Raw genomic sequence first — 461,373 nt, 5'->3', positions numbered from 1 at the left:
CCATGGCAATGACATGGAAATCTTCCCTGATGAAGCGATCGCACAGATGCGAGCCCAGAAATCCGGCAGCGCCGGTAATCAATACCCTTTTCCTTTCCATTATCCGATCAGTTTGCGTCCAACACTGTTGTAATAATAACCGAGGTCTATCATTTTCTGCAAATCGAAAAGGTTCCTGCCGTCGAAAATGGTTTTATTGGCCAATAGGCCCTCCATCTTTTCGAAATCCGGGTTGCGGAACACCGACCATTCGGTGGCAATCAGTAGCGCATCTGCACCCTGCAAAGCCTCATATTGGTTGTTGGCATAGTCGATTTTGTCGCCCAACAAGGCTTTTACATTATCCATCGCTTCCGGATCGAATGCCGTAACCTTGGCGCCACGGATCAACAGCTCGTCGATGATGTACAAGGCTGGTGCCTCTCTGATATCGTCGGTTTCGGGCTTGAAGGCCAATCCCCACAAAGCGAAGCGTTTGCCTTTGATATCGCCGTTATAGTATTTGAGCAGCTTGTCTACCAATATCGTTTTTTGTTTCTCGTTCACCTGCATTACGGCTTTCAGCAACTGGAAATTATAGCTGTTGCTTTCGGCGGCTATCGCCAGGGCCTGTACATCTTTCGGGAAGCAGCTGCCTCCGTAGCCGATGCCGGGAAAAAGGAAACGCTTGCCAATGCGGTCGTCGGAACCGATGCCCCTGCGCACCGCGTCAACATCGGCGCCTACGATTTCGCAAAGGTTGGCGATTTCGTTCATGAAAGTAATCTTGGTAGCCAGGAACGAGTTGGCGGCATATTTGGTCAGTTCAGAAGAACGCTCGTCCATAAAGAAAATCGGGTTGCCCTGGCGCACATAAGGCGCATAGAGCTCGGCCATCAGTTTCTGCGCCTTTTCGCTGCGCGTGCCAATCACTACGCGGTCGGGCTTCATGAAATCGTCTACCGCAACGCCTTCGCGCAGGAATTCCGGGTTAGAAACCACGTCGATTTCCACCTGGGTATTTTCGTTAAAAACGGCCTGAACCTTATCAGCCGTACCCACCGGAACGGTAGATTTGTTGATGATAACCTTGTACTCGGTTACCAGCTTCGAAATATCCTTGGCCGCGCCCAGGATGTAAGAAAGGTCGGCCGCGCCATCTCCGCCCGGAGGCGTTGGCAGGGCCATGAAGATCAGCTGCGATTCCTTAACCGCCAACGCAAGATCGGTCGTAAACGACAGGCGCCCCTGCTCGATGTTGCGGTGGAACAGCACGTCGAGGCCCGGTTCGTAGATCGGCACTTCGCCGTTCTTCATCTTCTCTACCTTAGCCTTGTCGATGTCTACACAGATGACATTGTTGCCCGTTTCTGCCAGGCAGGTTCCGGTAACCAAGCCTACGTATCCTGTTCCAATTACTGCTATCTTCATATATTAATTGAAGGTTTTAAATTTAATCGTTTATCTTCGGACGAAGATAAGAATTTAAGATGCAAAATGCTTTGGATTTATAATATTGGGATTGTCATTTATGGGCTTTTTGTGAGATTGGCATCGCTGTTCAATGCGAAGGCCAAACTGTTTGTGGCGGGACGAAAAAACGGCTTTGAAAAAATCGCACAAAAAATAAACCCAACCGACAGGCCGATATGGTATCATTTTGCTTCGTTGGGCGAATTTGAGCAGGGCCGACCGGTACTCGAAAAATTGAAATCGGCATATCCGGATGTAAAAGTCGTAGTTACCTTTTTTTCACCTTCAGGCTACGAAATCAGAAAAAATTATCCTTTGGCCGATGGCATTTTCTATTTGCCTCTAGATACGGCGGGCAATGCCAAAAAGTTTGTAGCACTGGTTAATCCGCGATTGGCCATTTTTACCAAGTACGAGTTTTGGTATCATTATTTCAAAACCCTGCATCGACAACAAATTCCAATCTATCTTATTTCGGGGATTTTTAGGCCAAACCAGCTTTTTTTCAAGAGCTATGGTGGATTTTATCGAAAAATGCTGGGCTTCGTGAAACATTTCTTTGTGCAAAACGAAGAAAGCGTTCAACTTTTGAAAGGCATTGGCCTTGACAAGGTAAGCCTGAGTGGCGATACCCGTTTTGACCGGGTTTACGAAAATGCGCTGCAACCAAAACAGCTGCCAGAAATCGAGGCTTTTTGTGGCCAGGCCCCTATTTTGATGGCAGGCAGTACTTGGCCGGCCGACGAGAAGTTATTGGTTGAACTGGCTAATCAAAATCCTGACTGGAAATTCATCATTGCACCACACGAAATCGGCGCTTCGCACATTTCCGAAATTGAGTTGCTCTTTCCAAACGCGGTTAAATTTTCGGTTCTCGGCTCTCAGTTGGCTCAAACCTCAAATCTCAAATCTCAAATCCTGATTATTGACAACATCGGCATGCTTTCTTCACTTTACCAATATGGCCAACTGGCCTACATTGGCGGTGGTTTTGGCGCAGGAATCCACAACACTTTAGAAGCTGTAGCTTTTGGCCTGCCTGTTATTTTCGGCCCTAAATACGATAAGTTTCAGGAGGCTAAAGATTTGATAGCCATCGGTATTGCCCAAAGCATCAGCAATGAAAACGAGTTGCTAAATGCTTTTAACGAATTAAAAAGCAATGCGGAACTTCCGCTCAAAGCCAAGGCCTATATCGAAAACAAAAAGGGTGCTACCGATATGATTGTCGGCCACGTAAAAGAGGAAATAAAGCTGTAGTCTTAGCCTTTGGCCATCGCCACCAGCGCTTCCACAAATTTCGGATGGTCGTTCAGGCTTTCTACCAACTGTACGTGCTCGCCACCCAATTCCCTAAATTCTTCATGGTATTCAACCGTGATTTCGTAAAGGGTTTCCAAGCAGTCGGCCACAAAAGCTGGGCTGAATACCAACAAACGCTTTTTGCCTTCCCGAGCCAATCTTTTCAATACATCGGTCGTGTAAGGCTGCACCCAAGGCTCTTTGCCCAAACGTGATTGGAAGCAAACGGTGTAGTCTTTTCTGTCGATGTTTAGTTCTTTGGCAATGAGCTTGGCCGTATGGTAAGACTGGGCCAAATAGCAGAATTTATTGCCATCGTTGTAGTCTTCGCGTTGGCTGACATCCCTAAAATTATAGCTTTTGGCTACATAATCGCTTTTATCGATCTGCCTTTCGGGCAAGCCGTGGAAACTGAACAACACATGGTCGAAGCTTTCGGGATTGTGCTTTCTGGCATTTTCGGCAAACACCTCGATCATCAGCTGGTTATCGTGAAACGAATTGACAAAGCTGATATTGGGAATGGTATGCCACTTGCCCACCAATTCCATAATCAATTGGATAACCGAACCCGTGCTGGCCGAAGCATATTGCGGAAACAAAGGAATAACCCTGATGCTTTCTACCAAACCCGTCTTTAAATTAGCCAATGCCGATTCGATGGAAGGATTTTGATAGCGCATGGCCAGCTCTACCTGATACTCATCGCCCAACTGCTCCTGCAACATAGCCGTTTGCACCTTGCTGTAGTACAACAAAGGCGACCCTTTTTCGTTCCAGATTTCTTTGTACAGCTTGGAGGTTTTAGGGCTGCGGAAAGGAACAATCAGCCCCCTCACTAACAAATTACGGTTAAATCGGGGAATATCGATTACCCTGCCATCCATTAAAAACTGGTCTAGATATTTCTTTACGTCTTTAACTTCCGGACTATCTGGCGTACCTAGATTGACTAATAAAATTCCCTTTTTTCCCATAATTTAGTGCAGGCTACCAAAGCCACATGTTCATTTTGATCGGCAAATATACGTTAAGCCAAGGCGTGTTAAAAACAGTGCGGAGGCTGTATTTCAATAATTACTTTTTGATGATGTGCAGGCTAGTAAGCCTCAAGTGCGGCTTTTACGTTTTCCATGAGCCACATCGGTGTGGAGGTGGCACCACAGATGCCCACTTTATCGTTTGGAGAGAACCAGTTTTTGTCCAATTCTTCTACATTTGATATAAAGTACGAGTTATCATTGTGCTTTTTGCATACATCGTAAAGCACTTTGCCATTCGACGATTTTTTGCCCGATACAAAAACGATCTTATCATAATCGGCTACAAAATCTTCCAGTTCTTCATAACGATTGGAAACCTGGCGACAAATGGTATCGTTGGCTTTTACCTCATAGCCCCTATTGAGCAGTTCTTCCTTAATTTGGTAAAACTTATCGGTACTCTTGGTGGTTTGGCTGTATAAGGTAAACTTATGGGGCAATTGCAGCGAATCGAGTTCGGCCAGGTCCTGAAAAACAATGGCATTGCCATCAGTCTGTCCTTGCAGGCCAATCACTTCGGCATGGCCATGCTTGCCAAAAATAAGAATCTGCTCTTTATCGTCGTGCGAGTTTTTGATGCGGTTCTGCAACTTCAGCACCACCGGACAAGAGGCATCAATCAGCGTGAGATTGTTATTGAGGGCCAATTCGTAAGTAGAAGGTGCTTCGCCGTGCGCCCTGATCAGCACTTTTTCGTTAGCAAGCTGATGCAGCTGCTCATGGTCGATAATACGTAACCCTTTGGCCTTTAAACGCTCTACTTCTTCATCGTTGTGCACAATATCGCCCAGGCAATACAAGTAATCCTCATGGTCGAGGATATCTTCGGCCATATCAATGGCGTATACTACCCCAAAGCAGAAACCCGACGACTTATCAATCGTAACGTTTAAATTGTACTCCATCCTACGCTCCGTTATTTTTCACAAAAATACATAAAAAAGATGAGGTTGAGTGTAGCTTCCTTGCCCTTGGCGTCATCCCAAACTCAACTTTATTCAAAGGCTTAAGTCGGTAACAAGCCACCTTAGCTGAGGTAAACACGGTCTTCTTCGCCCGCTACATCCATTACCACGTCAACATGTTCCTTTAAAATGGTAGAAAGTTCCAGTCCAACAAAATCGGTGGCAATCGGGAATATTTTATGGCTCCTGTCAACCAATACCACCGTGCGGATTTTCTTGTGCGGCGTATTCAAAAACACACCCAAGCCATAAGCCAAAGTCTTGCCGCTGTTCAACACATCATCAACCAAGATCACGACTTTGTTTTTCCACTCGCTTGGTGGCAAATCGGTTTTGGCTACCAGTTTACTGCTTTGCTTTTCGAGGTCTACGCGCAGCAAAATCAGGTTGAAGCTTGAGATTTCCTGCAGCACTTTTTGCAGGCGCAGGGCCAACTTGTAGCCACGATCCCAAATCCCTGCCAATACTACTTCTTTCTCTCCCAAATTGTCTTCCAAAATCTGATAGGCAATGCGGTTGATCTTTTGTGCAATCTGTTGTTTATCTAGAATAAGTACCTGGCTTTCGGGCATAATGAAATGATTTGATCGTGCATACAAAAGAACAAATTAAACCTCAAAATCAAATACAAAAAATTATTTTTACCAATACTGCAACGTTTTGGCAGGCATTGGCGTCTAATCATTACAAACCCTAAAGCAAAAAGAATTATGAAATTGACCAGTATCAAAAAAATCAGCCTCCTCCTTATAGCAACTTTTGGCTTTGGCCTTAGCTTGGCATACGCCCAAAGCAGCAGAAGCGTAAACGTAAAAAGCTTTGATCAGCTTACCGTAAGCAGTGGCATCGACATGTACCTGACCCAAGGCGGCACCGAAAGCCTCACCATCAAAGGCAACAACGATGTAATTAAAGATGTGGTGGTAGAACAAAACGGCAGCAGCGTGTTGATCAAATACAAAGACGGCATCAACTGGGGCAGGTTATTCAAAAACCAATCGATAAAGGTATACGTGAACTACAAAAACATCAAGAGCCTAACCTCGAGCGGCGGTTCTGATGTATACACCGAAAACACCATGAAGGCCGACCAACTGAACGTAAGGGCCAGTGGCGGTTCTGATGTAAAACTTACCTTAAACTGCAAAGACCTTACCTTAAGTGTAAGCGGCGGCAGCGATGCCAATTTAAAAGGTACTGCCGAAAACATGCAGTTGAGCGCTTCTGGCGGTTCTGACATTGATGCTTTTGGCTTTGTGGTTAACAACGCCAAGGTAAACGTAAGCGGCGGTTCTGATGCCAACATCTATGTAAACAAAGCTTTAGAAGCTGGTGCAAGCGGTGGCAGCGATATCCACTACAAAGGCAATGCCTCGCTCAAAAAAACCACTTCGTCAAAAAGTGGCGACATAACCCACGTGAACTAGTTTAGTTTTTTAGTTTAAATAGCAAAGCCCATATCACGCATGCGATATGGGCTTTCTTTTTTGTACGCCAAAAGGCTAGTTTGTTGCTTTCGGATAAGGATAGTACACAAAATTGGCACCTTCAGGCACGATAACGAAAATACACATGTAGTTTTCCGGCTTTTTATAGCTTTTGAGGAAATGCTCTTTTTTATCGGGGTGGATAATTCCTTTTTGGATAAATTCCTCTAAAGTAGAGGCCTGGATAGTCCATGCGGTATTGAGTTCCTCGCGGTTCAAAATCAGCTCGCCAATGCTTACTTCATGCTGGTGGGCAATAAAAATGGGATGGGCAGAAATACCCTCTACCATAATTTCGACGGCAACCTCCTTGATCGAATCGGCATAAAAAGCCAAATCTTTTTCCAGGCTTACCAAAGGACTTTTGCGTTCTGGCGCCTGTTCTTTATTTCCGTTTTGGCCTAAACTGCCTAATAATTCTTCTGATTCCATTTCTTAAAACTTGATTTCTTTTTTCAGGACGATAAATTTATCGTCGGTTAGGCTATCGGTTAAAAGCGCATAGCCCTGATCGGTTTTGATTACTCTCTTTGCTAAGGGATACTGGTCTGAACAAAAATACATGCTGCCTGTTTTGACCAGTTTCCAACTGTTATGCTTCAGTGAAAACAGGTTGACGGTTGACCAGCAGCTGCTGAACCATTCTGGCCTGAGCAGCAACTCGGGCTGTCCGTCGCCATCTAAATCGCCTGGATAGGTAATATCCGCCCCAATAGCCTTGTCGAAAGACAGCATCGGCCAGTTTTTAGGCGCAAAAAACACATTGATGAGGTAGCTTTTTTGCTTGTCGCCCATATCATCGTCAACCAATTTGTTTTTAACCACAAAAGCCGTATCGGTTGGCGTTAGCAAAATGGTGTCAACGCTTTGCTTCTTCCAATCGACTTTTGGCTTGGCAGGCGCTTCAGCCAGGCTTGGCTTTGTTGCAGGGCCATCGGTCTTGACCTTGCCCCTACAGGCAACCAAAACCATCAAAGCCAACAAACAAATCCAAGTGTTTTTCATCTGTTTACAATTGCGACGGCCTTAACCAGCCGTGATGTTTTTTATTTCAGTTTGAGCAAAACCACGTTTTCTACGTGTTGCGTATGTGGAAACATATCAACGGGTTTTATCCGTACCACCTCATATTTTTCTTTAAGCAGTGCCAAATCACGTGCCTGCGTAGCGGCATTGCAACTTACGTACACAATCTTTTCGGCTTCCATTTCTAACAGGCGCTCTACTACATCGGCATGCATACCGGCGCGTGGCGGATCGGTAATCACCACATCGGGCTTGCCATGGGCGGCAATAAAGTCGGCCGTTAGGATATCCTTCATATCGCCGGCATAAAAAAGCGTATTTCCGATTCCGTTCAGTTCGGCGTTAAATTTGGCATCTTCAATGGCCGTTGGCACGTACTCTATGCCGACAACCTGTTTTACGCTGCCTGCCACAAAATTAGCAATGGTTCCGGCTCCGGTGTATAAATCGTATACCAATTCATCGCCTTTAAAACCGGCAAATTCTTTGGTGATTTTATACAATTCGTAAGCTTGTTCTGAATTGGTTTGGTAAAAAGACTTGGCGCCGATCTTGAATTTCACCTGATTGGTTTCCGACCCATCGAGCGACATCGCTTCGAAAATATGGTCCCTGCCCGAATAAACAATCACTTCCTGATCAAAAATGGTATCGTTTCTTTTTTGGTTAACGATATATAGGAGCGAGGTAATTTCGGGGAAAGTCGTCTTTACATGCTCCATCAACCCGTCGATTTGCTCTTGGCTTGCATAGGCAAAAACCACAACCACCATCAGCTCGCCTGTTGACGAAGTACGGATAATCAGGTTGCGGAGCGCGCCCTCGTGGTTGCGCAGGTCGTAAAAGCTCAGGTCGTTTTGCAGGGCATATTCGCGAATACGCAAGCGCAGACTGTTACTCGGCTCTTTTTGCAGGTAGCAATGCTCGATATCCAAAATTTTATCGAAGCGCAAAGGTACGTGGAAGCCCAGGGCATTCATTTCCTTATCATCGCGTTCCATGTGCATATCGCCGGCATTGAGCCAGCGTTTATTAGAAAAAGTATATTCGAGTTTGTTGCGGTAGTACCTGTTTACGGCCGAACCCAAAATAGGTTCCATGGCGCTGGTATCAACCTTGGCCAAACGTTGCAAAGCGGCTTCTACGTTTTTGTGTTTGAAACGCAGCTGGGCTTCGTAGTCCATATGTTGCCATTTGCAGCCTCCACAAGTGCCAAAGTGGCTACAGAAAGGATCGGTACGCAGGTCGGAAGGTTTTTGTAGCTTTTCGATTACCGCTTCGGCAAAGTTTTTCTTTTTCTTCACCAAACGAACATCTACCACATCTCCGGGAACGGCTTTGTCTACAAATATCACCAAATCATCGGCTTTGCCCACCCCCTTGCCTTCTTCGGCAATATCAATAATCTGCAACTCAGGAATTACAATCGGAGCGCTATTTCTTCTGTTTCTACTCATTGATGCAAATATACGAAAAGCCGCGTTGATAGTTTTGTAGCTCAAAGTCTAAAGACTAAAGCAGAAAGACCAAAGAAGATGGAAGGTAGAAGGCGGGAGGTTAAATAAGATCGTATCCAGTTCGGGTTTTCAATCCCTAACGAGCCTGAGGAAGCTCTTCTTTTCTTTGCAGTTAAAAGGTAAAAATACAAAGCATACCATTCCATCCGGATTAAGAAATCCGCTCCCAGAATAATTCAGTTGCGCTTGTTACTGTCCAAAAACTTTAAGGATTAATCCAAAAAAGCCTTCAACCAGGTTAAAGTTCATGTCGAATTGTTCATCAACCATTACAGAAATTTCCAAAACTTCTTTACTCATCGCCTATTTTAATGCTATTTCGACAAAAATAACATTTTTTGAACCAAAAACCAAAACGGTATATGTTAAATTTATGTAAAGGATTTTGATATCCCAAGGCTGTTCTTATATTTGTCGAAACACTTGACCTATGAATCTCAAAACGCTCTGGACCATTATCCTTAAAACATTAGGTGTCTATTTCCTGCTTCATTTGATTGCGGCGGCTGGCCAGCTTTTGGCGGGTTTGATATCTATTGCCACCATACCTATGGGCGCATCGTTTCTTGCCTATGTCTTGATGCCATTAGTAATGTTCACTATTTACCTCTTCATTCCGCTGGTTCTGATTTTCAAAAGCGACTGGCTGATCGAAAAGCTAAAGCTGGCGCAAGGATTTGAACAAGAAAGAGTAGATGCCAATATCAACACAGGCGCGGCCATCAATATCGCGCTGATTATTTTAGGAGGTTATGTTTTTATCGATTCGGCTCCGGTATTTTTCCAACAGACCTTTACTTACCTACAAAATGGAACCGATTTACCAAACAACACGGGTTCCGGCAGCCTCCTCATACAACTGGCCAAAACAATTATCGGTGCGTTCCTGGTTTTGAAGCACCAAGCCGTGAGCCAATTTATCATTAAACAAGGCCAAGCCAACAATTAAGGTCTATTTTTTGAAGAAACCTGTTCGGGATTACAACGCCGCCTTAACTAAATAAGGCAGGATTTCTTTTTGAAAGGTGACGAAGTTTTTGCGCACGTCGGCATCGCTAACCGAAGTAAAGGCAAACGAGAACACGATGCTTTTACTGGCTTTGAGCAAAAAGGCCAAGCCTCCCCTGCGCGCCGGGTTTTTCTTGAAACTGTCTAGCTCGAGGTAAGCAGAAAGCAACAAGGCCTCCAATTGGTCTGACAGGTGCTTCAAAAATTCTTGCGAGTTGGCGTTTTCGCGTACAAAATCCCAACCGATAAACTCGTTGCAAACCGTAAAAGACAAGCGGCAGGTTTTCATCACCAAGGCTTTCAGGTGCTCTTCTTCGCTGGCAAACTGCACCTTATTGCTTAGAATTTCGTGCAGGTTTACATCCAGGTAATCCATCAAAATGGCATCTAAAACCTGTTCTTTGCTATCAAAATACTTATAGATGGTAGCTTTGGCTATACGTGCTTTTTTGGCAATCTCGTTTACGCTGGTTTTATGGTAACCATATTTTCTAAACAGCTCTTTGGCTGCTTTGACAATGCTTTCTTTTATTTTTTCTGGTTCCATTAATTAGTCACCTGTAAGTTATTGCCTGCAATGGCAACATTATATCGTTTTAAAGATGTTTTAGCTGGCGCCTTTACCGGGCTTCCATCGTACAAAGAGTACTTTGCTCCCGATGCGGGATCGGTTACCGTAATCACTGGATCGTCTAAAACCACGGCATTTTTCTTCTCTGGATTTACCGTGCTGCAACGATCGTAGGCCACATAGGCATTATCTGGTCGGCGGTAAATGACAATTCCGGCAACGCCATAGCCATTGATGGTTACCGCGCCACCAGGACTGCTGAGCCTGCTGAGCCTTGGATCGGTTAACGGTGCGCTAAAATTTACCGGATAATCGGGTATAAAATTGTTTTCTTTGGCACAAGACGTCACCAAAAGCACAATGAACAATATCCCGATCAGTCTTTTCATCTTAGATTAATGCGCTTTTATATTGTTTAAGGAAACGAACATCGTTCTCTGAGAACAGGCGCAGGTCCTTGATTTCGAACTTCAGATTGGCAATACGCTCAATGCCCATTCCGAAGGCAAAGCCGCTGTATTTTTTGCTGTCGATGCCACAGTTTTCCAAAACGTTAGGATCAACCATGCCACAACCCAAAATTTCTACCCAGCCACTGTATTTGCACATCTGGCATCCTTCGCCCTTGCAAATGGTACAAGAAATATCCATTTCTGCCGATGGCTCTGTAAAAGGAAAATAAGACGGCCTGAAACGTACTTTGGTGCCTTCGCCATAAAGCTCTTGCACAAAATAGAACAGGGTTTGCTTCAAGTCGGCAAACGACACCTTCTCGTCTACGTACAAACCTTCTACCTGATGAAAAAAGCAATGTGCCCTTGCCGAAATGGCTTCGTTGCGGTACACGCGACCGGGCATCAAGGCGCGGAAAGGTGGCTGTCCGGCTTCCATCATCCTTACCTGTACAGACGAGGTGTGGGTACGCAAAGCGATATCGCCTTTTTCGCCGCCTTTTTTAATGAAGAAAGTATCCTGCATATCTCTTGCCGGGTGTTCTTCAGGGAAGTTCAAGGCCGAAAAGTTATGCCAATCGTCTTCTATTTCCGGACCTTCGGCAACGCTAAAGCCCAGTTTATTGAAAATTTCGATGATTTCTCTCCTCACCAAGGCCAAGGGATGACGGGCACCCACTTCGAAGCCTTCGCCGGGAAGCGTTAAGTCTAACTGCAAATTACTGGCTGTACCTTGTTCGCTTTCGATGGCTTCGTTTAGCGCTTGGTATTTGGCTTCTGTTAATTGCTTAAACTCGTTCAGTACTTTGCCCAAAACCCGCTTTTCTTCTGGAGAAACGGCTTTGAACTGGTCGAAGATATCTTTGATTATACCTTTGGTTCCCAAGAATTTAATGCGGAACTGCTCGAGTTCGTCGGCATTGTGGGTATCAAATGCATTGACCTCTGCGGTGTACTGTGTAATTTGGTCTTGTAACATCTGCCAAATATACGGCATTTAATAGAAATATTTTGTGTTGCCCGGTTCAAAAATCATCTTGAATGCATTTATTACAAGAAAATGAACTAAGCCATACCAAAATTGAACTTCAAAAAATGTTAGTTCATGTTTTTATTGAGGAAGCTACAGGTTTTGTCTAGCACCAGCACCCATTTTCCGGCTTGGCTAAAGGTATGGTTGGCTCCGGCAACAAACATCAGCTCGTTGGGCACCTTGAGCAAATTGAGCTGCGCGCCAAATGCACTGTAGGTGTTAAAATCCTGCTTGGGCAGGCCATCTATGTCATTGTTTTCGGGAAAAACATTCAGCGTAGGAATTTTTCTACTGGCATTGGCGGTGTAAAGCGGACTGATCGCTTTGTAATAGGCTTCGTTATCCACGTTCACCTCGTAACCCGTGTAGCGATAGCCTGCTTCCAACACATAAGGAGGCAATTGTTCCCAGTTTGGAAGATTGGTAAACAAAATATCTAATGCACCGGCCAAATTGGCTATAGCTTTTACCTTGCCTGTATTTTTGGCATCGTAGCCATAGAGTAGCCCAAGCGTGGCTCCGGCGCTATGCCCAACCAAGGCAAGTCTATTGCGGCTTACTACCCATTCTTTGGCATGTGCCAACGCATAATCGACCACTGTGCCTACATCGGCCACTTGGTCTTTTATTTTAACGGCACTTTCGCGGTGTACGGGTAAAGGCTGACTGAACAAGCCGTTGCCATCTACCAAACGGTAATTGACATTGAGCACGGCGAAACCCCTGCTGGCCAGGTATTGGGCCTGAACAGTAAATTCGTTTTTATCGCCACCTATAAAACTGCCCCCATGCAGCAAAATAATAATGCCGGTATTGGTAGTGCGGTTGGGTGGCAGGTAAATATCCATCGTTTGCCAGGCATCGCTGCCATAGCTTACATTGAGCATTGTTTTGGCTTCGGCGGCTACCTGAAAAGAAGGCGGATCGCTCTTTTCGCATTGGGTAAAAAGCATGAGGCCAATTAGCCCCATGCCTATCATCATTAAACTTCTTTTCATCGCGCTATGGCAAAGCCTATTTAATTACGCCTAATTCTTTGCCCACTTTCGTAAAGGCGGCAATAGCCTTGTCTAAATGGTGTTGTTCGTGACCGGCAGAAAGCTGCACCCTGATCCTGGCTTTGCCTTGTGGCACTACCGGATAGAAAAATCCGATCACATAAATGCCTTCTTCGAGCATTTTGCTGGCAAACTGTTGTGCAATCTTTGCATCGTACAGCATTACCGGAACAATCGGGTGGAAACCAGGTTTGATATCGAAACCAGCTTCGGTCATTTTTTCGCGGAAATATTTGGTGTTGTTTTCTAATTTATCGCGCAGCTCGGTGGTTTCGCTCAACATATCCAATACCGTAATCGAAGCACCGGCAATAGAAGGCGCCAAGGTGTTAGAGAACAGGTAAGGACGCGAACGTTGGCGCAGCATATCGATAATTTCTTTTTTGCCCGAGGTAAAACCGCCTGAGGCACCGCCAAGGGCCTTACCCAAAGTACCGGTAATGATATCGATCCTGTCCATGACGTTAAAATGTTCGTGCGTACCGCGACCAGTTTTGCCAATAAAGCCCGAGCAATGCGATTCGTCTATCATCACCAAAGCTTCATATTTATCGGCCAAATCGCAGATTTTATCCAAAGGAGCTACCGAACCGTCCATCGAAAAGGCACCATCGGTTACGATAATACGGTGGCGACAGTTTTTGGCAGCGATCAATTGTTGCTCTAAATCAGCCATATCGATGTTTTTGTAGCGAAAGCGCTGCGCCTTGCAAAGCCTTACGCCATCAATAATCGAGGCATGGTTCAGCTCATCTGAGATAATGGCATCTTCCGGACCGAACAAAGGCTCGAAAACCCCACCATTGGCATCGAAAGCAGCCGCGTATAAAATGGTGTCTTCGGTACCCAAAAACTGAGAAATCTTGGCTTCCAGCTCTTTGTGGATATCTTGCGTACCGCAGATAAAACGCACAGAAGACATTCCATAGCCATGCTCGTCAATCGCTTTTTTGGCGGCTTCGATCACTTTAGGATGCGAAGACAGTCCCAAATAGTTGTTGGCACAGAAGTTAAGCACTTCTGCTCCAGTGCTTACCTTAATGGCAGCGCCTTGAGGCGTGGTAATGATGCGCTCGCGTTTGTATAAACCGGCGTTTTCTATTTCTTCTAGTTCTTGCTGCAGAACGGGCTGTAAAGTTTTATACATATTTATTTTTCATTTAAGATGCAACCATTTTGCTGGTAGATCGCTCTACAAATATAAGACACGTTAACAAACTTTAACAGTTTAAATGTGTTAAGTTCCAGAACTTAATCGATATTTATAATTTAAATACACTTTATGAAGAAAATTTTCCTCTCCCTGTTTTTTGTTATCACATCCCTGAATTTTCTATTTGCGCAACAATACCAAGTGAGCGGAAAAATAACCGACAACAAAGGCGAAATCATTCCCTTTGCTTCGGTATACATCAAAAACACTACGCATGGCGTATCGGCAAACGTAGATGGCCTTTACAAACTTACACTCGACAAAGGAAACTATACCTTGATTTACAAGGCCATTGGCTTCAAGGCTACGGAAAAAGCGATTTCGGTAAGCGACAACATGACGCTAAACGAAACTTTGGCCGAAGAAAGCTACACTTTAAATAATGTAGTGATCAGGCCCAACGCCGAAGACCCCGCCTATGCCATCATCAGGCAGGCTATTGCCAACCGGAAAAAGCACTTGAACGAGGTAGACGAATACAGTAGCGACGTATACATCAAAGGGCTACAGAAACTGGTGGGCGCCCCGAAAAAATTCCTGGGCCGCGACATCCAGAAGACCTTAGATCTTGACACCAACCGCAAAGGCATCCTTTATTTGTCTGAATCGCAATCGAAGTTCAGCTTTAAGCGCCCGGGCAAGGTTAAAGAAGAAATGGTATCGTCTAAGGTATCGGGACGAAGTAATTCCTTCAGTTTCAATAAAGCTTCAGACCTGATCATCAACTTCTACGACAATCTTTTGCTGGAAGGTTCGGGATTAAGTTCGAGGAGTTTTGTTTCGCCCATTGCCGACAATGCGCTTTTTTATTACAAATACAAATTGCTGGGCACTTCTGTAGAGAACGGTGTAACCATCAACAAAATAGAAGTCATGCCTCGCCGTACCAACGACCCGGTTTTTAGGGGCATTATTTACATCGCCGACGATAGCTGGAGATTGATGGGCACCAATTTATACCTTACCCAAGATGCAGGCATCAACCTCATTGATACCCTGAACATTAGTCAGCAGTTTATCAAGGTAGAAAATGTTTACATGCCATCGAGCATCAAGTTCCAGTTTAACGGCAGTGTGCTTAAATTCAAGTTCGAAGGCTATTTTGTAGGGGTTTACAGCAACTTTAACATCCACCCCAATTTTCCTAAAAACTATTTTACGGCCGAAATCCTGAAAGTAACCAAGGCCGTGAACAAAAAAGATTCGCTGTATTGGGCCAACAACAGGCCTATTCCGCTTACCGACGAAGAAAGGTACGATTACAAGCGAAAAGACAGCATCGCCCTGCGCAAGGAATCGAAGCAATACCTTGATTCTCTGGAACGCGAAAACAACAAATTCGGCCTTGTCAAGCTGGCGCTTACCGGCTACAGCATCAACGACAGGTACAACAAGCGTTATTTCTATTTCGATCCGCTGATGCGCTCTGTTTTATACAACACGGTTGAAGGCGTTGCGCTAAAATATGGCGTTACCTACAGAAAGCAGCTCGAAGACCGCAAGTTTTACAGCATCAGGCCAGAGGTACGCTACGGATTTTCGAATCGTATATTTACGGCTAACCTGAGCGGAAACTACTATTACGACCCCTTGAAAAGAGCCAGTGTGAGCGTCTCTTTTGGCAGCGAAATTGCCGACCTGAACCGCTATGGCTCGATGAGCTTGTTAACCAACTCGATCAACACCCTGCTTTTTGAACGAAACCTATCTAAATTCTACAAGAAGGAATTTGCCAACGTGGCCACCACCCGGGAGCTGGCCGATGGCTTGCAGGCTTCGGTAGCCGTAGAATATACCAGAAACCACACTTTGGAAAACACCAATAGTTTTAAAATCAGGGATGTGAAGAACCGCGAGTTTACTTCGAACAATCCGTTTACGCCAGATTCGGAAACCCCGCTTTTTCCTACCTACAATTCGTTTAATGTAAGTGCAGTGCTGAATTATACCATCGGCCAAAAATACATCACCCGTCCCGATGGCAAATTTTATGAAGATTCTAAATACCCTCGCTTTCAGTTGGGCTACAGAAAAGGCATCAAGAATGTGTTGAGCAGCGATGTAGATTACGACCTGGTGAGCCTTGAAGTTTACCAGGAACGCATCAGCGCTGGTTTGCTGGGCTTTTCTTCGTTTGTTGTGGGTGCCGGTAAATTCCTGAACAACAAAGCTGTTTTTTATCCAGACAGCAAACACTTCAGAGGCAACAACTCGACCATTTTCCCACCTAACCTACGCAAGTTCAGGTACCTTGATTTTTACATTTACAGCACCGATAAACAATATTTCGAGGCGCACTTTGAACACAATTTTGCAGGTTTCATGACCAACAAAATTCCTTTGTTGCGCAAATTGAAGCTCGAAGAACTGGTAGGCATCAATTATCTGACCCAGCCGCAAAAAAGAAACTATACCGAGTACTATTTCGGCTTGCAGCGTTTGGGCTTTGGGGTAAGTTACGGCTATGCCTACGATGGCAACAAAAAAGTAGAAGAAGGCTTCAGGATTTCGTACGGATTTTAAAGAACAACAGAAAGGTAAAAGGCGATGGGTTGCAGGAATAATTAAAGCCTAAACCCTCCTCCCTTTACCTTTTTACCTTCCGTCTTTTTTGCTATCTTTGCAGCGCATTAAACGCCGTTTGCAGCGGTATCAATGAATTATGAATTATCAGACTTTACTTTACTACTGCTATTCTCCAATAGCCGATGCAGAACAATTTGCAGCCAACCACCTTGTTTTTTGTAAATCTTTGGGCCTTGTAGGCCGTATCATTGTAGCCGACGAAGGCTTGAACGGAACCGTTTCTGGAACAGTTGAAGCTTGCGCAGCCTACATGGCGCATATACATGCCGACGAGCGCTTTGCCAAAACCGAATTCAAGATAGACGATGTAGCCGAGCCTTCTTTCATCAAGATGCACTGCCGCTACAAAGCCGAAATCGTGCATTCTGGCTTGAGGGATACGAGCATTATCGATCCGAATAAACAAACCGGAAAACACCTCGAGCCTTTGGAATTCAGCAAGATGATGGAAGAAGAAGATGTGATTGTGCTCGATGTGCGTTCCAATTACGAACACAACTTGGGCAAATTCAAGAATGCCATTACATTAGACATCGATAACTTCCGCGATTTTCCAGACCAAATCAATGCCTTGGCGCAATATAAAGACAAAAAGGTAATGACCTATTGTACAGGTGGCATCAAATGCGAAAAAGCATCTGCCCTGCTTCTGCACCATGGCTTTAATGATGTTTACCAGTTGCATGGTGGCATCATCAAATATGGCAAAGAAGCTGGCGGAAAGGATTTTGAAGGCAAATGCTATGTTTTCGACAACCGTATTGCCGTCGACGTCAATTCGGTAAATCCTACCGTAGTTTCAACATGCTTCAACTGTGGCAAAACCACTTCAAAAATGATCAATTGTGCCAATCCTGAGTGCAATGAGCATTTTACGCAATGCGACGAATGTGGCGAAGAACTGCAAGGCTGCTGCTCGGCTACCTGTGCTGCCCACCCGCGCAAGCGCCCTTACGACGGAACTGGCTATTATGTAAAAGTACCGCAACCGGTAGCTAAAGCCTAGTTAGCTATTAACCAATAAGATAGATGGTTAGATGCCAATAGATGATTATATTTATAGCAACAAAACCATCTACCCATGGAACTACAAACAATAAAAAACAAGATTTATGAGATTCGAAACCAAAAGGTAATCTTGGATTTTGACCTCTCGGCTTTGTACGAAACCGAAACGAGGGCTTTGAAACAAGCCGTAAACAGGAACATGGACCGCTTTCCCGAAGACTTTATGTTTCAGCTTACCAAAACAGAATGGTCGGAGCTTATCACAAAAAGTGATAACCTATCTCCAACAGCCAAATTTAGCCCATCGCGACCTTATGCCTTTACAGAACAGGGCGTGGCTATGATTTCGAGTGTACTGAAAAGCAAAAAGGCGATTGAAGTCAATATCAGCATTATGCGGGCCTTTGTACTGATTCGGCAATACGCTTTGTCGCACCGCGAACTAACCGATAAACTACAGGAAATGGAAGCAAGGTTCGACCAGCAGTTTAGCGATGTTTATGAAGCCCTGACTTTTCTGATGGATAAAAACGATCAAGAAACCAACCAAAAACAACGCGAGAAAATCGGCTATAAAATCACTTCTTAAACCTAATCCAACTATTGCATGCGAGCTTTACTTACTGTTTTCTTCTTATTCGTTTCGAACACCTTCATGACTTTAGCCTGGTATGGGCATTTAAAGTTCAAAGAAATGGAATGGAGCAAAAGCCTGGGGTTGATTACCATCATCCTGATTAGTTGGGGCATCGCCCTGTTCGAGTACATTTTTCAGGTACCGGCCAACAAATACGGCTTTAAGGAAAATGGCGGACCGTTTAACCTCATGCAGCTCAAAGTAACCCAAGAAGCCGTTTCCATTACCGTGTTTCTTATTTTCTCGATTTTGTTTTTCAAGACCGAGAAAATTGCCTGGAACCATATCGTAGCTTTTGTGTTAATTATTTTGGCGGTCTTTTTCGCCTTTATCAAGAAATAAGTATCGTGTAGTTTTAAATACCTATATTTATTTTTGTTCAAATTATTGTCTCGCAATCTCTATTAGAACATCTTTAACTGTATGTTGATCAAAAATAAGCCGTTCCTATACCTATTTGTCAGTTGCTGCCTTTGTCTTTTTTCGGCCTCTCTTTGGGCCAACGGCATTCAGAGTATCGGGGTGCCTTATGTACAGAACTATCCCAAATCTGCTTATTTGTCTGGCAACCAGAACTGGTCTATTGCCAAAGACAAGACGGGTTTGGTTTATTTTGGCAATGCCGAAGGCTTGTTGGTTTACGACGGCAAATATTGGCAGCAGTACAAAATGCCCAACCGGCAAATTGTGCGGTCGGTAGCCACCAGCAGCGACGGACGCATTTATAGCGGCAGCTTTGGCGAGTTCGGCTATTGGTCTTACCAAAACAGAAAGTTGGCCTACACCTCGCTAACCAAGCTTATTCCAAAGCCCAATCAGCTCACAGACGAGATCTGGAAAATTTATATAGATGGCAAAAGAGTAATCTTCCAGTCTTTTTCTACCATATACATTTACGAAAATCAAAAAATAAGCATCATCAAAGCACCCAATGCCATGCTGTTTTTGCATCAAGTAAGCAAACGGCTGTTTGTAGAGGTACTGGGCAAAGGGCTTTTTGAACTACGTGGAAAAACCTTAATGCCCTTGGCCGGAAGCGAAATATTGGGGCATACGGGCATCCTGTCTATTTTGCCCTACAAAGAAAACAGCTTTATTATTGGCACTAGCAAAAACGGATTGTTCATTTACGATGGCCAAACCTTCAGGCCATTTGCCAATGCCGCCGATTCCTTTCTCAAAACCTACCAGCTCAATAATGGCGTAAGGATTTTAGATAGGTACTATGCCTATGGAACCATCCTTAACGGGCTGATCATTATAGATGAAGATGGCAATATTGTACAACGCATCAACAAATCGAGTGGCTTGCAGAACAATACCATCCTGTGCCTGTATGCCGACAACGAGCAGAACCTATGGGCCGGATTGGATAACGGGATCGATCGTATCGAACTCAACTCGCCACTTTATTTTTATTTCGATAAGGCTGGGCAATTTGGTACCGTGTACTCCAGCGTGATTTGGGGCAACCGGATATATCTAGGTACCAATCAAGGTTTATTTTCAAGCCCTTGGCTACCTGAAAGCAGCAATTTGTTCAATTCTTTTGATTTCAAGCTTGTACCCAATACCCAAGGTCAGGTTTGGGACCTCAGGGTAATAGGCGATCAGATCCTTTGCGGGCACAATGACGGTACTTTCGTGGTAAATGGCAATCAAATTCAGAAAATATCAACGATTAGCGGGGGCTGGACCATCAAAAGACTACTCTCTAAACCCGATTTTCTTATTCAAGGCACTTATACCGGGCTGGTTATCTTTGCCAAAGATGCCAGTGGAAAATGGAAATTTAGCCATAAGGTAAGCGGCTTTAGCCAGCCTTCGCGTTATGTGAAGCAAGACGGCAAGGGCGATATTTGGGTAAGCCATGCCTACAAAGGGCTTTACAAGCTCACGCTCAGCGCCGACCTGAAAACGGCCACCAACATTAAGTACTACGACGAGAAGAATGGCCTTCCTAGCAGTTATAACATCAATATATTTAACATAGAGAATAGAATTCTCTTCTCTACCGATGAAGGCTTCTTTATTTACGATGAAATCAGCAATCGCTTTAGCAAGTACGAGGCTTTGAACAAGAAACTGGGCAGTTTTGAGGCTTCCAACAAGATTATCGATGCTGGCCAAAAAAAATACTGGTTCATCTGCCATGGAAAAATGAGCCTGGTCGACCTTTCAGAGCCCGGCAAAATCTCCGTCGATTCAACGCAGTTCAGCATCTTGGACGGAAGAATGGTTCAATATTATGAGAACATCAGCCAGATTGGCGATAAAATTTACCTGATCAGCGTAGACGATGGCTTTGTGATCTACAATACCACCGATACCGAAAACCAGGCCAAAATCAAATTACCTTTGGTACTGATCAGAAAAATAGAAGATATTACCGACAAATACATTACGCTGGCCGAAAACGGCGACAATGATGAAACGATAGAAGTTCCGTTCAGCAGAAACAACATCAGGCTTTCTTTTTCTATCCCCTATTATCGTCAATCGAAAATCAAGTTCCAATATTACCTGGAAGGCTACTCTAAGCAATGGTCTGATTGGAGTACGGCTACCCAAAAAGACTTTACCAATTTGGGCAGAGGCACCTACAAATTTAAGGTGCGTGCAAAGATAAACGACGAATTCATTAGCGAAATAACCGAATATGAGTTTACCATACTGCCACCTTGGTACGGCAGCAACTGGGCTATTGCTTTTTATGCACTAGCGGGCATAGCTACCCTAATTGCGGGCAAACGCATCTACGAAGCCAAGCTCAACAAAGACCACCAGCTGATTACCCAAAAGCTGCAGGCCGAAAAAGAAGAGTTTTTGAAGAAAGAAGCCGAGGCAACCGAGAAGCAGATCATTAAGCTGCGCACCGAAAAGCTACAGGCCGAACTGGCTGGCAAAAACAGGGAATTGGCCAACTCGGCCATGAGTTTGGTTTACAAGAACGAACTGTTACAAAAGCTAAGTCAGGAGATTACCAAACTGAAAGACGAAAACGGCAAAAAATTGTCGGAAGACCAGTTGCGCAAAATCCAAAAAGTAATAGACGATGGCATGAACGACGAGCGCGATTGGAACCTCTTCGAAAGCAGCTTTAACGAGGCCCACGAAAGCTTCTTCAAAAAGCTAAAAGCCAACCATCCCGACCTTGTTCCGAACGACCTGAAGCTATGCGCCTACTTGCACATGAACATGAGCAGCAAAGAGATGGCATCGCTTCTCAACATCTCGCTCAGGGGCGTAGAAATACGACGCTATCGTTTGCGTAAAAAACTCGATGTACCCCACGATAAAAACCTCGTTGAGTTTCTAATGGAGCTCTAGCACTACATCATTACCTCTCATCGCGCATTTTTGGGCCCGCAAATCGGCGCCTAAAAATTTGGCTTTGTAGTACTTGTAATTTTCCTGTTATCATTTCAAAAACGCCGTTTTTGAACCAAAAATCAATTTTGTTAGGTCTATTGAGAAAGTACATCGTGCCTACTTGATGTATTAATGTATAGGCACAAACGTTTGCATCAACCAAACAAAAACAGAAAATTAGATTAATCAATTAACACAAACATGTATAACAGTATGAAAAAAATCTTTACAAAATTTTCTGTTTTAACTTTTCTCTGTTTGCTTTTTTTATTAGACGTAGCTTATGCCCAAAACATTACAGTTAAGGGTGAAGTTAAAGACGACCAAGGTTTACCTATACCGTCGGCAAGCGTCGTAGTTAAAGGAACAACAAACGGGGTTCAAACAGATGCTAATGGAGCCTATTTTATTAGTGCGCCAAGCAATGCTACTTTGGTATTTTCCTACATCGGCTTTAATACCCAAGAAGTAGCCATCGGCAACAGAACGAGGATTAACGTTACCCTCTCTACGGCTACCAACGATTTGCAACAGGTAGTAGTGGTAGGTTACGGCACACAAAGAAAAATAGATGTTACTGGTTCGGTAGGTACGGTAAAAGGCACCGACATTTCGAAGCAGGCATCGCCAAATGCGGTAAGTTCATTGCAAGGTAAAGTTGCAGGCGTGAACATCACCAACTCGGGTACTCCAGGGGCTTCGCCTCAGATTTCGATCCGTGGTACTGGAACCATTTATGGTAATCTTGGCGTTCTTTACGTGGTTGATGGTGTTTGGTTCGACGATATCAGCTTTTTGAACCCAGCGGATATTGAAAGCATGAGTATCTTGAAAGATGCTTCTTCTCAGTCAATTTATGGTATCCGTGCAGCCAACGGTGTAGTTTTGGTAACCACCAATAAGGGTAAAAATGGCAGTCCAACCATTTCCTATAATGGATCTGTAGGCTATAGGGCAGTAACCAACCAGGTTGAAATGGCCAATGCCACAGAATATGCTACCATAATTAACGAACTGTCTGCATCAAACGGAGCTACACCTCTTTTTGCCAATCCAGCCAGCTTCGGCACTGGAACCAATTGGTACAATCAGGTTTTTAGAAATGCCTTTCAAACCAATCACCAGATTTCGGTAAACGGTGGTTCTGAAAAATCAAGCTATAACTTCTCTTTGGGCTATACCAACGAAGATGGTATTGTTAAAACCCAAGGTTACAAACGTTATACTGCGCGTTTGGCTAATGATTTCCAAATTGCGAAATTCTTAAAAATAGGATACAACGTATCTGGAACGGCTATCAACACCAATGATATCAATGGAGGTATTTTCCGTCAGCTTTATGCTGCTGGTCCTGTTGTTCCGGTGTATTATGCAGACGGAACTTATGGCGATGCCAACGATTTCAGTTTGGGTGGTGGCAATAATTTCAATCCGCAGGTTACCTTGGATTTCTTTAACCAGAAATCTAAGAACTACCGAATCAACGGAAATGTATTTGCCGAGTTGACCTTTGCTAAAAACTTTACGTTCAAAACCAGCTTGGGTGGCGATTTTGGCCAAAACGAGATGAGAGGCTACACCTCGGTTTACAAAGCCACTCAAGGCCAGCAAAACAATGTAAGCAAGCTTGCTGTTAACCGCAGCGAAGACAGAAACTGGATCATTGAAAATACATTGACCTATAAAAACACTTTCGGCGACCACAATTTAACCGTGCTTGCAGGTCAAACCGCACAAAGAAGAAAAAATTACTTCATTAATTCAACAGCGCTTAATGTTCCTTATTCTAGCGATGGCGATTTGTACCTTTCTTTAGGCAGCGCAGCCGATCGCTCGGTAATCGATGGAGGTAACCTCACTACTTATGTATCTTATTTTGGCAGGGTTAACTATGCATTTAAAGACCGCTACCTATTAAATGCCACTTTACGTGCCGATGCGGCTTCCCAGTTCTTTAATGGTGGCGACCTTTGGGGATATTTCCCTTCTGTAGGCGCAGGCTGGGTAGTAAGCAACGAAGACTTCATGAAAAACCAAAATGTATTTAACAATTTAAAGATTAAGGCCTCTTGGGGTAAAGTAGGTAATGCCGGCGTACCAGTTAACCCAACAACCTTAACGGTTGACCAACGTGGCGGCTACGTAGTGGTATTTGGCGGCGTGGTTTACACAGGCGCCAACGTGAACTCGCTAGTTCCTTCGTTCTTGAACTGGGAGCGTACTGCAGGAACCGATATTGGTTTTGAGGCTTCCTTCTTGAACAACCGCTTGAGCGTTGAAGCCGGCTACTACAATAAAAAAACAGAACAAGCCATCTTCAACATTCCGATCTTAAGCTCTGTGGGTACAGTTGGCAGTGAAATGCTAGGCAACCAAGCCGATTTCCGTAACCGTGGTTTCGAGTTCTTGGCTACTTGGAGCGATAAGAGTGAAAATGGCTTCAAGTACTCGGTAAGTGGCAATATTGGCATCAACAACAACAAAGTACTTTCTGTAATCACTGGTTCGAACCCTATCTATAGTGGCGGACAAGGTATTGCCAACGGTGCTTTGGCTACCAGAACCGTACAAGGTGGAGCTATTGGCCAGTTTTTCGGCTACAAAGTTGCTGGTATATTCCAAGATGCAACAGAAATTGCAGCTTCGGCACAGAAAAATGCCAAGCCAGGCGATTTTAGGTATGTTGACCAAGATGGAAATGGCATCATCGATGGCAAAGACCGTGTTGTATTGGGTAATCCAAATCCTAAATACAGCTTTGGCTTAAACACCACTTTCGAATATAAGAACTTCGACTTGGCACTCGACATCCAAGGTGTAGCTGGCGTAGACGTTTACAATGCCAACATCGCTTATCGTTTTGGTAACGAGAACTTCAGCAAAGACTTTTACGATAACAGATGGCATGGCCAGGGTACCTCAACTACCTATCCTTCAGCCAACGTAGGTTCTACAGCCAATTCGGCGCCAAATTCTTTCTATGTTGAAGATGGCTCTTACATACGTTTAAGAACTGTACAATTGGGCTATACCCTGCCATCTGCCCTAACCAGCAAATGGATGACCAAAAAAGTAAGGTTCTTCCTCGATGCCCAAAACGCCATCAACATCTTTGGCTATAAAGGCTTTACACCAGAAATTGGCTACGTAGGCTCTCCTACTTCTAGAGGCATCGATGCAAGTGTATATCCTTTATCAGCAGCTTACAGGTTAGGTCTTCAAGTTACTTTCTAATATCAACAGCAATGAAAACAAATTATAAAAAATCATACATACAAAAGATCGGTTTGCTTGCCTTGGGCTCAAGCCTTTTGATAACTGCTTGTCAAAAAAGTTTCTTGGATGTACCGCCACAAGCCAAACAGCCTGCCGTTACTTTCTGGAAAACACAAGATGACGCAACTAAAGCTGTAAATTCCATCTATGGCAACATCAGAAACTGGGCTAATACTGCTTTTCCCGCATTGGCGGTAGAGAGTATTGGTGGCGATGATGCCGAAAAAGGCAGTTCTCCTAACGATGCCAGCTATTTGAATGCATTCGACAATTACACCGTAACTTCAACCGAAGGACAGCTACAGGGTTTCTGGGAAGGCCAGTACCAAAACATCAACCTTTGCAACCAGGTATTGGACAACGTGCCGGGCATCAGCATGGACGCCAACTTAAAAGCCAGATACTTGGCAGAGGCCAAATTTATCAGGGCTTATTCTTATTTCAGATTGGTTCGTGCCTTTGGCGATGTGCCTTTACGCTTAAACGTACCTAAAGATCCTTCTGAATTTAACATTCCAAGAACGCCAAAAGCGCAGGTTTGGGCCGCTATTGAGAAAGACTTGGATGATGCAGCTGCTGTATTGCCACAAACCTACACCGCAGCCGATCGTGGGAGGGCAACCAAAGGCGCCGCCATGGCCTTGCATGCTAAAGTAGCCATGTATTTAGGCAAATGGGATGTGGTGCTTTCGCTAACCAATACCGTAATGACCTTTGGCTACGATCTTTTCCCTAGTTATGAAGCCGGCTTCCGTTTGGCCAACGAAAACAGCGTAGAGTCGGTTTTCGAAATCCAATGCGACCTGATCTTGAACAATAAAGATGCTTCAAACTCTCAATATAGCCAAGTACAAGGCGTAAGGGGTACAGTTGCAGGCTGGGGCTTTAACGTACCTACAGCTACTTTGGCTGCTGCTTACGAGGCTGGCGACGTGCGAAGAGATGCGACCATCATTTTCAGGGGCGAAACTACGCCACAAGGCGATGCGATCCCTGCAACCGGCGATAACCCGATGTACAACCAAAAATCGTATGTTCCATTTAGCTTAATCGTAACTGGTTATACCGAAGGCAGCCAACAAAACGTAAGGGTATTGCGTTTCGCCGATGTATTGCTCATGAATGCCGAAGCAGCCAACGAGTTGAACAACCCTACCTTGGCTAAAACTTCGCTAAATAGAGTAAGAGCTCGTGCCAGAGGTGGTGTGGCTGGTGTACTGCCTGATGTAACTACAAGCGACAAAGATGCTTTGCGTCAAGCCATCTGGAAAGAAAGGCAAGTAGAATTGGCCATGGAATCAGACCGTTATTTCGACGTGATCCGTCAAGGCCGTGGTACTGCAGTTTTTGGTCCAAAGGGATGGAAAGCCGGTAAAAACGAAGTTTGGCCGATTCCATCAGTTGAGATCGACAAAAGTGCGGGTACTTTAACCCAAAACCCAGGTTATTAATCGCTTAAATTTAAATAAGAATGAAAACAAGATATTTTTTATTGATGGCAGCAGCAACCTTAGGGTTATCTTCTTGCCAAAAAGACTTTGATCCGGCCAGCTATGCCCCACCTTTGAATATTGGAGGATATACCAGCGCCAAACAGATTGCCCCAAGCAATCTGGTAGCTTATTGGGCCTTTGATGGCAGCTTAATAGATAGTGTTTCGAACATCGGTGGTGTAAATACTGGAACTTCTTTCACCGTAGGCGTGAAAAAACAATCTTTACAAGGTGCATTAGATAGTTACGTTATCTCGAACACACCACCTGCAGTTCAAAATCTAAAAAGCTTTACGCTAACTTGCTGGGAAAAAATGCCACTGAACGATAAAGGTATGGTAGGCTTAATTGATGTTGCTAACTCGGCAAAGGACTGGGGAAACCTCTTGTTGTTCTTTGAAAACGGTGGCGCTTCCGATAAGGGAGTTTTGAAATTCCATGTCAATAACAACGGCGCAGACAATTGGGGCGATAACACAACAGTCACCAATCCGTGGGGACAATGGAATCAAATTGCCTTGAGCTATGATGAAGTAACATCAACTTATACGCTCTACTTTAATGGTTCAAAGATTGGTTCAAAAGTAATTGCGGGAAACGGTCCACTAATGTTTCAAAATGCACAAAAAATGGTATTTGGAGCGGCTCAATTTCAGACCACGCCAAGTTTGTCAAATACAATGGGCAAACAAAGCTGGGCAAGCTATCTGGTTGGACAATTAGATGAAGTAAGAATCTATAATAAAGCTTTATCTATTGCTGAAATCAGTTCACTTGCCAAACTTGAAGGAAGAGGAAAATAAAATTAATAGCGAATATCATTACTGTTAAGGGGTGTCTCGGCACCCCTTAACATATTTAAGTCTCTACTAATTATACCTTAATAATTTGCAAATACCATGAAAGGAAAAAAAACGCTAAAGCTATTTTTACTAATAACGCTTACTCTATTTACATTAGCTTCTTGCAAAAAATCTCAAGAACCTCTTAATCAGGAATCAAAAAGCAATAAAGTTCTCGAATATATTACCAGTTTAGGTTTTCCTTTATCCTCAATAAAGGATTCTGGTAATGAGTATATTGTTGATGGGGATATTTCTTTCTCAAAAGATATGGAAATCCCGACAACTAAAAGCACTAAAGTAGAAAAAAGACTTGATTTATCTCTAAATACAACCATGTCGCTTTCGACTAACAGCAGAAAGATCGGACAATACTATACTGGCACCACGATTAGTCCAACAAATCGTATCAATATTAGAATTTTCGTTGACCCATCCATGACAAGCATGAATAATGAAATTAATAGTGCTATCGACCAATGGAATAACGTAAATGCCGATATTATTTTCACTATTGTTGCAAACGGAGCTTACGACATCTTAATAAAAGACGAAAATCTAGGTACTGGTTCTTGCGGTCAAGCTCGTTTCCCACTAAATGGAAAACCAGGTAATCTTATTAGAATCAACAAAAATTATATTTCAGGTAATAGCTTTGACCAAAGGCAGAGAACAATCGCTCATGAATTAGGGCATTGTATTGGTTTTAGACATACCAATTGGGCTTCAAATAATGAATCAAAAAATGGGTCTGATGATGCAGGGACGCAAGCGGATGCGCTTGATGTACCAGGAGTGGGCGGTACAGATGCCAGTTCGTTAATGAATGGAAAAGAATGCGGTATCGGATCAACTGTTTTATCTCAAAAAGATAAATTAGCATTACTTGCCTTATATCCAAAAACCTACTACAGTATAGCGATAAATGGAAATTTCACGCAAGCAAATTGTACGATTGGTACTCCGGATGTTATTTCCTATACGCTTCCTGCGGGAGTTAAGACATCTACAATATCTCAAGCAGATGCTGATCAACAGGCCGCAAATATCTTTCCCATCTTAGGTCAGAATTTCGCCGATAACAATGGTAGCTGTGGAGGTACGATGCCGACTTTTTCTTTAACCAATATTCCGACTCTACGAATCGATGTAACTCCAAATTTTCCTGATATGTGGTATTACAAGATGGAGTTGAGAAATTACCAAACAGGGCAAGTTTCTACCAGTACGGGTACTCCTGGAACCTATTCGCTTTCTGTTCCTTCCACTGGTGACTATGGCGTAAGAGTAATTGCATACTCGAGTGCATTTCCTTCTGGAAGCCAAGCATCGGTATGGAAAGACATTCACGTTAGTTTTTAAGAAAAAATCTTAGGAATCATTTTTATTCCTAAGATTTTAAGAAAATATGAAATGAAAAAAAAGCAAATCCTTATTCTTGTATTAATCCTATTATCTTTTTCCTGCAAAAAAGGAAGCACCCCGGCTCCAGTAGATCCGCCTGTCGCCCCCCCTACCTATTCATTTTCCGACCTAAAGGTAAACGGCACCTTTAATGGCTTTACCTATTACGGCCTTAACAACGCCCCAGTTGTTAAAATCACCTTTTCAAGCCCTATTAGTGCCAGCTCTGTAGCAGGCAATATTACCCTTACAGATGGCTCTGGCAATAGTGCCACATTTGTATCTTCTTTAGAAAACAACGACAATACGGTTGTGGTTACGCCTTCGACGCTACAGCCTATTACAAAATATACCCTAACGGTTAACACCGGCTTGCTGTCTAAAACCGGCAACAAACTGCAAAGCAGCATCAGTGTAACACTGGTTACGGCGGTGGATGATACCGATAAATTTGCCCGCATCAGCGATGAGGAATTGCTCACCCTGGTGCAAAAACAAACCTTCAAGTATTTTTGGGACTTTGGCCACCCTACCAGCGGCTTGGCGCGCGAAAGAAACAGTTCTGGAAACACAGTAACTTCCGGAGGCTCGGGTTTCGGCATTATGGCTATGGTAGCCGGCGTAAGCAGAAACTTTGTGAGCCGTGCAGAGGGTTTGGCCCGGATGCAAAAGATCGTGGCTTTTCTTAAAACCGCCGACCGTTTCCATGGTGCCTACCCACATTGGCTGGATGGCAATACCGGCAAAGTTATCCCTTTCAGCACCAAAGACAATGGCGGAGACCTCGTAGAAACCTCTTTCTTAATGGCTGGCCTCATAACCGCCCGTCAGTATTTTAATGGTGCCGATGCTGCCGAAACCGCGCTGAGGGCCGACATCAATAGCATTTACAACAGTGTTGAATGGAGCTGGTACAGAAAAGACAACGGCAACGTACTTTATTGGCACTGGAGTCCAAACTACAACTGGGACATGAATCTGCCGATTAAGGGCTGGAACGAATCGCTCATCACTTATGTCATGGCCGCTTCTTCGCCTACCTTTAGCATTCCCAAATCGGTTTATGATCAAGGTTGGGCACAAAATGGAGCTATGAAAAATGGCAATAGCTATTACGGCGTGCAGTTGCCATTAGGTTCGGCCAATGGCGGACCGCTTTTCTTTGAACACTACTCCTTTCTGGGCATCAACCCCATGGGCCTGAGCGATGCCTATGCCAACTACGAAACCCAAACCAAGGCACATACCTTAATCAACTACAATTACTGCAAGGCTAACCCGCTGAGCTATTATGGCTACAGCGAAAACTGCTGGGGTCTTACGGCCAGCGACATTCCAAATGGTTATACCGCGAGCTCGCCAAGCAACGATGTAGGCGTAATTGCGCCAACCGCAGCACTGGCCTCCTTCCCTTACACCCCAACCGAATCGATGCAGGCGCTCAAGTATTTCTACTATAAATTGGGCAACAAACTATGGGGCGATTATGGTTTTTACGATTCTTTTTCGCTGCACCAGCAATGGTTCGCCAGCTCTACCCTCGCTATTGATCAAGGGCCTATTATCGTAATGATCGAAAATTACAGGACCAAGCTGATTTGGAACCTTTTTATGAGCGCTCCCGAAGTTAAAACCGGAATGAAAAACCTGAGCTTTGCAGGTCCTAATCTATAAACACACACATGAAATTAAGATATCTAATCATACCTATTACGTTTGTTGCACTTTGCATCAACCATACAACGGCCCAAACGTTCGAAAAAATCAAGAATGCACCAAAAATCCAAAAAAGCCTTTCCGACGACAAATTATTAGATGCTGTTCAGAAACAGACCTTCGAATATTTTTGGGATGGTGCCGAACCTACCTCTGGCGCTGCCAGGGAACGCTACCACACCGATAATGTTTATCCCGAAAACGACAAAAGCACCGTCGCCACGGGAGCCACCGGATTTGGCCTCATGGCCATTTTAAGTGGTATCGACAGAAAATATGTGACCCGTGACGAAGGTTTAAAAAGACTGAACCAAATCCTCGATTTTTTGGGCAAGTCAGACCGTTTTCATGGTGCCTGGCCACACTGGTTCTATGGCGAAACCGGCAAGGTACGTCCCTTTGGCAGGAAAGACAATGGTGGCGACTTGGTAGAGAGTTCGTTCGTAGCGCAAGCCCTGATCTGTATCAAAGAATACTACAAAAACGGCACACCGGCAGAAAAAGAGGTTTCGAAAAAGGCTGATGAACTTTGGAAAGGCATCGATTTCGATTGGTACCGCAATGGCCAAAACGTGTTGTACTGGCACTGGTCGCCCGAGTACAAATGGGAAATGAATTTTCCGGTTAAGGGTTACAACGAATGCCTGATCATGTATGTACTGGCAGCCTCATCGCCAACCCATGGCGTACCTGCAGCTGTTTACCACGAGGGTTGGGCCAGAAATGGTGCATTGAAAACCAGTTTCGAGGTCTATGGGCATCCTTTCACGCTATCGTACCAAACGCCTAAAAATACGGTTGGCCCCTTGTTTTGGGCACATTACTCTTATTTGGGTCTAAATCCGAAAGGCTTAAAAGACCGTTATGCCGATTACTGGCAAAACAATGTGAACCAAACTTTGGCTATCCACGATTATTGTGTGGCTAACCCTAAGGGCTTTAAGGGTTACGGCCCCAACAACTGGGGCTTAACCGCCAGCTATTCGGTTAAAGGCTATGCCGCGCACAGCATTCAGGAAGATTTTGGTGTGATTTCGCCTACCGCGGCTATCTCGTCCTTGCCCTATACGCCAAAAGAATCGATGCAGGTCATCAGACACTTATACGAAAACCTGGGCGACAAGGTTTGGGGCAAATATGGCTTTTACGATGCCTTTTCTGAAACCGACAACTGGTATCCGAAAAGATATTTGGGCATAGACCAAGGGCCAATGGTAGTGATGATCGAAAACCACCGTTCGGGTCTGCTTTGGAAACTGTTCATGCAAAACGAAGACGTGCAAAAAGGACTAATCAAACTAGGCTTTGAAAGCCCTGCAATCAAAAAATAGAATGAAGAAAATCTTATGCCTATGGCTTGTTGTTTTCAGCGTATCGGCGGGCTTTGCACAGCAGCAGACCTACTGTAATCCTATCAACCTCGATTATGGCTATACGCCTTTCCCGAGTTTTGTAGAATGGGGCAAACATCGCGCTACCGCCGACCCTGTTATTGTAAACTACAAGGGCGACTACTACCTGTTCAGCACCAACCAATGGGGCTACTGGCACAGCAGCGATATGCTCAACTGGAAGTTTAACGAAAGAAAATTCCTACGTCCCTGGAACAAGACCCTCGATGAGCTTTGTGCACCAGGCGTGGGTGTTGTAGGCGACACCATGGTGGTTTTTGGCAGTACCTATACCAAAAATTTTACGCTTTGGGGAAGCACCGACCCCAAAAACAACAAATGGTTCCCCTTGGTCGATTCGCTGGAAATTGGGGGCTGGGATCCGGCCTTTTTTACCGACGACGATGGCCGTTTTTACATGTACAACGGCAGCAGCAATACTTTTCCGGTATATGGCGTAGAGCTTGATCGCAAAACCTTCAAACCCATAGGCACACGTACGCCCATGTACCTGTTGCAAGACTGGCGCTATGGCTGGCAACGTTTTGGCGAACACATGGACAATACTTTCCTCGATCCTTTTATTGAGGGTGCCTGGATGACCAAACACAACGGCAAATACTATTTCCAATACGGCGCGCCGGGAACCGAGTTTAGCGGTTATGCCGATGGCGTGGTAGTGGGTAATAAGCCACTTTTTGACGGTGCGCAAACCATACCACAATCAGACCCTTTGAGCTTTAAGCCAGGTGGCTTTTCGAGAGGTGCTGGCCACGGCGCCACTTTTCAGGATAACCAGCAAAACTATTGGCATGTTTCCACTTCTATCATCTGTGTAAAAAACACTTGGGAAAGACGCATTGGTATTTGGCCAAGCGGGTTCGATAAAGACGATGTGATGTGGTGCAATACTGCTTTTGGCGATTATCCACTTTACCTGCCGGCTGCCAGAAAACCAGATGGCCCTGCCGGTCCGGGTTGGATGCTCATCAACTACAAAAAACCTGTAACTGTTTCCTCTACCTTGGCTGGTTTTAATGCCAACAATGCAGTAGACGAAAACATCAAAACCTATTGGAGCGCCAAAACCGCCAACAACGGCGAATGGATCCAAACGGATTTGGGCAGCGTTTCAACTGTCAATGCCATCCAAATCAATTACGCCGACCAAGATGCCGAGTTTATGGGTAAGCAGACCAACATTTACCATCAGTATAAATTGCTGTATTCGCTCGATGGCAAAAAATGGAGTACCTTGGCCGACAAGAGCCAGAACAAAACAGATGTACCGCACGATTACATCGAACTAACCAAACCCGTACAGGCCCGTTTCATCAAAATGATAAACATCCACATGCCAACCGGCAAATTTGCCATCAGCGGATTGAGGGTGTTTGGCAACGGCAATGGCGAAAAACCCGAAGCCGTTAAAAACCTGATCGTTTTGCGCACCGAAAAAGACAAGCGCAACGCCTACATCAAATGGCAACCCGTAGATAATGCATTTGCTTACAACCTGTACTTTGGCACCGCGCCCGACAAGCTGTACAACTGCATCATGATCCACGATTTTAACGAATATTGGTTCAAGGCCATGGACAGCCAAAAAACCTACTATTTTACCATAGAAGCCATTAACGAAAACGGTGTTTCAGCCAAAACACCTATCAAAAAAGTTGAATAACATGAATACACACATAATGAAAAAAGCACATTTCCTATTTACTTTACTGGCCCTCTTTGCATTGGGCAGCTCGGCACAGGTTAAAAAAGCAACCAATCCGCAGCAAGCAAAAATGGATTCCTTCATCAAAAACCTGATGGCCAAAATGACGATCGACGAAAAGATTGGTCAGCTGAACCTGGTTACCGGTGGCGAAGCAACCACAGGCTCGGCCGTAAGCACCGATGTAGAATCGAAAATTGCCAAGGGCAACGTAGGCGGAATTTTTAGCTTAACTACCCCTCAAAAAATCAGAAAAGCCCAAGAAATAGCGATGAAAAGTCGCCTGAAAATCCCTTTGATTTTCGGACAGGACGTTATTCACGGCTATAAAACTACCTTCCCTATTCCGCTGGCCCTGGCTGCCAGCTGGGATATGCCATTGATCCAAAAAACAGCCCGTGTAGCTGCTACCGAAGCGAGTGCCGATGGTTTGAACTGGACTTTCTCGCCCATGGTTGATATCGCTCGCGATGCACGTTGGGGCAGAATTGCTGAAGGCAGTGGCGAAGATACCTTTTTGGGTTCCGAAATTGCCAAGGTAATGGTTAAGGGTTACCAAGGCGACGACCTGACTAAGGTAAACACCATCATGGCCTGCGTTAAACACTTTGCCTTGTACGGCGCCGCAGAGGGCGGTAGAGATTACAATACCACCGACATGAGCCTAGACCGCATGTACAACGACTATCTGCCACCCTACAAAGCCGCTTTAGATGCGGGCGCGGGCAGCATCATGGTTTCGTTCAACGATATTAACGGCGTACCGGCCACTGCCAACAAATGGTTGCTCACCGATCTTTTGCGCAAGCAATGGGACTTTAAAGGCTTTGTGGTATCAGACTATACCGGCGTAAGCGAACTAATTGAGCATGGGTTGGGCGATTTGAAAACCGTTTCGGCATTATCCTTAAAAGCAGGCAACGATATGGACATGGTGAGCGAAGGCTTTTTAACCACGCTTAAAAAATCGCTGCAGGATGGAAAAGTAACACAAGCCGAAATTGACAGGGCTTGTCGCTTGATTTTAGAAGCCAAATACAAACTGGGCCTGTTCGACGATCCGTTTAAATACTGCAACGATGAAAGAGCTAAAAACGAAATCCTAACCCCGGCCAACATCCAGTTTGCCAGAGAAACCGCTACCAAAACCTTTGTATTGCTCAAAAACCAGAACCAGGTATTGCCACTTAAAAAATCGGGCACCATTGCCTTGGTGGGTCCTTTGGCCAACAGCAAAGCCAACATGCCTGGAACATGGAGCGTAAACGCAGATATGGAGATTGTTCCTTCCCTACTGGAAGGCATTAAAAACGTAGCCGGCAACAACGTAAAGATTTTGCATAGCCTAGGAGCCAACCTCACCGCCGATGCTACTTTGCAGGCACATTCGACCATGTTTGGCAGGGAAATTCCTAGGGACAACCGTAGCGAAGAAGAACTGATTAAGGAGGCTGTAGAAAATGCCAAAAAAGCCGACGTAGTGGTAGCCGCTTTGGGCGAATCTTCAGAAATGAGTGGCGAAAGTTCTAGTCGTACCGATTTGGGCATTCCAGCTGTACAGCAAAGGTTGCTGCAAGCCCTCGTTAAAACCGGAAAGCCAGTTGTTTTGGTATTATTTGCCGGCAGGCCAATGACTTTGGTCTGGGAAAACGAGAACGTGCCAGCCATCTTAAACGTTTGGTTTGGAGGTATTCAGGCTGGAAACGGCATTGCCGATGTCTTGTTTGGCCATGTAAATCCATCGGGCAAGCTACCGGTAACCTTTCCGCAAAACGTAGGTCAGTTGCCCTTGTACTATGCCCATAAAAACACTGGTCGCCCGCTCGAAGACGGCAAATGGTTCCAAAAATTCCGTTCTAACTACTTAGACGTCAGTAACGATCCGCTTTATCCTTTCGGCTTTGGCTTAAGCTACACCACTTTTACCTATGGCGATTTAAAACTGAACAGCAACACCCTCAAACCTGGCCAAAAAATAACCGCGAGCATCACGGTGAGCAATACCGGCAAATATGCAGGCGAAGAAGTGGTACAGCTGTACATCCGCGATATGGTAGGCAGCAGCACCAGACCGGTAAAACTGTTAAAAGGTTTTCAAAAAATAAGCCTGCAACCTGGCGAAAGCAAAACCGTGAGCTTTAATATTGACGAAGAAATCCTGAAATTTTACAACAGCGAGCTTAAATTTGTTGCCGAAGCCGGCGATTTTAAGGCCTTTGTTGGACCCAATGTAAGAGATGTGAAAACCGCTGATTTCAAATTGGTCAAATAAACTTCGATGAAAAAACTAATCGCCTTGTTGTTTTTCGGTATTGCCCTTGTTCAGGCGCAGGCACAGGATTTTTCCCAATTCAAAAAAGAAATCCTGGTTCAGGGTGCAGATACCTTAAAGTACAGGATTTTATATCCCGAGCATTTTGACCCGGCAAAGCAATATCCCATTGTATTCTTTTTGCACGGGCGTGGCGAAAGCGGCAACGATAATGAAAAGCAGCTGACCCATGGCGCCAAGATGTTTTTGGCCGATGATTTCAGGAAAAAATTCGAAGCCGTGGTTATTTTTCCGCAATGCGCCGAAGAAAGCTATTGGGCCAACGTAGAGATTGAAGCCGTTAACACCAAACGCTTTTTTACTTTCGTTAAAGGCGGACAGCCTACCCAATCAATGTCGCTTTTGTTGCAGCTTACCGATAAAATGGTTAAACAACCTTTTGCCGACAAAAACAAAATCTATGTAGGTGGCCTATCGATGGGAGGCATGGGTACTTTCGAAATTTTGAGGCGCAGACCTACCACCTTTGCCGCAGCCTTTGCCATTTGTGGTGGCGATAACGTGGCCAATGTTAAACTGTACAAAAACGTACCGCTCTGGATTTTTCATGGTGGCTTGGACGATGTGGTTTCGCCACAGTTCTCTTACAGCGTTTACCGCGAACTCAAAAAACTGAACCACGAACCCAAGTTTACCGTTTACCTCAAGGCCAACCACAACAGCTGGGATAGCGCCTTTGCCGAACCCGAATTATTACCCTGGCTTTTTAGTCAGCATAAATAGCAGTTCCTTATCCGTTCAGAGCCAGCAATAAGGTACAGTTAAAAACAGAAGCCCCGATCTTTTACAGTCGGGGCTTTTTATGTTATGGTGTGGTGTTAACAACTACTCGGCCATGTTGTGGTAAACCGCCTGCACGTCGTCGTCTTCCTCCAATTTATCAATCAGCTTCATCACATCAACCGCCTGTTCTTCAGAAACTGGATGATGCGAAAGCGCAATACGCTCCAGTTTAGAGCTTTTCAATTCGATGCCTTTTTCTTCCAGCGCTTTTTGCAAAGAACCGAAGCTTTCAAAAGCACCTTGGGCAACTACGATGTCGTTCCCTTCCTCATCGGCCTCTACATAAAGCTCTTCCAAACCAGCATCGATCAATTCGAATTCCAGTTCTTCAATATCCAGGCTATCGGTAGGCACAAACCTGAAAATCGATTTGCGGCTAAACACAAAATCCAAAGATCCAGTTTTGCCCAAAGAGCCATCGGTTTTATTGAAATAACTGCGTACGTTGGCCACGGTTCTGTTCGTGTTATCGGTAGCGGTTTCTATCAGTACGGCAACGCCATGTGGTGCATAACCTTCGTAAACAATCTCCTCATAGTTGGCCATCGATTTATCAGAAGCACGCTTAATAGCCGCATCTACCCTATCTTTGGGCATGTTTACTGCCTTGGCATTTTGAATGGCCGTGCGCAAACGCGAGTTGGTTTCAGGATGTGGACCGCCATCTTTTACCGCAATTACGATATCTTTACCAATACGCGTAAACTGAACGGCCATTTTGGCCCAACGCTTAAATTTTCTTTCTTTTCTAAATTCGAATGCTCTTCCCATTTTTTTAGTATTGAGTACGGAGATAGGAGATGTGAGAAAGGAAACCTTGAGCCTTTAACCCCTCAACCCTATACCTTGTTTATTTTTTTAAATTGATTAACATTTCGCTGGTCATTTTGGCCAGGTCAAATTCCGGCTTCCATAACCATTCTTTTTGTGCATAACTGTCGTCTATTGATCTTGGCCAGCTGTCGGCAATGGCTTGGCGCGGATCGTTTTCAGTGTAAGACAGCTTAAAATCAGGGATATGCTTACGGATTTCCGCAGCCAGTACCTCTGGGGTAAAACTGATGCCTGCCAAATTGTAGCTCGACCTGATGCCGATATTTTCGGCTGGTGCATCCATCAATTCGATGGTGCCGCGAATGGCATCGTCCATGTACATCATCGGCAATTCGGTAGTGGCCGATAAAAACGACGAATAGCTTCCTTTTTTCAACGCCTCGTGGAAAATATGAACCGCATAATCGGTCGTACCACCACCAGGTGCGGCTTTCCAGCTGATCAATCCAGGATAACGAATACTTCTTACGTCCAGGTTATATTTTTGATAATAATACTCGCACCAGCGCTCGCCCGCCAATTTGCTGATTCCATAAACCGTGTTCGGATCCATGGTGCAATATTGAGGAGTTTGGTCTTTTGGCGAATTCGGTCCGAAAACAGCAATAGAGCTTGGCCAATAAACCTTGGCGGTTTTATACACCAAAGCCAAGTCCAGCACATTGAGTAAGCCGTTCATGTTCAGGTCCCAGGCCAATTTTGGGTTTTGCTCGCCTGTAGCCGACAACAAGGCCGCCAACAAATAAACCTGTTTCGGTCTATATTTTTCGAAAATCTCTTTCAGGATTTCCTTGTCCAAAACGTTTACAAATTCAAACGGCCCGGCATTTTTCAATTCATAATCCGGCCTTCTGATATCGCAGGCTACCACATTGTCGTTTCCATACGCCTTGCGCAAGGCGGTAACCAATTCGGTTCCGATTTGTCCGTTAGAACCTAGTACTAATATTTTTTCGTTCATTTTTAAAATAGGTATGGGTAGCAAAGGTAAAAAATTGCCGCAAACCTTGGCAACTGTTTAAAGTTATGTGTGGCAAAAATGTTGACGAGCCTTTGGAGCAAAGCAAAACCTCTTTTGGCAACATGGGCAATGTCCTCATTTTTTAAGGTGATTGGTCTGCTTGTAAATTAATTTTTACAATGCCGATAGGGGTTCTAGAACAGGGCCTAAGTGTATTTAATACAATATATAATCTATAATCATTCTAAATAAAGTCAGCTATTCGTTGAGTTAACATATAATCAGTAATTTAAGTGCACAGAAACCTTTAACCAAATACTTATGGACAGAAGAGAAGCCGTAAAAAGTGTTGCCTTCTTAATTGGTGGAGCCTTGTCGGCAACTACCTTGGCAACCTTGTTCGACAGCTGCAATGAGCCGGGTAAAGACAGTGCGCACTTGTTCACTGCCGACCAAGAAAAACTTGTGACAGAGCTGGCCGACATCATTATTCCAACCACCCCAAAATCGCCGGGCGCCAAAGCCGCCAATGTAGGACCTTTCATTGTGATGATGGTGAAAGAATGCTATCCTGACGAAGCGCAAAAAACTTTTGTAAAAGGCCTCGAAGATTTAGAAGCCCGTTCGAAAAAAGAGTTTGGCAAATCTTTCTTGGCCATATCGGTCAAAGAACGTGAACAATTGGTAACCAAAGTTCGCGACGAAACAGTAGCTGAGCAGAAGGAAGACGGCGAAAAACAGAAAAAACTGGACGAACAAGCCAAAGCAACAGAAAAACCAGGCAATCCGATGCTTGTTAAAGAAAAGCCTCCGGGTAAATCTTACTTCTTTGCCATTGCCAGAGACCTCACCATGCTGGGCTTCTTTACTTCAGAAATTGGAGCAACCAAAGCCTACGAATATGTACAAATCCCAGGCCGTTATGATGGCTGCGTAGACCTTAAACCAGGTCAAAGGGTTTGGGCATAAACTTAATCTACCCAAAGTTCTGAACCAATTCGGCATTGCCCATACAAAATGGCCAAGCTGAAAGAACTGAAAACTACTGAAAACAAAACAACAAACAGATGAACTTAAATACAAAAGCTACTGCACAAAATACTTACGATGCCATTGTTGTAGGCTCGGGTATTAGCGGAGGTTGGGCGGCCAAAGAGCTAACCGAAAAAGGTTTAAAAGTATTGATGCTCGAAAGGGGCAGAAACATTGAACATATTAAGGATTACACCACGGCCATGAAAAAGCCATGGGAATTTGAACACCGCGGCCGACTAACCGAGGAGCAGAAAAAGACGCATCCGGTTCAAAAACGCGACTATCCTTATCAAGAATATAACGAAAGCTTTTGGGTAAACGATTTGGAGTGCCCTTACACCGAGGTAAAACGCTTCGACTGGTACCGTGGTTTCCATGTAGGTGGCAAATCACTGATGTGGGGACGCCAAAGCTACCGTTTAAGCGACCTGAACTTTGAAGACAATGCCAAAGACGGACACGGCGTTGATTGGCCGATCCGTTACAAAGATATTGCCCCTTGGTACGATTATGTAGAGAAATTTGCAGGTATCAGTGGCCAGGCCGAAAACTACCCGCATTTTCCTGATGGGCACTTTCTTCCTCCGATGCAGATGAACTGTGTAGAAAAATCGGTAAAAGAACGCATCGAGAAAAAATACAACAAGAGCCGTATCATGACTATCGGTCGTACGGCAAACCTTACCGTTGAACATGGCGGCCGTGGCAGTTGCCAATACCGCAACCTGTGTAGCCGTGGCTGTCCGTTTGGAGCTTATTTCAGTACCCAGTCCTCTACCCTGCCTGCCGCGGTGGCAACCGGCAATTTAACCCTTCGCCCTTTCTCTTTGGTGAATGAGATCATTTACGACAAAGAAACCCAAAAAGCGAAAGGCGTACGCGTAATCGATTCGGAAACCATGGAACATCATGAGTATTTCGCCAAAATCGTTTTCGTAAATGGTTCTACCTTGGGTACTACTTTCTTGTTGCTCAACTCTACTTCAGCTGAACATCCAAATGGTTTGGGCAATGCCAGCGGCGAATTGGGACACAACTTGATGGATCACCATTTCCGTTGTGGCGCCTCAGGTACTGCCGAAGGTTTCGACGATAAATACACTTATGGCAAACGAGCAAACGGCATCTATATCCCTCGCTACAGAAACATAGGCAACGATAAACGCGATTACGTCCGTGGCTTTGGCTACCAAGGCGGTGCAGGCCGTTCGGGCTGGCACAAGGAAATTGCCGAACTGGCTTTTGGTGGCGATTTCAAAGACTTGATTTCTACACCAGGCATTTGGAGCATGGGCTTGGGCGGTTTCGGCGAATCATTGCCGCGCCACGAAAACCGTGTGTATATCGACAAAACCAAGAAAGACAAATGGGGCCAGCACGTATTGGCCATCGATTGCGAGTTTGGCGACAACGAATACAAAATGCGTCAAGACATGATGAACGATGCGGCAGAAATGCTGGAAGATGCAGGCATTAAAGATGTAAAAACCTACGATAATGGTTCTGTACCGGGCATGGCCATCCACGAAATGGGAACGGCGCGCATGGGCAAAGACCCTAAAACTTCGGTACTGAACAAATGGAACCAAATGCACGAAGTAAAAAATGTATTTGTAACCGATGGTTCATGTATGCCTTCCATTGCCTGTCAAAATCCGTCGTTAACCTTTATGGCGTTAACCGCAAGAGCGGCTGACTATGCAGTAAGCGAATTAAAGAAAGGAAACATTTAATAAAAGGTAGCAGGTAAAAAGGTTGAAGGTGTAAGGTTAAGTCCCTACGCCTTTAGCCTTAAACCCCACACCCCAAAATACTATGCAAAGCAAGATACGAATGGGCATGATTGGTGGCGGACGCAAGGCCTTTATTGGCGCAGTTCACCGCATGTCGGCCCAATTAGATGGATTGATAGAATTAAGCTGTGCGGCATTAAGCTCCGATCCCAAGGTAGCCTTAGAATCGGGCAGGGATTTGATGTTGCCTGCCAACAGGGTTTACGAAAGCTACGAGCAAATGATTGCCCAAGAAAAGCAGCTGCCCGAAAACGAGCGCATGCATTTCGTCAGCATCGTTACCCCCAACAACGTCCATTTTGAACCCGCCATGCTGGCACTCGAAAATGGATTTCACGTTGTGATCGACAAACCCATTACCTTAACCTTGGCCGAAGCCAAAGCCCTGAAGCAGAAAGCCGACGAAACCGGACTTTTTGTTTGCCTAACCCATACCTACTCAGGATATCCGATGGTAAAACAAGCCAAAGAGATGATTAAAAACGGCGATTTGGGTACCATCAGAAAAGTATGTGTAGAATATCCGCAAGGCTGGTTAAGCCAACCCGCCAACAGCGATAACAAACAAGCCGCCTGGCGTGCCGATCCAGCTAAAAGTGGCATCAGCGGTTGCATGGCCGATGTAGGTACACACGCGGCGCACCTGGCTGAGTATATTTCAGGCCTGCAAATTACCCAGATTTGTGCCGACCTCCATATTGTAGTAAGCGGTCGCGCCCTCGACGATGATGGCAACGTGCTGCTGAGGTTTAACAATGGTGCAAACGGTACTTTAATGGCTTCGCAAATCGCCGCTGGCGAAGAAAATGCGCTAAAGATTAAAATCTATGGCGAAAAGGGCGGCATGGAATGGCACCAGATGGAGCCAAACAACCTGATTGTGAAATGGCTGGATCAGCCGATGCAGGTTTACCGTACCGGCAATGCCTATGTAAGCGATGTGGCCAAGTTCAACACCAGAACCCCATCGGGCCACCCCGAAGGTTACCTCGAGGCTTTTGCCAACATCTATAAGAATTTTGCACTGGCTTTGGCCGCTAGGCTTGACGGTGAAACCCCAAGTCCTTTCATGCTCGATTTCCCGGATGCCAACGACGGCGTAAGAGGAATGGCCTTTATCGAAAATGTAGTGGCCTCGAGCAAATCAGACCAAAAATGGTACGATTTTAAAATTTAACCTATGACAACGATACAAGGACCAGCCATATTTTTAGCCCAATTTATTGGCGACGAAGCACCTTTCAACTCGCTCGACGGCATTTGCAAATGGGCCGCCGGCTTGGGCTTTAAAGGCATCCAAATTCCTACACTCGATGCACGCTTCATCGATTTAAAACTGGCTGCCGAAAGTAAAACCTATGCCGACGAACTGAAGGCTAAAGTGGCTTCATACGGTTTAGCCATTACCGAACTCTCTACGCATTTGCAAGGCCAACTGGTGGCCGTAAATCCGGCCTACGATCAGCTATTTGATGCCTTTGCCGCGCCAGAAGTAAGGAACAACCCGAAAGCCAGAACCGAATGGGCTGTGCAGCAAATGAAATATGCCGCCAAGGCTTCGCAAAACCTGGGCCTAAATGCGCATGCTACCTTTAGTGGTTCGCTGCTTTGGCACACTTTCCATCCTTGGCCGCAACGTCCCGAAGGTTTGGTAGACGACGGTTTTAAGGAATTGGCCAAACGCTGGCTACCTATCCTCAACGAATTTGACAATTGCGGCGTAGACGTTTGCTACGAAATACATCCGGGCGAAGATCTTTTTGATGGCGAAACCTACGAAATGTTTTTAGACAAGGTAAACCAGCACTCAAGGGCCTGTTTGTTGTACGATCCCTCGCATTTTGTATTACAGCAGTTAGACTATATCCAGTACATCGACTTTTACCACGAACGCATCAAGGCATTCCACGTTAAAGATGCCGAGTTTAATCCTACGGGTAAACAAGGCACTTTTGGAGGCTATCAAAGCTGGGCCAACCGTGCAGGCCGCTACCGTTCGCCAGGTGATGGCCAGGTCGATTTCAGACGCATTTTTAGCAAATTGGCCCAATACGACTTTAAAGGCTGGGCCGTGATGGAGTGGGAATGTTGCATCAAGGATTCTGAAACCGGTGCCCGCGAAGGAGCCGAATTCATCAAAAAACATATCATTCCGGTAACGACCAAGGCCTTCGACGATTTTGCGGCTTCGGGTGGCGATACTGGTTTTAACCAAAAAATACTAGGCATTTAAACAACAACATCATTCTATTACACATTACACCGATGAAAAAAACACTTCTATTTTTAAGCGGACTGGCCCTGTTTCTAGGAGCTTGTGGCGGTTCAGGTTCAGACGAATCATCAACAGCCAGCACCGAAACTCCAGCGCCTGCAGCAGCCAAACCAGCCATGGATCCAGGCGAATTATTGATCGTTAAATCAGATTGTATCGGTTGCCATCATAAGGAAGACAAGCTGATCGGACCAGCCTATCAGGAAATCGCAGCCAAATACCCAAATACGCCAGAAACAGTAACGGCATTGGCTGGAAAAATCATCAAGGGAAGCAAAGGCACTTGGGGTGCAGTACCCATGACGCCGCACGCTAAAATCAGCAACGACGATGCACAGCTGATGGTAAAATACATCTTATCGCTCAAGAAATAATCAAACCTTAAAAAACTAAACTAATGGAAAAGGGAAAACAAGAAGCGGAATCACAGAGTAGACGTAATTTTATTAAGGCTGGAGCAATTGCTACGGCCGCTTTTATGATTGTGCCACGCCACGTTTTGGGTGGCAAAGGCTTTTTGGCCCCTAGCGACAGACTTTTGGTTGCTGGTGTGGGCGTAGGCGGCAAGGGCCAAAGCGACATCGCGGCCTTCGCAGCCAGCGGCAAGGCCGATATTGCCTTTCTGTGCGACGTTGACGATCGACGGGCAGCAAAAAGCGTCAAAGACTTTCCAAAAGCAAAGTACTACCGCGATTGGCGCGAAATGTACGAGAAAGAGCACAAAAACTTCGATGCGGTTTCGGTATCAACCCCCGACCATAACCACGCCATCCAAACCTTGGCGGCCATGCAGTTGGGCAAGCACGTGTATGTGCAAAAACCCCTTACCCACGATATTTATGAAGCCCGCGCTCTAACCGAGGCCGCTAAAAAATATAAAGTAGTAACCCAAATGGGCAACCAAGGCGCTTCAAACGATGGACCACGCCAAATGAAAGAATGGTATGATGCCGGCCTCATTGGCGATGTACATACCGTTTACGCCTGGACCGACAGACCGGTTTGGCCACAAGGCATTGCCTGGTCTACCAACAAAGCCGAAGTGCCGAAAGAGCTGGATTGGGATTTATGGCTAGGCACGGCACCTTACAAAGATTATGTAAACAAACTGGTGCCTTTTAACTGGCGTGGCTGGTGGGATTACGGTACCGGCGCCCTTGGCGATATGGGCTGTCACCTTTTAGAAGCGCCATTCAGTGTATTGAACCTTAAATACGCCACCGAAGTACAGGCCAGCGTAGGTTCTGTTTATGTAGACGAATTTCAACGCGGTTATTTCCCAGAAAGCTGCCCGCCGTCGAGCCATGTTACCCTGAAATTCCCAAAAACCAACAAAACCAAAGGCGATGTAACTGTACATTGGATGGATGGTGGCATTCAGCCAGAAAGACCAGAAGAACTACAGGCCAACGAAACCTTCGGCGATGGTGGCAATGGAACCTTATTTATCGGCACCAAAGGCAAAATGATGGCCAGCACCTACAGCGCCAATCCTCGCTTGTTGCCTTTATCAAAAAATGCCAATATCAAAGTAGCCCAAAAATTTGCACGTGTACCTAATCAGGCCAACGGCCACTATGCCCAGTGGGTAGAAGCCGCTATTGCGGGATACGGCAAAAACGAGCTGAGTTCACCGTTCGAAATTGCGGGTCCGCTAACGGAAGCTTTGTTAATGGCCAATTTGGCTATCCGCGGTGCCGATATCCAAAAGAAAAATGCCGACGGAAAAACCATCTACCCAGGCAGGTACACCAAATTGCTGTGGGATAACAACCAAATGAAGGTGACCAATTTTGACGATGTAAACCAATTTGTAAAAAGAGAATATCGCAAAGGCTGGACTTTGGGCGCATAATTAATTTTTAAAACGTTAACACCAAAAATATCCTAACAGATGAACAAATACCTATTATCAGCTGCATTGTTGTTAGCCATGGGCTACGGCGCAGCTGCACAAACCGCCAAATTGCCCAAAGGCTTTAAATGGTTATTCGATGGCAAAACCACCACGGGTTGGCATACCTATGGCAAAACTACGGTTGGCCAAGGCTGGAAACCCGAAGACGGCGCGCTACACTTCGATCCAAAAGCCAAGAACAATGATGGCGGCGATATCGTAACCGATAAGGAATATTCAAATTTCCATTTGAGCCTCGAGTGGAAAGTAGCCCCGAAATCGAACAGCGGCATTATTTTTTATGTACATGAAGAATTGCCGAAATATGGCCAAACTTACAGCACAGGCCCAGAAATGCAGGTATTGGATAATGACGGACATCCAGATGGAAAAATCACCAAGCACCGTGCCGGCGATTTATACGACTTGGTTAAAAGCTCATCAGAGCCTGTAAAACCGGTTGGCGAATGGAACAAAGCCGAAATCATCAGCAACAAGGGCAAACTAACCTTCAAGCTGAATGGCGTTACCGTAGTGAACACTACGCTTTGGGACGACAACTGGAAATCGCTGATTGCCGGTAGCAAGTTTGCCAAATGGGAAGGCTTCGGCACTTTCAAAACAGGCAAAATCGCTTTGCAAGACCATGGCGACGAAGTGCGGTACAGAAATATCATGATTAAAGAACTCTAGAAAGACTTACAGTGGAAGGTTTAAGGATAAATAAAACCTTCCACCTCCTACCTTCCTACCCTAAACTAACCAAACTAAACCAAATGAATACGACAACGAGATTTAAACTATCTTTCATGATGTTCCTGGAATTTTTTATCTGGGGCGCATGGTTTGTAACGATGGGCACTTACCTCAGTAAAAACCTAATGTCTAACGATGTGCAGATCGGCTCTGCCTATAGCACACAATCGCTCGGCGCCATTATAGCTCCATTTATTATCGGTCTGATTGCCGACAAGTTTTTTGCCGCGCAAAAGGTACTGGGGGTGTTGCATTTGGCAGGTGGCGTATTGTTATGGCTGGCCGCAACTTCCTTAAATTTCGATAGTTTCTTTCCATTCATTTTGGGCTATATGATTGCCTATATGCCAACTTTGGCCTTGGTTAATTCCATTTCCTTTAAGCAAATGAACGATCCTGGAAAAGAATTTCCTGCAATCCGCGTTTTCGGAACCATTGGCTGGATCATTGCCGGCTTGGTTATCGGCTGGCTTAATTGGGAACAAAAAGGCAACTTGATCCTCACTTTCAAAATGGCTTCGGTAGCATCGATTATCTTGGGCTTGTTCAGTTTCATACTGCCCAATACCCCTCCGGCCAAAAAGAACGAAAAAACTACCTTTGGCGAAATCATCGGATTGGACGCTATCGGCCTATTAGCCAACAGATCGTACCTGCTGTTTTTCTTGGCATCGGTAGCCATCTGTATTCCCCTTGCCTTTTATTACAACTTTACCAATCCTTTCTTAAACGAAGTGGGCATGAAATCGGCCGCAGGCGTACAATCGCTGGGGCAGGTATCGGAAACCGTATTTATGATTTTGATGCCTTTGTTCTTTGTAAGGTTGGGCGTTAAAAAAATGTTGGCCATCGGCATGATTGCCTGGGTAGCCCGTTACCTGTTTTTCGCCTTTGGCAATGCCGATGCGAATTACTGGATGCTTATTGCAGGTATTGTATTGCATGGCATCTGCTACGACTTCTTTTTCGTTACCGGACAGATTTATACCGACAAGTTAGCTGGCGAAAAATTCAAAAGCGCCGCCCAGGGGTTTATTACCTTGGCCACCTATGGCGTAGGCATGCTAGCCGGCTCGTTTATTTCGGGCATTATCGTAAACAAATACGTAATTGCCACTGGAGGCCACCATTGGTATGATATTTGGATTATCCCGGCAGGTATTGCTTTTGTTGTATTTCTGTTGTTTGTTCTGCTATTTAGAGATAAAAACAAAGATGTAACCGAAGCTCAAAGTTAAACTTGATCCATCCCGTATATATGAATTCTAGAAGATCCTTTATTAAACAAACTGGCCTGTTCATAGCAGGCGCTGCCTTATTACCTTCATTGCCTGCTTTGGCTTTTGCCAAGCCTAAAAAAGTGGCCGGACTGCAGCTTTACTCGCTCAGAGATTTATTGCCAAAAGATGTTAAAGGCGTTATCAAGGCTGTGGCCGAAGCAGGCTATGGCGAAGTAGAAACCTATGGCTACTCGAAAAGAGATAAATTTTGGGGGCTCGACGCCAAGGCTTTTGGCGATTTGCTAAAACAACATGGCCTGAAGGCTCCAAGTGGCCATTACGACATGGATGGCTATATCGGCACCGGAAACAGCGATGTGCTCAAAACCTACATAGAAGCCGCCAACATATTGGGCTCGGAATATATAACTATTCCTTACCTTGGCGACCACCTGCGAAAAGATTTAGACGGATTTAAAAGAGTAGCCGCTCGATTGAACGAGGCTGGCACTTTGTGCAAAGCCTCTGGATTGAAACTGGCTTACCACAACCACGATTTCGAATTCAAGAAATTTGGCGATACCACCGGTTATGAAGTGATGCTGAAAGAAACCGACAAAAAACTAGTCGATTTTGAAATGGACCTATATTGGGTAGTCAGATCAGGCAATGATCCCTTAAAGCTGTTTGCAGCACACCCTAAACGCTTTGCCATGTGGCATGTAAAAGACATGGATAAAGCCAACCATGGCTTAAATACCGAAGTGGGCAAAGGTGCCATCGATTTTAAGGCTATTTTTGCTCAAGCCAAACAAGCAGGTGCTAAACATTTCTTTGTAGAGCACGAAACCAATTATCAGCCCAACGAACTGGCTTCTATAAAAACCAGCTGCGAATACCTGAAAGCTAATCTATTGTAGCCACATAGAGCTTATTAAACATACAAAAGCCCGGCCTACTTAATTATTTTAAGCATAAGCCGGGCTTTTGATTTTTAGGTAAAGCCTAAGAGTGTTCTTCGTTTTGCTGTGCCTCTGTAACCAAGTCCTTAATGGCCGACCTGCGTTTTTTCAAACTCGGCTCACCTACCAAATGAGGCACCGCCGTTTCTGCGGCCAGTTCCTCATGTTCCTCGCCAACAATACGGCGCTTAAGGTTATCGTAACCGTCGCGCACGCCGTTGCCCAGGTTTTTGGCTCCATCGGCAATCCGCTTACGCGCTTCTTCGCCACTGGCTGGGGCAAACAAGATACCAAGTACTGCGCCCGCAGCCAAACCCGCAATTAAGGCAACCGCCACTTGGGCATTATGATTTGATTTTTCGGCAAAAAGCCTTGAAATTAATTTTCCGTATTTCATAACAACTGTTTTAAAAAACAACAACAGATCAGCGCTATTGTTTAAAATAACGTCAATTTGACCAATGTATTACGGTTTTTGCCCCAAAAAGCTACCCAATTAATTGAGCTTGGTGGCCAAAACACAGGCCCGCCTAAAGCTTTCGCGCTTACCGTTTAGTGCAAAGGTATCAAATTGCACCACATAAATGCCTACCTTGCTGCGCTGCCCATTGTCGTTTGTGCCATCCCAAATAAAGTTCCCCGAAGTGGCAATACTGGTGTTTCTTTGCAGCTTACGAACCAAAATACCTTTGTCTGAATAAATATTTACGTTAGCCAATTGTCCGTTGTTTACAAAGCGATAATCGATTTGTAACTGATCTTCAAAACCATCGCCATCGGGCGAAAATGTTTTGCTGCCTAGGCTTACACTATTGGCAAGTATTTGCTTGTCATCCTCCTGCGAATTGCGATAGGTTGGCGTGGCAAAACCAACGCTAGCTGCTGCCGATTTAAAATTGCCTGCTTCGTCGGTAGGCTTGGCAAACGAAACCCGCTCCAGCGAAACCCCATCTGCGTTGCGCAATAAGGCCAGGTGCATATCTTCATGGTATACCAGCTTATCAATCATCTTTAACGAACTTAACAGTATCACCGTACCTTTATCATTATTAAACGCAGGCAAACTTGCCATTTTTACAAATTGAGCAGGAAAGTTGGCTTGGTATTGTGCCTTAACAACATCAGGATTAGTAGTTAGCACCCAATATGTTTTGGCAGGCATCAGCAAGGAAACATTGCTTACATTTCTAACATTTGCCGGATTACCGTTTGCATCGGCATTGGCTAGTTGCAGATTTTTTAAATCCAGCAGTTGGTTGGTTGCATTGTAGATTTCGATAAAATCGACCCCATCTTTTTTCGGGTTGACCAAAATTTCGCTAATCAGGATATCGCCCTTTTGAAATTCGTAAGGCTGTACATAAATAAAGCTGGCTTGGTTAGCTCTTGCAATTGTATTGCCTTTTAAATCTTTTACGCCGTTTACCGTCAAGGTATAGTTGCCTGTTGGCAAAGCCGAAGCATAAACCAGCTGGTAAACATTGGGCAAAGCCGTAGCTTTAACCAAGGCCGGACTACCCAAATTAGTAATGGCATAATTGCCGGTAGCCAAGGCCGAACCGATCATTAAGCGCTCCGAAAAAACCGCTTCAATGGTTTTATCATCTAAAGCTTTGGCACTGAGCAAGGTTGGCGGGCTCACATCGGGCACCAGTTCGTCCACCTTAAAATCATCAAAAATAAAACCCTCCGACCGCGTAGCTGTGTATCGGCATGAAACGCCAAACCAATCGCCATACAGGAAAACTTTATCGGTAGCACTGCCTTCCAAATTATAGTTTGTTCCTCCGCTAATATCGGTATACAGCTCCCACAGCCCCTCATCGGTACGAGTTACTTTTACCCTGGCCAAAAGCTTGTTTACATCGGCCCGCGATTTGGCTGGCCCATCAATGATTTTGGTTACCGTTGTACCCGCCTGCCGATACAAATCATAACTATCGGCACTACCGTTTTCGCCAATTTGTATAAAATAGCCATTTAATGGGCCATTTAAGTCCTGCTGGTCGGCCACCAAATAAATTCTGGCCTGATTGGCCGTAGAAGGATCAAAATTCAACTGCACAAAGAATTCCCACTTGGCATTGGTAGCCAGCGCACTGGGGACAGCCAACATAACCGTTTGTGCAACAGCGCTTAGCGACGTCTGCAACTGATTTGAACTATTTACCCTAAAGGCATTGGTTTGACCAGTCCATGCTGGATTTGAGGTGAAGTTTCCGTCGGAGAAGTCATCGAAAACCTGGCCGAATGCAAGTTTAGCACTCAGCATCATAAAAAAGAGCAAAGTTTTTCTCATATTTGGTAGATATTAGAAATCAATTAAATATAATTAAAAAAAAGATGAAATCATCATGGTTTTATCGGCTCCTGCAGGGATCGATTAACCCAATCATGATTGCTTCATCGCCATTAAAAACAAATTAAAAAAATGAAAGTTGCAGTAGTAGGTGCCACAGGATTAGTGGGCACTGTAATGTTAAAAGTATTGGAGGAAAGAAACTTCCCGTTAACCGAATTAATTCCAGTAGCTTCTGAAAAGAGCGTTGGTAAGTTAATTACGTTTAAGGGTAAGCAGTATCCAATCGTTAGCATGGATACTGCAATTGGCATGCGCCCAGATATCGCTTTGTTCTCGGCTGGCGGAAGCACTTCGCTAGAGCACGCGCCACGTTTTAAGGAAGCCGGCACCACGGTAATCGACAATTCGTCGGCATGGCGTATGGATCCGGCTATCAGACTGGTGGTTCCGGAGGTAAATGCAAACGTACTTTCTATCGACGATAAAATCATTGCCAACCCTAACTGTTCTACCATCCAAATGGTGGTGGCCCTAAAACCATTGCACGACAAGTACAAAATCAAAAGAGTGGTGGTATCAACCTACCAATCGGTTACAGGTACGGGCGTAAAGGCGGTTGACCAGATGATGAACGAGCGAAAAGGCATTCACGATGGCCCAATGGCTTATGCCTACCCGATCGACTTGAACGTTATTCCGCAAATCGACGTATTCACCGAAAACGGCTATACCAAAGAGGAAATGAAGATGATTAACGAAACCCGTAAAATTATGGGCGACGATAGCATCCGCTTAACCGCTACTACCGTGCGCATTCCGGTAATGGGCGGACACTCTGAATCGGTAAACATCGAATTCGAAAACGAATTTGACCTAGCCGAGGTGGTGGCCTTGCTAGAAAAAACCGAAGGCATTGTAGTGGTTGACGATATTGCCAACCTCAAATACCCGATGCCTAAAGATGCACATGAAAAAGACGAGGTATTTGTAGGCCGTATCCGCAGAGACGAATCGATGCCAAATACCTTAAACATGTGGATCGTTGCCGATAACCTGCGCAAAGGCGCCGCCACCAATGCGGTACAAATTGCCGAGTATCTGGTGAAAAAAGAACTGATCTAATTTTTTAAGTTTCCATAGAGAAAGTGATGTTTAGGCATCACTTTTTTTGTTTGCCACCAAATCCTAATCTAAAAATTACATATAATTTAGTGGTTATAATCTAAATTTTATATATAATTTTTAGATTACAATCTAAATTTTATATATTTATGTGATGGTTAGCAGAATTTTAGAGCCGATTATAGAATCCAAGTTTTTCAAGGGAAAGGCCATTATCCTTACTGGAGCAAGGCAAGTGGGCAAGACTACCCTGTTGAAACGTTTGGCAAAGAACACGGGCTTGCCATTTACGTTTTTAAACTGCGATGAAGCGAGTGTTCGCAACAACTTGCAGGATATCAGCACCGAGCGCCTCAAATCTATTATCGGGAAAAACAAAATCATACTGATTGATGAAGCACAAAGGGTACGAAATATTGGGCTGACATTAAAACTCATTGTCGACAATTTTAGCGACATACAGCTCTTGGTTACGGGTTCATCGACATTAGATCTGGCCTCGGGAATAAAAGAACCGTTAACAGGGCGAAAATTTGAATACCATCTGTTTCCATTTTCCGTTGAAGAACTGGCTAATCAAACCAATATTTTAACCGAAGAACAGGCTTTAGAAAAAAGATTGATTTATGGCAGCTATCCCGATGCCATCAATTATCCGGGAGAAGAAAAAGAACTGCTCTTTAATTTGACCAATAGCTACCTATTTAAAGATATTCTTTCATTGGCTAACATCAGGAAACCCTTGCAGCTTGAAAAACTGATCCAGGCCTTGGCCTTGCAAATCGGCAATGAGGTTTCTTATCACGAGCTCGGACAGCTTATTGAGGCCGACAAACAAACCGTGGAAAGGTATATCGATTTGCTAGAACAGTGTTTTGTGGTGTTTAAACTAAATTCCTACAATGGCAACCTGAGGAATGAAATAAAAAAAAGCAAAAAAATCTATTTCTATGATTTAGGTGTTCGAAATGCCATTATACAGAATTTTAGTCCGTTGGGCTTAAGACAAGACAGCGGCCAGCTTTTCGAAAACTATATCATTGCCGAATACATCAAAGCCAGCAACAACCATCGGAAGTTTGCCAAATATTATTTCTGGAGGAGTTTTCAGCAACAGGAAATAGACCTGATCGAAGAAATAGATGGAGAAACAAATGCCATCGAAATTAAATGGAATGACAACAAAAAAGTTAAATTTCCGACCACTTTTACCGCAAACTATAACGTTAACCAAACCATTGTGATTAACAGAAAAAGCTACACTTACTTTTTAATTTAACCCCATGAAAATATACAAAGCCGCTTTATTATTTTTACTTTTCTCCTTAAACGCTTTCGCTCAAAATACCGCTACCAAACTGGAACAGGCTTATGCCAATTTGGTTAACGACGACCAAGCCAAATATGCCATCACTTCGCTTTGCGTGCTGGATGCCCAAACGGGCAAGGTCATTTTTGCCAAGAACGAAAACATCGGGCTGGCCACGGCTTCTACGCTAAAAACCATTACTTCGGCAACGGCCTTTAGCGTTTTGGGCAAAGATTTCAGGTACCAAACCACCTTGGCTTACACGGGTAAGATTACTGCCGATGGCACGTTGCAAGGCGATTTGGTGATTATAGGCAACGGCGATCCTACATTAGGCTCTGGGCGCTATGAACAGAGCAAGGAAAATGTGGTTTTAACCCAATGGGTGAAGGCCATACGGAATGCGGGCATTAAAAAAATAGAAGGTTCGGTAATTGGAGATGACAGCTTATTTGGCACCCAATCGATGCCTGAAGGCTGGATTTGGCAAGATATGGGCAATTATTACGGGGCGGGCACTTCGGCACTGGCTTGGCGCGAAAACCAGTTCGATGTGCATTTAAAGCCTGGCACAGCTGTAGGCAGCGATGTAAAGGTGCTCGAAACCGTACCTGCCATGCCTTACATCAACATCGTAAACGAATTAAAAACAGGTGCAAATGGTTCTGGCGATAATGCCTATGCCTTTTTGCCTCCCTACAGCTACACCGCTTATTTAAGAGGCACTTGGGGTATGGGGATTAGCAAGGCCGGCATTGCTTTGGCCCTGCCCGACCCTGCTTTTGAGGCCGCCTATCGCTTGCAGGACACTTTGCTAAGGCTTAATATCCAAAGTACCAAAGAGGCCACCACGGCACGCAGACTAGGGCTAGCAAATAAAAGTATCGCACCTATTGCTCAAAAGCTTGCCACCACTAGCTCGCCCGATCTGAGCGAAATCGTATACTGGTTCAATAAAAAGAGTATTAATCTGTACGGCGAGCAACTCCTAAAAACCATTGCCTGGAAGCTGGGAAAAACACCAAGCACCAAAAATGGCGCAACTTCGGTTATTAATTTCTGGGCGGCCAAAGGCATCGATAAGAATGCCTTGAATATTTTAGACGGCAGCGGCCTCTCGCCGGGCACCAGGGTAACTACCGCAGCCATGGCCAGCATCTTGTTTCAGACACAAAAGGAAGATTGGTTTCCAGCCTACTACAATTCGCTGCCCGAATACAACGGCATGAAGATCAAAAGTGGCACCATTAACGATGTATCGGCCTATGCGGGCTACTACACCGATAAAAATGGCAACAAATACATTGCGGTAATCAACATTAACAATTATAATGGCTCGGGTATCAGCAAAAAACTGTTTAAGGTGCTCGATGCGCTGAAGTAGTCAACAGTTTATAGTCGATAGTCCATAGTCTTTAGTCGATAGTCTAGTCTATAGTTTGTTGGCTTCAACAGTTTCATGGCACTAGCTCAAGTCAAATAGTCCAGATTGGAAGCAGTTGGCTGTTCGCAATTTGCCTTGAACTAATGACAAATGAACCATTGAACTAATGAACAATTTGCTATCTTCCATTTTCAAAACAACGTCTTGATATGCAGTTCGAACTTCGACCATTTCAACTGAGCGACTTGCGCAGTTTGGTTAAACATGCCAACAACTACAATATTGCCAAAAACCTGAGCAATAAATTTCCTTTCCCTTATACCCAAGACGATGGCATTGCTTTTATCAACCTGGCTTTGTCGGCTACGCCACAAGAAATTTTTGCCATTTTGGTAAACGGAGAGGCGGCAGGTTCTATCGGCGTACATCCACAACAGGATTTCTATTGCAAAAATGCCGAAATGGGCTATTGGCTTGCCGAAGCGTATTGGGGCCAGGGCATTGTTCCAGAAGCCGTGAAACTGATGCTGAACTATGGCTTCAGGACTTTTGAGGTGAACCGCATATTTGCACGTACCTTCGACACCAACATCAAATCGCAACGCGTGCTGGAAAAAGCAGGCTTCAAGTTGGAAGCAGAGCTGGCGGGCACCTTTTACAAAAACGGAACGGTTTACGACGAATTGATCTATGCCGTACGCAAGCCCGCGCAACTGTAAGCCTGTAACTATTGGGTCGATATGCCGTCTTAAACAGAAATCCCCTTGCCATGCGTAATTTCCTTCAACATAGTGCCACAGTGCTCTTTGCCCTATTGACTGTCTTTCAGGCAGCTGCCCAAAAAACCAAGTCGGCGCAAATTGAAGCTTACCTGAACAAGGCGCACCAAGATGGGCTTTTTAACGGCAACGTACTTGTTGCAGACCACCACAAAATGGTTTTGAAAAAGGCAATTGGCAATGCGGATGCCTCAAAACAGCAGCAATTGACTACCGCCTATCGTTTTCATATCGGCTCCATAGCCAAGGAATTTGATGCCGTAGGCCTCATGATGCTTCAAGAACAGGGCAAATTAAACCTGAACGATAAAATCTCGAAGTTCTTTCCGTCGCTCCCCCAGTGGGCACAAAAAATAAGCGTCAAAAACCTCTTGCAGTATACCAGCGGCCTGCCTGATATTAAGTGGAGTACGGTGCATAGCGATGCCGACAACTGGAAAGGCCTGCAAGCCTTGCAACAACTCGATTTTGAACCGGGCAGCACTTATGCCTATAACAACAACAATACTTTTATGCGCAGGCGCATCATTGAGAAAGTATCGGGCTTGAACTTCGATGATTTTGTGATGCAAAAAATATTAAAAAAAGCGGGCATTAAAAACGGCATTGTCGACCCAAGCGACAAGGCTCCTCTTATGGCCCGTTCATTCAACAAAAGCTTTAAGCAAGATGGCTTGGAGGTACCTATTTCTGGCTGGACCTGTTTAAATCTCGACGATTTTTATAGCTGGATGCAGGCCATCAACAATTTTACCCTCATTAATCCCGCTTCAACACGCGAAATTATTACGCCATTTGGAGAAGATAAACAAGCGGGCTTGGGTAGTGGCACCATGAAAGGCAATCGTGTAATTACCCATATCCATGATGGAACCGGTATGAACTACCAGGCTCTAGCAATAACAGACACTGAAAAAGGCCGGACAATCATCCTATTGACCAACCAAAAGCAAGGCAATCTTTACGACATCGCCGAAGCCATAAGCGCTATTTTAGACCATAAACCTTACCAAGCGCTACAAGCAAGCAACGAATAGGCTACATCTTTTCATTGTGAATGTTTTTAGGTAGATTTAGGTGATTGCCATTGCTGCTTAAACCCGAAGAACAACCGCTATGAACAAAAACCTATCGCTCATTTTCAAGGCTGGCCTTTTGGTAGGCACCTTGGATATTTTGGCCGCATTTATCAATTTTTATGCTAAGACCGGAAAAAATGTAAGCATCGTGCTCAAGTACATCGCCAGCGCGGTATTTGGCAAAGAGGCCATGAGCGGTGGCACTTTGATGGCAGCAGCAGGACTTTTGTTTCATTACCTCATTGCATTCTCATTTACAGCTTTGTTTGCCCTACTCTACCCCAAACTATGGCAATGGTTTAAAAGCGTATGGCTGATTACCATTTTGTACGGGGTTTTTATTTGGTTGCTGATGAACCTGATTATCGTGCCCAGCACGAGGGCGCCACAAATTCCTTTCTCGTGGTCGGCCGGATTGGTCAACTGTTTGATCTTAGCACTTTGCATCGGTTTGCCCTTGGCTTATCTTTTTCGCAAAAACGACACTGCTAATTCCCCTAAAAATTAATAAATTGCGGTTTCATTCTATCCAATTTTAATCAGTTCAATGAAACGAAGCTTATCTTTTATTCTGTTCCTGCTCTTTAATCTTCATGTTTTTGCACAAACCGCCGAAAGTAGCGGTCCGACATTAGCCGGTACCGACACAGAGGCACTTGGCGAAAGCGAAAGCATTGCCAATAGCGAAATCGCCATTATTCCGGAGCCGGTAAGCATCATTAAACAAGCTGGACATTTTGTGTTACCTGCAAATATTGTAATCCAGGCCCATAAATCGCCAGAGCTGAAACAGACCCTCGCTTTTTTGCAGGAACGTTTGTCGACGCCAACCGGCTATTATGTAAGCACAATCAGCACGCCATCGGCCGCAGCCACCATTAAACTGATCATCAACGAAACCAACGATGCCACCATAGGCATTGAAGGCTACCGCTTAACCGTGGGCCAAAAACAGGTAACCATTAGGGCCAACAAACCTGCAGGCCTGTTTTATGGCGTACAGACTTTGCTACAGCTGTTGCCAAAGGAAATTGAAAGCAAAGAAGAAGTAAAAGGCGTAAAATGGACCATGCCTTGCGCCGAAATTACCGATTACCCGCGTTTGGGCTGGAGAGGGCTGATGTTCGACGTTGCCCGCCATTTCTTTACCAAACAAGAAGTAAAGCAATACATCGATGCCATGGTGCGCTATAAATACAACATTTTGCACCTGCACCTTACCGATGACGAAGGCTGGAGGATCGAAATCAAAGGCTTGCCGAAATTGACCGAGGTGGGTGCCTGGAACGTAAAACGCGTTGGTAGTTTTGGCGATTTTATTCCGCCAACACCCGATGAGCCCCGCAACTATGGTGGTTTTTACACCCAAGACGACATTAGAGAGCTCGTAGCTTATGCCAAAGACCGCTTTGTAAATATCTTACCCGAAATTGATGTGCCGGGACACAGCTTGGCGGCTATCGCCTCTTACCCCGATCTTTCGTGCACGCCAGATGCCGTTAACTACAAGGTACGCAGCGGCGAGAAAATTATGGATTGGAGCCGTGGCGCCCCACCTATTGCCTTGGTCGACAACACGCTTTGTCCGGCCAACGAAAAGGTTTATGTTTTCTTAGATACCGTAATTTCGCAGATTGCACAGCTTTTTCCTTTTGATTATATCCACATGGGTGGCGATGAAGCTTCTCATAATTTCTGGGAAAAGAACGACCAAGTTAAAGAGCTGATGAAGCGGGAAGGTTTGAAAACAATTCCAGAAGTACAGGGCTACTTTGAGCGCAGGGTAGAAAAAATCGTACAATCGAAAGGCAAAAAATTCATGGCTTGGGACGAAGTTTTAGAAGGTGGCGTATCGCAAAGCGCAGCGGTAATGAGCTGGCGCAACATGAAATACGGAACCGACGCGGCCAAAGCTGGCCATGAAGTGGTGATGAGCCCTACGCAATATGCCTATATCGATTATATGCAGGCCGATGCCATTACTGAACCTCGTGTGTATGCTTCGTTGCGCTTGAGCAAATCGTATGAGTTTGATCCTGTACCCGATGGCGTAAATCCGGCATTTATCAAAGGCGGACAAGCCAATCTGTGGACCGAGCAGGTATATAACATCCGTCAGGCCGAATACATGACCTGGCCTCGTGGCTTTGCCATTGCCGAATCGGTATGGTCGCCAAAAGAGAAAAAGAACTGGGCCAATTTCTTTGCCCGCACCGAACAGCATTTTAAACGTTTGGATGTAGCCGAAACCAAATATGCGCCTAGCGTTTACGATCCGATATTTGCCGTAAGGAGAACCGCCGACCGCAATTTGCTGATTACCTTGAGTACCGAGGTTGACGGGCTTGACATGTACTACAGTTTCGACAATTCGTTTCCAGACCGTTTCTATCCAAAATATAACGGACCTTTGGTACCACCGGTTGATGCCAAGGTGCTGAAAGTAATTACCTACAGAGGCAAAACGCCGGTTGGCCGGATGATGAACATGCCGATTGAAGAGCTCGAAAAAAGAGCAGGCAAACGATAAAAAAAGCCGTAGACTGATTTGGTCTGCGGCTTTTTTATTAAACAGCTAATCGTTTATTTTTCAACATTTTAAATCAAATACCACTAGGCATTTGTTTAACTCAATATTTTTCGTAACTTAATATAAGCTTTAAAAGGAGGTTTATTATGAACGTTATCCAAAAAGTTGAGCACTGGGGCGATTCGCATCGCGCCAAATGGCTAGATGTAGTCCGCATTGTATTAGGCCTCATCATCTTTAGCAAAGGCATCGCGCTAATCAGCGACACGGGCCATCAGCAGGAACTTTTATTTAAGAACAGCGTATTCGGATTTTCCGAAATGATGTCGAGCATTGCCATACACGTGGTGGCTTTTGCGCATTTGGTGGGTGGGATTTTGATTACCATTGGCTTGGTTACGCGTTTTGCCGTGGTTATTCAGATTCCAATTCTCATTTGTGCGGTATTGTTCGTCAACATTTCGAACGGTTTCTCGGCCCTCAATTCAGAACTTTGGCTATCGCTTATCGTGCTTTGCTTATTGGTACTATTTTGGGTAGTGGGCTCTGGCCCTTTTTCGGTCGACTATCAAATCAAGTACAAGCGGGTTTAGTCCTTAATTCTTCATCTACAAAAATCTATGTCCGGCATGGAAAGTTATTGCTTTGCCCATGGTTGTTTATCATCTATATTTTACGTTGGCCATAGCGTAGGTTAGCGATAAACTTGCTACCTTTCCGTTTTAAGAAACAACCATGAAGAAATTCCTACTCCTTGCCTTGCTGTTCAAAATTTCGACCGGCTTTGCACAAACCCAAACCGACGATTACTTCAAGCTCACGCGTTCTGGTTTTAACGAAAAAAACGCCTATGCCACTACCGCATTTGTAGAGCAATATTTTCGCGTACCGGGCAATACGGGCTTCAATGCCAGCATACATTATGTAGAAGATATCCTGAAAAAAGCAGGCTTTATAGAACAGAAAGCCGACGAATTTGAAGCACCCCTTACCTATCGCATAGAAAAACGCCCCATGAAACGCAATACCTGGGAGCCGGTTGATGCCAGTGTAACCATCGTTGGCGAAACGCAAGCCCTCATTGCCTTTAAAACCAACCGCAACATGATACCGATCAACTGTCCGTCCACTCCGGCAGATGGCGTTACGGCTGAAGTTGTTTTTGTAGGCAAAGGCACCGCACAGGATTTGGAAGGCAAAGACCTGAAAGGCAAAATCGTATTTGCCGATGCCTCAGCTGGCCGATTGCTGGCTGTAGCTACCAAAGCTGGCGCCATTGGCGTAATGGGCTATTCGATGCCTAAATACACTCAACCAGAAAAACACCAAACTTCTATTCAGTTTGGCAACATGCCGGCCAACTCTAGCGTTTGGTCGTTATTGTTGTCGTATAGCGTAAAAGAAAAACTGAAAGCAGCCTGCCTTAAAGGAAAAGTAGAACTGAAAGTAAATATCCAAACCAAGATTTACCAAGCCGAAGAACTGACTTTGGTAGCCAATGTAAAAGGCAACGTAAATCCTAACGAACGCTTTGTGTACAGCGCGCACGTGCAAGAACCGGGCGCCAACGACAATGCCAGTGGCGTGGGTACCTTAGCCGAAATGGCCCGTCTAACGGCTACTTTGGTTAAATCGGGCAAAATGAAACCGCAACGTACGCTTACCTTTTTATGGGGAGATGAAATTGTATCGACCGGCAGGTACATTACCGACGATAAAGAGCGTGCCAAGGGCATTATGTGGGGCATGAGCTTAGACATGGTGGGCGAAGACACCCAAAAAACCGGAGGCTCTTTCCTGATCGAAAAAATGCCTGATCCATCGGCTATCTGGACTCGTGGCAACGACAAACATACCGAATGGGGCGCTGGCGATGTGAAAGAAAAGGATCTTTTCCCGCATTACTACAACGATTTTATCTTCGACATTTGCAAAGCCCAAGGCAAATTTGCCAAATGGACGGTTAATTACAATCCTTTTGAAGGTGGCAGCGACCATACGCCATTTTTGCAAAACAAAATCCCTGGCTTGTTGATGTGGCATTTTACCGATGTATTTTACCATACCGACAACGACAGGATTGATAAAGTTTCGGCTACGACCATGAAAAACGTAGGTGTAAGTGCGCTAACTGCCGGCTTTACTTTGGTTACCGCCAATGAAAATACAGCTACGCAAACCGTAGCCCAAGTTAAAGCCGATGCCTTGGTTCGTCTTCAAACCGAGTTTGAGCTGAGCAAAAAAGCCATTGCCGAGGGCAAGGCCGCTGCCGATGAGCAACATATCCTACAAGTTTGGGGCAAATGGTATACCGATGCCCTTGCCACCATTGGCAACATGGCCGTTAAGCCACAAACTACCAAAGTAGGTTCGGCTATCAAGGTAGCGACGCTGGAAGTAGAAAAGCAAACGCAAGCCTATATCAGCGAACTTAAATAGTTCTGCAACAAAATAAGAAAGGGAGTTTAACAAGCTCCCTTTTTCTTTACATCCCACTGAAACTGGCCTGCGCCAATTTTGTTATCTTCGTGAAAAGCCGATAGTTTATGAATTTTCACACGCGCAAATGGGTAAAGCCCGAAGACCTTAATCCGAATGGATCGCTATTTGGTGGCAGCCTGCTCAGGTGGATTGATGAAGAAGCCGCCATTTATGCCATCGTTCAATTGGAGAACCCCAAAGTGGTGACCAAATACATGTCTGAAATCAATTTTGTAAGTTCGGCCAAACAAGGCGATATCATCGAATTGGGCATTACGGCTACTGCTTTTGGCACCACCTCAATTACCATGTGCTGTGAGGTGCGGAACAAAATCACCCGTAAAAGCATCCTGACCATAGACAAGATCGTTTTCGTGAATATTAACGATTACGGCGATCCCACGCCGCATGGCAAAACAAAAATCAAGTATATAGACGAACAGTTTGAGGATTTAGGCAACTAATGGGTGCCTCTGCGCATGAGCGCAACACAGCAATTTAACAATAAAGCAATTTTTAATAGTACAGCAATTTAACAATTTAGCCATACAATAATCCTTCTCCGAAATGCTAAAGATTCTGCAAACGGATTGCTTCCTCTAATCTTTCTGCATCCAAATCGAAAGAATTGACGATTACTTTGGCTTGGTTATAAAAGGGATTTCTTTCGTCCAGTTTCTTGATGATAAATTCGAGCAGTTGTTCATCGTCCATGCCTTTAAGCAAGGGCCTTTTCTCACGGTTATGCAAACGTGAAACCAGCTGTGGCGGGGTCATTTGCAGGTAAACGGTAATGCCATGCGCATTCATCCAATCTATGTTGTCGAAAAAACAAGGTAGGCCGCCACCCGTAGCTACAATGCAGGTTTCGGGATAGGCATAGGTTTTTAGCGTTTGGCTCTCGAGCTCGCGAAAAGCGGCTTCGCCATGCGTTGCAAAATAATCGGCAATGCTTTGTCCCTCGCGCTCTACCATAACGGCATCCAAATCTATTACCGGACAATCGAGCCGATGTGCCAATTGCTTGGCCTTGGTACTTTTGCCGCAGCCCATAAAGCCTACCAAAAAAATTATCATAATTGGTTTGTTCTTTTTAAGATTACAAAATCGGTTGCTGGCGGTGTTTGTCCAGCTTTTTTGAGCATCGTTGCAATTTGCGCCCGATGATAGGTAGAATGGTTCACCACATGAAACAGGATATCCTGCAGGTTGTTCTCAAATTCTCCATGGGCATTTGCATAGTGGATTAGCTCGTCTAATTGCCTTGTCGACAAAATCGTATCAAACAGTTTGGCATTTTCGGCGCTTAGCGCTTCAAAAGCAGTTTTGGGTTGCTCTTCCCACACCCCTTTCTCGGGTTGTTGGCCCAAAATCCGTTTGGCCCAAATATGCTGCGCAGTGAGCACATGACTAAACAGCCTATCGGCTTCGGGCAAATCTGTCTTGTGCAACGCCGCGATAACGATGGCATCGGCTTTAGTGGTATAATTTAAAAGTTCTGCAAACATATTAGGCAAGTTTAACCCTTGGATCTATCCAGGCATACAACAAATCGACCAAAATATTAACCACCACAAATACAAAGGCGATAAACAGAATGGAGCCCATTACCACTGGAAAATCAGACATTTCTAAAGCAGTAACCGTGGTACGGCCCAAGCCGTTATAGCCAAAGATGTACTCTACAAAGAAAGACCCGGCCAACAACGAGGCAAACCAGCCAGAAACGGCGGTAATTACCGGATTTAAGGCATTTTTCAGGGCATGTTTGTAGATAATGGCATAGCGACCCAAACCTTTGGCCTTGGCCGTTCTGATGTAGTCTTGCGCCAGCACGTCGAGCATGGCACTACGGGTAAGCTGTACAATAATGGCCAAGGGGCGCAGGCCAAGCGTAATCATGGGCAACCAGAGGTTTCGCCAAGTAATGACCTGGCCTTTAAAAGGATCGTAGCTGTACAAACTACCACTCATGTTCAAACCGGTATAATCGGCCAGTACAAAACCAAACAGCCAGGCAATGATAATACCGGCGAAGAAAGAAGGTGCCGAAATGCCCAAAATGGCAAAAGAATTGGCTAATTTATCTATCCAAGTACCCTGATGGACCGCCGAAACCACCCCCAACAGCACCCCAATGAGTGTAGCGAATATCATAGCGGTTAAAGCCAGCACAAAAGTATTGGGTACGGTTTCCGAAAGAATGGTGGTTACATCTCTCTTGGTTTGATAAGAACGACGTAAATAAGGCACTTTGAGCACCACCACATCGGCGCCGGTTTTAAACAGTTTTTGGTAATGGTATTTTTCCTGATTTTCGGCCGTGTTAGGATGAATGCTGATTGGCAATAAATCGTTCAGGTAGAGCAGGAATTGAACCGGCTTGGAGCGATCGAGCCCAAATTCCTTACGCACAGCCTCCAGCGACTGCACATCAGAGCGTTGCCCCATGGTCATTCGCGCGGGATCGCCCGGCAGGATATTGAACAGCACAAACACCACCGAAATAACGCCAGCCATCACAGCCAGGCCATATAAAAATTTTCTGATGGCGTAACGTCCCATGGCTATTTACTGAGGTATTGGGCCGACAACTTTTCGAATGAAGGTACGGTATGGTAATGCCATTTGTTGACAATGGTGCCATTTTTCAGGAGCATGACCCCTGGGTTTGCCCTCACCATGCTTTTCAATGGCACGGCATCGGCATAAAACACCTCCATAAAAAGTTTCATCCGTTTGCTAAAGGCCTGCGCCTCTTGCGCCGAATTGGAAGTAAGCAAAACCGTGCGCACATTGAACTGTTCGGTGGCATTAAGCGCCAGGGCATTGATTTCGGCAATGGCTTTTTCGTCGGTATGCTTCAAATCGTAAGCCACCACCACTAAATTGTAATAGGGATTTTCGATCAGCTCCTTGGTGTAATCGGTTCCCGAAGCATCAGTAATCACCAAATCCTTTATTTTGACGTCGTAGCCTTTTTTAATCAGTTTCTTCTCAGGCGTACCTACCACTTCCCAATTGTCGTCTTTCCACACCTCCTGTTTCATGTAGTCCTTATCGCTCATGGTTTTGGCTTGGCCGGTTGCCTTATTTTTGAGCTGGTACATGATCAGGAATTCGTCTTGTGGTGCTCCGGGAGGGATTTTCATCGATTCTGGAATATTAGATCCCACTTTATAAGGCAAAAAATCGATGATGGGCAGGTAATTATAAGTGAACATGCCAAATGCCACCGCAGCCACCAAAACAGCTGTAGACAAACCGCTTTGCCAACCCGAATGCTGGGTAAGCGGTTGTATTTTTTCGCGCTTGATGAAAAGATAAACGATTAAAACCAATAAAATCAAGTCTTTGCTGAACGATTGCCAAGGCGTAAGCGGAATGGCGTCGCCAAAGCAGCCACAAGAGGTCACCACCTTAAAGGCCGCCGACACAAAAGTGAGGAAGGTAAAAAAGATAATCAGCCCCAATAAGCCCTTGGTCACCTGGTTTCGCCAAAAGCCAAAGAGCAGCAAAGCGCCAAGGTAAACTTCGAGCACACATAAAATAATGGCGATGCCCGTTGCCCAGTTGCTCAGAAAAGTGATATGGAAAACCTCAAAATATTCCTGAAGCTTATAGCCAAAACCCAGCGGGTCGTTCAGCTTGATCAGGCCTGAGAAAATGAACAAAATCCCTACAAACCATCTCGAAAAGTTTAAAGCTATCTTTTGCATAATCAGTAATTTTAACCGTTTTCGTTTGCCTGGGGCACAACGAATCTATTTCATTTATTTAACGCCTAATTTGATCAGGGCAAATACGGCATAGTTCAGCATATCCTGGTAGTTGGCATTGATGCCTTCCGAAGCTACGGTCTGTCCCAAGTTATCTTCAATTTGTTTCACCCTGAAAATCTTCATCAAGATCAGGTCTGTTAAAGAACTGATGCGCATATCTCTCCAGGCTTCGCCGTAATCGTGGTTTTTGGCAAACATGAGCTCTTTGGTACCATTTACGTGCTCGTCGAAGAGTTTCTCTACTGTTTCTACGCCCAGTTCGAGCGGATCTTGCTCGGTAAGGCCGAGTTGCATCATGGCAATTACACAATAGTTCACAATGCCGATATACTCCGAAGTCACGTCCTCGCCCACTTTCGAAACCTTCTTTTCTTCAAGCGTACGGATGCGTTGCGCCTTGATAAAAATCTGGTCGGTTATAGAAGCCGGCCTCAAAATGCGCCAGGCTGTACCATAATCTTTTGTCTTCTTTAAAAAAAGCGATTTGCATACCGCTATTACCTCGTCGTACTCTTGTGCTGTGTTATTGGCCAAAACAATAAAATATTTAGTTTAAAGCTGGGTTAATGCCTATTTTTGCATTAAATGATGGCTAAAGATACGTTTTTAAACCGAAAAGCAACACTAAATAGCAAAGGCAAACCGATTGAACTGAACGCTCAGGCGGTGATGGCAATCCTCAATTTAACGCCCGATTCTTTTTATGGCGAAAGTCGTGCGGCAGGCATTGAAGAAGCCTTGCGCAAAACCGAAACCTTTTTAAACGAAGGTGCAAAATTTATCGATATCGGGGCGTATTCGTCTAGGCCCGGCGCGGCCGATATCAGTGCCGACGAAGAACTGCAACGCCTTATTCCGGTGGTGGAAGCTTTGGCCAAAACATTTCCAGAGGCTTTGCTTTCTATCGATACTTTTAGGGCGAGGGTAGCCAAAGAGGCCATTTTGGCCGGTGCACACCTGATTAACGACATTGCAGCAGGCAATTTAGACGAGGCCATGTTTGCTACGGTTGCCGAACTGCAGGTGCCCTACATCATGATGCACATGAAAGGCACACCCCAAAACATGCAGCAAAACCCAAACTATGAAAACGTTGCGCTAGAGGTTTTTCAATATTTCGACAAAAAAATAGCCGCATTAAAACAGTTAGGCGCCAAAGACATCATTATAGATCCAGGTTTCGGCTTTGCCAAAACCATCGAACACAACTACGAACTGTTGCAGCAAATGCAGATACTGAATAGTTTTGGCTTACCCATTTTAGCTGGTTTCTCCAGAAAATCGATGATCACCAAAGTACTGCACAACAAAGCCGCCGATGCGCTGAACGGCACCACTGTACTCAACACCATTGCCTTGCTTAAAGGTGCCGCCATTTTAAGGGTACACGATGTAAAAGAAGCGCTCGAGTGCATTAAACTGGTGAACATGGCTACCGCCTAACCAACACATTTAACCGGTTAGCTGTTTGGCTGCCATGAACAATTGACCATATTTTCTTATATTGCTAACGATGAAGAGCTTCGACTTTGATTTCCTTAAATTTAGCTGGGCCAGTGCCATAGACATCATCTTGGTGGCCATCCTGATTTATTACGTCTACAGCCTGATCAGGAATACGCTGGCTGTAAATCTCCTGCTGGGTATGTTCATCATCCTCATTTTTTACCAGGTGGTGAAAGGGCTGCACATGGACTTGCTTTCTAAAATTATAGACAAGTTCATCAGCGTGGGCATCATGGCCTTGATCATTATTTTCCAGCCAGAAATCAGGCGTTTTTTGCTGCATATCGGGAAGTCTACTTTTTTGCAGAAGAACAAAGCCTGGTGGGGCTATCTGTTTGGCAGCAAGGATAGGGAAAGAGACAACCTGTTGCGCATCAAACCCATTATCGATGCTTGCAAAAGCATGAAGAAATCGAGAACCGGTGCCTTGATTGTGTTTGTAAAGTTTTACGATGACGAGCTTTTCACCAACAGTTGCGAAATCATTGATTCGAAGATTTCGAAGCGCTTGCTCGAAAGCATCTTCCAAAAACACAGCCCCTTGCACGATGGCGCCGTAGTGATTGCCGAAAACAAGATCAAAAGCGCCAGCTGTATCCTGCCTCTAACCGACAACGATAAATTGCCACCCCAATTTGGCCTTCGCCATAGGGCCGGCATTGGTATTTCGGAAACCGCCGACGCCGTTGCAGTAATCGTTTCTGAAGAAACCGGCGAAATTGCTTATGCCAAACAAGGCCGCGTACGCATGAATGTTTCTTTTGGAGAGCTGGAGAAGTTGTTGAATAAGGATTTTTAGCCTATAGTTGGTAGTCCACAGTCTTTTAGTCTATGGTTTAGGGTTCTTTAGCCAACAAAAAACCCACCTTGTTTTCTTCAAGATGGGCTATTTTATAACAGTCTATTTAAACCGATTTTAGCAATATTGCTCAAAAGCGCCGATTAGATTTTCGGCAATCATTTGTGCTGGCCGGCCTTCAATTTGATGACGTTCGATGATGTGTACCAATTTACCGTCTTTGAACAAAGCCATCGATGGCGATGACGGAGGAAAAGGCATCATATAAGACCTAGCTCTATCTACTGCATCTTTTTCCATACCTGCAAAAACAGTAACCAATTTTTGGGGATGTTTGGCATTAGCTGCGGCAAGCTTCGCTGCCGGACGGGCATTGGCTGCCGCACAACCGCATACAGAGTTTACCACTACAAACACGGTTCCTTCGCTTTTTATCGCTTCGTCTACCGCTTCTACAGTTTTTAATTCTTCAAAACCTACGTTGGTCAATTCTGCACGCATAGGTTCTACTAAATATTCAGGATACATTTTTTCTCTTTTTTATTGAATAATGTACAAAGATAGCAAACATTGTGCGCTAATATTTACATCACGATAAAATAACAATTTATTGACGTTGGTTTATAACAAAAGAACCGGGTTTTAGGCCCGGCTCTTTCGTTATTTAGCTTTTTTTATTGCAAACTCCTAATGGCTTCTTGCAAGGCTTCTGGATTTTTCACTACGCCAAAGCCGAACATGGCAAAAAGCGCGATATACATGAGCAGATCCAGGATACTTAAGATCAACCCGATGATGGCACAAACCCTACCGGCATTCAGGTTTTTATAAGAACTTTCTGTATAGGCGCCTACATTCATGGCATACAGCTGCCTGTCTTTTTTGCTCAATACCAAGGCAATAACAGCCAAAATAACCCCCAGTACGCCATAGCAGCAGCAGGTTACAATAGACAATATACCTAGCACCAATACGGCAGTTGCATTGGGCAATGATTGTTGCATGCCTCCAAAGTTACCAAAGCCTCCATTATTTGGCGGGAAAGGTGTTTGAGGCGGTGGTGGTGGCGGTGGCGTACTTTGTTGTGGCACCGGATTTTCTTGTGGCGCTAGTTGTTCTTCAGACATGGTTTTAAATTAATTGATGGTTTAATATTTTATAAATATAATTGACTACGATAATTAATGCGATACCAATATAAAGGATTTTTATCAAAAATGCCCCGTTCTTAAAATCAAATTTCAGGTGGAGGATGGTAAAAACCACCAAAAAGAGAATCGGCAAAGTTGGAGGATAAAGCTTAAACGAAGCCACTACATCGCCCTTCATTAAGGCCAAAACCGATCGTTGAAGGCCACAGCCCGGACAATCGATGCCGAAGGTCTGCTTAAACGGACAAGCCAGTAAATGCCTTTCGAGCCAGTGGATAAATCCTCCGGCTTCTGTTAACAGCAGCAACAACCCCAATCCGACAACGTTTTTCATCTGGGCTAAAAATAGCAATTAATTGCGAGCTGAAACCTCGCGTTTTTTAACATCGCCTCAAGTGGTATGTTAGGATTTGATGCCTTGCTGTTCTGCATCAGCAATCGCTGTTGTTTCGTCTGCCAAATCAACATTAATTTCGATGATTTCATCTCTTTTCCCAGTGGGGCGCGGTGGTATTCCTCCTGCTAAGCCAACGCCTGCCACAGCCAAAAACAGCAACAAAACAAGGCCGAGCAGCCTCAGCATTTTTTTGAAACTTTTCATGTGTTCTTAAAGAATTAGTGTTGCCGAACGCAACAAATGGTGTAAAATACGGCCAGTTCAACAGCCAATAGATCGAGCGCGATTAAACGTTCGGGCCTACACTTTCTTTAAAACTTTGAGGAATGGTTTTTTGATGGAGAAGAATGCCTTTAAAACTATAGTCGAGCGTACATTTAAGCCGTACGGCATAGCGCACTTTTACCAGCAAGCCATAAGTTAAAACAGCATAGCGATTAACATCTTTTTTTGCTACACGTGGTACCGGTTTGCCATAAAGAACAGTTCTCTTTTGGGCAACGGCCTTTTGCACATAAGCCAACGCTGTTTGGTAAGTGCTGGGCAGACCGCTTTCGCTGCTTTTGGCGAAGCCGGCAAAAGTAAAGATGCTCAACAACAAAGCCAGTGCAAGCAACCATTGCTTGGTATTTTCTCTGCGGTATGTAATATTTTTTGGCATCTTGCTATTCAAAGATACAATTTAGACAGTCATCTACATTTTTTGTTATAAATGTGATTATCTTGTTTTCTTAATCCACCTAAAAAATCAGAAAAAATGAAAAGATTATTGACAGTTATTGGTGTTTTTGCAGCTTTATTTGCTTCGGCCCAAAAACCAGAAGATACCGAGGTTTATACGCCCGCACCCAAAAAAGTAACTCCCGCCAAGGTTATGGGCGATGCCCCTTCTGATGCCTTGATTCTGTTCGACGGAACAAACCTGGACCAATGGGTTTCGGTAAAAGACAAGACAAAACCAGCTGGCTGGATTGTGGCCAATGGCGAATTCACGGTAAAAAAAGGTACCGGAAACATAGAAACCAAAAAATCGTTTGCCAACTACCAATTGCATTTGGAATGGAAAATACCTGCTAACATTAGTGGCAAGGGACAGGCAAGAGGCAACAGCGGTTTATTTTTAGCCTCAACCGGCCCAGGCGACGAAGGATACGAACTCCAAATACTCGACAATTACAACAACGAAACCTATGTAAACGGACAAGCCGGAAGCATTTACAAACAGTTTGTCCCTTTGGCCAATCCAAATAAAAAACCAGGCGAATGGCAAACTTATGATGTCATTTGGACTGCCCCGATATTTAAAGAAGACGGCGCTTTGCAACAACCGGCAAAAGTTACGGTAATTTTCAATGGCGTATTGGTACAGAACAATGTAGAGCTCTATGGACCTACGCAATACATAGGCAAGCCATCTTACAAAAAGCCCCACGGCCCGTTACCCATAAAGCTACAAGACCATGGCGATCCAAGCGAGCCAATCAGTTTTAGGAACATCTGGATCAGGGAGTTATAAAACATGGGTTAAACCTGCCACAACAAACGAAGTTTTAGTTATATAACAACTCATTATTAAAGTATAATTTTACTTTCACAAAGTTATGCTGTACCTTTGTGTTTCAATTTAAAATAAATCATATGTCATCAGTAGAGACAACTTACGTTCCTTACAAAGTTAAGGACATTTCACTGGCAGAATGGGGCCGTAAAGAAATTACATTGGCAGAGGCAGAAATGCCGGGCCTAATGTCGTTGCGCAAAGAGTTCGGACCATCTAAACCCCTCAAAGGCGCCCGCATTGCCGGCTGCCTGCACATGACCATCCAAACGGCGGTTTTGATCGAAACCCTGGTTGAACTAGGTGCAGAAGTAACCTGGTCGTCGTGCAACATTTTCTCAACCCAAGACCACGCCGCTGCCGCCATCGCCGCTGCAGGCATCCAAGTTTACGCCTGGAAAGGCCTAAACGAAGAAGAGTTCGATTGGTGCATTGAGCAAACTTTACACTTTGGCGAAGACCGTCAGCCGTTAAACATGATTTTAGACGACGGTGGCGATTTAACCAATATGGTTTTCGACAGGTTCCCTGAGCTGATTGTCAACATCAAGGGCTTATCAGAAGAAACCACTACCGGCGTACACCGCTTGTACGAAAGAATGAAAAACGGAACTTTGCACTTGCCTGCCATCAACGTTAACGATTCGGTAACCAAGTCTAAGTTCGACAACAAATACGGCTGTCGCGAGTCGTTGGTTGATGCGATCCGTCGCGCTACCGATGTGATGATGGCTGGTAAAGTGGCTGTAGTTTGCGGTTACGGCGACGTAGGTAAAGGTTCAGCTGAATCTTTGAGCTCGCAAGGTGTACGCGTAATCGTGACCGAAATCGATCCGATTTGCGCCCTACAAGCCGCTATGGAAGGTTACGAAGTTAAAAAACTAGCTACGGCCATTAAAGAAGCCGACATTGTAGTAACCACTACTGGTAACTGCGATATCGTTCGTGCCGAGCACTTCAAAGCTTTAAAAGACAAAGCTATCGTTTGTAACATCGGCCACTTCGACAACGAAATCGATATGGCTTGGTTAAATTCAAACTATGGTGATACCAAAGTTGAAATCAAACCTCAGGTAGACAAATATACCATCGATGGCAAAGATGTAATCATTTTGGCCGAAGGCCGTTTGGTAAACTTGGGCTGTGCCACTGGCCACCCTAGCTTTGTAATGAGCAACTCGTTTACCAACCAAACTTTGGCGCAATTGGAACTTTGGACCAACCCAGGCAAATACGAAAACAAAGTCTATGTATTGCCTAAGCATTTGGACGAAAAAGTTGCTCGTTTGCACTTGGAAAAAATCGGTGTAGAATTGGATGTTTTAGACCAACATCAAGCAGATTATATCGGCGTACCGGTTGAAGGCCCTTTCAAACCAGATACCTACAGGTACTAGTCCTTTAGGCTATAGTCTTAAGTCCAAAGTCATTTTGGGCTACAAAATAGAGGGATGTGCAAAACTGCATGTCCCTTTTTTATTTCAACTGCCATCACATCTGTTAGTGATAGTTTATTCCATCGGATTTAGCCAACCAAGGCCAGTATTTCATTTGCCAATAAAATACTTAGCTTTGAACATCAATTTTTCTCCATATGAAAAAGTTCATCATCGCAATTTTTGTTGTCTTAGCAGGCCTAAGTGCCCATGCCCAAACCAAGCCTAAAAAAGCGGCACCCGTTCAAACCATCACCAAGCAAACCGTAGAAATTGCCTGTGGCGAGTGCCAGTTCAAAATGAAAGGCAAAGACTGCGAATTGGCCATCAGGATAAATGGCAAACCCTATTTTGTAGATGGCAAAGGCATTGACGACTTTGGCGATGCCCATGGCACCCATGGTTTTTGCAATGCCATTAGCAAAGCCGAAGTAAGCGGAAAAATCGTAGACAACCGCTTCAAAGCCACCAGCATCGAACTTATTCCCGAAAAAAAGGCCGAGCAATAAGCCGCGATAAATAAATGCACAAGTGCCACCCAATAAATTAGGCAGCATTGGGTTGCGCTCCTATGGCAACTTTACCAAGTAGAATTTCTCCAACACCTTGGCTCGTGTGCGGTAGTTTAAAAAACTGCCTTTGAGTTTGGTAATGTGGTAGTAATCGAAAGCTTTGAGCACTTTAGCACCATAATCGGTTTGTAGCCGAGGCAATTGTGCTGCTGGCACATACAAAATCATTTCTTTTTTGTGGCGCTTGTCTAATTCTTCAAAACTGTAAAAGTAGCTTGCTTCTTTGTTCGCATAAAAATCAAAAGAAAAAGCATCGACATACATCAACACCCCGGCATCGGTCTGCGGGTAATGTTCGTTTAGCCAACGTCCGGCCTGCATACCTGCCTGGTATTTTAAAATGGCCGGATAAAAGAACAAGTATAAAAAAACCATCAGGCCAATTGCCGTAGCACTGCCACTAGCTACAATGGTAAGTTTGCTTGCCTTGCCAAACAGCAGGAAGTTGCCTAAACAAACTAGGACCAATATCAAGAGGAGCCCAAGCGTAGCTTCAAATCTAAAGAGCACAGCTAAGCCAATCAGCAATGCCATTACGAGTACCAACAAGATGCCTTGAACCCTGTAAAACGTCAAAAGCCCTTTGCCGGCAAGCTTGTTCAGGTAAACGGCCGTCATCATGGCAAACTGTGGAAAAATAATGATGATGTAATGAGGCAACTGGAATTTGGAAAGCGAAAAAATCAAGAATGTAACAGCTGCGCTAGACCAAACCATGATATTTTCGGGTGGCAATCCTGCACGGCCCTTCTTCTTAAACAATGAAACCACAGCACCACAAAGCAATATAGACCAAGGCAAAAAGGCCCAAAGCGTGGTATGCAAAAAGAAAGAAAGATCGCCCCTGCCTTTAATGGGTCCATTGTTAAAGAAACGTCCAAACTGACTATCCCAAAAAAAGAACCGCAAGCCAGAATAGCCCGTCTGGCCAAACACAACTTTCTCTGGATGCAAATCAAATTGCTGGTAAAGCGCATACAGCTCCGGACTTATAAAAAACAAAATGAGCAGCAAAGCCAGCCACCACTTGACTTTTAAAAACTGCCGGTACTGGTTGGTCAGCAACCAATAAATAATACAGCCTCCCAAAATGGGTATCGTTACAAAAATGCCTTTCACCATCATGGCACAGGCGGCAAATAAGGAACCTGCCACAAGGTGCAGCCACGACGAACGATGCGCCCGGTAGTAATGATACAGCGAAGCCAGCACAAAAAAGGTAATGTAGCTTTCTGCGCGTACGTCGAAGTTTGAAATAACCACATGAAGTGCGCTTAAAAAAATAATTACGCTCAACAATGCCGTTTGCTGGTTGTACAGGCTTTTGGCAAAGCGATAGAGGTAATAAGCGCCAAGCAAACTGGCCAAAAAAGATGGCAGCTTATAGGCGAATGCAGAGATACCAAACAATTTAAAAGAAGCGGCAACAATCCAAAAAGTGAGATGGGGTTTGTCTAGCCAATCGGCACCACGTACATCAAGATTGAGCCAATCGTTTCTCAGCACTATGTTTTTGCCTATGGAAGCATACAATGCTGCATCGGGTTCCATTACATCGGTCCAAAGCGCCAAGCTGCCCATAAGCACCAGCAGCAAGATGATCCAACCGTAAAGTTTATGCTCTTCAAGCTTCATTATTGCTGTATGCGTGGCTTTTGCCACGAACATGCCGCAAGCTAAATGTTCAAGAAAAAATAAACCTTAACTGGATGTTAAGTTTCCAGCCATCGGTGTAAACCGTTGTTCAAACTCGCTATTTGTATTCTTTTTCAAGCCCCTGTCTTAAGTCGAACAAAAGCCATTGCTTGTTTTTAACGTCGACCTGCCTGTTTTGAAGCAGTCGGATAAAGTCTTTGACCCCGATTTCTTCGTTGCCGTTGCCATGGATCAGCACAATGCTTCCTGCTTGCGCCTGTTGTCCCTTGGCCAGCCAGGCATCGCTGCCTACCGGAATTAAACCGTAATTTACGATTTGCGCGAACAATTGCGGACTCGAAACCAGCCCCGGGAAGCGAAAAAATACCGAAGGTGTCAACCCGTTTTTCAGCATCAGTTTTTCGTTTTCCAACACCTCTACATCCAAATTGGTGCCCGGCGCCAGCAAAAAGTTTTGGGCCAAAGGCAAACTGTTCACCTCATGGTTGTACGAATGGTTGATCCAGGTAATGGTCAATTCGTTTTGTGCCACCAGGCTTTTTAGCCAATCGAGATCTACCTGATGTTTCAACATCCATTTGCCCGACACCGAAATAGCCAAAGGCACCGGTTTTTGTATTTTCTTAAATTCATCCAGCAGGTGCTGAAAAATAACACGGTCGAGGTTTTTATGCGAAGGACATAAATCTATGGTGAGCGCAATGCCTTTTTCTTGCGGAATGGCATGATCTATCCCCGAGTTCTGCAGGCTTTTGCTATTAGACAGGGCTGCATCCAATGCTTTTACGTAAGGCGAATTTTTAAAAATGGCCCTTACATTTCCGATATCCAATTTATCGAGCGTAAAACCATCGGCGGGTTTCACAAAAGTCAGCAGGCTTTGCGGGTCGGCCAGTAGCAGATATTTCTGGTTGCCATTAACAAAGCTCCGCAAGGCAAGCCATTTGCCATTGTTAGCTGTAGCGATGGCATAATTGACCTTATATCGTTTAATCGAGTCAAAGTTCTGGGCAAAAGCTGCCGAAGCAATTAATGAAAACAACAAGAGCAGTTTCAGTTTCATGTTGCAAATATAATCAGGAAGTTCAGTTTCATGGTGTTGAAAGTTCTAGACCATGGTCCATAGTCCATGGTCTATGGTCTATAGTCTATGGCCCAATAGCCGACGGACGAAACACTAATGACCAAGGCTTTACAAAAAAACGCCAAGCGATTGCTATCTTTGCCGCATGACAAAACTTTCGGTTAACATTAACAAAATTGCCACTTTGCGCAACAGCAGAGGTGGCAACAACCCCGACCTGGTTAAGGTAGCGCTAGATTGCGAACGTTTCGGTGCCCAAGGCATCACCGTTCATCCGCGTCCAGATGAGCGCCATATCCGTTACCAGGACGTGTTCGACCTCAAAGCTGTCATTGCAACAGAATTCAACATTGAAGGCAACTGCCGGGAGCAAAAATTTGTAGACCTGGTATTGGCCAATAAGCCTGCCCAGGTTACCTTGGTTCCCGATGCCGAAGGACAATTGACCTCCAACCACGGTTGGGACACCCTAAAACATGCCGACTACCTGAAAGAAATGGTAGCCGTATTTAAAAATGCCGGTATCCGCGTTTCTATTTTTGTTGATCCGGTGATAGAGCTGGTAGAAGGCGCCTTGGCAACCGGCACCGATCGCATTGAGCTGTATACCGAAGCCTATGCCAGCCATTTCCACCAAAACCAAGCGCAGGCCATTGCACCTTATGTTAAGGCCGCCCAAAAAGCCAGCGAACTGGGCCTAGGCATCAATGCCGGCCACGACCTCGATTTGCACAACCTGAAATACTTTGCCCAGAACATCCCCAACCTGCTCGAAGTTTCTATCGGCCACGCCTTAATTAGCGACGCCCTGTATTACGGATTGGAAAACACCATCCAACTTTATTTAAAACAACTCTCTTAACTTTATAACCCATGTTAAAAGGCATATTCCTTGTACTTTTTGGTGCATGTAGCTTCGGTATTCTCTCTACTTTTGTAAAACTGGCTTATGCCGAAGGCTATACTTTAGGCGATGTTACCGGCACACAGGCACTGTTTGGCGCCCTCATGCTTTGGGCACTGCACCTCATCCAAAGCAGCCTCAGCAAAAAACCGAAGCCAGTATTAACAACCCATTGGCTCAAACTGGTTGGCGCTGGCTTTTTTACGGGCTTGGTTAGCCTTACCTATTACCAATGCGTAAAATTTGTTCCGGCTTCCCTGGCCATCATCCTGTTGATGCAGTTTGTATGGATCAGCGTATTGCTAGAACTGTTCATCTACAAAAAGAAGCCCAACAAAGCCCAAATATTCGCCATTATTTTGATTTTGGCCGGCACAGTATTGGCCAGCGGTTTTACCGACACCAAACTGGCCGACATTAACCTGGTGGGCGTAGGTTTTGGCTTATTGGCCGCCTTGTGCTATGCCATTTTTCTCATGCTGAACGGCAAACTGGGCAATGAATATCCGCCACTTCAAAAAAGCGCATTAATGATTACTGGCGCTTGTATTCTTATTTTCGTGGTATTGCCTCCACACTTCCTGTTTAACGGGGCTTTAGGCGGCAGTTTGCTCAAATGGGGAATGATATTGGCTATTTTTGGCACCGTCATTCCGCCACTCTGTTTTGCCGCAGGCATTCCGCGTGCGGGCTTTACGCTCAGCTCTATTTTAAGCTCGGCAGAACTGCCTGTGGCGGTGAGCATGTCGGCTTTGGTATTGCACGAGTCAGTGGGCCCTATGCGCTGGCTGGGCGTGTTCATTATTTTGGGCGCCATGCTCCTGCCAAATTTGGAAAATATAAAAAAGGGGAATATCTTTAAAAGAAAAACCACATGAAAAACCGTTTCCTGATCATACTTAGTCTGTTCGTTATTGCCATTGGCTGTAAAAACGTAGCCACCATCAACGAAAAAGAAGCCGGAGAGAAGATTACCGATTACCTCAAAGCCAATCCGGAATACAAAACGGCCCGTTTCAACTTTGGCGAAATGAAGTTCAACAGCGAAAAGGATATGAAGGAACTGGAAAAATACCGCCAATTGGCCGACGAAGGTTATGTATCGCTCAGTTTGCAAAGCGCCAAAAAGAAATTCCTTTCTAAAGACAGCAGCTATGTTTTTCAGATCAGGCTTACCGACAAAGCCAGCGAACTGGTGCTTAAACAAGACGATGATAAGGCTACGGTGAAGGTAATACAATACGAATTGGCCAGCGAAAAACCAGTTGATTTTAACCGGATAAACGACAATAACGCCAAGGTTACGGTATCGCTCAAAAAGATCAACACCGCTTTTGCACCATTCCAGAAAAACGCAAGCGAGAACAGCAATTTCATTACCAAAACCTATCGCCTCAAATTCGACAAGGAAGAAGGCTGGAAGGTCCTGAAGTAATTTTAGCATGGTCGAGATGGCACATCCCGACCAGCATGACTTAAACAATTACCTCTTTTTTCTTGTTGGAGTTGGCCGGGAAATGCTTTACCGACTGAACGAACTATGGATTTACAATCCGTTTCTGGAATTTATCGGTGTTCTTCACCAAGCAAGCCAAAATAGTATGTACCTCCTGCTAAACTATATCTAAAAAAGCTGGAATTAGCCTACGCTAGCTACACGATGCGAACATTTGGTCTATCTATTCTGCGCGAACAGTAAACCAAATGTAAGCTGCTCAGTTAAACTTACAGCTGGATTGAAATGTCTAACACCTCAATCAATTGCTCAATTGTATCTCCGGTAAGTTTTCGCTAAAGTATAAATAATTAACTTTAAGTTGTTGTTTCAATAGTCGAAACAGACCGCAAATAGTCGAAATGTCAAAAAATAGAGCAAAAGCCTAAATGCCCATCCTTAAACCCTACTAAAAACATAGATTTAACAGGTTGTATTTGAGACTAAAATATGACGTTTGCACAGCCATTTTGATGGCAAAAAATAGGGATAGTTTTCTTACCTTTGCGGCATCAATTATTGCTATACTTCATGAGCTTAAACATCCACTACCAAGAAGAATTTAAAGAACGCCACATTGCGCCGAATGCTGAAGATACAGCAGCCATGTTGCAAACCGTTGGCGTTGCCTCAATTGACGAACTGATTGAACAAACAGTTCCTCAGCAAATCAGGTTAAAACAGCCTTTAAACCTACCTAAGGCTAAATCTGAAACCGAGTATTTGGCAAGCCTCAAACAAACGGCTTCGCTAAACAAAGTTTTTAAATCGTACATTGGTCAGGGTTACTATGACACCATTACGCCAGGTGTAATTCTGCGCAATGTGATGGAAAACCCGGGATGGTACACGCAGTACACGCCGTACCAGGCAGAAATTGCCCAAGGCCGTTTGCAGGCATTGCTTAATTTCCAAACCATGGTAATTGATTTAACCGGCATGGAAATAGCCAATGCTTCGTTGTTAGACGAAGGTACCGCAGCTGCCGAAGCCATGTTTATGCAATACAGTTTGCGCAAAAACCAAGCTGCCGTAAAATACTTTGTATCTGAGCAGTTGTTTGCCCAAACCATCGACATTTTAAAAACCAGAGCCAATCCTTTCGGCATTGAGCTCGTTATTGGCAACCATGAAGAGTTTACGCCTAGCGAGGACTTCTTTGGTGCCATTGTACAATATCCTGCGGCCAATGGCGAAGTTTACGACTATACCAACTTTGCCAACGCGCTACATAACCAAAACATCAAATTAACCGTAGTTGCCGACCTGTTGAGCTTAACCTTGTTAACTCCTCCGGGAGAGTGGGGTGCCGACGTGGTGGTAGGAACTACGCAACGTTTTGGCGTACCAATGGGTTTCGGTGGTCCGCACGCCGCTTATTTTGCCACTAAAGACGAATACAAGCGTTCTATCCCTGGCCGTATCATTGGCGTAACCATCGATAGCAACGACAACTATGCCTTGCGCATGGCTTTGCAAACCCGCGAGCAGCACATCCGCAGAGACAAAGCAACTTCTAACATCTGTACCGCTCAGGCTTTATTGGCCATCATGGCTGGCTTTTACGCCGCTTACCATGGTCCAAAAGGCTTGAAACTGATTGCAGAGCGCACCCATGGCCTAACCGTAAGCCTGGCCCAGTCGCTTTCAAAAATCGGCTACAATGTATTGAGCAAAGCTTATTTCGATACCATTCAGCTGGATTTGGGCGATTTGACCGATTCGATCCACAAAGAATGTCTAGACAACAACATCAACCTCAACTATAAAGGCAATTTGGTAAGCATCGCTTTAGATGAAACCACCACCTTTGAAGATGTTACCCTGTTGGTTCGCATTTTCTCGAAAGTTAAAGGCATTGCTTCAGACAGCATTAACGTGGTTGACCAAGTAAGCACCACTATTCCTGCCGGCTTGCAACGCCAATCGGCTTACTTAACCCATCCGGTATTCAATTCGCATCATTCGGAGCACGAAATGTTGCGCTATATCAAATCTTTAGAGACCAAAGACCTTTCGCTTTGCCACTCGATGATTGCTTTGGGTTCATGCACCATGAAACTGAACGCCACCACCGAAATGATTCCGGTTACTTGGCCAGAGTTTGGCAAAATCCACCCGTTTGCACCAAACGACCAAGTATTGGGCTACTATACCGTATTTGACGAGCTAGACAAATGGTTGAGTGAAATTACGGGCTTTGCCGCCATGAGCCTTCAGCCTAATGCTGGTGCACAAGGCGAATATGCCGGTTTGATGGTGATCAGAGCTTACCACCAAGACCGTGGCGATCACCACCGTAACATTGCCTTAATCCCGGCTTCGGCACACGGAACCAACCCTGCTTCGGCAGCCATGGCAGGCATGAAAATCGTAGTGGTAAAATCGCTAGAAAACGGCAACATCGATGTTGACGACTTAAAAGCCAAAGCAGCAGAACATGCCGCTAACCTATCGTGTTTAATGGTAACTTATCCTTCTACGCACGGCGTATTCGAAGAAAGCATTATCGATATCTGCAACATCATTCACCAAAACGGTGGCCAGGTTTACATGGACGGTGCGAATATGAACGCCCAGGTAGGCTTAACCAGTCCGGCCAATATCGGTGCCGATGTTTGTCACCTGAACCTGCACAAAACCTTCTGTATCCCACACGGAGGCGGTGGCCCAGGCATGGGTCCAATCGGTGTAGCTGCCCACTTGGTTAAGTATTTGCCGGGCCATGCGGTGGTTGATATCAACAAAGAAAAATCTATCCACGCAGTTTCTGCAGCCCCTTGGGGTTCGGCCTCGATCTTGATCATCTCTCATGCCTACATTGCCATGATGGGTGCCGATGGATTGACCAACGCCACTAAATATGCCATTTTGAATGCCAACTACATGAAAGCCCGCTTAGAATCTCACTACCCAGTGTTGTATTCGGGCAGCCAAGGCCGTTGTGCGCACGAAATGATTTTAGATTGCCGCAGCTTTAAAAACTTTGGCATCGAGGTGGTTGATATTGCCAAACGCTTGATGGATTATGGCTTCCACGCACCAACTGTATCTTTCCCTGTGGCGGGTACTTTAATGGTTGAGCCAACCGAAAGCGAGCCTAAACATGAGTTAGACCGTTTCTGCGATGCTTTAATTGCCATCAGAAATGAAATCAGCGAAGTTGAAAGCGGCAAACTAGACAAAACCGATAATCCATTGAAAAATGCGCCACATACTGCCGCTGTAATTACAGCCAACGAATGGAACCACAGCTATAGCAGACAAACTGCCGGCTTCCCGCTTCCTTATGTGGCTGCCTATAAATTCTGGCCATCGGTAGGCAGGGTAAACGACAGCCATGGCGACAGATCGCTAATCTGCGCTTGCCCTCCGCTAGAAAGCTATATGGAAGAAGCGATTGCTTAAACAAGCCACACTTGCGAAGTTTACGTAAACACACTTGCGAAGTTTTAAAAACTTCGCAAGTGTAATCCACAATATAAAGCCTGGGCAAATTGCTCGGGCTTTTTCTTTAAATGCGCATGGTGCTTCGGCACCAATCCTTATATTTGGGTACTAATCCAAACAATTAAACACCATGATTGGTGCAGCAATTCCGAAAGTAACGCTAAGCAACTAAGGCCATGAGGTATATAGTCGACCTGAATGTTTCAAAAAGCATCAGTAAAAACAGCCTCTAACACCCTCGAAGAACATTACAAATTAAATTGGCCAACTTTTTTTAGCCATTTAACCATCAAAAGTGAACTGGAAGAAATCTTCGGCAAGCCCAATACTGATTAGATTTTATAACCCGATTGTCAGAAATCAATTAAACCTTTGGCTTGTTTTTCATTCTAACCCCACCAAACGAACCGGAAAGGCTATGGTTAAGAATTTTGGAAGACGAAATCTTAACATATGGTATTTTTTAGCTTCGACAATTTAAATACCTTTACAAAAACTTAAAAAAAATTCAGATGAAATTGAAAATCACATCAATGTTATTGCTGGCTTTCGTAGCTAGTTTCGCTTTCCTGGCTTTTACTCCAAAAGCCGATATCTACACTGTTGACGTAACTAAATCGACAATTACTTGGGAAGGCAAAAAATTTGCAGGTTCTCACAAAGGAACTGTTGACCTTACTTCTGGCACTTTGGCTTTTAACGGCAAAAAATTGGCAGAAGGCGGCTTTATTGCCAATATGACCACCATTAAAGATGCCGACAAAAACGGCGGTTTAGAAAACCACTTGAAAGCTGACGATTTCTTTGGCGCGGCTAAGTTTCCAGCAGCCAACTTTGTAATCAAAAAAGTAGACGGCAACGGAGCTAACGTAAATGTTACAGGCGATTTGACCATCAAAGGCATTACCCAATCGATCACTTTCCCGGCTACGATTACCTGGAACGCTGACAAAACCGTAACAGCTACTGCCGACAAGATCACCATCGACAGAACCAAATTTGGCATTCAGTTCAAATCAAAATCGGTTTTCGCTAACATCGGCGACAATTTCATCTACGACGATTTTACCATTGCTGTAAAATTGGTAGCTAAAAAATAAACGGATCCATATCCGCTAAAAAGGCCTCTTGCATTTGCGGGAGGCCTTTTTATGTTGTTATTTAGCGCAGCAATCTATACCTTTAAAGCGTTAAGAAAAAGCTTTCTTGCTTTACATAAGAGCCTCAATGTTAGATACAAAGATTAATCTGTTAGTGATAGATGACGATGATATCAATATTTTTATCATCAAAAAGATTGTGGAGAAGACCGGATTTGACATAGAAATGGTGTCGAAAAGCAACGGTCAGCTGGCAATAGATTACCTTAAAGACGCGATTTCAAGAGGCGCAACACTTCCCCATCTCATTTTAATAGACATCAACATGCCGGTAATGAACGGCTGGGAATTTGTAGAAGCCTACCAGCAACTCGGCATTGCAAAACCGGTAGACCTTTACATCCTGTCTTCGTCGGTTTACGAAAACGATATCGAAAAAACAAAAAGCTATAGCGCGGTGAGAGGCTTTATCTCTAAGCCTTTGTCTATAGAAAGACTAACCGAGCTGATCAAGGCGCTCGAAGCTAAACGATCTTAAAACGATCGCCGTCTAGTTCGATATAAGCCTGTGTTTTTGATTTAGAGTGGTAGAATAGGCATTTCCAATGTTCGGCAGCAGCCTTTTGTCCAAATTCTTCGCGCAGCTCCATCGCTTTCCTGCCATCGTAATCGTATTTGGCAATGAACTTGCGCAACAATTCTTCGGGTTCCGGCAACACATCGCCACCAAAAAAGGCCTTATCTATGCCGTCGTCTATCAAAAATACCTGATGGTATGGACAGTGGGCACCGGTAAGCTCGTAGCTGATAAACTCGTTAAGCTGACCCGAACCTTCAATCAGCTGGATATCGGCATTGACCTGCAGAAACTCAAAAATATCGGTATGGTAAGAAGACGAAGTGCTCGAAAAAGCGGTTTCCCACTCTCCTCTTTGCATCACGTAAGTCGCATCCGGAAAACTCAGCTCCATTTTGCCATTGTGGTGATGCACCATCCCGCCCGAGTGGTCGAAATGCAGGTGCGACATCAACACCAACTGAACATCTTCGGGTCTAAATCCAGCTTTTTTAATGTTCTCGTGCAAATGCAGCTGGCCTTGTTCGTTGCTATAGCCCAAGCCTGTATCCAACAGCACCAACATGTCATTAATCTTCACCAAAAAGGGCTGCACGTGGATGAACAACGAAGCCGGCCTGTCTTTTGGATGATGTATACTAGGATCGAAAGGAATAAATTGCTTGGTAACATCAACAGAATAAGACCCTTCGGTTAAAGTAAAAACTTGTAAAGACATGGCTATTTTTTGAACAGAAATTAAATGATATATTTACGACACTACAAATATAGGCAACCTGCCCGAACTTTACCACAAACAACGGGTTTGGGCATGCCTCTTGACATTGATCTAAGAATAACGCTACGATGAAAAAAAGATGGGTGCAGGTAGGGCAAGGCGCGATAGAAACAAGTGAAAAACTTGCCCAGGAATTGAACATAGACCAAAGTTTAGCGCAAATACTGGTACAACGTGGCATCGCCACTTTTGAAGAGGCCCGCTACTTTTTTAGGCCCCAGCTGGCACACCTGCACGATCCTTTTTTAATGAAGGACATGGAACAGGCCATTGATCGGATTGACCGGGCCATTAGCCAGGGCGAAAAAATACTGGTTTATGGCGATTACGATGTAGACGGCACCACGGCAGTAGCCCTTACCTACAGCTTTTTGAGCCAATTTACCCAGCAAATCGATTATTACATTCCCGATAGGCACCAGGAAGGCTACGGTATTTCTACCATCGGGATAGATTTTGCCAAGGCCAACGGCTTTACGCTGATCATTGCTTTGGATTGTGGCATCAGATCGCTTGATAAAATTGCCTATGCCAATCAATTGGGCATCGATTTTATTATTGCCGACCACCACTTGCCTGCCGAGCATATTCCCGAGGCAATTGCCGTACTCGACCCCAAAAGAGCTGATTGCGAATATCCTTTTAAAGAATTATCGGGTTGTGGCATTGGCTTTAAAATAGCACAGGCCTACTGCCAGTTGCATGACCTGCCCGACGAGCTTTACCAACAATACCTCGACCTTTGCATGGTAAGCATTGCCGCCGATATTGTACCTATAGTTGACGAGAACAGGGTGATGGCCCATTTTGGCCTCATCAAACTGAACGAAAACCCTTGCACTGGCCTCAGGGCCCTGATGCAGATTGCGGGCAGAACCGAGAACTATACCATCTCGGATGTGGTGTTTCAACTGGCGCCACGCATTAATGCGGCCGGTCGGATGGGACATGCGCGCGACGCCGTAAAAATGCTGCTCAGCGATGTGGCCGAACTGGCCGAAGAGCAAAGCACTTTGATCAACTTGCAGAATACCGACCGCAAATCGTTCGACCAGAACATTACAGCCGAGGCTTTAGCCATCATCGAGGCCAGCGAAGAGCTCGTTAACCGCAAAACTACAGTGGTTTTTCAGCAGCACTGGAACAAGGGCGTTATTGGCATTGTGGCTTCCCGCTTAACCGAAACTTACTACCGGCCAACCATCGTGCTTACCGAATCGAATGGAAAATATACCGGTTCTGCACGTTCGGTGGTGGGTTACGATCTTTACGAAGCCTTGCTGGCCTGCGAAGAGTTATTGGAGCAATTTGGTGGACATAAATATGCAGCCGGCCTAACCCTCAAGCCCGAAAACCTCCATACATTTACCGAAAAGTTCGAAAAGGTGGTGGCTGCTACCATCAGTCCGAATTTATTGATACCCGAAATTTCGATAGACAGCGAGATCAGCTTAACGCAGATTGATGCCAAATTCTATCGTATTTTAACGCAAATGGCTCCTTTCGGACCACAAAACATGGCACCGGTATTTAAGAGCACAGGCGTAAACTTGGTTGGCTATCCGCAAATTGTTGGCACAAATCACCTCAAGTTGGCTGTAAAGCAACAAAATTCAGCTATTTTTGATGGCATTGCCTTCGGACAGGGAGAATTTGAGCAATTGTTAAAAGCCAATCGTCCGTTCGATATCTGCTATACCATTGAAGAAAATGTATGGAAAGACAAGAGGCGCTTGCAATTAAACATAAAAGGCATTAAAATTGATTAGGTTTCAAAAACCAATCGTAAACCATAATTCTAAAATCGTAAATCTAGATGATCTTAAGAGCCGAAAATCTGGTTAAAAAATATAAGCAACGTACCGTGGTCAACCATGTTTCGTTTGATGTAAGTCAGGGCGAAATTGTGGGACTATTGGGGCCAAACGGCGCTGGAAAAACAACTTCTTTCTACATGATTGTAGGGCTGATCAAGCCAAATGAAGGCAACATTTACCTGGAAGGCGAAGACATTACCAAAGATGCCATGTACCGCAGGGCACAAAAGGGGATTGGCTATTTGGCCCAAGAGGCCAGCGTGTTCAGGAAACTGACCGTTGAAGACAACATCATGGCCATTTTAGAAATGACCAAGCTCAACAAAGAGCAAAGGCACGAAAAACTGGAAGAACTGATCAACGAGTTCAGCTTGCATAAAGTAAGAAAAAACCGTGGCGATTTACTTTCGGGGGGCGAACGTAGACGGACGGAGATTGCGCGCGCATTGGCAGCCAATCCGAATTTCATCCTGTTAGACGAGCCTTTTGCCGGCGTAGACCCGATTGCTGTAGAAGAAATACAGAGCATTGTAGCCAAATTGAAACAAAAGAACATCGGCATCCTCATTACCGACCACAACGTGCAGGAAACTTTGTCTATTACCGATAGGGCTTACCTGCTTTTTGAAGGAAAGATACTCGAATCGGGTACACCGGAGGTATTGGCAGCCAACGAAATGGTACGAAAGGTTTATTTAGGCTCGAACTTTGTGCTGCGTAGAAAAAAACTATAATTTCGGAGGCTGATGGCGATTGTAAATTCGATTTTTACCTGGTACATGAAAAAGCGCATCCACCAGATCGAGCTTTTTATCAAATATCCTCACGATGTTCAGGAAGAATGGTTGCACACCTTGGTTTCGAGTGCCGAAAATACCGAATGGGGCAAAAAATACGATTACAAATCGATTTTAACCGCCTCGCAATTCAAGGAGCGTGTTCCCATCCAGAACTATGACACTTTAAAGCCTTACATCGAGCGCATGCTCAAAGGCGAACAGAATGTGCTTTGGCCATCAGAAATCAAATGGTTTGCCAAATCGTCGGGTACCACCAGCGACCGCAGCAAGTTTATTCCGGTGTCTGAAGAAGCCTTGGAAGAATGCCATTTTAAAGGTGGAAAAGACATGATTTCCATCTATTGCAACAACCGGCCCAACACGCAGATGTTTACGGGCAAGGGCCTGGTACTGGGTGGCAGCCATCAGATCAATCAGCTTTGCGACGATATTCATTACGGTGATCTTTCGGCCGTGCTGATCAAAAACCTGCCCATGTGGGCCGAATATTACCGTACTCCCGATATTTCCATCGCCCTGATGGACAATTACGAAGAGAAGATGGATAAAATGGCCGAGGCCACCATCAAAGAAAACGTAACCAACATTTCGGGCGTACCTACCTGGACCATCGTTTTGGCCAAAAAGGTACTCGAGCTTACCGGCAAAAGCAACCTATTGGAAGTTTGGCCCAATTTGGAACTTTATTTTCACGGTGCCGTTAATTTTACACCCTACCGCGAACAGTTTAAGGAATTGATTCCTTCGCCAGACATGTATTACCTCGAAACTTACAATGCTTCTGAGGGCTTTTTCGGCATACAAGACCAGGATAACTCTGAAGAACTGCTCCTGATGCTCGATTATGGCATCTTCTACGAATTTCTGCCTTTAGAAAACCTGGAAGACGAAAATCCGAAAACCTTATCGCTAGAACAGGTAGAACTTCATAAAAACTACGCCATCATTATCAGTACCAATGCCGGGCTTTGGCGTTACCTGATTGGCGATACCATTCAATTTACCTCGCTCTCTCCTTTCCGCATCAAGATAACCGGCCGTACCAAGCATTTTATCAATGCTTTTGGCGAAGAACTGATTATAGACAATGCCGAAAACGCGCTGACCAAAGCCTGTTCGCTTACGGCGGCCAAAATCAAAGACTACACGGCCTGCCCCATCTACTTTAAGGGCGAAGAAGCCGGAGGACACGAATGGATCATTGAATTTGAAACGCAGCCACAGGATTTTGAGCAGTTTGTTGATGTGCTTGACCAAACCCTGCGCGAGGTCAATTCGGACTACGATGCCAAACGCTTTAAAGACATGGCCCTGCGCCGCCCGAAAGTGCATAATGCCCCTGCCGATACCTTTTACAAATGGCTAAAAGTTCGTGGCAAGCTGGGGGGCCAGCACAAAGTGCCTCGCCTGGCCAACGACCGCAAGTATGTTGACGAGATTTTGGAGCTGTTATAGCCATGAAAAAACAATCCGGCTATTTCACCTTTGCCTGGCTCCTTTTCTTTTCCTTTTTCTTTGTGCTCATGGCACAGCTCACCCTGCGTTACCTTCCGTTTAGCCAAACGGTTGCTTTTTTGCAAATCAAACAAACCGAGGTTAATGGCGTAGCAAGCTACCTGCCTATCTTTTATGTACATGTGTATACGGCCATTTTTTGCCTGCTGGCCGGTTTTACCCAATTTAACCATAAGCTACTCGCCAAATACAAAAAGCTGCACAGGGCAATCGGCTATCTTTATGTACTGGTGGTTGTTTTTTTGGCCGGACCATCGGGTGTTTACATGGGCTGGTATGCCAACGGTGGATGGACGGCACGGATTTCTTTCATTCTGTTGGGCCTGCTTTGGATTTTCTTTACCCTTAAAGCCTTAGGCTACATTAAACAAGGTAACATCAAAAAGCATCGCCAATTGATGCTCAGAAGCTTTGCTTTGGCCTTTTCGGCCATTACGCTAAGGCTTTGGAAAGTTATTTTAGTATATTTATTTCATCCGGCACCCATGGATGTTTACCAGATCATCGCCTGGCTGGGCTGGATACCTAATTTGTTAATTGTTGAATATTTAATCAGAAAAGACCGAAAAAACTAACCCTATGAAAAAACTATGCTTCCTTGTTTTGAGCATTGCCATTTATTGCACCGCCTGCCAAAACAAAGACCAGAAAACCACCAGCGCCGAGCAATCGGCCACAGCGCCCAAGCTCGAACATCAAAACCTGAACGGTTTTTGGGTAGGCGATTTCATAGCCGAAGAATATAAGGAAGATGAAACATTCCACGTTTCCAATAAAATAAACCTCGCCATTAAAAGCATTGTAAACGGCGTGGTAACCGCTCAAAGTATCGTTGCCGGCAACAAAAGGCCCTTGACCGGAAAAATGACCGAACGCAATGGAAGAATCATCTTTAACCTGGCCGAGCCCGGCGACAACAAATACGATGGCCGCTTTGAATTTGAGCTGGTAAAAGATACCCTTGTGGGAACCTGGACGGCCTACGATACCACCTTGCCGGTAACCAAACGCAGTTTTAAACTTACGCCGAAAGAGTTCAGCTATAACCCCAATGTAATGCTGTCGGGCGAAAACGATTATATCGACTACTATTCGTCGCAAACCAAAACCAGGGTAGACACAGTAGAGGGTGTGGTCGACACCTTGAAAGACAATTATTACCGTCAGGCCAATAACATTGTATACACGGTCAATTCATCTACGCATGCCTTTACCGAAGCCGAACTCAAAAACCTGAAGAAACTGGATCTGGAGATTTTGAGAAATACCATTTTTGCCAGACACGGCTATACTTTCAAAAAAATAGGCTATCGTCAGTTCTTCGATCCGGTGGAGTGGTATGTACCCGTAACCGACAATGTAGACGTGAAGCTGAGCGCCATAGAAAAAGCCAACATCAAGTTATTTGTGCGTTTTGAAAAATACGCCACCGATAATTATGATACCTTTGGCAGATAATCTTTAATTTTAGAGCCAGCAGCTTCAACCGTTGCTGGCCATTTCAACATGAATACCCATATCATAGCGCCCAAGCATCCCCTATTAAAAAAGCATATCCAGTATTTTCTCTTTTTTAAGCAGGATGCCAAAGTAGCAAGCAGCTATGTAACGTTTCCGAACAATAACCTCTGCCTAGCCATTTACAAAAACAACCATGTTGAATACCAATCAACAGCTGGCGTAAACAACTGCAAGGTATCGAACGGGCAAAATTCTTTTACCAGCAGGCTTTATGGCTTTCACAACCTGCCCTTTAAGGTACAGGTACAATCGGACTTAGATCAGGTTTGTATACTGTTTAGTCCGGCGGCCCTACGTTTGTTTACCAAAGAAGCCTACAAAGACCTGCTCAGTACCGACGATGTTTTTAATGCCATCTTTCAAAAGAGCCCTAATTTTTTAGAGGCCTTATTCGGCACCGCGGATTTTTTTGAACGGGCAGCCTTGCTGGAAACCCTATTACTGAAAAACCTAAACCTCGAAAATCTTCCTTCCAAAATGAACGAGGCTTTGCAACTGATTTCGGCCGTTGGCCAAAACAAGGCTTTGCCCGTAGAAGAGCTAGCTAAAACATTACAACTCAACGAATCGACCTTGTACAGACTATTTTCGACGCATTTGGGGCAAAACCCGAAAGGCTATCTCAAAACGTTGCGGTTTAGGCATACGCTAAACGAACTGATGGCCAAACCCAAACAGCTTACCCAGGTAGCTTATTCCAATCATTATTTTGATCAGGCCCATTTGATCAAGGATTTTAAAACCTTTACAGGCTGTACGCCCAAAGAGCTAACCGAGCATGTTTCTGTTAAAGAGCGAAATTTGGTTTGGCTCTATAACGAAGTGTAGTTTCAAAAGCAACATCGACCTTTACTGTGTTCTTTATGCTTTAAGCCTATGGCATTTCTAATTTATTTTAGTTAAATTTAATTAGCTAAATCTCAAAGCATTATGAAAAGCGTCCAACAAATCCTCAGCACCAAACCCGTTCAGGTTTATGCGGCTGCTTCTACCGATTCGGTGCTCGATGCACTCAAAGTGATGACCGAAAAAAACATCAGCGCCCTACTGATTATGGACAACGACAACCTGCTGGGCATTTTTACCGAGCGCGATTATGCGCGCAAGATCGTGTTGCATGGCAAGTCGTCCAACACCACGCCACTAAGCGAGGCGATGACCAGCAATCCAATCACGGTAAGCCCTGCCGACAGTATTGAACTGTGCATGGAACTGATGACCGACAAGCACATCAGGCATTTGCCGGTAATGGATGGCACCAAGGTGGCCGGAATGGTTTCTATCGGCGACGTGGTAAAATTTATCATTGCCGATCAAAAACAGACCATTTCACAACTGGAAAGCTATATTAACAGTTAGACCAGACCAGGTCGATGGTCAATGGTTCATAGTCGATTGTCCATGGCTGATAGTCCATAGTCAAAAGCTTTAAAAACATCATTTTAGATTTCATTTGAAAGCTTTGCCCAATCTTACGCACCAAAAATGACCAATCACCCAATGAACCAATGGCTAATGAACTAATGACTAATGGCCAATGAACCATTAATCTCCCCAACGCCATTCGCCAGCCACCTGCAAAGGCAGCTTCAGGTTATTTTTTTCAAGGAAAGCTTTCAGGTCGGCATCGTTCATTTTGCCAACTGGAATTTTTGGCGTATTGGCTAAGGCGTAGGTAAGCATGGCCGAATAACGTACCGTATTTTTAAGCCCCTGCTCGTCAACCAATTTAAACAAATCGCCATCAGAGTGATAATAAGGGCCAGAATTGTTTGGCAATCGGCCACCAGCGCCTCCGCCGGTAGGAATACCTTCTAACATAAACGGCTGATGATCGCTATGCAAGCCTGCGCCCGCCTGAAAAAGATTTTTAAAGCCGGTATCGATTTTCACCACTTCCTCGCCCCAGCCTTTAAACAAGGTTTCCATTTCTTTTCTGCTGGTCGAAAATCCTTTCGGATCGTTGGTCATATCGTAGTTGAGCATGAAACTCACCTGATTTAGCGTGCCGTTTTTCTTGGCTTGTTCAACATAAGCCTTCGAGCCTAGCAGGCCCTGCTCCTCGCCCATAAAAAGCACAAATTCTATGGTACGTTTGGTTTTGAGGTTCAGTTTTTTAAAGGTACGGGCCATATCCACCACGGCGAAAGAGCCAATACCGTTATCGATGGCACCAGTAGCCAGATCCCAACTATCCAAGTGGCCACCTACAACTACTTTTTCTTTCGGGAATTCGGTTCCCTTAAAAGTTGCAATCACGTTGCGCGCTTTGATGAGGCCCGAGAAATTGGTCATGGCAATACTGGCTGTTTGTGGCGTAGTTTTTAGTTTTTCTTTAAGAGCCATGCCATTTTCCAAGCCAATACAAACGGCTGGTATCGGAATAAGCTTTCCGGTTACAGAGGCTGTTCCGGTTAAGAGTACGCCATTTTTTACGGTATTGATAATAATTACACCAGCAGCGCCATATTTGGTGGCAATAGCGGTTTTTTCGGAACGGTGCAAAGAAGGTGTGCCTTTGGCTGAGCCTGGCAATACGCCCAAATAAATCAAAGCAATTTTTCCTTTTACTTTATCGGCAATGCCTGCATAATCTGCTTCGAGGCCGTTGCCTACGTCAATCAATTCGGCAGTTACCTGAGCCGACACAGGCGAATGTGCCAAGGTTACGGCTTTCATATCGGCCAAGTGACTGGCATCGTCGCCTATTTTTACGGCAAGAGTCTTTCTGTCCCAGCTTTCTACTTCGAAAGGTTGGTATTTAACGTCGCAACCATACGATTTGAGCAAGTTATAAACATAGGCTTCGGCCTTTGCCCCATTTGCTGATCCGGTTAAACGGTGGCCAATGGTGGTCGATGCATCCTTCAAATTGCCATAGGCATTGGAATGGGCCTGTACTTCGGTGTTGATTTGCTTAAAAACAGGGCCGAAATGATCTTGTGCGCCAGCTGTAAAAGACAAACCGGCCAAAGCCAATAAAAAGAAACTCTTCATTTAATGTTATTTTTTGATGAAAATAAGTTTTTTCGGACAGCTTGAGCCCAACGCCGTAAAATTTTTACAATTAGGCTTAATGATGATGCGTCTTCTTTTTAGGAAACACCAAAGAAGCAACGATACTGGCCGTGAGGATAAACAAAATAACGAGCAACGAATGTTCTGTGGTAAAACCCCAGAACTTCAGGTAATCGTGTGCCAGCATTTTAATGCCAATAAAGGTGAGCAATACCGCCAAACCTGTTTTCAGGTAGTGGAATTTGTGGATAATATTAACCAACAAGAAGAACATAGACCTTAGGCCCATAATGGCGAATATATTCGAGAAGAAAACGATATAGGCGTCTTTGGTTACCGCAAAAATGGCCGGAATAGAATCGACAGCAAAGATGAGGTCGGTAAATTCTACAATCAGCAACACCAAGAATAAAGGCGTAAGCAAGGTCTTGCCATTGACCTTAAAAAAGAATTTCTTGCCTTCGTACCTGGGGTGGATGGCAAAAAACCTGGAGGCAAATTTTACCACCTTATGGTTCTCAGGATCGATCTTATCGTCTTCTTCCTTGCTCAAAAACATGCGGATACCCGTAAAAATGAGGAAGGCACCAAATACGTACAAAATCCACGCAAACTTGCTGATGAGCGCTGCGCCGGCAAAGATGAAGATAAAGCGCATGATGATAGCGCCCAAAATACCCCAGAACAATACCCTGTGGTAATATTTTTCGGGCACGGCAAAGGCCGAAAAAATCAATACAATGACGAAAATATTATCTACCGAAAGGGCGTATTCGATTACGTAACCCGTTAAAAATTCGATGCCCAGGTTCTGCTTATAAATGCGGAGGCTCTCCTCAAAATTGCCAGGGATGAGCGTAATTTGATGCTGATGTGCCTTTACGATATGTTCGAGCTTGGCATAGCTGTCGATACCATGCAGCTCCTGCCCTTCCAATAACAACAAAAAATAAAAGCCAAGCGCAAGTAGCACCATGACAAAACTCATGATACCGGCCTGCTTTAAACTCACTACCTTCTCTGTTTTGCTAAAAAGGCCTAAATCGAGGGCCAAAATCAGCACAATAAAAAGCAGGAACCCGCCAATGAATAATATTTCGTTCGACATTTATTTTTTGCGTTCAGTAGTATATCTTACCAATTGTTCCAAACCGGTTCTGGCTTCGCCTTCGTTAAATTGGTATAAAATATCAAAGGCCTCTTTTTGGTATTCGAGCATTTTTTGGTTGGCATAATGAACGCCTTCCTTGCTGTTTACAAAATCGATAACCTCTTGTATCTTTTTCGGATCATCCTGATGGTTTTTCACCAGGTTGATGATGCGTTTGCGCTCCGATTTTTCGGCCCTGTTCAAGGCGTAGATCAGTGGCAAGGTTACTTTTTTCTCTTTGATGTCGATGCCCAAGGGCTTGCCCACATCGTCGGTACCAAAATCAAAGGTATCGTCTTTAATTTGAAAGGCAATCCCTACTTTCTCGCCAAACAGGCGCATTTTCTCGATGGTTTCGGCACTGGCACCCACCGAAGCAGCCCCACAGGCACAGCACGAAGCAATGAGGGAAGCCGTTTTCTGACGGATCACCTCAAAATACAGCTCTTCACTGATATCCATGCGCCTCACTTTTTCAATCTGCAATAATTCGCCCTCGCTCATCTGCTGTACCGCTTCCGACACTATTTTTAACAAAGCATGCTCGTTATTGTTTACCGAAAGCAGCAAACCTTTGGCCAAAAGATAATCGCCCACCAAAACCGCGATTTTGTTTTTCCATAAGGCGTTGATCGAGAAAAAGCCACGACGCTCATAGGCATTGTCAACCACATCGTCGTGCACCAGCGTAGCCGTATGCAACAGCTCTACCAAGGCCGCGCCACGATGGGTCGATTCCTGGATTTCGCCACACAGCTTGGCGGCAAAAAACACAAACATCGGTCGCATCTGTTTGCCCTTCCTCTTTACAATATAGTGGGTAATGCGGTTCAATAACGGCGCATCGCTGTGCATCGAATCCTTGAATTTTGCTTCAAATGCATTAATCTCTGCGGCAATGGGCTGTTGTATCTGGTCTATTCCGGGCATTCGGGCTAAAAATGTGTTTGCAAACTTAGTTAAATTCCATTAAAAGCGTATTTTTAATCAGACTATTCGTGCAAAACGTTGTATACAATTGTGAAAAACATGATTCCCTATCTATTAATCGCCCATTAAAACAAATAACCCAAAGTCATGAAAATATTTCTCGGCATACTCCTCGTGTTGGTTGTGGCATTGACCATTGTTTATTTGCTTGGTCCGCATCCTAAAAAACCAATATACAGCGAGCGCTTGCCTGCTGTTCCCGAACTTAACAAACTGTCTGATTTTGTAGCAAAGCAGGAAGCCAAATACAAGGTAAAACCGGGCAACGAAGCCGAAATTGTTTGGGCCGACAGCACTCACCAACAAACTGAATATGTTGTAGTTTACCTGCATGGTTTTTCGGCTTCTAAAAAAGAAGGCGATCCGGCTTACTACTATTTGGCCAAGGCCTTGCACGCCAATCTTTACCTTTCGCGCCTGGCCGACCATGGGCTCGATACCATAGCACCCATGCAGTACTTTACGGCCGACAAACTGTGGGAAAGCGGCAAGCTGGCCTATGCCATTGGCAAAAAATTAGGAAAAAAAGTAATCCTGATGGGCACTTCTACGGGTGGCAGTTTGGCCTTGCAACTGGCCGCCACTTATCCGGAAGTAAACAGTTTGGTACTGCTATCGCCGAATATTGCCATAAACGACTCCAAAGCATGGATGCTGAACAATCCTTGGGGACTGCAAATTGCCCGAAAGGTAATTGGTGGCGACGAACGAAAAGTGGACGACAAAGAGCTTGATTATCGGAAATATTGGTACACACATTATCGTTTAGAATCTACAGTAGCCCTTCAGGAAATGCTCGAAACTGCTATGGTGCCCGAATTATTTGCCAAGGTAAAACAACCAGTACTGCTGTTGTACTACTATAAAAGCGAAACGGAACAAGATCCGGTAGTGCGTGTAGATGCCATGCTCAAAATGTTCGACGAATTGGGCACGCCGGTCAACCAAAAAGAGAAAGTGGCCATACCCAATGCCGGCAACCACGTGCTCGGCTCCTCCATTACCTCTAAAGACGTGCCGGGGGTTGAAAAAGCCATGGATGGGTTTATTAAAGCGAGGCTGGAGAGGTAAGAACAACAGGGTGGAAGGCAGAAGGTAGAAGGATAGCGCAAAGCGATTAATTTTGTTAAATGAAACATCATTTCAAAGAGAAGATATACAAAATAGGCATTAACTGGGCGGTTGACGTACCCCTGTCTATTACCGATCAATTGCAGAAAGACAAGGGCTATATCCGTATCAAAGGCCAAATTAATGGCTTCGATTTTAAACAGACCCTGGTGCCAGTAAAAAACTCGCCCCATCGGTTGTTTGTTAACCTGATCATGATGAAAGGCGGCCAAACTGCCGTAGGCGAAACCGCTGTTTTTGCCATTGAGCAAAACGACGAACTGCTGGAAAAAATGTACGAGATGCCAGAACTGTTGGCCGCTTCGCTCAAAACAAACCAGCTCGAAAAAGAATTCGACCAACTGAGCGCCACCAGAAAAAAAGACATCCTCAAATACCTCTATTACCTCAAAACCGCCGAAACAATGCAGAAGAACATCGACAAGGTAATTCTGCAACTGCAGCAAAAGGTCAAACAGGTGCGCATACCTTAGCTGGTTGTCAGTTCGCAATTGGCAGTTTACAGTGCGTCATTATTGAGGGTGACCTAAAGAAGTACAGATTATCGCTAACACACCAACAATCCTATAAACCACATGAAAAAACTGTTTACAATCATTTTAATTGGCTTTTCGACAATGGCTTATGGACAGAACCTATCCATGATTGAAAAAGATCTGTTAAAACCCTTGAAGAAAATCCATTATTGGTCGGGGATGGGGTATCAAGACAAACTAAGCGTAGCAGACTCTTTAACCAAAGAAAACAGTTTATTGAAGAAAAAACTACTTAAATACACCAAAAACCGACCATCAACTTTGGGATACGACTTTAAAGCGCTACAAAAAGAGGGCATGACGATAGCTACTTCGGCCGATAAAAAATTTAGAATTTACTCATGGGACACCTATACTGGTGGAACAATGCATTTTTTTGAGAACGTTTATCAATATCAGTCTGGCAAGGTTACCCTGTCCGAATCCATCGGTTCTTCGGAAGATGCCAAAGGTTTCTTCTCCGAAATATTTACGCTGCAAACAGATTCTGGGCCGATTTATCTCGGCTATCTCCACTCCATTCTGTCGACTAAGCTGGCTTACCAAAACATCTGTTTATTCAAAATCGAAAACGCACAGCTCAAAGATGCTAAGCTCATTAAAACCAAAAACGGTCTTAACAACTCACTAGGATTCGAATTTGATTTCTTCTCTGTGGTCAACCGAAAAGAAAGACCTGTAAAGCTTATCTATTTTGATGAGGCGAAAAAAGAAATCAAGATCCCACTTGTTAAGGCCAACGGAGAAGTAACTCCAAAGTTTATTACTTATAGGTACACTGGCAAATATTTTGAAAGAGATAAAAAGTAATTTGTTCGATGATACCCAGATTAATCACGAATAATGGTTTATTTAATAAAACGGTCGCCGAACTAATCAGCTAATCAACCAATCCTCTAATGAGCTAATGGCCTAATGAACCAGTGAACTACTGAACCAATAAACCTCTATAATGCTCGCCGATAGGGATTTCTGTTTCGTTGATGCATAAATGGGTTTTACCGATAACCGTTACCACGGCGCGGTTAACCAAATAAGAGCGGTGCACCCTTACAAATTCCTTTTCGGGCAACAATTCGCCAAGGTATTTCATGGTCATGTGCACAATGTGGTTGCCATTTAGGGTGTGCAGTAAAATATAATCCTTTATCGATTGGGCATACAAAATATCGGCATGCAACACCTTCACCAATTTGCCCGACACCTTGAAATAAGTAAAATTAGGGGCGGTTGTTGCCTCAGGTTGTAGCTTCAAGAACTTGGCCAGGGCCTTGTCAAACCGTTCTTGGGTGATGGGCTTCAGCAGGTAATCTACCGCTTCCAAATCATAGCTGGCCGCTGCATATTCAGAATAAGCCGTGGTAAAGATAACCGCCGGCGGATTTTTAAGCGATTTGATCAGATCGATTCCGCTGAGGCCGGGCATTTTGATATCCAGAAACAGCAGGTCTATTTTCTCCTGATGCAAAACCTCAAAAGCCTCCAATGCCGTGTTGCAGGTTTTCACCAGTCGCAATACGCTTGTACCTTGCACATAAGTGGTCAAAATCTCTTGGGCCAAAGGCTCGTCGTCTACAATAAGGCAGTTGATCATTTCATTTGCAAAGTTAAGCGTACCTGATAAATTTTTTCGTCGGCCTGTTGCTCTAGTTTGTATCGCTTAGGGTAAAGCAGTTCCAATCGCTTTTGTACATTGGTCAAGCCTATTCCTCCGGTTTTTGTTTGGCCCGTAGCCCTGCTGTTGCTGATCTCCATCAACAGTTCGGCTTCGGTTTGGCAAATTACAAGCTGCACAAATCCTTCGCCCTGTTCTTCTTCCACCCCATGTTTAAAGGCATTTTCTACAAAAGGCAACAACAACAAAGGACTAATCGTAGTGTGGGCCTGAATGCCTTGGATAGCCAATTGAATAGCAATGGTATCGCGGTAGCGGATCTGCTCCACTTCCACATAATTCTTCACGAAAGCGATTTCATCTTTTAAAAGCACCTGTTCCTGATCAGCCTGATACAAAATGTAACGCATCATTTCCGACAGCTTTGCCACTAATGGAGCGGTATCTTTCGATTGTTTGAGGGCCAGCGCATAAATGTTGTTAAGCGTATTGAAGAAGAAATGGGGTTGCAACTGCGCCTTCAGATAGGCCAATTCCGACAACAGCTGCTGTTCTTTCATCGCCTTGAGTTGCTCGTCTTGCTGCAAAGACCTGATCAGAAAAGTAAAGCCAATAATCGTAAACAAGATGCGATTGAGTGTATAGCTCACAATGAAGTACAAAGTTGGCCGATTGAGCTCTTTTAATGCATCCAACTTCAATTTTTCGGAAACAAAAGGCAGTCGTATGATTGACCAGTTCATCAGGTATTTGTTATAAAGATGGCTCAGCAGGATAAAGCAAACGATGCTCAGCAAAATCGGCAACGTTTTTTTCCTGAATACATAGCTCTTTAAAAAGACCCAATAATAAATGCCATAAAACACAAAAGAATAAGTGCCTACTACCAGCCTGTATTCGAGCGCGTCTGTAAATTTCAAAACGTTGTTTTCTTCGTAGAAACTATATTCGATATCACTGATGATAGAGCCGAGATAGCAAATGAAGATGAAAAAGAACAGCTCTATCTTAAAATATTTGACATCGGTTCTGCTCTTCAGTTTAAACATATGGCCAAGGTAGATAATATTTTCTAGTGCCCAACTTCCCTGCGCAGCCTTTCGACCAATTGCCCGTTTTTTTAGACTAATGCCTAAAATACCACATTGGTCGAATTACCTTGGTGTCCGGTCTAATTCAAAAAATTTTTAAGCCATTTCCATCTAAGTTTGAAGAACAAAACCCAAAATACATGAAAACCTCCATTACTTTTATCATCGCCACCTTGGCATTAAGCACCGGCGCCTCAGCCCAAAAGCCTGCAACTGCAGAGGCCGTGCTAAACCAAACAAATGAAACCTTGCATAAGCTGAAATCTATCTCATACCACAGCTATCGCGAAATCAACAATTTTAAGGACGATTATTTTGCCAAGAACAGTGGCGACAGCTATTTTGAGTACGATAATGCCATGGATGGAAAAACAGCGCGCTTCCAACTTGGCTCTGCAGATGCCTTGCAGGTTTACAATGGAACCGAATATTTCTATCTCAATCAGAAAAACAAGACCATTGCATTGGAAAGAAAAACCGCCAAACAATTGAATGGTTTATCCCTGCTTTACAATTCTGTCACGTCCATTCGTTTGGTTTTGCCCCAATTGTTACAAGATGCGAGCATTCCAAAATCGTTGGCCGATACGCTGATAGATGGAAAAAGCTATTACTTGGTGAAATTCGATCTCCACAAAAAATCGATGGAGTTTCCCAATGGTTTTTCAAGCTTTGATAGCGAAGTAACCAAGTATTACAAGCTAATTATCGACAAAAAAACTTCCCTGCCCTATATGGTTTTTGACAGCAACAGCATTTCGAAAGACCAATATTACACCAAAACCGTTTTTACCAATATCAACATCAGCCCTGAAATCCCACAAACCAACTCTTGGTATTCATCGAGTTACCAAGGCTATGAGCCCGAAAAAAAAGAAGCCGGAAACCCTTTGGCAAAGCCGGGAAGCCTCTTGCCAAATTGGTCGCTGCCGATTTATGATTCCAACGCTTCAAATAGCCTAAAATCAGAAAACCTGAAAGGCAAAATCGTGCTCATGGAGTTCTGGAACAAAAACTGTCGCTATTGCATGCTGGCCTTTCCCAAAATGAAGGAACTGCAAAAGAAATACGGCAAACAGATAGCCATGCTGAGCATCAATGCCTATGAAAAAAAGGAAGAAGTGGGTTTCTTTTACAAAAGGGAACAACCAGCCTATACCATGCTTTATGAGGGCGAAAAACTGGCCAATTCGCTTGGCATTTATGCCTATCCAGTGGTTATTTTGACCGATAAACATGGGAAAATCGCTTACGTTGGCGAAGGTTTTGACGAAAAACAAGTGGAAAAAGAGATTTTAAAATTGCTTAGTCGACCTTGAAAATTTTGATGCCGACTGCTGTTTTAAAATTTCTGTATATTGCACTTCAACTACTCTATCAAACCTATGAAGTTTTTCAAAAGAACATGCTTTTCATGCCTGTTGCTGACGATAGCCTTAACCAGCCATGCGCAGAATTTTAAACTAGAGGGCAAGAGCCTTAATTTTCCAGATGGCACGCGATTGCTGCTCCAAATCGCAACCACCGACCTGAAAGTTGAAAGAACCGATTCGACGGAAATTAAAAACAATGAGTTCCATTTTTCAGGCCCCTTAAAAGCAGGCGATCATCGAATTGCTATTCTTTCTACCGCAGATCTGCACGATCGTGCCATGATTTGGCTTGAGCCCAAAGCGCTAAGCCTAGCCATTAAAAAGGGTGATTTTGATCATTTAACGATAAAAGGATCTCTTGCTGCCACAGAATTCCAACAACTCGCAGCCACAACAAATCCCATTCAAAAGCAGAAAGATAGTGTAGCCAGGATAGACACCAAGCTAGATACCGTTATGGACAAGAACAAGTGGGAGCAATACACCAAGCTTGAACTTGCCGAAAAGGAGGCAACCATAAATTTCGTGAAATCGCATCCCCAATCTATTGTGGCTACCTTTATTTTGAATGTTTTTAGCACGAGCTGGGGCAAGCCAAAAACAAATGAACTTTACCAAGGCCTCAGTGCAGCGATGAAACAAAGCAGTTTTGGACAACAGATTGACAAGTATGTCAAGCTGAGCCAGGAGCTTAAGGTAGGCGACAAATATGTAGATTTTGAATTGACAAACGTCAGTGGCAAAAAAGTAAAACTTTCGGCCATTAAAGGCAAGTACATCCTATTAGACTTTTGGGGTTCTTGGTGCGGCCCATGTCGGCATGAAAATGCAAATCTGGTCAAGGCCTACCATCTTTTTAAAGACAAGGGCTTTAATATCTTGGGAGTAGGCGCCGAAGCAGATCGTAAAGAATGGTTGCAAGCCATCAAGGCAGATGGGTTGCCCTGGGAAAATGTAACCGATGTAAGCAAAGGCAGAAATAACTCCGCGGTTATGATTTATAGTATTTATTCTTTCCCCACCAATTTCCTGATTGATGAGCAAGGCATCATCATTGCCAAAAACCTTCGAGGTGACGACCTTACAAAGAAACTGGAAGAACTCTTGCGATAATTCTTATACAGACGAATCTAGAAGGCAAAATCTTAACCCCCTAGATTCATCTTGCTCATAAAATTCAATTTGCTCGTTTTCAACTAGGCTTTCATGGCCTTGCTTGGGCAGGCAAAATCAGTACGTTTAAGGCTGGTGTTTTTGATGGCTCCATAGCCTCCGGCTACATCAATTACCTTTTCTACGCCACGCGCCTTTAAAATAGAAGCGGCAATCATGGAGCGATAGCCACCGGCACAGTGGATATAGTAGGTTTCGTTGGGGTTGATTTCTGCCGTCCAGTCGTTAATGTAATCCAGCGGACGGGTTAGCGTGGCTTCCAAGTGCTCGGCTTCATACTCGCCAGGCTTGCGCACGTCTAAAGCATTTACCTCAGGGTTGCCGTTAATAACACTTTCAAATTCGGCAGCGCTGATCGATTGGATTTGATCGGTTTCTTTGCCAGCCGCTTTCCAGGCTTTGATGCCGCCTTCCAGGTAGCCAATGGTATTATCGTAGCCTACCCTGGCCAAACGGGTAATGGCTTCTTCGGCTTTGCCCTCGTCGGTAACCAACAGCAGTTCTTGTTTCAAATCTGTAATCAGTGCGCCAACCCAAGGAGCAAACTGGCCATTTAAGCCAATATTTACCGAATTGGGAATAAAGCCTTGGGCAAAAACCTGCGGATCTCTGGTATCCAAAATCAAGGCGCCCGTTTGGTTGGCCATTTCTTCGAACTCGGCTGGTGCCAAAGCAATGAGGCCCTTTTCAAATACTTCGTCTATGCTTTCGTAGCCGCCTTTGTTCATGGCCGCATTTTTGGCAAAATATTGTGGCGGAGGCAAAATACCTGCTGTTACTTCCTCGATAAACTGTTCTTTCGAGCTAGCTTTCAAAGCGTAATTCACTTCTTTTTGATGGCCCAGGGTATCAAAGGTTTCCTTGCTCATGTTTTTGCCACAGGCAGAACCTGCGCCGTGGGCCGGATAAACAATCACATCATCGGCCAGCACCATGATCTTGTTGTGCAGCGAATCGTAAAGCGTGGCGGCCATATCTTCCATGGTCAAAGTGCCTTTCTGTGCCAGATCTGGTCTACCCACATCGCCGATAAACAAGGTATCGCCGGTAAAAATGCAATAGTCTTTGCCATGGGCATCGGTTAGCAAATAGGTGGTCGATTCGGGCGTATGCCCCGGCGTGTGCAGAACGGTAATAGTTAAATCGCCGATTTTAAATTGCTCACCATCTGTTGCGATATGCGATTCGAAATTGGTTTTTGCCGTTGGACCGTAAATAATCTGAGCGCCCGATTTCTCGGCCAAATCAACGTGGCCCGAAACAAAATCGGCATGAAAATGAGTTTCAAAAATATATTTGATGGTAGCGCCATGCTGAGCGGCCTTTTTGAGATAGGGTTCTACCTCGCGCAAGGGATCAATAATGGCAGCTTCGCCTTTGCTTTCAATATAATAAGCCGCTTCGGCTAAACATCCCGTATAAATTTGCTCAATCTTCATCGCTATTTTTTTATAAAATTAATAAAAACCTCGGCGTTTTGCCTTGGCTTTATAGAATTATACGCCTTTTCCAGTTTTCGCAAGTCGAATTTTCCCTTAAACAACTCCTCATATTCGGCTATTGAACCTCCAAAAGGCGGTCCATCGGCTTCAAACTGCTTATCGAACAGCAAACCAACTAATTTTCCTTGAGGTTTCAATAATTCGGCCACTTTGTTTACATAAGTTTTACGCTGTTCTGGACGAATGGCACAGAAAAAAGTCTGTTCCAAAATCAAATCAAAACTGCCTTCCAAGCTGAAGAAATCGGCTTTCAGTATCTTGATGGGCCTATGTTCAAATTGTTGCTGCAACTGGGCAACCAGATTTTCGGCAATATCGATGATCGTAACCTGGGTAAAGCCATTGGCCAACAAATAACTTGCCTCGTACGCGCGGCCGCAACCGGGTATCAAAATAGACAGTTCTTTGTTTTCGAGCTGATCAATATAGGCTTGCAAAGGCGGGGCGCATTGGCCCAAATCCCAGCCCGTTTGGTGCTCGGCGTAGCGATTTTCCCAGTAGGTTTTGTCAGTAGCTTTCAACTTTTTGATTGCTTAAATTAAAATCTTATATTTAATTATCATTTTTTGCCATGAGAGATATTACCAAAAAATATACCAACGGAGAGGTCACCATTATTTGGCAACCTGCCAAGTGCATACATTCGGGCATTTGTTTTAAGGGATTGCCCCAAGTCTTCAATCCGAAAATAAAGCCCTGGATAGCACCTTTGGGCGCCACTACCCAAGAAATTATTGCGCAGGTAAAAAATTGCCCTTCTGGCGCACTCAGTTACACTTTGAATAGCGACACCAAAAGCTAATTGCCCACCGTCAATTCGCCGGCAATGGAAATTTCAAGCAGTTGTTTTACCTCGGCTGTGCCAAGTCCTTGCCCCATCAGGTACATCAATTTGGTTACGGCGGTTTCAAAAGTCATGTCGTACCCACTTACAATGCCCATTTGTTGCAACTTGCGACTGGTTTCGTACAAGCCCAGCTGTACCGAGCCTCCTTTGCATTGCGAAATGTCGACAATAATCTTATCGTTGGCAATGGCTTGCTGCAAGCAATCGATAAACCACGGCGCCGTGGTGGTATTGCCCGACCCGAATGCTTCGAGCACGATGGCATCAACCCCCGATTCGGTAATGGCCTTGACGGCTCTTTCGGTAATACCCGGATACATTTTCAATACGCCGATATTGGCATTGAATTCAGTATGGATCTGAAAAGGCTTGGTGGGCTCTGGCAAAATGTAATTGGGAAAGAAAGTAAGGTTTACCCCTGCTTCTGCCAGAATTGGGTAATTGGGCGACGAAAAGGCTTCAAACTTCTCCGAATTATATTTGATGGAACGATTGCCTCTAAACAGCTGGTAATCAAAATAAATACAAACCTCTGGCACCATGGGCTTGCCGTCTTTTTTGGTGGCGGCAATTTCCAAAGCGGTAATCAGGTTTTCTTTGGCATCTGTCCTGATTTCGCCAATAGGCAGCTGCGAACCCGTTAAAACAACAGGCTTGGCCAAATGCTGCAACATAAAACTTAACGCCGAAGCGGTAAAAGACATGGTGTCTGAGCCGTGCAGGATCACAAAGCCATCGAAGCGGTCATACTCATCCCTGATTAATTTGGCCAAGGAAGCCCAAATTTCGGGGTTCATGTTCGACGAATCCAAAATGGGATCGAAAGAATGTACCGACAGCTGATAATTTAAACGGGCCAGCTCAGGCACATTCTCCTGAATTTGCTGAAAATCGAAAGGAATAAGCGTACCTGTTTTGGCATCGTTTACCATACCGATGGTACCGCCGGTGTAGATGATGAGGATTTTGGTCATTCGGCTAGGTTAGCTATTTTACTCCTGCAAATTTGGAATGTTATTTCATTTTCCAAAGCCTTTTTGACGATTTGCGACTAACCTTTGTTTTTTAGTCATAAATTAGCAAATTTTAAATAAAATGCGCATTTAATTCAAAATACACAAAAAATCAAACGTAATCACATTACCTATTTGCAAAATTTATAAAAATTAGCTTGCTATCAGAACCAGTGAAATCCAGCCATATTCTGCCTAAATTCCAAAAATCTTTTGAGAATTTGCCGTAGTTGCTTCGGCTACTTCTTCTATGCTCAAACCATAAATATCGGCTACTTTTTGGGCAATATGTACCAGGTAGCTGCTTTCGTTGGGCTTTCCCCTGAACGGAACGGGAGCTAAATATGGCGAGTCGGTTTCAAGCACAATATGTTTGAGCGGAATTTGCTCCAGCACCAAATCCAGGCCCGCTTTCTTATAGGTAACCACGCCGCCAATGCCCAAGTAAAAACCCAAGGCAATAGCTTGTTCGGCCTGTGCCAAATTACCTGTAAAACAATGGAAAATACCACGTAGCTTTTCGTCTTTCATGGCTTCCAACACTTCAAAAACTTCGTCGAATGCCTCCCTGCAATGAATCACGATAGGCAAACCCAGTTCCTTAGCCCAATTAATCTGCCGCCTAAAAGCATCTTGTTGTATAGCCAAAGTGGTTTTGTCCCAATACAAATCAATACCAATTTCGCCAATGGCATAAATCTGCCGACCACTAATGCTTTTAAAAATAGTTTCCAGCTGGCTTTCGTAGCCTTCCTTTACATCGCAGGGATGCAAACCGGCCATGGCAAAACAATTTTCGGGATATTGCTCCACCAGTTCGTCTATCATGGCGATAGAGGCGACATCAACATTCGGCAAAAAAAGTCGCTTCACTTGGTTATCGAAACAGCGCTGCATCAGCTGTGCCCTTTTGGCCAGATCGGCTTCATAGTAAAGATGGGTATGGGTATCGGTTAACAACATATACAAAGGTAAGGGCATTTATCGGGCTTTCTGTCACCACAAAACCTGATTTTACAAAAAAGCCCCATCTTAATTAGACGGGGCTTTCAATTGCATCAATGATGCTTATTTTTTTGGCGCTGCGGCTACAGGCACTGGTGGTGCTGCTATAGGAGCTTTTCCTTTAATGATATCTACAATCTCGATATCGAAAGCCAATGGTGTATTTACACCGATACCTGCTTGCGGAATAGGCTGTTCGCCATAAGCCAACCTCGACGGAAGGATTACGGTAACTTTACCGCCTTTACCCACAAGGGTCAAAGCTTCGCTAAAGCCTGGGATTGAACCGCCTACAACCATTTTGGTTGGACCAAAAGTTCTGCCACCGGTTTGAAGCTTGGCTTCTTTGGCAATCTTCTCATCGCTCGAATCGAATACTTTATATTTGCCTTTGGCGTCTTTTTTAATCAAGCTGCCGGTATAGTTTACCATAAGCGTATCGCCAGTAACTGCTTTTTCTGCGGTACCTTCTTTTACCACTACATATTCGATACCACTTGGGGTAGTTTGGGTTTTAAGACCTTTATCGGCAATGTAAGCTTTGATTTTTGCAGGCTCGGCTTTTTTCATGTTATCCATGGTAGTTTGGTAATCCTTTTGGAAATACTCATTTGCTCTTTTATGGAATACCGAATCTGGCTCGTTTGCGTTTTTCTTGAATACTTTATGAATTTTAACGGTAAAAGTCATGTATTTATCGTTTTTGAACGGCTCTGGCTTAGGTTGTTTTTGGTAGAAAGCCATGGTATCCAAGTTCAATTTGAACGTAGCGCTATCGCCTTCGGCAAAAAGATAAAGTACATCGTTCATATCGCCGGCATAGCTTTTCTTGCCTACAGGGAAAACCTGAGGAATACCGTTTTCATAAGTGCTGAAGAAAACAGAATCTTTATCGTTTTTCTGAACGAAGTCCATTTTCACGATATCGCCTTCTTTGATTTTGTCTTTGCTATCAGAGTGGTGGATGGTATATAGCAAACCTCCTGGACCTTTTTTCTCTCTGTTACAAGCGGCTAGGCCTACGGTAGCTGCTAAAAGAATTACTAAACTTTTTTTCATTTTTTATTTATTGTTTTTTTTGTTCCTCAATTATTGTAATAGCTGTGTTTTATATTCTGGTAAAATCGATTTAAACTTCTCAACGGTTTGTGCCAGTCCCAATTCTGATACCCCGCCAGCCGCATTGCGATGTCCGCCTCCATCAAAGTATTTCTTACAAATTTCGTTCGCCGGAAAATCGCCGGTCGAGCGTAAAGATAGTTTAACTTTATCAGTTCTTTCAATAATAAAAGCAGCCAGTTTAATGCCGTTGATAGAAAGCGCATAATTGACAATGCCTTCGGTATCGCCGGTGGCAATCTGATAGGTTTTCAGCTCTTCGGCATTGACCGTAATGATGGCGGTATTGAACTCTCTTAAAATCTCCAACTTGTTAGACAGGCAGTGGCCTAGAAAACGTAAACGGTTTTCTGAGGCATTATCGTATACCAATTGATGGATGCGCCAGTGTTCGGCACCAAGGTCGATCAGGTCGGCTGCAATGCGATACACCGTAGAAGTAGCCGAAGGGAAGCGGAAAGAACCCGAATCGGTCATGATGCCGGTATACAAACAGGCGGCCACGTCTTTGTTGATCAGTTCGCCTTCGTTCAGTTCGTTCTTGATAAAATCGTAAACCAATTGGGCTGCTGCACAGGCATTAATGTTCCAATGGCGGTAATCGTCAAAATCTTCAGGGTCCAAGTGATGGTCTATCATCAGCTTCAGTCCTGGTGCCTTGCGGATATGTTCGCCCAGCTCGTTGATCCTGCTCAGCGTATTAAAGTCTAAACAGAAAATCAAGGCTGCCTCGTTAACCAGCTGTATCGATTTTTCCTGTGCTTCGGTATAGATTATCACGTTCGAATTATTCGGCATCCAGTGCAGAAAATCGGGATAATCGGTTGGCGTAATAACCTGAACGTGATGGCCTTTCTGAATTAAAAAGGCATACAGGCCCAAAGAAGACCCCATGGCATCGCCGTCTGGCTTATGATGCGTAGTGATGACGATCTTTTGTGGCGTAGCCAACAATGTTTTTAATTCGGAAATAGTTATCATAATTTTTTTCGCCTGCAAAACTAGTGATTTTAAGCATTAAAGTAATACGATATATTCACAATTCGGCAAGGACATACCTGCAATAAAAGAGATGCTTATCCTTTTTAAACAGAAAAACCAGTTATTCTGTTTAGAACAACTGGTTTTTGGCGTTTTACGTCCTAAAATCTGTAGCTCAACGTAGCTACAAACTGGCGTGGTGGTATCGGGTTTACACTATAGTTTTCGTGCACAAAATAATTGAGTTCGTTGGTGATATTAGAAAGCTTGGTGAGGATGGAGAACTTTGACCAGCTGTAGCCGGCCGAAAGGTCAACCGTGGTAAAAGCACCCAAAGGAATAATGCCCGATGAAGAATTGTTCTTGGTGGTGTTCCTGCCACCCAGCCTGTTGCCGGTATAATAGGCAGAAGCACCCAGCTTAAGACCTTTAGCGCCTCCATTTTGGAAGGTATAAAACAAAGAGGCATTGGCGGTATTTTTGGTCGTGCCCACCAAACGCTCGCCTTCTACAATGCCCGTAACCGGCAGGGTGCTGGTATACCTCATGTAATTATAGCTGTAGCCTGCCATAAAATTAAGTCCTTTAACAATGGTACCGGTCAGATCTACCTCTACCCCATCACTGGCAGTTGCGCCAGAAAATTCTTTGATGGTTGCATCGGCATTAGCCGCGCCATCGGCCTTAAACTGGGCCATCTGTGCAAATTTGTTGTTCTTGATTCTGTACCAGGTTACGTTGGCTGCCAATCGGCCATCCAGAAAATCGTTCTTTACGCCAACTTCGTATTGGTCAACAATAGAGGGATCGAGCGGCGCCAGGAAAATATCGGTTCCGGTATTCGAAATAAAGTTGTTTGCATAGCTTACATAAACCGATGTCGACTTGATTGGCTGATAAATCAAACCAAATTTTGGCGAAAATGCGTGCTCTATCTTAGACTTGTTCAGGCTGTTAACACTGATTGTTTTCGCACCGGTTTCTACATTGGTGGTTACGGTTCGCGGTGTTTTTTGAAAACTCCACCTTACGCCAGCCAGTACTTTAAACTGATCAGACAGCGCTACCAAATCCTGCACAAAGCTACCCATGCGAAACAAAGGCACTACCGTATTGGTCAGCAAATTGGTTTGTGGCATATCGGTACGCGCATTAATGGTTGATGGATCCAACAAATTCACATCGCCATAGCTATAGGTTGTTTTTTTGGGATTGCCGTCATAGTAAAAGGCTCCATTTGTGGTATTGGACTGATCGGCATCGGCACCAATAACCACCGTATGCTTTAGGCCAAATGTTTCGAATTTGCCGTTGAGGTTAAGCTGTTCGTTAAAGGTACGTTCGTTGATTCTTGAACGGGTAAGGTCGCGTTTGATGATACCCGATGCATTGCCAAAAGGACGTTCGGCCCCAAAGTAATTTCGGGTATAGCCTTGGTAGGAAGCAATGATGTTCAGTTTCCAATTTTCGTTAAACTGATGGTTGATGTTGGCCTGGGCACTGCCGGTATTTGTTTTGTTGTAGGCCCAAACCGTATTTACAAAAACGTTTCTTCCCAAGGGCGAAATCTGATTGCCCACGGTACCTATGCCAAAATCGGGCGTAAAATCGCTTTTGAGGTAATCGCCCTGCACCAAAACTTCGGTACGATCGCTTATTTTGTACAGCAAAGAAGGATTGATATAAATCCTTTTGGAATCTACGTGATCCCTAAAGCTACCGGCACTCTCATAGGTTCCAATCACCCTAAAAGCTAGCTTTTTTGATATTGGCCCATAAAAATCGGCAATAGGTTTATACAGGTCATAACTTCCGGCACGCATGGCGATTTCGCCCCCATATTCGAATTTGGGCTTTTTGGTAATCATGTTCACTACGGCACCGCCACTTACTCCTCCATAAAGCAAAGCTGCGCTTCCCTTTAATACTTCAACAGATTCTAAGGTACTCGCCTCCGGACTGCCACCAATAGTGGTACGGGCACCGTTTTTCAATACATTGTTGGCACCAAGGCTATAGCCCCTGGCAAAAAAGTTCTCTCCAACCGAGCCGCGGTTTGCGCCCAAGGCTACGCCGTTAACATTTTTCATAACATCGCCCAAACGGTTGATTTGCTGGTCTTCAATAACCTGCGTACCGATAACCTGAACGGCTTGGGGCAAATCTTTAGCCGGAATGGCCACCTTCCCTAGGTTTACCGCCTTGTTGTTAGGGCTTTTGTAATGTTCTATTTTAACTTCGTTCAGCTGTGTTGCCGATTCGGCAATCGAAAATTCCAGGCTAACCGTCGATTCGTTATCTACTGCAACCTGCTTTTCAATAGGTGCCAAACCTAAAGCCGATATTTTGAGTACATAGTTGCCCGTGGCTACGTTCTTAAAAACAAACTTCCCCTCTTGGTTGGTTTGTGTAAACCGTGTGGTGTTTTTTAACGTTACACTGATATGGCTTGCCGGTTTCCCGTCGCTGGTTTTAATGATCCCGCTAATGCTTCCCATTTTGTTTTGCGCAACGACGTTAGAGGACCCGCCTAATATTAAAAAGAGTAATGCTACCGTAGAAAGATAGATGTTTTTCATTTTATATTTATTTAGATTAATTATAAATTGTAACAAATATATAGCGAAAAACCAGCTTTTAAAATTTAATTTGAAACAAGGGGATTATCTGACTGATAGTTAGGCCAGAATTTATTGTCTAACTATTTTTGTTTCGGTTAGTAAACCGTATTTTTGCAAAAAATTTGAAATAAATATAAAAATGGCTACAAATAGAACATTTACAATGATTAAGCCTGATGCGGTAGCAAACGGGCATATCGGCGCAATCATTAACGATATTACCAATGCAGGATTTAAAATCATTGCCTTGAAATACACCAAATTGACTCCAGAATCAGCTGGCGAATTTTATGCCGTGCACAAAGCCCGTCCTTTCTACAATGACTTGGTAAGCTTCATGTCGTCAGGCCCTATCGTTGCCGCTATCTTGGAAAAAGACAATGCGATTGAAGATTTCAGAAACCTGATTGGTGCCACCAACCCTGCCGAAGCTGCAGAAGGAACCATCCGTCAGAAATACGCTAAATCTATCGATGCCAATGCTGTTCACGGTTCTGATTCGGACGAGAACGCACAAATCGAAGGCGATTTCTTCTTTACTGCTGCAGAGCGTTTCTAAGCAACACCAAGAAATTTTAGGAGTACGTCATCTGGACACAGGTTCTGGATGACGTATTTTTTTTGCAGGTATTTTTATTTTGTATCTTTCGGCCTTTAAAACTAATTAATGAAGAAAATATTTATAGCCGCTCTAGTCGCAACAGTTGGATTGAGCGCCAATGCCCAAACCAAGGGAAAAGCTGTACCGGCCAAAAAGCCTGCGGCAACTGTCAAGCCCATTGCCAAACCTACTTTTAAAACCAATATCGATTCGGCCAGTTATGCCTTGGGCCTCAATGTAGCCAACAACTTCAAGTCGGGCGGCGCAAGCAGCCTCAACTACGAATTGTTTAGCAAAGGGTTGAAGGATGCTTTTGCCAGTGCCAATCCATCGCTTACCGCAGAGCAATGCCAACAGGCCGTAGTCAGGTTTTTTGAAGAAGCCGGAAAAGAAAAATACGGTGCTACCATTAACGAAGGCAAAACTTTCTTTGCCAAAAACAAAACCAAAGCCGGTGTTCATACTACTGCCAGTGGTTTGCAATACGAGGTGATTACGCAAGGAACCGGCAGCAAGCCTAAAGCTACCGATAGGGTTACTGTTCATTATAAAGGCACTTTGCTAAACGGAACGCAATTCGACAGTTCTTACGACCGTGGAGAGCCTGCTACATTTGGCCTTAACCAAGTAATTTCTGGTTGGACCGAAGGCTTACAGTTGATGCCCGAAGGTTCGAAATTCCGTTTCTTTATTCCACAAAACCTGGCTTATGGTTCAAGGGCAACAGGTGGTATCCCTCCTTTCAGCGCCTTAATTTTTGAAGTGGAACTGATTAAAATCGAACAATAGGAAACTATTTTTGGCTTGTGCTGTTGTATAGAAAAATCAGCTCGCCATGAACAAATACATTCCTTTGGCCTTTATTGCACTCGCCTGCACAACGCTGAGCAGTTGCGAACTTGTAGAAGGCATATTCAAAGCCGGCGTTTGGACTGGCATCATCGTCGTTGTCATTGTGTTAGCCTTAATTATATGGCTCATATCCAAAATATTCGGCAATAAAGACTAAGCCTTAAATCCCGCAGGAAACTTCGGGATTTTTTTTGTGCTATAAGAAAACGATTTCGGTAATGACTTCCGCTCCGGCGCGTTCGTTCAGTTTTTGGATAATACCGGTGCGCACCAGCAGCAGTTCGTTTTTAATCACCGACGATTCGATTCGCACGAACAGCTTTCTTTGGCTCACATAAATCTGGGTCGTTCTATTGGCTACTGCCGTGCCCATCAGCTCGGGCCAATGCGCCACCACGCCAGTTTCGTCGTATTTGCCACGCAAACGGTAAACCGAAAGCATCTTGGTGAGCGCTTCCTTGAGGGTAATATCGTTGGGTTTACGCATGGCTGATGGTTCCGTTGGCTACTTCGAACAAAGTTACGTTAACATTAATGGCATTAAAAATAGAATTTACTCTTTCTTTGCTGGTATCGGTAATAAAGAGCTGGCCAAAATCGTGGTGCGAAACCATTTCCATGAGCTTATGCACCCTTAAATCGTCGAGCTTGTCGAAAATATCGTCTAAGAGCAACAAGGGCTTAAAGCCTTTCGATTTTTGCAGATAGCTGTACTGCGCTAGTTTCAAGGCAATAAGAAACGATTTTTGTTGTCCTTGCGATCCAAATTTCTTCAGCGGCATATCCCTAATGGCAAACAGCAGCTCGTCTTTATGGATGCCGGTGGTGGTTCGCTCAAGCAAACGGTCTTTTTCTATGGATTGAGCCAATAGCTGTTCAAAATCCTGCTCGTTCAGTTGCGACTGGTAAATCAGCGACACCTGTTCGGCATCGCCACTAATGTAGCTGTAGTGCTGGTTAAACAGCGGAATAAAATCGGCCAAAAACTGCTTGCGCTTTTCGAAGATCCTGGTACCCGACTGCACCAGTTGCTCGTTCAATATTTCGAGCAGGGCAACATCGAGTTTGCGGGTTGCGGCTACTTGCTTTAACAAGGCATTGCGGTTAAGCAGGTGTTTATTGTAAACGATCAGCTCGTCGAGGTAATCGGCATCGGTTTGCGAAATTACATTGTCTATAAACCTTCTCCGCTCCTCGCTGCCGTCCATCACCAGGTTAACATCGTAGGGCGAAATCATCACCAAGGGAAAAAGCCCGATATGATTGGCTAGTTTATCGTATTCTTTTTTGTTGCGCTTAAACTGTTTTTTCTGGTTGCGTTTGAGGCCACAGGTAATCTTTTCGTTCTTGTCTTTGCGGTCAAAATCGCCCTGCACCAAAAAAAGTTCTTCATCGGTTTTGATCTGCTGGCTGTCTATGGGATTAAAATAGCTTTTGCACAGGCAGAGGTAATGCACGGCATCGAGCAGGTTGGTTTTTCCGGCCCCATTGTTGCCCACAAAGGCATTTACGGTTTTAGAAAAACTAAGCTCGGCAGCAGCATAATTTTTAAAATTGAGCAGAGTAATATTTTTAAGCCACATATATATAATGCCAAAGTTACTTTTTTTAGCGGTGCTTATTGACTAAAGTTGGGTGTCTGTTTAAAATTTATGTAGCGAAAATATCCGACGTTTATTTTTGAGCAGAGCGAGGCTTGTTTTTGAAGAGAAAGCGACGTATCGAACCCCAAAAAACGTAACGAAGCTGCAGCCAAAAGGAAGCCTAAACAAATTGGCAGCTAAATTTTAAACAGGCTCTTTACTAAATAGTTAAAAAAGGGGTTGATACTTCCATTGAAAAATGTATTTTTGCAATCCTTAATTTTTTAAAATAAAATGTCTACAACAGAGAAAGAAACTAACCATCCTGTGAAAAAGGGTTCTTTTATACAAGAAAACACCAAAAGCTTGGCCTTTATTGCTGGCGCTATCGTCGTTTTAATTGGTATTTATTTTTGGTATCAAGGTGTTTACCTTAAAAACAGGGCAGAAAAAGCAGCTGGCGAGATGTTCAAAGCTGAGCAATATGTGGGCGTTGATTCGTTGGCAAACATTGCCATTAACGGCGAAGGTGGTTATCCAGGTTTGGAAAAAATCGCTGCAGAATACGAAAACACCAAATCGGCTAACTTGGCTAATCTTTATTTGGGTGGCATTTACCTGCGCAAAGGCGAATACAAAAAAGCGACCGAAGCATTGGGCAAATACACTGCTACCGGAAGTCCGGTTGCCGATCCGTTGGCATTAGGTCTTTTGGGCGATGCGTATAGCGAACTAAAAGATTTTAAACAAGCGGCTACTTACTACAAAAAAGCGGCTGATAAATCGGCGAACAAATTCACTTCGCCAATGTTCCTTAAAAAATTAGGATTGGTAAACGAGCAGCTGAAAGACTTTAAAGGTGCTGCAGAAGCTTACAACAAAATCAAATCTCAATTCCCTGACAGCCAAGAAGCAGCTATGATTGATGAGTATATCGCTCGTGCTGAGGCTCAAGCAAAATAATTTCCGTTAATTCGGTTTAAAAAGAGAATGTTCAAAAGGCATTCTCTTTTTTTATGCGTATTACTAAGGGTTGAATAGATTGTTTCTGTGTTTTTACCACCTAAGACGCCTGAGCTAAAACCTGCTTAATTCCAGCTTAATGCCATTATTTCATCACCTAAGATGCCTAAGCTCCAATTTATCCGATTTTATCTCAATGCCTTAATGGTTCAAAAAACCTAACCGCAATGAACGGAATATGCACAACTATTGAAATTCAATATGGTTGCTTCACCACCTAAGACACCTGAGCTACCACCTGCTTAATTCCAGCTTAATGCCTTAATGGTTTCAAAACCCTAACCGCAAGGAAGACAATATGCGCAACTGCTAAAATTCAATTACTATTTCACCACCTAAGACGCCTGAGCACGCTTAGCCACAACCTGCTTAATTCCAGCTTAATGCCTCAATGGCTCAAAAAACCTAACCGTAATGAGGGGGATATGCACATTTACTGAAAATCAACATTATTGCTTCACCACCTAAGACGCCTGAGCAACAATCTATCTAATGCCATCTTAATGCCTTAATGGTTCAAAAAACCTACTGTAGTTAACACCAAAAATTACAACATTCCAACTTTTCAGCCTTACAACATTGCAAGCATAATCCTATCTTTGTAGCATGGCAACACACCTCAAAAACCTATCGGATTTTTCCCATACCACCATTCCAGATGGTTCTGGTTTTAAAATCGCAATCGTAGTAGCAGAATGGAATGCTAAAATTACCGGTGCACTTTACCAGGGCGCTTACAATACGCTGATTAAACATGGCGTAAAAGAAGAAAACATTATCTCGGCGCCTGTTCCCGGCAGTTTTGAATTAACCGCAGCGGCAGAAATCCTATTGACCCAGCAAGTTGGGTTGCATGCCGTAATCTGTTTGGGTTGCGTGATCCAGGGCGACACCAAGCATTTCGACTTCATTTGCGAAGCCGTTGCCAATGGTATTACCAATGTAGGCATCAAACACAGCAAACCAGTTATTTTTGGCGTGTTAACCACCAACGACGAGCAACAGGCTATAGACAGGGCTGGAGGCAAACATGGCAACAAAGGCGATGAAGCCGCCATCACCGCTTTAAAAATGGCGCACTTTGCGGCAACAATTTAATTCGCTTGCTTGTTATTCACAAAAATTTGTAATTTAGAGCTTTAATCAGGAAATTCTTAAATAAAAAGTCGATGAAAAAAGTAGCTATTCTTCTATTATTCTTGTTCTGCGCAATTGCCATATTAGAATCTTGCTCTTCTCGTCTTTGTCCTGCCTACAGCTCTTATCCGGAAGGAAAAAGAAGGAGAGGATAGAAAAATGCAATGGATAAATCTTAGTGATCCGGCACAAATCAACGACATCAAAAACGCCACAGGCTACAGTGTAATTTTTAAGCACAGTACCCGTTGCTCCATCAGTTTAATGGCCAAAAGAAGTTTTGAATACGACTGGGAGGCCATACCCGAAAATACCCCGCTTTATTTTTTAGACCTGATTAGCCATAGGGATATTTCTGCCCTTATTGCCGAAACTTTTCAGGTTCACCACGAATCGCCACAGGCCTTACTGATCAAAGATGGCGAATGTATTTTGGATTCTTCGCACAGCGACATTTCTGTAGCTGAAATTGTAGAAACGATTATTTAACACTTGCGAAGTTTAACTTTTAATTACCTTATTTTCAATGGTAAAGTTGAGGGCTACGCCGTTTGAAAACTTCGCAAGTGTTTTTCGCCAAACTTCGCAAGCAAGATCTATTTAAATAAGCTTAGGCCACCCACCTTCCAGACTTCTACCTCACTAGCCCTCTACCAAGCTATTAAGCTTCAGCGTTGCAGAAGTATGTTGCCTGGTTTCTTGGCAAAGCGCCTCGTCGTCGGCTAGTTTCTGACCATAGGTCGGGATAATCTGTTTGATTTTAGAAAGCCATTTGGCACTTTGCATTTCTTTTTTGAAACAACGTCCCAATAAATCGAGCATAATGGAAACCGCAGTCGAAGCACCAGGAGAAGCCCCCAGCAAAGCTGCAATCGAACCATCGGCAGCGCTTACCACTTCGGTACCAAACTCTAAAATACCACCTTCTTTTTCGTCTTTTTTAATCACCTGTACACGCTGACCAGCAGTTTCCAGTTCCCAATCTTTCATATCGGCATTGGGCAGGTATTCTCTCAAAGCCACCATCCTATCTTCAGGCGATTGGCGCACCTGCTCGATGAGGTATTTGGTGAGGTCTAAGTTGTGCAGACCAGCAGAAATCATCGGACGGATATTGTTGAATTTAATGGATAAAGGCAGGTCTAAAAACGATCCATGCTTTAAAAACTTGGTCGAGAAACCTGCATAAGGTCCAAAAAGAAGTGCTTGTTTACCGTTAATCATACGGGTATCCAAATGCGGCACCGACATCGGCGGCGCACCAACCGCAGCCTTGCCATAAACTTTGGCATGATGGCGGGCAATTACTTCTTCGTTGGTACATTTTAGCCATTGGCCGCTTACCGGAAACCCACCAAAGCCTTTTCCTTCGGGGATATCGGATTTTTCCAGCAAGGGCAGCGAGCCACCTCCAGCACCAATAAATACGAATTTGGCTACACGCTTGCGTTTTTTGCCATTGTCAAGGTCTTTTACTTTGACCTCCCAGGCACCATCGGCAGTTTTGTCGAGTTCGCGGATCTCATGATCGAAAAACAGGCTTACATTTTCTTGTTTGCCCAAGTAGCTGAACATTTCGCGGGTTAACGATCCAAAGTTCACGTCGGTGCCCAAATCCATTTTAGTTGCCGCTACTTTTTCGTTGCTGTCGCGACCTTCCATAATCAATGGCACCCATTCTTTTAGGGTAGTTGGGTTTTCGGTGTATTCCATATCCTCGAACAGGTTGCATTTACGCAGTTCCTCGTAACGGGTTTTCAGGAATTTGATATTTTCTTCGCCCCAAACAAAGCTCAGGTGCGGAATATTTCGAATAAAGGTATGTGGATCAGAAAGAATGTTTTTCTCTACCAGGTAAGTCCAGAACTGTTTAGAAACCTCAAAAGATTCGGCAATCTGAACCGCTTTTTTGGTATCAACAGAACCATCAGGCTTTTGGGGCGTATAATTCAGCTCGCAAAACGCCGAGTGGCCCGTACCTGCGTTATTCCAGGCATCCGAACTTTCGGCAGCGGCAATATCCAAGCGCTCATAAATCTCGATGCTCAGGCTTGGTTCCAGCTCTTTTAACAACATACCCAGTGTGGCGCTCATAATGCCAGCACCAATCAGAATCACATCTGCGTCGGTTTCAGCAACCGTCTTTCTTTTTCTGCTCATTTTACAACCAAATAAAATCTGTTAGTTACCTAGCACAATCGATGCCAAATAATTGCTTAACAGTCATGTTAGTCTAATTAAATCAATTTGCGTTCAACAACAGGATGGCCTACGTTAAAACATAGACGGGTTTCCATCAGCCATGAAAGGCCAAACAGACATTTTCTTTGGTTAGTGCACAAATTTAAGCTTTATAAATTTAAATTTGAGCGATAATGAGCAGATTTTGAGGCAACAATGACGATTTTTTAATCTTTTTACTCCCAAAAACACAAATACAGTGAAAATCAGCATCCAAAAGCTCGACACAATAAACGAAACCGAGGCCCAACAGCTTTGCGAGTTGACCACCCAATTAGGCTATACCAACGAACCAACGGCCTTTGCTAAGCGATTGCAACATTTGATCAACAGCAAAGCAGACTGCATTTTTATAGCACTCGCCGACGACAAAATTGTAGGCTGGATCCATGGCGCTTACCAACTTACGCTAGAGAGCCCTCCTTTTGTCGAGATCTTAGGCTTGGTGGTAGATGCCGATTTCAGGGGGCAACAAATAGGTAAAAGACTGGTCGATGCAGTCAAAATTTGGAGCCAAGCATTTGAAGTAGAGAAAATAAGAGTAAGGTGCAACATCATAAGATTAGCAAGCCATGAGTTTTACAAGCGACTAGGCTTTGAAGAGAACAAACGGCAGGCGGTGTTCGATTGGAAGTTTGTTAGGCGATAGCCTGTAGTCCATGGTTAATAGTAGATAGTCCGTAGTTTGAAGCCACAGTTTAACAATTCCTCAATACAACAATTGAAACAGTGTATTAGTCGATAGTCTGTAGTCCATAGTCTGAAGCCAACAATTTAACAATTCTTCAATCCAACAATTAAAACAATACAACCGTCCCCAACCATCAACCTATATATTTACAACATTCAAACATTTCGGTTTTCCAACTTGTCAATCCTATTGCTTAACTTTGTACTATGATTGAACTTCCTGTGGTTCCGGCTGTAACCCAAGCCCCTCGCAAACCCGACTGGTTAAGAGTAAAATTACCCGTTGGCAAAGAATATGCACAAGTGCGCAGTTTAGTTGACACGCATAAGTTGCATACCATTTGCGAGAGCGGCAATTGCCCCAACATGGGCGAGTGCTGGGGTGCCGGCACGGCAACTTTTATGATTTTGGGCAACATTTGTACACGCTCTTGTTCTTTTTGTGCAGTAGCCACAGGCCGCCCTTTGGCGGTTGATACCGACGAGCCTGCCCGTGTAGCCAATTCGGTAAAGCTGATGCAGGTAAAACACTGCGTAATTACCTCGGTTGACCGCGACGACCTTAAAGATGGCGGTTCGATCATTTGGGCCGAAACGTTACAGGCCATCAGACGTGAAAGTCCAGAAACGACTTTAGAAACCTTGATTCCCGATTTTAAGGGCCAATGGGATAACCTTTACCGCGTATTGGAGGAAAGACCCGAAGTCGTATCGCACAACATGGAAACCGTAAGGCGCCTAACCCGTCAGGTACGCATCCAAGCCAAATACGACAGAAGTTTAGAAGCTTTGAAACGCATTTCTGAATTTGGTCTTCGAACCAAAACCGGAATCATGCTTGGCCTCGGCGAAACCGAAGAAGATGTGCTAGAAGCCATGGACGATTTGGTAGCGAACGGCGTGCATATCCTTACCCTAGGCCAATACCTGCAGCCAACCCGTGCCCACCATCCGGTAGTAGACTGGATCCATCCCGATCAGTTTGCCAAGTACAAGGAAATTGGTTTGGCCAAAGGCTTAAAATATGTAGAAAGCGGTCCGTTGGTACGTTCTTCTTACCACGCAGAAAAACACCTTTTCGATTTTTAGTCAGAAACCAGCGCAAACATTTTTTGCTGTTGCTTGTTGTAGTATTCTGTATATTAGCACCATTGGCAACCTCAAAAAAAATAACGCTTTCTGAAGAAGAACTGGTCAGTGCCCTCCAAAGGCGCGATACCATAGCCATTAAAGCTTTGTACAGCATGTATGCCGGCGCTTTGCTTGGTGTAATTTCGCGCATTGTTCAGCCTGTTGAACTGGCCGAGGATCTCTTACAGGAAACTTTCGTTAAAATATGGAATTCGGCAGCAAGCTACGATTCCTCTAAGGGACGTTTGTTTACCTGGATGATGAATGTTGCCCGCAACCTGTCAATCGACAAGCTCCGTTCAAAGGATTTTAAGAATTCGAGCAAAAACCAAGAACTTGAAAATAACGTAGATTTCATTGACGAGCAAAAAAAGGTTAGCTTTAATGCCGATGTTCTCGGCTTAAAAGATATGGTTACGCAGCTTAAACCAGAATTTAAACAGGTACTGGACCTGGTTTATTTTGGGGGCTACACCCATGCCGAAGCAGCCGAAGAATTAAATTTGCCTTTGGGAACCGTCAAAACGCGGGTTCGGATGGCTATTTTGGAGTTGAGGAAAAATTTTAATTGAGGTGGAAGTGGAAGATGTAAAGTCATATATCGAATCGGGCATACTTGAGCTTTACGTTCTGGAGCAATTGAGCGCGCAGGAACGTAAGGAAGTGGAAGCCATGGCCCAAAAACATCCCGAAGTAAAAGCAGAAATTTTAGCCATAGAATTGGCGTTGGAAAGCTATGCTCTCGAAAATGCCGTTGCACCATCAGCCTCACTGGAAAATAAGATATCAGACAGCCTTGAAAATACCCAAACCGCCGCCACTGTTGCCAACGAACCCAAAATTATTCCTTTGCAGCCAAATCCTACCGACAACAGGGTTAGGGCTTTAAGAATTGCGCTAGTAGCCTGCATTGCCCTATTGGTGGTGAGTGTGGCTACTTTGTTTTCGCTATACAACCAACTGAATACGGCGCACGACCAGATTGCCAACCTGAACGCCAGCAAAGAAAGCTTTGCGGCCACTGTTTCGAAACTTGAATTTGAAAAGGCGGGCATGAAAAACCGTATCGCCATGACCGAAACCAAAGACTGGACTACCATAAAATTGGCCGGTGTTAAAAATTCGCCTGAAGCAAACATGCTGGTTTATTGGAACAAGAACGACAAAAGCATCTTGATCAACTACGCAGCCATGCAATTGCCTAAAACAGATCAAACACACGAATACCAATTATGGGCTTTGGTTGATGGCAAACCCATAAGCCTGGGCGTATTCGGCTCTGACGAAACGGCTAAAGAAGCGGTAAAACAGATGGAAACCATTGCCAAAGCCCAAGCTTTTGCAGTAACCATAGAACCAATGGGTGGCAGCCAAAACCCGACCATGGATAAAATGGTGGTGATGGGCGAAACCTCTATTTAATCTCTTTTAAAATTTTCTGGAGTGTTTTGGGAATTTGCAAGGCCAATTGCGAGGCACTTACAACCGCTCTTTTTTTAGCCAACTCATCGCCTGTTGCTCCATGCAGGTAAACACCCAGCACCGCGGCATCGGCAACTGTATACCCCTGCGCCAAAAGTGCCGTCAATATCCCAGTCAGTACATCGCCCATTCCTCCCGATGCCATGGCAGGATTTCCGGTTGGGTTGATATGGATTTCGCCATCTGGCAAACAAACAAAGGTATATTGGTTCTTCAACACGATTACGATTTTTCGTTGTTGAGCCTCCTCACTTGCCGTAGCTACCCTGCTCCACCAATTTTCGTGCGGACCAAACAAGCGGTCAAACTCTTTCAAATGTGGCGTTAAGATACTTCCCGGAGCCAATTCGGCCAATATATCTTGTCTTTTGGCCAATAGATTCAAGGCATCGGCATCAATCACCAATGGTCGTTTTAAACCAATAATTTGTTCTAAAAGCCTTTCGTTCTCTGTTTCCATCCCCAAACCCGGTCCAATGGCAATGGCATTAAATTGATCGAAAACATCAATGCTTAAATCGACTGTTCTGGGTAAAGCCATCACTTCTGGCAGGGCCGTGTTCAAGGCTATTAATCCGCTTTGGGGCAAGCATACCGTAGTTAAACCTGCACCTGTATGCAGACTGGCCCTAGCGGCCAACAGCGCCGCCCCCATGGTGGTTTCGTTTCCGGCTATTAGAAGCGCATGTCCGTAGGTTCCTTTGTGGCTAAAATTTTTTCGAGGTACAAGCAGTCTTGCCACATCAGCCGGTTCGGTCAACTTCCATCGGCTTGACTGCGACGCTATAAAATCTTGGTCTAAACCAATATCAACTACCTTAAACCGCGCTAATGCCTGTACCGATTCGGGGAAGAAAAAGTTAAGCTTAGGCTGTTGAAACGCAATGGCCAGTTCGGCTTTAACGCCATTGTAGTGGCTAAGTTGGCCTTCGGCGTAAAAGCCTGTCGGCACATCCACAGCAATCACCTTGCGGTTTAATTCGCTAACCAGTGTTGCCAGGGCCAAAAAATCGCCAGTCAAGGGTTTGTTTAGTCCCGAGCCTAAAATGGCATCTACAATTACCGTAGCTTCCGATTTTCTAAGTCTTGCTACTTCATCTAATGGTGTAACGGCAATCTTGGCTTCCTTTAACCGTGCCAGATTTATCAGGTAATCATCGCTTTGCTTAGCCGAAAAACTGGCCAGAAAAACCTCGCAGTTGCTGTAACCCTCATGGGCCAGCAGGCGCGCTATGGCCAAGCCATCGCCTCCGTTGTTGCCCGGTCCGCAAACGATGGCTATTGAAGTGTCTTTTTCCGTCACCTCTTGCATAAACACCTGTACAAAGGCCTTTGCGGCACGTTCCATTAAATCGATAGAAGGAATAGCTTGTTGCTTGATGGTATAGGCATCGGCTTCGCGCATTTGGGCAGCAGACAGGAGATTTTTCATTGACCTTAAGTTAGCGATTTTAGTCTAGAGTTGAAAGTCCCTGGTCAATGGTCTACGATCCATGGATGATGGTCTATGAGCTATCGGCCTCAAAAAAAATGTAACATTCTGCTCCCACCGACGTCTTTATATCGATAATTGAATCGTAACCAAATTAAAAACAGATGAATCAAAAACCATCGAACGCGTTCATAGCAGCCGCATGGATCGCACTTGGAATTGGCATGATTGGCTTTATCGTGGGGCTTTGGCGCTCCGATATGCTGTTAAACGAAAAAGGTTATTACTTTGCCGTATTAATGTTCGGCCTGTTTGCCGTTATCTCGCTGCAAAAAGCGGTACGCGACAAACTGGAAGGCATTCCGGTTACCGAAATCTACTATGGCATCAGCTGGTTCTGCACCATCTTAACCATTACCTTGCTAATTATTGGCTTGTGGAATGCGGAACTGTTGCCTAGCGAAAAAGGTTTCTACGGCATATCCTTTATCCTGGCCCTGTTTGGCGCCATCGCTGTGCAAAAAAACACCAGAGACAGCCAAAACTTTAACAAAAGCCAATCCTTAAATTAGAAAATCATTAACCCTTACAGGCCACTTGCACCAAGCAGGTGGCTTTTTTGTGTACTTTATACACTATCTTACCAAAATTGTGACAATGGGAGCGTGATAAAATACGATGCTTTAGCTATTTTAGGAATAACTTATCCCATTTTTTATATGAAGTACCTAAAAATTTTACTCTTAGCCGTTACCCCGTTTTTCGTAGCCGCTCAAACCCCTAAATTCTTCGATGTTAAAGGCAAAAGCATCATCGATCTCAAAGGCCAGCGCATTGTGCTCAAAGGCACCAACTTGGGCAACTGGCTCATCCCCGAAGGTTACATGTTCAAATTCAAGGATGCCACTTCGCCACGGATGATCAACCAGGTTTTTACCGAACTGATCGGTCCCGATAAAACAGAGGTCTTTTGGAAAAAATACCTCGACAATTATGTAACCCAGGCCGATATCCGTTACCTGAAAAGCTCGGGTATGAACTCCATCCGAATCCCTTTTCATTACAAAATGTTCACTGCCGAAAGCTATTTGGGCAGCAACAACTCCAATCGTGGTTTCGAATTGATAGACAGGGTAATCAAATGGTGCAAATCCGAAAACCTGCCGGTAATTTTAGACATGCATTGCGCACCAGGCGGCCAAACCGGCGATAACATTGACGATGGCGACGGTTATCCATTCTTGTTCGAAAACGAAGCCAGTCAGCAGTTAACCGTTGATATTTGGACCAAAATTGCCAACCATTACAAAAACGAGCCCACCGTAATTGGCTACGATTTGCTGAACGAACCTATTGCCCATTACTTCGACACCAAAAAACTAAATCCATACCTAGAACCTCTCTACAAAAGAGTAACCGCAGCCGTAAGAAAGGTTGATAAAAACCACCTCATCTTTTTAGGCGGCGCCCAATGGGATTCGAATTTCAAGATATTTGGCCAACCCTTCGACAGCAAACTGGTTTATACTTTCCACAAATATTGGACAGCCACCACGCCAGATGTGGTTCAGGAATATGTAGATTTTAGCAACAAATACAACGTGCCGATCTACGTAGGCGAAACCGGCGAAAACAACGACAAATGGATTTTAGAATTCAGAACCTTGATGGAAAAACTGGACATCAGCTGGCATTTCTGGCCTTACAAAAAGATGAACAACAAATCGGGAATCGTTACCTTTCCGACCCCGGAAAACTGGGATTTGGTGGTTAAATATGCCGACCAGCCCAAATACAGCTTTGCCGATTTGAAAAAATATGCGCCTGCTGACAGAACAGTCATTGAAAATGCCTTGAACCAATTGTTAGAAAAGTGCAAATTTGAAAACTGCAGCACCAACGATGGCTATTTAAAAGGCTTGGGATTGAAGGAAGGGAAGTAAAGTTTTCAGTTGGCAGTTGGCAGTTGGCAGTTGGTTTAAACTATCAAAACCTGTTGTTGGTGAGGAACACCAACAAATGCCCCAATAGAATTGTTTTCAGTTAGCAGTTGGCGATTGGCAGTTCACCAATGAGCCAATGAGCCAATGAACTAATCAGCTAAAAAACACCCCGACTTTTAAAAGTCGGGGTGTTTTTTAGCCTTCCATCTCTTTTTTCAGGAATTTTCCGGTCAAACTAATCGGGCTTTGGATCAATCCCTCTGGTGTACCTTCAAAAATAATGCGTCCGCCACCTGCTCCACCTTCTTCGCCCAAATCGATTACCCAGTCGGCGACTTTGACCACATCGAGGTTATGTTCGATTACCAAAACGGTATTACCTTTTTCTACCAATTCGTTCAGCACGCCCAACAGCACGTTGATGTCTTCAAAATGCAATCCGGTTGTAGGCTCATCAAGGATGTAAAATGTTTTGCCGGTATCTTTTTTAGAAAGCTCGGTAGCCAGTTTAACCCTTTGCGCCTCGCCACCCGACAAAGTGGTAGAAGCCTGTCCCAAACGGATATAACCCAAACCCACATCGTTTAGGGTTTTGATTTTACGGTAAATGGCCGGCATGTGCTCGAAGAAAGTACAAGCTTCTTCAATGCTCATGTCCAGTACATCACTGATGGATTTGCTCTTATAGCGAACCTCTAAAGTTTCGCGGTTATACCTTCGTCCACCACATTCTTCACAAGGAACCGCCACATCAGGCAAGAAATTCATTTCAATAACCTTCATCCCTGCACCCTGACAGGTTTCGCAACGACCGCCTTTTACGTTAAACGAGAAACGGCCTGGCTTGTAGCCTCGAATTTTCGCTTCTGGCAACTGTACAAACAGGTTCCTGATATCAGAAAAAACGCCGGTGTAGGTAGACGGATTCGATCTTGGCGTACGCCCAATCGGGGCTTGGTCAATCTCGATTACTTTATCAATTTCTTTCAATCCATTGATTTTTTCGTAAGGCAAAGGTGTTTTCTTGGCCCTGAAAAAATGATGGTTCAATATTGGATACAAGGTTTCGGTAATCAAGCTAGATTTGCCACTGCCCGATACCCCCGTTACGGCAATAAACTTGCCTAAAGGGAAATCGACAGAAACCTCTTTCAGGTTGTGGCCCGTAGCTTTAACAATAGAAAGCTTATGTCCGTTTCCTTTGCGACGTTTTTTAGGCACGGCAATACCTTTTTTGCCATTGAGATAGGCCGCAGTTAAAGTTTTCGATTTTAAGATTTGGGCTGGAGTTCCTTCGGCCACTACTTCGCCACCGCGTACGCCTGCCGCCGGACCGATATCAATCACATGGTCGGCCTCTAAAATCATGTCTTTATCGTGCTCAACCACCAAAACGGTATTGCCCAAATCGCGCAGGTTTTTCAAAGCATTGATCAGGCGTTCGTTGTCGCGCTGGTGCAAACCTATGCTTGGCTCATCCAAAATATACATCACGTTCATCAATTGCGAACCGATCTGGGTAGCCAAACGGATGCGTTGCGCCTCGCCTCCCGACAAAGTACGGGCGGTACGGTCGAGCGAAAGATAATTCAGGCCTACATCGGTCAAAAAGCCAATCCTCGACCTGATTTCCTTCAAAATTTCCTTGGCAATGGTATTTTGTCTTTCGTTTAGTCGGTCTTCTACATTTTCGAACCATCCTTTTAACGTAAGGATATCCATTTCGGCCAGCTCGAAAATATTCTTGCCATCTACCTTAAAATGTAGGCTTTCTTTCTTTAAACGGGCGCCGTTACATTCCGGACAGATTTTCAATTTGCGGAAGCTATCCATATCGTCGGCTTCTTCGCCCCTGCGCTCCTGTTGTTCTTCCAGCAATTTGATAATCCCGTCGAACGTAATCTGGTAGTTCTGCACGTTCCATTTATTGTATTCGACAGCAACACTCAACAATTCGTGCGTACCGTTTAAGATGATGTCGATGTTTTCATCGCCCAGTTTTTCTAAAGGCGTTGATAGCGAGAAGTTGTATTTTTTGGCCAAGGCTTTCAATACCTGGAACATCCATACGTCGCGGTACTCGCCCAAGGGCGCCAAACCACCGTTAATGATGCTCAGCTTCATGTTGGGCATTACCGATTCCTTATCGACCACAAAAATGTAGCCCAAGCCGTCGCAACGCTCGCAGGCCCCGTAGGGCGAGTTGAACGAGAAGCTATTTGGCTGGGGTTCATCGTAAGAAATACCGGTAGTTGGGCACATCAAAAAACGACTGAAATGCGCCACATTGTTTTCCTTATCGCTGATTTTGATGATTCCCTTGCCCAAGCGCATGGCAGTTTGGATGCTATCCAACAGGCGTTTGTGGTCTTTTTCGTCGATGATCAAACGATCAACCACAATTTCGATATCGTGTATTTTATAGCGGTCGACCTGCATTTTGGGTGTCAGGTCTTGGATTTCGCCATCAACGCGCACTTTTACATAGCCTTGCTTGCGGATCTGCTCAAACAGTTCGCGGTAATGGCCTTTACGACCTTTTACCACCGGAGCCAGAATATTGACGGCCATACCCTCAAATTTCTTATAGATATTGCGCAAGATTTGGTCTTCGCTCATGCGCTCCATTTTTTCGCCGGTATTGTACGAAAAAGCATCGGCCACGCGGGCGTAAAGCAAACGCATAAAATCGTAGATTTCGGTAATGGTGCCCACGGTTGAACGCGGGTTCTTGCTCGTTGTTTTTTGTTCGATGGCAATTACCGGACTTAAACCCGAAACCTTGTCCACATCCGGACGTTCCATACCGCCCATAAATTGTCGCGAATAGGCACTAAAAGTTTCCATGTAGCGACGCTGGCCTTCGGCATAAATGGTATCAAAAGCCAACGACGATTTGCCACTTCCACTCAGGCCCGTAATTACAACGAGCTTATTACGAGGAAAACTAACATCGATATTTTTAAGGTTATGCACTCGGGCTCCATACACTTCTACATCTTTTTGTACGCCGAGGTCGATATTGTTTTTGCTCATAAATTGGTGAATTTTCGATATTAAAAAACAGCCTGCAAAAATAACGATTTTCGGGCAGAAAAACTACCAATCTGCAAAGCTGAAAATCAGGCAGATGTCATCATTAAAATTCGTGGCCGGTGCCCCATACAAACAAGCCAAAACACAAATGGTTGGCTTTATTTTCAAACTCGAATTCTACTGCACAAAACCCGTTTTCGGCAAGCGCTTCGCAAAACATATCGCAGCATATTTGGAATGGAAAAAAATTAAGAATAGTTTTGAGGAAACAAAACAAAGCTTTGCCAATGGCGCAAGGCTGATTTAATTTTAAGAAAAGCTTAGAAATTATGATTATCGAACCTAGAATGCGAGGATTTATATGTTTAACTGCACATCCGAAAGGCTGTGAGCAAAACGTAATTAATCAAATTAACTATATCAAATCGAAAGGGGCCATCAACGGCCCGAAAAAAGTGTTGGTTATTGGCGCATCAACCGGTTTTGGCTTGGCCTCAAGAATTACCAGTGCCTTTGGTTCTGGCGCAGCCACTATTGGCGTTTACTTTGAAAAACCACCAAAAGAAGGTAAAACGGCTTCACCAGGCTGGTATAACACCGCCGCTTTCGAAACCGAAGCCCAGAAAGCAGGCTTGTATGCCAAAAGCATCAACGGCGATGCCTTCTCTAACGAAGTAAAAGCCCAAACCATCGACCTGATCAAAGCCGATTTAGGCCAAATTGATTTGGTGATCTACAGCTTGGCTTCGCCAGTAAGAACCAATCCGAAAACCGGCATTACCCATCGTTCGGTATTGAAGCCAATTGGTGGTACCTTTACCGATAAAACCGTTGATTTCCATACCGGCATTGTTTCTGAAGTATCAATCGAGCCTGCAAACGAAGAGGAAATCGAAAACACCGTAGCCGTAATGGGTGGCGAAGACTGGGAAATGTGGATCGATGCCTTAAAAGAAGCCGGCGTATTGGCTGATGGCTTTACCACGGTAGCTTATTCGTATATCGGCCCTGCCGTTACCGAAGCGGTTTACCGCAAAGGCACTATTGGTCGCGCCAAAGACCATTTAGAGGCAACTGCCTTCACCATTACCGACAAATTAAAAGATATTAACGGCAAAGGCTATGTGTCGGTAAACAAAGCTTTGGTTACACAGGCCAGCTCGGCTATTCCGGTTATTCCGTTGTACATTTCATTGCTGTACAAAATCATGAAGGCAGAAGGCATCCACGAAGGCTGTATCGAGCAGATCCAACGTTTATACCAAGATAGATTATATACTAGCGGAGCCGTTCCGGTTGACGAGAAAGGCCGAATCAGAATTGACGATTGGGAAATGCGCGAAGATGTTCAAAGCAGAGTAATCAAACTTTGGAAAGGCGCTACCACCGAAACTTTACCTGCCATTGGCGATTTGGCTGGCTATAAAACCGACTTCCTGAACCTGTTCGGTTTCGATATTGCCGGTGTTGATTACCAAGCCGATGTAAACGAAGTTGTTGACATCCCTGGATTGGTAGAAGCTGAGGCTTAAGTTATAAACTAAACACTTGTGAAGTTTTACAAATTTCGCAAGTGTAATTCCTAGCAAAACCTCGACTAATTAGTCGAGGTTTTCTTTTATAAATTCTTGGCAATAAGCCTTGATTTCGTCTCTTGTTTTGATAAAAGCAACCAAGACCTCCGTATCATCACCTTTGGCTTTTGCAGGATCTGAAAAGCTTTGATGAAACCTTTTGGCATGGCTTGGAAAAAACGGACAGTTGGCTTGGGCATGATCGCAGACCGTAATTACAAAATCAAAATCGATGTTCCGGTATTCATCAATATGATTAGAGGTATGGCTTGAAATATCGACCCCGTCTGCTTTCATTGCGATAACAGCTTTGGGATTAAGGCCATGGGTTTCAATTCCCGCACTATAAATGGTGGCCTTTTCTTTGGCGAAGAACCGCAAATAACCTTCTGCCATTTGGCTCCGGCAGCTATTGCCTGTACATAATACCAGTATCTTTTTCATAACATAGATTTAAACCAACAGCCAAATCATATTAATGATGCAAAATTTCACATCCCAGCCAAAGATCAATTGCAAGACAATTACAGCTGAAGTAATAATTAGCGGCTTCTTATATTTAATTATTTTCTCTTTCATTTAGCAGCAGCCACCGCCGGGCGTGCAGGTTCCAGAATTGGTTGTTGGTAGTTGTACCAGATTTACCTTCGGTTTTGCCGGCGGAATACCACATGCCTCGTTGGCCAAACAGGCTGTTTGCATGTTGACCAACAAAAAGTCTTTGCCGTCAAATTCCAAACTGTATTTGCCAATGGTATTGCTTTGATATTCTACTTCAATCTCCAGATCCTCCATACCCAACACCTTTTCAGAAAGACTGATAATGTTGAGCAATTTGGCCGGTTTCAGACGGTGTTCAAAGTCATCGGCATCCCACAGCTGAAAGTTGGCCCGCTTTTCGGTGCGTACCGTTCCGCCACAATCGATAAAGTGCTTGCTCACCACGCCAACTTCGGTTACATGAAAGTGCTCTGGCACAAAAGTTCCATCGGCCAATTTAAAATTAACGGCCTCAACCGTATTCAGGATATTTTTTACTGCTGATAATTTCATACTCAATATTTTTTAGTTAGCAACATTCTTTTTTCTTGGCCTGTATTTTTCCGAACACCTCTTCAAAAAAATGCTTGAATTTGGCAAACATCTCTTCGTCTATGCAATAGCAAATGGCATTGCCTTCGATATTGCCCTTGATGAGCCCGGCATTTTTAAGTTCTTTCAAATGCTGCGACACCGTTGGCTGGGCCAAAGGCAGTTCGTTTACAATATCTCCGCAAATACAGGTATCAACGCTCAGCAAAAAATCTACAATAGCTATCCTGGCCGGATGGCCCAAGGCTTTCATGATAGATGCCATTTCATTTTGCTTGGCAGTGAAGTGATCGGTTTTGGACGCGCCCATTATTTTATATTTTAATATTGCAATATTACGATAAAGATTTATATGCTCCAAATTTTTTATCTTTAAACAAAAAATCCGATGTTGAATATTCAGCTTATTATCGAAGAAAGGCCAAGTGATATTGGCAATTTTATGGTGGGCAGGTTATTGCCTTTCCGCGAGAAAAGAATGGTTGGCCCTTTCAGTTTCATCGACCATATGGGTCCGGTGGCCATGAACGACCACAACAACCTCGACATTCCGCCCCATCCGCATATTGGGCTATCAACCCTCACCTATCTTTTTGAGGGCAACATCATGCACAAAGACGGATTGGGCACACAAATAGAAATCAAGCCTGGCCAAGTCAATTGGATGACTGCCGGCAAGGGCATTGCGCATTCGGAACGTACGCCAGATTACCTGCGCAATACAGACAAAGTACTGCACGGCTTGCAGATTTGGGTGGCCTTGCCTAAGCACCTCGAACAGATGGAGCCAGAATTTTTTCATGCCGATGTGGATCAAATTCCCGCCTGGGAAGAAAACGGTGTTCGGTATAAGCTGATTGCCGGCGAAGTGATGGGGCATCAATCGCCCATTCCGGTGTATAGTCCGCTTTACTTTTTAGAACTTAAAACCTCGGCTCAACAAACCATCAAAATTGGCGACAAGCTTTTTGGCGAAAGTGCCATCTACATTTTAGAAGGTGCCGTAGAAAGCGATGGGAACAAATTTGAGCCCAAACAATTGTTAGTGGCCAAAGAAAGTTCGCTCTGCGAGTTTACCATGCATGCCCATACTACCATTTACATTTTTGGCGGCGAACCGTTTCCAGAAGAGCGTTTCATTTACTGGAATTTTGTAGCCAGCACCCGCGAACTGATCGAAGCCGCTAAAGAAAGATGGTTGGCACAAGACTATCCACCAGTTCCCAGAGAAACCGAGTTTGTACCACTTCCTCCGCAATCCAAAAACATCAAATAGTTATGATTAATTATTAAACCATTAAGAAATTAAGGCACATTGAGGCAAACAGTAACTTAGATGGACTCAGGTGTCTTAGGTGGTAAAACATTCATATCCAAACCATTAAGAAGTTAAGATACATTTAGGCAAATTCCAACTTAGGTGCCCTTAGGTGTCTTAGGTGGCAAAACAATCATATTCAAGCCATTAAGGAGTTAAGATACATTTAGGCAAAACACATCTCAGGCGTCTAAGGTGGTAACCCCCAAACTATTCCCAAGTAATGGTAGTGCCATTTACCGTAGGATGTCCGGTGCAGACCAACACACGCCCACGGGCCACTTCATCGTCGGTAAGCACTTCGTTGTAATCCATTCTCACCCCACCTTCAATACAGGTGGCTACACAGGTACTGCAAACACCACCGCTACAGCTATAGGGTAATTTAATCTTGTGCTCGAGTGCTACTTCTAAAATTCGCTTGGGATAAGGAATATCCAAATGATGTACCTTCCCCGCAAAATGAAGCACCACCGAATAAGTATTCGTATCCTTTACCTTCTCGGTCGAATCATCTTCGTCAATTTCGTCTTCGGGCAACACAAAAGTTTCGCGCTTTACCTGAACTGGCGTATAACCGGCACCAAGCAGCGTAATCCGGCAAACATCCATGTAATCGACCGGACCACAAGTATAAAAAAGTGCGTCGGCCGAACTGAAAGCCATGTTTTCTTTCACCAATTGGTTAATCAAAAAGCCATTTAGTCTGGCGCGCATCAGGTTTTTGGAATTACTGTGCAGGCGAATAATGGTCAAACGCTCAGGATAATCACGTTCCCATTGCTGAAGCTCATCCCTAAACAAAGTATCTTCGGCAGAACGGCTACTGTAAATCAGTACGATTTTAGAAGACTGCTCGCTAAGCAATGCCGTTTTGAGGATCGAAAAAAGCGGCGTGATGCCAACTCCCGCGGCAAACAAAAAAACCGTTCTTTTAAGCGCTGGTGCAGGCACATAAACAAACTGTCCGTTGGGTTCGGCCGTATTAACCACATCGCCAACAGCCAATTGATGATGGATAAATCTAGAAATTTCTCCATTTTCGACCAATTTTACGGCAATTGACAAAGGCTCATCCACCACCGGCGAACTACAGAAAGAATAAGACCTTCTCAGCTCTTTACCGTTTACGTCAAAAACCAAAGTCAGGAACTGTCCTGCCACGTAGGCGAGCTTTGAGCCATCAACCGTTTCAAAATCGATAGCCAGTACTTCAGTAGGCTGTGGCCTGACGGCAATAACGCGAAGCTGGGGTGTAGACATGGGCCTAAATTACAAAATATCGGCACAACTCGGGGCAAGACCAATTCCCCAACCACAAAAAAGGCCATCAATTTTAAGATTGACGGCCTTTAATTTCGCTAAAATCAAATTACTCTACATTGCTATTGGTGCTGCCCGCATAGGCAATGAGCGCTCTTTGACCCACGTAGCCATTGCGTACGGGGTTCTCTAAAATTTCTTTGACCGAAATCAACTTGTAAACATACCCTCCTGTTTCCCGGTTTAATTTCATCTTGAAATAATTATCCTGATTTTGTCTGTTAATCTGTCTTTTCATGTGCACATCGCCTACGTTATAGGCAGCGGCTACAAGCGTCCAGCTATCAAAGATGCCATAAAGCTCTTTAATATATTTGCAGGCCGCGATGGTCGATTTTCTCAGGTTATTGCGTTCATCCACACGACTATTCACTTTAAGTCCGTAGGTACGGGCCGTTCCGGGCATAAATTGCCAATAGCCAGCCGCGCCCTTGGGCGAAGTTCCGCCTTGAAGGCCCGATTCAACCAATGGGATGTACTTAAAATCGTTAGGAATACCATATTGGGCCAAAATAGGTTCTATAATCGGAAACCATTCTGCCGCTTTGCGGTGTAAACGATTGGTTTGCAGGTTCTGGTAAGAAAAAGAGGCCAAAACCTTTTTCATCTTGCCATTTATTTTAGCGTCGCCCATGGGTAGGGTTTCTTCTGCAAATTCTAGTTGAGCTAGTGAGAAAGCCGGCTCGTCAGCTTCTTTTTTTAGGGTATTTTTGTTGTCCTTATCAAGACTTGTCTTTACTTCTGGCAGCGTATAAGCAAACACTTTTGCCATAACCAGTAATACCAAGATTACCGTACATGGAATGAGGTGTTTCTTTATCATCTTCCTCCTTTTTTTGGTGAACAAAATATACTTGGTGCGCAAAGGTACATTTTATTAACCTAATTATCAAATAGTTATGAAATTAAGTCTAAAAATCAGGCTTTAAATAACTTTAAACGCAGATTCCATTTTTCTCAATTTGGCCAAAATTTAAGGGTTTGGATTACGAGATTTTTGCTAAATTTGCATCCGCATAATTCATGCGCTTAGAGGCATATCATGATCAGAAACAACAACAGGAACAGTCGCGATGACAAGTCCAAATCGGGCAAAAGCAGTACAGGCAGAAGAACTACAGGTACAGACAAACCCCAAAGCAGGTTTAACGACAAAGAAGGAAGAGACGACAGCCGGAAATCCGGTTTCGAACCGAAAGAGAAAAGAACGTATAAACCTAGAACCGAAAGCGGTTTCAAATCCAGAGAAGGAGGAGACGACAGACGCAAGTCTAGTTTCGACCCCAAAGAAAAAAGAGCATACAAACCCAGAACAGAAGGCGGTTTTAAATCAAAAGAAGGATTTAACAAGCCTTGGGACAAAAAAGAGGGCCCTCGCCCATTCAAAGCCGCCAGCTCTAAAGACGGCATTACCGAAAGTAAACGTGGCTACGCCAAAAGAGACGATCAAAGCGGCGAAGATTTCAAATCGGGCGACAGAAGAAGTACCGCACCGAAAAGCTTCGACAGCCGTCCGTTCAGAAAAAGAGAAGAAGGCAGCTTCAAGCCACGCAAAGAAGACAAAGGCGAAAGAGTTGCCCCAGCTACCCGCAGTCGCAAACCCGCTACGTCAAAAGACGATGACCTGATTCGCCTAAACCGTTACATTGCCAATTCGGGTATCTGCTCGCGTCGCAAGGCCGACGAACTGATCGAAGCCGGCGTCATTAGCGTAAACGGTGTTCCGGTTACCGAACTGGGCCACAAAGTTGATCCATACAAAGACGAAGTACGCTACAACGGCGAAGTGCTTAAACGCGAAAAGAAAGTTTATGTGCTCTTAAACAAGCCTAAAGACTATATCACTACGACCGACGATCCGCAAGAACGCCGCACCGTAATGCAATTGGTAGAAAAAGCCAGTCGCGAGCGCATTTATCCAGTGGGCCGTTTAGACAGAAATACAACTGGCTTATTGTTAATGACCAACGATGGCGAATTGGCCGATAAACTATCGCACCCTAAAAACGGCATCACCAAAATCTATCACGTAGAACTGAACAAAAACCTGAGCCAAGGCGATTTCAACAAAATCGAATTTGGTTTGGAATTGGAAGACGGTTTGATCAAGCCCGATAATATTTCTTACGTAGCCGGAGCCTCTAAAAAAGAAATCGGCATCCAAATCCACAGTGGCAAAAACCGTATTGTACGCCGTATATTCGAACACTTGGGTTACGAGGTGGTTAAGCTTGACCGCGTGGTTTACGGAAGCCTAACCAAAAAGGATTTGCCAAGAGGCAGATGGCGCTTTTTGGAAGAGCACGAACTGATACAGATCAAACACCTGATTAAATAGGAAATTTTTAATTAAATTCACTCCATAAAGGCAACCTTAAACGTTGTCTTTTTTTATAAGCTTAAATTCCGGATCCATGAAAAAACTGTTTTTCTTTATCGTTGCCATTCTTTTTGTGGCCAATGCCAATGCACAGCATTACAACCTTTTGGTAGGCACCTATACCAACAAAGGCAATAGCGAGGGCATTTATGTGTACGACTTCAACACCCTTACCGCCGAAACCAAGTTAAAAGCCGTAGCCAAAAACGTAGTCAACCCAAGTTATTTGGCCATCAGCAAGGACAAGAAATTTGTATACAGCGTAAACGAAGACGGCAAGAACAGTGGCGTAAGTTCATTTAAATTCAACAGTACCAGTGGCGATTTAACCTTCATCAACAAAAAAGCATCAGAAGGCGCAGATCCTTGCTACATCAGTGTTGACGATAAAAACGTGATCCTGGCTAATTATAGTGGTGGCACCATCAGCGTGTTTGGTCGCCATGCCGACGGCTCTTTAAGCGATGCCAAACAGGTCATCAAGCACACGGGCAAAAGCATCGATCCTCAAAAAAGGCAGGAAAGCGCGCATGTGCATATGGTACAGTTTACGCCAGACAAGAAATACCTCATTTCGAATGATTTGGGCGAAGATCAAATCTATAGCTACAACTACAATCCCAATAGTGCCAATAAGGTATTAAGCATCAAAACTGTAATCAAAACCAACGCAGGAACAGGCCCAAGGCATTTAACTTTTAGCCCCAATGGCCGTTTTGCATATTTGGTACACGAATTTAACGGCAGCATTACCGCTTTTGTATATGCCAACGGTAACCTCAAAAAAATACAGGAAATTGCAACGACTGGCAAAGATTTTGCCGGCAAGATTGACGGGGCCGACATCCACGTGAGTGCCGATGGCAAATTCCTTTACGAAAGCAACCGTGGCGATGCCAACACCATCAATGTATTTGCAATTTTGCCTACAGGCATTTTAAGGTTTGTAGAAAGCGTAAGCTCATTGGGCAAAGGCCCACGTAATTTCAGCATCGACCCGTCTGGCAAGTTTGTGCTGGTGGCCCATCAATACACCAACGATGTGGTGATTTTTAACCGCAACAGCATCACAGGCAAACTCACCGATAGCGGCAAACGAATAAATGTTGGCGTTCCGGTATGCCTCTTATTTAGCAAACCTTAATGAGGTCGCTCCAGTAAAATAACTTAGTTAGCTAGCAGCGATTGCTGCAGTATTTCGTTGTAATAATCGACGTACATGGGCAATATTTTCTTCAAATCGAAGTCTTTGGCCCTGGTTAAGGCATTTTCCTTAAAATAGGCCAATACATCTTCATTGCTCAGAATGGTAATGGCTTTATTGGCCATGTCGTCTATATCGCCCACATTGCACATGTAGCCACAAAAATCGTCGATATTCAATTCTGGCAATCCGCCGGCATTCGAAGTAATCACCGGAACCTTGCAAGCCATCGCTTCCAGGGCTGCCAAACCAAAACTCTCCGATTCGGAAGGCATGATAAAGAGGTCGGAAACCGAAAGGATTTCTTCAACCGCATCCTGCTTGCCCAAAAACCTTACGTTCTCGCAAATGTTCAATTCCCTGCAAAGCTGTTCGTTGGCCGTACGCTCGGGGCCGTCGCCGACCATTAGTAGTTTAGATGGAATGCGTTCCTGCACCTTTTGGAACATTTTGATAACATCTTCCGTACGCTTTACCTTCCTGAAGTTGGAGGTATGGATCAGGATGCGTTCGTTATTGGGCGCAATGGCCTTTTTGAAATGGTCTTTAGGTTTCAGGCTAAAGCGGGCAAAATCGATAAAATTCGGAATAACCTTAATTTCTTTTTTAATGTCGAAGTGCTTGTAGGTATCTTCCTTAAGGTCTTGCGAAACCGTCGTTACGCCATCGCTCTGATTGATAGAAAAAGTAACCACTGGTTTGTAGGTAGCGTCTTTGCCCACCAAAGTAATATCGGTGCCGTGCAGTGTGGTTACAAACGGAATATTGATGCCATAGGTAGCCAAAATCTGCTTGGCCATAAAAGCAGCCGAGGCATGCGGAATGGCATAATGTACATGCAAGAGATCTAGCTGTTCAAACCTTACCACATCTACCAGCTTGCTGGCCAGGGCCGATTCGTAAGGAGCGTAATCAAACAGCGGATAATCTCTCACCGAAACCTCGTGGTAAAACAGGTTGGCCGAGAAAAAATCGAGCCGGGCCGGTTGGCTATAAGTGATGAAATGAACCTGATGGCCTTCGTTAGCCAGTGCCTTGCCTAACTCTGTAGCTACTACACCGCTACCGCCAAAGGTAGGATAACAAACAATTCCTATTTTCATCTGGTTGTTTTCTTTTAATAAGCTAAATAAATATTCAATTTAATCAAAATCAGATTAAATTAACGAAAGCAAATTAACCTATATCTTATGTATTATTTGTTATCTATTGGTAATAAAATAGAGACGCATAACAAAAGATGGGAAAAGGGAATGTGGGCGTATTTGGAGCAACACTTGCAAAGTTTACGAACCTCGCAAGTGTTATGGTTTAATAACGGACCTCGAATTTTCCGTTCTTGATCACGATCGAATCCTGCAGGTTTTTCTCATTGTACAAGGTGCCGTTTAACGTACCGCCTACAATGGGCACACCACTTCCGTAAACGAACTGGTACTTGGTTATTCCTACTTCAAAAGGCTTTTTGTTTACCTGGGGCACGTACAGGCTCCAACTTCCATTATCCAGCTTTTTAGACAACCCGATGTAGGTACCAAAAGTTTCATAATACTTTACTTGTCCGCTAATTTGATAGGCTTTGGGCTCGATGTCGAAGATTTGAAATCTTAATCTTGTTTCGATTAAATCCGTTGCTTTGTCATTAGGCAACTGCACATTAACCGTATACATATCTACCGTTTCTCCCTTGCCGTTTCCTACCCCGGTCCATTGCCCCTGAAAGACAGACCGGTTCTTGTCTATCGAATTTCGAATGGCCACCTGTTGCCCGCCAATTTGGGCATCAAAAAATTGGATGTACTCTTCTTTTTGAGGCTTTTTTGCAATATCGTCCTTCTTGCAAGCCGTAAACAGCAGTGCCGTGAGCACTGTTGACAATAGCAGTGAATTTTTCATGTTTCATTTCTTTGTGTGTGTACCAAATATAATGAAATACGATTGACAATTAAAAGCGGAGATGCATGATGGGAGAAACACTTGCGAAGTTTTAAAAACTTCGCAAGTGTACTTTACTCGAGTATTTTAAACTAGCTTTTCATTTCAGACTGGATCACCAGGTACATTTCGTTGGGCCTTTGGGTACCGATGAAATATTCGAGGCCGTCCCTATCGGTTAGCACAATGGCATCCTTACCAGAAGAATAGAACCTGATGCTGCCTTTTCGGTGCAGGTTGTAAACCGGATTATTAAAAAAGTAATTGCTGTAAGTAGCTTTGCGCACTTTTACGATGCTGTTCAGGTCAATTTTGACGCGCTTGGCCGTCCAAAGTCCGTCGATAATTACGCTTTTGTTTTCGATGCGGGTTTTATATTGGATCAGGAACAGCAGGATAATCGAAACGCCAATAATGCCAAAGCCCACGACCAGAAAAAGATCTACGGTATTATCTCTATCGCGCTCATAAACATAAGCCCCAAAACAAAAAGCGGCCATTACCAAACGGATGGCAATGCGGATATAATCGCGCCCAATGTATTGTTTTTCGATATAAACGTGCTTTTGATCCATTATTGATTTAACAGTTCGAATATAGCAACTTTTTTTGTTGTTGCATTGACTTTATATCTATTGTCTTGCCTTAATCCGGCTACCCAAATAATTTCGCCGTTGCCGTTAATCAGCAAAGGAATGCGTTCTTTTTGGGGCAGCGGTACTTTCTCGTCGATCAAAAAATCGCTCAGCTTTTTAAACTGCCTCATTCCCAAGGGCATAAACCTGTCGCCATCTTGTCTAAAACGCAATATCAACGGAAAAATAAGCTGCGCAACATCTACGTAGGCCTTATTGGGGTTGGTTTCGTACACATTCGCTTCTACATAAGAAAGTGCAATTTCCTGATCGCCAATCCAGCTCTTACCGTCTTGCGGGTGCACGAGGCAATGCCCTTCGTTCTTCTTTTCCACTGACGAAATAATCAATGTTTCCCTATCAATTGTTGCACGGTGACTTGAACTGTAAAAAGAAGTACCGCTCTGCTTATCGAGCGATTGCAAAATCTCGTTTACCACATTGGCGCTGAAATTGAAGGGTTTCAGCAATTCGAACAGCAAAAGTTTTTGAGGTTTCAGCTCCTTGATTTTAGCGATTTTGATATGGCAATCGCCATGCGCCTCCCTTAGCAGTGCCTGCCGGGTTTCGGCCACTACACGCTGTACCAATTCTTCCGTTTCGGCAAAACGCTCCATATTCTGCACAAAGGTTTGCTCCAGCTTGGGATTGAGTTCCTGCAATTGCGGAATTACCGCTAAACGAATACGGTTACGGGCATATTTGCTGCTCTCGTTAGAGCTGTCTTCTACAAAACTGATGTTGTTTTCGTCTACCAAATGGTCAATTTCCTGGCGCGACAGGAACAACAAAGGCCTGATCAATTGCTCTCGCTTCGGCAAAATGCCGTGCATGCCACTGATGCCGGTGCCTCTAACCAGGTTAAGCAACAGCGTTTCAATCGAATCGTTTTGATGATGGGCCAAGGCAATATAATCGTAGCCCAATTCTTGTCGCAACTGTTCAAACCATTGATAGCGAAGTTCACGCGCCGCCATTTGCGTCGACAGCTGATGCGTATCGGCATATTCGCTGGTGTTGAAGTGCGCAATTGCTATTGGTACGCCCAAATCGGCAGCCAGCAATTTCACAAAACTCTCGTCGCGCCGCGATTCGTCGCCACGCAAATTAAAATTGCAGTGCGCAATACTAAAACGAAATCCGGCGAGTTTAAATAGCTGTGCCATCAATACCGAATCCTTGCCCCCGCTCACGGCCAAGAGAATTTGATCTTCCGGCTCAAAAAGGGCATTCTTTTTGATATAAGCGATGAACTGGGTCAGTGGCAACATAATCCAAAATTATCTATTTTATAACGATTGTACTTAAAATATAGAACAAAAAACGCTTCGGCAAAGCCAAACGGGTTAAAATGAAAGGTAAAAGCCTTTGCCTAACCCTAAAACAAAAGAATTAATCGGCTGAAAATACTAAGCAAAAACTTAACTTTGTAACGTGCAGAAATTACGCTTTTTCTTTCTTCTAGTCCTTTTGCCCAACTTGCTGCTCGCGCAACAACGCACCAAGATCATCCTGCAAGGTTCGAGCCAGGCCAAGGTAGATACGAAAACGAATATCACTTATGTTAAAAATCCTATTTTCAGACAGGATAATGCAATCTTAACTTGCGACAGTGCCGTTTTCTATACCGAAAGAAATTTTTTCGAAGCCTATAAAAACGTACACATCAACCAAGGCGACACCGTCAATATCTTTTCCGATTTTCTCGATTACGATGGCAATGCCAAATTAGCCCACCTCAACAGCAATGTACGAATGGTGGATCCTACTTCGGTGCTCACCACCAATGTGCTCGACTACAACATGAATACCCGCATTGGCACTTATACTGATGGCGGAAAAATAGTAAACAAGGAGGGCATCACCCTAACCAGTAAAAAAGGCTGGTACTTCGCCTTTAGTAAAGATGCTTTTTTCAGGTACAATGTAGTGGTGGTAACGCCACAAAGCGTCATTAAATCAGATACCCTGCGTTATAACACCCTAAGCAATTGGACTTATTTTTACGGACCAACCAACATTAAGGGCAAAGACGATAACCTTTATACCGAAAACGGGCTTTATAATACCAAAACTGAAAATGCCTATTTCGACAAGCACAATCTCTACACCAATGGTTCGAGATCGCTAAAGGGCGATAGCTTATATTATTATGGCAAAAAAGGCTACGCCAAAGCGGTAAGGAATATCGTTTACATCGATACTTCTGATAAAACAGTAATGCGCGGCCAGCTTGGCGAGTATTATAAGGGTGACGAGCGGGTTTTGGTGACCAAAAATGCCTATGTGGCTATAGGAACCGACGATTCGGTCATGGTGGGCAACAAGAAAATACCCGATACGCTTTGGCTGGGCGCCGATAGCCTCGAGGCACAGAAATCCTTCGTCAAAAACATCAAGCTGCTCAACAAGCCCATTATTGAAAAAGACAACGAAATAGGTGCCGAAGACGAAAAGGCCAAGGAGGAAAAGGAAAAAGAGAAAGCCGCGGCCAAAAAGGAAATGGCCAATGCCAAGCTTTTAAACAAAGCTGTTGTATCCAACGAGAGTACCAAGAAATTAAGCCGAAAGGAAAGAAAAGAAGCCGAACAGAAGGCAAAAGATACCAAAAACACGAGTCCGCCAAAACTGGTGGCCGACAGCATATTGCTCACCAAGGCTAAGCTCCGGCTCGATAGCATCAAGCAAGACAGCCTGCTAAACCTGCAAAAGCAGCAAGCGCTGATCAAGACCAAAGACAGCTTAAAAACTGCTCAAAAAGTAGCAGATAGCTTGAAAAAGATTGCTGTATCTGGCAAAAAACCGGCAATTGCTGATCCAAAGGCAAAAGCTGTAGTGGCCAATAAAGCCAATCCTGTTGGCAAAGGGGGCAAGGATAGTGTAGCCGTGTTTAATCCTGCCGATACCGTTACCGCCAGGGTCATCAAGGCTTACCATAATGTAAGGGTATACAAATCGAATATGCAGGCCATTGCCGATTCGCTGTACTACACTTCGGCCGATTCGGTATTGCGCTGGTACAAAAACCCTATTTTATGGTCTGACGGCTCCCAGCAAACGGGCGACACTATTAACGTATTCTTTAAAAACAAGAAGACACACAGTTTTCAGGTATTGCAAAATGCTTTTATTGTAAACCTCGAAACCGATACTACCAAGTTTAACCAGGTAAAGGGCAAAAAGATTACCGGCTTTTTTCAAAATGGCGAACTGCGCGATATGTATGTAGACGGCAACGCCGAAAGCATGTACTACAACAAAGACAAAAATGGCAATTACGACAACCTGAACCAAACGGTGAGTGGCCGTATCAAATTCAGGTTTGCCGACAAGGAGCTTTCTGAGGTTACCATTATCAAGAAAAACGAGGGCACCATGTTCCCTATCGATAAAATGCCAAAAGAACCTTTGCTTACCGGCTTTATCTGGAAACCAGAATTGAGACCAAGAAGCAAAGCCGATGTGATTAAAGGCAGGCCGAAGCCCAAAGCTACGCCCAAAACGGTTCCGGGCGACAAATCGAAGGTGGGCGATAAAACCAAGGGTGTTGATCCCAGTGGAGTGAGGCCTATACTGCCCGCCAAAAAACCAGCTGCCAGTACTAACCCAAAAGAGGCCGAGCAAAAACCTACTCTGCCTAGCAAGCCTTTAGAAATGGTACCGGTAAAAACCGATACTGGAAAAGTCGTTTTACCTAAAAAAGGTTAACGATGAGAAATGGCACAACCTGAAGCGGGATTCGGCTATTTTAAGCGTAACACAGCGTTTCATTAAAAACTTCATGCACTTAATTCTACATGATTTAGATAGGATTGCTTTACCATCTAGGGCAGCTAAGTTACAGTTTGCCTAAATGCACCTTAATTTCTTAATGGTTTAAATATAATTGCTTTACCATCTAAGACACCTAAGTTACAGCTTGCCTAAATGCGCCTTAATTTCTTAATGGCTTAAAGAGAAAGACTTATCCCTTTAAAAAAGCGATGAGCTGTTGCATGGCCAAAGCCCGGTGGCTAATTTTGTTTTTCAGCTCCAAATCCATTTCGGCAAAGGTTATATTATAGCCTTCGGGTTCGAAAATCGGATCGTAGCCAAAGCCATTGGTGCCTACGGGCTCTTGTCTGATTTGTCCATTAATCACTCCTTCAAACAAATGGTTTTGTCCGTTTTGCATGAGCGAGATTACGGTTTTGAAACGTGCTTTGCGGTTGGTTACACCCTCCATTTTCTGCAAGAGAAATTCGAGGTTGGTTTGATCGTTTCTAACGCCACTGTAGCGCGCCGAATAAATGCCGGGTTCGTTATTCAGGGCCTCTACCTCTAAGCCACTATCGTCGGCAAAGCAATCCAGCTGGAAGTTTTCGACCACATAGCTGCTTTTCAGCGTTGCATTTTCGGCAAAAGTATGGCCTGTTTCCGGAATATCAACCTCGCAACCAATACCCGTCAGGTTTAGCACCTCATAGGCAGGTGCCAGCAGGTTGCTCACCTCTACTGTTTTATGGGCGTTATTGGTGGCAAAAACAAGTTTTTTCATAAGGTTTGATTACTTTTTGAGTTGCTGCAAGCTACCCCAAAGCACTTTTTTGCTCTGCTGGTCGCTATCCAGGCTGTGCAGGTTATGGGTAAAAACGAATTGGATATTTTCGAGCATAGCCAATTGGTGCAAAGGCTGTTCGGCCAGGTCGAGCTGTTGGGCAGTTACGCCAAAAGACAGCACCAGTTTGCAACTAAAGAAAGTGCTCAAATCCTGAAATTTGGCTTCAACGTAATTCGCATAATTGACCAAGGCAAAATCGTTGGCCGTAAGGTCAATGGCTTTCACTAATTTGCGCAACAGTTCCCTTCCCTGTTCTGTACTCACCTCGTTCACGTTGTCGTTAACCAAAATGAGGATCTGTTTCTGGTTTTTGCCCAAAAATTTGAAATCAAAACTGGTTTTTGCAACTGTTTGCGGGCTTGGCATAGTAGGCAAGGACACCACCTTTTCGGTCGTTGGTACAGGTTCGGCCTTGGGTAAGGCAACAGGAGCCTGCTCGGGCGCTTGGCTGGGCACAACCCTAAGTGGTTCAACAGAAGTCGCTTGCACATCTTGCTGCACCAAATAAACGTCTTCAGTAAAAAATAAACGTAAAGCTTCTGCGTTATTGGTAAGTTGGTTCACCTTCTTCTCTTTTCTGTTGAAATTATTTTCTGTTAAAATTAGTTAAATATCTTATTATAGCGCCTTAAATTATTACTTTTATCCATTAAAATTTATAGCTGTTGTCTCTTGTGAGAAAAGTCTGTTGCATTTTTATTTTCTGTTCTTTGGTCCATGTTGCTTTTGCCCAAAATGTTGCCTCCGTTAATGGCAAATCCATCAGCAGCAAAGAGTTTATGTGGGTCTACAAAAAAAATCATGCAGGGGTGGCCAGTGCCTCCTACCAAGACTTGGCTGCCTACCTTAACCTGTACATTAACTTCAAATTAAAGGTAATGGACGCCAAGGCGATGGGACTGGATGCCGATACAGCCTATAAAAAAGAAATTAATGGTTACGAAGATGCCCTGAAAGCGCAGAAAAAAACCTCGCCCAAAAACATCGAGTACAACTTCATTATGAACGAGTACCGCGAAGGTGTGCTGATGTTCAATGTTTCGGAAAAGAAAATCTGGAGCAAGGTACAGGACGACGAAACTCAAATCCATAATTTCTATAGCAAAAACGCAGGCAATTATGCCGGCAAAAGCTTTGAAGATGTCCGCGGACAGGTCATTGCCGACTACCAGCAAAACCTCGAAGACCAATGGATCAAATCTTTAAGAGCCAAATATACCGTAAAGGTAAACGACGACGAACTTAGAAAGCTGGCCAAGCCCTAAAAGCCCTGTGTTAGCCGAATAATATTAACTTTGCAACAGAAATAATTGAATACACCCATAATGAAGAGATTTCTAATCATCGCAGGCTTGCTAACTTGCCTGTTTATCAATGTACAAGCACAAAAAACAACCATAGATAAAGTAGTGGCGGTAGTAGGAAGCAACGTCATCCTCCTCTCCGACCTCAACCAGCAATATGCTATTTTCCTCAACCAAGGCAATCCGCCCGACACCAAGGTAAAATGCTATTTCCTGCAACAAATGCTGATCCAAAAACTGTTGAAACAACAGGCCGAGATCGACTCGATTATGGTTGACGACAGCCAGGTTGACGACGCTTTGGACAAACGCATGCGCTACCAGATCCAACGCATGGGCGGACAGGAGCGCTTGGAGCAGTTCTTGCAAAAATCGGTGCTTCAATACAAAGACGAAATGAGGCCAGAAGTAAAAGAAGGTCTTATTGCCGACAAAATGCAACAAAAAATTACCGAAAACACAACGGTAACGCCTTTAGAGGTTAAAAAATATTTCGAAAGCTACAAGAAAGACAGCTTGCCTGATATTGGCACGGAAGTAGAAGTTGGCGAGATTGTACTTTACCCCAAGCTTACCAAAGCCGAAAAACAAAAGTATTACGACAAGATAGAATCGTACAGGTTGCGTATCAAAAGTGGCGAAGACTTCGGCTTTTTGGCCAAAAGCTATTCTGAAGACCCAGGTTCTGCCTCAGAAGGTGGCGATATGGGCTTTATCGACAGAACGACCATGGTTAAAGAATTTACCGCTTGGGCATTTAAGCTTAAAGCTGGCGAAATGTCGCCGGTATTCGAAACCGAATATGGCTACCATATCCTGCAGGTAATTGAGCGCAGGGGCGAGCAAGCACACGTGAGGCACATTTTGATCAGGCCACAAACTACACCAGCCAGTTTGGACCGCGTTAAGCTCAAAGCCGATAGTATCTACAAAGACATTACCGATAAAAAACTGCCATTCTCTTCGGCAGCCTCACTTTATTCAGACAACAAAGAAACCCAATACAATGGCGGTATGATGCTTTTTGCCGATAACCAGACTGCCAGAACAACCTTCATTCCGGTAGAAAAACTCGACCCTTCGGTATTTGTGGTTATCGATACCATGAAAGTTGGCGAAGTTTCGAAACCTATAGCATTCAGCAGCCAACAAGATGGCAAAGAAGGCTATAAATTGTTCTTCTTAAAGTCTAAAACCCCGCCACACAAGGGCAACCTGGAACAGGATTACCCTAAGTTTAAAGAAAGGGCGCAACAAGACAAAAATTCGAAAGTAATGAGCGAGTGGTTTGAAAAACGCAGAGAAACTACTTATATTAGGATCGACGACGAGTTTTCTACTTGCGACGAGATGAAACTTTGGGTTAATAAAGACAAGAAACAATAGATGCAATTTAATAACGAGGTCGAAGCCGTAGATGCCCTGCACCAATCTTTCAAGAACATTAAGGCCGAAATTGGCAAAGTGGTTATTGGCCAAGACGAAATCGTAAAATCTGTACTTATCGCCATATTCAGCAACGGACACTGCCTTTTGGTAGGTGTACCCGGATTGGCCAAAACCTTATTGGTGCAGACCGTTGCCAGCGTTTTAGACCTCGATTTTAACCGCATCCAGTTTACGCCCGATCTCATGCCCAGCGATATTATCGGGGCAGAGATTTTAGGCGAAGACCGACACTTTAAATTCATTAAAGGCCCTATATTTTCGAATATCATTCTAGCCGACGAGATTAACCGTACACCTCCAAAAACGCAGGCTGCCTTATTGGAAGCCATGCAGGAAAAAGCGGTTACCGCAGCCGGCCATACCCATACGCTTCCACAGCCCTTCTTTGTACTGGCTACGCAAAACCCTATTGAGCAGGAAGGAACCTATCCCCTGCCCGAAGCGCAGCTAGACCGTTTCATGTTCAATATCCAGCTCAACTATCCTTCGTTTGCCGACGAGCTGACCATTGTAAAAAATACCACCAGCAACAGGGAAGTACAACTGAACAAAATTGTCAGCGCCAGCGAAATCCAGTATTTCCAAAAGCTGATCAGGAACATTCCGGTTACCGACAACGTATTGGAATATGCCGTAAAACTGGTGGCCAAAACCCGCCCGAATACTGAGTTTGCTTCGGCAGCGGTTAACAACTATATTTCTTGGGGCGCTGGCCCGAGGGCTTCGCAGTTTTTGATTTTGGGCGCCAAATGCCATGCCGCCATTTCGGGCAAATATGCGCCGGATATTGAAGATGTACAAGCGGTTGCCGAGCCTATTTTGCGCCATCGTATCGTACGTAACTACCGTGCCGAAGCCGAAGGATTATCAATAGAGCAACTCATTAAAGATTTGTTTTAACCGGATAGCTTTCTAAATTTGAGCTATGGAGCTCAAAAAAATCAAAATTCTTTCCAATTCTGCTTCACTTCTTCCAATTATCAGCTTACTGTTTCTACTTAGCTGTAGCCAGCAAAGTAAAAACATAAACAAAGAATTAAAAAACACCATCGAAATCGGTGATTATTCATTCGATTTTCCAGCTAATTTCAAACTGGTAAAAGAGCAGGGGGTCGATTCGTATGTTGGTCGGATAGAGGACAACAACAACCGCTTTGAGTTTGATTTTGGACTTTACACTAGTACCTTAACCGAAAGCCCGGAAGAATACCTTAAAGAGGGATATTGGCGTTTTGACCTGTCTGAAAGGTTTATGAAACCAAACATAACTTACGATAAAAACAATGAGCCTAAAGTTGAAGTGCTTTCCATCAGACAGGCAAATCGAAAAGACAGTCTAATCGGAAAAGGTTGTGATTATATCGCCCATTGCCAACATGAGAAAATTACTTTCGATTTTCCCATTTATTTACCGGCCGAAACCAAAGCATATTACTTTAAAACCGACACTATCGATGGTATTTATCAGAAAGTTGTCTATGCAAAAGACCCAAAAAAGGGAATTACTGGCATGTATCTCGCCAAACTTGGCAACAAGAGGGCTTTAAGTCTGGTGGCACATCATTTAAGCTGCAAGGAACAAGAAATGGTATTAAAAATTTTTTCTACAGCTAAATACCTTAAAAATTAAGCAATATGTTTCCTACCGATCAAGAATTTATACTGGTTTACGTGTTATATTTAGCTACCCTGGGCATCTTGCTTTTCTATTTAAAACATTCAAAGAAACGGAAATTCTTTATAGTCAACCTGATCATATACATTGCCTATGTTGTGCTTCTGGCTTTTATTTTTGCGGATGAAGAAAACTTCAAGTATGGAAACTCTCTCGCTATTTTATTTTATAGCGCCATGTTCCCCATTATTCATTTACTTGTTTTATTCTTAATCTATTTATTTTGGAAGCTTTCTTTGTTGTTAAAAAGTAGGCCAAAGAACCTGCCCTAATTCGCTAGGCCAAAATCACCAAGCTATTGGCGTTTTGCTAAATAAATCTATCTTTTGCTATCTTAAACAAGAGAACCCAATCAAATTGGCATGAAGAATAGCATTTTCATCCTCCATCTGGCAGTAGCCATTATTCTTTTATCGCATGCCTTGCCCGGCATGTTTGATGGAGGCATACACAGTTTCGGACAGGATTATTTGAACCAAATCGGCTTTGCGCCCGTGGGCATACCTTTGGCCTGGGCCATCAAATTATCACACGTGGTTTGTGCCGTCCTCTTATTGGCCAACAAATGGGTAAAACCGGCCGCATTGCTCACCATTTTTATACTTGTAATGGGCATTATACTCGTTCATTTTAAAGAGGGCTGGTTTGTGGTTGGCGGAGGCAGAAACGGCGTAGAATACAATTTTCTGCTCATCTGCGTATTGGTAGTCATCATGCTCAACAACAAGCCTAAAGCGACGACGATCCAATCGCGACTTTAGTTGCCGAGGCTAACTTATTGGTGATAATCGGTTGTGGTTACTTTGCCACCAAAAATGCTTTTTTGTCCCTGTGTTGCCTTAAACTTTTTCACGCCGCTGATAGCCTTGACCAAGGTTGGCAAAGCAGTGTTGTTAGCAAAAGGCTGAAACCCAAAAATAAGTCCGCCATCCTGACTGTACAGGTTAAGCGAGTTGATATTGGGTTTATTCATGGCCATTGAGGCAATACTGTTGATGTTGATCTGATGCAAAGGGCTTCCGTTTTTATTAATGATGAGGTTTTGCCCCTCAATGCTGACTTCGAGTTTAGGGTAAACCAGACGTGCAATAAAAAACACCGGCACTACAAATGCGATACCGACCGCAAGGCCTAAAGCTTTGGTCCCTCCAGACGATTCGCCCATTGAATTGACAAAGTTGACCACTTTACCAAAGCCTACCAGGCCAAACAACAAGCCAAAGGCCATTACTAAATAGACCAGAGCCGCAATGAGCCCCACTTTTCTATTAATTTGCCTGAATATGATCGGTTTCATCCTGGTTTTTTAAGGTTAATTGTTGCGGTTAAGCTGTCCCATTAAATTCGGATAGTCGGTTACAATGCCATCTACGCCCAAATTCATCAGGTATTCGATATCGGCTACCGAATTAACCGTCCATGGAATAATCTTCACGCCCGCGGCATGGCATTTATCGACCAGATTCTTACCCACCAACACCGAATACGGACTGTAAATGGTAGGATTAAAGCCCAGCTCCTTGATGTTGTTCTCAAAATCCTCCTTCTCGTCGATGCCCAACGAGGTGCGCATTTTCGGGTATTTCTGATGCAGGTATTTTAAGGAGCGCATATCGAACGATTGGATAATCACTCTTTTTTCGAGCTTTCTTTTCTTTACAATGTCCATGATGATGTCTACAAACTCCTCCGGACTTGGCTGAAATTCGCCATCTCCATTGCGGATCAGCTTGGTTTCGATGTTGTAATCGGGCTTAGGCAGTTTCTTCAGCTTGACGTAGTTTTCTACAGAATCGAGCAGTTCGCCCAACAGGGGTTTATAAGCGGCTATTTTCTGCTGACCGGGAAACCGTGGATGGATTTTGCTGCCGACATCAAATTTCTTTACTTCTTCGTAATTCATTTGATAGATATTGTATTTTTTCTGGTCTTTCAGGGTAATCGGCTTGCCATCTGGTGTTAGGCTAAACTCGAAGTTAAAATAGGGCTCTTGCGAAACAACGGCCTGTTTGTCTTTAGAAATGACGATCTCCATTTCGAGGGTAGTGGCACCCAACTCGAGGCCTTTGATCATTCCGGGGATGGTATTTTCGGGCATGATGCCACGCGCGCCACGGTGTCCCTGCACATCGAATTTTTTTTGCGCCAAAGCGGTTAACGAAATCGAGCAAACGATGAAGAGAAGTAGGTGTTTTTTCATGTCCATTTTCGAGCAATAATGAAGCCAGTTTTTAAGGCGAAGGGAAGGAAAAAGACTAAAGCCGAAAGACCAAAGAAAAGAAAAATTCTGGGGGCTTGACTACTTTATCAATTTGCTCTTCGCCATGGCCATTCTTACGTTTAAAACCCATTGTTACTAAACAAAAAAGGATCCCGGTATGGCCAGAATCCCTTAAGGTTTATATTTGGTTGGTTTGGTTAACGTTCGGCCAAAGTAAATATTTGGGTCATGATGTTCCAGTTGCCATCGCTTTGACGCTCCCAAATAAACAGGTAGTTAAAGCTTTCGCGCAAGTCGGTTTTGTAGTCGATGGTAGCTACGCCATAAGTGTAAGCCAAATCGCCACCCAATGCCTTATCGGCAGCGGTAGTTTTCAAGTTGATTTTATCTACCATACGGTTGTTGAAGGCTTGGATACTTTCTTTGCCGCTAATGGTTTCTGTACCCGGGAACAACAATTGCGCATCTTTATTCAAGAAACCTGCAAAAGCGCTAGGGCCGTAAGATTTCAAAGTGGTATTTAATGTTTTTTCTGTAGTTAAAATCACATCCCTGCCAGCTTTCAGTTCTTTTTCTGTCGCAAATTTTGGGGTAAAGTGGTCTTTAGGCTCTACAAAATTGGTAGCCGCCTTGTTCAAAGGCTTGTTGGTTTCGGCACCAAGGTCGAGGATCAATTCCCACTTTCCGTTTTTGGCTCTCCAAACCGAAAGGTAATGGCCATACGATTTTTGTTCGCCATTGATGACATAAGCGCCACTGGTAAAGCCCCAATCGCCGCTTCTCGATACGCGGGCGGTAGTTGGTGTCCAGCTCAACGATTTCATGTCGGCTGTTGTAGCATAGAATTTTTTGGCATTGATAGGGTTTGGTCTAAATACCAAGGCATCGGCTGCCGTATATTTTAGAAAAGCTGCATTTGCGCCTTCTTTAGCCGCATCTTCGGCAAATGCTTTTTCGGCATTAACCAAAGATTTTGTTGTTCCATCTGATTTTTGTGCATAAGCACCTACGCTCAAAGTGGCCAGTAAAGCGGTGTAAATGATTTTCTTCATGATTTATTTAATATGGTAGCGCGAATATAAGATTTGGGCGTAAACACCGGCCAAAAAGTATTCCACAATTACACATTAACTAACGGGCTGCTCGCGATAGATGGTTTCGAGCATGGTTTGCCCCACCGCTTTCAAGGTGTTCTTATCGATGTTGTTCAGGTTGTCGAGCTGCGTATGCCAGTTCATGTAAAAACCCGCCGCATCCGAATAATGGATTACATCAATACAAGGAATACCCGCTTGGTTTACCCAAAAGTGATCGTCGATCAAATTGCCTGAAGGCACATTGACGAAATAAGCCGAATAGCCGATTTCATTGCCGATATCCCATACTTTCTTCACAATTTGTGGCGCATATTTTCTCGAAACCTCGTCTTGCGTAAATTGGGCATTGCTGCCGCCTACCATGTCTAAATTTATGGCATAAAGTGGTTTATAGCCTTTCACAGGCTGGTTTTTAACCCAATATTGCGAACCTAGGCACCAAGTAGTTTCGTTTACCGATTCGTCATTGGCCTTGCCATAATCTTCAATATCCCATAAAATGAAATCGACACCTACATTGGGCTGTTTTTGTTGCAACTGGCGAGCCATTTCTAGCATGACAGCTACGCCACTGGCTCCGTCGTTAGCGGCATCGAAAGGCTTATCGTGCATATTGGCATCAGGGTCTTGGTCTGAAAATGGACGGGCATCCCAGTGCGCGGTAATCAATACGCGTTGCTTTTTCTCTGGATAGAAAGCCGCAATGATATTTTTCAGCTGGTGGCTCTTGCCATCGTAGGTTTTGGTAGCACCTTCTTGCACAAACACTTGTCCGCCAAAAGATTTGAACTGCTTCACCAAATAGGCAGCACAATCGGCGTGGGCTTTGGTAGAAGGAATGCGGGGACCAAAATCAACCTGTGCCTTGGTGTAGGCAAAAGCGCTGTCGGCATTAAAATCTGGCGATAGAAGCTTCACTTCCTGTGCAGGCTGGTCGCTTGTTGAACTTGGCTTGTTGTTGTTGCAGGCCGATAACACAGCAAGTGCAATCAGGGCTAGCGGTAAATATTTTTTCATTGTATTATAGTTCTTTTTATAAAAGGTGAAAGACCAAAACTTAAGGACTAAAGACCAAAACTTAAAGACTAAAGACCAAAGACTATGGACTTACGGACTGTGGACTATTGCACCATACACCATCAATCTCTCAACTAAACCTTGCTCCAGGTGGTTCCTTCTTTGCTGTCTTTTAACTGGATGCCTATTTTTTGCAAGCCTACCCTGATCATATCAGAAGTGGCGTAGTCTTTATTTTCTTTGGCTTCTTTGCGCAAGTTAATTACCATATCCAGCACCTCGTTAAACTCGCCGTTGCTGGTGTCTTCGTCTTTTAGCCCAAAAATATCGTTTACAAAATCGTTCATCAGCTTCTTCAGGGCTTCGAGTTCGGTGGCCGAAATCTTGGCACTGCCATCGTAAACCGTATTGATGATGCGAACGGCTTCAAAAAGCTCGGCTATAACCACCGGACTGTTGAAATCGTCGTTCATGGCATTGATACAGTTGACGCGGATCGGCTCGATAGCTACGTCGCTTTGCTCGCTGGCGATCAGCTTTGGCAAAAGGACGATGGCATTCATCATGCGTTTAAAGCCTTTTTCTGAAGCATCCAATGCATCATTTGAAAAATCCAAGGTACTGCGGTAGTGTGCCTGCAACATAAAAAACTTCACCGTCATTGGGCTGTAGCCTTTTTTAAGCAAGGGATGGTCGCCCGTAAACAGCTCTCCCGGCAAAAAGCCATTACCTGCCGATTTAGACATCCTGGTACCGTTGACCGTTAGCATATTGGTATGCATCCAATATTTGGCTGGCTGGTGGTGGCTGCAGGCTTCTGACTGGGCAATTTCGTTGGTATGGTGCGTAGCGGCCAAATCCATGCCTCCACCATGGATATCGAACTCGCTGCCCAGGTACTTGGCGCTCATAGCCGAGCACTCGATGTGCCAACCCGGAAAGCCCATGCCCCACGGCGATGCCCACTGCATCAGGGTTTCGGGCTTGGCCTTGATCCACAAAGCAAAATCCAATCGTCCGTGCTTGTCGCCCTGACCGTCCAGTTCTCTGGTATTGGCCAACAGGTCGTCGAGGTTGCGATTGGTCAGAATGGTATAGTTGTATTTTTTGCTGTACTTTTCTACATCGAAATAAATGGTACCATCTACCTCGTAAGCGTAGCCATTGTCTATAATGACCTTGATCATTTCAATCTGCTCAATGATATGCCCTGTTGCCGTAGGCTCGATGCTTGGCGGCAAGGTATTGAACATGCGCAACACGTCGTGGAAACCCAGGGTATATTTCTGTACAATTTCCATCGGCTCGAGCTGTTCGAGCTTGGCGCGTTTTGCAAATTTATCATCGCCCTCGTCCCTATCGCCTTCCAAGTGGCCGGCATCGGTAATGTTCCTTACATAGCGAACCTTGTAGCCGCTGTATTTCAGGTACCTGAAAATAAGGTCGAAAGAGATAAAAGTCCTACAATTGCCCAAATGCACATCGTTGTAAACGGTTGGTCCGCACACGTACATGCCCACATGTGGCGCATTTAGCGGTTCGAATACTTCTTTTTTTCGCGAAAGGGTATTGTATAACTGGAGATCTTGTATCATGCTGCAAATGTAAATAAAAACCGATTAAGGCTTGCTTTTTAAACGCAGGTCGCTGCGAACAGGAAAATGGTCTGACAATTTTGCTTCAACAATATGGTAATTAACCACTTCAAAGTCTTTGGTGGTGGCAATATAATCGATTTGAAAGTTGGGAAATTTGCCGTTATAGGTACGCCCCAGGCCTCTTCCTTGTTTGATGAAAGCATTGTTGAGCGAATCGGTCATTTGGGTTACGGCATAAGAGGCGGGCGTATCGTTAAAATCGCCGGCAATAATGTAGGGAACCGTACAGGTGCGCATGTGGGCTTTCATCAGGCTTACCTGCTCGCTGCGTTTTTTGAATGCGCTCCGCAACATGCGTACAATACGTTTGGAAGGATCCATTTGCGGATCCATTTCCTTTACTTTTTCCAAATAGGTATAATCTTCTTTTTCGAAAGAAATCGATTGGAGGTGTATGTTGTAAATCCTGATGGTTTGTCCGTTCACATCCAGGTCGAGGTAAATGCTCTCGTTGCCCGCATTTGGTTCGAAAACAACTTTGCCCTTGTTTTTGATGGGATATTTGGAAAAGATGGCCAATCCGATAGCCTCCGATTGGCTTTTCATGGTGGGCTGAAAGTAATAGTGCTCGGTGTTGAGCATTTTCATCAGGCTATCCACCGTATCGTAAGGCCCTTTGAAGCGGGTATAAAATTCCTGAAAGCAAACGATATCCGGATTTTGGTTTTTCACCACATCGAACATCTTCGCTTTTACGCCTTCCGTAATCTCTTCGCCGTAAGGCTTAAAATTGTGCACGTTGTAGGTCATTATCCGCACCAGTCCCGCTTCTTCTTTTTGGTTGGCGCCTACTTTGCCAAACAAGCCAAAGGTAGCAATGAGCGTATGCCAGCCACTGCAAATAATCACTACTGTAACCATGCTCAATATCCAGCGCCTGCGGAGTACCCACCATACGAGCATCACCACATTGCCCAGCAAAAAGAAAGGATAGGCCAATCCGAAAAAAGCCAGCACGATATGTTGCCTCGGATCGCTCTTGCCAGCCAAAATGCCACAGACCAGACCTATGATCAACACGGCGCCGATCAATAGCAACAACTTATCGAGAAAGGTAAATTTCTTCTTCATTAATTTTTGCTTGCCTTGAACAACGTTTCTTTTTCTTCTTTGCTCAATTTATCGTAACCGCTTTTCGAAATCTTATCCAAAATGGCATCGATTTCGTGTTGGTTGATAGCATTTGTATTTTTCTTTACATTTTCGTTCCGAACTACTTTCAGCTTTGGCCTGCGTTTAAAAACCGAGCTCATATCGTAGCCGTTTTGCAACAACTTGATATAAACAAAGCCAAATAAAGCGCCACCCAAATGGGCCAAGCTACCGCCTGCGTTACCATCGGCTGTACCGATCAGGTCTAAAATGATGTAGGCCAGCAACAGGTATTTCATTTTGATATTGCCGACAAACAGCAAACGGATTTCGTAATTGGGCACCAAAGTAGCCAAAGCGGTCATGACCGCCATTACACAGGCCGATGCGCCCACAAGCGGAATGCCGACAAATTCTTTAAAGGCCGGGATGAGGTTAAAAATGAGGGCGAAAAAGATAGCCCCAACAATGCCTCCGCCCAAATAAATGACATGGAATTGCCTAGGCTTGATAAAATCGAGCAACAACTGGCCCATCCAATACAGCCACAGCATATTGAACAGGATGTGAAAGAAACCTGCATGAAAAAACTGATAGGTAATGAGGGTATAAAAACGGCTCAGCCAAAGTTCGGGGTTCGATGGAAAGGCCATGTATTGGTATACAAGCCCATCTACAAAGCCTCTTTGCCCCATTAAAAAACAAACTACGCCAGCTAGGCCAACCACGACAAAAATAAGCACGTTGAGCCCAATATAGGCCATAGCAGGGCTACCCGACCTCAAAAACTTCAGCTTTAAATCGTACCAAATATTGTTATTCATAGTAGTCGTAAAAGGTATTTTTGTTTTTCCAAAGCTTTACCAGGATATAGCCAATCAGGGCACCACCCAAATGGGCAAAGTGCGCTACCGAATCGCCTTTAAACTGACTGAAGCCCAAAAACAATTCTATAACGATATAAATCGGAATAATATATTTGGCCTTAACCGGAACGGGAATAAACATGATATATAATTCAATATTTGGATAAAGCATACCAAAAGCAATCAATAAGCCAAAAATAGCCCCAGATGCACCTAGCATAGGTGTTGAATAGATATCCCTGAATTTTGTAGCCGCTGCCAAATCGGTAATATTCAGTCCGTAAAGATTATTGATCGGACTACCTGTAATCTGGTAAACCTCAAAGGCCTGTACCGCCCATTGCAGCGCCAAAGCACCCAAGCCTGTAATCAAATAAAAATTAATGAACCGTTTGCCGCCCCAGTGCGCTTCTAAAATACTGCCGAATGAGTAGAGTGCAAACATATTGAAGAAGATATGCGTCAAACCGCCATGCATAAACATATAGGTAATAGGTTGCCAAATCCTAAAGAATGGAGAATTAAAATAAAAAACAGACAGATTTTCAACCATAAATTCCCGCTGAAACCATGTGGCCGCGAAGAAAATGATATTGATAATTAACAGGTTTTTAACTACCGGAGGAATATTTAAGTTATTCATAAAATTACTTTTCAAATTTTTGGATCAGCTCGGCCAAGGTGATGGTTTGGATTACCGGCTTGCCGCCAATGCTAAAGTTAGGAGTTTTACAGGCAAAAAGTTCTTCAATCAGTGCATTCATTTCCTGTTGGCTCAACACCGTACCGCTTTTAATGGCGCTGTTGCGGGCCATGCTCCTGGCCAAGGCATCGCGCTTGTCTAATTTAAGTTCTTGCTGCGAATTTTTAAAGCCTTCTATCAGGTGTTCGAACAGTTCGGTTTCGTTGATGTTGCTGCTGCCCAAATCGACCGGAATGCCCTCGATAACCAGGGTATTTTTACCAAACTCGCGCACTTCAAAACCCAGGCTCTTGATATCATCGAGCAGGCCTTTGGCCAATTCGTAATCGTTGGCGCTCAAAGTTACCGTTTGCGGAAACAGGCTTTGTTGCGAAGCACCCTTGCGATCTTCCAGGTGCAGCAAAAACCTTTCGTACAAAATACGTTCGTGTGCGGCCTGCTGGTCGATAAGCATAATACCCGACTTGATCTGTGAAACAATATAACGGTTATGGATCTGCATGAATTGTTTCTGCACAGGCTCAAATTGTTCGTCGCGCTGCGAGCTGCCCAGATCGATGCTCGCCTGCTCAGGTTGCTGATGCTGCACCACCTCGTACAACGAACCCCAGTTTTTGGCGCTTGGCGCATGCTGCACTGGGCTTCTCGAGGCAAAACTGCCCGAACTGGCCGGCTTGCTTTGCGCAAAAGGATTAAATTCGGGGTTAAAAGAAATGCTTGGAGGCACAATATCTTCGGGTGCTATGGGGCTGATCATGTTGCTGAAGCCCGTTTCCTGATCAAAATCGATGGTTGGACTGATATTGAACTTGCCCAGCGACCTTTTTACTGCCGAATGGATAATGGCATAGATGGATTTCTCGTCTACATACTTGATCTCGGTTTTGGTAGGATGCACGTTCACATCAATTTTTGCCGGATCGATATCAATGAAAAGCACATACAAAGGAAAGTTGTCGTCGGGCAACAGTTCTTCGTAGGCCCGGTTAATGGCATGGTTCAAATAACCATCTTTAATGAAGCGTTCGTTTACAAAAAAGAACTGCTCACCCCTTGTTTTTTTGGCAAATTGAGGCTTGCCGATAAAGCCTTTGAGATTAATGATGGTGGTTTCTTCCTCTACCGGAATTAAACGCTCGTTGTAGTTATTGCCCAGCAAATGCACAATGCGCTGTTTCATGCCCGAAGCCGGCAAACGGTAAATTTCCTGTCCGTCGTGGTGCAAACTAAAGGCAATATGTGGCCTGGCCAGCGCAACCCGCTGAAATTCGTCGATGATATGGCGCATCTCGGCCGGATTGCTCTTTAAAAAGTTTCTTCGTGCCGGAATGTTATAAAACAGGTTTTTAACGGCAATGCTGGTTCCGTTGGGGCAACCGGTTGGCTCCTGCTTGATGAAATTGGAGCCTTCGATCTGAATGAAGGTGCCCACTTCGTCTTCGTGGCGCTTGGTTTTCATTTCTACCTGTGCAATGGCCGCAATAGAAGCCATCGCTTCGCCCCTAAAACCCATGGTACGAATAGCGAACAAATCTTCGGCCTTGCGCACTTTCGAAGTGGCATGACGCTCAAAACAGAGGCGTGCATCGCTAATGCTCATGCCGCAGCCGTTGTCTATCACTTGGATCAGGGCCTTGCCTGCATCTTTTACAATCAGTTGTATCTTGTCTGCCCCCGCATCTATGGCATTCTCTAAAAGCTCTTTTACCGCCGAAGCCGGTCGCTGTACCACCTCACCTGCCGCAATCTGGTTGGCAACACTATCGGGTAAAAGTTGAATAATATCAGACATCTATAATGGTTGTGTAAAGGTGCTAATTTAGCGAAAATAAGCCTTATCCTTAAGCCTGTTTTCACAATACTGATACTAAATGACTTAACTGTGTGGTTCTATGGCCCATTTGTCCAACGGTTCATTAGTTCATTGGTTCATTGGCTCATTAGTTCATTGGCTGATTGGTTCATTGGCTGGTTGGGTTATTAGTTGACGGCCCATAGTTGCCTAGTGCTTGAGTGCATGACCAATGCACCAACTCAAACCAAATATCGATTGCCAACCTAACTTTTGTTGCTAGGGACATTCTCGCCTTAACAAGGCAAATAAAAATTAACCTTTGGTTTACATTCGTTAAACAAGGGCAAGTCTTGATTTTCGCACTTCGTCAGCAACATTTTCCTTATCATTTTCATGAAAAAGCACATTACAAACCAAATATTTATTTGACTCCAAGAACCCTTAAGTTAGCTGATTATTAACTTATTGTTATTAATTTTCGTTTAACTATTTATGCTGTTCGAATCTATCATCTTTGTGACATGGAGCAAATGCAAGTCTTAACAGAACTTTCGAAACTTACCGAAAACCTGTTGTATTTCAGTGAATCTGAAAGCCCCTATACCATAACCGTTTGGACCGACGTGCAACCCCATCAGCTTGCCGAGCAAATAGCAGCCAGTCAACCGACAAATGCCCAGCTTAAACCCGTCGATTTTCATTTGTTTTTCGAGCAATTGGTTAACCGGGTCGACCCATCAGATTCAGTCCTCATCGAAAATGCCAAAAGAACTAGCCGCTTAAAAGATTTTCTGCAAACCAACCTCAGTCAATTGCAGGTATTCAGAGCAGAAGGAAGCAGCGCCATTCCGATTTTCATTGCCGGATTTTTGCCAAACCAAAGCTGCGTTTTGCTTCAAACCAAAGCTATCGAAACGTAAACAACCAAAAAAATCGATATGAAAAACTTTAGAAAATTTAGTTTTCTGGCCTTATTGGGTATTGCCTTGGCCACTTCTTGTAAAAAAGAGGAAACAGTAGTACCAACACCGGCCCAAGAATCTCTTGCCCAACCCAAATTGGCAACCACCAGTGCGGTAGCCAACGCGGTGGCCACCGGATTTCCGGAAAACTTCGAATCGGCCACCAAAGGCAGCTATACTGCCGGCACCGTAGCATTGAGCAGCGGCAATTGGAACCTTGACGATGCCTTGATCGGAAACCTCGCTACTGATGCCAAAAACGGCTCGCAATCGGTAAGGATCAGAAATACCGGTACCCTTACCATGCTTTTCAATGTAAGCGACGCCACACAGGTAACTATGGCACATGCCAAATTCGGCTCTGACGCCAACAGTACCTGGCAACTATGGTATTCGACCGATAACGGCAGCACTTGGCAACAAACCGGCAGTACCGTAACCACCAGCTCCACCACTTTGCAAACGGCCACCTTTGCTATTAGCGTTACTGGACAGATCCGTTTTCAGGTTAGAAAAATAAGCGGTGGTACAGCAAGGATAAACATCGACGATTTTAGCATAGAAACCGGCACCACTACACCTCCTACTGCTGGCGACGATAGCAACCTATTGCTAGGCAATCCAAGTGATGCATTGGCCAACGCCACTTCTTCGCCAAACAATTACCTGATGCAAAACACATACTACACTTCGTCTTACAGCAGAGACAGGGGCACCCCAAATTGGGTTTCGTGGCACATCAGCGCTAGCGACTTGGGTTCAACGCCTCGCCAAGACGATTTCCGTGCAGACAACACCTTGCCAACTGCTTGGTACCATGTGCAAAACAGCAGCTACAGCGGCAGCGGTTTCGATCGTGGGCACAACTGTCCTTCGGCCGATAGGACATCATCTGTAGCCGCCAATTCATCAACATTCTTGATGACCAATATGATTCCCCAGGCACCCAACAACAACCAACAAACCTGGGCCAACTTAGAAGATTATACCCGTTCGTTGGTTAATGCCGGAAATGAGGTTTATGTAATCTGCGGTTCTTACGGTACAGGGGGCACCGGCAGCAATGGCGGCGTAACCAACACCATCAACAACGGCAATGTAACCGTGCCTTCAAACGTATGGAAAGTTATTGTAGTATTGCCAAACGGTTCGAACGATTTAAGCCGCATCAATGCTTCTACCCGCGTAATAGCCGTAAACACACCAAACGTGAATAGCATTAATTCGAATTGGAAAAACTACCGTACTTCGGTTGATGCCATAGAAGCTGCAACTGGCTACAATTTGCTTTCTAGCTTGTCTACCTCATTGCAGGCAACCTTAGAATCTGTGGTAGACAACCAATAAGCTACCCAACCAAAAATACCCAAAAAGGACGCCTTGCCGCGTCCTTTTTGCTTTTGCCCCCTACCCGGCCTCATACACCGAAATCGAGAGCGAATCGAAAACTCGACAGCTTTTTATATCTTTAAAGCATGAAACCGTCGTGGTGCAAGAAGGGAGGAGAGATCAAACAAACCAGAAAGATGGCTAAAAACACCTCCCTAACGGCCTCATGACCTTTTAAAAAACTAAACACACAAATGAAAAAGATTTTATCCTTATTCCTTTTATTGGCTGTTTTTTGCAGCTGCAGCAAGCCAAGGGCAGATTTGGTGGTTTACAACGCCAAGATCTATACGGTTAACGACAAGTTTGATGTAGTAGAGGCCATGGCCATCAAAGACGGCAAGATTTTAAGCCTCGGCAAAAGCGCGGCCATTCGTGGCCAATACGAAGCCAAAGAAGAACTTGACGCGCAAGGCAAAGCCATTTACCCTGGTTTTATCGATGCCCATGCCCACTTTTTCGGCTACGGACAAAGCCTGCAAACGGCCGATTTACGAAACACCAATAGCTGGGATGAGGTTTTAGACAGGCTGAGCGAATTTGCCAAAACGCATCCCGATGGCTGGCTTACCGGTCGTGGCTGGGACCAAAACGACTGGCCCGACAAGCAGTTTCCAACCCGGGAAAAACTAGACAAGCTTTTCCCGAACAGACCCGTGCTATTGGAACGGATAGATGGCCATGCGGCTATTGCCAACGATATCGCATTGAGCGAGGCGGGCATCACCAAATCGTTTACCTTAACCGGTGGCGATATTGTTGAAAAAGACGGCAAGTTAACCGGTTTGCTCATCGACAATGCGGTTGAACTCGTAGCCAGCAAAGTACCTTCGCCAGATGCAATTCAAGCCAAAAAAATGTTGTTGGATGCACAAAAAAACTGCTTCGCCGTAGGCCTCACCACCATAGACGATTGCGGATTGGACTATGATGCCGTTGAGTTTATTGAAAAACTGCAGGCCGACAAAAGCCTGAAAATGCGTTTGTATGTAATGCTCGCCGATGCCGAAAAAAACTTCGAATACCTGTTTAAACGGGGCGCTATAAAAACCGATCGACTAAATGTACGTGCCTTTAAAGTTTATGCCGATGGCGCATTAGGTTCGAGGGGCGCCTGCCTATTGCATCCTTATACCGATATGCCCAAAAAATCGGGATTTTTGCTGAGCGACATCAAACACTTTCAGGAAGTAGCCCAAAAAATAAACCAGCATAACTTTCAGATGTGCACCCATGCCATTGGCGATTCGGCCAACCGCAGCATCCTAAAAATCTACAATGAGGTGCTTAAAGGCAAAAACGATAAGCGCTGGCGCATTGAGCATGCCCAAGTAGTAGCCCCAAGCGATTTTGACCTCTTCGGCAAAACCAACGTGATACCCTCGGTACAACCTACCCATGCCACTTCAGATATGTACTGGGCAGCCGACCGTTTAGGCCACGAAAGAATAAAAGGTGCCTATGCCTACAAACAATTGATGGCCCAAAATGGTTGGATACCATTGGGCACCGACTTCCCGGTTGAACAGATTAACCCGATGCTTACCTTTTATGCGGCAACGATCAGAAAAGACAGCAAAGATTATCCAAGCGGAGGATTCCAGATGGAAAATGCCCTTACACCCGAAGAAGCTTTGCGAGGCATGACCATTTGGGCCGCCAAAGCCAATTTTGAAGAAAAAGAAAAAGGAAGCCTGGAAGTGGGCAAGCTCGCCGATTTTGTACTGATGGACCAGGACATCATGAAAGCTGCGCCACACCAGATTTTAGACAACAAAGTATTAAAGACCTACCTGAATGGAGAAAAAGTATATGAGAAATAACCTGGCTGGCGTAATTGCCATCTGCCTAGCTACCGTTTTTACGTTAAGTGCATGCGCCCAAGACCACAAACAGAACGAAAACAGACTTAAAAACATCAATGCCATTGCCAAAAGCGATGTACTTTTAAACAACCAGCAAGGATTTATTCCCATCACCAAATTGGCCGAAAAGAAATTCGTTTCGGTAAATCTCGGCTTCGTTTACCAAGCGCCATTCGACAGCCTGCTTAACAAATATGCCGATGTAAAATCGCTTAATGCCGAAAAATACAAAGACTCTGTTACCCTAAACGACCTGGAAGACGATCTTAAATATTTTAGCACGGTAATTATTGGCTTAACCGATCAAATGGCCGGCAATGGTCGCTACCTTAATTTCATTAGCAATGTGGCCAAGCACAAAGAGCTGGTATTGGTACTGTTTGGCGATGGCAAAAACCTATCGGCATTCGATAACCTGAGCTCGCCAATTGTATGGAGCCCGCAGCAAAGTGCCGAAGCCGCCATGATTGCTCCACAGGTAATTTTTGGAGGTATAGCCGCCGAACAAACCTTGACCAAAAGCTATTCTGGCAAATACACGCAAGGCTCGGGCTTTAAAACCGCGGTTACCCGCTTAAAGTATACCGTACCCGAAGATGCTGGCGTAAACACCGAAAATCTCAAAGAAATAGACAAGATTGCTGCCGAAGCCATCGCTGGCAAGGCAACGCCAGGCTTGGTGGTACTGGTAGCCAAAGACGGAAAGGTGATATACAACAAAGCCTACGGTTTTCATACCTATGCCAATACCATGCCTGATAAGGTAACCGATATATTCGATTTGGCTTCGGTAACCAAAACCACCGCCACTACGCCAAGCGTCATGCGTTTGGTAGAGGAAAACAAACTAAAGCTCGACACCAATATTGGCTATTACATTCCGAAAGCGCGCAATACGCCGATGGAAAACATCAATGTGCGCGAAGTGATGCTGCACCAGGCCGGTTTCATTCCCTACATCCCTTTTCAGAATTTTGTTAAAGAAGGCGATTACAGCCGCGACTCTTCGGCGGCCTACCCTACCAAAGTGGCCGATAACTATTACATCAAAAAGGGATTTTTTAGCGATTTCATGTGGCCAAAGATGCTCAACTCGCCCATTAAAACCCGTGGTTCTTATGTATACAGCGACATCAGCATGTACGTAATGAAGGATATTGTAGAACACATTACCGAAGAACCTTTGGACAAATACGCGCTCGACAACTTTTACACGCCATTGGGCATGCACACAGCCGGGTTTTTACCTAGAAACCGTTTCAGCAAAGACCAGATTGTACCTACCGAAGACGACAAGGTGTTTAGAAAGACGCTTTTAGAAGGCTACGTGCACGATCAGGGCGCGGCTTTGGCAGGTGGCGTTTCTGGCCATGCCGGTTTATTTGCCAATGCCAACGATTTGGCCATCTTTTACCAGCTATTGCTCAATAAAGGAACTTACGGAGGCGAGCAATACTTTAAGCCCCAAACCGTCGAAACCTTTACCAGCAAACAGTCTAACGTAAGCCGCAGGGGTTTGGGTTTTGACCGTTGGGACCCGGATTTGAGCAAGAAATATCCATCAGAATTGGCCTCTTCGCAAACTTTTGGACATACGGGCTATACCGGAATCGGGGTTTGGGTAGACCCGTCGAGAGGATTGGTTTACATCTTTTTGTCTAACCGCGTAAATCCGCAGGTTTCTGACAACCTCTTGAAAATGAACATCCGCCCACGCATTCAAGATGCCATCAACAAGGCCATCGACAAAGGAAACAATTGATTGAGGCTAAATACAACAAAACGTTTTTGAAATATAAAGGGAGCATTACCGCTCCCTTTATTCATTTATAACCGACCTTAGAGATTGCCTCAAGCTTAGAACCATCCTGTTATTTAGGTTGGGATGATCTGGCCGCAGCTTCCGGTTACAGAACCAGAATAGTCAGCATAGAGGGCTCGACATTCTGCATCTGCTGTAGCAGGATTACAATTAGGCCTAGGCCAACTTTGTATTTCGTATGGCGTTGTACAGAACAGGCGCATGATACTTCCGCCAACAATTTTTTTCATCTCAGCTTTGCCGAGCAAATTCATTTTTTTCATCGTTAAAGTTGTTTTAGTTTGGGCAAACCTCTTTTCGCCAGGTTTACTTAAGCGTGATTAATATTCGCGAGGCTCGTGTTTTTTGTACGAAGCCCTTATCTCTTAGCTAAATTTACAAGTACTTGTTCCCAAAGCGAAAAAATAACGGAATAACTTTATTACCATAAAGAATGAATTCATCCCCCCGTTTTCGGCTAGCAGGTTGTCAATATTGATAACACCTGATCAAACCGAACCAAATGAATACCATCAAGAGCGGCATTATGCGGAGGTACAGAGATGAGAAACGCTATTCTCAAGCCTTTGTAGCCAATAAACTGGGCATTACCCAAAGCGCCTATCAAAAAATAGAAACCGGCGACGTAAAAATTACTTTAGACCGATTGGCCCAGATCGCCACCGTTTTGGAGAAAAAAATAGAAGATTTTATAGGTTGTGCTGAAAAAAGCAGCCCTCCAAAAGATGCCACCGTACAGCACCATAAACAGTATAATTTTATGGAGAAAATAATTCTTCAACAAGCAAAGTGGATAGAAGAACTTGAACTGAAGTTAAAAACAAAAGATAACGAAATCGAAGATTTGAAACGTCGATTGGCTTTTGCAAAGCTCCAACAGTCTTCTACCTAAACCTATTTCTATTTTTATGCCATTAGAATCAAAACGACCAAAGATCAATGAGCTAAAAATCATCCGACATGCTACATTACTAAGTGCCAACGAAATGAAGGCATTTAAAACACACAAAATAAACAGTTTTAGAACCGAAAAGAAGTATAGTCAGGCTTTTATGGCCTATAAATTGGGGCTAAGTCTGGGCAGTTACCAGAAACTTGAAAATGGAGAAACCAAAATCTCCTTATTTCAGCTGGTACAGATAGCCATTATCTTAGAAAGACTGCCACAAGATTTTTTATAGCCTAGCGGCAACTCGTCGCTAAAAAGCTACCATTCGTCGGAAATCGCTGTGCAAAAAGCCTTTCCAGTGCCAAATTTGAGGCATGAAATCGCAACAGCTTTACTTTTTGCTCAGCTTCTTGTCTATTTCTCTATTGACACTTGGCAACTCGGCAGCCCAGGTTATGATTAAGGGAAATATTACAACGGTTACTCATCAAGCCATTCCCTTTGCCTCTATTGGCATCAAGGGCAGCTACGATGGCACCACGGCCGACAGCACGGGTAAATTTCATTTCACCACCAGCGAAAAAGGGCTTAAAACCCTATTGGTTAAGGCAATGGGTTATGAAACCGATAGCCTAATTATCGATTTAAACAAGCCTGTTGACGCCCTGCATTTCCGCCTAACGGAAAAATCAAATTCGCTGAATACCGTTACCATTGGGATAGGGAGCTTTGTTTCGGGCATTCAGGGAAAGGGGATTTCGTTAAGCGCACTGGATATTGCCACCACGCCGGGCATGGCGGCCGATATCTTTGGGGCCATGCAAACCCTGCCAGGCGCACAAATGGCTTTTGGCGAAAGTGGCCTGCTGGTTCGCGGAGGCTCTACCGCAGAAACCAAAACTTTTATCGACGGCATGCTCATGAAAAACCCGATCAATGCCAATGTGCAGGGGCTTTCGTCCCGGGCCCGTTTATCGGCCTTCAACTTTAGAAGCACCGATTTTTCTACAAGCGGCTATGCTACACAGTTTGGGCAGGCGCTATCTTCTGTTTTATCGCTCCAAACCAACAACATTCCCGAAAAAACAAGTACTACGCTCCGCCTGCTTTCGGTAGGTGTTGAGGCCCAGCAAAACATCAATTTAAAAAACAGCGGACTGGTTTTAACAGGCAGCTACTATAACCTCAAACCAAATTATACTTACTTAAATCCCTCGCAAATAGATTGGATCAAGCCACCGGCAACGGCAGCTATAGGTGCGCAATTTATGCACCGCATCGGCGAAACCGGCATGTTCAAATACTATATGGATTACAGCGATTCGAAGCTTGGGCTAAACCGCCTCAGCCCAAACAGCATCAATGATTTTGCGGTGGTCCACAATAAAAATTCTTACCTCAACACCACCTATCAAGATGCACTATCGCCGTTGTGGAAACTGGAAACCGGCATTGCCTACAGCTATACCAAAGATTATATCCAAATAATGGCCGGAAATGTAGAACGGTTGGACAAATTGCTGCAATTGCGTGCTGTGGCAACACACTATATCGGCAAACTATCTTCCATCCGTTTTGGGGCCGAAACATTCTATACCGATCGGGGGGAATCGCTAAACGAGTTATCGCGAAGCTATAACGACCAATTGTCGGCCTCTTTTGCAGAAACAGATTTATACTTGAGCCGAAAATTGGTCGTTCGGGCCGGACTAAGGGGCGAATATTCCTCCTATCTCGCCAAATCCAACCTCTCTCCAAGAATTTCGTGCACCTATAAATTGAACAGCTTCACGCAAACGGGCCTCAGTTATGGCCGTTATTTTCAATCGCCAGCCGACGAATATTTGTTGCGTTCAAAACTAGATTTCCAAACCGCCGATAGCTACGTAGGAAATTTCGAGTACAAAAAATCGGGCTATAACTTAAGGGTCGAAGCCTATTATAAAGCCTACGGCCAACTAATCAAAACAACGGATGGCTTATTGAGCAACAATGGAGATGGCTATGCACAAGGGTTTGACCTGTTTTGGCGGGATAAGGAAAGCATCAAGGGTGCCGAATATCGCATTGGCTACTCTTTTCTCGACACCAAAAGAAACTACCTAGACTACCCTACACTGGCCACACCGGGCTTTGCCTCTAAACACACCTTTAACATCTTTTACCGAAAATACTTTGCCGACATCAAGACCCAGCTTAACGCAGGCTATGTTTTTGCCACCGGAAGAACCTATTACAACCCGAATAATCCGCGTTTTTTGACAGATAAAAGTCCAAATTATCACGACATCAGCGTCAACGCAAACTACATCACCACCTTGTTTAAGCAACTGGCGGTAGTTTACGTCAATGTGGGCAATGTTTTGGGGCTTCGGCAGATATACGGCTACAACTATGCGGCCGACGGAGCTGTTCGTACGCCCATTACACCCTCAACCAAAAGAAACATCATCCTGGGCCTGATCATCACCATAGGCGACAATACCTTTTACAATTAACCTATCCATTCACCAAAAATCAAATCACAATGAAAAACTTGATCATTTTAATCAGCTTAGCGGCATTTACAACCCTAGCCAAAGCCCAAAACACGCCTTATGTTAAGGCCATGCAAAATGCGATTGCCTCGTTGAACAAAGCACAGGAAAAAAGCGATTTTGTTACCCAAGCTGCCACTTTTAGCAGAATTGCCGATGCCGAGCCTACTGCTTGGTTGCCTTTGTATTATGCTTCTTATGCCAATTTGGTAGCTGGTTTGAGCGAAACCAATGCCAAAGAGAAGGATGCCTTTTTTGACCTTGCGCTTCAATTGCTGGACAAAGCCGAAAAAATAACCGACAACAACGACGAAGTTTATGCCTTGCGTGGCTATGTGCAGTACATGAAAGTATCCATAGATCCCATGAACCGCCTTAATTTTGTGGGCGCCTCGAAAGCAGCATTAGAAAAAGCACAGGCGCTTAATCCAGAAAACCCACGCATTTACCTCATCAAAGGACAGAATACATTTTATACACCAGAAAACTTTGGAGGCGGCAAAGCCGTTGCCAAACCCATTTTAGAAAAGGCCAAACAAAAATTTGAGGCATTTAAACCTGCAAGCGATTTATCGCCGAATTGGGGCAAGGCAAGAACCGAACAATTATTAGCTCAATATCTTTAAAAAATTCGCCAATTTGCAATATGTTAACCTGGTGCAGAAAAAGCTGGCTTCGAGCCAATATCAAATATGGCCTTATGGGGCTTATACTTGGGCTATTGGTCTATTTTGCACAATCGGCCATAGCCAATGCCTTAAAACCGGTCGAATACCTGATTGCCAGCCTCACCTTTAGCACCAGCATTTCGCTTACCATTGCCAACATGGTCCATTTTGCCACTTCTACCAAGATCTTGCGCAACTGGGAAAACGTATGGCGCAATTTTACGATCTATTACCTCATCAGTTTTGCAGGCATGATCATGGCCGTTGAACTGACCTATTTGGTGCTGGGCTATTTTTACCACTGGGAAAGCCAGTTTCCGCACACCAAAGACTACCTCTTCGATTCGATTTTGGTATTGGTAGTCTGTACGCTCATTTATGTAGACATTTACCGGAAAGCCCTTCAGGCCAACAAACTGAACCAAAAAGAGCTCGAACTGCATAAAATGAACGAGTTGAGGTCGAATGCCGAACTGGAGGCCCTGCAGGCGAAAATCAATCCGCATTTTTTATACAATGCCTTAAATTCTATTGCGGGCCTCATTAAAGACAATCCCGACCAGGCCGAAGAAATGACCATCAAGCTCTCTAAACTTTTCCGCTACAGCATTAACCAGAGCCAAGAAAACCTGGTGAGCATTAGGGAGGAAGCCGAATTGCTTAGCCTCTACCTGGAAATAGAAAAGATACGTTTTGGAAACAGGGTTACCTTTGAGGTCAATATCGGCGACGGGCTATATGCCACCAAAATCCCCCGGTTTTTGATACAGCCTTTGGTAGAGAATGCCTTGAAACACGGCCTCAAATACAACGCCACAAACGGCAGCTTAAAGGTCAATATTTTTGCCGAGGCCTCTGATTTGGTTATTCAGGTGGCCGATAATGGGCAAGCTTTTGCCACCGATTTAGTGTTGGGCTATGGCCTGCAAAGCACTTTCGATAAAGTCCAACTGCTCTATGGAGCCAATGGCAAAGTGGAGCTCATCAACAATCCCGAAAAAATGGTTCAGATCAAAATACCTTTAGCCCATGCTTAAAACCCTAATCATAGACGACGAACCCCTGGCCAGAAGCCGACTGCGCAGATTGCTGGCTGCTTATACCGATGTCATCGTCATTATTGGCGAAGCGGCCAACGGCGAAGAAGGAGCCGAACTCATCAATCTCTTAAAACCTGATGTTATTTTTCTTGATATAGAAATGCCCATGCTCAATGGCTTTGAGATGCTCGGCAAATTGGAGTTCCACCCCATCGTTATTTTTGCTACGGCTTATGATCAGTATGCCATCAGGGCTTTCGAAGAAAACTCCATCGACTATTTGTTAAAGCCCATTGAAGCAGATCGATTGGCAAAAACCATTCAGAAACTGCAAAAAAACGTCATCAAAAACAACTTCGAGGCCATTAGGCAACTTGCCCTGAACGAACCAGCCAAAAAAGCGACTACCCTGAGCCTGCAAATTGGCGAGCGCTTTGTGCTGATCAAAATCGCCGATATCAATTATGTGGAAGCCGATGACAAATATGTTTTCATTTATACCAAAGACGACAAAAAGTACATCACCGATTTTACGTTAAAAACGCTGGAAGAAAAACTGGGCGAAGGTTTTATGCGCATACACCGGAGCATCATCATCAACAACAATCAAGTTGTCGAAATCAGGCGAAGCTTTAATGGTGTTTTTGTGTTCATCATGAAGGGAATACAGGAAATCAGGCTCAAATCGAGCCGTTCTTATGCCAACGAAATCAGAAGGGTTTTTGAAATTTAAATTGATGGCTTTGGGGCGGTATTGGCGAAAATCATGAAAAACACTTATCTTCAAGTACCTTTTCAACCCTTAAAATCATCCCTTCATGAAAAAGACTATTTTTATTTTAGCCTTACTCGTTGCGGGCTTTGTCAGCGCCTCAAAAGCCCAACAGATTAAAGATGGCCAAACCCTAGACCTGAACGGCATTGCCGTAACCTTCAACATCGTTAACAAAGAAAGTATCGATGTAAAAGACCAAAGCTTTGACCGCTACAAGGTGGTGGCCACCGTAAAAAACAACAGCCAGAAATCATTTAACGTAAGGTTGGCTTCATCCACCGATTTATCAGCAGCGCTCAAAAGCAAAATTGTGGAACTGAATTGCTTAAATGCAACTGGCGCCAGGCTCACTTCGAAAAAGCTAGACGTGGGCATGAAAGCTCACACGATTACGGTTACTTATCCGGGCAAAGACAAAGACGGCAAATTTGTGAGCCAAACTATGGCCGTAGTGGCAGGCTATTATTTTGATGCTGGTCAAACCTTGCAAAGCGATGCCATTTTTATTGTACCCAAAGGCGAAGCTCCGCAAGTATCGGTAAGGAGCCTGTTGCAAAACTAGCACCATCAAGCCATAAAAAAGGGCAGCTACCTATTCAGATAGCTGCCCTTTTCGTTTTTGAATGGGTTATTTTTTTAATCCAATTTCTCTCAAACGCTCATCCAGGTACTCGCCTGCAGTCATGTCGCTGTACACTTTCGGGTGTTCGGCATCAATGGTTGACGACAAGCTGGTCAAGTCCATATCAGAACGTGGGTGCAAGAAGAAAGGCACCGAGAAACGCGAAGTTTTCATCAGTTCTCTTGGCGGATTAACTACCCTGTGCGTGGTAGATTTCAGTTTGTTATTGGTTAAGCGTTGCAACATATCGCCAACGTTTACCACAATATCGGTATGGTGGGCTTTAATTGGCAACCATTCGTTGCTTCTGGTCAATACCTCCAAACCATCGGCACTGGCACCAATCAGCAAGGTAATCAGGTTGATATCCTCATGTGCACCTGCACGAACCGCGTCATCAGGTAACGAATCAGGGTTTTCAATTGGGAAGTAATGGATGCCCCTTAAAATAGAGTTGCCATTGTGTACGTGTTTGTCAAAATAATCGATTGGCAAACCCAAATAAGTAGCGATAGCCCTTAGCAGGTGCTTGCCGTTTTCTTCCAGTTTTACATAAATTTCGCGGGTAACCGTATTAAATTCCGGCAGTTCTTCCAGCACTTCGTTATCTGGATATTCTTTTTTGATCGGATCGCCATCTGATACTTCCTGACCAATTTGCCAGAACTCTTTCAAATCGGCAGTTTTAGCACCTTTTGCAGTTTCTTTACCGGCACTGGTGTAGCCACGTTGACCGGCCAGTTCTGGTTTTTCGTATTTGCGTTTGGTTTCTACCGGAAGGGAAAAAACCGCTTTGATGTTTTCGTACAGCTTGTCAATCAATTCCTGACTTACGCCATGGTTGGTAATGGTTACAAAGCCCGAATCGTTGAAGGCTCTTCCCAGTTCGTCGGAGAACTTTTTGCGTTGCTCCTCGTTTCCATTAATGTAGGTGCCCAAATCTAGGCATGGAATATACGGTGTAGACATATGATTTTATTTTAATGAATATTTAAATTTAGAAAAGATATGTTAATAAAGTTTAAACCCGCCTATTTTTACCACCTAACAATTTACAAAACAATTTGTTAAGTTATTAACAAATCTGAAAGTTTAGCGTAATTCGGGTTTTTGTCAGCAAGAAGTACATTTTTTATTTTAGAAAACTTTAATGCGTCCTTTTACGTATACTTACTAAAACAAAGCGTAACATTATATTTTCACCAGATGAAATACCTAACCATTATGGCACTAATCCTCCTATCTATGCAAGATGCAAACGCCCAAAAACCAAAAACCCTAAAAGCCACTTTTGGCATGGGCTGTTTTTGGTGCTCCGAAGCTTTATTTCAGCGATTAAACGGCGTATCGAACGTAAAGTCGGGCTATGAGGGCGGCGATGTGGCCAATCCTACCTACGAAGAGGTATGTACGGGAACCACCAACCATGCCGAAGTTATTGAAATGGAATACGATCCGGCAAAAATAAGCTACGACGAACTACTGGAAGTTTTCTGGAAAAGCCACGACGCCACGACCCTGAACAGGCAAGGCGCCGACGTTGGCACCCAATACCGCTCGGTTATTTTTTACCATAACAATGAGCAAAAAGAAATTGCCGAAAAATATAAGGCAGAACTGAACAAAACCAATGCCTTTGGCAAGCCAGTGGTTACTGAAATTGCCAAGGCCGAGCCTTTTTATGTGGCCGAGAACTACCATCAGGACTATTACCTCAAAAACGGCGAAGCGCCTTACTGCCGACTGGTTATTTTGCCCAAAATGGAAAAACTGGAAAAACTGTTCAAAGCAAAGCTGAAACACTAGTATTAGCTTGAACCATTAAGAAATTGAGGATATTAAGGATTATGCCATCCAAAGGCCTAAACATACAAAACAGCCTGGCTCAATTGCCTTAATTCCTTAATGGTTAAAACATACAAATCATTGGACCATTGAGGCATTGAGGATATTAAGGGTTATGCCATTCAAAGGCCTAAACATACAAAGCCAGCCAAGCTTAACCCTCTTAATTCCTTAATGGTTAAAACACGCTAAAAGCAAAAGCCTCCTCCTAATATAAATCAAGAAGAGGCTTTTTTGTGATAGTTATCGGCAAGGAGAAATCTATATCCCGATTTTCAAGCCCACATTTAAGCCCAAGCCCCCAATGTTGATATACGATTTTAAATCATCACTAGGTTGGTTCGGGTTGTAATTTGCCGTGCCTGCCACATTAGAGCTTGGCGTTAACGTTTTGTGGTAATTGGTTTCCTTTACCGCAGTTGGCAAATCGTTCAATCCAACGTTTACCTTGGTTCCATTGGCCAAGGTTCCAATAGCATTAAAACTTTTAACTTCTTTGCTGTCGCTGTTTACAGATACGTTTCGATATTCGATTTCGCTAAAAAAGCTGATGTTTTTGCCAATCGGATAGTTAAAGCCCGCAGCACCAATAAAGCCAAGCGTTGGTTTAGGTTTTACCCTTTCAGAACGGGTAAGCTCGACGGCCACAAAGTTAGGGTTTACGGTTTTGGCAATGGTACCGGTTTGGTCGCTGACCGTAGTATTGATATCTAGGTAGCCATATACCGGAACTACCGCTCCCAATTTGAGGTAAGGCTTAAATTTCATTTGCGTTGGCAAGTGAAAAACCAGGCTTGGGGTTAAATCCAACGCCGAAACCTGTCCAACAGCCTCTAAGGCCAATACCCGGTTATTGCCGATGTAGCCCGTTTGCTTGGCCATGGTATTTTTCTCGCTTTGGAAATAATTGACGCCCAATTCTACTGCCACTACATTATTGAACCTGAAACCTCCCGTTAAACCGGCACGCCAGCCCTGGCCAAACGAACCTGTTATGGCGCTTTCAGAAATCCGTGTCTGCGCACCCGACGAAGGGTTGATCGAAAACACGTAATCACGTGGCTGCAGCGAACCCACATTCGGGAACTCTACCGGCGTAACCTTTAAAAAGTAGCTCCCGGTTGGCTTCAGGTAAAAACCCCTTCCTTCCTGGGCAAAAGTAGAGAGAGACGCGCCTGCTAATAATGTAGCAATCAAAAAAAGCTTTTTCATAACGTTAAGGAATTAGGAACAAACATATTCATTATGCTTGCATAGTATATATTTAAACGTCATTATGTTTCAAATGTTTTCATCAAGCACCTATTCCTATCATTTTTTGGTCATAAACTATTTTTGATGTTTCAGTTTTGAACAAGGCATTCTACTTTTGCTAACAGTGTTAACTTTTTTATGAAATGGCAGTTACAGAACGTAGGTTAAAGCAGCGCGAGCAACAAAAGGAATCCATCTTGGAAGCCGCCCGCGCCATTATGCTCAAAGAGGGCTGGCCTGCGGTTTCTATCCGCAAAATTGCCGAGCTAATAGGCTACAGCCTGCCGGTGGTTTACAACCATTTCGAAAACAAGGATGCCATTATGGAAGATTTTATCAGACATGGCTTTATCCTTTTGGGCGATGCCGCTTTGGCCGCTAAAGCGCAATCGGCAGATCCGGCGCAACAGCTCAAGCTCATCGCCATAGCCTATTATGACTTTGCCCTTTCGCACCGCGAATACTACCAGATTATGTTTGGTTTAGGCGTACCCAACTGCGACCGCGCCAAAGAAATAGCCGAAATTGGCCGTTTTGGCGACATCATCATTTCCTCCCTCAAACAGTTGCAGGGTGGCGAGTGTAGTCCCCAAACCACTTTAAAGTTCCACACTTTTTGGTCGATCTTGCATGGGCTGAGCTCCATTAACATGATCAACCTGACCGCTGCCCCTGGCGAACTGCAGCAAAAAGTATTGCAAGATGCCATACAGGGTTTTATCATGAACATCAATAATTAAAAAATCACATAAAAATTAGAATAATACAATGGAATTAATAGAAGCATTGAACTGGCGCTATGCCACCAAAAAAATGAACGGCCAAGCCGTACCACAAGAAAAAGTGGACCTTATTTTAGAAGCCGCCCGCTTGGCACCAACTTCATCTGGCCTGCAGCCATTCAAGGTAATCGTGGTCACCAATCCCGAACTTAAACAAGCCTTATTGCCTCACGCCTTTAACCAATCGCAAATTGTAGACTCATCACATGTGTTGGTTTTTGCCGCCTGGGACAATTATACCCACGAAAACATCGACGAAGTATTTAACAGAACCAACCAAGAGCGTGGCGTTCTGGCCGAAGCTACAGCCGAATATGTAGCCCGCTTAAAAGGCATGCTGGTTGACCGCGAAGCCGAAATCAATTTTCAGCACGCTGCCCGTCAGGCCTACATCGGCTTTGGTATGGCTATTGCACAAGCGGCCTTGCTTAAAGTGGATGCTACCCCAATGGAAGGTTTTGACAATGCCAAAGTTGACGAGTTGTTAGGCCTAAGCGCTAAAAACCTGCGCAGCGTATCGTTGTTGCCTTTGGGTTATCGCGATGAAGCCGGCGACTGGTTGGCTGGCTTGAAAAAAGTACGTCAATCGCTTGCAGATTTTGTAATCGAATTCAAATAAAATAGACGAAAAGGCAGGCTTTTGGTTTGCCGAAGAAATTGCTTATCCCATTGGCAATAAAAAAGCGGGCGATTGTTTACAGTCGTCCGTTTTTTTTGGTTACGCTTTCGAAGTTTTGAAAGCTTCATCAATTTTTATCAAACGTACTCCGCTATCCGCCAAACGCATTACAGCAGCAAGCCCCTTATTGTAAAAATATGTTAAAGATGAGTTACAATAAGCTTCTATCCATCAATAATCAATATATTAGCGAACATTCAACAAGTACGACAATTGATGAAACTGAGCAAAATCCTTTTCGCCTTCCTGATTTCCACCCTCCTATTTAATCTATCGGCCAGTGCCCAGCAAGACAGCGTGGCCCTCAGCAATATCATTAGCAAAACCAAAAGACTTTCTGACGAACAGCCTATAGAAAAGGTTTATGTGCATTTCGACAAGCCCTATTATGCGGTGGCCGATACGGTTTGGTTCAAGGCTTATGTAACTACCGAACAGAATGTGCCTTCGCCATTGAGCAAGATTGTTTATGTAGAACTATGGACGGCCAAGGATTCGCTGGTACAAACAGTTAAGCTGCCGGTAAAAAACAGCGTGGCCTACGGCAATATTCCGCTGAATATGAATACCTACAAACAGGGCAATTATTATGTAAGGGCCTATACCTTGTGGATGGCCAATTTCGACAACGCTTATTTCTTTACCAAAACCATCCCGATAGGCGAAGCGATTGACAAGCAACTCATTACCAACATTACCTTTGCCAATGAGCAGAGCGACAAAAATATCAAGACCAATGCCAAGATCCAGTTTCGCGACATGACCAAAAAGGCTTATGCCAACAAAACGGTCAACTGGCAGGTCTATTCTAATTACGATGTATTTGCCAAGGGCAAGGGTACTACCGACCAAAATGGCGTATTGACCATTAGTGTAACCAGCAAAAACGGCGAACCCATTACCAAAGGCAACATTATAACTTCGCTTAGCATTAGCGAAAAAGAAACTGTCAATGCAAGTTTCGATTTGAAGCAGAGCGTGAATGCCGTCGATTTTCAGTTTTTCCCTGAAGGGGGCGAACTGGTGGGCGGCATTCCGAACCAAGTTGGCTTTAAGGCCGTAAGAGCTACTGGGCTCGGCGTTGAGGTGAAAGGCAGCATTATCGACGACCAAAACAACGAGATCACCACTTTTAACACTGCGTTTGCAGGCATGGGTTCGTTTTTCATTACCCCCGAAGCCGGCAAGGTTTACCGAGCCAAAGCTACTTTTAAAGATGGTTCTTCCAGCATTTACGAACTGCCAAAGGCAAGTGCCAATGGCATTAGCCTGCAGGTAATCAATTCGAATACCGAATTTGTCAATTTAAAGATTCTGGCCAATACGCCTTATTTTGAAGCCAACAAAGACAAGACCTTTTTTGTAGTGGCCCAAAATTCGAACGTGGTTTACTATGCTGCCAAGGCACCGCTCAAAAACCAGGTTATCATTACCAAAATTCCTAAAGGCAACTTCCCATCGGGTATTGTGCAGCTGACTTTGTTCGATGCCAACAGCAAACCTTTGAGCGAACGTTTGGTTTTTATCCTCCATCCCAACACCCTTAACCTGACCGTAAAAAGCGATCTGCCCTTGTACAAGCCTCGCCAAAAGGTAAAAATATCGCTTGATGCCAAGAGTGCCAATCTTCCGGTAGCCGGCGATTTCTCGGTATCGGTAACCGACGAACAAAAGGTACCAGTTGACGAAAACAGCGAAACCACCATCTTAAGCTCGCTTTTGCTAACTTCCGACCTTAAAGGCTACATCGAAAAACCAAACTATTACTTTATCAAAACCGACGAAAAAAAACTGGCCGATTTAGACAAGCTCATGCTTACGCAAGGCTATCGCAGGTTTTCTTATAAATCTATCCTAGCCGGAGAATATCCGCTGATTAACCTGTTGCCAGAGCAGGGCATGAACATTACAGGCACATTGAGAGATCGTACCGGCATGCCGATTAGAAAGGGTGCCATGCGCTTAATGGTAACCGGAAAACCGATTTCGGCCGAAACCGTGACCACCAACATGGGCGTGTTCAACTTCCAGAACCTTAACATTCCCGATTCGTCGCAAGTGGTCATCAGCGCCAAATACAATGCAAATTCGGCCAATATGATGATCATGCTCGATGGCGTTCCCTCTCCGGCGGCATCCAGAAATCCAAACATCGCCGACGAAGTGGCCAATATCGACACCACATTATCGGCCTACCTGAACAACAGCCAAAAGCAGTACAGGTATTTGCGCACTTTAAAAACCGTAGAAATTAAAGGCGCTCCGATTAAAAAACCGAGCCACAGTGATCACGCAACCCTTTCTGGCCTTAGTCCAAATGCCGATCACATGATAAGTGGCGATCGTTTTAGCTCGGGCTGTACGATGTTGTTGCAATGTCTGAAAACAATGGCTACCGGCCTTACTTTCGACAATGAGAACTTTTATGTTTCGAGAGATTTTAACTCGGGTTCGAGAACGCCGGTCCAGGTTTTCATCAATGGAAATCCGGTTGATGCCAGAGATATCAATGGTGTAAACGCCGCAGAAGTAGAATCGGTGGAGATTTTCTTAAAAGACGATTTGGGAACCGTAGATCGTCTTTACGGAACCCGAGGCGTGATGGTGATCAACACCAAAAAGGCTCCGGTAGGCAAAAAAATTAGCAAGCAAGAGTTGATGGACATGCTGCCCAAAACCAATATCATTACCTATTCGCCACCTGGATATGCCAAGGAAAGAGAGTTCTATTCTCCAAAATACCTACCCGGTGCACCAATCAACAGCAACGACTTAAGAACAACCATTTATTGGAATCCTAAGGTAATTACCGACGAGAAAGGCAATTTCAATTTCGAGTTTTTCAATGCCGATGGCAGAGGTACTTACCGAGTGGTAGTTGAAGGGCTCGACAAAAGCGGCAATCTGGGAAGAGCCGTTTACCATTATACGGTCAAATAATTTGTTTCAAAAAAAGCCCCGAAGCTACAGCTTTCGGGGCTTTGAATTATTTAAGCGCATCTTTAATGCCAAGGCACAAATCTTTCAGCTTTTGGTACGAAGTAAAAGAATTTTTGTTTTTCTTAAAGTCTACTTCGATATAGCCCGGATAAGCCTTCAGGTAAAACCGGCTGCCATCGCCCAATACAATCTCGGCATCCTTCTTTGCTGCCGCATCAAAAATGCGATCGTCTTTTAAGGTACGCTCTACATAATCTACCACGTATTTGCTTTTCCGCTCGGGGTAAGAAGCCTGAAAATTGTAGCCTTCGGCGTTGTTTCTGATGCTGATCGATTGGCTGTTGGCATTGCCACCAAATTTGCAACCCGATGCCAATACCGCAACCAGGGCTACCATTAAGTATATTCTTTTCATAGCTGTTTTGATTTAATTCGTTTTAATTCTGCCGCAAAAGCTCCATTTTCGCGCGCGATTATTTTGGCCATTTTTTTATTTGCCTTTATAAATTCGAAGATAAGATCTTGGCCCTTGACAAAGAAACTATTTTCAGCCTGCCTCTTGGTTTGCGCCACCAACATGCTTGGTAAAGCTCCCATTACGAGTAGGATTAATCCCCATGTTCTTATTGTTTGCATAGCTTTCCTCTGTTAAATGCTAATCGTTAATGACGGGAACATAATTGTATTTGGTGTTGAGCAACTTGATAAAGCTAAAAGCCATACACACAAACCATATTGACCAGCCCAAGTGAAAAAAGCGTTGTACCAAACCAGGAAAATGTTGCTGAAACGAAGGAACAAAACGCAGAAAAACCAATGCCATCACCAAAAAACTTAGCAAAGACAGCTTTCTCAGGTTTTGCAGCTGCTGAGATCTCCACAGCAACACGCTCAGCAACGATCCAATAAAAAGCAGTAGGGGCACCATACCAATTACCCCATGCAATGGATGCCCGAGGTGAAAAACGGATGTCCAGGCAAACATGATTGCACAGGCTGGCGTAGCTAAAACAGGCGCGATGCTCACTTCCATCTCGTTGCAAACACGCCATAAACCTATTACGAAGAACAAGCTCATTACTGCGCAACAGAGCATGGCAATGGCCATAAAACCTTCGGAATTTGTCCCAATGGCACCCAGTTCGCTCACGGTATGCACAAAGGGATTATAGTTGCCGTGCAATTCGCCGGCAATGGCCATGCTTACCCAAAACACAAAGGGCATGATCAGGCCTAAGTAAAGCAGCTTTTTGGTTTTCATGATTTTTCAGATTAATTGGCCCTGTTTTTCAAATCGTCGGTGGCGGTGTTGCGGTTACGGGCCGATTTTACATTCTGGTTTCCGAAATTATAACTCAAGCTAAACGATGCCCTACGGCTGGTATAGCGGTTAACCACCTGCAGGTTTACATTCTGATATTGGAGCTTGCCTTCCCAATGGTTGGTCAAAAAGATATCGTCTACATTCAGCCTGAGCTTCATTTTTTTGTTCATCAGCGATTTTTGCACCCCTGCATTCAAGGCATACTGGTAAATAGTGGTTCGTTCTACTCCAGATACACGTGGCGAATTGAGCCAAAAGTTAAGCTCGATGCTAAAATTGTTGGGCAGCATAAACGATTGTGTGGTATTAAAGTTATAAGCCACTTTGCTTGCGCTGTACTGGGCGCCCTCTAAATTGTTGTCGCTAAATTTATTGTAGTAAACACTCAGATTTTGCTGCGTATTCCAGAATTTGGCTAGGCGAATAGGCACATACAAATTGACCGAGTAATTCTGTGCCCTGCCCAAATTTGCTCTGATTACATTGACAATGCGGGTTACTTCGTCTTGCTGACTGATCTGGGTAATCATGTCGTGGGTATTGGAATAATTAAAAGACAACGAATATTCCTTATAGCTGTAGCCCAACTCAAAATTGTCGGTAAACTGTGGCTTTAAGTAAGGATTGCCCTGATCAAGCGCATAAGGATCCATGTAAAACACAAATGGATTGAGCTGCTGGTAATTCGGTCGATCAACCCTACGGCTGTAAGAATACCTGATGTTGTTGTCTTTGTTGATTTTCTGGTTCACAAATACCGTTGGAAACAAAGACAAATAATTCCGGTCTACCACTTTGTTTTCGGTTATCGAATTTCCGTTAGAATGTGTGTGTTCCGCCCTTAAGCCCAACTGTACCTGAAATACCTTCCATTCTTTCGCCACATTGGCGTAAGCCGCATTGATGTTTTCCTTGTACACAAAATCGTTAGACCTGCCAAGGTTATTTTGCCAGTTGCCGTTCACAAATTCTTCGGCCAACAGGGTATTATGGGTAATCACGTGGCTGCTTTTTAAACCTGCTTCAAATTTGAAGGTTTTAGAAATCGGCAAGGTAAGGTCAGATTTCACCGCATAAACATCGATGTTGGCATCGGTCGTATTCCTCAATCCGGTGGTATTGTTCACCTGTCCGGCACCATTCAGGTATTTCGCGTCGAAAACTTCATTCTTTTGGTTGCTGAAACCGGCATAATCGGCATCGAAAGTCAGGCTCGCCTCTTTGCCAAAATCGTGCTTGATGTTAAAATTGGCGGTCAGGTTGCTTACCGGCGATTTCGAAATGGCCTGTTGGCTTACCGAGTTTGAAGTACTGGTGCCATTTTGTACTTCCTGGATATAGGTATTGCTCAGGTTGCCCAAATTGGTGCGGATGGTATTGGCATCGACCATTACGCCGATTACGGTTTTTTCAGATACGTAGTAATCGGCACCCAGCTTTCCGGTATAGCCCACCCCACGGTTGTTGCGGTCAAAATTCTGATCAAAAGCACTCGAAAGTCCATTTGATAAGGTACTGCGGTTAACCCTGATGTTGTTGAAATTGGTTTTGCGCATAAAACCTGCGTTGCCAAAGATGTTCCATTTGTCTACACGGTGGTTGAGGTTGAGAAATACCCCGGCCCTGTACAAATCGCTTGGCGAATCGGGCATCAAACCTTGGCCCCCGTTAAACGAAACACTGCCATTGGTACCGAAAAACTTATTTCTTTTCAGCTTGATATTGATGATACCGGCATTGCCGGCCGCGTCGTATTTAGACGATGGGTTGGTGATGAGTTCGATGGTAGCAATCTGGTCGCTGCTCATGTTGCTTAGCAAGGTGGTAACGTCGGCACCCGAAAGCACATTGGGTTTGCCGTCTATCATTACCGTAATGCCGCTTTTGTTGTTCAGCTTGATTTGGTCGTTCTGCCTATCGACGGTTACACCTGGTGCTTTTTCGAGCACTTCAAGTGCCGTACCACCCGTAGCCACGATGCTGTTTTCTACGTTGAGTACCGTTTTATCTATTTTGTGCTCTACAAAGGGCTTTCTGGTTTCGATAGTTACCTCTTTAAGCTGTTTGGTTAATCCTTCCATTTTAATGGCGGGCAGTTTTACATCCGCATCAGCCACTGTAAAACGTTCTGTTTTGGTGGTTTTGTAGCCTACCAGCTGCACGGCAAGCAAGTAGTTTCCAGATTTCACCTGTTCGAAGGCAAAATTGCCGTCAAAATCGGTCTGTACCGTTTTGAGCGTAGCCGTATCAGGGAAATGGAGCAGCTTAACCAAGGCATAAGGTACCGCCTCTGCTTTTTCATCGGTTACCTTTCCTGTTATTTTACTATTTTTTTGGGCAAAAGAAGTCCCGTACGCCAATAGACAGGCTATCAGCACAATTAATTTTTTCATCATGTCTAGGGATTATATGCTCGGTAGAGCTAATTCATTGGTTATTTTTTTTAGCACCAAACCTCCTTCGAAGTGGCTGGCGGATTAAAAATTTTGTCTAATTACGTTTAATAACTTCAATGGGTTTCCACCCATTAAGGGCTTGGTTAATCCGGCATAACCAAAGCCTGTTGTGGCATTTCGCAGGATAAACCCGGCCTAAGCTTATCCCGTTCAAAGCCTTAATTCATTTTATTCTTCAACTGTATTAGTTAAATAATACACTAAGTTATTAATACAGAAAATAGATTCCAAATTTTAACGCCACTAATTTGCAAAACCTAGCTCTACGACTATTTTATCAAGCTTTTACAGCTCGCTTTTGCACTTCAGTCCTTCTTCGGTCATCACCCATTCTTTGTATTCGCCCTGTTTATCTTCATCGGCATTGCAAGAGAAATAATAGAACTGTAGCATATAGATATTATCGTTAACCAACAGGTGGGTTCCAACCGGTACCTTAAGGGTAATGTGCAATTCCTGGTTTCTCCAGATGCTCTCTTTTTTCAGTTGCAGCCTCGGACTAAGTACCAACAATGAATCTGTTTGCGTGTATTTGTAATCAATGTTTTGTGCATTTTTCAACGCCATAGAAAAGGTTTTGCCCTGCGATTCGTAGGTCTGGATCATGCTGGTTTTGTCATTGTCGCTTTTAACGATTTCCAAATGCACATTTCGCGGAATGCGGAAAGGATGGTCTTCGTCGTTGTCTACCACTACCCTGTCGCCAAAATCGTCTTTGCCGATGTGATAGGCCAAGCTGTCCTCTTTGCTAAAAATCATGCTCCTGTCTACATCGATGCGGTAAGTTGGATAGGTTTTAAGCTCGGTGGTGCGCACCAATTCGGCATGTTCCTGAAATTCGGCCGAAATTTTGGCTCCATAATAAATCGTTGTAGAAACACCCACCAGCCAAATGATCAACAAGGCAAACGACAGGGTTTTGTTAATGGTTGTTTTGTTAAAGGCAACGCGGATAGAGAAAAGCACCAGGGCCAAAATCGGGATAAACAAACTAACAAAAGTGGCGAAAACAAGGGTATCTCTGTAGTTTTCGTTAATAATTGAGAAAGGGAAATAATCATAGGCATCCCAAAAGCCCAACAAGGCCGCCAAACAAGCAATCAAGCCAATCATGCCCACAAAGCCGAAAACAATCATCAAACCGGCAATCAGCTTAAAGATGGCTTTGGCACTGCCATTGAGGAAACGGCGTATCGCATCCAGAAATTCGGTAATCAGGCTGCCCGAACGCTTCATCATCGGTTTAAAGTGTTTTTCGCCGGTCGATTTCATGTTGGCTGCAAAAGCTGCCATCTCTTCTTCAAAATTTCGTTGGTAGCCGTACAAATTGGTAGCTTCTCCCTTCATCTCCATTCTTTCTGATCTGGAAACCGCTCTCGGAATGGCAATCCACAAAATGAGATAGGCCAAAATGCCTGCACCGCCAATAAAAATGGACAGGAAAGCCACCAGTCTGATCCAGCGCGCTTCGATGTTCATGTAATGGCCCAAACCAGAGCACACGCCGGCAATCATGGCATCGTCCATATCGCGGTAAAGTTTTTTATCGCCAGTAAAACTAAAGGTCTGATTGGCCTGTGGTGCTTCCTCTTCTTCGTTTTGGAAATCCTGCACGCGACCCATTTGCGCAATCACGCCTTCAACGTCGGCCATTTCAACTACCTGCTTTTGCGCAGTTGCCAAAATCTCAGTCAGCATTTCGGCAATACGGTTTTCGATATCGGTTACGATCTCAAAATCGTCGGCGTTTTTGGCAAAGTGTTGTTTAATTTCGTTCAGGTAGGCGGTAAGCACCTCGTAGGCATCTTCTTCGATGTGGATAATGGAATTTCCTATATTGATGATCAGTGTCTTTTTCATGTTTGTTTATTTTAATTTTGAATGATTGAATTTTGAACGGCCTTCGATAATTCTTTCATTCTCCCATTCAATTATTTTGTGACCCCGTTTTGCGATGTAGTGATGGCATAGGCCAGCTCCTGCCAGGTCGTGTCGAGTTGTTTCAGGATTTCGCGACCTTCTGGCGTAAGCACATAATATTTGCGCGGTGGACCAGAAGTCGATTCTACCCAGTTGTAGCCCAACAGGCCATTATTTTTTAAACGGGTAAGCAAAGGATATAAAGTACCCTCTACCACCAACAGTTTTGCCTGTTTCAGTTCGGCGATAATATCGGAGGCATAAATCTCACCTCGCGATATGATTAAAAGCACACAGTACTCGAGTATGCCTTTTCGCATTTGGGTTTGCGTATTTTCTGCTATCATAATACAAAGATATATGCTTTATACAGTATTATGCAATACATAGTACTATAAAAAATATAAAATATTTTATAAATAACTGATATACAGTTTATTAATTTTTATAATTCTTTAACAAACACTTGCGAAGTTTTAAAAACCTCGCAAATGCGTCCAAATTAAATACCGAGCAAGCTATCAAACCCTCGTCATTTCCAAATAATATTTTAAGACTACTATTTTAGTAGTATTTATTTTCTTACCTTTGCGCCTTCAAACGCAAATAACATGTTCAAAAAATCGATAGCCGCCATCAAGGCAGAAGTAGCCGAAAGTTCGGAAGCCTCGTTAAAAAGAAGCCTTGGCCCCTTTCAACTGGTGCTGATTGGCGTTGGGCTTACCCTTGGCGCTGGCCTGTTCTCTATTACCGGCTTGGCCGCCGCCAACTATGCAGGTCCGGCCGTAACCCTGTCATTTGTAATTGCCGCATTGGGTTGCGGGTTTGCGGCCTTGTGTTATGCCGAATTTGCTTCGATGATTCCCGTGGCCGGAAGTGCCTATACCTATGCCTACGCCACCATGGGCGAATGGTTTGCCTGGATTATTGGCTGGGATCTGGTGCTCGAATATTCGGTTGGCTGTGCTACCGTTGCCATCAGCTGGTCGCAGTACTTGGTTAAGTTTTTGGCTTCCTATCATATCTATCTGCCCGCGCAGTTTACGCTTTCGCCATTTGAAACCGCCAAATTGAGCGATGGCACCATTGTACACGGCCTCATCAACCTGCCCGCTGCCTTAGTGGTAATCTTGATGACGCTTGTTGTAATCAGAGGTGCCAAAGGTTCGGCTGTAGTCAATGCCATCATTGTATTTTTAAAAGTGGGTGTGGTTTTGGTTTTTATTGCCTTGGGCTGGAATTATATCAATCCTGCCAATTATCACCCTTATATACCACAAAATACTGGCGAATTTGGCCATTTTGGCTGGAGCGGGGTTTTGCGTGCAGCCGGACTGGTATTTTTTGTTTTTATTGGCTTCGATGCGGTGGCAGCCTCTGCCCAAGAAACCAAAAATCCTAAACGCGATTTGCCCATCGGCATTATCGGTTCATTGGTGGCATGTACGGTATTGTTTGGACTTTTTGGACACGTAATGACCGGATTGGCCAATTACAAGGAATTTGCCAACAGTGGCGCACCGGTGGCCATCGCTATTGAAAAAACGCCCTATTCGTGGTTAAGCCAAGCGATTATTTTAGCCATTTTAATTGGTTATACGTCGGTGATACTGGTCGATCTGATGGCCCAATCGCGCATGTTTTATGCCATTAGCAGAGACGGGCTTTTGCCAAAGGCCTTTTCCAAACTGCATCCCAAATTCAAAACACCGTATCAATCTAACATCCTGCTTTGTGCATTTATTGGCTTGTTTGCGGCTTTCGTTCCGTTAAATGTAGTAGGCGAAATGACCAGTATCGGCACCTTATTGGCTTTTTTAATGGTTTGTGCTGGCATTTTGATCCTTCGCAAAACCAACCCCGATGCCGAAAGGCCATTTAAAGTGCCATTGGTACCGCTAATCCCTATTTTGGGCATATTGGTTTGCTTGGCCATGATGGCTTTTATGCCTTGGGAAACCTGGTTGAGATTGGTGGTTTGGCTGGCTATTGGCATGGTTATTTACCTGTTATACGGAAAAAAGAACAGCCTGCTCAGGAAATCGTTTAATAAATAGTACAGCCTGAATAGGGTTTGAGGCAAGATTTATAAGATAAGCAGGCCATTTTAAGGTTCAAAACCAGACTTATCCACATTTTAACAACTTGGGGTGCTGTGGCTTAAGTTTTGCGGTAATGAGTTTGTTCCTTAAATATGTTGACTTATGATTATCAAACTTCAACTTCCGGCCACAGCAACAGCTACCAGACAGCAAGCTTCAAAAACTGTTCAGCAACCTACCCGTAAAGACAGAGTTAAAGCAGATCGTATAGTTATTGCCATTATTTATCTTTTGGGAATAATCGGCGCGGCCGTGTTCGCTTAATCGGCTTCCAAGACTGTATGCTTTATTACCCCGTTCTTTTAATAAGGACGACAAACAATAAAGCAATCGAACAATATCCAGTTTGTCTGCGCTAACAAAAATTACAACAACAACGTATCAATACGATGGGCTTGTACCATGCTTAAGGTTGGCGACCAGCTGAAAATGGTAAAATGGCCATCTTGCGAGGCCACTAACGCCAAGGCATTGCGCTGATCGTAAATAAACTGCGCGGCCGAAAGATGCCTGGTTCCTCCAATTTTTGCAGGGTGCAGGGTTACTGCATCGCCCCCGGCAATGGGTTCAGAGTATGATAATTCCTGGATATGGCCACTGCTGTTGGCTCTGCCCGTTTTGGCACCAAAAGCTAGCAATTCGTAATCGTCGCTGATAATGGTGGCTCCGTCTACCGCCGTTAAGCCCGACAAGTGATCTATTTCTCTTTTCAAGGCGCTTTGCCAAAAAATTTCGCTGGCATTACGGTCTTTATTGGTGAGGTCGGCCAAGCCACGGTAAGGGGGCGTAAGCGCATAGCCCATGGGATGAATGACCGACTGCTCCCAGTCTTTTGTGCCTTTTGGAACGACTAAGATAGCACCGCCACGTGCATGTGCCCGCATAGAAACTGCCAGTTGAATCAGGATATTGGCAGCATCGTTCCAATAAGAATGTGCGGTTAAATCGAGTAGCGACAAGAGCATAGCCGGACAATCGGCGCTGGTGGCACTTTTTTCTTCTACAACTTTAATTTGATCGCCCTTCAGTACCGCCACGTTGGTGTATTTGCCAAAACCATAAATGCGGCGATGTTTGATAACCAACAGACCTGGTTCAGAAACGTCGACTACAAAACAGTAGTTGGGAATATTGAGCGTTGTACCCCAAATGTGCAGGCTATAGCCATCGTGCCATACGCCGATGTGGATACCGCTTCGCTCAACACCCGGTGCCATTTTGGTGAGGATATTGGCATTTAACGGCAAGGTTTGGTGAAACAGCAAGGGCTTGCTGGCTTGTTCTGGCGGTAAAAAAGCAATGGATATTTTTGGCGAATGCCCTTCTTCCTTGCGCAGGCTCGACCAAAAGGCTGCATCGAGAATGGCTTCGATGACCCTCGCAGGTGGCTGGGGCGCCAAATCGACTTCGCCCTTGGCGTTGGCTTCTGCCAAATGTTTGGCGAAATGCGCCTCTATTTGCGGGGCTACCAGTTTTGCGGCCTGATATGTTGCTCTATTTACCATGTTACTAAGTTAAGTGTTTTAGTTTTGGATTTTCGCCTGCCGAAAGTTGGCCAAAAGTAAATTTCTATGGCGGGGGGATTATTGACATTGTTGAATTGCTTGATGGCTCATGGACTGGATAGTTAAACTATTCAATTGTTGAATTGTTATATTGTTGAATTGTTATATTGTTGAATTGCTAAATGGCTAATCGTCGACAGTTAATTGTTCAATACCTAACAATTGCAGCAATAAAGTCTATATACCAACACAATATAACAATTGAACAATAGTGATAAATTGCCTGCTAGCAACAAGACCTTTCTTAACCTACATCAAGAGCCGGGCGCTCAAATGGGCTTATCTTTGTATCAACAAGTTTTAACAATTATGGCACAAACAGTATTGCACAAAGCCAACACTCGAGGAGTGGCAGATCATGGCTGGTTAAAAAGTTATCAAAGTTTCAGCTTTGCTGGATACTATAATCCCGAACGCATCCACTTCGGCGCCTTGCGCGTTTTGAACGACGATATCGTTACAGGGGGCATGGGCTTCGGCGAGCATCCGCACGACAACATGGAAATTATTTCTATTCCGCTTGAAGGAGAGCTGCAACACAAGGATAGCATGGGCAATGTGGCCACCATTAAAGCTGGCGAGATCCAAGTGATGAGTGCCGGAACCGGAATTTATCACTCTGAATACAACCCGGATGCCAACCACCCGGCCAAGTTTTTGCAGATCTGGCTTTTTCCGAACCAAAGGAACGTAACACCAAGGTACGACCAGATTGTACTGGACCAAACCCAAAGCAAAAATGAGTTTGTACAGATTTTATCGCCAAATGCAGACGATGCAGGCGTATGGATCTATCAAAATGCCTGGTTTAACCTGGCCACTTTTGAAGCCGGCCACAGCAAAGCCTACCCGATGCACGGAAAAGGCAATGGCCTCTACGTTTTCGTATTGGAAGGAGAACTTGAGGTGGAAGGCCAAAAATTAGAAACAAGAGACGGTTTCGGTGTTTGGGATACCGATTCTGTAAATATAAAAGCTATTGGAGAAGCTAAATTCTTGTTAATGGAAGTTCCGATGGAATTCTAATCGAAAATCGGGGGTCTTGACAAAAGATTCCCGATTTTTGTTTTTAGCGATTTTCCATTCCCCTCCTTGGAGGGGTGCCTAAAAGGCGGGGTGGGTTAACACGAACAAATTCAACAATAAAACAATTAAGCAAATGCAAGTCCTAGAAATCGTAGTCATCGGCACCAACGAGCCCATCATGCAAACCATTGCCCGACTGATTGACCAAAAAGAAGAGTGGAAGGCCAAACTGGCCTATTCTGTAGCCGAAGCCTTAAACATCTGTCTGCAGGAAAGCATCAAACTGGTGTTGATTGGAGCCGGAATAACCGAGGAAGAAATCGACAGGCTCAAACTCGAATTGGCCGAAAAACGACCACAATTGCCTATCATGAAGCATTATGGAGGCGGCAGTGGCTTGTTGTTTGCCGAAATTTATCAGGGTTTGGGAAGTTAAACCTGATAGGCATTACAATCAATTACCTAGACAAATTAGTTACAGGTGGTATACGGATTGCCACATTGTTCCTCCATGGGCAACCAACCCAAAACGGTTTTGCCTTCCCCTACCTTAAGCCACCCCTTGTGGTAAGCTAACACTTTCAATTCATTGGGATTGTATGCCGCTGTAGTAACTTTCGAATTCCGCTCAAACGACTGGTAGAATCTGATTTTCTTGTTGCTGGCCTTGGCATAAACCGCCAGCTTTTCTGTGTGGCTGATCCAGCCTCTGATGCTTTTACCGGCAATGGCATAAGCAACTTCTACTTGGTAGCAATTGTTTTTGCTATCGAGAATGGTAATCATCAGGTAGTCTTCGCTCGCAAAATGATGGCCTAAACTGGCTATTTCCTTACTTTTTAAGGCATCGCTGTAAACCTTTATCTTTTCTTTAGCAGCCAGGGAAAGAAAAACCATACAATCATGTTGCGTTATGCTTTTGAACGACAACAACAGTCCGATAGAGAGCAATACGAACACCAACGCTATTTTGGCTTTCATAGTTTATTTTTATGGCCTCTAATATATCTATTGTTTTTGAAACTGATGTAAACCACAGCTACTCAGCAAAATGGCTCTTTTATTTTCCTTGCAAAAACCACCAATTTTCAAATATTTTACATAAATCAAACACAACGGCACAAAACTTGTTAGGTAGTTAAAAACTATTTATAAAAATTAAATCATTAGTTATGAAAAAATTACTTTTTACTTTAATTGCAGGCGCAGCACTTTTAACGACAGGCTTGAATGCACAAGCACAAGCTTACAAAACCGGTGCGGGTTTAGGCATCGATTTTGGCAACGGTGCTACAATGGTTGGTCCTTCAATTAAACACTTCTTCAACCAAAATAGTGCAATTGAAGGTGATGTTTTATTTGGCGGAAGTTCTACTTTGATCCAAGCATTTTATCAATACAATGCACCAATTAAAGGTGCTCCAGGCCTACAATGGTATTTGGGTGGTGGCCCGGGCATTAACTTGTACGATGGCGGCTCTACCTTTATGATCCGTCCGATGGTAGGTTTAGACTACAGGATTTCTGGCGCACCAATCGGTTTCAATTTCGACTGGAGACCAGCATTGCAATTTTATGATGGTGGCAATGACTTCGAAGCCGGAAGATTTGGCCTAGGCATTAAATACATCTTCAAATAAGAAGAGCATTGATAAAAAAAGCCCCGAGCGCATTGCTCGGGGCTTTTTTTATGTTCATCAGTTCATTGGTTCATTAGTCGATTGGGCAATCACCTATGGACTGAAAACCGCTAACCGTCTATATTCCCATCCATTTTTTGCGAACGGCCAACTGTTGCGGCGTTGCATCTTCTTTGATGGTTGTTTTAAACTTAACGGCATCGTTATTGGTTAAGGTTATGGTCAGGTCTTGTTTCAAACCATCTCTTACAATACTCACTTTTACCGTTTCGCCTACTTTCTTGCTCGAAATTTGGGTCATTTTTTCTACTAAGGCTTCGGCAGGTACATCATCAATGGCCACAATTTCATCGTTTACGTTTACGCCACCATTCCAAGCGCCCGAACCACGAGCCACGCCAGTTACGATAACTTTACCGGTAGCCCTGCTGGTTGTTGCGCCAAAATAAGGCGTGCTTTTGCCTGCGTTTTCGTTTACAATATCGATACCGGCATAGCCAAAATATTTGGCGAACTCGATTTCGTCGGTACCATTTACATATTTGGCCCAGAAGTTAGTGAAGTTCATCCCGCTGATTTTCTCTACCATCGCCTTGAATTCGGCATCGGTATAGCCACGTTTCAAGGTTTTGCATTGCAGATACATGGCTTTCATTACATCGTCGAGGCTTTTGGCACCTTTAGTAGCATTGGCAATTTCCAAATCCATTAATAGACCAACCACTTCGCCTTTGCTGTAATAAGAAATGAAAGTATTGCGCGAGTTCTCGTTCGGACGGTAAGCACCGTTGATCCAGGCATCGAAGCTCGACGCGGCAGCCGACATCAATTTAGAGCCTGGCGTATTCATTACCGTACCTACTGCACCAGCCAAACCGCTTACAAAGCCATCTTGCGGGGTAAAGCCTGCCCTTAACATAAACTTGTTCTCGTAGTACGAAGTAAATCCTTCGGCCACCCACAAATTGGTGGTATAGTTCTCGTTATCGTAATCGAATGGGCCTAAAGCAATCGGGCGCAATCTTTTGACGTTCCACAAGTGGTGATACTCATGCGCTACCAAGCCCAAGAAACCATTATAGCCTCGAGGCGTACCATAGGCATTGCGCGATGCACCTAAAACCGTTGAATTTAAGTGCTCTAAGCCGCCACCACCTTGCGCATAGTTGTGCACGATGAAAGTATAGTGCTTATTCGGATTTTCGCCATAAACTGCCGTGGCCTGCTCTACAATTTTGGCCATGTCTACTTTCAAGCGTTCTTTATCGTAATTGCCACCACCATACATGGCTACTTCGTGCCTTACGCCGGCTGCATTAAATTCGAAAACATCTTGGTTGCCCACTTCGATCGGGCTGTCGAACAAAATATCAAAATCTGATGCGGTGTAGGTGAATTTCTGGCCCGGAACTGGCTCCAATCCGGTGCTTACCTTATCCCATGTGCCAAAAGGAATAATCTTAACCGTACTTGGCGTTTTGATCATTCCGGCAGGGTACATAAAAATATTGGCCGACGAAAGGAAGGCATGCGAAGCATCGATAAATGCCGTACGCACCGAAATTTCGAACGCGTAAACCCTATAATTGATTTTTACGGCATTGGCTTTGGCATTGAAAATCCTCCAGGTATTTTTGGTTACTTTTTCTACTTTAACGGCTTTGCCATTGGCAGTTGCGCCAAAGCTTTCTACGCTTTTGGCAAACTCGCGCACCAAATAAGAACCCGGGGTCCATACCGGCATTTTTACATCGACATAGTTTTTGGCCGCAATGCCCGACATGTTCATTTCTACTTCCGCATAATGTGCCTGCGGCTCTTTGAAACTTACTTCAAAGTTTATTTTTACTTGTGATTTGGCTGCCATAGTAATAGATAGGAGTATGACTAATCCGAAAATTGATTTATTCATTACTGTTATTTAGTGATAGTTGAAAGTTTAAGGGCAAATTTAAAATTTCTAAGTTTTTAAAGATATATATTTATGTAATAAGCTGTAACATACTTAGTACATCAAATGATTAGAAAAACAAATAAATATTTTTGTACGTTAACCCATTGGATTAAACACACGCATGAAAATCAGGTATATCATCTACACGCTCTTAGCCATAGGCCTGGCCTATTTGGTTTATTATAGAATTTCTGAAAACAAAAAAATCGCAGCCGAAGGCAATGGTGCCAAAGGTGGCGGCGGTGCAGGTGGCAAGAACGGCAAGGGAGGCAAAGGCGGTCCACCATTGGCCGTAGAAGGCGTAGTCGTACAAACCGCCAAATTTGACAACGACCTTGAAATTACAGGCAGCATAGAGCCTAACGAATCGGTTGTTTTGCGTGGCGAAGTATCGGGCTTGGTAACCGGCATCTATTTTAAGGAAGGCAGCAATGTAAGCAAAGGCGCTTTGCTGGTTAAAATAAACGACAGAGATATTCAGGCGCAGCTGAAAGACGCCCTAACCAAAGAAAAGCTTTCGGCCACGAACGAGAATAGGGCTAAGCAACTGTTGGCCAAAGGCGCTATCAGTCAGGAAGAATACGACACTTCATTGGCCGACCTGCAATCGCTAAAGGCACAGACCCAACTGATTAGGGCACAGCTGGCCAAAACTTCGATTTTAGCCCCTTTTAGCGGCAAAGTTGGCCTCAGGTCTATTTCTGTGGGCGAATACCTGACCCCATCAACCACCATTGCCAACTTGGTGAGCACCAATCCGGTAAAAATCACGTTCTCCATTCCGGAAAAATATGCTGGACAAATCAACCAAAACGCCAATATCGATTTTCATATAGACGGCTCGCACCAAACCTTTAAGGCCAAGATATTTGCCTTAGAACCGGGCATTAACCAAGCTACCCGTACACTCCAAATCAAAGCACTGGCTCCTAATGCCGATGGCAAGCTTTTGCCGGGCTCGTTTGCCAAAGTTAAACTGGCCTTGGCCACCATCAACGATGCCATTTTGATTCCGAGCGAAGCCATTATTCCGGTGCTGAATGGAAAAACCGTTTACATCAGCAAAAACGGATTGGCGCAACAGGTAAAAGTAGAAGCAGGCAACCGTACCGCCGAAAGCGTACAAATTACCTCGGGTCTTAACGTAGGCGATACCGTGCTTACCACGGGTGCCATGGCGCTAAAACCTAAATCTCCGGTAAAAGTTAAACTGGTAAAAGCTAAATCATGAGTATTTCGACCACCAGTATCAAACGTCCGGTTCTTGCCATTGTAATGAACTTGGTCATTATCCTGTTCGGGGTAATTGGCTATAACTTTTTGGGCGTACGCGAGTACCCTTCTATCGATCCGGCCATTGTTTCGGTGCGTACTTCCTATCCGGGAGCTAACGCCGATATCATCGAATCGCAGATTACCGAACCTCTAGAAAAATCGATCAATGCCATCGACGGTATTCGCAATATTTCTTCTTCGAGTAACCAGGGAACGAGCAACATCACCATTGAGTTTAACCTCGACAAAAACATCGACGAAGCGGCCAACGACGTGCGCGACAAAGTATCGCAGGCCGCCCGAAGCTTGCCAAAAGATATAGACGGTTTGCCGATTGTGAGCAAGGCCGACGCCAACTCGGATGCCATTATTTCGATGACCATCCAAAGCGACAAACGCGGGGTAACCGACCTGAGCGATTTTGCCGAAAACGTAATCGCCGACCGCATCCAAACCATTCCGGGCGTAAGTAGCGTACAAATTCAGGGACAGCGCAAATATGCCATGCGTATCCGTATCGACCCGAACAAATTGGCCTCTTATGGTTTGACTTCGCAGGATATTGTAACGGCGCTCGACCGCGAAAACGTAGAATTACCCTCGGGAAAACTAACTGGAGCCACTACCGAGCTAATTGTAAAAACCCTGGGCAAACTTACCACAGCCGACGAGTTTAACAACCTGATCCTTTCTAGTGATAGCAATAACGTAGTAAAGCTGCAAGATGTGGCCTTTGCCGAAATGGGTTCTGAAAACGAGGAAACCGTTCTGCGCGAATCGGGCAAACCCATGGTAGCCATTGGTATTATTCCGCAACCGGGTGCCAACTACCTCGACATTAGCAAGGAGTTTTACAAACGCTTTGCCAAACTGGAACAAGACGTACCTCAAGACATTAAGCTCAAGGTAGCCCTTGATACCACCCTCTTTATCAAACGTTCGGTAACCGAAGTAGCCGAAACCATCTTGCTTTCGCTGGTTTTGGTAATTTTGATCATTTACCTGTTTTTTAGGGATTGGGCCATTGCCTTTAGGCCATTGATCGATATTCCGGTATCGCTTATTGCCACTTTCTTTATCATGTACATTTTTGGTTTCTCCATTAACGTACTCACGCTTTTGGCCATTGTATTGGCTACGGGTTTGGTGGTTGATGATGGTATCGTGGTCACCGAAAACATCTTTAAAAAGGTAGAAGAAGGGCTCTCGCCTATCGAAGCAGCCATTAAAGGCTCGAACGAGATTTTCTTTGCGGTAATTTCCATTTCCATTACCCTGGCCGCGGTATTCCTGCCTGTAATCTTCCTACAAGGATTTGTGGGGCGCTTATTCCGCGAATTTGGGGTGGTTATCGGCGCCGCCGTGCTCATATCGGCCTTCGTATCGCTAACCTTAACCCCGATGCTGAATGCCTATTTGATGAAAAAGGGAGGCCATACGCCATCGAGGTTCTACAACTTTACAGAACCTTACTTTGTGAAGCTGAACGAAAGCTACAAGAGCAACCTGAACAAGTTTTTAAACAGACGTTGGATTGCCGTACCACTGATTTTGATCTGTATGGGGCTGATTTTCCTTTTCTGGAAATTGTTGCCGAAAGAAACAGCGCCCTACGATGACAGAAGTGCCATTAACCTGAGCGTAACTACGCCAGAAGGTGCCTCTTTTGCCTATACCGATCGTTTTATGGCTAAGCTGAGCACCATGATCATTGATTCGGTGCCCGAGAAAAACGTGCTGATTACCATTACTTCGCCGGGCTTTGGTGGGGCGGGTTCTACCAACTCTGGTTTCTTGCGCATGGGCTTGATCGACCCCGACAAACGAGAGAGAAGCCAAAAAGACATTGCCGACAAGCTGACCAAAGCCACCAAAAAATATACCGAAGGCAAGGTAACCGTTACGCAACAGCCTACCATTTCTGTGGGGCGTAGAGGTGGTTTGCCAATCAGCTATATTATTCAGGCACAAAACTTTGAGAAGCTGCGCGAGAAAGTGCCTCAGTTTATGGACGAGGTTTCTAAAGACCCTACTTTTACCACCTCAGATGTTAACCTGAAGTTCAACAAACCCGAAATCGACCTTACTATTAACCGCGATAAAGCGAAAAACCTGGGTGTTTCTATTGTTGATATTGCCCAAACGCTACAATTAGGCCTCAGCGGACAGCGCTTCTCTTATTTCTTTATGAATGGCAAGCAATATCAGGTAATTGGCCAGTTTGACGTGAGCGACCGCAAGGAACCGCTCGACCTGAGTTCGGTTTATGTAAGAAACGACAAGGGCCAGCTTATCCAATTAGACAACCTCGTAACGACCAAGGAAGAAAGCAGTCCGCCACAGTTATACCGCAACAATCGTTTCATTTCAGCTACGGTTTCGGCAGGTTTAGCACCGGGCAAGAGCATCGGCGATGGTATCGCGGCTATGGACAGGATTGCGGCCAAAGTGCTCGATGAAAGTTTCTCGACCGATTTAAGTGGCGAATCGAGGGATTTTCAGGAGAGTTCTTCCAATACCCTATTCGCCTTCGGCTTGGCCTTGTTGTTGGTTTACCTCATACTTTCGGCACAGTTCGAAAGCTTTAAGGATCCGATCATCATTATCCTTACGGTGCCAATGGCGGTTGCCGGTGCATTTTTATCGTTATGGCTATGTGGCCAAAGCTGGAATATTTTCAGTCAGATTGGCACCATCATGCTGATTGGTTTGGTAACCAAAAACGGCATTTTGATTGTAGAATTTGCCAACCAGCTTAAAGAGCAAGGCAAATCGGTACACGATGCCATTAGAGAGGCAGCCGTTTCGCGACTAAGGCCAATTTTAATGACCAGTATGGCCATTGCTATTGGAGCTTTGCCTATTGCCATGGCCTTGGGTGCAGCGGCCAAAAGCCGGATGAGTATGGGTACCGTAATTATTGGAGGTACTTTGTTTTCGTTGGTTTTAACCTTGTTCGTTATTCCGGCTATTTATTCTTATTGGTCTAAAGAACACAAGGAAAATACCGAGTTAAAAGAATCTTTAAACGCCGCATTGGCCGACGAGGGGCAAGACAAAAAATAAGGAGAGAATGAAAGGTTTGTGGATTGAAGGAATAAAGCCATTCAATTGTTCAAAACTCGATCATTCAAAATTTAACATACATGAAATTGAAGTATTTTATATTTTTTATCGTTAGTGGTTGGGCTGGCTTGTGCAATACTGTGACTGCGCAAGAGAAACTCACGCTGCAAGACGCCATTACCATTGCCCTGCAAAACAACTACGATATTAAACTGATCAATAACAATGCTACTATTGCCAAAAACAACGCCAATGTGGGCAATGCAGGCATGTTGCCGAGTGCATCGGGCACGTTTAGCACAGGTGGCAGCAGACAAAATACCGTTCAAACGCAATCTACTGGTACGCAGCGGGTAACCGACGGCGCCAAAAGCACCAACATGTCGTATGGCGTGGGCTTAGACTGGACCATTTTTGATGGCTTTAAGATGTTTGCCAATTACGATCGATTAAAGGCTTTAGAACAACAAGGCCAGGTAAATGCCAAGGCACAAATCCTGACCACTATTTCTGATGTGATTACTGCTTATTTCAACATGGTAAAGCAGCAACAATTGGTGGTAGCTTCTGATAGTGCCCTCGATATTTCTAACCTGAGGCTAAAAATTGCCAACAACAAACTGGAAATTGGTCGCGGTTCTAAACTGGATGTATTGGCGGCTAAGGTCGATTACAACACCGACACTTCGACCTACCTGCAGCAAAAAAACCAGCTGGCTACTTTTATGGTTACCCTAAACCAATTGATGGCCCGCGATGTGAACACCAAATTTTCGGTAGCAAGCGATATCACGATAGACAATACCCTGAATTATACGGAGCTGGCCAACCAAATGCAGCAACTCAATCCTTATTTGCAGAGCGCCATGCTGAGCAAAAAAATTGCCGAACTGAACCTGAAACAGGTAAAGGGCAGCCGTTATCCGCAGGTTAGCCTCAACAGTGGCTATGAGTTTTCGCGCAGCACCACGCCTACCGGCTTTAACACCAAGTTTAGGGCCAACGGCTTAACCTATGGGGTAACGGCCAGCGTAAACATTTTTAATGGCTTTTTGCAACGTCAGAACGAGCGCAATGCGAAAGTAGAAATCAGCTCGGCCAGTCTTTCATTGGATAAGGTAAAGCAAGACATTAGTGCGCAGCTGACCAGCGCCTACCAAAACTACAGCACTTTTTTAGAGCTGGTTAAACTGGAGCATCATAACGTTGACATTGCCAACCAGAATTTGGATATTACTTTAGAGAAATATCGCTTGGGCAGCATCGCGCCACTAGAACTAAGGGAAGCGCAACGCAACGCCATCGATGCCAATAGCCGCTATATCGATGTGCAGTATCAGGCTAAATTGGCCGAAATTGCGCTAAAAGAAATCAGCGGTACGTTAAATATTCAATAAATTGCTATTTTTAGTGCATGATTTTAGTCGCAGATAGCGGTTCGTCCAAAACAGATTGGATGGCCTATAGTCCAAATCAGATCTTATCTTTTAGTACGCAAGGCATAAACCCTTATTTTGTAAATGCGCACGATGTGGTCAAAATCCTTTCCAAAAACAAGGAAATTGCCCCTTATGCCACGGCTGTTAAGGAAGTTTATTTTTTCGGCTCGGGTTGTTCGTCGCCGGATAAGCACGAGATTATTTCTAACGGACTATCTGCATTTTTTACCAAGGCCTTTATCAGCGTAGACCACGACCTGATTGGTTCTGCCTATGCCACTTGTGGCGATAAAAAAGGTCTGGCCTGCATTTTAGGCACCGGCTCCAACATTTCGTATTACGATGGCCAAAACGTACACGATGGCAAACACGGACTGGGCTATGTATTGGGCGACGAAGGTTCGGGCACTTATTTTGGCAAAAAGATATTGCTTTCCTTTTTGTATCAAACCATGCCTGCTGATTTATGCGAAGCTTTTGCCAAGGCTTATGAGGTAAACAAAGACATCGTTATCGAAAACATCTACCAAAAGCCCTTGCCAAATTCGTACTTGGCGGGATTTAGCCGCTTTATGAAGGCACATCAATCGCACCCGTTTATCCAGCAGGTGCTGCACGATGGCTTTCAGGAATTTATCGACACCAATGTAAAAGACTATAAATCGTACCGCAGCCTCGAGTGTAATTTTGTAGGTTCTATTGCTTATTACTATCAAGACGAATTGCGTGCTACTTTTGTGGCCAACAACATCAAAGTTGGCAAAATATTGCAAAAGCCTATCGAAGGAATTTTCGATTACATCCTCAAAAGAGAAGGCATTACATTGCAAATGAGTTAAACCACTTACGCCGCTTTGGAAACGCCGTAAGTGAGTTCTTTCCTAATTAGCCACCCCGCCCTTTGGGCACCCCTCCCGCGGAGGGGAATTGGAAATTGTTTCTCTTACTATCCAACTAGCTTTAGAGCTTCAATGGGCAACTGCCAACCGCTTACTTATTTCAAATCGTCTACTTCATAGCTCTGCAAAATCCAATTGCCCTTGGCATCTTGCCCATAATTGGCTTTGTAGTTGGAAGCCGGTGGAATGGTAAAATGAAAACTGAACTGCTTTGCCGCTGGATCTTTGGGAATAAAATGATCCTTGATGGCGTTGGCAGTTGCTTCTATCAGTTCTTTTGGCTGTGTTTTCATGGTTTGCTGTTGATGAGCTGGTGTTCTTCAAATTCGCTTTCGTTGCCGGTACGGTCTACTGCAGTTACGGCATAAGCATTTAAGGGAATTGAAGTCTTGGCTCCTTTAAGAACCGCTAAGATATCCAAAAATTCGTCTTTGCGGTTCAAAATTCTATAGTTCCATTTATCGCCGTATTTAAAATAAACCACCCACCTAAATACATCGTTTTTTTCTGGATGGCTCCACTTGATTTGCCAAAGCGAATCTTTCGATGTAATGGTTACAACTGGCTTCTTAGGAGCTTTTTTATCCAGCCATTCGCTAGGTGGCACCAAGGCCTGTTTCTGATAGGGCCCATCAATAAGCCCTTGCCTTAGCTTTTCATGCTTCACCAAACCGGCCATGCTCCAATGCAAAGCACCCTTGCTATTGGGCAACATGCCTCTGGTAATCATGATCTGATTGATGATTTCGTCTACATTCTTCTCGTCGCCACCCAAGCCGATGTTCATGCCCGGCCACAAATGCCTGCCTTTGGTATTTTCAGACTGCCACCAGCCCAACAGTACTGGAAAACTCAGCTTTTGTGCATTGACTGTCCAATACAACTGCGGACTGAAATAATCGACCCAACCTTTATTGAGCCATAACTTGGCATCGGCATAAAGCTTGTCGTATTGATCCATGCCTTCAATAGATTCGGGATAACCCGGACGCCAAATGCCAAAGGGACTGATCCCGAATTTCACATATTTTTTCTCGGCCTTGATTTCTTTATATACCTTTTCGATAAAGCTGTTTACGCTTTCTCTCCGCCAGTCGCCACGGCTCAGTTTGCCTCCGCTTTGCTGATAAGCTGCCCAACTTTGGTCGTCGGGAAAATCGGCACCGCCATTGTACGAATCGTAGGGATAAAAATAATCGTCGAAGTGCACGCCATCAATATCATAACGCTTTACAATGTCTTTCACTACCGCCAGCGAATGCTCCTGTACTTCCTTTTTCGACGGATCCATCCAGTACTGCCCATCTTTCAGTTTAACCACCAATTCGGGTTTGGCCTTTACAATAGACTTGGCACTTGGCTCGCCACCCGACAAATGATGGGCACGGTAAGGATTGAGCCATACGTGCAGCTCCAAGCCCCTGTCGTGCGCCGCTTCTACCCAAAAGGCCAAAGGATCGTAATAAGGTTCTGGGGCCTTGCCTTGTGTACCAGTCAGAAAAAACGACCAGGGTTCTAAACTGCTTTCATAAAGTGCGTCGGCCTGTGGCCTGATCTGCAAAATGGCCGCATTGAAATTCAATTTTTTAAGCAGGTCTAATAAGACAATGGCTTCCTGTTGCTGTTCGGTCGTTGTTAAGCCCGGCTTGCTTGGCCAGTTAATGTTGGCCACTGTTGCAATCCATCCCGCCCTGAATTCCTGCATAGCCTTAGGGGGCCTATTTAGTGCTTCGTTGGGCGTGGTTTGCACCTGGCCGTAAGCGTTGAAGCCCAGCAAAGCCACCAAGCACAGTATTGTTCTTTTCAATATCATTGTATTGGGTTTGACAGCAAACAGACCATAGCTTTATCGGCCATGGTCTGTTAAATGTATTTAAATTGATTACTAGTTTACGCCACCTTTACGGATTGCTTTTGTCTGTGGAGGCCAAACGCCCGGCTTGCCCGTACGTTCGTTAACCGGCAAGGTAATTCTTTCGTTTGAAGTTCTTTCTGGATCTTCGCAGGCCATGTAAACCATGATCGCGGCTAAAATGGCATTGCTCCTGATTTCGTCGAAAACCAATTTGTCGTAGCTATCGCGATTGGTGTGCCAAGTATAGCTGCCGTAATCCCAGCTGGTAGAGCTTAAAGAAAAACCCGGAGCGCCTACGGCCACAAAAGAGGCAAAATCTGAACCACCACCACCTGGAGCACCAGGGAAATTGGTTTTGATCTGGTTTTTGATGGTATCAGGCACTTGGGCCAACCACCTGGTTAAATAGTCTTTGGCTTTTGCAAAACCCTGTCCCGAAAGGTTAACTACACGACCGGTTCCGTTGTCTTGGTTAAACAAGGCCTGCAGGTTGTTTACAATTTCTGGATGATCTTCTACAAAAGCTCTCGATCCGTTTAAGCCCTGCTCTTCGCTGCCCCAATGGCCAACCAAGATGGTTCTTTTCGGATTTGGATAGAATTTCTTCAACAAGCGCATGGCTTCCATCATCATAATGGTACCCGAGCCGTTATCGGTGGCACCGCTGGCACCATCCCACGAATCGAAGTGGGCTGATAGCATCACATATTCGTTTGGTTTTTGCGTGCCTTTGATTTCGGCAATGGTGTTGAAGGTTGGTACCAAGCCCAATTCTTTTGATTCGGAAACAATGTTAAGTACCGGTTTCGAACCGTAGGTAGCCAAGCGGTAAACCAGGCCATAATCTTCTACCGATAAATCAACCGTAGGAATTTTGGTGGTATTGGCACCGAAAATCTTATCTACGCCCCAGCCTTGCGACCAGTTGTTGATGATGATACCTGCAGCACCTGCTTTTTCGATGGCTAGAGCCAGGTTTTTAGCGGTTAAACCGGTTTTGGTCAAGCGATCTTTCCAAGCTTTGGCGGCATCGTCTTTTTCCTTTTTAAATTTGTTGTACAGGTCTTTGGTTGCAAATTCTTCCCAGTTTTTATCCGGGCGACCCGATACTGGATTCATCGAAATCATCACCAATTTGCCTTTTACATTAGGCAACCAGTTTTGAAACGCCATTGAATCGGCTACTTCTGGCAAGATAATGGCCTCGGCCTTAACGCCTTTACCCGATGTTGATGGACTCCAGGCCAATTGTGTGCCTTCTAAGGTTCTTACCCTTGGGCTGATCAGGTCGATGTGGCTTACGCCTCTTTGCCAGCCGCGCCATTCGCCCCATTTTTCGTTTCTGGCCGAAATGCCCCAGTCGCTATATTTTTTTACAGCCCAATCGTTAGCTTGTTTCATTTGCGGACTGCCTACCAAACGGGGACCCACAACATCCAACAGCTCGTGAGCCAGTTTCTCGAGTTGCGAATTGCTGTTTTCTTCGTTCACGATATTGTTGATGACAGGGTCTTTGCTGCTTTGAGCGAAACTCAAACTGCCACAGCACATGCTGGCACCAATAAACATGGCAGCGGCATACCTTGCTGCAGAAAAGCCTTTGGGATGTAAAAAAGTTTTCATCTGTTTAAATTTTGTTTTAACGGTAATGAAATAGCCATGGGTGATTATTGAAGCAAATGGCCTCAAAAATCATAGCGGTTTCACGAATTATCCTTAAATAGTTTAGTTAATACCCGAAAGATAGAACTTTGGGCCCATTTTAACAATAAAGAGAAAGCCCCTACGGCGATTGGGAAACACCAAGGGGCTTGTTATCAAATAAGTTACATAGCTAAGTTCGACAAGAGCCATATCTAGAGGCTTCCAAAAAAGGCCATCTTCTTAATCGTTCCTTTAACGCGATGAAAAATCCAGCATAATTAAGAAGAAAATAAACAGACAAAATAAAATTGTTCTACAAATATTTACTCATGAGAATTCTGAAAACCAAATGAGCGCTCATTAAATATCAACATTGTTAACCGTTTCGTTAAATTAAATTGCAAATTGATTTATATCTGACATATTGCTAACTTGCATCAACTCGACAATTTTTGAATTTACATTTGACGCTTTATGAAAAATTATCTTGAATTAAATCTTGGGTTTGGAGATGCTGAAAATTATAAAAAAAAGGAAAACAAACAATTACTTAATAAGTATTTTATTAGGAATGACGAATTATATGCAATTCTAAATCCTTCAAATTATTTTCTAGTCGGTGATAAAGGCACAGGAAAGACCGCATATTCTCTCTACCTTTCGAATACCGAGTTTAAAAACACAAGTTCGTACCTCAATTATATAAGAGAAACTGAGTATGTGAAATTTATTAAGTTAAAAGAAGAAAAGCACCTCACACTTACAGAATATACTAATATTTGGAAGGTATTGATATACTTGTTAATTTCTCAGCAAATACAAAAAGGCGAGAAAGACACAACTTTATTTTCAAAATTGTCAAAATTCAAACCATTACAAGATGCGATCAATGCATTTTATAAATCAGCATTCTCTCCAGAAATTATTTATGCATTAAATATTATTGAAGAGACCAAGGAGGTTGCCGAGTTAATGAATCAATTCTTTAAAATTGCTGGAGAAGAGAAATATACTGAAAGTTTTACTGAAAGTAAATTTCAAATTAATCTTTTATATATCCAGAAAAGATTTGAAGAATCTTTGTCATCACTTAAACTTGAAAAAAATCACATTCTATTCATAGATGGGATTGACATCAGACCAAGAAATATCGGGTTTGAAGATTACCTAGAATGCGTAAAAGGATTGGCAAATGCGGTTTGGACTTTAAATAATGATTTTTTCTCCCAAATCAAGGATTCTAAAGGAAGATTAAAGGTCATGATTTTAGTACGACCTGATATATTCTCACAACTCGGATTACAAAACCTCAATAATAAAATAAGAGACAATGGCGTCCTATTAGATTGGAAAACAAATTATAACGCATATCGAAGCTCTGGTTTATTCAAAATAGCTGATAATATTCTCAACACCCAACAATCTGAATTCTTAGATTTAGGCAAATCTTGGGATTATTACTTTCCATTCAAGAATGAAATTAGAACCGGAAAAACAGACGATTCTTTCATTTCCTTTCTTAGATTCTCAATGTTTAGACCTAGGGACATTATAACTATGATGAAAATATTACAAGAAAACATAAAGTCTGAAGCAGGTCGTAAACTACCTATTATCGATAGCCTAGATTTTGAGGCTTCATCATTTAGAACCAAATACTCCGACTATCTCCTAGGAGAGATAAAGGATTATCTAGCTTTTTATCATTCAGATGCTGACTACGAGATATTTTTAAAGTTTTTTGAATTCTTAAATGGAAGGGTGTCATTTAGTTATGATGAATTTATGCATTGTTATAACGAGTTTGCAAACCATATAGAAAAGAACTCGATAGATATACCAGTATTTTTTGAATCAAGCGATAAATTCCTTCAATTTCTATTTGATTTAAACATTATATGTTATATAGAAGATACAGAAGAATCCGAACCTCATATTCATTGGTCTTTTCGAGAGAGGACCTATTCCAATATAAATCCAAAAGTAAAGGAAGGGGTTCGGTACTCGATACATTATGGTCTATCAAAAGCCTTTAATACTGGAAAAAAATTTGAAAAGCGCGTTATAAAAAACACCAGAAAAATAAAGAAATAATAGAGATTACAATAACATCATGAGCAATTAAATTCGAACTAGCATTCATTAATAAAGAATTTAGAAATTTAATTTACACGTTCATAAACTATTTATATGCTTTCTAAACTCTTTTTAATATGAATTTGGAGGAAGCCATGAGGTAGATCCAAAAAAATAGAGAATAGACATCGCAAAGGAAATCGGATTTGTCTTAGATTCCCCGCATCACCCCAATCTGCTTACCTGTCCAATCTGGGAAAAGGATTTTATCGTTGTGGATGCTCAAATGCTTGTCGGCCACTTCGCTAAATACAGCCCTAAAATCGGTGGTTACCGCTAAATCCCTACCATCTTCCAAATTCTCTTTAGCCAATGGATTAACGATTCCGTGCACCAAACCGCCATTTACATCGTTACCCAAAATAAAATTACACGAAGCCCGTCCGTGGTCGGTGCCACCGGTTCCATTTTGCGCAACGGTACGTCCAAATTCGGTCATGGTCATTACCGTAACCTCATCTTGGTATTTGCTCATATCGGTCCAGAAAGCCATGATGCTATTGCTCAGGTCGTTTACATTGCGGGCAAAAATGCCGGTTTCGGTACCTTGGTTAAAGTGCGTATCCCAACCGCCCGATTCGGCAAAAGCCACTTCCAAACCCACGTCCATTTTAATGAGCTGCGCAATCTGTTTGAGCGAGTTGCCCAGTGCCGTATTCGGATAAACCGCATTGTATTCGGGTTTATAATTTTTGGTATCGGTTTTCTGAAGCATTTTAATCGCTTCAAAGCTTTCTTTGCCGGTATCTTTCAACAAACCCGACGAGGTTTGATCGTACAGGTCTTCAAAGCTTTTCGAAGCCATGTTGGCTCCCGCCTGATTGCCACGCAACTGGATATTGAAATCGGCCAGGTTGCTGATGGCCACTGCCGGATTATCGCCATAAAACGACCTTGGCAAGGAAGAAGTTAAACTTACCCCCTGAAACGGCGTAGCAGCCTCGTGGCCCAACAAGCCAACTGCCCTATTGAGCCAACCGGTTTCGGTGCCTTTGTTAAACGGTGTACCCGATTCCATGAAATCCTGCGCATCAAAGTGCGAACGCGTATTGTTGGGCGAACCGATACCATGAACAATACCCAGACGCTTTTCGCGAAACATTTGCTCGAAAGCGGCCATGGATGGATGCAGTCCAAAACGGCCATCTAAATCAATCAGGGGCTTATTTTTTCCACCTTGTGCCGCCGACATAAACAAATTGGGGCGAACAGCCTTTAAGTAGTTGTCGGTAAAGGGCGTAACAGCCATTAAACCGTCCATGGCACCACGCTGAAAGATGCACACCATGATTTTACGTTTTTTGAACAAGCCCGGGGTTACGGTACCAGCAACGGCATCGGCCAAAAATCCGGGTATGCCACCCAAGCTAATTCCAAATAAGGCCAAGCCTCCAGCTTTGATAAATCCTCTTCTCGAAGTCATGATAAATTTTATTTACGTTGAAATTCTGGTGATCCGATAATTACCCCTACTACTTGTGCCAACATGGAATTGTTTCCTGCCTGCTGGCCCGGCATATTGTTAACTAAGGCTTTTTTGCCTTTTGGTTTCATTTGATCGGCATTTTCGCCCATGATATTGGCATCTTCGTTGGCCATGGTATTCATTTGCTGAGGCGCTCCATGCTGGGCGGCGGCCTTGGCTACATTGCTTTCCAAATCCGGATTGTTGAGCATAGGTTTTAGCCTCGAAATGGTTTCGTCGAGCTTGCGTTCGGGCATCATCAATTTGCCATAGATGCTCAGGGCCGCTTCGCTGCTCTCGGGTTCGTGGTTGTTATTGAGTGCGGCCAAGTCGAAGCTGATGCCTGGAATACGTTGCGAAGCCAGGGCCAAACCAAAGTTCATCCTGTTTAGCAAAGACCCTGTATTGATCCAGTATTGTCCACGGTCTGGAAAACCAGTTGGAGCCTGATAATAGTACATTTGCTGTCCCATTTTATTGATCCAGGTGTACAATTGATAAGGTTGCTTAATGGTAGCATCCAAGCTGCGAACCGCACTGATGGCCAATTCGAAAGGCGATTTGGTTTTCTCGCGCAGGGCATCGGCCGACCAGAATTCAGGTGCACTGGCCATAGTCATCAGCACTTGTCTGATATCGCCATTGCTGCTGGCAAATGTTTTGGCCATTTTATCAATTAGGCTTTGTGGTGGGTTATCGCTCACAAAACGAACGGCAATTTTCTTTGAAATAAATTTAGCCGTTGAAGGATGATGGGCCAACATTTCCAACAATGCCACACCTTCTTCATAACCACCACCGGCCCTAAATTTTTTGCCCAATACTACTTTCTCGCCATTATCGTGACGGTTCATGGCAAAAAGAAAGTCGCCTTCGTGTACAAACCCCTGCTGGCGCAATTTATCGTCGCCAACACGCTCCATCAGTTTTTTGATCGGCGCACCATAGCCGTTTTCGCCCATTGGCGCAATGGTCCAGCCGGTTAAAACACGTGCGGCCTGGGTTACGTCGGTTTGGGTGTAGCCCCCATCAACGCCCAAGGTGTGCAGTTCCATCACTTCGCGGGCATAATTCTCGTTAAGCCCCTGCTTTTTGTTCTTGGCATTGGCTTTTGCCTTTTGCATGAGGGCTTCTAGCCTTTTACGCGATTGTGCCTGCCGATTGCCCGTAGCCATCATCTCATTGGCAGGTTCTTCCATGGGCGCTACGTTATTGCCTGTGCTGCTGAAATTATCAAGGTACATGAGCATGGCCGGCGATTTGGCCGTAGCCAACAAAAGCTTATCGAATGGACCAAACACATTGGGACGAATTACATCGCGCTCGTAGGCAGGCACAAAAGAGGCACACTGGTTTTTGCTGAGCGATACATTGAAGTGGTTGAACCAAAAATCGGTCATGAGCTCACGCAACTGGTTGTTGCCGTAGGTGGCCCTTAATATTTTTTGATTGATAAACTGTCGATATAACTCCTGTTGCGGCCTATAGCCTTTGTCTTGCATGTACTTGGTCATAGTAGCGGCATACTCTTTTCTATTGGCGTTGTTTACCGAATCTTTCGGAATATAGCCATCCCTAACGGCAAAGCGAACCAATTGTGCCCTGCGCGGGAAGATGTTTTCTACTTCGGTATTGCTCAGGTTAATGGCATCGAGCTTCGCCAACATCGGGTCGAGTTCGGCATCTGACTGGTTGCCTTCCAACTGCTGCTCGAACCATTTTTCGAGCCCCATTTTAACCACGGCATCTACATCGCCGGGGCGGGCACCATAACTGAAACGACTGAGCAAATGGGCCGCAGCCTGCTGTTCGGTTAAACCGGCTTGCTTGTAGGGAAGCACAAACTTTTCTTTTTCACGAGAATTTACAAACGAAGAAAAAACAATAGCCGACCCGAACACAAGTAGGCAAAAGTAGAAATGGTGAATTCGTTGTTTCATATTTCAGGACAATTACCATGCTATGACAACAGAAAAACGATAAAGATTAATCGAAGGATACGAAAAAACAAAAACTTAACATTGGATGTCCATAAAGCTTCTCCAACACCCTCAAAAAACAAACCCCGTCCCGACTTTACATCGGAACGGGGCTGTCTATTAAGCATTAGCATTTATTACTTAATAATCAATGTGCTGATAGAATGTGCTTCGCTTATGGTTTCGGCGGCCTGGCCGGCTACCCATAACTCGTAAGGCAATTTTTGATCGGTTGTATTCATCACGACCACCACTATCGAACCATCCGGATTTTGGAAAGCAGTACTGCTTAACATGGTACGGCTCGGTGCGCTGATGATTCTTTTGGCACCTGGCTTAATGTATTTAGAAAAATGACCGATGTAATAAAAGGAGTTGTTGTACATCAGTTTACCCGATTTTACATCGGCATGCACCGGTGCAAAGCAGAAATTGCCCACATGGTTTGGCCCACCGTTTTCGTCGAGCAGGATATTCCAATCGGTCCAGGCCACGGTACCAGCATTAAAATCGTTGATCATCGATAGGCCATAGCGTTCGCCAAGGGTCCAATCGTTGATGCGATCTAAACTGAATTTCTCCACGCAACCCTCGGTAAAAATCAGTTGTTTGGTTGGAAAAGCTTCTTTTACCCTTTTCAGGTTCTCGAAGTTCTGGTTGCTGCCAGTCCAGGTTTCGTACCAATGGAAACCGATGCCCCACAGGTATTTTTCGGTCTGCGGATCGCTGAACAAAGTGGAGGCCCTTTGGTAAATCAGGTCACGGTTATGATCCCAGCCAATCAGTTTTTTGCCGGCCATGCCATTTTTGTGCAAGGTTGGACCTAAGAAGTTCTTGATAAAATCTCTTTCTTCTTCGGCGGTATAAATGCACGATTCCCAGCGTTGCGTAGCCATCGGTTCGTTTTGCACGGTAAGGCCCCAAACCGGCATGCCTTCTTTTTCGTAAGCCTGGATAAATTTAATGTAATAATTGGCCCACGACTGGTGGAAAGCCGGCAATAGCGATCCGCCTTTAAGCATGCTGTTATTGCTTTTCATCCAAGCCGGCGGGCTCCAAGGGCTTACAAAAAGATTAACCTTTCCTGCTGTTGCCTGTGCCTGTTTAATCAGGGGGATTTTGAACTTGCGGTCGTGGTCGATGTTAAAGGTTTTCAGGTCTTTGTCGCCCTCGGCCACATAGGTGTAGGTATCGCTCGAAAAATCGCAACTGTTGATGTTGGTACGCACTACAGTATAGCCAATGCCTTTGTTTTTATCGTAATAGGCGGTTAGCAATTCCTGCTGGGTGGCCTTAGGCAATTTGGCAAATACTTCGGCCGAAGCATCGGTAATGGCACCTCCTACGCCGATAAAAGTCTGAAAGGTTTTGTTGGGGTCGACAAAAATACTGGTTTGTGTTTCCAGTGGCTGTTTGGCAGGCTTAAAGCTCAATACAGCGGTCTCTTGCATGGGTTTTCCTTCGCCTTTCACCGTACTGTAAACGGTTACTTTTTTACTGGCGATGGCAACGGTTTTCTTTTGTTGGGCAAAAGAAATGGTACTGCCCAACAAAGCAGTGGCAAGCAAGGCAATTTTCGGGTACTTGTTCATATCTTCTAAATGGTTTGCAAGGCAATCTGTTGAGTTTAATGGTTCAAAACAACAAATTGCCCATTTTACGTGTAAAAAGTACACCAAGTTACAATCTCTGCAAGATTATAACGACAAAAACTGCGCAAACGTTTGCCTTACATGCCTTCGCTCAGCACTGCCTCTTCTATTTTGGCAGCACCCTGCTGGTTGCCTTTTTGGGCAATCATCTTGCTTACGCGGTACATTAAGAAGATGCTGAGGATAGAAATAACCACAATTACATAACCTACGATATCGTAGTTCTGCAACGGACTGGCCTTGCTTTTTTGGGTTACAATCATTCCAGCAACCGCAGCAGCCACGCCACCTGCAATCTGTTGCAAGGAAGCGTTGATGCTCATGAATGCACCACGGTCTTCCAGATCTGGTACGGCACTGGTTAAAGCTGACGAAGGTACCATGCGGCTCATTACGCCGGTCATCATCAAAATGTTAAAGATGAGCACTAGCCAAAAAGGAGTTGGACCCAAATTAGTATAGACAACACACATGATCATCATCCAAACCGAAGCGACGGCGAAAATCTTTACTTTACTAACCTTATCGCTCAAACGACCAATAAAAGGCATGATGACCACTGAAGACACCCCCGAAACCATAAATAGCATGACCAGTTGATCGTTAGAAATCTTGAGGTTATTAATGGCAAATGCACTGCCAAAAGGCATCATCATAAAACCCCCAATAGATAATAAGGCCGTAGCTGTAAACCCGATACGGTGCTTACGTTTTTTAATAGTATGCCATAGGTGCATAAACGCCGATTTGTCTCGTTGCACGGCCAAGTGCGCGGTTACCGGTTTTAGTTTGAGCAAGATTACCACAGCTATCAGTACGGCCAAAGAGGCAACCATTAAAAACGGTGCTTCCCAATTCCATTTGCCAGCTATGTATAAGCCAATGGGAACACCTAGCACTTGGCTGGCTCCAAAGCCCATCTGGATAAAGCCCATTACCCTACCACGTTGCTGCAGGCTAAACAAATCGGTAATGATGGCCATAGAAATGGAGCCGATTACCCCGCCAAACAAGCCTGTAATGATACGTGCGGCAACCAATTGCGTATAGGTATTGGCAAGACCACAGAAAAAAGTACCGGCAATAAATCCGATGTAAAAAAACAATAATAGTTTTTTGCGGTCGAAACGGTCGGCAAAGCCAGCCGTTAACAGGCCTGAAATACCTGCACTAAAAGCATAGGCAGATACGGCCACACCAAAAGCTGAAGGTTTCAGGCTCATCGACTTCATCAGCATATCGCCCAATGGCGACATGATCATAAAATCGAGGATGACGGTAAATTGGGTGATGGCCAATAAAAAAATCACCAGCTTCTGATAGCCGGTTAAAGGGATAATTTCTTGTTGTTTCATTTGTTGGTTAAGTTAATTCGCAGCAGAAGTGTCCCTGCTGGTTAATCAGTTCTATAATTTGCTGATGTGTTAGGGTATACGAAACCACCCTAAGCACATAGTCTTGATCATCTAAAGCGATGTTCCATTTGGCAATGCCTTCGTGGCCATCTAAAATAGCCTGTAATTTGGCTTTGCAGGCTTCGCTCTTGATATCGGTTTTAAAAAGGAGGATGTGGTCAAAATTTTCCATGGAATCAAAATCTAATTCTTGAGCGCCTTAATTACTAAATCGAAAGTCTGCCATAACACTTCATCGCTCAGTTTAAAAGGCTTGCCACCCAAACTCTGCCCTTCGCGGTCGAACCGGATGAGCGAATAAAGTGGCGAATAGGCTATCGACCAAAATACTTCGAAGGGCATGGCATTGACTTCGCCCCGTTCAACCACCTGGTGCATGAAGCGCGCGATGACATGCTTGAACTTTTTCATAAAATCGTCTAAAAAGCGCTCTTGGTAAGTAGAGGTACGCAACTGTTCCAAAAACAAGCCCGATACCGGATTTTCGCTGATAAAAGCATAGCGGTTTCGCCATTGCACCCGCATTCCCTCCTCAAAAGAGGCTTCGGGGTCGAAATCCTTAATCATGGCATCGCCCATGCGGTCGCCTTCTTCTTTGGCAATGCTGATGATGAGGTCGTCGCGGTCTTCGTAGTAGATGTAGAGCGTTGCCACCGAAATGCCACAGGCCTTGGCCAGCTTGTTCATGCTAAAGCCTTCAAAGCCATCTTCAACAATTAGCTTGATGGCCGTTTGCTTTACCAATTTTACCTTTTCTTCATCCCTAACTCTCATGGGGCACAAATATAAATGAATATTCATTTACTTATGTGGGATTTTGATTAAATTTTGGTAAAATCCAAATTATGACATTGTGCCAAGAATAATGGCCCTACTTTATCAGGCCAAAAACTTGATGATGATATAAGGCAAGCCCAGTGCAACGGCCCCGCCATAAATCAGGTCGAGCCAAAAAAAGGAGCCCAAAGCACCCAAGTAAATAAAGCCCACAATTGGCGTGACCAACACTTTGGAAAGCCATGAAGTTTGCCCAGACTTTACGACAGATTTCCATAACGAAGCGGCATCGCCGGTACTTGGAAAAGCATGTACACCAATGGAGATAGCCAAATACATCAACAAATAGTCTAAAATATTTGCCGACTCAAATTTGAATTGCAAAGAAGCCGAAAGTCCAATGATAAAGCACAAGAGCGTATTGATAATGAAAGGCCCTACCGAAATAAAAACCGATTGGTAAACTTCTTTTGCCGGCTCATGGATTACATAACCCACCGGATTTTCGGTACGGAAATAACAAACCTCGAACACCGGAACCTTAAACCATCTGCAAAAAAGCTGATGTGCCAGTTCATGGACAATTACGCCTGGAAAAGTAACGATGCTAATGACAATACCTGGAATAAAAAACATAAAAAATAATGTTACCTGTAAATAGTTGAACCGTTAATTATTGGAGTTAAGCGATTGAAGATGGTGCTGTCTCCAGTTTGGGCACTATGTGCACCGATGATTGCCAGCCTGGCCAAACTTTCTTTTTTTCTGCCGGCAAAATAATCGACCATGGCCATGGCTTCTAACGCAGAATCGCTCTGCGGATCAAGCTGCATGGCGGCAGTGGCATGGATAGCTGCCTGGCTATCGTGTTTTCTCTTAAGCTCTACCCTAGCCTTTTGCGTAATGGCAAATATATCCTGCTTGTTGATGGCCAGCATTTCATCGCAATATTTGATGGCCTGATCATACTGACCTGTTTCGCGCTTGATGGCCGACAGTAATCCCAATGCTGGATAATTGGTCGGTTCATTAGCCAAAACATCCTTAGCTACTTTTTCCGACTCGGCGTATTCGTTCAGGTCGTACAGATAATTGGCTACCCCAAACTTTAACTGGTTATCTGCATTGCCCGTGGTTTTTAGCTCTTGGTAAACTTTTAGCAGTCCTTCTTTGCTTTTGCTCACCTCATCAACCTTTTTCATCATCACCGTATCCTTCACAGAGAGGTTGGACAGGAATTTGATAGCCGTCTCTACTTCATTGTAGAGGTCATCGTCGTTAATCTGTTTATCAACGATCTTATCAAAGGCAGCTCCCGCAGCAACTCTATCAAACGAATAGGCAGAGGCAATGATCATTTCGGCATTAGCCCTGATATCGTTTGGAAATTTCTTCAACACTTTTTCCAATTCTCTTTTGGCGGTGAGGTACTCTTTGTTTTCGATGGCCTTTTCGCTTTTACCCAAATCGATAGCGGCCGAGATATAAAATTGGGTACGGATAATACTGATCACAATTACAGCACCTAAACAAACAGCAAAAACCTTGATCCATTTAGGTATCGGATAGTTGATGAGGGTTGTGCGGCAAGAGGTGCAGAGATTGATTGGGTGGCCAGCCTCAAAGGGATTAACCTGGCAATTAACGCACAGGCTTTCATTAAGTTCAGTATCCTGAACGGTTGAGGGCGTATTTTCTTCCATAAGTTTAGTTTGGTAGGCTAAAGATAAAACTAGATTTTAATTTATCTGCAGCAATCTAAAAATACTCTTTCGCTTGTAGGCGAACTACATTATCGTTATCCCCGCACTCCAGCCTACCCAGCCCTTGTAACGGCCCACATCCTGATGCCGACTAGGCACGATCTGCTGCCTATAGTTTTTGCCACTCGAACCCATTGGCGCGTTGCTCACATAATAATTGTAGCTCGGTCCGCCAAAAATGCTCAATCCTTTAAACAGTTTGAACTGCAGGTTAAGCTGGCCTTTGTACAGCGTGTTGGCGTAGTCCCAGTTGCCCAGGTACAGGTGTTGCGCACTGAGTTCGGTGGCAAAAGAAAAGGTTTTTCCCAAAATAAAATCGTGCCCCATACCCAAACCGAAACTGATTACCTTGGCGGTGTCCGAAAAATTATAACCGCCAATCAGCATGGTATACAAATTGGCATTGCCCGATTTATAGGCCACATTGGCATTGATGGTTTCGTTGGTAGAAAAGCTCAGCTTATGGTAGCCTGTTTTTACCAAATTGATAAGGCCTAAACTGGTGCCCGATGAAGTATCGGACGCGTTAATCAAGGCCAACTGAAAACCCTTGTTGTTCTTGGCATAGTTGAACAAGCTCGAAATCTGCACGCCATGCACGGTACGAGAGCCAATATTACTAAGCCCCGCAACCTGCACCCCATTTACTTCCCTGCTGGCTATATTGCCCAAGCCTGCCACCTGTACGCCGCGTAAATTCTGGCTTACAATGTTAACCAAGCCCGCAATCTGCACCCCTTCTACATTTTTCTTTACCTGATTGAGCAGTCCTGAAACCTGCACGGCCTTAATGTTGCCCTGCACGCTGTTGTGCAAACCCGCTACCTGCACCCCCTCTACATTACGGCCCACCACGTTGAATACGCCTGCAACTTGCACCATTCTCATATCGCCTTTGTTGAGGTTGAAGATGCCGCCAATTTCTACGCCATCAACACCGGCCGTATAACCACCCAGCACATTGAGCGAGAACTTGTTAACTACCTGCGAGCTCATCATGCCATGCGAACTCAATCCCGGCGTTAGCGAAGCCTGAAACGGCGTATTGGCAAAAAAACTTGGGATATTGAGGTTTTGAAGACGCTGTTTCGAAGACAAGAAAAAACGTCCGATACCCAATTCTTCCAAGGCATTGCCAAAAAAAGTGCCCTTTTCCTTATCGGGATCGTTGTAGCCTTCGGGCTTTACATTGATGCTCGACAGAAAAACCAAAGCGGTATCGCGATAGGTTTCCTTGCTGGCCGTTAAAACGATCGACTGGTGCTCACCCTTGAATTTGAGCGTAAAAAAGCCATCGTTGTCGGTAATGGCCGATTGCAGCAATTTCTTTTCGTATACGCTGGCCTGCTTTACTTTTTTTCCAGTTTTGGTGTCGACTACATAGCCACTGATCATGTACAGGTTTTCGGCAGTGGTAATGTTTTCGGGCTCTATGGTAAAATGGTTTACGGCATAGCGCAAAATGATGTACGAATCGTTTTCCTTGTAATCTACCTTGCCATCAAACATGGCATCAAGCACTTCTCTTACCGGCTGGCTTTTGGCATTGAGGTTAACCAAGCTATCCTGGTTAATGAGCGAACCGTTGTAGGCGAAGTAGAAATTGCCCGCGTTGCTGATCTTTTGCAACACATCGCCAACACGCTCTTGCCTGGCACTAAAAGTGACCCTTTTTGATAGGTTGTTTTGGTAAACCGAGGTTTGCGCCTTCACCAATGTTGCCAAGCAGAGTAAAACAAGGGAGATTTTTATTTTCATTTCTGTTTTTTAGACAGCACAAGCTGTTGTTGGTGAGGGACAACTTCCAAATCAAGCGCATCGCAAATGATATCAAGGTTTTTGGTGAGCGAGCCATATTTTAAAGGTGCGGTAAAAGGAAGGTCTTTCACATCGTCGTTTACCACCACGTGGCTGCCATAAGCCTCGTTCAGGATATCGACCAACTCGTGCAACGGCGTATTGTTAGACACAAAAATACCGGTGCGGTAATAGCTGTACAATTGGTCTTTGCTCTGTTGCTTAGCCAGCTGTTGGGTAGCCGGACCTATGAAAATGCGTTCGCCTTTAACCAGCCTCACTTCTTCTTGGCCAAGTTTCACCTTTACAATGCCGCTTTCTACCACTACTTCTGTTTGGTTCTGGTCGAGGTGTTTGATATTAAACGAGGTACCAACCACCTGCACCGAAACCTGGCCCACATCGATTACAAAAGGTCTGTTTTTATCGTGAGCCACCTTAAAAAAGGCCTCTCCATGCAATAATTTTACGCTTCTATTGCTCTCGAAGTTACGGGCATAGCTTATGGCGGTATTTTTATTGATGGTAAGTTCAGAACCATCAGGCAGCACCTGGTTAGACACCATATTGCTTGGCGAAAGCTCAATATAGGCTGGTCTGAGCAAAGTATAAGCCGTCCATGCGCCAATAGCCAGCACCAAAACCGCGGCAATTCTTAACCAGCTCTTGTTGCTTGTTTTTAACGGCTTAACAACAGGCGCTGGCTGTGTAGGCAATACGTCGGCTTTGGCCTTGAATTTTAGCCAGGCTACCTCCACATCAGGTTCTTCTTTGGGCGCGATGTTGCCACTGGCCTGCCATATCTTTTCGAGTTGGGCAAAGTATTTGGCATTTTCGGCATCGGCCACGAGCCATTCGTTTACCTGCCTATTTTCTTCTTCGTTTGTTTCCTTGAGCAGGAACTTAATCAGTATTTCATCGTTCATCACTCTTCTCCTTAATTTAGATAGTCTTGGTAATACATCATCCCCAATAGGGCCAGCAACAGAAAATCAGACAGTTTTATGCGCAGCAGCCTCAGCGCCTTGCCCATTTGGTTTTCTACCGTTTTGATAGAAATATTGAGCTTTTCGGCAATTTCCCGGTACTTGAGTTCTTCGAAACGGCTCAGCTGGAAAATGGTACGGCATTGCTCGGGCAATTCGTTGAGTGCTTCCCGTAGCTTGATTTCCAATTCGCTGAGCTCGATTTTTGCCGAAGCCGAATCGCTCAGGTGGTCGGCCGTATGCAGGGTATAATCCTGGTATTTGAGCTTTACTTTTTCGTGCTTCAAAAAATTGAGGCTGTCGTTGTACACACATTTGTAGAGGTAGGCTTTCATGGAAGTTCCCACCTGCAGCAAGTCGCGCTTTTCCCAAAATTTAAGAAACAGTTGCTGCACTACTTCTTCGGCCATGTCTATGTCTTTTAGGATAAGATTGGCATAAGCATGCAGGGCCTTGTAATGGGTTTTGAACAATTGCTCAAAGGCCTGGTCTGTATAGTTGTTCACTGAAGTAATTGCCGCTAGATTCAATTTGTTGCGTAAATATATTAAGTTAATTCCTGAACCGTTCTGCTTTGTGCCAAAATCGTTTAGCCCAAATTGATCCTTTTGAGCACTTCGGCACCGCTCTCGCTGTTTACCGTAAACAAGTCGATATACTGTACTTTGGGGAACCAGAAAGAGCCTCCATTTACTTTAACGAATACGCGTTTGAGCAAAAGGTTTTTTCCCTCGTCTTTAATGTACATGCGGTACTGCTGGTCGCTTTCCGATTTGATGAGGTACAAAGGCATTTTTTTGTAGGCCGCCAACCTGATTTCGAATTGATTGTTGCCCAAAGCCCTGCACTTGACACCGTAGGCAAACTTCTCTTCAATGCCACTCAGGTTTTGGTATCTGCCTTGTTCTTCGTACCTGATCCACGAGCCTTTTACCGGATTTTCCTGGTTAACCGTGCCATCGTTTTTGTAGTTGAGTTCATAAATAACCGTGTTGGCATCGGGCGTACGCTGCAAAAAGAAAAGCAGGTCTTTGCTTTTGGGCGTTGGCAGATCTGCCGGTTTCTTTTCCTGTGCAAAAAGCACCTGACCAAGTGCCAAAAGCGCCATAATCAAGGCGATTTTGAACAGCCAATTGCTTGTTTTTTGAGCGCTCGAAACAAGCTTTGGCACCCGCGCCAGTTTATGCCTGTATATTTTAGCCGGACTGGCGAAAATGAAGAACAGCATTTCGCCTATTCCATCGCTATGCCTGATATCCCTAAGCATATCGCGGTATTCGTGAAAATTAAGAATAAACGGATTGGTCTTGCTCTCAACCGGCGTAGTGATGCCATACACCGGCTGTTCTTCTTCATATTGGAATGAACCAAAAAGATGGTCCCAGATCATAAAAGTGGCCCCGAAATTCTTGTCGAGGTATTTCTCCTGGCTGCCATGGTGTACCCGATGGTTAGATGGCGTACCAAAGTGTTTTTCTATAAACGGATGTAGTTTGCCAATGGCTTCGGTATGTACCCAAAACTGGTAAAGCGTACTGAGCTGGCTAGCTACCAGCACAATAATGGGATGAAAACCCATAAGCGCTACCGGAATAAAAAACACGGTTTTAAAGTGTTGTACCCAACTTTGCCTAAAAGCTACGGTAAGGTTGTAATGCTCGGCCGAATGGTGTACCACATGGGTTGCCCAAAAGAAACGGCAATAGTGCGAAATACGGTGCGACCAATAGCTGCAAAAATCGTAAATAACAAAGCAGGGGATTAAGGTATACCAGTTAAACTGCATGCGCCATGGCAACAGGTTGTACACCCAAATGGCCCCCGAAACCAGCACGGTTTTGAGCAACAGGTTAACGGCCAAATTTCCCAAACCAATGAGCAATGAGCCTTTGGTTTCCTGTTGCTCGTAAGTATGGTGCTCGCTAAAACGGGCAAGCACAAATTCTAGCAAAGTAAAGACGAAAACAAAGGGCAAGGTGTAGGCCACCAAATTGGGCGTACTGTGCTGCAGCTGATAAACATCTGTTAAGGCGATAGGCGCCGCACCGAAAAGTTCGGAAAGCGATTGCCAAAAGGTTTGGGTAGTTGACATATTGGTGTGTGTTGTGTGTTTAGAATTTGATTACTTTCCCCGACCCGCTAATACTGGCTTCTACAACAGGATTACCCGAATAATAAACCTTGCCGCTGCCACTAATGCTGGCCTTCAGTTTTTCTTGAACCGTTACGCGCGCATCGCCACTACCCGATAGGCTGGCTTTGGCATTTTTGCAGCTTAGTTTTTCAAAATCAACGTTTCCCGAGCCCGAAATATCGATATCTACATTATTGGCCGTGGCTACTTCTTTCATCAGCACTACTGCCGAGCCACTGATGTCTACGCTCAGGAAATCGATAAGCGGAAAAGCACCGCTAAGGTCTACCCTGCTGCTGCCACTCAGCGAAATGCGCGTTACTGTAGGCATGGTTACCGTTACCTCCACATCATCGTGCCTCACGCTTGCCCTTTCGTAGCCAACTTCAAGCTTGCCATTGCTTACGGTAGTTTTGAAATAAGGGATCAGGTTGCTCGAACCTTTCAATTCAACTTTGTACGCATTGCCATAAACAATATGCACAGGTGTTGAACCGCTGTTGTGCAAGGAGGCAAAAGCCGCCAGATCTCTCGTTACTGTTGTCATGTTCCCGTTAGCCGTAAGGTTATCCTTTTTACAAGAGCCTAAAAAAAGCGATAAGGTTGCAAGCCACAGGGGTGTTTTCGTGTTAATAAATGTTAAAATCGATTTCATAATGGATTGAATTACAAGGAGTGAATTAAAAAATAACATGGACGCCACCACCATAGCCGATGTAGAGGCTCTGCAAACGGTCAGACCATTTGTTTTGCCACGAATGCAGGTGCTGGGTATGGAGCAATTTGCCTTCGGTAGTATTGGTAGAAGTATAGTTGAACGATGGACCGCCAAATACTTCGAGGTGTTTGCCCAGTTTAAAGGCAGGCAGCACTTTAAACGACGATTTGAAGTAGTCGCCCGCCTTGAAGTCTTCCAAATGGCTGGCCGTTAATTCTACATTGAGCCTGAATACGTTTGAAGGGAAGAAGTGTGCGCCAAAACCTGCCTCAGCCGCATACACCTCTTTCTTGTTTTTAAGGTTATAGCCGATACCCAATATGCCATACAGTACCTTGCCGCCTGAGCGAAAAGTAAGCATAGTGGTTTGGCTCTCGTCGATGCTCAAGCCTAGGCTTTTTTCTCCGTTTTTTACAAAGTTGAGAATACCGATTGGGCAGTCGCTGCTATCGGCTACGTTGATGAAACCGGCAATTTGTGCGCCTTTCACTTTTCTGGCCACATTGATAAAGCCAGCAATTTGAGTACCCTTAATGTCTTTCGCTACGTTGATAAAACCGGCAAACTGCGAGGCATTTCCATTAGCAGCAATATTGGCAAAACCTGCAAATTGGCCTCCTTTTAAATTTTTGGCGATATTAGCGAAACCGGCCAGTTGCGTACCTTTTACCTCGCCACGTGCTACGTTGGCAAAGCCCGCCAAAGCGGCGCTGCCACCTTCGCCATACACATTGGCAAAGCCGGCAAATAACGGTCCGGTAGCTTTTTTGCCGATATGGTTAGAAAAGCCTGCAAACTGTGGCCCATAGGCCTGATTAAGCACAATATTGGCCAGGCCAGCGAAAGCAACGCCTTTCTCTACCGACGAAACTCCGGCGATGAGATGGATGGAAACATTATTGGTGTCTAACGGCGCATGTACACCATTGCTGCTTACCGGGTAAATTAATCCGAAATGTATTTTGTGGCTTTGGGCAAAACCCGAAAACCCGGTGCATAAAAGGCTTAGAAAAAACAGGCTTCTTAAAATGCGAGGCCCACTAAAGGGATAATTTTTGTTGATCATTTTCGTGTGATTTTAAAATGAGACAACAAAAGGCCGGCACACCCCTACGCGCTTATCGAAAAAAAATCAAAACACAAATAACACCCTAAAAATCAATCCATTAAAAATATATCATTAGCAAAAACAGCCCAAACTCAACTGAATTTGGGCTGTTTGCCATTAACCGAAGTGCCGAAATCTACTCGTCTTCGTTCTTTTTCCAGATATCTTCAAAATCTTGTGGATGCCTTTTAAATTGGGCATGCACATAAGGGCAAAGCGGAATTACCTTCAAGTGGTTTGCCTTTGCATAGCTTACCATGGCATTGAGCAATTGCTTGGCCAGTCCCCTACCTTCGGCTTGTGGTACCACCTCGGTATGGTATACGATCATCTCGTCGCCAGTGATGGCCAGGGCCATTTCGCCTAGCTGTTCGCCATTTTCTGTGACTACAAAAGCGCCTTGGTTACGTGCATCTAAATTCAGTTTAAGTTCTTCCATGATTTTTAAGAGATAGGTATTATGATTAGGGTTCTATGATAATTTTTCTTCGTGATGTTGACCAATTAGGACTTTTGCCCATCTATTTCCAATAGGCCATAATAGCCACAACAACTATGCCTATTCCATAAAATTTTGGCGTTTCGCTTTTATCGCCGGCTGCGCTATCAAACAGAGATAGGCGTTGCCAGTTATAGGCATAAACAATCGGCAAAGCCAAAAGGTTGTCATAATCTTAGAAAGGGCATAGCCCGAGAGTGGGCTTGGCCAAATCAGGCAGTTCATGCCATAAACGCGATTAAACCTAACTAACGTGCCTAGTTTTAACCGAGAGTGGCCAAAGAGAGTCGTCATAAAATAGCGTGCTAGATGCTAGGCGAAGATAAGGATTTGACCAGGTCCTTTTGCAGTTGGTTTTGTAAAAATTTAGAGCATTTTAAACAGAAAGTTGAAAGGGTTAAAATCATTATCTCCATCCTAACGCTGGCCTTTTTTTACTTTCTTGTACAACTCCTTTAAATCGCTTGATTTGAGGTTGTAGCCAAGCATGGTAATTCTGCAATAAATATTTTCACCGGTTTGTGCATTAATTACGGAGATGATTTTTCTGGTGCTATCTTTAATAAACAAGAAATAGTACAAAGGCTTGTCAGCATTCAGGATCAATCGGTCTAGCTCGTCTTTGGTTACTTTCTTATAGTTGTATCCGTAAGCTTTCAAAATGTGGTCATCCGTTTCTAAATATTCCTTACCACTAAAAATATTAATATGCATGAGGTTAAAATCAGCTATGTACAGCGTATCATTGGCCAGTTTGGCCAATTCCTGCATATTAGTATTCTCTTTGCGCCAGCTTACTTGCTGTTTCTTGGCCATAAGACCTGTCATTTGCTGCAAATAGTTTTTAGCCATACCAGGGCTCCAATTAACCAATAAACCACCTCCATCAAAACTAATCGTATCGAGATGGTCTTTAACTTTAAATGCCTTTACGCCTACCCGTAAGGGGATATATGCCATATGCTCAAACTCGAGCTTCTCTTTCGATTTCCCCTTCAAAAACTTTTCGCTCAAGGTTGCCAATGAAAACGAATAATAAATATTGGTTACCGTTGTGCGATTAGTCTGAAAGCTTGACACTTCTCTACAAAACATTAAAAAAGTATCGTTTGCACTGAATGCATTAGGCTGGCTCTCTGGCGTTAAAAATTGAAGGCCTTTGGTCAGCTTCCAATCTTTTCCCATGGCCTCCAAATATTGCTGGGCTTTCGGAGTTTTACTATCGTTGGCTATGACATAGGTTGTTCCATCCTTGATCAGATCCGCTTTGCTTACATCAAACGCAATGACCTGAGCCTGTATTTGATGATTGAAGAATAGCATCGATAAGATGAAAAAAGCGATGCTTGTGCGTAAAGACATATTCATTTGGGTAGCGTTAAGTTGGACGAAGATAATTAAAAGCGGAAAACTGGAAAGAACCCACCTTATATTTAGCCTTTCACACTTGACAGCTCACCATCTTTTTGTTCGATAAAGGGCAAAATGTTCGAAATCGGGCATTTTTTGATTTGAAAAAAATCATAATTAATTGATTTTAAACAATTTAACATTGGCATTCTGCTTGTAAAACCTTGTTCAAAAAACCTAATAAATGGACAAGCTCATCGAAGAAGAAGTTATTACCAAAAGAAAAAAGAAGCGTTACCTCGTGGCCTTCATCGTAGTGGCCTTATTGGCTTGCTGCGTTTGGCTGGTCAGGTCCTTTCTCAATCCCTCGCTCAACACCAATCAGTTTACCACCGCCAAAGTAGAAACCGGCGACATCGAAAATACCATTAATGCGACCGGCGAAGTATTGCCAGAATTTGAAGAAGTATTGGCCAGTCCCATCAATGCCTCTATCAAAAACGTAATTATGGATGCCGGCAACAAAGTAAAAGCCGGGCAATCTATTTTAACGCTCGACAAATCGCAGGCCCAAACCGATTATGAAAAACTGCAGTTTCAGATCGAATCGAAACAGAACGAAATCGCCAAACTCAAACTCGACCTCGAAAAAAGCTTTTACGATATCAAATCGAACAACAACATCAAACAGTTGCGCATCAGCAACCTCAAAGACATGGTAGCCGGCGCACAGCGCTTGTTTAAAGCAGGTGGTGGCACCAAGGAGGAAATTGAACAGACCCAGCTCAATCTTAAAGTAGCCGAACTCGAAAAGCAGCAGCTCGAAAACGAAATCAAGAGCAAGCAGCAAACCATGAAAATCGAGATCAGGGAAGCTGAAATTGCCTTAGCCATCCAACGAAACGACCTGGCCGCCTTAAAGCGCAAACTCGACCTGGCCAATGTGGTAGCCAGCAGGGATGGCGTAGTAACCTGGGTAAACAAGAATATCGGCACCAGCGTACAGCAAGGCGAGGCCATTGCCAGAATCGCCGATTTGAGCAGCTTTAAAGTAGCCGGGAGCATGTCAGACAACCAGCTGGAACAGCTGCACAACAACATGCCGGCCATCATCCGCATCAACGACGAACAATTGCGGGGTACCGTAACCAACATTTCGCCAGCCATTAAAAACAGTATTGTTTCGTTTGATATCCGTTTCGACGAAAAGAACAACAAACTGTTGCGTCCCAACATGAAAGCCGATGTGTTTTTGGTTACTGCGGTACACCACAAGGTAATCCGTGTAGCCAATGGCGCTGCTTTTAACGGTTCTAACCTGCAAGACATTTTTGTATTGACCAGCGAAGGCAAGGCCGAACGCAGAACGGTTAAAACCGGGCTCAGCAACTTCGATTACATCGAAATTGAAAGTGGCCTGAAGCCTGGCGACGTCATCATCACCTCTGATATGAGCAGCTATAAAAATGCTAAAGTATTGACCATTAACAAGCCCTAAGATGATGAAGACTTTACTCTTGGCTTTATTTTTAGCAGCTGGCTTTTCGGCCGCCGCCTTTACTGGACCAGACACTTTGCGCCTATCGCTGCCACAAGTGGTAGAAATGGCCAAAAACAACTCTATTGCCGCCAAGCAGGCCATCACCGTCAAAGAAACCAAATATTGGGAATGGCGCACGTTCAAGTCCAACTACCAGCCTCAATTGGCCTTAGAAGGCATTTTACCGGGCTACAACAAAAGCTACACCCAAGTATTGCAGCCCAACGGCACCATTTTGTTCCAACCGGTACACAACGACAATTCTTCGCTGACCATGAACTTTAAACAGAGCATAGCGGCCACAGGTGGGACCATTTATGGCACTACGCAGTTGCAGCGCTTTGCCGATTTCGACCGCCATAATGTGCTGTACAATGGTATTCCCTATGGCTTGGGCTATACCCAGCCCTTGCTCCAATTCAACAGCTTAAAATGGGACAAAAAGATAGAGCCCCTCAAATTCAACGAAAGCAAACAGGCCTACATCGAAGCGCAGGAAAAGATCTCGATTACCGTAACCGAATACTTTTTCGACCTCTTGCTGGCGCAGGTAAACCTGAGCATTGCCGAAACCAACCTCGAAAACACACAACGAATACTAACCATTGCCAATACCAAATTCGAGCTGGGCAAAATTGCCAAAAACGAAATCCTGCAGCTACAGCTCGAACAGCTCAATGCCCAAAAGGCCGTAGGTACAGCCAAACGCGACATGGAAATTGCCACCCTGAACCTGCGCAGCTATATTGGCATCGAGGGTGAAGACCGCATTGTGTTGGACATGCCCACCGCGGTTAAACAAATGACCGTGGCCACCGAAAAAGTGTTGGAAGAGGCTTTTGCCAACCGCTCTGATGCCATTGCCTTTGTAAGGCGCATTGCCGAAGCCAAGCGGGATGTGGCCAAGGCCAAGGGCGAAAACGGATTAACGGCAACGCTAAGGGCCAATTTGGGTTTTTCGAACGCGGCCAACAATGCTTTCGATGTATACCGCTCGCCTAAAAGTCAGCAATCGGTACAGTTGCAGCTGTCTGTTCCTATCCTCGATTGGGGCCGTTCCAAATCGCGCAGCAAAACCGCCGAAGCCAACGAAAAATTCACCACCTATGCCGTTGAGCAAGACAAGCAGACTTTTAAGCAACAGATTGTTACCCAGGTTACGCTCTTTAACATGATGAAAGAGCAACTGCAACTGACGTCGGAAGCCGAAAAAATCGCCGCCGAAAAATATAAAATCGCCAGCGAGCGCTATGTATTGGGCAATTTGAGCATTACCGACCTCAGCATTGCCTTTCAGGAAAACGATCGCGCCAAACGGGATTATGTAAGTTCTCTAAAGGATTTCTGGGGCGCCTATTACCAGTTGCGCTACCTCTCGCTTTACGACTTTGAAAAAAATCAGAAAATAACTTATGAGTAATCAATGAGTGAAGGAGAGAATATTGAATGAATGAATGACAGCATGAGTGAATGAATGATAGCATGAGTGAATGACAGAATGATCGAATGAATGTATACCCGAAAACTAACCATAAACCTTAATCCTTTAACCAATTTTTAATATAAAATCATTAACTATACGACATGATACGCTTACAGAACATTGAAAAAGTTTACCGCACGGCTACGGTAGAAACCCTAGCTATTAATGGCATCAGCCTCGACGTAGCCAAAGGCGAATTCTTATCCATTATGGGGCCTTCTGGCTGTGGCAAAAGTACCCTGCTCAACATTATGGGCTTGTTAGACGAACCTTCAAAAGGGGTTGTGCAAATAGACAACCAGCAGATTTCGAGCTTTTCAGACCAGCAATTGGCCAAGTTCAGGAACCAAAAACTGGGCTTTATTTTCCAGAGCTATCACTTGATCAACGATTTGCAGGTACTGGATAATGTGGAACTACCCTTGCTTTACAGAACGGCATCGGCCAAAGAGCGCCGGATGCTAGCCACCGAAGCCCTGGAAAAAGTTGGCTTGAGCAACCGCCTCAAACACTTTCCCTCGCAACTCTCGGGCGGACAACGCCAAAGGGTGGCCATTGCACGGGCCATTGTGGGCAGGCCACAAATCATATTGGCCGATGAGCCTACTGGTAACCTCGACAGTGCCATGGGCAACGAAATCATGGATATCCTCATTAACCTGAACCGCAACGATGGCACCACTATCGTTATGGTTACCCACGATGAAAACATGGCGCACAAAACCCACCGTTTGGTACGCTTATTTGATGGTTCTCAAGTTCAATAATCCTGTATCATGCTTAAAAATTATTTCAAAATAGCCATAGCGGTACTCAAGCGAAGAAAATTCTTCACTTTCATCAGCTTGTTCGGCATTAGTTTTACGCTCACCATTTTGATGGTAGCTACAGCGTTTTTAGACAAGGTAATCAGTGCGGGTTATCCCGACAACAAAAGAGACAGAAGCCTGTACATTGCCACCATGGAGCTCAGAAATACCAAACAAGGCTGGCTCAACAGAAGCGATGTGTCCTTCTACTTTTTAGACCATTACGTATCTACGCTTAAAACACCAGAAAAACTGGCCATTTCTTCGAGCTCGCAACCGACCAATGCCTACATCAACAACAAAAAAATAGTCATCAATTTTAAATTTACCAATGCAGCCTACTGGGACGTCTTGGAATACAAATTTTTAGAAGGCAAACCTTATAGTGTCCAGGAAATTGCAGCCGCGAGCCAGGTAGCCGTAATCTCTGCAGACACCAAGAAAGCCTATTTTGGCGATGTGCCTAGCGCACTGGGCAAATACATTCTGGTAGACAATGTCAATTATCGGGTAATTGGTGTGGTAGACAACGTAAACCGAACCATGTACAACATATATGGCGACGTTTACCTGCCTTACACGGTATCGAAAGCCGATTACAAAAAGGTAGAGCTGATGGGTGGCTACAATGGCATCTTGCTGGCCAAAAACAAAGCAGATATGCCTAAAATACAAGCCGAATTCGATCAAATGATGACCAAAGTGCCTATTCCAGATAAGGAATTCGACAAGCTTTACAGCAACGCCGATCCTTTTTTTGAAAGCATGACCAGAAGGATTTTAGGCGATGGTTCCAATTCGGGAAAAGGCATGGCCTTAACCATTTTGGGATCGCTGGTCTTTCTGTTTGTATTGTTGCCTACGCTCAATCTGGTCAACATCAACATTACCCGGATCATGGAGCGTTCTTCAGAAATTGGCGTGCGCAAGGCCTTTGGTGCCTCTTCCAAAACATTGGTCTACCAGTTTATTGTAGAGAACCTCATCTTGACCCTATTGGGAGGCCTCATCGGCATTGTTTTGTCGGTACTGATTATTTATGTGGTGAACGATTCGCAACTGATTCCAAACCTCAACCTCACTTTTAACCTCAAGGTTTTGGGTTATAGCCTGCTGGCCTGCTTGTTTTTCGGGCTTATTTCTGGCGTATATCCGGCCTGGCGCATGTCGAGGTTAAACGTAGTTAAAGCATTAAAGGCACAATAACATCCATTAAAAGAAATTATCATGTTTAAGCATTTATTCAAATTATTGTGGAACAAAAAGAAACAAAACTTCTTGTTCCTTTCAGAAATACTGGTGTCTTTTTTGGTCATCTTTACGGTATGCTCTTTCCTGGTATTTTATTACCAAAACTACAGCAGGCCCATGGGTTTCGAGTATAAACAGGTATGGCCCATCAGCTACAGCAACGTGCCCCAGTTTAAAACCACCGACTCAGCCGTTGCCTATTTCGACAACCTGCGCCAAAGCATACAGGCTATGCCCAAAGTAGAAGCCGTTAGTTTTGCCAGCGGCAACTTCCCTTTTTCTAACAGCACCATGAGTACGGGCATTCACTACAAAGGCAAAAAATACGACCGGGTAAACAATTATCGGGTTGATAAAGACTACGACAAGGTGATGACGATCAGCTTGCTTGAAGGCCGCTGGTTCAACGCCAACGATGCCGTGGGCAAAGACAAGCCGATATTGATTAACGAAACGCTCAAAAAAGCCATGTTTGGCGACCGTCCGGCTACCGGACAACTGATTGGCGATTACAACGACAAGGAAAAAATGAAAGTTATTGGGGTTATGAAAGACATCAAGGCCAACGGCGATTACTGGCCGGCAGGCAATGCCATGTTCGTACCGATTGATACGGGAACCATCAAATGGCAAAACAACATCCTGGTAAAGGTTAAGCCCGGCACCGATGCCACTTTTGAGGGCAAACTCAATAAGTTCATGGCCAATTACATGAAAAACTCGACCATAGAAATTTCGCATTTAGACCAGATGAGGGATTCGAAAAACTCGGAAACCCTTATCCCCATGATTATTTTTATCATCGTGGCCAGTTTCTTGGTCATCAATGTGGCCCTGGGCCTGTTCGGCGTGCTTTGGTACAACATCAACAAGCGCAAGGGCGAAATAGGCCTACGCCGGGCCATTGGCGCCAGTGGCAAATCGGTGGCTTACCAGCTGGTTGGCGAATCGCTCATTCTGGCTACCATGGCGCTGATTGTAGGTTGTTTCTTTGCGGTTCAGTTTCCTTTGCTCCATGTATTTAACCTACCTGCCAATGTTTATGTAATTGCCATGCTATTGTCTATCTGCTTTATTTACTTGCTGGTTTTTATCTGTTCGCTTTATCCCGGCAAACAGGCGGCGGCCATACATCCGGCAATTGCATTGCACGAAGATTAATTCATTATCTTAACTTCGCGTATGATCTTAATTGTTGACGACGACATTGCCGTTAGAACCTCTTTGCTCTTATTGTTGCAGAACCATAAGTACGAAGCCATAGGTGCCGACAGTGCCAGCAAGGCCTTAAAAATAATGAGCCAGCAAACGCCCGAGCTCGTTATCCTCGACCTGAACTTTTCTATAGACACCTCTGGAAAAGAAGGAATGGCCCTGCTCAAAGAAATAAGAGAGAACCATACCATGCCCGTGCTATTAATTACTGGCTGGGGCAGCATAGCATTGGCCGTTGAAGGCATGAAATTGGGTGCGAATGATTTCATTAACAAGCCTTGGAACAACGACCATCTGCTCCAGTCGGTAAAAACATTGCTGAGCCTGCAAAACCAACAACCCGCGCCACAAAATCGCAAGCAGTTAGACAAACAATACAACTTTAAGCAGTTGATTGGCGAAGATGCGCGAATGATTGCCATTTTAGAAACCATTGGCCGTGTGGCCACCACCGATGCCTCGGTGCTCATTACCGGCGAAAGCGGCACCGGCAAGGAACTGATTGCCGAAGCCATTCACGAAAACAGCAAGCGCAGCAACAAGCCTTTCATCAAAGTAAACCTGGGTGGCATTGCGGCCTCGCTGTTCGAAAGCGAAATGTTTGGCCATGTGAGAGGTGCCTTTACCGATGCCCGATTTGATCGGATGGGCCGTTTTGAGCTGGCCAATAAGGGCACCATCTTTTTAGACGAAATTGGCGATTTGGAAAGTGGCAGCCAGGTTAAGCTCTTGCGGGTGCTGCAAGACAGAACCTATGAAGTGTTGGGCAGCAGCCGTACCAAAACAGTAGATGTACGTGTAGTTTGCGCTACCAACAAAAACCTGAACGAATTGGTGGCCAAAGGCCTTTTTAGGGAAGACCTGCTTTACCGCATCAATTTAATCCACATCCATTTGCCTCCGTTAAGAGAACGCCAAGGCGACATTCCTCTACTGGTCGGATTTTTTATGGGCAACATGAAGGAAATCTATGGCCGGCCTAACTTGTCGGTAGCTCCCGCCGCCATGAAGTGGTTGCAAAAGCTCCAGCTTCCGGGCAACATCAGGCAACTGAAAAACCTCATCGAACGCACGGTACTGGTTAGTGGCAACGAGGTGCTTAACATTGAAGATTTCCAGTCGCAACTGGAACTTTCACCGGTTCAAAAAGACAAAAACCAATTGCCAGGCGTGGGCACCATGACTTTGGAAGAAATGGAAGAAGGCATGGTACGCCAAGCCATGAGCTTCCATAAAAACAGGATCAGCAAGGCTGCAGCCTCCTTGGGCATTACCCGCAATGCGCTTTACCGCCGTTTAGAAAAATACCAAATCCCGTTTAATGAGGCTGAAGATTAAATATATCGCGTTCATTGTTATCATTCACCTGGTAGCCCTCGCCTTAAGCTATTTCGTGTTCGAAAAAGACAAGCTCATCTTCATGATAGCCGAAATACTGGTTATTTTCTCCATCCTCATTGCCTTCAACCTCTATCAACAGCTCATCAGGCCTTTAAACTATCTGCAAGAAGGCATCAATGCCATCAAAGACCGCGATTTTACAGTGAAGTTTCTGCCCACCGGCAAAAAAGAAGTCGATTCGCTGATTGGCGTTTACAACCAGATGATCGATGAACTGCGCCAAGAAAGAACGAGGCAAGAGGAGCAGCATTTTTTCTTGGAAAAGCTGATCCATACCTCTCCTACGGGCATCATTATTTTAGACTACGACCGCCAGGTTAAACAGATCAACCCCAAAGCCGAAGAAATTTTAAACGCCAACCCCGAAATACTGCATAAATACGTACACCAGCTCCAAGTTGGTACGGCCAAAATTATCCGTGTGCAAGGCCTGCGGACCTATAAACTACAGAAGTCGCATTTTATAGACCGTGGTTTTGAAAGGGTTTTCATTTTGCTGGAAGAGGTAACGACCGAAATACTCGAAACCGAGAAAAAAGTGTACAGCAAGGTGATCAGGATGATGGCCCACGAAGTGAACAATACCATTGGGCCGGTCAATTCGATCATCAGCACCACCCTGCAAACCCAAGACCTCTGGCAAAATGCCACGCACCCGCAGCTGCAAAATGCGCTTGAAATAGCTTTAGACCGAAACCAGAACCTGAATCTGTTTATGCGCAACCTGGCCGATTTGGTAAAACTGACGGCCGTAAACCGTCAGCAGGTCGACCTATCGGCACTGCTCAAATCCATAGCGCAGCTGTTGCATTTCAATGCTACGCAAAGGGGCATCGTTTTCGAATTCGACCTTCCCGAAGCTCCTTTTTATATCCAGGCAGATATGCCACAAATGGAACAGGCCCTGCTCAACATTGTAAAAAATGCCACCGAAGCCGTAAACGAAAACGGATTAATCAAGTTTATGCTTTCCGCTACAGAGAAAAAGCTCGTTATTGCCGATAACGGTCCCGGCATTTCGGAAGAACACAGTGAACAGCTGTTCAGCCCTTTTTTCAGCACCAAAAAAGATGGCCAGGGCATTGGCTTAACTTTGGTGCGGGAAATTTTATTGAACCATGGCTACGAGTTCTCCCTCAAAACCATCGGCCCGGGCCAAACCCATTTCACTATCTATTTTTAAAAAATATTTCATAAAACTATAAAATTAGTTATTGTTTAGTTAACTTTATTACAAAGGTTTACGACATGAAATATTCTGGCGTTTTTTTATTGCTCGCCCTCATGGCTGGCGCTTGGACTTGGCTGCTGACAAAAGCCCCTGTAACTGCCCAAATTACCCATAACGAAGTCCCGCTCTGGAACGATTCGCTGTGGAAGCACTTGCCCAAAAGCATAGATACCAGCATTAGGGTTGAAGATGCTCAAGGCGGGCGACTAAAATTTAAACAATACATTGTCCTTCTATTTAATCAGGAGGCGATGATTTATCAAGACAATGGCCAATGGAAACTGCAACGTTTTAACGAAAGCGCAATGGATTCGCTGAGAAAAGACGATTACGCCGTGGCAAGATCGGTCAGATGGGAAGCCTATCGAAACCGGAACCTCAGCATGGCTTGGTCCGAAAAACTAAATGACATTGCCCATATGCTGGCTTTGGGCGATCATGTACTGGTTTTAAAAAGCCAAAGAAAACTAATGGTGAGCAGAAACGGCACCAAGCTTCTAGAACTACCTATTAACCTGGGCTGGTCGCCGGTGGGCAACAAGGTAAGCGATGGCGATGGAAAAACACCCGAAGGAGTTTATCACCTGGACCTGAAAACCGAACGCAACGACAACCTATACAAAAGCATTTGGATCTCCTATCCCAATGCCGAAGACAAGCTTATCGCTCAAAAAAGAGGTGTTAAGCCTGGTGTTGGCATCATGATCCATGGTACAACGCCCGCCAAAAAGAATGCAAAAGACTGGACCGCAGGCTGTATTGCCCTAGCCAATAAAGACATCGACAGCTTGTTTGCCCACATTGGCCCAGGAGCAACCATAGAGATCCGCAAATAAGACATCAGACTTTTATATGCTGAAGCTATCTCAACAATCAATTTTTCCCGTAAGGATATTGGTCTAGTTTAGCCGTAAGCTTGGCCGTAAGTTCGGGATAATCGCTTTTAAGGTTCACTCTTTCTGCCGGATCGGCCTCGAGGTTATACAATTCGATAGTGGTTTCGTTCTTTTCTTTGATGCGGCGAAGCTTCCAAATGCCATCCCTAACCGCTTCGGGCACGCCGTTGTTTACATAATAAAACGGCTGGTGCGCATCGGCTCGCTTTCCGGTAAGCAGGTTTCTTACATTTTCGCCATCCAGGGTTTGGCCCTTAGGCAAGGTACTACCCGTAATGTTGGCCAAGGTTGGCAAGATATCTAAACAGGTTAACGGCTTTTTCAATACGCTTGGTTGGGTTTGTCCAGGCCAGTAAAAGATAAAAGGAACACGATCGCCACCTTCGTAGGTGGTGCCTTTGCTGCCCCTAAAAATTCCGGCGTAACCGGCGTGGTTGCGTTTGGTCACGTGGTCGTCGCTCATCCTGTCGGGATAGTTTGACCAAGGGCCATTATCGCTCGAAAAAATAAAGATGGTGTTCTTGGCAAAGCCCTGCTGTTCTATGGCTTTCCAAACCGCCGCAATGCTTTTGTCCATTTCGTTGATTACAAAACCCAGTTCGCCACCTTTTTCGTTATTATTCTTGTTCTTCTGCGCGGCGAACCAAACCGGCAAATGGGGCATATTGTAGGCCAGGTACAAAAAGAAAGGCTTGTTTGCTTTTTGCTTTTTGATAAAACTGATGGCTTCCCTGCCGTACAAATTGGTTAACGAACTATCGGCAGGCTGTATGATTTCGGCCTTGTTGCCCCGATAAATTTTTAGGGTCGAATCTGTTTTTACGTAAGGCGTATGGTAATCGTGGCTGTACAACATGCCATAATAGTTTGCAAAACCCTGTTGCATGGGCAGGTTTTCGTAATGATCGCCCAAATGCCATTTGCCCACCATAGCGGTTTGGTACCCATTTGCCCTGAGCATTTCGGCCAGGGTTACTTCACTGGCGGCCAGTCCCTGTTTTTGGCCTGGTGCCAAGGGCGATGGAATGTCGAAACGCGTAGGATATCTTCCGGTGAGCAAGCTGCCACGCGAAGGCGAACACGAGGGCGAAGTAACCGCATAATTGGTGGCCTTTACGCCTTTGGCAGCCATTTGATCCAAAAACGGTGTTTCGATTACCGGATTGCCATAGCAGGATAAATCGGCATAGCCTAAATCGTCGGCAAGAATAAGTACGATATTGGGGCGTTGCTGGGCAACAGCAAACTGCGTCAAGCCAGCAAAGAGGAGCAGAAGCCCTCCTTTTAATAGATTGTTGATCATGGTAAATAGCTAAAGATAGATTCTAACGCTAAAGTTAATCCTTATTTTCTATTTTACCACTTTGGCTGCCATAAGTTTGTCTATCGTTTTAGGCAGTCTTAAAACCTTCCTCAGCCGTAAAACGGCCAAGGAAGCAATACTTTGTAGATGGCTAAAACTTAAAGCTGTTCTGTATATTTCTTAAAGTTGTCTAAAATGGCCTGCCAGCCACCTTGTTGCATTTCGACAGGGTTGGTATCTTCTGGATCGAATGTTTCGGTAACTTTGGTGCTCTCATCCAAATCTTCGAAAACAATTTTCACTTTGCGTCCATCTTCCATGGCATAAGCAATAAGCTGGTTTGGTTCTACCTCGCTATAAACGCCTCCGAAGTCGAAACTGAAACTACCATCTTTGGCAGCCATTGTTGTCTTAAACTTTCCATCTTTACGCAAGTCGTTTTCGGCGTAAGGCGCATGCCAATCGGGCGAGGCTTGGCACCATTGGGTAATGTGCGCCGGCTCGTTCCACGAATTCCAGACTTTTGCAATAGGCGCGTTGATTACAGCGCTAACAGTAATTGGGGTTTTGGTTGCAGTTTCCATGTTCAAATTATTTTAGTGTTTTTTAATCGTTGTTGGATAAAGCAAAGTTAAGGCAAGCGAGCAACACCAAACAAGGGCAAATCTGACAAATATAGGGTGGAAAACCACGCAAGGAGGCACCGAGATTAATCTAGCTATTCGAGGTAACGTTCTACGCGATGCTGAAAATCGTCGATATTGAAGGGTTTGCCGATAAAATCTTCGGCACAGGCATCTTTAGAAACCGTTTTTTTATCGGCATTGGCCGACATGATGATTACAGGCACCTGCGTAAACTTCTGGCTCGATTTCAGTTCCTTGCAAACTTCTATGCCGTTACCGTCGGGCAACATCACATCCAGCACAATCACATCCGGAACAGCCTGTTGCATCGCCAGATGAAAAGCCGCCACATTAGGGCAGATGGTCACATCGTAAGCTTCGTTGTTGAGGATGTAACCAATCAGCTCTCCTATATCTTCGTTATCTTCAACAACATATACCTGTTTTTTCATAGTGGATAACTGTAGTTCATAGCTATAACAAAACTAGTTCGCATGCGGTTTAAAAAAACTTAATCCAAAATCGACTAAACCAAGTACAACAAGGATTGCTTTTCAACATATTTATTTAAATTTCTCCTTGTAAGTTTATAAATTTGTAGCAAAGGAAATGGTGTCTTCCTAATTGAACCGCCCTAAAAAAGCTGATGACGCCTGGTTATGGATGTTAAAACATTTAATCAGGATTGTTATGCCCTTTAAAACAGAAAAGACCATCAGCAAAAAAACCAGTCTGCAATTTCGTTTATTCTTCAGAAAATACCCTACCGTGCCTTACTTGCTCAAATGGCTTTTCATTTGCGCCCTGATCGGCATCCTGGTCGGATCGGCTTCTGCTGGTTTTCTGCAATCGCTCAATTGGGTAACCACTTACCGCGAAAACCATATTTGGCTCATTGCACTGTTGCCTCTTGCAGGCCTGCTCATTGGCTTGCTTTATCATTATTATGGAAAGGATGTAGAGGCGGGCAATAACCTGCTCATCCAAACCTACCATCGGCCACAGCAAACCATTCCCTTTAAAATGGCGCCCTTTGTTTACCTGGGCACCTTGGCTACGCATTTGTTCGGAGGCTCTGCAGGCCGTGAAGGCACAGCCCTGCAAATGGCCGGAGCCTTAAGCGATCAGCTGAGCAAACCCTTTAAACTGAACGCAGGCGACAGGCAAACCTTATTGGTGGCTGCCGTAGCCGCGGGCTTTGGTTCTGTTTTCGGTACGCCTTTGGCCGGTGCTATTTTTGGCCTCGAGCTTTTTTTGATCGGCAAATTAAAATACGATACCATTTTTCCGGCATTTATGGCTGCCCTACTCGCCGACCTGACTACACAATTGTGGCAGGTGCACCATACTACTTACCAGATGGACCATATTCCGCACCTTGCCTTGTTGCCCATCGGCTATGCCCTGCTGGCCGGCTTGGCTTTTGGACTTTGTGCAGCGGGTTTTAGCAAACTGATGCATCTGGCAAGTGCTGTCTTTAAAAAATTCGTTAAATATCCGCCATTGAGGCCTGTTGTTGGAGGCCTTATGGTAGCCGTTGCCGTTTGGACCTTGGGCACTACCCAATACATTGGCCTAGGCATTCCTACCATCGTTAATGCTTTCGAGACTCCATTGGGTTTTGAGGTGTTTGCCCTTAAAATGGCCTTTACCATTGTAACACTAGCGGCAGGCTTTAAAGGAGGCGAAGTAACGCCACTGTTTTTTATTGGCGCTGCCTTGGGCAGTGCGCTTTCCTTTTGGTTGCCCCTACCTGTTGGCCTCATGGCCGGGATGGGTTTTGTGGCTGTATTTGCCGGCGCCACCAATACGCCTCTCGCTTGTACGGTAATGGCTATGGAGCTGTTCGGATCTGATTGTGGCGTTTATGTAGCGCTGGCTTGCGTAACCGCTTACCTCATTTCTGGCAATACAGGCATATACCGCGGTCAGGTCATTGGCGAGGCCAAGCATATCCGATACAAATTCTACAACAATAAGCGCCTAGAAGAACTCTAGGCCTCAGGCAAGACACTAGAAGGCAACAAATTAGCTGAAATTAAATTTGTTTTTTACTAAAAAATTTAGTAATTTAGTTTTCCAATCCTAATTTTTTTGCCATGGCTAAGAAAACCGCTTATGCATTTTACGAGCACCTGTTGCTGCTTTCTCCAGACCAGAAAGTAAATGCCGAAATTATGGACATTAAAACGGCCTACAGCAACGATTATGGGTTGGCCAGTGCCATCAAATCAAAACCACACATTACCTTGGCCAATTTTGGGCAGTTTGAAAGTATGGAACGGCCTATTGTTGAAGATTTTGAAAAACTGGCCAAGGCCATTCCGCCCACTACCATCAAGCTATCTGGTTTCGGGCAATTTAACTATCGGACCATTTATGTGAATGTGATCCAGAACAAGCCCATTGCCCAAGGGGTCAGTGCCATGAAACTGAGGCTGGGCAAAAAGCTGAATGCGCTGGATACCTTTAAGCCTTCGTTTAGCAATAACCTGCACCTGACCATTGCCCGCAACATGGCCGAACCCCAATTTAGGCAGGCTTGGGAAGAATGGGGAAAGAGGCGATATAATGCTTCTTTTGCCGCCAATGGCATGTTGCTGCTCAAACGCGAAATAGATCCGCTTACCTTTAGTCCCAAAGAAAGCTACCGATTGATCAAGTATTTTCCCTTTACTGGTAAGGAACAAGAGGCAGAACAGCTAGCTTTGTTTTAATCGCGTGCTGATTTAAGCCATTTCTTTTTCAAAGATCTCCTGTATTTGGGCCAGTTGATCGGCGTAGATGGTCTTGCTCCTGGTGCCAAAATGCAAAGTGTTTTCGATGGGTTTTTCGCCTTCCCAAACCACTTTCACCTGGCCGGCATCCAACTCTTTTTTGGAAAGAAAATCGGGAACCACCGCAAAGCCGCTCCTGCCGCTTAGGCAACGCAAAATAGAGCAGATATTAGGTACGATAAAGTTGGGCCTAAAATCGGGGCGCTTCTCAAAGTTCTGGTACCAAAAGCGTCGCAAGTGTTCCATATCTCCGGTTGTGCCATACCAGGTCTGTGTTTTTAGCCATTGTTGCGCCGCTGCCAAATCCTGATGGGCAATCAACTCTTCAAATACCTTCGTATCTGTTTCCTTGCCGGCCACCAGTACCAGTTTTTCCTTAAAGAAGGGCTTGTACACCAAATTCTTATAATCACCTTTTTGGGGTGTAATGATCATATCTAAAATACCATTGTCTAAATCGGCCAGCATTTCGGGGTACTCGCCAAATTTAATGATGACATTAAAATCCAAGGTAGGCAGGTAAGGTTCGAGGGTAAACTGAAAGGTTTCAAAGCACATGCCTATGCTTACGGTGGGAATATCTTTTTCCGTACTTTTTTTAAAATGTTCTTCCGCTTCCTGCAACTTGCCAATAGGCTCTAAAATAAAATTATACAGGATTTTGCCCCGCTCGGTAGGCACCATTTTTCTCGAGCTACGATCGAACAGTTTGTAGCCCACATAAGATTCGAGCGAACTCAGGTGCAAACTTACACCCGGCTGCGAAACATATAGCGATTCGGCCGCGCCGGTAAGTGAGCCTGTTTCGTAAATCGCTTTAAACGTGCGGTACCATTCTAGATTGACCATAATTTTATTTATTATAATTATGATACAAATATATAATTTATATTATTTTAATAGTAAATAAAGAGCCCTTAATTTTGTCTTATCAATAAGCAACAACATGGACTTTAAAAAAATATTCATCATTAATGGCGGTCAGGTTTTCGGACATTCAGGCGGTCGTTTCAATCAAACCCTTACCCATTTCAGCATCGATTTTTTAGGCAAACTGCCTGGCGTAAGCATTCGTTCGACCAACATTAACGACATTTATGACGCCGATAAAGAGGTAGAAAATTTTGTGTGGGCCGATCTGATCATCTACCATACCCCAATTTGGTGGTTCCAAGTGCCTAATGGCCTAAAAAAATACATAGACGAGGTATTTACCGCTGGCCATCAGAAAGGCATATACCATAGCGATGGCCGGTCGTCAATCAATCCGCAAATCAATTATGGTACCGGCGGCATGTTGCATGGCCGACATTACCTGGTAACCAGCAGCTGGAATGCGCCCGCAACCGCCTTTACGTTGCCCGGTGAATTTTTTAACGAAAAAAGCGTAGACGAGGGCGTGCTTTTCGGTTTCCACCGCATGAATGCCTTTGTGGGGATGAAACCTTTGCCAAGCTTCCATTTTCACGATGTAGAAAAGAATGCAGATATTGCGCGCGATTTAAAGGCCTACGAAAAACACCTCATCCAATTATTCAGCATCAAAAACAAACCCCATGAGCATCTATCTTACAGCATTGGTTAAAAGCAAACCCGGCAAGGCCGAAGAACTGAAAGCCGTTCTTCAAAACATGGTTGTCCATTCAAGACAAGAAACGGCCTGTATCCAATACGACCTGCACCAATCGACCGACGACGAAAACCTTTTCATTTTTCAGGAAGAATGGACCAGTGCCGAGGGTTTGGCAGCGCATAACCAGCAGGCTTACATTACCGGTTTTGCTACCGTGGCACCCGAACTAACGGAAAGCGCACCGGTGATCTACCTCACGCAAAAGCTAGGTTAAAAAGCATAAACGAAACAGGCCCCAACAATTAAGCTGGGGCCTGTTTTTATGGATTAATTTCGAAGGGCTTTTAGCTTGCGCTAGTTCTGCGCATCGTAAATGATGACCTTCTCAAAGAAAATACGGAACTCGTCTAAAAAGGCCTTGTGTACCGGATGTACCTGATAAACATCGTGCGCAGCCAAATCTTCAAAGAAAAGAACCAAGCTAAAGGTATAGGTGGTATCAACTACGGCTCTTTCTATCGGTGCAGGCGTGCCAATGTGGTAGTTTTTTACTACTTCGATATGTTCAAGCGTTTGCAGGCCCTTTAAAAAAGCGGCTTTTTGTTCGGTGCTGGTATCGGCTTTGAGCCAGAATAAAACGTGATGTGCAATCATGATTAAAATTTTTGGCCAATTTAGGCATTGTTATCTTTATATCCCATCGCCCCTAGCTAATTCATGGATGCAAATGAGGCAAACATTCATGATGCTGAGCGCCTAAAACACGAAATACACACTGCGAGGTAACATTGAGTTAACATGAAGTTGGTTTATTTGATGATTGTAAACCTGCTTTTCGTGCGTATGGCAAAAGTACCTTTGTTGTTTTGGCTAGTGATTGCCCTGCTTGGTGCCCCTCAACTTTCGTGGGCACAGTCTGCAGATTTGACAATCATTCCATCCCTCAGCCAAAAGCATCCCGATACTGCCCTGATCATCCTCAAAAAACTGCACGCCAAGGCATTGGCCGAAAACAATGAGCTGACCGAGGCCTTATGCCTGCAACAAATGGGCAAGGTTTGCTACAACCAAGGCCATTATGCACAGGCGCTCGAATTTTACCTGCATGCCGACAAGATATTTGTAGGCCACAACCAACGCGATTTGTTGGCCGCCAACCTGGGCGAAATGGGCGTGCTTTACTACTACAACAAACAGCTCGACAAATCGCGCGCGCAATACAACAAAGCCCTAGCCTTATACCAACAAACCGGAAATTTAAAAGGACAAGCCCAGATTTTAGGCAACATAGGCCACTTGTACGAGAAACGCCAACAATACGACAGCGCTTTTTATTACCAGCATTTGGCCCTCGAGAAGTACAAACAGACCAATTACAAGCAAGGCATTGCCAAGATTTACGAAAACCTGGGCAGCATTTACGAAGACCTGGCCAAATACGACTCGGCCCATGCCAGCTTTGCACATTCGCTCGAACTATACAAATTAGACCATAACGAAGTGGGCAGCATAGAAGTACTGAATAATTTAGGCGATATTTTAAGAAAAACAGGCCAATATGCCGCCAGTATCGTGCGTTCTAAACAGGCTTATGACCTCGCCCTGCAAAACGACAATATTTACCAACTGGCTTCGTGCAGCAAAGACCTGGGCAAGGCCTACGAGCTGATGAACCGTATGGACAGTGCCTATTATTATGCCGAACTGAGCCGGAAGTACTCGCTGGAAGTTTATTCTAAAGAAGCGGTTAACCAAACCTCATTTTTGCAGGTATTGTACGATATCAACAAAAAAAGCGACGAAATTGCCCGCCTCAACAACAGCCGAAAAGTAAACCGCATCATCAGTGTAGCCGTGGTTATTGTGGTCATCTTATTGATTATCCTCGGCATCGTTATTTTCAGTCGCCAGCGCCTAAAGCTCAAAGACCAAAAGGTTTTGGCCCGACAACGCGAAGTAGAACATGAACTGGTGCAGCTCGAGCTGAAAACCCAGCAACTGGAAGATGAAAACCTGAAACAGGAACTCGACATCAAGAGCAAGGAGCTTTCTACCCACACCCTCAACCTGATTAAGAACAATAAATTTCTCGAAGAACTGCGAAACAAGCTGCAACTTATGGTTAAAGACGATAAACGCGACCAGAAAAAGCAGATGCAGCAACTCATTAACCAGATTAACGACAGTTTTAACCACGAGCAATACTGGAAGGAATTTACCGCCGCCTTTGAAAAAGTTCACCAAAGTTTTTTCGACAAGCTCAAAGCCTACAGCAACGAATTAACCGCCGCCGACCTGCGCCTGGTTTCCTTGTTAAAGATCAATCTTGAATCGACGGATATTGCCATTTTGTTGGGCATTTCTACCGACAGTCTTCGGGTTTCGCGCTACCGTTTGAGAAAAAAACTAAACATTCCGCAAGGCGATAACCTGGCTGCTTTTATACAGGCCATCTGATATTTTTTAGCTGTTATTTTTCGGCCTTGTAACGCTTAACATTTGCTTAATGTAACGGTAATAAAATGATAACGGAGGTTTTATTAAAACACAATTAATTAAAAATCAGATATTTAACAAAATCTGTTGCTTTATGGTTTACGGTGTTTGTAACGCTGTTGCCTTTTTGTAACTCTCCAAATTTCACTCCTAGCCAATCGCCTTTACATCTTTGCGGCGTCATTTAAAATCCTTGACTTAACGCAAAGCAAATGAGCAAATTTTTAAAACTTCTTTTTCCCCTGTTATTCGTGGTTGGCATAGCTAATGCGGCCAAATTAAAAGGGCATGTTTACGACAAGCAAACCGGCGAAGCCATAGTTGGCGCAACCGTAGTGCTCGAAAATACCGGCAGGGCAACCACTACTGGCCTCGATGGTTCATTTGAGCTGAAAGACGTCAAACCAGGCAAAACCGTACTTCGGATCTCTTACCTTACCTACACCACCGTAAGCCAGGATATCAGCATTTTAAGCGAAGACAATCCGCATGTTAAAATCTACATGGAGCCAGCCTCTAAAATACTGGGCGAGGTAACCATTAAAGGCGTGGGCAACGGCAACAACGAAAACGAAGCCCGCAGGATAGAGCAAAACGCCAATCAGGTGATGAACATCGTTTCGGCCAAAGCCATAGAAATCTCGCCCGACTTGACCGTAGCCAACGTTATCCAAAGGGTATCGGGTATTTCGGTTGAACGCAACAGCAACGGCGATGGACAATACGCCATTTTGCGCGGCATGGACAAACGCTACAACTACACTTTGGTAAACGGCGTTAAAATTCCAAGTCCGGATAACAAATACCGTTACGTACCGCTTGATCTTTTTCCCTCAGATTTGTTAGACAGGCTCGAAGTTTACAAAACCCTAACCCCGAACCTGGAAGGCGATGCCATTGGCGGTGCGGTAAATATGGTAATGAAAAATGCACCAAACCACTTCCAAATTAACGCCAATTTAGCTACAGGCTATAACCAGCTGTTCTTTGATCGCAAGTTTACCAGCTTCAATTCGGCCAGCATCAGCAGCAAATCGCCATACGAACTGCAAGGCAGAACCTATAATGCTACCCAAGCTGATTTTAGCAAAGGAACACTCGATTATACGGCAAAAAATCCGGCACCGAACCTCATTGGTAGCCTTTCTATCGGTCAGCGCTTTTTAGACGGTAAATTGGGTGTAATTGTTGCCGGAAGCTATCAAAACACCTACCGTGGCAGCAACAGTACCTTCTACAATTCGGCGGTAACGGGTACTGATCAGTATGCAGTAATTACCAGCAAAGACTACCGTCAATATTCAGAGCAGCAAACCCGCTTGGGTCTGCATGGCAAGGTTGACTATATTTTTGATCCAAACAACAAAATCAGTCTTTACAATTTTTACGTTAACCTCAAAAACAAGCAGCTGCGCGAAGGCGTGAGCACCACTTACAATGGCGTTTACGATCCAAGCAATGGCAATGCAGAACTGGTGTACAATACCCGTAGTCGTTTAACGCAACAGGAAATCTACAACAGCACCTTGCATGGCGACCACAAATTCTTCGACAACAAATTCAAGGTGCAATGGTCGGCGGTATACTCATCAGCCCGAAACGAAGTGCCAGACAATACCACCATCAGCCTGAATGGCATCGAAAAGAATTTTGTAGCCAGTCGCTTAAGTTTGGTTAACACATCTCCGGTTAACCGTCGTTGGGAGCGCAACACCGACGAAGATAAAGCTGGTTACCTCGATTTAACCTATACAGCAACCATTGCAGGTACCAAAGTTGATTTTACCGCAGGTGGACTTTACCGCGACAAGCAAAGAAGCAGCTTCTTTAACAACTATACCCTTGCGCCTACCACAGCCAATGCCGGTTTGGTTTATGGCAAGGATTTCCAAAACTACACCGACCTCAACTTGGTGGTAAGCAACCCAACAGGTGCGGTAAGCAATCCCTTAACTTACGATGCGACAGAAAAAATCAGCGCGGGCTATGGCATGCTGAATTTTAGTATCAACCAATGGCAGGTAACCGGCGGCGCCAGGATTGAGCATACCAACCAAGGGTATCAGTTGTTGTTTCCGGCAGGAGAAAGCAAGCCAACAGGCAACCAATCTTATACTGATGTATTGCCAAGCTTGACCTTGAAATATCACCTCACCGAAAAAGCACAGCTACATGCTTCGTACTACAAGGCACTAAACCGCCCTGGATTTTACGAAATCGTACCGAGCAAGGTGGTTAATGAGGAATATCAGGAACGTGGCAATCCGAACCTGAAACGCGCTTTGGCCGATAATTTCGACTTGCGCTACGAATTGTTTCCGGGTGCCTCTGAGCAATTGTTGGTGGGCGCCTTTTACAAAAGCATCAAAAACCCAATCGAATATACTTTTCAGCCAGATGCTACCCGCGGACAAGACATCTACTACAGTCCGGGCAACTTTGGCAATGCCAAAAACTATGGTGCAGAGCTAGATTACATCAAATTTTTCCACAAAATTGGGGTTAAGGCCAACTATACCTACACGCATTCGAGAATTACCACGCCCAAAACTTCTCGTCAGCGAGATGCAGTTACCGGCGATATCAAAGCCGTATCGGTTGACCAATCGAGGCCATTGTATGGTCAGTCAGAACATATTGCCAACCTTTCGCTTTTGTACAAAGACACCAAAAAAGGCTGGGATGTGCAATTGGCAGGCGCTTACACCGGTCCGCGCATCAACACGGTATCGCAGTTCTTGAACAACGATCTTTGGCAACAAGGCTTTATCCAGATGGATCTTTCGGCCGAGAAGCGTTTCAAACGTGGCATCAGCGCCTTTATCAAAGCGGGCAACTTGCTCAACACGCCTACCAAGCTCTTCATCAAAGGCACCAATCCTGAGAACAACAAAATCAAGGAAGACTTGGTTAGCAACGGCCATACTTTAATCAGAAACGACAATTACGGTCAAAGCTACCTGATTGGCGTTCGCTATAAACTCAACTAATTGATTACAAACCATCAAATTTAAAAGCAATGAAATTTAAACAGATTTTTAACCTCTTCTTGCTGCTGGCCCTGGCCATTGCAGGTTGCGAAAAGGCAAATGTTGATGTAGATACCACACCCGGCAACGGATCGGCCATAGGCGAAGTTTCGGGAGTATGGGCCAAGGGAAGCACCCAGGTCATCAAAGGCGACATTGTCATTCCCGAAGGCAAAAGCCTCACCATTGAAGAAGGCGTAACCGTATTGATGGATACCATTGCCAAACCCGAAATCATTGTAAAGGGAAATCTTTACGCCTTGGGTACTGCCGAAAACCCCATCAAATTTACCGTTAACGAATTCTATAAAACCGCTGCCAAAAAATTCGGCAAGCTCTGGGGCGGCATTTTGGCTGCGCCAACCTGCGCCGAACTGGTGTTAGACCATACCATTATCGAATACGGCGGTTCTACCACATCCGATGCTTCTACTTCGGTAAAAATGGGCCTTTACAAAAACAAGGCTGGCGAAAACCTGCCTGCGCTTTGGTTCTCGAACGTAAAAGGCAAATTGATTGTGACAAACAGCATTTTCCGCAACCTGCAAGAAGACTGTACCTATATTGAGGGCGGCAAGATCATCTTCGCCAATAATGTATTCTATACCACAGGCGTAACAGGCGGCGAGGCTATGAACTTTAAATCGGGTTGTTTGGCCGATGTGGCCTACAATTTGGTTTACAGCACCAATACCAATGCACTCAAACTCTCTAACAGTGGCGACAGAACACCGCAGGCTTATATCATTGCCTACAACAATACCATGGTAAACACCGGCTGGCGCAGGCCTACTGCCAAAGGCGGTTCGGTTTGGCTAGAAAGCACCGTCCGTGCTGACCTGTACAACAACCTGTTTGCCAATACGCGTTTTGGTGTAAAAAGAGACCCTAAAAATCCGGAAGACAAGCGTTCGGTATACACCAACAACTGGTATTACGGCTATGACCAAACGACGGTAAACCAATTTCAGCCAGGCAGCAACGACATTGTTGCCGGCACCAACGATGTAATCGGCACCAAAGCCGGCGACAATGATCCGAAGTTCGTCAACTACCCGCTTAACAATTCGGTAAGCAACTCCGATTTCAATACCGCTTGGGATTTCCACCTGCAAGGAAACTCGCCTGCCCTGAACAAGGGAACTACCAATTTTACGCGTCACCATAAGGCAGGCCTTACCACTGCCAATGGCATTACTTATGTATCTCCAGAGCCTTCTACCTTTGTAGGTGCTTATGGCATTAAACTCTAACCAATGAATTTGAACAAACTGAACTGTACTGCATGGCTGGCTTTGCTGCTTTTGGCCGCCTGCAATGCCAACAACAATACCGATACGACCAACAGCATTAAGCCGGTTATCATTACCGAGCCTGTTAAATATGATACCGACGATCCTGCCATCTGGATCAACAAGGCCGATCCTTCGCAAAGCTTGATCATCGGAACCGATAAAGATGCAGACGGCGCGCTTTATGTTTTCGACCTGAAGGGCAAAATCATAGCCGATAAAGTAGTAAGGGGACTAAAAAGACCCAACAATGTTGATTTGGCCTACGGCCTGTTATTGAACGGCAAGCCTACCGATATTGCCATTGCGACCGAACGCATGACCCACAAGTTGCGCATCTTTTCGTTGCCCGATATGAAACCGGTAGACAAAGGTGGGATTGATGTTTTTATAGGTGAAACCGGTCCAGAATACCGCGATTTGATGGGCATTGCCATCTACACCAGCAAAGACGGCAAAATGTACGCCATTGTAGGTCGTAAGAATGGTCCAAAAACTGGTGGCTACCTTTGGCAATACCTGTTGGCAGATGATGGAACCGGCAATGTAAAGGCTACTTTAGTGCGCAAATTTGGCGAGTACAGTGGCAAAAAAGAAATCGAAGCCATTGCGGTAGACAACGAATTGGGTTATGTTTACTACTCAGACGAGCAAACCGGTGTTCGTCAATATTATGCCGACCCGGCCAAAGGCGACAAACAACTGGCTATTTTTGGCACTACGGGCTTTCAGGCCGACCATGAAGGCATTTCTATTTACAAACTGACCGATAGCATGGGCTACATCCTCGTATCTGACCAAGGCGCCAATCGTTTTCAGATTTTTAGCAGAGAGGGAACCAGCAAAAATCCTTTCGAGCATAAACTGCTCAAAATAGCCGATGTACAGGCACGCCAAAGCGATGGCTCTGAAGTGGTCAACATGCCATTGAACGACACCTTCAAGCATGGCTTGTTTGTGGCCATGAGCGACGACAAAACTTTCCACTATTACCGTTGGGAAGATATTGCCGGCAAAGAATTAAAGCTCCGCTAATCGACCGCATGATTTATTTGTTAAAAAAGCCGGGCTAATGCTCGGCTTTTTTTTATCTGTTGCTAATTGACTTCTTTCCTGATGACATAGGCGTACATATCGCCTCTGTTGCGAAAGCCCAGTTTTTCGTAGAGCTTAATGGCTCCGGCATTATCGTTTCTTACATGCAGGAAAGGGATTTCGCCTTTGACCAATATTCTTTTGATCTGTTCGCGGATGAGCTCATAGGCATAGCCTTTACCCAAATAATCGGGATGGGTACACACTGCGCTTACTTCGGTGTAAGGTGTGGGGTTAAAGCGATGTCCGGCCATGGCAACCAGTTTTTCGTTCTCGAAAATACCAGTGTAATTGCCCAATTCGATGGTGCGTTGCCTAAATGGTCCGGGCTTTGTCAGTTCTACCAAAGCCATCATCTCGGCTACGTGCTGCTGATTGAGATTGATTAAATCACTTTCGTTTCCCGCGGGAGCCTCCTTGGCTTCATAAACGAACTGGAACATATCGATATGGGCAATTACTTTCCATTTTTCATGGATGGTTAATTGCACGGGGCTAAAAACCACATAAGTACTTCCCGTTTCGCTCAGGTGGTATAATTCATCAAACTCTTGCTCGCTGTTGTGTTTTAGGCCGGCAAAAGAAGCGATATCCTCTTCATAAAACTTTACGTTTTCAGTTCCTTTTGCAAATTGGCCATGTGCCGAATTTAAGGCATGATAGATGGGATTGTCTAACAAATATTCCATAAGGTAAAGATACCAAAAAGCTGTGGTGACACCGCCCGTTTCTTGCTATAATGACCAGCAACAAACAGAATCCCTCCATCAAAACCCAGTCGATTTTAAGGCAGTCAGAAAAAATTGACAATTTATATTTAAATATACGTAGTTAACTACATATATTTGTATCATGAAAGCAACAGAACTGATCAAACCTTTAAACAACGGCTTTGGCAACCAGGTTGTCGGCCTCATTTTGCCTATACAACAAGAGGAATTTAACGTAGCCATTACCGTTAACGACCAGCCCGATTTGTTGGATATCGAAACCTACTACCAACAGCCTGGTGGCAATTTTTGGGGTGCATTTCACCAAGATGAGCTGGTAGGCACCATTGCATTGATTGCCATTGGCCATCAGGCGGGCGCCATCCGAAAAATGTTTGTCAAGCAAGAATTTCGTGGCAAGGAGAAAAGCATAGCCCAGCAACTGCTGAACCAGCTTATGGCCTATTGCGAAGCCAAAAATATTACAGATATTTACCTCGGAACGATAGCACAGATGAATGCGGCCCAGCGTTTTTACGAACGTAACGGCTTTCAGCAAATCGAAGCTGCTGATTTGCCATCCTATTTTCCGAGAATGCAGGTAGACAACCTTTTTTATCACCTGGACTTAAAAAAGCAAGCATGAATGTAATAGACGAGGCCGGTATTCTAGCCATCTCCACAAGGCTCCAGCGCCTCAGCGACCGCATCCGCAAAGACGGGCTCGAAATTTACAGGGAAATGGGCATCAGTTTTGAGCCCAAGTGGTTTCCGGTTATTTACGTGTTGCACAAAAAGAACGTGTTGAGCGTGGTAGAAATCGCCAATGAGATCGGTTATACCCACCCATCGACCATTACTTTGCTCAAAGAACTTGAAAAAGAGAAAATCATCCGCTCTAAAAAAGACAAAGCCGACGAACGCAAGCGACTGTTGCAATTAAGCGCCAAGGGCCAACAACTGATTGACCAAATGGGCCCTGCTTGGGAAGTGATTACCGCAGCCACCGCCGACTTGATCGACACCCAAAACAACCTGATGCAGGCCATTTTAGAGGTAGAAGAACAGCTGAAGATGAAAAGCTTTTTGCAAAGGGCACTCGTGCTGATCAAGGAAAGGCAAGATTAGGCATAAAAAATCCCACAAGGCTTGTTGCCCTGCGGGATTATCCTTAAAAACACCCACTAGCCCTTATTTTTAATTAAACGTACTGAAAAGCCATTGTCTCTGCTCCAGGCGCCAACATAAATAAAGTCCTTATCGCGATTGTAGGCCAAATAATGGCATTGGTATTCGTCTTTGACGCTGGAAGACCAGATTAGGAAGCTCTCGCCAATCCAACTAAAGCCACTTTTGGCATAACCGCCCCTAAAGCCTGCTGGCTGAATATTGAATCCGCTTTCGTTCGTCCCATTGTTGCCATTCTTAAAACCCGTTTTGCTTCTCAGTTTTTTACTGGCGGTATATTCTCCACCCACATGATTAATAAGCGTTTCATACTCGGCCTTGCTGGGGATATGCCAGCCTGCAGGAGCCAGCCCTCTTTTGTCGGCCACCGCGTAAAAATTGTAAAGCCTGCCATATTTGGCCGCGTTAGCAGGATCGAAGTTATAATAGCACCAAGCCGGTTGTCTGCTTTCATCAGACGATAAACGCTCCCATTCTTCGGGTGTTTTGGCTTCTGTAATGGGATCACCGTTTCTAAATTTGCCTACATCCAAGTTTTTGTTCATCCAAACCTGATTGCCTATAGTTATTGGCGAGGCGATTTCTTCGTTGGCATTGTAGATTTCTTTTAAGGTACCGGCATTCTGCGAATTACAGGTCCACACAAAGTTGCTTGGAGTTTTGCCCAGGCTTCTTTTCAGGCATTCGGCAGTTGCAATGGCATCGGCCTGTTCTTTGGTTTTGGCCAGCCCCCAGCCAAAGGCCGTTCCCACTTCGCCATCGATAGTTCGATAAGCCGCACAGCCCGCTCCAGCAAAAGAAAGCACTACCGTGCAGTTTCCACCTTTTTTGGCACATTCGTCAACCGCTCTGCTTTCTGCACCGGCCAAGCTCGACTGATCATAAGACCATCCATAGTAAAAGCCATTGCTTCTGTCTACCGCTAGGGCTCCATACTTTGCGGCCATAGGTTTGGCTGCTGGTTTAACAACCTTTTTCTGTTGTGCCCATGCCGTAGAAGCTAATGCGACCAAAAGAAATACAAAAATCCTTTTCATTGTTTTAGTTTTAAGTGACGAGATGATTTAGCTGAAATCCCACTCAAAACTAGACAATGCCCAAGCCGAGCTCAATACCTAAAACTGGGTATTTTACGCTTAAACGCCAAGAGTGTTCACCTATCTCCGGCAACTTAAACAGCACCCCTACAACTGGACCGTTTCGGCTACATTTACCTGTTCCAAAAAATATTCATCATGCGATACTACCAGCAAAGTCCCGTTATATTCGTTGATGGCTGTTGTTAAAATGGCGATGTTCTGCAGGTCGAGGTTATTGGTGGGCTCATCTAGCACAATCAAATCGGGCGCCTGTTGGGCAATAGTCAGGGCACAGAGCATCAGTCGCATTTTTTCGCCACCGCTTAAGGCCAGGCAAGGCTTATCCCAGTCGTTTTTGCCAAACAGGAAACGGTTGAGGCGAATTTTGATTTCATGTTCTTGCAACAGACCCGTATTAAAATACTGCGCCTGTTCGTATACGCTCAGTTCGTTGTTGATGAGCGAATAGTCCTGATCTATGTAAATGGCTTTTATCGGCGTTCTTTCTAGGGTGCCTTGCTCTGGCTGCAGTTCTCCCAGAACCAGTCTAATCAGGGTGGTTTTCCCCGAGCCATTACTACCCTTAATGGCCATACGGTCGCCACTATTGAGTTGCAAATTAATGGGTTCGTTCCATAGCCACTGACCGTTACGGTTCAGGTTAACTGATTGGGCCTTTAGCAACGTTTTGCCTTTATGCAAACCTGCATGGTCTAAATCAAGCTTCATTTTGTCGGTTTGTGGCTGACTTTGGCGCAACTGCTGCAGTTCTTGTCTAATAGCGCCCACCTTTTCGGCGTGTATGCCTTTCATTTGTGCGGTGCTCCTTTCGGCACTGTTACGTAAGCCGTTCATCACAATGGTGGGCATTCCCGCTTTCTCTTGCTTTTTCTTGCCTCGGGCATCTAGTTTCTGTTGCCGTTCTAAAGCTTCCCGTTCAATTTCTTTGGCTTTGCGCAGGGCTTTTTCCTTGTTCTTTACATCTTGAGCAAAGGCATTACTGGCCAAATCCTTTTGTTCGGCATAAAAATCGTAATGGCCTCCATACACGGTAAGGCCGTGTCTATTTAATTCGCAAACCGTGTGCAACAGCTTAAGCAGGGCCCTATCATGGCTCACCACCACCAGCGCATTTTTAGTAGACTGTATGTACTCATAAAGCAGGTTGCGACTTTTGGCGTCTAAATGATTGCTGGGCTCATCGAGCAAGACCAATTCAGGGCGATGCACCTCTATACCAGCCAAAAAGACTTTTGTTTTTTGGCCGCCACTTAGTGTTTCCATTTTTTGGCTTAGGTCAATATCGCTCAGCTCCCAGCGGGCAAGAGCCATTTGGCAACGTTCTTCCAAGGTCCAGTCGTTATCGAGCAGATTGAGGTTTTCTTCCGTCGCTTCGCCAGCTAAAATCTGTTGCAGCGCTTCCAACTTTTGGGCAATGCCCAAGGCTGCAGCTACGCTGTACTGGTTAAACTGTCCGAAAACCTGGGGCACCAAATAAGGCTCGCCCTGCACCTGAATATGTCCGCCGGTTGGCGAGAGGCGACCAGCCAAAATTTGCAATAACGTAGACTTACCGGTACCATTGTTGCCTACGAGGGCAATTTTGTCGTGTTTGTTAACGATGAGGCTTAACCCATCGAACAATATATCTTGATTTGGATGTGCATAAACTACATCTTGAAGCGTAAGCATAAATTCCTTTCTTTTAAACGTGAACAAATACAAAGGCTAGCCGAGGGCATGCCTTGTTTATTTTTCGTGAAAGAAATTCAATCCTACATTGATGTATTTTTTGTTTGTGGTAGGCAAAAGTAAGAAAAAAATAGATAACCGCTGCTTGCTACTATCGACTTATGCTTTTATTGGAAGGCATTTCCTACAAAACGCTTGCCATTGAAGACCAGTTTCCTGACAATTCTACGCTGTTTTTCTCCTTCGCCACTTGGTATGGGTGTAATTTCGTCGGTTAGGTACGCAATGGTTAGGATTTGGGTTTTGGGATCGAAGGAAAACTCCTCTATGTCTTCGTTTGCTGCACCGATGGTCAAACACGAGGGGCCATTTTCGCCATAGGTACCTACTTCTTCGCCAGGAGGTTCAAAGGCCTCGTAATTAAAATTTATGCCATCGGGCAACAGCTCTACCACCACCGCCGTTTGAAACATACAGGTATTGCAGCCAATGCCAGAACCAATGCACAAGTAAAGTTCTTTTTTAGATTTTAGTTTGTAAATCTTTTCGAACCATGCTCCAGATGAAGGGAAAAGGTTTTCCTCTTGGTTTCCAACGCGACCATCGCTGGTTATCATGGTCTGACCCGAAGCCGTTTTAGCATAGATCATATTGATATTGCTCTTGAAACTACCTCCCGTATTCTCGAACCAGGTAAACAGCCATAGCTTCTTATCGTCGGCATGCACAATACCCAAGCCGGGGGCCTTCAAGAGGCTATCCATATTTTGTCGGGTAATTTTGTGATCGTTAAGAATGGCGGTTAAAGTTATCGCGATGGCTTCATTAACCTCATCGACTTTGTTAACCGAATCGTTTTCGTTGTAGGTACGTTGCAAGGTATCGGCAATAGCAAAAAGTTTCTTCAGGCTGTCTACAATGACGGAGGAAAGTTCCATAGCCTTGCCGGTCATAGGCGCGCCGGCCTCGGCATTGCTGTTGCCTGGCGTTGAATTTGGTGAGCAAGCATAGAGCCCCACCAGCAATAACAGCATCAGGGCATACACTTTAGCGGACATCATGTGAGAGTTAACGTATGTGCGAAGATGGCAAAACCCCGTACAAAAACCAAAGCCTGCCACCGAGTTTGGCTTATAAAAACACCAAAGAAAAACGTTTTAGCAAAAATAATCGGGCTCCTCGGCCGTATTTACAACGATATAGGCATAAAACCGGCTCTCCAACATTTTCGTAAATTCTTCATTACTGTTTGCTTTGGGAGCGATTTCTCTATTGTTTATTGTCATCCTCTCCTGGTGGGGAATTGATTTTTCGAACAACAAAAAAACCCATACAAAGCTGTACGGGTTTTACTGGTAGCCAAAGCTAGGGCTAATGTTTTAAATAATATTGCAGATAGGCCAGCGAGGTATTGGCATCTTTGCGCCAGATCACCAACGAATCTGTAGTTAGCTTAACCACCTCAAACGACCTGGCATTCTGCTTGCCCAAATCGAGGTCTAGCAGACAATACGGCTGTCCTAATTTCCAAGAACCGTTGAGAGGTACGCCATCGCTCCATACGTTGTAGGTAAAATCTGTATTTAGCTTAAAGTAGCCAACCGGATAAACCAAATAAGGGTTGTTAATGGTATTGGTTGACGAATTGTACTGAAAATAAAAGGTCTTCCTATTATCCCATTGTTTAGACAGCTCGGTATTGCTAGGGCAGTTTGCCGTTCTGTAATGTTCGGTATAAACCTTTGTTCCTTTTGCTCTTTTCACCACCAATTCTTTGGTCGAAAGGTTGAGGATATCGTATTGTACAGCTACCGCGGTTATGGCCTTATCGCCCAGCACCAATCGGCAGGTTTCTTTGTTTATTTCCCAGGTTCCTATTTGCGCCACGTCGTCGTTTACGATTTCATAGGTGCCATTTGGATCGATCTTCAGAAAACCAACCGGAGAAACGATTGAGGTTTCGGTTTTTTTGGTCCTGTTTTCATCGCTGTACGTATCAATCGTGGTATAGGTGTTATACCATTTGTAGGCGATATCCAGTTTGTAGTTACATCCTTTTGGATCTTCCTCAACATCAGACGATTTGCAAGACGACAGCAGTAGCGGGAAAGCACTAATGGTAATTAATGCTAAAAGCGTTATTTTTTTCATTTGTGAGATTTTGATACAATAATAACACTAAATGCCTGATGGCACAAGACGAAGATGATATTTTGGTTAATCAAAATTTGTCTCATCTTTTAACAGTTGCCTTACATGCCCATCGCTGTCTTTCATAAAATCTGCATAGGTTTTAAAGAGCTCGGTGTCTTTATAGTTTCTAGCCTGCAATCCATTTGGCCCTAGCTCGTAAACTAGGGCATTGGGGTAGGCAATAAGTATGGGCGAGTGCGTTGCAATGATGAATTGCGAGCCCGAGGCAATTAGCTGATGTATTTTGTAGAGCATAGCAAGCTGACGACTTGGCGAAAGCGCCGACTCCGGCTCATCAAGAATGTAAAAGCCATTACCGCCAAACCTGTTCACAAATAAGGCCCAAAACGACTCGCCATGTGAAAGTTCATGCAGCGATACGCCACCATAAGAATCCATGATTTTGGGAAGGTTGTTTTCCGTTTCATCTTCATCAAGTTTTTCAATCTGGGTGGCTACGTTAAAAAAGCTTTCGCTTCTTAGAAAAAAACCATCGGTATGGCGTTTTACCCCCCTAACCGTACGGATATATTGGTGAAGCGACGAGTGCGATGCCCTCGTGCCAAAATTAAAGTTCTTGCTGCCTCCTTCGGCATTAAAGCCCGATGCAACGGCAATGGCCTCAATCAAAGTAGATTTGCCCATACCGTTCTCGCCTATGAAAAACGTGACTTCGGGATGTATTTTTAGCTTATCCATATTCTTTAAAAAAGGTAGATTAAACGGATATTGGGTACTTGTCCCGTACGCTTTGCCAAAAGAAATTTCTAAAAGTTCGCCACTAGAGATCATAGCTAAAGATAATGCAAAAGACGGCTCGTATCAATCGACAAAAACAAAAAACCGCTTTACTCTCATAAAGCGGCTTAACCTATAACTATTGAAAAAAAGACTAAAAATCTACGTGGTAATCTTTAGGGAAATGTTCGCCTTTCCAGGCTTTTTTAGCAGTCCAATCGGTTGCCGGATCGGCCCAGAAAGGATCGGAGGCCGGCAGGCCCAAAGGCAGGAAAGACAAGGTAGCCATGTACAAACTGCCTGTAGAGGTATAGTAATCGGCAATGTTCGGGTCGCTGCCACAAAAGCCCAGTTGCAACCAGCCTTTGTTATCGAAAGTGCCTTTGGTTTCGTACATGTTCTGTTTTACCTTGGTCAGTGCACAACGTACCTGGGCAGGCTTGATGTCTTGAGGCAATTTTTTCATCAAGGCCAGTTGGCTCAAAGCCTGAAAACTGCCTGTTCTGTAGGTGATAGATCGGCCGATTGGCGGGAAAGTTCCTTCCGGCGAAATCATCCGCTCCTGGCCTACACCATAGCGTTGCATTCTTTTCAATGCCAAATCGTACTGTGCCTGCGTGGCCATGCCATGCGCCAGCATTACGGCTACGGTGTCGACCATCATGGGGTGGATTACGAACGAATTATAGTAATCGAACGCCAAATTTGGTCCGTCGCCATACCAACCATCGCCCTTGTACCATTCGTTAAGCTTGGTTACGCCTTGCTTTAAGCGCGCTTCGTCGTATTGCTCACCTATCGACATTAAAAACGCTTCGGTTATCGAGCCAAACAAAAGCCAGTTGTTGTTAAAAGGCTTGCGGTTGCGCAACGATTTGAACGCGGCCACAATTGCCTGTTTGGTAGCTGGCTTTAACGGTTTCCACAGAGCTTCTGGAGCACGCAAAAACGTTTGTGCCAAATAAGCCGAATCGACAATGGGCTGATAGTCTTTTTCAAAATTGAGCTGATCTGGACTGTTGGATGCAAAACAGCTGTCTAATCCCTGAACGGCCAAGTCCCTCATTTTTTTGCGTTGTTTTCCTTCTGCGGTATCATCATCGGGCAAAGCCAGCCAAGGCGCAATACCGGCATAGGTACGGCCCACGGCCTCTAAATAGGTAACGCTTGCCGATCGCGAATCGAAGGTGGGCGATTTAACTACCACCATGTTCTGCTTCAGTTTGCCCTCGGCCAAATTGGCCACCACCGGATAGGCGATTTTATAAAGCAACTGGTACCAGTAGGTCCTATCGTCGGTAGGTTTAATTGCTTTTTCTATGCCCACAGCCTCGCTGGCCATGATTTTAGTCGGACTCATGAACGCCAACAAGCCCGAAAACGAGAGCGTTCCAATAAAATTTCTTCTTTCCATATTATAAATACCAGTTCTTATATCTTAAAAGTGCCTCTAAATAGTAATAGTCGGCATAGGTTAAAGGTACATCAACTTCCGATTTTGAAGGCAATGCACCCACGCTGTGTTTCAACAAAAAGCCACCATTAGTGCCAGCTTTGGCGGTATACTCTTCGCCTGAAAGGGATACCAACATCTTTTTGGCATTTGCCAGATAAAAAGCCTGTTCCTTTTTATTGCTGTATTGCCCCAATTCCAGCAATGCCGATGCAATGATTGCTCCCGCCGAAGCATCGCGGTAAGTATTCGGAATATTGGGTGCGTTAAAATCCCAATACGGAATACCATCGGCAGGCAAAGCAGGATTTTTGAGGATAAAATCGGCGATATGCTTGGCTTGTTCCAGGTAACGTTTGTCTTTGGTAAAACGGTACATCATGGTGTAGCCATACAAGCCCCAGGCCTGTCCCCTAGCCCAAGCTGATTCGTCGGCAGCGCCCTGAGCGGTTGCTTTTTTCACCACATTGCCGTTGCTCATGTCGTAATCCACTACGTGATAAGAGCTGTAATCTTTACGGAAATGGTTTTTGAGCGTGGCATCGGCATGGTTCAGCGCAATTTGCCTCAATTTTTTATCGCCACCATTTTGGCTTACCCACAGCAACAGCTCGAGATTCATCATGTTGTCGATAATTACGGGGCCTTTCCAGGTTTTGCTTGCATTCCACGACTGGATTACTTTAGCATCGGGCCTGTAGCGGGTAACCAACGAGGCCGCCGCCGTATCGAGTGTTGGCCTGTAAAGCGGATTATGGGTAATGCGATAGGCATTGCCAAAGCTGCAGTACATCATAAAACCCAAATCGTGATTGCCGGTATAGTGCTTTTCCTTTTCGAGCACAGCCAACCTTTTTTTGGCTTCACTTAAAGTGGCGGTATCTTTGGTATACTCATAAATATAAAGTAGGCTTCCTGGATAGAAACCGCTGCACCACCATTGCGTATCGCTGCTTTCCCATTTGTTTTTAGCGGCATAATAGGTTTTGGGCATGCGTGTGGCCGGTGTGTTTTGGCCCAACAATTGGTACTGTTGCTGCGCCAGCTTAAATTGCCTGTCTATCAGATTGGCCATGGCCTTGTCTTTTACCTGTGCAAAACTTGGCGACAAAGCAATAACCAACAGGAGTATTAAATTTATTCTTTTTATCATTTTTGTAGTAGTTGCAATTAATGTATAGGATCTAGGTTTTGGCGTCGCCGAAAGTGCTTTGCTTTTTGTTGGCTTTTTCCATGTCGATGGTTATGACATAAGGTTGCTTAGGATTGAAATCATTAGGCAATATCACATCGTAGTACAGGTTTTTATCGCGATCCATGCCCATGTCAATACGTTTTACCTCCAGTTTTTTACCCGCAACGGTCACTTGTTTAGGTTCGTCGGCATAATCGCGCGGAATAGCCAGGCGCAACACCTTATTGACTGGCTGATTGAATACGGTTAAAAAGAGCTGCTGGCCTTTTTTGGTGTAATAGCCATAATCAGGTTTTGGCAAACCGGCATAGCGTGTACCATAAATGGCTTCGCCACTTTGGCTTACCCATTGCCCCAATTGCTGCGCAATGTTGCCTTCTTCGGGTCTGATGTTGCCTTTACCATCGGGACCAAAGTTGATCACCAGGTTGCCATTCATCGAAACGGCCTGCATCAGCATCTGGCTCAAATCGGAAGCGGTTTTAACGTATGATGATTTCCAGTCGGAATTGTAGCCCCATTGGTTTGGCGGAATGGTCATTACGCAATCCCAATCTCTGCCGGCTACCACATCATAACTGGCTGGCAATTTGCGCTCCCAGCCCTGTTCGTAATCGCCCATCAGTTTATTGTTGCTATCAAAATGGCGCTTGCCATTCTCGTCGGCCCTGAAACGGCTGCCAATGATGAGGCCTGGGTGGATTTTACGCAGCTCTTTTTCCAAGGCATCGGTAAAACCTGCTTGCTTAATCCAGGCCTGGTCCCAAGTGCCATCAAACCAAAAGCCCTTGGTAGTTGGATATCTTTCGAGCAGTTCGAGCAATTGGTTTTTGGTAAACTGTTTAAAATCTTCGTAAGCCAGGCTGTCTTTTTCGGTTTTTGGCGCCGCACTGCGATAGCCGGGATGGTTCCAGTCGATGATTGAAAAGTACAGGTACACGTCAATTCCTTCGGCATTGTAGGCATCAACCACCTGTTTTACGATATCCTTTTTGTATGGGGTGTTTTTAATGGTGTATTCGGTGTACTTGCTCGGCCACAAACAAAAGCCATCGTGGTGCTTGGTGGTAAAAATCAAATATTTTGCCCCCATGGCCTTGGCTTGCTTGGCCCATTTTTTAGCATCAAAATCGGTTGGATTAAACTGTTTGTACAGGTTGTCGTAAGTTTCTTTCCAGTTGGCCGGCGCGCCGTTGCCTCCCCAAGACCTGATCCATTCGGCTGCACCGTTATAGCTTTTGCCTTCCCAATGGCCACCCGGAATGGCATAAACGCCCCAGTGGATAAACTGTCCCAAGCCGTAGTCGCGCCAGCGTTCCATTTCGGCATCGTTTCTGTTGCCCGTACGATGAGCGCCATATTTTAGCGGAATGGTGTCGGTTTTAACCGCAGCAGCTTGCTGGGCCATGGCCGTACCTCCGCCCGTTGCCAGTGCCAAAAGACACGCTAATTTTAGTTTTCGAAGTTGATGTGTTGTTTTCATATAAATTTTCAGATGTGCTGTTTATTTGGTTTTGCCTTTGTTCAATCCCCATTGCCAGTCTTTGTAAAACTCGTAGGCTACAGGGAAAATCATTTTGTTGGTATCTTTAGAGGCGAAAAATTCGATGGTTTGGCCAGGCTCGGTTTCGAAAACAAGCAACTGCTTGCCCTCAACCTGTGTTTGCTTCAATGTTGGCGTTTTGCCTTTGTCGCTTTTTACCACCAGAGGTTTGAGCGTAGTTTGCAGGATACAAGTACCGCCAATTTTGCTTTTGATCTTGATGTAGGTGGTCTTCCCGTTTTCTAGCTTGGCCGATACCTCAAAGGCGCCTACGGCCAGCAACTGGTCAAATGCCGCATTTTTCCAAGTAGTAGGGATGGCCGGGAAAACCCGGATCTTACCGCCCCACGATTGGAGCAGCATTTCCTGCACCGAAGTCAAAGCCGATAAAGGAGTTTCGATTACCGGACCCGATTCTTCGTAAAGCGTATTCGGCCTGATGTATTTGTCGAAGAGCTGGTTAAGCATATCGTAAGCCAAATCGCCTTTGCCCATGCTGGCGTACATCGATGCGGCACCCGTAAAGGTGTAACCCTGCAGGGCTCCCTTTAGCGACAGCCAGTGCTGGATGGATTTTTCAATCACCTCATGGCTTCCTGGCTGATCCCAGTTCACCAAATGATAGGGATAAATCATCATCAAGTGCGAATAATGGCGATGCGAACTTTCTAAGGCTACATCTTTTCCAATCATGAAACCGGTTTCGTTTTGCGGATATGGGGCCAGCTTGGCTTTGATTTCTTGCCATTTGGCAGCATCCTTGTCTTTCAAGCCGAGTTCGTTGTTAATCGCCAGGAGCGTATTTAGCGCCCAATTTAAAGAAGCCAAACCATAATTGGCATCTACGGCGCTTTTATATTCGGGCGAAAACGATTCTCGCAAATGGTAAATGCCCTGCTCGTCTTTTTTTAATACATGGATCAAGAAATTAGTGCTCCTTTTGAGCAAGGGGTAGATTTTATCTTTCAGCGTAGCCCGATCGCCAGTATACAAATAATACTGGTAGTAATAAAAAAGCGTCCAGGTGAGGTTTGCCGATTCAAAGCTTCCTTTTTCTATTTCGGCTTCGCTTATTTTGCTGACCAGATTGTAAGACGACGACCTGCCGATGGCCGCCGCATCGTTTTGCCAAGCCTTGGGTGCGTTTTCAATCAGGTTGTTCTGATAGCGGTTGAGGGCGTCGAACAAAGGCTCGGCCAGTTCTACATGGTTGGAAGTGAACAGGGGCGAATAAGTAAGTTGCGTATTCAAATTCCACCAAATGGCAGGCCACGGCGTAGGATTGGTCCAAGGGCCCATCAAATCGATCATGGGCTTGGTTGGACGCGTTAAAGCGGCCAGTTTGTACAATTGTGCCCAGTAAAAGGTTTCCATGCGCTTATCGGGCACCGAAACAAAACTTTTAGGGTAATAATTGCGCCACCATTTTTCGTGTTCGGCAAAATTGGCACCGCTTTTTTGGAAGTCGATTAGGTTTTGCTGCGCTAGGGCTGTCTCATCCCTGCTGTTGTCTTCATCATAGCCAATACTGATCATGGTCTGAGCGTGTTGATTATCGGAAATAGTTTGATAAACGGTTGAATAGCCGCCACCATTAAGCAAAGCTTGATGATAAATGGTGAACCTGTTATTCGTTGTTTTTTCGATAGGTGGATTTGGCGCAAAATCTGCAGGCTTGTCTTTGGGATAGCTCTGCAAAAAGCGCGGACTGATGCTTGGCTCGGGTACAAACTCCAAGCGTGGCTGTTCTTTGCCCCTGCCCTGCAAATCGATGGTAATCACATCTTTTACGGCCGATACATAGGCCATAAACTGGACTTCGCCCGAGTCGGTCGTCAGTTTTCCTTCGGCCTTTGCCGTGTAAATATCGAGCTTGGCGGTAGCAGTTAAAATGCGTCCTTTGGTTACGAGTTTAAAATAGCCAATGGGCAAACGGGCCTGCGTGTAAAGCTTGCTCGCTTCCGGGTATTGCGCTACGCGGTTGTCGGTTACATCGCTGCGACCAATGGCAAAACGCAGGGCTTCTTTTTCGGGCTGATAAATGTTAACACCGAGCAGGCCATTGCCCAACAGGGCACCGCTGTAATAGTTACGGCCAATGGCATCCCATTGCATGGCCTGTTGGTCCATAAACGAAGCCCAATTGAGGCGCTGGGCTTTAGCAAAAAAACCGCTGGCTGATAGGCAGATCAAAAAAAGCCATCTTCTCATTAGTCTTTATAATTTAGGGGCAGCCTGCGTTTGCTGGCCGGCTCCGGGGTTTGTGTTGGATTAAAAGGATTGTAAAAGTTCAATCCTGCTTTTTTATACCAATCGATATGGATTTTTACCTGATCTAGAAATTGTTCGTCATTTCTAGAGGCTGGCGCCGTCCAAGCCGCCGCGGCCAAAGCTGCCAAACGCGGAAACACCAAATAATCGAAACGTTGTTCGTTCTGAACGGTTTCTGTCCAGAGGTTAGCCTGCAAGCCCAAAACAGATGCCGTTGATTTGCTGGTAAGGCCAGCTACATCAAAATGATATACGGAAAGCAGGTCGTTGAATTTGCCATCCCATTTGCGGCCATGCTGATGGCTTTTGTCTTGCACAAAATCAAAATACAGCGGCAATCTCGGACAGAGCACGGTGGCGTAGCCTTTATCCAGCGCTTGTTCCAACTGGACAGGCTTATCGTGGCGCCACCAAAAGATAACGGTATTATCCACGGGCAAACCGGCATCAACCATTTCGTCCCACACCGCCACTTTGCCATTCATGGCAAAAACCGAATCGGCCATGCGTTTCATAAAATAGCGCTCTACAGCCAGGTTATTGGCCAAACCTTGTTGCTGTTTTAAGGCGGTAATGCCACTATCGGCATTCCATTTTTCGTTGCCAAAGCTCACTTCATCACCACCCAAATGAATGAGGTTTGAAGGAAACAGCAATTGCGTTTCTTGCAGGATGTTGGCCAAATAGGCGTAGGTTTTTTCCTTGCCGGGATTAAAGGTAAATTCCGGATGGTCTTTAGAACCGCCACCGGTAAAGGCCGGATAAGCCCTGTTGGCCGCCGTAGCATGCCCAGGCATATCAATTTCGGGGATCACCTCAATAAAACGTGCAGCCGCGTAGGCTATAATTTCTTCAATATCGGCCTGGCTGTAATATTGAGCCGGCTCGTTGGGATCGGTGTAAGTGCCAATGCCTCCAATTAAGGTGAGCATCGGATATTTTTTGATGGCCAAGCGCCAAGCCGGCTCATCGGTTAAATGCCAATGGAAACGGTTGAGCTTATACAGCGCCATCCAATCGAGCAAGGCTTTTACCTTCTTTTTGCCAAAGAAATGCCTTGATTCGTCGAGCATAAAACCGCGCCATTGGTACAGCGGCTCGTCTTTAATTGATAATGATGGGATTTTTAGTCCGTTTTTAAATTCGCCGGCACCGCGCAGCAGCTGCAACAGGGATTGGATGCCGTTAAATACACCATTAACGGTTGGTGCCTCAATCACAATTTGTGAAGGATTGATGGTAAGCTGATAAGCACCCTTAACGCCAGGCTTGCCGCTGAGCTTTAAAACAATCGATGCTTTTTTGTCTTTGCTTTGGTAAAAGTTGAAACCATACAGCTGAAAAAGGCTCTGCCGCAAATACTGTTGTTGGCTTTGCAGTTCATCATTTAAGGCATAAATCGTAGTCTTTTGATCAAAAGTGAATGTGCCTGTTTGTACCGCCACCTGCTTTGGATAAGGAATAATGGCCAACGGTGTCTGTGCCCTTAGCCCCAGGCCCAGCAGGCCTAAAAAAATCGTGCAGAGGACTTTGTTCATTTCAGGTCTATTTTTAAGGTGTATATTGGAATAAGATTGGTTTTCGAAAAATCTGCTGGTAGCGTAATAACTACTCCATCAGTGGTTTGTTGCCAGGTTATTTTTTTACGGCTTCCCAATAAACTAATGGCTTGTACGGGCATGCCATTGAGGCTTTTGAGCCATACCGACTGGCTTTTCCAGCTTCTGAGCAGGGCATAAACGGTTTTGCCTTTGGTGGTAAAAAACACGTCGGCTTTGGTAGATTTAGGCGTAGCATCGTGTACGGCATCCTTCATGGTATTTTTATCGTCGGTTTTTGCCGTTTCCTTGCTGTAGCCTTCGGCTGGTATGCGAAAAGGCGAGGTTCCGGTAATGGCTTCTTGGTTGATTTTCATCCAAGCACCAATGGTATCAAGCCTTTTAACAGCCCAATTGGGGAAGGCGCCATTGCCCATTGGCCCTACGTTGAGCAGGAGATTGCCGTTGTTGGCTACTACATCAATAAGGTTGCGCACCAGCATTTCAGCCGATTTCCAGGTGCTATCGTGACGGCTATAGCCCCAGTTTTTGCCAATGGTGATGCAGGCTTCCCAGGCTTTTTTCGATGAAGCATCCAAGGTCTGTTCCGAAATGGAAAAATCGCCGTAACCTCCGCCAATGCGACTGTTTACTAGACATTGTGGTTGCAGTTGGGCAACCAGTGCGCGCAATTCGGCGCTTTCTTTTTTGCTGATCAGTTCGGGCGTATCGAACCACAGCACGCCTATCGGGCCGTAATTGCTTAATAATTCCTTGATTTGAGGTTTTACCTTACGCTCAAAATAACGGTTAAATACCTTGGCATCTTCGTTTGGATAATCCCAAGTATTGCTTCGCCCTGCTTTTACCGGCCAGTTGGTCGGCACATCGGGGTCTTCCCAATCGCGCCCCAGCGAGTAATACAAACAGAGTTTGATGTCGTATTTTTTGCAGGCCACGGCCAATTCGGCCAGTGGATCTTTTTTAAATGGCGTTTGTTTTACGATGTTGTAATCGCTTACGGCCGAATTATACATGGCAAAGCCATCGTGGTGTTTGGTGGTATAAACAATATACTTCATGCCTGTGGCCTTGGCCTGCCTTACCCATTCGTCGGCATTGAATTTAACCGGATTAAAGTCGTTGGCAATGGTGGTATAGGTTTTTACCGGGATGCGTTCGTACAGCATAAAATGCTCGCCGCCTTTGGCAGGATGCCCATTCCAGTCGCCAGCCGTTTGCGAATACAGGCCCCAGTGCAAGAAGAGGCCGAATTTGGCTTCCCTGAACCAGGTTAAATCGGGCGCAGGTGCTTGTGCCTTAGCTATAGTTAACTGCACAAGCAAGCTACAAAAAAAGAATATTGTTCTTTTGAAGGTCATGTATGTTTTTCTAGGTCTTATAGGTTATGCATGCTAAAGTTATTCATTTCAAACCCCAGTGCCTAAACACTGGGGTATTTTATTTAATTAAAGTGCTATTACTTTGATAGAAGAAGCTTTGTCGTTAAATGTTGACAGGTAAGTGCTCGACGAAGTGAGCTCGAAACTGCTTCCGGTAAAGTTGTCGCCATCGTATAAAATCACTTTGACACCAACGCCCACATTAACCGACGAGATATCATTATTGCTGATTCCCAAGCTCACCAAATCGGCTGTAGTATAATTGCCAACCGGCAGCGAAACGCCATAGCCTCCATAGCTGGCATTTTGGTAAAACTTGGCCGATCCGTTTACACCAATCTGAGGCACTCCTCCCGAAAACGAGAAAGAATAAGCTTTTGAAATGGTGCTACCGTTATTGAGCAAAAGCTTCACTCGCAACTCGTAGGGCTCATTGTTTTTGTAATACAAATCGTTGAGGGCCATGGTACCCGTTAAGGTATTGCTGGCTCCAGGATCAAAGCGCCAGGTTACCGCATTGTAATCAGCATCGCTGGCACTTGTCTTAGGATCGAGGTAAACCAAGATATCGCTTACGGTTTTATCGCTGGTAAAATTGCCCAATAAACTGAAAGTCTGCGTACTGCTGTTGTAGCTCATGTTGGCATTAATGGTGGTAGTTGCACTGCCATAAGGTGTTTCGCTTGGCAAAGGATCCTGAAATACCTCGTTTCGGTTCAATATTGCCGCATCAACACCGGTCAGGAAGGTAGGTTGGCCTTTGCTAAAGGTTACGTTGCCATCAGACATGAGCGAAGTGCCCAAGGTGGGTTGCTCGGTGGTGTACTTGCCGTGGTCGTGGGGCAGGTTGAGGCCGTGGCCCAGCTCGTGTAGCATGCCACCAATGTAATTTGAGCTCGGATTGGGAATTTTGCTCACAGCCATATTGCTGTTATCGAGGGCGAAGCAATATTTGCCATAGCCATAAAACGGCTGGCCATCGCTACTGGCATCGGTACGTTGCGGCAACAAAATAAGCATGTGCTGCGAATTGGAAAACTCGCTGGCATGTGTGGCTTTGTAGGCGTTCACTTCGTTGATGATCTTATTGGCCGAAATGCTCGAACTGTAAGGATAATCGGCCTGTGGTCCTTGGGCGGGTATCTCAATAAACTTAACCAGTCCGCTGGTATCTTTGGCCAAGCCCATGTATTTGTCGTAGCCATAGCGCGACATTTCGGTATGCAACCAGTTCTGAAAATGGACCATCAGATCGGTTAAACGGGTTTTATAGTCGCTCAGTGCCGGATTATCCGTAGGCACGAACATCACGATGTTGAGGTTTTTGGGGTTGGTTACAAAAGTTGGAACAGTATAGCCTGTAGGCAGGGTCGATTTGGTGGCTACCTTGAGGTTATTGGTGGTTACAGGGGTTACCTGTGCCTTTTCGCAGGCACTGATCAATAGCGCGCCCGTAAGCAGCGACGCTAAAAAAAGCTGACTTGTTTTTCTTGTTTTCATGGTTTAGAGAATGATTTTGATGAATAAATAGTCAACAAATTGTTCCTTGCTGTTTAGATAGGCTGGTAGAATATGCGCAATAGGCTTGTTTTTAACGTTGAACAATGGTATAAGGCTGGCCAGAAACTGTACCCGTGGCACTGATGATTTCAACACGCAACAGGTTGTTGTCTACATCATAGGCACCGTCGTTAAACAGGTCTAGCGTACCGTTATTAGGCAGCGAACCCGGCGCCGGATTGGCCGAATCGCGGGTGGAGAAAACGCCCCAAGGACTTTCGAGGGTAATATTGTCTGAAGTTACTGTGGGGTAATCTTTGTGGTAAATGCGGTATACAATGGTTATCGATTCGCCGTTAATGGCATCAGCTACTTCAAAGGAATCGTCTTGAGCCAATATCCAGGCATAATCGCCATAGGGCGGAAATCCGGGATCTACAAAAAAACTAAAAGAGGGATTGGGGTTGTAATAAACGGTTTGCGCCTGGCTTTGGCTGTTTGCGCCAACCAGCAACAACAATACCGCAATAGCGGAGAGGATGATTTTTTTCATGTTTTTGGTTTTTTAGGTTTAGACATGGGTTAAAAGTGCATAAGCGGAATTTCTTCCGCCTATGCACGGTTTATATAGCGCTATTCTACCATCCTGGATTTTGAAGCAGCTTGTCTTTCGACTTGAGTATTTCGCTTAACGGAATAGGCACGAAATACATGGCTGGGGCGAGAAATCTTGTCACAATACGATTCTCGATCTGGTATTTGAATGGATAAGTGCTTCCCGTTGGGTTTTGGGTGGCACGAATCAGTTTCAAGGCTTCGTTTTCGGTTTGTTCGGCGGTTTTCCATCTACGCGTATCATAAAACCAGTGGCCTTCGCCATAAAACTCTACACGGTACTCGTTGCGGATCAGCGTACGCAGGTTTTCCTTGCTAATGCCTGCCGGGATGCCATAACGGTTATCTGTACCGGCTGCTACCCCGCCGCGGCTTCTGATTTTAATCAATTCGGTTACCGCCGCTTCTGTTTGCCCCAATTCGTTTATGGCTTCGGCGTAGCCCAACACCATTTCTGCCAAACGCATGATTGGCAAAGAACGATCAACGGTTAAGCTGTTGTATGGAATGCGGTCGTTACACATTTTACGGGTATAATAACCGGTTTTGGTGTAATAAGCCTCAATTCCATCGCCTACACGATTGCCTGCGGCGTCTGAATAAATGTTAATGGCTACCTGTGCCGTAGTGGTTTTGCTGGTCATGGTAGCCTGATTGTAAATGATCGAGTAATAGAACCTTGGATCGCGATTTTTAAAAGGATCCAAAGCATTAAAACCTGAACCGCTCTCGCCGATGAGCTTACCGTTGGTCATCCCAAAGGCCTCGGCCACATTTTGGCTCGGATTCATATAGGTTTGGCCACCATTGTTGCTGATCGAACGCGGGAACCAAGCTCTTTCCAAGTTACCATTGGATTCGGTAAAGCTACTACTGGTAGCGGCACCCAAAGCAATGTTATAGGCAAAAATGAACTCCGTATTTTTACGTCCATTGGTAAACATTTTCCAAAAGCCATAGCCAGGTTGCGTAGCATTGTCAACTACCAAAGCATAATCAGGCAAATCCAATACCGCTTTACAGGCATCGGCCGCTTTTTGCCATAAAGAGGCATCATAATTGGCCGAATAGCAGATCAGAGGCAACAAATTGGCATCTGTGGTAGCCGGACTGCCGTTAAACAACGGACTGGCCGCCGTAAGCAACAACCTTGCCTTAAAGGCTTTGCAGGCTCCAGAAGTTGCCCTGCCATAATTGATGGCCTCTAAAGCAGTGGCCGAAGGCAAATCGGCAGCGGCTTTGTCATATTCGGCAACTACGTAATCTACACATTCCTTGTAGCTGTTGCGTTTATAATCATAAGTTGGGAATTCGTCGCTCACGTCATCGCCCACCAGCTGCACGCCTCCATAAAAACGGATAAGCATCTGGTAATAGAACGCTCTTAAGAAGCGTGCTTCGGCAACCAAAGTCTTTTTACGACTGGCCGAAATTGGCGAATTAGGCACGTTGGCCATGAATTTATTGGCGGCCCTTACCTTTCTATACAGCAATGCCCACATGGCTAACAATGGATGCGAACTCGAGTTGGAAGTTCCCTTTAAAAAAACATCCTGTCCAGAGTAGCCACTGGCGGCGTTAGTAGATAGGGTTTCGAAAGCGTCGTTCCAATCGCTGCTGCCAGGGCCTGTGCCCGTAGCACCGCCAATGGTATTGCGGTAAGGGTGGATATCCAAACCTGTATTCCAATAGATATTGTTGAGGAAGTTAAAAGTCATTGCGCTATCGGCAAATACTTTTTCTTCGGTAAGGGGCTCCACCTTTGGATCCAGCGAACCGCCTTTTTTACAAGATACAACCCATAGTGAAGCCGAGGCCACTACTGCTATTGCTAATATTTTACTTTTCATTGCTTTAGATTTAAAAATTATAGCCCAAACTGGATCCCGAAATTGAATACCCTTTGTTGCGGATACTCGCCAACCGATGTACTCAGCGCCGATTCAGGATCTACGAATGATGGAAGCTTGGTATAAATCAAGCCCATATTGTAACCGTTGGCGTATACCCTGATGTTGTTTACATGGAGCTTCTTGCTGAAAGCCGTAGAAAAACGATAGCCGATTTCGAATTGCTTCCACCTGATGTAATCGCCTTTAACATACCACAAGGTAGACCAATTGGTTCCATTGCCATCATAGCCATTCGTGCCGCCCGCCAAATCTGGGAAAGTAGCATAATCGGCGGTAACTGGCGTCCATCTGCTGGCATTCCATGGCACCGATACGCGTTCTGGCCTTGCGTAGGTTACGCCGCCGCGGTACATATTGATGATGTACTTGAATGAGCCTTGGAACAAGGTAGATACGTCAAAGCCTTTGTAAGAGAAGCCAAAACTCAATCCACCCGTATAATTCGGGTTGTTATCGCCGATATAGCCTTTGTCATTGGCATCGATAATTCCATCGCCGTTCAGGTCCTTAAACTTAGCCGAGCCCAGATTGGTTGTGTTCAATAGCGTAGCAGAGGCCACCCTTGGTGCCGTATACAAGTCTTTCAGGCTTTGGTAAAAACCATCAAAAGTATATTGAAAAACAGCACCCACCGGCTTACCGGTAGAAGCCAACCATGGATAGAGGTAATTTGGCTCATCCCTGTATTCGACTTTGTTTTTGGCGTAGGTTACGTTAGAGTTGACGAAGAAGGTAAAGTCCTTGCCAATTTTGTCTCTATACGTAAGGTCTAGTTCATAGCCCTTGTTTGATACCTTACCCAAGTTGTAAGGCGGCAACGAGGCCCCGAAAGTACTCGGAATTAGGCCCGGTGTGGTTAAGATGTCTTTGGTGATTTTCTTGAAATAATCAGCAGTAATAGACAGCCTCGACCCAAAGAGCTTCAAGTCGAAACCAGCATCAAAATCCTGCGTGGTCATCCAAGTGATGTTGGCATTACCCAAAGTAGGCTCTACAATACCGCCATAGCTCTGTGGCGTTTCGCCAAAGATAATTCCACTGGCACCTGTACCGTATGATTTTTGGTAAATGTAGGTGCTACTGCCGATATTGTCGTTACCGGTTAAGCCATAAGAAGCCCTCAGTTTAAAGAAATCTACAAACTTGATGTTGTTTTTAAAGAAGTTTTCTTCGCTGATATTCCAACCGATACTGGCCGCTGGGAACCATTGGAAACGCTTGCTCGATTCGAAACGGTCTGAACCGTTGTACGCCGCGGTGAAATCGAGCAGGTATTTTTGGTTGTAGGCATAAGTCAGTTTTCCGGTAAAACCTTTAATGTTGTAGGGATCAGAAGCTACACTACCCGATGGATCGGCATTATAGGTGGTTTGATTATACAAAGCCACTGCACCCACATTATGCACGCCGAAAGTACGGTTGTAGTTTAAGCTGGCCCTCAAATTGAGCGTACGGTTGGTACCTGAGTTGGAAGAGCTTCTGGTTAAGGCACCCATACGGTACAAGTTAGCTGTTACCGGATCGTATTTGCCGGTACTTGGCGTGTAAGTATAGGCTAAGATCTCTGACGAGCTTCTGGTCAAATTGCGGCTAAAGCCATAATCGCTGGCAAAAGACAACAAACCGTTTGCCGAAAGGCCTTTGGTAATGAATTCAAGCTCTTGGTTGGCACTGGCAACCGCCGAAATGTTGTTGGTATACGAACGGTTATAACCCGAATACATGAGGTTGGCTACCGGATTGGGTTTGGTCAGCGACGAAGCAGAACTTGCGATTAATCCGTTTGACCAATAAACAGGATACAAAAAGCCCGAAAGTTCGCCATTCCACAAATACTGGAAAGTAGAGCCACCGTTGTTCCAAGGCTTATCATTAGGCTCGTTGGTGATGCCAAACCTGCCTGATAAATCGAGTTTGATCTTTAATGTTTTGTTAGGCGTAATGTCTACGTTAGACCTGAAATTATAACGGTTGTACATGTAATTGGATTGATAGCCTTGGCCTTCTGAAAAATCCTTGAACAAACCGCCTTGGTATAAGTACCCCAGATTGACGAAGTATTTAACCGTATTGTTGCCTCCCGAAATATCAAAGTTGATCCGGTTTTGGATACTTACTTTTTTCATCACTTCACTCCACCAGTCCACATTCGGAAAGTTGTAAGGATCATCGTTTAAACGGTAATGCTCCAGGTTATTTCCGGCAAAGTAGTTAGAATAAGAGGTCAGCGGATTGGTATATTGACCAGCCAAACGCTCCCTGAAAAGGCTCAAGGTCGTATAGCCATCGTTCACCACAGGGCGTTGAGTCGGAATTTGCAAACCGGTTTCGTTCTTGAAATTCAAGGCTGGCTTGCCCGAACTGCCACGACGCGTGGTGATGATGATTACGCCATTGGCACCTCTTACGCCATATACAGCCGTAGTAGAAGCATCTTTTAAAATGGTTACACTTTCTACCTCATTCGGATCAATTTGACTGATCTGATCAGAAGTGAATTCTACATCATCTACGATAATCAATGGTGTAGTACCACCAGCGTAGGTATTGATGCCCCTGATCTGGAAAGCTGCACCGTCTTTACCCGGCTGTCCGCCACGTTGTTGCGAAAAAAATCCAGGTAGGCGTCCGGCCAAGGTATTTTGTAAACTTGCCGAAGGACTTTGCCTGATTTCCTTACCCGAAATAGAACTTACCGAACCGGTAAGGGTTACTTTTTTGGCGGTTTGGCCCACGCCCAATACCACTACCTCTTCAAGACCTTTGGTATCTTCCTTGAGCCTGATCTGAATTGTAGATTTATTATTGACGTCTATTTCCTGGCTAAGAAAGCCGATTGATTTAACGACAATAATGCCTAAGGTACCCTTTAACTTGAGGGTAAATCGGCCCTGCTCGTCGGTTTGGGCACCGTTAGTACTGAATTCTTTTTCATAAACGGTAACTGCCGGAATAGGCCCTTGGCTATCAGACACAGTACCACTAACCACTTTTCCTGTTTGCGCCATGGCACGATTGGCCATCAAAAACGCCAGCAACAGGCAAAGGAATGGTATAAATATTTTAATGTGATTTGTTTTCATGTTTACCAATTGGGATTTTGAACCATCGATTTGTTTGATACCAGTTCGTTAAATGGAATAGGAAACAGGTACATCTTGCTGGCATCGAATTTGGCATCGGCGGCATCAACCTGGTTATAGGTGGTTGTGGTGCCGGCAATAGCCTGTATGCCATGCAGCTTGCCGTTCAACACGGCTTCTGCTATTTTCCATCGCCTAATATCCCAGAACCTGTGCTCTTCAAAGGCAAATTCTACCCTACGCTCATGCCTAATACGCAAACGCATATCGCTTTGGCTCAAGCCAGTTGGCAAATTCGGCATGCCTACCCTAGCCCTTACCGCGTTGATGGCGGCATATACCGAGGCATCGGCTCCTACCGCTTCGTTTTGCGCTTCGGCGTAGTTGAGCAGGATTTCGGCATAGCGCATGATCGGGAACACGTGCGGATAGTTTGAGTAAGAAGTAGCACTGCTGTTGCTGGTCATGAATTTGCGCAGGTAATAACCGGTGCGGGTTTCGCCTTTAGTTACCCTGCCATAGCCAAACGGACGGTCTAAACCACCATCGGTAGTTTGTACTTTTCGGGTAAGCCAATACAAACCATCGAACATTACCGTAGCCGGAAAACGCGGGTCGCGATTGTAGTACGGATTGGAAATCGTATAGCCCGATCCTGTTTCGTCAATCATTTTGCCATTGGTCATTTCGTACTCATTAACCAGTTCCTGGGTCGGATTAGTCTTTCCTGCTGTTGAACTGGCACGCGTATAACCCACAGGATCATTAGCTGCCTCTACCGTGCTGTTGGTCGTAGTCATGTAGGGCAACATGATTTCGTTGTTACTGTTGGTGGTAAAAGTGCTCAGGAATTTATTGACGTTGGTTACGTAGGCCGAAAGTGTTGCCGAAGGTGCTACACCGGCCAAGGTGGTGGTGCTGTAATGCGTGGTGGTGGCAGCATCGTTCAGTTTGTAGGTAAACTTCCCTGCGCTTACACTATCCATTACGGCTTTTGCAGCTGCGGCTGCGTCGGCCCATTTGGTTAAACTATTGCTTGGGTTGTTTAGCGGACTAGCGGCATAAAGCAATAATCTCGATTTCAGTCCCATGGCAGCTCCCCTGCCAAATCTGCCATAATAGTTGGCGGCAAAAGTACCGTTTACCGAAGCATTGGCAGTAAGCAGGTAAGGCATGGCTGCATCCAGTTCGGCAATGATATAATCTACGCATTGCTGGTAAGTACTACGAGCTATATTAATCGTTTCGTTGGTTTCGTAAACCTTGTCTCCAATCAATGGTACGCCTCCCCAGCGTTTGATCAGTTCGAAATACGACATCGCCCTCAAACACCTTGCCTCTGCTTTCCAACGGTCTTTCAATCCCCGAACGTTCAGAGGCACCACATCAACGTTAGCCAAAAATATGTTCACTTTTCTGATGTTGCCATAATTTTTGGCCCAAACGTTATCCACGATGTTGGTTGGGCTAATGCCTCCGTTGCTAAAAAACTGTATGGCATCGCCTGTGGCATTCGGAATGGCATCATCTGTACCCGCATCAAGCATATTGCTGCCAATACGGTTAAATCCATTAGGAAGGCCAGAATAAATATTGTTCAGAAAGCGCTCGGCGTTAACGCCCAATGAGTCCTTCGAATCGAAAATCAAGTCTTTTTCTATGAGTTCGAGTGGTTCGTTTTCGGTCATTTTTTTACAGCCCAACGTTCCAGCCAAACAAATTGCCGTGATAACGGCTATTATATAATTCTTCATAGTTTGTTGCTATAAGGTTAATGATATACCACCGTTAATTACCCTTTGATTAGGGAAACCGCTCACGTACGACTCAGGATCAAAATCGAGTTTCGTCACGGTGAAAAGGTTGTAGCTATTTACAAATACCCTGAGCTTAGACACATGCAGTTTCTGCAACAGGGTTTTAGGCAGGCTATAGCCCAATTCCAGGTTTTTAAGACGCAGGTAGTTGGCATTTCTCAACCAAAAGCTAGAGCTTACGTTATTGTTGAGGTTTGTACCCAAAGTAAGGCGTGGCAATGTGGCATTGACTTGGTTTTGTGGTGTCCAACGGTTTTCGGTGGTGTAATCCAACACATAGCCAGTGTTGTTGTTCAAGGCCAGCATAGATGATGGGCTCAATTGGATTTCGCGGTTAAATACGCCCTGCAACAAGCCATTCAGATCGAAGCCCTTGTAGCTGAAAGCGAAGTTCAGTCCACCAAACACAAAAGGCTTGTCGCCAGTAATGCGTTTTTGGTCTAAAGAGCTGATGATGCCATCGCCGTTAAGGTCTTTATATTTAATATCGCCTGGCATCGGGCTGTAGCCCAAAATAGTTGGCGTATTGGTTTCATTTTCGCCGGCTTTGTAAAAACCGATGGCCTCATAGCCCCTGGTTGCGCCTACCGGATTACCTTTGCTGTACATCCAGCTATAAGGCAAATCAGGCTCGCCCGCTTCGATTACGCTACTTTTTTGAAAGCTTGCATTAAGCCCAAGCTTATAACCAAATTCTCCGGCTTTGCCTGTATAATCGGCAGTAAATTCCAAACCCGTAAACCTGCTTTTACCGATGTTTTGGTTGGGATAGGTTTGTCCGATAATACTGCTGGCATAAGCTGGTGCCTGCAACAAATCATAGTAGCGGTTGCGATAATAAGTAAGGCCTACATTCAATTTTTGGTTGATGAATGCCGCATCAACACCGGCCTCAAACTTCAATGCCTTTTCTGGACCGATATTGGTCGTAGCAATGCCATTTTCGGCTGCTCCGGTTACGCTCGTTAAGGCTGTACCAAAAACATAGCCTGTGGTGCTGTTGCTGTAGCGTTGGATATACGAGTAGTAATCGGCCACATCGGCATTTGCGGTTAAGCCAATCGTGCTTCTCAGTTTCAAGAAGTTAACGGCATTTGAATTGAACCAATCTTCCTTGCTCAATACCCAGCCCAAGCCTAACGATGGCAAATAAATCCATTTGTTGGGATTGGCGTAGCGGTTATAGCTGCCGTATGAATTGGCCAGTTCGGCAAAATATTTTTCGCCATAATTGTATTGGATGGCCAAACCTGCCGTGCGGAAAATCTGGTTCAATTGATTATAGCTGGCCAAGCGGTTGTCGCCATTGTAGCTAGCTAATACATTAACGTGATGTTGACCAAAATCGCGGTCGTAGCCTACCAAGAAATTGTAATAGGTTTGCTTCAATTGCGAAGAAATAGAAGCAACTCCAGTTCCGGCAGATACGTTGCCATCGGCACCAGATTTGGTATAGGTAGTTGTAGAACCAGTGGTAGTTGGGTACCAAATGGCAAAACCCTTGCTTCTGGTTACCGTTTGGTTGTAAAAGTTGTTGATGGATAAACCCGCCTTGGCCCATAAGCCCTTGGTAATGTCGTCGAGCTTGTATTTGAGCGCCACATCGGCGTTAATCGAACGGCTATTGTCTCTGATATAGCCCGAATTAATGGTACTGGCTAAGATGTTGTTGGTAATTGATGCCGTACCGCCATAGGTTCCATCTGGGTTTTTAACCGCATAAGCTAAAGGCGAGGTGCTATAAACCAAGCCCATAATGCTACTGGCATTGCCACCTGGCTGATTGGTATTTTCGATCGAACCAAAAACGTTCAACTGCAACGAAATATCTTCATTGAAATTGATTTCGGCATTGGTACGCATGTTGTACCTTTTGTAAAAATTGTTGGTATTGTAAGCGTTGTTGCCATCGGTTACGAAATTGCCATCCGAGCTGAAGTGCTCTAAGCTGGCATAATACTTATACGTACTCGAATTGCCCGATACACCCAAATTGTAGCGCTGCTGGGCACTATTTTTTTTGTAAACCAGGTCGTACCAATTATTGTTAGGTTGCAAAAAAGGATTGTTGGTTCCGTTTTGGTAGGCCGAAATCATGGCATCGCTATACAAAGGCGTACTGCCTGGCGAAGTATTCTGTTGCGCCTCGTTGTATAGCCTGGCATAATCGGCACCGGTAATGAATTTGGGACTGAACAGGTTTTCGAGGTGACCGTATTCGGCACCAAACTTGATCTCGAAAGGCTTGTAAGCCGACTGTTTTTTGGTCGTGATATAAACCACCCCGCCAGAGGAGCGCATGCCATACATCGAAGTAGACAAGGCGTCTTTCAATACGGTAATGCTTTCAATGTCATCGGGGTTGAAACTGGTAAAGGTTCGTACTACGCCATCAATTACGATAATTGGCGACTGTCCTCTCAGCGTAAGCGCAGTACCGTCAAAGCCGGTACGGGCAGATGATTGCAAAGTGTATAGTCCTGGCAATCGGCCAGCTACTACGTTAGTGATATCGGCTACAGGCGTAGTGTTTACATCTTCTGCATAAATAGTCGATGTACCTCCAACCTGGTTGGCCTTTTTGGTAAGGCCATTCCAACGGTCTATGTTTTTTTGAAGGTAGGTTTTGGGATCGAATTTTTTGATCAGCGTACTGTCTGCCACCTGCTGGGGCTGGTTTTGAGCCATGGCCGCTACAGGTAATATGCCCAACAAGCCCACCAGAGATTTAAACCCCAATTGCTTATATTTTATGGTCATCATGTTTTAATTTGGTTAGTATGATTGCATGGTGCCCCTCACCAATCCATTGGCTTGTTGCGTAGAGGCTATTTGCAGATAAGTTGCTTTAGTGTTAAGGTCGTTGATTAAGGTACTCGACAAAGGGACAGAACCTTTTACCTCTCGGTCGCTATTAAAAGCGCCGTTGCTCAAGTCGATCAGTACCGTACCATTGCTGCCACTAGCACCCGTGTATACAATGGCCTTGCCCGGCGTGTCGTTGTTGTTCAGGGGCTGGTCAAAGTAAATGTAGTAATACAGGTTGTTGTCGGTCATAAGGTAAAATACCGCAACTGCATGATCGGTTCGGCCACTGATGGCCGGCACCATGTTACTGGCGCTCAGGTCTACCTTCCATTGCCTAAGGGTGTACACATCCGAAGTCTTGATTTCCTTTTTACAGGAAATAAAACCTACAGACATCAATAAACACCAAAAGAGCAGCTTCAGGTTCCACTTTCGGGGATTACGAATGCGTAAATCTTTTTTCATAATTTATTTGGTTAGTTGTTAAGTCAGGAACAAAATGAGCTGGCACCCATTTGTCCCATTTGGTTAGTTTGGTTACGAAAAGTGGCGGATAATCACTTTTCGTGCTTATACAAAGCTGACGGATTAGGAACTTAAAAAAGATGAAAATTCTGTCGGAAAAGGTAGAATAATCAGCAAACCAGCTTAAAACAAGCGATTAAACCGCGAATTAAGCCTCTAGCCTTGGATAATTTGCTATATTTATCTTGCTAATCAACCTGGCCTCTTATTGAATGAATTTCTACGCGCGGTTCCTTTCCATTTTATCGTTTACGCTATTCATTGCCCTAAATCCGGCAGCGGCGCAACGGCGCCTGTCCTTTACCAACCTCACGGTAGAAAACGGCCTCTCGCAGAACTCGGTCATGGCCGTTGCGCAAGACAGCACTGGACTCATCTGGCTAGGCACCCGACAAGGTGTTAATCGCTACGACGGCTACCGTTTTAAGATCTACAAGAGCGAAGAAAAAAGCAATCCCGACCTGCCTCCAGGCGAAACCACAGCCCTGCTTACCGATGCCCAGGGCACGCTGTGGGCCGGTACTTCAAAAGGCTTTGCGGTTTATAATGGCAACAAAGATGTTTTCGAACCCGTAAAAGGACTGAGCAACAGCAGCGTAGAAAGCCTGTACCAAGACCGGCAAAAACGCCTTTGGGTAGGCACCTTAGGCAGCATCAATCTTCTGACCGACAAAAAAGAAAAACGCTTCGAAACCTTTTCCTTTAGCAAAAAGCCCAAAGATCAAGTCAACAATATCTATTGCATGTTTCAGGACGAAGCTGGCTTGTTTTGGATCGGTACCGGCAAGGGGCTGATGACCATGCGCTACCACAACCATCAAATCAGCTATCAAAAAATACCCTTGCCCAATTCAACCACCGACGACTTTATTACGGCTATTGCAAGCGATAGGCAACACAATATTTGGGTAGGTTCTTCTAACGGGTTATACCAAATTGCTCCCGATGGCAAAACCATCCGGTCTTTCCTGCATAGCGATAACAACCCCAACTCCATCATACACAACGATATTAGAGAGGTAATGCTCGATAAAAACGGCATGGTTTGGGTAGGCACGCAAAACGGACTGAGTATTTTAAACCCCGCCAATGGCTACTGCATCAATTACCAGCACGACCCCGAAAAGCCCTATAGCATTAGCCAAAACTCTATCCACAACTTATTTACCGATAGGGACGGCAATATTTGGGTGGGCACTTATTTTGGTGGCGTCAATATCTCTTATCCTACCCTAACCAACTTTAAGGTTTACCAGAACAGCAAACAGCAAAATAGCCTGAGCAATAACGTGGTAAGTTCCATTGTTGAAATTGGCCAAGGCTTTTGGATAGGTACCGAAGGTGGAGGGCTCAATTATTTCAATCCGGCCAACAATACGTTTAAAAGCTACAAGAACAATCCCGCCGACCAAAACTCCATCAGCTCCAACCTGGTTAAGATCATCAAAAAAGAAAGCGACGCCAGCAACAGGCTGTTTATCGGGACCCACCGGGGTGGCTTGAACCTGTTCGACCCTGCCAACAACAAATTCAGGCATATTGCCAACGTTAAAGATACCGCTGGAACCATAGGCACAGCCGAAATCATTGCCTTGGAAATGGATAGCCAAGGTACTTTATGGGTTGGGTCTTTTGATGGTTTGACGGTACTGGAAAAGAAAAACGGCGACTACCCTGCCCAAACCAGCAAAAGCCCCATAGAAGGTCGATTAAAGAATAAAAACATCACCTGCCTTTTTCAAGACAGCAGGCAACAGCTCTGGATTGGCACCAATGCCGGCCTTAGTCGCTACGATTTTGGCTTAAAAAAACTCTACAGCTATACCAAAGAAGAAGGCAACAAGTTTAAGCTCCCTTCAAACTACATCAACTGTGTGACCGAAAGCAGCAATGGCAAACTGTTGGTAGGCACAAGAGCCGGCCTAAGCATTTTCGACCGCATCAAAGGCACTTTCACTACCTACAGCGAAACCAATGGCCTGGTCAACAACAACGTAGTTGGCATCATCGAAGACAATGCCCACAACCTGTGGCTCAGTACCTCCAATGGCATTTCTGAACTCAATACCACGAGTGGCCGTTTCAGGAACTACAACAAAAGCGACGGACTGGCCGGCAACGAATTCAACGTTCGCTCATTTTTTAAAGACAGACAAGGTCAGCTGTTTTTTGGCGGATTTAATGGTCTAACGGCTTTTTATCCACAGGAAATCGAACTCAATGATTTTGTATCGCCCTTGGTATTTACTGACCTCAAGCTTTTTAACCAATACTTAAAAGTTGGTGGCGACGATGATATTCTGCAACAACAGATCAATTTAACCGACAAGCTCGATTTTAGGCACGACCAAAACCAGTTTACCTTAGAATTTTCGTTGCTGAACTACCTTAAATCAGACAAGAACAAATATTTCTATAAGCTAGACGGCTATGACAAAGATTGGATTGCCACCGTTAACCCAAGTGCCAGCTATACCAATCTGCCTGCAGGCAATTACCGTTTTATGCTCAAGGCGCTCAACAACGATGGCATTCCGGGCAAGCCTATACGTAGCCTGCAGATACACGTAAGCCCTGCTCCATGGGCAAGCTGGTGGGCCTACCTGCTTTACCTCATTGTGTTTTTCACCATTTTGCTGGTTACCATCAGGTATTTCTTTGTAAGGGCCCTGCTCAAACGCACGGAAGACATTCAGCAAATGAAGCTTCAGTTCTTTACGCAGGTTTCGCACGAAATCAGAACCCCCTTAACCCTCATTTTAGCTCCACTCGAAACCCTGTTCAAGAATACCCGCAACCTGCCCGACATCAATAAACAGGTAGAACGCATCAAGAGCAATGCCGACCGGCTTCACTTGTTGGTAACTGAACTGCTCGATTTCAGAAAAACCGAAACAGGACACCTGAAGCTTAAATTTGCGCAACAAGACCTGGTACCTTTTGTGCAACAAATTTTTCAGGCCTTTGAGCACCTGGCCGAGAGCCGGAACATTACCTATACTTTCAGCTACGAACAACCCGAAGTAAGCATTTGGTTCGATAAGCTCCAGCTCGAAAAGGTGTTCTTTAACCTGTTATCCAATGCCTTTAAATTTACCAACGATGGCGGAACCATCAGCATAACCATTGCCGATAACAACCAGCAGGTAGCCATTTCCGTTCACGATAACGGCCTAGGCATACCCGAAGATAGCCGTGACAAAATTTTTAGCGACTTTTTTCAGGTAGACCGCGAAGGTTCTACCCATATCGGATCGGGTATTGGCTTGGCACTCTCTAAAAGCATTGTAACGGCGCACGGCGGACAGCTTTTGTTAGAAAGCACTGCAGAAACCGAAACCAAGCCGGGCGATACACGCTTTACCGTGCTATTGAAAAAAGAACAGCCCCAAACGGCAACCTCCACGCCACAAGAATCGGGTGCCGAAAGCTGGCATACCCTTGCTCCGTTATCGCTACCAGCAGTTACCGAGGCTAGCGGCACCAAAGAAAACCACAGCGAAACCGTGCTGATTGTGGAAGACAATTGGGAAATCAGACAAATGCTACGTGATTCTTTGGAAAGCCGCTACCATATTGTGGAATGCGAAAACGGGCAAGAGGGATTGGAAACAGCCATAGCCTCTATCCCCGACTTGATTATTTGCGATGTGATGATGCCCGTAATGAACGGTACCGAAATGTGCCACCAACTTAAAATCGACGAGCGGACCTCGCATATCCCTGTTATTATCCTAACGGCCATGGATTCGCATGCGCAACAAGTTGATGGCCTGGCTACCGGCGCCGACAGCTATATTACCAAGCCATTTAGCGTAGAGCTACTGGGCCTGCATGTGCGCAATTTGTTGCAGTCGCGCAAAATTATGCGCAGGAAGTTTAGCGGCACCATTGACGAATCGACACAGCTCAATACCGTCGACCAGCAGTTCATAGAAAAAGTAATCCAGCGCATAGAAGCCAGGCTGGCCGATCAAACTTTTGGCGTACCCGAATTGGCCAAGGATATTGGCATGACAGCGCCGGTACTGTACAAAAAAATAAGGGCAGTTACCGATCTTACGGTTAACGATTTCATCAAATCCATCCGCCTCAAAAAAGCTGAAGCGCTACTCAAAGAAGGCATCCACAACGTAGCTGAAGTAGCTTATTTGGTAGGCTTTAACGATGCCAAATATTTTAGTCGCGAGTTTAAGAAGCAATATGGCATCAATGCCAAAAACTACCAGTTGGGCGGGGATAAGGAAAAAGAATGAGCAATGGAAATAGAAAATAAGTCACCTCAATGAGCTTGAGGTGACCTACGGGATTAAGAAACAGAAGAGCAGTACCAGCGAGGGTCAAAAAAACCTTCATCTTCTCGATAGCACATGCATGAAACATTGGAAACTAGCGTACAAAAGCCCGCTAGTCCCAATTGATTGAAACATGCATTGTTTTCATTACAGACTGGTGGTTCTCCTCCTGTAATTCGCTTCATTTCATCTCTGTTTAATTTACTAAACTCATCCATATATATAGTATTTAGTTAAAAAACAACCGACCTTGGCCCCGGCTGATAGGCTTATTGTCAAAATAATTTAGCTCAAATCGTTGAGCATATATTTAAGTTCATTTAGCTGATATTGCAAAGGCATTTTATAGCCATTAATAAAAAAAGTAGGTGTTTCTTGTATTTGATGCCTTTTTACCCAATTCCTGTGCTGTGCTAGTACAGCATCCGTTTCTGGTGTAATATCAACAGGGTATTTTTTTAACCATGCAGATTGATTTTGGTTCATCCCATTAAACCAGTCAAAAAATGCATTTTTGGTCAATAATGGATCGTTTTTAGTGCGCAGCGCAATAAAATGGCGAAGAATATTGATGATTTGATCATTTGGCTTTTCATAATTGCCTCCAAATACAATTCTAACCTGCAGGTTTTTCATGCTATTGAGCGCATTTTCCACTTGTTTATATGCCTTTATACAGGGCGGACAGAATGGGCTCAGCACAATGGCAATTACATGCGCTGGATGTGTACTCCCTAAAACAAACGAAAAATGGGTTTCGGGCATTTCAATCGGAGGATCGGCTTTTAGGGCGGCCTTAAAGATTTTTTTATTGTATTTAAGAATCCTCAGCTGGTCTTGCAATACACCTACCGTGCTTAGTTTTGAGAAAATAGGCTTTAGCAGAACCCATATCATTACAGGAACCATAAAAAACCCTATTAAATTGACCCATGATAATACGCTGCCATCAGGGATATTAAATGTTAGATAAGGAAGAAATGCCAAAAACTCTAGCCACAATATTACCTGAACGGCACAACATAATGTACACCATTTTTTTGCCACCTTCCATTGATAGTATATGGAATAAAATGTATAGGGCAAAGCGAAGAGATTTAAAATGGCCAGCGCCGAAATCACAAATTCCCGGTTTTCGACAAATAACAGCGCCATAATGCTTCCCGAAAAATAGAACAATCCAATTTCGCTCCAACTCACAAATGAAAAAGGTTTACTGGCATCTGATGAAAGTATCGCATTACAATCCACCTTTTCCCCCGGCTTACAAAAGCTATTGATCAAAGGATTATTAACATCTATACTCTGGATAACCAGTAACATAGCAAAAAGAAAACCTAAGCACTTCGTAACGGCTACAAAAAATAATGGAAACGAAAAATTACCAAGTACATTAGAATTAAAGGCAAATAAGAAGGTTAATGCTATGATTAATAATAAACTTACATAAAAGCTATTATTCCGATCTTGAATTTTATTTTTCTCATGTAGATAACTTTGGACTTCGCCCTCGTTTTTGTCCCTAACCTGGACTACTCCTGTAAATCTCTTTTTAAATTCATCAATCGTTATTTTTTTCCGCTTTTTTTCATCATCCGATAATACGACGTAATCATTATTTACTTCGGTAATGACGGCAAATTTTCGATCTGCTAGATAGGTAATCGCTGGTAGGGAAACTTTGGGTAGGCTTTCGATGCCAATCGTATAGGCGCTCGTCTGAATACCATAGTTTATCAACACATCGCTGTAAGCCAAGAGGCTATAATAATCCGGATGCTTCTGAAGCTCGTTTGAAAGGTCGTCTCTATTTATAGGGATTTTTAATTCATCTACAAATCGTTTTAACACAGACGAAAAATTGTCGTTACCCATTGAAAACAATTATTATCTTAATAAACTTAAACACAATTTCTTACATAAACAAAAAATCAATCTTACACACCTACAACAACTTATAATTAAATCTAGCCAGCAGGTAAGGAAGCTTGACAGAACATTTAAGCTAGCGAAGCCAACAGGAAGCATCTACAAATATTTCGTATCTTTGTAACCAAATAGAACAAAAAATGACCGAACTGCCTCCTTGTCCTCAATGCAAATCTAACTACACTTATCAAATGGACGACCTACTCGCCTGCCCTGAATGCGGACACGAGTGGAACGTAGAAGAAACCGCTGCGCCGAGTGGCGAGTTAGTGGTAAAAGACTGCAACGGCAACATCCTGCAAAACGGCGATTCGGTGGTGACCATTAAAAATCTTCCGGTAAAAGGCATTGCGCAAAGCATTAAGGCCGGCACCAAGGTAAGAAACATCCGTTTAACCGATGGCGACCACAATATAGATTGCAAAATAGACGGTTTTGGCGCCATGGCCCTTAAATCTGAATTTGTAAAGAAGGCTTAAGCTTTCTATTTCTTTTCGATACGAAAAAACTGATTATCAGCATATTTTCGTAATTTCCAGTCTAACCAAATCTAAATCATCATGAAAAATTTCAACGACTGGAAATCGGCCTCGTATGTAATGCTGAGCCGCTCCGAACTGAAACTAATTCTTGGCGGAGACCCTATCGAGCTCCGTCCCTACGACCCTTACTGCGACGAAGTCAAGGAAACCGAGTATGTCCCCGACTGCCCCTGCTTTGCAGATACGCAATGTCCCGAAAGAAGATATGTGGGCGGGCCTCCAGGCTCGGTAGGCAACATCATACCAGGCAGTGGCTATTGCGTGAACGGCCACTGTACCTAAAAATATTTTCAAGGCGGGCCAAACGGTTCGCCTTTTGTTTCATCTTGCAAAACATTTTATTTATTTAAACAGCCTCGTATATTTAAGCATTGGTAGCCTTATACCAATCACAAATACACTGCAACATGAAAAGAACATTATTGATCGCTTTAACAATTACGGCATCTTTTCTTTCAGGTTTTGCATTCAAGACAATCGTTTCCAAACAAAATCAAACTAAAATGAAAAAAGTAACAGGCATTGGCGGCATTTTCTTCAAATGCAAAGACCCCAAAAAGATGACCGAGTGGTACCAAAAGCACTTGGGTTTAAATACCAACCCTTATGGCGCAACTTTCGAATGGTACGAAGGCGCAGACAGTACCAAGAAAGCGCAAACACAATGGTCGCCTTTTGCCGAAAACACCAAATACTTTGAGCCTTCGAGCAAGGATTTTATGATCAATTACAGGGTCGAGAACCTTGAAGCCTTAGTTGAAGAACTCAAAAAAGAAGGCGTAACCATTGTAGATAAAATCGAAACTTACGATTATGGCAAGTTCGTACACATTCTCGATGCCGAAGGCAACAAAGTAGAGCTTTGGGAGCCGATAGACTAACATCGGCTTTGTCGGATGTCACAGCGCAATAAAACTAGGCTCTAGCTAAACACTTAAAAGCACCAATCCGTTAAGGTTGGCGCTTTTTCATTTCACTTTAACGTAAACCTCTATAATTTCATGATTGACGTTTAAGCTGTCTATTTTTTCAATACCCTTTTGAATCAGCGTATTGTTTTTTAAAGTCAGCGTAAATTTAAACTTGGTATTTTCCCAGTCCCGGTAACTGCAGTAAATGAGGTGTTCGCTGTAGGCATTGCCCGAAAGCGAATAAGTACCGGCACCTGCACTAAAGGCCGGAGTTTTAACCTTTCCTTTCTCCAAATCATGCGTAAAAAACGAAAAGTGGCTTCCATTAAACATTTTTAGTGTTTCTTGGATTTCGCCTTTTACCGGATAGGTTGTCACGGTGTCTTTATTGGTGATCTTTTTACTGGAAACCAGCCTCCATGTCCCGATAATGGACGAATTTGTAAGAGTTGAAGCTTTTTTTGAGCAAATAAAAACTGGCTGTACAAGATACAGCCTAAAATCAATAGGGTTCTTTTCATAAGGTTATATGGATTATCTAAATTAATATACTTCAAGTTAATTTTTCAAACAACAGGTTAAGTAATATTAAGGTTAGCTATTCTAGCAGAGCCGTATTGCCAAGCAGGGATATTAAAAATCTATTTCCAAAATCCAATGCAATAAAAAAGCCGTCAATCATAGGATTAACGGCTTTAGTAGCCCGTAGGGGAAAGAGATCGAACCAATTTATTAAAGATCTCTGGAAAGGTTAGCGGGTAAATAACATATTAACTCATGATGAAATGGCGATCATAGAAGCCGCTTTTGTTTCTGTGATGCTTTCAGTACTTTTATAGAGGCACAAATAGAGAAGAACTTTAAATATAAACTATGTAAAATAACTAACTAGAGCCACAACCAATACTGATTTTGAAAATGAGATGTGTCATTGAAATTTATTTTTCTATACTTCCTGATATGCTATTTGAGAACTATCCCTTCGAACAGCGAAAGCTTGTTCTTGGCGAGATTCGTCGGCTGTTAAGGCAGAATATATTCGATAAGAAAGATCACATTACCGAAATAAATGCAGGTTTAGCTGTAATAAAAAAAGCTCCATTCCAAAAAACTCAAAATATCTTTAAGCATTATCTATGGCACCATGTAGAAGATGCTCTAAAATTTACGATTAATCTTAACATCGATTTGTCATTATTTCCTGTAACTATTCATAAGGGTGCTGAGGTTACACGTGTTACAGATGAGAAAGAATTAATGGAAATATTACCATATTCGCTTGCAAATGAGATTGGTAATCGGATTTTTGAATTGTTAATAATTTCCCAAATCGCACGCCCAGGTTCACTAAAGCTGCGTGAAGGAATCATCTGGATTAATGGGAATAGGCACCTAGAGACAATCCCTAGCATTATGAATTGTCGCGAAGCTATGGAACTTCGGATTAAAACTGGTTATCCGCATGTAGTATTTCTGAAGCTTACCGATTTATATCGATGGGCTACAGAAAAAGGTATTTTATTTAGTGAAATTCCTGAAAATTCATATCAATATGTGTTAAACTACTTGTCGTATGTACAAGGAGATTCGGGACAAATTCATTCGGTTTTATATAAAATGATGGCACTCGAAAAGTTATATACTCAAGGAGTCAACCAGATTGCAACCCAATTAAATGAAAAAATTCAAGTATTTCTTGGAGAAATGAATAGTTACAAAAGTCAGATTAAGAAGATGTATGATATTCGATCACGTTATTACCACGGATCAATACCGCTTCCGCCAATGCACAAAGCTGATCATTTCGAGGAGCTCCCTGCATTTCAACAAGAGCTCGATGAAGCCAGCAACTTAAGCCTCCTGCTGATTATAGCAACGTTACAAAAGATGTATAAAGAAAACCTTGTTGACATAAAATTCCTAACAACTTATAAACCATAATCTAGATAGAGTTCAAGATTTTCTTGCGACGTCAAGCTAATTATTATGCTATTCCATATTGTTAAATTCCATTATGGGATAGTTTTAAGCAACATCTTATGGGATTAACTTTTAAGATAAAACCTTAAAGGAATCGAACCAAAACCTACGTTTGAAGCATTTTTGAGAGAGATTGATTCTTACCTAAAAACAAAAATCCCGCCCTACTTATCGTAAAGCGGGATTGTAGCGATGACGGGAAATTCTTTGAACACTTGATTGATGTTTTAACCGTTTTGGAGGGCGTATTAGATGATAAAAATGATCTTAATATAAATACTTATGCTACAGAATCTCAATTGAAAGAATCCGAGCATCCCTATAAGCCGATTAAAAAGATAAAAAAAGGAAGACGTCTATAGGCCAATTTACGCCTTGTCTGCTATGAAGTGACTGAAAGCGCATGACATTAGTCAATAAAAATAGTCCCCCCAATTTATTTCATTAAGATTCTTTCCGACAAGTCCTTCTAGTGAAATATTGTATTTGATGCCGGAGATCCTGTTGTTCAGTGGAGCAATCAGGTCATCCGGGGTTAATTTTGGAAATGTATCTCCGACGATATAAAAAGTTGATCTCAATAATTCAATCTTGAAGTTTCTATACTGTTCAATAAAAATGCCATCGTACCCTGCGTCCGCAAGTAACTCGTAAAACCTAATAATCAAATCGGGCCTGTTAATAAAATAATCATTAATTATACGGGCAACTAACTCTGGTAATGATATAGAATTATCGTTACCAGTAACTGAAACAAGAAATGATATGAGGCCCAATGATTTATTCTCGGATTGCCATAGCTGCTCGATTCCATTAATTGTATGGATTATTTTCAGATTTCGGGTGGCCTTGACCTCCAACTCCCATGATGTAAAACTAAAATCGGTTTTCCCCATTTGCGGACCTGTCCATGAACTTAGTGCAGTAGACATATTAATACTGCACAGATGATATAATATTTGTAACTCACATATTAATCCTATCATCTCTTCTTCTGAGAGCAACCGTCTGCTTTGATTTCCCCAAAATATTCTCCAGTTGCGTACCACATTGGTTACCGCCTCTACTGGATTTTCTCCCTTGTCAATAATACATTCTGCTATCTCTCTTATTACTCCAGTAAACTCTTCTATATAACTACCGATGCTACAGCAAAGGTCTATCATTTGCCTGATGTTTCCGTCTCCCATACGATAACTCCGAATGGTCACTGAAAGTCCATTTACAAGCGGATCTTCTATAATTTTTGTAACCGTTTCAATAGCAAGATGCGAGCGTCCTTTTTCGTCTATAAATATATGTAGCGGCGTGGTTGATTGGCCATCGCTGGTAAGCATCAAGCTTTTGTATCCGGATACTATGTCCCCGGAAAGGTCTAATTGCTTCCAGGTCTCGGTTATTAAATTCTTATAGTTCATTGGCCGATAAAACTGTTTGGTTCATACTGGCTTTGGGGCAGAACAATAGCTAAGCCAAGCACATCAATATGTTCCGTATCAACTGATCTGAAAAGATCCACACGTTCGTTAGGAAGAGGATTCGCCCTGGAAACTGATGCTTGACTTTCTTTTGCAATCAGATACAGTAACAGAAGCGGGGTTTGTGTAGACCTTCCTTCGTAGGGAGAAGAAGCATTAGGAGCAAGATCTATCTTTAAATGTGCCGATTCAGTCAATACCCCGATGTTGTAGCCTGCTGAAGTGAATTTACGGCTTCTGCCAATCCGATTAATATTAAGACCTCCATAACTAATCGGATCTCCCGGGTAATTAGGCGTGATATTTCCGACAACCGCCACATTCCAGTGCTTCAATTCCGGATGTTGCTGATCAGTCAAACGCCTTCTTATATATGTCAGAAGGCCTTCATGATCGAGGCCGGGGCCATTTATTGAATTCCTATCAGTAAAAGTGTAACGTTCAAGGAAAGTTGACAAAACAGTATGTCCACTTACACTTTGAATCAGGTGAATACCTGATCCTGATAAAGCTTGAAAACCGTTTTCTGAATTTAAGGTTCTGATGAAGTTTTCTCCCAAGTTATAGTTAGCTCTCAATTTTCCCGGTTCACCCAACGGAAGCCATATGGTCTGGTTAAGTGACTTGCTAAATGATGATTGTTGGGGTTGAGCCGCTCCCATCTTATTAGGAGCTGTTATACTAAGATTTTGATGGTCACGAATGGCAATAGCCATTTGTTGAGGGGTTAAATCCTCTTCTTCATACCTGTATATTTCACTGCGTAATTCATCTTCAACCAGTGCAAGATGCTCAAAGAAGTTCCAAATTTGCTCTGTGGTATGTATCCTGGTCAAATCTTCGTAACCATTGCGGTATCCAAACCATCTGCCCATTTGGAGTAAGGTATCATACTGGCGACTTGCACGTAAGTAATAACTGATCATAAGGCCTTCGAGGGTTAGGCCCCTCGACAGCTGATTGCCGCCAATCGCAATAATTTTCATTTCTTCACCTGATGTGTAATCCAGCCGGTCTTCTGATGAGCTATTTAGTTCAATTATGCGAAGCGCCTGCAGTACATTTTGTAATTCAGTCCAAATTGCCTCAAATTCAGACAAGATGTTATCAAGCTGTAATTCCTGATTTATAGCAATGGAATTTGCTGCAAAAGGTTGCCAAACAGATTTAAATTCCTTTTTTAGAGCGTCTGAATGATTTACATCAAGATACCTTCCCTTTAAATCATCTACATATCTGCTAATTATACCATTCAACGTTGTCATGTCATTGATTCTATGCGAAACATGTATTAGCATACTCATAGGCTTGATCCTGTCCCCTCTCAGATTTCTTACCGCACAACAAAATAAATATTGATCAATAGCGCGGGATAAATTGTCAGTCATGCTTCCATTTATCAATAACGATTGGAGTTCCTGTTGTACATTTCTGACTTCTTCCACAAACATCTGAGATAACCGACCCTGGAAAATCATCCTAGTGCCGAAATAGCCTTTTGGCTCTGGAAGTGAAACAATAAAATTCCGGGGATAAAGATCATCAAGTAGTTCAGCATGTTCTGAATGCATGTCAATGAGAACGTTTGCAAAGGGGGTAGCTGTGTAGCCGACATACGCTCTTCTTGGAAAGAGGCTTAATATTCTTCTTATCCGCTCATTTGTGTGGGTGGGATCTGAATCCGGATCGTTAGCATTGCTGTCCACAGAAGCTTGGTCAGCCTCATCATCAATGATTATTACCGGCATCTTTGCGCGGTTTTCCGAATCAGAGTTAGCAATATATTCGATCAGCCTATCCAAAACTTTTACATTTTTTTTTATGATTGCTAGAGTAGGAGTAGACCTGTTGCACAGAGAATTAAAAGGGTCGACATTTACAGTATCAAACTCCCCAAGGTCACTGATCTTATTCTGACCGTTTCTTGATCGTCTTCTGCGTACGCGCGCGGTTGTTATACGGTTCCACCGCTTAACGTCCGAAGGCTCAGAAATAAACGGTTCATTGATGCCGAGGTCATTCATCCCGGTCAGCTCTTTGTCAAGACGTATCTGTGTCTGTCTTCTCAAAACGCTGTGAATGCCGGATAACACTATCACAAATTTGTACCCTGCATCTGCCGCCTTAGCTATCAATGCCGTGAAATTTGCAGTTTTACCGCTCTGCACGTATCCTACAACTAATCCCTTATATGTAAACTCAGCTCTTGCAGGATTGGCAAGTTTTTCCATTATTGAATGTGTCGCCTCATCTATCGATCTTACTACACGCCCTGCTTCTTCAGCACCATATTTCCGCGTCAATTCGAAAGACAGAAAATCCTCCAACTGTTTCCAGTAATAACTTCCCGTTCTGTTATTATTTTCTGCTATCCAGTCTCCATACCATTCCTCGTGTAGTTTAGGATCGGAGACAACAGAAACCGGTATGAGAATAGCACTGTCATGGGATTTTTTATATTGAATTCTTTCAAGAAAACGTCGTTCAATTTCCTCGATAGTTTCTGCCGAAGGTTGTTGCCGACTAACAGGATGAAGAATCAGCTGCAATTCTTCATTCAATTTAAAATTTTCAGCACCGACGTACTCAAATCGATCGAGCATATTTTGCACCAGTTGGGCTTTGTGTCTTTCTTCCATAGTTAAATTAATTCATGAGCTACTATTCTTTTCAAGGCCTGTGAGCAAACACTTTTAAAAGTATCTAGAAGACCCGCATTCTGATCATTTTTATTATAAAGTTCGGCAAATGCGAGTGAAAATATCAGGGCATCAACCGCATCCGTTACATTTTTGTTTGTGGCAGTACTATAAACCTTCTTATAAAACGGATGGGCTGCATTTACGATTACCTTAAATTTGCTTTCGTCATCACAAATAATTTTCCACAAACTGTCTTCCTCAAGTATATCTGATATTATTTCATAGTCTTTTTCATTCCCATATTTCAAGAACTCGCTGACTTTATTCGATAACCAGGTCCCCGTGGGATTATTGACCTCTACAGATGCTTTGTTGTCCTTAGAACTATTTTTCGTCTTTATTTCATTTTCGTCCATCAGGTCTCTGGATATTCCTGCAATAGAAACATCATTTCTTCGAAACCTATTATTGACAGTTAGCCGGTCGTCTGACTTGTTGTATGCTGATTTAGCTTTCTTAACAACAACTGGATTTACTACATTCTTTAAATGCTGAAACAATGCTTGGGGAAACTGCACCCTCGCTTTATTAACGGTAATCCTAAATAATTCATCCAATTCAGAGTCAATATCTATGCTCAACCTCGCCAACTTATCATGCTCATCTTTCGCTTTTGTACCATGCCATCCACCAAATCGTATAATCCGGTTCGCCCGATAAATGTAATAGCCTTGGGAATCGTTCCAGGATAACAACCCTTTTGCATTTTTCCAGGCTTCTTCTGAAGAAAACGCTTCTTTAGCAGGAACAACATATGCGGCAATACGTACAGGCGATTTGTAACCTTGTATTCTGAATATTTGTGTATCACTTTTCAAGGGCACTATTTTTGTATTTGCTTCTCCCCTGCAAAAAGGATCCCAGGGCTCGACTTTTGAGTCATTAACGCTAAGATTAATGGCAGTTTTTTCGCCTAGGCTACCATCCAAAAATCGATGATAAACCATGCCAAGATGAAGCTTTACATTTTCTATAAGCCGATAATAGAAATTATTACGATGTTTATCATTTGCATAGGAAGCAAGCTGTTCGTTAAGCCAGAAAACATCTTCCCATAAAACTATTGTACCGCTTTCACCCAAGTTGATCATTTCTTTTTTCAATAAGGCCTGAACTTCACTTTTGGTGAGTTCCAATAGAGTCCAGCCTTTTTTTCTTACATGCCCGATGTCCCAGCGGTAAGCGCAGATTTCAGAACCCCTTTTCTTAGAGATAACTGTAAGAATATTACAATGGCTAAGAGAGGCTGTCTTCATCCCCATACCGAATTTACCCAGATCCTTTTCTTCATAAGTCGTCTCTGTACCTAGCCTCATTGCCTCTTCTAGTTCACGATGACTCATGCCACACCCATTGTCCTGAATACGACAGACTGTTTTCTGTTTTGAAGGATTAGAAAATGTTATAGAAATACTATCTGCAGCAACCTTTTCTGTAATTGCATTGTCCACTACATCTGCAATTGATGCATTAAGATCGTAACCCAGATTACGCAATGCATCAAAGGTTCTGGATGCGTTGGGAATGCTTGTTATTTCTTTCATTGTGAATCGAGACGTATATGGACTGATTGAATTTTTGAATACTTTATAGCCATAACTGACGCTTAGATAGGAAATGTTTTTACTCCAAATTGGCCAATGATAAATAAACTGTCAGTTAAATCAATATGGCTGTGGATAAAGAATATCCTTGCCCCGAAAGAGATTCTATGGAAAATACCGATGGGGGTGATAAAACTATAGGTTCAGACATCTAAAAAGGATAAAGTAAACTGGTTGAAATATTAAATATCTGATATAAAATGGAATAAATGAAATACATTCCATTTATATCACATCAATATCTCATTTTTAGTACCTTTTTTAACGGATTCTGTTTCTCTCCGCTGGAATATCTTGTGAACTACATTGGCAATTTGAAAAGCCAAGAAAGGGGGGACAGCGTTCCCTACCTGATGAAATTGCTGGGTACGTTCCCCACAGAAAAAATAGTTGTCGGGAAAAGTCTGCACACGCGCAGCTTCACGTACTGTAAAACTCCTGCATTGCACTGAATCATAATGTATAAAATAATGGCCATCCTTGGAAATATGACTTGTCACAGTGGTTGCCGGAATATCTGGCAATTGTACCCTGAACCTATCACTAAATTTGCCCGATTCAGCATTTTCGTGATCAGGCAAAAGATTGTTGCCAGCTAGTTTGTAATCTTCCAATCTTGGGAATGTTCCTTTTTGACTTGTATAACGTGATGCAAACAGATATCTCTTCAGGTCATCAATGAGGTGTTTCCTCGAAACGTGATGAAGAATACCTGCAAGCTTTTTGTCTTTATACCAACTTTCGAGTTGATGACTCGCATCGATATGAGGCCTTTGGGATGGCCAGAATTCTCGTCCGAGAGTTGTCGGCCAGTCCGTATTCACATGATGTTCACTTGACCCGATAAAACCATCCAGTTCTTTATCGAAATCGTTTACATAGCTAAGCCAGTTTTCATAAGAATCCTTTACTTTGATATAATGCCTCTTCTTCTTTGGATTCCCCTCATTATCTTTTTCTATAGTACTGTGACTAAACAGTCTGGTAATCCCACTTCTTACAGGTGGAAGTTTTCCTATTACGGATTCCAAAGAAACCTGATCACTTTTCTCAAGTGTGCCTTCCGGAGATGGACAATCCTCTCTTACACCCAACAGGATAATTCTATGACGTTTCTGGGGAATTCCATAATCCTCTGCTTTAATTAAAAAATCTTTAGGATTAAATATGGGGTTACCATCTGAATCAAATTCGGTAGTCTCAGTTGTGAGCGAGTAAATTCTGTATTTGGTAGCGGGGTTCTTTTTCGTGATTTTTTCTCCCTCTGAAAGACAGGCAGTAACAGGGTCTGAAAGATCATTTAAGATACGACGAAAAATATTTTCTTCTTCAGTCTTGGCTGATAAAAGACCCTTGACATTCTCCATGACAAATATCGCCGGGGAGTGTACTGCGATAATACGGAGGTATTCCTTATAAAGATCAACTCTTTTGTCTTTAGTGCTGTCAAGGATAGTTTCTTTACGTCTTGAACGCCCCGCCAGTGAATATGCCTGACAAGGGGGGCCACCGATAAGCAGCCATTTTGTGTTCCCGGCAAGCGCTACTTTTATCCTTTCATCAACATCTTCATTGCTCACCCCATTTTTATCATCCTTGTCGGGTATTCCCAATGTTCCACACCACGCTTCTTCATCAGAATGTGTAGCTTCTTTAGGGTACTTTTTATATAATTCGTCAATGGTCATACCTCCCCTTACAAAGGTATAATAGTCTTCAGGTACTTTTCCTGGTTTAAACTGCCTAAAAAAGCTTCTTAGTTTTAGCGTCTGATGAGCATGTTCATCTTTTTCAATTGAAAGTCTAATCTTAAATACCCGCTCATTATTCTCGTCTATTAGTGAAGAAAAGCCCTCTCCAAGTCCGCCCGGACCCGCAAAGAGATCAATTATAGGAATCACGTTCTCTGTTTTTCTCTTATCCATTTTCTTTCAATATTCTGGAGGTTTCTGCAAGGGTCATTTCAATTTTCCCCCGTTTCAATTCACACTCCCAAATCGTAATAATATTCCAACCGCTTGCCGCCAACAAACCAATGGCCTTTTCGTCGTGAGCGATATTTCCGTTTATTTTATCAAGCCACCACTCAGTTCTGGCTTTAGGAACTACATAATATTTACATCCATCATGTCCATGCCAGAAGCAACCGTTTATAAAAATGACGGTCCTGAATTTCGGTAAAACAATGTCAGGCCTGCCAGGAAGCTTTTTATCATGCAGAAGATATCTGAAACCTTTTGAGAACAAAAACTTTCTGACTATCATTTCAGGACTTGTGTCTTTGCCCTTTATGCTGGCCATATTAAAACTTCTCGTCTCTTTGGAATGTACATCTGCCATTACTAATCCGTTTTCTTAGTTGACACCAATAGTTCCCTGACATCAACATCTATGGTTAACGCGATATCTCTTAACACCTTAATACTTGGCTGATTATTATTGTTGCAATAATTGGTTACTACCACATAACTTTTACCAATCTTTTCAGCAAGCCATATTTGTGACCTGCCCTGTTGTCTGAGTACTTCCTTAATTCTGTTCATTAGAATTCTTCAAACATAACTCCCAATTATAAAGAATTTCGATATAAAAATGTATCGATTTGCTTTATTATTTTATATTCTATAAAAGTAAAACATTGAAACCTAATAAAAAAGCAATGTTCAAACAGTTTTTAATCGATTGAAAATCAAAAGACTAATAGCGTTGAAAGTCTCTTAGTGATTTGGTTTCTTCGGAAAGAAGAATAACCTAAAGCTTTTTTCTAACGTACCGAATATTAAAGTGGAAGTAGAATCAAAAAGAGGAGGATGATATTAAGACAAAAAGAATCAATGTGGGCTTAAGGGATAAACCAGTTAATTTTCATGAAACTGTTCGACTTTAAATATTTCGTTGACAGATTTATACCCAATGGCATTTCATTTATTCTTTTGTATTCATAATAGTAAGTTATGATTTTTACCCTTTTTAACTTATTGTAAACATGAAAAAAAGACCAGCGAAGCGCATTTCGCCCAAAACCGGATCAGGGTATTCTAAAGCGGATGAAGAATTTTTTAAATTAACTGCTCAGATAATCGTTGACCACATTCTTGCTTCAGATAAAGATGACCCAAATGTCTCGAAAAGCATCTCGCAGAAACGCCTCCGCAAAAAAAAATAAAAGAAATAGACGTTAAGTTACTTTTAATCAACTACTTGAATCTTTAGATCTAGTATAAAATAGGAGAGTGTGGGAATTGAACACTAAATAGATTATATATAGCTGGCGACCAACCACTTACAGTAAGTTTCGTTTTTGCTGATTTTTTTCAACAAGCAACCTTTGAAATGAAATAAGCTACTAATAATCAATTTATTAGCGGCTTATTTTTAATGATTAATAGCCCGTAGGGGAATCGAACCCCTGTTTCCAGAATGAAAATCTGGCGTCCTAACCCCTAGACGAACGGGCCAATCGATATTTTAATTCACGATTTTAGATTGATGATTGGCAGTTACCTAAAATCCGCTAACAAAAAAACACCAGCGCTTGCTGATGTTTTTCGTAGCCCGTAGGGGAATCGAACCCCTGTTTCCAGAATGAAAATCTGGCGTCCTCACCCCTAGACGAACGGGCCAAAAAAGAAGTGTCTTTTCAACTCCTTTGGTAGCGGGGACCAGACTCGAACTGATGACCTTCGGGTTATGAGCCCGACGAGCTACCAACTGCTCCACCCCGCACACTATACAATTCTTAGAATTTTTGCGCTTTTGATTTCGCTCTTGTTCCGAATTGGAATGCAAAGATATAATTCGTTTCTTTGTAGTGCAAATTTATTTTAAAAAAATTCGAATATGTCGCACAAAGCTGGTTTCGTAAGCATCATAGGAAAGCCCAACGTAGGCAAATCTACCCTCATGAATGCACTCGTGGGCGAAAAGCTCTCTATCATTACTCCAAAAGCGCAAACTACGCGCCACCGTATTTTGGGCATCGTAAACGAAGACGACTACCAAATTGTGTTTTCCGATACGCCCGGCATCATCAAGCCACTCTACGGCCTGCAGGATTCGATGATGAGTGCCGTAAACGGCGCACTGGTTGATGCCGACCTCATCTTTTTTGTAACCGATATTAACGAAAAGCACGATGAAAACGACGTGCTCGAAAAAATAAACAACACCAGCATCCCTTTGGTGGTCCTATTAAACAAGATAGACAAGGCCAGCCAGGAACAGGTTGACGAAAAAATCGCCTTTTGGCAAAAAGAACTGAACCCGAAACACATTTTCGCCATTTCTGCCTTAGAAGGTTATAATGTTGATGGCCTCCTGCCTTTGATCCTCGATAATTTGCCAGAGCACCCGCCCTATTACGACAAAGACGAGCTGACCGACCGCAGCCAGCGCTTCTTCGTATCGGAAATCATCCGCGAGAAGATCTTCACCAACTACCAAAAGGAAATTCCCTACAGCACCGAGGTGATTGTTACTTCTTTCAAGGAAGAGGACGACATTATCCGCATCAATGCCGAAATTATCGTAGAACGCGATTCGCAAAAGAACATCCTGATTGGCAAAGCTGGCAGCATGCTCAAAAAGGTAGGCATGGAAGCCCGTAAAGACATCGAAAAATTTGTCGACAAGAAAGTGTTTCTGCAAACCTTTGTGAAGGTACTGCCCGACTGGCGCAGCAAAAAGAACTACCTTAAAAACTTCGGTTACGAAAGCTAATTACATATACTTATGAAAAAACTGCTTTTTGTAGTGCTCACTTTGTGTAGCACTACCTTGTTCGCCCAAGAAAGCAACAACGGCAAAAAACTCTGGGCCAAATCAGTGCTCAACGAAAAGGCGCCCGACTTGGTTGTGGAAAAATGGCTTTCTAAGCAACCCGACACCAAAGGCAAGTTTGTGCTGATCGATTTTTGGGCTACCTGGTGTGGCCCTTGTCGCAAATACATTCCCATGCTGAATGATTTTCAGCAAAAATACGGCGACAAACTGGCTGTTATCGGCATTTCGGACGAAACCGAAGACCGTGTAAAAGCCTTTAAAGACCCTAAAATAACCTATGCCGAAGCCATCGACACCAAAAGAACCCTCTACAGCCAGCTCGAAGTAAAAGGCATCCCGCATGTCATTATCATCGACCCTAAAGGCATCGTAAGATGGGAAGGCTTCCCTTTGCTGGGCAATTTTGAGCTGACCGAAAAAGTGCTTACCGACCTGATGGAGAAGTACAAAAACTAATTTTAGGCTTCATCTTCAAAAAATTAAGCGTACTTTTGCAGGCTCGGCTATGCAGAAACACAGGGAGTTTAGATGGAAATGTTCAATCAAACGCCCGTTTCGCAAAAATCGTAAATGGTAAATCGTCAATCGTACAATCGTAAATCACATGAGCAATATCATCGCTATAGTAGGAAGACCCAATGTGGGCAAATCGACCCTATTTAACCGCTTAACAGAAAGCCGTAAGGCCATTGTTGACGATTTTAGCGGCGTAACCCGCGATAGGCACTATGGCGTAGCCGAGTGGACCGACAAGCAGTTTACCGTGATTGATACAGGCGGCTATGTAGCCAATTCTGAAGACGTTTTCGAAGCGGCCATCCGCGAGCAGGTGATCATTGCCATTGAAGAAGCTACCGTGCTTTTGTTTATGGTTGACGTAACGACCGGCATTACCGATTTGGACGATGAGATTGCCCAACTGTTGCGCCGCAGCAAAAAACCGGTGTTTACCGTGATCAACAAGGTCGACAATACCGCTTTAGAGCACGAAGCCCCTATTTTTTACAGCTTTGGCTTGGGCGAAATCTACACCATTTCGTCGATGACAGGTTCTGGAACCGGCGAATTGCTTGACGATGTAGTGAAACACTTCGAAGATGCGCCAGAAGAAGAAAATTCCTTGCCGAAAATTACGGTAGTAGGTCGTCCGAACGTGGGCAAATCATCATTGGTCAATGCTTTAATGGGTATTGAACGTAATATCGTTACCCCGATTGCCGGCACTACCCGCGATTCGATCCATATCCACTACAACCAATTTGGCCACGAGTTTATGTTTATTGATACCGCCGGGCTGCGCAAAAAGACCAAGGTAAAAGAGAACATCGAATTTTACTCGGTGATGCGTACCATCAAGGCGCTGGAAGAAGCCGATGTGGTGATTTTGATGATAGATGCGCAGGAAGGTCTAGAATCGCAGGATATCAATATTTTCCACCTGGCCGAGAAGAACAAGAAAGGCATTGTGGTGTTGGTTAACAAATGGGATTTGGTAGAGAAAAACAACAAAACCATGAAGGTTTTCGAAGACCAGATCCGTCAAAAACTGCAACCGTTTACCGATGTGCCGATTATTTTCACTTCGGTGCTCAACAAGCAACGTATCTTCAAAGCCATCGAAACCGCATTAGAGGTTTACAAAAACCGTGGCAAGAAAATACCGACTTCAAAACTGAACGACGTCATGTTGCCGATCATAGAAAGCTACCCTCCACCGGCACTCAAAGGCAAATACATCAAAATCAAATACATTACGCAAATCAACGGCGTATCGCCTATGTTCGCGTTTTTCTGTAACCTGCCGCAGTACATTAAAGAACCTTACAAACGCTTTATCGAAAACAAGCTGCGCGAAAATTTCGACTTTTCGGGCGTGCCGATACAGATTTATTTTAGGCAAAAGTAGTATAGCGATTAGCGTATCGCGTTTCTTGCATCGCGTATAGAGAATAGCGTATTGCGTACGGCGATTAGTGTATTGCGATTTTTTAGCGCGTCTAGCATTTCGCGTTAAATGAAACGCTTAATACCAAACGCGTAGTGCTAAACCGTCACCAAACTCAATTCCTTCACCAGCTCGTCGATGTGTTCTCGCTGTACATTGGGCATGCAGATGATGTGCGACCAGCCATTTTCGGAGGCCAACTGCCACTTTTGCCTAATGGCTAGATCCGGTTCCGGAAAATTAACCGTAATGGTATTGGGATTTCGCCAAGCGGCCAAACCGATTTCCTTAAATTTTGCTAAAGCGTATTCGGCCACGGCCAAACTATGTTGGGCACGTTTTTTCAGGCCTTCAATGCCATGTTTCTTTAAGGTATACCACAAAAACAGCGGACTGTGGCCATTGCGAGAGCCTGTAATGGTGGTATCGATGCTTCCAATATAATCGATAGAACGGGCAATGCGGTTGCGGTTCGATTTTTTAACCACCACTACCCCACATGGCATGGGCGAGCCAAAAAACTTATGCCCGCTAATGGCAATGCTATCGGCCCCATCGGCAAAATCAAAAGCCGGACGAGGCTCGATAAAAGCGCTGTAACTGCCCGACAAGGCGCCGTCGGCATGGATGTAGTAGTTTTTAATGGCCAGTTTCTTTAAAATAGCCTTGATTTTGGCAATATCGTCTCGGGCCTCAGTCATGGTGGTACCGATATTGGCCATGATGATAACCGGCGTTTGACGATTCATCCCGATGGTATTTTCCAAATCGTGGTAATCGATTTCGCCATTGGCCTGTGCACTGATTACAATATTGGGCATATTGAGCAGATGCAGGTTTTTCTGCACACTGTAATGGGTTGATTCAGAATAGTAAACCATGGCTTTCGGATGAAGCTCCCTGGCCAAATATAGCCCGTACAGGTTGCCTTCAGAACCTCCATTGGTAACATAGCCCCACCAATCGTCGTCGTTGGCCCTGAACAGCGAAGCAAAAAACTGGATGACCTCCCTTTCCATCTCCCTCGAATCGACCGCATAGGTAGAAGCTACGAAGGGATCGCCGAGATTGTTCATTGGATAACTGAGAAATGGCATCAGCTCTTCAAAATCGAAATCCTTTGAAACAGGATAGCCCATAAAATTCTGGGTGTTTTCTTTAACCTGTGCCAATAAATCGGCTAGTATTTGGCTGTCGGCCGGCGATAGGGAATTAGTGTTCATTGCTTGTAGATTGAGCTACAAAACTAGCTTTAATGAAATTAAATTTCAATTAAAATAAACAAATCAAAACATTATTCTAATAATATAAAATAATCAATTTAATATTCCGAAAATACCAAATAAATTAAAGCTGTACTACGTGATGATTTGGTCATCCAATTCCCAGTTGGCAGTTTTCAGTTTGCCCTGATGGTTTTGGAGATGACAATTGACTAATGACTAATCAGCCAATGAGCAAATGAACCAATGACACCAATGAACTAATGACACCAATGAACTTATTGAAGACTAACCAGCGCCTGCTTCACCACATTATCGGTTAGGTTATGCGCTTTGTAGTAGCCGATATCGCCCAAGTGGTATTTGTACAGCATCACTTTCAGGTCGTTGTAGATGACCTGCTTTGAAGCCAATAATTGTTTGGGATCAATTACAATATTTTTCGATTGGATATACTTGAGCAGGTCTTTGTAATCGGCATCGTTGATGGTAAAGGCATTCAGGTTTTGCGAGAGGTAGCTTGGCGTATAACGATCGGCCAGCACATCAAATACAAAATCGATTAGCACTTTTTTCTGCACCAAGGTGCTGTAAAACTTATTGTAGCCAGTGGTATCGAGCTTTACATACACATCAGGCTGTATGCCACCGCCGCCAAATACTTTTTTGCCACTCGGCGTTACAAAGGCATTAATCTTTTGAAGACTGTCTTTCTGCTTCGCGTTTTTGGCGGTCAGCTCGCCATCGTTGTAGCGATCTTCCAATTCATGCTGATAAGCGGCATAACCCTTTTTGTACGATTTTTGAATGCTGCGCCCCAACGGCGTATAATACCTGGCTATGGTTAGGTTAAGTGCCGAACCATCTTCAAAAGCAAACTGTTCTTGTACCAGTCCTTTGCCAAACGAACGGCGCCCGATAATAACACCTCGATCCAAATCTTGCATAGCACCAGCAAAGATTTCGCTCGCCGAAGCCGAATTTTCGTTGATCAATACCGCCAACTTTCCTTGTTCAAATTCGCCACCACCGGTTGCAAAATAATCGGTACGGGGCTCGTGCTTGCCTTCGGTGTATACGATCAGTTTATTTTCTGGCAAAAACTGATTGGCCAAACCTGTTGCGGCATTGAGGTAGCCCCCGCCATTGTCCCGTAAATCGAGCACCAGTTTTTTCATGCCTTTGGCTTTTAGCGATCGAATGGCATTCACAAAATCTTCGTCGGTATTGGCGCCAAACTTGCTGATGCGAATGTAGGCTGCGTCATTGTTCAACATATAGGCGGCATCAATACTGCTTACTTCTACCCGGCCTCTTTTAATGGTGAGCATGGCCGGAGTGGCAATTCCTGGATGCAACAAGGTAATTTGTACAGGTGTACCTTTTTTGCCTCTAATTTTGCCCATCATTTCGGAGCGGGGCAACGAATGGCCGCTTACATTGGTGCTGTCTACTTTTAAGATCTTATCGCCCTGCTTGATGCCGGCCAGAAATGCCGGTCCGTCTTTAAGCACATTGGTAACCAAAAGGGTATCGTTAAGGATATAATATTCTACGCCAATGCCCTCAAAATTGCCTTCCAGGGTTTCGGCCAGTTCATCGGCCTTGGCAGGTGGCAGGTAGCTGCTGTGTGGATCTAGCTGATGCAGCAAACTATCGATGGGCAGGTGCTGCAGGCTGTCGGCATTCACCTCGTCTACGTAGTTTTTGTTGATGATATGAATGATATCTTCAACCTTTCTCGCATTGTTGTCAACGTAACGCTTGTCATGCTGCACCTGAAAGCCTTGGTCCTTTAAAAACTTAAAGCCCAAATACATCCCTCCTATTAAAGTAACAGAATAGGTAACAGCAATAAGTACATTAAAACGGGTATTCTTTTTCATTACGGAGCAACAGCACAAAGTTATGAAAATTAGCGCCTTAATGAAAGAACAAAGCCCACAACATTTTAGTTTTTCGAATATTTTGCCGCAAATATTTGCAGGGGCGTAATCTTCTCTCTAAAATTGTATGGATTTACGCAAATATTTCCTGTTAATTTGAAAATTAACGAACTTTACCTCAAATGAAATCCATGAACAGAGTAACCGAACAAGAATCTAAATACCACAACATTGACCAAATGTCGGTTTTAGAGATTTTGAAAGGAATAAACAACGAAGATAAGCTAGTTCCCCTTGCCGTAGAGAAAGCCCTGCCACAAATTGAAAAACTGGCCACTGCCATTGCCGAAAGGATGCTAAAAGGTGGCCGTTTGTTTTACATTGGCGCTGGCACCAGCGGCCGTTTGGGCGTAGTTGATGCTTCTGAGTGTCCTCCTACGTTCGGCGTACCGTTTGATCAGGTGGTAGGCATCATTGCCGGTGGCGATTCGGCCATCCGCAAGGCTGTAGAGTTTGCCGAAGACGACGATAAACAGGCTTGGGTAGATTTGCAGGAATACCATATCAACGAAAAGGATTCGTTGGTGGGCTTGGCGGCTTCGGGCACAACGCCTTATGTAGTGGGTGGCTTAAACACCGCGCGCCAACATGGTATTTTAACGGGTTGCATTGTTTGCAACGAAGGCGGGCCGATCGTGGCCGAATCAGATTTTCCGGTTGAAGTGGTGGTGGGCCCCGAATTTTTGACGGGTTCTACGCGCATGAAATCGGGAACGGCCCAAAAACTGGTCTTAAACATGCTCAGCACTACGGTAATGATCCGTTTGGGACGTGTAAAAGGCAATAAAATGGTAGATATGCAGTTAACCAACCATAAGCTGGTTGATAGAGGCACGCAAATGGTGATGGACGAACTGCACATTGACCACGACCAGGCGGCCGACCTGCTGAGCAAGTACGGAAGCGTACGCAAGGCGGTTGAGGCCAATAAAAAATAGTTAAGAGTTTGGATTTTAGATTGACGATGGTGACAAATCTAAAATCGTAAATCCATCAATCTAAAATCTCCTTATGCACGAAATAGAGCCTTTTTATTTGTGGCGCGACGATTATATCGCTGCAGAAGATGAGCGTTCGCCGTTTTTCAATACCGAATACTCCGAATTCTATTTCGACAAGCAGCTTTACAATTTCCTCATCCATCCGCAGTGGGACACTTTTGGCTCGCCCACCCTGTACCTCAAGGTGCTATATGCCGATTACGAAAGGGGCTATGCCATTATCGAGATGATGGGCGAATGGAACGACACGTTGCACAACGACATCATGATGCTGAAAAGGGAAATCATCGAGCTGATGATCCAGGAAGGCATCAATAAGTTTATCCTGATTGGCGAAAACGTGTTGAACTTTCATGCTTCAGACGATAGCTATTACGAAGAGTGGTTTCAGGATGTGGAAGATGGCTGGATTGCCGGCGTTAACTTTAATCAGCATGTTATCCGCGAATTCCGCGACCACGGCATCGACTACTACATCAATTTTGGCGGCGAGCTCGATGAATTGCACTGGAGAAAGCTCAAACCACTTCAGTTTTACAAAAAAGTGGACGAACTGCTGACAAAAAGATTAAATTAAAACCGTATTTTTAACACAACATATTTTTAAATCAAAAAAATGGAACAACAAAATTATCAATATCAAGACAATTCGGTCTTCGTACAGGAAAGATCGGTTTCTAAAAAATTCTTTGCCAATGTATTCCTTTGGATGTTTGTGGCATTGGCAATTTCTACCCTTGCGGCGTATTTTATTAACGCATCGGCCGAAGCACAATCGTACCTATTCGACCCACTAACCGGAAAAAGAAACCTATTGGGTACAGTAGCCATGTTTGCCCCTTTGGCTTTGGTGTTATTAATGGGTGCCGGCTTTAACAGGCTATCGTTTGGCGCTTTGGTTGGCATTTTTATCCTCTTTGCAACTTTGCTTGGCATCAGTTTAAGCTTCATTTTGGTCGTATACAACCTAGGCTCTGTAGTAGGTTGCTTTGCAGCGGCAACAGGCATATTTGGAGTGATGGCCATTATGGGCTATACCACCAACACCGATTTAAGCAAATTTGGCCCAATACTAATGGCTGGTGTAATTGGACTGGTCATTGCCAGTGTAATCAATATGTTTATTGGCAGTTCACAATTTGATTATATTATGAGCTTCTTTGGCGTTGCCATTTTTACGGCCCTAACCGCTTATAACGTACAGAAAATCAAAAGAATAGGCTTGGGCATCGAAGAGAACGGCGAACAGTTCGCTGTTGTTGACACCAAGAAACTAGCTATTATGTCTGCGCTTACTTTATACCTTGATTTCTTAAATATCTTCCTTTTCTTATTGCGTATTTTCGGAAGCAGGAAATAAATCCATCCATTGAAGTGGTACGATAGCCCAATCTAAAATCGTAAACCTACAATCGTAAATTCAGTATAATATACCGAAGGCCGTGTGTATTTGCACGGCCTTTGTAATTTTATTTGGTTTCAGCCCAATATTTTTGGAATTGATGTTGCATTGTTGCATTTTTGTATCGCTTATTAAGAAAGATGGAGGGATTAGACCCTGCGAAGTCTTAGCAACCTGTGCTAACAAGGTGCTAAATTCTATTCTGAGCAATCAGGAAAAGATAAGTTAAAGTCAACCTAAAACCAGACTTTTCTAGATAAGCTACATAGATAGGAGTATAGCGTATTGCGTAAAGCGATGCCTAGCTACAAGCGCTATATGCATATCTCAATACCCCATACTAGATGAACATTAGAGAAGAATTAGAGAAGCGAATTTTAATTATAGACGGTGCCATGGGCACGATGATTCAGCGTTACGTTTTAACCGAAGAAGATTTTAGGGGCGAACGTTTTGCCAACCATCCCTGCGATGTAAAGGGCAACAACGATTTGCTGAACATCACCCGCCCCGATATCATCAAAGCCATCCACCTCGAATACCTGAATGCCGGTGCCGATATCATCGAAACCAATACCTTCAGTACGCAACGCATTTCCATGGCCGACTACCAGATGGAAGATCTTTCGTACGAACTCAGTTTTGAAGGTGCCCGTGTAGCTAAAGAGGCCGTACAGGAATTTATGGCCAAAAATCCAGGTAAACAATGCTTTGTAGCCGGTGCCATTGGCCCCACCAACCGTACGCTTTCGCTCTCTCCCGACGTAAACGACCCGGGTTTCAGGGCCATTACCTACGACCAACTATTTGATGCCTATTACGAACAAATCCGCGGTTTGGTTGATGGAGGTTCGGATGTATTGCTGATCGAAACCATATTTGATACACTCAATGCCAAAGTGGCCATCGCGGCCATTAAACAATACGAAGAGGTAATCGGACGAAAGCTCGAAATCATGATTTCGGGTACCATTACCGACGCTTCTGGCAGAACGCTTTCGGGCCAAACCGCAGAGGCTTTCCTCAATTCGGTTAGCCATGCCCAGCCTTTGAGCATTGGCTTTAACTGTGCCTTGGGTGCCAAAGAAATGCGCCCGCACATTGAAGAGCTGGCCGCCAAGGCAAACTGTTTTGTTTCGGCTTACCCCAATGCCGGTTTGCCTAATGAATTTGGGGCCTACGACGAAATGCCACACGAAACCGCACATTTAGTTGACGATTTCATTACTTCGGGTTTTGTAAATATTGTAGGTGGTTGTTGTGGCACTACGCCCGACCACATTGGCTGCATTGCCGAGAAAGCCAGCAAAGCTTCGCCAAGAAAAATCCCAACGCTTGAGCCTTACATGCGTTTGAGCGGCTTAGAACCCGTTACCATTACTCCCGAAAGCATTTTTGTGAACGTGGGTGAACGCACCAACATCACCGGCTCTCCCAAATTCTCTAAACTGATTTTGGGTGGCGATTATGAAGCGGCTTTGACCGTAGCGCGCCAACAGGTAGAAGGCGGCGCACAGGTTATCGATGTGAATATGGACGAAGGCATGCTCGATTCGGAAGCGGCCATGACCAAATTCCTGAATCTGATTGCCTCTGAACCCGATATTGCCAAATTGCCTATCATGGTCGATTCGTCAAAATGGTCGGTTATTGAAAATGGCTTAAAATGCTTGCAGGGCAAGGGCATCGTTAACTCAATCTCTCTCAAAGAAGGCGAAGAGAAATTTAAAGAAAGCGCCCGCAAAATTATGCGTTATGGCGCAGCTGTAGTGGTGATGGCTTTTGATGAACAAGGCCAGGCCGACAACTACGAACGCAGAATCGAAATTTGTAAAAGAAGCTATGATATCTTGGTCAACGAATTGGATTTCCCGCCACAGGATATCATCTTCGACCCTAATATTTTAACCGTTGCTACCGGTTTAGAGGAACACAACAACTACGCCGTCGATTTTATCAATGCCACACGCTGGATCAAGGAAAACCTGCCTCACGCTAAAGTGAGCGGCGGGGTTTCTAACATCTCCTTCTCGTTTAGGGGCAATAATGTGGTACGCGAGGCCATGCACTCGGCCTTTTTGTTCCACGCCATTAAAGCTGGGCTTGATATGGGCATTGTTAACGCGGGTATGCTCGAAGTTTACCAAGAAATTGAGCCCGAACTGTTAGAAAAAGTAGAAGACGTATTGCTTAACCGCAGATCCGATGCCACTGAGCGTCTGGTCGAATTTGCCGAAACCGTAAAAAACAAAGGCAAAGCCGTGGTCAAAGACGAAACCTGGCGCAAAAACACTGTGGAAGAAAGGTTATCGCATGCCTTGGTCAAAGGCATTATCGAATACTTGGATGAAGATGTAGAGGAAGCCAGACTGAAATATCCGAGGCCATTGCACGTAATCGAAGGTCCGCTCATGGACGGAATGAACATTGTGGGCGACTTATTTGGCGCCGGCAAAATGTTCCTGCCTCAGGTGGTTAAATCGGCCAGGGTAATGAAAAAAGCCGTAGCTATTTTATTGCCTTACATTGAAGCCGAAAAATTGGCCAATCCCGATGGCAACCAAAGCTCATCGGCAGGCAAAGTGCTCTTAGCTACCGTAAAAGGCGACGTGCACGATATCGGCAAAAACATTGTAGGCGTAGTATTGGCCTGCAACAACTTCGAAATCGTGGATATGGGCGTGATGGTTCCCGCGCAGGAAATCATCAAAAAAGCCAAAGAAATCAACGCCGACATCATTGGCTTGAGTGGCTTAATCACTCCTTCGTTGGATGAGATGGTCCATTTTGCCAAAGAAATGGAGCGCGAAGGCTTTAGCATTCCGCTTATTGTAGGTGGCGCAACCACTTCGCGCATTCACGCCGCCGTAAAAATTGCACCAAATTATACTGGTCCGGCCATCCACGTGCTCGATGCTTCGAGAAGCGTTACCGTTTGCAGCACTCTAATGAACCAGGAAACCCGTGGCGAATACATTACCGGCATTAAAGCCGAATACGACAAAGCCCGTGAAGCGCATTTGAACAAACGTTCGGATAAACGCTATAAAAACATTGAAGAAGCACGCAGCGATAAATTCCAAATCGATTTGGATAAGGTGGCCCCTGCCCCAACCTTTACCGGAACCCGTGTTTTTGAAGATTATCCTTTGGCAGATTTAGTTCCTTACATCGATTGGACACCGTTTTTCCATACCTGGGAACTGCGAGGAAGCTACCCGAAAATCTTCAGCGATAAAACCATTGGCGACGAAGCCCAAAAGCTATACGACGATGCGCAAGTATTGTTGCAACGTATTTTAGACGAAAAACTGCTCACTGCCAAAGGCGTAATCGGGTTTTGGCCAGCCAATTCGGTGGGAGACGACATCCAATTAACAGTCGACGGTTCTCAGCTAGCAGCGGATCCACAAAACTCCAAACCGATAACTATTCATACCCTTCGCCAACAAGCCGAAAAAGTAGCCGGAGAGCCTTATTACGCTTTGTCCGATTTCATTGCCCCAAAGGAAAGCAATGTTCAGGATTACTTTGGTGGCTTTGCCGTAACGGCCGGCATTGGTTGCGACGAGTTGGTAGCCGAGTTTGAGAAAAACCACGACGACTACAACAGCATCATGGCCAAGGCACTGGCCGATCGTTTGGCCGAGGCTTTTGCCGAGCGCATGCACGAACTGGTAAGAAAAGAATATTGGGGCTATGCCAAAGATGAGAATTTGGATAACCAGGATTTGATTAAGGAAGCTTATGCGGGCATCCGTCCGGCACCCGGCTACCCTGCCTGTCCAGACCATACCGAAAAAGAAACCTTGTTTAACCTGCTAGATGCCGAAAACAAAATCGGGTTGAGGCTAACCGAGAGCTTTGCCATGTATCCGGCCGCAGCAGTAAGCGGGTTTTATTTCTCGCATCCGCAATCGCGCTATTTTGGCTTGGGCAAAATTACCAAAGACCAAGTTGAGGAATATGCCCTTAGAAAAAATATGCCTTTAGCAGAGGTAGAAAGATGGCTTGCGCCGAATTTAAGTTATTAGTGAACAGAACCAACAAAAATGAAGATCACCGAACATATTAAAAACGCAAAGGGAAAACCTCTTTTTTCATTCGAGCTCTTGCCCCCTATCAAAGGGCAGAGCATCCAGTGGGTTTACGATGCCATTGACCCTTTGCTCGAGTTTAATCCGCCGTTTATCGATGTTACTTCGCTAAGAGAAGATTACATCTACAAAGAACTCGACAATGGGTTGTTGCAAAAAGTTTCTTACCGCAAGCGCCCGGGTACCATTGCCATTTGTGCAGCCATCATCAACAAATACAAGATAGATGCGGTTCCGCACCTGATTTGTGGTGGCTTTACCAAAGAAGAAACCGAAAATGCGCTGATCGACCTACAATTTTTAGGTATAGACAATGTATTGGCCTTGCGTGGCGATTCGAGACAGGCCGAATCAACCTTTATCCCTACGCCAGGTGGCCATTGCTATGCTACAGATCTGATCGAGCATATCAAAAACCATAATGAAGGCAAGTTTTTGCATGAAGACGTAGAAACCTACAAAAGCGATTTTTGTATTGGCGTAGCGGGCTATCCCGAAAAACATTTTGAAGCGCCCAATCTCAATGCCGATTTCAAATACCTGAAGAAAAAGGTAGATATGGGTGCCGAGTTCATTGTAACGCAGATGTTTTTCGACAACCAGAAATATTTCGATTTCGTAAACAAATGCAGAGAAAATGGCATTAACGTACCGATTATCCCAGGATTGAAGCCCATCAGCAGTGCCAAACAGCTGGTAGCCTTGCCCAAAATATTCCATATCGATTTGCCCGAAGATTTGAGCGATGCCGTTTCACATGCCAAATCGACTGCAGAAGTAAAGGAAATCGGAACCGAATTCATGATCAAGCAATGTAAAGAGCTGATTGAATTTGGCGCACCGGTGTTGCACTTTTATACCATGGGCAAGCCAGAACAGACGCAAAAAATTGCAAGGGCGGTATTTTAAACTTTGTCTTTGCAGCAGCAATCCTCATAAAATCCTAATGGCTCAACTCGTGCTGTTAGGATTTTTTATTTAAAATCGAACACAAAACAGCCTGTTCTAACGTTTATGTTTACGTGTTTAAGCTATTTCATCCATGAAGATTATCCTCTCTTTGCTGTTTGCTATTTTTTTCTTCCATTTTGCTCAGGCACAGATTTCGGTTAGTCCGATTTCAGTCGACAACCTCAAGGATGCTCCTTTTAAATTTAAGGGCAGCAGGGCGATGATGGCCGATCGTGTTGACGATGCAAACAGCAAGAACATCTTTCTTTTCTCAAAAGTGAGCCAAGGCAGTAATCCGGATACGTTGTTTTTTCAAAAATTCAGCAAAACCAACGAGCAATGGAAACTGGTACAGGAAAAAACGATCATTGCCCCAGGAGCCATCAGTATTTGGCAAAACAGAAAGGCTTTTTTTGATGCCGACCAAGACAAGCAGGTAGAGGCTTTATTTGTTTACAGCCTGCATGATGCTTCCATGCAAAAACAACTGGCAGTTAACCTTTTGCTGTTTTTCAAAAACGATAGTTATACCATATCAGAAACCAAGGACAAAATCACGATCTACAGCCCTAATTTCCAGCAGTTGCCGACAAGCGTGAAGGCCTATGCAACCGAATATTGGAACGGGCTGGATAAGTGGAAGTGATGTTTATGGTTTGGATTCGAGTCTGGTCGAATAGATTGTTCAAGGTGGATTAAAAATCCACAATTAGCAAAGTCGGGAAATGCTTTCCCGACTAGCACTTCCAGGCTGGTCGGGATTTACAATCTCGACCCCTGTAACTCTGGATTTGTAATCCAGCTATATTGATTATTTAATGACCTACGTTAAATAAACCACATCAATTAACCCCAATTCACCTGAATAGCTGCTTGCAGAACTATATAGGTAATGCTCAGGCAGAGCGACCAAACTACTCTTCACAGGATTTTGGTGAAGATAGTTTAATTTTTGAATTGCAAATTCTGGACTAAAGAGTTCAATAGGATGAAATCCATCTTGCCAAAACTTAAATTCTTCATTTTTGGGGTGTGTTTTAGCTGCAAACTGAAATTTATTCAGCATCCAATCTCTACTTTCGTTAATTTCTTTAATGGTGCTTATTATCCGCTTTGAGGTGAACTTTTTGAAATCCCCGATCACATCCGATAGTCTTTTTCCTTCGTCAACACTAGCGATGAAATGAAGATGACTGGGCATAAGGCACCAAGCATAAATAACAAGCCCTTTATGTTTTTGACAATAAATAAGGCTTTCAATAACCACTTCTGCAAGTTCCTTTCTGGTAAAGGCATCAATCCAACCTATAACAGTTGTAGTCATGAAATAAATTCCATCCTGATTTGTTATCTGATATTTGAAAGCCACATATAAATATAATCAAATAAAGTTGGAAGAGCTGGTCGAGATATGCCGTCCCGACTCGAATAATTCTGGATTTCTAATCCAGTTATGCTGACGACCTAAAGCGGATTGAAAATCCGCAGTTACCTAATCGGGAAAGCATTTCCCGACTAGCATACTTAGGCTGGCCGGTATTTACAAATCTCAACCCTTATAATCCTAGATTCTGATCCAGCCAAGTTTATTACTGAATGCAGATTGCGAATTTGTAGTTAGCAAAGTCGGGAAAGCATTTCCCGACTAGCATCCTAGGCTGGTCGGGATTTACAATCTCGACCCTTATAACCCTGGATTTTTAATCCAGCTACCCTACTCGCAATTTTCAAGCAAATACTTCTTAAACCCTTCAAAATCCTTATTCAATGCTTTGTATTGTTTGGCCTTGCCATGCAAGGAACTAATCTGGTCTGGCAAAACAAGTTTCTCTCGAATGGCTAACGGAAATACCTCCGGAAATTTGCAGGCATGGGCCGTTGAAAGAAAAACCTTGGCACTTTCATCATTTGGGTTTTCCTGTACATATGCTTGCACCGCCAGCCAGGCAATAGCTGTATGCGGACAAGCGATATAGCCGTACTTTTCAAAAATGGGTTCCATACCTCGTAAAGTTTCCTCGTCGGTAAAACGATAAGCCTTGAGCATGGTTTTAAGTTTGTCTACATCGCCGTCAAACAAATCCATGATGCGGACCCAGTTGCTCGGTGCCCCTACATCCATGGCATTGGCATAGGTTTGTACCGAAGGCTTAGTTTGGTAAACACCCGTTTCTAAAAACCGTGGCACCGTATCGTTGATATTGGTAGCCGCGATGAACCGTTTAACGGGCAAGCCCATCTTATAGGCCAGCATGCCGGCACCGATATTCCCAAAATTGCCACTAGGCACGGCAAAAACCACTTCGCTAAAGCCCTGCCTTTTAAGTTGCGCATAGGCATTAAAATAATAAAAGGCCTGTGGCACTAATCGGGCAATATTGATCGAATTTGCAGAAGTAAGCCTCAATTTAGCGTTTAGTTCCTCATCGGCAAAAGCCTGTTTAACCAGTGCCTGACAATCGTCAAAAGTACCATCAATGCTTACGGCCCTGATGTTTTGGCCATTGGTAGTCAACTGCAGTTCCTGTACATCGCTGACCTTGCCTTGGGGGTAAAGAATGGTTACGCGCGTATTGGGCACGCCCAAAAAGCCTAAGGCTACGGCTCCGCCAGTATCGCCAGAGGTAGCCACCAATACATCGAGTTGCTGTTCGCCATCTTTGAGAAAATAGGCCATGACGCGACTCATAAACCGCGCGCCAAAATCCTTAAAAGCCAAGGAAGGCCCATGGAATAATTCGAGTACAAAAGTCTGTTCGTCGAGCTTGACCACTGGTGCTTCGAAATTGATGGCTTCATTAATCAAAGTGCGCAAATCGGCATAGGGAATTTCATCGCCCAGTAAGGCCGAAGCTACCCTGTAGGCAATTTCCTGAAACGAATACTGTTCAATATTGTCGATAAATTCCTGTTCTAGCCTGGGTATCTCCACCGGCATGTACAAGCCTTTGTCTTTGGGCATGCTGTTAAAAACCGCTTCCTGAAATGAAACGCGAAGATCTTTATTGTTGGTTGAATATAGTCTCATGGTTGAAAAGGTTGAAGATAGAAGGCGGAAAGTTTAAGATTTAGGCATCGAGTAACACCTTCAACCTAACATCCCTTAACTTGCTACCTTAATTATAATACTTTAGGTCCCTCGGCATTTACCGCCGATACAAAGGCCTTGCTGTTGATGTTCAGTTTATTTAAATGTTGCTGTTGGGCCTTGGTTACCCGTTTTGCCGCTGCTGCATCTTTGGTCAAAGCAAAAACCGATGGCCCTGAGCCCGAAATGCCAAAGCCCAAGGCTCCGTTTTCCATGGCTAGTTCACGCAACTGTTCAAAACCTGGAATTAGGATAGACCGGACAGGTTCTACCAACACATCCTGCATGCTTCGTCCCATCAACTCCACATCGTCAAGGCAAAGGCCAGCAACCAAGCCTGCCACATTGCCCCATTGGGTTACGGCATCTTTAAGTAGTACTTTGCTGCGTATCATTTGTCGGGCATCTTTGGTGGGCACATCAACCTCTGGATAAACGATGGCAGCGAACAGGTTATTGGGTGTTGGTAGCACCACCAAATCGAGCGGATTGTAGCTGCGCACCAGTACAAAGCCACCCATTAAAGCCGGTGCTACATTATCGGCATGTCCATAGCCACAGGCCAATTCTTCGCCCTTCATGGCAAAAGGCACCAGTTCTTTGGCGCTGAGCAAATTGCCCATCAGCTGGTTTATGGCAAAAAGGCCTGCCACAGTACTTGCCGAACTTGAGCCCAAGCCACTGCCGATAGGCATCTTTTTGTGCAATTCTATTTCTACACCAATATCTGGCCTGTTCAGGTGTTGGAGGTAATGTTGTACGCTGGCGCTTACCGTATTCTTGTTCGAATCGAGAGGCAAACGGCCTTCATCGCCTGTAATTTTGAGCAAACGTACACCGGGTTTTTCAACTAGGCGCATGACCACTTCGTCGCCGGGCTCGTTAACGGCAAAGCCGAGCACATCAAAGCCACAAACCACATTGGCTACGGTAGCAGGAGCAAATACTTTTATTTCTTTCATGTCTGTTTAATTCTTTATTCGGTTGCAGTTAGTCGAAAAACTGTTTCAGGTGATAATTGAGATGCACAAGGTAATCCGTTATAAAATAAGCCAAGGTGTGCATTTCTACTTTTCCTTTTCCGGTATCGCATACATTTTGCAACTTGTGTTCGGGTATATTTTTAATCACCCTTACATATTGACGGTTAAGCAGTAACCAAAGTGTTTTAAGCTCTTCAACAGGTGCCGATTGGTAATCCTGATAGGCTACCCATTCATCCTGATGGTACACAATCTTGGTTCCTTGCTCATACTGGCCAACTACCAAACGGCGCAGGTTGTTGGTGGCGCTATCTATCAAATGCCCCAACAATTCCTTTTTCGACCATTTTATCGGATTTGGCTTGGCATTCCATCTCTCGTTATCTATCTTTTCAAAATCGGCGAAAGCCTGATCAACGGCTTTCCATATTTCCTGTGCAGTTTCTAGGTGTGTCATTTTATTTAGTTTGAAGTGCCAACATTAATGATATCTGCAAATACACCCGCAGCGGTGACCTCGGCACCGGCGCCAGGGCCTTTGACCACCAATGGACGTTCCTTATAGCGGTCGGTCGTAAACGAAATGATGTTATCGCTACCCGATAGCATATAAAACGGATGGTTTTCATCGACCATTTGCAAGGTGATTTCGGCCTTGCCATTTTCGAGCTTACCGATGTAGCGCAATACTTTTTGCTGTTGCTCGGCGGTTTCTTTCAATTGTTTAAAGTAGTTGGCATTGGCTTCGAGTTGGGCATAAAAATCGGCCACTGTTGAGGCTTGCAGACAGGCTTCGGGCAACATGTTTTCGATTTTTACATCTTGTTCTTCAAAAGCATAACCAGCATCGCGGGCCAGGATGAGCATTTTGCGCATAAAATCGCGGCCATTCAAATCGTCGCGCGGATCGGGTTCGGTATAACCTTTTTCCTGCGCTTCTTTTACCACTTCGTGAAAAGCCACATCGCCCTTAAAGTGGTTGAAGATGTAGGAAATGGTACCCGACAAAATCGCTTCGATGCGGGCCACCTTATCGCCACTGGTCATCAGGTCTTTCAGCGTTCTGATAATCGGCAAACCTGCCCCTACATTGGTTTCGTAATAAAAATCGACCCCATATTTACGAGCTGTATTTTTGAAGGATTCGTACTGCGCAAGGCTCGAAGAATTACCGATTTTATTGCAGGTAACCACCGATATGCTCGATTCGAAGATGCCTTGGTAATGAGGGACCGGCAACGGACTAGCGGTATTGTCAACAAACACGCAGTTGGGCAGGTTCATGGCTTTCAGCTGTGCTACAAAATCGGCTAGGTTGGCTGGCTCGCCTTGCTCGCTTAAGCTTTGTTCCCAGTTTTCCAAGGCTATACCCTGGTCAGACAGCAACATTTTTCGAGTATTGCTGATGCCCATTACCTTCACCTGCAAATCGTTGTTTGTTGCCAAAAAAGGCATCTGTACCTGCAATTGTTTAAACAGGGTTTTGCCGATATTGCCCGTACCGAGGCAGAAGATATGCAGGGTTTTATTGAGCGAAGCATAAAAGGCATCGTGCACGGCGTTTACCGCTTTTGACAAATCAGCTTTGGCGATAATAACCGAAATATTGTATTCTGACGAGCCCTGCGCAATGGCATGCACGTTTACGCCGTTGCGTCCCAAGGCATGGAACAGTTTGCCCGAAATGCCAGGCGTACGTTTCATGTTTTCGCCTACGATGGCCAGCACAGCCAAGCCGTTTTCTACCTCTGGCGCATCCAGCTTTTTGGCCTGCAGTTCCAAGTCAAACTCCTTGCTGATGAGCTGTACGGCCTTTACCGCATCGGCTGGCTTAACGGCAAAAGTAATGCTGTGTTCTGACGATGATTGCGTAATAAGCACCACGTTAATCTGCTCTCGCGACAGCAAAGAAAACAAGCGCCCGCTGAAACCTGCCTTGCCCACCATGCCACTACCAGCCAAATTGATGATGCTGATTTCGTCGATAGATGAAATGCCTTTGATAGGCAATGCCGATGGTTTAGCGCCGTGACGAATGTAGGTGCCTGCAAAATCGGGTTCAAAGGTATTGCGGATAACAATGGGTATTTTCTTTAGGAAGGCTGGTGTCATGGTTGGCGGATAGATAACCTTGGCCCCAAAGTAGGAAAGTTCCATGGCTTCGATATAGCTCAGTTCGCTGAGCGAAAAGGCCTTTCTTACCATACGCGGATCGGCAGTCATCATGCCGTTTACGTCGGTCCAAATCTGTATTTCTTCGGCATCAAGCGCCGCACCCAAAATAGCGGCGGTATAATCGCTGCCACCCCTGCCCAAAGTGGTTACACGGTTGGCCTCGTTGCTGGCGATGAAACCGGTCACAAAAAGCAATTTGTCTTTATGGTTTTCGTAAAAATCCCTCAGCAAGAAATCGGTGAGCTGGTTATTTACCCGTGCCTGTCCAAAGTTGCTATCGGTTTTGATCAGTTGCGAGGCATCGGCAAAAAGTGCTTCCGCGAATTTTTGCTTGGCTATGTGGCTTACCATTAACGTGCTGCATCGCTCGCCATAGCTCAGCACCAGGTCTTTGGCCTGTAGGCTCAGTTCTTGCAAGTTATAGATGGCCTGCAACAGTTCCTCCAACTCGTTAAAGCAGATTTTAAGCTTGGTTAGCACTGGATTTTGTGCCGCAGCCGGCAACAAGGCCCTGACCACTTCAAAGTGGCGCTGCTCAATAGTTTTAAGTTCCTGACTGTAGTCTTGAGCCAAGGCTGCCTTTTCGGCCATAGCGGTAAGCAAGTTGGTTACCCCGCTCATAGCCGATAACACCACGATGGGCTTTTCGGCGCTTTTGCATTCTTGCTCAACGATGTCCAGCAATGCCTTGATGCTGGCTACAGAACCTACGGAAGTACCTCCAAATTTTAATATCTTCATAAAAACGGGTTAAAAAAAAAGCGCCCCGGGTTCTCCGGGGCGCTTCTAGTATATTTTTGCTTCAGTTATACCACTAGCATCTCCCCATCCGGTGTTTTTCCGGTTGTTGAAGTAATAATGGTGATAATTGAAGAGTTAAAAATCATGTTATTTTCTTGGTGTATTTTGTACACCGTAAAGTAGGAGATTATTTTTTGCAATGTCAAGGGTTTTGCCAAATTTATTTTCAAAAAATTTGATTTGTAGGTATTTAGCGTTTTTAAACCAATTTTTCTTCTTCAATGGTCTGTGAGCCACAGACCCCAGGTTCTGTTTTTCTTTCAAGGTCTGTGGCGCACAGACCGGCACTAATTAAAATTTCTTCAAATAATGCGTAATAAACTCAAAATCATCAATTCCTTCTTTGTAAAATCTCTCCTCCTCCTCCTCTCCTCCATGGTCTGTGGCACACAGACCAGTACTAATTAAAATTTCTCCAAATAATGCGTAATAAATCCAAAATCATCAATTCCTTCTTCATAAAATTTCGCAGACGACCATTTGTAATTTTCAGGTCGATCTGCCAGGCTCCATCTTTCCTGTAAGGGATTCAGATGGATATAGTTAACTTTCTGTTCTACCTTTGCTCTACTGTCCATCAAAATAGCGAGCGCATCCCTTTGCCATATCCTGTACGCTCTTTCTTTCTCCGATACCTTAAAATGCAACAGTAGCGTTGGATCGTTTAATTTTAAATCCTTGACTAATTCGTGAGCGGTCTTTTTATTAAAGGAGGCATGAGGCATTTCATTGCCATTTTTGCCCATAGCTTCCCACACCAAATGAATATGATTAGGCATAATTACAAATGCATAAACTATAATCATTTTTCTTTTAACCAGCTCATCAAGGCAATCTACTATTAACTGTTTATAACTGTCGCTTTTTAATAGCAGCTTCCAGTCTTTAACTGTTGAGGTCCAAAAATAAACCTTTTCAAGGTTCATTCTCGAATTTCTGATTGGGCTTATAAATGGCGTTTTCATTTAGATAAGAGGCTTAATTAAAGATATTGGCTTTTGTTAACATTTTTGATGTTACTCTGCCACATGATGTATAGGATACCAAAACGTATACCACAAATGGTCTGTGAGCCACAGACCTTGGAGTTAGCCTTAGACTCAGGAGTTATCTTTTTAAGCCATCGATTTCAAAGCCAAATGCAAAATTGGATAAGGCTTGCCCTATTCATCCTTGCCCTGTGACACATAGGGCACCAAAATATTTCTCACAACGGTCTGTGGGCCACAGACCTCGGAGTTATTTTTTTAACCGTCGTTTTCAAAGCTAAATACAAAATCGGATAGGATTTACCCAAGCTTCATCCGTGTCCCGTGACACACAGGAAATCAAAATATTTCTCGTAACGGTCTGTGAGCCACAGGCCCAAGAGTTATCTTTTTTAAACCGTCGTTTTCAAAGCTAAATGCAAAATTGGATAAGGCTTGCCCAAGCCATCGGTTTCGCTTCTTTTAACAACTTCAAAACCAAAATGGCGATAAAACTGTAAGGCCTTTTCGTTGGCTTCATTTACATCAACATGGGTTACGCCAAGGCTGTTCAAGGCATAGCTGAGGAGGAATTTGCCTAAACCTTTACCATGTACATCGGGATGTACAAACAGCATTTCGAGATGATGTGCTACAACGCCCATCAAACCTAACGGCCTACCTTCGATATCTCTGGCCACGTACAAATCAACGGCATCAAAATATTGATCAAAAATGAGTTGCTTAAACAGCTGCAGGTCGTCTTCCTTTAAAAAATGATGGGTCGAGCGAACGGATGCTTCCCAAATAGCGATAAGCTCAGGGTAATCGTGTTTTATGGCAGGTTCGATTGTATATCCTGTTTTCATTAATCTTCGCTATTGATTTGGTCTTTCGGAACATATATCCTTGTTACGGGCGTAAAGGCTTCGTTCTTTCCAATAACCACGGTTTTAGCCAGCATATCTCCCAAACGTTGGCCCAATTCGTTGTTTTCTGACACAAAAAAGGCTATGACGCCAAAACAGGGCACTATTTCAATGGCGTCGGCTATCCTTCTCACCAGCACTTGCCCAAAGCCCAATTTCTTTCCATCAAGCGATACTACTTTCAGCTTTGCAATTTCATGGCCCAAAGTGGCCGAGCAGTAGAATTCTGCAATTACAAAATACAGCAGCCAAGCCAGCATGGGCAACAGCGCTCCGAGACCAGAAATTGTCTTGTTTCCATACTCATCTTCTACGCCAAAAGCAAGGAGATACCAAGTGCTAAAGCCAAAAATCAAGGTGTAATCGATTATTGTGGCCAATGCTTTTCTGCCTGGGCTGTATTTTATTTTCGGTTTCATAGCTAATTGGGGTCAAATATATTATCCACTCAGGCCCAAAACAAATTATTCATTGTTCCTACTGGATTGTTTTTATCAGGCCTGCAAAATTTCCTTACCTTTACGCTTTATATGCAGGGATTAGTAATCAAATCGACCGGAAGCTGGTACCAGGTTTATGCCGAAGACGGCCAAACCTACGACTGCCGCATCAAGGGCAAGTTCAGGATCAAGGGTATACAAACCACTAATCCGATTGCCGTGGGCGACAAGGTTGAATTTGAACTCGAGCCCAATGCCGAAACCGGTGTTATCGACAAACTGCACGACCGCAAGAATTACATTATTCGCAAATCCATTAACCTTTCTAAGCAGGCGCAGATTATCGCTGCCAACTTAGACCAGGCTTTTCTGATCGTAACTTTGGCTTCGCCCCGTACCTCGCTGGGCTTTATCGACCGCTTTTTGGTCACCTCCGAAGCATACGATATTCCGACCTCGCTCGTGTTCAACAAATTGGACCTGTTTAGCCCAAGGGGATTGGAAATACTGGCCGAGTACAAAGCCATTTACGAGAACATTGGCTACCCTTGCTACGAGGTTTCGGCGCTAAAGGGCACCAACGTTGACCAGATCAAGGACTTGCTCAAAGACAAAACCACCTTGTTTTCGGGCCATTCGGGCGTAGGCAAATCGAGCCTCATCAATGCCATTTTACCGGGCTTCGATATCAAGACTGGCGAAGTATCTGAATGGAGCGACAAGGGCCAGCACACCACCACCTTTGCCGAAATGCACGCCTTGCCTTTTGGGGGCTACCTCATCGATACGCCGGGAATCCGCGAGCTGGGCATTGTTGATATTGAAAAGGAGGAGCTGAGCCACTTCTTTGTAGAAATGCGCGACCGCCTGAACCAGTGCCGCTTTAACAACTGCCGCCACATTAACGAACCGGGTTGCGCCGTCATCAAAGCCGTAGAGGAGGGCGAAATAGAACCAAGCCGTTATGAAAGCTACCTGAGCATTTACCATGGCAACGATACAAGGGCATAGCTTTTGGCTTTTAATGGATGTTCTATTTTTTGCCATGCTTTGATGCTTCTTGTAAAAAGGTTAGCTTAAGCGCATCATGAAGGAACAAATTCTGCCCACTATCAAAAAATACATTGGTATCGCTTGCGAAAGCCCTTACAGCCGCTATAAATCATGGGATAATTGCAGATTGGCATTTAGCACCACCGAACAGCATGCATACCATAAATTGGAATTGGCTTTTTTCTTGGCAAGTTGGGGCATGTACAGAGGCTCGAGCGGATTGCTTCAAAGAAACCACTTGGTGCACCAGGGAGCCGTAGATCTGTTGTATGCAACGCCTAGTCTCAAATGTACCGAAAGCCAGGGGGTTACCGAGGCAGATATAGACGAAATTATGGAACTTAAAAAAAGGCTTTGCGAATATTACCAATCTATACCCGACACAGATGGGCGTAAAATCAGCCCAACAGATACGCTCATCAGCAAGATCATGTTGGGCACACATTCCTGCATTCCTGCTTATGATCAGTTTTTTATAAATGGGCTACAAATACAGAACGAATATAAAAAACACGCCTTCTTTAATAGGGAATCTCTCGTAAAGCTGTTCGCATTTGCCAAAGAATACGAAGAGGAGATTGCAAGTTGTCAACACTATGTAAAGCAAAAAATCAATACATATTATCCCGTAATGAAAATTGTAGATATGTTTTTTTGGCAAACAGGCTACGACAAATTACTTGCATTGACAGAAGCTTGCAAAAAAGAAACTAACATATAATATTGTCTAGTCTGTTTCCAGGCCTATTTCTTCTTCGCAAACAACAGCCAAAAACCGCAGCAGCCTTTCCAAATCGTCCAGTATGTTGTCGAAATCTACGGGCAGGCCGTCGGCATTGTAAAACAGGTAATCTATAAACAGCCGCGTAAGGCTTTGGTACATTCGGCCGGGGCGAGCATCGCTTAGCAGCGCCTCTAGCGCAGCCATGGCATTTTCGTTTGTTTTTTTCATAGGTATATTAGGTAGGTGCACAAAGCAAGGCAACGGCGCATAAGTATGCAACATGGCACGCCTGTTTTTTACTGTTTTAACCTTGTAATTTATTATGGATTTCCGTATTTTACCTGCTATAAATAATCTAGATTTGCCTTATGACTAACACCGCCAACCCAAAAAACATACACCAGGGCGCAACGTAAAGCGCTTCCGCGAAATGATGGGCCTTAAGCAGGATGCCCTGGCCTACCAGCTGGGCGACGACTGGAACCAGCAAAAGGTATCGCTCCTGGAGCAGAAGGAAACCATAGAGGTCGATATTTTGAAGCAGGTGTCGGGCATATTGAAAGTACCGGTAGAAGCTTTCGAGAATTTTGATGAGGAACAAGCTGTTAATATTATCTCCAATACATTTAATGACCAATCAAATGGTTACAATTACTATCCAAATTTTCATTTCAACCCCCTTGATAAAATGGTAGAACTGTATGAACGCATGCTGCAACAGCAAAAGGAAATGATAGATAGGTTGGAGAAGCTGATTGAGAAAAAATAGTTTTTAATAGGCAGTGCCCCCTTCCCTACGTACGCTTGCAACCATGGCAGATGAACAATTGGCGGCCCGGGGTTGGGCTAAACGCTAATTTCTATATGGACCGAGAGACTACAAGTTATATCAGAAACTATTTTAGTAATTAATTACTGTCCATAAAAGTTAGAACTAGCCTTTCTAATGTAATAAGCTTGCAAGAACTCCATATGCAAAGCAATGTAGCCCTTGTAATATAGCTGGCATAATTTATAGTTTTGGGAATAGTATCCGTTTTGCAATAGTATCTAAACATCATCAAACCTCTCAATAATATTTTTAGCTTCAATCGGGTTACCAAGGCTTACTAAAGTTTCAATTATCGTAGCCGGAGGAATTCTATCTTTCGTTTTATATGCTAGAAGGTATAATAATGCTTCCGACGACAATAATATAAATCTCTTAATATCCGTATTCCAGGTAATTTCATTGATAAAACTGTCAAAATTTGATTTAAAGGAATTACTGACAATAATAAATCCTATCTTCTTGAAACCGTCGATATGAAGTTTTGGTGTATAGTGGTTGATGTATTCTTTGATAGCCCTATCATCTATTCCTAAACTGTAGCCGTTAGAATATGCTTTTGCATCTACCAAAAAAGCCGTATTTTCTGCTCTAAACCTAATAATTGCGTCCGGATTTCTTCCACTTCCCTGACCTAAAGGTTCAACATCAAAATCCAATTGTCTAAATATTTCTGCAACCAATTTTTCATAAGCATTACCTTTTGACGAGGATGATTTTTCGGTTTCGCTTCCCAAATCAACTAATTTTGCAACTTTCGGAATTAAATAATCTGACAACTCAAAAGAAGCATTTACGGTGATTGTTTTTTCTTCTTCAACTACAACAATATTTTTTTCTTCCTTTTTAGCTATGGTAGAGATATTTGGCTTATTAGGATTTCCTTTAAAATTCCAAAAAGCGTGTTCGGCATCCCAATTTGATATTTCTTTACCTGTATATAATTTTAGAACTGATTTTATTTCTTCGTTGAGAGCATAAAAATATCGATAAGCGTTCACTTGGTTTTCTGCTTCTTTCCATATCCCTAACTCTAAGTAGGCATTAATTAAGGAAGTATATAAAATTGGCCACTTTTGCTCATCTTGAATTTGCCAAAAGTAAGAAAGGAAGTACGATACTGAACCCGGATTGGGTACTTTCCTTTTATCTTTTGCCTTATTGTATATAGCCGAACAATATTTTTCTAAAGCATCAATTTTTGCTAATGCATCGTCTAATGTTTTTGGAATTCCTATGCATTGTTTTAATAAAGAAGTCAATTTTTCGATATTGGCTTCACTGTTTTTTACCAGTTGGTTAAAAAACATCTGACCTTTGGTAGCCGTAAAACCCCAAAGATTATTTCTTTTGTTGTAGCCATCTACATTGGTTTTAAACTCGAAAATATTTATTTGATTGTTTTGAAAATCTTCAATAAATTTCTTTAGTTCTATGATAGCTGTTCTTCTAGCATCATCAATATTAACCAGCTCATTCCCTCTAACATCTAAAACGATGCTGTTGGTTGCTTTATAGTTGTCCCAAATGATTTGAATTTGTTGAATTGTATCTTTTGGTATCATAAATGGTTTTTGGATAAGTTAAATTTCTTCTAGACTAAAATTCTCTTGCTTATTTATTATTCTCTTCAATTTATCTAGCAATGTTTGAAAACCTTCAAGGTCTTGTCTTACATATAAATTAACGGATTTACTCAATTCATCTTTGATTTTTTGTTTTAAATCTTTCGGAAATTTATTAAAAACCCCATTGGCATTATTAATAAATTGTGTAGCCACATTATTTTTTTTAGCGATTGAAAAATAATCCTCTATTAAAAAATCAAAATCATTATGATTTGCGATTTTAGGGAGCATTAAAAAAATATAATTATTTTTTCTGTATGTATTCTCATTAGCTTTTCCACCTGAAAAATTGATGCAAGATTTCATTCCATCTTTACCTGCATCATCTCTATCAAATAAAATAATAATTTCTTTGTTTTGCGGAATACTTTTAGATAGTTCTTTTAAGAAATCACTTGCATTTGCAGCTCCACCAAATGGTAAAATATCAATGTCGATTTCGGCTTTCTGATTTAAGATATCGATTGCTTTATTTATATAATCAACATCTCCTTTACCTTCGACAAGTAATAATGGCTTTTTGGAACCAATTGCTAATGTAGCATCTGTAATAGAAAATTCATTGTCTGTGATATGCTCAATGTTTCTTATAATATCGGTATTCAACACTTCAACACCAGTAGCATTATTGTTTACTATAAACACATTTTTTTCTTCCAATTCTTTAATCAGCTTTGGCGAATGCGTAGTAAGCATTGTAAAATGACTATTGGTTTCGATCAAATTCTTGATCTCTTTTTTTCGGCTAATGTGTAATGATACATCTGGCTCATCGTATAGTACAATAGAATTATCATCTGCCAAAATAGAAGAAATACATTTTATTAAAATCAATTTCTTTTCGCCTTCGCTTAGTTTACGCACATCTTTATTATTGAATTCTATTTTAACTTTAGTAATCAATTTTTTCTTGATGGGCATTGTAGCAAGAAAAAGAAAATCAAACAACTTTCTGCACCATTCAATATTTTGAATGTCGCTTTGTAAATTTCCAAGGCCAATACCTTTTATTTCTGATAGTTTTAAAAACTGATTTTCAAATTCTTTGGGTAATCTTTCTTCATCAGGAAGAATTTGATCATTTTCATTTTCAACAATTGTAGCTGGATAAAACTCTTGCTCTGCTTTTAATCTGTCGGTTAATTGAGGTACTATAAACTCAGTTGTATCGGCAACAGAATATTTTGCTTTTCTGTGTTCGTAAACATCAGAAAAATTGAAAGATATATTTACATCCTGCAAATCAGCAATACCTAAAAGGTTTTTTATAAAATCTTCGCTACCTGAATGGCATAAAAGCGTTAATAAGGCAATTTCCCAAGAAAATTTATTGATGTACAAAAAACGCAGTTTCTGAGCTAAGTAATTCAGTTTTATTTTATTGAAATATTGCAGGTAAGGCTGTGCAAAAATATCTTCCCACAATCTTAGTTCTTCTCCGCTATAACAGGCTATTACCTGGCTGGGTAAAAACTGTTCTATGCTCTGTTTTCTTAGTCTGTTATTTACAAAAAGCTGGTTGTTTTGTAGGCGAATAGTTTTACCATCTTTTTCGTATTCTAAAAGAAAATCAAAGCCACCCTCCGCAAGAGAAATAATAGCTTTTTTGTAATGATAACCGTGGATGATTTTACTTACAGCTTCGAGGATGTTGCTCTTACCTGAGCCATTTAGCCCGATTAAAGCGACATAATTGGTACAATTTTCGAAATTGAAAACTGTATTTTGCCCTAAGTTTTTATAGCCGTTTATTTCAAGTTTTTTCAGTTTCATCTGTCGCAAAGTATTAACCAAATATGGCATTTTCAAAATCAGCAATGGCTTCTGTACGCAATGTTTCTGCTTGTTTTGATTTTTGATTTCGAAAATTTCTTAAAGTATTAAAATCATCAATTATACTAGTTTGAATTTCGAAGGGAGGGATAACAACCGGATAATTCTTAATCATATCTGCATTTAAATTTGGTTGATTATTTCCACTGGCAAGTTCGCGTAATCTGTCGTATTCATTCATTAAATAAATCCATAAATAATCTGTAATAACAATATCGTTGTTTATTTTATATAAAACAGCACAAGCTTGGTTTGTAGTAGCATCAATACCTAATTTTGCAGTTCGCCCTCTCGTTTTTCCTTGTCCATACATTGCAACAACTAAACTTCCTGTGGGATACAATTTGGCACTGCTATTTTTGATTGCTTCTAGCGTGATTTTTTCTTCTGTTTCATAAATCACTTTATCTATAACCTCCCCTGTTTTGATCCAAGGTATGTCACCATTATAAAAACTTCTATTGCCTCTCGATGGTGTTCCTCCACTACTCACCAAACAAAGATCCAGGATTTTTAATGTCTTATATTTTCCGTTGTACTGTGTATGGGATTTAAAGATTTGATCTAAGCCCCATTTTTCAATATTTTTAAAATCAACAAACTTTAATATACCTTGATTAAATTCAATTTTAGTATTTGATATACCTAATTTGTTGTCTAATTCACTTTTAAAATTATTAGCTTCATTGTTTAATTGCTCGGCTTGTTGTAATTTATCTTGATACTCTTTTACCAATTTTTCTTGTTCTAGCAAGATTGGAAGTGGAATTTTTTCATTTAAAAACAAGTTTTCTTGTAAATAGTGTCTATTTGTAGTTCCCGCACTACTTCTTTGACAAAATGAGATAAATTGTTGAGTTGTTGTGATTAAAGCCAAATAATGAGGATTTACCTTTAGATAATCCACATCATAAGTCCAAAAATTACCTGTAATAATTCCATTATCAACCACTTCAGGAACAACTCCAAAAGCACCGTTTCTTGCATCGATTTTTGAAAGTAAAAATTGTCCTTTACTTATTCTAAATTGTTTTTTTGTTCCTATATTTTTCCCAAGCGTAATATCTCTTAAAAAAATTCCACCATTATTGATTTTAATCGTGGCTCTTTTATAATTCAAATTATCCTGAATATCTATTTGAGTTTTGTTTCGTTTCAAAATTTCTTTAATAGCTACAAGAGGATAATTTTCATTGTATGTGAAAACATCTTCTAAAAGGTATTTTACGCTCCAATTACTTAATTTTTGAGAACCAATAAATTTCAAATACTGGTATGTGACTGTATTATTGTCCATAGAAAACCTCTTCTGTTTCGTTACCATTTTTGTCTTGGTGAGTTCTTACTACATTGTAGTTTACTACTTTGTACTTGTAGTTATTGGCAAAGAGCGTTTCCCATAAATCGTTTTGTTTTCTGTATGTGGTAAACTCGTTTTTAAGATCGGGTAATTCGTTTGCTATTTTGGCTCCTTTACTGTCTATACCTGCTTTGGCAATTTCGGCTAACGGTACGGTGTAATTAAATCGCTCTTTTACCAATGCTTTAATTTCGCTTTCTATTTGGTTTTGTAGTTCTTTTAATCGTGTTTTTAGTAGTTTTTTTTCGTCTGCGTTAGAAGCTTCTTTCCCACGCAATGCCAGTTTCTCGTTCAATACTGAAAGCTCTGTTTTATACTTTGTTTCAATTTCTGTAGTAGCATTCAGGTTTATTTTTTTCCATTGCTTTTCTTCTTCTTCGGTAAAACGTTTTAAAAAAACCAAACTCGGTTTTACGGTAGCGCCTGAAGCAATAAATACATCTTGCGGAATTGAAGTGATTAAAACCAATTTGGCACGACCTTCAAAGTAATCCCTCGCTTTTTGCAGGTTTGAGGTATTCAGAACACCTTCAGGCAATACAACAGCTAATCTGCCACCCTTTCGTAATAGACGGATGTTACGCTCCATAAACATAATTTCAGTTAGGGTACTGATTTTGCCTACATCGTATTTATCTACAATTTTTTTCTTGTCCTTGATGTCTTTTTCTCTTGCATTGATGATTTTTTCGTAATTGGGATATAATGCTAGCCAGTCCTGATAATGCGGTTTGTTTTTTAAACTGTCTTCCTCTGTAATCTTTAGTTCTTTATCTACTCTTGCACCAAAAGGCGGATTGGTTAAAATAACATCAAACCGCTCTTCAAAAATACCGTTTACATCTAGCAAGCCGTCATTATGATGTACACCACCGTGTCCGTCACCGTGCATAATCATATTCATTTTAGACACTCTTGCCATTCTCGGATTGGCGTCTGTACCAAAAATACATTTGTGCGATAAGTGATAAATTCTACTTTTATCATTATCAAGATTTAATTCTTCATTGAGTTGTTTAAAGATTTTATCTACCAATGCTTCGGTCTTCTCTTTTTCTTTGTCTGAAGCTTTGAGATACTTTTCATCAAAGAATTGTTGTTTGATTTTTTCTTTCTGCTGTTCGATGTCTTGTTTTATGTTTTCACGTACATACTCAAAAGCATTAATCAAAAAACCGCCCGAACCACTACAAGGGTCGCAAATACGCTCGCCTTCTTGTGGGTCTAAAACTTCGGTCATAAACTCAACAATGGTGCGCGGCGTAAAAAACTGCCCCAGCTCTCCCCTAAAAGTTGTACCTAAAAACTTCTCAAATGCAATACCTTTCACATCATCAGAAGTTTTTGATAGGTTATATACCTGTAGTTTTTCCACAATGGATAAGAAACTTTCCTTTCTGATTCTGATGTTATCATTATCACTAAACAGTGCATCTTTTTCGTAGTTTTTTTTAGTCCTGCGAAAGATGATCTGCATATAGTCTGTATTTTTATCAGGACCATCCAAATATGGTCGGGTATGCAAATTGTATTCGCTTTCTAAACGTTCAAACTCTTTCTTGGAAAAAATACTGTCTTGATTATTTGCGTTCCTGTTGTCGCGTTCAAAAACAATTTTTCAAAAGCTGCCTCGGGTGATAGTTTATCATTATTGCGAATTACATTATGGCATTGGTGTAATAGTTTTGCAAATTCATCTTTCTCAAAAACCTTTTCATCTTGGAATAATTTTTCTCTCTTTTTATCATCAAGCAACTCTTCAGCAGTAGGAATTCTTGAAAGTTCTGCCCCTAAATTTTTAGGAATTTTTTCTTTATAAACCTGAAAACATCTTGTTTCTTTACTATTGTGTGTAACAAAAAAATCGGCACTTACCCAGGTAGCGTAATTTAATCCTTGATAATAATCGGCTGGCTGTATAATTACATTGTCCGATTTACATTCGATAACTATTGATGCTAATTCGTTGTTTTCTTTTGCAGATTCTGTTTTCCAAATAACAATGTCGGCGCTGGCTCTTCCTGTTCCTCGTAAAGAATTTGTAACCTTTAATTCTTGTGCCATTTGGTTATAGCTGTAACCTAATTCATCAACTAGATATTGAATAAACTTCTGCCTTACAATTTCTTCAGGCGTAGCTTCTAACCATACATCACTCCCTTTAAGTGGAGCTTTTATCTTATTATTTTTTATTTCAAGCTCTAACATCTCTATTTAGTTGAGTTTAATAATTCCTTAATATCTACGTTTAATAGCTTCGCTATTTCCGTTAAAGTTTCAGCCGAAGGTGTATTTCATTGATACACCAACATGAAACAGTAATTTTGTTTTAATTCAATTGTTCTGCCGGCCATTTGTTTGTTTTAGCGTGGTCTGCCAAAACACTTTTGAGACGATTGATCTTTATTGCATATAAATTAATCTGCACATTGTACAAATGTATCTAAATACAGATACATATGAAAGCGGAATACCGTTAACATTTGACTCATCGTTTATCCAGATTATACTTTATTATGTCTTTAGTACTTTGCAACATAATCAGCATCTTATTCCTTTAGCCTTGCCATTTAAATCACAGTTAAACTCACTTTCCAAAAACAACACAATTAACTGATAATTAACAAATTATATTCTTAAAAAGCCTTGCAATTGCGCAAAATTGTTTGCTCATTTGGTCTGTGCAGGCGCCTATGCCAAACCGCCCTGTCACCCTGCAAACATGGCTATCTACCTATCCACGCTAACAATACCCAAGCTTCTGCTGGCCCGCCAGCCACCCCAGTTTTTGGCCCATAAAGGCCAATAACGGCCTGTAGGTACTCTTTTTACCCCAAACACCTTTACAGAGAGTAACCACAAAGCCATGCCGAGGCCTGCTTTTGCCCCATTACGGGCAGGCAACAAGGCTCTGCATACCCGCAGCATGGTGCCGAGGGTACGCAACAGAGCGCCGAGAACTGTCGGCAAGCCACCGAGACCACACAAAGCCATGCCGAATAAGCACAAAGAAGCGCAGCGGGCCGGCAAAGGCACAACAGGCACCCGCAAAGCGCCGCCGAGGCGCCAAAAACAACCAATATGTTAATAGCGCAGCGCACAAATACTCTTGCCATGAAAAAACCCAAAATTGTAACCAGCTTTAACCGCTACCGCGATACTGACCTCGAAAACAAGGCACGCACCATTTTGGCCAGCCTAACCAGCAACGGCAATTTTGCCAGCCCTCAGCCCTCGCTAAACGAACTGCAAACGGCTTTAGATAACTACAGCGCAGCCCTAAGCCACACCGAAAACGGTAGCAAGCTAGAAACCGTAGCCAAAAACGAGAGCCGCCAAAAGCTGGAAGACGTGCTGTACAGGCTGGCCCTTTACGTAGAAACCATAGCCGGCAGCAACGAACTGGTGCTGGTAAGCTCTGGATATAGCCTGGTTAAAGCCGAAACGCCCGTAGGCAGGCTACCTAAAGCCGAAAACTTTACGGTAAAGATACCCGAAAAAGGCATGGCGCAACTCAGACTGGATGCCATTTACGGTGCCGAAAGCTACCAGTTCGAGTACCGCGCGGCGGGCACCGAAACCTGGCAGGTAACGGTATCGAGCAAAAGCTCGCTAGTGCTCAAAGACCTGCCCAGCGGCGCGCAGTACGAGTTTAGGGTAGCCGGAATTGGCGCGGCCACCGAACGCGTGTACAGCAACGAGATAAAGAGCTTTATCCTTTAAGCCCTCCACCTATCCGAACCATTAAACACATAGGAGGCACGGTGCCTTAAAGGCCTGTGCGCCTATGTACAGTCCAAGCACGCTAAAACTATTTCTTAACCGCAGTACTCCTTAAAAAATCCCTTAAATAGCTGCATTCGCCAACAGCCGTTTTGTAGAACGGTGTTTGGGCATAGCTGGCCTTAAGCTCCCTAAAGTAAGGGTTGTTGATATTCTTGGCAATGAAGCCCCGTTGCTTTGCCTCGTAATCATTATCGTACCAATTGATAAAGCTAGTGTTCACAATCCTTTTCTGCTCGCATTTGGCCAGCATAAACGTACACTTGGCCTTAAAGTCGGGATCGGTACTTAGCGCCCTTGCCTTTAGGTACCAGGCCTTAGCGGTTTTGGCCAGCTTAAAATCGGCATCGTAGGCATAGGCTGCCGGGTCGTAATTGTTGTAGCTGCTCCAATCGTAGCTGATCAGAAACCAGGCATTGCCATAATAGCCCGTTTGGTAAACGCCATTTGCCATTTTAAAATAATACAGGGCCGCGTTTTTTTTATCGCTAACAATGAGCTGCTGCAAACGCAACATCTCTTGGGCAAAGCTCTTCTTGTTGTATCGTTTTGTTTTCGAAACGTATTGCTTCGGGTAATCGTTAAAAGTGGTATTGAAAGGATTGGCGTAAAGAATTTGATCGCTGTACCAGTTGCTAGGCTCAAATAGCGCATAATTTTTATCGAGCTTGTTAAACCAGGCTAATGCCTTTGCATATTGATGTGTACGCAGGTAAACGGTACCGCACAATTCGTAAAAATCGTCGTTGTTTAATTGCAGGAAACCGTAGGCCAATAGGCCATCTAAATTATTGGCGGGAGGTATTTTCCTGATGCTGGCCAACGCTTCTATGCTTTTTGGCCCCAAATAATCTCGCCAAAAAGACATGGTTTGCCAGCTCAAACTGGAAAATTTCGTGTTTTTTTCAGGCTTTCTGAACAAATCGCCTTTTAGCATGGCCAGCGCTGCCCTGGCTGTATCGCCCATTTTGATATAGGCGGGCGCCAACAGCTGCTGATAAAAGTTTCGGGTAGTCGTGGTAAACCGCTGCTGTCCGCCAGACCAAATGTACGAGTAGCCTTCTTGCTTCTGTTCGGTGTTTTCTGCGTACCGCTTTTCATCTAGCCACTTCAACACCGGCAACAGGCTGCTCTCGTTAAAAGTACTCCCCTTTTTGATTTTAGAAGCCTCGCACAAAAGCATCACAATACGGATCTGGTCGCGTAAACGTACCGATAGCTGCGCCGTAGATTTGATTTCCTGCAGATACAACTGAGCTTGTAAGGGCTTGTCTTCCATCCACGACAGGTAGGCCGCCGTTACGGTGCCCAATTCGGGTTCGGGGTATTTTTTTTCGGTAGCGAGCTTCAGCGCAAAGGCCTTAACCCTGGCCAGATAATTTAAATGGACACGTTTTAAACTGTCGGTCGATTGTTTATCATTGTCCCAATACCTGTCAAGAAAATCTTTCGAATACTTGCTCCTTTCAATCAGGTCTTTTTCCAGCTTGCTTACTTCGCGCACCAACAAGGCGCCATTAAGCAGGCTAGACGGCTTATAACGGTAAACCTGTTGCAGACGCTCCAATTGAAACTCAGGATTGCCAAAGCTTGCAATAGCTAGCACATCTGCCTTTTCCTGATCGGTTTTGGCATAGCTGAGCACATTGTTTACACTGGAACTGGTATAGAAATAATTTTTATAAGCTTGGACACGCCTTTCGGGATTGCTGGCAAAAACCTTCGAATAGAGAAAAGCGGCCTCTGTTGGTTGGCCTGCATAGCGCACCGCGCCTGCATAAACTGCTGTTGCCCAACCCTTGGCCGCACTATTTGTCTTGATGGGACTGATGAGTTTCTCATAGGCCAATTTACTTTCAGCATAGTTTTTGGCATAATGAAACAAGCGCTCGGCCTGATAGGCATACCGCAGCTTCAAAAAATCGTCTCTGCCCATCTTATCGGCAAGAGTCAAAGCTTCTTTCGCTTTTTTAATCATCAGCACACTATCTCTAACCGCAGGATCCCAAACATCAGCCTCGGCTACGGTAAAAGGCTCGCAACTTTTGGCGAAAGTATAATAGGCCTTAGCTTTGGCATTTTTGGCCAGGGCCTGCCAAAAGGAATTATTGCCTAGACTATCGGCGGCACCATACATTTCGTTGTACACATCTTCTTTTTTTACCTTCAGGTAGCTTGCCCATTCGGCACTGTTGATATCGGTTTCGCTTGCGGGCTCCTCATCGCTGTATAGGGGAACTAGAGCATTAAAGGCAAACGGAGCATACTCGTCGCCCTGTACGTTGTTGTGGAAATAAGATATGTAGTAATCGTAAGGGTCTTGCTCAGGGCCACAGGCTAAGTTGATGGCAATTTCGCCAAAGAAAACGGCAAGAAAACTAACGTAGCAAATCGCCGATTTTTTCCAGTTCATGGGGAGGATAGTTTTTAAGGATGGTACTGTCTAAATGATAGAACACTAAATTAAGGGGTTTTTCGGATAAATAACGCGACAAATATTGCGCCACTTCGCGCACCTCGGCAGGCTTGCTTTCTTCGTACCTGATTTCGTCGTTCTTTTTAAGGCCAAATTGAGGCAGGTCGGTCTTGGCCTGGTACAAACCTTCGGCATCGAGGCCAAACAGCGCAGGATCTTTCAAATCATTCAACTCCAATCGTTTAGCTATACCAATGTACTGGCCACCCCTAAAAGCCACCGCCCAGCTGAACAGTGGCAGCCCCACATCAATAGGCATGGGATAATAGCCTAAGTTCTTACCCGCATATTTTTGCAATTCGGCAATCTCCAAAATAGAGTTCTGCTTGCCGTATTTGCGCAGGTTGCCCATGTTATAGCACATGAGCAACACCTTGTTTACGGGAGGTATACCCATGCTCGCCTGGTTTTTGAGCTGGTGCAAACGCAAAGTAGCCGATAATTGCCTGTCGGCATTGAGTTTGGCTACTTCGGTCAGGAACAAGAAGTACTGTTTTTTGGTGCTGGCCGTCCAGTCGCAGTCGAGTTGCAGTTCGCGGTAGCCCTTTTTGCCAGCCTGCGCTACTTTGCCTTTCACAAAGCGCATTACATTGGAAGCCAATCGCTTTACCTGCTCGTCTGTTTTTTCTTTGAACACCTCGTTAACGATATAAACTACGGGTATGATACCCAAAGTGTCGGGCAAGGGATCGGCAAAGCTGATGGGCGCAACCGGAATCGGCTCACTTCGGCCATCAACATCCATAATGCGTACGTAAAGTCTTTTGCTATGCAGCTGCTGCAGGTACTTGCTTTCGTCTGCATTTTGCTTGTAAACCGTTTTCCAGTAGTAGAAAGTAGTGTTTACTTCCCTTTTTTGTTGGCAACCGATTAGCAGAATTATCAAAAACAGTATATACTTGTATCGCATAAGTTAAAATTAGCATTTTAATCTAACATGAGAGCAGTTATCCAACGCGTGACGCAAGCCAGTTGCACCGTAGACGATCAAGTTACAGGAGCCATAACCAACGGTTTTTTGGTTTTGTTGGGCATTGAAGATGCCGATACACAGGAAGACCTGGAATGGTTGGCGCAAAAAATAGCCAACATGCGGGTTTTTGGCGATGAAAACGGACTGATGAACAAGGCCCTGGCCGATATTGACGGCAATATCCTGCTCATTAGTCAATTTACCTTGTTTGCCAGCACCAAAAAAGGCAACCGCCCGGGCTTTACCCGTGCCGCACGTCCCGATAAAGCCATTCCTTTGTACGAAGAAATGATCAGACAGCTGAGCCAACTGCTGGGCAAACCTGTACAATGTGGCATTTTTGGGGCCGACATGAAAATCAGCCTGCTCAACGATGGGCCGGTCACCATCCTCATCGACACCAAAAACAAGGAATAGCCAGGCAAAAACACGCCACTGTTGTAACACCGGCCAGCTTTAACCGTCAAAAAAAAGAACCTTAAACCTCCTAAAGTCCATGGCAAATCCGGCTACAAAAAACAAGGAACGCTTTATATTGCTGGCCTTCTTGCTGCTTAAACTTGTGTTGTCTTACGCCTTGGTCAACGGCGTTTACGAACTGCACCGCGACGAGTACCTGCATATTGATCAAGGCCGGCACCTGGCGGCAGGTTTTACTTCGGTACCGCCTTTAACCTCGCTCTTTTCTTGGCTCATCCAGGCCCTGGGCAATAGTGTTTTTATGGTGCGTCTGTTTCCGGCTCTGTTTGGCATGCTCACCATTGCCTATTGCTGGAAAACTGTAACACTACTGAAAGGCAATTTGCTGGCCAAATGCTTGGTGGCCATGGCCCTTATCTTTTCGTCGCTGTTAAGGCTCAACACGCTTTACCAGCCTAATTCTTTTGATGTGCTAGCCTGGACCACCGCTTTTTACTACTTGTTGCGCTATTTTAATGGTAGCCAATCCAAATACCTTTACTTTTTCGCCGTAACCATTGCCCTGGGTTTTCTGAACAAATACAATATTCTATTTCTGGTGATGGGCTTGTTGCCAGCCATCATCATTACGCCGGGCAGAAAGGTTTTTACCGATAGGCATTTCTATTTTGCCTTGCTCTTGGGGCTTGTAATTGTTGTACCCAACCTCATTTGGCAAGTAAATCATCAGTTTCCGGTATTAAAGCACATGCAGGAGCTGCAACGAACCCAATTGGTGCATGTAAGTCGCTTCAATTTTCTCATTAGCCAGCCCCTGTTTTTTATCAGTTCTATTTTTGTGCTGCTGGCCGGCATAGGCAGTCTTTTGCTGTACAAGCCATTTAGGCCATATCGTTGGGTGATACTTACCTATTTGTTGACGATGGCCGTTTTTACTTATTTCAGGGCCAAAGATTATTACGCCTTGGGCCTATATCCTATTTTGCTAGCCTTTGGCGCAACCTTTTTAGGGCAGCGGCTTGCCAAACGACGCGCACTCAGCATTACCCTATTTGTGTTTAACATAGGTTCTTTCGTGTATTTATTGCCCCTTATTATGCCTGTTTATTCGCCGGCACAGATTGTTGCGCACCAAAAACGTTTCGAAAGGGTGGGTGCTCTACGTTGGGAAGATGGCAAAAATCATCAACTGCCACAAGATTATGCCGATATGCAAGGCTGGAAAGAGCTGGCCCAACTGGCCGATAGTGCCTATGCCCTGGTTAAAGACAAGGATGGGCTTTTGGTACGTGCCGACAACTATGGTCAAGCGGGCGCCATCAACTATTATTCGAAATACAAAAATATCAACGCAGTTGCCTACAATGCCGATTATTTGTACTGGTTTAAACTGGATAGGCCCATCAAAACCATGATCATGATCAGCGGTTCTTACGATAAAGACCCTTTTAGAGAACGAGAAAAACCTTATTTTGCAAAGATTACCAAGATTGGCGAAATTAAAAATCCTTATGCCCGCGAGCGGGGCGCAGGCGTATTTTTGCTGGAAGGCGCCGTTGCGGCCGTTACGCCAATCATTAAAAGAGAAATAGAGGAAGAAAAACAATGACGATAAACGAAGCACAGGAAACGGTAGACCAGTGGATCAAAACCACAGGCATCCGCTATTTTAACGAACTGACCAATACGGCAATCCTGATGGAGGAAGTGGGCGAAGTAGCCCGTATCATGGCCCGCAAATACGGCGAACAATCATTCAAGAAAAGCGATGAAGAAGTAAACCTGGCCGACGAAATGGCCGATGTGCTGTTTGTACTCATCTGTCTGGCCAACCAAACCGGTATAGACCTGAACCAGGCGCTGGTCAAAAACCTGGAAAAGAAAAGCATCCGCGATGCCGACAGACACAAAAACAACGAAAAGCTGAAGTAATTTGAATGGCAAACAGGCAACTGTTGCACATAAAAAAGCCCGTCGACAAGCAACGGGCTTTTTTCATTTATAGGGCCGCTTTGATCTTGGCGGCCGCCACGGCAAGGTCGTCTTGCGAGGGCTTTAGTTTCTCTTTGGCGAAATTCATATCGCTCACATGGTTCATAGGGATGAGGTGAATGTGCGCATGGGGCACTTCCAAACCAATAACCGCTACTCCAACCTTTTTGCAAGGAAAGGCTTTTTTAATACCCACCGCCACTTTTTTGGCAAATAACGTGAGCTTGGCATAGGTTTCATCCTCAATATCGAAAATATAATCCACTTCTTTTTTCGGAATAACCAGCACATGCCCCATCACCAATGGGCTCACATCTAAAAAGGCCAGAAATTCATCATCTTCGGCTACCTTATGCGCCGGAATATCGCCACTTATGATTTTAGAAAATATACTGCTCATATCAGGATATTTTAGATTTACGATTATAGATTGAAGATTCAGTATCTCGCTCCTATGATTAAATAAGCGCTATTTCAATCTTTGGTCTTTAGGCTTTAGTCTTTTAGCTTATCTCGAAATCTCCAAAATTTCGAATTCTATTTTGCCGGCCGGAACCTGTATTTCGGTGGTATCGCCAACCGATTTGCCCAATAAACCTTGCGCAATCGGCGATTTAACGGAAATTTTTCCGGTTTTAAGATCGGCTTCGCTTTCGGCTACCAATTGATAGGTCATGGTTGCGCCGTTCTTAACATTTTTAATTTTAACGATAGACAAGGCCAACACTTTCGAGGTATCCAGCTTCGACTCGTCTAACAGGCGAGAATTGGCCAGGGTACCTTCTAATTTAGCTATTTTGGCCTCATGCAGGCCTTGTGCCTCTTTGGCAGCATCGTATTCGGCGTTCTCAGACAAATCGCCCTTATCGCGGGCCTCGGCAATAGCCTTTGCAATAGCCGATCTTCCTTCGGTTTTTAACTGGTGAAGTTCTTCTTTTAGTTTTTCTAATCCTTCTTTGGTATAATAAGTAATCTCTGCCATAACACTAATTCTTTTGCTTTAGTCTCTATAAAAAACAAACAAGACTATATTGGCCTCGGCCTCCATAGTCTTGCTGTGATTAAAACGAAGATATAAGGCAATTTTTATAAAAGCAAATATTTTAATCGAAAAAACAATCGCTTAACAATCGGACTCCTATTTTCGCTACCTTAGTGTAAAATATATAAACTTTGATATGAAAAAATTTGTTCTGAGCGCTCTGTTATTGGCTTGTTCATCGGCCGTTTTCGCACAAGAATTATACATGCCACGCAACATTAAGCAGGCCTACGAAAAAGGAACCCGTGCCATGGATGGCAAACCGGGCAAAAACTACTGGCAAAACCATGGCAAGTACAACATGGAAATCAGCGTAAACCCCGACACTAAGGTGGTAACGGGAACCGAAAGCATTGAATACAGCAACAATAGCCGCGATACGCTCAAAACGATGACCATCCGTTTTGTAAACAACCTGCACAAGCCAACTTCGTCAAGAGGCTCTAACGTATCGCCCGATTTTTTGAGCGAGGGACTGACCATCACCTCCTTTAAAATAAACGGCGAAGTTTATAACATCAATGCCAAAAATTGGGGCACCACCGGCGAAGTACGTTTAAAATCGCCTTTGTTGCCTGGTCAAAAAGCCATGTTGAACATCGACTGGAACTACCCGCTATCTAAAGAAAGCGGTCGCGAGGGACAGATCAACCCAACCACCATGTTTGTGGCCTACAGCTATCCGCGCGTTTCGGTATACGACGACTACAATGGCTGGGACAGGGTACCACATACCGACCGTCAGGAGTTTTACAACGATTTTAACGATTACACCTTCGCCATCAAAGCCCCTAAAAACTACATTGTTTATGCTACCGGCGATTTGCTAAATCCGGATGAGGTATTGCAACCCGAGTTTGCGGCACGTCTCAAAAAATCGTACACCAGCGATGAGGTTATCCATATTGCCAATGAGCAGGAAGTAAAAGAAGGCAAGGTTACCCAGCAAAACGACTGGAATACCTGGAAATTTGTAGCCAATAACATTGTCGATGTTTGCTTCGGACTAAGCAGCACCTACATTTGGGATGCAGGAAGCGTGGTGGTGGATTCGAAAACCGGTCGCAGAACAAGTACCCAAGCCGCCTATGATGTAAAGGGAACCGACTTTGTAAACTCGGTCAAATTTAACAACTATGCCTTGGCCTGGTTCTCTAACAACTGGCCTGGCGTTCCCTATCCATTTTCGAAAATGACGGCATTTCAAGGCTTTGCCGATATGGAATATCCGATGATGGTAAACGATTCTCAAACCGGCGACATGAAATTTGCCCAATTGGTACAAGACCACGAAATTGCGCACACTTATTTCCCGTTCTACATGGGCATTAACGAAACCCGCTATGCCTTTATGGACGAAGGTTGGGCTACCACCCTCGAATATTTGATCGGTATTGCCGAACATGGCAAAGAAGCAGCCGATAATTTTTACAAGAGCTTTAGGGTAAACAGCTACATCAGAGATAAATCGGCCGAAGAAGACCAACCGATCATTACCATGTCTACCCAGGTATCGGGTTCGGGCTATGGCAACAACTCTTACGGCAAGGCTTCATTATCTTATTTAGCCTTGAAAGATATGTTGGGGGATGAACTGTTCAAAAAAGCTTTACACCACTACATGGATAACTGGAATGGCAAACACCCTATTCCATGGGACTACTTCAACTCGATGAACAGCGGTTCAGGACAAGATTTAAATTGGTTCTTCCAAAATTGGTTCTTTACCAATAATTATATCGACTTAAGTTTAATGATGCCTAAAAGCCTGGCCATTCAACCGATACGCATTATCAATAATGGCGGTTTTGCCATCCCTTTTGATGTTGTGGTTACTTTTACGGATGGCACTGTGCAAAAAGAACATTATACACCGGCCGTGTGGAAAAGCAACACTAAGTTTACCACGGCTAAGATCAAAATTCCAAAAGGTAAAACTGTACAATCGATTAAGCTAGACAATGGCATTTTTGTCGATGCTACCCCAGCTAATAACGTTTGGACTTCTAAATAAAAATTAGGCAACACTTTCGAAGTTTTAAAAACTTCGAAAGTGTTTTTCAATACAACTTATTCGTTAATAGCCGTACAGCTAGCCTGATGCTTTACCGGGAAATTAAGCGAATTGGCTATAAAACACATTTTGTTGGCTTCTTCATGCAGGGCGTTGGCTAAACCTTTTTGCGAAGCATCGGAAATAACCACCTCGGGTTGCAGCAACACTTCCTTAAACTGTCCGCTGCCATCGGCATTTTCTATCATCATGCCTGTAGCATTGTCTTTATATTCTAATACCACGATTTCGTTTTTGGAGCACAGGTGCAGGTACCACAACATGTGGCAGGAAGAAATAGACGACAGCAAAAGATCTTCGGGATTGTATTTGGTCTTATCGCCCAAAAAAGCAGAATCGGAAGAGCCTGCAATAGGCGTTTTGCCCGCTATCGAAACCACAAAATCGCGGTCGTACGAACGGTAGTCCATTGTGCCAGACCCTTTGTTTCCTGTCCAAACCAGATTGGTTTTATATTGATGTTCCTTTGCCATGTCTTTGAGATTTGAGTATTAAGATAGGAGATTTAAGGCCTAAATTGCAAATTAAAAACGCTGAATCTACAACAGGTTATGGCAATTTAAGGAATTATAACTTGATTTCCTTGAGTTTTTCGACAAGCACTTCAGAAATTTTACGATACGAATCAAAGGTCCATCCAGCCACGTGAGGGGTTAAAATCACTTGGTCCGATTCGCGCAGCTCGGCATACCATGGCTGTTCGGCAAGCACCGGAAATTTTTCCGTTTCGAGTACATCCAATCCGGCGCCCACAATTTTTCCAGACCTGATATTGTTCAATACCGATTGTGTATTTACGATTTCACCCCGAGCCGTATTGATAAAAAAGATAGGCTTTTTGAAGTGGAAAAAATACTCGTCGTTAACCATTTGCCTGGTTTCGGCGGTAAGCGGAATATGCAGGCTCAGCACGTCGCTTTGCCTTACCATTTCTTCCATGCTCACTTCTTTGGCATAGTTATCGGTAAAGCCGGTTTTGTATTTGTCGTAAGCAATTACGTTAACTTCAAATCCAGCCAATTTTCTGGCCATTTTCTGGCCCATAAAGCCATAGCCGATCAAGCCAACGGTTTTGCCTTTAAGTTCGTAGCCACGGTTGCCTTCCCTATCCCAAATTCCATTGCGCACCTCTTGATCTGCTTTGCGGAAATTGTTCATCAGGGCCAGCAAGAGGCCTACGGCATGTTCGCCAACGGCATCGCTATTGCCTTCGGGGGCATTAATAAGTGCAATATTTCTTGCTTTGGCTACCGCTTCGTCGATATTGTCTAGTCCGGCACCGGCACGAGCTACAAATTTAAGTTGAGGAGCGGCATCCAACAGTTCTTGGTCTATCCTAAACTTGGTGCGCACGGCAATGCCTGTATAATCTTTAATCACGGCTAAAGTTTCAGCTCGGGTAATCAAGGGGCAATCATCTACCTCAAAGCCTAAAACGCGTGCCTGCTCGGCAAATATGGGATGAAGGTCGTCTACAATTAAAATCTTAGGGTTCATGGCTTAAGAGGCGAGCATTAATTGGCTAAGGTGTTGGGTAAGTTCAATAAAATCGGCAACGCTCAATTGCTCGGCGCGCTTATCAAAAAACGGATGCTGGTCCATTTGTTCTTTTTTAATGGTGCCCGATAAAGCATTGCGCAAGGTCTTTCTACGCTGGTTAAATCCGGCCTTTACCGTACGCCAAAACAGCTTTTCATCGCAAGGCAAAGTTTCGGTCTGGTTTCTGCTTAAGCGGATTACGCCCGAATTAACTTTGGGTGGCGGGTTAAAGGTGCCCGGCTTTACAGTAAACAGGTAGTCGATATCGTAGTAAGCCTGGATCAGCACACTGAGGATGCCGTATTCTTTGGTACCCGATTTGGCGGCGCAACGTTCGGCCACCTCTTTCTGGAACATGCCTACCATTTCTACAACATTATCGCGATGTTCGAGGATCTTGAAAAGTATCTGCGAAGAAATATTGTAGGGGAAATTGCCAATTACGGCAAACTTACCTGGAAAGATGGAGGTTAAATCGAGCTTCAGAAAATCGCCATTAATGAGCCTATCGCCCAATTGCGGATATTTCTGTTGCAAAAAGTGATAGGATTCTACATCGATGTCGATCAAAAAAGTTTCGAGGTTTTCCCTCTCCAGCAGGATATCAGACAAGATGCCCATGCCCGGTCCTACCTCCAACACCTGACGGTACTGATCGGTATGGATAAGGCCGTTTACAATCTTTTCGGCTATCTTTTTATCGGTTAAGAAATGCTGGCCTAAATGTTTTTTTGCTTTTACTAAACTCATTTTATCGATTTTTACCGCTAAGCACACAAAGGTAAGGTTTTATGGCGCAATCTATTCTGTTATTTTGAACCATTAAGTCATAAGCTGCATTAATAATTTATGCTTAATTTCACCATTTAAGACACTTAAGCGCACCTTAGAATTTTAAATGCTCAGCTGTTCTAAGGCTTCTTAGGTGGTTATTCTTAAAAAAGCGTTTATAATTCCACCATCTCAGACACCTAAGTGCTCCTTAGAATTTCTAAATGCTCAGCTGTTCTAAGGCTCCTCAGGTGGTTATTCTTAAAAAAGCGCTTATAATTTCACCATCTCAGACACCTAACTGCTCCTTAGAATTTCTAAATGCTCAGCTGTTCTAAGGCTCCTCAGGTGGTTATTCTTAAAAAAGCGCTTATAATTTCACCATCTCAGACACCTAACTGCTCCTTAGAATTTTAAATGCTTAGCTGTTCTAAGGCTTCTTAGGTGGTTATTCTTAAAAAAGCGTTTATAATTCCACCATCTCAGACACCTAAGTGCTCCTTAGAATTGCCACCGAATTTAGTTCCTGTAATTAATTGTTAGACATAAATAGCCTAATCAAACAAACACTTAGCTGCTCTAAGGACCCTTAGGCGGTTAACCCTTAAAAAAGCACTTTATAATTTTACAATCTCAGACACCTAAGTGCACCTTAGAACTTTAAAGTCTCGCCAAACATGCTTAACTGCGTTAAAGGCTTCTTAGGTGGTTAATATTTACCACTCAGGCACCTAAGCTTGCTTAAGTATTGATTAATGCGCCGTACCCTACTATCAGAAAACCCAGCAATCTTTGTGGTTAATCATTATAATCGCTAATTTGCGCTAAATTCTTTTTGATAGCGCATGAGTGATAAAGTTAAAATAGGCATCAGCATAGGAGACGTAAACGGCATAGGTTTAGAAGTGATTTTAAAAACCTTATCCGAACATAAGTTATTAGATTATTGCACGCCAATTGTTTACGGGCATACCAAGGTGGCCTCGTTTCACCGCAAATCTTTGCACATGAACGATTTCGCCTTCAACGTAATCAGCAGTGCCGATGCAGCCAATCCGCGCAAGGCCAACATGATCAACTGTTGGGAGGAAGACGTGAAAATAGAACTTGGCCAAGCCAACGAAACCGGTGGAAAATACGCATTTTTATCCTTGCAAAAAGCAACCGACGATTTGCTGAACGGTTCAATCGATGCCCTGGTAACGGCTCCCATCAACAAAAACAACATCCAATCAGAAAACTTCAATTTCCCGGGCCATACCGAATACCTGCAAGAACGCAGCGGGAGCAACGATGTGCTGATGTTCTTGATCAGCGATAGCCTACGTGTTGGCGTAGTTACTGGCCATATCCCTGTTAAAGACGTACCACAGAGCATTACCCAAGAGAAAATCGTGAAAAAGCTACAGCTGATCAACGACAGCCTGAAAAAGGATTTCTGGATAGAAAAGCCAAAAATAGCGGTGTTGGGCCTTAACCCACATGCCAGCGACAATGGCTTGTTAGGTAAGGAAGAACAGGAAATTATCAGTCCGGCCATACAAACAGCTTTCGACAAGGGCATCATCTGTTTCGGTCCTTACCCGGCCGACGGCTTTTTTGGCAACGGCACCTACAAACAGTTCGATGCCGTTTTGGCCATGTACCACGACCAAGGCCTCATTCCTTTCAAAACCATCGCTTTTAGCACGGGTGTAAACTATACTGCCGGATTAAAATTTGTACGTACCTCGCCCGATCATGGCACAGGCTATGATATTGCAGGCAAAAACCTAGCCGACCCAACTTCGTTTATGGAAGCACTTTTTGCAGCCATCCACATTGTGAAACACCGTAGGGAACAGGAAGCCATGTTGGGCAACCAATTAAAAACCGGTGGCAAAATCATTGAAACCGCTGCCGATGTGAAGGATGATGCGAATTAGCAATTGGGCTTAAACTACTACGATATGCCAAACCAAATTTTTCCGATTATACAGCCTGCAGAACTGCTTGCTTTAGCCAACGACCCTAATTTGGTATTGGTTGACGCCAGCGCTGGCTCGAAAGCCAGATACGACGAAAACCACCTGCAAGGCGCTTTGTACATCGACCTGAATACCGATCTGGCCGATATTAAAGCCGACTATGCCGATGGAGGCAGGCATCCCTTGCCTACTATCGACCAATTTGCAACGGTTTTGGGCAAATTCGGGATTTCGCCCAGCACCCATGTAGTGATTTACGACGACAAGAACGGCTCTAACGCGGCCGCACGCTTTTGGTGGATGCTGAAAGCCATTGGCCACCCAAAAGTACAAGTGCTAAATGGCGGATTGAACGCGACCATTGAAGCAGGCTTTGCCACAAGCAGCCAAACTGAAACGGCAAAAGAAACAGGCAAATATCCTATGGGCAATTGGAATTTAACCCAAGCCGATCTTAATGAGGTGGAAGAAGCCAGCAAAAACGGCAAGCAATTGATTATCGACGTGCGCGATGCCAACCGTTATGCCGGCCTTACCGAACCCATCGATCTAATAGCGGGCCATATTCCAGGTGCAACCAATATTCCCTTTACCGAAAACCTGGATAGCAACGGCTGGTTTTTAGCGCCCGCCACCTTAAAGGCAAAATACGAAAAAGCCCTAATCGGTTTCGGCCCTGCGCAAACCATTGTACATTGCGGCTCCGGCGTTACCGCCTGCCATACCTTATTGGCCATGGCCTATGCAGGCTTGCCTATCCCTAAATTATATGTAGGTTCGTGGAGCGAATGGTCGAGAAACGATAAGGATATGGTGCTGGCGCCGAAAGGCTAAGTCGATAGCCCATAGTCTATGGCTGATGGCACATGGTGGATGGCTTGTGGTATTGAGATACAACAATGAACCGATGCTTAATGAACCAATGAACGATCCCAACATCCAACCAGCTAATGCCCAACGAGCTATTGAACCAATGAACCGCATTCTATTTTGCAAAAATATTTCTATTTAAATAAAATTCTTTCTACCTTTGCAGGCTAAAATTTAGTTACAATTGAAAGCGTTAAAACAATTTTCAATCCCGTTTACTGGCTTGAAACTGGGTAAGCACCAGTTCGAGTTCGAGATTGACAAAAGCTTTTTTGATGCATTTGAGTACTCTTTGGTAAAAGATGGAGCACTTAAAGCCACAGTTGAGCTAGACAAACAGGAAACAATGCTCTTGTTGAACTTCCACATCTGGGGAACGATACAGCTGAATTGCGACAAATGTTTAGCTGAATTTGGACAGCCAATTGACCTAAAGGAGAGGCAGATTGTAAAATTTACCGAAGACGAAGGAGAAAGCGATGATTTAGACATCATTATCCTTCACAAAAAGGAAAGCGCTATCGATGTTTCGGAATCGATTTACGAATTCATTACCGTAGCGGTTCCCTACATTAACAGTTGTGCCCAAGCCGGCCAGGAATGTGATCAGCAAATGCTGGCCACTTTAGAAAAGCTATCGGGCGAAAGCACAACGCAAGAAGAAGAACAAAACGACGACCCACGTTGGGCCGCCTTAAAAAAATTAAAATAAATAATTAAACAAATCAGCAATGGCACATCCAAAACGCAAGGTTTCTAAACAAAGAAGAGACAAAAGAAGAACTCACTATAAAGCAGTAGCACCTTCTTTGACCACATGCCAAACTACTGGTGCTGTACACTTACCTCACCATGCGTACAATGTTGACGGCAACTTGTACTACAACGGCAAATTAGTTATAGAAAACACTTCGATAGGTTAATTTTCTGAAAAATTTTTGTGCTTTCCATGAGTTTAAGTTTTAACTTAGACTGATAGAATTAAAAGCGTTTAGCTTAACCGCACAAAAGATTTTTTACTATGAAAATAGGTCTCGATATTATGGGCGGAGACTATGCTCCTAAAGCAATTGTTTTAGGAGCAATAGCGGCCCATCAATCCCTTACTCCCGATCAGCATCTGGTGCTTATCGGAGATACCCAGCAGATTAAACCTCTACTCGCCGATCAAGGATTCAATCCTGATCACTTCGAATACGTACATACCGACGAAGTGATTGGCATGGGCGAACATCCCACGAAGGCCATCCTTCAAAAACCAAATTCAAGCATAGCCGTAGGCTTTCAACTTTTAAAAGAAGGCAAAATCGATTCGTTTGCAAGCGCAGGCAATTCTGGAGCCATGCTCGTTGGTGCCGTTTTTAGCGTTAAAACCATTCCAGGCATTATCCGTCCTTGCTTATGTACCATCGTACCCAAGCTTAAAGGCGGTACCGGTTTGTTGTTAGACGTTGGCGCCAATGCCGACTGCAAGCCCGATACGCTTTTGCAATTCGGCATACTCGGCAGCCTTTATGCCGAAAACGTAATGCAGATCGAAAAGCCCAAAGTGGCCCTGATGAATATTGGCGAAGAAGACGAAAAAGGCAACATGCTCTCGCTGGCTACCTTCCCTTTGATGAAAGAAACCGAGCTTTTCAATTTTGTAGGCAACGTTGAAGGACGCGATTTGTTTAACGACAAGGCCGATGTCATTGTTTGCGACGGTTTTACGGGCAACGTGATGCTGAAACTGGCCGAATCGTTTTATGTGCTGACCATCAAAAAAGGATTAAAGGACGAGTTCTTCGATCGTTTCAATTACGAAAACTACGGCGGAAGCCCGGTTTTGGGCGTAAACGCGCCGGTATTGATCGGCCACGGAATTTCGAGCCCAGAGGCTGTAAAAAATATGATTTTTCAATCCAGAGACATGATCACTACCGGACTGGTAGGCAAAATACAAGCTGCATTCCAATAATTTAAACTTAACACAATGAATAAAATTCACGCTGCTATTACTGCGGTTCACGGTTATGTTCCAGATTATATCCTTACCAATCAGGAACTGGAAACCATGGTTGACACAAACGACGAATGGATTACGACGCGAACGGGCATCAAGGAGCGAAGAATATTAAAAGGCGAAGGCCTGGGCACTTCCGATATGGCTGTGGAGGCCGTAAACGGCTTGCTTAAAAAGAGAGGGATCACGGCCGAAGAACTAGACCTGATCATTTTCTGTACCACCACCCCCGATTTTACATTTCCGGCTACAGCCAACGTGCTGGCCGATAAAATAGGTGCCAAAAATGCCTGGGGCTACGACCTGCAGGCGGCCTGTTCGGGCTTTATTTATGGCTTAACCACCGGCTCGCAGTTTATCGAGGCGGGCAAACACAAAAAAGTATTGGTAGTTGGCGGTGATAAAATGTCGTCCATCATCAATTACGAAGACCGTGCCACCTGCATTATTTTCGGCGATGGTTGCGGTTGCGTATTGCTAGAACCCAACGAAGAAGGCTTGGGCATACAAGATTCGATCTTAAGATCTGACGGTGCCGGGGGCAAATACCTGGGCATGAAAGCTGGCGGCTCTGTCAAGCCAGCTTCGCACGAAACCGTTGATGCCAAAGAGCACTTTGCACACCAGGAAGGACAGACCGTATTTAAATTTGCCGTAACCAATATGGCTGATGTAGCGGCCGAAATTATGGAGCGCAATAGCCTCACTTCCGACGATGTAGCCTGGCTAGTGCCTCACCAAGCCAACAAACGCATTATCGATGCCACCGCTTCGAGAATGGGCGTTGGTGCCGAAAAGGTAATGATCAACATCGAGCGCTACGGCAACACCACCAACGGAACTATTCCGCTTTGTCTATGGGAATGGGAAAGCCAACTCAAAAAAGGCGACAACATTATCTTGGCCGCTTTTGGCGGAGGCTTTACCTGGGGCTCGGTTTACCTGAAGTGGGCCTACTAATTAGTCGATAGTTATTGGGCTATAGACCATGGTCTATAAGCCATAAACCATCAATTATTTGCGATTAAAAAATAAAACAAAAAAACTATAACTTAGTTAATTCATAAGACACCAATTTTTTTAACATAACAACGAAAGAATGGATATTAAACAAATTCAGGAACTCATCAAATTTGTTTCTCGGTCGGGGGTAAACGAAGTGGCGATTGAGCAAGAAAACTTCAAAATTACCATCAAAACCAACCAGACACCTGTTTACGTAAACGCAGCTGTACCTGCGCCAGTGGCCGCCGTATCTGCAGCGCCTGTAGCAGCACCTGCGCAACCAGCAGCAGAAGCAAAAGCACCTAGTGCGCCAGCCGCTGAGGACACCTCGAAATACATTACGGTAAAATCGCCAATGATCGGTACTTTCTACCGCTCGTCTAGCCCTGATAAGCCTGTTTTTGTAAATGTTGGCGACGAAATTGGCGCCGGCAAGGTAGTTTGCATTATCGAGGCCATGAAATTGTTTAACGAAATTGAAAGCGAAGTTTCAGGACGCATCGTTAAAGTATTGGTTGATAACGCTTCGCCGGTTGAATACGACCAACCTTTATTCTTAGTAGAACCTATTTAATCGTAGTGTCCAGATAAGGGACAAAGCTAGCCAGTGAAGACTTCACTTCGCCTAGCCCAAAATCTCTTATCTCAAATATAAAAGCATGTTTAAAAAAATATTAATTGCCAACAGGGGCGAAATCGCTTTGCGTATTATCCGTACCTGTAAGGAAATGGGCATCAAAACCGTTGCGGTTTACTCTACAGCTGATAGAGAGAGCTTGCACGTACGTTTTGCCGATGAGGCTGTTTGTATAGGTCCGCCACCAAGTAAGGATTCTTACCTGAGCATCCCTAATATCATCTCTGCGGCAGAGCTGACCAATGCCGATGCCATCCACCCAGGCTATGGCTTCTTGTCAGAAAACGCCAAGTTTTCGTCGGTTTGCCGCGATTACGGAATTAAATTTATTGGGGCTACACCAGAGCAGATCAATGGCATGGGCGATAAATCATCGGCCAAAGAAACCATGAAAATTGCAGGCGTACCTACCATTCCAGGTTCTGAAGGCTTGCTGGAGAGCGTTAAAGACGGCATCAGAATAGCCAACGATATGGGCTATCCTGTTATCTTAAAAGCTACTGCCGGTGGCGGTGGCCGCGGGATGCGCATTGTGTGGAAAGACGAAGAATTTGAAGCCGCTTGGGACAGTGCCCGTCAGGAATCAGGTGCTGCTTTCGGTAACGACGGCCTTTACCTCGAAAAATACATCGAAGATCCACGCCATATCGAAATCCAGGTTATTGGCGACCAATATGGCAAAGCCTGCCACTTGTCTGAAAGAGATTGCTCTATTCAGCGTCGTCACCAAAAATTGGTAGAAGAAGCTCCTTCTCCTTTTATGACACCAGAGTTACGTCAAAAAATGGGCGAAGCTGCCATTAAAGGTGCTTTGGCCGTAAATTACGAAGGCGCTGGTACCGTAGAGTTTTTGGTAGACAAACACCGCAATTTCTACTTCATGGAAATGAATACCCGTATCCAGGTAGAGCATCCGGTAACCGAAGAGGTAATCAACTTCGACTTGATCAAAGAACAAATCAAAGTGGCAGCTGGCATCCCGATTTCGGGCAAAAACTATACGCCTGATATGCATGCCATCGAATGCCGCATCAATGCCGAAGATCCGTTCAACAACTTCAGGCCTTCGCCAGGCAAGATTACCAATTTCCACTCGCCGGGTGGCCATGGCGTACGCGTAGATACCCACGTCTATGCGGGCTATCAAATTCCGCCTAACTACGACTCGATGATTGCCAAACTGATTTGCGTGGCCCAAACCCGCGAAGAGGCGATCTGTACCATGGAGCGTGCCTTGAGCGAATTTGTGATCGAAGGTATTAAAACCACCATTCCTTTCCATTTGAAACTGATGAAAGACCCTAACTTTAGAGCGGGCAACTTTACCACCAAATTCATGGAAACATTCGAATTCTCAGAATAAAAAAGATTATGTCCAAATAATTTAATCTTTTCATAGATTTAAATCGTAAATACCATTCTATATCAAACAGAATGGTATTTTTGTTTACAACTATTTTCAATGAGCGACAATAAAGCAAAAGACCTGATCGATTCGATCAAAAACAAAGGAAAAAGCCTGGAAGCAGAAATGTCTTTTTTCGACCATCTTGACGTATTGAGGAAACACCTGTTAAGAGGACTACTTGTAGTAACCATACTCACCTGTTTTGCCTTCTACTTTTCCGATTTTATTTGGGGCGATATCATCATGATGCCAAAGAACCCGGGCTTTTGGACTTATCGCATGATGTGCAAGCTTTATGAAATGTTCCCTTCTGTAATTGGCAAGGAGTTTTGTATCACCAAAATCGATGCAAAAATCATCAATACCGAAATGTCGGGGCAGTTTACCTTGCAAATGAACTCTTGTATTACCGCTGGTATCATTTTGGGCATCCCCTATTTGTTGTTCGAAATCTGGTTGTTCATTAAACCTGCCCTGTTAGAAGCCGAGCGCAAATCGGCCAGTGGCTTTGTATTTTTTGCCTCTGTTCTGTTCTTCTTAGGCGTGCTCTTTGGGTATTATATCATCTGTCCGCTTTCTATCAACTTCTTGATCAACTTTACCGTCGATCCGAGCATACAAAATACCTTCACCATCGATTCCTATCTATCAACGGTATTGACCTTGACTTTAGGAACGGGTATCATCTTCCAATTGCCTGTAATCATCTTTATCCTTTCGAAACTAGGTATAATGACACCTAAGTTTATGCGGAAGAGCAGAAGATATGCGGCCATTTTAATCTTGGTGGTTGCAGCCGTGGTTACCCCTACTGCCGATCCATATACGATGATGATCGTGGCCATGCCGTTGTTCTTGTTGTATGAATTAAGCATCATGATTTCGGCCAACATCGAAAAGAAAAAACTGAAAGCAGAAAAAGAACTCTATAAAAGTTAGTCTTAAGATTTGAGGCCGCAACAAAAAATTTACGCATAAGCTCCATAATTCTATATAAATTTGAGAATGGCTACAAACCAAAAATTAAAAATTGCGATTGGCGCAGACCACGCCGGTTTTGAATACAAAGAAATGCTCAAAACCTACCTGTCAGACTATGAAGTAAAAGATTTTGGCACGCACAGTGTAGATTCGGTCGACTATCCCGATTTTGCACACCCGGTGGCTTCGGCGGTAGAAAGCAAGGAATTTGATTTCGGAATTTTGGTTTGCGGCAGTGCCAACGGCGTAGCCATTACGGCCAATAAGCATCAACAGATCAGGGCTGCCATTTGCTGGGAAAAAGAAATTGCTGCACTGGCCAGACAGCACAACAACGCCAATATCATCTGCATTCCGGCAAGGTTTGTATCGCCTGAATTGGCCAAAGAAATGACAACCACTTTTTTGGATACGCCTTTTGAAGGAGGCCGACACGAGAAGAGGGTTGACAAAATAGCTTGCTAACAATTATTTATAACAACCAAACCTTAGGCCGATGAACTGTAGGCCAAGGTAGAACTTAACCAAAATGATGAAAAAACAATTTCTATACACCGGGCTGGCAGTCATGCTGAGCCTGAGTGCGGTAGCGCAACAAGACCAGAACGCTGTCAAATTTGGCCAAATCATCAATGCTCAACGAGGCAGGGCACACCTGTCTATCTTAGCCTCAGACGAATATGAAGGTAGAGAAACCGGCAAAAAAGGTGCTTGGATGGCTGCCGACTACATTAAAAAACAATTCCAAAGCTTTGGCTTGAAAGGCCCCGTTAAAGGTGGCAACGATCCTTATTTCCAAAAAGTTGATTTGGTTACTTATGACCTTACCCAAAGCTCACTTTCGATCAACGGAAAAGCCAAACAAAAAAACACCGACTTCCTGATTTCGAATGCCAGCGTTGGCATCAATGGCTTGGATATCAACGCCAATGAAATCGTTTTTGCAGGTTATGGTATCTCAAGAGATGGCTATAACGACTTCGACGGCATTAACGTGGAAGGAAAAGTAGTAATGGTATTTGCCTCGGGAGATCCAACAGCGAAAACTTCTGATACTGAAAAGCCTAACCAACGTGCCATCATGATGGCTAGACAAAAAATGATGAGCAATATTGCCAAAAACAAACCAAAAGCAATTTTGTTAATCGACCCTAATTTTGACAAAACCCCTAATTACCTCAAAGAAGCCTCGGCAAATGGACGTATCATGTTAAAGAATGCGGCTAGCGCCAAAGCGCTTGAAAGGCCAATTCCTTACGTAACCATTACCATTTCTCCAGCAACTGCTGATGAAATTTTAAAGGCAGGCTCGACTTCGGTTGCTGCGGTTACCCAAAAAATTGCTGAAAGCGGCAAACCAGCTTCCCAAGTGTTGAATGTTTCACTTGTAGCAAACGCAACCAAAAAAGAAAATGCTCACCGTGGCGAAAACGTATTGGGTTTCTTGGAAGGTTCTGATGCAAAATTGAAAAATGAAGTATTGATCATCACTGGCCACTACGACCATATTGGTTTGGTACAAGATCCTAATGCCAAAGACAAAGTAAACAATGGTGCCGACGATGACGGTTCGGGTACAACTGGTGTTTTATTAATGGCTGAGGCTTTCTCTAAAGCCAAAAAAGCGGGCAAAGGCCCTAAAAGAAGCATCTTGTTCATGACCGTAGTAGGTGAGGAAAAAGGTCTTCTAGGTTCTGAATGGTATTCAGAAAATCCCGTATTCCCAGTAGAAAACACCATTGCAGATTTAAACACCGATATGATTGGCCGTGTAGGCGAGCCTTATTTGGGCAAACCAGACAGCGCCAACTATGTATATTCGGTAGGTTCTTTCAAATTGAGTACCGAATTGGGCAAAATCGCCGAGCAGGTGAACGATACCTATACTAAAATGAAACTGGACTATAAATTTGACGATCCAAAAGATCCTCAACAAATCTATTATCGTTCTGACCACTACAATTTCGCCAAATTGGGCATCCCTGTAATTTTCTATTACGATGGTATGCTAGAGCAGGATTATCATCAACCTGGCGATGAGATTAGCAAAATCAATTTTGACTTGCTGGCTAAACGTGCACATCTTACTTATTATATCGCATGGGAGCTGGCCAATAGGGCTAACCGACCAGTGGTTGACAAGAATGCAGACGGTTCGTCTAAAACTAACTAATCAGCCACAAATTAAAAATCACCGATACGCGGTTTCTCTTATTCTTTAGTAGCTTTTAGAATAAGCTTAAAGCATAAGGATCTTATTGATTTTGTGCACAATGTTTTTTAAATTTACTATCAACATGGATAACTAAATATTTAAAACCTAAAACATGAAAGCACTAAACAAATCAGAAATGAAGGAAATCCTTGGAGGTGTCGCAGCTGGCTACTATTGTTGCGCATACACCTTTGACCCTGCAAATGGTGATATGTACCACAAATGTGGTATTACCATTGAAGATGCACAAGCACGTGTAGAGCAAGAAACCAACAATGGCTGGTTCTCTTATTATGAGTGCGGAGTTGAACGCGTTGATTAATCATAAAGAGAAAAACAAGTTTACATTTCAATCAAAAAACTCACGATAGTAATGCTATCGTGAGTTTTTTGCTTAATAGACTAGCATCGGGCTTTGGTCTTTTAAATCTCATTGCTGATCGAGAAAACATTTCCCGACCAACTTGACGAACACTTGCGAAGTTTTTAAAACTTCGCAAGTGTTCTCTTCAAAAGGATATACGCCTACCTTACATTTTCCGTTATCCATTTTACATTTTATAGTATATTTGGACATGAGTAAAACGGCAGAAGATTTTTTGGTAAAAGCTGATGAAAAAGCTTTTGATGTAGCGCACCGTAAAACGATCAATTTCAATATTGGCAGATACAATACCGCCGTAGAGCGGGGCCTTTCCAAATTCGAAAACCTCGAAAACTCAAAGAAAAAAGCACATACCATCAAATGGCGCGTGATGGAAAACCTCGACAAGCTCCTGCCCGAATTCGAAGCCAACTTCCAGAAACGGGGTGGCAAGGTAATTTGGGCCAACGATGCGGCCGAGGCGCAAAAGGAAATCCTCAATATCATCCAAAAAGCTGGCGGAAAAACGGTCATCAAATCCAAATCGATGACAACCGAAGAAATCCACCTGAACGAATTCCTGGAAGCACACCACATCGAATCATTAGAAAGCGATCTGGGCGAGTACATTGTACAACTCTTGGGTCAGGCACCTTACCACATTGTAACGCCTGCTATGCACCTGAGCAAGGAGCAGATTGCCGAACTGTTTCATGAAAAATTTGGTACCCCAATAGATGCCACACCCCAGCAACTCACCCAAAAAGCCAGGGAACTGTTGCGCGAGAAATACCTAACCGCCAACATCGGCATATCAGGAGGCAACTTTTTAATTGCCGATACCGGAAGCATTGCCCTCACCGAAAACGAAGGCAACGCGCGTTTATCAACCACCTTTCCTAAAATCCATATTGCCATTGTAGGCATCGAGAAACTGATTCCTTCTATAGCGGACCTCGATCTTTTTTGGCCCTTGTTGGCCAGTCACGGTACGGGACAAAACCTCACAGTTTACAATACCATTTTAAGCGGTCCGCGCCAAGTCAACGAAACCGATGGTCCGGAAGAAATGTATGTGGTGTTGCTCGACAATGGCCGAACCAATCTTTTGGCCCAAAAAGAACAGCGCCAAGCACTTTACTGCATACGTTGTGGTGCCTGCCTAAATGCCTGTCCGGTTTATAAAAATATTGGAGGCCACACCTACGATACGACTTATAGTGGACCTATCGGCTCTATCATCACCCCACATTTTAAGGGAATGGCCGAGTTTAAGCACCTCAGCTACGCTTCTAGTTTATGTGGCAAATGCTCGGAAGTATGTCCGGTAAAGATAGACATCCACAAAATGCTCTTACTGAACAGGCGCGATGCGGCCAGTACCCATGAAAACAGCAAAACAGAAGAAATTGGCTGGAAACTTTGGAAAAAAGGCATGCAAAAACGTTCGTTGATGGATATGGTTGGTGGCAAAGCCAAGAATTTCTTTTTGAAAAGGTTCTTTAAAAAGAGCTGGGGCAAATACCGCAGCATGCCCGAAATTGCCAACAAGTCGTTTGCTAAGCAGTGGGAGGAAAAACAGAAAAATCCAGAATCTTAGGCCAAAGATCACTAGCTTAGCTAAGCTTAAAAACCTAACCAAATTATATGCAGTTCGACAGAAAAGGTAAAGACAATGCACAACTGTTGGCTTTTTACAAGGCCATACTTTATCCCAGAATGGTTGAAGAAAAAATGCTCATCCTTTTAAGGCAGGGCAGAATTGGCAAATGGTTTTCGGGCATTGGTCAAGAAGCCATTGCAGTAGGCAGTACTTTGGCCATGCAAAGCGACGAATATATTTTGCCGATGCATCGCAACCTGGGTGTTTTTACCAGTCGCAACATTCCCTTAAAAAAGCTGATGGCCCAATGGCAGGGCAAAATCTCGGGCTTTACCAAAGGTCGCGATCGCTCTTTCCACTTCGGAACGCAGGATTATAAAATCATTGGCATGATTTCGCATTTGGGTCCGCAAATGGCCTTGGCCGATGGAATTGCATTGGCCGATGTTATTGCCAAACAACAAAAGGCTACCTTGGTATTTACCGGCGAAGGCGCTACTAGCGAAGGTGATTTCCACGAGGCCATCAACGTGGCATCGGTATGGAATTTACCGGTTATTTTTCTCATCGAGAACAACGGCTATGGCCTTTCTACTCCAATAAACGAACAGTTCAACTGCAAACATTTGGTAGATCGAGCCATTGGCTACGGCATAGAAGGCATCCAACTGGATGGCAATAACCTATTGGAAGTATACGACACGATTGACCGTGTTGCTCAAGATATCAGAACTAAGCCTCGTCCCGTACTCATCGAATGCCTTACGTTTAGGATGCGTGGCCACGAAGAAGCTTCGGGTACTAAATATGTACCCCAACATCTTTTCGACGAATGGGTGATTAAAGACCCGGTTAAGAATTTTGAAGCTTATCTTGTTGAACAAGGCATTTTAAACGAGGAGCTTATCGGCACCATCAAAAGCGAATTCAAGGCAAGCATTGAAACCGAGGTTGAAGAAGCCTTTAACGAAGCAGAACCTACCGCTAATGAATTGGCCGAAGAAGTTGACATGTATGCACCTTATCAACCCGAGGCAACAGCTCCCGGTACTGCACAAAGCGAAAAACGCTACCTCGACGCCATTAGTGATGGCCTGCGCGAAAGCATGCAAAAACACCCGAACCTGGTAATCATGGGACAGGATATTGCCGAGTATGGCGGTGCCTTTAAGATTACCGAGGGCTTTGTAACCGCTTTTGGCAAAGAAAGGGTGCGCAATACCCCAATCTGCGAATCGGCGATTGTAGGCGCTGGTTTGGGCCTTTCTATCAATGGTTATAAAGCGGTGGTTGAAATGCAATTTGCCGATTTTGTAAGCTGTAGCTTTAACCAAATCGTCAACAACCTGGCCAAAACGCATTACCGCTGGGGCGAAAAAGCCGATGTAGTGGTACGCATGCCTACGGGTGCGGGTACAGGCGCAGGGCCTTTCCACTCGCAGAGCAACGAAGCCTGGTTTACCAAAACCCCGGGCTTAAAAGTAGTCTATCCTGCCTTTCCGGCTGATGCCAAAGGCTTGTTGATCAGTGCCGTTAACGACCCTAATCCGGTGATTTATTTCGAACACAAATACCTGTACCGCAGCTTGAGTGGCTTAGTGCCCGACGGTTATTACACCACCGAAATCGGCAAGGCTAAGGTATTGCAACAGGGCAAGCAGTTGAGCATTATTACCTATGGATTAGGCGTCCATTGGGCACTTGAATATTTAGCCAAACATCCCGAAATTTCGGCAACCTTGGTTGATTTGGTAAGTCTGCAGCCTTGGGACAAAGATGCCGTAACCAACGCCGTTAAAGCTACAGGCAGGGTGATTATTTTACATGAAGACACTTTAACAAACGGCTTTGGCGCAGAGCTTTCGGCCTGGATTGCCGAACATTGTTTCGAATATTTGGATGCTCCAGTAATGCGCTGCGCGAGCTTAGATACCGCCATCCCGATGAGCAAGGTACTGGAAGAAGATTTTTTGGCGAAGAAAAGACTGGAGGAAGTTGTAGAAAGAATTTTAACTTATTAAAAAGGGGCAATTAGCCCCCCTTTTTTATTTTCTTGACCAGTTTGGTATTTTCAATCTGGCGACTAGAAAGATGCTAAGTCATTTTACCTGATTACTGAGTGCGCTTTAGCCGCAGCCTACTACACCAGTATTTACCGAACACGACCAACCATCCCAGCAATACTGGATGCAGGTACTAATTCTGTCGTAACAAACCCAAGAACCCGAAATAGGATCCGTGCAAGTAGCACTCCATGCCGGAACACCTCCCGTTACTTTTTTCATTTCACTTTTGCTTAGTAAATTCGATTTTTTCATGATTTGGATTTAAAAGGTTATAGATTTTAGCCTTTCCACGTAGGGCTATACACCACGGCATCTGTTTTACAACCGCATGCTGGTTATCTTAAATTAACTATAAATTAATAAGTATAATCCTAATAACCAAACCCATAGCTCAGAAAGAGCCTCCAGTTGTTTTAAAATGGATCGGCTTAGCCGCCTTGGCTGTTGAACATTTTGGTCATGTTTCTCAAAAAGCGCTGCAATAGCGAACTTTCCCTGGTAATGATCTCTGCATCGGCTACCATGCCTTGTTTCAACACAATGGGATGTTCCGGATCCTTTTGTTCAAATTGCTGAAAATCTATTTTGGCTACAAATACGCTATCTTTTAGCGCTACATCGGTGATATAGCTTACTTTGCCATTAATAGCGCCAAATTCTTCAAATGGATAGCTTCTCAGCTTAACCAATGCCCTTTGCCCTACGCTTACCTTGCCCATGTTGTACTGAGGTATCTGTACTTCGCCAAAAAAATTGGTGTTGCCCGGGTTAACGATAAACAGTTCCTGATTGGCCGATACATTCTGGTTTTCCTGTAAAATGCCTACATAACCTACCCTACCCGACATCGGTGCCGATACGACGTATTTCAGCATCCAGCTTTCCGTTTCGTTGATCATGCTGTTTAACGCCTGTACAAACTTGGCCTGTTGCTCCTTAATGGTATTTTCTAAAGTGGCCAGCTCTTTTTGCTTGGCCAAGTAGCTCGCATTGTTATTGATCAAGGCAGTAGCGGTTTGCTCTAAAGGATATTTACTGGCCAAGTACTTGTTTTCCTGCTGCTTAAATTCGCTGTTGGAAATAACGTTTTTGCTTTTCAGTTTTTTGTAGTTTTCGTACTCTTCTTCGGCATTGGCATATTCCTTTTCCTGGATCTGCTTTTGCTTATAGATCTGTTGCTGCAGCTTGCGTACTTCTTCGAGGTCTTTTTGCAGGTAAGCCTTTTGCGTTAAATAAAAGCCTCCGTTTTGGGTACTGATAAACTGCAGGTATTCTTGATAAAAAGACTGGTAGTTGCCTTGCAATTCGCCAAGGTTAAGGCCCTTGGTATCTAAATCGTTGGTTTTAATGACCTGGCCATCGGTTAGTTTTTTGCTCAGCATTTTCAATTTGGCAACCAAACTCATCACATCATAATGGTTGGCCGTACTTTCTATAAAAGCCAAAGGCTCTTTATCATTAACCGGCTGATTGTCTTTTACCAAAAGCTTCACCAGTTTGCCGGGCTGATGGGCAATTACTTCTTTGGGCGCATTAAGCGAATTAACCTTTAGCGAGGTTTTAACGATATCTGGGTAACGTATAAACGCCGATAACAGAATAATAGCCAACAAAATCAATAAAATCAGGGTTATGCCTCGCCTCAATATCCATGAGGGAACCGCGGTAATGATTTCATTAACTTCTTCGCTGTGCTGATAAATACTTTCTTCTCTTAATGGCATGTTCGTGTTAATTTCCTAGTTCCAATTGGTTTTTTACCAAATTATAATATTCGCCTCTTTTCTTGGTCAGTTCGGTGTGCGTACCCTGTTCGATGATAATTCCTTTGTCGAGCACCACAATATTATCCGCATTTTTAACCGTACTTAAACGATGCGCTACCACCACTACGGTTCTGCCCTTAAAAAAGTCTTCCAGGTTCTGCATAATTACGCTTTCGTTGTTCGCATCCAAGGCATTGGTGGCTTCATCAAAGAAGATATAGGCCGGATCTTTATAAACAGCCCTCGCAATCAGTATCCTTTGTTTCTGCCCCTGACTAATGCCATTGCCTTCTGCGCCTATCTTGGTATTGAGGCCCAAAGGCAGACTTTCGATCAGATCGCCGATGTTAGCCACTTTAATGGCGTGCTGCAGTTTGGCCATATCTGGATATTCGTCGGCTACGGCAATATTCTTGGCAATGCTGTCCGAAAATATAAAGCCATCTTGCATTACCGTACCGCATTGTTTGCGCCAATAGCCATAACCAATTTGGTCGAGATGCGTTGCACCTACTTTGATATCGCCTTTTTGGGGCACATAAAAGCGCAACAACAACTTCAATATGGTGGTTTTGCCACTGCCGCTCATGCCTACAATAGCGGTGGTTTTGCCATGCGGGATGGACAAGTCTATTCCCTTAAGTACCGGTTCATTGCCAGCTCCCGGATAGGTAAAACTCAGGTTGTTGATAGAAATGCTCTGATCCATCGGCAATTCTTTGAGGAAGCTTTTGTCAACAGGTTCTTCGTCTTCCATCTGGTGGATTTCATTCAGGCGCTCCAAACTGATTTTGGCATCCTGTAACTGCTGGATAAAGCCCAACAATTGCTCTATCGGGCTGTTCACCTGCCCAACAATGTACTGGATGGCCATCATCCCCCCCAAGGTAAGCTGTCCATCGATAACCGATTTAGCTACCAAGAAGGTAATTATAATGTTTTTTCCTTCGTTGATGAAAAATGCACCGGCCTGTTGGATCTGGCCCAGCGAAAGGCTCTTGATGCTGAATTTAAACAAACCAGCCTGCAGACGTTCCCATTCCCAACGTTTCTGCTGTTCGCAATTGTTGAGCTTGATTTCCTGCATACCGCCAATCAGCTGTACAATGCTGCTCTGGTTTTTGGAAGAAATGTCGAAACGTTTAAAGTCAAGTTCCCTTCTGCGCTTTAAGAAAGCAATTACCCAAGCCGAATACAGAATACTGCTGGCCAAGAAGATGATAAAGATGTTGACATTATAATAAGCCAGAACACCCGTAAACACCACCAGGTTAAACATCGAAAAGATGGTGCTCAAGGTTGAACCTGTTAAAAAGCTTTCGATCCTTTTCTGGTCGTTCATCCTTTGCATGATATCGCCGGTCATCTTGGTATCGAAAAAGCTCATCGGCAGTTTCATCAGCTTGATGAGGAAGTCGGTCAGGATGGAGATATTGATCCGGGTGCTGATGTGCAACAAAATCCAGGAACGGATAAAATCAACACTCATCCGCCCCAAAAACAACATGGTCTGCGCGATGAGAATGATATAGATAAAGTTAAGGTTGCGGGTATTGATACCGATATCTACCACCGACTGGGTAAGGAAAGGCACGATCAGCTGCAATAAGCTGCCTACCCCAAGGCCTACAAAAAGCTGGGCAACCAGCTGCTTATAGCGGTAAAGGTAACGCAGCAGGAAAGAAAAATTCAGTCCTTCGTTTTTATCGCCTTCCTGCTCATAAAAAGTTGGGCTCGGCGACAGCATCAAAGCTATGCCTTGGCTATGTCCGTTGTTCTGCGTGCTTAGCCAGCGTTGCAGAAATTCGGCTTGTGTATATTCGATCAATCCCTTGCCAGGATCGGCAATGTAGTATTTGCCTCTTTTAATTTTACGTAAAACAACAAAGTGGTTTTGGTTCCAATGCAAAATGGCTGGGAGTTCGGCTTCGGCCAGCTGCTCCACATTGAGCCTGCTGCCCATGGTTCTGAAACCAATTTTCTCGGCAGCTTCGCTAATGCCCAAAAGAGAAACACCTTCTTTATTGATGCCGCTAATGTCTCTTAGTTTCTGTAGGCTAAAGTTTTTACCATAGTATTTGGCTACCATGCGCAAACAGGTGGGACCGCAGTCCATCTGATCGGGTTGTTTATAGAATGGAAATTTTTTCAAGGTAGTTACTTGGTTCTATTGGGTAAGGCAACGAATATTTACGAAGTGAAAAATTAAGCATTTTTTGCATGCGCTGTGCACAAAAGGACTAAATATTATGAATTTCTTTTGGTTTGATCGGGTTTAACGAAGTGTTGTTGGGAAGCAAAAGTTACATCAATAGATAAGCTATGCCTAGTCTGCATAGCTTATCTTGGTTGGTGTTTTATACTTCTATTGGGCCATCTGGATTATCTACACAGCCTACCTGGCCCGAAAATCCATGTGAGGCACAAAATGAAACCCCATCTTGCCAGGTAGTATAATGCGCCCCAGACCCATCAGAGCTTCTTACACATACCACGTATTTTGCGCAGCGCGTATTACTGCCTCCCCCGCTTATTTTTTAGCTGAGCTTTGCTCAATAAATTTACTTTTTTCATGTTTTTAAAATTTAAGGTTGTTTTGGATTCGCCAACTTACATGGTCACGCAGGTATAAGCTGAATTAGGAGGACAGTAGGGCAGCACATCTTCGTTTGTTTCGCAGCAGGCAAAGAAATACTCAATGGCATTGCCTGAACCCCCATCTTCCAGGCAAAGCGCATGGCCTTTGTTCCGGTCGTGGCAATAACCTGCGTCTCCTCCTGGGGTATCGGGCGGATAGCCTCCTCCCATTACTTTTTTGAGCTCAGTTTTGCTGAGCAAATTCACTTTTTTCATGGTTAAAAAGTTTTAGTTTTGTGGATTAGTATATGCGGGCCAGTCACGCCTGACCTGCTTCGGCGACAGCAGTTTACGCTGCTATTCGTTTTGGGGCAGTTTCGTTTGGAAGCCGCTGCCCTTTCTATAAACCGTCAATCGGGTTTACTTCAAATGGATGTTGCGCATCAAAAGCCAAAAGGATTAGCGTTGCCACTAATCCTTCGAGTTTTATTGCTCTGTTAGGGTACAAACGCCCATGTCGCAGAATTCTGGAGAACACCAGTTCAAACAGAAATTATAATTGTTTATTCTGCAGTTTCCATCCTGATCTACAATCATTGGTCTCCAAGCCGGATCTTCGCAATTTGCCATTTCTGGCGTAATGCCACCCAAAACATTTTTCATTTCGGTTTTGCTGAGTAAGTTCTTTCTTTTCATTGTTTGAATATTAACTTTGGTTGTAAGTTCTGTAGCCCCTCCACGCTGGGCTACCGATAGCGATGCCGGTAAACGCCAGCACTCGTTTTGGGGCAGTTTCGTTTGCAACCGGCTGCCCCATTTTGTACAAAAAGTTTAATTTCCTGATGGTGTAAAATTCAGTCGCCGGCCTTTAAAACAAAGGTCATTGACCACAAGCACCAATTATCTGATTATTCTTAGGTTAACAAGTACTTGATATCCTCCAATCGATAAGGTTCTGGCAACTTATAACCATTGATTAAAATGGTTGGGGTGTAGGCAATTTCGGCCATATCGCACCAGGCCTTCTGCTTTTCGGTCACGATATCCATTTCACCATTAAAACTGATTGGAAATTTCTCGGCCCAGGTTTCGTATTTTTTAGGACTTTGGGCATACCAATCGTTCAGGGCTTTTTCTACCAGTTTCTGGTCGTTTAAAGTGGTTAACGCGCTTACATGCCTCGAAACCTTGGTTCTGGCATCGTCGTCGTGGTTGGCGGTGGTGAAAATGATTTTGAGCTGTATATCGTCGCGATAGCTCAACCATTCGTCGATCGTCTGATGGGCTTTGGCGCAAGGTCCGCAGAACGGGTTGCTCACCATGGTAATCACGATTTCTGCCTCTGGGTTACCAAGCACCACTGGCATCAACTCGTTCGGAACGGCATAGCGAGGCTGGTTTTTAAGCACCTGCTCAAACAGTTCGCCGTTGTATTTGAATTTCTTTAATTGTTCTTTAAGCGGTTTAAATTGGGCTGAACGGGCCAGAAATGGCTTAACAAAAGCCCAGGCCAGTATCGGCAATAAAAAGCTTACGGCCGTTGTTAAAACGACTTCAGGTGTAAGGGTAAGTACATAGGCTGAAGGCGCAAAAAAGAGTGCAAAAAACTCTAGCCATAACAAGGCCTGTACGCTGCAACACAACACACACCAATTTTTGTTTTTATACTGATAGCCAATAGAGTAGACCGTATAAGGCAACGAAAGCAGATTGAGCCAGCCAATTATAGACATACTAGCCGGATTGATCAAAAGCGCTAAAAAGGAGCCTGCAAAGTAAAAGAAACCCACTTCGCTCCAACTTAGCCAGCTGGTTACCTTGGCGGCATCAGACCTTAAAATGGCGTTGCAGTTATTCTTATCGCCCAAGCTGCACAGGTTTTGTATGAGCGGGTTATTGGCATCAATGCTGTGCATTAAAAGCAGCACACCGACAACAAGCCCAATTAATTTTATCAGCAGCACCAAACCAAAGTTTAATTGCAGGGTCTGGTAATCGACACTCAACAAAACCGCTCCAAGGGCAACCAATAGCAGGGCCGGAACCTTGATGTTGTTAAAACTTTCTTTGAGTGCCTGTGCTTTGTAGTTAGGTTCTATACTTGCTTCATTGGGTTCGGCATGCAACACCACGCCACTCCATTTTTTCAGGAACTCCTCTTCAGCCATTATTGCCTGATTATGCTTTTCGTTGCTGTAGGTTACCTGACCATTTTTAATGGCATGAATAAGCATAAAATTGCCTCCATTCATGGCAGAGTGCGCTAAAAAGGGAAATTCGAGTTCCTCTACCGAATAATCTTCTTTGGCAATTTTGTAAGCCTGGTTGGGGATATGCCATTCGGTTAGGCAATCGCTGATGGCCAAAAGGCTGGGATACTCCGGGTGGTCTTCCAACACCTGTTGCAAACCATCGTTAGTAAATTTCACCTTTAGTTTTTTAAGAAACAGGGCAGTTACGGCCACAGCATTAGCCTGGCTTGCCGAAGAAAATAGAGTCATAGCGTGTTTTATATCTGGTTGATCTTGTCCTTATCTAAAAACAATATCCTAATTTAAAGATTGAAAACGATGTTTCATAAGGCTTTTATCTTTCTTATGCACATCAACAGGAAAGCCTCGTTAGACTGAGACCTTCTCTGTATTTGTATTAAAGCCAATGCAGGCATCAGCGTCTACAGCTGGCTTTAAGCGATTCGGCCTTAATCTACATAAGGCATATCGCAACCGTAAGCCGAGCCCGAAGGACAGAACATTCCTGCTTCGGCCAAGCTACTGCAGCAGGCATAAAAATACGAATGGCCATCGCCCGAACCGCCGTTATCAATGCAGATTACATAGCCCTTGCCTCTCGATGCGCAATAGCTCGGATCGCCGCCTGGGGTTTCTGGAGGTAAGCCACCGCCTAATACTTTCTTAAGTTCAGCTTTACTGAGTTGGTTCACTTTTTTCATGTTTAGTTTTTAGTTAAGTTTAATTCATGCATCCCGATTACGCTTGGGCTGCTTCAGCGGTGCCGGTTAAGCCGCCACTATTAAGCTATAAGGCTTTGGTTTGCCCTTTATAATTCCGGTTTAGGTTTCACCTAAAAATACCTGTTGTAACTCATTTATTTTGTTCATATTTTTTACATTTCGGATTTCTTTTTCCGACCCAACGTAGTGCATAAAGGTCTATTTTTGCATGCGGGTTGCGCATTGGCACGATAATAGTCATACCTAACAAGCTGGATCAAGCCGAGGAAGCCCATGAAAACTGTATATTATTTTGTCTTGCTTTGCCTGTTGAGTACAACATACGCTTGCACCAAGCTCAAATCCGACCATCCACAGGCCAACATGGCCGACGAGCATGCCACCGACCTGAATTCGAAATCGATTTTACATTATGCCGATTCTGTCGACAAGGCCCTTTCCCAGCTAGCAAAAACTACAAGCTTGGTTTATATGCTTGGCGACCTGTCTTTTTATGTAGACAAATACAGCAACAGCGATCAGCCCATTGTTTTAATCGAGCATGGCTACAACGGCCTCAGCAACAACACCAAAAAATATTATTTCAGAAACGACAGCCTGATTTTGGAAGCCGTTAGAAACGAGTTGAGCAGCGACAATGGCACCGTATTAAAAGATACCCGTACCTATTTGCGCAACAACACTATTTTTAAGGTAGAGAACCGTACGGCTGCCGACGAGGCTGCCATCAAAAACCTGCCCTACATAGACTTTCCCTTAAGCGAAGCGAATACTTCAGACCACAGCTATCTTGAAAAAATAAAAACCCTAAACCAGATTTTAAGTGGTAGCGACAAGTTCGACATGGTCTTTGAAAATATTACCACTTTCCCCGATTCGAGGTACATTATGCTCAAAAGCAAGCTGCAGAACAGCTACACAGCCAGTATATTGGTCAGGGAAAAAGATGCGCTCATCAACAGCCTTTTAAATAACCCCATCGATTTTAAGGACCAAAAGCTGAACCTCAAATGGATGGTTCAAGACCAGGAAGCGGTTTACGTTCCGGTAGCCAGCCAAACTTCGGCCAAGGGGTTAAAAAGATAGGTATTTCCGTTATCGAGGCATACACACCTGTAGCGTTTGCGTATGCGTTCGCCCTTTTTAAATTTACGACCGTCTTTCAACACAAAAACAGTATGCAGCGGCAGCTCTTCTACCCTAGTGGTGGCAAGCGTGGTATCATATTTTTTAAGTGCCCGGGCCAGGCTTAAATCGGTACAGCTTGAAGCTGCTGGATTATCGAGGTAGTTGATGATGGTATGGTGAATATCAGCCGGAAAAACCTGAAGCTCGAAAAAAGGCTTCATCATCCTTTTAAAATTGTGCTTCCACTCGGTGCCATGCGGTTTTACTTTGCCTTTATGGTCGTTCCAGGTTAAGAGGTGCGCAAACTCATGGACGGTAGTAACCAGAAAAGCATAGGGATTAAGGCCATTATTGACCGAAATTTTATGCCCTTTGCCTTTAAAGGGGTGTCTATAATCGCCAAGCTTGGTACTTCTGTCTTTCGAAATCTTAAACTCGCACTGAAAATAGTCGATCCATTTGGCAATGATGGGCGCCGCCGAAACGGGCATATACTGTGCTAGAACCTCTGTTTTATCCATTCTCTACCGTTCTTCTCTTCTGGGAGATTATTTTAACGCAATTTATCAAATCCAAAGGTTAAAGACAAGCTGGAGAAAGACTAAAGCTGAAAGACTAAAGACTAAAGGTTAAAGGTGGATGGTAGAGGGAACGAAGGCGGGAGGTTAAGACCAAAGCACAAAGACTAAAGACCAAAGGTGGATGGCAAAGGGGGCGAAGACTGAAGGTTAAGACCAAAGCACAAAGACTGAAGACCAAAGGTGGATGGTAGAGGGGACGAAGGCGGAAGGTCAAGGTCAAAGCAAAAAGACTAAAGACTAAAGGCAAGCATATTATTGTCAGAAATCCGAACAATCATTTGATTGACGCCCGCCCCCATTCAATCATCCAATCATTCAGCCATTCTCTAATTCACTAATCCACTAATTCAATCCTTCTCTAATTCCATCATTCACTCATTATTTAAGCACCTGATAGGCAACGAGGCTGGCTACATAAGCCATGGCTGTCATGTAAACCAACTGGATAACCGGCCATTTCCACGATTTGGTTTCGCGGTAAACAATAGCAACGGTACTCATACACTGCATGGCAAAGGCATAAAAGAGCATGAGCGACAAGCCGGTGGCAAAAGTAAATATCGGTTCGCCGGTATCGGGGTTTACCGCACCGCGCATTTTATTGCGGATGGTCGTGGTTTCTTCATCGGCGCTATCCACACTATAAATGGTCGACATGGTGCCTACAAAAGCCTCACGTGCGGCAAAAGAGGTAATTAAGGCAATACCTATCTTCCAATCAAAACCCAATGGCTTGATGACTGGTTCGATGGTTTGCCCCAAAATACCGGCATAAGAGTTTTCAAGTTTTTCGGCAGCCCTATCCCTTTCCAATTCGGCCAGCTTAACACTATCGGTAGCCGGGGTTTCAATGGCTGCATATTTCTTTTCAATGGCTTCAAATCGCTTGGAAGGTCCGTAGGTAGCCATGACCCACAATACGATTGAAATAGCAATAATAACTTTACCGGCTTCAAGTACGAATGTTTTTGATTTTTCGTACATGGTATAAAGTACGTTCTTCCAGCGAGGCATTCTATACACCGGCAATTCCATGATAAAGTACGATTTCTCTTTGGCTTTGATGATGAACTTCATCACCAGCGCCACCAAGATGGCGGCTACAATGCTGATCAGGTACATGAGCATCAGCGCCAAGCCCTGTTTATTGAAAACGCCCAATATCTTTTCGTTCGGCACCACCAGCGAAATCAGCAAGGTATAAACCGGCAAACGGGCCGAGCAGCTTACCAATGGCGTAACCATAATGGTAATGATACGGTCTTTCCAGTTTTCGATGTTGCGGGCACTCATAATAGAGGGCACTGCACAGGCAATACCACCAATCATAGGCACCACCGATTTACCGCTAAGTCCAAATTTGCGCATGATCTTGTCCATCATGAAGGTTACCCTCGCCATATAGCCAGTATCTTCCAAGATGGAAATGAGTGCGAACAAAATGGCAATCTGCGGAATAAAAATAACGATGCCTCCCAATCCGGCTACAATCCCATCTAAAAACAGGTTTGTTAGCACGCCATCGGGCAAATGCGCATGGCCAAAATCGGTTAGCCAGGCAAAGCTGCTTTCGATGAGGTCCATTGGATAGGTAGACCAAGAGAAAATAGCATTGAAAACAAAGAAAAGGATAAGCAGGAAGATGGCAAATCCCCAAACGCGATGGGTTAATATCGAATCGAGCTTATCGGTAATCTTGAATTTTTTGGCCGCGCCGAGGTCTATTACCACATCGCTTAAAATGGTACTGAGGTAACGATACCTGGCTACGGTTTCGGCGCCTTGTATTTTAGACGATTCGAAGCCATACGACTGTTCTATCTGTTCTATTGCGGCCTGGTCTTGTTCGTTAAAAAAGGCCAGGTGCTCATGCTGGTGCAATACCTGCAAGGCAAAATAGTCGTTTTCGGTATTGATTTTCGCCTTGATGGCTTCAATGGCTTCTGGCGCAAATTGCTTCGAATCGATACTGGCCAGCTGCGTACTGATGGCCGTGGTATTGGCAATGGCTTCTTTAAGCTTGTCGAGGCCTTCGTTTTTTCTGGCCGACATGGCAATAACCTGAATGCCCAAACGCTCGGCCAGCTTATCAACGTTGATGTTGATGCCTTCCTTTTTGGCCATATCGGTCATGTTCAAGACCAATAGCATGGGCAAGCCCAAATCGGCCACCTGCGAGCAAAGCAGGAGGTTACGGCGCAGGTTGGTTGCATCGGCCACCAGCACCACCATATCGGGGTGGCTGGGATTGCCTTTATCGGCCAGCACCTGAAAAACGATACTTTCGTCTTTGCTTTTGGGATACAAGCTATAGGTACCCGGCAAATCGATAACGGTGGCTGTTTGGGTTGAGTTAAGCTTGCTCAGGCCGGTCTTCTTATCTACGGTTATGCCTGGAAAATTTCCAATCTTCTGATTTAACCCCGTTAAGAGATTAAAAAGGGTAGATTTCCCCGTATTGGGATTACCAACAAGTGCAACTTTTATATCAACCAAAATATTACTGTATTAGGATAACCGATGCTTCGCTTTTGCGTAAACAAAGTTGGTACCCCGCTACACGAATGGCCATAGGATCGCCTAGTGGTGCAAAGCGCTCCACTTCGACCACTTCTCCTGGCAAACAGCCCATCTCCATCAATTTCACAGACATTTCTAGGTCTGTAAATGCTACGATGGTTCCTCGTTCTCCTGGGTTTAACTGCGAAAGCTTCATTATTTGAAATTATGGGCGCAATTTACCCTTTATTTGTATTAATTCCAAATAAGCCCCATCAAAATCTCATAACACTTGGCGGCGCCGCTACAGCAGAAGCACCAAACTTCCTGAGGCGATAGGTTAAGCCCAGTAAAAAGTATCTTCTCATGCCCAGATTTACGCTTTCTGTAACGTAAATCTCGTTGGCAAACCTCGACGTATTGCGACTATTGTTAAACACATCCGATACGGTTGCCTTTAGGCTTAATGCTTTTTTCATGAACAACTTTTCGAAACTTACATTGGCCATGTGTATGGTATTGTTATTGGTACCCAGCGCGATGTTCGAATTATAGGTAAGGTTACTCTGCAAGGTAAACCTCAAGTCGTAAGGCAAAGCCGCATTTAGGCTAAGGGTGTTGTAAACGGAGGTAAAGCTATTATCGGGTAGGTTATTGTAGTTGTAGCTTAAATCGCGTTTGTTGTAGCTGATGCGGTTAAACAGCTGCAGGTCTGAACCAATGGCATAATTAATACCCAAACCGGCATTATAGGAGGTAGCATTTGAGCTTACCACACCATTGTTCAGGAACGAGATGTTATGGCTATAGTTGAGGCTGATGCTCGGGCTAAAGGTAAGCCCCAGAGTTTTAGCCCTGATGCTTCCGCTCAAACGGCCGCTGTAGCTATAACTTCCGCTGATGTTATCATAAAAAGTGGTTTGTATACCTGTTTTGGGATCTAGCACCGAATTGTTCATGATTTGATCTTCATAGCCATAATAGCTGCCGTTAAAACTAATGCTGCTACCCGAAGTTGGGTTAAACCGGTTGTAAGAAAAGTTTACACTGTTTTGCTTAGAAGGTTTAAGATTTGGATTTCCGGTTGTAATCTGTAAAGGGTTAGAATTATCGGTAATAGGCTGCAGTTGCGAAATGTTTGGCGTGCTCACATAACGATTACCGTAGAGCGAAAGGCTAGAGGTTTTATTGATTTTATACGAAAGGAAAAAGTTGGGTTGCAAGAAGTTGTAATCGTTGGTAACGTTAACATTGTTCATGAGGTTGTTGCCTTTAAGCGCTACAAATTTCTGATCTGCACTTAGGCCCAAGGTCAGCTTATCGGTAGGATTATAGTTCAGCCTCAATCCAGTGGTATGGCTTTCGTTAAAGTTTTCCAAATTGCGCGAAAGGCCAGGATTAATCAAATCGTAGCGGGTGCTGGCGGTATTGTAATCGTACACCATGCGCTCAACCACATCTTCTCTTTTGCTATAGTTGTAAAAGCCGCTTAGGCTGAGCTTTTTACTTAAAGGTTCCGAATAATCGGCACCAAATCCGTAACCCGTTACATCGCCTGCCTGATCAATGAGCTGGTTAAGGATGGTGGTAGTTGGAACGCCATTGTTATTGATGGTGATATTAGAGAAATTGAGTCCATCAACCGAAGAATCGCTCCTGTTGCCATTGGCCGATAACGAAAAGCTTCTTCCTTTTTTGCTCAATCGTTTGTTATAGGCAAGCCTGCCTCCAAAGCCCGGCGTTTTGTTGTTGCTGGTATTGGTAGAATTGCCTTTGTTGATATTGGCCAGTGTATTTTGCAGGTAAGAACTGAATACGGAGTTGCTTTCGGCATCTGATCCGCTAAAGCCAAAGTTTGGCGTGAACTGTATTTTGGCAGTCGAATCGAGCGCAAGATCTAAGCGCATGGTAAAGCGGTGTCTGTTGCTTGTAGTCGTGGCATCGTTGTTCTTATCGTTAAAATAGCTGTCGGCACCCAACAAATTGAGTCGGCTAGTTAAGCTCTGACGAATGCCATAGTTGCGGTTAAACATGTAGCTGAAAGAAATCTTATTGGGGAATTTCTTGTTTTTGCCCCATTCGTCGTTGTAGTTTAACCCGATGCCCTTGTTATCGTTAATGCCACCTCCGCCACCTCCAAATCCGTCATCGCCATTTAAACCTACGGACATATTGCCGCCTGCATCAACCATAATAGAGCTTACCATACCCGAGCTGAACACATCGCCACCCAAGAAATCGCTTAAATCAGAATAAGAAAAGCTGGTTTTGTTGATGTTGTTGGCCAAGCCGATGATCGACAGCTGCTGCTTGCCATTAAAGCGGTTGATACTGGTTGAAGCATCATACAAACCACTATTGCCCTTTCCGGCAACTATATTTCCGAAATAGCCTTTCTTCTTGTCTTCTTTTAAGGTAATGTTCAGCACGTTTTCGCGCTTGCCATCGTCAATGCCCTTAAATATGGCGTCGTCGGTTTTCTTTTCGATAACCTGTATCTTGCTTACGATTTCCTTGGGCAGGTTCTGCGTAGCCGTTTTGGGATCTTTGCCAAAAAAGTCCTTTCCTTCAACCAATACGCGGTCAATCTTCTTGCCGTTAAAGGTAATGTTGCCATCTTTATCCACTTCCATGCCCGGCATTACTTTAAGCACATCTTCTACGTTGGCATCGGCCTGGGTTTTAAAGGCATCGGCAGAAAACTCGATGGTGTCTTTTTTGATGATCATGGGCAAAAGCTCGCCTTTAATAAGTACGTCGTTTAGCGTAATGGCACTTTCTTCCATTTCTATGGTGTTAAAATCTGCCATAGGCTTGGCGGCATTAACCTCGAATGCCTTGATAATGGGCTTATAGCCAATTAAGGCGGCATAAAACTTGTATTGGCCAAATGCCAGGCCTTTAGCCGTAAAATTGCCTTCGGTTGTGGTGGCACCCATGGCGGCAACGGTAGAATCTTTGACGTTTTTTACGGCAAAAGAAACAAAATCGACAGGTTTTTTGGTTTTGGCATCAATTATTCTGCCTTTTACGGAACCAGATTTTTGCTGTGCAAACGACAGCGTTGTGCTCAAAAAGAAAAGCAGGAAAAAGCTTAGGTAAACAGATTTAGTCATTAGTTTTTAGTTTGGTTCCCCTAAACTAACTAAAAACATAGTAGTTTGCAACTATTTTTATAGTTAAAATATGTTAAAAAAAATCGCCATCGGCAATTAAGCCGATGGCGATCTGTTGACGAGTGGCTAGGCTTACATGCCCATACCGCCCATTCTCATTCTTTGGCCACCACCCGGACCACCTGGTCCTTGCATGGTTTGGCCACCTACCCTATTTAGCGAGTAAGTGAACGAGAACATATAGTAGCGTTTCAATACGTTGAAGTTCGAATCTACAATGCTGTTGTTCGTAGCCGTACGTGAGATACCGGTATTTTGGTTCAACAAGTCATTTACGGCAAATTTGAAAGTACCTCTGTTTTTAAAGAACTGGCGACTGATGTAACCATTAATGATGGTATAATCGGTGTTATACGCCGCACCCCTACCCGTTGTTTTGTTATAGGTAACATCGGTTTGCAAGCGGATATTGCCTGGGAACAAGTAGCTGATGTCGATATTTGGTGCCAAAGTATAGAAGTTGGTCGGATCGCCAATAGTAAAGTTACTGTGGCTCCAGCTTCCAGAAATACCACCAATCAGATCTAATTTATCCATATTGGTTACTAGCTTGTAACCATTGGTAATAGACGAGCTTCTGGTAATGTTTTCTATGCTATTGGTAATATTTGTTGCTTGTCCGTAGTTACCGCTTAAATCGATTTGCAAGGTTAGTTTATTGCCTTTAATAATTGGCTGGCTCACCCTGCTGAAAAGAGTTGCATTAAAGTTGCCATCAACGTTTACATAGCTGTTGGCAATTTTTCCGTAGTTCGGATCTGCCGTATTGGTGATCAAGCTCTGGTTGTTACCAAAATCGTTGAAGGTTTGGGTAATGAATGCGCCAAACAATAAAGTACGATAGCTTGCAAAATCAAAATCATTAAAGAAAATATTCAATGAGTTTGAGAACGACGGCTTCAAGCTAGGATTACCCAAGGTAATGGTTTGGGTATTGGTATTGTCAGGAATTGGCTGGATTTGATCGATACCAGGTTGGTTGGTACGACCATTATACCTGATGTTTAAACGTTTGCTGTTGCTGAAATTATACCTGAACTGTGCCTGTGGCGTAATATTGGTAAAGTTTTGCGTAAACACGTTTCCGGTAGTCTTATTATCGTTTTCACGATTGGTGCGTTGTACCGCTACACCAATGTTCCAGTTGTATTTTTTCTCGTTCTGGTTCAAACTGAAACCTAAAGCATTGGTTAAAGTTGTGTTTTCGAACTGGTTGCTATAGGTATTGTCTTTGATGTCGTAATCCTGAGTAGCCGGGTTGAAATTATAAACCAGTCTTTCTTTGTTATCGTGGCTATAGCCATTCTGATAGTTGAACTCCAAGCTAAAGGTCTTGGTTAAAGGCTCTGTATACACCAATCTGGCCGTGTTGCTCAGCGAACTCGAATTTTGGTCGTTGAACTGGTTGGTCAGCTTTTGCGAAACTGAAGATCCTTGGGTAATATTCTCTGAAATATAATTGTAGTTGCCCGCATCATTGTCGTTGATATTGGTATTAACGTTTAATGACAAGGTACGGCCTCTGCGTTGGAATTTTCTACGGATTAACAAATTGTTGCTGATTACAGGCGATTCTGATCCGCTATCATATTTCTGCAAACCAATAGTATTGCTGTTCAGTACATTCCTGTTATAATTGGTCGTACTTGTACCGCTGTTTTTGGTATAAGAAATAGAAGGTTGTACCCTGATTGAGGTCATCGAATCCAATTTGGTATCAACGGTAAAGTTAAACCTGTGGTTAATACGCTCGGTGGTACTGTTTAAATCGCTTAAATTGGTTGTCGTGGTATTGCCCAACAAGTTTTGGGTAAAAGTATTGTTGGTATTGAATAACGAAGTTTTGTTGAAGAAGTAACTACCGTTGATCTGGGTCTGATCGTCGTAGGTATCGGCAAAGTTGATACCTGCGGCATTGGTTGTGGTAATACCGCCCGAACCGCTGCCACCGCCACCACCAAACTGGATGCCACGGCCACCACCACCAAAACCACCACCAGTAATGCCGCCACCAAAGTTTTGTTTGTTGACGTTATTAAATTGACCAATCAAGGATATTTGTTGGTTTTTATCGAACTTGTTAACGTTTAAGTTCACATCGTAACGATCGTCAGAACCATAGCCCAAGGTGCTGTTACCGAAGTAGCCATGCTTTTTGTCTTGTTTGGTGGTAATATTGATGATTTTTTCACGATTACCGTCGTCAACGCCAGAGAACTTGGCTTGGTCAGACAAATCGTCGATGATTTGGATCTTGTCAACCATATCGGCAGGCAGGTTTCTGGTGGCCAATAAAGGGTCATTACCCATAAAGTCTTTACCATCTACCCTTACCTTGGTAATTTTCTCGCCTTGTGCGGTAACGCTACCATCTTTGGCCACGTCTACGCCCGGTACCTTTTTCAAAAGATCTTCAACCACTGCATTCTCTTTAACCTTAATGGTTGATGCACTGATTTCCAAGGTATCTTTTTTAATGACCACCGGAGGAATTTCACCTTTGATTTCTACGCCTTTTAAGGTTACGCCGGTATCTTCCATGCTCAATGTACCAAAGTTCATGCTAGGCTTGGCTGCGGTTAGTTCAAAATCTTGGGTAATGGTTTTGAAACCCAAATAAGCTACGTATAATTTATATTTGCCAGGCGCTAGACCGCTAACGGCAAAAGCACCGGTTGACGAGGTATTGGTACCGCCAACCGTAGATGAATCACTTACTTTTTTGATGGCTATGGAAGCATAATCGACTGGCGATTTGTCTTTGCCATTGATTACTTTTCCGCTAACCGTTCCGCCAGACTGGGCCTGGGCAAAATAGCCTACACACAAGAAAGCAATGAGTAGTGTACTTTTAATCAAATTCTTCATTCTAATTTTTATATAATTTTGTAAAGTTATCCTATCAGACTAGCAGGAGCCTCAAAAGTTTGTTAAGAAGTGTTAAAATATGGGTAACAATTTAAATACAACTAACTTTATCGTTACAGAGCAGCGCCCTCCGTTACAGAGAACCAGCAGCTGATAAAGGCAGTTTAAACGGTGTTAATGGGCTTGGTAATGCGAACGGGGCAGTTTAGGGCAATAGCAAGAAGGCTTGAACAAACCGCATCCACCAAGCAAAAAGCTTAACATTAAAATCATTGTCAGATTAAACCTTTTTTTCATCACCTCTTATTTTCTTGTCGATGCCGTTATGCTTGTTCTTTTGTAATGGGCAAATCGCTGTTGCCCCTGCCGTAATTTGACAGGTGCAGCAAAACATAGCTGAATACGCCCATCAGGGCACCGATCATGTCGCAGGCAAAATCCCACCACTCGGCCGATCGGTAGGTAAACACCTTCCATTGCAGCAACTCAATCCCTCCACCCAAAATGGCCGAAATGAGTATGATTTTAAATATGGTTAGCGAGCGAAAATTGTAGTTATGTTGGTACCTGATCTTTCCGTAAAAAAGCAGCACGCTAAGCACAAAGAAAAAACCCAAGTGCACCAGCTTATCAAAACCTTCAAAGAAAAAGCCAGGCCCATCTGAGTCTGGCATTCTCATGTTACAAAGCACTAAAATAACGATGGTCCAAATAACGGCCCACAGTTGCGACCTTAGCACTCCATATTTTTTCATGGTTTTATGCGCCCACTAATTCTTTGTATTGATCGGCGCTTAACAGGCCTTCTACATCAGCTACATTAGTAATGGCAACTTTTACCATCCAGCCTTTTCCATAAGGATCTGAGTTAACCAGTTCCGGATTGTCGTTCAAATCGTTGTTTACTTCTAACACGGTGGCCGTTAATGGCATAAACAAGTCAGATACCGTTTTAACAGCCTCTACGGTGCCAAAAACATCTTCTTTGCTTACTTCTGTACCTACGGTATTGATGTCGATGTAAACGATATCGCCCAATTCGCGTTGTGCAAAATCAGTAATGCCGATTACCGCTTCGTTGCCCGACACCTTTACCCACTCATGGTCTTTGGTGTATTTCAGTTCTGATGGAAAGTTCATTGTCTTGTATGTGTTTTTATTTTCGTTTATAAGTTAGTTCTCCAAAGGTAATTATTAAACCGCTTTCTAACAACGACTAATTCAGCGTAATGCGCAGGCTAAATCCGAAATTGCTGAAAGAAGTATTGAACGATTGTGAAGTATACGGCTTGGTAATGTTCGAATCATAAAATACCTTAAGGTTAAAACGCTGGTTCAGGATATAATCGACACTTGGTCTTAGCGTAATGTTTTTTGCGCCCGACGACACCTCGGCTTCTGTAATATCGGCCCTGTAAATAACTGTTTTATTATCCCTGATGGCCACATCCAATTTAAAATCCATGTTGTTGTCCATTTTCAGCTGCCTGAACCAGCCAAACGGGAACCTGAACTTGTTGGTGCGGTAGCCCAAGCCAAATGCCAAATTGTTTTCCGACAGTTGTGCCAATTGGCTGTTTGAAAGGCTAAGGGCCAAAATGCGGGTTTTATTGATTTCGAAACTTGCCGTCAGGTTGTTTTTGAGCTTGGTATCTATGCCGATAAGCGGGGCAAACTGCTCAGAAATACTTACCTGCGCAAACTGGTACAACGGCAGGAAGTTTTGGTTCACATCCCTGCTGCTTACGTAGCCATCGGTTTCCTGGTATTTCAGCAAGCTGTTAAAACCGTTGATGCTGTAGAGCGAACGGTAACCGTGCCTGATGCCAAACTCTGAAAAGTTCTCGGCAATGAACGGGATTTTGGTTAGGCCCGAATAGGTAATCCTCCAGTTTGGCAAAGGAATTTTAGGCAAGCTGTTGAGGCTCATCGAGCTGGCATTTCGACCGGTGTAGGCAGCTATAAAGGCCGACACCACTACATCTTGCGAAGTCTTGTCGTAGCCATCGGCAAAACCTCCGGCGGTCTGGCCAGAAGAGTTCGGGTTCTCGGCGCCCAAGCGGCTAGAAATTACCTGCCTGTTGCTCATAAACTTGTTGAACAATTTCGATATGGTCGATCCGTTTTTATCGGTAAAGGCCGTTCCCAAACTGATGATCGAAATGCTGTAATCGCCGGTTGTGGTTGGACTGAAGTTCCTGAAATTCTGAATGCTGTTATCGTACCTGAAATTGGTCGAGTAATTAAGTGTCCGGTTTTTGGTGGCACTTAAGGTAATCTTGAAATCTCTTAAAGGCTCGATGGTACTGGTGAGCTGAAAATCCTCGCGCAAGGTATTGATGTACAATTGGGTCTGGTTTTCGTCGGTGGTTAGCCAGCCATCGTTCAAGGCCATCAGCCTGATGTCTCTCTGGCTGCCAAAAACAAAGCCCAAGCCAGGCGCCCCAGTGGTTGCATCTATACCAAAGAATTTGGTTTTAGGCAAATAGCCTGGCAAGAAGGTACCCTTGGTTTGGGTAAAGGCCACATTGATGCTCTTGATACTAGTCACCAATCCTACTAAGATATCCGAAAAGCTGGTTACCGTATCGGGTTTGTTCAGGCTTTTCTTTACAAAGCCAAACTTGCGGTACAGGCCGCTCATGGTAAGGGTTGGATTGATCTGTATGGTCCTCGAGTTCTGGATGGTATTACCCAGGTTAATGTTCGGATCTCTCAGTGTAGACAAAGGCTCTGTTTGCCAGTTAAAGCTGGTTCCATATACCGTAGCCACATTGATCCAGTCTAAACCCGGTATTTTATTGATCGGCCAGTTATACCTTACGTTCAGGTTATGGCTATAGTCTGTGGTACGGCCCAGGTTTTTAAGATTTTGCCAAAGCGTATCGCGTTTTAGCCCTTCAATCCGACCTTCGGGTTCGTCGACAATCGAATAGTTGGTGGCGTCGAAATCGAGGCTTAACGATTTGGTCAAATCCCAGGCAATGCCATACACCCTCGAAATCAGGAAGTTTTTGTTAAAGGTGGTATTGATTGGGATATAATTGTTCGGGTCGTTGTTGCGCAGGGTGTTTTCAGAATAGAAACGATCTACGTCTATCCTAAAATTGATCGAGCTTGGCAACAGCGTAAAATTAAAGTCTTTCAGCAGTTTGAGCGTATTCGACTTGATGATCTTATCAAAAGGCTGATAGCTTTTAGAAGTCCCGGTATAATTGTAACCCAACGATGCCCTATACGTATGCTGTATGCTGCTTTCGTTCACAAAATCGCGATGGGCAAACTTGGTCTGCGCATACGAAACGTTGAAGTTTTCGATATCCCACAAACGGGCAGGCTTTTCGGTATTGGTACGCTCCTTGCGCACGTTGGTAAAGTTGATGCTGCTGCGCGTGGTATAATCCTGCGCAAAGTTCAAAATCGAATCCTTCTGTGCCTTCGAGGCATTTTTCAATGAGTTTTTCAGCTCGATATCTGGCGTACGCGGATCGAACTGCGGTGTCATAACCTGCTTAGAGTAGCTTACGTACATCGGTATTTTGATGCCTGTTTTCTGAGGCAGGAGCTTGCCCAATTCGATACTCGAAGAAATATCGAAGAAAGTATTATCAGAACGGTTACGCTCGCTTACCTTTTTCTCTAAAGAACCAAAACCGATGGTCGATTTGCTTCCAGAAATATTCACGTCGGCAAAGTCGGCCAGCTTGGCGTTCATACGCGCTGTAGCCGCCCAGCCCCCGCGTTCGTCGAATTCGGTGAGGCGTAATTCGTTAAACCATACCTGCGCATCTTTGTCGAGGCCATCGTCGCCAGCCGGCACTGCCTGATTACGCAAAGGGTTTTTAATACCCAGCATATACACCCGCACTTTGCTCATATCGGGTTGTCCCTTTACAATAATGGTATTGGCTCCGTCAATGTACACAAAAGGCACATTGATAGGCCATGGCGCACCACCGGCAACCTTGGCGTTATTCCTGGCTATTTTGGCTTTTTGGAAAAGCTCCAATTGGATATCCATTTTATTGGCATCTGGCCAAATGGCATACGGATCGCTGGTGCCCGGTCTTGTTACCTTTAAAGGCTGGTTGTATTCGTAATAGTTGTCTTGGTTGTCTGTACCAATGCGCAAGAAGGCACTTACATCGTTATCGTTCAGCGTTGAATTGCCGATTGCCTCCAAGTGGACATACATTTCCAAACGTTTGTAAGACCTAAAATCGTTGATGGCGGTTTTAAAGGTTGCCCTGCCATAGCCATCCCTCAACCTCTTGACGATGACCGAAAGCGACTGTTCGTTTTGGCGGGTATCGCCACGGTAATTGCTAAAATCGCGTTCACGCACAATGCCTGGTGGCACTACGTAAGGAATAGGCGTACGCTTGCCGTTTTCCTCAATGTTTACGGTGGCTACTTCGATAGAAGAATTATCCGGATTTGCCGGTTGTAGGCTTGGATCGGCAATAACCTGGTTGGCCTCATTTTTGGCATTGTAGGTACGCCATTCGCCCCTAACCAACTGGATTTTGCCAAACCTCAAAATGGCGGTATCGGCAAAGTTGGTCATGAACATCCTGATAAAGCGGATCGACTTAAAATCTTGAATACCTCCCACTTTTTGCTGGTATTGCGACAACGGAATACGAATTTGGTACCAAGTAGCACTTTGGGTTTGGCCATTGGCCAGTTTAACCTGCGATACTACTTTATCGGTTACAAAGTTTTGTCCCACCACCAAATCGCCTGGGCGCATCGAAACCTTGTACTGGAAATACTCGTCAGACTGGGTCATATTATTGTCCCTGTTGATATCCTCGCCGTCTGGCAACGAAGTAGAAGCCGAGTTTTCGATGCCCAATTCGTCTATCGATTGCTGCGAGGTTTTAGAGTTGCCTTCGGTACCGTTGTAGTTCTGGTAGCGTTTTAAAATACCGGCATTTTGCTGGTCGAGAGCACCTCCCCTAAAATAGGCATAGTCATCAGACGAAGGGTCGTTCTCAAAAGCCAACGCCGCGTCTGGGTTCAGCTGTGCCTTGATTTGGTTGATGAGTGCGGCAAACTTCGTTTTTTCGTTGGCATTAGATAAACCATCCAAACCTACGTCTTGTGCCTTTCTGGCTGCCGGATCGTTATCGAAAGCCTGGATTACCGGTTGCAGCTTGGCCACCCTTCCCCAGTTGGTTTCGTCGTACTTGCTCGGGTCGCCATTGGCCGGCAAGCCGTTTTCCAGCGATTTTCGGCCGTCCTTTAAAATATCTTCAGAAATGTTTCCGACGTTGAAGTACAAATCGCCACCTTGCGAAGTAGGCTTGTACATATACGGATCCATCACCCAAAGTTCGATGTACTCGATGTTATTGGCCTCAAAATCGTTGATGTCTATCCTTCGCATGATACCGCCCCAACGCGATCGTGGATTGTTCAGCGTACCATTTGGATTAAAGCCATTGGTTACGTAGTTGTAAGGACCACGCAACATTGGGTAATAGGCCAAATCCAAAGTTGGCAGGTTCAAAGGCTGGCCGGTGCTGATTTCTTTGAAAGGAAAAACTTCCTGTTCCAATACTTCCCTCACATAATGGTTAGAAAGCTCGTTGCGGTTGTTTCTTAAACTAGAAGGTATAATGCTCGAACTGCTGTTGTAAAAAGCCGGGTCGATGTTATAAAAAGCCAGTTTTGCGCGGTTGTAGCCATAAGCAAGGTTGTCGACTAGCTGCGATTCGGAAAATAGCTGAGGCGTGCCCGAAATTTGCCATGGCACCGAGCTTTTTAGGTCGATGATAGATCTCGAAGCCTCAAAATCGTCGAGGTAACTCGAACCGCCTTTGTCGCCGCCCGAATTGATGGCACTCGGATGTCCCGGAATCAGCTGCGCATATTCGCCTCCAAAACTAATGCTCGATGGCGCCTTGGTCGATATCAACGGCAATTTATCCACCATTTTGGTGAGCCAACGCGAAGGCGAACTGTAGTTAAAATCCAATCCCAAAATACTGTTCGATATCGGCTCTTCCATGTAGTTTACCTTTTGCGTCAGCGGCTTTTCGGTCAGGTTCATAAAAGTACCGCCAATGTTCAGCTTGTTGTTCACATGGTAATCTAAACGGGCGCCAAAAAGCGAGCGTTGCTGCAGACCAAACAGTTCGTTGTTTTCTGTCGTAATCCTGATGGGCTGACCTGAAGTCAACAAGGCGGTATTTACGATTTTCACCCGGCCCATGTCGTAGTCAACTGTAAAATCGGTGCCCTCCTGCAAAGGAATGGTTCCGGCAAAAACCCTAACCGAACCCTTGGTTACGTTAATGGCATTGAGCGAAAACTCGGAGGCAATCTCCGATTGGTAAGCACCTTTGATGATGTAGAGGTTTTTATTGCTGAACAGCTGCTGCGCCACCACCTTGGTCGAATCGTACAATTGCGGATAGGTATATTTATCGGCCAGTGCCTGTTCGGCAGGCAAATCGAACTTGGCGGCTAAATCTTTGCCAAAAGGCTCGATCAACGGAAAAATAACGCGTCCGTTCAACGGGTCGATGGTTACATAGCCGTTGTTGGTGTTGTTGATCAAGCTGCTCAATCCAGACCCGGTAGGCGAATAGCTGCTTTGCGTATTCTGCGTAGGGTTGGAGAAAGGCTTGTTTTCGGCCTCAAAATCGAACACGCCATCGGGCTTGCGTTCTTTTTGCTGGTTCAGCTGATCGAGATTGGTCAACGAAATATATTGCTTAAGCGAAGTTTTGCTGCCTTCCCTGATCAATGGCATTTCGATACCGGTTTTATCGTCGATCCTGAAAATGTCGAGTTTAAAATTCTGCGGACTGATCTGGTAGCCACCGATCGAGTAAATATTTTTCATCATCAAATCCCAAGTTGGCAAATTGGTTTTGATGGTTTCGTTTTTCAAGAGTTTAGAAAAAAGCACTTTGGGCGTAGCTTGGTCAAAGGCCACATCGGTAGAAAACTCGCCCACCTGATACTCTACGCCATTGTAGGTATAGCGGTAAGAAACGGCCAGCACCTCATCGGCATTAAGCGCATTATTTAACGAAATATAACCCAACTGGGGCTGGAAAGTATATTCGCGCTCGGTCAGTTTTCGGGCATAGGTAAGCTTGGCAAAGTTGTCGGTAGCTCCATTGGCCTGAAAATAGCTGATTACCGAATTGGAATTGGTTTGTCTGGCATCGGCCGGAAGGTTGGCCAACAAATTATTAGAGGCCGTTGGGAAAGTAGGATTGGTAAAGCCCGATGGGAGTACCGAACCACCGCCCGTTACCTGTGCCGTATTGTAAGGCTGGTTCTCGCCCAAATCTAAAAAGGCCAACACATCTCTCGAATCTTGGGTATTGCCTGTTTTATTGGTAATCCAAACCTCTATTTTGGTAATCAGAACGCCTGAAAGAACGGTTGGCGGATTGGCCAGGGCCCTGTTGTAGTTGTCTCTAAAATACTTGGCCAAAAAGTAGTGTTTGTTGGCTTCGTACTCGCTACCACTGATCCTGAATTCGTTCTGTTGTGCTCCGTTGTTGATTTGGATCTCCTTAGATTGCGATTTCTGCTGGGTAAAAACCGCAGCCACATCCAGCTTTCCGAATTGGAGCTGGGTTTTAACCCCGAACAGGGCCTGTGTACCGTTAATCAAGGTACTGTTAAGTGGTAAGCTTACGTTACCGGCCTCTATTTTTTTGATGATATCGTCTTTGCCACCGGTATAGTCGAGCTTGATCTGATTTTCAAAATCGAACTGCGCTTCGGTGTTGTAGTTCATTTTGATCTTCATCTTGGTTCCGATATCGCCCACAACATCCATTTGGATACGCTGGTTGAAATCGAAATTGCTCTGCACGCGTTGGCGCTCGTTAAACAACGGATTTTCGTTTTTGTTGATCCGGCCCAGGAAAGTGAGCTCGGCTTCGCCCCTTGGCTGAATATCAATCGTGGTACCGCCAAAAATCTTTTCGAAAACGCGGCTGTTTACCTTAACCTGCGGAATGATGCCGGTTTTTCTCACGTCGGCAATCTCGGCATTGGACAGGATTCGCCAATTTTCGCGTTTGATTTCACTGTTTACCAGTCGCAGGTATTGTTCAATGGTAAGGTACTGTGGTGGCGAATATAAGCGGTCGCCTATTTTTTCTGTGATGACATAGCGTTTGTTTACCGCGTCGAACTCTACTTCGCGTTTTACGTTGTCGGGCAACGGCAAAAAAGGGTTGTTGTAGGTGCGTAGGCCCAACAGCTGTTTTTCGCGTAAATTGAAGGAATTTTTGAGCGAATCAGTTCCTGATTTTGCAGGCGTAACTTGAGCAAAGGCGTTTGTTCCGGCAAAAAGAAAGAAAAGAAGAATTAAGAGTGTAAATTTATTTGTCAATCGGCGTTTGGTTATAAATTCTTCAAAGCTATTTTTATCATTTGCTCTACCGTTAAGTCCTGCGTCGCATTTTTAACGGCATTGTCTAGTGCCTTCTCTGCCACCTGCTTGCCAAATCCAAGCATGATTAAAGCAGATAACGCTTCATCTTTAATTGTATTATGTTGAGGCACAGAAATTAACGAATCTGTACCTTCTTTCTTCAGTTTGTCTTGCAGTTCGAGCACAATGCGCTGCGCAGATTTGGCGCCAATGCCTTTGATGCGCTGGATGAGGGCCACATCGGCCTGTATAATGGCGTTTTGGATTTCTACCGGCGTAATAGACGACAACATCATCCGGCAAGTGGTTGGGCCTATGCCCGAAACCGAAATCAGGTGCAAAAAAAGACGTCTTTCGCCTTCGTCGGCAAAGCCGTACAAGGTGTGGGCATCTTCCTTAACGTGTAGCCAGGTATAGATCTTGCAGCGCTCCGTTTGTGGCAGGGCCGAATAGGTATTGAGCGAAATATTGATGTGATAGCCTACACCTCCGGCTTCAACCACCACATAAGTTGGGCATTTAAAGGCCAATTTACCATCAATATAATCGTACATGAGCGTTTATTTTTTAGCTATTCTATTTAATATTCCCCTTCTCTTTACCGGATTAGCATCTTCTTCCTTGGCCTGAACATCGAGTACCGCAATGGTAATCATGTTTACAATTTCCCTTACCGAACTGCCCAGCTGCACAATGTGCACCGGCTTTTTAAGGCCTAGCAAAATTGGTCCCACGGCTTCGGCACCACCCAACTCCTGTAAGAGCTTATAGGCAATATTGCCCGACTCCAAGTTAGGAAAAACCAATGTATTTGCAGGTGCGTCTGCTAATCTACTAAAAGGAAAATTATCTTTTAGCATAGCGTTGTTAATTGCAAAGTTACCTTGCATATCGCCATCTACAATGATTTGGGGATGTTTTTCGTGTAATATTTTTACTGCTTTACGCACTTTCTCAGGCACTTCGCCTTCATTTGACCCAAAATTGGAGTACGAAAGCAGGGCTATGCGGGGCTGGATATTGAATTTGCTCACCGATTTTTCGAGCAACAAGGTCAAATCTACCAGTTCTTCAACCGTTGGATCTACGTTAACCGTGGTATCGCCGAAGAATACAGGCCCTTTGTCGGTCATCATCATGTACATGCCGGCCACGCGGTTTACACCGGCCTCGGTACCAATTACCTGCAAAGCGGGCTTGATGGTTGACACATAGTTTTTGGTAAGGCCAGAAATCATGGCATCGGCTTCGCCAAATTCGACCATCGAAGCACCAAAATAGTTCCTATCGCGCATCAGCTTATTGGCCTCGAACAAGGTAACTCCCCTGCGTTGGCGTTTCTGATAAAGCGATTCGGCATATTTTTTCATTCTTTCTGGCTCCAAAGCCGGATCTACGATTTGTACGCCTTCCAAATCGAGGGCATTTTCTTCGATAATCTGCTGGATGATTTCTTTGTTGCCCAGCAAAATAGGAATGGCAATATTATCGTCCCTTACAATTTGTGCAGCCTTTAAAATCTTGTAATTGTCGGCCTCGGCAAACACCACGCGTTTCGGCGCCTGTTTGGCCTTGTTGGTAATGGCGCGCATGATCGAATCGTCCATACCCAAACGGCGTTTCAACTCTTCGGCATAAGCATCCCAATCGGTAATGGTTTTGCGGGCCACGCCACTTTCGATAGCCGCCTTTGCCACTGCCATCGACACATTGGTCATCAAGCGGAAATCCATTGGCTTGGGAATGATGTAATCTTTGCCAAACTTGATGTTTTTGGCATTGTAGGCCATGTTTACCGCTTCCGGAACAGATTTTTTGGCCAAATCGGCAATCGCACGAACAGCCGCAATCTTCATTTCCTCGTTAATGCTGGTCGACCTCACGTCTAACGCGCCCCTAAAAATATAAGGGAAGCCCAACACGTTGTTTACCTGGTTGGGGTAGTCTGAGCGACCGGTAGCCATAATCAGGTCTTTGCGCGAGCTGATGGCCAGATCGTAGGCAATTTCTGGATTGGGATTAGCCATGGCAAAAACAATTGGGTTTTTGGCCATCGACTTTAGCATGTCTACAGTTACGCAATCTGCCGAAGAAAGTCCGATAAACACATCCGAATCCTTCATCGATTCGGCCAAGGTATTGAGGTTTCTGCTGGTGGCAAATTCTTGCTTGATCGAATCGAGATTAGCGCGGTCGCTACGAATGACGCCGCTCCTGTCGCACATCACGATATTTTCTTTTTTGGCACCTAATGCCACATATAAACGCGAACAAGAAATGGCTGCGGCACCAGCACCGTTGACCACGATTTTAATCTTGTCCATTTTTTTCTTTTGCAGTTCGCAGGCGTTGAGCAAGGCGGCTGCCGAAATAATAGCAGTACCATGCTGATCGTCGTGCATCACCGGAATGTTCATTTCTTCTTTTAGCCTGCGCTCAATTTCAAAGCATTCTGGCGCTTTGATATCCTCGAGGTTTACGCCACCAAAAGTAGGCTCAAGCGATTTAACGATCTTTACAAAATCGTCGACGTTTTTCGTATCCAGTTCGAGGTCGAATACATCGATATCGGCAAAAATCTTGAACAACAAGCCCTTGCCTTCCATTACGGGTTTACCGGCTTCGGGGCCGATATCGCCAAGGCCCAACACCGCAGTACCGTTGCTGATTACGGCTACCAGGTTGCCTTTGGCTGTATATTTATAAACGTCTTCTTTGTTATCAGCTATTTTCAAACAAGGCTCTGCTACGCCCGGCGAATAGGCCAGGGTCAAATCTCTTTGCGATGAATAGGGTTTGGTAGGTACTACCTGGATCTTGCCCGGCCGGCCCTGAGAATGGTAGTCTAAAGCGTCTTGTTTTCTGTTCGTTTTGCTCATACAGTACAGTTTGGTAACAGGCAAAGTTACAATTATTTTGTCCTAATGTAACTGTTTTTTAATTGTTATCACACGTACTTACAGAGAATTATGCAATAACTCTCTACGCTCAAAAAGTATTGAAACAGGTATTTTTACGGAGAAATTTAGGCAAAAACGCCCAACGGCAACGCTCTGAAATCCGACTTGCGATTAGCTTTTGATCTTCAGCACCATACCTGGCTGCAAGACCGCTTTTTTAAGGCCATTTGTTTTTTTGATTTCGGCCACCGTTACGCCGTCAAATTTTTCGGCAATGCCCGACAAAGTATCGCCAGCCTTTACTTTGTAGTTAACAAAGCTCGCTTTGGCGGCTGGTTTAGCCTGTTCGAGGGCAGGTCCGTAAATCTTTAGCTTTTGCCCCGGAACAATCGTACTGCTTGGCAACTTGTTCCAAACCTTAAGATCCTGCACTTCTACTTTGTACAAATTGGCAATGGTGCCCAAGCTTTCGCCGGGTTTAACTTTATGGTAATTGGATTTGGCCACTGCTTTTTGTACCGGTGCTTTCTTGCGCAGCTCTCGCACATCGTCTGTTGAGGCCAAAATTACCTCGTGATCCATTTCGATATCGTTATTTAAAACCTCGTAAATTTTGGCAAAGTTTTCCTGTTCTACCTTAGGCATGATGATGCGCTTGGGCAATTCGGCAGTTCCGTTAACGATTTTTTTCTTGTATGATGGGTTTAGTCCAACCAAGGTTTCTTCTTCGTAGTTCATGGCCTTTGCCAAATCGGCCAATGCCACAAAATGGCTCACATGAACTGTATCTGTTTTAAGCGTAATTGGCGAGGTTTGCATGGCAATGTTATGCGTATTGGCATAATTCATCACATACACGGCGGCGATAAAAGCCGGCACATAATCCCGGGTTTCTTTGGGCAGGTAAGGCCTGATGGTCCAAAAATCTCTCGAGCCAGCCTTATCCATGGCTCGTGTTACATTGCCTTTGCCACAATTATAGGCTGCAATGGCCAACAGCCAATCGCCCAACTCTTCGTAGGCATCCCTAAAGTAGGCCGCTGCGGCATAACTGGCCTGGATTGGGTCCTTGCGCTCGTCCACAAAATTGTCCATGTTTAAGCCGTAAGCCTTGGCGGTGCCAAACATAAACTGCCAAAGGCCGGTGGCGCCTACCCTCGAAATGGCGTGCGGGCTCATTGACGATTCGATAATAGGCAGGTATTTGATTTCGGCCGGAATGTTATAGGCCTTTAGTGCTTTTTCGAAGATGGGAAAATAGTAGTTAGACAGTCCGAGCATTTTGCCCATCATGTCCTTACGTCGACTGTAGATATCGATAAAATTCTGTACATACTCGTTATAGCTCAGTGGTACTGTTTTTTGGATCGAATCCAAACGCAGCTTGTACACCAGGTTCTGGTTATAAAACAAGGGCTTGTCTATTAAAGGTACGGCAACGGTATCGTGTGGCAAATTGGCCGTAATGGTTTTAAACAGGGAATCGCTTTGGGTATTTCTGATCGGATTTTGGGCTGTTGCATTGAAAAATGCCACTAAACTTAACGCAAATAGTACAATTTTTTTCATCAGCTTATCATTTGGTTTTAAATGATGAGGAACCATCCGCGAGGAAATCCAACATCAACTTTATTCGGCTTGCCGATGAATGGCCATAAGCATGCCTGTACAGCACAGCCGAAAAACGGCTAGTCCTAATTTTTATTTAAAAAGCTATGCGACAGGGAAAGTAGCTCCTGCTCGTTAAAATGTTTGGTCATTAACTGAACACTTAACGGCAAACCTGCCTGGTTATTGCCCAAAGGCAAGGCAACTGCCGGAATACCAGCCAATGAAGCCAGCACGGTATAAATATCGGCCATGTACATCACCAGGGGATCTTGGCTATGTTCGCCCATTTTAAAGGCTGGCGTTGGTGTAACCGGACTTAACAGGAAATCGTAGGTCTTTAACAGCTCTTCGATCTTTTCCCTAATTAAGCGGCGTACCTGCTGTGCCTTTTGGTAATAGGCATCATAGTAGCCAGCGCTAAGCACAAAAGTGCCCAACATGATCCTACGCTTTACCTCTTCGCCAAAACCTTCGGCCCTCGACAACTTGTAAAGGCTGTTCAGGCTTTCGGCATCGGTGTTGCGATGACCGTAGTGCACGCCATCAAAGCGCGAAAGGTTAGAAGAAGCTTCGGCAGTAGTTAAAATGTAATAGGTTGGCACCAGGTAATCGAGCAGGTTAAATGATACGTACTCAATTTCGTGGCCCAGGCTTTTGAATTGCTCCAAACTAGCGAGTATGGCCTGTTTGATTTCGGGGTCGAGGGCTTCGTTATCGATGGTTTCGCGAAGTACGGCAATTTTTTTGGGAGCCAACAGTGTTAAATGTTGCGAATACTGGGGCACTGCAAGCGTTGCTACGGTGCTGTCTTCTTCATCGGCACCTGCCAATACTTCGAGTAACAAGGCCACATCGCTAACCGAACTGGTTAAAGTACCTACCTGATCGAAAGAAGAGGCATAGGCAATGACGCCGTAACGAGAAATTCGTCCATAAGTTGGCTTAAAGCCGATGTTGCCACAAAAAGCTGCAGGTTGGCGAACCGAACCGCCGGTATCGGTACCCAGGGTGGCCAGGCACATGTCGGCTTGTACGGCTACTGCCGACCCACCCGAGGAGCCCCCTGCTACCCTGGCTTCGTCGGCCGCATTTTTAACCGCACCGAAATAAGAAGTTTCGTTAGAGCCGCCCATGGCAAACTCGTCGCAGTTTAGGCGGCCAATAATAATGGCATCTTCCTGCAACAGGCGTTCGACTACCGTTGATGAATAAGGAGAAATAAAGCCTTCGAGCATTTTAGAAGAGGCCGTAACCTCATGGCCGGCGTAACAGATGTTGTCTTTGATGCCAATGACCATACCTGCCAGTTTGCCTGCCGTTCCGTTGGCCAGCTTTTGCTGTACCAGGGTGGCTTGCTGGGTTGCAGAATCAAAAAACACCTCATTAAACGCGTTGAGGTGTTTATGAACAGCTATCTGCTCGAAATAATATGCCAATAATTCCTGTAAATCAAGCTCTTTTTGGTCGAGCTTTGTGCGTATCTCGGCTAGTGAAGTAAATTTCTTCAAGACTTGGATTTAAAAGAATTAGAATAGCGTGAATTAAATTAGTTTTTTTCGTCTCTGTTAGTTGGGTTGCCGCCCGAATCTAACCCGTCTTTACCGTCTTTAAATTCTTTTACGCCTCTTCCCAAACCGCGCATCAATTCTGGGATTTTCTTGCCTCCAAAAAGCAACAAAAGAGCAGCGATAATCAAAAGGATCTCTGGTGTGCCTAAGCTGGCAAGAATTGTTGGTTGTACCATGATTTTTTTATATTAAGTTTTTTAAGTCTGATTTTATGGCCTACTAATAGGCTTCTTTATCCTTGTGGGTTTCGGTTGCCGTTGGCTCGTTGGCCGGGGCTTCGCTTGCTGGTGCAGTTGCCTCTTCTGTTGGATGATGGCGCTCTGCATTTTTCTCAATCTCTGCCTCTTCGTTCAATTCTTTGTCTATATCTACGGCATTGATGTTGCGATGGATTTCACGCTTGACACCTTCCGACGCATCCTTAAACTCTCTGATACCTTTTCCAAGCCCTCTTGCCAATTCTGGCAATTTTTTACCTCCAAATAACAAAAGTATGGCCACCATAATGAGGGCAACCTCGCCGCCACCCATGTTTAGGAACTCTAATAACACCCCTGAATACATCTTTAATCAATTTTTATACAAATATAGACAAATATTAGTTCTTAAAGGTTTAACGTGCAATCCAACCTTCCGGATTTTGCGCCTTATCGCCTTTTCTTACCTGGAATTCGAGCTCGCCTACGCCATTGCTATCACCTACTACACCGATGACCTGCTTTGTACTCACCGTTTCGCCTTTTGATACGCTCACGCTCTTGAGGTTAGAATAAACCGTAAAATATTCGCCATGATTGATCAGAATAAAGTAACGTCCCTGGAAAGGGCTGATCGAAGCAACCTTGCCGTTGAAAACTGCACGAACAGCCGTGCCTTCTGCCGTGTTATAGGTTACGCCATCGCTGTTTGCAGTAGCCTGATCAACTTTATAGGCACCAAAATGCTGCACAATATAGCCCGTAGCCACCGGAGCTGGCAAACTGCCTCTATTGTTTTCAAAAGCGGCTGATAATTTGGCGGCTTCTGGAGTTGCCCTCAGCATTTCGCTGGTCGTTGCCGATTTAGGCTTTGCCGGTGCGGCCGGAGCTGGCCTGTTTTCGGCCTTGGCTTTCGCCGCCGCAATCCGCTCTCTTTCTCTTTCCTCTTCTTCGGCTTTTTTTCTGGCGGCTGCAATCTCTCTGTTAATGGCGGCCCTGATTTCTCTGCTTATGGCTTCCTGCTGCTGCCTTTTCTTTTGGATGTCTTGCTTATATTGCTTTTCCTGTTTGCTCAATTGGTTAAGCACTACGGTTTGCTCGATCTTCTTTTTGTCGAGCTTCGATTTTTCGCTGACCTGTTCTTTGAGCAGGTTGTTTTTGTTCTTTAAGTCTTTGTCAAGCACCACGATCTGATTGCTCAGGTCTTTTTCGGTTCCCTGTATATAGGCCGCCTGTTTTTTACGGTATTGGCCAAATTGCTGCAGGTATTTGATGCGTTTATAGGCCTGGTTGAAGTCGCTGGCGGCGAAAACAAACATCATCTTATCGTACGAGTTGCGGTTGCGCTGCGCAAAACGGATCATGTTGGCATACTCCTTTTTCAAATCGCTCAGTCGGTTCTGCAGGTTGTGTACCTTACCCGTATTTTCGGTAATCTGGTGATCCAGATTTTTCATTTCCGAGTTGATGGTAGAGATTTTATCCTGCATTAAACGCACCTGGGCCTTGATCGTATTGATCTCGGTCAGCGTCAGTTTTTTGCCACTGGCGGTTTTGTTCAGGTTCTTTTCGGCTAATTCTATCTGCCTTTGCAGGGCTTCCTTTTTTTTGATCAGCTCTTTGCTCGATTGTGCAAAACCGGTTGAACATAGGCCCGTTAACAGCAGGGAAAGGAGTAACTTGTTTAACTTCATTGCACCAAAAATATAAAAATTTAGTTGATAACCTGAAAATTTTTAGGGACGGTAAAAGGGAAATCTACCGGCACATTGCTCTCTATCTTAGTGAATTCGATTTCTATATTTATCTTTTTCTCGCCCGACATCGTATTGATTTTAACGCTCGATGGAAACAGTGCATTGTTTACCGGCGTATATTTTCCGTAGCTTACTTTGAGGGCCTGTGCCGCCTTGGCATCGTTCAGCGTAACTTCGGCTGGTTTGAGCAAGGTGTTAAAAAGCGTTCGGTAAGCCAAATCGCCACTGTTGCCACTCAGTACCCATACGCCGTTTTCCTGAACCAGGTTGGCATCCATGGTCGTAAACTCTGGAATGGTATTGCCTGCAAATATGGCCTGCAACAGGCCAAAACTGATCTGCTTGTTGGTGAAATTATAAATATAGCTGAACGGTTTTTTGGTGTAGGTTTTTTCCAGCTTATTGAGCAGAAGCAAACTGTCGGGCGTAATGACGGCCCTGGCCACTTCTACGATGCCACCGGCCGCCGTAATGATGGCCCAGATCTTTTTGTCTTTTTGGATCCTGATGTTGATGGTTACGCTATTCTCGTCGCCATTAATGTCTAGCTTTGTTTTGCCCTTTAAGGCCAAGGTATTAAAAGAAAGATCTTTGCCTTTAAGCAAGTTCAGGTTGTCTTGCTTTTTATCGGGTTGCGCGGGTTGCTCCTGACTAACCGGAGGTGTGGCCACAATAATCTTCTTAGGCTTACACCCTAGCCCAAAAACTACCAATGCCAACAATAGGCTACTTAATATATTTCTTTTCATTGATTTTCTTGTTTAGTTTATCAGAATCGTTTCCTGCCTGTTTGGCCTTTTGCCATTGCTCTAGCCCCGCGGTTGTTTCTCCTTTCAGGAAAAGGATATCGCCGTAGTGCTCTAGGTAAACAGGGTTTGAAGCCTCATTGTTTTGCAATGCCTTTTCGATCCAGTTAAGTGCTTGTTCGTACTTGCCTTGTTTAAGCAGTACCATGGCATAAGTATCGGCGATGGATGCATTTTGTGGCAATGCCGCCGCCGCTTTGGCTGCGAGTTGTTCGGCTTTGGTTAAATTCTGATTTCTTAACGCTAAATAATAGGCATAATTGCTCAAGGTCAAATAATTGCCCGGATCGAGCGCAATGGCCTTATCGAAAGCCACATCGGCCTCTTTGAGCTTGGCCTGGTCTATAAAAACCTCGGCCTGCAGGGCAAAAATCATGGCCTTTAAGCTATTGTCGTCGGCATCTAGCTGCAAAGCCGATTTGATTTCCAGTCCAGCTTCGGCATTTTGCCCGTTTCTATGCAGTGCAAAGGCCTTGTAATAATATAAAATGGCCTGATTGGGATAAATGGCTAGGGCATCATCGCCGGTTTTAATGGCTTCTGTGTATTGGCCCAGCAAAGTTTGAATGCTCAATACCTTTTCCCAGGCCATGTACAGCTGATCAGACAGCTTCAAGGCGGCCATATACTGTTCTTTGGCATGATTAAGGTTGCCTTGCTGATAACATACATCGCCATACAAAAGCAGGAGTTTTGGCTCGCTAGGGTGCGCCTTCAAGGCCGTTTGAGCCAGAACCGTAGCATCTTTGGCTACACCCGGATTGCTAAATTTGGCCAACATGGCACTAATGATCTTGGTTTTATTGGCCACGGGCATCCCCGGATTTGCAAAAGCACTCTTTAAGGCCTCTACGGCCAGTTCGTTGTTCTTCTGCGATTTATAGACATCGGCCATCGCCAAACCAATTTCGTAATTATCGGGTTCTAAAGCCTTGGCTTTTTGCAAAAGCGCCAGTGCTTCGGCCTGTTTGTTCTTTTCTAAAAGGATGCCACTTAAATAGAGGTAGTTTTTTACATCGGCGGGGCCTTCGCTGATCATTTTGTTCAGGGCCTCGTCGTTTGCCGGGGTTTTGCCCTGCACGGCAATGCGTTGCTTGGCCAAAGTCAGTTCTTTCGATGAGCCGAATTTCTTTTCTACGGCATCGTAGGCCTTTTGGGCTTCTTCGGTTTTTCCGGCAATGGCCAAAGCGCTGGCTTTGTCAAAATAATATTCTTCGGTTTCTGGGGCAAGTTTAACCAATTGATCGAGCACTGGTATCAAAGCTTCCATATTGCCGTTGCGCTTGTAAATCTCCGATTGGAGTTTCAGGTACCAAACATTTTCGGGGTTAAGGGCGATGGCTTTTTTGATGGCTACTTCTGCATCCAATAATTTGTTCTGACGCAGGTTAAGCGAAGCCAGCTCAAAATAGGCTGCATGGTTTTTGGCATCCATGGCCACTACCTTGTTAAAGCTAACATTGGCATTGGCATAGTTTTCGGCCATTTTTTCTTTGAGCCCGGCAAAAAACAGTTCTTTAATGGCATTGTTTTCCCGCGAAGGAAGCGTGACGGCTTCTTGCGCCCCCGCAAGAGCACACCAGGCAAAAACCAACACCAAAACAAGTTTAACTTTCATACCCTTTTAGTTTTGAATAAATGAATTTTGAATGAGTGAATGGCTATCCATAAGCTTTATTCTTTACATTCTACCATTCAAAATCCAATCATTCAATCATTAATTATTTTCCCGTATGGCCATAGCCTCCGGCACCACGTTGGGTATCGCCCAGTTCGGTTGCCGGTTGCCAATTAACGGTTTCGTGTTTGGCTACCACCATTTGTGCAATCCGCTCGCCATCGTTCACCACAAAATCGGTGTCTGACAGGTTAACCAGCAACACCTTGATTTCTCCGCGGTAATCGGCATCAATGGTTCCCGGCGAATTGACAATACCTATGCCGTGCTTAAAGGCCAATCCGCTTCTGGGCCTGATTTGCGCTTCGTAGCCTACCGGCAACTCGATGTGTAAACCCGTTGGAATTAAAATACGCTGCAAAGGTTTAATCGTGATGGCTTCATTTAGGAAAGCCCTTAAGTCCATACCCGCCGCATGCTCGGTTTCGTAGGCCGGCAAAAGATGGGTTGAATGGTTGATAATCTTGATGTTTAACATGGATTAGCCTTTTTTTAAGATTTTCATTAAACCGTCTTTCTCTACATAAAAAATACCTGCCACAAAAACGATGAGCATGGCATTGCCGATATAAATGTTGCGGTGAAAGATGAAAAACGACGAGAATACAATCGCTGTAGAGATTACCAAATAAGCCAAGATCTTTTTCAGGTTATAAGGTATGGGGTAATATTTCTGTCCCAGTACGTACGACAAAACCATCATCACCAAATAGGCCAACATACTGGTCCAGGCCGAGCCCATGTAACTGAACCTCGGAATCAGCACCAGGTTAAGCACAATAGTAATGATGGCGCCTGCCACCGAAATGTACAAGCCAAAGCGGGTTTGGTCTGAAAGACGGTACCATACCGAAAGGTTCATGTAAATACCCAGGCAAACATAGCCCAGCAACAGGTAAGGTACGGCAGGCAGGCCAACCCAAAACTCGGCAATGTGCTTTTCGTCACGACTGATGAAATATTTAAGGATTTCGATATTGGCAATCAGCGCCACAAAAATAATGGCCAAGGCAATTACAAAGTACTGCAGAATGGTGGCATAAGTATTTTTGGCGTCTTTATGCTTGGCATGGCTGAAAAAGAAAGGTTCGGCACCCAGCCTAAATGCGGTAATAAAGATGCTGAGGAAGATGGCAATTTTGCATACGGCGCCATAAATACCCACTTCGCCATTGGCAACCGCAGGGGGCAACAGCTTGTTCAATACTATCTTATCCAAGTTTTCATTCACGATGAAAGAAAGGTTGGCCACCAAAATTGGCCAGCTGTAAGAGAACATGGCCGCAAACAATTTCTTGTCGAACCTGAGCTGCAATTGCAAAAACTGCGGAATGAGGTAAATAAAAGTTACGATACTGGCAATAAGGTTGGCAATAAACACATAGCCCACCCAGTGGTGCCTGTACCAGGTGGCCAGCCAATCGGCACCCAGCCAATGGTGCTTGATAATTGCCGGAATGCCATAGATAAAAAACAGGTTAAAGCCTACAAAACAACCAATATTCAGGAATTTGGCTACGCTGTAACTCATGGCCATTTCGTCGGCACGCAGTTTGGCAAAGGGAATAACGCTGATGGCATCGATGAACAAAATCCACAAGAAAAAGTTAACATACTGCTTATAATCGGGTATTTCGCTGGGTTTATTGGCCAGATAGCCGGCAATCTGTTCGTTAAATACGATGCCCGTTAACAAAAACAAGGTAGAAATAAAGGCAATGCAAAGGAACGAATTGTTGTATACCTCCTGTTTCTTGTCTTCAAACTTGTTAAGGTACCTGAAATAGGTGCTTTCCATACCAAAAGCCAAAATAGCATTGATGATGGAGGCATTGGCATAGATGTTCGTAAAAATGCCATACACGCCCTTGGGATAAACCCTGGTGTAAATTGGGGTCAGGATAAAGTTGAACAGCCTCGAAAGGACCGTACTTATGCCATAAACAGCGGTTTGACCAATAAATTTTTTATATACAGACAATGTAATTTAGGTTTTAGATTGACGATTTTAGATTTTCAGCTAGAGCTCTCGCTACCATAAACCATCCATCTCAATTCGCCAATTGAATTTTACCACAACAGATTCTTTTTGATAACTTCAAAGTTGCGATAATTTTTAATTTCTCCATCAGCTACTTCTACATTTTCTACGACCGATTTTTCAGGACCTTCCTTGCACCAATCTAAAAAGAGGTCGAGTATGGTTTCACTGGCTTCGGCTTCGATGTAAACACTGCCGTCTTTTTGGTTCTTTACCAAACCTTTTACGCCCATTTGGTCGGCCACGGCCTTGGTGCTCGCCCTAAAAAAAACGCCCTGCACCTTGCCTGTTACTTTGATATTGATATGTTTCATTTTTGTTGGTTCATTAGCCGTTAGTTCATTTGTCATTGGTTCATTAGCCATTGGTCATTCGTTCATTAGCTCATTAGCTCATTAGTTGATTGGCTCATTAGCTAATTGTCCATGGCCCATAGCTCATGGTATTGATACTTTTTAGTTAATCTTCACTATGGACAATCGACCATAGACTATTAACCCTTTTTCTTGATTTAAAATTCTGTTGCTAGAAGCCTCTTTTTCTCCTGCAAAAATTCTTTCCAAATTTCGCTGAGGATATGGGCTGCAGGTTTAATTTCGTCAAGCATGGCCGAAACTTGTCCGATTTCGAGTTCTCCTTGGTCCATATCGCCCTCAAACATACCCAGTTTTGCCCTGGCCCTGCCCAAAAGCGTGGCCAATTGTTCGGTGCTGGCGCCATCGGCCTCGGCTTGTCCAACCGCAGCCGCAAATTCATTTTGAAGCAGGCGCACAGGTACCAGTTTTTTCAGCCTCAGCTTGGTGTCGCCTTCGTTAGCCTGGATAATTTTTGCTTTAAAGTTGGGGTGGCACGACGATTCTTCGGCTACCGCAAAAGCCGAACCTATTTGCACTCCAGCAGCGCCTAAAGCCATGGCCGCCAACATGGCTCGCCCGCTGCCTATCCCCCCTGCCGCAATTACCGGAATTTTTACCGTCTTGGCAATCATCGGGATAAGGCACATGGTAGTGGTTTCTTCACGTCCGTTATGCCCGCCGGCCTCAAAGCCCTCCGCCACGATGGCGTCAACCCCCTCCGCTTCGGCCTTGAGCGCAAACTTGGTGTTGGCAATGACATGAACCACCGTAATTTCGTGCGATTTTAAAAAAGATGTCCAGGTGGCCGGATTACCCGCCGAGGTAAATACGATTTTTATGCCCTCCTCTACCAAAATATCCATAATTTCCTGGATATTGGGATAAAGCAAAGGCACATTTACCCCAAAAGGATGCGCTGTAGCCGCCTTACATTTTCGGATATGCTCTCGAAGTACCTCGGGATACATAGACCCGGCACCTATAATGCCCAATCCGCCAGCATTCGAAACCGCCGAAGCCAGCCTCCAACCACTGCACCAGATCATTCCGGCCTGTATAATGGGATATTTGATGTTGAATAATTTACAGATGGGGTTCATGTTTGATTTACCTTATTTAAGTACTTCTGGATTTACAATATGCGTTGGCCTGCCTTTGCTGTAGTTGACCACGTTTTCGAAGGCTTTGCCAAAATACAGTTCATAGCTGTTTTGCTCTACATAGCCCAAATGTGGGGCACACACTACATTGGGGAGCGTTAACAATTCAAAATTAGCATTTTTGATGGGTTCGTTCTCATAAACGTCGACACCCGCAAAACCTGGTCGGCCAGCTTTTAGGCACTTGAGCAAGGCACCACTTTCAATCAATTCGGCCCTCGCGGTATTGACAAGTACGGCGGTGGGTTTCATCAGGCTCAGGTCGCTTGCTTTCACGATGGCCATAGTTTGTTCGTTGAGGCGCAGGTGCAACGTCACCACATCTGCTTCGCTAAAAAAGTCGGCTTTATTGTGGGCCGCTTCAAAGCCATCGGCCACAGCATTGGCCCGCGATTGTTCGCTTCCCCAAACCAAAACCATGGCACCAAAAGCCTTGGCGTAATTGGCTATCAGCTTGCCTATTTTGCCATAGCCCCATATACCGATGGTTTTTCCGTAAACACTGGTACCTATATTGGTTTGCCAATTCCCGGCTTTCATCGCCGCAATAGCATTGGGCAACTGTCTTAAGGTATTCATGATCAGAAGCCAGGCTAGTTCGGCAGGTGCCACTGGCGAGCCCACGCCTTCGGCTACGGCTACTTTATGGTTGTTGCAGGCTTCTAGATCCAAGTGGCCGGCTATTTTACCTGTTTGGCTAATCAGCTTCAGGTTAGGCAGTTGTTTAAGCAGGTCAGTCGTGATGGCTGTTCGCTCTCTAATGAGCACCAATGCCTCTACATCCTGCAGCTTGGCAGCGAGCAATGCCGGATCTTTTTCGGTATCGTTCAGAATTTGTACGTCGTGGCCCTCAAGCAGCTCGAAACAAGCCAAGGTTTTGACTACATCCTGATAATCGTCTATTATGGCTATCTTCATGGCCTATTCATTAAAATAAACGTTGAACCTGGTCGCTTTCCAATTTAAAATCGGCCGAGAGCTGCACCAAGTTCAAGCCTGGCTTTTTGCCAACTTTAAGGCTTCCAAAAATTGAATCGATATTTAAAAACATGGCTCCGTTCAAGGTTGCCCATTGCAGCAAATCATCAAAAGGAAGTTGCAAACGGTCTTGCAGGGTTTTCATTTCGGCCAAAATATTAAGCTGATGGTTGCTGGCCAAGCTATCGGTACCCAAAGTTAAAGCGACCCGCTGGCTCTTGAACATCTTTACATCAGGCAGGCAGTTTTCGATATATAAATTGGCATTGGGGCAAAGGCACCAATACAAATTAGGATGTGCCTGTTCGGCAAACCGTACATCTTCTACCTCGCTCATCGTATTATGAACCAACAACGTATTTAAGGTTTGGCGGAGCTGGGGCAAATGGTAGCGGATTGCATTCTGGCCCGAGGCCTGCGCTTCGTGCGGAGGTATGCCTACGCTGGCAAAAAAATCGACAAGTGGGCCTGTGCCTTTAGCAAAAAGTTCGTTCTCGCCAGCCGTCTCCTGGTTGTGGATGCTCAAAATATCATCTTCGGCATTGTTCTTTTTAATTTCGGCAAACAAGCTCGAAGAAACCGAATATGGCGCATGGGGCACCACAGAAGCTTTGAGGGGCGAGAAATCGGCCTTGAGTTTTAAGCCGGCTTCTATTACAGGCTCCGATGGCCTGCTAAAACCAAAAACTTCTACAAAGGTATGGTAGTAGATTTTACTTTGCAGCTTAACGGCTTTCGAATCCAATTGGTTGGAAATATCGCCAACCGCAACAATACCATTGGCATACATGGCTTCGTCGGCTTTTTGCATCGCGGCCGTGATTTCGTCTTCAGGCTGTGCACGCAAGGCCAAAATCTGTCTGATGAACTGGGGCAAGCCGGTATGTTCGTCAATTTTCCCGAACAGGTGCGAAAGCTCCAAATGGCAATGGGTATTAACCAAGCCCGGAATAATGGCTCCTTTGTAGCTCACTATGCCTTCAAGCCTCATTTCTTGCACTTGTTCGGGTGTAAGTACGACGGTAATGGTTCCATCGGCATCAAGGCCAATTACGCCATTTTGGATAGGAGCTGTTTCAACCGGAAAGATCCAGTCGGCCGAAATGTAATGTTGCATGCCACAAATTAAGCGCATTCTGTTCGAAACCTAAGAAGTTTATCTGTTTTTTGACGACAAAATCAGCAAGTTGTGGAGAAACGCAACAGTGTTCAATCTTGCAAATAAATTTATCATATTGATTTTCAGCTAATTGAAAATAATTTTTCTTTTGGCACCATTATGCACTATAGCTCAGTGTAATTATTTATTTCAAAACCCTAATTTAAAAATACAGTTATGAAAAAATTATTTTTAGCCGCTACGTTAGCATTCGCAGGATTTTCAGCAGCACAAGCAAGTGAAGTAAAATCAAATCAAATTGAAATCGTTACTACCGTTCAAGACAGTGTAACCAAAACTCCGGTAAAATTGGAAGATTTGCCAGAAGGTATAAAAACTACTTTGGCTTCTGAGCCTTACAAAGCCTGGACAGCTACTGCAGCTTTCTTGGTTAAAGACGAAAAAGCTAAAAAAGAGTGGTACCAAATCGACGTGAAGAAAGAACAGGAAACCGGTTCTATCAAACTTGACAAAGACGGTAAACCTGTTGAATAACCAAAAATCAACAGTATCATTGAATAGCAGAAAACACAATTATACTTTAACAAAGGCCGGATTTATCTGGCTTTTGTTATTTTTGTATTATGTCAAAATTCCTAATTGTTGAAGACGACTCCACTTTTGCGCAAATTATTGAAGGCTTTTTAATTAAAAGTGGTTTCGAGGTCTTATTGGCATCAAACACCAAACAAGCGTACAAATTGATAGACCAACAGGACTTTGATCTGTTGCTGGTCGATTATCGCTTGCCCGATGGCACGGGGCTCGATGTGCTCAAATATGCCCGCGAAAAAGGCATTGCCACTCCCACCATCGTCATGACCAGCTTTAACGATGTGCGCACCGCCGTAAAATCGATACAGCTGGGCGCCTTCGATTACATTACCAAGCCGGTAAATCCCGACGAATTGCTGATGGTGATCAAAAATTCGCTGGCCAAAGACGAAGCCGAACCCGTAGTAGCAGACGATAACTTTATTAAAGGCAAAAGCGAGGTAGCCGAAAAACTGCACCAACATATTGCCCTGGTAGCGCCAACCGATATGTCGGTGATCATCCAAGGCGAAAGCGGCACCGGCAAAGAACATATTGCCAAAACCCTGCACCTACAGAGCAAGCGCAGCACCAAGCCCTTTATTGCCATCGATTGCGGTACCTTATCGAAAGATTTGGCTGGAAGCGAGCTTTTTGGACATACAAAAGGCGCATTTACAGGGGCATTGAACGATAAAAAAGGACAATTCGAGGCCGCCAATGGCGGTACTTTGTTTTTAGACGAGGTGGGCAACCTGAGTTACGAAGTGCAGGTAAAACTGCTCAGGGCCTTACAAGAACGTATCATTCAGCCCATTGGCAGTACCAAGACTATTTCGGTAGATGTGAGGATCATTGCGGCTACCAACGACGATTTGGCCAACAGCATCCAACAAGGCGAATTTAGGGAAGATCTTTACCACCGCCTAAACGAATTTAAGATACAGTTGCCTGCCTTGAGGGATCGGGGCAAGGATTTGGAACTGTTTATCAACCACTTTATCGCGCTGAGCAACAAAGAACTGAACCGAAACGTGCAGGCTATTGAACCTGATGCCAAACAACTGTTGCTCGATTACGATTGGCCAGGCAATTTGCGCGAGCTCAAAAACGTAATCAAAAGAATGGTGCTTTTAAGCCCTGGCGATACAGCTGGAACAGCGAGCCTGCCCGACGAAATGAAAATGGCCGTAAGCCAGTTGTCGAAAAACAGCGGTACCGACCTCAAAGCCGTAAACGAACAAAACGAGAAACAGCTCATTACCGAAACCCTGCAAAAAGTAAGGTTCAACAAATCAAAGGCGGCCAAGTTGCTTAATATTGATCGTAAAACGCTTTACAGCAAAATGGAACGCTACGGCATCGAATAATCCATTTCGTTAACCAATAGGAGCAACTGATCAAGCTCATCGACGAGGTTGTTGACCTGATGCTTTATCTTCTCGTCAATTCGGACGCTTTCCTCTATTTCAAGTTCCAGCTTTCTAAATTTTTCCGCCAGTGCGGCAGCCCCAACTTGGGCAGTACGTCCGGCCAAACGGTGTACAATAAGTCGGCAATTGGCTTTGTCTTCTTTCAGGAGGCTTTCTTTAAGCATTTCGCTGTCGTGCTGGCAATCGGCTTGAAACTGGTTCAATATCCTTTGCAGCAATTGCTGATCGCCCAAAGTCATCTTCTCGATAGTGCTAACATCAAACGCTACCTGTTCTTTAACCGCAATTGCCCTTTCGAAAATAGACAAGAGGTCTTCTGTTTTAAAAGGCTTCGTAATCAAGCCACTAAATCCTTCGGCTAAAATAGCTTGCTGTTCATCGGGCAGTACCTGTGCCGTAATGGCATAAAACTTAACATGCGGAGGCATTTTATGTTTCAAGATGCGGTGCAGTTCCAACCCCGACATTTCTGGCAAACGCATATCAATAAGCACATAATTTACGCCGCTTTGTTCGGCATTGAGTATGGCCTGCGCCGTGTTAAAGGTTTGGTAAGGAATATGATGCTTTTCGAAAATCAATGCACACAGTTCCAAAATCAGCTGGTCATCGTCTATCATCCATACTTTGCCGGTATGGGCAATGGCGTTTTGGCCAATGGTTTCCAATTCGTTTTCAGGTTTTTCGGCATACCGATATTTCAGGTGGAAAGTAAATGTAGTACCCTTCTCTTTTTGGCTTTTTACGTTAATGCGACCATCCTGGCTTTCGACCAAAGATTTAACAATGGCCAAGCCCAAGCCTGTTCCGGTTTGGTTATGGATGTATTTTTCACTGCTTTCTATTTGTTCAAACTCGTTAAAGATCCGTTGGATATGTGCTTCGTCAAAGCCAATGCCGGTGTCTTTGATCACAAAGTTGAAATGCACAAAATCGCCATGTCTTTTTAGCGAAAGGTCGAAGTTAATTTGGCCCTCTACCGTAAATTTAATGGCATTGCCCAACAGGTTGAACAAAATCTGCTTCAACCTAAAGGCATCGCCCAGGGCATAATGCACGCCATCCAACTCAAAATCGGTAACCAAACTCACCTGCTTCTGTTCGGCCAGCGGGCGCATCACCTCCACCACCTCATCAAGCACTTTGCCTACGTTAAACACCTGTTGATTAAAAGTAAACTCGCCCGAAATGATGCGGTTGTAATCGAGCACCTCGTTTACAATCTGCAATAAATGCACCGCCGACTGGTAGATCGCATCCACGTTTTTCTTATTCGGCTTATCCTGTTGCGCAATCAGCTCGGCATAACCCAAAATAGACTGCAAGGGCGTTCTGATTTCGTGGCTCATGTTAGAAAGGAAGCGCTGTTTGGCCTTGCTGTGGTACTCGGCCTCGTCTTTGGCGGTTTCGAGGTCTTTTCGGTAGCGGTTAATGCTGGTAATGTCTGTTAAGATGAGGTACACCAGCACAATGGTCAAGAAGAAAAAGCCGATCAGCAAAGCCGTAATCTGTCCAGCGCCTTTATTAACCACTGCTTTGGCCTGATTGTTTTTCAGGTCAACCTGCGCCACCGCATCGGCCTCTACCTCTTTCAGGATATTGAGCATTTGGGTGGTAATGAGCGTACTGGCCGTGGCCAAATCGGCTTCCCTTTTTAAAAACTTGGCGCTTTTTTCTTTCTGCTCGGTTTCAATGGTCCTTAAAATGGTGTCGATGTGATTGGCAATGCTATCTTCTACTTGCGTATTTAAGGTATCGCGCTTGATTTTAAATTCTTCATTAATGATTTTATAGACCTCTGATTTCTTCTTGCCAAACAGCTTGCTTAAAAATCCCCTCGATTTCTGTTCCTCTTCTGGCGCGACAATAGTGGTCGAAGTAGAGGTTTCGGTAGTCAAAAGGGCACTGTCGCGTTGTTGGCCACGCTGGGCAATCAGCTTATTCAGTTTGCTTACCTCTTCAGAAAACGATTTGGTATTGACCAAGGTTTCGCGTACCTGCATGTACATCACAAACTGCTGGTCCTTATCATCAAGCAGCCTTTTGATAGACCTGATGCGCCTCAATTGGGCCTTGTCTTTGGCGTAAAGCTTGGCCAAAGTATCCAAATCACTGCGCGAAGCCCGCGATTCCCTGATAAACTCGGTACTCTTTCCTTTGTTGTTGATGGCCTGATCGCGCTGCAACTGGTCGAGCTTTGAAATGCTGTGCGACAACTGGTTTACCATTTTGAGGCGTTCGTTCGGTGCCGAAATCTCCTCCACAGTGTGCAACATCTTCTTAAAGGCAAACCTGCTGATAGCCCAAGCTGTTAAAAGGGCAAAACAGGCTAACAAGAAGCCAATCACCACTTTGCTCTTCGCTACCGTAAAAAAACGCTTTTTGATATTGGTCTGCATTAAAATTGTTTCACTATAAATAACCTCTTAGTTAACGCAATGGTTTAGAAAATGTGGTTATACTTAAATTTCGGTTTCGTTTCTAAGCGATTATCTGTATTTTTATCACAGCTATTTTCAGGCCAAAATGAACAGAATAGACAGACTTTTCGGAATATTAATCCTTTTGCAATCAAGAAAATACGTAACTGCCGAAAAAATCGCCGACCAGTTCGACATCAGCATACGTACGGTTTACCGCGACATGCGGGCACTTGCCGAACAGGGCGTTCCCATCAGTTTCGAACCCCATAAAGGCTATTTCATTGTGCAAGGTTATTTTCTGCCACCCATTTCGTTTAATTCTGACGAGGCCAACGCGCTCTTGCTGATGGAGCGTTTTTTAACAGGCTTTGGCGATAAATCCATTGCCCATCATTACACCACAGCGCTGAACAAGGTAAAAGGCGTACTGCGCAGCAGCCAAAAGGAAAAGCTCGAAAACCTGAACGAAAACATCAGGCTACAGTTGCCTGAAAGACTGAAAAACGATACCGAATACCTTTCGGCACTCCAAAATGCCATCAGCGCCAAATGTATTGTAGAAATAGATTATAAAAACAAGAAAGGCGAAGCCAGCAAAAGAGAAGTTGAACCAATCGGCCTCATTTTTTACGCTTTTAGCTGGCACTTGATCGCCTGGTGCCACCTGCGCAATGAATATCGCGATTTCAAGGTCATCAATATCGTGGCGGTTAAATGCACCGAAATCCCCTTCCGCAAAAGCGAACACATGGCCCTGAACGACTACATGAAAATGTTGCCAGTGGATTATTAATGGTTAGTCCTTTTGTCTTGAAACAAAAGTGACCAAAAGTTCAAGGCTACTGCATTTTATCAGCTGCCGTTCGTCAATCACTTTCGTTGTATAGCGCGACATCAGCTGGCCAGTGCCAGAAAAAACTACAAAAGCATAGCACTTCCTTACAAATCGCTCTTCCGAGCCTCGAGCGAAGCGATTCTGCATCATTTACTTACTGGCATTCTTTAAGCACTTACCAAGCAGAACGAAGCGATCGGCTTTTGTAGTTGTGTATAGGGCATGAGCAAAAGGCACATGAGGCCAGCGATGCCCTTTCTTTGCTTCGTTTCTTTGGGCACACAAAGAAATGAAGGCAAAACCTCCTTATCTCGACAAACAGAAACTACAATCTTCTCAAATATTTTTCATCCCCAATTTTACACTGCCATAGGGTTGTCAGTAAGCCCTCGTTACTTTGGGTAAACAAACACAAAAACGATGAACATTATTGAACTTTTATTGACCGAATTGGCGCAGGAAGCGCAAACAACCCGTAAGATGCTGGCTTTGGTACCTGCCGACAAATTGGATTGGGCACCGCACGAAAAAAGCATGAAAATGAAAGACCTGAGCGTCCACATTGCCGAACTGCCTACCTGGGTAACCCTGGCCTTAAAAACCGACGGACTGGATTTTGCCACCGAGCCTTATAACCCAACTGCGGTAAGCAACGCTGCCGATTTGCTTGCCCTGTTCGAAAAAAGCTACGAAGATGGCCGTGCAAGCCTAAGCGAGACTACCGACAAAGACCTGAGCGGGACTTGGGTTTTGCGCAACGCCGATCAGGTTTATGCCACCATGACCAAATACGAAACCATTAGGCATGCCTTTAGCCAAACCATCCACCACAGGGCACAGCTAGGCGTTTACCTGCGTTTGTTAAACATCCCAATTCCGGGAAGCTATGGCCCCAGTGCAGATGACCCAAGCTTTTAAATACTGTACTTTGACAACCTTTTTGGCTACCTTGGCCATCAGGGTTGTCAAAGTTTGGCTAGGCATTGTTTTAAACGTTGCCCGAAGCCTGATTTATTGTTTATTTTGAAATCTTATGCCTTGATTGGCGATATTTCAGCCCTCAAAATTCCATAACATACTGGTTTTGCATCAAAGATTGATCGGCAAAACTCAGTATTGTTGCTGTTTATCGGATTAGAATTGGTTACTTTGTAAGATATTTCATAATCTTTACCACATGTCTGATTCTACAACACGATTAAACAAATACATTAGCGAAAGCGGTTTATGCTCAAGAAGAGCGGCCGACAGGTACATCGAACTTGGCCAGGTTTTTATTAACGGGCGCAAAGCTAAGGTAGGCGACAAAGTGTTTTTTGGCGATGTGGTAAGCGTAAACGGCCAAACCATTGAGCCCCAACAGGCGGAAAGCACCATTCTTTTGGCTTACAACAAGCCTGTAGGCATTACCAGCACCACCGAATCGAAAGTAAAAGACAACATTGTAGATCACGTTAACCATAGCGAAAGGGTATTCCCGATTGGCCGGTTGGACAAAGACTCGCAAGGTCTTATCTTTTTAACCAACAATGGCGATTTGGTTAACAAAATACTTCGCGCAGGCAATAGCCACGAAAAAGAATACGTGGTTACCGTAAACAAACCTCTTACCGATCAGTTTATCGAAGGTATGGGCAAAGGTGTACCTGTGTTGGGCGTGATGACCAAAAAGTGCAAGGTAACCAAAGAAGCGCCCAATGTTTTCAGGATTGTGCTTGTACAGGGCCTCAACAGGCAAATCCGTCGCATGTGCGAGCATTTCGGCTATGAAGTAACGAAGCTGGAGCGCGTTCGGATCATGAACATCACCTTAAAAGGCATTCCGGTTGGCGATTGGCGCGAGCTTACGCCAGAAGAATTAACGCAGATTACCAAACAATTGGCCAAATCGAGTTCGGAAAAACCTGCAACGCCGAAAAAAGAAAGCCAAAAATCAGCCGCTCCAAAGGCCGAAAAACCCGCACAGCGTTTTGGCAAAGAAAAAACCGCAGCCACAAAAGGCAGGGCCAAAACCAATGGAGGCCCAAGCAAATCAAATACAACAGGAAGCGACTGGTTTAAATCTGGCCCCAACAGAAGGCCTACCCGACCAGGCAAGGGCAAATCGGGTGCACCCGCAGCCAAAACCCGCAGTCCAAAAAGATAATTAATACCGATGTCAAATTAGTTGATTAGTCATGGGTTCATTGGTAAAATGATACCCGGATATGAACTAATTTAAGTATCTTTACACCGTAAAATGCTTAGCACTAAGAAAATAGATATCCGTTCGCTTGATTTGACGCAATTGCAGCAGCACTTTGCCGACATGAAAGAGCCTGCCTACCGGGCAAAACAGGTTTACCAATGGCTTTGGGAAAAATCGGCACGCAACTTCGACGAAATGAGCAACTTGTCTAAAGACCTGCGCAAAAAACTTTCAGACAATTACGCCATTAATGCAGTCGAAATCAACAGCGCACAATTTAGCAACGACCATACCATCAAAAATGCCTTCCGTTTGTACGATGGCAACATTGTGGAAGGCGTACTGATCCCGACCGACGAAAGGATGACCGCCTGCGTAAGCTCGCAAGTAGGCTGCAGCCTGACCTGCAAATTTTGCGCAACCGGCTATATGGACCGCAAACGCAACCTCAATGCCGACGAAATTTACGATCAGGTAGTGCTGATTGACCAACAGGCCAAAAAGAACTACAATATTCCCTTAACCAATATCGTATACATGGGTATGGGCGAGCCTTTGCTCAACTACGCCAACGTATTGAAATCTATAGAGCGCATTACCGCTCCCGATGGCCTGAACATGTCGTACAAGCGCATTACCGTTTCTACCGCGGGCATTGCCAAAATGATCAAAAAACTAGGCGATGACGGCGTAAAGTTCAACTTGGCCCTGTCGCTACATGCCGCCAACGACATTAAGCGCCACGAAATCATGCCTATTACCGAACACAATTCGTTAAAGGCATTGGCCGAAGCCCTGAAATACTATTTCTCTAAAACCAAAAATCCGGTTACCTACGAATACATCGTCTTCAACAATTTCAACGACGAAATACAGGATGCCATGGAGTTGGCCAAATTCTGCAAGCATGTGCCTTGCAAGGTCAACCTGATTGAATACAACCCTATCCAATTTGCCGATTTCATCAATGCTGAAGGCGATAAAATAGATGCTTTTGCCAATTACCTGCGCAGCCAGGGTATCAACACCAACATCAGGAGAAGCCGTGGCAAAGACATCGACGCGGCCTGCGGACAATTGGCTGTCAAAGAAACGGCTTAGCTTAGGCTAGCTAATAGTCGTTAGGCTGTAGTCCATAGTCTTCGCCATGATTAAAAACCATGCAACGAAGCAATCCCTTTGGACAAGTTTCCGGTCTACCCTATTGTCCAATCAACCCTAAACCATGGACTATTTACCATTATGTTGTTCGCATTATGCCAACAATTGCTTAAATTGTAAGTATGATAGCCATCAAGCGTTTAGCCGAAGATACGATCAACCTGCTCTTCCCATTGCTCTGCAATGCTTGTGGAACGCATTTACACTATGGCGAAAAAGAAATCTGCAGCCATTGCCTTTACGATCTTCCCTACACCGATTTCCATCTGTACCCAGACAATCCCGTAGCGAAGCAATTTTGGAGCCGCATACCTTGTAATGCTGCCACGGCGATGCTCTATTTCAAGAAAGGCAACAAAGTACAGCAATTGATGCACGGCTTAAAGTACAAAGGCAAAACAGAAACAGGCAGGCTTTTAGGCCATCTTTTAGGCCAAAAATTGCTTTCAAACCCATCCTATGCCGATATCAGCGCCATTGTACCCGTACCTTTGCATGCACACAAGGAAAAGCTGAGAGGCTACAACCAAAGCCTGTTCATTGCCAAGGGCATAGCCGAAGTTTTTGATGTTCCGGTAAAAAATGCTAACTTATTACGTCAAAAGGCAACCAGCAGCCAAACTAAAAAATCGCGATATACCCGATACGAAAACATGGAATCGGTTTTTGAAGTGAGGCATCCCGAAGAATTGAAAGACGGACATATCCTTTTGGTCGACGACGTGATTACCACCGGCTCAACACTAGAAGCCTGTGGCCAAGCGTTATTAAACATTGGTGTTAAAAAATTAAGTATAGCTACCCTAGCTTTTGCAGAATAAGATGAGAGTAAAACTACTGCTTCTGAGTATCTTAACCAGCCTGATCTTTGCGGCCTGCAACAAGGACGAGGAGCTGACGCTAGACTTGGATGCCAAACTCAACTTCTCATCAGACAGCGTGTTATTCGATACCGTTTTTACGGCAGTAGGTTCAAGCACCAGAAGATTAAAAATCTATAACCGAAATTCGAGGGCCATCAACCTGAACCAAATTCGCCTAAGCGGAGGCAACAATTCGGCTTTTAGCCTGAACATTAACGGACAGGCCGTTTCAGAAACCAATAACCTTAAAATAAACGGCAACGATTCGATCAATGTCTTTGTAAAGGTCAACATCAACCCAACCCAGCAAGACCTGCCTTTTATTGTGCAGGATTCGATTTTGTGCTACTTTAATGGTAAAAAGCAACGCATCGCGCTCGTCGCCTACGGACAGAACGCAGTATTTATCAACAGCGCTACCATTAAGAACAATATGGTTTGGAACAGCAAATTGCCTTACATCATCTACAAATCGCTTACCGTAGCCGAAAATACCAACCTAACCTTAGAGCCGGGCACCAAAATCTTGTTTCATGGCAATTCTACCATGAGCATTAAAGGTACCTTAACTGCGCTGGGCACCAAGGCTGATAGTATTGTATTTGCCAGCGATAGGCTGGAGAAACTGTACAGCAACGAAACCGGGCAATGGAATGGCATCCATTTCTATCCCGAAAGCAAAAATTCGCGCATCAATTATGCAGTCATCAAAAATGGCATTACCGGCATTACCGTCGATTCGCTATCGGTAAACGACCAGCCCAAGCTGTTGTTAACCAATACCATCATCAAAAACATGGAGGTGGTAGGCTTTTTGGGCTATCAAACCGACCTTACCGCTTTCAACAATCTTTTCTACAACTGTGGCCAATACCTGCTGTATGGTGTAGGTGGCGGCAAATACAACCTCAAACAAAATACTTTTGCAGGCTACAACCCCTACTTTGCGCGAAAAACAGCGGCCGTATACTTCTCAGATTATATCAGCAATACGCAATCGGGCAACCTGAGCATCGATTTTTACAACAACATTGTATGGGGAAGCCTGAGCAACGAGTTTCTGATCGACAAAAAAGCCACCAATACGCTATTAACGGCTACCGTAAAAAACAACCTGCTCAAAATAAACACGAATACTTTAAACGGCACTAACCTCCTGAACAGCGATCCGCTATTTATAAATGTAGATGCCGGAAATTTTAGGCTGGCCAAGGGCAGTCCGGCCAACAATAAGGGGTTTGACCTAAGTACCGACAGCTATTTTAGCACTTACCTGAACAAAGACCTAAACTATAAGTTAAGAATATTTCCCTCAGAACTAGGCTGTTACGAAAATAATTAAAAAATTATCACATTTTTTAAAACATTTGATACCTGCTCGCGTTTATTATATCGAGAGCGTTAATTTAGATGGTAAGGGTCGATATTTTTTAGGAAATATCGGCCCTTTACTTTTTAAGGAAGTTATGGAGCACCTGCTTGATTTCTTCTGGATTAAACGGCTTTAAAACGTGTCCGTTCATGCCACAATCCCTGAATTTCATATTTTCGTTATGCAAGGTAGATGCCGTTAGGGCAATAATGGGCAGGTTCTTGTAATAGGCACCCGGTATTTCGCGAACAATGCGCGTGGTATCAAAACCATCAATACCCGGCATACGGATATCCATAAACACCAGGTCGTATACATTATCCATGATTTTGCGGATCGCTTCTTCGCCGTTGGAGGCAAAATCGATATCCAAGCCCCATTTGCTCAAAAATCTTTTGGCAATCAGGATGTTCACCTCGTTATCGTCTACCACCAAGATGCGTTTACCCGTAAAAAGACTAGGCAAGGCGGCTGGCACTTGGGCTTTTTCGGGTTGCCCCAGCAATTTGAAGCTAATTTCGAAACAGAACACCGTTCCCTTGCCTTCTACGCTTTGCACCTCTATTTCCGATTGGTAAAGCTTGATTAGTTTTTTGGTGATGGCCAAACCCAGCCCCGTACCTCCATACTTTCTCGAAATATCGGTTCTGGCCTGCGTAAACGTTTCGAAAATATAAGACTGCTTTTCTTTGGGAATGCCAATGCCATTGTCAGAAACCTCAAAATAAATCAATGCTTCATTGGAGGTTTGCTGTTTTAGTTTGAGCGTAAATTCAACTTTGCCATGATCGGTAAACTTGATGGCATTGCCCAATAAGTTCATCACAATTTGGTAGAGCCTGGTTTTATCGCCTAGCAGTTGCTCAGGTATTTTATCGTCGTAAGTTAATAGCAACTGGTTTCCTTTTTTGCCGGCGGCCACCTGCAACGAGTTCACAATGTCTACACAAAGCGTGTGTAAGTCGAACGGCAAAGCCTCCAACTGCAGGTTTCCGGTTTCTATTTTGGTAAAGTCGAGGATGTCGTTGATGATGTTGAGCAGGTTTTCGCCCGAGAATTTCAGGATGTTCAGGTCGTCGATCTGCGAATCCTTAGGTTCGTTTTCCAGCAACAGGTGCGTCATTCCGATAACGGCATTGAGCGGCGTCCGTATTTCGTGGCTCATCACCGAAAGAAACATTTCTTTGGCTTCGCTCAACTGCAGGGCCTGTTCCCTGGCCTCCACCATTTCGCGCTCTACCTGTTTGCGCTGTGTAATGTCGTAGATAAGCTCTACCTGGCGTTCTAATTGTCCATTGACATTGATAATCGGCGTATTGGCCACCGAAAGCCAAATCGGCGTGCCGTCTTTTTTATGCGCCAAAACCTCAATGGTGTAGGCTTGCTTGTTGTTGGCCTTTTTCCGCGATTTAAGGATCAGTTCCTTATCGGTATCCGGTGTAGAAAGTACATCGCCCAGCATTTTGCCCGAAAGCTCGGCCAGCGAATAGCCGATCAGGCCTTCCAAGGCATCGTTTATCCAGGTAATTTCCCCCTTTTCGTTCGAAATGGTTACGCCGGTATTGGTTTTGCTCGCCACCAGCGATAGCACCTGCAGTTCTTCTTCGGCCTTTTTCTTTTCGGTAATATCGATGATGATTTCTACCTCGGTTTCTACCTTGCCTTCGTCATCTAGTACTACCGTATTGTAGATAGATAGCCAAATGGGTTGCTTATCTTTGCGGTAGGCCAGAATATCGACGGTAAAAGATTGTTTTTGCTGGGTAAGCTGACGTGCCTTTTCAATAAGCGACCAATCGGTTTCTGGTCCGCAAATCAAATCGCCTAAAGGTTTGCCCTTTACTTCTTCGAGGGTAAAACCGGTAATTTTCTCAAAAGCATCGTTAACCCAGATGGCATTGTTATTGGCATCGTTAATCACCACGCCGTTGTTTACCTTGCTGGCCACGAACGAGAGTTTGGTCAGTTCGTTTTCTACCTTTTTGCTTTCGGTAATATCCCTGCCATAGCAGTACCAGCGATTGTCTTTGGCCACCATGTTCCAGCCCATCCATTTCACCTGGTTGTACTTGCTTACCAGCCTAAAATCGATGCTGAACTGTTTCTCTCCGCTTCGCAATCCATCCTCTATCGCATAAACGGTTCTATCTACATCTTCGCGCAGGCAGTAGTTCCACATGCTTTGGCCAATGGTTTCTTCAACAGTATACTGCAACAGCGAGGTTACGGCATCATTGATAAAAAGAATGGCTCCATTCCGATCTAGAATACAATGGATTTCGGGCGAAACCGTAAAAATGTCGACAAACTCGTCAAAGCGCTTGGTTTGGGCTTCGAGCTGGGCATTTTTTCTTTTAAGTGCCAGTTGGGCTACCACCTGTACCGCCAGGGTAGACAGGGCTTCGAGCTGGTGTTCGTTCAGGTTTCGGGGCTGTACATCAAGCAGGCAAAGACAGCCCAGCGCAAAGCCTTCGCTGTCTTTTAGCGGCGCACTGGCATAAAACCTGATGTGGGCATCGCTATTAACCAATGGATGGCTCGACAATTCGGGTTCCTGCGTCACATCTGGCATCAAAAAAATATGATCGGCCATCATGGTATACTGGCAAATGGTTACCGCTTTAGGCAACTTTCTGTGCTCAGCTTCTACACCTACGGCCGATTTCAGGATCACGCTATCGCGATCAACGAAAGACACATAGGCAATAGGCACGTTGGCAATCTGCGCCGCGAGCTTCACCAAATTGTCGAGCTCATGCTCCAGCCCATCTCCCAAAATGTCATAAGAATACAAGGCCTCAAGGCGCTGTTCTTCTTGTTCGGCAGAATAGGGAGACTGGTTGAACATTGCTTAAAAAGCTTATTTATAAAGCGGGAAGCGACTGGTTAAGGCTTGTACTTGTTGTTTAACCTGGTTAAGGTTGTTTTCGTCTTCCGGATTGCTCAACACCTGATCTATCAGGTCGACAATTTGTCCCATTTCGCTTTCTTTTAATCCCCTTGTAGTAATAGCGGCTGTACCTACGCGCATGCCCGAGGTTACAAACGGCGACTTATCATCAAAAGGAACCATATTTTTGTTAACGGTAATGTCTGCTTTCTCCAACGCGTTTTCGGCCAACTTACCGGTAATGCCCTTGTTGCGCAGGTCGATCAGCATCAAATGGTTGTCTGTTCCGCCAGAAATGATACCATAACCTTTGGCTACAAAAGCTTTGGCCATGGCCTGTGCATTGGCACCAACTTGTTTAATGTAGGTGAGGTAATCGTCGCTAAGCGCTTCGCCAAAAGCAATGGCTTTAGCGGCAATGATATGCTCTAGCGGGCCACCTTGTGTACCTGGGAAAACCGCCATGTCTAAAATGGCCGACATCATTTTGATTTCGCCTTTTGGCGTTTTGTGTCCCCAAGGATTTTCAAAATCCTGGCCCATCATGATCATGCCGCCACGTGGACCGCGCAAGGTTTTATGGGTAGTGGTGGTAACGATATGGCAATGTGGCAATGGATTATTCAACAAGCCTTTGGCAATGAAACCTGCAGGATGCGAAATATCGGCCAGTACCAAGGCACCGATTTGATCGGCTACCTTGCGGATAAAGGCATAATCCCATTCTCTCGAATAGGCAGAGGCACCGCAGATGATCAATTTTGGTTTTTCGGCCAAAGCCACTTCTTCCAATCTTGCATAGTCGATCAGGCCATCTTCTTTTTTAACACCGTAAAAATGTGGCTGATACAATTTACCAGAAAAGTTTACCGGCGAACCATGGGTTAAGTGGCCACCATGCGAAAGGTCGAAACCTAAGATTTTATCGCCTGGTTGGATAACAGCTAGCATAACCGCGGCATTGGCCTGTGCACCCGAGTGGGGCTGTACGTTTACCCATGCTGCGCCAAAAAGCTGTTTTGCTCTTTCGATAGCTAAATTTTCGATGTCATCTACCACTTGGCAGCCACCATAATAGCGTTTGCCCGGTAAGCCTTCGGCATATTTGTTGGTTAATACCGAACCTGCTGCTTCCATTACCTGTTTGCTCACAAAGTTTTCGGATGCGATGAGCTCAAGACCATGCTCCTGTCTATCTAATTCTTTGTTAATTAGATCAAAAATTATAGTATCTCGTTTCATTATGGGAAAAGTATTTTTGGTAAAAATACTAAATTATTGCTGAATTTTAGCGCCAAAACCGGATGCTTTGCAATGCCCTAATAAATTGTGATTTTTTCTTGGATGTTCACATTTTTTACTAAATTTAATCTCTTATCTAATTTATTAAAAATGAAAAAATTAGCGTTTCTCGCCGTTGTATTATGGACAGCTTTATTGGCAAGCAGTTGCAATAAAGAAAATACAACCGCAAAAGCCAACCTGAGCTACAGCTTTGGCGTAAGTAATCTGTATGCCTCTTTAGGCACTACTGCTGCCACCAGTGGCACACCTGTTGCCCAAGGAACAAATGGCAGCATCAACTGGACCAGCATGTCGCTTAACATTGCCAAGATCGTGTTCAACGCCAGTCATGCAGGATCAAACGTAGCCTTCGAATCAAAAAACTTCAATGCTGTCAATCCTTTACAGGCCGGCATCCTTTCTGGAACCGTTTCTATTCCGGCAGGTGTTTACGAGAACATCAAGTTCAATTTAACCTTGACGGAAAATGCCACCGTTCCTATTTTTACACTTAACGGCACCTATATTGAAGCCAGTGGCACACAAATTCCAGTTTCTGTACAGTTTACGCAATCGCAATTGCTTAACTACGAAGCCAAACGGGTAGAAGTAGTGGCAGGCGACTATGTAGCCAATGTTTCGATCAAGATCAATATGCTGGTAACTGGGCTGACCAGAAACGACTTCGGGCAAACCACGCGCACAGGCAACAACAACGCCATTGTGGTTAACAGCACCACCAACAAGGCACTATACGACAAATTAATGGCTAACCTTGCGTCGACCATTAGTTTTGACGTGGCCAAGAAATAAAAATCAGGTGTTTTTTAGGATGAAATTTGAAACGATTCTTGATAAAAGTGTTAAACAAAATGCCGTAATTTGTACTTTTTATATACGGCATGGAAATTAAGACTGGAGCTTTATTATCTACTATCAATTATCCCGCTGATTTAAAGCGATATAGCGAACAAGATTTAGAGCAGATTTGCCAAGAGTTACGCCAGTACATCATCGATGTAGTTAGCATTAACGGCGGGCATTTTGGGGCAAGTTTAGGTGTGGTAGAGCTCACGGTTGCCTTACACTATGCCTTGAACACGCCTTACGATAAATTGGTATGGGATGTGGGCCATCAGGCCTATGGGCATAAGATCCTTACCGGACGAAGAAACCAGTTTCATACCAACCGTATTCTGAACGGCATTAGCGGCTTTCCTAAAATAAGCGAAAGCGAATATGATACTTTTGGCGTAGGCCACTCTTCCACTTCAATTTCGGCAGCTTTAGGCATGGCTGTGGCCTCGCATTACAAAGGCGAAAAAGACAGGCAACACGTGGCCGTAATTGGCGATGGTGCCATGACTGCAGGTTTGGCCTTTGAGGGTTTGAACCATGCCGGCATCGAAAACTCCAATCTTTTGGTGATTTTGAACGACAACTGCATGTCTATCGACCCTAACGTGGGTGCCCTCAAAGAATATTTAACCAGTATCACCACTTCTAAATCGTACAACCGTTTTAGAGACGACGTTTCGAATGTATTGACCAAGCTTTCAGAACTTGGCCCCAATGCACACAAATACGTTAAAAAGATAGAAAAAAGCATCAAAGGTACTTTGTTGAGGCAAAGCAACCTTTTCGAAGCACTTAATTTCAGGTATTTCGGCCCTGTTGACGGACATGATGTTAAGAAATTGGCTTCTGTCATCAAAGACCTGAGCGCAATTCCTGGACCGAAACTATTGCATTGCATTACGGTAAAAGGCAAGGGATTTGCCCTAGCCGAAAAAGACCAAACCAAGTGGCATGCTCCTGGCTTATTTGATAAAATTACCGGCGAAATCAAGAAACCAGTGGTCGATAAGCCACAGCCACCCAAATATCAGGATGTTTTCGGCCATACCATTGTAGAATTGGCCGAAAGCAATTCGAAAATCGTGGGCATTACCCCGGCGATGCCTTCGGGATCATCGATGAACATCATGATGAAAGCCATGCCAAATCGCGCTTTCGATGTGGGCATTGCCGAACAACACGCGGTAACCTTTTCGGCTGGTTTGGCTACGCAGGGATTGGTACCTTTCTGCAACATCTACTCGAGCTTTATGCAAAGGGCTTACGACCAGGTAATCCACGATGTGGCTATTCAAAACCTGAATGTAGTATTTTGCTTAGACAGAGCCGGCTTGGCCGGTGCCGATGGCGCTACGCATCACGGCGCCTATGATTTGGCTTATATGCGTTGCATCCCGAATATGGTGGTGGCCTCGCCGATGAACGAAGAGGAACTCCGCAACCTGATGTATACTGCCCAACAAGAAAATATCGGTCCGTTTACCATCAGATACCCACGTGGCAATGGCGTAATGCCAGACTGGAAACGTCCGTTTAAGGCATTGGAAATCGGCAAAGGCCGTAAAATTTGCGATGGCGAAGATGTAGCCATACTTACCATTGGCCATGTAGGCAATTTTGCCGTAGAAGCCTGCAAAGAACTCAACAGCGAAGGCATACATCCCGCTCACTACGATTTGCGCTTTGTAAAGCCTCTAGACGAAGCCCTGCTACACGAAGTATTTAAGCGTTATGCCAAAATAGTAACCGTAGAAGATGGCTGTTTACAAGGCGGGATGGGCAGTGCCGTATTGGAATTTATGGCTGATCATAACTACAAAGCAGACGTGATCCGTTTGGGCATTCCTGACGAATTTATAGAGCATGGCGAACAGCCTGAACTTTGGGCACTTTGTGGCTATGATACGCAAGCCATTATCGAAACCGTGAAAAAAGTAGCCGTAAGCCGTACCACAAAAACCATGGCCTCTTAAGCCATCTGAACACCTAAAGAACATACATTTTATAACATTTTGGAAAAACATTCAAAAATATACGTTGCCGGCCATAGAGGAATGGTTGGCTCTGCGATTTATCGTAAATTACAAAAGGAAGGCTATACTAACCTTGTTGTTAAAACTTCAGAACAATTAGACCTTAGAAACCAGCAGGTAGTTGCCGATTTCTTTGCCAACGAAAAACCTGAATACGTATTTTTAGCTGCCGCCAAAGTAGGTGGTATTGTAGCCAACAACACCTATCGTGCCGATTTTTTGTATGAGAACTTAGCTATCCAGAACAACGTTATCCATTCGGCTTATGTAAATGAGGTAAAAAAACTCATGTTTTTGGGCTCAAGCTGTATTTATCCTAAACTAGCTCCGCAGCCATTAAAGGAAGATTATCTGCTTACTGGCCTGTTAGAAGAAACAAACGAGCCCTATGCCATCGCCAAAATTGCGGGTATTAAAATGTGCGATGCCTACAGGGCGCAATATGGTTGCGATTTTATTTCGGTCATGCCTACCAACCTGTATGGCTACAACGACAACTATCATCCCCAAAATTCGCACGTTTTGCCGGCACTGATCAGGAAGTTTGACGAAGCCAAGAAAAACGGCTCGAAAGAGGTAGTAATTTGGGGTTCGGGCACGCCTATGCGCGAATTCCTCTTTGCAGACGATCTGGCCAACGCTTGCTATTTTCTGATGCAAACCTATAGTGAGCCTAATTTGATCAACATAGGCACCGGAGAAGACCTTACCATCAAAGATTTGGCATTGCTGATCAAGAAAGTAGTAGGTTTTGAAGGCGAATTGACATTTGATGCGAGCAAACCAGATGGAACGCCCCGTAAATTGATGGATGTTTCTAAACTGCATGCCTTGGGCTGGCGACATCAAATCGAGCTGGAGGAAGGGCTAAAATTGGCTTATCAGGATTATTTAAGCAAAATATAACCCAAAAGAAAAGGCTCATAAAATTCATGAGCCTTTTCTTTTCTATTAGCTATTGATAGTATTCTCCTAAACTATCGGCAACAGAAGCAGACACGTTTTTCACTTCTTGTTCGAGATTTTTAGGGTAGATCATCAACACTTCTCCATCATCTACAACAATATAATTCGCCAGACCTTTAATTACCGCTATCTTTTCCTTCGGTATTTGAATAAGACAGTTTTCCGTGTCTTGCAAGAACGCGGCTTTACCTCCAAAAGAGTTATTACTTGCGTCTTTACTCATTACCTCATGCAATGAAGCCCAGGTACCCAAATCTGACCAGCCAAAATCTCCAGGCAAGGTATATACGTTTTCGGCCTTTTCCATTAATGCAAAATCGATTGAAATATTCTCGCATTTTGGATAATTTTCTTTAATAAAAACATATTCATCATCAGTATTATAAAGCCTTTCACCCCTTTCAAAGACAGAATATAATTCTATTGCAAAATTCTTAAATCCAGATAACAAAGCATTCACGTTCCAAATAAATATACCTGCATTCCAAACATATTCATTGGTTGCCAAAAAAGCCTTGGCTTTTTCAAGCGTTGGCTTTTCTAAAAATTGTTCAACTTTAAAAATTTCGGTAGCTGATGATTTCAGATATTTGATATAACCATATCCCGTATCCGGCCTCGTAGGTTCAATGCCTAACGTTACTAATGCATCGTTATGTTCAGCAAACGCCAATGCTTTTTCTATTTTCGAAATAAAAACATCTTCTTTTAAGATGAGATGATCAGAAGGTGCAACTACCAAGTTGGCATTAGGATTCAGGTCTTTTATTTTAAAAGCCGCATATGCAATACATGGGGCAGTATTGCGTCTGCAAGGCTCAGAAATAATATTCTTATCCGATACCCCATTTAGCTGCTCTTTAATTAGATCAGTGTAAATCTCGTTTGTTAAGAAATAGATATTTTCTTCCGGACAAACCTTTAGAAACCTCTCATAGGTTAGCTGTAGCAATGATTTGCCAATGCCCAATATATCAATAAACTGTTTAGGAAAATTGTTCCTGCTTTTTGGCCAAAAGCGGCTACCCACTCCACCAGCCATAATGAGGACGTATGTATTATTGCAAGCCATTAAAAATCCTGATAAATATTTCTGAAGGTACTTCTTAAACCAAAGGTAACCATGGTGGTTTTATCGTTGCTCAAGCTGTTTTTCTCTTGCCTATAAATACCACCTAATTCTAATCTTAAATTATATTTGGGATTCAACACATAAGAAACACGGCCATCCAAATACATAAAGTTTGTTTTAAGTCCTCCGCCGGTTTTATAGCCATATTGTCCGGTTCTGGTATCGTAAGGCTCGTTGATGTCTTTACCTACGTTCTGTCCGTTGTCTAAACCATAACGTGCATAATTAGCTTGTGCCGAGAAAGCCCATTTATTGTATTGGTAGTTCCAGATAGTTAGCACCTCCCTAAAATTGGCACCCATCGGGTGTGCTAGCGCTTCGGCATAATTGCCATAGTTGAGCAGGGAAGTTCTTTGAGAATAAGTAAACGGACGTGCCATATTAAATTCGGCCAAGTAGTTCAGTCCAGCCACTTTAAAAGCATCAAAACCTTTAACACCTAGCTGGTAGGCAAATTTATTGCCCCAATAGCCCTTGTTGCTAAACACCTCTTTTGCCGTAAACTCATCAATGGCCCATTGCCCATAAACCGTTAAATTGTTCAGCAGTTTATATTTTCCCGTAAAGCCGATCAATGCATTATCTGGTGAACCGTTCATCCCTTCAACAGTTCTTAAAAAGATGACAGGGTTTAGATAGGAAACATCAAATCCTCTTTTGCCAGTAGCGTCGGCATCTTGCCAAATAATCGAATCAAAAAAACCTAAAGACAAGCGATTGTTTACATTCCAATCTAAGTAATGAAAAGCACCCCATTTTTTTCTAAAGCCATTATCATAGGAGAATTGTTGCGATAGCGGATCCTGAAACTGTGCCCACATGGTCATGTACTTTACATTGCCTAATGTAGTTACAATTTTAAAAAACGGATAAGAGGCCGATACATCCGACAGCAACATGGAGCGATAACCATCACCTACAAAATTCTTATCATGTCCCAAAGTGAATGAAAAGAATTTATTCGGTGTAAAGTTAACAACAGCAGTAGCATAAGCCCAATCTTTAGTGTTTTTATTAGCACCAAATTTATCGTTCACCATGCCAGGAATTACGCCAATGCTATTGATGTAATTGGTCAAGTAGTTGTTAAAACGAGATTGGTTTTCAAAACCACTGGTATAAAAGCTGAATTTCTTGCCAATAGTACCGCCAACCTGATAGCCTCTTGTATTGAGCCAGGTCGTAATTTTATGCTCAGTATCTCTACCAATCTGAAAATCGGGAAGAAAATCGAGATAAACCGAAAAATCTTCTTTATTGATTTCAACAAGATGTTCATTAAAAAGCTTTCTGGTAGCCCAGGGGTTCCGAACCCGATCTGTACCAATCATACTCAATGAATCCAGTTGGCGTACAATAGTCGTATCATCGCCAATAGTGGGCCTTAAGGAGGTATGGAAGCGGGTATCTTTGCTATACAAAGACTTGTTCAGCTTTTGGTATTGGGAGTAGCTATAAGGAATAATCTGTTGTGCGGATGCAGAGAGCCCTGCCAGCGTTAATAACAAGCTAAATAAGTTTCTTTTCATAAATTTATTTGGATGATTAATTTGCCGATGTCCCATCGAGCTCTTCAAAGATAGAGTTTTTACTCTTATATTCTTTTACCAAAGCTTTCATTGCCATTACAACCTGACGATCGTCGTTTTGTTTGGCATGCTGCAAAAGGCTATATATTTGTTCTTCAATTTCCGAAAACACAAACTCTCTTACCCTTCCGATCATGATTTTTTCATGGTGGGTAGGCATGGTATTTTCATTGTCGTTCAACAATTCTTCAAACAACTTCTCTCCGGGCCTTAGTCCCGAATATTGGATTTTGATATCTTGGTTTGGCACCAAACCCGCCAAGCGGATCATCTTCTTGGCCAATTCTATAATCTTAACCGATTTACCCATGTCGAAGATATAGATTTCGCCACCTTTGCCCATGCAACCGGCTTCCAATACCAGCCTACAAGCTTCCGGAATGGTCATAAAGTAGCGGGTAATTTCGGGATGCGTAACCGTAACCGGCCCGCCTTTTTCAATCTGTTGCTTAAACCTAGGTATAACCGACCCATTAGAGCCCAATACATTACCAAAACGGGTGGTAATAAATTTCGTAATAGGCTTTACATCCAAATCGTTGATATAGCTTAGGCCATTGCTGAAAACGAAATTATGGTTGCTTAAAGAGTTGTTTAAAGATTGTACATAGATTTCGGCAATACGTTTGGAAGCACCCATTACATTGGTAGGATTTACCGCTTTATCGGTAGAAATCATGACGAATTTCTGTATGCCGTGCTTAACCGCCATATCGGCAATGGTTTTGGTCCCCAATACGTTGGTTTTAATCGCCTCAGCAGGATTGTCTTCCATCAAGGGCACATGCTTATAGGCCGCCGCATGATACACATAGTGTGGTTTATAGGTTTCGAAAAGATGGTCCATTCTTTTTTCGTCCTTTACATCGCCAACAAATGCGTGGAAATTGGTATTAGTATGTGCTTCTTCCAGTTCGAGATAAATATGATGCAATGCGGTTTCCGACTGGTCGCAAAGAATGATCAACCCTGTTTCGAACTTCATTAACTGCCTCACAATCTCGCTACCTATCGAACCGGCGGCACCAGTAATCAGGATGCGCTTGTCTTTTAATTGATCTTGTATGCCCTCAATATTGATTTGAATAGGCTTTCTGTTCAAGAGGTCTTCGATGTTGATATTCTGTATCTGCGCCCGATGAAACTTACCTCCTGTCCAAGCATCTGCCGGTGGAATATTGAGCACTGTAACATCATGCTCGAGACAAACATCAACAATTTGGTTTTTCCGCTCTGTTGGAATAGTGTATGAGGCAAAGATGATTTCGTCAACTTCGTGTTCTTTAATCAATGATTCCAGTCGCTCGGCGGATAGGATCTTGATCCCATCAATTGTTTTGCCCACTTTGCGCTCATCATCGTCTACGAACGCCATAATGGTTTTGTTCACCTTGCCATCATGATCAAAAGTACGTTTGGTAGCCAATCCGGCCTCTCCCGCCCCATAAATAATCACTTTGATCTTATCAAGACTAAGATTCTTGATGTACATGAAAAAGTACTTGATCATTACCCTGTAGGTAATCAGCAACAAGAAGCTGCACAAGCCCGTAACGATAATAACTGAATTGGAAATATAGGGAGGCTTATTGAAGGCAATGACAGCCAGATTAAGGAAAAAGAATATGCCACTACTGATCAATACGGCAAACAAGATTCTAAAGGTGTCTTGTGCACTGGTATAGCGAATAATGCCCGAATAGGTTTTAACGTTAAGGAAAACCACCACATTAATGATGGTAAACACTAAAATGTTGCGACTAAACTCTACGACGTCCAGTCCGGAAAGATCAAGGTTATACTTAACAAAATAAGCTATGGTTAAAGATAATAGGCAAACACCCAAATCTAGCAGGAAGATAATCCAACGAGGTACTATGTTTATTTTATTAAACAAAATAGAATAGCCTTAATTTAAAAGTAAAGGTAACATAAAATTTATATGGTCTCAAAATTTTTATGCGGCTAAAGTTTCTCGAATATTTGCCCGCATAAATAAAAGCAAAACCACCTACAGGTTATTTTTACCAACCAACCTGCTCTTTCCTTCAACCAAGAACCGTACCACAAGAAACAAAACAGATAAAGTTAATGTTAAAGCCAGCATTAAGGATATTGATCCCTTTACATAAAAAACAAGCACGCAGTTAATCAGCAATTGGATAAAGAAATACAATAAGGACACCAACAAATGGCTCCATTTTAACTGATTGGCTAGATATTGATAAAAGTGGCTTCGATGTGCCTCGAAAATATTTTCCTTCCTGATTACCCTAAAAAAGACGGTAAAGACCACGTCTAAACCATAAACCAGGAGCAACAAGATATAAGTTATATTCTCGGTCTTTATGATTAATTGCCCTATTAAAAACACAATAATGTAGGCTATGCTTACACTGCCCACATCTCCGGCAAAACATTTGGCTTTTGGACGGAAATTAAAAAAATTAAACACCAGCGTTGAAAGGCCCACCAAGATCAGCAAATCATTTGATGTAAAATCAACTACATAATTGTTGATATAATACAAGCTTGCCAGGGCAATCAAACTATATCCTCCAGTAATGCCGTTGATGCCGTCCATAAAATTGTAGGCATTAATAGTTCCGATTACAAATATTCCTGCAAAAACGAGCCAATACCAGGGCAACGAATATATATCCAGTTGATAAAACAAAAGCAAAACAGCCATTAAATGGACGCTCAGTCGAATTTTGTTGTTCAGCGTTAAGATATCGTCCAGAAAACTAATAACGGAAATTGCGAACAGCCCAATGGCAAAGTATACATATTGAAAGTTGGATATCCCAAAAAAGAGAAGCCCAGCAACACAGAATATTATCCCTCCGCCCCTCAGCGTAACCGCGCTATGAGAACTTCTCGAATTCGGTTTATCAATGATATTAAAATGGTTCGCCAGCCTGAAATAGACCAACTCAATTACATAAAGTAGCAGTAGCAGTAAAATATAATGCAATAGAGACATAAATTCATTTAATTTTAAACCCTTCTAAAATTAGAGTCGGATTCCAATTTAAAATTCTTCTTGCTTTGGAATCATCAAAGGCTAGACCTGATGTTATTTTTTTAATTTATAGGTATTAATTGGCAATTATTGCACCTAAAATTCTAAGGGGAGATTAGGTTCTGCTAATGATCGTTTTGGCACCCATGATATTTATTTATCAGTACTTAATTTTCTCAACAACAATCGTTGTTTAGTTTTCAATTGACCTATAAAGGGCTTCAAGTCTTTTCCAAAATAATTCCTGATCAAAGTTTTCCTCTATATATTTTCTTGAGTTCATTTTAAACTTATCCCTTAAGTCTGCATTATTAATTAATTTTTTTACTGCTGACTCAATGGCATCAATCGATTTTGGGGCTATCAATAAACCATTGTGATTATCTTCTATCATCTCATTACAACCATTTATATCTGTACAAATAATACAGCTGTTCATTGCACATGCCTGCATAATGATTTGTGGAAAACCTTCTCTATAACTGGGCAATAAAAAAACATCAGATATAAGTATATAAGGCCTAATATCCTTCTGGTGGTCAATCCTAATAATGTTTTTATTCGATTCGATGGTTTCATATACATCCTCGTCTAATGGATCGTTGGGTTCTTCTTCTCCAACCAATAGTAACTTTACATTCTTGTAGTCTTTTTCGATACGTTCGAATGCCCTAACTAGCTCATTGATACCCTTTGGCTTTCCCACTCTTCCAACATAACCAAGAACAAAATCAGTTTCCATTATACCAATTTCGCTTTTTAACGATAAAACATTTTCCTTCTTTAACGTATTGACGTTAAAATAAGATAAATCAACCCCGTTGCTACTTCCCTTTCCAATGATTCTAACCTTTCTTTTGTTTATCCAGCCATTGCTTATTACAAATTCTGCCTGAGCTACCGAATTAAAAACAACGACGGATGAACATAAATATGTAATCTGTTCGCATCCTATCAATAGCCGTTTGATTATTCCGGTTTTTTCGACCAAAGGGAGCCCCGCCACAGTATGTATTCTTCTAGGAGTTCTACAAATAAAAGCGGCCAACATTCCTATTAAACCTGCTTTGGGAGAATGTGAATGAACAATTTGTGGCTTTTCCTTAATCAAATATCCAATTAATTTAATGAGTGCCCTGAGATCCTTGAATGGGGTAATTCGCCTTGTTAGGTTTAATGGCAGATATTTTGCATCCTCTGCTTTCGCTACATCTTCTATTAAGTTATCAGGACTGCACAATAAAGTATATTCATAGCCCATCCCCTTAAGGTACTTAAATTGCCCCCTTAGGGTGACTCTCAAAGACTGAGATACAGTCGAAATTCGAAAAACTTTGATAGACATTAATTTTTATTATTTGATTTAATTTCTTTTCGACTTTTGGAAGCCCTGATAGATTGCATAAGGGTTTTCGTAAGAAACCTAGTCAGCTTATCAAATTGACTATAGTTTACGAATTTATATGCTTCGTTAAATTTGATGAAATCTTTTTTATTTTCTCTCAAAAATTTAACAACGCTGTTAAACTTTTCGTCACTTATAGTATTCAAGTGTAAACAAAATGTGTATACCCCACTTAAAAACATTTTTCTTGGATTCGCAAAAAGCTGAGGCACCAATAAAATATCGTTAACCATATACGGATTTAACCCATATCCATCCGTAATATATTTTATGCCTACCTCTTTAAGAGCTCTAAGCGTATTTTCATCAAAGCTATGTGCTGGCGCCATAAAAGAGCTAGGATAAATATCATGATCGTGAAAAATACTCAGCGCTGACTTAAATTTTTCTATCTGCTCTTGTAAAGACAAGCCTACAAATTCACTGTATCCGTTGATTCTCAAAATGCCAGAATCGCTTTCGAAAAGTATATGCCTATATCCATGAATGGCAATCTCCCACCCTTTTTGATCCAATAGCTTTATTCTTTCCCAAAAACCTTCCTGATAAGGAAATACAAGGAGATCGGGGTCAGAATTGGAAGGTATTACTCCGATTATTGGAGTAATATTTAACTCATCAAATATTCTTTCCAAATGTTCGAATCTTTTCCAATCCATATTTGGTGCAATATCATCTAAGCGTATAATATATTTTACATTTCTCATAGCGGCTTATTTTTGTAGATCTTCTATTAAATCCTTCCAAATTGGCAATACAGTATGTTTATCAAATTTATTAACATAAGCCAATCCAACATCCTTATACCTTTTTAATTCATTATCTGAAAACAATTTAATCAATGTATTTGACCATATTTCAAGTACCTGTTCTTTATTGGCAGTATAGAAAGAGGGCATCAATATTCCATATTCTGCATATTCTGCTACTGATGTACGATAGCCTAATGGAGAATTCGGTGATAATATTTCTCGTGGTCCATTATCAATATCTGCAGACACTACGGGCACACCACATGCAAGGGCCTCGACCAATACGTTTCCAAAACCTTCAGACTTAGAAGGGCAAATTAAAATATCGCAAAGATTCAAATATGGATATACATTTTGTTTTTGTCCGAGAAAGTGAACAAAATCTGAAATACCAAAATTTCTAGCTTCATCTCTCAAATCCATCTCTAATTCGCCACTCCCAATTAAGATGAGGTGCATGATGATACCTCTTTGTTTTAAACCTGCCAAAAGTCGAATAAGATTTGATTGGCCCTTCAAGATATTAAATCTTCCTATACAGGCTATTTTTGGGAAGTGTTTTAAATTCTCCAACAATTCTTGGTCAATAAAAGCCAATTTTGATTTTTTGATATCTTCAATGTCAAAACAGTTATAAATTACTTTAACGATTTGGTCATTCATATTAAATGTACCTATCAGTTCGGATTGTGCCTTTTTAGAATTTACTACAACTCTAGAAGCAACACTAAGCACTTTCTTCAACAGGAAAAACCTCAGTTTTGATGACAGATAAATTTTGGTATCACTATGTATCCAAAAAATTGTTTTTATTTTTCTAACAAAGAACCCAAAAAGGGCTACTACGAGCATACTTTTATAAAGAGATGCAACCACCAAATCATCTTTTTTTATGATCTTGGTTAATCGATATAATATTACAGGCAGTCGATACCACTTATATTTTTTCCCATTACTAAGATCAATAACATTTAAATCATCGGTTTTATAATCTATTTTGCCCTGTAAGATTAGTATGGTGTCAAATTTAAGCTCGCGATAGAGACCAATATTTAATATTTCAGCACCTCCATTACCTAAGTCATTAATCATTAAATATTTGCTCACGCTCCTCCTTCTGTTTAAAATATATGATAAATACACATAGAAACCAAAACCATGGATACCAATAATTAGCTATCACAATATAATGTAGGAATCCAGAAATAAAACCTACCGCCAAAAAGAAATTTATCTTTGATTTTATAGCTAACAATTGATAAAAAACATAGGCAAGAGCCGAAATAAAAAACAATAACCCAATGATTCCGCTTTCAAATAATATGGTAGGTATCAAGGATAGAAATGCATCCTTTAATCCGGCTGTTTTATACCCAGAGGGTCCATATCCAATCAGCAAGTTTTCTATTCGCGAATTTGGAAAGGTTTCAATAAAGCTTGTAAACCTTCCGCTTCTCTCATCAGCCGAACTAGAATCAAACTTGCTACCAATTGCCAATTCTATCAAGAGCTTTAATGGCAACTGAGCAAGTAGAAGGCCTAATACCACGAATACAGGTATAAGCTTGATTAGAATCGATTTAATATTGCGCAGTACTTTTCTCCAGTACAAGCAACAAGATAAAAAGATTGCTACAGGAATAATCAAGAAAGCAGCTGTACTTAAAGTAAATAAGAGAGTAGCTATTAGCAACAACAAGATTGCCACCTTTATTATTAACTTCATTTTACTATAACCAGAGTAAAAGAGGTAAAAAATAGCTAAGGGCGCCAATATCTCTAACATGAAAGCAAAGTGGCCAGACTCTTCGGCAAAGCCTCTAATTCTTCTGGTTCTGAACACATCACCCAAACCATCAGCATCGTACTCTTGTACTGCTACTCTTGGTATATAATTGTCAATTGGTGTACCCCTAATTGCCATAAAGTACTCTACACAACCATAAACACTAGAAACAACGATGCTTAAGGTGATAAAAAACAACAATCTCCGATAAAATTGCTGATCATCACAATTCTTAAGCAGCCAATACTGCACGCTTAAAAAAGAACAAGAAAATATAGTAAGATAGGCAAATAAGTGATTTGTTGTGGTTTGATCGCCAAAGCTATTTAGCGTGTAGCTGAATAAAATAGTTATCAAGAAACATAATATAAAAATGGAGTGCATTTTTATATTTGTCCTATTGATCTTTTTTGTAAAGTAAAGATCAAGGGGTATCATGGCTAACATGAAAACAGATATCAATAATGAAATATTTAAATGCTCACTGATTGCAAATGCCGATACAAAAGGCATCGCAAGAACATATAAATAAATTAATTTTTTCATACATACCTATTGGGCTTGTTACAAAAAATATACTTGATCCAATATAAGCCACCTAACACCTTAAAATATAACGAATTAGAAATATTTTTCCTGTTATTTTCTATAATATGTAGCCTCTCTGCATTCATTTTATTTGACTGGGTAGATGTAATTGATTCTTCGTGAGCCCTAAAAACAGTAAAACACGATTTTATGTGCATTACCTTATATTGGAGCAACAACCTGAGTAAATAGTCATAATCGCTTGCAAATCGATATTGCTTATCAAAAAGGCCAACTTTAGCAATGGCTTCTCGAATGATAAAAGTAGCTGGCTGTGGAAGGAATGTACAATGCTTAGAACTCAACAATATATCGAAATCAATATCAAATAGTCTAATCTTTCTATGTTTATCACCTCTCTTGATTACTACATCACCAAAATATGCTCCATATTTTCCCGCTGTTTGCAGATACTTTTCAACCACTATTGAAAAGACATTATCGTTAAACAAAACGTCGTCCGAATTTAAGCAGATGCACAAATCTCCAGATACAAAACGCAGTCCTTTGTTTATCGCATCGTACATACTTTCATCAGGCTCACTGCTCCAATATGTTAGCTTGTGCTCATATTTTTTTATGATATTAAGCGTATTGTCCTTACTACCTCCATCAATAATTATGTACTCAATGTTTTTATACTTCTGATTTATAACGCTTAGTATCGTTTCTTCTAAAAAAGCCTCGGAATTATAGGTTACAGTAATTACAGATATTTTTACTTCTTTGTTCAATCTCTCTTTCTTAAATGTTATTTAACCACCCAAATTGTTCAGCTTACTTTTTTGTAAACAACTTCTTTACCGAAAGGTAAACACTCTCTATTGTTGAGAAGTATGAAGGATAATAATTATACTCTTCTACAAGGGTCCCTCCAAACGAATCTTTAAACTTATTTATTCCTTGGAGACTTTTGTCCGTGCTATCCTTTGCATATCCACCCATGTCGTATTCGATTATTCCTATTGACTGAAAATAGACAATAGCTTCATGATGCAACAATCGATTGGCTCGACCCACGAAAGCTTTCATTGATATATCTTCAAAACTCCTAAAGGACGAGGCCGAATACAGCAAACGGACTCTTTTCCCGTCCAGATCAACAACATACAAAGACATCGCCAAAATATTATCATTCAACTTTGTTTGTACAATTTGATAGGAGGGCATACTTTTTATTTTCTTAACGCTAAGCCTTTGCCCATATCCCTTGCTTTTTGCAAATTCATTGAAAAAAGACACAAAAAACTCTACGTCCTGGGATAGTTCAAAGGTTATCCCATCACGTTTCGCTCTTCTAATCTCGTATGCAGTTGAGCTATCGTATTCCTTCTCTATTTGATCAATGTCCTTGTCAAGAAGGATCAACTTTGTATAAAACTTTTTACAGTAACCATTCGTTATTGTCAGCTGATTTCTTGACTGAATATGTATTGTAAATAACGACCATGGTTTAGGTGTTTCAGAAAACCAAAACCTTTTAAAAAAAAACTTTCTTTCAATCAACATTTGAACTACTTTTATATAGATTGATAACTCCCCACTTAACTTCGCTATCAAATGTTTTCTCTAAAAAGAATGCATTAGAAGCAACAACACTAGCATGGAACTCTGGATTACAATAAATAAGTCTAACCACTCTGGGCGATCTTTCGATCGATTCCTTAATATTTTCTAAAACAACTGACATTACTTCTCCAGGAAACGGATTATAAAAATAGAAATAATTATAGTCATCTAAATCTTTACAAGTTGTTGCATTTTCATGTATAAGTTTCACTTTTTTTATTTTCAGCTTTTCAAGATTGCTCTCCGCAATCTTAACCAGCTTATCGGAAAGTTCAACGCCAGCAATTCGACCAAAAGGGAATTTATTAAATAAAACCAAAGTAGCACCTTTGCCAAAGCCAAAATCGAATATGCCATCTTTACTGCTTATATTTAATTCTCTTAGTAGCGTACGTAATTCTTCAAAATAAGCTGACGAGGAAAAGTAATTACCCTCAGACTTATTAACTCCAATTCTTTCATTATCTAATTGTTTTGAAAAATCTAAACCCCTCAATCTTTCAAAAATAACCAGAAGTCTATATCTATTCTTTCTTAAAAACGACTTAATGCTCATAAATTTATATTCTTCGGATCCAAAAAGATCCGGGTTCCCTATCCTGCAAAAGCATAGGACATTTTGTTTTTAATTCTTTATAGTTTCTATGTTTTAGCAAATTTAACGCCCCTATTATTTCGAATGCATTATTATGTGATAAGAATGCTTCGAGCAAGTATTGCTCATTCCAAAAAACCACTCCCTTTTTAAGCCATTCATCAAGATAATCTTTTGGCGAAAATATATCATGTATATGTACTATTACTCCTTTCTTCAATAAAGGCAATATATTCAGAAATTCGAATAATACATCGCCCTGGGGCCTAATCATATGGCTAGAATCAATAAATAGGATATCATTTTCATCGAGTTCCATAAACTCTTCTAGTGCAACATCTTCCACTACTTTTCTAACAACTCTTACAGATAGGCTTTCTAACCAATCATTTTCATAAGGTTCAATACAAATATGTTTACAATCATAGCCGGCACTATCTTTCTTATTATACTCGATCGCATGCTGTATCATTAAAGTAGACGAACCGCAACCAACCTCAATTATTCGCTGAGGTTTGAAGAGTCTAATCATATTAAACAAATATTCTGCATCCCCGCTTAAAAAGGCTCCTCTATTAAACGAGAAGGTAAGTTTATTTTTAGGCCTACTATCAATTTCTAGGATTTCATGATTGAAATTAAATTTTTCCAATAAATTTAATTGTGCATCGATATTAAAATTAATGCCCGGCAAATCTCTATCCTTACGCAAGGAATGCTTTAGTAGCCTCGCATCAAATAAAGGCTCATAATAGTGATTTATTATTGGGAATACCCCTACCAAATTAAAGATTCTTTTCGTTAATAGGCCGTTGAGTTCCCAAAACCTCAACTGATATAACCTTATAAACCTCATCCATAATGCAACGAATAATGTAATCGGAGAAAATATAATGTCGATTACTCTCAGTCCTATCAGAAAAAATTTCTTCATTTTAAATCAATTTATTATGCATAAAAAGGTGCTATCATTTAGGGAAAGCTATCCATTGCCCTTCTTCATATTGTTCTAATCGATACCCCAAATTATATAGGAATACTATTACATCTGCTACTTTATAATCAAATCTTCCAGTATATTGTTCATCACACTCCATAATAATAATGGGCGCATCAGGAGAAGATAATAATTTTATAGCACCTTTAAAACACAAAAATTCGGCACCTTCGATATCTATTTTTATAACATCGACCTTGGAGATTGAATTTTCTACCAAAAAATCATCTAAGGGCAGGGTGGCTACTCCATTTTCTTCTGATGCGGTCTGTTTTAAGTCCATAAATGAGAAAGCATCACTATATTGAAAATCTTTAGAGACTTCTTCCGGTTGTGTAAGCACCACAAAACCTTTTTTATCAGATAGTGCTAAAAACTGTGGGTATACATTAGTGCAATCATTCAAGCGAATATTTTCCTTTAACGCATCGTACGTTGCCACATTAGGCTCAAAAGCATAGACTTTACCGGAAGCACCTACAAGCTTCGATCCTAATATCGAAAACAATCCAATATTTGCTCCGATATCCAAAATAACATCTCCTTGCTTAACCACGCTATGGTATTTTGAAAGTGTGGTAAATTCAAATCCTCTATTGAATCGGACAAGATGCTGTAAAGAGTACAATATTGTGGCTATATCCCCATAATGGGAGAATTTTAACTTCGTGTTTTCATATACTTTAATTTTATGAAACTTTTTTTTATTTAACTTCCATACAACCTTAAGAAACTGTGCATAAATACTGGATAATAGATTTGCTCCATGGAACAGGATTGCCTTCATAATTTTCTTTTATTTTTAAATTTTATATAAACGGGGATAAAAAAGATAAGGGAATAGCAAAGGAATTGAGAAATTATCACTCCATTAACCCCCAAAGTACCCACTAAGTAACTTTTTAAAACTATAGAGAGCAATGATGCCAATGGATAGACCCTTAAACCAAATTTCAAATAATCCGAAGTTAGTATTATTATTGAAAAATAAGCATTCAAATTATAAAAAAACAATAAGGCTATAAAACCCAGTATGAGTTCGCTACTCAAGTTAAAATCCTTTCCAATCCAATGATGAACGATAAAATTGGTTGAGGTTAACATTATAGCTGCTCCTATACAAGATATCATTATTAAAATGCGGAAATTTCGGGTTACAATTTTATTTGCCCAGGTATATTCTTTTTTTGCAAAAGCATCATTTAGTGCTGGGAGCATTGATGGGGTGGTTACTTGAACAGGCAGCGTTAACAGGTTAACAAGTCTCTGACCAATTGTATAAATACCTACTTCTATTGGGGATACCCCTCTTGCAATAATAATATTGTCGCTAGAACTATTTGCTATTGCAGAAAACTGGAGTATAAAATATTTCATACCATCCCGCATTAAGCTTTTGATTACGCTAAAGTCAATATTTTTTATTGAAGGAAAGAGACTAGGCCTTTTAAAAATAAATTGGTTCAGAAAGTTAAAAATTAAAAACAAGGTACCAGTTCCATACAAAGCCAAAATCAAGAGCGGTACGCCAAACTTCAATTTTATAAAAAAAGTCAAAACTATAAGTCCAAAAACATTACCTCCGGCTATCCAAAACTGATTGAAATAACCTTCTTGATAGCCGTCTTGTATTTTCTGAACAATTGAAAATGGCAGAGATAAAGAAAAACAGATAAAAAAAACCTCTACGGCCTTCATTGCTTCGTCTTTGGCCAATTTTTCCTTTACATTAAAAAAATTAACCCAAGAAATATGGTCCTTTAGCCCAAAAAAAACAGCGATCAAAGCTACAGCCAAAAGAAATAGGAAAAAAAAAGTCCCAGAAACCGCTTTTGAGAGATCTTCTTTTTTATCCAGCATATCGTAATAAGCTATCCTGTTTTGAAGTCCAAAACCCAAACCTAAATCGGCTATACCTAAAACAGCGATAGTGGCAACAATACTCATCATCATGCCAAACCTTTCGGGGCCGAGATAGCTTCTGGTAAGAGGAATTGAAACAAAAAGCGTTCCCGCATTAATAACCTTAGCCAACATAGTTGCTATAGACGTTAGAATTATTCTTCGCTCTCTATGATCTTTTGTAATCCTATTTAATGTTGCGCTAATCTTATTCTTCATCAACAGAAAAATTAAGTTGGTGTGTTCATCTTATACCAATCATAAGTTTTAACTAGTCCCACTTCTACCGGATCTTTTGGGATATAGCCCAACAGTGAACTGGCTTTAGAGATATCAGCTAAGCTTTGCAGCACATCTCCTGGCCTCTGGGGCCCATAAATAGGCTCTATGTTTTTTCCTGTTATTTCCTTGAGTGTATCCCATAGTTCGTTTAAGGTAGTTCTCTGAGCGCAAGCAACATTATAAATTTGATTTATTGCTTTTTCGTCTTCAACAAATAACGAAAGAAGATTAGCTTGAACAGCATTTGACACAAAGGTAAAATCCCTACCTATTGACCCATCGCCATTTATAATTGGAGGCTCTCCCTTGATAATTTTGCTTATAAACAAGGGAATAACTGCAGCATAGGCTCCATTGGGATTCTGTTTGGGGCCATAAACATTGAAATATCGGAGCCCGATAGTCTCTATGCCATAATTTAGGGCAAAAACATGAGCATAAAGCTCATTTACATATTTAGTTACTGCATAGGGAGACAAAGGCATCCCAATTATATCTTCAACCTTTGGAAGAGAGGCACTATCTCCATAAGTTGAGGAGGAGGCCGCATATACCAGACGCTTTACATTACTATCCCTAACAGCAATCAGCATATTAAGGAAGCCGCTAATATTTACATCATTAGTGGTTATAGGATCTTTTATCGATCTTGGAACGGAGCCCAATGCCGCTTGATGAGAAACATAATCGATATCTTTACAGGCCGATTGACAGTCGTCAAGATTCCTGATATCACCTTCAATAAACTCAAAATTAGGTTTTCCAACATATTCAGCAATATTGTGAAAAAAACCGGTTGAAAGATTATCCAGTACCCTTACTTTCTTCGCATTATTTTGCATCAAAAAAGCAACCAAATTAGACCCTATAAAGCCCGCCCCGCCAGTAATCAAAAAACGTCCTTGCTCGATTCTATTTAAATCCATTATAACCTTTTATCAATTAAATGTTTTGGCAAAATACCTTTCACATCGTAAATCACTGACTTTTCCTTCCTCATTTTAGAGATATCCAAAGATAAAAACTCGCGATGAGCAACTGCTAAAACAATACCATCAAACTGCTTTTCTACTAATTCATCCAAAGAATTGATTATATCCAAGCCATATTCATGTTTCACACTTTGTCTATCTGCCCAAGGATCTAAAACAGTAATGTTTACATGGTATTTTGCAAGCTCCTTTATAATGTCCACAACTTTAGTGTTCCTCACATCAGGACAGTTCTCTTTAAAAGTAATCCCTAAAACCAGCACATTTGCCAAGGCAACATTAATTTGCTTCTTTACAAGCAATTTAATTGTCTCATCTGCAACATAACTCCCGATACTATCGTTTAGACGCCTTCCTGCCAGTATAATTTCTGGATGATACCCCACTTCTTGAGCCTTTTGGGCAAGGTAATACGGGTCTACCCCAATACAATGCCCTCCAACCAAGCCGGGACTAAATTTCAGAAAGTTCCATTTAGTACCAGCGGCTTCCAATACTTCTTTCGTATCTATACCTAACAAGTTAAATATTTTGGAAAGCTCATTTACAAAGGCAATATTGATATCTCTTTGAGAGTTCTCTATTACTTTAGCTGCTTCTGCAACTTTAATGCATGATGCCTTAAATGTTCCAGCTGTGATAATGGAACCATATAATTGATCAACTATTTCTGCTATTTCCGGCGTAGAGCCAGAGGTAACTTTTAAAATCTTTGAAACAGTATGCTCCTTATCACCTGGATTAATTCTTTCTGGAGAATAGCCACAATAAAAATCTTGATTAAATATTAGTCCCGAATAATTTTCCAATATGGGTACGCATTCTTCTTCTGTTGTTCCAGGATATACTGTAGATTCATAAATAACTATGTCTCCCTTATCCAAGACTTTGCCTACAATCTCACTGGCTTTTTTTAGGGGAGTTAGATCCGGCTTGTTATATTTATCAACAGGAGTCGGTACTGTTATAATAAATATATTATAATTTCTTAACTCTTCTGGATCATCGCTATAATTCAGCTTGGTGGCGGCACTTAAGGCGTTATGATCAACCTCTAAGGTTTTATCTACGCCCGTTTTCAACTCGGCGATCCTCTTCTTATCAATATCAAATCCTAATGTTGAATATTTTTTACCAAATTCAACGGCCAAGGGTAGTCCAACATACCCTAAACCAATAACAGCTATTCTATAATTACTCACCTATAATTTCTTTTAAATTCTTCCTTAATATTAAGAAAATTAAGCAGAGAAAAACACCTAACATCCCTCCGATAAGTCCAGCTTTCGTTTTGCTAACCCGATCATTGTCCAATGGAAGGATAGGTTTATCTATAATCTGAATAAGCGGTTCTTCTCTTCTTAGCGACAATTTTGCTAATTCCAAGTTTTTAAGGAGTTCGCCTAATATTATCTTATTTGTTTCTGCTGAAAATTGGGATTTCTGTATCGGAGCAATTCTCTGTGTTTGTCTGGTTAGGTTTAAATTTGGGGTTGCATCAGCAATTTGGGCAGCAGAATATATCGAGCCTGTCATCACTTTCCTTACCGAATCTACCTGAAATTGTAGAATGCCAACATTTCTTCTTGATTTTTTTATTTTTGTTTCGGTATAAAAGTCATTTACATTTTTTACAATGACATTTCCAAAGGCTTTTGCAAACGGCTCATCGTTAGATTCTACAGTAACATTAATAATGCTTAACTTTTTATCCGGCTTGCCAACTTTTAAATTCTCCTTATTTATATTTTTTACAATTTCACCGATTAGACTATCCTGCTTCAAAGTAAAGTTTGCTGAATCGGAAAATGTGATATTCTTTAGATCCGGTTTTTTATCCCATTTTTTTCTAAGGTCATTTGCTTGGATGTAACGATCGATTAAAAGCTGTTTCTTGCCGTCAAAAATATCAGTGCTAAGCAACGCTTTAGTAATCATTATGCGAGACCTGTATAATTCAAGTATGTTATCACCCTGAAAAATACCACCGCCCCCACCAATATCCACACCTGCAATAGAAGCTATCCCTGCTAAAGAACTTAGCCCACCCCCCGACTTTTCTTCCTCTAGTACAAAGCTAGTGGTAGCTATGTAAGTCGTTTTTCTAAAGTAGGCATTAACAATACCAATCGTTCCGCCCACTAATGCGACGATTAATATAATAAGCCATTTAGAAAGTAAGAATCTATACCATTGAACGACTTTATACAATACGTCCTTGATTTGAATGTCTTCTACAGAAGAGATTTTCTTCTCCTTCTCTTCAATCTTCATTTTTCAATTTTCTTGGTCTATCGTTATTAAGAACTATTTCAACAAGCTTACTATTATAGCGGCTAGAGAGGCCAATCCCGTACCAATTCCAATCCACGCTTGAGGGCTTATTCTTTCTCTTTCAGCTCGTTTTGGTACAATAATCTCAGCGCCCGGTTTTACTTTAGGAAAGTTATTAAAGAACAGGAATTTCTTTGTTGCTTCAACAGAACCATTCGCGTACTTGATGTGCATTCCTCTTTTATAAGCATTAAAAGTTAAACCACCAGAGGAGTTTAAGTATTGTTTAAAACTCTTGCCCGGCATATATACTATACTATTAGGATTGAGCACTTCACCTGTAACTTTTACAGTCTGTAACTGACGCGGGATCCGAATAATATCACCATCCTCTAATATTAGATCGTATTTGGATTGCGGTTTTCCAATAATCTGTTCTAAATTGATCCCAACTAAGTCTGACATCAGTTCTTCTTCAATTACTTTTGTTCCAACCGTATCTTTAACACCATTTTCTTGGAGCCTCTTTAAACTATTTTTTGTTCTCTTTTGCTCTTCTGTCTGATCGATTGCATTCTTATCAGCCGGATTTACTTTATTTGCTCCCGGTCTCTTTAACGATGCCCCGTCTACGTAAGCCAAAGGAGTTAATCCTCCAGCTCTTTTGATTAGGTCGGAAATGGTTTCATTCTTTTTGGTAATGGTATATGGTCCAGGATATAATACTTCTCCTTCGATTTTGACCTGTTTCTGTATCTCATATCCTTCCGAGTTTCTAACTGTCACTATATCAAAAGGCTTAAGTACAAAAGGCTCTCCTATTAGCTTCAAATTCTGATCTACATTAACCGTAAAGACCTCCGCAGTACGAGCCGACACAGAACTCACATCGCTATTCTTGACTCTTCTAGAAACATCAATTCTGTTCGGCGTTGCCCCTTCCTTAAAGCCACCGGCCATTTGGATAACGGATTCCAAAGTCATGTTGTCTGCATAGTCGAAAATCCCGGGAGCCCTAACTTCTCCCTGAATACTTACTTTATATTCATCGCGAAGGTCGAAGAGTGATGAAATGGTGATTTTATCTTCGCGTTGCAAATTAATGTCTTTCGTTTCACCAGCTATTATTTTAGCAACATCAAATGGAATGAGCGATTGGGTATTATCAGCGTTCAGACGCATGATATAGCCTCTGTTTAAGAAAGCATCTTCGGTAAGACCATCCGATTTTTGGATCAAGCCCTTTAAAGTCAGGCCCTTTTCTAGTTCATAAAATCCAGGTCTAAATACAGCTCCTAATATTTCTACCCGATTGGCGAACCGATCTAGAATAGCTTCAACAATATATTTGTCGCCGTTTTTAGGAATATAATTGGCAAATTCTGAAGAAGCAATATCAGTAATTTTACGTTCCTTATCAGTGTTCTGAAAAGATTTGATCTTAGCTGTGTAAGCTAATGTTGTAAAACCTCCTGCAAAATTAATAATGTCCTGTAAAGTTTCCCTTTTTACAACCTCAAACAAGGCTGCTTGTTTCACTTCTCCCGACATTTCTACACGCTTATCGTACACTGGCACATTAATGACGTCTTGATCTTGCAAACGAATATTATCTTGTAGTATACCCTTCAACAAAAAGCTATATACATCTATCGTTTTAACGACTTTATTATTTCTGATAATTTGGATATTACGGAAAGAGCCATTTTGTGACGGTCCACCGCAAGCATAGAGTGCAGTATAGACAGTTGATAAAGAAGACAATGTGAACGTACCAGGTCTAACTACATGACCGGTCATAATTACCTTAATACTCCTAATATTTCCCAAGTTCACCGCTAATGAGGTACGACCTGTATTTAATGCGCCATAGGTTTTGGACATTATACCACGAATTTTAGAAGTGGCTTGCTCTATAGTCAAGCCTCCTACTGCAATTCTGCCTACATACTGAATATTAATAATTCCATCTGGACTAACCTGTGGGTTATAGCTGGCCTCATTATCTCCAGTAAGATCAATGATTAGTTTGTCATCTGGGCCAATGATATATCCCTGTGGAGTAGCTATACGTAAATTGGGTTCAAAAGTGATGTTTCCATTACGGAACAATTCGGAGCCAAAAACCTTTGGTGCTATCTCTTCGTCTTTTTCCTTTTTGTCATTGGTTATATCTCCTCCTTGCGTTGTTTCACTGTATTCTCTACCCGTGCTAATCGATTTATTTTCTGTTTGAGATGTCGTTCCTTGGCCTTTCAGTTTAGTTACACGCAACCGCAGTTTCTGAATCTCTTCAGTTTTCATACCTCTGGCAGTAGCCATCTGTTCCAATTGTGCTTCAGTATACCCCATCGACTCTGCTTGTTTAATCATCTGCAAGATCTGCGCATCTGAAAGTTGGTCGACCTTAGTATCTGCATAGGTACTTTGGGCCTGCACAGCAAGTTGAAATAAGAAAAGGAAAGCAAATAGAAATAGTACGGTAATTTTTTGCTTCATTGGTTTAAATCTAGCTCTTGTGTATAAATGTTTTATATCAATATCTTAAGCTACTCAAAATAGTTAAGGGTAGTAAACCCTCCATCTTTTAAGAACTCATCTTTCTTCATTAGGTGCAAATCGGAAATCATCATATCACTTACCAATGCTGGCAAATCATATTTTGGTCTCCATCCCAGCTTTGTTTTTGATTTGGTAGGGTCGCCCAATAACAAATCTACTTCTGTTGGCCTAAAATATTTCGGGTCCACTCGCACAACCGTCGTGCCAAGTTTCAGGTTATCTGAATTTAAACCTAATTTTTCGACCTTTTCTTGGTCAATATCGATGATTACGCCCTTTTCTTGTTCGTCTTTTCCCGAAAATTCAATTTCGATTCCCAGCTCAGCGAAGCTCATCTTTACAAAATCGCGGACAGTGGTGGTGATACCTGTAGCAATTACAAAATCCTCGGGCTGTTCTTGTTGCAAAATCAGCCACATCGCCTCGATGTAATCTTTAGCATGCCCCCAATCGCGTTGGGCAGAAAGATTGCCTAGGTATAAACAGTTCTGAAGCCCCAAAGCTATTTTGCAAGCGGCGCGCGTAATTTTGCGGGTAACAAAGGTCTCGCCTCTTAAAGGGCTTTCGTGATTAAACAAAATACCGTTACAAGCGAACATTCCATAGGCTTCACGATAATTTACGGTAATCCAATAGCCATATATTTTGGCCACGGCATAAGGTGAACGCGGATAAAATGGCGTGGTTTCGCTTTGCGGAACGGCCTGCACTAAACCATAAAGTTCAGACGTTGATGCCTGATATATTTTGGTTTTCTTAGTCAAGCCAAGTATCCTAACGGCCTCTAACAAACGTAATGTGCCAATTCCATCAGCATTAGCTGTATATTCTGGCATTTCGAAACTTACCTGTACATGGCTCATGGCTGCCAGGTTATAGATTTCGTCGGGCTGTGTTTCTTGTATTATACGAATAAGATTTGTCGAATCAGTCAAGTCACCATAATGCAACTTAAAATGCACGTCGTTTTCATGTTGATCTTGATAGAGATGATCTATACGGTCTGTGTTGAATAAAGACGATCTCCTCTTTATACCGTGAACGAAATAACCTTTTTTAAGTAAAAACTCTGCCAGATATGCCCCATCTTGGCCAGTTACTCCAGTAATTAATGCAACTTTCATCTATAAAATTTGACTTTTAAGCTTGCAAACATAACAAATATTTTCTGCCTTTTATTACAGAACGTTTACATTTAGATGGTTTTTAAATAGACTGGAAATATATTCATAAACTTGTAAATCAATGTTTAAACATACATTCCGCACTGAATTGCTCGCTGCTCGTCTATTTTATTTACTTGACTATTTTTAACAGGTATTCGCCGTAGCCACTCTTTACCAATGGCGTGGCAATCTGCCTCAGTTGATCGGCATTAATGAAATTCATCCTGTAGGCGATTTCTTCGATACAGCCTATTTTCAGGCCTTGGCGTTCTTCGATAATCTGTACAAATTGGCCGGCCTGCATCAAAGAGGTAAAAGTACCTGTATCTAGCCAAGCGGTCCCCCTGCTCAAAATGCCTACTTTTAATTTGCCCCTTTTGAGGTACTCTTTATTGACATCGGTAATTTCGTATTCGCCCCTAGCCGATGGCTTGATGTTTTTGGCGATTTCTACCACAGCGTTATCATAAAAATAAAGCCCTGGCACTGCATAGTCTGACTTGGGTTCTTTTGGCTTTTCTTCAATAGAGATTACTTTGTTTTCCTTGTCAAATTCGACCACACCATATCGCTCCGGGTCTGACACCTGATAGGCAAATACTACGCCACCATCAGGATCTGCGGAAGCTTGCAGCAACTTGGCCATTCCATCGCCATGGAAAATATTGTCGCCCAAAATAAGCGCCACTTTATCTGTACCAATAAATTCTTCGCCAATTACAAAGGCCTGCGCCAAACCGTTGGGCTCGTGTTGCACGGCATAACTAAATTTGCAACCCAAACTTGCACCATCGCCCAATAGTTTCTCAAAATTTGGCAAATCATGCGGCGTAGAGATAATCAATATCTCTCTAATTCCAGCTAACATTAATATAGACAAAGGGTAATAGATCATGGGTTTATCATAAACCGGCATCATCTGTTTGCTCACGGCTAATGTTAAAGGATGTAGCCTTGTGCCACTTCCTCCTGCTAAAATTATTCCCTTCATTGGTTTATTCGGTATGGTTAGTCTTTTGAAGTTACGCTATTTTCTAGTTCGGCGTACCATTCGGCGCCATATTTTCTGATTAAAGGTTCTTTGAGGAACTGGTAAACCGGTACTTTGAGCTCACGGCCAAAGGCACACGCGTCGCTGCAAATGTGCCACCTATCGTAATGCAGTACATCAAACTCCGGGTATTTGGTAATCCGGATCGGATACAAATGGCAAGAAATCGGTTTTTTCCAATCTACCAGGCCTTGTTCGTAAGCCTTCTCGATAGCGCATTTGGTAATACCGTTTTCGAAAGTTACATAGGCGCATTCCTTGTTGCCATCTACACAGGTAGTAGTTAGGTCGCCATCGGCATCTACTACATAAGTCCCCTGTGCCTCGATAGCTTCTATGCCTTTTGCGGCCAACAAGTGCTTGATTTTAGGATAGATTTCTTGTAGGATTGCGGTTTCTGCAACTTCTAGCGGAGCGCCAGAATCTCCTTCCACACAACAAATACCTTTGCATTTATTCAAATTACACACAAAGCTTTCGCTAATCACATCTTCATGCACCAAGGCATTTTGTACTTCAATCATCGTTTTATTTAACTTCCTATCGGATATTTCAGGCCTTCGGCCGATTTGATTTCTAGGGTTACAGAGCCTACCAAAATCTCTACCTGCGCCTTTACGGGCACCCTGTTGCCATCGTCGGTTATCCAAAGGTACAATTTACTATCTTTTCTAAAAACACGCCCCGGCTTAATAGAAGGGCTGAACTTAAGGCAACGGATATTGCCCAGTTTGCTTTTTACGTTTTCCTTGCCCACATATTCTATTTCCAGCGCACTGATTTCGTCGCCCAAAAAATAGTTGAGCTTAAATTTATCGCCGATTTTCAATTTCGAAATATCCAGGCTACGGGCAAAATAATAGGCCGAAACCAAATCGAACGTTTGTGTGGTCGGTGTGGCGAACGTGCCTTTGTTGGCCACCACTTTTTTATCGTCTTGATGAAACCTGGCCTTGTCTTGCCTGCGGTAACTGGCCTCCCTGATATTTTCCTGATAGAAATAAGGAGTAAGGTCGGTTTTATCGATATAAGAATCGTAATGGTCCCTGATCTTGTAAAAAATATCAAAGGTTCCCGAAGTCTGCGCGTCGACCGACAGCCTGTAGGTAGGCTTATTGTCGAACTTTACATCGCTACCCAACACTTTAATGGTCGCTTCGGCAGCGGTTAAAAATCCATACTTCAGCTTATAGGTCAAGACTTCGCCCTCCTGAAAGATCGGGTCTTTCTTAAGTGGCAGCTCTTGTGCGAAAGCCTGTACGCCAAATAATGTAACAGCTATCCATATTATTAGTCTTCTCATATTTGGTGAACAAACAAAAAGCAATCCAAAAAAATTAATCCTTACGCTTATAAATTGGCACTGTTGAGCAAGGTTCGCCAAACATAATGCTTTTGGCCACTGGCGTTAGCAATGCCGTAATTTCTACATAAGCGGCCACAGGCACTTCCAAGTCGGCGCAGCCTTTGATTACCACACGCTGTCCGGCAAAGGCATTGAGGTCTATTTTGGCCAATGCCTTGGTATAAAGCACGGCCTCAAGCACGTCAAGGCTACCAAACACCACTTCGTTGGCATAGGGCTGCATTTTATTGGCCAACAACATATAGGCCCAAGTAGGCACAATGGCATCGGCGCTGCAAATAATAGCCACGTTTTTATCTTGATACTGCGACCAGTCGTGCTCCTTGATAAAGGCCCTAAAATCCTGCTCTTTGAGAATCAGCCCATGAAACAGATTGTCTTTAATATCATACACCAAGCGTTCTCCTTTGTGGAAATATTCTTCAAGATTTAGGGTTATCAAACCACTTGAAGCCACTTTATTAACGATGTTTTCCTGAATATCCATAACCTCTATAAAATAAAAAACCGTCCCGACTAAAGTGGGGACGGTTGTAAAATTACGCAAATCAGCTTAATAGAATTTCACCCTATTGTCTTTTATATCGCTTTTTTCTTGCAATGCCTGGAAAGCGGCGCCCAAAGAGCGCTGGCCTACGCCTAGCATCATGGTTTCTTTTTGCTTAAAGGTGTTGCCAAGCGGTGCAGGAGCAGTGAAACCTTCTACGGTAAACACATACACGCCTTTTTCGCCATCAACTGGTTTAGACAGCTTGTTTACTGCCGAACCGAAAATAGTACCAACCACCTTGTTTTCTTGGGCCAAACCTGGAATAATCGGGTTTGCAAATACCATATTTTGTACCGGAGTAGCGGTTTTACCTAATTTTTGGGCTACCTGATCGATGCTTGAAGCACCTGCCAAAGCTTTGTTAGCCTGCTCGGTCAACATTTTGGCTTTAACGGCATTCATTACCATTGGCTGGATTTGTTTTTTCACATCTTCCAAGCTCAATTGGCCTTTAGGCTTAATATCTGTTAAATGGGCAACTACAAAGCCGTTGTCCATGGTGTAAACCTGGCCAAGCACATCGCCTTTTTTAGCATCGTAGGCATCTCTGATCAACTGACGAGGATTATCCAAACCCGGTGCGAAACCTTGAGAAGAAACCACCTTGTCTGCTACGCCTACGGTATAACCTTGTTTTTGGGCCAAAGCATTGAAGTTATCGCCTTTTACTTCGTTTAAGAAGCTAGATGCTTTTTTATAGGCAATATCTCTGGTCTTGGCACTTGGCGCCAATGTTTTTTCGATATAAGCTAATTTGGCCTCTTTTGAAGAACCGATTTGTTTTTCAATCTTGATCAAGTGAACACCGAACTGGGTTTTCACTACTTTCAAGTCGCCGGTTCTTCCGCCGAACGCAGCTTCTTCGAATGGAGCTACCATGGCATTGCGGCCAAAGGTACCCAAATCGCCACCTTTATCTTTAGAGCCGTCTACACTGTATTTTTTGGCCAATTCGGCAAAGCTTCCGCCTTTTTGTACCACTGCTTTTAATGAGTCGGCCATTTTAAGTGCATTGGCTTCGCCACCTACTTTGCTCGGGTCGATTAGGATATGGCTTGCTTTTACCGAATCAGGAGAGAAACGTGTACCAATTACCTTAATCAATTTATATGAATTGCCTGAGAATTTAGGACCATAGAAGCTTCCTGCTGGATAGTTGAAAATTACCGAATCTACTGCCGGATCCAATTTTCCTTTAGAGATATAAGCATAAGGAACTTTTACGTCAGAATTGTTGATGGCAAACAACGAATCGTTAGGCGTTACCTTGAAATCGGCAGCCAATTTTTCTACTTGAGCCTTAACTCCTGCCGAATCGGTTGCAGTTGGCTTAATGCTGAAAGAAACATATTCGAAAGAACGGGTCTCTACAGGATTGTCGAAACGTTTTTTGTTGGCATCGTAGTAAGCTTGATAATCAGCATCTGTAATTTTAACGTCTTTATCCAAAACGGCGCTGTAATCCAAGTTTACATATTTGAAGTTAACCAGCTTGTTGCGGTTGATGTATTCGTCGTTGGCTTCTAATGAAGTTACGTATACCGAATTGCGAACCAAGTTGGCATATTTTTGTTGCAAAGCCTGTTTCTCGATTTCAGCTTGCAACATATCCCATTGCTGTTTAAGCTTAGGGTCTTTTTGCTGTGCTTTTAACGAAGTGATTACGGCAGTACGGTCAAGCTCGCCAGTTTGCGGGTTTGAGAAATACTGTTTAATCAGCGGACTTGGGTTTTTGCCTTGCAAAAGATCAAAAAGCTCATCACCCGAAACGATTAGGCCCAAACGTGTATATTCTTTGGTTAACAATACATTGGCAACTTCAGCCTGCCAAGCATTGTCCACAGCCATCGCCTGCATCTGCGGGTTGATACTGCCACCATATTGTTGCTTAAACTGTGCAACGCTTTGTTCTACCTTAGGATTAAATTCTTCATATTTAATCTCCTCGCCGTCTATAGAGCCAACCGAAGTTCTCGAAGCTCCCCAAAGAGACGAAGTATGCTGCAACAAAGGCTCTAATACAAATAACGCTAATACCACTGCAATACCTCCTACTAGAAAATACCCCATCTTGGTACGCATGAAAGTCATTAATCCCATATTATTCTTATTTTATCAATTTTTTTTAAGAGGGCGCAAGATACAAATTTGCGACTAATTAGAAAATATAATTTTTATCTGTTTAACTATTGATTTTCAGTGGTGATAAAGCAATCACGATTTTTCAATCATTTCCCCTGCATGGCCGAGTAAATCATGATGGTTTTATTTGATTTTGCATTGCGCATTAAGCCAGATGACATTACGCTAAGGGGCTATTTTGTCTTTGAGATACCCTTCGGCGGCGGCGTCTTTGATATTATAGGTACTAAAATCCTGAGGGGCCGAAAACTGCGTTCCGGTTACTACATTGCCATCTTTGGTGGTAACCGTACCAAAAGGCGAAAAATACATGCGCTTGTTTTCGTCCCAGGTCAGCTCTTCGGTGGTAAACGTAATCTGATCGTTGATGACAACCACATGTTTCCTAAAAATGGTGATTTTTTCGCCTTCCTTGTTAATGGCGTAATCTGAAGTAATAGATCCTGTACTTTTTAAGAAATCGTCAAAGAAGTTGATTTTGATGCCTTTGGGCATTTCATTGTACTTCGGCCCTTGCGATGGGGTAACTTGATCGAGGATCGGGGCAAAACCCTTTGCTTTTACTTTGGCCGAATCGCTATAGATAATTTCTACGCCATAAGAACGGTCTTTGCTCAGGATAACCTTTTTGGCAGAGATTGCGGTAGCATTCTTCAGATCGTCGTCGTTGCAAGCCAGCATGATGCTGCTCAGCACCACAAAAAGCAACAATAGGCCAAATGGGTTACCCGACTTTCTCATCAGTCTACATTATTTTCATCTGTAACGAAAATTTACGCTACAAAGTCTGTCTTAGTCGAACCTAAATCTGCTGAACCACTTATCGTTAAGCGTAAAGCCCAAGTGGAAATTGATGTATTTCTCTTGAAGCAAGCCATTGCTAATGGTTCCTCTTTTGCCCAGCTCGGCACTAAAGTTCATTTTATAAAGGGTACGGCCAAACGATGATAAAGGCAAGCCCAAACCTACGGTAACAGCCATTTGCTTAATGTCTTGTCCAGCCATTTGGATATAGGTTTTATCGTATTGGAAACCAAAACGGTAATCAACCCTTTTAAAATAGCCATTGATGGCGGTAATATCTGGCGTAATCTGGCCACCAACAGAGAAACCATAAGTGTCTTGCAGGCCTTGATTCACGTTATCAATGGTTAAATTAGACCATTTGCCTATGCGGTAGTCGGCACCAAACAACCATTTATTGTTCTTCTGAATGCTGATACCAAAGTTGTGTACCAAAGGCATTTTAAGGTTGGTTGGGGCATTTTCTACAAACACCAAAGTGTCGATAGCTGTTTGCTCGTTGCCTTGTGAATCGTTGTAATATTGCGTAACTACCTGGCTTCTTTTCGAATTGATTTTAGACGATGATGATCCCGAATAGCCCAACATGATAGAGGTTTTGCTATCTAGGCTGATATCATACTGTGCTCCATAAGAAAAACCGATACCGCCTACGCTATTTTTAGCCTGCAAACGCGAATTAATAGCGCCCGGTTCGTTTACATATTCTGTAGAACGGTTTTCCAAAAGGTTACCAAACAGGTACTCGGCATTGGCACCAACCCTAAGATGATCGCCAAACTGTATACCATAGCCCAAATAAGCCTTGGTTAAGCCACCTTCGCCGGTATACCTGTAATCAACGGTTTTGGTATTATCGGTAGTGGTACCCACTTTTGTAGAATTGATAAAGTTGTAGCCCAGTTCCGAATAAGGCATGATGCCAAAACTCAATGCCGATTTTGTCGTTACCGGAAAAGCAAGCGCCACATGGCTCAAAGTAGAGTTAAAACTATTCTCTTTTTGCGTGCTGTTGCTCAATTCGGTAAAACCTGCGGCCATACCGATATCCAAGGTCGTCAGATTGATGGAGGCATACGAGGCCGGGTTCTGCATGTTAATGTTATTGAAAAAATTAACCTTGTTAACCGCGGTAGAAATACCACCCATTGCCCTTAGCTGAGGCAGCAACGAACCTTTGATGTTACCTACTCCGAATTTAGAATATGGAGATTGCAGGGTAATCTGTGCATTTGCAATGGCACCTGTAAGCAAAAGGCAAACTACAAATGTATATCTTAATTTTTGGTACATATTAGTGTATAAAAACTTCATTCAATCCTTTTAGAACCAAATAGGGTTCGTTTATTATTTGGGGTGCAAAGATGCTATTTTTTAATTGTTTACTCAAAAAATCAGCATCGCCACCTGTTATTATGACCTTCAGGTCGTTGTATTTCTTATTTTCTGAAGCTATAAATCCTTCTACTTCGTTCAGCACGCCCAGCAGAACCCCACTTTTGATGGCATTGGCGGTGTCTGTGCCTTCCGGAATAATTTCTTCCTTATCCCAGTCGATCAGCGGCAACCTACCCGTATAATGGTTCAGCGCCTTAAACCGCATGTTGATGCCCAAACTGATGCTTCCCCCAAAATATTCGCTGTTGGCGGTCAGTACATCGTAGGTAATGCAGGTGCCCATGTCTATCATCAAACAATTGGTGCCAGCATATAAGCCCTTTGCCGCAATTACTTTTGCCCACCTGTCTAATCCTAGCGTAGGCTGCGTTTTGTAGTGGTTTTTGATGCCGGTATTGATTGCGGTGGTAAATGGGGTATAGCGAACAGACCGACTCAAAAAGTTGCCTAGTGCTGTTACATCTCTGCTTACGCTCGAAACAGTGGCATTTTTTACCTGGTAGGTTTCGATTAGGCTTTGCAGGCTAATTTCGTCCAGTTCTTTTAGCCTTTGGAAATGAACCATGTTTTGGTGGTCGAAAACCGCAAGCTTGCTATTTGTATTTCCAATATCTATAACCAGATTATGCATAAGCTCAAGCCTGGAAAGATTTGTCCGCAATTTGAACCAGAAAAGCTACTACTCCAAATTTCATGGCACAAAGCTATCAATCTTTGGCAAGTTTCAAGGTCTCAAATTGTTAAAAAAGGTTAAACAAACAAAAAATACTGGATGCTGCACACCAAAACGGCGAACAAACTTTCGTAGAACCAGCGTTTTTTGGCATTTGAAAAATAGTAGGCCAGCAATACCGCACCCGGGGGCACGCACAGCAAAAAATGGTAAACCCTGAAATCGGGCTTGGTATAAAAGCTGATGATGGCGATGACAAACATGAAGAACAACATTTGGAAAGCCTTGCGTGTGCTGATAAAGCTCCTGAAAAAGTTCTCGCGCAACTGCAGGGTGGCCAAAATGATGATTACACCGATAGGAATCAGCACCAAGTAGTCGTTATAATTGATTTGCAGGGCCGAAGGAAATTTGTTGATCAAAGGCTTCCAAATTTGGTAAAACTGGCTGATTTTATCATTCCAGTAATAGAAAACGGCGATGAAGAAAAAGATGGTGAGGAAACCGATAATACCAGCAATCCATTCGCGCCAGTTGAACGAGCGGTACAGCAAAAGGCTGAGCCACAACATGAGCAACAATACGATGAAAGGGAAATAGATGAGCGTACCCAAGGCTATGATCATGCCGATGTCGAACATGGTCATCATGGCGTTGGTGGTTTTGCCAATCTTCAGGAACTTGTCCATGATCCAAATGAGCAGGAAATTGCAAATGAGTGGTGGACTCAAAATCAAAAATTGCAAAAACAGGCTAGAACCCGTTACGTACAGCAATGCTGGCAGGTAGCTGGGTTTGGCCAACAAGCCATGGTTATTGATAATTCGGTTAAAAAGCAAGGCTTGGACAAAAGTGATGACCATGGCCAAAACGATGTTAATGGCCGGCGAAAACGAATCGGTAATCGGAATTTGGATCAGCAACTTGGCATAGGGCTCCAAAAATTCGAAACTCAGGGGATCTGGCAAATGAATAAAAATAGCCAAACGCATAAAAATGGTGTATGCGGCCAGCAATAAAAGGTTGAATGGGCTTAAGCTCCGAAACTGATTGATCATGCCTGTTAATAAGGACAAAGTAAAGAAAATTTCGTGAAATCTTCTCGAAGCAAATAAGCCATGGACCATAGTTAATGGTTATGGCGAAAAACTATGAACCATTGACCGTTGACTATGGACTATTTACAACTAGCCTCTGGCATATTTCTTCACCACTTGGTCAATAATAGCTGCCGTTTCGTCTGGAAAGTTAAACTGGTGTTCTTGGGGCTGTGCTACAAACTGCTTTAATACAGGCAACCAGTTCTTGTTGCTGCCCCAAATTACCGGCAAGCCCAATTCCTTTAAGGCATAGGCATTGCATTGCTGTTCGTACTGGAATTTCATGGGCGCTACCAATAATTTTTTGCCCAAGAAAAGGGCTTCGGCAGGGCCCTCAAAGCCACCTCCGGTAAATACACCTTCGCAACTGGCCATGCTTTTGTTAAAACGCTCGTTATTAACCGGCTCTACAAAAACGTTTCCCTCGGCATAGCTTATTTTGGTATGCTTTGAAAAAACCTCCCACCTTACATTCGGGATTTGTTGCAAGAGCTTAACCAGGTGTTTATCATCAATGGCAGGCAGGTAAACCGTATAATGGCCTAAGTTGGTGGCCTGCAGGTTTCTGATTTCGCTCCTGATTACCGGTGTGTAGATAAAATCGTCGTAACGCTCAAAATGAAAGCCGATATGTTGGGTAGTAGGTGCATAATGGCTTAAGATAATTTTGCCCCAATCGATGGTTTTGGGACGTGGCACTTTTTTCGATTTGAATGAAGCCTGATGACTCAGCGAAACGCTTTCTAGCTTCTGCATTTTGCAGGCCCAGGCGGTAACCGGCTCAAAATCGTTAATAATCAGGTTGTAATCGGCTAACGGCACCTTGCGCATGTCTTTTCTAAAACGTGGCAAGTTCATGTTTTTCCAGGTTTTGTAATGGTCTACCCCACCTTTTTTTCCAAAAATAAAACTGAAACCATGCAATTGGTATTTTACTTCCTGACTCAGTTTTACGTCGGCTTGCGTGCCTGAAACCAATATGTCTAAATCGCCGTGTTGCTGCAACAAGGGTACGATTTCCCTTGCCCTGCTAATGTGCCCATTACCAGTGCCCTGAATTGCATAAAGTATCTTCATCCGCTCCTAATATCTATATTTTTCGGCAGTATTTATAGTTTTTAATGGAAATGAAGCGATCATGATGATTTTATGTTTTAGGCAATTTCTAACTTGATCTTTTGCAACAAGGTGTTCACGTCTAATTTGCTGTGCAGGTCTTCGCCATCAGATAGGATTCCTTGTTCCACATCGTCCTTTTCAAAATCCTTGTATTCGAACTTAAAGATTTTCCATTCCTTTTTATGGTATTCCAGTGCGGTAAGGCTTTCTACCCAATCGCCACTGTTCAGGTATTTAACACTACCCTCTTCGGTACTGATTTCCCTGATTTCGGGCTGGTGGATATGCCCGCAAACCACATATTCGTAGCCTTTTTCTATGGCCAGCTCGGCCGCCGTTTGTTCAAAGCTGTTGATGAATTTTACGGCATCCTTAAACTTGGCCTTTATTTTTTGCGAAAAACTCATTTTTTGTCGCCCAAACAAAGTAAGACACCAATTTACAAAGCTGTTGATCAGGATTAAGCTGTCGTAACCAATGGCCCCCATTTTGGCTAGCCATTTAGAATGCTGCATCGTGACGTCGAAAATATCGCCGTGAAAAAACCAGGCCTTCTTGCCGTCGAGTTCGAGCACCAGTTTATTTTGCAGGTGGAAAGTACCCATGTGCATATCGGCAAACTTGCGCAGCATTTCATCATGATTACCTGTAAGATAATAGACCTGCACGCCCTCCACAATAAACTTCATCAGTTTGCGCAACACTTTCATGTGCGATTCGGGCCAATATCTTTTGCTGAACTGCCAAATGTCGATGATATCGCCATTTAGGACAATCATTTTGGGTTTGATGCTTTTTAAATACTTGAGCAGTTCTTTGGCGTGACAGCCGTAGGTACCCAAATGCACATCAGAAATTACAGCAATTTCTACTTCTCTCTTTTCCATAAGCTGATTTTTAGGGGGTAAAATGCCCGATGCCCATGCAAACCGGCATAACAAGTTGTTGAGGAGGGGCCTGTCTTAATCTTCTTCTTCATCAATAGTCAGGTCGTAGGGACTAAAGAAAAAGGCTACGATTACAAGAAGGCAAACAATTAGAAACAGTTCAGGCATCTTGATACAGTTTTATGACTGCAAAATTGCAAGCAACAGATTAACAAGATGTTAAGAAAGTATTATTTCAAACAAATGTTAACAAGTTGAAAAACTTAAGCCCGTTGGTGAAGAACACCAACAAAAGCGGAGAAGAATACCAACAAAAGCGAACAAAAAAAGCCCCTTGCTAGGCAAGAGGCTTCAAATTATTTAAAATGGCCGGAATTAAGCCGCTTTCTTCTTTTTGTTGTCGGTATAAAAACCAAAGCCCAAGAAAGCCAGCAACAAGATAGAGCCTGCTAGAGAAATCTTCTCGCCGGTATAGTATGATTTTGGCTCGAACTTAAATTCTACCTTGTGGTTGCCTCCAGGCAATTGTGCGGCACGCAACACATAGTTTGCCCTGAAATACGGTTTTTCAACCCCATCTACATACATATTCCATCCTTTGTCGTAATAGATTTCAGAGAATACGGCAATGATATCTCTAGGCGCGCTATAGCTGTATTCGATATGATCTGGATGATAGTGTTCCATTTTGATGAACGCCGTTGGATCGGCACCCAAGCGCGTGGTATCGACCAGTTTTTTGTACTGCTCGTCAACAATAGCTTCTTGTTTGGGGTCGAAACTGCTGATGGCTTTCATTTCCTCGTCGGCATTTTTTACAAACTGGATGCCTTTTACAATCCATACGTTGCCTAAGGCCGTGCTGTTACGCTGCATTTTATAAGAACCGTTCTGCGGATCTTGTAAGATAAAATATTTGGCATTGAGCATATCCAAAACATCCTGGTTCACGCTTTTGCCAAATTGGTGCTCAATCAGCTCGTCGTAACGTTTAAGCTTGGCCGCATGGTAGCCACCAATGGTTTTATGGAAAGCCGAAGTACTGGCGTTTTGGAAGGTTTCTATACTCTGATCGTACACCCTAAAGTTTGGATCTTTATCAGACATGATGAAAGTATCGACATCGCGCGGCTGGAAGTAATTGTTTACTGCGCTTTCGCTTTCAAAGTTTTTATTGTTCAGATAACGACGATCAACCTGCCACATATCGATCAGTACCGCAAGCGCCAATAAGCCACAGGCCAATTGCGTATTCATTTTCTTGGTAAGCAACGCCCAAACAATGGCAAAACCAATGGCAATAAACAAGAACGAACGAATAGCATCGGCACGGGCAATGGAAATCCTGTCTTCAACTACTGCCGAAGCCAGCCTATGTGCAACACTGGCATTGTTCTGCAGGCCTTGGGTTAGATGTGCCACAAGCTCATCGTGAACCTGGCTCTTGAAGCTAAAGAACAAGGTTGGCAAAACAGCCACGATTAAGGCAAAGCCACCGGTAATGCCTGCCGACCAAGTCAGCTTTTTGATCAGTTCTTTTTGATCTAATTTCGATTCCATCGCTTCCTTAATGGCCAAAAAGGCTAGTATCGGCACCATCAGGCCAACAACGGCCAAAATAGATTCTACAGCCCTAAACTTGTTGTAAAGCGGGAAATAGTTAAAGAAGATATCTGATACCCATGGGAAGTTTCGGCCAAAAGACAAGAGCATAAACAATATGGTTACCGCTAAAGTCCACCATTTGAGCCTGCTTTTTACGATAAACAAGCCAAATACGAACAAGAAACACACAATGGCACCAAAATAATAGCCTCCAGAGGTACCTGGCTTTTCGCCCCAGTATTGGTTCATGTTTTGGGCAAAAAATGATAGGATCTGACGTTGGTCCTGCTCAGGGTACTGAGAAAAACTCTCTCCAAAAGCTTTATAAAAATGGCTTTCAGGCTCCATCATTTTGTCGATGCTCGAAGCCCCGCCGTATAAATCGGGAATGAGGAAGGTAAAGCTTTCGCCCACCCCCTGGCTCCAGTTATAGGCGTATTTTTTAGACATGCCTGTATTTTTCTCCGTCGCATCGCTGGTTAGGTTAGGCTTGCCACGATTGGTTTCCTTGGCATATTCTGAGGTAGTCCACAACAAACTTGCGTTTACCATTACCGCCAATATTACCGCAAGGCTTAAAAAGCCAATGGCTTTGCCTAAAGCAGGAAATGTTTTGTTTTTATAGGCCTGATAGATTTCAATGCCCACAAAAATAAGGATAGCCAAGAACAGGTAATAGGTCATCTGTACGTGGTTGGCCCTGATTTCGAGTGCCAAAAACAAGGCCGTTAAGCTGCCACCCAGCCAATATTTGCCACGCAAGGTGATCAATATACTGGCTATGATAGGCGCAAAAAAGCCGATGGCCAAGGCTTTATTGCTATGGCCCGCAGCAATAAGCACAAAATTATAAGTGGTAAAGGCAAAGGCTATGGCCCCCGCCGCTGCCAGCCAAGGGTTGATTTTTAAGGTAACGAACAAGAAATAAGCACCTACCAATAACAATAGCACTGTTCCTACCGGATCAGGAAAGGCTTTTGTAATTAAGGCTATGCCATAGGTAGCGCCGTTGTAGGCATACTGTACCCAAATTTGGTAAGCAGGCATGCCGCCAAACATTTGGTTGGTCCAAAGAGGGCCTTTGCCATCTTTATCCTTGTACTCCATAATCTCCTTTTGCATCGCTTTCGATTGGACTACGTCGTTCTGCACAGGAACTTTTCCCTGCATTACCGGGCTGAAGTACGCGAAACAAATAACCGCAAAAATTGCAATGATGGCCAAATGAAGGCCATTCTGTTTAAACCAATTGTTCATTAAGGTTTTATATTTAAAATTAAACTAAGCCCAAAAATAGAAAATTGATGCAGATTAAAAAGGAAAAATTTGGGGAAGTGCGCGATGTAAAGTGTTTCGCCTTGTTTGTTCCCTCATTTACTATGGCAATCGATAGTGAATAAAAATATAGCTTCAATCCAAAAGACAATTTAATTTTCAATAATATTTGAAAGTTCAGAAAATCATTCTACATTTGGTTAGCGAATCAAAAGAAAGATACTGTTGGGCCGAAAGGCTTATTTTTTAACCCAGTTCTTTCAATTTTTTCTGAAACTTAAAAACAAAAACAATGAAAACGCTGGCCAATCACCTCCTCCTTTACGACGCCGAATGTCCAATGTGCAACATTTACACCAAGGCTTTTATCAAAACGAAGATGCTGGACCCAAACGGCAGGGAAGCTTATCAGAACATGCCTGCAACGGTTTGTCCTTTGGTTGATCGCCAGCGAGCGGTTAACGAAATTGCCTTGGTCAATACACAAACCGGCGAAGTAAGCTATGGCGTTTATAGCATCTTTAAGATATTGGGCAATGCCATGCCTGTTTTCAGGCCTATATTCAATTTCAGGCCTTTTAGCTGGATAATGAGCAAGGTTTACGCCTTTATTTCTTACAACCGTAAAATAATTATGCCGGCAAAGGCCAAACCAAACGAACTTTTGCCCGATTTTAAATTGCATTACAGGATTGCCTACCTCATTTTGACCTGGCTATTAACCGCCGCTGTACTTACTGCCTATGCCAAAACCTTAAGTCCGTTGGTGCCACTGGGTACGGCTTATCGCGAATATTTGATTTGCGGCGGCCAGATGGTGTTCCAAGGCCTGGTTTGTCTTTGCTATAAACCCAAAAAATATTGGGATTACCTGGGCAATATGATGACCATTTCATTTGCTGGCGCCCTCTTGCTGTTGCCTATGCTTTTGATAAGCAACTTTGTCCCCGTTGATGCGACAGTCTGTGCTCTTTACTTTTTAGGAGTAGCCGGACTCATGTTTTTAGAACATTTGAGGAGAAGCCACATTTTAGACTTGGGGCTTACTTTAAGCCTAACATGGGCTATTTATCGATTAGCTGTTTTGGTTTGGATTTTAATTTAATTGACGATGAAAAAGTTCAAAAAAGTTGTCCTCGCTGGTGGCAACGGCTATTTGGGACAGGTTTTGGCCAAGCATTACAGCAGTTTAACAGACGAAGTTATTCTATTGGCCAGGAAACCAAAAACCAAGCAAGCCAACATCAGAACCGTAGTTTGGGATGGCAAAAGCGAAGGAACCTGGGCAGAAAACCTGGAAAATGCAGATTTGTTGGTCAACCTTTGTGGCAAAAATGTAAACTGCAGGTACACTCCAAAAAACCAAAAGGAAATTATCAACTCGCGTGTAGTACCTACCCGCTTGTTGAATTGGGTGCTTGAGCGATTGGAAAATCCGCCGAAGGTTTGGATCAACATTACCTCTGCTACGATTTATCGCCATGCCGAAGATTGTGCCCAAGACGAAATTAACGGCGAAATAGGCTATGGTTTTTCTGTTGATGTATGCAAAAAGTGGGAAGCCAGTTTTTTCGAGACTTCTATACCAGGCACCAGAAAAGTAGCCCTACGAATGGGTATCGTTTTAGGAAGTACCGATGGCGTTTTTCCAAGGCTTTTGAATTTGGTTAGGTTTGGCCTAGGTGGTAAACAAGGCGATGGACAGCAATATGTGAGCTGGATACATGAACAGGATGTTGCTTTGAGTACGCAATGGATATTAACACATCCCGATATCGAGGGAATAGTAAACTGCACGGCCCCAAACCCCATTAAAAACCGTGAATTGATGAGGCTGATGGGAAAAGCTTATGGAATTTCAATGGCACTACCTTGCCCAACGTGGATGCTAAGCTTAGGCGCTTGGCTTATTGGAACCGAAACCGAGCTGATTTTAAAAAGCCGATGGGTTTTGCCCAGCCTTTTGTTAGCTTCTGGCTTTAAATTCCAATACCCAACAGCCGATGTGGCGATAAGCGATTTGGTGGCGCAGGCAAAAGTTCGTTAGTTCACTGATTAATCAAATTGCAAACCATTAGTCATAAAATTTTCACCACCTAAGACACATCAGAAGCAGAAGCCTTTGGGGATCGCAATAGTAAATTAGGAATCAAGAACTGAAAACTACTTCACTTCTTCAAAGTCGACGAAATCGCCCAACTTGTCGGCGTTGCCTTTTTTGTCTTTCTTGTTAGGCATGTAGTCTATGCTGATAGAACCTTCTGGTCTTCTTGATCTTTGTTGCTGTTGTTGTTGGCCATAATCGCCTTGGCCCGGCATGGTTCCGAAGGCTTTTCTTACCATTACGGGGAATATCATTCGAACCAATATGCGAATGATCCAAAGGATGAGGATGGCTATGAAGAGGAATTTTAACAAACCCATTTTATCTAATCTAAAATTCAAAAACAAAAGTTAATCATTGCTGTTGTGGCAATTTCATCAACCCTTAAACACAAATATAGACGAGGTCGGCGTTTTTTTGTTACTTTTCAAAAAGATAGTTACACTTTAATTACAATTGGCAACTGCAATTGTTTGCAACTGGTCTTATCGGCTATTCTTCAATAATCTCTACCACGCGGCCAATCTGCCCGTCGTCCAGCCTTACTTTTATCCCCCTCGAATGGAATGCAGCCGAGGTTAATATATTCTTCACAAAGCCGTAGGTTACTGTGCCGTTGCGTTGGTCTTTTTTCAGGATAATGCCTACTTCCAAACCCGGATAAATGTCTTTTCTGTTCTGTCCTTGCATTATAAAGGGAATTAGTTCATTGGCTCATTAGTAATTGGGAGCCTAGCTTATTTAAGTTCAAATTTAGGCTTAATCGGCTAAACTCCCAATTTATCAAGGCAGCTTACTGAAGTCTATTTCGGGCTTTCTGTTTGTTTTTTTGCGGGTAAGCATGGTTTTGTAAGGCGTAAAATCGTTAAAGAAACCGTCTATCTTCAAATAGAAGTTTCCGTTTTGGTGTATACCTCCCTGGTAATCCTTGCGGTAATTTTTACGTCCGGTTGCATCGATGCTGAACATGGCCTTGTCTATTTCTATCCAGTTGCCTTGGGTATCGCACACCCATTGGTTGCCGTAGGTTCCGGTTCTGGCCACATCGCCCATATTTGGCGAAAAGTTTTCGAGGAACGAATACAGACGCTTGGCATAGGTTTGCGTTTGCGGACGCTGAAAGCAGGCAATCAGCTGCCATTTGTTAAGTTCGGGCGCAAAAAAGTAAGCGGTATATTCCGAGTAGTTATCGGCCACCGGCCTTACACGCAACAAAAATTTATAGGTATTTCCGGCTTTCCACATGTAATTGAGGTAGCTCTGTCCGCCACTGCCTTCGCCACCAAATTCGCCGCCATGTACGCCTTCTCCCTTTTTAATCAGCTTGATTTTGTGGCTTTCGGGAATTTCTTTCGGGTTATCGGTAGTAAAAGGGCTCCACACCGAAAACAGGATATGGCGCTCTGTTGGCGAGTTGACCTGCATGCCAAAATAGCCTTCGCCAAAGCCATTGGCCATAAAATAGCTGCCCATTTTATCCTCGCCTACGGGAATGGTTACTTCGTTATAAAACCATTCTGCATCTACGCCCTTAGGCTGTTCGTAGTTTAAATGGGTTGATGGACCACGACGGCCAAAGTGAAATAATCCATCTTCGTTGCCTTTTACATAAACCACGTTTCCAAGCGTAGCTGTACCACTCAGGAGCAGGTTTTTAATGGCCGGAAATTCGTTGCCATTTTTGCTCAATCCCTTGATTTGGATAGCCACATAGCCTGTATCCTTGATTTTCCATTCGCCAACTTTTTTGTTGCTGGCATTGTCGGCCTCAAGGTCTACCGTTTTGCTCGATTTGTTGATGGTAAACTCCAAAGTGGCCTTGCCTTCGGTTTTAACTTCGCCCAAAGCTACCGCTAAGTTTCCAGGTTGCCCTACGCGAAAATAGACCGTAAAAATATCGGATGGGTTGGTCCAGCGTTCGATACCGTTGTTGGTAATGCTGCCTCTCCTTTCTGATTTGTTAGCGCTGTACACGTTGCCACCCAATGGCACGCTGATTTCCTGTGCAGCTAAATTTAAGCAGGCCAGCGCAAGCAAGCCCAATAGGATTGATGTTTTGAATGTTTTCATGATGGTAGATTGATTATTGCAATTTTAACAGAAAACTTTAACTATCAACCACTTCTATTAAAAAGTTACTCAAACGATTGTGTTGACTTCAAGCCATTGCTTTGAATTGGCGATTGCCTATTTATTAATTCTCATAAAAAAACTAAGTTTACGTGATGAAAAGAAATCAGGTTATCGCCATTATTTTAGTCCTTATTTTTTTATACGATGCCGTAGACTATGGCGTGATGCTCTACCATACCTTAACTGAAAAATTGGAGCCAGGCACAACCCGATACTTCCCTTGGCAGAACTATATTTACCCTTCTACGCTCCTTATCGAATTACTGGGTATAGCACAATTTATATTGTCAAAATACCAAAAATCAGCTTTGCTCAGGCTGATTATTCTTTATCAACTGTTCAGCTACTTCATTTACCAGATCCTACTTGTTAATAAAGGCCTGTTTATCAAAGTCCACTTCGATTTCGTTTCCTTGTTTTACGATTTAGCTGCTTGTTTTAAAATCTATGTTTTAATCCTGCTCCAAAATCGGCTTAAACCCAAACTCATTGAAAACACGGATGGCCATACCTATTTTGACCAGGTCGGCAAATGGAACAGGGTGTTGCACCGCTTGATTGATACGGCTATGCTGGCCTTATTGATAGGACTTTACCTGGATAGCTTTGATGATTTGATCAGGTCGTTTATTCGCAGCGAAAACTACTTTGCTTCACTTTTGGGCTCTTTACTCAACTACCAGGAAGGCGTATATTTTCCGTTTTATTTTTTGTCCACGCTTTATTACCTCCTCAGCGAAGGTATTTTCAACACTTCCGTTGGAAAGATAATCATGGGCAATATGATTGTCGATGATGAAGCCCAAAAGCCCTCTGTAGGCCAAAGAATCGGCAGAACTTTTTCCAGGCTGATTCCTTTCGACGCCATATCGTTCTTTTGGCCTAGGGGTTGGCACGACAGGCTTACAGACACCTATGTAGTTAAAGCCGCAAAGAAGGATTAATCCTATTTCGAAAACCGCTCTTCAAAAACTTTTTCCAAGGCAAACATCTCGTCGCGCAGACGGGCAGCCAGCAAGAAATCCATGTCTTTTGCTGCTTTCTGCATGTCTTTTCGGGTTTTGTCTATGGCCTTTTGCATTTCGGGCTTGGTCATGTATTGTACAATCGGATCGGCAGCTACGCTCACTTCATCTACTTCAACATAGGCTTTGGCGCGCTCGTTGCCTTCGGCCGACATGCTGAGGATAGAGCCTTGTTCCATGATCTCTTTTTTGGTTTTGCCCACCGTTTTAGGAATAATGCCATTGGCCAAGTTGTAGTTGACCTGTTTTTCACGCCTGCGGTTGGTTTCTTCAATGGTGCGTTCCATCGATTCGGTGACGCTGTCGGCATACATGATTACACGGCCACGATCGTTACGTGCCGCACGACCAATGGTCTGGATCAAAGCCCGATCAGAGCGCAAGAAGCCCTCTTTATCGGCATCCAAAATAGCCACCAAGCTTACTTCCGGCAAATCCAAACCTTCGCGCAACAGGTTGATACCCACCAACACATCAAACTCGCCCAAACGCAAGCCTCTCAAAATTTCTACCCTTTCTAAGGTTTTTACTTCAGAGTGGATGTAGCGGCATTTGATGTTCAGCCTATCCATGTATTTGGTCAGTTCTTCGGCCATCCGTTTGGTTAAAGTGGTTACCAAAACACGATCGCCCATTTTAATGGTCTTGTCAATTTCGTCCAGCAGGTCGTCTACCTGATTAATGGCTGGCCTTACTTCAATAACTGGATCTAGCAAGCCGGTAGGCCTAATGACCTGTTCAATCACCACGCCATCCGATTTTTGGAGCTCGTAATCGGCCGGTGTAGCGCTTACGTAAATGGTTTGTGGCGCCAGACGCTCAAATTCATCAAAGTTTAAAGGACGGTTGTCTAAAGCCGAAGGTAAGCGAAAACCGTATTCTACCAGCGACATCTTGCGCGAACGGTCGCCACCATACATGGCGCGGATCTGCGGCACGGTTACGTGGCTCTCGTCAATCACCATCAGGTAATCGTCTGGGAAATAATCCAACAAACAGAAAGGCCTCATGCCTGGCGAGCGGCCATCAAAGAACCTCGAATAGTTTTCAATTCCGGAGCAGTAGCCCAACTCTTTCATCATTTCGATGTCGAAGTTTACCCTTTCCTCTAATCGCTTAGCCTCGAGCAATTGCCTATCGGCCAGCAACTGGTTTTTACGCACTTCCAGTTCTTCCTGAATGCCCCAAATCGAGGCATTGAACCTGTCTTTTGGGGTAACGAAAAGATTGGCTGGATAAATGGCCATGTCTTCTAGTTTTTCCAGCGTTTTTCCGGTAATGGGATCGATGATGGACAGTTCTTCAATATCGTCGCCAAAGAACGAAATGCGATAGGCATTGTCCAAATAGGCAGGGAAAATATCTACAGTATCGCCTTTTACCCTAAAAGTACCACGTTTAAAATCGTTGATGGTACGAGCGTATAAAATCTCGACCAAGCTATGCAGAAAGGAATTGCGGCTAATTCTTGTGCCCACGCCGAAACGGAAAACCGAACGGGAGAAATCTTCTGGATTTCCCATACCGTAAATGCACGAGATGGAAGAAACCACGATTACATCTCTCCTACCCGACATGAGCGCCGAAGTGGTGCGCAAACGCAACTTCTCGATTTCTTCGTTGATGCTCAAATCTTTCTCGATATAGGTATTGGTGGTAGGCATGTAAGCCTCTGGCTGATAGTAGTCGTAATAAGACACAAAATAGTTGACCGCATTCTCGGGAAAGAACTGCTTAAACTCGCCATAAAGCTGGGCCGCCAAAGTTTTGTTGTGGCTCAGGATGAGGGTTGGCTTTTGGGTCTGTTCAATTACATTGGCTACCGTAAAGGTTTTGCCCGATCCGGTTACGCCCAGCAAAGTCTGATAATGCTCGGCTGCGTTTACGCCTTCTACCAATTGTTTGATGGCCTCTGGCTGATCGCCGGTAGGCTTATAATCTGAGATGAGTTTAAACTTCATTATAAGTAAAGATACTAGATAAAGGTTAAAGCGAAAAGACCAAAGCTTAAAGATGGAATGAAGTTGACAGTTGGCAGTTCTCGGTTGCCAGTTGGCAGTTTGAAGTTATCAAACCAGAAGCCTATCTTCATTATTCTTAATTCCTTAATGGTTCAAGCCCTGTATCGGTTCTCCATTTTGAGCGACCAAAATGGAGGAAAAGTCGCCGACTGCGCCCTTTGCTTCAAAGTTTGTACGAAGGCCTATACCCTGCTCCCGCAAAGGACAAGGTCGGATTAGAAGCAATCTAATGGTCATTGCTAGGGCTTGAGCTAATGCATTAGCTAAATATAAAATAATGCGACTCTAGCCTGCCGGTTCTCGGTTGCCGGTTGGCAGTTTGAAGTTCAAACTAGAAGTATATCTTTATTATTCTTAATTCCTTAATGGTTCAAAAATGGTTCAACCCAAAAAAAAGCTGTACAAATTTCTCTGTACAGCTTTTTCATCTCTATCTCTGTGGTTTATGGCACACAGACCATTTCAAGAAATAACATCAAAAAGTGGCCTGTGGGCCACAGGACACGGATTGGGTTTAAAGTTATCAAACTAGAAGCTTATCTTCATTACTCTTAATTCCTTAATGGTTCAGCCCCAGCATTGGTTTTCCATTTTGAGCGACCAAAATGGAGGAAAAGTCGCCGACTGCGCCCTTTGCTTTAGAATTATCAAACCAGAAGCCTATCTTCATAATCCTTAATTCCTTAATGGTTCAAAAATGGTTCAACCCCATAAAAAAAGCCGTACAAATTTCTCTGTACAGCCTTTTCGGTTTTATCTCTGTGGTTTATGGCACACAGACCATTTCAAGAAATAACATCAATCAGTGTCCTGTGGGCCACAG

General features: G+C 43.8%; 400 protein-coding genes, 3 tRNA genes and 2 riboswitches (1 of these 405 running past the window's edge). Of the genes, 177 read left to right on the top strand and 226 right to left on the bottom strand.

What is annotated here, in order from left to right:
- On the bottom strand, positions 1 to 100 hold the start of the coding sequence (locus VRU48_RS18980) for a UDP-glucuronic acid decarboxylase family protein (protein WP_330109498.1). 893 nt of this gene lie to the left of the window's left edge; 100 of the gene's 993 nt are visible here — the first part of the coding sequence; the start codon lies at positions 98 to 100; its stop codon lies off the left edge, out of view.
- Complete coding sequence (locus VRU48_RS18975) at positions 100 to 1,410, bottom strand: UDP-glucose dehydrogenase family protein (RefSeq protein WP_330109497.1); 1,311 nt, start codon at positions 1,408 to 1,410, stop codon at positions 100 to 102. The genes VRU48_RS18980 and VRU48_RS18975 overlap by 1 nt, the downstream gene beginning before the upstream one ends.
- 66 nt (positions 1,411 to 1,476) lie before the next feature.
- Between VRU48_RS18975 and VRU48_RS18970 the strand changes: the two genes are divergently transcribed.
- Positions 1,477 to 2,712, top strand: coding sequence for a 3-deoxy-D-manno-octulosonic acid transferase (locus tag VRU48_RS18970; protein WP_330109496.1), 1,236 nt, complete (start codon positions 1,477 to 1,479; stop codon positions 2,710 to 2,712).
- Positions 2,713 to 2,714: 2 nt separating this feature from the next.
- On the opposite strand, the gene hemH is transcribed toward VRU48_RS18970, so the two are convergent.
- The 3 genes from hemH to VRU48_RS18955 all read right to left on the bottom strand — a co-directional run bounded on the left by hemH (position 2,715) and on the right by VRU48_RS18955 (position 5,334).
- Positions 2,715 to 3,731, bottom strand: coding sequence for a ferrochelatase (gene hemH / locus VRU48_RS18965; protein ID WP_330109495.1), 1,017 nt, complete (start codon positions 3,729 to 3,731; stop codon positions 2,715 to 2,717).
- 122 nt (positions 3,732 to 3,853) lie between these two features.
- Entirely contained in the window at positions 3,854 to 4,702 is an 849-nt protein-coding gene (locus VRU48_RS18960) for a 4-hydroxy-3-methylbut-2-enyl diphosphate reductase (protein ID WP_330109494.1), read from the bottom strand.
- Between the two features lie 122 nt (positions 4,703 to 4,824).
- Positions 4,825 to 5,334, bottom strand: coding sequence for a phosphoribosyltransferase family protein (locus tag VRU48_RS18955; protein WP_330109493.1), 510 nt, complete (start codon positions 5,332 to 5,334; stop codon positions 4,825 to 4,827).
- Positions 5,335 to 5,472: 138 nt separating this feature from the next.
- Between VRU48_RS18955 and VRU48_RS18950 the strand changes: the two genes are divergently transcribed.
- A complete protein-coding gene (locus VRU48_RS18950) occupies positions 5,473 to 6,189 on the top strand; it encodes a head GIN domain-containing protein (protein ID WP_330109492.1) in 717 nt (238 codons plus the stop codon).
- A gap of 75 nt (positions 6,190 to 6,264) precedes the next feature.
- Here the strand turns inward: VRU48_RS18950 and VRU48_RS18945 are convergent, their stop codons facing one another.
- The 4 genes from VRU48_RS18945 to VRU48_RS18930 all read right to left on the bottom strand — a co-directional run bounded on the left by VRU48_RS18945 (position 6,265) and on the right by VRU48_RS18930 (position 9,092).
- The gene (locus VRU48_RS18945; RefSeq protein ID WP_330109491.1) at positions 6,265 to 6,681 is read right to left on the bottom strand and encodes a hypothetical protein; all 417 of its coding nucleotides are present in this window, start codon (positions 6,679 to 6,681) and stop codon (positions 6,265 to 6,267) included.
- Positions 6,682 to 6,684: 3 nt separating this feature from the next.
- Positions 6,685 to 7,254, bottom strand: coding sequence for a hypothetical protein (locus VRU48_RS18940; protein WP_330109490.1), 570 nt, complete (start codon positions 7,252 to 7,254; stop codon positions 6,685 to 6,687).
- A gap of 41 nt (positions 7,255 to 7,295) precedes the next feature.
- The gene (rlmD, locus tag VRU48_RS18935) at positions 7,296 to 8,732 is read right to left on the bottom strand and encodes a 23S rRNA (uracil(1939)-C(5))-methyltransferase RlmD (protein ID WP_330109489.1); all 1,437 of its coding nucleotides are present in this window, start codon (positions 8,730 to 8,732) and stop codon (positions 7,296 to 7,298) included.
- A gap of 249 nt (positions 8,733 to 8,981) precedes the next feature.
- Entirely contained in the window at positions 8,982 to 9,092 is a 111-nt protein-coding gene (locus VRU48_RS18930) for a phenylalanyl-tRNA synthetase subunit alpha (RefSeq protein ID WP_199136899.1), read from the bottom strand.
- A 130-nt stretch (positions 9,093 to 9,222) separates the two neighbouring features.
- Between VRU48_RS18930 and VRU48_RS18925 the strand changes: the two genes are divergently transcribed.
- Positions 9,223 to 9,741 (top strand): hypothetical protein, encoded by a 519-nt coding sequence (locus VRU48_RS18925; RefSeq protein ID WP_330109488.1) that lies wholly within the window; start codon positions 9,223 to 9,225, stop codon positions 9,739 to 9,741.
- Between the two features lie 30 nt (positions 9,742 to 9,771).
- Here the strand turns inward: VRU48_RS18925 and VRU48_RS18920 are convergent, their stop codons facing one another.
- The 5 genes from VRU48_RS18920 to kbl all read right to left on the bottom strand — a co-directional run bounded on the left by VRU48_RS18920 (position 9,772) and on the right by kbl (position 14,061).
- The gene (locus VRU48_RS18920; protein WP_199136895.1) at positions 9,772 to 10,347 is read right to left on the bottom strand and encodes a TetR/AcrR family transcriptional regulator; all 576 of its coding nucleotides are present in this window, start codon (positions 10,345 to 10,347) and stop codon (positions 9,772 to 9,774) included.
- Positions 10,347 to 10,760, bottom strand: a complete 414-nt coding sequence (locus tag VRU48_RS18915; RefSeq protein ID WP_330109487.1) for a Rieske (2Fe-2S) protein — start codon at positions 10,758 to 10,760, stop codon at positions 10,347 to 10,349. Before VRU48_RS18915 ends, VRU48_RS18920 begins: the two co-directional genes overlap by 1 nt.
- A 1-nt stretch (position 10,761) precedes the next feature.
- Positions 10,762 to 11,802 carry a phenylalanine--tRNA ligase subunit alpha gene (pheS, locus tag VRU48_RS18910; RefSeq protein WP_330109486.1) on the bottom strand — a complete coding sequence of 347 codons (1,041 nt, stop codon included), beginning with the start codon at positions 11,800 to 11,802 and terminating at the stop codon, positions 10,762 to 10,764.
- Positions 11,803 to 11,921: 119 nt separating this feature from the next.
- Positions 11,922 to 12,854, bottom strand: a complete 933-nt coding sequence (locus tag VRU48_RS18905; RefSeq protein ID WP_330109485.1) for an alpha/beta hydrolase — start codon at positions 12,852 to 12,854, stop codon at positions 11,922 to 11,924.
- 16 nt (positions 12,855 to 12,870) lie between these two features.
- Positions 12,871 to 14,061 (bottom strand): glycine C-acetyltransferase, encoded by a 1,191-nt coding sequence (gene kbl, locus VRU48_RS18900; protein WP_330109484.1) that lies wholly within the window; start codon positions 14,059 to 14,061, stop codon positions 12,871 to 12,873.
- Between the two features lie 135 nt (positions 14,062 to 14,196).
- Between kbl and VRU48_RS18895 the strand changes: the two genes are divergently transcribed.
- The 14 genes from VRU48_RS18895 to VRU48_RS18830 all read left to right on the top strand — a co-directional run bounded on the left by VRU48_RS18895 (position 14,197) and on the right by VRU48_RS18830 (position 36,633).
- Positions 14,197 to 16,650 (top strand): DUF5686 and carboxypeptidase regulatory-like domain-containing protein, encoded by a 2,454-nt coding sequence (locus tag VRU48_RS18895; RefSeq protein WP_330109483.1) that lies wholly within the window; start codon positions 14,197 to 14,199, stop codon positions 16,648 to 16,650.
- 136 nt (positions 16,651 to 16,786) lie between these two features.
- Positions 16,787 to 17,719: an oxygen-dependent tRNA uridine(34) hydroxylase TrhO gene (trhO, locus tag VRU48_RS18890; protein WP_330109527.1), complete on the top strand. Its 933-nt coding sequence runs from the start codon at positions 16,787 to 16,789 to the stop codon at positions 17,717 to 17,719.
- 75 nt (positions 17,720 to 17,794) lie between these two features.
- Positions 17,795 to 18,310, top strand: a complete 516-nt coding sequence (locus VRU48_RS18885; RefSeq protein ID WP_330109482.1) for an ORF6N domain-containing protein — start codon at positions 17,795 to 17,797, stop codon at positions 18,308 to 18,310.
- Positions 18,311 to 18,328: 18 nt separating this feature from the next.
- The gene (locus VRU48_RS18880) at positions 18,329 to 18,700 is read left to right on the top strand and encodes a DMT family protein (RefSeq protein WP_330109481.1); all 372 of its coding nucleotides are present in this window, start codon (positions 18,329 to 18,331) and stop codon (positions 18,698 to 18,700) included.
- Positions 18,701 to 18,781: 81 nt separating this feature from the next.
- Positions 18,782 to 21,688, top strand: a complete 2,907-nt coding sequence (locus VRU48_RS18875; protein ID WP_330109480.1) for a ligand-binding sensor domain-containing protein — start codon at positions 18,782 to 18,784, stop codon at positions 21,686 to 21,688.
- 300 nt (positions 21,689 to 21,988) lie between these two features.
- Positions 21,989 to 24,964, top strand: a complete 2,976-nt coding sequence (locus tag VRU48_RS18870; RefSeq protein WP_330109479.1) for a SusC/RagA family TonB-linked outer membrane protein — start codon at positions 21,989 to 21,991, stop codon at positions 24,962 to 24,964.
- Positions 24,965 to 24,975: 11 nt separating this feature from the next.
- Positions 24,976 to 26,457, top strand: coding sequence for a RagB/SusD family nutrient uptake outer membrane protein (locus VRU48_RS18865; RefSeq protein WP_330109478.1), 1,482 nt, complete (start codon positions 24,976 to 24,978; stop codon positions 26,455 to 26,457).
- Positions 26,458 to 26,477: 20 nt separating this feature from the next.
- Positions 26,478 to 27,302 carry a LamG domain-containing protein gene (locus tag VRU48_RS18860; protein WP_330109477.1) on the top strand — a complete coding sequence of 275 codons (825 nt, stop codon included), beginning with the start codon at positions 26,478 to 26,480 and terminating at the stop codon, positions 27,300 to 27,302.
- A 96-nt stretch (positions 27,303 to 27,398) separates the two neighbouring features.
- On the top strand, positions 27,399 to 28,703 hold the full coding sequence (locus VRU48_RS18855; protein WP_330109476.1) for a M57 family metalloprotease: 1,305 nt from the start codon (positions 27,399 to 27,401) through the stop codon (positions 28,701 to 28,703).
- Positions 28,704 to 28,754: 51 nt separating this feature from the next.
- On the top strand, positions 28,755 to 30,419 hold the full coding sequence (locus tag VRU48_RS18850) for a glucoamylase family protein (RefSeq protein ID WP_330109475.1): 1,665 nt from the start codon (positions 28,755 to 28,757) through the stop codon (positions 30,417 to 30,419).
- Positions 30,420 to 30,427: 8 nt separating this feature from the next.
- Positions 30,428 to 31,792: a glucoamylase family protein gene (locus tag VRU48_RS18845; RefSeq protein WP_330109474.1), complete on the top strand. Its 1,365-nt coding sequence runs from the start codon at positions 30,428 to 30,430 to the stop codon at positions 31,790 to 31,792.
- 1 nt (position 31,793) lies between these two features.
- Positions 31,794 to 33,536, top strand: coding sequence for a discoidin domain-containing protein (locus tag VRU48_RS18840; RefSeq protein ID WP_330109473.1), 1,743 nt, complete (start codon positions 31,794 to 31,796; stop codon positions 33,534 to 33,536).
- Between the two features lies 1 nt (position 33,537).
- On the top strand, positions 33,538 to 35,850 hold the full coding sequence (gene bglX / locus VRU48_RS18835) for a beta-glucosidase BglX (protein ID WP_330109472.1): 2,313 nt from the start codon (positions 33,538 to 33,540) through the stop codon (positions 35,848 to 35,850).
- 6 nt (positions 35,851 to 35,856) lie between these two features.
- Positions 35,857 to 36,633 carry a carboxylesterase family protein gene (locus tag VRU48_RS18830; RefSeq protein WP_330109471.1) on the top strand — a complete coding sequence of 259 codons (777 nt, stop codon included), beginning with the start codon at positions 35,857 to 35,859 and terminating at the stop codon, positions 36,631 to 36,633.
- Between the two features lie 102 nt (positions 36,634 to 36,735).
- Here VRU48_RS18830 and VRU48_RS18825 read toward each other — a convergent pair whose 3' ends face one another.
- The gene (locus VRU48_RS18825; protein WP_330109470.1) at positions 36,736 to 37,464 is read right to left on the bottom strand and encodes a YebC/PmpR family DNA-binding transcriptional regulator; all 729 of its coding nucleotides are present in this window, start codon (positions 37,462 to 37,464) and stop codon (positions 36,736 to 36,738) included.
- 79 nt (positions 37,465 to 37,543) lie between these two features.
- Positions 37,544 to 38,488, bottom strand: a complete 945-nt coding sequence (locus VRU48_RS18820) for an NAD-dependent epimerase/dehydratase family protein (protein ID WP_330109469.1) — start codon at positions 38,486 to 38,488, stop codon at positions 37,544 to 37,546.
- A 321-nt stretch (positions 38,489 to 38,809) separates the two neighbouring features.
- Between VRU48_RS18820 and VRU48_RS18815 the strand changes: the two genes are divergently transcribed.
- From VRU48_RS18815 to VRU48_RS18775, 9 genes are all read left to right on the top strand, one after another.
- A complete protein-coding gene (locus tag VRU48_RS18815; RefSeq protein ID WP_330109468.1) occupies positions 38,810 to 39,457 on the top strand; it encodes a gluconate 2-dehydrogenase subunit 3 family protein in 648 nt (215 codons plus the stop codon).
- A 98-nt stretch (positions 39,458 to 39,555) separates the two neighbouring features.
- A complete protein-coding gene (locus VRU48_RS18810; protein ID WP_330109467.1) occupies positions 39,556 to 41,256 on the top strand; it encodes a GMC family oxidoreductase in 1,701 nt (566 codons plus the stop codon).
- An 82-nt stretch (positions 41,257 to 41,338) separates the two neighbouring features.
- On the top strand, positions 41,339 to 42,493 hold the full coding sequence (locus VRU48_RS18805) for a Gfo/Idh/MocA family protein (protein ID WP_330109466.1): 1,155 nt from the start codon (positions 41,339 to 41,341) through the stop codon (positions 42,491 to 42,493).
- 3 nt (positions 42,494 to 42,496) lie between these two features.
- Entirely contained in the window at positions 42,497 to 43,549 is a 1,053-nt protein-coding gene (locus tag VRU48_RS18800) for a sugar phosphate isomerase/epimerase family protein (RefSeq protein ID WP_330109465.1), read from the top strand.
- 32 nt (positions 43,550 to 43,581) lie between these two features.
- Positions 43,582 to 43,965: a c-type cytochrome gene (locus VRU48_RS18795; protein ID WP_330109464.1), complete on the top strand. Its 384-nt coding sequence runs from the start codon at positions 43,582 to 43,584 to the stop codon at positions 43,963 to 43,965.
- A gap of 23 nt (positions 43,966 to 43,988) precedes the next feature.
- Positions 43,989 to 45,446 (top strand): Gfo/Idh/MocA family protein, encoded by a 1,458-nt coding sequence (locus tag VRU48_RS18790; RefSeq protein ID WP_330109463.1) that lies wholly within the window; start codon positions 43,989 to 43,991, stop codon positions 45,444 to 45,446.
- 39 nt (positions 45,447 to 45,485) lie between these two features.
- Positions 45,486 to 46,181, top strand: a complete 696-nt coding sequence (locus VRU48_RS18785) for a 3-keto-disaccharide hydrolase (RefSeq protein WP_330109462.1) — start codon at positions 45,486 to 45,488, stop codon at positions 46,179 to 46,181.
- Between the two features lie 83 nt (positions 46,182 to 46,264).
- Positions 46,265 to 47,482, top strand: a complete 1,218-nt coding sequence (locus VRU48_RS18780) for a nucleoside permease (protein ID WP_330109461.1) — start codon at positions 46,265 to 46,267, stop codon at positions 47,480 to 47,482.
- 20 nt (positions 47,483 to 47,502) lie between these two features.
- Complete coding sequence (locus tag VRU48_RS18775) at positions 47,503 to 48,384, top strand: sugar phosphate isomerase/epimerase family protein (protein WP_330109460.1); 882 nt, start codon at positions 47,503 to 47,505, stop codon at positions 48,382 to 48,384.
- 85 nt (positions 48,385 to 48,469) lie between these two features.
- Here the strand turns inward: VRU48_RS18775 and VRU48_RS18770 are convergent, their stop codons facing one another.
- Together VRU48_RS18770 and VRU48_RS18765 are read right to left on the bottom strand one after the other, a co-directional pair.
- Positions 48,470 to 48,823, bottom strand: a complete 354-nt coding sequence (locus VRU48_RS18770; protein WP_330109459.1) for a YtxH domain-containing protein — start codon at positions 48,821 to 48,823, stop codon at positions 48,470 to 48,472.
- A 99-nt stretch (positions 48,824 to 48,922) separates the two neighbouring features.
- Complete coding sequence (locus VRU48_RS18765) at positions 48,923 to 50,725, bottom strand: lamin tail domain-containing protein (protein WP_330109458.1); 1,803 nt, start codon at positions 50,723 to 50,725, stop codon at positions 48,923 to 48,925.
- Between the two features lie 132 nt (positions 50,726 to 50,857).
- Between VRU48_RS18765 and VRU48_RS18760 the strand changes: the two genes are divergently transcribed.
- The 10 genes from VRU48_RS18760 (at position 50,858) to VRU48_RS18715 (ending at position 61,876) form a co-directional block, all read left to right on the top strand.
- Complete coding sequence (locus VRU48_RS18760; protein WP_330109457.1) at positions 50,858 to 51,850, top strand: aspartate-semialdehyde dehydrogenase; 993 nt, start codon at positions 50,858 to 50,860, stop codon at positions 51,848 to 51,850.
- A gap of 154 nt (positions 51,851 to 52,004) precedes the next feature.
- Positions 52,005 to 53,129 carry an ATP-binding protein gene (locus VRU48_RS18755; RefSeq protein ID WP_330109456.1) on the top strand — a complete coding sequence of 375 codons (1,125 nt, stop codon included), beginning with the start codon at positions 52,005 to 52,007 and terminating at the stop codon, positions 53,127 to 53,129.
- Positions 53,130 to 53,133: 4 nt separating this feature from the next.
- Positions 53,134 to 54,543, top strand: coding sequence for a D-alanyl-D-alanine carboxypeptidase/D-alanyl-D-alanine endopeptidase (gene dacB, locus VRU48_RS18750; RefSeq protein WP_330109455.1), 1,410 nt, complete (start codon positions 53,134 to 53,136; stop codon positions 54,541 to 54,543).
- 209 nt (positions 54,544 to 54,752) lie between these two features.
- A complete protein-coding gene (locus VRU48_RS18745) occupies positions 54,753 to 55,262 on the top strand; it encodes a GNAT family N-acetyltransferase (RefSeq protein ID WP_330109454.1) in 510 nt (169 codons plus the stop codon).
- A gap of 50 nt (positions 55,263 to 55,312) precedes the next feature.
- Positions 55,313 to 56,359, top strand: a complete 1,047-nt coding sequence (locus VRU48_RS18740) for a serine hydrolase domain-containing protein (RefSeq protein WP_330109453.1) — start codon at positions 55,313 to 55,315, stop codon at positions 56,357 to 56,359.
- A 79-nt stretch (positions 56,360 to 56,438) separates the two neighbouring features.
- Entirely contained in the window at positions 56,439 to 56,909 is a 471-nt protein-coding gene (locus VRU48_RS18735) for a hypothetical protein (RefSeq protein WP_330109452.1), read from the top strand.
- 39 nt (positions 56,910 to 56,948) lie between these two features.
- A complete protein-coding gene (locus VRU48_RS18730) occupies positions 56,949 to 58,931 on the top strand; it encodes a beta-N-acetylhexosaminidase (protein WP_330109451.1) in 1,983 nt (660 codons plus the stop codon).
- 146 nt (positions 58,932 to 59,077) lie between these two features.
- Positions 59,078 to 59,524, top strand: a complete 447-nt coding sequence (locus VRU48_RS18725) for a DoxX family protein (RefSeq protein ID WP_330109450.1) — start codon at positions 59,078 to 59,080, stop codon at positions 59,522 to 59,524.
- 142 nt (positions 59,525 to 59,666) lie between these two features.
- A complete protein-coding gene (locus VRU48_RS18720) occupies positions 59,667 to 61,370 on the top strand; it encodes a M28 family peptidase (RefSeq protein ID WP_330109449.1) in 1,704 nt (567 codons plus the stop codon).
- Between the two features lie 107 nt (positions 61,371 to 61,477).
- Positions 61,478 to 61,876 (top strand): acyl-CoA thioesterase, encoded by a 399-nt coding sequence (locus VRU48_RS18715; RefSeq protein ID WP_330109448.1) that lies wholly within the window; start codon positions 61,478 to 61,480, stop codon positions 61,874 to 61,876.
- Between the two features lie 106 nt (positions 61,877 to 61,982).
- Here VRU48_RS18715 and VRU48_RS18710 read toward each other — a convergent pair whose 3' ends face one another.
- The 5 genes from VRU48_RS18710 to VRU48_RS18690 are packed head-to-tail and all read right to left on the bottom strand — an operon-like array spanning position 61,983 to position 65,728.
- Complete coding sequence (locus VRU48_RS18710) at positions 61,983 to 62,489, bottom strand: shikimate kinase (protein ID WP_330109447.1); 507 nt, start codon at positions 62,487 to 62,489, stop codon at positions 61,983 to 61,985.
- Positions 62,486 to 62,920 carry a DinB family protein gene (locus VRU48_RS18705; protein ID WP_330109446.1) on the bottom strand — a complete coding sequence of 145 codons (435 nt, stop codon included), beginning with the start codon at positions 62,918 to 62,920 and terminating at the stop codon, positions 62,486 to 62,488. The genes VRU48_RS18710 and VRU48_RS18705 overlap by 4 nt, the downstream gene beginning before the upstream one ends.
- 1 nt (position 62,921) lies before the next feature.
- The gene (locus VRU48_RS18700) at positions 62,922 to 63,977 is read right to left on the bottom strand and encodes an ABC transporter permease (protein WP_330109445.1); all 1,056 of its coding nucleotides are present in this window, start codon (positions 63,975 to 63,977) and stop codon (positions 62,922 to 62,924) included.
- 2 nt (positions 63,978 to 63,979) lie between these two features.
- Positions 63,980 to 65,131, bottom strand: a complete 1,152-nt coding sequence (locus tag VRU48_RS18695) for a BT_3928 family protein (RefSeq protein ID WP_330109444.1) — start codon at positions 65,129 to 65,131, stop codon at positions 63,980 to 63,982.
- Positions 65,132 to 65,185: 54 nt separating this feature from the next.
- Complete coding sequence (locus tag VRU48_RS18690) at positions 65,186 to 65,728, bottom strand: DUF1599 domain-containing protein (protein WP_330109443.1); 543 nt, start codon at positions 65,726 to 65,728, stop codon at positions 65,186 to 65,188.
- Positions 65,729 to 65,782: 54 nt separating this feature from the next.
- Between VRU48_RS18690 and folP the strand changes: the two genes are divergently transcribed.
- Positions 65,783 to 66,637, top strand: a complete 855-nt coding sequence (gene folP / locus VRU48_RS18685) for a dihydropteroate synthase (protein ID WP_330109526.1) — start codon at positions 65,783 to 65,785, stop codon at positions 66,635 to 66,637.
- Between the two features lie 70 nt (positions 66,638 to 66,707).
- A complete protein-coding gene (gene cdaA / locus VRU48_RS18680; RefSeq protein WP_199136803.1) occupies positions 66,708 to 67,499 on the top strand; it encodes a diadenylate cyclase CdaA in 792 nt (263 codons plus the stop codon).
- 117 nt (positions 67,500 to 67,616) lie between these two features.
- Here the strand turns inward: cdaA and VRU48_RS18675 are convergent, their stop codons facing one another.
- The 5 genes from VRU48_RS18675 to VRU48_RS18655 all read right to left on the bottom strand — a co-directional run bounded on the left by VRU48_RS18675 (position 67,617) and on the right by VRU48_RS18655 (position 69,708).
- On the bottom strand, positions 67,617 to 68,027 hold the full coding sequence (locus VRU48_RS18675; protein ID WP_330109442.1) for a BrxA/BrxB family bacilliredoxin: 411 nt from the start codon (positions 68,025 to 68,027) through the stop codon (positions 67,617 to 67,619).
- 146 nt (positions 68,028 to 68,173) lie between these two features.
- Positions 68,174 to 68,626 carry a CCC motif membrane protein gene (locus tag VRU48_RS18670; protein WP_330109441.1) on the bottom strand — a complete coding sequence of 151 codons (453 nt, stop codon included), beginning with the start codon at positions 68,624 to 68,626 and terminating at the stop codon, positions 68,174 to 68,176.
- Between the two features lie 4 nt (positions 68,627 to 68,630).
- Positions 68,631 to 68,984 carry a DUF2752 domain-containing protein gene (locus tag VRU48_RS18665; RefSeq protein ID WP_330109440.1) on the bottom strand — a complete coding sequence of 118 codons (354 nt, stop codon included), beginning with the start codon at positions 68,982 to 68,984 and terminating at the stop codon, positions 68,631 to 68,633.
- A gap of 69 nt (positions 68,985 to 69,053) precedes the next feature.
- Positions 69,054 to 69,251 (bottom strand): hypothetical protein, encoded by a 198-nt coding sequence (locus VRU48_RS18660; RefSeq protein WP_330109439.1) that lies wholly within the window; start codon positions 69,249 to 69,251, stop codon positions 69,054 to 69,056.
- An 82-nt stretch (positions 69,252 to 69,333) separates the two neighbouring features.
- A complete protein-coding gene (locus VRU48_RS18655) occupies positions 69,334 to 69,708 on the bottom strand; it encodes a hypothetical protein (RefSeq protein ID WP_330109438.1) in 375 nt (124 codons plus the stop codon).
- 96 nt (positions 69,709 to 69,804) lie between these two features.
- Here VRU48_RS18655 and VRU48_RS18650 point away from each other — a divergent pair, with 96 nt between their 5' ends.
- The 3 genes from VRU48_RS18650 to VRU48_RS18640 all read left to right on the top strand — a co-directional run bounded on the left by VRU48_RS18650 (position 69,805) and on the right by VRU48_RS18640 (position 72,550).
- Positions 69,805 to 70,563, top strand: a complete 759-nt coding sequence (locus tag VRU48_RS18650; protein ID WP_330109437.1) for a 3-keto-disaccharide hydrolase — start codon at positions 69,805 to 69,807, stop codon at positions 70,561 to 70,563.
- A gap of 122 nt (positions 70,564 to 70,685) precedes the next feature.
- Positions 70,686 to 72,002, top strand: coding sequence for an adenosylhomocysteinase (gene ahcY, locus VRU48_RS18645; protein WP_330109436.1), 1,317 nt, complete (start codon positions 70,686 to 70,688; stop codon positions 72,000 to 72,002).
- 197 nt (positions 72,003 to 72,199) lie between these two features.
- Positions 72,200 to 72,550 carry a DUF6370 family protein gene (locus tag VRU48_RS18640; protein WP_330109435.1) on the top strand — a complete coding sequence of 117 codons (351 nt, stop codon included), beginning with the start codon at positions 72,200 to 72,202 and terminating at the stop codon, positions 72,548 to 72,550.
- Positions 72,551 to 72,610: 60 nt separating this feature from the next.
- On the opposite strand, the gene VRU48_RS18635 is transcribed toward VRU48_RS18640, so the two are convergent.
- Both VRU48_RS18635 and VRU48_RS18630 read right to left on the bottom strand, forming a co-directional pair.
- Positions 72,611 to 74,248, bottom strand: a complete 1,638-nt coding sequence (locus VRU48_RS18635) for an ArnT family glycosyltransferase (RefSeq protein WP_330109434.1) — start codon at positions 74,246 to 74,248, stop codon at positions 72,611 to 72,613.
- Positions 74,249 to 74,366: 118 nt separating this feature from the next.
- On the bottom strand, positions 74,367 to 75,332 hold the full coding sequence (locus VRU48_RS18630; protein WP_330109433.1) for a polysaccharide deacetylase family protein: 966 nt from the start codon (positions 75,330 to 75,332) through the stop codon (positions 74,367 to 74,369).
- Between the two features lie 166 nt (positions 75,333 to 75,498).
- On the opposite strand from VRU48_RS18630, the gene VRU48_RS18625 reads away from it, so the two are divergent.
- From VRU48_RS18625 to VRU48_RS18600, 6 genes are all read left to right on the top strand, one after another.
- Positions 75,499 to 76,215 carry a pyridoxine 5'-phosphate synthase gene (locus tag VRU48_RS18625; RefSeq protein ID WP_330109432.1) on the top strand — a complete coding sequence of 239 codons (717 nt, stop codon included), beginning with the start codon at positions 75,499 to 75,501 and terminating at the stop codon, positions 76,213 to 76,215.
- A gap of 11 nt (positions 76,216 to 76,226) precedes the next feature.
- Positions 76,227 to 77,135 carry an EamA family transporter gene (locus VRU48_RS18620; RefSeq protein ID WP_330109431.1) on the top strand — a complete coding sequence of 303 codons (909 nt, stop codon included), beginning with the start codon at positions 76,227 to 76,229 and terminating at the stop codon, positions 77,133 to 77,135.
- Positions 77,132 to 77,692, top strand: coding sequence for a hypothetical protein (locus tag VRU48_RS18615; protein ID WP_330109430.1), 561 nt, complete (start codon positions 77,132 to 77,134; stop codon positions 77,690 to 77,692). The genes VRU48_RS18620 and VRU48_RS18615 overlap by 4 nt, the downstream gene beginning before the upstream one ends.
- Before the next feature lie 591 nt (positions 77,693 to 78,283).
- Positions 78,284 to 81,160 carry an aminomethyl-transferring glycine dehydrogenase gene (gene gcvP, locus VRU48_RS18610; RefSeq protein WP_330109429.1) on the top strand — a complete coding sequence of 959 codons (2,877 nt, stop codon included), beginning with the start codon at positions 78,284 to 78,286 and terminating at the stop codon, positions 81,158 to 81,160.
- Between the two features lie 554 nt (positions 81,161 to 81,714).
- A complete protein-coding gene (locus tag VRU48_RS18605; RefSeq protein WP_330109428.1) occupies positions 81,715 to 82,302 on the top strand; it encodes a YceI family protein in 588 nt (195 codons plus the stop codon).
- A gap of 127 nt (positions 82,303 to 82,429) precedes the next feature.
- Positions 82,430 to 82,840, top strand: coding sequence for a response regulator (locus tag VRU48_RS18600; RefSeq protein WP_330109427.1), 411 nt, complete (start codon positions 82,430 to 82,432; stop codon positions 82,838 to 82,840).
- On the opposite strand, the gene VRU48_RS18595 is transcribed toward VRU48_RS18600, so the two are convergent.
- Positions 82,827 to 83,597, bottom strand: coding sequence for an MBL fold metallo-hydrolase (locus VRU48_RS18595; protein ID WP_330109426.1), 771 nt, complete (start codon positions 83,595 to 83,597; stop codon positions 82,827 to 82,829). The genes VRU48_RS18600 and VRU48_RS18595 overlap by 14 nt on opposite strands.
- 128 nt (positions 83,598 to 83,725) lie before the next feature.
- On the opposite strand from VRU48_RS18595, the gene recJ reads away from it, so the two are divergent.
- From recJ to VRU48_RS18560, 7 genes are all read left to right on the top strand, one after another.
- Positions 83,726 to 85,426, top strand: coding sequence for a single-stranded-DNA-specific exonuclease RecJ (gene recJ / locus VRU48_RS18590; RefSeq protein ID WP_330109425.1), 1,701 nt, complete (start codon positions 83,726 to 83,728; stop codon positions 85,424 to 85,426).
- A 47-nt stretch (positions 85,427 to 85,473) separates the two neighbouring features.
- Complete coding sequence (gene lptB / locus VRU48_RS18585) at positions 85,474 to 86,208, top strand: LPS export ABC transporter ATP-binding protein (RefSeq protein WP_330109424.1); 735 nt, start codon at positions 85,474 to 85,476, stop codon at positions 86,206 to 86,208.
- 12 nt (positions 86,209 to 86,220) lie between these two features.
- Complete coding sequence (locus VRU48_RS18580) at positions 86,221 to 87,729, top strand: GH3 auxin-responsive promoter family protein (RefSeq protein ID WP_330109423.1); 1,509 nt, start codon at positions 86,221 to 86,223, stop codon at positions 87,727 to 87,729.
- Between the two features lie 2 nt (positions 87,730 to 87,731).
- Complete coding sequence (locus VRU48_RS18575) at positions 87,732 to 88,364, top strand: DUF2306 domain-containing protein (RefSeq protein ID WP_330109422.1); 633 nt, start codon at positions 87,732 to 87,734, stop codon at positions 88,362 to 88,364.
- A gap of 4 nt (positions 88,365 to 88,368) precedes the next feature.
- Positions 88,369 to 89,247, top strand: coding sequence for a YARHG domain-containing protein (locus VRU48_RS18570; protein ID WP_330109421.1), 879 nt, complete (start codon positions 88,369 to 88,371; stop codon positions 89,245 to 89,247).
- A gap of 48 nt (positions 89,248 to 89,295) precedes the next feature.
- Positions 89,296 to 90,138, top strand: coding sequence for a helix-turn-helix transcriptional regulator (locus VRU48_RS18565; RefSeq protein ID WP_330109420.1), 843 nt, complete (start codon positions 89,296 to 89,298; stop codon positions 90,136 to 90,138).
- A 102-nt stretch (positions 90,139 to 90,240) separates the two neighbouring features.
- Positions 90,241 to 90,669, top strand: coding sequence for a CBS domain-containing protein (locus VRU48_RS18560; protein ID WP_330109419.1), 429 nt, complete (start codon positions 90,241 to 90,243; stop codon positions 90,667 to 90,669).
- A gap of 186 nt (positions 90,670 to 90,855) precedes the next feature.
- On the opposite strand, the gene VRU48_RS18555 is transcribed toward VRU48_RS18560, so the two are convergent.
- From VRU48_RS18555 to VRU48_RS18545, 3 genes are all read right to left on the bottom strand, one after another.
- The gene (locus VRU48_RS18555) at positions 90,856 to 92,307 is read right to left on the bottom strand and encodes a M20/M25/M40 family metallo-hydrolase (protein WP_330109418.1); all 1,452 of its coding nucleotides are present in this window, start codon (positions 92,305 to 92,307) and stop codon (positions 90,856 to 90,858) included.
- Between the two features lie 76 nt (positions 92,308 to 92,383).
- Complete coding sequence (locus VRU48_RS18550) at positions 92,384 to 93,436, bottom strand: TerC/Alx family metal homeostasis membrane protein (RefSeq protein ID WP_330109417.1); 1,053 nt, start codon at positions 93,434 to 93,436, stop codon at positions 92,384 to 92,386.
- Positions 93,437 to 94,408, bottom strand: coding sequence for a polyprenyl synthetase family protein (locus VRU48_RS18545; protein WP_330109416.1), 972 nt, complete (start codon positions 94,406 to 94,408; stop codon positions 93,437 to 93,439).
- Between the two features lie 147 nt (positions 94,409 to 94,555).
- Between VRU48_RS18545 and VRU48_RS18540 the strand changes: the two genes are divergently transcribed.
- From VRU48_RS18540 to VRU48_RS18530, 3 genes are all read left to right on the top strand, one after another.
- Complete coding sequence (locus VRU48_RS18540) at positions 94,556 to 95,539, top strand: alpha/beta hydrolase (protein ID WP_330109415.1); 984 nt, start codon at positions 94,556 to 94,558, stop codon at positions 95,537 to 95,539.
- Between the two features lie 59 nt (positions 95,540 to 95,598).
- On the top strand, positions 95,599 to 96,072 hold the full coding sequence (locus tag VRU48_RS18535; RefSeq protein ID WP_330109414.1) for a YdeI/OmpD-associated family protein: 474 nt from the start codon (positions 95,599 to 95,601) through the stop codon (positions 96,070 to 96,072).
- Between the two features lie 102 nt (positions 96,073 to 96,174).
- Positions 96,175 to 96,945, top strand: a complete 771-nt coding sequence (locus VRU48_RS18530; protein ID WP_330109413.1) for a hypothetical protein — start codon at positions 96,175 to 96,177, stop codon at positions 96,943 to 96,945.
- A gap of 118 nt (positions 96,946 to 97,063) precedes the next feature.
- On the opposite strand, the gene VRU48_RS18525 is transcribed toward VRU48_RS18530, so the two are convergent.
- Positions 97,064 to 97,729: a LytR/AlgR family response regulator transcription factor gene (locus VRU48_RS18525; protein WP_330109412.1), complete on the bottom strand. Its 666-nt coding sequence runs from the start codon at positions 97,727 to 97,729 to the stop codon at positions 97,064 to 97,066.
- Positions 97,726 to 98,799, bottom strand: coding sequence for a sensor histidine kinase (locus VRU48_RS18520; protein WP_330109411.1), 1,074 nt, complete (start codon positions 98,797 to 98,799; stop codon positions 97,726 to 97,728). The genes VRU48_RS18525 and VRU48_RS18520 overlap by 4 nt, the downstream gene beginning before the upstream one ends.
- Positions 98,800 to 98,981: 182 nt before the next feature.
- Here VRU48_RS18520 and VRU48_RS18515 point away from each other — a divergent pair, with 182 nt between their 5' ends.
- Together VRU48_RS18515 and VRU48_RS18510 are read left to right on the top strand one after the other, a co-directional pair.
- Positions 98,982 to 100,160 (top strand): TlpA disulfide reductase family protein, encoded by a 1,179-nt coding sequence (locus VRU48_RS18515; RefSeq protein ID WP_330109410.1) that lies wholly within the window; start codon positions 98,982 to 98,984, stop codon positions 100,158 to 100,160.
- A gap of 66 nt (positions 100,161 to 100,226) precedes the next feature.
- A complete protein-coding gene (locus tag VRU48_RS18510) occupies positions 100,227 to 101,327 on the top strand; it encodes an AhpC/TSA family protein (protein ID WP_330109409.1) in 1,101 nt (366 codons plus the stop codon).
- A gap of 83 nt (positions 101,328 to 101,410) precedes the next feature.
- On the opposite strand, the gene VRU48_RS18505 is transcribed toward VRU48_RS18510, so the two are convergent.
- Both VRU48_RS18505 and VRU48_RS18500 read right to left on the bottom strand, forming a co-directional pair.
- Complete coding sequence (locus VRU48_RS18505) at positions 101,411 to 102,826, bottom strand: MBL fold metallo-hydrolase (RefSeq protein WP_330109408.1); 1,416 nt, start codon at positions 102,824 to 102,826, stop codon at positions 101,411 to 101,413.
- Between the two features lie 2 nt (positions 102,827 to 102,828).
- Complete coding sequence (locus tag VRU48_RS18500; RefSeq protein WP_330109407.1) at positions 102,829 to 103,410, bottom strand: methyltransferase domain-containing protein; 582 nt, start codon at positions 103,408 to 103,410, stop codon at positions 102,829 to 102,831.
- Between the two features lie 50 nt (positions 103,411 to 103,460).
- Here VRU48_RS18500 and VRU48_RS18495 point away from each other — a divergent pair, with 50 nt between their 5' ends.
- Positions 103,461 to 103,691: a (4Fe-4S)-binding protein gene (locus VRU48_RS18495; RefSeq protein ID WP_330109406.1), complete on the top strand. Its 231-nt coding sequence runs from the start codon at positions 103,461 to 103,463 to the stop codon at positions 103,689 to 103,691.
- On the opposite strand, the gene VRU48_RS18490 is transcribed toward VRU48_RS18495, so the two are convergent.
- From VRU48_RS18490 to VRU48_RS18470, 5 genes are all read right to left on the bottom strand, one after another.
- Positions 103,688 to 104,710 carry an asparaginase gene (locus tag VRU48_RS18490; RefSeq protein WP_330109405.1) on the bottom strand — a complete coding sequence of 341 codons (1,023 nt, stop codon included), beginning with the start codon at positions 104,708 to 104,710 and terminating at the stop codon, positions 103,688 to 103,690. The two genes, VRU48_RS18495 and VRU48_RS18490, sit on opposite strands and share 4 nt — an antisense overlap.
- Positions 104,711 to 104,944: 234 nt before the next feature.
- Positions 104,945 to 105,712, bottom strand: a complete 768-nt coding sequence (locus VRU48_RS18485; protein ID WP_330109525.1) for a TatD family hydrolase — start codon at positions 105,710 to 105,712, stop codon at positions 104,945 to 104,947.
- Between the two features lie 105 nt (positions 105,713 to 105,817).
- Positions 105,818 to 106,813: an FKBP-type peptidyl-prolyl cis-trans isomerase gene (locus VRU48_RS18480; RefSeq protein WP_330109404.1), complete on the bottom strand. Its 996-nt coding sequence runs from the start codon at positions 106,811 to 106,813 to the stop codon at positions 105,818 to 105,820.
- 30 nt (positions 106,814 to 106,843) lie between these two features.
- On the bottom strand, positions 106,844 to 107,854 hold the full coding sequence (locus VRU48_RS18475; protein ID WP_330109403.1) for a DHH family phosphoesterase: 1,011 nt from the start codon (positions 107,852 to 107,854) through the stop codon (positions 106,844 to 106,846).
- A gap of 161 nt (positions 107,855 to 108,015) precedes the next feature.
- A complete protein-coding gene (locus VRU48_RS18470; RefSeq protein ID WP_330109402.1) occupies positions 108,016 to 110,433 on the bottom strand; it encodes a TonB-dependent receptor in 2,418 nt (805 codons plus the stop codon).
- A gap of 181 nt (positions 110,434 to 110,614) precedes the next feature.
- Here VRU48_RS18470 and VRU48_RS18465 point away from each other — a divergent pair, with 181 nt between their 5' ends.
- The 3 genes from VRU48_RS18465 (at position 110,615) to VRU48_RS18455 (ending at position 112,085) form a co-directional block, all read left to right on the top strand.
- Positions 110,615 to 111,034 (top strand): nucleoside-diphosphate kinase, encoded by a 420-nt coding sequence (locus VRU48_RS18465; protein ID WP_330109401.1) that lies wholly within the window; start codon positions 110,615 to 110,617, stop codon positions 111,032 to 111,034.
- 108 nt (positions 111,035 to 111,142) lie between these two features.
- Positions 111,143 to 111,865, top strand: a complete 723-nt coding sequence (gene bamJ, locus VRU48_RS18460; protein ID WP_330109400.1) for a BamJ family beta-barrel-assembly machinery protein — start codon at positions 111,143 to 111,145, stop codon at positions 111,863 to 111,865.
- A gap of 46 nt (positions 111,866 to 111,911) precedes the next feature.
- Positions 111,912 to 112,085, top strand: a complete 174-nt coding sequence (locus VRU48_RS18455) for a hypothetical protein (protein ID WP_330109399.1) — start codon at positions 111,912 to 111,914, stop codon at positions 112,083 to 112,085.
- A gap of 39 nt (positions 112,086 to 112,124) precedes the next feature.
- Here VRU48_RS18455 and VRU48_RS18450 read toward each other — a convergent pair whose 3' ends face one another.
- The gene (locus tag VRU48_RS18450) at positions 112,125 to 112,415 is read right to left on the bottom strand and encodes a DciA family protein (protein ID WP_199136713.1); all 291 of its coding nucleotides are present in this window, start codon (positions 112,413 to 112,415) and stop codon (positions 112,125 to 112,127) included.
- Positions 112,408 to 113,511, bottom strand: a complete 1,104-nt coding sequence (gene recF, locus VRU48_RS18445; protein WP_330109398.1) for a DNA replication/repair protein RecF — start codon at positions 113,509 to 113,511, stop codon at positions 112,408 to 112,410. The genes VRU48_RS18450 and recF overlap by 8 nt, the downstream gene beginning before the upstream one ends.
- A gap of 294 nt (positions 113,512 to 113,805) precedes the next feature.
- Here recF and VRU48_RS18440 point away from each other — a divergent pair, with 294 nt between their 5' ends.
- From VRU48_RS18440 to ytxJ, 3 genes are all read left to right on the top strand, one after another.
- Entirely contained in the window at positions 113,806 to 114,474 is a 669-nt protein-coding gene (locus VRU48_RS18440; protein WP_330109397.1) for a tetratricopeptide repeat protein, read from the top strand.
- A 666-nt stretch (positions 114,475 to 115,140) separates the two neighbouring features.
- A complete protein-coding gene (ribH, locus tag VRU48_RS18435) occupies positions 115,141 to 115,632 on the top strand; it encodes a 6,7-dimethyl-8-ribityllumazine synthase (RefSeq protein WP_330109396.1) in 492 nt (163 codons plus the stop codon).
- 198 nt (positions 115,633 to 115,830) lie between these two features.
- On the top strand, positions 115,831 to 116,160 hold the full coding sequence (gene ytxJ / locus VRU48_RS18430) for a bacillithiol system redox-active protein YtxJ (protein WP_330109395.1): 330 nt from the start codon (positions 115,831 to 115,833) through the stop codon (positions 116,158 to 116,160).
- A gap of 153 nt (positions 116,161 to 116,313) precedes the next feature.
- Here the strand turns inward: ytxJ and VRU48_RS18425 are convergent, their stop codons facing one another.
- The gene (locus VRU48_RS18425) at positions 116,314 to 117,831 is read right to left on the bottom strand and encodes a malate:quinone oxidoreductase (protein WP_330109394.1); all 1,518 of its coding nucleotides are present in this window, start codon (positions 117,829 to 117,831) and stop codon (positions 116,314 to 116,316) included.
- Between the two features lie 280 nt (positions 117,832 to 118,111).
- Here VRU48_RS18425 and VRU48_RS18420 point away from each other — a divergent pair, with 280 nt between their 5' ends.
- The 4 genes from VRU48_RS18420 (at position 118,112) to VRU48_RS18405 (ending at position 121,155) form a co-directional block, all read left to right on the top strand.
- Positions 118,112 to 118,561: a GNAT family N-acetyltransferase gene (locus tag VRU48_RS18420; protein ID WP_330109393.1), complete on the top strand. Its 450-nt coding sequence runs from the start codon at positions 118,112 to 118,114 to the stop codon at positions 118,559 to 118,561.
- A 248-nt stretch (positions 118,562 to 118,809) separates the two neighbouring features.
- Positions 118,810 to 119,691 (top strand): lipoyl synthase, encoded by an 882-nt coding sequence (lipA, locus tag VRU48_RS18415; protein ID WP_330109392.1) that lies wholly within the window; start codon positions 118,810 to 118,812, stop codon positions 119,689 to 119,691.
- A gap of 62 nt (positions 119,692 to 119,753) precedes the next feature.
- Entirely contained in the window at positions 119,754 to 120,305 is a 552-nt protein-coding gene (locus VRU48_RS18410) for an RNA polymerase sigma factor (protein ID WP_330109391.1), read from the top strand.
- Between the two features lie 7 nt (positions 120,306 to 120,312).
- Entirely contained in the window at positions 120,313 to 121,155 is an 843-nt protein-coding gene (locus VRU48_RS18405; RefSeq protein WP_330109390.1) for an anti-sigma factor, read from the top strand.
- On the opposite strand, the gene VRU48_RS18400 is transcribed toward VRU48_RS18405, so the two are convergent.
- Positions 121,148 to 122,647, bottom strand: coding sequence for an NAD(P)H-hydrate dehydratase (locus tag VRU48_RS18400; RefSeq protein ID WP_330109389.1), 1,500 nt, complete (start codon positions 122,645 to 122,647; stop codon positions 121,148 to 121,150). The two genes, VRU48_RS18405 and VRU48_RS18400, sit on opposite strands and share 8 nt — an antisense overlap.
- Positions 122,648 to 122,811: 164 nt before the next feature.
- Between VRU48_RS18400 and yiaA the strand changes: the two genes are divergently transcribed.
- Together yiaA and VRU48_RS18390 are read left to right on the top strand one after the other, a co-directional pair.
- Entirely contained in the window at positions 122,812 to 123,219 is a 408-nt protein-coding gene (yiaA, locus tag VRU48_RS18395) for an inner membrane protein YiaA (RefSeq protein ID WP_330109388.1), read from the top strand.
- 147 nt (positions 123,220 to 123,366) lie between these two features.
- Positions 123,367 to 124,590 carry a glycoside hydrolase family 5 protein gene (locus tag VRU48_RS18390; RefSeq protein ID WP_330109387.1) on the top strand — a complete coding sequence of 408 codons (1,224 nt, stop codon included), beginning with the start codon at positions 123,367 to 123,369 and terminating at the stop codon, positions 124,588 to 124,590.
- A 195-nt stretch (positions 124,591 to 124,785) separates the two neighbouring features.
- On the opposite strand, the gene uvrA is transcribed toward VRU48_RS18390, so the two are convergent.
- Positions 124,786 to 127,626, bottom strand: coding sequence for an excinuclease ABC subunit UvrA (uvrA, locus tag VRU48_RS18385; protein ID WP_330109386.1), 2,841 nt, complete (start codon positions 127,624 to 127,626; stop codon positions 124,786 to 124,788).
- 329 nt (positions 127,627 to 127,955) lie between these two features.
- Here uvrA and fabV point away from each other — a divergent pair, with 329 nt between their 5' ends.
- Positions 127,956 to 129,158 carry an enoyl-ACP reductase FabV gene (fabV, locus tag VRU48_RS18380; protein ID WP_330109385.1) on the top strand — a complete coding sequence of 401 codons (1,203 nt, stop codon included), beginning with the start codon at positions 127,956 to 127,958 and terminating at the stop codon, positions 129,156 to 129,158.
- Positions 129,159 to 129,227: 69 nt separating this feature from the next.
- On the opposite strand, the gene VRU48_RS18375 is transcribed toward fabV, so the two are convergent.
- From VRU48_RS18375 to VRU48_RS18365, 3 genes are all read right to left on the bottom strand, one after another.
- The gene (locus tag VRU48_RS18375) at positions 129,228 to 129,644 is read right to left on the bottom strand and encodes an arsenate reductase ArsC (RefSeq protein WP_330109384.1); all 417 of its coding nucleotides are present in this window, start codon (positions 129,642 to 129,644) and stop codon (positions 129,228 to 129,230) included.
- A gap of 135 nt (positions 129,645 to 129,779) precedes the next feature.
- Entirely contained in the window at positions 129,780 to 130,253 is a 474-nt protein-coding gene (locus tag VRU48_RS18370; protein WP_330109383.1) for a DUF6428 family protein, read from the bottom strand.
- 16 nt (positions 130,254 to 130,269) lie between these two features.
- On the bottom strand, positions 130,270 to 130,602 hold the full coding sequence (locus tag VRU48_RS18365; protein ID WP_330109382.1) for an ArsR/SmtB family transcription factor: 333 nt from the start codon (positions 130,600 to 130,602) through the stop codon (positions 130,270 to 130,272).
- A 78-nt stretch (positions 130,603 to 130,680) separates the two neighbouring features.
- Between VRU48_RS18365 and VRU48_RS18360 the strand changes: the two genes are divergently transcribed.
- On the top strand, positions 130,681 to 131,568 hold the full coding sequence (locus VRU48_RS18360) for a pirin family protein (protein ID WP_330109381.1): 888 nt from the start codon (positions 130,681 to 130,683) through the stop codon (positions 131,566 to 131,568).
- 252 nt (positions 131,569 to 131,820) lie between these two features.
- Here the strand turns inward: VRU48_RS18360 and VRU48_RS18355 are convergent, their stop codons facing one another.
- Together VRU48_RS18355 and VRU48_RS18350 are read right to left on the bottom strand one after the other, a co-directional pair.
- On the bottom strand, positions 131,821 to 132,873 hold the full coding sequence (locus tag VRU48_RS18355) for a ferredoxin--NADP reductase (protein ID WP_330109380.1): 1,053 nt from the start codon (positions 132,871 to 132,873) through the stop codon (positions 131,821 to 131,823).
- Positions 132,874 to 132,982: 109 nt separating this feature from the next.
- On the bottom strand, positions 132,983 to 133,756 hold the full coding sequence (locus VRU48_RS18350) for a lytic transglycosylase domain-containing protein (protein WP_330109379.1): 774 nt from the start codon (positions 133,754 to 133,756) through the stop codon (positions 132,983 to 132,985).
- Positions 133,757 to 133,975: 219 nt separating this feature from the next.
- Between VRU48_RS18350 and VRU48_RS18345 the strand changes: the two genes are divergently transcribed.
- Together VRU48_RS18345 and VRU48_RS18340 are read left to right on the top strand one after the other, a co-directional pair.
- Positions 133,976 to 135,271 carry a pseudouridine synthase gene (locus VRU48_RS18345; RefSeq protein WP_330109378.1) on the top strand — a complete coding sequence of 432 codons (1,296 nt, stop codon included), beginning with the start codon at positions 133,976 to 133,978 and terminating at the stop codon, positions 135,269 to 135,271.
- Between the two features lie 76 nt (positions 135,272 to 135,347).
- Positions 135,348 to 136,457 carry a lactonase family protein gene (locus VRU48_RS18340; RefSeq protein ID WP_330109377.1) on the top strand — a complete coding sequence of 370 codons (1,110 nt, stop codon included), beginning with the start codon at positions 135,348 to 135,350 and terminating at the stop codon, positions 136,455 to 136,457.
- A 23-nt stretch (positions 136,458 to 136,480) separates the two neighbouring features.
- Here VRU48_RS18340 and bshA read toward each other — a convergent pair whose 3' ends face one another.
- The 4 genes from bshA to tilS all read right to left on the bottom strand — a co-directional run bounded on the left by bshA (position 136,481) and on the right by tilS (position 140,358).
- Positions 136,481 to 137,620 (bottom strand): N-acetyl-alpha-D-glucosaminyl L-malate synthase BshA, encoded by a 1,140-nt coding sequence (gene bshA, locus VRU48_RS18335; RefSeq protein ID WP_330109376.1) that lies wholly within the window; start codon positions 137,618 to 137,620, stop codon positions 136,481 to 136,483.
- A 208-nt stretch (positions 137,621 to 137,828) separates the two neighbouring features.
- Entirely contained in the window at positions 137,829 to 138,413 is a 585-nt protein-coding gene (locus VRU48_RS18330; RefSeq protein ID WP_330109375.1) for a DUF5025 domain-containing protein, read from the bottom strand.
- 131 nt (positions 138,414 to 138,544) lie between these two features.
- Entirely contained in the window at positions 138,545 to 139,027 is a 483-nt protein-coding gene (locus VRU48_RS18325; protein WP_330109374.1) for a hypothetical protein, read from the bottom strand.
- Positions 139,027 to 140,358 carry a tRNA lysidine(34) synthetase TilS gene (gene tilS, locus VRU48_RS18320; protein ID WP_330109373.1) on the bottom strand — a complete coding sequence of 444 codons (1,332 nt, stop codon included), beginning with the start codon at positions 140,356 to 140,358 and terminating at the stop codon, positions 139,027 to 139,029. The genes VRU48_RS18325 and tilS overlap by 1 nt, the downstream gene beginning before the upstream one ends.
- Positions 140,359 to 140,521: 163 nt before the next feature.
- Between tilS and VRU48_RS18315 the strand changes: the two genes are divergently transcribed.
- Positions 140,522 to 142,795, top strand: coding sequence for an OstA-like protein (locus VRU48_RS18315; RefSeq protein WP_330109372.1), 2,274 nt, complete (start codon positions 140,522 to 140,524; stop codon positions 142,793 to 142,795).
- 256 nt (positions 142,796 to 143,051) lie between these two features.
- On the opposite strand, the gene rdgB is transcribed toward VRU48_RS18315, so the two are convergent.
- The gene (gene rdgB, locus VRU48_RS18310) at positions 143,052 to 143,624 is read right to left on the bottom strand and encodes an RdgB/HAM1 family non-canonical purine NTP pyrophosphatase (protein WP_330109371.1); all 573 of its coding nucleotides are present in this window, start codon (positions 143,622 to 143,624) and stop codon (positions 143,052 to 143,054) included.
- 9 nt (positions 143,625 to 143,633) lie between these two features.
- Complete coding sequence (locus tag VRU48_RS18305) at positions 143,634 to 144,251, bottom strand: hypothetical protein (protein WP_330109370.1); 618 nt, start codon at positions 144,249 to 144,251, stop codon at positions 143,634 to 143,636.
- A 215-nt stretch (positions 144,252 to 144,466) separates the two neighbouring features.
- On the opposite strand from VRU48_RS18305, the gene VRU48_RS18300 reads away from it, so the two are divergent.
- The 5 genes from VRU48_RS18300 (at position 144,467) to VRU48_RS18280 (ending at position 148,876) form a co-directional block, all read left to right on the top strand.
- Positions 144,467 to 144,952 (top strand): hypothetical protein, encoded by a 486-nt coding sequence (locus tag VRU48_RS18300; protein ID WP_330109369.1) that lies wholly within the window; start codon positions 144,467 to 144,469, stop codon positions 144,950 to 144,952.
- A 60-nt stretch (positions 144,953 to 145,012) separates the two neighbouring features.
- The gene (locus tag VRU48_RS18295) at positions 145,013 to 146,377 is read left to right on the top strand and encodes a peptidylprolyl isomerase (RefSeq protein WP_330109368.1); all 1,365 of its coding nucleotides are present in this window, start codon (positions 145,013 to 145,015) and stop codon (positions 146,375 to 146,377) included.
- Entirely contained in the window at positions 146,378 to 147,340 is a 963-nt protein-coding gene (locus VRU48_RS18290) for an AAA family ATPase (RefSeq protein WP_330109367.1), read from the top strand.
- A 25-nt stretch (positions 147,341 to 147,365) separates the two neighbouring features.
- Positions 147,366 to 148,070: a hypothetical protein gene (locus VRU48_RS18285; RefSeq protein ID WP_330109366.1), complete on the top strand. Its 705-nt coding sequence runs from the start codon at positions 147,366 to 147,368 to the stop codon at positions 148,068 to 148,070.
- A gap of 407 nt (positions 148,071 to 148,477) precedes the next feature.
- Positions 148,478 to 148,876, top strand: a complete 399-nt coding sequence (locus tag VRU48_RS18280) for a DoxX family protein (protein WP_330109365.1) — start codon at positions 148,478 to 148,480, stop codon at positions 148,874 to 148,876.
- A gap of 14 nt (positions 148,877 to 148,890) precedes the next feature.
- On the opposite strand, the gene VRU48_RS18275 is transcribed toward VRU48_RS18280, so the two are convergent.
- From VRU48_RS18275 to mutL, 9 genes are all read right to left on the bottom strand, one after another.
- Entirely contained in the window at positions 148,891 to 149,412 is a 522-nt protein-coding gene (locus VRU48_RS18275; protein ID WP_330109364.1) for a hypothetical protein, read from the bottom strand.
- 15 nt (positions 149,413 to 149,427) lie between these two features.
- The gene (locus VRU48_RS18270; protein ID WP_330109363.1) at positions 149,428 to 150,315 is read right to left on the bottom strand and encodes a glycerophosphodiester phosphodiesterase family protein; all 888 of its coding nucleotides are present in this window, start codon (positions 150,313 to 150,315) and stop codon (positions 149,428 to 149,430) included.
- Between the two features lie 218 nt (positions 150,316 to 150,533).
- Positions 150,534 to 151,388, bottom strand: a complete 855-nt coding sequence (locus VRU48_RS18265) for a nuclear transport factor 2 family protein (protein WP_330109362.1) — start codon at positions 151,386 to 151,388, stop codon at positions 150,534 to 150,536.
- 75 nt (positions 151,389 to 151,463) lie between these two features.
- Entirely contained in the window at positions 151,464 to 152,450 is a 987-nt protein-coding gene (locus VRU48_RS18260; RefSeq protein ID WP_330109361.1) for a M28 family peptidase, read from the bottom strand.
- A 134-nt stretch (positions 152,451 to 152,584) separates the two neighbouring features.
- The gene (cysS, locus tag VRU48_RS18255; RefSeq protein ID WP_330109360.1) at positions 152,585 to 154,045 is read right to left on the bottom strand and encodes a cysteine--tRNA ligase; all 1,461 of its coding nucleotides are present in this window, start codon (positions 154,043 to 154,045) and stop codon (positions 152,585 to 152,587) included.
- 24 nt (positions 154,046 to 154,069) lie between these two features.
- Entirely contained in the window at positions 154,070 to 155,179 is a 1,110-nt protein-coding gene (locus VRU48_RS18250; protein WP_330109359.1) for an endonuclease/exonuclease/phosphatase family protein, read from the bottom strand.
- Positions 155,179 to 156,024, bottom strand: coding sequence for a rhomboid family intramembrane serine protease (locus tag VRU48_RS18245; protein ID WP_330109358.1), 846 nt, complete (start codon positions 156,022 to 156,024; stop codon positions 155,179 to 155,181). The genes VRU48_RS18250 and VRU48_RS18245 overlap by 1 nt, the downstream gene beginning before the upstream one ends.
- Positions 156,017 to 156,709, bottom strand: coding sequence for a rhomboid family intramembrane serine protease (locus VRU48_RS18240; RefSeq protein ID WP_330109357.1), 693 nt, complete (start codon positions 156,707 to 156,709; stop codon positions 156,017 to 156,019). The genes VRU48_RS18245 and VRU48_RS18240 overlap by 8 nt, the downstream gene beginning before the upstream one ends.
- A gap of 4 nt (positions 156,710 to 156,713) precedes the next feature.
- On the bottom strand, positions 156,714 to 158,561 hold the full coding sequence (gene mutL / locus VRU48_RS18235) for a DNA mismatch repair endonuclease MutL (protein WP_330109356.1): 1,848 nt from the start codon (positions 158,559 to 158,561) through the stop codon (positions 156,714 to 156,716).
- A gap of 524 nt (positions 158,562 to 159,085) precedes the next feature.
- Here mutL and VRU48_RS18230 point away from each other — a divergent pair.
- The 4 genes from VRU48_RS18230 to VRU48_RS18215 all read left to right on the top strand — a co-directional run bounded on the left by VRU48_RS18230 (position 159,086) and on the right by VRU48_RS18215 (position 164,542).
- Entirely contained in the window at positions 159,086 to 159,484 is a 399-nt protein-coding gene (locus VRU48_RS18230; RefSeq protein WP_330109355.1) for a nuclease A inhibitor family protein, read from the top strand.
- A gap of 18 nt (positions 159,485 to 159,502) precedes the next feature.
- Positions 159,503 to 160,873 (top strand): DNA/RNA non-specific endonuclease, encoded by a 1,371-nt coding sequence (locus VRU48_RS18225; RefSeq protein WP_330109354.1) that lies wholly within the window; start codon positions 159,503 to 159,505, stop codon positions 160,871 to 160,873.
- Positions 160,874 to 161,109: 236 nt separating this feature from the next.
- A complete protein-coding gene (locus VRU48_RS18220; protein WP_330109353.1) occupies positions 161,110 to 162,738 on the top strand; it encodes an amidohydrolase in 1,629 nt (542 codons plus the stop codon).
- Positions 162,713 to 164,542, top strand: coding sequence for a serine hydrolase domain-containing protein (locus tag VRU48_RS18215; RefSeq protein ID WP_330109352.1), 1,830 nt, complete (start codon positions 162,713 to 162,715; stop codon positions 164,540 to 164,542). The genes VRU48_RS18220 and VRU48_RS18215 overlap by 26 nt, the downstream gene beginning before the upstream one ends.
- Positions 164,543 to 164,655: 113 nt before the next feature.
- Here the strand turns inward: VRU48_RS18215 and VRU48_RS18210 are convergent, their stop codons facing one another.
- The gene (locus tag VRU48_RS18210; RefSeq protein ID WP_330109351.1) at positions 164,656 to 164,865 is read right to left on the bottom strand and encodes a hypothetical protein; all 210 of its coding nucleotides are present in this window, start codon (positions 164,863 to 164,865) and stop codon (positions 164,656 to 164,658) included.
- Between the two features lie 239 nt (positions 164,866 to 165,104).
- Here VRU48_RS18210 and VRU48_RS18205 point away from each other — a divergent pair, with 239 nt between their 5' ends.
- From VRU48_RS18205 to VRU48_RS18175, 7 genes are all read left to right on the top strand, one after another.
- Positions 165,105 to 165,494, top strand: coding sequence for a helix-turn-helix domain-containing protein (locus tag VRU48_RS18205; protein ID WP_330109350.1), 390 nt, complete (start codon positions 165,105 to 165,107; stop codon positions 165,492 to 165,494).
- A 16-nt stretch (positions 165,495 to 165,510) separates the two neighbouring features.
- On the top strand, positions 165,511 to 165,783 hold the full coding sequence (locus tag VRU48_RS18200) for a helix-turn-helix domain-containing protein (RefSeq protein WP_330109349.1): 273 nt from the start codon (positions 165,511 to 165,513) through the stop codon (positions 165,781 to 165,783).
- A gap of 82 nt (positions 165,784 to 165,865) precedes the next feature.
- Complete coding sequence (locus VRU48_RS18195; RefSeq protein WP_330109348.1) at positions 165,866 to 167,989, top strand: TonB-dependent receptor; 2,124 nt, start codon at positions 165,866 to 165,868, stop codon at positions 167,987 to 167,989.
- A 29-nt stretch (positions 167,990 to 168,018) separates the two neighbouring features.
- On the top strand, positions 168,019 to 168,654 hold the full coding sequence (locus VRU48_RS18190) for a hypothetical protein (RefSeq protein WP_330109347.1): 636 nt from the start codon (positions 168,019 to 168,021) through the stop codon (positions 168,652 to 168,654).
- Positions 168,655 to 168,728: 74 nt separating this feature from the next.
- Positions 168,729 to 169,733 carry a sensor histidine kinase gene (locus tag VRU48_RS18185; RefSeq protein ID WP_330109346.1) on the top strand — a complete coding sequence of 335 codons (1,005 nt, stop codon included), beginning with the start codon at positions 168,729 to 168,731 and terminating at the stop codon, positions 169,731 to 169,733.
- Entirely contained in the window at positions 169,726 to 170,469 is a 744-nt protein-coding gene (locus VRU48_RS18180; RefSeq protein ID WP_330109345.1) for a LytR/AlgR family response regulator transcription factor, read from the top strand. The genes VRU48_RS18185 and VRU48_RS18180 overlap by 8 nt, the downstream gene beginning before the upstream one ends.
- An 85-nt stretch (positions 170,470 to 170,554) precedes the next feature.
- Positions 170,555 to 171,073: a hypothetical protein gene (locus VRU48_RS18175; RefSeq protein WP_330109344.1), complete on the top strand. Its 519-nt coding sequence runs from the start codon at positions 170,555 to 170,557 to the stop codon at positions 171,071 to 171,073.
- Positions 171,074 to 171,139: 66 nt separating this feature from the next.
- On the opposite strand, the gene VRU48_RS18170 is transcribed toward VRU48_RS18175, so the two are convergent.
- Positions 171,140 to 172,102 (bottom strand): isopenicillin N synthase family dioxygenase, encoded by a 963-nt coding sequence (locus VRU48_RS18170; protein ID WP_330109343.1) that lies wholly within the window; start codon positions 172,100 to 172,102, stop codon positions 171,140 to 171,142.
- Positions 172,103 to 172,339: 237 nt separating this feature from the next.
- On the opposite strand from VRU48_RS18170, the gene msrA reads away from it, so the two are divergent.
- On the top strand, positions 172,340 to 172,939 hold the full coding sequence (msrA, locus tag VRU48_RS18165; protein ID WP_330109342.1) for a peptide-methionine (S)-S-oxide reductase MsrA: 600 nt from the start codon (positions 172,340 to 172,342) through the stop codon (positions 172,937 to 172,939).
- A gap of 300 nt (positions 172,940 to 173,239) precedes the next feature.
- Here the strand turns inward: msrA and VRU48_RS18160 are convergent, their stop codons facing one another.
- Positions 173,240 to 174,190, bottom strand: a complete 951-nt coding sequence (locus VRU48_RS18160; protein ID WP_330109341.1) for an outer membrane beta-barrel protein — start codon at positions 174,188 to 174,190, stop codon at positions 173,240 to 173,242.
- 185 nt (positions 174,191 to 174,375) lie between these two features.
- Between VRU48_RS18160 and VRU48_RS18155 the strand changes: the two genes are divergently transcribed.
- The 3 genes from VRU48_RS18155 (at position 174,376) to VRU48_RS18145 (ending at position 178,633) form a co-directional block, all read left to right on the top strand.
- A complete protein-coding gene (locus VRU48_RS18155) occupies positions 174,376 to 174,972 on the top strand; it encodes a TetR/AcrR family transcriptional regulator (protein ID WP_330109340.1) in 597 nt (198 codons plus the stop codon).
- 28 nt (positions 174,973 to 175,000) lie between these two features.
- Positions 175,001 to 175,633, top strand: coding sequence for an NAD(P)H-dependent oxidoreductase (locus tag VRU48_RS18150; RefSeq protein WP_330109339.1), 633 nt, complete (start codon positions 175,001 to 175,003; stop codon positions 175,631 to 175,633).
- Between the two features lie 276 nt (positions 175,634 to 175,909).
- The gene (locus VRU48_RS18145; protein ID WP_330109338.1) at positions 175,910 to 178,633 is read left to right on the top strand and encodes a carboxypeptidase regulatory-like domain-containing protein; all 2,724 of its coding nucleotides are present in this window, start codon (positions 175,910 to 175,912) and stop codon (positions 178,631 to 178,633) included.
- Between the two features lie 46 nt (positions 178,634 to 178,679).
- Here the strand turns inward: VRU48_RS18145 and VRU48_RS18140 are convergent, their stop codons facing one another.
- The 6 genes from VRU48_RS18140 to VRU48_RS18115 all read right to left on the bottom strand — a co-directional run bounded on the left by VRU48_RS18140 (position 178,680) and on the right by VRU48_RS18115 (position 184,680).
- Positions 178,680 to 179,048, bottom strand: coding sequence for a hypothetical protein (locus VRU48_RS18140; RefSeq protein WP_330109337.1), 369 nt, complete (start codon positions 179,046 to 179,048; stop codon positions 178,680 to 178,682).
- Positions 179,045 to 179,269 carry a hypothetical protein gene (locus tag VRU48_RS18135; protein WP_330109336.1) on the bottom strand — a complete coding sequence of 75 codons (225 nt, stop codon included), beginning with the start codon at positions 179,267 to 179,269 and terminating at the stop codon, positions 179,045 to 179,047. The genes VRU48_RS18140 and VRU48_RS18135 overlap by 4 nt, the downstream gene beginning before the upstream one ends.
- A gap of 19 nt (positions 179,270 to 179,288) precedes the next feature.
- Positions 179,289 to 179,894, bottom strand: coding sequence for a DUF998 domain-containing protein (locus VRU48_RS18130; protein WP_330109335.1), 606 nt, complete (start codon positions 179,892 to 179,894; stop codon positions 179,289 to 179,291).
- Positions 179,895 to 179,905: 11 nt separating this feature from the next.
- Positions 179,906 to 182,353, bottom strand: coding sequence for an outer membrane beta-barrel family protein (locus VRU48_RS18125; RefSeq protein ID WP_330109334.1), 2,448 nt, complete (start codon positions 182,351 to 182,353; stop codon positions 179,906 to 179,908).
- Between the two features lie 345 nt (positions 182,354 to 182,698).
- Positions 182,699 to 184,273 (bottom strand): PspC domain-containing protein, encoded by a 1,575-nt coding sequence (locus tag VRU48_RS18120; RefSeq protein ID WP_330109333.1) that lies wholly within the window; start codon positions 184,271 to 184,273, stop codon positions 182,699 to 182,701.
- Positions 184,274 to 184,344: 71 nt separating this feature from the next.
- A complete protein-coding gene (locus tag VRU48_RS18115; protein ID WP_330109332.1) occupies positions 184,345 to 184,680 on the bottom strand; it encodes a PadR family transcriptional regulator in 336 nt (111 codons plus the stop codon).
- A 264-nt stretch (positions 184,681 to 184,944) separates the two neighbouring features.
- Here VRU48_RS18115 and VRU48_RS18110 point away from each other — a divergent pair, with 264 nt between their 5' ends.
- Positions 184,945 to 186,390 carry an amino acid permease gene (locus VRU48_RS18110; protein WP_330109331.1) on the top strand — a complete coding sequence of 482 codons (1,446 nt, stop codon included), beginning with the start codon at positions 184,945 to 184,947 and terminating at the stop codon, positions 186,388 to 186,390.
- Between the two features lie 147 nt (positions 186,391 to 186,537).
- Positions 186,538 to 186,699: a hypothetical protein gene (locus VRU48_RS18105; RefSeq protein ID WP_330109330.1), complete on the top strand. Its 162-nt coding sequence runs from the start codon at positions 186,538 to 186,540 to the stop codon at positions 186,697 to 186,699.
- A 101-nt stretch (positions 186,700 to 186,800) separates the two neighbouring features.
- Here VRU48_RS18105 and VRU48_RS18100 read toward each other — a convergent pair whose 3' ends face one another.
- Positions 186,801 to 187,940 (bottom strand): putative sensor domain DACNV-containing protein, encoded by a 1,140-nt coding sequence (locus VRU48_RS18100; protein ID WP_330109329.1) that lies wholly within the window; start codon positions 187,938 to 187,940, stop codon positions 186,801 to 186,803.
- A 369-nt stretch (positions 187,941 to 188,309) separates the two neighbouring features.
- Between VRU48_RS18100 and VRU48_RS18095 the strand changes: the two genes are divergently transcribed.
- The gene (locus VRU48_RS18095; RefSeq protein ID WP_330109328.1) at positions 188,310 to 189,026 is read left to right on the top strand and encodes a pirin family protein; all 717 of its coding nucleotides are present in this window, start codon (positions 188,310 to 188,312) and stop codon (positions 189,024 to 189,026) included.
- A 133-nt stretch (positions 189,027 to 189,159) separates the two neighbouring features.
- Entirely contained in the window at positions 189,160 to 189,462 is a 303-nt protein-coding gene (locus tag VRU48_RS18090) for a hypothetical protein (protein WP_330109327.1), read from the top strand.
- A gap of 35 nt (positions 189,463 to 189,497) precedes the next feature.
- Here the strand turns inward: VRU48_RS18090 and VRU48_RS18085 are convergent, their stop codons facing one another.
- Positions 189,498 to 190,007 (bottom strand): SH3 domain-containing protein, encoded by a 510-nt coding sequence (locus VRU48_RS18085; RefSeq protein ID WP_330109326.1) that lies wholly within the window; start codon positions 190,005 to 190,007, stop codon positions 189,498 to 189,500.
- A 191-nt stretch (positions 190,008 to 190,198) separates the two neighbouring features.
- Here VRU48_RS18085 and VRU48_RS18080 point away from each other — a divergent pair, with 191 nt between their 5' ends.
- Complete coding sequence (locus VRU48_RS18080; RefSeq protein ID WP_330109325.1) at positions 190,199 to 190,666, top strand: hypothetical protein; 468 nt, start codon at positions 190,199 to 190,201, stop codon at positions 190,664 to 190,666.
- A gap of 118 nt (positions 190,667 to 190,784) precedes the next feature.
- Here the strand turns inward: VRU48_RS18080 and VRU48_RS18075 are convergent, their stop codons facing one another.
- Positions 190,785 to 192,533: a M61 family metallopeptidase gene (locus VRU48_RS18075; protein WP_330109324.1), complete on the bottom strand. Its 1,749-nt coding sequence runs from the start codon at positions 192,531 to 192,533 to the stop codon at positions 190,785 to 190,787.
- A 208-nt stretch (positions 192,534 to 192,741) separates the two neighbouring features.
- On the opposite strand from VRU48_RS18075, the gene VRU48_RS18070 reads away from it, so the two are divergent.
- From VRU48_RS18070 to VRU48_RS18055, 4 genes are all read left to right on the top strand, one after another.
- Positions 192,742 to 193,851 (top strand): efflux RND transporter periplasmic adaptor subunit, encoded by a 1,110-nt coding sequence (locus VRU48_RS18070; RefSeq protein ID WP_330109323.1) that lies wholly within the window; start codon positions 192,742 to 192,744, stop codon positions 193,849 to 193,851.
- Positions 193,848 to 196,961: an efflux RND transporter permease subunit gene (locus VRU48_RS18065; protein ID WP_330109322.1), complete on the top strand. Its 3,114-nt coding sequence runs from the start codon at positions 193,848 to 193,850 to the stop codon at positions 196,959 to 196,961. The genes VRU48_RS18070 and VRU48_RS18065 overlap by 4 nt, the downstream gene beginning before the upstream one ends.
- A gap of 80 nt (positions 196,962 to 197,041) precedes the next feature.
- On the top strand, positions 197,042 to 198,358 hold the full coding sequence (locus VRU48_RS18060) for a TolC family protein (RefSeq protein ID WP_330109321.1): 1,317 nt from the start codon (positions 197,042 to 197,044) through the stop codon (positions 198,356 to 198,358).
- Positions 198,359 to 198,375: 17 nt separating this feature from the next.
- Positions 198,376 to 199,239: an N-acetylglucosamine kinase gene (locus tag VRU48_RS18055; RefSeq protein ID WP_330109320.1), complete on the top strand. Its 864-nt coding sequence runs from the start codon at positions 198,376 to 198,378 to the stop codon at positions 199,237 to 199,239.
- A gap of 155 nt (positions 199,240 to 199,394) precedes the next feature.
- Here the strand turns inward: VRU48_RS18055 and VRU48_RS18050 are convergent, their stop codons facing one another.
- From VRU48_RS18050 to VRU48_RS18040, 3 genes are all read right to left on the bottom strand, one after another.
- Positions 199,395 to 199,592, bottom strand: a complete 198-nt coding sequence (locus VRU48_RS18050; protein WP_330109319.1) for a hypothetical protein — start codon at positions 199,590 to 199,592, stop codon at positions 199,395 to 199,397.
- The gene (locus VRU48_RS18045) at positions 199,589 to 201,112 is read right to left on the bottom strand and encodes a glycoside hydrolase family 10-like protein (RefSeq protein WP_330109318.1); all 1,524 of its coding nucleotides are present in this window, start codon (positions 201,110 to 201,112) and stop codon (positions 199,589 to 199,591) included. The genes VRU48_RS18050 and VRU48_RS18045 overlap by 4 nt, the downstream gene beginning before the upstream one ends.
- 72 nt (positions 201,113 to 201,184) lie before the next feature.
- A complete protein-coding gene (locus tag VRU48_RS18040) occupies positions 201,185 to 202,777 on the bottom strand; it encodes a M20/M25/M40 family metallo-hydrolase (RefSeq protein WP_330109317.1) in 1,593 nt (530 codons plus the stop codon).
- A gap of 495 nt (positions 202,778 to 203,272) precedes the next feature.
- Here VRU48_RS18040 and VRU48_RS18035 point away from each other — a divergent pair, with 495 nt between their 5' ends.
- The gene (locus tag VRU48_RS18035) at positions 203,273 to 204,892 is read left to right on the top strand and encodes a P-loop ATPase, Sll1717 family (protein ID WP_330109316.1); all 1,620 of its coding nucleotides are present in this window, start codon (positions 203,273 to 203,275) and stop codon (positions 204,890 to 204,892) included.
- A 193-nt stretch (positions 204,893 to 205,085) separates the two neighbouring features.
- On the opposite strand, the gene VRU48_RS18030 is transcribed toward VRU48_RS18035, so the two are convergent.
- The 16 genes from VRU48_RS18030 to VRU48_RS17955 form a co-directional block, all read right to left on the bottom strand.
- A complete protein-coding gene (locus VRU48_RS18030) occupies positions 205,086 to 206,357 on the bottom strand; it encodes a DUF1501 domain-containing protein (protein ID WP_330109315.1) in 1,272 nt (423 codons plus the stop codon).
- An 8-nt stretch (positions 206,358 to 206,365) separates the two neighbouring features.
- Positions 206,366 to 208,339: a DUF1800 domain-containing protein gene (locus VRU48_RS18025; protein WP_330109314.1), complete on the bottom strand. Its 1,974-nt coding sequence runs from the start codon at positions 208,337 to 208,339 to the stop codon at positions 206,366 to 206,368.
- A gap of 176 nt (positions 208,340 to 208,515) precedes the next feature.
- Entirely contained in the window at positions 208,516 to 209,970 is a 1,455-nt protein-coding gene (locus VRU48_RS18020) for a glycoside hydrolase family 30 protein (RefSeq protein WP_330109313.1), read from the bottom strand.
- 137 nt (positions 209,971 to 210,107) lie between these two features.
- Positions 210,108 to 211,385 carry an MFS transporter gene (locus VRU48_RS18015; RefSeq protein ID WP_330109312.1) on the bottom strand — a complete coding sequence of 426 codons (1,278 nt, stop codon included), beginning with the start codon at positions 211,383 to 211,385 and terminating at the stop codon, positions 210,108 to 210,110.
- Positions 211,386 to 211,392: 7 nt separating this feature from the next.
- Positions 211,393 to 211,617, bottom strand: a complete 225-nt coding sequence (locus VRU48_RS18010) for a hypothetical protein (RefSeq protein WP_199140690.1) — start codon at positions 211,615 to 211,617, stop codon at positions 211,393 to 211,395.
- Positions 211,618 to 211,628: 11 nt separating this feature from the next.
- Positions 211,629 to 212,219, bottom strand: coding sequence for a TetR/AcrR family transcriptional regulator (locus VRU48_RS18005; RefSeq protein ID WP_330109311.1), 591 nt, complete (start codon positions 212,217 to 212,219; stop codon positions 211,629 to 211,631).
- Positions 212,220 to 212,324: 105 nt separating this feature from the next.
- Positions 212,325 to 212,858 carry a metalloprotease family protein gene (locus VRU48_RS18000; RefSeq protein ID WP_330109310.1) on the bottom strand — a complete coding sequence of 178 codons (534 nt, stop codon included), beginning with the start codon at positions 212,856 to 212,858 and terminating at the stop codon, positions 212,325 to 212,327.
- Between the two features lie 11 nt (positions 212,859 to 212,869).
- Complete coding sequence (locus VRU48_RS17995) at positions 212,870 to 213,925, bottom strand: tetratricopeptide repeat protein (protein ID WP_330109309.1); 1,056 nt, start codon at positions 213,923 to 213,925, stop codon at positions 212,870 to 212,872.
- Between the two features lie 84 nt (positions 213,926 to 214,009).
- Positions 214,010 to 215,743 (bottom strand): STN and carboxypeptidase regulatory-like domain-containing protein, encoded by a 1,734-nt coding sequence (locus VRU48_RS17990; protein WP_330109308.1) that lies wholly within the window; start codon positions 215,741 to 215,743, stop codon positions 214,010 to 214,012.
- Complete coding sequence (locus VRU48_RS17985; protein ID WP_330109307.1) at positions 215,740 to 216,708, bottom strand: FecR family protein; 969 nt, start codon at positions 216,706 to 216,708, stop codon at positions 215,740 to 215,742. Before VRU48_RS17985 ends, VRU48_RS17990 begins: the two co-directional genes overlap by 4 nt.
- Positions 216,709 to 216,719: 11 nt before the next feature.
- Positions 216,720 to 217,274 (bottom strand): RNA polymerase sigma-70 factor, encoded by a 555-nt coding sequence (locus VRU48_RS17980; protein WP_330109306.1) that lies wholly within the window; start codon positions 217,272 to 217,274, stop codon positions 216,720 to 216,722.
- 83 nt (positions 217,275 to 217,357) lie between these two features.
- A complete protein-coding gene (locus VRU48_RS17975; protein ID WP_330109305.1) occupies positions 217,358 to 218,860 on the bottom strand; it encodes a DUF4833 domain-containing protein in 1,503 nt (500 codons plus the stop codon).
- A 19-nt stretch (positions 218,861 to 218,879) separates the two neighbouring features.
- Positions 218,880 to 219,449: a head GIN domain-containing protein gene (locus tag VRU48_RS17970; RefSeq protein ID WP_330109304.1), complete on the bottom strand. Its 570-nt coding sequence runs from the start codon at positions 219,447 to 219,449 to the stop codon at positions 218,880 to 218,882.
- A gap of 133 nt (positions 219,450 to 219,582) precedes the next feature.
- Positions 219,583 to 220,686: a hypothetical protein gene (locus VRU48_RS17965; RefSeq protein ID WP_330109303.1), complete on the bottom strand. Its 1,104-nt coding sequence runs from the start codon at positions 220,684 to 220,686 to the stop codon at positions 219,583 to 219,585.
- A gap of 178 nt (positions 220,687 to 220,864) precedes the next feature.
- Positions 220,865 to 221,167 carry a GNAT family N-acetyltransferase gene (locus tag VRU48_RS17960; protein WP_330109302.1) on the bottom strand — a complete coding sequence of 101 codons (303 nt, stop codon included), beginning with the start codon at positions 221,165 to 221,167 and terminating at the stop codon, positions 220,865 to 220,867.
- A gap of 477 nt (positions 221,168 to 221,644) precedes the next feature.
- Positions 221,645 to 222,589, bottom strand: a complete 945-nt coding sequence (locus VRU48_RS17955) for a hypothetical protein (protein ID WP_330109301.1) — start codon at positions 222,587 to 222,589, stop codon at positions 221,645 to 221,647.
- Positions 222,590 to 222,821: 232 nt separating this feature from the next.
- Between VRU48_RS17955 and VRU48_RS17950 the strand changes: the two genes are divergently transcribed.
- The 8 genes from VRU48_RS17950 (at position 222,822) to VRU48_RS17915 (ending at position 232,343) form a co-directional block, all read left to right on the top strand.
- Positions 222,822 to 224,075, top strand: coding sequence for an efflux RND transporter periplasmic adaptor subunit (locus tag VRU48_RS17950; protein WP_330109300.1), 1,254 nt, complete (start codon positions 222,822 to 222,824; stop codon positions 224,073 to 224,075).
- A 1-nt stretch (position 224,076) separates the two neighbouring features.
- Entirely contained in the window at positions 224,077 to 225,537 is a 1,461-nt protein-coding gene (locus VRU48_RS17945) for a TolC family protein (RefSeq protein WP_330109299.1), read from the top strand.
- A 164-nt stretch (positions 225,538 to 225,701) separates the two neighbouring features.
- Positions 225,702 to 226,367: an ABC transporter ATP-binding protein gene (locus tag VRU48_RS17940; RefSeq protein ID WP_330109298.1), complete on the top strand. Its 666-nt coding sequence runs from the start codon at positions 225,702 to 225,704 to the stop codon at positions 226,365 to 226,367.
- Positions 226,368 to 226,376: 9 nt separating this feature from the next.
- Positions 226,377 to 227,615, top strand: a complete 1,239-nt coding sequence (locus tag VRU48_RS17935) for an ABC transporter permease (protein ID WP_330109297.1) — start codon at positions 226,377 to 226,379, stop codon at positions 227,613 to 227,615.
- 21 nt (positions 227,616 to 227,636) lie between these two features.
- Complete coding sequence (locus tag VRU48_RS17930; RefSeq protein WP_330109296.1) at positions 227,637 to 228,821, top strand: ABC transporter permease; 1,185 nt, start codon at positions 227,637 to 227,639, stop codon at positions 228,819 to 228,821.
- A 21-nt stretch (positions 228,822 to 228,842) separates the two neighbouring features.
- Complete coding sequence (locus tag VRU48_RS17925) at positions 228,843 to 230,213, top strand: sigma-54-dependent transcriptional regulator (RefSeq protein ID WP_330109295.1); 1,371 nt, start codon at positions 228,843 to 228,845, stop codon at positions 230,211 to 230,213.
- On the top strand, positions 230,197 to 231,459 hold the full coding sequence (locus tag VRU48_RS17920) for a sensor histidine kinase (protein ID WP_330109294.1): 1,263 nt from the start codon (positions 230,197 to 230,199) through the stop codon (positions 231,457 to 231,459). Before VRU48_RS17925 ends, VRU48_RS17920 begins: the two co-directional genes overlap by 17 nt.
- 65 nt (positions 231,460 to 231,524) lie before the next feature.
- Positions 231,525 to 232,343 carry a L,D-transpeptidase family protein gene (locus VRU48_RS17915; RefSeq protein ID WP_330109293.1) on the top strand — a complete coding sequence of 273 codons (819 nt, stop codon included), beginning with the start codon at positions 231,525 to 231,527 and terminating at the stop codon, positions 232,341 to 232,343.
- Positions 232,344 to 232,380: 37 nt separating this feature from the next.
- Here the strand turns inward: VRU48_RS17915 and VRU48_RS17910 are convergent, their stop codons facing one another.
- The 3 genes from VRU48_RS17910 to VRU48_RS17900 form a co-directional block, all read right to left on the bottom strand.
- Entirely contained in the window at positions 232,381 to 233,706 is a 1,326-nt protein-coding gene (locus tag VRU48_RS17910; RefSeq protein WP_330109292.1) for a sulfatase-like hydrolase/transferase, read from the bottom strand.
- Between the two features lie 158 nt (positions 233,707 to 233,864).
- Positions 233,865 to 234,290 (bottom strand): SRPBCC family protein, encoded by a 426-nt coding sequence (locus tag VRU48_RS17905; protein ID WP_330109291.1) that lies wholly within the window; start codon positions 234,288 to 234,290, stop codon positions 233,865 to 233,867.
- Positions 234,291 to 234,424: 134 nt separating this feature from the next.
- Positions 234,425 to 234,784, bottom strand: a complete 360-nt coding sequence (locus tag VRU48_RS17900; RefSeq protein WP_330109290.1) for a response regulator transcription factor — start codon at positions 234,782 to 234,784, stop codon at positions 234,425 to 234,427.
- Positions 234,785 to 234,928: 144 nt separating this feature from the next.
- Positions 234,929 to 234,995: riboswitch (Fluoride riboswitch) on the top strand.
- A 27-nt stretch (positions 234,996 to 235,022) separates the two neighbouring features.
- Between VRU48_RS17900 and VRU48_RS17895 the strand changes: the two genes are divergently transcribed.
- On the top strand, positions 235,023 to 236,330 hold the full coding sequence (locus VRU48_RS17895; RefSeq protein WP_330109289.1) for a voltage-gated chloride channel family protein: 1,308 nt from the start codon (positions 235,023 to 235,025) through the stop codon (positions 236,328 to 236,330).
- Positions 236,331 to 236,431: 101 nt separating this feature from the next.
- A complete protein-coding gene (locus VRU48_RS17890; protein WP_330109288.1) occupies positions 236,432 to 237,049 on the top strand; it encodes a 2'-5' RNA ligase family protein in 618 nt (205 codons plus the stop codon).
- Between the two features lie 12 nt (positions 237,050 to 237,061).
- Here the strand turns inward: VRU48_RS17890 and VRU48_RS17885 are convergent, their stop codons facing one another.
- Positions 237,062 to 237,958: a LysR family transcriptional regulator gene (locus VRU48_RS17885; RefSeq protein WP_330109287.1), complete on the bottom strand. Its 897-nt coding sequence runs from the start codon at positions 237,956 to 237,958 to the stop codon at positions 237,062 to 237,064.
- A 97-nt stretch (positions 237,959 to 238,055) separates the two neighbouring features.
- On the opposite strand from VRU48_RS17885, the gene VRU48_RS17880 reads away from it, so the two are divergent.
- Positions 238,056 to 238,694, top strand: a complete 639-nt coding sequence (locus VRU48_RS17880) for an NAD(P)H-dependent oxidoreductase (RefSeq protein WP_330109286.1) — start codon at positions 238,056 to 238,058, stop codon at positions 238,692 to 238,694.
- Positions 238,666 to 238,956: a putative quinol monooxygenase gene (locus tag VRU48_RS17875; protein ID WP_330109285.1), complete on the top strand. Its 291-nt coding sequence runs from the start codon at positions 238,666 to 238,668 to the stop codon at positions 238,954 to 238,956. The genes VRU48_RS17880 and VRU48_RS17875 overlap by 29 nt, the downstream gene beginning before the upstream one ends.
- An 80-nt stretch (positions 238,957 to 239,036) precedes the next feature.
- On the opposite strand, the gene VRU48_RS17870 is transcribed toward VRU48_RS17875, so the two are convergent.
- On the bottom strand, positions 239,037 to 239,336 hold the full coding sequence (locus VRU48_RS17870; protein ID WP_330109284.1) for a Dabb family protein: 300 nt from the start codon (positions 239,334 to 239,336) through the stop codon (positions 239,037 to 239,039).
- A gap of 144 nt (positions 239,337 to 239,480) precedes the next feature.
- On the opposite strand from VRU48_RS17870, the gene VRU48_RS17865 reads away from it, so the two are divergent.
- The 4 genes from VRU48_RS17865 (at position 239,481) to VRU48_RS17850 (ending at position 246,534) form a co-directional block, all read left to right on the top strand.
- Positions 239,481 to 241,139, top strand: coding sequence for a tetratricopeptide repeat protein (locus tag VRU48_RS17865; protein WP_330109283.1), 1,659 nt, complete (start codon positions 239,481 to 239,483; stop codon positions 241,137 to 241,139).
- 251 nt (positions 241,140 to 241,390) lie between these two features.
- Positions 241,391 to 244,168 (top strand): TonB-dependent receptor, encoded by a 2,778-nt coding sequence (locus VRU48_RS17860; protein ID WP_330109282.1) that lies wholly within the window; start codon positions 241,391 to 241,393, stop codon positions 244,166 to 244,168.
- A gap of 29 nt (positions 244,169 to 244,197) precedes the next feature.
- Complete coding sequence (locus VRU48_RS17855; RefSeq protein ID WP_330109281.1) at positions 244,198 to 245,460, top strand: right-handed parallel beta-helix repeat-containing protein; 1,263 nt, start codon at positions 244,198 to 244,200, stop codon at positions 245,458 to 245,460.
- Between the two features lie 3 nt (positions 245,461 to 245,463).
- Positions 245,464 to 246,534, top strand: coding sequence for a phytase (locus tag VRU48_RS17850; protein WP_330109280.1), 1,071 nt, complete (start codon positions 245,464 to 245,466; stop codon positions 246,532 to 246,534).
- A gap of 62 nt (positions 246,535 to 246,596) precedes the next feature.
- Here the strand turns inward: VRU48_RS17850 and VRU48_RS17845 are convergent, their stop codons facing one another.
- Positions 246,597 to 247,283, bottom strand: a complete 687-nt coding sequence (locus VRU48_RS17845; protein WP_330109279.1) for a GNAT family N-acetyltransferase — start codon at positions 247,281 to 247,283, stop codon at positions 246,597 to 246,599.
- A gap of 163 nt (positions 247,284 to 247,446) precedes the next feature.
- Between VRU48_RS17845 and VRU48_RS17840 the strand changes: the two genes are divergently transcribed.
- Both VRU48_RS17840 and VRU48_RS17835 read left to right on the top strand, forming a co-directional pair.
- Entirely contained in the window at positions 247,447 to 247,950 is a 504-nt protein-coding gene (locus VRU48_RS17840; protein ID WP_330109278.1) for a GNAT family N-acetyltransferase, read from the top strand.
- Complete coding sequence (locus VRU48_RS17835) at positions 247,947 to 248,432, top strand: MarR family winged helix-turn-helix transcriptional regulator (RefSeq protein WP_330109277.1); 486 nt, start codon at positions 247,947 to 247,949, stop codon at positions 248,430 to 248,432. Before VRU48_RS17840 ends, VRU48_RS17835 begins: the two co-directional genes overlap by 4 nt.
- Before the next feature lie 56 nt (positions 248,433 to 248,488).
- On the opposite strand, the gene VRU48_RS17830 is transcribed toward VRU48_RS17835, so the two are convergent.
- The 18 genes from VRU48_RS17830 to VRU48_RS17745 all read right to left on the bottom strand — a co-directional run bounded on the left by VRU48_RS17830 (position 248,489) and on the right by VRU48_RS17745 (position 275,798).
- The gene (locus VRU48_RS17830; protein ID WP_330109276.1) at positions 248,489 to 249,529 is read right to left on the bottom strand and encodes an FISUMP domain-containing protein; all 1,041 of its coding nucleotides are present in this window, start codon (positions 249,527 to 249,529) and stop codon (positions 248,489 to 248,491) included.
- A 147-nt stretch (positions 249,530 to 249,676) separates the two neighbouring features.
- The gene (locus VRU48_RS17825; RefSeq protein WP_330109275.1) at positions 249,677 to 251,263 is read right to left on the bottom strand and encodes an ABC-F family ATP-binding cassette domain-containing protein; all 1,587 of its coding nucleotides are present in this window, start codon (positions 251,261 to 251,263) and stop codon (positions 249,677 to 249,679) included.
- 167 nt (positions 251,264 to 251,430) lie between these two features.
- A complete protein-coding gene (locus VRU48_RS17820; RefSeq protein WP_330109274.1) occupies positions 251,431 to 252,324 on the bottom strand; it encodes a hypothetical protein in 894 nt (297 codons plus the stop codon).
- A gap of 310 nt (positions 252,325 to 252,634) precedes the next feature.
- A complete protein-coding gene (locus tag VRU48_RS17815) occupies positions 252,635 to 253,414 on the bottom strand; it encodes a hypothetical protein (protein ID WP_330109273.1) in 780 nt (259 codons plus the stop codon).
- A 66-nt stretch (positions 253,415 to 253,480) separates the two neighbouring features.
- The gene (locus tag VRU48_RS17810; protein ID WP_330109272.1) at positions 253,481 to 254,155 is read right to left on the bottom strand and encodes an AAA family ATPase; all 675 of its coding nucleotides are present in this window, start codon (positions 254,153 to 254,155) and stop codon (positions 253,481 to 253,483) included.
- Positions 254,156 to 254,348: 193 nt separating this feature from the next.
- Complete coding sequence (locus VRU48_RS17805; protein ID WP_330109271.1) at positions 254,349 to 255,608, bottom strand: DUF2264 domain-containing protein; 1,260 nt, start codon at positions 255,606 to 255,608, stop codon at positions 254,349 to 254,351.
- Position 255,609: 1 nt separating this feature from the next.
- Positions 255,610 to 256,800, bottom strand: coding sequence for a glycoside hydrolase family 88 protein (locus VRU48_RS17800; protein ID WP_330109270.1), 1,191 nt, complete (start codon positions 256,798 to 256,800; stop codon positions 255,610 to 255,612).
- Positions 256,801 to 256,831: 31 nt separating this feature from the next.
- The gene (locus tag VRU48_RS17795; RefSeq protein WP_330109269.1) at positions 256,832 to 258,280 is read right to left on the bottom strand and encodes an alpha-L-fucosidase; all 1,449 of its coding nucleotides are present in this window, start codon (positions 258,278 to 258,280) and stop codon (positions 256,832 to 256,834) included.
- A 66-nt stretch (positions 258,281 to 258,346) separates the two neighbouring features.
- Positions 258,347 to 260,596, bottom strand: a complete 2,250-nt coding sequence (locus VRU48_RS17790; protein WP_330109268.1) for a glycosyl hydrolase family 95 catalytic domain-containing protein — start codon at positions 260,594 to 260,596, stop codon at positions 258,347 to 258,349.
- Positions 260,596 to 262,194 carry a beta-N-acetylhexosaminidase gene (locus VRU48_RS17785; RefSeq protein WP_330109267.1) on the bottom strand — a complete coding sequence of 533 codons (1,599 nt, stop codon included), beginning with the start codon at positions 262,192 to 262,194 and terminating at the stop codon, positions 260,596 to 260,598. Before VRU48_RS17785 ends, VRU48_RS17790 begins: the two co-directional genes overlap by 1 nt.
- Positions 262,191 to 263,534, bottom strand: a complete 1,344-nt coding sequence (locus VRU48_RS17780; RefSeq protein WP_330109266.1) for an alpha-L-fucosidase — start codon at positions 263,532 to 263,534, stop codon at positions 262,191 to 262,193. Before VRU48_RS17780 ends, VRU48_RS17785 begins: the two co-directional genes overlap by 4 nt.
- 129 nt (positions 263,535 to 263,663) lie before the next feature.
- Entirely contained in the window at positions 263,664 to 265,097 is a 1,434-nt protein-coding gene (locus VRU48_RS17775; protein WP_330109265.1) for a beta/gamma crystallin family protein, read from the bottom strand.
- Positions 265,098 to 265,188: 91 nt separating this feature from the next.
- Positions 265,189 to 265,650, bottom strand: coding sequence for a hypothetical protein (locus VRU48_RS17770; RefSeq protein WP_330109264.1), 462 nt, complete (start codon positions 265,648 to 265,650; stop codon positions 265,189 to 265,191).
- 85 nt (positions 265,651 to 265,735) lie between these two features.
- The gene (locus VRU48_RS17765) at positions 265,736 to 267,562 is read right to left on the bottom strand and encodes a RagB/SusD family nutrient uptake outer membrane protein (RefSeq protein WP_330109263.1); all 1,827 of its coding nucleotides are present in this window, start codon (positions 267,560 to 267,562) and stop codon (positions 265,736 to 265,738) included.
- 17 nt (positions 267,563 to 267,579) lie between these two features.
- Positions 267,580 to 270,708 (bottom strand): SusC/RagA family TonB-linked outer membrane protein, encoded by a 3,129-nt coding sequence (locus VRU48_RS17760; RefSeq protein ID WP_330109262.1) that lies wholly within the window; start codon positions 270,706 to 270,708, stop codon positions 267,580 to 267,582.
- Between the two features lie 2 nt (positions 270,709 to 270,710).
- The gene (locus VRU48_RS17755) at positions 270,711 to 272,462 is read right to left on the bottom strand and encodes a RagB/SusD family nutrient uptake outer membrane protein (RefSeq protein ID WP_330109261.1); all 1,752 of its coding nucleotides are present in this window, start codon (positions 272,460 to 272,462) and stop codon (positions 270,711 to 270,713) included.
- 9 nt (positions 272,463 to 272,471) lie between these two features.
- Positions 272,472 to 275,288 carry a SusC/RagA family TonB-linked outer membrane protein gene (locus VRU48_RS17750; protein ID WP_330109260.1) on the bottom strand — a complete coding sequence of 939 codons (2,817 nt, stop codon included), beginning with the start codon at positions 275,286 to 275,288 and terminating at the stop codon, positions 272,472 to 272,474.
- A 12-nt stretch (positions 275,289 to 275,300) separates the two neighbouring features.
- Positions 275,301 to 275,798, bottom strand: coding sequence for a CHRD domain-containing protein (locus VRU48_RS17745; RefSeq protein WP_330109259.1), 498 nt, complete (start codon positions 275,796 to 275,798; stop codon positions 275,301 to 275,303).
- Between the two features lie 272 nt (positions 275,799 to 276,070).
- Here VRU48_RS17745 and VRU48_RS17740 point away from each other — a divergent pair, with 272 nt between their 5' ends.
- Positions 276,071 to 280,114 carry a two-component regulator propeller domain-containing protein gene (locus tag VRU48_RS17740; protein ID WP_330109258.1) on the top strand — a complete coding sequence of 1,348 codons (4,044 nt, stop codon included), beginning with the start codon at positions 276,071 to 276,073 and terminating at the stop codon, positions 280,112 to 280,114.
- 324 nt (positions 280,115 to 280,438) lie between these two features.
- Here the strand turns inward: VRU48_RS17740 and VRU48_RS17735 are convergent, their stop codons facing one another.
- Positions 280,439 to 282,028, bottom strand: a complete 1,590-nt coding sequence (locus VRU48_RS17735; protein WP_330109257.1) for a vitamin K epoxide reductase family protein — start codon at positions 282,026 to 282,028, stop codon at positions 280,439 to 280,441.
- Positions 282,029 to 282,222: 194 nt separating this feature from the next.
- Here VRU48_RS17735 and VRU48_RS17730 point away from each other — a divergent pair, with 194 nt between their 5' ends.
- The 3 genes from VRU48_RS17730 (at position 282,223) to VRU48_RS17720 (ending at position 283,505) form a co-directional block, all read left to right on the top strand.
- Positions 282,223 to 282,561 (top strand): zinc ribbon domain-containing protein YjdM, encoded by a 339-nt coding sequence (locus VRU48_RS17730; RefSeq protein WP_330109256.1) that lies wholly within the window; start codon positions 282,223 to 282,225, stop codon positions 282,559 to 282,561.
- Between the two features lie 81 nt (positions 282,562 to 282,642).
- A complete protein-coding gene (locus VRU48_RS17725) occupies positions 282,643 to 282,906 on the top strand; it encodes a hypothetical protein (RefSeq protein WP_330109255.1) in 264 nt (87 codons plus the stop codon).
- A gap of 221 nt (positions 282,907 to 283,127) precedes the next feature.
- Complete coding sequence (locus tag VRU48_RS17720) at positions 283,128 to 283,505, top strand: VOC family protein (protein ID WP_330109254.1); 378 nt, start codon at positions 283,128 to 283,130, stop codon at positions 283,503 to 283,505.
- Positions 283,506 to 283,592: 87 nt separating this feature from the next.
- Here the strand turns inward: VRU48_RS17720 and VRU48_RS17715 are convergent, their stop codons facing one another.
- The gene (locus tag VRU48_RS17715; protein ID WP_330109253.1) at positions 283,593 to 283,913 is read right to left on the bottom strand and encodes a hypothetical protein; all 321 of its coding nucleotides are present in this window, start codon (positions 283,911 to 283,913) and stop codon (positions 283,593 to 283,595) included.
- Positions 283,914 to 284,453: 540 nt separating this feature from the next.
- On the opposite strand from VRU48_RS17715, the gene VRU48_RS17710 reads away from it, so the two are divergent.
- Positions 284,454 to 285,476 (top strand): hypothetical protein, encoded by a 1,023-nt coding sequence (locus tag VRU48_RS17710; protein ID WP_330109252.1) that lies wholly within the window; start codon positions 284,454 to 284,456, stop codon positions 285,474 to 285,476.
- 452 nt (positions 285,477 to 285,928) lie between these two features.
- Here VRU48_RS17710 and VRU48_RS17705 read toward each other — a convergent pair whose 3' ends face one another.
- The 6 genes from VRU48_RS17705 to VRU48_RS17680 all read right to left on the bottom strand — a co-directional run bounded on the left by VRU48_RS17705 (position 285,929) and on the right by VRU48_RS17680 (position 293,842).
- Entirely contained in the window at positions 285,929 to 286,933 is a 1,005-nt protein-coding gene (locus tag VRU48_RS17705) for a PD-(D/E)XK motif protein (protein ID WP_330109251.1), read from the bottom strand.
- Complete coding sequence (locus tag VRU48_RS17700; protein WP_330109250.1) at positions 286,930 to 289,632, bottom strand: Z1 domain-containing protein; 2,703 nt, start codon at positions 289,630 to 289,632, stop codon at positions 286,930 to 286,932. The genes VRU48_RS17705 and VRU48_RS17700 overlap by 4 nt, the downstream gene beginning before the upstream one ends.
- Before the next feature lie 2 nt (positions 289,633 to 289,634).
- Positions 289,635 to 291,239, bottom strand: coding sequence for an ATP-binding protein (locus VRU48_RS17695; protein ID WP_330109249.1), 1,605 nt, complete (start codon positions 291,237 to 291,239; stop codon positions 289,635 to 289,637).
- Positions 291,240 to 291,529: 290 nt separating this feature from the next.
- Positions 291,530 to 293,224 carry a DNA cytosine methyltransferase gene (locus tag VRU48_RS17690; protein ID WP_330109248.1) on the bottom strand — a complete coding sequence of 565 codons (1,695 nt, stop codon included), beginning with the start codon at positions 293,222 to 293,224 and terminating at the stop codon, positions 291,530 to 291,532.
- Positions 293,217 to 293,639: a very short patch repair endonuclease gene (locus VRU48_RS17685; protein ID WP_330109247.1), complete on the bottom strand. Its 423-nt coding sequence runs from the start codon at positions 293,637 to 293,639 to the stop codon at positions 293,217 to 293,219. Before VRU48_RS17685 ends, VRU48_RS17690 begins: the two co-directional genes overlap by 8 nt.
- 2 nt (positions 293,640 to 293,641) lie before the next feature.
- Positions 293,642 to 293,842, bottom strand: a complete 201-nt coding sequence (locus tag VRU48_RS17680; RefSeq protein ID WP_330109246.1) for a helix-turn-helix transcriptional regulator — start codon at positions 293,840 to 293,842, stop codon at positions 293,642 to 293,644.
- A gap of 443 nt (positions 293,843 to 294,285) precedes the next feature.
- On the opposite strand from VRU48_RS17680, the gene VRU48_RS17675 reads away from it, so the two are divergent.
- Positions 294,286 to 294,465: a hypothetical protein gene (locus tag VRU48_RS17675; RefSeq protein WP_330109245.1), complete on the top strand. Its 180-nt coding sequence runs from the start codon at positions 294,286 to 294,288 to the stop codon at positions 294,463 to 294,465.
- Positions 294,466 to 294,685: 220 nt separating this feature from the next.
- On the opposite strand, the gene VRU48_RS17670 is transcribed toward VRU48_RS17675, so the two are convergent.
- The 3 genes from VRU48_RS17670 to VRU48_RS17660 form a co-directional block, all read right to left on the bottom strand.
- Positions 294,686 to 294,757, bottom strand: a tRNA-Glu gene (locus tag VRU48_RS17670).
- 93 nt (positions 294,758 to 294,850) lie between these two features.
- A tRNA-Glu gene (locus VRU48_RS17665) sits at positions 294,851 to 294,922 on the bottom strand.
- A 27-nt stretch (positions 294,923 to 294,949) separates the two neighbouring features.
- A tRNA-Met gene (locus VRU48_RS17660) sits at positions 294,950 to 295,025 on the bottom strand.
- 114 nt (positions 295,026 to 295,139) lie between these two features.
- On the opposite strand from VRU48_RS17660, the gene era reads away from it, so the two are divergent.
- From era to der, 3 genes are all read left to right on the top strand, one after another.
- On the top strand, positions 295,140 to 296,018 hold the full coding sequence (gene era, locus VRU48_RS17655; protein ID WP_330109244.1) for a GTPase Era: 879 nt from the start codon (positions 295,140 to 295,142) through the stop codon (positions 296,016 to 296,018).
- 12 nt (positions 296,019 to 296,030) lie between these two features.
- Positions 296,031 to 296,537 (top strand): TlpA family protein disulfide reductase, encoded by a 507-nt coding sequence (locus VRU48_RS17650; RefSeq protein ID WP_330109243.1) that lies wholly within the window; start codon positions 296,031 to 296,033, stop codon positions 296,535 to 296,537.
- A 148-nt stretch (positions 296,538 to 296,685) separates the two neighbouring features.
- Positions 296,686 to 297,987, top strand: coding sequence for a ribosome biogenesis GTPase Der (gene der / locus VRU48_RS17645; protein ID WP_330109242.1), 1,302 nt, complete (start codon positions 296,686 to 296,688; stop codon positions 297,985 to 297,987).
- A gap of 137 nt (positions 297,988 to 298,124) precedes the next feature.
- Here the strand turns inward: der and VRU48_RS17640 are convergent, their stop codons facing one another.
- Together VRU48_RS17640 and VRU48_RS17635 are read right to left on the bottom strand one after the other, a co-directional pair.
- Positions 298,125 to 299,249: a histidine decarboxylase gene (locus tag VRU48_RS17640; RefSeq protein WP_330109241.1), complete on the bottom strand. Its 1,125-nt coding sequence runs from the start codon at positions 299,247 to 299,249 to the stop codon at positions 298,125 to 298,127.
- A 278-nt stretch (positions 299,250 to 299,527) separates the two neighbouring features.
- A complete protein-coding gene (locus VRU48_RS17635; RefSeq protein WP_330109240.1) occupies positions 299,528 to 301,135 on the bottom strand; it encodes a S41 family peptidase in 1,608 nt (535 codons plus the stop codon).
- Between the two features lie 191 nt (positions 301,136 to 301,326).
- Between VRU48_RS17635 and murQ the strand changes: the two genes are divergently transcribed.
- From murQ to VRU48_RS17605, 6 genes are all read left to right on the top strand, one after another.
- Positions 301,327 to 302,133, top strand: a complete 807-nt coding sequence (gene murQ / locus VRU48_RS17630) for an N-acetylmuramic acid 6-phosphate etherase (protein ID WP_330109239.1) — start codon at positions 301,327 to 301,329, stop codon at positions 302,131 to 302,133.
- A 73-nt stretch (positions 302,134 to 302,206) separates the two neighbouring features.
- Positions 302,207 to 302,773 (top strand): hypothetical protein, encoded by a 567-nt coding sequence (locus VRU48_RS17625; RefSeq protein ID WP_330109238.1) that lies wholly within the window; start codon positions 302,207 to 302,209, stop codon positions 302,771 to 302,773.
- 39 nt (positions 302,774 to 302,812) lie between these two features.
- Positions 302,813 to 303,556, top strand: a complete 744-nt coding sequence (locus VRU48_RS17620; protein ID WP_330109237.1) for a Bax inhibitor-1/YccA family protein — start codon at positions 302,813 to 302,815, stop codon at positions 303,554 to 303,556.
- A gap of 167 nt (positions 303,557 to 303,723) precedes the next feature.
- Positions 303,724 to 303,825, top strand: a riboswitch (SAM riboswitch).
- 117 nt (positions 303,826 to 303,942) lie between these two features.
- Positions 303,943 to 307,632, top strand: coding sequence for a methionine synthase (metH, locus tag VRU48_RS17615; protein ID WP_330109236.1), 3,690 nt, complete (start codon positions 303,943 to 303,945; stop codon positions 307,630 to 307,632).
- 18 nt (positions 307,633 to 307,650) lie between these two features.
- Positions 307,651 to 308,604: a methylenetetrahydrofolate reductase [NAD(P)H] gene (gene metF, locus VRU48_RS17610; protein WP_330109235.1), complete on the top strand. Its 954-nt coding sequence runs from the start codon at positions 307,651 to 307,653 to the stop codon at positions 308,602 to 308,604.
- Between the two features lie 133 nt (positions 308,605 to 308,737).
- A complete protein-coding gene (locus tag VRU48_RS17605) occupies positions 308,738 to 309,292 on the top strand; it encodes a hypothetical protein (RefSeq protein ID WP_330109234.1) in 555 nt (184 codons plus the stop codon).
- 177 nt (positions 309,293 to 309,469) lie between these two features.
- Here the strand turns inward: VRU48_RS17605 and VRU48_RS17600 are convergent, their stop codons facing one another.
- The 8 genes from VRU48_RS17600 to VRU48_RS17565 all read right to left on the bottom strand — a co-directional run bounded on the left by VRU48_RS17600 (position 309,470) and on the right by VRU48_RS17565 (position 318,009).
- Positions 309,470 to 310,015: an REP-associated tyrosine transposase gene (locus tag VRU48_RS17600; protein ID WP_431311639.1), complete on the bottom strand. Its 546-nt coding sequence runs from the start codon at positions 310,013 to 310,015 to the stop codon at positions 309,470 to 309,472.
- Between the two features lie 345 nt (positions 310,016 to 310,360).
- A complete protein-coding gene (gene thrC, locus VRU48_RS17595; RefSeq protein WP_330109232.1) occupies positions 310,361 to 311,674 on the bottom strand; it encodes a threonine synthase in 1,314 nt (437 codons plus the stop codon).
- A 92-nt stretch (positions 311,675 to 311,766) separates the two neighbouring features.
- The gene (locus tag VRU48_RS17590) at positions 311,767 to 312,696 is read right to left on the bottom strand and encodes a homoserine kinase (RefSeq protein ID WP_330109231.1); all 930 of its coding nucleotides are present in this window, start codon (positions 312,694 to 312,696) and stop codon (positions 311,767 to 311,769) included.
- 28 nt (positions 312,697 to 312,724) lie between these two features.
- Positions 312,725 to 313,174, bottom strand: a complete 450-nt coding sequence (locus VRU48_RS17585) for a DinB family protein (RefSeq protein WP_330109230.1) — start codon at positions 313,172 to 313,174, stop codon at positions 312,725 to 312,727.
- 5 nt (positions 313,175 to 313,179) lie between these two features.
- The gene (gene thrA, locus VRU48_RS17580; protein WP_330109229.1) at positions 313,180 to 315,633 is read right to left on the bottom strand and encodes a bifunctional aspartate kinase/homoserine dehydrogenase I; all 2,454 of its coding nucleotides are present in this window, start codon (positions 315,631 to 315,633) and stop codon (positions 313,180 to 313,182) included.
- Between the two features lie 464 nt (positions 315,634 to 316,097).
- Positions 316,098 to 316,658, bottom strand: coding sequence for a transposase (locus VRU48_RS17575; RefSeq protein ID WP_330109228.1), 561 nt, complete (start codon positions 316,656 to 316,658; stop codon positions 316,098 to 316,100).
- 416 nt (positions 316,659 to 317,074) lie between these two features.
- Entirely contained in the window at positions 317,075 to 317,530 is a 456-nt protein-coding gene (locus VRU48_RS17570; protein WP_330109227.1) for a GNAT family N-acetyltransferase, read from the bottom strand.
- Entirely contained in the window at positions 317,530 to 318,009 is a 480-nt protein-coding gene (locus VRU48_RS17565; protein WP_330109226.1) for an RDD family protein, read from the bottom strand. Before VRU48_RS17565 ends, VRU48_RS17570 begins: the two co-directional genes overlap by 1 nt.
- A gap of 111 nt (positions 318,010 to 318,120) precedes the next feature.
- Between VRU48_RS17565 and rsgA the strand changes: the two genes are divergently transcribed.
- Complete coding sequence (gene rsgA / locus VRU48_RS17560) at positions 318,121 to 319,041, top strand: ribosome small subunit-dependent GTPase A (RefSeq protein WP_330109225.1); 921 nt, start codon at positions 318,121 to 318,123, stop codon at positions 319,039 to 319,041.
- A gap of 76 nt (positions 319,042 to 319,117) precedes the next feature.
- The gene (locus VRU48_RS17555; RefSeq protein WP_330109224.1) at positions 319,118 to 319,804 is read left to right on the top strand and encodes a hypothetical protein; all 687 of its coding nucleotides are present in this window, start codon (positions 319,118 to 319,120) and stop codon (positions 319,802 to 319,804) included.
- A gap of 6 nt (positions 319,805 to 319,810) precedes the next feature.
- Here the strand turns inward: VRU48_RS17555 and VRU48_RS17550 are convergent, their stop codons facing one another.
- Positions 319,811 to 320,035 carry a hypothetical protein gene (locus tag VRU48_RS17550; protein WP_330109223.1) on the bottom strand — a complete coding sequence of 75 codons (225 nt, stop codon included), beginning with the start codon at positions 320,033 to 320,035 and terminating at the stop codon, positions 319,811 to 319,813.
- 202 nt (positions 320,036 to 320,237) lie between these two features.
- On the opposite strand from VRU48_RS17550, the gene VRU48_RS17545 reads away from it, so the two are divergent.
- Positions 320,238 to 320,576, top strand: coding sequence for an XRE family transcriptional regulator (locus VRU48_RS17545; RefSeq protein ID WP_330109222.1), 339 nt, complete (start codon positions 320,238 to 320,240; stop codon positions 320,574 to 320,576).
- A gap of 281 nt (positions 320,577 to 320,857) precedes the next feature.
- Here VRU48_RS17545 and VRU48_RS17540 read toward each other — a convergent pair whose 3' ends face one another.
- The 6 genes from VRU48_RS17540 to VRU48_RS17515 form a co-directional block, all read right to left on the bottom strand.
- Positions 320,858 to 322,201 carry a restriction endonuclease FokI C-terminal domain-containing protein gene (locus tag VRU48_RS17540; RefSeq protein WP_330109221.1) on the bottom strand — a complete coding sequence of 448 codons (1,344 nt, stop codon included), beginning with the start codon at positions 322,199 to 322,201 and terminating at the stop codon, positions 320,858 to 320,860.
- Between the two features lie 18 nt (positions 322,202 to 322,219).
- Positions 322,220 to 324,037, bottom strand: a complete 1,818-nt coding sequence (locus VRU48_RS17535) for an AAA family ATPase (RefSeq protein WP_330109220.1) — start codon at positions 324,035 to 324,037, stop codon at positions 322,220 to 322,222.
- Between the two features lie 13 nt (positions 324,038 to 324,050).
- The gene (locus VRU48_RS17530) at positions 324,051 to 325,394 is read right to left on the bottom strand and encodes a restriction endonuclease subunit S (RefSeq protein WP_330109219.1); all 1,344 of its coding nucleotides are present in this window, start codon (positions 325,392 to 325,394) and stop codon (positions 324,051 to 324,053) included.
- Entirely contained in the window at positions 325,384 to 326,934 is a 1,551-nt protein-coding gene (locus VRU48_RS17525; RefSeq protein ID WP_330109218.1) for an HsdM family class I SAM-dependent methyltransferase, read from the bottom strand. The genes VRU48_RS17530 and VRU48_RS17525 overlap by 11 nt, the downstream gene beginning before the upstream one ends.
- 62 nt (positions 326,935 to 326,996) lie before the next feature.
- The gene (locus VRU48_RS17520) at positions 326,997 to 327,665 is read right to left on the bottom strand and encodes a type I restriction enzyme HsdR N-terminal domain-containing protein (RefSeq protein ID WP_330109217.1); all 669 of its coding nucleotides are present in this window, start codon (positions 327,663 to 327,665) and stop codon (positions 326,997 to 326,999) included.
- A 522-nt stretch (positions 327,666 to 328,187) separates the two neighbouring features.
- Positions 328,188 to 328,451 (bottom strand): hypothetical protein, encoded by a 264-nt coding sequence (locus tag VRU48_RS17515; RefSeq protein ID WP_330109216.1) that lies wholly within the window; start codon positions 328,449 to 328,451, stop codon positions 328,188 to 328,190.
- Positions 328,452 to 328,571: 120 nt separating this feature from the next.
- Here VRU48_RS17515 and VRU48_RS17510 point away from each other — a divergent pair, with 120 nt between their 5' ends.
- Positions 328,572 to 329,180 carry a fibronectin type III domain-containing protein gene (locus tag VRU48_RS17510; RefSeq protein WP_330109215.1) on the top strand — a complete coding sequence of 203 codons (609 nt, stop codon included), beginning with the start codon at positions 328,572 to 328,574 and terminating at the stop codon, positions 329,178 to 329,180.
- 88 nt (positions 329,181 to 329,268) lie between these two features.
- On the opposite strand, the gene VRU48_RS17505 is transcribed toward VRU48_RS17510, so the two are convergent.
- Together VRU48_RS17505 and VRU48_RS17500 are read right to left on the bottom strand one after the other, a co-directional pair.
- Complete coding sequence (locus tag VRU48_RS17505) at positions 329,269 to 331,653, bottom strand: hypothetical protein (RefSeq protein WP_330109214.1); 2,385 nt, start codon at positions 331,651 to 331,653, stop codon at positions 329,269 to 329,271.
- Positions 331,619 to 332,626, bottom strand: coding sequence for a hypothetical protein (locus VRU48_RS17500; protein WP_330109213.1), 1,008 nt, complete (start codon positions 332,624 to 332,626; stop codon positions 331,619 to 331,621). Before VRU48_RS17500 ends, VRU48_RS17505 begins: the two co-directional genes overlap by 35 nt.
- A 27-nt stretch (positions 332,627 to 332,653) precedes the next feature.
- Here VRU48_RS17500 and dtd point away from each other — a divergent pair, with 27 nt between their 5' ends.
- From dtd to VRU48_RS17485, 3 genes are all read left to right on the top strand, one after another.
- Positions 332,654 to 333,106: a D-aminoacyl-tRNA deacylase gene (dtd, locus tag VRU48_RS17495; protein ID WP_330109212.1), complete on the top strand. Its 453-nt coding sequence runs from the start codon at positions 332,654 to 332,656 to the stop codon at positions 333,104 to 333,106.
- A gap of 79 nt (positions 333,107 to 333,185) precedes the next feature.
- Positions 333,186 to 334,718 carry a glycosyltransferase family 39 protein gene (locus VRU48_RS17490; protein ID WP_330109211.1) on the top strand — a complete coding sequence of 511 codons (1,533 nt, stop codon included), beginning with the start codon at positions 333,186 to 333,188 and terminating at the stop codon, positions 334,716 to 334,718.
- Entirely contained in the window at positions 334,715 to 335,041 is a 327-nt protein-coding gene (locus VRU48_RS17485) for a nucleotide pyrophosphohydrolase (RefSeq protein ID WP_330109210.1), read from the top strand. Before VRU48_RS17490 ends, VRU48_RS17485 begins: the two co-directional genes overlap by 4 nt.
- 67 nt (positions 335,042 to 335,108) lie before the next feature.
- On the opposite strand, the gene VRU48_RS17480 is transcribed toward VRU48_RS17485, so the two are convergent.
- Both VRU48_RS17480 and greA read right to left on the bottom strand, forming a co-directional pair.
- Positions 335,109 to 335,501 (bottom strand): HIT family protein, encoded by a 393-nt coding sequence (locus tag VRU48_RS17480; RefSeq protein ID WP_330109209.1) that lies wholly within the window; start codon positions 335,499 to 335,501, stop codon positions 335,109 to 335,111.
- A 108-nt stretch (positions 335,502 to 335,609) separates the two neighbouring features.
- On the bottom strand, positions 335,610 to 336,083 hold the full coding sequence (greA, locus tag VRU48_RS17475; RefSeq protein WP_330109208.1) for a transcription elongation factor GreA: 474 nt from the start codon (positions 336,081 to 336,083) through the stop codon (positions 335,610 to 335,612).
- Positions 336,084 to 336,279: 196 nt separating this feature from the next.
- Here greA and VRU48_RS17470 point away from each other — a divergent pair, with 196 nt between their 5' ends.
- Positions 336,280 to 338,157: a M1 family metallopeptidase gene (locus VRU48_RS17470; RefSeq protein ID WP_330109207.1), complete on the top strand. Its 1,878-nt coding sequence runs from the start codon at positions 336,280 to 336,282 to the stop codon at positions 338,155 to 338,157.
- Between the two features lie 56 nt (positions 338,158 to 338,213).
- On the opposite strand, the gene VRU48_RS17465 is transcribed toward VRU48_RS17470, so the two are convergent.
- From VRU48_RS17465 to rsmA, 3 genes are all read right to left on the bottom strand, one after another.
- Entirely contained in the window at positions 338,214 to 338,690 is a 477-nt protein-coding gene (locus VRU48_RS17465) for an OsmC family protein (protein ID WP_330109206.1), read from the bottom strand.
- 94 nt (positions 338,691 to 338,784) lie between these two features.
- Positions 338,785 to 339,714 carry a 2-hydroxyacid dehydrogenase gene (locus tag VRU48_RS17460; protein WP_330109205.1) on the bottom strand — a complete coding sequence of 310 codons (930 nt, stop codon included), beginning with the start codon at positions 339,712 to 339,714 and terminating at the stop codon, positions 338,785 to 338,787.
- Positions 339,715 to 339,717: 3 nt separating this feature from the next.
- Positions 339,718 to 340,506: a 16S rRNA (adenine(1518)-N(6)/adenine(1519)-N(6))-dimethyltransferase RsmA gene (gene rsmA, locus VRU48_RS17455; protein ID WP_330109204.1), complete on the bottom strand. Its 789-nt coding sequence runs from the start codon at positions 340,504 to 340,506 to the stop codon at positions 339,718 to 339,720.
- An 866-nt stretch (positions 340,507 to 341,372) separates the two neighbouring features.
- Here rsmA and pdxA point away from each other — a divergent pair.
- From pdxA to VRU48_RS17385, 14 genes are all read left to right on the top strand, one after another.
- Complete coding sequence (gene pdxA / locus VRU48_RS17450) at positions 341,373 to 342,452, top strand: 4-hydroxythreonine-4-phosphate dehydrogenase PdxA (RefSeq protein ID WP_330109203.1); 1,080 nt, start codon at positions 341,373 to 341,375, stop codon at positions 342,450 to 342,452.
- 24 nt (positions 342,453 to 342,476) lie between these two features.
- Positions 342,477 to 343,328 (top strand): sulfurtransferase, encoded by an 852-nt coding sequence (locus VRU48_RS17445; protein ID WP_330109202.1) that lies wholly within the window; start codon positions 342,477 to 342,479, stop codon positions 343,326 to 343,328.
- A gap of 220 nt (positions 343,329 to 343,548) precedes the next feature.
- A complete protein-coding gene (locus VRU48_RS17440) occupies positions 343,549 to 344,076 on the top strand; it encodes a YceD family protein (protein ID WP_330109201.1) in 528 nt (175 codons plus the stop codon).
- 19 nt (positions 344,077 to 344,095) lie between these two features.
- Positions 344,096 to 344,287 carry a 50S ribosomal protein L32 gene (gene rpmF, locus VRU48_RS17435; protein WP_199140505.1) on the top strand — a complete coding sequence of 64 codons (192 nt, stop codon included), beginning with the start codon at positions 344,096 to 344,098 and terminating at the stop codon, positions 344,285 to 344,287.
- Between the two features lie 98 nt (positions 344,288 to 344,385).
- Positions 344,386 to 345,324, top strand: coding sequence for a phosphate acyltransferase PlsX (gene plsX / locus VRU48_RS17430; RefSeq protein ID WP_330109200.1), 939 nt, complete (start codon positions 344,386 to 344,388; stop codon positions 345,322 to 345,324).
- 15 nt (positions 345,325 to 345,339) lie between these two features.
- The gene (locus VRU48_RS17425) at positions 345,340 to 346,329 is read left to right on the top strand and encodes a beta-ketoacyl-ACP synthase III (protein ID WP_330109199.1); all 990 of its coding nucleotides are present in this window, start codon (positions 345,340 to 345,342) and stop codon (positions 346,327 to 346,329) included.
- Between the two features lie 139 nt (positions 346,330 to 346,468).
- Positions 346,469 to 346,948, top strand: a complete 480-nt coding sequence (gene accB, locus VRU48_RS17420; RefSeq protein WP_330109198.1) for an acetyl-CoA carboxylase biotin carboxyl carrier protein — start codon at positions 346,469 to 346,471, stop codon at positions 346,946 to 346,948.
- Positions 346,949 to 347,033: 85 nt separating this feature from the next.
- The gene (gene accC / locus VRU48_RS17415; protein ID WP_330109197.1) at positions 347,034 to 348,374 is read left to right on the top strand and encodes an acetyl-CoA carboxylase biotin carboxylase subunit; all 1,341 of its coding nucleotides are present in this window, start codon (positions 347,034 to 347,036) and stop codon (positions 348,372 to 348,374) included.
- A gap of 99 nt (positions 348,375 to 348,473) precedes the next feature.
- Positions 348,474 to 349,358 (top strand): twin-arginine translocase subunit TatC, encoded by an 885-nt coding sequence (tatC, locus tag VRU48_RS17410; protein WP_330109196.1) that lies wholly within the window; start codon positions 348,474 to 348,476, stop codon positions 349,356 to 349,358.
- Between the two features lie 66 nt (positions 349,359 to 349,424).
- Positions 349,425 to 349,865 (top strand): ribose 5-phosphate isomerase B, encoded by a 441-nt coding sequence (rpiB, locus tag VRU48_RS17405; protein WP_330109195.1) that lies wholly within the window; start codon positions 349,425 to 349,427, stop codon positions 349,863 to 349,865.
- A 64-nt stretch (positions 349,866 to 349,929) separates the two neighbouring features.
- Positions 349,930 to 351,573, top strand: coding sequence for a M28 family peptidase (locus VRU48_RS17400; RefSeq protein ID WP_330109194.1), 1,644 nt, complete (start codon positions 349,930 to 349,932; stop codon positions 351,571 to 351,573).
- A 154-nt stretch (positions 351,574 to 351,727) separates the two neighbouring features.
- Positions 351,728 to 351,937 carry a hypothetical protein gene (locus tag VRU48_RS17395; protein WP_330109193.1) on the top strand — a complete coding sequence of 70 codons (210 nt, stop codon included), beginning with the start codon at positions 351,728 to 351,730 and terminating at the stop codon, positions 351,935 to 351,937.
- 253 nt (positions 351,938 to 352,190) lie between these two features.
- On the top strand, positions 352,191 to 353,579 hold the full coding sequence (locus VRU48_RS17390; protein WP_330109192.1) for a LutB/LldF family L-lactate oxidation iron-sulfur protein: 1,389 nt from the start codon (positions 352,191 to 352,193) through the stop codon (positions 353,577 to 353,579).
- Between the two features lie 47 nt (positions 353,580 to 353,626).
- Positions 353,627 to 355,603, top strand: a complete 1,977-nt coding sequence (locus VRU48_RS17385; protein WP_330109191.1) for an alpha-ketoacid dehydrogenase subunit alpha/beta — start codon at positions 353,627 to 353,629, stop codon at positions 355,601 to 355,603.
- A gap of 105 nt (positions 355,604 to 355,708) precedes the next feature.
- Here VRU48_RS17385 and VRU48_RS17380 read toward each other — a convergent pair whose 3' ends face one another.
- The 7 genes from VRU48_RS17380 to VRU48_RS17350 form a co-directional block, all read right to left on the bottom strand.
- Entirely contained in the window at positions 355,709 to 355,900 is a 192-nt protein-coding gene (locus VRU48_RS17380; protein WP_330109190.1) for a hypothetical protein, read from the bottom strand.
- Between the two features lie 176 nt (positions 355,901 to 356,076).
- A complete protein-coding gene (locus tag VRU48_RS17375) occupies positions 356,077 to 357,372 on the bottom strand; it encodes an HlyD family secretion protein (RefSeq protein ID WP_330109189.1) in 1,296 nt (431 codons plus the stop codon).
- 7 nt (positions 357,373 to 357,379) lie between these two features.
- Entirely contained in the window at positions 357,380 to 359,566 is a 2,187-nt protein-coding gene (locus VRU48_RS17370; protein ID WP_330109188.1) for a peptidase domain-containing ABC transporter, read from the bottom strand.
- A gap of 458 nt (positions 359,567 to 360,024) precedes the next feature.
- Positions 360,025 to 360,267 (bottom strand): hypothetical protein, encoded by a 243-nt coding sequence (locus VRU48_RS17365; RefSeq protein WP_330109187.1) that lies wholly within the window; start codon positions 360,265 to 360,267, stop codon positions 360,025 to 360,027.
- Positions 360,268 to 360,477: 210 nt separating this feature from the next.
- Positions 360,478 to 360,687, bottom strand: a complete 210-nt coding sequence (locus VRU48_RS17360; protein WP_330109186.1) for a hypothetical protein — start codon at positions 360,685 to 360,687, stop codon at positions 360,478 to 360,480.
- A 218-nt stretch (positions 360,688 to 360,905) separates the two neighbouring features.
- Positions 360,906 to 362,492, bottom strand: coding sequence for a cysteine peptidase family C39 domain-containing protein (locus VRU48_RS17355; RefSeq protein WP_330109185.1), 1,587 nt, complete (start codon positions 362,490 to 362,492; stop codon positions 360,906 to 360,908).
- A gap of 200 nt (positions 362,493 to 362,692) precedes the next feature.
- Positions 362,693 to 362,944, bottom strand: a complete 252-nt coding sequence (locus VRU48_RS17350; protein ID WP_330109184.1) for a hypothetical protein — start codon at positions 362,942 to 362,944, stop codon at positions 362,693 to 362,695.
- Positions 362,945 to 363,238: 294 nt separating this feature from the next.
- On the opposite strand from VRU48_RS17350, the gene VRU48_RS17345 reads away from it, so the two are divergent.
- Positions 363,239 to 364,051, top strand: coding sequence for a hypothetical protein (locus tag VRU48_RS17345; protein WP_330109183.1), 813 nt, complete (start codon positions 363,239 to 363,241; stop codon positions 364,049 to 364,051).
- On the opposite strand, the gene VRU48_RS17340 is transcribed toward VRU48_RS17345, so the two are convergent.
- The 23 genes from VRU48_RS17340 to VRU48_RS17230 all read right to left on the bottom strand — a co-directional run bounded on the left by VRU48_RS17340 (position 364,003) and on the right by VRU48_RS17230 (position 397,799).
- Positions 364,003 to 364,614, bottom strand: a complete 612-nt coding sequence (locus VRU48_RS17340; RefSeq protein ID WP_330109182.1) for a SprT-like domain-containing protein — start codon at positions 364,612 to 364,614, stop codon at positions 364,003 to 364,005. The two genes, VRU48_RS17345 and VRU48_RS17340, sit on opposite strands and share 49 nt — an antisense overlap.
- Positions 364,615 to 365,052: 438 nt before the next feature.
- The gene (gene feoB, locus VRU48_RS17335; RefSeq protein WP_330109524.1) at positions 365,053 to 367,173 is read right to left on the bottom strand and encodes a ferrous iron transport protein B; all 2,121 of its coding nucleotides are present in this window, start codon (positions 367,171 to 367,173) and stop codon (positions 365,053 to 365,055) included.
- 1 nt (position 367,174) lies between these two features.
- Complete coding sequence (locus tag VRU48_RS17330) at positions 367,175 to 367,390, bottom strand: FeoA family protein (RefSeq protein WP_199138440.1); 216 nt, start codon at positions 367,388 to 367,390, stop codon at positions 367,175 to 367,177.
- 58 nt (positions 367,391 to 367,448) lie between these two features.
- Positions 367,449 to 370,289 carry an outer membrane beta-barrel family protein gene (locus tag VRU48_RS17325; protein ID WP_330109181.1) on the bottom strand — a complete coding sequence of 947 codons (2,841 nt, stop codon included), beginning with the start codon at positions 370,287 to 370,289 and terminating at the stop codon, positions 367,449 to 367,451.
- Positions 370,290 to 370,421: 132 nt separating this feature from the next.
- Positions 370,422 to 373,217, bottom strand: a complete 2,796-nt coding sequence (locus VRU48_RS17320; protein ID WP_330109180.1) for an outer membrane beta-barrel family protein — start codon at positions 373,215 to 373,217, stop codon at positions 370,422 to 370,424.
- Between the two features lie 323 nt (positions 373,218 to 373,540).
- Positions 373,541 to 373,972: a VanZ family protein gene (locus VRU48_RS17315; RefSeq protein WP_330109179.1), complete on the bottom strand. Its 432-nt coding sequence runs from the start codon at positions 373,970 to 373,972 to the stop codon at positions 373,541 to 373,543.
- A 4-nt stretch (positions 373,973 to 373,976) separates the two neighbouring features.
- Positions 373,977 to 374,357: a glycine cleavage system protein GcvH gene (gene gcvH, locus VRU48_RS17310; protein ID WP_330109178.1), complete on the bottom strand. Its 381-nt coding sequence runs from the start codon at positions 374,355 to 374,357 to the stop codon at positions 373,977 to 373,979.
- 76 nt (positions 374,358 to 374,433) lie between these two features.
- Entirely contained in the window at positions 374,434 to 381,588 is a 7,155-nt protein-coding gene (gene sov, locus VRU48_RS17305; protein ID WP_330109177.1) for a T9SS outer membrane translocon Sov/SprA, read from the bottom strand.
- An 11-nt stretch (positions 381,589 to 381,599) separates the two neighbouring features.
- Complete coding sequence (gene ruvA / locus VRU48_RS17300; protein ID WP_330109176.1) at positions 381,600 to 382,184, bottom strand: Holliday junction branch migration protein RuvA; 585 nt, start codon at positions 382,182 to 382,184, stop codon at positions 381,600 to 381,602.
- A 6-nt stretch (positions 382,185 to 382,190) separates the two neighbouring features.
- Positions 382,191 to 384,509, bottom strand: coding sequence for an NADP-dependent malic enzyme (locus VRU48_RS17295; protein WP_330109175.1), 2,319 nt, complete (start codon positions 384,507 to 384,509; stop codon positions 382,191 to 382,193).
- Between the two features lie 192 nt (positions 384,510 to 384,701).
- Positions 384,702 to 386,099, bottom strand: coding sequence for a lytic transglycosylase domain-containing protein (locus VRU48_RS17290; protein WP_330109174.1), 1,398 nt, complete (start codon positions 386,097 to 386,099; stop codon positions 384,702 to 384,704).
- A gap of 125 nt (positions 386,100 to 386,224) precedes the next feature.
- Complete coding sequence (gatA, locus tag VRU48_RS17285; RefSeq protein WP_330109173.1) at positions 386,225 to 387,649, bottom strand: Asp-tRNA(Asn)/Glu-tRNA(Gln) amidotransferase subunit GatA; 1,425 nt, start codon at positions 387,647 to 387,649, stop codon at positions 386,225 to 386,227.
- Between the two features lie 38 nt (positions 387,650 to 387,687).
- A complete protein-coding gene (locus tag VRU48_RS17280; protein ID WP_330109172.1) occupies positions 387,688 to 387,885 on the bottom strand; it encodes a twin-arginine translocase TatA/TatE family subunit in 198 nt (65 codons plus the stop codon).
- Positions 387,886 to 387,928: 43 nt separating this feature from the next.
- Positions 387,929 to 388,273, bottom strand: coding sequence for a Sec-independent protein translocase subunit TatA/TatB (locus VRU48_RS17275; protein WP_330109171.1), 345 nt, complete (start codon positions 388,271 to 388,273; stop codon positions 387,929 to 387,931).
- Between the two features lie 49 nt (positions 388,274 to 388,322).
- Positions 388,323 to 389,600, bottom strand: a complete 1,278-nt coding sequence (locus VRU48_RS17270) for a murein hydrolase activator EnvC family protein (protein ID WP_330109170.1) — start codon at positions 389,598 to 389,600, stop codon at positions 388,323 to 388,325.
- Between the two features lie 20 nt (positions 389,601 to 389,620).
- Entirely contained in the window at positions 389,621 to 390,412 is a 792-nt protein-coding gene (lolB1, locus tag VRU48_RS17265; protein WP_330109169.1) for a lipoprotein insertase outer membrane protein LolB1, read from the bottom strand.
- Positions 390,390 to 392,087, bottom strand: coding sequence for a tetratricopeptide repeat protein (locus tag VRU48_RS17260; protein WP_330109168.1), 1,698 nt, complete (start codon positions 392,085 to 392,087; stop codon positions 390,390 to 390,392). The genes lolB1 and VRU48_RS17260 overlap by 23 nt, the downstream gene beginning before the upstream one ends.
- A 103-nt stretch (positions 392,088 to 392,190) precedes the next feature.
- Positions 392,191 to 392,625, bottom strand: coding sequence for a dUTP diphosphatase (dut, locus tag VRU48_RS17255; RefSeq protein WP_330109167.1), 435 nt, complete (start codon positions 392,623 to 392,625; stop codon positions 392,191 to 392,193).
- Between the two features lie 3 nt (positions 392,626 to 392,628).
- The gene (locus VRU48_RS17250) at positions 392,629 to 394,128 is read right to left on the bottom strand and encodes a lipopolysaccharide biosynthesis protein (RefSeq protein ID WP_330109166.1); all 1,500 of its coding nucleotides are present in this window, start codon (positions 394,126 to 394,128) and stop codon (positions 392,629 to 392,631) included.
- Between the two features lie 89 nt (positions 394,129 to 394,217).
- The gene (locus tag VRU48_RS17245; protein WP_330109165.1) at positions 394,218 to 394,502 is read right to left on the bottom strand and encodes an acylphosphatase; all 285 of its coding nucleotides are present in this window, start codon (positions 394,500 to 394,502) and stop codon (positions 394,218 to 394,220) included.
- 197 nt (positions 394,503 to 394,699) lie between these two features.
- Positions 394,700 to 395,644 (bottom strand): NAD(P)H-dependent flavin oxidoreductase, encoded by a 945-nt coding sequence (locus VRU48_RS17240; protein WP_330109164.1) that lies wholly within the window; start codon positions 395,642 to 395,644, stop codon positions 394,700 to 394,702.
- 12 nt (positions 395,645 to 395,656) lie between these two features.
- Positions 395,657 to 396,622, bottom strand: coding sequence for a D-2-hydroxyacid dehydrogenase family protein (locus tag VRU48_RS17235; protein ID WP_330109163.1), 966 nt, complete (start codon positions 396,620 to 396,622; stop codon positions 395,657 to 395,659).
- Positions 396,623 to 396,632: 10 nt separating this feature from the next.
- Positions 396,633 to 397,799 carry an amidohydrolase family protein gene (locus VRU48_RS17230; protein WP_330109162.1) on the bottom strand — a complete coding sequence of 389 codons (1,167 nt, stop codon included), beginning with the start codon at positions 397,797 to 397,799 and terminating at the stop codon, positions 396,633 to 396,635.
- A 219-nt stretch (positions 397,800 to 398,018) separates the two neighbouring features.
- On the opposite strand from VRU48_RS17230, the gene VRU48_RS17225 reads away from it, so the two are divergent.
- Together VRU48_RS17225 and VRU48_RS17220 are read left to right on the top strand one after the other, a co-directional pair.
- Complete coding sequence (locus VRU48_RS17225) at positions 398,019 to 398,336, top strand: hypothetical protein (protein ID WP_330109161.1); 318 nt, start codon at positions 398,019 to 398,021, stop codon at positions 398,334 to 398,336.
- Between the two features lie 89 nt (positions 398,337 to 398,425).
- Positions 398,426 to 399,745 (top strand): sigma-54-dependent transcriptional regulator, encoded by a 1,320-nt coding sequence (locus VRU48_RS17220; RefSeq protein WP_330109160.1) that lies wholly within the window; start codon positions 398,426 to 398,428, stop codon positions 399,743 to 399,745.
- Here the strand turns inward: VRU48_RS17220 and VRU48_RS17215 are convergent.
- Positions 399,730 to 402,207 carry a hybrid sensor histidine kinase/response regulator gene (locus VRU48_RS17215; protein WP_330109159.1) on the bottom strand — a complete coding sequence of 826 codons (2,478 nt, stop codon included), beginning with the start codon at positions 402,205 to 402,207 and terminating at the stop codon, positions 399,730 to 399,732. The genes VRU48_RS17220 and VRU48_RS17215 overlap by 16 nt on opposite strands.
- A gap of 127 nt (positions 402,208 to 402,334) precedes the next feature.
- On the opposite strand from VRU48_RS17215, the gene VRU48_RS17210 reads away from it, so the two are divergent.
- The 6 genes from VRU48_RS17210 to VRU48_RS17185 all read left to right on the top strand — a co-directional run bounded on the left by VRU48_RS17210 (position 402,335) and on the right by VRU48_RS17185 (position 408,620).
- The gene (locus tag VRU48_RS17210) at positions 402,335 to 403,024 is read left to right on the top strand and encodes a helix-turn-helix transcriptional regulator (protein WP_330109158.1); all 690 of its coding nucleotides are present in this window, start codon (positions 402,335 to 402,337) and stop codon (positions 403,022 to 403,024) included.
- Positions 403,025 to 403,486: 462 nt separating this feature from the next.
- Positions 403,487 to 403,984 carry a DinB family protein gene (locus tag VRU48_RS17205; protein WP_330109157.1) on the top strand — a complete coding sequence of 166 codons (498 nt, stop codon included), beginning with the start codon at positions 403,487 to 403,489 and terminating at the stop codon, positions 403,982 to 403,984.
- Between the two features lie 259 nt (positions 403,985 to 404,243).
- A complete protein-coding gene (gene rluF, locus VRU48_RS17200) occupies positions 404,244 to 405,212 on the top strand; it encodes a 23S rRNA pseudouridine(2604) synthase RluF (RefSeq protein ID WP_330109156.1) in 969 nt (322 codons plus the stop codon).
- Between the two features lie 93 nt (positions 405,213 to 405,305).
- Positions 405,306 to 406,355, top strand: a complete 1,050-nt coding sequence (gene rlmN / locus VRU48_RS17195) for a dual-specificity RNA methyltransferase RlmN (protein ID WP_330109155.1) — start codon at positions 405,306 to 405,308, stop codon at positions 406,353 to 406,355.
- A 182-nt stretch (positions 406,356 to 406,537) separates the two neighbouring features.
- Positions 406,538 to 407,236, top strand: coding sequence for a ComF family protein (locus VRU48_RS17190; protein ID WP_330109154.1), 699 nt, complete (start codon positions 406,538 to 406,540; stop codon positions 407,234 to 407,236).
- A 1-nt stretch (position 407,237) separates the two neighbouring features.
- Positions 407,238 to 408,620: a hypothetical protein gene (locus VRU48_RS17185; protein ID WP_330109153.1), complete on the top strand. Its 1,383-nt coding sequence runs from the start codon at positions 407,238 to 407,240 to the stop codon at positions 408,618 to 408,620.
- Positions 408,621 to 408,726: 106 nt separating this feature from the next.
- Here the strand turns inward: VRU48_RS17185 and VRU48_RS17180 are convergent, their stop codons facing one another.
- Positions 408,727 to 411,498, bottom strand: a complete 2,772-nt coding sequence (locus VRU48_RS17180) for a PAS domain S-box protein (protein WP_330109152.1) — start codon at positions 411,496 to 411,498, stop codon at positions 408,727 to 408,729.
- A 12-nt stretch (positions 411,499 to 411,510) separates the two neighbouring features.
- Positions 411,511 to 412,782, bottom strand: a complete 1,272-nt coding sequence (gene glyA, locus VRU48_RS17175; protein ID WP_330109151.1) for a serine hydroxymethyltransferase — start codon at positions 412,780 to 412,782, stop codon at positions 411,511 to 411,513.
- A 150-nt stretch (positions 412,783 to 412,932) separates the two neighbouring features.
- Between glyA and VRU48_RS17170 the strand changes: the two genes are divergently transcribed.
- The 3 genes from VRU48_RS17170 to fcl all read left to right on the top strand — a co-directional run bounded on the left by VRU48_RS17170 (position 412,933) and on the right by fcl (position 416,621).
- Entirely contained in the window at positions 412,933 to 413,637 is a 705-nt protein-coding gene (locus VRU48_RS17170) for a hypothetical protein (protein ID WP_330109150.1), read from the top strand.
- Positions 413,638 to 413,726: 89 nt separating this feature from the next.
- A complete protein-coding gene (gene dxs, locus VRU48_RS17165; protein ID WP_330109149.1) occupies positions 413,727 to 415,655 on the top strand; it encodes a 1-deoxy-D-xylulose-5-phosphate synthase in 1,929 nt (642 codons plus the stop codon).
- Between the two features lie 39 nt (positions 415,656 to 415,694).
- Complete coding sequence (gene fcl, locus VRU48_RS17160; protein WP_330109148.1) at positions 415,695 to 416,621, top strand: GDP-L-fucose synthase; 927 nt, start codon at positions 415,695 to 415,697, stop codon at positions 416,619 to 416,621.
- A 49-nt stretch (positions 416,622 to 416,670) separates the two neighbouring features.
- Here fcl and VRU48_RS17155 read toward each other — a convergent pair whose 3' ends face one another.
- The 31 genes from VRU48_RS17155 to VRU48_RS17005 form a co-directional block, all read right to left on the bottom strand.
- Positions 416,671 to 417,723: a mannose-1-phosphate guanylyltransferase gene (locus VRU48_RS17155; RefSeq protein WP_330109147.1), complete on the bottom strand. Its 1,053-nt coding sequence runs from the start codon at positions 417,721 to 417,723 to the stop codon at positions 416,671 to 416,673.
- A gap of 29 nt (positions 417,724 to 417,752) precedes the next feature.
- The gene (locus VRU48_RS17150; RefSeq protein WP_330109146.1) at positions 417,753 to 419,342 is read right to left on the bottom strand and encodes a gliding motility protein RemB; all 1,590 of its coding nucleotides are present in this window, start codon (positions 419,340 to 419,342) and stop codon (positions 417,753 to 417,755) included.
- 16 nt (positions 419,343 to 419,358) lie between these two features.
- On the bottom strand, positions 419,359 to 421,299 hold the full coding sequence (locus VRU48_RS17145) for a polysaccharide biosynthesis protein (protein ID WP_330109145.1): 1,941 nt from the start codon (positions 421,297 to 421,299) through the stop codon (positions 419,359 to 419,361).
- A 114-nt stretch (positions 421,300 to 421,413) separates the two neighbouring features.
- Positions 421,414 to 422,388, bottom strand: coding sequence for an MraY family glycosyltransferase (locus VRU48_RS17140; protein ID WP_330109144.1), 975 nt, complete (start codon positions 422,386 to 422,388; stop codon positions 421,414 to 421,416).
- Positions 422,389 to 422,620: 232 nt separating this feature from the next.
- Entirely contained in the window at positions 422,621 to 423,772 is a 1,152-nt protein-coding gene (locus tag VRU48_RS17135; RefSeq protein WP_330109143.1) for a glycosyltransferase family 4 protein, read from the bottom strand.
- Positions 423,772 to 424,539: a DUF2334 domain-containing protein gene (locus tag VRU48_RS17130; RefSeq protein ID WP_330109142.1), complete on the bottom strand. Its 768-nt coding sequence runs from the start codon at positions 424,537 to 424,539 to the stop codon at positions 423,772 to 423,774. The genes VRU48_RS17135 and VRU48_RS17130 overlap by 1 nt, the downstream gene beginning before the upstream one ends.
- Before the next feature lie 6 nt (positions 424,540 to 424,545).
- Positions 424,546 to 425,691, bottom strand: coding sequence for a glycosyltransferase (locus VRU48_RS17125; protein ID WP_330109141.1), 1,146 nt, complete (start codon positions 425,689 to 425,691; stop codon positions 424,546 to 424,548).
- Positions 425,669 to 426,916: an O-antigen ligase family protein gene (locus tag VRU48_RS17120; protein WP_330109140.1), complete on the bottom strand. Its 1,248-nt coding sequence runs from the start codon at positions 426,914 to 426,916 to the stop codon at positions 425,669 to 425,671. Before VRU48_RS17120 ends, VRU48_RS17125 begins: the two co-directional genes overlap by 23 nt.
- Positions 426,913 to 427,692: a glycosyltransferase family 2 protein gene (locus tag VRU48_RS17115; protein WP_330109139.1), complete on the bottom strand. Its 780-nt coding sequence runs from the start codon at positions 427,690 to 427,692 to the stop codon at positions 426,913 to 426,915. The genes VRU48_RS17120 and VRU48_RS17115 overlap by 4 nt, the downstream gene beginning before the upstream one ends.
- A 43-nt stretch (positions 427,693 to 427,735) precedes the next feature.
- On the bottom strand, positions 427,736 to 428,467 hold the full coding sequence (locus VRU48_RS17110; RefSeq protein ID WP_330109138.1) for a hypothetical protein: 732 nt from the start codon (positions 428,465 to 428,467) through the stop codon (positions 427,736 to 427,738).
- Positions 428,457 to 429,083, bottom strand: a complete 627-nt coding sequence (locus tag VRU48_RS17105; protein ID WP_330109137.1) for a hypothetical protein — start codon at positions 429,081 to 429,083, stop codon at positions 428,457 to 428,459. Before VRU48_RS17105 ends, VRU48_RS17110 begins: the two co-directional genes overlap by 11 nt.
- Before the next feature lie 4 nt (positions 429,084 to 429,087).
- A complete protein-coding gene (locus VRU48_RS17100) occupies positions 429,088 to 430,056 on the bottom strand; it encodes a class I SAM-dependent methyltransferase (RefSeq protein WP_330109136.1) in 969 nt (322 codons plus the stop codon).
- A gap of 34 nt (positions 430,057 to 430,090) precedes the next feature.
- Positions 430,091 to 430,906 (bottom strand): FkbM family methyltransferase, encoded by an 816-nt coding sequence (locus VRU48_RS17095; RefSeq protein WP_330109135.1) that lies wholly within the window; start codon positions 430,904 to 430,906, stop codon positions 430,091 to 430,093.
- Entirely contained in the window at positions 430,903 to 432,240 is a 1,338-nt protein-coding gene (locus tag VRU48_RS17090) for a lipopolysaccharide biosynthesis protein (RefSeq protein ID WP_330109134.1), read from the bottom strand. The genes VRU48_RS17095 and VRU48_RS17090 overlap by 4 nt, the downstream gene beginning before the upstream one ends.
- An 11-nt stretch (positions 432,241 to 432,251) precedes the next feature.
- The gene (locus VRU48_RS17085) at positions 432,252 to 433,229 is read right to left on the bottom strand and encodes an SDR family oxidoreductase (protein ID WP_330109133.1); all 978 of its coding nucleotides are present in this window, start codon (positions 433,227 to 433,229) and stop codon (positions 432,252 to 432,254) included.
- Positions 433,229 to 434,497, bottom strand: a complete 1,269-nt coding sequence (locus VRU48_RS17080; protein WP_330109132.1) for a nucleotide sugar dehydrogenase — start codon at positions 434,495 to 434,497, stop codon at positions 433,229 to 433,231. Before VRU48_RS17080 ends, VRU48_RS17085 begins: the two co-directional genes overlap by 1 nt.
- Positions 434,490 to 435,569: a GumC domain-containing protein gene (locus tag VRU48_RS17075; RefSeq protein ID WP_330109131.1), complete on the bottom strand. Its 1,080-nt coding sequence runs from the start codon at positions 435,567 to 435,569 to the stop codon at positions 434,490 to 434,492. Before VRU48_RS17075 ends, VRU48_RS17080 begins: the two co-directional genes overlap by 8 nt.
- A gap of 33 nt (positions 435,570 to 435,602) precedes the next feature.
- Positions 435,603 to 438,068, bottom strand: coding sequence for an SLBB domain-containing protein (locus tag VRU48_RS17070; RefSeq protein WP_330109130.1), 2,466 nt, complete (start codon positions 438,066 to 438,068; stop codon positions 435,603 to 435,605).
- Between the two features lie 50 nt (positions 438,069 to 438,118).
- Positions 438,119 to 439,255: a GDP-mannose 4,6-dehydratase gene (gene gmd / locus VRU48_RS17065; RefSeq protein ID WP_330109129.1), complete on the bottom strand. Its 1,137-nt coding sequence runs from the start codon at positions 439,253 to 439,255 to the stop codon at positions 438,119 to 438,121.
- 172 nt (positions 439,256 to 439,427) lie between these two features.
- The gene (gene rfbA, locus VRU48_RS17060; protein ID WP_330109128.1) at positions 439,428 to 440,288 is read right to left on the bottom strand and encodes a glucose-1-phosphate thymidylyltransferase RfbA; all 861 of its coding nucleotides are present in this window, start codon (positions 440,286 to 440,288) and stop codon (positions 439,428 to 439,430) included.
- A 17-nt stretch (positions 440,289 to 440,305) separates the two neighbouring features.
- A complete protein-coding gene (locus VRU48_RS17055) occupies positions 440,306 to 440,872 on the bottom strand; it encodes a DUF3109 family protein (RefSeq protein WP_330109127.1) in 567 nt (188 codons plus the stop codon).
- Between the two features lie 8 nt (positions 440,873 to 440,880).
- A complete protein-coding gene (locus VRU48_RS17050) occupies positions 440,881 to 441,651 on the bottom strand; it encodes a DUF3108 domain-containing protein (protein WP_330109126.1) in 771 nt (256 codons plus the stop codon).
- A 34-nt stretch (positions 441,652 to 441,685) separates the two neighbouring features.
- Positions 441,686 to 442,201, bottom strand: a complete 516-nt coding sequence (locus tag VRU48_RS17045) for a DUF2480 family protein (RefSeq protein ID WP_330109125.1) — start codon at positions 442,199 to 442,201, stop codon at positions 441,686 to 441,688.
- A 66-nt stretch (positions 442,202 to 442,267) separates the two neighbouring features.
- Positions 442,268 to 444,364, bottom strand: coding sequence for a peptidylprolyl isomerase (locus tag VRU48_RS17040; protein WP_330109124.1), 2,097 nt, complete (start codon positions 444,362 to 444,364; stop codon positions 442,268 to 442,270).
- A 207-nt stretch (positions 444,365 to 444,571) separates the two neighbouring features.
- The gene (locus VRU48_RS17035) at positions 444,572 to 445,147 is read right to left on the bottom strand and encodes an LptA/OstA family protein (RefSeq protein ID WP_330109123.1); all 576 of its coding nucleotides are present in this window, start codon (positions 445,145 to 445,147) and stop codon (positions 444,572 to 444,574) included.
- A 51-nt stretch (positions 445,148 to 445,198) separates the two neighbouring features.
- Entirely contained in the window at positions 445,199 to 446,524 is a 1,326-nt protein-coding gene (gene bamG, locus VRU48_RS17030; RefSeq protein ID WP_330109122.1) for a BamG family beta-barrel-assembly machinery protein, read from the bottom strand.
- A complete protein-coding gene (locus tag VRU48_RS17025) occupies positions 446,505 to 447,239 on the bottom strand; it encodes a type III pantothenate kinase (protein WP_330109121.1) in 735 nt (244 codons plus the stop codon). Before VRU48_RS17025 ends, bamG begins: the two co-directional genes overlap by 20 nt.
- A 119-nt stretch (positions 447,240 to 447,358) precedes the next feature.
- The gene (locus VRU48_RS17020; RefSeq protein ID WP_330109120.1) at positions 447,359 to 448,339 is read right to left on the bottom strand and encodes a DUF6427 family protein; all 981 of its coding nucleotides are present in this window, start codon (positions 448,337 to 448,339) and stop codon (positions 447,359 to 447,361) included.
- Positions 448,340 to 448,468: 129 nt separating this feature from the next.
- Positions 448,469 to 449,458, bottom strand: coding sequence for a glycosyltransferase family protein (locus VRU48_RS17015; protein ID WP_330109119.1), 990 nt, complete (start codon positions 449,456 to 449,458; stop codon positions 448,469 to 448,471).
- A gap of 77 nt (positions 449,459 to 449,535) precedes the next feature.
- A complete protein-coding gene (locus VRU48_RS17010) occupies positions 449,536 to 450,387 on the bottom strand; it encodes a UDP-2,3-diacylglucosamine diphosphatase (protein ID WP_330109118.1) in 852 nt (283 codons plus the stop codon).
- Positions 450,388 to 450,762: 375 nt separating this feature from the next.
- Positions 450,763 to 453,249: a YfhO family protein gene (locus VRU48_RS17005; RefSeq protein ID WP_330109117.1), complete on the bottom strand. Its 2,487-nt coding sequence runs from the start codon at positions 453,247 to 453,249 to the stop codon at positions 450,763 to 450,765.
- Between the two features lie 310 nt (positions 453,250 to 453,559).
- Between VRU48_RS17005 and VRU48_RS17000 the strand changes: the two genes are divergently transcribed.
- Together VRU48_RS17000 and VRU48_RS16995 are read left to right on the top strand one after the other, a co-directional pair.
- A complete protein-coding gene (locus VRU48_RS17000; protein WP_330109116.1) occupies positions 453,560 to 454,372 on the top strand; it encodes a DCC1-like thiol-disulfide oxidoreductase family protein in 813 nt (270 codons plus the stop codon).
- Positions 454,373 to 454,378: 6 nt separating this feature from the next.
- On the top strand, positions 454,379 to 455,314 hold the full coding sequence (locus tag VRU48_RS16995) for a TIGR01777 family oxidoreductase (protein ID WP_330109115.1): 936 nt from the start codon (positions 454,379 to 454,381) through the stop codon (positions 455,312 to 455,314).
- 116 nt (positions 455,315 to 455,430) lie between these two features.
- On the opposite strand, the gene VRU48_RS16990 is transcribed toward VRU48_RS16995, so the two are convergent.
- From VRU48_RS16990 to VRU48_RS16980, 3 genes are all read right to left on the bottom strand, one after another.
- A complete protein-coding gene (locus VRU48_RS16990; RefSeq protein WP_330109114.1) occupies positions 455,431 to 455,712 on the bottom strand; it encodes a DUF4834 family protein in 282 nt (93 codons plus the stop codon).
- A gap of 151 nt (positions 455,713 to 455,863) precedes the next feature.
- A complete protein-coding gene (locus tag VRU48_RS16985) occupies positions 455,864 to 456,061 on the bottom strand; it encodes a YwbE family protein (RefSeq protein WP_330109113.1) in 198 nt (65 codons plus the stop codon).
- A gap of 93 nt (positions 456,062 to 456,154) precedes the next feature.
- Complete coding sequence (locus VRU48_RS16980) at positions 456,155 to 457,441, bottom strand: DUF3472 domain-containing protein (RefSeq protein ID WP_330109112.1); 1,287 nt, start codon at positions 457,439 to 457,441, stop codon at positions 456,155 to 456,157.
- Positions 457,442 to 457,596: 155 nt separating this feature from the next.
- Between VRU48_RS16980 and VRU48_RS16975 the strand changes: the two genes are divergently transcribed.
- Positions 457,597 to 458,448 carry an RDD family protein gene (locus VRU48_RS16975; protein ID WP_330109111.1) on the top strand — a complete coding sequence of 284 codons (852 nt, stop codon included), beginning with the start codon at positions 457,597 to 457,599 and terminating at the stop codon, positions 458,446 to 458,448.
- 2 nt (positions 458,449 to 458,450) lie between these two features.
- Here the strand turns inward: VRU48_RS16975 and uvrB are convergent, their stop codons facing one another.
- The gene (gene uvrB, locus VRU48_RS16970) at positions 458,451 to 460,490 is read right to left on the bottom strand and encodes an excinuclease ABC subunit UvrB (RefSeq protein WP_330109110.1); all 2,040 of its coding nucleotides are present in this window, start codon (positions 460,488 to 460,490) and stop codon (positions 458,451 to 458,453) included.
- Positions 460,491 to 461,373 lie beyond the last annotated feature (883 nt).

Origin of the sequence: Pedobacter albus, assembly GCF_036324255.1 — a bacterium.
Taxonomy (GTDB): Bacteria; Bacteroidota; Bacteroidia; order Sphingobacteriales; family Sphingobacteriaceae; genus Pedobacter; species Pedobacter albus.
This window is presented reverse-complemented; position numbering and strand designations above follow the sequence as displayed.

Excerpts from the sequence above, each read along its gene's own strand:
- der (WP_330109242.1), top strand. The coding sequence starts at position 296,686 with ATGAGCAATATCATCGCTATAGTAGGAAGACCCAATGTGGGCAAATCG.
- bamJ (WP_330109400.1), top strand. The coding sequence starts at position 111,143 with ATGAAGAAAATATTTATAGCCGCTCTAGTCGCAACAGTTGGATTGAGC.
- VRU48_RS17590 (WP_330109231.1), bottom strand. The coding sequence starts at position 312,696 with ATGAAAGAAATAAAAGTATTTGCTCCTGCTACCGTAGCCAATGTGGTT.
- VRU48_RS18815 (WP_330109468.1), top strand. The coding sequence starts at position 38,810 with ATGGACAGAAGAGAAGCCGTAAAAAGTGTTGCCTTCTTAATTGGTGGA.
- VRU48_RS17620 (WP_330109237.1), top strand. The coding sequence starts at position 302,813 with ATGGAACAACAAAATTATCAATATCAAGACAATTCGGTCTTCGTACAG.
- VRU48_RS18490 (WP_330109405.1), bottom strand. The coding sequence starts at position 104,710 with ATGACCAAAATCCTCATCATCTACACCGGCGGTACCATCGGTATGGTA.
- VRU48_RS17295 (WP_330109175.1), bottom strand. The coding sequence starts at position 384,509 with ATGAGCAAAACGAACAGAAAACAAGACGCTTTAGACTACCATTCTCAG.
- VRU48_RS17465 (WP_330109206.1), bottom strand. The coding sequence starts at position 338,690 with ATGGCAAAGGAACATCAATATAAAACCAATCTGGTTTGGACAGGAAAC.
- VRU48_RS18560 (WP_330109419.1), top strand. The coding sequence starts at position 90,241 with ATGAAAAGCGTCCAACAAATCCTCAGCACCAAACCCGTTCAGGTTTAT.
- cdaA (WP_199136803.1), top strand. The coding sequence starts at position 66,708 with ATGAAGAGCTTCGACTTTGATTTCCTTAAATTTAGCTGGGCCAGTGCC.
- VRU48_RS18945 (WP_330109491.1), bottom strand. The coding sequence starts at position 6,681 with ATGGAATCAGAAGAATTATTAGGCAGTTTAGGCCAAAACGGAAATAAA.
- VRU48_RS17900 (WP_330109290.1), bottom strand. The coding sequence starts at position 234,784 with ATGAAAAAACAGGTATATGTTGTTGAAGATAACGAAGATATAGGAGAG.
- VRU48_RS16985 (WP_330109113.1), bottom strand. The coding sequence starts at position 456,061 with ATGCAAGGACAGAACAGAAAAGACATTTATCCGGGTTTGGAAGTAGGC.
- VRU48_RS18260 (WP_330109361.1), bottom strand. The coding sequence starts at position 152,450 with ATGAAAAAATATTTACCGCTAGCCCTGATTGCACTTGCTGTGTTATCG.
- VRU48_RS18510 (WP_330109409.1), top strand. The coding sequence starts at position 100,227 with ATGAAGTTTTTCAAAAGAACATGCTTTTCATGCCTGTTGCTGACGATA.
- VRU48_RS18845 (WP_330109474.1), top strand. The coding sequence starts at position 30,428 with ATGAAATTAAGATATCTAATCATACCTATTACGTTTGTTGCACTTTGC.
- VRU48_RS18365 (WP_330109382.1), bottom strand. The coding sequence starts at position 130,602 with ATGGGCGCGTCCAAAACCGATCACTTCACTGCCAAGCAAAATGAAATG.
- VRU48_RS18535 (WP_330109414.1), top strand. The coding sequence starts at position 95,599 with ATGAAACATCATTTCAAAGAGAAGATATACAAAATAGGCATTAACTGG.
- VRU48_RS17790 (WP_330109268.1), bottom strand. The coding sequence starts at position 260,596 with ATGAGAAGATGGCTTTTTTTGATCTGCCTATCAGCCAGCGGTTTTTTT.
- VRU48_RS18025 (WP_330109314.1), bottom strand. The coding sequence starts at position 208,339 with ATGAAACAACGAATTCACCATTTCTACTTTTGCCTACTTGTGTTCGGG.
- VRU48_RS18205 (WP_330109350.1), top strand. The coding sequence starts at position 165,105 with ATGAATACCATCAAGAGCGGCATTATGCGGAGGTACAGAGATGAGAAA.
- VRU48_RS18020 (WP_330109313.1), bottom strand. The coding sequence starts at position 209,970 with ATGAACAAGTACCCGAAAATTGCCTTGCTTGCCACTGCTTTGTTGGGC.
- VRU48_RS18620 (WP_330109431.1), top strand. The coding sequence starts at position 76,227 with ATGTTAAAAGGCATATTCCTTGTACTTTTTGGTGCATGTAGCTTCGGT.
- VRU48_RS17360 (WP_330109186.1), bottom strand. The coding sequence starts at position 360,687 with ATGAAAAGAAAGAACTTACTCAGCAAAACCGAAATGAAAAATGTTTTG.
- VRU48_RS18765 (WP_330109458.1), bottom strand. The coding sequence starts at position 50,725 with ATGAGAAAAACTTTGCTCTTTTTTATGATGCTGAGTGCTAAACTTGCA.
- VRU48_RS18880 (WP_330109481.1), top strand. The coding sequence starts at position 18,329 with ATGCGAGCTTTACTTACTGTTTTCTTCTTATTCGTTTCGAACACCTTC.
- VRU48_RS17570 (WP_330109227.1), bottom strand. The coding sequence starts at position 317,530 with ATGAAAACAGGATATACAATCGAACCTGCCATAAAACACGATTACCCT.
- VRU48_RS17135 (WP_330109143.1), bottom strand. The coding sequence starts at position 423,772 with ATGTCTATCAAAGTTTTTCGAATTTCGACTGTATCTCAGTCTTTGAGA.
- VRU48_RS18075 (WP_330109324.1), bottom strand. The coding sequence starts at position 192,533 with ATGGCAGCCAAATCACAAGTAAAAATAAACTTTGAAGTAAGTTTCAAA.
- VRU48_RS18245 (WP_330109358.1), bottom strand. The coding sequence starts at position 156,024 with ATGAATAACAATATTTGGTACGATTTAAAGCTGAAGTTTTTGAGGTCG.
- fabV (WP_330109385.1), top strand. The coding sequence starts at position 127,956 with ATGATTATCGAACCTAGAATGCGAGGATTTATATGTTTAACTGCACAT.
- VRU48_RS17400 (WP_330109194.1), top strand. The coding sequence starts at position 349,930 with ATGATGAAAAAACAATTTCTATACACCGGGCTGGCAGTCATGCTGAGC.
- VRU48_RS18875 (WP_330109480.1), top strand. The coding sequence starts at position 18,782 with ATGTTGATCAAAAATAAGCCGTTCCTATACCTATTTGTCAGTTGCTGC.
- VRU48_RS18545 (WP_330109416.1), bottom strand. The coding sequence starts at position 94,408 with ATGCCCGGAATAGACCAGATACAACAGCCCATTGCCGCAGAGATTAAT.
- VRU48_RS17810 (WP_330109272.1), bottom strand. The coding sequence starts at position 254,155 with ATGGATAAGCTAAAAATACATCCCGAAGTCACGTTTTTCATAGGCGAG.
- gcvP (WP_330109429.1), top strand. The coding sequence starts at position 78,284 with ATGAGCTTAAACATCCACTACCAAGAAGAATTTAAAGAACGCCACATT.
- VRU48_RS17230 (WP_330109162.1), bottom strand. The coding sequence starts at position 397,799 with ATGCAACATTACATTTCGGCCGACTGGATCTTTCCGGTTGAAACAGCT.
- VRU48_RS18485 (WP_330109525.1), bottom strand. The coding sequence starts at position 105,712 with ATGTTGTTAACCGATACCCATACCCATCTTTACTATGAAGCCGATCTG.
- VRU48_RS18650 (WP_330109437.1), top strand. The coding sequence starts at position 69,805 with ATGAAAAGATTATTGACAGTTATTGGTGTTTTTGCAGCTTTATTTGCT.
- VRU48_RS17050 (WP_330109126.1), bottom strand. The coding sequence starts at position 441,651 with ATGAGAAGACTAATAATATGGATAGCTGTTACATTATTTGGCGTACAG.
- VRU48_RS18390 (WP_330109387.1), top strand. The coding sequence starts at position 123,367 with ATGAAGTACCTAAAAATTTTACTCTTAGCCGTTACCCCGTTTTTCGTA.
- VRU48_RS17100 (WP_330109136.1), bottom strand. The coding sequence starts at position 430,056 with ATGAAGAAATTTTTTCTGATAGGACTGAGAGTAATCGACATTATATTT.
- VRU48_RS17720 (WP_330109254.1), top strand. The coding sequence starts at position 283,128 with ATGAAAAAAGTAACAGGCATTGGCGGCATTTTCTTCAAATGCAAAGAC.
- VRU48_RS16980 (WP_330109112.1), bottom strand. The coding sequence starts at position 457,441 with ATGAAAACATTCAAAACATCAATCCTATTGGGCTTGCTTGCGCTGGCC.
- VRU48_RS17785 (WP_330109267.1), bottom strand. The coding sequence starts at position 262,194 with ATGAACAAAGTCCTCTGCACGATTTTTTTAGGCCTGCTGGGCCTGGGG.
- murQ (WP_330109239.1), top strand. The coding sequence starts at position 301,327 with ATGAACAGAGTAACCGAACAAGAATCTAAATACCACAACATTGACCAA.
- VRU48_RS18015 (WP_330109312.1), bottom strand. The coding sequence starts at position 211,385 with ATGAAACAACAAGAAATTATCCCTTTAACCGGCTATCAGAAGCTGGTG.
- VRU48_RS18725 (WP_330109450.1), top strand. The coding sequence starts at position 59,078 with ATGAACGTTATCCAAAAAGTTGAGCACTGGGGCGATTCGCATCGCGCC.
- VRU48_RS18745 (WP_330109454.1), top strand. The coding sequence starts at position 54,753 with ATGCAGTTCGAACTTCGACCATTTCAACTGAGCGACTTGCGCAGTTTG.
- VRU48_RS17910 (WP_330109292.1), bottom strand. The coding sequence starts at position 233,706 with ATGATCAACAATCTATTAAAAGGAGGGCTTCTGCTCCTCTTTGCTGGC.
- VRU48_RS16975 (WP_330109111.1), top strand. The coding sequence starts at position 457,597 with ATGAAAAGAAATCAGGTTATCGCCATTATTTTAGTCCTTATTTTTTTA.
- VRU48_RS17070 (WP_330109130.1), bottom strand. The coding sequence starts at position 438,068 with ATGAAGCAAAAAATTACCGTACTATTTCTATTTGCTTTCCTTTTCTTA.
- mutL (WP_330109356.1), bottom strand. The coding sequence starts at position 158,561 with ATGTCTGATATTATTCAACTTTTACCCGATAGTGTTGCCAACCAGATT.
- VRU48_RS18110 (WP_330109331.1), top strand. The coding sequence starts at position 184,945 with ATGTTCAAAAAATCGATAGCCGCCATCAAGGCAGAAGTAGCCGAAAGT.
- dtd (WP_330109212.1), top strand. The coding sequence starts at position 332,654 with ATGAGAGCAGTTATCCAACGCGTGACGCAAGCCAGTTGCACCGTAGAC.
- VRU48_RS17275 (WP_330109171.1), bottom strand. The coding sequence starts at position 388,273 with ATGTATTCAGGGGTGTTATTAGAGTTCCTAAACATGGGTGGCGGCGAG.
- era (WP_330109244.1), top strand. The coding sequence starts at position 295,140 with ATGTCGCACAAAGCTGGTTTCGTAAGCATCATAGGAAAGCCCAACGTA.
- VRU48_RS18440 (WP_330109397.1), top strand. The coding sequence starts at position 113,806 with ATGTCTACAACAGAGAAAGAAACTAACCATCCTGTGAAAAAGGGTTCT.
- VRU48_RS17725 (WP_330109255.1), top strand. The coding sequence starts at position 282,643 with ATGAAAAATTTCAACGACTGGAAATCGGCCTCGTATGTAATGCTGAGC.
- ytxJ (WP_330109395.1), top strand. The coding sequence starts at position 115,831 with ATGCAATGGATAAATCTTAGTGATCCGGCACAAATCAACGACATCAAA.
- VRU48_RS18800 (WP_330109465.1), top strand. The coding sequence starts at position 42,497 with ATGACAACGATACAAGGACCAGCCATATTTTTAGCCCAATTTATTGGC.
- VRU48_RS17035 (WP_330109123.1), bottom strand. The coding sequence starts at position 445,147 with ATGAGAAAGTCGGGTAACCCATTTGGCCTATTGTTGCTTTTTGTGGTG.
- VRU48_RS18530 (WP_330109413.1), top strand. The coding sequence starts at position 96,175 with ATGAAAAAACTGTTTACAATCATTTTAATTGGCTTTTCGACAATGGCT.
- VRU48_RS17740 (WP_330109258.1), top strand. The coding sequence starts at position 276,071 with ATGAATTTCTACGCGCGGTTCCTTTCCATTTTATCGTTTACGCTATTC.
- kbl (WP_330109484.1), bottom strand. The coding sequence starts at position 14,061 with ATGTATAAAACTTTACAGCCCGTTCTGCAGCAAGAACTAGAAGAAATA.
- VRU48_RS18820 (WP_330109469.1), bottom strand. The coding sequence starts at position 38,488 with ATGAACGAAAAAATATTAGTACTAGGTTCTAACGGACAAATCGGAACC.
- VRU48_RS17765 (WP_330109263.1), bottom strand. The coding sequence starts at position 267,562 with ATGAAAAGTAAAATATTAGCAATAGCAGTAGTGGCCTCGGCTTCACTA.
- VRU48_RS18095 (WP_330109328.1), top strand. The coding sequence starts at position 188,310 with ATGGCACAAACAGTATTGCACAAAGCCAACACTCGAGGAGTGGCAGAT.
- VRU48_RS17215 (WP_330109159.1), bottom strand. The coding sequence starts at position 402,207 with ATGCAGACCAATATCAAAAAGCGTTTTTTTACGGTAGCGAAGAGCAAA.
- VRU48_RS17870 (WP_330109284.1), bottom strand. The coding sequence starts at position 239,336 with ATGATTGCACATCACGTTTTATTCTGGCTCAAAGCCGATACCAGCACC.
- VRU48_RS18130 (WP_330109335.1), bottom strand. The coding sequence starts at position 179,894 with ATGAAAACCAAAAAGCTGCTTTACTTAGGCCTGATCATGCCCTTTGTG.
- VRU48_RS18715 (WP_330109448.1), top strand. The coding sequence starts at position 61,478 with ATGAATTTTCACACGCGCAAATGGGTAAAGCCCGAAGACCTTAATCCG.
- VRU48_RS17800 (WP_330109270.1), bottom strand. The coding sequence starts at position 256,800 with ATGATAAAAAGAATAAATTTAATACTCCTGTTGGTTATTGCTTTGTCG.
- VRU48_RS18340 (WP_330109377.1), top strand. The coding sequence starts at position 135,348 with ATGAAAAAACTGTTTTTCTTTATCGTTGCCATTCTTTTTGTGGCCAAT.
- VRU48_RS18150 (WP_330109339.1), top strand. The coding sequence starts at position 175,001 with ATGGAATTAATAGAAGCATTGAACTGGCGCTATGCCACCAAAAAAATG.
- VRU48_RS17625 (WP_330109238.1), top strand. The coding sequence starts at position 302,207 with ATGCACGAAATAGAGCCTTTTTATTTGTGGCGCGACGATTATATCGCT.
- VRU48_RS17105 (WP_330109137.1), bottom strand. The coding sequence starts at position 429,083 with ATGAGCATTAAGTCGTTTTTAAGAAAGAATAGATATAGACTTCTGGTT.
- VRU48_RS17535 (WP_330109220.1), bottom strand. The coding sequence starts at position 324,037 with ATGAAACTGAAAAAACTTGAAATAAACGGCTATAAAAACTTAGGGCAA.
- VRU48_RS18775 (WP_330109460.1), top strand. The coding sequence starts at position 47,503 with ATGAATTCTAGAAGATCCTTTATTAAACAAACTGGCCTGTTCATAGCA.
- lptB (WP_330109424.1), top strand. The coding sequence starts at position 85,474 with ATGATCTTAAGAGCCGAAAATCTGGTTAAAAAATATAAGCAACGTACC.
- VRU48_RS17850 (WP_330109280.1), top strand. The coding sequence starts at position 245,464 with ATGAATTTGAACAAACTGAACTGTACTGCATGGCTGGCTTTGCTGCTT.
- VRU48_RS18940 (WP_330109490.1), bottom strand. The coding sequence starts at position 7,254 with ATGAAAAACACTTGGATTTGTTTGTTGGCTTTGATGGTTTTGGTTGCC.
- VRU48_RS18570 (WP_330109421.1), top strand. The coding sequence starts at position 88,369 with ATGAAAAAACTATGCTTCCTTGTTTTGAGCATTGCCATTTATTGCACC.
- bglX (WP_330109472.1), top strand. The coding sequence starts at position 33,538 with ATGAATACACACATAATGAAAAAAGCACATTTCCTATTTACTTTACTG.
- VRU48_RS17245 (WP_330109165.1), bottom strand. The coding sequence starts at position 394,502 with ATGAAACATATCAATATCAAAGTAACAGGCAAGGTGCAGGGCGTTTTT.
- rsgA (WP_330109225.1), top strand. The coding sequence starts at position 318,121 with ATGCAGGGATTAGTAATCAAATCGACCGGAAGCTGGTACCAGGTTTAT.
- VRU48_RS17480 (WP_330109209.1), bottom strand. The coding sequence starts at position 335,501 with ATGAGCAGTATATTTTCTAAAATCATAAGTGGCGATATTCCGGCGCAT.
- VRU48_RS18300 (WP_330109369.1), top strand. The coding sequence starts at position 144,467 with ATGTGGGTCTACAAAAAAAATCATGCAGGGGTGGCCAGTGCCTCCTAC.
- rluF (WP_330109156.1), top strand. The coding sequence starts at position 404,244 with ATGTCTGATTCTACAACACGATTAAACAAATACATTAGCGAAAGCGGT.
- VRU48_RS17515 (WP_330109216.1), bottom strand. The coding sequence starts at position 328,451 with ATGGCTTTGTGTGGTCTCGGTGGCTTGCCGACAGTTCTCGGCGCTCTG.
- rpmF (WP_199140505.1), top strand. The coding sequence starts at position 344,096 with ATGGCACATCCAAAACGCAAGGTTTCTAAACAAAGAAGAGACAAAAGA.
- VRU48_RS17150 (WP_330109146.1), bottom strand. The coding sequence starts at position 419,342 with ATGAAAAGAAACTTATTTAGCTTGTTATTAACGCTGGCAGGGCTCTCT.
- VRU48_RS17530 (WP_330109219.1), bottom strand. The coding sequence starts at position 325,394 with ATGGACAATAATACAGTCACATACCAGTATTTGAAATTTATTGGTTCT.
- VRU48_RS16995 (WP_330109115.1), top strand. The coding sequence starts at position 454,379 with ATGAAAAAGTTCAAAAAAGTTGTCCTCGCTGGTGGCAACGGCTATTTG.
- VRU48_RS18185 (WP_330109346.1), top strand. The coding sequence starts at position 168,729 with ATGGGGCTTATACTTGGGCTATTGGTCTATTTTGCACAATCGGCCATA.
- VRU48_RS18855 (WP_330109476.1), top strand. The coding sequence starts at position 27,399 with ATGAAAGGAAAAAAAACGCTAAAGCTATTTTTACTAATAACGCTTACT.
- VRU48_RS17040 (WP_330109124.1), bottom strand. The coding sequence starts at position 444,364 with ATGGGATTAATGACTTTCATGCGTACCAAGATGGGGTATTTTCTAGTA.
- VRU48_RS17180 (WP_330109152.1), bottom strand. The coding sequence starts at position 411,498 with ATGTTCAACCAGTCTCCCTATTCTGCCGAACAAGAAGAACAGCGCCTT.
- VRU48_RS17915 (WP_330109293.1), top strand. The coding sequence starts at position 231,525 with ATGAAATATTCTGGCGTTTTTTTATTGCTCGCCCTCATGGCTGGCGCT.
- VRU48_RS18450 (WP_199136713.1), bottom strand. The coding sequence starts at position 112,415 with ATGCGTAAACCCAACGATATTACCCTCAAGGAAGCGCTCACCAAGATG.
- VRU48_RS17650 (WP_330109243.1), top strand. The coding sequence starts at position 296,031 with ATGAAAAAACTGCTTTTTGTAGTGCTCACTTTGTGTAGCACTACCTTG.
- VRU48_RS18960 (WP_330109494.1), bottom strand. The coding sequence starts at position 4,702 with ATGGAGTACAATTTAAACGTTACGATTGATAAGTCGTCGGGTTTCTGC.
- tilS (WP_330109373.1), bottom strand. The coding sequence starts at position 140,358 with ATGTTGCCACTGACCCAGTTCATCGCTTATATCAAAAAGAATGCCCTT.
- VRU48_RS17220 (WP_330109160.1), top strand. The coding sequence starts at position 398,426 with ATGTCAAAATTCCTAATTGTTGAAGACGACTCCACTTTTGCGCAAATT.
- thrA (WP_330109229.1), bottom strand. The coding sequence starts at position 315,633 with ATGAAGATATTAAAATTTGGAGGTACTTCCGTAGGTTCTGTAGCCAGC.
- VRU48_RS18905 (WP_330109485.1), bottom strand. The coding sequence starts at position 12,854 with ATGAAAAGAAGTTTAATGATGATAGGCATGGGGCTAATTGGCCTCATG.
- VRU48_RS17225 (WP_330109161.1), top strand. The coding sequence starts at position 398,019 with ATGAAAAAATTATTTTTAGCCGCTACGTTAGCATTCGCAGGATTTTCA.
- VRU48_RS18640 (WP_330109435.1), top strand. The coding sequence starts at position 72,200 with ATGAAAAAGTTCATCATCGCAATTTTTGTTGTCTTAGCAGGCCTAAGT.
- bamG (WP_330109122.1), bottom strand. The coding sequence starts at position 446,524 with ATGAAGTTTTTATACACTAATATGTACCAAAAATTAAGATATACATTT.
- VRU48_RS17345 (WP_330109183.1), top strand. The coding sequence starts at position 363,239 with ATGAAAACTGTATATTATTTTGTCTTGCTTTGCCTGTTGAGTACAACA.
- VRU48_RS18955 (WP_330109493.1), bottom strand. The coding sequence starts at position 5,334 with ATGCCCGAAAGCCAGGTACTTATTCTAGATAAACAACAGATTGCACAA.
- VRU48_RS17875 (WP_330109285.1), top strand. The coding sequence starts at position 238,666 with ATGAGCATCTATCTTACAGCATTGGTTAAAAGCAAACCCGGCAAGGCC.
- VRU48_RS18600 (WP_330109427.1), top strand. The coding sequence starts at position 82,430 with ATGTTAGATACAAAGATTAATCTGTTAGTGATAGATGACGATGATATC.
- glyA (WP_330109151.1), bottom strand. The coding sequence starts at position 412,782 with ATGAAACGAGATACTATAATTTTTGATCTAATTAACAAAGAATTAGAT.
- rfbA (WP_330109128.1), bottom strand. The coding sequence starts at position 440,288 with ATGAAGGGAATAATTTTAGCAGGAGGAAGTGGCACAAGGCTACATCCT.
- rpiB (WP_330109195.1), top strand. The coding sequence starts at position 349,425 with ATGGCTACAAACCAAAAATTAAAAATTGCGATTGGCGCAGACCACGCC.
- VRU48_RS18295 (WP_330109368.1), top strand. The coding sequence starts at position 145,013 with ATGAAGAGATTTCTAATCATCGCAGGCTTGCTAACTTGCCTGTTTATC.
- VRU48_RS17190 (WP_330109154.1), top strand. The coding sequence starts at position 406,538 with ATGATAGCCATCAAGCGTTTAGCCGAAGATACGATCAACCTGCTCTTC.
- VRU48_RS18225 (WP_330109354.1), top strand. The coding sequence starts at position 159,503 with ATGAAAAACTTTAGAAAATTTAGTTTTCTGGCCTTATTGGGTATTGCC.
- VRU48_RS18290 (WP_330109367.1), top strand. The coding sequence starts at position 146,378 with ATGCAATTTAATAACGAGGTCGAAGCCGTAGATGCCCTGCACCAATCT.
- hemH (WP_330109495.1), bottom strand. The coding sequence starts at position 3,731 with ATGGGAAAAAAGGGAATTTTATTAGTCAATCTAGGTACGCCAGATAGT.
- tatC (WP_330109196.1), top strand. The coding sequence starts at position 348,474 with ATGAGCGACAATAAAGCAAAAGACCTGATCGATTCGATCAAAAACAAA.
- VRU48_RS17540 (WP_330109221.1), bottom strand. The coding sequence starts at position 322,201 with ATGATACCAAAAGATACAATTCAACAAATTCAAATCATTTGGGACAAC.
- pheS (WP_330109486.1), bottom strand. The coding sequence starts at position 11,802 with ATGTTACAAGACCAAATTACACAGTACACCGCAGAGGTCAATGCATTT.
- VRU48_RS18665 (WP_330109440.1), bottom strand. The coding sequence starts at position 68,984 with ATGAAAAACGTTGTCGGATTGGGGTTGTTGCTGCTGTTAACAGAAGCC.
- VRU48_RS17445 (WP_330109202.1), top strand. The coding sequence starts at position 342,477 with ATGCCAAACCAAATTTTTCCGATTATACAGCCTGCAGAACTGCTTGCT.
- VRU48_RS17240 (WP_330109164.1), bottom strand. The coding sequence starts at position 395,644 with ATGAACCCCATCTGTAAATTATTCAACATCAAATATCCCATTATACAG.
- VRU48_RS17770 (WP_330109264.1), bottom strand. The coding sequence starts at position 265,650 with ATGAAAAAAATCATCCTCTCCGCTATTGCGGTATTGTTGTTGCTGGTT.
- VRU48_RS18710 (WP_330109447.1), bottom strand. The coding sequence starts at position 62,489 with ATGATAATTTTTTTGGTAGGCTTTATGGGCTGCGGCAAAAGTACCAAG.
- gcvH (WP_330109178.1), bottom strand. The coding sequence starts at position 374,357 with ATGAACTTTCCATCAGAACTGAAATACACCAAAGACCATGAGTGGGTA.
- VRU48_RS17965 (WP_330109303.1), bottom strand. The coding sequence starts at position 220,686 with ATGATCAACAAAAATTATCCCTTTAGTGGGCCTCGCATTTTAAGAAGC.
- recJ (WP_330109425.1), top strand. The coding sequence starts at position 83,726 with ATGAAAAAAAGATGGGTGCAGGTAGGGCAAGGCGCGATAGAAACAAGT.
- VRU48_RS18930 (WP_199136899.1), bottom strand. The coding sequence starts at position 9,092 with ATGAGTAAAGAAGTTTTGGAAATTTCTGTAATGGTTGATGAACAATTC.
- VRU48_RS18730 (WP_330109451.1), top strand. The coding sequence starts at position 56,949 with ATGAAACGAAGCTTATCTTTTATTCTGTTCCTGCTCTTTAATCTTCAT.
- VRU48_RS17775 (WP_330109265.1), bottom strand. The coding sequence starts at position 265,097 with ATGAAAACAAGAAAAACAAGTCAGCTTTTTTTAGCGTCGCTGCTTACG.
- VRU48_RS17730 (WP_330109256.1), top strand. The coding sequence starts at position 282,223 with ATGACCGAACTGCCTCCTTGTCCTCAATGCAAATCTAACTACACTTAT.
- VRU48_RS18705 (WP_330109446.1), bottom strand. The coding sequence starts at position 62,920 with ATGTTTGCAGAACTTTTAAATTATACCACTAAAGCCGATGCCATCGTT.
- VRU48_RS18210 (WP_330109351.1), bottom strand. The coding sequence starts at position 164,865 with ATGAAAAAAATGAATTTGCTCGGCAAAGCTGAGATGAAAAAAATTGTT.
- VRU48_RS18735 (WP_330109452.1), top strand. The coding sequence starts at position 56,439 with ATGAACAAAAACCTATCGCTCATTTTCAAGGCTGGCCTTTTGGTAGGC.
- VRU48_RS18785 (WP_330109462.1), top strand. The coding sequence starts at position 45,486 with ATGAACAAATACCTATTATCAGCTGCATTGTTGTTAGCCATGGGCTAC.
- VRU48_RS18280 (WP_330109365.1), top strand. The coding sequence starts at position 148,478 with ATGAAGAATAGCATTTTCATCCTCCATCTGGCAGTAGCCATTATTCTT.
- uvrB (WP_330109110.1), bottom strand. The coding sequence starts at position 460,490 with ATGAAGTTTAAACTCATCTCAGATTATAAGCCTACCGGCGATCAGCCA.
- folP (WP_330109526.1), top strand. The coding sequence starts at position 65,783 with ATGGCTAAAGATACGTTTTTAAACCGAAAAGCAACACTAAATAGCAAA.
- VRU48_RS18540 (WP_330109415.1), top strand. The coding sequence starts at position 94,556 with ATGAAAATATTTCTCGGCATACTCCTCGTGTTGGTTGTGGCATTGACC.
- VRU48_RS17055 (WP_330109127.1), bottom strand. The coding sequence starts at position 440,872 with ATGATTGAAGTACAAAATGCCTTGGTGCATGAAGATGTGATTAGCGAA.
- VRU48_RS18805 (WP_330109466.1), top strand. The coding sequence starts at position 41,339 with ATGCAAAGCAAGATACGAATGGGCATGATTGGTGGCGGACGCAAGGCC.
- VRU48_RS17260 (WP_330109168.1), bottom strand. The coding sequence starts at position 392,087 with ATGAAAGTTAAACTTGTTTTGGTGTTGGTTTTTGCCTGGTGTGCTCTT.
- cysS (WP_330109360.1), bottom strand. The coding sequence starts at position 154,045 with ATGATACAAGATCTCCAGTTATACAATACCCTTTCGCGAAAAAAAGAA.
- VRU48_RS17925 (WP_330109295.1), top strand. The coding sequence starts at position 228,843 with ATGATCTTAATTGTTGACGACGACATTGCCGTTAGAACCTCTTTGCTC.
- VRU48_RS17700 (WP_330109250.1), bottom strand. The coding sequence starts at position 289,632 with ATGGAAGAAAGACACAAAGCCCAACTGGTGCAAAATATGCTCGATCGA.
- VRU48_RS17210 (WP_330109158.1), top strand. The coding sequence starts at position 402,335 with ATGAACAGAATAGACAGACTTTTCGGAATATTAATCCTTTTGCAATCA.
- VRU48_RS17975 (WP_330109305.1), bottom strand. The coding sequence starts at position 218,860 with ATGTCAACTACCCAAACCTTTTGGCAATCGCTTTCCGAACTTTTCGGT.
- VRU48_RS18495 (WP_330109406.1), top strand. The coding sequence starts at position 103,461 with ATGAGAGATATTACCAAAAAATATACCAACGGAGAGGTCACCATTATT.
- accC (WP_330109197.1), top strand. The coding sequence starts at position 347,034 with ATGTTTAAAAAAATATTAATTGCCAACAGGGGCGAAATCGCTTTGCGT.
- VRU48_RS18760 (WP_330109457.1), top strand. The coding sequence starts at position 50,858 with ATGAAAGTTGCAGTAGTAGGTGCCACAGGATTAGTGGGCACTGTAATG.
- VRU48_RS17390 (WP_330109192.1), top strand. The coding sequence starts at position 352,191 with ATGAGTAAAACGGCAGAAGATTTTTTGGTAAAAGCTGATGAAAAAGCT.
- VRU48_RS18175 (WP_330109344.1), top strand. The coding sequence starts at position 170,555 with ATGAAAAAGACTATTTTTATTTTAGCCTTACTCGTTGCGGGCTTTGTC.
- VRU48_RS17995 (WP_330109309.1), bottom strand. The coding sequence starts at position 213,925 with ATGGAAGAAAATACGCCCTCAACCGTTCAGGATACTGAACTTAATGAA.
- VRU48_RS18045 (WP_330109318.1), bottom strand. The coding sequence starts at position 201,112 with ATGATATTGAAAAGAACAATACTGTGCTTGGTGGCTTTGCTGGGCTTC.
- VRU48_RS18885 (WP_330109482.1), top strand. The coding sequence starts at position 17,795 with ATGGAACTACAAACAATAAAAAACAAGATTTATGAGATTCGAAACCAA.
- VRU48_RS17865 (WP_330109283.1), top strand. The coding sequence starts at position 239,481 with ATGAAGTTGGTTTATTTGATGATTGTAAACCTGCTTTTCGTGCGTATG.
- VRU48_RS17010 (WP_330109118.1), bottom strand. The coding sequence starts at position 450,387 with ATGGAAAAGAGAGAAGTAGAAATTGCTGTAATTTCTGATGTGCATTTG.
- VRU48_RS17835 (WP_330109277.1), top strand. The coding sequence starts at position 247,947 with ATGAATGTAATAGACGAGGCCGGTATTCTAGCCATCTCCACAAGGCTC.
- lipA (WP_330109392.1), top strand. The coding sequence starts at position 118,810 with ATGATTGAACTTCCTGTGGTTCCGGCTGTAACCCAAGCCCCTCGCAAA.
- VRU48_RS17880 (WP_330109286.1), top strand. The coding sequence starts at position 238,056 with ATGGACTTTAAAAAAATATTCATCATTAATGGCGGTCAGGTTTTCGGA.
- VRU48_RS18030 (WP_330109315.1), bottom strand. The coding sequence starts at position 206,357 with ATGACTTCGAGAAGAGGATTTATCAAAGCTGGAGGCTTGGCCTTATTT.
- VRU48_RS18700 (WP_330109445.1), bottom strand. The coding sequence starts at position 63,977 with ATGGGACGTTACGCCATCAGAAAATTTTTATATGGCCTGGCTGTGATG.
- VRU48_RS18180 (WP_330109345.1), top strand. The coding sequence starts at position 169,726 with ATGCTTAAAACCCTAATCATAGACGACGAACCCCTGGCCAGAAGCCGA.
- VRU48_RS17365 (WP_330109187.1), bottom strand. The coding sequence starts at position 360,267 with ATGAAAAAAGTGAATTTGCTCAGCAAAACTGAGCTCAAAAAAGTAATG.
- VRU48_RS17395 (WP_330109193.1), top strand. The coding sequence starts at position 351,728 with ATGAAAGCACTAAACAAATCAGAAATGAAGGAAATCCTTGGAGGTGTC.
- VRU48_RS18195 (WP_330109348.1), top strand. The coding sequence starts at position 165,866 with ATGAAATCGCAACAGCTTTACTTTTTGCTCAGCTTCTTGTCTATTTCT.
- VRU48_RS18925 (WP_330109488.1), top strand. The coding sequence starts at position 9,223 with ATGAATCTCAAAACGCTCTGGACCATTATCCTTAAAACATTAGGTGTC.
- VRU48_RS17755 (WP_330109261.1), bottom strand. The coding sequence starts at position 272,462 with ATGAAGAATTATATAATAGCCGTTATCACGGCAATTTGTTTGGCTGGA.
- rsmA (WP_330109204.1), bottom strand. The coding sequence starts at position 340,506 with ATGAGTTTAGTAAAAGCAAAAAAACATTTAGGCCAGCATTTCTTAACC.
- VRU48_RS18625 (WP_330109432.1), top strand. The coding sequence starts at position 75,499 with ATGACAAAACTTTCGGTTAACATTAACAAAATTGCCACTTTGCGCAAC.
- VRU48_RS18170 (WP_330109343.1), bottom strand. The coding sequence starts at position 172,102 with ATGTCTACACCGTATATTCCATGCCTAGATTTGGGCACCTACATTAAT.
- VRU48_RS18085 (WP_330109326.1), bottom strand. The coding sequence starts at position 190,007 with ATGAAAGCCAAAATAGCGTTGGTGTTCGTATTGCTCTCTATCGGACTG.
- recF (WP_330109398.1), bottom strand. The coding sequence starts at position 113,511 with ATGTGGCTTAAAAATATTACTCTGCTCAATTTTAAAAATTATGCTGCT.
- VRU48_RS18040 (WP_330109317.1), bottom strand. The coding sequence starts at position 202,777 with ATGAAAACTTTTTTACATCCCAAAGGCTTTTCTGCAGCAAGGTATGCC.
- plsX (WP_330109200.1), top strand. The coding sequence starts at position 344,386 with ATGAAAATAGGTCTCGATATTATGGGCGGAGACTATGCTCCTAAAGCA.
- VRU48_RS17945 (WP_330109299.1), top strand. The coding sequence starts at position 224,077 with ATGATGAAGACTTTACTCTTGGCTTTATTTTTAGCAGCTGGCTTTTCG.
- VRU48_RS17020 (WP_330109120.1), bottom strand. The coding sequence starts at position 448,339 with ATGATCAATCAGTTTCGGAGCTTAAGCCCATTCAACCTTTTATTGCTG.
- VRU48_RS17290 (WP_330109174.1), bottom strand. The coding sequence starts at position 386,099 with ATGAAAAAAATTGTACTATTTGCGTTAAGTTTAGTGGCATTTTTCAAT.
- ribH (WP_330109396.1), top strand. The coding sequence starts at position 115,141 with ATGGCAACACACCTCAAAAACCTATCGGATTTTTCCCATACCACCATT.
- VRU48_RS17155 (WP_330109147.1), bottom strand. The coding sequence starts at position 417,723 with ATGGCTGGTGGAGTGGGTAGCCGCTTTTGGCCAAAAAGCAGGAACAAT.
- VRU48_RS17120 (WP_330109140.1), bottom strand. The coding sequence starts at position 426,916 with ATGAAAAAATTAATTTATTTATATGTTCTTGCGATGCCTTTTGTATCG.
- VRU48_RS18525 (WP_330109412.1), bottom strand. The coding sequence starts at position 97,729 with ATGATCAACTGCCTTATTGTAGACGACGAGCCTTTGGCCCAAGAGATT.
- VRU48_RS18860 (WP_330109477.1), top strand. The coding sequence starts at position 26,478 with ATGAAAACAAGATATTTTTTATTGATGGCAGCAGCAACCTTAGGGTTA.
- VRU48_RS17185 (WP_330109153.1), top strand. The coding sequence starts at position 407,238 with ATGAGAGTAAAACTACTGCTTCTGAGTATCTTAACCAGCCTGATCTTT.
- VRU48_RS17355 (WP_330109185.1), bottom strand. The coding sequence starts at position 362,492 with ATGACTCTATTTTCTTCGGCAAGCCAGGCTAATGCTGTGGCCGTAACT.
- VRU48_RS17205 (WP_330109157.1), top strand. The coding sequence starts at position 403,487 with ATGAACATTATTGAACTTTTATTGACCGAATTGGCGCAGGAAGCGCAA.
- VRU48_RS17320 (WP_330109180.1), bottom strand. The coding sequence starts at position 373,217 with ATGAAGAATTTGATTAAAAGTACACTACTCATTGCTTTCTTGTGTGTA.
- VRU48_RS18795 (WP_330109464.1), top strand. The coding sequence starts at position 43,582 with ATGAAAAAAACACTTCTATTTTTAAGCGGACTGGCCCTGTTTCTAGGA.
- VRU48_RS17685 (WP_330109247.1), bottom strand. The coding sequence starts at position 293,639 with ATGGCAGATGTACATTCCAAAGAGACGAGAAGTTTTAATATGGCCAGC.
- VRU48_RS18400 (WP_330109389.1), bottom strand. The coding sequence starts at position 122,647 with ATGAAAAATCTCCTGTCTGCTGCCCAAATGCGCGAAGCCGATGCCTAT.
- VRU48_RS18000 (WP_330109310.1), bottom strand. The coding sequence starts at position 212,858 with ATGTTTTTTATTCCAGGTATTGTCATTAGCATCGTTACTTTTCCAGGC.
- VRU48_RS18840 (WP_330109473.1), top strand. The coding sequence starts at position 31,794 with ATGAAGAAAATCTTATGCCTATGGCTTGTTGTTTTCAGCGTATCGGCG.
- VRU48_RS18975 (WP_330109497.1), bottom strand. The coding sequence starts at position 1,410 with ATGAAGATAGCAGTAATTGGAACAGGATACGTAGGCTTGGTTACCGGA.
- VRU48_RS17825 (WP_330109275.1), bottom strand. The coding sequence starts at position 251,263 with ATGCTTACGCTTCAAGATGTAGTTTATGCACATCCAAATCAAGATATA.
- VRU48_RS17760 (WP_330109262.1), bottom strand. The coding sequence starts at position 270,708 with ATGAAAACAAATCACATTAAAATATTTATACCATTCCTTTGCCTGTTG.
- dacB (WP_330109455.1), top strand. The coding sequence starts at position 53,134 with ATGAAAATATACAAAGCCGCTTTATTATTTTTACTTTTCTCCTTAAAC.
- VRU48_RS18480 (WP_330109404.1), bottom strand. The coding sequence starts at position 106,813 with ATGAAAAAAAGTTTAGTAATTCTTTTAGCAGCTACCGTAGGCCTAGCC.
- VRU48_RS17270 (WP_330109170.1), bottom strand. The coding sequence starts at position 389,600 with ATGAAGTTAAACAAGTTACTCCTTTCCCTGCTGTTAACGGGCCTATGT.
- VRU48_RS17575 (WP_330109228.1), bottom strand. The coding sequence starts at position 316,658 with ATGAAAACGCCATTTATAAGCCCAATCAGAAATTCGAGAATGAACCTT.
- VRU48_RS17680 (WP_330109246.1), bottom strand. The coding sequence starts at position 293,842 with ATGAACAGAATTAAGGAAGTACTCAGACAACAGGGCAGGTCACAAATA.
- VRU48_RS18090 (WP_330109327.1), top strand. The coding sequence starts at position 189,160 with ATGCAAGTCCTAGAAATCGTAGTCATCGGCACCAACGAGCCCATCATG.
- VRU48_RS18865 (WP_330109478.1), top strand. The coding sequence starts at position 24,976 with ATGAAAACAAATTATAAAAAATCATACATACAAAAGATCGGTTTGCTT.
- VRU48_RS18655 (WP_330109438.1), bottom strand. The coding sequence starts at position 69,708 with ATGCCAAAAAATATTACATACCGCAGAGAAAATACCAAGCAATGGTTG.
- VRU48_RS18550 (WP_330109417.1), bottom strand. The coding sequence starts at position 93,436 with ATGTCGAACGAAATATTATTCATTGGCGGGTTCCTGCTTTTTATTGTG.
- VRU48_RS18125 (WP_330109334.1), bottom strand. The coding sequence starts at position 182,353 with ATGATGAAAAAATTAATTGTGCTGATAGCCTGTCTATTGGCGTACGGG.
- VRU48_RS18005 (WP_330109311.1), bottom strand. The coding sequence starts at position 212,219 with ATGAGAGTTAGGGATGAAGAAAAGGTAAAATTGGTAAAGCAAACGGCC.
- VRU48_RS18220 (WP_330109353.1), top strand. The coding sequence starts at position 161,110 with ATGAAAAAGATTTTATCCTTATTCCTTTTATTGGCTGTTTTTTGCAGC.
- VRU48_RS18230 (WP_330109355.1), top strand. The coding sequence starts at position 159,086 with ATGGAGCAAATGCAAGTCTTAACAGAACTTTCGAAACTTACCGAAAAC.
- VRU48_RS18515 (WP_330109410.1), top strand. The coding sequence starts at position 98,982 with ATGAAAACCTCCATTACTTTTATCATCGCCACCTTGGCATTAAGCACC.
- VRU48_RS17605 (WP_330109234.1), top strand. The coding sequence starts at position 308,738 with ATGAAGATTATCCTCTCTTTGCTGTTTGCTATTTTTTTCTTCCATTTT.
- VRU48_RS18060 (WP_330109321.1), top strand. The coding sequence starts at position 197,042 with ATGAAATTGAAGTATTTTATATTTTTTATCGTTAGTGGTTGGGCTGGC.
- VRU48_RS17140 (WP_330109144.1), bottom strand. The coding sequence starts at position 422,388 with ATGTCTCTATTGCATTATATTTTACTGCTACTGCTACTTTATGTAATT.
- VRU48_RS18155 (WP_330109340.1), top strand. The coding sequence starts at position 174,376 with ATGGCAGTTACAGAACGTAGGTTAAAGCAGCGCGAGCAACAAAAGGAA.
- msrA (WP_330109342.1), top strand. The coding sequence starts at position 172,340 with ATGAAATACCTAACCATTATGGCACTAATCCTCCTATCTATGCAAGAT.
- VRU48_RS18065 (WP_330109322.1), top strand. The coding sequence starts at position 193,848 with ATGAGTATTTCGACCACCAGTATCAAACGTCCGGTTCTTGCCATTGTA.
- VRU48_RS17325 (WP_330109181.1), bottom strand. The coding sequence starts at position 370,289 with ATGACTAAATCTGTTTACCTAAGCTTTTTCCTGCTTTTCTTTTTGAGC.
- yiaA (WP_330109388.1), top strand. The coding sequence starts at position 122,812 with ATGAATCAAAAACCATCGAACGCGTTCATAGCAGCCGCATGGATCGCA.
- VRU48_RS17110 (WP_330109138.1), bottom strand. The coding sequence starts at position 428,467 with ATGTTGATTGAAAGAAAGTTTTTTTTTAAAAGGTTTTGGTTTTCTGAA.
- VRU48_RS18660 (WP_330109439.1), bottom strand. The coding sequence starts at position 69,251 with ATGAAAAGTTTCAAAAAAATGCTGAGGCTGCTCGGCCTTGTTTTGTTG.
- VRU48_RS18120 (WP_330109333.1), bottom strand. The coding sequence starts at position 184,273 with ATGAAAAAGACACTGATCATCAATATAGGAAATTCCATTATCCACATC.
- VRU48_RS18190 (WP_330109347.1), top strand. The coding sequence starts at position 168,019 with ATGAAAAACTTGATCATTTTAATCAGCTTAGCGGCATTTACAACCCTA.
- VRU48_RS17940 (WP_330109298.1), top strand. The coding sequence starts at position 225,702 with ATGATACGCTTACAGAACATTGAAAAAGTTTACCGCACGGCTACGGTA.
- VRU48_RS17075 (WP_330109131.1), bottom strand. The coding sequence starts at position 435,569 with ATGAAGATTGAAGAGAAGGAGAAGAAAATCTCTTCTGTAGAAGACATT.
- VRU48_RS17505 (WP_330109214.1), bottom strand. The coding sequence starts at position 331,653 with ATGAACTGGAAAAAATCGGCGATTTGCTACGTTAGTTTTCTTGCCGTT.
- VRU48_RS17745 (WP_330109259.1), bottom strand. The coding sequence starts at position 275,798 with ATGAAAAAAGATTTACGCATTCGTAATCCCCGAAAGTGGAACCTGAAG.
- VRU48_RS17905 (WP_330109291.1), bottom strand. The coding sequence starts at position 234,290 with ATGGAAACTGCAACCAAAACCCCAATTACTGTTAGCGCTGTAATCAAC.
- VRU48_RS18135 (WP_330109336.1), bottom strand. The coding sequence starts at position 179,269 with ATGCAAACAATAAGAACATGGGGATTAATCCTACTCGTAATGGGAGCT.
- VRU48_RS18055 (WP_330109320.1), top strand. The coding sequence starts at position 198,376 with ATGATTTTAGTCGCAGATAGCGGTTCGTCCAAAACAGATTGGATGGCC.
- VRU48_RS18575 (WP_330109422.1), top strand. The coding sequence starts at position 87,732 with ATGAAAAAACAATCCGGCTATTTCACCTTTGCCTGGCTCCTTTTCTTT.
- VRU48_RS17990 (WP_330109308.1), bottom strand. The coding sequence starts at position 215,743 with ATGAAAATAAAAATCTCCCTTGTTTTACTCTGCTTGGCAACATTGGTG.
- VRU48_RS17820 (WP_330109274.1), bottom strand. The coding sequence starts at position 252,324 with ATGATGTCCGCTAAAGTGTATGCCCTGATGCTGTTATTGCTGGTGGGG.
- VRU48_RS17555 (WP_330109224.1), top strand. The coding sequence starts at position 319,118 with ATGAAGGAACAAATTCTGCCCACTATCAAAAAATACATTGGTATCGCT.
- VRU48_RS17950 (WP_330109300.1), top strand. The coding sequence starts at position 222,822 with ATGGACAAGCTCATCGAAGAAGAAGTTATTACCAAAAGAAAAAAGAAG.
- VRU48_RS18615 (WP_330109430.1), top strand. The coding sequence starts at position 77,132 with ATGAAAAACCGTTTCCTGATCATACTTAGTCTGTTCGTTATTGCCATT.
- VRU48_RS18050 (WP_330109319.1), bottom strand. The coding sequence starts at position 199,592 with ATGAAAACACAGCCAAAAGAACTGATAGAAGCAACTGCCAACGCCATC.
- VRU48_RS18635 (WP_330109434.1), bottom strand. The coding sequence starts at position 74,248 with ATGAAGCTTGAAGAGCATAAACTTTACGGTTGGATCATCTTGCTGCTG.
- VRU48_RS18265 (WP_330109362.1), bottom strand. The coding sequence starts at position 151,388 with ATGAAGAAAATCATTTACACCGCTTTACTGGCCACTTTGAGCGTAGGT.
- VRU48_RS18605 (WP_330109428.1), top strand. The coding sequence starts at position 81,715 with ATGAAATTGAAAATCACATCAATGTTATTGCTGGCTTTCGTAGCTAGT.
- VRU48_RS18810 (WP_330109467.1), top strand. The coding sequence starts at position 39,556 with ATGAACTTAAATACAAAAGCTACTGCACAAAATACTTACGATGCCATT.
- VRU48_RS17470 (WP_330109207.1), top strand. The coding sequence starts at position 336,280 with ATGAAAAAATTTGTTCTGAGCGCTCTGTTATTGGCTTGTTCATCGGCC.
- VRU48_RS17510 (WP_330109215.1), top strand. The coding sequence starts at position 328,572 with ATGAAAAAACCCAAAATTGTAACCAGCTTTAACCGCTACCGCGATACT.
- VRU48_RS18465 (WP_330109401.1), top strand. The coding sequence starts at position 110,615 with ATGGCTACAAATAGAACATTTACAATGATTAAGCCTGATGCGGTAGCA.
- VRU48_RS18330 (WP_330109375.1), bottom strand. The coding sequence starts at position 138,413 with ATGAAAAATTCACTGCTATTGTCAACAGTGCTCACGGCACTGCTGTTT.
- VRU48_RS17735 (WP_330109257.1), bottom strand. The coding sequence starts at position 282,028 with ATGGGTAACGACAATTTTTCGTCTGTGTTAAAACGATTTGTAGATGAA.
- VRU48_RS18670 (WP_330109441.1), bottom strand. The coding sequence starts at position 68,626 with ATGTCTGAAGAACAACTAGCGCCACAAGAAAATCCGGTGCCACAACAA.
- VRU48_RS17025 (WP_330109121.1), bottom strand. The coding sequence starts at position 447,239 with ATGCATAATCTGGTTATAGATATTGGAAATACAAATAGCAAGCTTGCG.
- VRU48_RS17885 (WP_330109287.1), bottom strand. The coding sequence starts at position 237,958 with ATGGTCAATCTAGAATGGTACCGCACGTTTAAAGCGATTTACGAAACA.
- VRU48_RS17955 (WP_330109301.1), bottom strand. The coding sequence starts at position 222,589 with ATGTCTTTACGCACAAGCATCGCTTTTTTCATCTTATCGATGCTATTC.
- VRU48_RS18355 (WP_330109380.1), bottom strand. The coding sequence starts at position 132,873 with ATGTCTACACCCCAGCTTCGCGTTATTGCCGTCAGGCCACAGCCTACT.
- VRU48_RS17920 (WP_330109294.1), top strand. The coding sequence starts at position 230,197 with ATGAGGCTGAAGATTAAATATATCGCGTTCATTGTTATCATTCACCTG.
- VRU48_RS17280 (WP_330109172.1), bottom strand. The coding sequence starts at position 387,885 with ATGGTACAACCAACAATTCTTGCCAGCTTAGGCACACCAGAGATCCTT.
- VRU48_RS17840 (WP_330109278.1), top strand. The coding sequence starts at position 247,447 with ATGAAAGCAACAGAACTGATCAAACCTTTAAACAACGGCTTTGGCAAC.
- VRU48_RS17675 (WP_330109245.1), top strand. The coding sequence starts at position 294,286 with ATGAAAAAAAGACCAGCGAAGCGCATTTCGCCCAAAACCGGATCAGGG.
- VRU48_RS18200 (WP_330109349.1), top strand. The coding sequence starts at position 165,511 with ATGCCATTAGAATCAAAACGACCAAAGATCAATGAGCTAAAAATCATC.
- VRU48_RS17130 (WP_330109142.1), bottom strand. The coding sequence starts at position 424,539 with ATGAGAAATGTAAAATATATTATACGCTTAGATGATATTGCACCAAAT.
- VRU48_RS17375 (WP_330109189.1), bottom strand. The coding sequence starts at position 357,372 with ATGCCATTAAGAGAAGAAAGTATTTATCAGCACAGCGAAGAAGTTAAT.
- VRU48_RS18695 (WP_330109444.1), bottom strand. The coding sequence starts at position 65,131 with ATGCAAAAGATAGCTTTAAACTTTTCGAGATGGTTTGTAGGGATTTTG.
- VRU48_RS17500 (WP_330109213.1), bottom strand. The coding sequence starts at position 332,626 with ATGCGATACAAGTATATACTGTTTTTGATAATTCTGCTAATCGGTTGC.
- VRU48_RS17485 (WP_330109210.1), top strand. The coding sequence starts at position 334,715 with ATGACGATAAACGAAGCACAGGAAACGGTAGACCAGTGGATCAAAACC.
- VRU48_RS17550 (WP_330109223.1), bottom strand. The coding sequence starts at position 320,035 with ATGAAAAAAACAAACGAAAATGCCATGGCTGCGCTAGAGGCGCTGCTA.
- VRU48_RS17935 (WP_330109297.1), top strand. The coding sequence starts at position 226,377 with ATGCTTAAAAATTATTTCAAAATAGCCATAGCGGTACTCAAGCGAAGA.
- metH (WP_330109236.1), top strand. The coding sequence starts at position 303,943 with ATGAACATTAGAGAAGAATTAGAGAAGCGAATTTTAATTATAGACGGT.
- VRU48_RS18630 (WP_330109433.1), bottom strand. The coding sequence starts at position 75,332 with ATGAAACTGAAACTGCTCTTGTTGTTTTCATTAATTGCTTCGGCAGCT.
- lolB1 (WP_330109169.1), bottom strand. The coding sequence starts at position 390,412 with ATGAAAAGAAATATATTAAGTAGCCTATTGTTGGCATTGGTAGTTTTT.
- VRU48_RS18140 (WP_330109337.1), bottom strand. The coding sequence starts at position 179,048 with ATGAAAAGAATATACTTAATGGTAGCCCTGGTTGCGGTATTGGCATCG.
- VRU48_RS18105 (WP_330109330.1), top strand. The coding sequence starts at position 186,538 with ATGATTATCAAACTTCAACTTCCGGCCACAGCAACAGCTACCAGACAG.
- VRU48_RS18565 (WP_330109420.1), top strand. The coding sequence starts at position 89,296 with ATGAATACCCATATCATAGCGCCCAAGCATCCCCTATTAAAAAAGCAT.
- VRU48_RS17385 (WP_330109191.1), top strand. The coding sequence starts at position 353,627 with ATGCAGTTCGACAGAAAAGGTAAAGACAATGCACAACTGTTGGCTTTT.
- metF (WP_330109235.1), top strand. The coding sequence starts at position 307,651 with ATGAAGATCACCGAACATATTAAAAACGCAAAGGGAAAACCTCTTTTT.
- VRU48_RS18830 (WP_330109471.1), top strand. The coding sequence starts at position 35,857 with ATGAAAAAACTAATCGCCTTGTTGTTTTTCGGTATTGCCCTTGTTCAG.
- rlmN (WP_330109155.1), top strand. The coding sequence starts at position 405,306 with ATGCTTAGCACTAAGAAAATAGATATCCGTTCGCTTGATTTGACGCAA.
- VRU48_RS18755 (WP_330109456.1), top strand. The coding sequence starts at position 52,005 with ATGGTTAGCAGAATTTTAGAGCCGATTATAGAATCCAAGTTTTTCAAG.
- VRU48_RS18740 (WP_330109453.1), top strand. The coding sequence starts at position 55,313 with ATGCGTAATTTCCTTCAACATAGTGCCACAGTGCTCTTTGCCCTATTG.
- VRU48_RS17235 (WP_330109163.1), bottom strand. The coding sequence starts at position 396,622 with ATGAAGATAGCCATAATAGACGATTATCAGGATGTAGTCAAAACCTTG.
- VRU48_RS17640 (WP_330109241.1), bottom strand. The coding sequence starts at position 299,249 with ATGAACACTAATTCCCTATCGCCGGCCGACAGCCAAATACTAGCCGAT.
- dxs (WP_330109149.1), top strand. The coding sequence starts at position 413,727 with ATGGAAATTAAGACTGGAGCTTTATTATCTACTATCAATTATCCCGCT.
- VRU48_RS17015 (WP_330109119.1), bottom strand. The coding sequence starts at position 449,458 with ATGAAGATACTTTATGCAATTCAGGGCACTGGTAATGGGCACATTAGC.
- VRU48_RS18895 (WP_330109483.1), top strand. The coding sequence starts at position 14,197 with ATGAAGAAAATTTTCCTCTCCCTGTTTTTTGTTATCACATCCCTGAAT.
- VRU48_RS18160 (WP_330109341.1), bottom strand. The coding sequence starts at position 174,190 with ATGAAAAAGCTTTTTTTGATTGCTACATTATTAGCAGGCGCGTCTCTC.
- VRU48_RS17805 (WP_330109271.1), bottom strand. The coding sequence starts at position 255,608 with ATGGAAAGAAGAAATTTTATTGGAACGCTCTCGTTTTCGGGCTTGTTG.
- VRU48_RS18215 (WP_330109352.1), top strand. The coding sequence starts at position 162,713 with ATGGAGAAAAAGTATATGAGAAATAACCTGGCTGGCGTAATTGCCATC.
- thrC (WP_330109232.1), bottom strand. The coding sequence starts at position 311,674 with ATGAGACTATATTCAACCAACAATAAAGATCTTCGCGTTTCATTTCAG.
- VRU48_RS18080 (WP_330109325.1), top strand. The coding sequence starts at position 190,199 with ATGAAAAAATTACTTTTTACTTTAATTGCAGGCGCAGCACTTTTAACG.
- VRU48_RS18850 (WP_330109475.1), top strand. The coding sequence starts at position 28,755 with ATGAAAAAAAAGCAAATCCTTATTCTTGTATTAATCCTATTATCTTTT.
- VRU48_RS18070 (WP_330109323.1), top strand. The coding sequence starts at position 192,742 with ATGAAAATCAGGTATATCATCTACACGCTCTTAGCCATAGGCCTGGCC.
- dut (WP_330109167.1), bottom strand. The coding sequence starts at position 392,625 with ATGTTAAACATCAAGATTATCAACCATTCAACCCATCTTTTGCCGGCC.
- VRU48_RS18720 (WP_330109449.1), top strand. The coding sequence starts at position 59,667 with ATGAAGAAATTCCTACTCCTTGCCTTGCTGTTCAAAATTTCGACCGGC.
- VRU48_RS17315 (WP_330109179.1), bottom strand. The coding sequence starts at position 373,972 with ATGAAAAAATATGGAGTGCTAAGGTCGCAACTGTGGGCCGTTATTTGG.
- VRU48_RS18010 (WP_199140690.1), bottom strand. The coding sequence starts at position 211,617 with ATGGAAAATTTTGACCACATCCTCCTTTTTAAAACCGATATCAAGAGC.
- VRU48_RS18035 (WP_330109316.1), top strand. The coding sequence starts at position 203,273 with ATGAAAAATTATCTTGAATTAAATCTTGGGTTTGGAGATGCTGAAAAT.
- VRU48_RS18790 (WP_330109463.1), top strand. The coding sequence starts at position 43,989 with ATGGAAAAGGGAAAACAAGAAGCGGAATCACAGAGTAGACGTAATTTT.
- VRU48_RS18825 (WP_330109470.1), bottom strand. The coding sequence starts at position 37,464 with ATGGGAAGAGCATTCGAATTTAGAAAAGAAAGAAAATTTAAGCGTTGG.
- VRU48_RS18240 (WP_330109357.1), bottom strand. The coding sequence starts at position 156,709 with ATGAATAACTTAAATATTCCTCCGGTAGTTAAAAACCTGTTAATTATC.
- VRU48_RS17930 (WP_330109296.1), top strand. The coding sequence starts at position 227,637 with ATGTTTAAGCATTTATTCAAATTATTGTGGAACAAAAAGAAACAAAAC.
- VRU48_RS18555 (WP_330109418.1), bottom strand. The coding sequence starts at position 92,307 with ATGAAGAGTTTCTTTTTATTGGCTTTGGCCGGTTTGTCTTTTACAGCT.
- VRU48_RS17690 (WP_330109248.1), bottom strand. The coding sequence starts at position 293,224 with ATGGATAAGAGAAAAACAGAGAACGTGATTCCTATAATTGATCTCTTT.
- VRU48_RS18595 (WP_330109426.1), bottom strand. The coding sequence starts at position 83,597 with ATGTCTTTACAAGTTTTTACTTTAACCGAAGGGTCTTATTCTGTTGAT.
- VRU48_RS17710 (WP_330109252.1), top strand. The coding sequence starts at position 284,454 with ATGAGATGTGTCATTGAAATTTATTTTTCTATACTTCCTGATATGCTA.
- VRU48_RS18350 (WP_330109379.1), bottom strand. The coding sequence starts at position 133,756 with ATGATAAAGAAACACCTCATTCCATGTACGGTAATCTTGGTATTACTG.
- VRU48_RS18270 (WP_330109363.1), bottom strand. The coding sequence starts at position 150,315 with ATGAAAAAACACCTACTTCTCTTCATCGTTTGCTCGATTTCGTTAACC.
- VRU48_RS17340 (WP_330109182.1), bottom strand. The coding sequence starts at position 364,614 with ATGGATAAAACAGAGGTTCTAGCACAGTATATGCCCGTTTCGGCGGCG.
- VRU48_RS18580 (WP_330109423.1), top strand. The coding sequence starts at position 86,221 with ATGGCGATTGTAAATTCGATTTTTACCTGGTACATGAAAAAGCGCATC.
- VRU48_RS18145 (WP_330109338.1), top strand. The coding sequence starts at position 175,910 with ATGAAACTGAGCAAAATCCTTTTCGCCTTCCTGATTTCCACCCTCCTA.
- VRU48_RS18520 (WP_330109411.1), bottom strand. The coding sequence starts at position 98,799 with ATGTTTAAACTGAAGAGCAGAACCGATGTCAAATATTTTAAGATAGAG.
- VRU48_RS18505 (WP_330109408.1), bottom strand. The coding sequence starts at position 102,826 with ATGAAGATTGAGCAAATTTATACGGGATGTTTAGCCGAAGCGGCTTAT.
- VRU48_RS17000 (WP_330109116.1), top strand. The coding sequence starts at position 453,560 with ATGAAAACGCTGGCCAATCACCTCCTCCTTTACGACGCCGAATGTCCA.
- VRU48_RS18970 (WP_330109496.1), top strand. The coding sequence starts at position 1,477 with ATGCTTTGGATTTATAATATTGGGATTGTCATTTATGGGCTTTTTGTG.
- VRU48_RS18285 (WP_330109366.1), top strand. The coding sequence starts at position 147,366 with ATGGAGCTCAAAAAAATCAAAATTCTTTCCAATTCTGCTTCACTTCTT.
- greA (WP_330109208.1), bottom strand. The coding sequence starts at position 336,083 with ATGGCAGAGATTACTTATTATACCAAAGAAGGATTAGAAAAACTAAAA.
- VRU48_RS18780 (WP_330109461.1), top strand. The coding sequence starts at position 46,265 with ATGAATACGACAACGAGATTTAAACTATCTTTCATGATGTTCCTGGAA.
- VRU48_RS17520 (WP_330109217.1), bottom strand. The coding sequence starts at position 327,665 with ATGTTAGAGCTTGAAATAAAAAATAATAAGATAAAAGCTCCACTTAAA.
- VRU48_RS18250 (WP_330109359.1), bottom strand. The coding sequence starts at position 155,179 with ATGAAGAAGAAATTTACCTTTCTCGATAAGTTGTTGCTATTGATCGGC.
- gmd (WP_330109129.1), bottom strand. The coding sequence starts at position 439,255 with ATGAAAGTTGCATTAATTACTGGAGTAACTGGCCAAGATGGGGCATAT.
- bshA (WP_330109376.1), bottom strand. The coding sequence starts at position 137,620 with ATGAAAATAGGAATTGTTTGTTATCCTACCTTTGGCGGTAGCGGTGTA.
- VRU48_RS17380 (WP_330109190.1), bottom strand. The coding sequence starts at position 355,900 with ATGAAAAAATCGAATTTACTAAGCAAAAGTGAAATGAAAAAAGTAACG.
- VRU48_RS17750 (WP_330109260.1), bottom strand. The coding sequence starts at position 275,288 with ATGATGACCATAAAATATAAGCAATTGGGGTTTAAATCTCTGGTGGGC.
- VRU48_RS17090 (WP_330109134.1), bottom strand. The coding sequence starts at position 432,240 with ATGAAGAATAAGATTAGCGCAACATTAAATAGGATTACAAAAGATCAT.
- uvrA (WP_330109386.1), bottom strand. The coding sequence starts at position 127,626 with ATGAGCAAAAACAATATCGACCTCGGCGTACAAAAAGATGTAGAAGTG.
- VRU48_RS18370 (WP_330109383.1), bottom strand. The coding sequence starts at position 130,253 with ATGAAATTATCAGCAGTAAAAAATATCCTGAATACGGTTGAGGCCGTT.
- rdgB (WP_330109371.1), bottom strand. The coding sequence starts at position 143,624 with ATGAAAAAACTTGTTTTTGCCACCAATAACGCCCATAAAACAGTAGAG.
- VRU48_RS18275 (WP_330109364.1), bottom strand. The coding sequence starts at position 149,412 with ATGAAACCGATCATATTCAGGCAAATTAATAGAAAAGTGGGGCTCATT.
- VRU48_RS17095 (WP_330109135.1), bottom strand. The coding sequence starts at position 430,906 with ATGAAGGCAATCCTGTTCCATGGAGCAAATCTATTATCCAGTATTTAT.
- VRU48_RS18950 (WP_330109492.1), top strand. The coding sequence starts at position 5,473 with ATGAAATTGACCAGTATCAAAAAAATCAGCCTCCTCCTTATAGCAACT.
- VRU48_RS18115 (WP_330109332.1), bottom strand. The coding sequence starts at position 184,680 with ATGATAGCAGAAAATACGCAAACCCAAATGCGAAAAGGCATACTCGAG.
- VRU48_RS18770 (WP_330109459.1), bottom strand. The coding sequence starts at position 48,823 with ATGAAATACGGAAAATTAATTTCAAGGCTTTTTGCCGAAAAATCAAAT.
- VRU48_RS18675 (WP_330109442.1), bottom strand. The coding sequence starts at position 68,027 with ATGTATCCTGAATATTTAGTAGAACCTATGCGTGCAGAATTGACCAAC.
- VRU48_RS18915 (WP_330109487.1), bottom strand. The coding sequence starts at position 10,760 with ATGAAAAGACTGATCGGGATATTGTTCATTGTGCTTTTGGTGACGTCT.
- VRU48_RS17705 (WP_330109251.1), bottom strand. The coding sequence starts at position 286,933 with ATGAACTATAAGAATTTAATAACCGAGACCTGGAAGCAATTAGACCTT.
- VRU48_RS17425 (WP_330109199.1), top strand. The coding sequence starts at position 345,340 with ATGAATAAAATTCACGCTGCTATTACTGCGGTTCACGGTTATGTTCCA.
- VRU48_RS17005 (WP_330109117.1), bottom strand. The coding sequence starts at position 453,249 with ATGAACAATTGGTTTAAACAGAATGGCCTTCATTTGGCCATCATTGCA.
- VRU48_RS17895 (WP_330109289.1), top strand. The coding sequence starts at position 235,023 with ATGCCCTTTAAAACAGAAAAGACCATCAGCAAAAAAACCAGTCTGCAA.
- pdxA (WP_330109203.1), top strand. The coding sequence starts at position 341,373 with ATGAGTGATAAAGTTAAAATAGGCATCAGCATAGGAGACGTAAACGGC.
- ahcY (WP_330109436.1), top strand. The coding sequence starts at position 70,686 with ATGTCATCAGTAGAGACAACTTACGTTCCTTACAAAGTTAAGGACATT.
- VRU48_RS17815 (WP_330109273.1), bottom strand. The coding sequence starts at position 253,414 with ATGAAAAAAATAACGCTTTTAGCATTAATTACCATTAGTGCTTTCCCG.
- VRU48_RS17585 (WP_330109230.1), bottom strand. The coding sequence starts at position 313,174 with ATGACACACCTAGAAACTGCACAGGAAATATGGAAAGCCGTTGATCAG.
- VRU48_RS17330 (WP_199138440.1), bottom strand. The coding sequence starts at position 367,390 with ATGAAGCTTTCGCAGTTAAACCCAGGAGAACGAGGAACCATCGTAGCA.
- VRU48_RS17845 (WP_330109279.1), bottom strand. The coding sequence starts at position 247,283 with ATGGAATATTTGTTAGACAATCCCATCTATCATGCCTTAAATTCGGCA.
- VRU48_RS18345 (WP_330109378.1), top strand. The coding sequence starts at position 133,976 with ATGATCAGAAACAACAACAGGAACAGTCGCGATGACAAGTCCAAATCG.
- VRU48_RS17525 (WP_330109218.1), bottom strand. The coding sequence starts at position 326,934 with ATGCAGATCATCTTTCGCAGGACTAAAAAAAACTACGAAAAAGATGCA.
- VRU48_RS17970 (WP_330109304.1), bottom strand. The coding sequence starts at position 219,449 with ATGACAACAGTAACGAGAGATCTGGCGGCTTTTGCCTCCTTGCACAAC.
- ruvA (WP_330109176.1), bottom strand. The coding sequence starts at position 382,184 with ATGTACGATTATATTGATGGTAAATTGGCCTTTAAATGCCCAACTTAT.
- VRU48_RS18920 (WP_199136895.1), bottom strand. The coding sequence starts at position 10,347 with ATGGAACCAGAAAAAATAAAAGAAAGCATTGTCAAAGCAGCCAAAGAG.
- VRU48_RS17045 (WP_330109125.1), bottom strand. The coding sequence starts at position 442,201 with ATGGATATTCAGGAAAACATCGTTAATAAAGTGGCTTCAAGTGGTTTG.
- VRU48_RS17860 (WP_330109282.1), top strand. The coding sequence starts at position 241,391 with ATGAGCAAATTTTTAAAACTTCTTTTTCCCCTGTTATTCGTGGTTGGC.
- VRU48_RS17545 (WP_330109222.1), top strand. The coding sequence starts at position 320,238 with ATGATGGGCCTTAAGCAGGATGCCCTGGCCTACCAGCTGGGCGACGAC.
- VRU48_RS17565 (WP_330109226.1), bottom strand. The coding sequence starts at position 318,009 with ATGAAACCGAAAATAAAATACAGCCCAGGCAGAAAAGCATTGGCCACA.
- VRU48_RS18425 (WP_330109394.1), bottom strand. The coding sequence starts at position 117,831 with ATGAGCAGAAAAAGAAAGACGGTTGCTGAAACCGACGCAGATGTGATT.
- VRU48_RS17085 (WP_330109133.1), bottom strand. The coding sequence starts at position 433,229 with ATGGATTTAAATAGAATCGAGCAAGGACGTTTTTTGATTACTGGCGGG.
- VRU48_RS17635 (WP_330109240.1), bottom strand. The coding sequence starts at position 301,135 with ATGAAAAAGAATACCCGTTTTAATGTACTTATTGCTGTTACCTATTCT.
- VRU48_RS17960 (WP_330109302.1), bottom strand. The coding sequence starts at position 221,167 with ATGGAAGAACTTAAACTGAATTTAGATGCACGTAACCAAGGCGCTTTT.
- rlmD (WP_330109489.1), bottom strand. The coding sequence starts at position 8,732 with ATGAGTAGAAACAGAAGAAATAGCGCTCCGATTGTAATTCCTGAGTTG.
- VRU48_RS17890 (WP_330109288.1), top strand. The coding sequence starts at position 236,432 with ATGGCTAAGAAAACCGCTTATGCATTTTACGAGCACCTGTTGCTGCTT.
- VRU48_RS18470 (WP_330109402.1), bottom strand. The coding sequence starts at position 110,433 with ATGAAAAACATCTATCTTTCTACGGTAGCATTACTCTTTTTAATATTA.
- VRU48_RS17170 (WP_330109150.1), top strand. The coding sequence starts at position 412,933 with ATGAAAAAATTAGCGTTTCTCGCCGTTGTATTATGGACAGCTTTATTG.
- VRU48_RS17350 (WP_330109184.1), bottom strand. The coding sequence starts at position 362,944 with ATGAAAAAAGTGAACCAACTCAGTAAAGCTGAACTTAAGAAAGTATTA.
- VRU48_RS17490 (WP_330109211.1), top strand. The coding sequence starts at position 333,186 with ATGGCAAATCCGGCTACAAAAAACAAGGAACGCTTTATATTGCTGGCC.
- accB (WP_330109198.1), top strand. The coding sequence starts at position 346,469 with ATGGATATTAAACAAATTCAGGAACTCATCAAATTTGTTTCTCGGTCG.
- VRU48_RS17985 (WP_330109307.1), bottom strand. The coding sequence starts at position 216,708 with ATGAACGATGAAATACTGATTAAGTTCCTGCTCAAGGAAACAAACGAA.
- VRU48_RS18360 (WP_330109381.1), top strand. The coding sequence starts at position 130,681 with ATGTTGAATATTCAGCTTATTATCGAAGAAAGGCCAAGTGATATTGGC.
- VRU48_RS18100 (WP_330109329.1), bottom strand. The coding sequence starts at position 187,940 with ATGGTAAATAGAGCAACATATCAGGCCGCAAAACTGGTAGCCCCGCAA.
- VRU48_RS17695 (WP_330109249.1), bottom strand. The coding sequence starts at position 291,239 with ATGAAAGAAATAACAAGCATTCCCAACGCATCCAGAACCTTTGATGCA.
- VRU48_RS18455 (WP_330109399.1), top strand. The coding sequence starts at position 111,912 with ATGAACAAATACATTCCTTTGGCCTTTATTGCACTCGCCTGCACAACG.
- VRU48_RS17830 (WP_330109276.1), bottom strand. The coding sequence starts at position 249,529 with ATGAAAAGGATTTTTGTATTTCTTTTGGTCGCATTAGCTTCTACGGCA.
- VRU48_RS17460 (WP_330109205.1), bottom strand. The coding sequence starts at position 339,714 with ATGAACCCTAAGATTTTAATTGTAGACGACCTTCATCCCATATTTGCC.
- VRU48_RS18325 (WP_330109374.1), bottom strand. The coding sequence starts at position 139,027 with ATGGATCAAAAGCACGTTTATATCGAAAAACAATACATTGGGCGCGAT.
- VRU48_RS18475 (WP_330109403.1), bottom strand. The coding sequence starts at position 107,854 with ATGATAACTATTTCCGAATTAAAAACATTGTTGGCTACGCCACAAAAG.
- VRU48_RS17855 (WP_330109281.1), top strand. The coding sequence starts at position 244,198 with ATGAAATTTAAACAGATTTTTAACCTCTTCTTGCTGCTGGCCCTGGCC.
- VRU48_RS18375 (WP_330109384.1), bottom strand. The coding sequence starts at position 129,644 with ATGAAAAAGATACTGGTATTATGTACAGGCAATAGCTGCCGGAGCCAA.